Origin of the sequence: Sorangium sp. So ce296 (assembly GCF_051529605.1) — a bacterium.
In the GTDB taxonomy this organism is placed as follows: Bacteria; Myxococcota_A; Polyangia; order Polyangiales; family Polyangiaceae; genus Sorangium; species Sorangium cellulosum_D.
Genome location: NZ_CP150325.1, coordinates 2,648,388 through 3,109,760 on the forward strand (window position 1 = coordinate 2,648,388; position 461,373 = coordinate 3,109,760).

The 461,373-nt window shown below is 71.5% G+C and carries 357 protein-coding genes, 1 tRNA gene and 1 pseudogene; 190 read left to right on the top strand and 169 right to left on the bottom strand.

The genetic code is table 11. The features are described from left to right. Window positions 1-268 precede the first annotated feature (268 nt). On the top strand, window positions 269-1,849 hold the full coding sequence (locus WME98_RS10020) for an ATP-binding protein (RefSeq protein ID WP_437951101.1): 1,581 nt from the start codon (window positions 269-271) through the stop codon (window positions 1,847-1,849). Between the two features lie 21 nt (window positions 1,850-1,870). Here the strand turns inward: WME98_RS10020 and WME98_RS10025 are convergent, their stop codons facing one another. Beyond that, a complete protein-coding gene (locus WME98_RS10025) occupies window positions 1,871-2,653 on the bottom strand; it encodes a Uma2 family endonuclease (protein ID WP_437951102.1) in 783 nt (260 codons plus the stop codon). A 107-nt stretch (window positions 2,654-2,760) separates the two neighbouring features. Between WME98_RS10025 and WME98_RS10030 the strand changes: the two genes are divergently transcribed. The 3 genes from WME98_RS10030 (at window position 2,761) to WME98_RS10040 (ending at window position 6,581) form a co-directional block, all read left to right on the top strand. Next, a complete protein-coding gene (locus WME98_RS10030; protein ID WP_437951103.1) occupies window positions 2,761-5,058 on the top strand; it encodes an ArnT family glycosyltransferase in 2,298 nt (765 codons plus the stop codon). Between the two features lie 57 nt (window positions 5,059-5,115). Beyond that, window positions 5,116-5,748, top strand: a complete 633-nt coding sequence (locus WME98_RS10035; protein WP_437951104.1) for a TonB family protein — start codon at window positions 5,116-5,118, stop codon at window positions 5,746-5,748. A 527-nt stretch (window positions 5,749-6,275) separates the two neighbouring features. Further along, entirely contained in the window at window positions 6,276-6,581 is a 306-nt protein-coding gene (locus WME98_RS10040; protein WP_061622822.1) for a hypothetical protein, read from the top strand. A 7-nt stretch (window positions 6,582-6,588) separates the two neighbouring features. On the opposite strand, the gene WME98_RS10045 is transcribed toward WME98_RS10040, so the two are convergent. Continuing rightward, window positions 6,589-7,383: a class I SAM-dependent methyltransferase gene (locus tag WME98_RS10045; protein WP_437951105.1), complete on the bottom strand. Its 795-nt coding sequence runs from the start codon at window positions 7,381-7,383 to the stop codon at window positions 6,589-6,591. 167 nt (window positions 7,384-7,550) lie between these two features. Here WME98_RS10045 and WME98_RS10050 point away from each other — a divergent pair, with 167 nt between their 5' ends. Continuing rightward, a complete protein-coding gene (locus WME98_RS10050; protein ID WP_437333171.1) occupies window positions 7,551-8,033 on the top strand; it encodes an ABA4-like family protein in 483 nt (160 codons plus the stop codon). A 60-nt stretch (window positions 8,034-8,093) separates the two neighbouring features. On the opposite strand, the gene WME98_RS10055 is transcribed toward WME98_RS10050, so the two are convergent. After that, window positions 8,094-9,140, bottom strand: a complete 1,047-nt coding sequence (locus WME98_RS10055; protein WP_437951106.1) for a glycosyltransferase family 4 protein — start codon at window positions 9,138-9,140, stop codon at window positions 8,094-8,096. Between the two features lie 349 nt (window positions 9,141-9,489). Here WME98_RS10055 and WME98_RS10060 point away from each other — a divergent pair, with 349 nt between their 5' ends. Then, a complete protein-coding gene (locus WME98_RS10060; protein ID WP_437951107.1) occupies window positions 9,490-11,253 on the top strand; it encodes a hypothetical protein in 1,764 nt (587 codons plus the stop codon). 57 nt (window positions 11,254-11,310) lie between these two features. Here WME98_RS10060 and WME98_RS10065 read toward each other — a convergent pair whose 3' ends face one another. Then, window positions 11,311-13,161: a glycosyltransferase family 39 protein gene (locus WME98_RS10065; protein ID WP_437951109.1), complete on the bottom strand. Its 1,851-nt coding sequence runs from the start codon at window positions 13,159-13,161 to the stop codon at window positions 11,311-11,313. Between the two features lie 283 nt (window positions 13,162-13,444). Here WME98_RS10065 and WME98_RS10070 point away from each other — a divergent pair, with 283 nt between their 5' ends. After that, entirely contained in the window at window positions 13,445-14,791 is a 1,347-nt protein-coding gene (locus tag WME98_RS10070; RefSeq protein ID WP_437951111.1) for a dihydrolipoamide acetyltransferase family protein, read from the top strand. After that, window positions 14,788-16,059, top strand: coding sequence for a serine hydroxymethyltransferase (gene glyA / locus WME98_RS10075; RefSeq protein WP_437951112.1), 1,272 nt, complete (start codon window positions 14,788-14,790; stop codon window positions 16,057-16,059). Before WME98_RS10070 ends, glyA begins: the two co-directional genes overlap by 4 nt. A 147-nt stretch (window positions 16,060-16,206) precedes the next feature. Here the strand turns inward: glyA and WME98_RS10080 are convergent, their stop codons facing one another. Further along, complete coding sequence (locus tag WME98_RS10080; RefSeq protein ID WP_437951113.1) at window positions 16,207-17,040, bottom strand: hypothetical protein; 834 nt, start codon at window positions 17,038-17,040, stop codon at window positions 16,207-16,209. Window positions 17,041-17,311: 271 nt separating this feature from the next. Between WME98_RS10080 and WME98_RS10085 the strand changes: the two genes are divergently transcribed. After that, a complete protein-coding gene (locus WME98_RS10085; protein ID WP_061626740.1) occupies window positions 17,312-17,590 on the top strand; it encodes a hypothetical protein in 279 nt (92 codons plus the stop codon). A gap of 211 nt (window positions 17,591-17,801) precedes the next feature. Further along, the gene (locus WME98_RS10090; protein ID WP_020739697.1) at window positions 17,802-18,404 is read left to right on the top strand and encodes a hypothetical protein; all 603 of its coding nucleotides are present in this window, start codon (window positions 17,802-17,804) and stop codon (window positions 18,402-18,404) included. A gap of 205 nt (window positions 18,405-18,609) precedes the next feature. On the opposite strand, the gene WME98_RS10095 is transcribed toward WME98_RS10090, so the two are convergent. Both WME98_RS10095 and WME98_RS10100 read right to left on the bottom strand, forming a co-directional pair. Beyond that, window positions 18,610-18,948, bottom strand: a complete 339-nt coding sequence (locus WME98_RS10095) for an HU family DNA-binding protein (protein WP_020739698.1) — start codon at window positions 18,946-18,948, stop codon at window positions 18,610-18,612. Between the two features lie 351 nt (window positions 18,949-19,299). Next, window positions 19,300-31,437 carry a tetratricopeptide repeat protein gene (locus tag WME98_RS10100; RefSeq protein ID WP_437951114.1) on the bottom strand — a complete coding sequence of 4,046 codons (12,138 nt, stop codon included), beginning with the start codon at window positions 31,435-31,437 and terminating at the stop codon, window positions 19,300-19,302. Between the two features lie 616 nt (window positions 31,438-32,053). Here WME98_RS10100 and WME98_RS10105 point away from each other — a divergent pair. From WME98_RS10105 to WME98_RS10125, 5 genes are all read left to right on the top strand, one after another. After that, window positions 32,054-32,737 (top strand): hypothetical protein, encoded by a 684-nt coding sequence (locus WME98_RS10105; RefSeq protein ID WP_061624576.1) that lies wholly within the window; start codon window positions 32,054-32,056, stop codon window positions 32,735-32,737. 543 nt (window positions 32,738-33,280) lie between these two features. Further along, complete coding sequence (locus tag WME98_RS10110) at window positions 33,281-33,820, top strand: hypothetical protein (protein ID WP_061624577.1); 540 nt, start codon at window positions 33,281-33,283, stop codon at window positions 33,818-33,820. A gap of 45 nt (window positions 33,821-33,865) precedes the next feature. After that, a complete protein-coding gene (locus tag WME98_RS10115) occupies window positions 33,866-34,276 on the top strand; it encodes a hypothetical protein (RefSeq protein WP_437951115.1) in 411 nt (136 codons plus the stop codon). A 35-nt stretch (window positions 34,277-34,311) separates the two neighbouring features. Beyond that, window positions 34,312-34,827, top strand: coding sequence for an NAD-dependent epimerase/dehydratase family protein (locus tag WME98_RS10120; RefSeq protein WP_437951117.1), 516 nt, complete (start codon window positions 34,312-34,314; stop codon window positions 34,825-34,827). Window positions 34,828-35,148: 321 nt separating this feature from the next. Then, on the top strand, window positions 35,149-35,856 hold the full coding sequence (locus tag WME98_RS10125; protein WP_437953968.1) for an aspartate/glutamate racemase family protein: 708 nt from the start codon (window positions 35,149-35,151) through the stop codon (window positions 35,854-35,856). Between the two features lie 31 nt (window positions 35,857-35,887). Here the strand turns inward: WME98_RS10125 and WME98_RS10130 are convergent, their stop codons facing one another. Next, window positions 35,888-36,856: an N-acetyltransferase family protein gene (locus WME98_RS10130; protein WP_437951118.1), complete on the bottom strand. Its 969-nt coding sequence runs from the start codon at window positions 36,854-36,856 to the stop codon at window positions 35,888-35,890. A 128-nt stretch (window positions 36,857-36,984) separates the two neighbouring features. On the opposite strand from WME98_RS10130, the gene WME98_RS10135 reads away from it, so the two are divergent. From WME98_RS10135 to WME98_RS10145, 3 genes are all read left to right on the top strand, one after another. Then, window positions 36,985-38,325 (top strand): LLM class flavin-dependent oxidoreductase, encoded by a 1,341-nt coding sequence (locus WME98_RS10135; protein WP_437953969.1) that lies wholly within the window; start codon window positions 36,985-36,987, stop codon window positions 38,323-38,325. Window positions 38,326-38,388: 63 nt separating this feature from the next. Next, window positions 38,389-39,153 (top strand): dienelactone hydrolase family protein, encoded by a 765-nt coding sequence (locus tag WME98_RS10140; protein ID WP_437951119.1) that lies wholly within the window; start codon window positions 38,389-38,391, stop codon window positions 39,151-39,153. A 112-nt stretch (window positions 39,154-39,265) separates the two neighbouring features. Continuing rightward, window positions 39,266-40,240: an aldo/keto reductase gene (locus WME98_RS10145; RefSeq protein WP_437951121.1), complete on the top strand. Its 975-nt coding sequence runs from the start codon at window positions 39,266-39,268 to the stop codon at window positions 40,238-40,240. Between the two features lie 82 nt (window positions 40,241-40,322). Here the strand turns inward: WME98_RS10145 and WME98_RS10150 are convergent, their stop codons facing one another. Then, window positions 40,323-40,532 carry an SDR family oxidoreductase gene (locus WME98_RS10150; RefSeq protein WP_437951122.1) on the bottom strand — a complete coding sequence of 70 codons (210 nt, stop codon included), beginning with the start codon at window positions 40,530-40,532 and terminating at the stop codon, window positions 40,323-40,325. A gap of 84 nt (window positions 40,533-40,616) precedes the next feature. Here WME98_RS10150 and WME98_RS10155 point away from each other — a divergent pair, with 84 nt between their 5' ends. Then, window positions 40,617-40,838: a DNA-binding protein gene (locus tag WME98_RS10155; protein ID WP_437951124.1), complete on the top strand. Its 222-nt coding sequence runs from the start codon at window positions 40,617-40,619 to the stop codon at window positions 40,836-40,838. A gap of 87 nt (window positions 40,839-40,925) precedes the next feature. Here WME98_RS10155 and WME98_RS10160 read toward each other — a convergent pair whose 3' ends face one another. Together WME98_RS10160 and WME98_RS10165 are read right to left on the bottom strand one after the other, a co-directional pair. Further along, entirely contained in the window at window positions 40,926-41,510 is a 585-nt protein-coding gene (locus WME98_RS10160; protein ID WP_437951125.1) for a hypothetical protein, read from the bottom strand. A gap of 206 nt (window positions 41,511-41,716) precedes the next feature. Continuing rightward, on the bottom strand, window positions 41,717-42,475 hold the full coding sequence (locus WME98_RS10165) for a hypothetical protein (protein WP_437951126.1): 759 nt from the start codon (window positions 42,473-42,475) through the stop codon (window positions 41,717-41,719). A 309-nt stretch (window positions 42,476-42,784) separates the two neighbouring features. Between WME98_RS10165 and WME98_RS10170 the strand changes: the two genes are divergently transcribed. Both WME98_RS10170 and WME98_RS10175 read left to right on the top strand, forming a co-directional pair. Next, window positions 42,785-43,372, top strand: a complete 588-nt coding sequence (locus WME98_RS10170) for an ArsR/SmtB family transcription factor (RefSeq protein WP_437951127.1) — start codon at window positions 42,785-42,787, stop codon at window positions 43,370-43,372. A gap of 12 nt (window positions 43,373-43,384) precedes the next feature. Further along, window positions 43,385-44,206, top strand: a complete 822-nt coding sequence (locus WME98_RS10175; protein WP_437951128.1) for an SRPBCC family protein — start codon at window positions 43,385-43,387, stop codon at window positions 44,204-44,206. Window positions 44,207-44,314: 108 nt separating this feature from the next. On the opposite strand, the gene WME98_RS10180 is transcribed toward WME98_RS10175, so the two are convergent. After that, window positions 44,315-44,764 (bottom strand): DUF1287 domain-containing protein, encoded by a 450-nt coding sequence (locus WME98_RS10180; protein WP_437951130.1) that lies wholly within the window; start codon window positions 44,762-44,764, stop codon window positions 44,315-44,317. Between the two features lie 741 nt (window positions 44,765-45,505). Here WME98_RS10180 and WME98_RS10185 point away from each other — a divergent pair. The 4 genes from WME98_RS10185 to WME98_RS10200 all read left to right on the top strand — a co-directional run bounded on the left by WME98_RS10185 (window position 45,506) and on the right by WME98_RS10200 (window position 50,033). Further along, window positions 45,506-47,455: a putative Ig domain-containing protein gene (locus WME98_RS10185; protein ID WP_437951131.1), complete on the top strand. Its 1,950-nt coding sequence runs from the start codon at window positions 45,506-45,508 to the stop codon at window positions 47,453-47,455. A 151-nt stretch (window positions 47,456-47,606) separates the two neighbouring features. Then, window positions 47,607-48,341 carry an iron-containing redox enzyme family protein gene (locus WME98_RS10190; RefSeq protein WP_437951132.1) on the top strand — a complete coding sequence of 245 codons (735 nt, stop codon included), beginning with the start codon at window positions 47,607-47,609 and terminating at the stop codon, window positions 48,339-48,341. Between the two features lie 82 nt (window positions 48,342-48,423). Further along, window positions 48,424-49,188, top strand: coding sequence for a zinc-dependent peptidase (locus tag WME98_RS10195; protein ID WP_437951133.1), 765 nt, complete (start codon window positions 48,424-48,426; stop codon window positions 49,186-49,188). 188 nt (window positions 49,189-49,376) lie between these two features. Beyond that, entirely contained in the window at window positions 49,377-50,033 is a 657-nt protein-coding gene (locus WME98_RS10200) for a hypothetical protein (protein ID WP_437951135.1), read from the top strand. 28 nt (window positions 50,034-50,061) lie between these two features. On the opposite strand, the gene WME98_RS10205 is transcribed toward WME98_RS10200, so the two are convergent. Beyond that, window positions 50,062-50,865 (bottom strand): SDR family NAD(P)-dependent oxidoreductase, encoded by an 804-nt coding sequence (locus tag WME98_RS10205; RefSeq protein WP_437951137.1) that lies wholly within the window; start codon window positions 50,863-50,865, stop codon window positions 50,062-50,064. A 65-nt stretch (window positions 50,866-50,930) separates the two neighbouring features. Here WME98_RS10205 and WME98_RS10210 point away from each other — a divergent pair, with 65 nt between their 5' ends. Beyond that, window positions 50,931-51,818 (top strand): LysR family transcriptional regulator, encoded by an 888-nt coding sequence (locus WME98_RS10210; protein ID WP_437951138.1) that lies wholly within the window; start codon window positions 50,931-50,933, stop codon window positions 51,816-51,818. A 61-nt stretch (window positions 51,819-51,879) separates the two neighbouring features. On the opposite strand, the gene WME98_RS10215 is transcribed toward WME98_RS10210, so the two are convergent. From WME98_RS10215 to WME98_RS10240, 6 genes are all read right to left on the bottom strand, one after another. Continuing rightward, on the bottom strand, window positions 51,880-52,056 hold the full coding sequence (locus WME98_RS10215) for a hypothetical protein (protein WP_437951140.1): 177 nt from the start codon (window positions 52,054-52,056) through the stop codon (window positions 51,880-51,882). Window positions 52,057-52,105: 49 nt separating this feature from the next. Beyond that, on the bottom strand, window positions 52,106-52,744 hold the full coding sequence (locus WME98_RS10220) for a hypothetical protein (RefSeq protein ID WP_437951141.1): 639 nt from the start codon (window positions 52,742-52,744) through the stop codon (window positions 52,106-52,108). A 239-nt stretch (window positions 52,745-52,983) separates the two neighbouring features. Continuing rightward, window positions 52,984-53,991: a cupin-like domain-containing protein gene (locus tag WME98_RS10225; protein ID WP_437951142.1), complete on the bottom strand. Its 1,008-nt coding sequence runs from the start codon at window positions 53,989-53,991 to the stop codon at window positions 52,984-52,986. 49 nt (window positions 53,992-54,040) lie between these two features. Further along, on the bottom strand, window positions 54,041-54,574 hold the full coding sequence (locus tag WME98_RS10230) for a hypothetical protein (RefSeq protein WP_437951144.1): 534 nt from the start codon (window positions 54,572-54,574) through the stop codon (window positions 54,041-54,043). A 180-nt stretch (window positions 54,575-54,754) separates the two neighbouring features. Next, the gene (locus WME98_RS10235; protein ID WP_437333203.1) at window positions 54,755-56,008 is read right to left on the bottom strand and encodes a hypothetical protein; all 1,254 of its coding nucleotides are present in this window, start codon (window positions 56,006-56,008) and stop codon (window positions 54,755-54,757) included. Window positions 56,009-56,202: 194 nt separating this feature from the next. Further along, the gene (locus tag WME98_RS10240; protein WP_437951145.1) at window positions 56,203-56,676 is read right to left on the bottom strand and encodes a hypothetical protein; all 474 of its coding nucleotides are present in this window, start codon (window positions 56,674-56,676) and stop codon (window positions 56,203-56,205) included. Here WME98_RS10240 and WME98_RS10245 point away from each other — a divergent pair. From WME98_RS10245 to WME98_RS10260, 4 genes are all read left to right on the top strand, one after another. Beyond that, entirely contained in the window at window positions 56,669-57,214 is a 546-nt protein-coding gene (locus WME98_RS10245) for a hypothetical protein (protein WP_437951146.1), read from the top strand. The two genes, WME98_RS10240 and WME98_RS10245, sit on opposite strands and share 8 nt — an antisense overlap. 265 nt (window positions 57,215-57,479) lie before the next feature. After that, complete coding sequence (locus WME98_RS10250) at window positions 57,480-58,115, top strand: TVP38/TMEM64 family protein (RefSeq protein ID WP_437951148.1); 636 nt, start codon at window positions 57,480-57,482, stop codon at window positions 58,113-58,115. 233 nt (window positions 58,116-58,348) lie between these two features. Then, a complete protein-coding gene (locus tag WME98_RS10255; RefSeq protein ID WP_437951149.1) occupies window positions 58,349-60,643 on the top strand; it encodes a substrate-binding domain-containing protein in 2,295 nt (764 codons plus the stop codon). Between the two features lie 205 nt (window positions 60,644-60,848). Beyond that, entirely contained in the window at window positions 60,849-62,561 is a 1,713-nt protein-coding gene (locus WME98_RS10260) for a hypothetical protein (protein ID WP_437951151.1), read from the top strand. 67 nt (window positions 62,562-62,628) lie between these two features. Here the strand turns inward: WME98_RS10260 and WME98_RS10265 are convergent, their stop codons facing one another. Next, window positions 62,629-63,012 carry an SgcJ/EcaC family oxidoreductase gene (locus WME98_RS10265; protein ID WP_437951153.1) on the bottom strand — a complete coding sequence of 128 codons (384 nt, stop codon included), beginning with the start codon at window positions 63,010-63,012 and terminating at the stop codon, window positions 62,629-62,631. 162 nt (window positions 63,013-63,174) lie between these two features. Here WME98_RS10265 and WME98_RS10270 point away from each other — a divergent pair, with 162 nt between their 5' ends. Beyond that, window positions 63,175-63,642 (top strand): hypothetical protein, encoded by a 468-nt coding sequence (locus WME98_RS10270; protein ID WP_437951154.1) that lies wholly within the window; start codon window positions 63,175-63,177, stop codon window positions 63,640-63,642. A gap of 135 nt (window positions 63,643-63,777) precedes the next feature. On the opposite strand, the gene WME98_RS10275 is transcribed toward WME98_RS10270, so the two are convergent. Beyond that, window positions 63,778-65,061, bottom strand: a complete 1,284-nt coding sequence (locus WME98_RS10275; RefSeq protein ID WP_437951155.1) for a serine hydrolase domain-containing protein — start codon at window positions 65,059-65,061, stop codon at window positions 63,778-63,780. Between the two features lie 335 nt (window positions 65,062-65,396). Here WME98_RS10275 and WME98_RS10280 point away from each other — a divergent pair, with 335 nt between their 5' ends. Continuing rightward, entirely contained in the window at window positions 65,397-67,034 is a 1,638-nt protein-coding gene (locus WME98_RS10280) for a sigma 54-interacting transcriptional regulator (protein WP_437951156.1), read from the top strand. A 4-nt stretch (window positions 67,035-67,038) separates the two neighbouring features. Here WME98_RS10280 and WME98_RS10285 read toward each other — a convergent pair whose 3' ends face one another. The 3 genes from WME98_RS10285 to WME98_RS10295 form a co-directional block, all read right to left on the bottom strand. Further along, entirely contained in the window at window positions 67,039-69,873 is a 2,835-nt protein-coding gene (locus WME98_RS10285) for a serine/threonine-protein kinase (RefSeq protein ID WP_437951157.1), read from the bottom strand. 145 nt (window positions 69,874-70,018) lie between these two features. Beyond that, window positions 70,019-71,053, bottom strand: coding sequence for a DUF6268 family outer membrane beta-barrel protein (locus tag WME98_RS10290; RefSeq protein ID WP_437951158.1), 1,035 nt, complete (start codon window positions 71,051-71,053; stop codon window positions 70,019-70,021). After that, window positions 71,050-72,444: an alpha/beta hydrolase family protein gene (locus WME98_RS10295; protein ID WP_437951160.1), complete on the bottom strand. Its 1,395-nt coding sequence runs from the start codon at window positions 72,442-72,444 to the stop codon at window positions 71,050-71,052. The genes WME98_RS10290 and WME98_RS10295 overlap by 4 nt, the downstream gene beginning before the upstream one ends. 58 nt (window positions 72,445-72,502) lie before the next feature. Here WME98_RS10295 and WME98_RS10300 point away from each other — a divergent pair, with 58 nt between their 5' ends. After that, on the top strand, window positions 72,503-73,150 hold the full coding sequence (locus WME98_RS10300; RefSeq protein WP_437951162.1) for a TetR/AcrR family transcriptional regulator: 648 nt from the start codon (window positions 72,503-72,505) through the stop codon (window positions 73,148-73,150). 76 nt (window positions 73,151-73,226) lie between these two features. Here WME98_RS10300 and WME98_RS10305 read toward each other — a convergent pair whose 3' ends face one another. The 5 genes from WME98_RS10305 to WME98_RS10325 all read right to left on the bottom strand — a co-directional run bounded on the left by WME98_RS10305 (window position 73,227) and on the right by WME98_RS10325 (window position 78,472). Beyond that, entirely contained in the window at window positions 73,227-73,961 is a 735-nt protein-coding gene (locus tag WME98_RS10305) for a ferritin-like domain-containing protein (protein ID WP_437951163.1), read from the bottom strand. Then, window positions 73,958-74,635 carry a hypothetical protein gene (locus WME98_RS10310; RefSeq protein WP_437951164.1) on the bottom strand — a complete coding sequence of 226 codons (678 nt, stop codon included), beginning with the start codon at window positions 74,633-74,635 and terminating at the stop codon, window positions 73,958-73,960. Before WME98_RS10310 ends, WME98_RS10305 begins: the two co-directional genes overlap by 4 nt. 465 nt (window positions 74,636-75,100) lie before the next feature. Next, window positions 75,101-75,751 carry a TetR/AcrR family transcriptional regulator gene (locus WME98_RS10315; protein WP_437951166.1) on the bottom strand — a complete coding sequence of 217 codons (651 nt, stop codon included), beginning with the start codon at window positions 75,749-75,751 and terminating at the stop codon, window positions 75,101-75,103. 505 nt (window positions 75,752-76,256) lie between these two features. Then, complete coding sequence (locus WME98_RS10320; protein WP_437951168.1) at window positions 76,257-77,177, bottom strand: transposase; 921 nt, start codon at window positions 77,175-77,177, stop codon at window positions 76,257-76,259. 350 nt (window positions 77,178-77,527) lie between these two features. Further along, complete coding sequence (locus WME98_RS10325; RefSeq protein ID WP_437951170.1) at window positions 77,528-78,472, bottom strand: AraC family transcriptional regulator; 945 nt, start codon at window positions 78,470-78,472, stop codon at window positions 77,528-77,530. A 92-nt stretch (window positions 78,473-78,564) separates the two neighbouring features. Here WME98_RS10325 and WME98_RS10330 point away from each other — a divergent pair, with 92 nt between their 5' ends. Further along, window positions 78,565-79,446: an NAD-dependent epimerase/dehydratase family protein gene (locus WME98_RS10330; protein WP_437951172.1), complete on the top strand. Its 882-nt coding sequence runs from the start codon at window positions 78,565-78,567 to the stop codon at window positions 79,444-79,446. 72 nt (window positions 79,447-79,518) lie between these two features. On the opposite strand, the gene WME98_RS10335 is transcribed toward WME98_RS10330, so the two are convergent. From WME98_RS10335 to WME98_RS10365, 7 genes are all read right to left on the bottom strand, one after another. Next, complete coding sequence (locus tag WME98_RS10335; RefSeq protein ID WP_020739749.1) at window positions 79,519-79,905, bottom strand: VOC family protein; 387 nt, start codon at window positions 79,903-79,905, stop codon at window positions 79,519-79,521. Between the two features lie 54 nt (window positions 79,906-79,959). After that, complete coding sequence (locus WME98_RS10340) at window positions 79,960-80,343, bottom strand: helix-turn-helix transcriptional regulator (RefSeq protein WP_437951174.1); 384 nt, start codon at window positions 80,341-80,343, stop codon at window positions 79,960-79,962. Between the two features lie 318 nt (window positions 80,344-80,661). Beyond that, complete coding sequence (locus WME98_RS10345) at window positions 80,662-81,537, bottom strand: putative glycoside hydrolase (RefSeq protein ID WP_061628475.1); 876 nt, start codon at window positions 81,535-81,537, stop codon at window positions 80,662-80,664. Window positions 81,538-81,803: 266 nt separating this feature from the next. Continuing rightward, window positions 81,804-82,970 (bottom strand): ABC transporter permease, encoded by a 1,167-nt coding sequence (locus WME98_RS10350; RefSeq protein WP_020739752.1) that lies wholly within the window; start codon window positions 82,968-82,970, stop codon window positions 81,804-81,806. A gap of 52 nt (window positions 82,971-83,022) precedes the next feature. After that, entirely contained in the window at window positions 83,023-84,189 is a 1,167-nt protein-coding gene (locus WME98_RS10355; protein ID WP_437951177.1) for an ABC transporter permease, read from the bottom strand. Continuing rightward, window positions 84,186-84,884: an ABC transporter ATP-binding protein gene (locus WME98_RS10360; protein ID WP_061628477.1), complete on the bottom strand. Its 699-nt coding sequence runs from the start codon at window positions 84,882-84,884 to the stop codon at window positions 84,186-84,188. The genes WME98_RS10355 and WME98_RS10360 overlap by 4 nt, the downstream gene beginning before the upstream one ends. Then, on the bottom strand, window positions 84,881-86,110 hold the full coding sequence (locus WME98_RS10365; protein WP_061628478.1) for an efflux RND transporter periplasmic adaptor subunit: 1,230 nt from the start codon (window positions 86,108-86,110) through the stop codon (window positions 84,881-84,883). Before WME98_RS10365 ends, WME98_RS10360 begins: the two co-directional genes overlap by 4 nt. A 326-nt stretch (window positions 86,111-86,436) precedes the next feature. On the opposite strand from WME98_RS10365, the gene WME98_RS10370 reads away from it, so the two are divergent. Both WME98_RS10370 and WME98_RS10375 read left to right on the top strand, forming a co-directional pair. Then, window positions 86,437-86,634 (top strand): hypothetical protein, encoded by a 198-nt coding sequence (locus tag WME98_RS10370; protein ID WP_437951179.1) that lies wholly within the window; start codon window positions 86,437-86,439, stop codon window positions 86,632-86,634. A gap of 13 nt (window positions 86,635-86,647) precedes the next feature. Next, a complete protein-coding gene (locus WME98_RS10375) occupies window positions 86,648-87,721 on the top strand; it encodes an NAD-dependent epimerase/dehydratase family protein (RefSeq protein ID WP_437951181.1) in 1,074 nt (357 codons plus the stop codon). A gap of 1 nt (window position 87,722) precedes the next feature. On the opposite strand, the gene WME98_RS10380 is transcribed toward WME98_RS10375, so the two are convergent. From WME98_RS10380 to WME98_RS10390, 3 genes are all read right to left on the bottom strand, one after another. After that, window positions 87,723-88,769 (bottom strand): Kelch repeat-containing protein, encoded by a 1,047-nt coding sequence (locus tag WME98_RS10380; RefSeq protein WP_437951183.1) that lies wholly within the window; start codon window positions 88,767-88,769, stop codon window positions 87,723-87,725. Between the two features lie 51 nt (window positions 88,770-88,820). Next, window positions 88,821-89,480, bottom strand: coding sequence for a hypothetical protein (locus WME98_RS10385; protein WP_437951185.1), 660 nt, complete (start codon window positions 89,478-89,480; stop codon window positions 88,821-88,823). Between the two features lie 92 nt (window positions 89,481-89,572). Next, entirely contained in the window at window positions 89,573-90,823 is a 1,251-nt protein-coding gene (locus WME98_RS10390) for a cytochrome P450 (RefSeq protein ID WP_437951187.1), read from the bottom strand. A 177-nt stretch (window positions 90,824-91,000) separates the two neighbouring features. Between WME98_RS10390 and WME98_RS10395 the strand changes: the two genes are divergently transcribed. Beyond that, entirely contained in the window at window positions 91,001-91,735 is a 735-nt protein-coding gene (locus WME98_RS10395; protein WP_437951189.1) for a TVP38/TMEM64 family protein, read from the top strand. A 318-nt stretch (window positions 91,736-92,053) separates the two neighbouring features. Here the strand turns inward: WME98_RS10395 and WME98_RS10400 are convergent, their stop codons facing one another. Continuing rightward, the gene (locus WME98_RS10400) at window positions 92,054-92,341 is read right to left on the bottom strand and encodes a hypothetical protein (RefSeq protein WP_437951191.1); all 288 of its coding nucleotides are present in this window, start codon (window positions 92,339-92,341) and stop codon (window positions 92,054-92,056) included. 32 nt (window positions 92,342-92,373) lie between these two features. Next, a complete protein-coding gene (locus WME98_RS10405; protein ID WP_437951193.1) occupies window positions 92,374-92,718 on the bottom strand; it encodes a DUF4288 domain-containing protein in 345 nt (114 codons plus the stop codon). 745 nt (window positions 92,719-93,463) lie between these two features. Here WME98_RS10405 and WME98_RS10410 point away from each other — a divergent pair. Then, the gene (locus WME98_RS10410) at window positions 93,464-95,347 is read left to right on the top strand and encodes a hypothetical protein (RefSeq protein WP_437951195.1); all 1,884 of its coding nucleotides are present in this window, start codon (window positions 93,464-93,466) and stop codon (window positions 95,345-95,347) included. A gap of 80 nt (window positions 95,348-95,427) precedes the next feature. Here the strand turns inward: WME98_RS10410 and WME98_RS10415 are convergent, their stop codons facing one another. From WME98_RS10415 to WME98_RS10440, 6 genes are all read right to left on the bottom strand, one after another. Then, window positions 95,428-96,867, bottom strand: a complete 1,440-nt coding sequence (locus tag WME98_RS10415; RefSeq protein WP_437951196.1) for a serine hydrolase domain-containing protein — start codon at window positions 96,865-96,867, stop codon at window positions 95,428-95,430. A gap of 105 nt (window positions 96,868-96,972) precedes the next feature. Beyond that, complete coding sequence (locus tag WME98_RS10420) at window positions 96,973-98,457, bottom strand: hypothetical protein (RefSeq protein ID WP_437951198.1); 1,485 nt, start codon at window positions 98,455-98,457, stop codon at window positions 96,973-96,975. Window positions 98,458-98,465: 8 nt separating this feature from the next. After that, complete coding sequence (locus tag WME98_RS10425) at window positions 98,466-99,104, bottom strand: hypothetical protein (protein WP_437951200.1); 639 nt, start codon at window positions 99,102-99,104, stop codon at window positions 98,466-98,468. Beyond that, a complete protein-coding gene (locus WME98_RS10430; RefSeq protein WP_437951202.1) occupies window positions 99,094-100,554 on the bottom strand; it encodes a hypothetical protein in 1,461 nt (486 codons plus the stop codon). The genes WME98_RS10425 and WME98_RS10430 overlap by 11 nt, the downstream gene beginning before the upstream one ends. A 182-nt stretch (window positions 100,555-100,736) precedes the next feature. Next, window positions 100,737-101,768: an AraC family transcriptional regulator ligand-binding domain-containing protein gene (locus tag WME98_RS10435; RefSeq protein WP_437951203.1), complete on the bottom strand. Its 1,032-nt coding sequence runs from the start codon at window positions 101,766-101,768 to the stop codon at window positions 100,737-100,739. Between the two features lie 255 nt (window positions 101,769-102,023). Continuing rightward, entirely contained in the window at window positions 102,024-102,401 is a 378-nt protein-coding gene (locus WME98_RS10440) for a hypothetical protein (RefSeq protein ID WP_437951204.1), read from the bottom strand. Between the two features lie 421 nt (window positions 102,402-102,822). Here WME98_RS10440 and WME98_RS10445 point away from each other — a divergent pair, with 421 nt between their 5' ends. The 3 genes from WME98_RS10445 (at window position 102,823) to WME98_RS10455 (ending at window position 110,562) form a co-directional block, all read left to right on the top strand. Continuing rightward, window positions 102,823-108,873, top strand: coding sequence for an AAA family ATPase (locus WME98_RS10445; protein WP_437951205.1), 6,051 nt, complete (start codon window positions 102,823-102,825; stop codon window positions 108,871-108,873). A gap of 281 nt (window positions 108,874-109,154) precedes the next feature. After that, window positions 109,155-109,982 carry a hypothetical protein gene (locus tag WME98_RS10450; protein WP_437951206.1) on the top strand — a complete coding sequence of 276 codons (828 nt, stop codon included), beginning with the start codon at window positions 109,155-109,157 and terminating at the stop codon, window positions 109,980-109,982. A 16-nt stretch (window positions 109,983-109,998) separates the two neighbouring features. Next, window positions 109,999-110,562 carry a hypothetical protein gene (locus WME98_RS10455; RefSeq protein ID WP_437951207.1) on the top strand — a complete coding sequence of 188 codons (564 nt, stop codon included), beginning with the start codon at window positions 109,999-110,001 and terminating at the stop codon, window positions 110,560-110,562. A 29-nt stretch (window positions 110,563-110,591) separates the two neighbouring features. Here WME98_RS10455 and WME98_RS10460 read toward each other — a convergent pair whose 3' ends face one another. Continuing rightward, the gene (locus WME98_RS10460) at window positions 110,592-111,587 is read right to left on the bottom strand and encodes a matrixin family metalloprotease (protein ID WP_437951208.1); all 996 of its coding nucleotides are present in this window, start codon (window positions 111,585-111,587) and stop codon (window positions 110,592-110,594) included. Between the two features lie 121 nt (window positions 111,588-111,708). On the opposite strand from WME98_RS10460, the gene WME98_RS10465 reads away from it, so the two are divergent. Together WME98_RS10465 and WME98_RS10470 are read left to right on the top strand one after the other, a co-directional pair. Then, window positions 111,709-112,362: a Mut7-C RNAse domain-containing protein gene (locus WME98_RS10465; RefSeq protein WP_437951209.1), complete on the top strand. Its 654-nt coding sequence runs from the start codon at window positions 111,709-111,711 to the stop codon at window positions 112,360-112,362. A 196-nt stretch (window positions 112,363-112,558) separates the two neighbouring features. Further along, the gene (locus tag WME98_RS10470; RefSeq protein ID WP_437333245.1) at window positions 112,559-112,984 is read left to right on the top strand and encodes a hypothetical protein; all 426 of its coding nucleotides are present in this window, start codon (window positions 112,559-112,561) and stop codon (window positions 112,982-112,984) included. Window positions 112,985-113,056: 72 nt separating this feature from the next. On the opposite strand, the gene WME98_RS10475 is transcribed toward WME98_RS10470, so the two are convergent. Next, window positions 113,057-113,335, bottom strand: coding sequence for a hypothetical protein (locus WME98_RS10475; protein WP_437951210.1), 279 nt, complete (start codon window positions 113,333-113,335; stop codon window positions 113,057-113,059). A gap of 12 nt (window positions 113,336-113,347) precedes the next feature. Beyond that, entirely contained in the window at window positions 113,348-114,931 is a 1,584-nt protein-coding gene (locus WME98_RS10480; protein ID WP_437951211.1) for a MopE-related protein, read from the bottom strand. 443 nt (window positions 114,932-115,374) lie between these two features. On the opposite strand from WME98_RS10480, the gene WME98_RS10485 reads away from it, so the two are divergent. The 4 genes from WME98_RS10485 (at window position 115,375) to WME98_RS10500 (ending at window position 118,281) form a co-directional block, all read left to right on the top strand. Further along, window positions 115,375-116,454: an STAS domain-containing protein gene (locus WME98_RS10485; protein ID WP_437951212.1), complete on the top strand. Its 1,080-nt coding sequence runs from the start codon at window positions 115,375-115,377 to the stop codon at window positions 116,452-116,454. Window positions 116,455-116,610: 156 nt separating this feature from the next. Next, window positions 116,611-117,105: a cupin domain-containing protein gene (locus WME98_RS10490; protein WP_437951213.1), complete on the top strand. Its 495-nt coding sequence runs from the start codon at window positions 116,611-116,613 to the stop codon at window positions 117,103-117,105. A gap of 191 nt (window positions 117,106-117,296) precedes the next feature. After that, complete coding sequence (locus tag WME98_RS10495) at window positions 117,297-117,887, top strand: hypothetical protein (protein ID WP_437951214.1); 591 nt, start codon at window positions 117,297-117,299, stop codon at window positions 117,885-117,887. A gap of 43 nt (window positions 117,888-117,930) precedes the next feature. Beyond that, on the top strand, window positions 117,931-118,281 hold the full coding sequence (locus WME98_RS10500; RefSeq protein WP_437333251.1) for a 4Fe-4S binding protein: 351 nt from the start codon (window positions 117,931-117,933) through the stop codon (window positions 118,279-118,281). Between the two features lie 22 nt (window positions 118,282-118,303). Here the strand turns inward: WME98_RS10500 and WME98_RS10505 are convergent, their stop codons facing one another. From WME98_RS10505 to WME98_RS10515, 3 genes are all read right to left on the bottom strand, one after another. After that, the gene (locus tag WME98_RS10505; RefSeq protein ID WP_061628974.1) at window positions 118,304-119,245 is read right to left on the bottom strand and encodes a hypothetical protein; all 942 of its coding nucleotides are present in this window, start codon (window positions 119,243-119,245) and stop codon (window positions 118,304-118,306) included. Window positions 119,246-119,566: 321 nt separating this feature from the next. After that, window positions 119,567-120,298, bottom strand: coding sequence for a hypothetical protein (locus WME98_RS10510; protein ID WP_437951215.1), 732 nt, complete (start codon window positions 120,296-120,298; stop codon window positions 119,567-119,569). 198 nt (window positions 120,299-120,496) lie between these two features. Then, on the bottom strand, window positions 120,497-121,975 hold the full coding sequence (locus WME98_RS10515) for a hypothetical protein (RefSeq protein ID WP_437951216.1): 1,479 nt from the start codon (window positions 121,973-121,975) through the stop codon (window positions 120,497-120,499). 371 nt (window positions 121,976-122,346) lie between these two features. Here WME98_RS10515 and WME98_RS10520 point away from each other — a divergent pair, with 371 nt between their 5' ends. The 4 genes from WME98_RS10520 (at window position 122,347) to WME98_RS10535 (ending at window position 128,111) form a co-directional block, all read left to right on the top strand. Next, window positions 122,347-123,855 (top strand): protein kinase domain-containing protein, encoded by a 1,509-nt coding sequence (locus tag WME98_RS10520; protein WP_437951217.1) that lies wholly within the window; start codon window positions 122,347-122,349, stop codon window positions 123,853-123,855. A 101-nt stretch (window positions 123,856-123,956) separates the two neighbouring features. After that, window positions 123,957-125,546, top strand: a complete 1,590-nt coding sequence (locus WME98_RS10525) for an IS1182 family transposase (RefSeq protein WP_437949443.1) — start codon at window positions 123,957-123,959, stop codon at window positions 125,544-125,546. Between the two features lie 192 nt (window positions 125,547-125,738). Beyond that, window positions 125,739-126,887, top strand: coding sequence for a lipase family protein (locus tag WME98_RS10530; RefSeq protein WP_437951218.1), 1,149 nt, complete (start codon window positions 125,739-125,741; stop codon window positions 126,885-126,887). 69 nt (window positions 126,888-126,956) lie between these two features. Beyond that, a complete protein-coding gene (locus tag WME98_RS10535) occupies window positions 126,957-128,111 on the top strand; it encodes a lipase family protein (RefSeq protein WP_437951219.1) in 1,155 nt (384 codons plus the stop codon). Between the two features lie 105 nt (window positions 128,112-128,216). Here the strand turns inward: WME98_RS10535 and WME98_RS10540 are convergent, their stop codons facing one another. Genes WME98_RS10540 through WME98_RS10550 form a run of 3 tightly spaced genes read right to left on the bottom strand, consistent with a single transcriptional unit; the run spans window position 128,217 to window position 130,839 of the window. Beyond that, window positions 128,217-129,023 (bottom strand): ABC transporter permease, encoded by an 807-nt coding sequence (locus WME98_RS10540; protein ID WP_437951220.1) that lies wholly within the window; start codon window positions 129,021-129,023, stop codon window positions 128,217-128,219. Between the two features lie 20 nt (window positions 129,024-129,043). Beyond that, window positions 129,044-129,853 carry an ABC transporter permease gene (locus WME98_RS10545; RefSeq protein WP_437951221.1) on the bottom strand — a complete coding sequence of 270 codons (810 nt, stop codon included), beginning with the start codon at window positions 129,851-129,853 and terminating at the stop codon, window positions 129,044-129,046. Continuing rightward, the gene (locus WME98_RS10550) at window positions 129,850-130,839 is read right to left on the bottom strand and encodes an ABC transporter ATP-binding protein (RefSeq protein ID WP_437951222.1); all 990 of its coding nucleotides are present in this window, start codon (window positions 130,837-130,839) and stop codon (window positions 129,850-129,852) included. The genes WME98_RS10545 and WME98_RS10550 overlap by 4 nt, the downstream gene beginning before the upstream one ends. A 136-nt stretch (window positions 130,840-130,975) precedes the next feature. On the opposite strand from WME98_RS10550, the gene WME98_RS10555 reads away from it, so the two are divergent. Together WME98_RS10555 and WME98_RS10560 are read left to right on the top strand one after the other, a co-directional pair. Beyond that, window positions 130,976-131,962, top strand: coding sequence for a phosphotransferase family protein (locus tag WME98_RS10555; RefSeq protein WP_437951223.1), 987 nt, complete (start codon window positions 130,976-130,978; stop codon window positions 131,960-131,962). A gap of 454 nt (window positions 131,963-132,416) precedes the next feature. Next, complete coding sequence (locus WME98_RS10560) at window positions 132,417-134,072, top strand: hypothetical protein (protein WP_437951224.1); 1,656 nt, start codon at window positions 132,417-132,419, stop codon at window positions 134,070-134,072. A 75-nt stretch (window positions 134,073-134,147) separates the two neighbouring features. Here WME98_RS10560 and WME98_RS10565 read toward each other — a convergent pair whose 3' ends face one another. The 3 genes from WME98_RS10565 to WME98_RS10575 form a co-directional block, all read right to left on the bottom strand. Continuing rightward, complete coding sequence (locus WME98_RS10565; RefSeq protein ID WP_437951225.1) at window positions 134,148-137,114, bottom strand: glycosyltransferase; 2,967 nt, start codon at window positions 137,112-137,114, stop codon at window positions 134,148-134,150. 20 nt (window positions 137,115-137,134) lie between these two features. Continuing rightward, window positions 137,135-138,568: a formylglycine-generating enzyme family protein gene (locus WME98_RS10570; protein ID WP_437951226.1), complete on the bottom strand. Its 1,434-nt coding sequence runs from the start codon at window positions 138,566-138,568 to the stop codon at window positions 137,135-137,137. Window positions 138,569-138,960: 392 nt separating this feature from the next. After that, complete coding sequence (locus WME98_RS10575; protein ID WP_437951227.1) at window positions 138,961-139,083, bottom strand: hypothetical protein; 123 nt, start codon at window positions 139,081-139,083, stop codon at window positions 138,961-138,963. Between the two features lie 170 nt (window positions 139,084-139,253). Here WME98_RS10575 and WME98_RS10580 point away from each other — a divergent pair, with 170 nt between their 5' ends. The 6 genes from WME98_RS10580 (at window position 139,254) to WME98_RS10605 (ending at window position 151,184) form a co-directional block, all read left to right on the top strand. Beyond that, window positions 139,254-146,135 carry an SDR family NAD(P)-dependent oxidoreductase gene (locus tag WME98_RS10580; protein ID WP_437951228.1) on the top strand — a complete coding sequence of 2,294 codons (6,882 nt, stop codon included), beginning with the start codon at window positions 139,254-139,256 and terminating at the stop codon, window positions 146,133-146,135. A gap of 34 nt (window positions 146,136-146,169) precedes the next feature. After that, the gene (locus tag WME98_RS10585; protein WP_061629593.1) at window positions 146,170-146,997 is read left to right on the top strand and encodes a methyltransferase domain-containing protein; all 828 of its coding nucleotides are present in this window, start codon (window positions 146,170-146,172) and stop codon (window positions 146,995-146,997) included. Continuing rightward, on the top strand, window positions 146,990-147,904 hold the full coding sequence (locus WME98_RS10590; protein ID WP_437951229.1) for a class I SAM-dependent methyltransferase: 915 nt from the start codon (window positions 146,990-146,992) through the stop codon (window positions 147,902-147,904). Before WME98_RS10585 ends, WME98_RS10590 begins: the two co-directional genes overlap by 8 nt. 76 nt (window positions 147,905-147,980) lie before the next feature. After that, the gene (locus tag WME98_RS10595; protein ID WP_437951230.1) at window positions 147,981-149,243 is read left to right on the top strand and encodes a hypothetical protein; all 1,263 of its coding nucleotides are present in this window, start codon (window positions 147,981-147,983) and stop codon (window positions 149,241-149,243) included. A 191-nt stretch (window positions 149,244-149,434) separates the two neighbouring features. Then, entirely contained in the window at window positions 149,435-149,770 is a 336-nt protein-coding gene (locus WME98_RS10600; protein WP_437951231.1) for a hypothetical protein, read from the top strand. Window positions 149,771-149,921: 151 nt separating this feature from the next. Then, window positions 149,922-151,184, top strand: a complete 1,263-nt coding sequence (locus WME98_RS10605) for a hypothetical protein (protein WP_437951232.1) — start codon at window positions 149,922-149,924, stop codon at window positions 151,182-151,184. A 91-nt stretch (window positions 151,185-151,275) separates the two neighbouring features. Here the strand turns inward: WME98_RS10605 and WME98_RS10610 are convergent, their stop codons facing one another. After that, window positions 151,276-152,100, bottom strand: coding sequence for a tetratricopeptide repeat protein (locus WME98_RS10610; protein WP_437951233.1), 825 nt, complete (start codon window positions 152,098-152,100; stop codon window positions 151,276-151,278). A 388-nt stretch (window positions 152,101-152,488) separates the two neighbouring features. Here WME98_RS10610 and WME98_RS10615 point away from each other — a divergent pair, with 388 nt between their 5' ends. The 3 genes from WME98_RS10615 (at window position 152,489) to WME98_RS10625 (ending at window position 157,401) form a co-directional block, all read left to right on the top strand. After that, window positions 152,489-153,811, top strand: coding sequence for an STAS domain-containing protein (locus WME98_RS10615; RefSeq protein ID WP_437951234.1), 1,323 nt, complete (start codon window positions 152,489-152,491; stop codon window positions 153,809-153,811). Between the two features lie 275 nt (window positions 153,812-154,086). Next, the gene (locus WME98_RS10620) at window positions 154,087-155,583 is read left to right on the top strand and encodes a lamin tail domain-containing protein (RefSeq protein ID WP_437951235.1); all 1,497 of its coding nucleotides are present in this window, start codon (window positions 154,087-154,089) and stop codon (window positions 155,581-155,583) included. A gap of 246 nt (window positions 155,584-155,829) precedes the next feature. Then, window positions 155,830-157,401 carry a glycoside hydrolase family 30 protein gene (locus WME98_RS10625; RefSeq protein ID WP_437951236.1) on the top strand — a complete coding sequence of 524 codons (1,572 nt, stop codon included), beginning with the start codon at window positions 155,830-155,832 and terminating at the stop codon, window positions 157,399-157,401. Window positions 157,402-157,438: 37 nt separating this feature from the next. On the opposite strand, the gene WME98_RS10630 is transcribed toward WME98_RS10625, so the two are convergent. Then, window positions 157,439-158,110, bottom strand: a complete 672-nt coding sequence (locus WME98_RS10630) for a TlpA family protein disulfide reductase (protein WP_437951237.1) — start codon at window positions 158,108-158,110, stop codon at window positions 157,439-157,441. Window positions 158,111-158,593: 483 nt separating this feature from the next. On the opposite strand from WME98_RS10630, the gene WME98_RS10635 reads away from it, so the two are divergent. Then, window positions 158,594-158,851, top strand: a complete 258-nt coding sequence (locus WME98_RS10635) for a hypothetical protein (RefSeq protein WP_437951238.1) — start codon at window positions 158,594-158,596, stop codon at window positions 158,849-158,851. A 495-nt stretch (window positions 158,852-159,346) separates the two neighbouring features. Here WME98_RS10635 and WME98_RS10640 read toward each other — a convergent pair. Both WME98_RS10640 and WME98_RS10645 read right to left on the bottom strand, forming a co-directional pair. After that, window positions 159,347-160,602, bottom strand: a pseudogene (locus WME98_RS10640) (phosphoglycerate kinase). Window positions 160,603-161,287: 685 nt separating this feature from the next. Beyond that, window positions 161,288-161,896, bottom strand: coding sequence for a hypothetical protein (locus tag WME98_RS10645; RefSeq protein ID WP_020738136.1), 609 nt, complete (start codon window positions 161,894-161,896; stop codon window positions 161,288-161,290). 201 nt (window positions 161,897-162,097) lie between these two features. Between WME98_RS10645 and WME98_RS10650 the strand changes: the two genes are divergently transcribed. Further along, window positions 162,098-163,453 carry a hypothetical protein gene (locus WME98_RS10650; RefSeq protein WP_148314025.1) on the top strand — a complete coding sequence of 452 codons (1,356 nt, stop codon included), beginning with the start codon at window positions 162,098-162,100 and terminating at the stop codon, window positions 163,451-163,453. Window positions 163,454-163,524: 71 nt separating this feature from the next. Here the strand turns inward: WME98_RS10650 and WME98_RS10655 are convergent, their stop codons facing one another. Further along, complete coding sequence (locus WME98_RS10655; protein ID WP_437951239.1) at window positions 163,525-164,724, bottom strand: serine/threonine protein kinase; 1,200 nt, start codon at window positions 164,722-164,724, stop codon at window positions 163,525-163,527. Between the two features lie 606 nt (window positions 164,725-165,330). Further along, window positions 165,331-166,140 carry a hypothetical protein gene (locus WME98_RS10660; RefSeq protein ID WP_437951240.1) on the bottom strand — a complete coding sequence of 270 codons (810 nt, stop codon included), beginning with the start codon at window positions 166,138-166,140 and terminating at the stop codon, window positions 165,331-165,333. A gap of 919 nt (window positions 166,141-167,059) precedes the next feature. Here WME98_RS10660 and WME98_RS10665 point away from each other — a divergent pair. The 5 genes from WME98_RS10665 to WME98_RS10685 all read left to right on the top strand — a co-directional run bounded on the left by WME98_RS10665 (window position 167,060) and on the right by WME98_RS10685 (window position 173,109). Continuing rightward, complete coding sequence (locus tag WME98_RS10665) at window positions 167,060-167,467, top strand: hypothetical protein (RefSeq protein ID WP_437951241.1); 408 nt, start codon at window positions 167,060-167,062, stop codon at window positions 167,465-167,467. Between the two features lie 119 nt (window positions 167,468-167,586). Continuing rightward, on the top strand, window positions 167,587-168,942 hold the full coding sequence (locus WME98_RS10670) for a DDE-type integrase/transposase/recombinase (RefSeq protein ID WP_437951242.1): 1,356 nt from the start codon (window positions 167,587-167,589) through the stop codon (window positions 168,940-168,942). Next, window positions 168,939-169,754, top strand: coding sequence for an ExeA family protein (locus WME98_RS10675; protein WP_437945293.1), 816 nt, complete (start codon window positions 168,939-168,941; stop codon window positions 169,752-169,754). Before WME98_RS10670 ends, WME98_RS10675 begins: the two co-directional genes overlap by 4 nt. Before the next feature lie 1,550 nt (window positions 169,755-171,304). After that, a complete protein-coding gene (locus WME98_RS10680; RefSeq protein WP_434041334.1) occupies window positions 171,305-172,006 on the top strand; it encodes a hypothetical protein in 702 nt (233 codons plus the stop codon). Then, window positions 172,003-173,109 (top strand): hypothetical protein, encoded by a 1,107-nt coding sequence (locus tag WME98_RS10685; protein WP_437951243.1) that lies wholly within the window; start codon window positions 172,003-172,005, stop codon window positions 173,107-173,109. The genes WME98_RS10680 and WME98_RS10685 overlap by 4 nt, the downstream gene beginning before the upstream one ends. Window positions 173,110-173,153: 44 nt before the next feature. Here the strand turns inward: WME98_RS10685 and WME98_RS10690 are convergent, their stop codons facing one another. The 3 genes from WME98_RS10690 to WME98_RS10700 all read right to left on the bottom strand — a co-directional run bounded on the left by WME98_RS10690 (window position 173,154) and on the right by WME98_RS10700 (window position 177,534). Next, window positions 173,154-174,683, bottom strand: coding sequence for a hypothetical protein (locus WME98_RS10690; RefSeq protein WP_437951244.1), 1,530 nt, complete (start codon window positions 174,681-174,683; stop codon window positions 173,154-173,156). Window positions 174,684-174,721: 38 nt separating this feature from the next. Then, on the bottom strand, window positions 174,722-176,164 hold the full coding sequence (locus tag WME98_RS10695; protein ID WP_437951245.1) for a hypothetical protein: 1,443 nt from the start codon (window positions 176,162-176,164) through the stop codon (window positions 174,722-174,724). A 221-nt stretch (window positions 176,165-176,385) separates the two neighbouring features. After that, on the bottom strand, window positions 176,386-177,534 hold the full coding sequence (locus WME98_RS10700) for a hypothetical protein (protein ID WP_437951246.1): 1,149 nt from the start codon (window positions 177,532-177,534) through the stop codon (window positions 176,386-176,388). A gap of 264 nt (window positions 177,535-177,798) precedes the next feature. Between WME98_RS10700 and WME98_RS10705 the strand changes: the two genes are divergently transcribed. From WME98_RS10705 to WME98_RS10740, 8 genes are all read left to right on the top strand, one after another. Next, window positions 177,799-178,923 (top strand): sigma-70 family RNA polymerase sigma factor, encoded by a 1,125-nt coding sequence (locus tag WME98_RS10705; RefSeq protein WP_437951247.1) that lies wholly within the window; start codon window positions 177,799-177,801, stop codon window positions 178,921-178,923. A gap of 120 nt (window positions 178,924-179,043) precedes the next feature. Continuing rightward, window positions 179,044-179,928, top strand: coding sequence for a helix-turn-helix transcriptional regulator (locus tag WME98_RS10710; RefSeq protein ID WP_437951248.1), 885 nt, complete (start codon window positions 179,044-179,046; stop codon window positions 179,926-179,928). 56 nt (window positions 179,929-179,984) lie between these two features. Then, the gene (locus tag WME98_RS10715; protein ID WP_437951249.1) at window positions 179,985-180,545 is read left to right on the top strand and encodes a sigma-70 family RNA polymerase sigma factor; all 561 of its coding nucleotides are present in this window, start codon (window positions 179,985-179,987) and stop codon (window positions 180,543-180,545) included. Then, window positions 180,542-180,742: a hypothetical protein gene (locus tag WME98_RS10720; RefSeq protein ID WP_437635562.1), complete on the top strand. Its 201-nt coding sequence runs from the start codon at window positions 180,542-180,544 to the stop codon at window positions 180,740-180,742. The genes WME98_RS10715 and WME98_RS10720 overlap by 4 nt, the downstream gene beginning before the upstream one ends. Window positions 180,743-182,197: 1,455 nt before the next feature. Beyond that, on the top strand, window positions 182,198-182,605 hold the full coding sequence (locus tag WME98_RS10725; protein ID WP_437951250.1) for a hypothetical protein: 408 nt from the start codon (window positions 182,198-182,200) through the stop codon (window positions 182,603-182,605). A gap of 1,757 nt (window positions 182,606-184,362) precedes the next feature. Then, the gene (locus WME98_RS10730; protein ID WP_437951251.1) at window positions 184,363-185,274 is read left to right on the top strand and encodes a hypothetical protein; all 912 of its coding nucleotides are present in this window, start codon (window positions 184,363-184,365) and stop codon (window positions 185,272-185,274) included. Window positions 185,275-185,571: 297 nt separating this feature from the next. Then, window positions 185,572-186,408 (top strand): DUF6602 domain-containing protein, encoded by an 837-nt coding sequence (locus WME98_RS10735; protein ID WP_437951252.1) that lies wholly within the window; start codon window positions 185,572-185,574, stop codon window positions 186,406-186,408. A 207-nt stretch (window positions 186,409-186,615) separates the two neighbouring features. Next, complete coding sequence (locus WME98_RS10740; RefSeq protein WP_437951253.1) at window positions 186,616-187,794, top strand: putative sensor domain DACNV-containing protein; 1,179 nt, start codon at window positions 186,616-186,618, stop codon at window positions 187,792-187,794. Between the two features lie 642 nt (window positions 187,795-188,436). Here the strand turns inward: WME98_RS10740 and WME98_RS10745 are convergent. Continuing rightward, a complete protein-coding gene (locus tag WME98_RS10745) occupies window positions 188,437-190,131 on the bottom strand; it encodes a recombinase family protein (protein WP_437951254.1) in 1,695 nt (564 codons plus the stop codon). Window positions 190,132-190,255: 124 nt separating this feature from the next. Between WME98_RS10745 and WME98_RS10750 the strand changes: the two genes are divergently transcribed. Then, window positions 190,256-190,726 carry a hypothetical protein gene (locus tag WME98_RS10750; RefSeq protein ID WP_437951255.1) on the top strand — a complete coding sequence of 157 codons (471 nt, stop codon included), beginning with the start codon at window positions 190,256-190,258 and terminating at the stop codon, window positions 190,724-190,726. Here WME98_RS10750 and WME98_RS10755 read toward each other — a convergent pair. From WME98_RS10755 to WME98_RS10765, 3 genes are all read right to left on the bottom strand, one after another. Further along, entirely contained in the window at window positions 190,683-191,513 is an 831-nt protein-coding gene (locus WME98_RS10755) for an EI24 domain-containing protein (RefSeq protein ID WP_437951256.1), read from the bottom strand. The genes WME98_RS10750 and WME98_RS10755 overlap by 44 nt on opposite strands. A 320-nt stretch (window positions 191,514-191,833) precedes the next feature. Then, window positions 191,834-192,790: a CDP-diacylglycerol--serine O-phosphatidyltransferase gene (gene pssA, locus WME98_RS10760; protein WP_437951257.1), complete on the bottom strand. Its 957-nt coding sequence runs from the start codon at window positions 192,788-192,790 to the stop codon at window positions 191,834-191,836. Between the two features lie 177 nt (window positions 192,791-192,967). After that, the gene (locus WME98_RS10765) at window positions 192,968-193,324 is read right to left on the bottom strand and encodes an antibiotic biosynthesis monooxygenase family protein (protein WP_061629153.1); all 357 of its coding nucleotides are present in this window, start codon (window positions 193,322-193,324) and stop codon (window positions 192,968-192,970) included. A 245-nt stretch (window positions 193,325-193,569) separates the two neighbouring features. Here WME98_RS10765 and WME98_RS10770 point away from each other — a divergent pair, with 245 nt between their 5' ends. From WME98_RS10770 to WME98_RS10815, 10 genes are all read left to right on the top strand, one after another. Further along, window positions 193,570-194,136, top strand: a complete 567-nt coding sequence (locus tag WME98_RS10770) for a DUF1003 domain-containing protein (RefSeq protein WP_437951258.1) — start codon at window positions 193,570-193,572, stop codon at window positions 194,134-194,136. 437 nt (window positions 194,137-194,573) lie between these two features. Beyond that, window positions 194,574-195,692 (top strand): NAD-dependent epimerase/dehydratase family protein, encoded by a 1,119-nt coding sequence (locus WME98_RS10775; protein ID WP_437951259.1) that lies wholly within the window; start codon window positions 194,574-194,576, stop codon window positions 195,690-195,692. Next, window positions 195,689-196,807 (top strand): SDR family NAD(P)-dependent oxidoreductase, encoded by a 1,119-nt coding sequence (locus tag WME98_RS10780; RefSeq protein WP_437951260.1) that lies wholly within the window; start codon window positions 195,689-195,691, stop codon window positions 196,805-196,807. The genes WME98_RS10775 and WME98_RS10780 overlap by 4 nt, the downstream gene beginning before the upstream one ends. Next, complete coding sequence (locus WME98_RS10785) at window positions 196,804-198,105, top strand: TIGR04295 family B12-binding domain-containing radical SAM protein (protein WP_437951261.1); 1,302 nt, start codon at window positions 196,804-196,806, stop codon at window positions 198,103-198,105. Before WME98_RS10780 ends, WME98_RS10785 begins: the two co-directional genes overlap by 4 nt. Beyond that, window positions 198,098-199,267 carry a glycosyltransferase family 4 protein gene (locus WME98_RS10790; RefSeq protein ID WP_437951262.1) on the top strand — a complete coding sequence of 390 codons (1,170 nt, stop codon included), beginning with the start codon at window positions 198,098-198,100 and terminating at the stop codon, window positions 199,265-199,267. Before WME98_RS10785 ends, WME98_RS10790 begins: the two co-directional genes overlap by 8 nt. 3 nt (window positions 199,268-199,270) lie before the next feature. Continuing rightward, a complete protein-coding gene (locus tag WME98_RS10795) occupies window positions 199,271-200,407 on the top strand; it encodes a CgeB family protein (protein ID WP_437951263.1) in 1,137 nt (378 codons plus the stop codon). Further along, complete coding sequence (locus tag WME98_RS10800) at window positions 200,404-201,549, top strand: CgeB family protein (protein WP_437951264.1); 1,146 nt, start codon at window positions 200,404-200,406, stop codon at window positions 201,547-201,549. The genes WME98_RS10795 and WME98_RS10800 overlap by 4 nt, the downstream gene beginning before the upstream one ends. Next, entirely contained in the window at window positions 201,546-202,655 is a 1,110-nt protein-coding gene (locus tag WME98_RS10805) for a CgeB family protein (protein ID WP_437951265.1), read from the top strand. Before WME98_RS10800 ends, WME98_RS10805 begins: the two co-directional genes overlap by 4 nt. 138 nt (window positions 202,656-202,793) lie before the next feature. Next, window positions 202,794-203,804: a UDP-glucuronic acid decarboxylase family protein gene (locus WME98_RS10810; protein ID WP_437951266.1), complete on the top strand. Its 1,011-nt coding sequence runs from the start codon at window positions 202,794-202,796 to the stop codon at window positions 203,802-203,804. A gap of 74 nt (window positions 203,805-203,878) precedes the next feature. Beyond that, a complete protein-coding gene (locus WME98_RS10815) occupies window positions 203,879-205,192 on the top strand; it encodes an inositol-3-phosphate synthase (protein ID WP_437951267.1) in 1,314 nt (437 codons plus the stop codon). A 28-nt stretch (window positions 205,193-205,220) separates the two neighbouring features. Here the strand turns inward: WME98_RS10815 and WME98_RS10820 are convergent, their stop codons facing one another. Next, entirely contained in the window at window positions 205,221-205,832 is a 612-nt protein-coding gene (locus WME98_RS10820; RefSeq protein ID WP_437951268.1) for a GNAT family N-acetyltransferase, read from the bottom strand. 145 nt (window positions 205,833-205,977) lie between these two features. Further along, window positions 205,978-206,622, bottom strand: coding sequence for a YdeI/OmpD-associated family protein (locus WME98_RS10825; RefSeq protein WP_437953970.1), 645 nt, complete (start codon window positions 206,620-206,622; stop codon window positions 205,978-205,980). Between the two features lie 317 nt (window positions 206,623-206,939). On the opposite strand from WME98_RS10825, the gene WME98_RS10830 reads away from it, so the two are divergent. Then, window positions 206,940-207,944, top strand: a complete 1,005-nt coding sequence (locus WME98_RS10830) for a formylglycine-generating enzyme family protein (protein ID WP_437951269.1) — start codon at window positions 206,940-206,942, stop codon at window positions 207,942-207,944. A gap of 465 nt (window positions 207,945-208,409) precedes the next feature. Further along, window positions 208,410-208,943, top strand: a complete 534-nt coding sequence (locus tag WME98_RS10835; RefSeq protein ID WP_437951270.1) for a hypothetical protein — start codon at window positions 208,410-208,412, stop codon at window positions 208,941-208,943. 65 nt (window positions 208,944-209,008) lie between these two features. On the opposite strand, the gene WME98_RS10840 is transcribed toward WME98_RS10835, so the two are convergent. Together WME98_RS10840 and WME98_RS10845 are read right to left on the bottom strand one after the other, a co-directional pair. Beyond that, window positions 209,009-209,695 (bottom strand): SIMPL domain-containing protein, encoded by a 687-nt coding sequence (locus WME98_RS10840; protein WP_437951271.1) that lies wholly within the window; start codon window positions 209,693-209,695, stop codon window positions 209,009-209,011. A 160-nt stretch (window positions 209,696-209,855) separates the two neighbouring features. Further along, window positions 209,856-211,223, bottom strand: coding sequence for a hypothetical protein (locus WME98_RS10845; RefSeq protein WP_437951272.1), 1,368 nt, complete (start codon window positions 211,221-211,223; stop codon window positions 209,856-209,858). 213 nt (window positions 211,224-211,436) lie between these two features. Between WME98_RS10845 and WME98_RS10850 the strand changes: the two genes are divergently transcribed. From WME98_RS10850 to WME98_RS10865, 4 genes are all read left to right on the top strand, one after another. After that, on the top strand, window positions 211,437-216,812 hold the full coding sequence (locus WME98_RS10850; protein ID WP_437951273.1) for a trifunctional serine/threonine-protein kinase/ATP-binding protein/sensor histidine kinase: 5,376 nt from the start codon (window positions 211,437-211,439) through the stop codon (window positions 216,810-216,812). 261 nt (window positions 216,813-217,073) lie between these two features. Beyond that, the gene (locus tag WME98_RS10855; protein ID WP_437951274.1) at window positions 217,074-217,562 is read left to right on the top strand and encodes a response regulator; all 489 of its coding nucleotides are present in this window, start codon (window positions 217,074-217,076) and stop codon (window positions 217,560-217,562) included. 186 nt (window positions 217,563-217,748) lie between these two features. Continuing rightward, a complete protein-coding gene (locus tag WME98_RS10860; RefSeq protein WP_061629170.1) occupies window positions 217,749-217,976 on the top strand; it encodes an addiction module protein in 228 nt (75 codons plus the stop codon). Beyond that, the gene (locus WME98_RS10865; protein WP_437951275.1) at window positions 217,973-218,287 is read left to right on the top strand and encodes a type II toxin-antitoxin system RelE/ParE family toxin; all 315 of its coding nucleotides are present in this window, start codon (window positions 217,973-217,975) and stop codon (window positions 218,285-218,287) included. The genes WME98_RS10860 and WME98_RS10865 overlap by 4 nt, the downstream gene beginning before the upstream one ends. 38 nt (window positions 218,288-218,325) lie before the next feature. On the opposite strand, the gene WME98_RS10870 is transcribed toward WME98_RS10865, so the two are convergent. The 3 genes from WME98_RS10870 to WME98_RS10880 all read right to left on the bottom strand — a co-directional run bounded on the left by WME98_RS10870 (window position 218,326) and on the right by WME98_RS10880 (window position 219,893). Further along, window positions 218,326-218,901 carry a TetR/AcrR family transcriptional regulator gene (locus tag WME98_RS10870; protein ID WP_061629172.1) on the bottom strand — a complete coding sequence of 192 codons (576 nt, stop codon included), beginning with the start codon at window positions 218,899-218,901 and terminating at the stop codon, window positions 218,326-218,328. Between the two features lie 10 nt (window positions 218,902-218,911). Beyond that, on the bottom strand, window positions 218,912-219,529 hold the full coding sequence (locus tag WME98_RS10875; RefSeq protein WP_437951276.1) for a sugar O-acetyltransferase: 618 nt from the start codon (window positions 219,527-219,529) through the stop codon (window positions 218,912-218,914). Window positions 219,530-219,611: 82 nt separating this feature from the next. Then, window positions 219,612-219,893 carry a cupin domain-containing protein gene (locus tag WME98_RS10880; protein ID WP_437951277.1) on the bottom strand — a complete coding sequence of 94 codons (282 nt, stop codon included), beginning with the start codon at window positions 219,891-219,893 and terminating at the stop codon, window positions 219,612-219,614. 380 nt (window positions 219,894-220,273) lie between these two features. Here WME98_RS10880 and WME98_RS10885 point away from each other — a divergent pair, with 380 nt between their 5' ends. Beyond that, window positions 220,274-221,188 carry a LysR substrate-binding domain-containing protein gene (locus tag WME98_RS10885; RefSeq protein ID WP_437951278.1) on the top strand — a complete coding sequence of 305 codons (915 nt, stop codon included), beginning with the start codon at window positions 220,274-220,276 and terminating at the stop codon, window positions 221,186-221,188. 274 nt (window positions 221,189-221,462) lie between these two features. Continuing rightward, entirely contained in the window at window positions 221,463-222,263 is an 801-nt protein-coding gene (locus WME98_RS10890; RefSeq protein WP_437951279.1) for a hypothetical protein, read from the top strand. Window positions 222,264-222,339: 76 nt separating this feature from the next. On the opposite strand, the gene WME98_RS10895 is transcribed toward WME98_RS10890, so the two are convergent. From WME98_RS10895 to WME98_RS10940, 10 genes are all read right to left on the bottom strand, one after another. Continuing rightward, on the bottom strand, window positions 222,340-222,975 hold the full coding sequence (locus tag WME98_RS10895) for an HD domain-containing protein (RefSeq protein WP_437951280.1): 636 nt from the start codon (window positions 222,973-222,975) through the stop codon (window positions 222,340-222,342). Window positions 222,976-223,178: 203 nt separating this feature from the next. Next, a complete protein-coding gene (locus WME98_RS10900; protein ID WP_437951281.1) occupies window positions 223,179-224,234 on the bottom strand; it encodes a glycosyltransferase family 4 protein in 1,056 nt (351 codons plus the stop codon). After that, the gene (locus tag WME98_RS10905; protein ID WP_437951282.1) at window positions 224,225-225,091 is read right to left on the bottom strand and encodes a PIG-L deacetylase family protein; all 867 of its coding nucleotides are present in this window, start codon (window positions 225,089-225,091) and stop codon (window positions 224,225-224,227) included. The genes WME98_RS10900 and WME98_RS10905 overlap by 10 nt, the downstream gene beginning before the upstream one ends. A gap of 306 nt (window positions 225,092-225,397) precedes the next feature. Beyond that, window positions 225,398-226,285 (bottom strand): glycosyl hydrolase, encoded by an 888-nt coding sequence (locus WME98_RS10910; protein ID WP_437333314.1) that lies wholly within the window; start codon window positions 226,283-226,285, stop codon window positions 225,398-225,400. Beyond that, the gene (locus tag WME98_RS10915) at window positions 226,282-227,118 is read right to left on the bottom strand and encodes a TIGR04290 family methyltransferase (RefSeq protein ID WP_437951283.1); all 837 of its coding nucleotides are present in this window, start codon (window positions 227,116-227,118) and stop codon (window positions 226,282-226,284) included. The genes WME98_RS10910 and WME98_RS10915 overlap by 4 nt, the downstream gene beginning before the upstream one ends. A gap of 11 nt (window positions 227,119-227,129) precedes the next feature. Next, the gene (locus WME98_RS10920; protein ID WP_437951284.1) at window positions 227,130-227,858 is read right to left on the bottom strand and encodes a sugar phosphate nucleotidyltransferase; all 729 of its coding nucleotides are present in this window, start codon (window positions 227,856-227,858) and stop codon (window positions 227,130-227,132) included. A 16-nt stretch (window positions 227,859-227,874) separates the two neighbouring features. Continuing rightward, window positions 227,875-228,945: a CgeB family protein gene (locus WME98_RS10925; protein ID WP_437951285.1), complete on the bottom strand. Its 1,071-nt coding sequence runs from the start codon at window positions 228,943-228,945 to the stop codon at window positions 227,875-227,877. Window positions 228,946-228,964: 19 nt separating this feature from the next. Next, window positions 228,965-229,924, bottom strand: coding sequence for a DUF4202 family protein (locus tag WME98_RS10930; protein ID WP_437951286.1), 960 nt, complete (start codon window positions 229,922-229,924; stop codon window positions 228,965-228,967). Window positions 229,925-230,120: 196 nt separating this feature from the next. Continuing rightward, window positions 230,121-231,860: a hypothetical protein gene (locus tag WME98_RS10935; protein WP_437951287.1), complete on the bottom strand. Its 1,740-nt coding sequence runs from the start codon at window positions 231,858-231,860 to the stop codon at window positions 230,121-230,123. 269 nt (window positions 231,861-232,129) lie between these two features. Further along, window positions 232,130-232,273: a hypothetical protein gene (locus WME98_RS10940; RefSeq protein ID WP_437951288.1), complete on the bottom strand. Its 144-nt coding sequence runs from the start codon at window positions 232,271-232,273 to the stop codon at window positions 232,130-232,132. Between the two features lie 144 nt (window positions 232,274-232,417). Between WME98_RS10940 and WME98_RS10945 the strand changes: the two genes are divergently transcribed. After that, the gene (locus tag WME98_RS10945; RefSeq protein ID WP_437333321.1) at window positions 232,418-233,275 is read left to right on the top strand and encodes a CvfB family protein; all 858 of its coding nucleotides are present in this window, start codon (window positions 232,418-232,420) and stop codon (window positions 233,273-233,275) included. 75 nt (window positions 233,276-233,350) lie between these two features. Here WME98_RS10945 and WME98_RS10950 read toward each other — a convergent pair whose 3' ends face one another. Together WME98_RS10950 and WME98_RS10955 are read right to left on the bottom strand one after the other, a co-directional pair. Continuing rightward, on the bottom strand, window positions 233,351-233,818 hold the full coding sequence (locus WME98_RS10950) for a Dps family protein (protein ID WP_129578973.1): 468 nt from the start codon (window positions 233,816-233,818) through the stop codon (window positions 233,351-233,353). A gap of 158 nt (window positions 233,819-233,976) precedes the next feature. Then, window positions 233,977-234,573: a YqgE/AlgH family protein gene (locus WME98_RS10955; protein WP_061629188.1), complete on the bottom strand. Its 597-nt coding sequence runs from the start codon at window positions 234,571-234,573 to the stop codon at window positions 233,977-233,979. Between the two features lie 163 nt (window positions 234,574-234,736). Between WME98_RS10955 and WME98_RS10960 the strand changes: the two genes are divergently transcribed. The 3 genes from WME98_RS10960 to WME98_RS10970 are packed head-to-tail and all read left to right on the top strand — an operon-like array spanning window position 234,737 to window position 237,890. Continuing rightward, a complete protein-coding gene (locus tag WME98_RS10960) occupies window positions 234,737-235,147 on the top strand; it encodes a 6-pyruvoyl trahydropterin synthase family protein (protein ID WP_061629189.1) in 411 nt (136 codons plus the stop codon). Window positions 235,148-235,201: 54 nt separating this feature from the next. Continuing rightward, window positions 235,202-236,683: a DEAD/DEAH box helicase gene (locus tag WME98_RS10965; RefSeq protein ID WP_437951289.1), complete on the top strand. Its 1,482-nt coding sequence runs from the start codon at window positions 235,202-235,204 to the stop codon at window positions 236,681-236,683. After that, complete coding sequence (locus WME98_RS10970) at window positions 236,670-237,890, top strand: DUF790 family protein (protein ID WP_437951290.1); 1,221 nt, start codon at window positions 236,670-236,672, stop codon at window positions 237,888-237,890. Before WME98_RS10965 ends, WME98_RS10970 begins: the two co-directional genes overlap by 14 nt. Window positions 237,891-238,048: 158 nt before the next feature. Here the strand turns inward: WME98_RS10970 and WME98_RS10975 are convergent, their stop codons facing one another. Further along, a complete protein-coding gene (locus tag WME98_RS10975) occupies window positions 238,049-239,098 on the bottom strand; it encodes a PEGA domain-containing protein (RefSeq protein WP_437951291.1) in 1,050 nt (349 codons plus the stop codon). Window positions 239,099-239,539: 441 nt separating this feature from the next. Here WME98_RS10975 and WME98_RS10980 point away from each other — a divergent pair, with 441 nt between their 5' ends. Then, a complete protein-coding gene (locus tag WME98_RS10980; RefSeq protein WP_437951292.1) occupies window positions 239,540-240,517 on the top strand; it encodes a phosphotransferase family protein in 978 nt (325 codons plus the stop codon). 254 nt (window positions 240,518-240,771) lie between these two features. Here the strand turns inward: WME98_RS10980 and WME98_RS10985 are convergent, their stop codons facing one another. The 8 genes from WME98_RS10985 to WME98_RS11020 all read right to left on the bottom strand — a co-directional run bounded on the left by WME98_RS10985 (window position 240,772) and on the right by WME98_RS11020 (window position 253,464). Continuing rightward, entirely contained in the window at window positions 240,772-241,044 is a 273-nt protein-coding gene (locus WME98_RS10985) for a hypothetical protein (RefSeq protein ID WP_437951293.1), read from the bottom strand. A 13-nt stretch (window positions 241,045-241,057) separates the two neighbouring features. Continuing rightward, window positions 241,058-241,543, bottom strand: coding sequence for a hypothetical protein (locus WME98_RS10990; protein WP_437951294.1), 486 nt, complete (start codon window positions 241,541-241,543; stop codon window positions 241,058-241,060). Between the two features lie 63 nt (window positions 241,544-241,606). After that, window positions 241,607-242,098 (bottom strand): hypothetical protein, encoded by a 492-nt coding sequence (locus WME98_RS10995; protein ID WP_437951295.1) that lies wholly within the window; start codon window positions 242,096-242,098, stop codon window positions 241,607-241,609. Window positions 242,099-242,100: 2 nt separating this feature from the next. Next, window positions 242,101-243,873 (bottom strand): polymorphic toxin-type HINT domain-containing protein, encoded by a 1,773-nt coding sequence (locus WME98_RS11000; RefSeq protein WP_437951296.1) that lies wholly within the window; start codon window positions 243,871-243,873, stop codon window positions 242,101-242,103. 13 nt (window positions 243,874-243,886) lie between these two features. Continuing rightward, window positions 243,887-244,099: a hypothetical protein gene (locus WME98_RS11005; RefSeq protein WP_437951297.1), complete on the bottom strand. Its 213-nt coding sequence runs from the start codon at window positions 244,097-244,099 to the stop codon at window positions 243,887-243,889. A 106-nt stretch (window positions 244,100-244,205) separates the two neighbouring features. Then, window positions 244,206-244,430 (bottom strand): hypothetical protein, encoded by a 225-nt coding sequence (locus WME98_RS11010; protein ID WP_437951298.1) that lies wholly within the window; start codon window positions 244,428-244,430, stop codon window positions 244,206-244,208. After that, complete coding sequence (locus WME98_RS11015; protein WP_437951299.1) at window positions 244,427-251,815, bottom strand: RHS repeat-associated core domain-containing protein; 7,389 nt, start codon at window positions 251,813-251,815, stop codon at window positions 244,427-244,429. The genes WME98_RS11010 and WME98_RS11015 overlap by 4 nt, the downstream gene beginning before the upstream one ends. Window positions 251,816-252,393: 578 nt before the next feature. Then, window positions 252,394-253,464, bottom strand: a complete 1,071-nt coding sequence (locus WME98_RS11020) for a PHP domain-containing protein (RefSeq protein WP_437951300.1) — start codon at window positions 253,462-253,464, stop codon at window positions 252,394-252,396. A gap of 176 nt (window positions 253,465-253,640) precedes the next feature. On the opposite strand from WME98_RS11020, the gene WME98_RS11025 reads away from it, so the two are divergent. After that, window positions 253,641-254,750 carry a glycosyl transferase gene (locus WME98_RS11025; protein ID WP_437951301.1) on the top strand — a complete coding sequence of 370 codons (1,110 nt, stop codon included), beginning with the start codon at window positions 253,641-253,643 and terminating at the stop codon, window positions 254,748-254,750. A gap of 72 nt (window positions 254,751-254,822) precedes the next feature. Here the strand turns inward: WME98_RS11025 and corA are convergent, their stop codons facing one another. Further along, complete coding sequence (gene corA / locus WME98_RS11030) at window positions 254,823-256,025, bottom strand: magnesium/cobalt transporter CorA (RefSeq protein WP_437951302.1); 1,203 nt, start codon at window positions 256,023-256,025, stop codon at window positions 254,823-254,825. Between the two features lie 245 nt (window positions 256,026-256,270). Here corA and WME98_RS11035 point away from each other — a divergent pair, with 245 nt between their 5' ends. From WME98_RS11035 to WME98_RS11055, 5 genes are all read left to right on the top strand, one after another. Beyond that, complete coding sequence (locus WME98_RS11035) at window positions 256,271-257,734, top strand: hypothetical protein (protein ID WP_437951303.1); 1,464 nt, start codon at window positions 256,271-256,273, stop codon at window positions 257,732-257,734. A gap of 308 nt (window positions 257,735-258,042) precedes the next feature. Then, entirely contained in the window at window positions 258,043-259,449 is a 1,407-nt protein-coding gene (locus WME98_RS11040) for a sensor histidine kinase (RefSeq protein WP_437951304.1), read from the top strand. 922 nt (window positions 259,450-260,371) lie between these two features. After that, a complete protein-coding gene (locus WME98_RS11045; RefSeq protein WP_437953971.1) occupies window positions 260,372-261,865 on the top strand; it encodes a glycosyl hydrolase family 28-related protein in 1,494 nt (497 codons plus the stop codon). Between the two features lie 657 nt (window positions 261,866-262,522). Beyond that, window positions 262,523-264,394, top strand: coding sequence for a glycosyl hydrolase family 28-related protein (locus WME98_RS11050; protein WP_437951305.1), 1,872 nt, complete (start codon window positions 262,523-262,525; stop codon window positions 264,392-264,394). A 687-nt stretch (window positions 264,395-265,081) separates the two neighbouring features. Continuing rightward, complete coding sequence (locus WME98_RS11055) at window positions 265,082-270,307, top strand: AAA family ATPase (RefSeq protein WP_437951306.1); 5,226 nt, start codon at window positions 265,082-265,084, stop codon at window positions 270,305-270,307. A 187-nt stretch (window positions 270,308-270,494) separates the two neighbouring features. On the opposite strand, the gene WME98_RS11060 is transcribed toward WME98_RS11055, so the two are convergent. Together WME98_RS11060 and WME98_RS11065 are read right to left on the bottom strand one after the other, a co-directional pair. Further along, window positions 270,495-274,376 carry a protein kinase domain-containing protein gene (locus WME98_RS11060; protein WP_437951307.1) on the bottom strand — a complete coding sequence of 1,294 codons (3,882 nt, stop codon included), beginning with the start codon at window positions 274,374-274,376 and terminating at the stop codon, window positions 270,495-270,497. Window positions 274,377-274,783: 407 nt separating this feature from the next. Next, entirely contained in the window at window positions 274,784-275,125 is a 342-nt protein-coding gene (locus tag WME98_RS11065) for a DUF2934 domain-containing protein (protein ID WP_437951308.1), read from the bottom strand. Window positions 275,126-275,579: 454 nt separating this feature from the next. On the opposite strand from WME98_RS11065, the gene WME98_RS11070 reads away from it, so the two are divergent. The 4 genes from WME98_RS11070 (at window position 275,580) to WME98_RS11085 (ending at window position 280,018) form a co-directional block, all read left to right on the top strand. Continuing rightward, the gene (locus WME98_RS11070) at window positions 275,580-276,620 is read left to right on the top strand and encodes a sigma 54-interacting transcriptional regulator (RefSeq protein ID WP_437951309.1); all 1,041 of its coding nucleotides are present in this window, start codon (window positions 275,580-275,582) and stop codon (window positions 276,618-276,620) included. 169 nt (window positions 276,621-276,789) lie between these two features. Continuing rightward, a complete protein-coding gene (locus WME98_RS11075; protein WP_437951310.1) occupies window positions 276,790-277,971 on the top strand; it encodes a cytochrome P450 in 1,182 nt (393 codons plus the stop codon). Window positions 277,972-277,996: 25 nt separating this feature from the next. After that, the gene (locus tag WME98_RS11080) at window positions 277,997-278,263 is read left to right on the top strand and encodes a DUF1971 domain-containing protein (RefSeq protein WP_437951311.1); all 267 of its coding nucleotides are present in this window, start codon (window positions 277,997-277,999) and stop codon (window positions 278,261-278,263) included. Between the two features lie 672 nt (window positions 278,264-278,935). Then, window positions 278,936-280,018 (top strand): glycoside hydrolase family 11 protein, encoded by a 1,083-nt coding sequence (locus WME98_RS11085; RefSeq protein ID WP_437951312.1) that lies wholly within the window; start codon window positions 278,936-278,938, stop codon window positions 280,016-280,018. A 528-nt stretch (window positions 280,019-280,546) separates the two neighbouring features. On the opposite strand, the gene WME98_RS11090 is transcribed toward WME98_RS11085, so the two are convergent. Both WME98_RS11090 and WME98_RS11095 read right to left on the bottom strand, forming a co-directional pair. After that, window positions 280,547-281,428: a glycoside hydrolase family 11 protein gene (locus WME98_RS11090; protein WP_437951313.1), complete on the bottom strand. Its 882-nt coding sequence runs from the start codon at window positions 281,426-281,428 to the stop codon at window positions 280,547-280,549. Window positions 281,429-282,115: 687 nt separating this feature from the next. Further along, the gene (locus tag WME98_RS11095) at window positions 282,116-282,823 is read right to left on the bottom strand and encodes a glutathione S-transferase N-terminal domain-containing protein (protein ID WP_437333343.1); all 708 of its coding nucleotides are present in this window, start codon (window positions 282,821-282,823) and stop codon (window positions 282,116-282,118) included. Window positions 282,824-283,176: 353 nt separating this feature from the next. Here WME98_RS11095 and WME98_RS11100 point away from each other — a divergent pair, with 353 nt between their 5' ends. Continuing rightward, window positions 283,177-285,555 (top strand): alpha-amylase family glycosyl hydrolase, encoded by a 2,379-nt coding sequence (locus WME98_RS11100; protein ID WP_437951314.1) that lies wholly within the window; start codon window positions 283,177-283,179, stop codon window positions 285,553-285,555. A 67-nt stretch (window positions 285,556-285,622) separates the two neighbouring features. Here the strand turns inward: WME98_RS11100 and WME98_RS11105 are convergent, their stop codons facing one another. Beyond that, complete coding sequence (locus WME98_RS11105) at window positions 285,623-286,645, bottom strand: NADP-dependent oxidoreductase (RefSeq protein WP_437951315.1); 1,023 nt, start codon at window positions 286,643-286,645, stop codon at window positions 285,623-285,625. A 278-nt stretch (window positions 286,646-286,923) separates the two neighbouring features. Here WME98_RS11105 and WME98_RS11110 point away from each other — a divergent pair, with 278 nt between their 5' ends. Beyond that, the gene (locus WME98_RS11110; RefSeq protein WP_437333346.1) at window positions 286,924-287,409 is read left to right on the top strand and encodes a hypothetical protein; all 486 of its coding nucleotides are present in this window, start codon (window positions 286,924-286,926) and stop codon (window positions 287,407-287,409) included. A gap of 111 nt (window positions 287,410-287,520) precedes the next feature. After that, a complete protein-coding gene (locus WME98_RS11115) occupies window positions 287,521-291,657 on the top strand; it encodes a kelch repeat-containing protein (RefSeq protein ID WP_437951316.1) in 4,137 nt (1,378 codons plus the stop codon). A 319-nt stretch (window positions 291,658-291,976) separates the two neighbouring features. On the opposite strand, the gene WME98_RS11120 is transcribed toward WME98_RS11115, so the two are convergent. After that, complete coding sequence (locus tag WME98_RS11120) at window positions 291,977-293,014, bottom strand: D-alanine--D-alanine ligase (protein WP_061623048.1); 1,038 nt, start codon at window positions 293,012-293,014, stop codon at window positions 291,977-291,979. A gap of 890 nt (window positions 293,015-293,904) precedes the next feature. Between WME98_RS11120 and WME98_RS11125 the strand changes: the two genes are divergently transcribed. Continuing rightward, the gene (locus WME98_RS11125; RefSeq protein ID WP_437951317.1) at window positions 293,905-295,494 is read left to right on the top strand and encodes an ATP-dependent DNA ligase; all 1,590 of its coding nucleotides are present in this window, start codon (window positions 293,905-293,907) and stop codon (window positions 295,492-295,494) included. Between the two features lie 15 nt (window positions 295,495-295,509). On the opposite strand, the gene WME98_RS11130 is transcribed toward WME98_RS11125, so the two are convergent. From WME98_RS11130 to WME98_RS11140, 3 genes are all read right to left on the bottom strand, one after another. Next, on the bottom strand, window positions 295,510-296,745 hold the full coding sequence (locus tag WME98_RS11130) for a hypothetical protein (RefSeq protein WP_437951318.1): 1,236 nt from the start codon (window positions 296,743-296,745) through the stop codon (window positions 295,510-295,512). A gap of 527 nt (window positions 296,746-297,272) precedes the next feature. After that, window positions 297,273-300,140 carry an ATP-binding protein gene (locus tag WME98_RS11135; protein ID WP_437951319.1) on the bottom strand — a complete coding sequence of 956 codons (2,868 nt, stop codon included), beginning with the start codon at window positions 300,138-300,140 and terminating at the stop codon, window positions 297,273-297,275. A 96-nt stretch (window positions 300,141-300,236) separates the two neighbouring features. Beyond that, complete coding sequence (locus WME98_RS11140) at window positions 300,237-300,830, bottom strand: hypothetical protein (protein WP_437951320.1); 594 nt, start codon at window positions 300,828-300,830, stop codon at window positions 300,237-300,239. Window positions 300,831-301,073: 243 nt separating this feature from the next. Between WME98_RS11140 and WME98_RS11145 the strand changes: the two genes are divergently transcribed. The 4 genes from WME98_RS11145 to WME98_RS11160 all read left to right on the top strand — a co-directional run bounded on the left by WME98_RS11145 (window position 301,074) and on the right by WME98_RS11160 (window position 305,077). Next, window positions 301,074-301,748: a hypothetical protein gene (locus WME98_RS11145; RefSeq protein ID WP_437951321.1), complete on the top strand. Its 675-nt coding sequence runs from the start codon at window positions 301,074-301,076 to the stop codon at window positions 301,746-301,748. A 26-nt stretch (window positions 301,749-301,774) separates the two neighbouring features. After that, a complete protein-coding gene (locus WME98_RS11150) occupies window positions 301,775-302,866 on the top strand; it encodes a hypothetical protein (protein WP_437951322.1) in 1,092 nt (363 codons plus the stop codon). Between the two features lie 25 nt (window positions 302,867-302,891). Further along, window positions 302,892-303,413, top strand: coding sequence for a hypothetical protein (locus WME98_RS11155; RefSeq protein ID WP_437951323.1), 522 nt, complete (start codon window positions 302,892-302,894; stop codon window positions 303,411-303,413). A 65-nt stretch (window positions 303,414-303,478) separates the two neighbouring features. Beyond that, window positions 303,479-305,077 (top strand): hypothetical protein, encoded by a 1,599-nt coding sequence (locus WME98_RS11160; RefSeq protein WP_437951324.1) that lies wholly within the window; start codon window positions 303,479-303,481, stop codon window positions 305,075-305,077. 23 nt (window positions 305,078-305,100) lie between these two features. On the opposite strand, the gene WME98_RS11165 is transcribed toward WME98_RS11160, so the two are convergent. The 3 genes from WME98_RS11165 to WME98_RS11175 form a co-directional block, all read right to left on the bottom strand. Then, window positions 305,101-305,427 (bottom strand): hypothetical protein, encoded by a 327-nt coding sequence (locus WME98_RS11165; RefSeq protein ID WP_437951325.1) that lies wholly within the window; start codon window positions 305,425-305,427, stop codon window positions 305,101-305,103. A 113-nt stretch (window positions 305,428-305,540) separates the two neighbouring features. Next, on the bottom strand, window positions 305,541-306,962 hold the full coding sequence (locus WME98_RS11170; protein ID WP_437951326.1) for a protein kinase domain-containing protein: 1,422 nt from the start codon (window positions 306,960-306,962) through the stop codon (window positions 305,541-305,543). Then, the gene (locus WME98_RS11175; protein ID WP_437951327.1) at window positions 306,956-307,801 is read right to left on the bottom strand and encodes a hypothetical protein; all 846 of its coding nucleotides are present in this window, start codon (window positions 307,799-307,801) and stop codon (window positions 306,956-306,958) included. Before WME98_RS11175 ends, WME98_RS11170 begins: the two co-directional genes overlap by 7 nt. Window positions 307,802-308,895: 1,094 nt before the next feature. On the opposite strand from WME98_RS11175, the gene WME98_RS11180 reads away from it, so the two are divergent. Beyond that, on the top strand, window positions 308,896-309,204 hold the full coding sequence (locus WME98_RS11180; protein WP_437951328.1) for a DUF6968 family protein: 309 nt from the start codon (window positions 308,896-308,898) through the stop codon (window positions 309,202-309,204). 293 nt (window positions 309,205-309,497) lie between these two features. On the opposite strand, the gene WME98_RS11185 is transcribed toward WME98_RS11180, so the two are convergent. Then, window positions 309,498-309,899 (bottom strand): response regulator, encoded by a 402-nt coding sequence (locus tag WME98_RS11185; RefSeq protein WP_061629559.1) that lies wholly within the window; start codon window positions 309,897-309,899, stop codon window positions 309,498-309,500. A 347-nt stretch (window positions 309,900-310,246) separates the two neighbouring features. Between WME98_RS11185 and WME98_RS11190 the strand changes: the two genes are divergently transcribed. After that, window positions 310,247-311,071 carry a hypothetical protein gene (locus WME98_RS11190; protein WP_437951329.1) on the top strand — a complete coding sequence of 275 codons (825 nt, stop codon included), beginning with the start codon at window positions 310,247-310,249 and terminating at the stop codon, window positions 311,069-311,071. A gap of 530 nt (window positions 311,072-311,601) precedes the next feature. On the opposite strand, the gene WME98_RS11195 is transcribed toward WME98_RS11190, so the two are convergent. From WME98_RS11195 to WME98_RS11215, 5 genes are all read right to left on the bottom strand, one after another. Then, a complete protein-coding gene (locus WME98_RS11195; RefSeq protein WP_061629562.1) occupies window positions 311,602-312,000 on the bottom strand; it encodes a RidA family protein in 399 nt (132 codons plus the stop codon). 378 nt (window positions 312,001-312,378) lie between these two features. Next, window positions 312,379-312,807, bottom strand: coding sequence for an arsenate reductase ArsC (locus WME98_RS11200; RefSeq protein WP_437951330.1), 429 nt, complete (start codon window positions 312,805-312,807; stop codon window positions 312,379-312,381). After that, the gene (locus WME98_RS11205) at window positions 312,804-313,523 is read right to left on the bottom strand and encodes an aquaporin (protein WP_061629564.1); all 720 of its coding nucleotides are present in this window, start codon (window positions 313,521-313,523) and stop codon (window positions 312,804-312,806) included. Before WME98_RS11205 ends, WME98_RS11200 begins: the two co-directional genes overlap by 4 nt. Beyond that, window positions 313,507-313,980, bottom strand: a complete 474-nt coding sequence (locus WME98_RS11210) for an ArsI/CadI family heavy metal resistance metalloenzyme (protein WP_437951331.1) — start codon at window positions 313,978-313,980, stop codon at window positions 313,507-313,509. The genes WME98_RS11205 and WME98_RS11210 overlap by 17 nt, the downstream gene beginning before the upstream one ends. Before the next feature lie 56 nt (window positions 313,981-314,036). Beyond that, window positions 314,037-314,342 carry an ArsR/SmtB family transcription factor gene (locus tag WME98_RS11215; protein WP_437951332.1) on the bottom strand — a complete coding sequence of 102 codons (306 nt, stop codon included), beginning with the start codon at window positions 314,340-314,342 and terminating at the stop codon, window positions 314,037-314,039. Window positions 314,343-314,577: 235 nt separating this feature from the next. On the opposite strand from WME98_RS11215, the gene WME98_RS11220 reads away from it, so the two are divergent. Then, window positions 314,578-316,281, top strand: a complete 1,704-nt coding sequence (locus WME98_RS11220; RefSeq protein ID WP_437951333.1) for a CotH kinase family protein — start codon at window positions 314,578-314,580, stop codon at window positions 316,279-316,281. 40 nt (window positions 316,282-316,321) lie between these two features. On the opposite strand, the gene WME98_RS11225 is transcribed toward WME98_RS11220, so the two are convergent. Both WME98_RS11225 and WME98_RS11230 read right to left on the bottom strand, forming a co-directional pair. Further along, window positions 316,322-316,603 (bottom strand): cupin domain-containing protein, encoded by a 282-nt coding sequence (locus WME98_RS11225; RefSeq protein ID WP_437951334.1) that lies wholly within the window; start codon window positions 316,601-316,603, stop codon window positions 316,322-316,324. Between the two features lie 67 nt (window positions 316,604-316,670). Then, complete coding sequence (locus WME98_RS11230) at window positions 316,671-317,573, bottom strand: nucleotidyltransferase domain-containing protein (protein WP_437951335.1); 903 nt, start codon at window positions 317,571-317,573, stop codon at window positions 316,671-316,673. Window positions 317,574-317,732: 159 nt separating this feature from the next. Between WME98_RS11230 and aroA the strand changes: the two genes are divergently transcribed. From aroA to WME98_RS11305, 15 genes are all read left to right on the top strand, one after another. Then, window positions 317,733-319,100: a 3-phosphoshikimate 1-carboxyvinyltransferase gene (gene aroA, locus WME98_RS11235; RefSeq protein WP_437951336.1), complete on the top strand. Its 1,368-nt coding sequence runs from the start codon at window positions 317,733-317,735 to the stop codon at window positions 319,098-319,100. 40 nt (window positions 319,101-319,140) lie between these two features. After that, window positions 319,141-319,977, top strand: a complete 837-nt coding sequence (gene cmk / locus WME98_RS11240; RefSeq protein ID WP_437333361.1) for a (d)CMP kinase — start codon at window positions 319,141-319,143, stop codon at window positions 319,975-319,977. Further along, on the top strand, window positions 319,961-320,926 hold the full coding sequence (locus WME98_RS11245) for a hypothetical protein (protein ID WP_437951337.1): 966 nt from the start codon (window positions 319,961-319,963) through the stop codon (window positions 320,924-320,926). Before cmk ends, WME98_RS11245 begins: the two co-directional genes overlap by 17 nt. A gap of 4 nt (window positions 320,927-320,930) precedes the next feature. Beyond that, the gene (locus WME98_RS11250; protein WP_437951338.1) at window positions 320,931-322,049 is read left to right on the top strand and encodes a hypothetical protein; all 1,119 of its coding nucleotides are present in this window, start codon (window positions 320,931-320,933) and stop codon (window positions 322,047-322,049) included. Between the two features lie 241 nt (window positions 322,050-322,290). Continuing rightward, on the top strand, window positions 322,291-324,024 hold the full coding sequence (locus WME98_RS11255) for a 30S ribosomal protein S1 (RefSeq protein WP_044986661.1): 1,734 nt from the start codon (window positions 322,291-322,293) through the stop codon (window positions 324,022-324,024). 194 nt (window positions 324,025-324,218) lie between these two features. Then, window positions 324,219-324,788 carry a hypothetical protein gene (locus WME98_RS11260; protein WP_437951339.1) on the top strand — a complete coding sequence of 190 codons (570 nt, stop codon included), beginning with the start codon at window positions 324,219-324,221 and terminating at the stop codon, window positions 324,786-324,788. A 218-nt stretch (window positions 324,789-325,006) separates the two neighbouring features. Next, window positions 325,007-325,555, top strand: a complete 549-nt coding sequence (locus WME98_RS11265; protein WP_061622619.1) for an HIT family protein — start codon at window positions 325,007-325,009, stop codon at window positions 325,553-325,555. Then, complete coding sequence (locus WME98_RS11270) at window positions 325,552-327,042, top strand: AI-2E family transporter (protein ID WP_437951340.1); 1,491 nt, start codon at window positions 325,552-325,554, stop codon at window positions 327,040-327,042. The genes WME98_RS11265 and WME98_RS11270 overlap by 4 nt, the downstream gene beginning before the upstream one ends. A 134-nt stretch (window positions 327,043-327,176) precedes the next feature. Then, complete coding sequence (locus WME98_RS11275; protein WP_020739972.1) at window positions 327,177-328,124, top strand: hypothetical protein; 948 nt, start codon at window positions 327,177-327,179, stop codon at window positions 328,122-328,124. A gap of 95 nt (window positions 328,125-328,219) precedes the next feature. Then, complete coding sequence (locus tag WME98_RS11280; protein ID WP_437951341.1) at window positions 328,220-329,161, top strand: hypothetical protein; 942 nt, start codon at window positions 328,220-328,222, stop codon at window positions 329,159-329,161. 111 nt (window positions 329,162-329,272) lie between these two features. Further along, a complete protein-coding gene (locus tag WME98_RS11285; protein WP_437951342.1) occupies window positions 329,273-329,698 on the top strand; it encodes an HIT family protein in 426 nt (141 codons plus the stop codon). A 659-nt stretch (window positions 329,699-330,357) separates the two neighbouring features. Then, the gene (locus WME98_RS11290; protein WP_437951343.1) at window positions 330,358-331,026 is read left to right on the top strand and encodes a carbonic anhydrase; all 669 of its coding nucleotides are present in this window, start codon (window positions 330,358-330,360) and stop codon (window positions 331,024-331,026) included. A gap of 94 nt (window positions 331,027-331,120) precedes the next feature. Further along, window positions 331,121-332,689, top strand: a complete 1,569-nt coding sequence (locus WME98_RS11295; protein WP_437951344.1) for a SulP family inorganic anion transporter — start codon at window positions 331,121-331,123, stop codon at window positions 332,687-332,689. Between the two features lie 408 nt (window positions 332,690-333,097). After that, window positions 333,098-334,696, top strand: coding sequence for an FAD-binding oxidoreductase (locus WME98_RS11300; protein WP_437951345.1), 1,599 nt, complete (start codon window positions 333,098-333,100; stop codon window positions 334,694-334,696). Between the two features lie 196 nt (window positions 334,697-334,892). Further along, on the top strand, window positions 334,893-335,414 hold the full coding sequence (locus WME98_RS11305) for a PDZ domain-containing protein (protein ID WP_437951346.1): 522 nt from the start codon (window positions 334,893-334,895) through the stop codon (window positions 335,412-335,414). A gap of 177 nt (window positions 335,415-335,591) precedes the next feature. Here WME98_RS11305 and WME98_RS11310 read toward each other — a convergent pair whose 3' ends face one another. From WME98_RS11310 to WME98_RS11330, 5 genes are all read right to left on the bottom strand, one after another. Next, window positions 335,592-336,581 (bottom strand): alpha/beta hydrolase, encoded by a 990-nt coding sequence (locus WME98_RS11310; RefSeq protein ID WP_437951347.1) that lies wholly within the window; start codon window positions 336,579-336,581, stop codon window positions 335,592-335,594. Between the two features lie 81 nt (window positions 336,582-336,662). Beyond that, the gene (locus WME98_RS11315) at window positions 336,663-337,733 is read right to left on the bottom strand and encodes a Kelch repeat-containing protein (RefSeq protein WP_437333375.1); all 1,071 of its coding nucleotides are present in this window, start codon (window positions 337,731-337,733) and stop codon (window positions 336,663-336,665) included. A gap of 500 nt (window positions 337,734-338,233) precedes the next feature. Beyond that, a complete protein-coding gene (locus WME98_RS11320) occupies window positions 338,234-339,190 on the bottom strand; it encodes a hypothetical protein (RefSeq protein WP_437951348.1) in 957 nt (318 codons plus the stop codon). Beyond that, window positions 339,187-340,077 carry a hypothetical protein gene (locus WME98_RS11325; protein WP_437951349.1) on the bottom strand — a complete coding sequence of 297 codons (891 nt, stop codon included), beginning with the start codon at window positions 340,075-340,077 and terminating at the stop codon, window positions 339,187-339,189. The genes WME98_RS11320 and WME98_RS11325 overlap by 4 nt, the downstream gene beginning before the upstream one ends. 7 nt (window positions 340,078-340,084) lie before the next feature. Beyond that, window positions 340,085-341,866: a protein kinase domain-containing protein gene (locus tag WME98_RS11330; RefSeq protein WP_437951350.1), complete on the bottom strand. Its 1,782-nt coding sequence runs from the start codon at window positions 341,864-341,866 to the stop codon at window positions 340,085-340,087. A gap of 690 nt (window positions 341,867-342,556) precedes the next feature. Here WME98_RS11330 and WME98_RS11335 point away from each other — a divergent pair. Then, window positions 342,557-343,909 (top strand): sigma 54-interacting transcriptional regulator, encoded by a 1,353-nt coding sequence (locus WME98_RS11335; RefSeq protein ID WP_437951351.1) that lies wholly within the window; start codon window positions 342,557-342,559, stop codon window positions 343,907-343,909. 60 nt (window positions 343,910-343,969) lie between these two features. Here WME98_RS11335 and WME98_RS11340 read toward each other — a convergent pair whose 3' ends face one another. From WME98_RS11340 to WME98_RS11350, 3 genes are all read right to left on the bottom strand, one after another. Next, the gene (locus WME98_RS11340; protein ID WP_437951352.1) at window positions 343,970-346,471 is read right to left on the bottom strand and encodes a beta-glucosidase; all 2,502 of its coding nucleotides are present in this window, start codon (window positions 346,469-346,471) and stop codon (window positions 343,970-343,972) included. Between the two features lie 280 nt (window positions 346,472-346,751). Further along, window positions 346,752-347,540, bottom strand: coding sequence for a PhzF family phenazine biosynthesis protein (locus WME98_RS11345; protein ID WP_437951353.1), 789 nt, complete (start codon window positions 347,538-347,540; stop codon window positions 346,752-346,754). Between the two features lie 141 nt (window positions 347,541-347,681). Continuing rightward, window positions 347,682-348,428, bottom strand: a complete 747-nt coding sequence (locus tag WME98_RS11350; RefSeq protein ID WP_437951354.1) for a hypothetical protein — start codon at window positions 348,426-348,428, stop codon at window positions 347,682-347,684. Window positions 348,429-348,729: 301 nt separating this feature from the next. Here WME98_RS11350 and WME98_RS11355 point away from each other — a divergent pair, with 301 nt between their 5' ends. The 4 genes from WME98_RS11355 to WME98_RS11370 all read left to right on the top strand — a co-directional run bounded on the left by WME98_RS11355 (window position 348,730) and on the right by WME98_RS11370 (window position 352,159). Continuing rightward, complete coding sequence (locus WME98_RS11355) at window positions 348,730-349,428, top strand: OB-fold nucleic acid binding domain-containing protein (protein ID WP_437951355.1); 699 nt, start codon at window positions 348,730-348,732, stop codon at window positions 349,426-349,428. Between the two features lie 122 nt (window positions 349,429-349,550). Further along, window positions 349,551-350,600: an RNA polymerase subunit sigma-70 gene (locus WME98_RS11360; protein WP_437951356.1), complete on the top strand. Its 1,050-nt coding sequence runs from the start codon at window positions 349,551-349,553 to the stop codon at window positions 350,598-350,600. A 51-nt stretch (window positions 350,601-350,651) separates the two neighbouring features. Continuing rightward, entirely contained in the window at window positions 350,652-351,407 is a 756-nt protein-coding gene (locus WME98_RS11365; protein ID WP_437951357.1) for an alpha/beta fold hydrolase, read from the top strand. Between the two features lie 143 nt (window positions 351,408-351,550). Beyond that, complete coding sequence (locus tag WME98_RS11370) at window positions 351,551-352,159, top strand: hypothetical protein (protein ID WP_437951358.1); 609 nt, start codon at window positions 351,551-351,553, stop codon at window positions 352,157-352,159. 18 nt (window positions 352,160-352,177) lie between these two features. Here WME98_RS11370 and WME98_RS11375 read toward each other — a convergent pair whose 3' ends face one another. Beyond that, the gene (locus tag WME98_RS11375; protein ID WP_437951359.1) at window positions 352,178-352,894 is read right to left on the bottom strand and encodes an RNA ligase family protein; all 717 of its coding nucleotides are present in this window, start codon (window positions 352,892-352,894) and stop codon (window positions 352,178-352,180) included. 62 nt (window positions 352,895-352,956) lie between these two features. On the opposite strand from WME98_RS11375, the gene WME98_RS11380 reads away from it, so the two are divergent. Continuing rightward, window positions 352,957-354,096 carry an AAA family ATPase gene (locus tag WME98_RS11380; RefSeq protein ID WP_437951360.1) on the top strand — a complete coding sequence of 380 codons (1,140 nt, stop codon included), beginning with the start codon at window positions 352,957-352,959 and terminating at the stop codon, window positions 354,094-354,096. Between the two features lie 164 nt (window positions 354,097-354,260). Next, window positions 354,261-355,022: a Uma2 family endonuclease gene (locus tag WME98_RS11385; RefSeq protein WP_437951361.1), complete on the top strand. Its 762-nt coding sequence runs from the start codon at window positions 354,261-354,263 to the stop codon at window positions 355,020-355,022. Between the two features lie 65 nt (window positions 355,023-355,087). Here WME98_RS11385 and WME98_RS11390 read toward each other — a convergent pair whose 3' ends face one another. Genes WME98_RS11390 through WME98_RS11405 form a run of 4 tightly spaced genes read right to left on the bottom strand, consistent with a single transcriptional unit; the run spans window position 355,088 to window position 360,590 of the window. Continuing rightward, window positions 355,088-355,660, bottom strand: a complete 573-nt coding sequence (locus WME98_RS11390) for an AAA family ATPase (RefSeq protein WP_437951362.1) — start codon at window positions 355,658-355,660, stop codon at window positions 355,088-355,090. Between the two features lie 42 nt (window positions 355,661-355,702). Further along, window positions 355,703-358,786 carry an ATP-binding protein gene (locus tag WME98_RS11395; protein ID WP_437951363.1) on the bottom strand — a complete coding sequence of 1,028 codons (3,084 nt, stop codon included), beginning with the start codon at window positions 358,784-358,786 and terminating at the stop codon, window positions 355,703-355,705. A gap of 2 nt (window positions 358,787-358,788) precedes the next feature. Then, window positions 358,789-359,544, bottom strand: coding sequence for an enoyl-CoA hydratase/isomerase family protein (locus WME98_RS11400; RefSeq protein WP_437951364.1), 756 nt, complete (start codon window positions 359,542-359,544; stop codon window positions 358,789-358,791). Then, entirely contained in the window at window positions 359,541-360,590 is a 1,050-nt protein-coding gene (locus WME98_RS11405) for a RimK family alpha-L-glutamate ligase (RefSeq protein WP_061622176.1), read from the bottom strand. Before WME98_RS11405 ends, WME98_RS11400 begins: the two co-directional genes overlap by 4 nt. 303 nt (window positions 360,591-360,893) lie before the next feature. On the opposite strand from WME98_RS11405, the gene WME98_RS11410 reads away from it, so the two are divergent. Both WME98_RS11410 and WME98_RS11415 read left to right on the top strand, forming a co-directional pair. Next, the gene (locus WME98_RS11410; protein ID WP_061622179.1) at window positions 360,894-362,063 is read left to right on the top strand and encodes an acyl-CoA dehydrogenase family protein; all 1,170 of its coding nucleotides are present in this window, start codon (window positions 360,894-360,896) and stop codon (window positions 362,061-362,063) included. A 189-nt stretch (window positions 362,064-362,252) separates the two neighbouring features. Beyond that, window positions 362,253-362,325 (top strand) — tRNA-Ala (locus WME98_RS11415). Between the two features lie 155 nt (window positions 362,326-362,480). Here WME98_RS11415 and WME98_RS11420 read toward each other — a convergent pair. Genes WME98_RS11420 through WME98_RS11430 form a run of 3 tightly spaced genes read right to left on the bottom strand, consistent with a single transcriptional unit; the run spans window position 362,481 to window position 366,657 of the window. Further along, the gene (locus tag WME98_RS11420; RefSeq protein WP_437951365.1) at window positions 362,481-363,797 is read right to left on the bottom strand and encodes a hypothetical protein; all 1,317 of its coding nucleotides are present in this window, start codon (window positions 363,795-363,797) and stop codon (window positions 362,481-362,483) included. After that, a complete protein-coding gene (locus WME98_RS11425; protein ID WP_437951366.1) occupies window positions 363,794-365,920 on the bottom strand; it encodes a TonB-dependent receptor plug domain-containing protein in 2,127 nt (708 codons plus the stop codon). Before WME98_RS11425 ends, WME98_RS11420 begins: the two co-directional genes overlap by 4 nt. Continuing rightward, window positions 365,917-366,657: a hypothetical protein gene (locus tag WME98_RS11430; protein WP_437951367.1), complete on the bottom strand. Its 741-nt coding sequence runs from the start codon at window positions 366,655-366,657 to the stop codon at window positions 365,917-365,919. Before WME98_RS11430 ends, WME98_RS11425 begins: the two co-directional genes overlap by 4 nt. A gap of 197 nt (window positions 366,658-366,854) precedes the next feature. Here WME98_RS11430 and cobT point away from each other — a divergent pair, with 197 nt between their 5' ends. Genes cobT through WME98_RS11450 form a run of 4 tightly spaced genes read left to right on the top strand, consistent with a single transcriptional unit; the run spans window position 366,855 to window position 370,483 of the window. After that, window positions 366,855-367,937 (top strand): nicotinate-nucleotide--dimethylbenzimidazole phosphoribosyltransferase, encoded by a 1,083-nt coding sequence (cobT, locus tag WME98_RS11435; protein ID WP_437951368.1) that lies wholly within the window; start codon window positions 366,855-366,857, stop codon window positions 367,935-367,937. Beyond that, entirely contained in the window at window positions 367,934-368,701 is a 768-nt protein-coding gene (locus tag WME98_RS11440; RefSeq protein ID WP_437951369.1) for an adenosylcobinamide-GDP ribazoletransferase, read from the top strand. The genes cobT and WME98_RS11440 overlap by 4 nt, the downstream gene beginning before the upstream one ends. A gap of 17 nt (window positions 368,702-368,718) precedes the next feature. Then, window positions 368,719-369,327, top strand: coding sequence for a histidine phosphatase family protein (locus WME98_RS11445; protein ID WP_437951370.1), 609 nt, complete (start codon window positions 368,719-368,721; stop codon window positions 369,325-369,327). Between the two features lie 22 nt (window positions 369,328-369,349). Then, on the top strand, window positions 369,350-370,483 hold the full coding sequence (locus tag WME98_RS11450) for an arginase family protein (protein ID WP_437951371.1): 1,134 nt from the start codon (window positions 369,350-369,352) through the stop codon (window positions 370,481-370,483). Window positions 370,484-370,525: 42 nt separating this feature from the next. Here the strand turns inward: WME98_RS11450 and WME98_RS11455 are convergent, their stop codons facing one another. The 6 genes from WME98_RS11455 to WME98_RS11480 form a co-directional block, all read right to left on the bottom strand. Further along, a complete protein-coding gene (locus WME98_RS11455; protein ID WP_437951372.1) occupies window positions 370,526-371,398 on the bottom strand; it encodes a sulfurtransferase in 873 nt (290 codons plus the stop codon). Window positions 371,399-371,527: 129 nt separating this feature from the next. Beyond that, window positions 371,528-371,980 carry a nuclear transport factor 2 family protein gene (locus WME98_RS11460; protein ID WP_437951373.1) on the bottom strand — a complete coding sequence of 151 codons (453 nt, stop codon included), beginning with the start codon at window positions 371,978-371,980 and terminating at the stop codon, window positions 371,528-371,530. Then, a complete protein-coding gene (locus WME98_RS11465) occupies window positions 371,958-372,842 on the bottom strand; it encodes a hypothetical protein (RefSeq protein ID WP_437951374.1) in 885 nt (294 codons plus the stop codon). The genes WME98_RS11460 and WME98_RS11465 overlap by 23 nt, the downstream gene beginning before the upstream one ends. A gap of 176 nt (window positions 372,843-373,018) precedes the next feature. Further along, complete coding sequence (locus WME98_RS11470) at window positions 373,019-373,627, bottom strand: hypothetical protein (RefSeq protein WP_437951375.1); 609 nt, start codon at window positions 373,625-373,627, stop codon at window positions 373,019-373,021. Between the two features lie 13 nt (window positions 373,628-373,640). After that, window positions 373,641-382,823 (bottom strand): SpvB/TcaC N-terminal domain-containing protein, encoded by a 9,183-nt coding sequence (locus WME98_RS11475; RefSeq protein ID WP_437951376.1) that lies wholly within the window; start codon window positions 382,821-382,823, stop codon window positions 373,641-373,643. 328 nt (window positions 382,824-383,151) lie between these two features. Continuing rightward, complete coding sequence (locus WME98_RS11480) at window positions 383,152-383,982, bottom strand: hypothetical protein (RefSeq protein WP_437951377.1); 831 nt, start codon at window positions 383,980-383,982, stop codon at window positions 383,152-383,154. A 900-nt stretch (window positions 383,983-384,882) separates the two neighbouring features. On the opposite strand from WME98_RS11480, the gene WME98_RS11485 reads away from it, so the two are divergent. Then, window positions 384,883-386,487 (top strand): helicase HerA domain-containing protein, encoded by a 1,605-nt coding sequence (locus tag WME98_RS11485; protein WP_437951378.1) that lies wholly within the window; start codon window positions 384,883-384,885, stop codon window positions 386,485-386,487. Window positions 386,488-386,559: 72 nt separating this feature from the next. Here the strand turns inward: WME98_RS11485 and WME98_RS11490 are convergent, their stop codons facing one another. The 6 genes from WME98_RS11490 to WME98_RS11515 form a co-directional block, all read right to left on the bottom strand. Continuing rightward, window positions 386,560-387,168 carry a hypothetical protein gene (locus WME98_RS11490; RefSeq protein ID WP_437951379.1) on the bottom strand — a complete coding sequence of 203 codons (609 nt, stop codon included), beginning with the start codon at window positions 387,166-387,168 and terminating at the stop codon, window positions 386,560-386,562. 470 nt (window positions 387,169-387,638) lie between these two features. Further along, on the bottom strand, window positions 387,639-389,363 hold the full coding sequence (locus WME98_RS11495) for a protein kinase domain-containing protein (RefSeq protein ID WP_437951380.1): 1,725 nt from the start codon (window positions 389,361-389,363) through the stop codon (window positions 387,639-387,641). 193 nt (window positions 389,364-389,556) lie between these two features. Beyond that, a complete protein-coding gene (locus tag WME98_RS11500; RefSeq protein ID WP_061621668.1) occupies window positions 389,557-391,212 on the bottom strand; it encodes a DUF2254 family protein in 1,656 nt (551 codons plus the stop codon). Window positions 391,213-391,276: 64 nt separating this feature from the next. Continuing rightward, window positions 391,277-392,389, bottom strand: a complete 1,113-nt coding sequence (locus WME98_RS11505) for a hypothetical protein (RefSeq protein ID WP_437951381.1) — start codon at window positions 392,387-392,389, stop codon at window positions 391,277-391,279. 241 nt (window positions 392,390-392,630) lie between these two features. Next, window positions 392,631-392,975: a hypothetical protein gene (locus tag WME98_RS11510; protein WP_437568496.1), complete on the bottom strand. Its 345-nt coding sequence runs from the start codon at window positions 392,973-392,975 to the stop codon at window positions 392,631-392,633. Beyond that, on the bottom strand, window positions 392,963-393,343 hold the full coding sequence (locus WME98_RS11515; protein WP_437333408.1) for a hypothetical protein: 381 nt from the start codon (window positions 393,341-393,343) through the stop codon (window positions 392,963-392,965). Before WME98_RS11515 ends, WME98_RS11510 begins: the two co-directional genes overlap by 13 nt. A gap of 407 nt (window positions 393,344-393,750) precedes the next feature. Here WME98_RS11515 and WME98_RS11520 point away from each other — a divergent pair, with 407 nt between their 5' ends. From WME98_RS11520 to WME98_RS11530, 3 genes are all read left to right on the top strand, one after another. Next, complete coding sequence (locus tag WME98_RS11520) at window positions 393,751-394,449, top strand: tetratricopeptide repeat protein (RefSeq protein ID WP_437333409.1); 699 nt, start codon at window positions 393,751-393,753, stop codon at window positions 394,447-394,449. Window positions 394,450-394,513: 64 nt separating this feature from the next. Then, on the top strand, window positions 394,514-395,947 hold the full coding sequence (locus WME98_RS11525) for a protein-disulfide reductase DsbD family protein (RefSeq protein WP_437951382.1): 1,434 nt from the start codon (window positions 394,514-394,516) through the stop codon (window positions 395,945-395,947). Window positions 395,948-395,963: 16 nt separating this feature from the next. Further along, a complete protein-coding gene (locus WME98_RS11530) occupies window positions 395,964-396,896 on the top strand; it encodes a hypothetical protein (protein WP_437951383.1) in 933 nt (310 codons plus the stop codon). A gap of 9 nt (window positions 396,897-396,905) precedes the next feature. Here WME98_RS11530 and WME98_RS11535 read toward each other — a convergent pair whose 3' ends face one another. The 3 genes from WME98_RS11535 to ribF form a co-directional block, all read right to left on the bottom strand. Continuing rightward, window positions 396,906-397,886: a hypothetical protein gene (locus tag WME98_RS11535; protein ID WP_437951384.1), complete on the bottom strand. Its 981-nt coding sequence runs from the start codon at window positions 397,884-397,886 to the stop codon at window positions 396,906-396,908. 168 nt (window positions 397,887-398,054) lie between these two features. Further along, a complete protein-coding gene (locus tag WME98_RS11540; RefSeq protein WP_437951385.1) occupies window positions 398,055-400,607 on the bottom strand; it encodes a tetratricopeptide repeat protein in 2,553 nt (850 codons plus the stop codon). 31 nt (window positions 400,608-400,638) lie between these two features. Further along, entirely contained in the window at window positions 400,639-401,640 is a 1,002-nt protein-coding gene (gene ribF, locus WME98_RS11545; protein ID WP_437951386.1) for a riboflavin biosynthesis protein RibF, read from the bottom strand. 158 nt (window positions 401,641-401,798) lie between these two features. On the opposite strand from ribF, the gene WME98_RS11550 reads away from it, so the two are divergent. The 6 genes from WME98_RS11550 (at window position 401,799) to rplI (ending at window position 405,912) form a co-directional block, all read left to right on the top strand. Further along, the gene (locus WME98_RS11550; RefSeq protein WP_437333413.1) at window positions 401,799-402,761 is read left to right on the top strand and encodes a ribose-phosphate pyrophosphokinase; all 963 of its coding nucleotides are present in this window, start codon (window positions 401,799-401,801) and stop codon (window positions 402,759-402,761) included. 213 nt (window positions 402,762-402,974) lie between these two features. Further along, entirely contained in the window at window positions 402,975-403,664 is a 690-nt protein-coding gene (locus WME98_RS11555; RefSeq protein ID WP_437951387.1) for a 50S ribosomal protein L25/general stress protein Ctc, read from the top strand. Between the two features lie 138 nt (window positions 403,665-403,802). After that, window positions 403,803-404,474: an aminoacyl-tRNA hydrolase gene (pth, locus tag WME98_RS11560; RefSeq protein WP_437951388.1), complete on the top strand. Its 672-nt coding sequence runs from the start codon at window positions 403,803-403,805 to the stop codon at window positions 404,472-404,474. Window positions 404,475-404,586: 112 nt separating this feature from the next. Then, a complete protein-coding gene (gene rpsF / locus WME98_RS11565; RefSeq protein ID WP_437951389.1) occupies window positions 404,587-405,126 on the top strand; it encodes a 30S ribosomal protein S6 in 540 nt (179 codons plus the stop codon). Window positions 405,127-405,128: 2 nt separating this feature from the next. Further along, the gene (gene rpsR / locus WME98_RS11570; RefSeq protein ID WP_012239546.1) at window positions 405,129-405,449 is read left to right on the top strand and encodes a 30S ribosomal protein S18; all 321 of its coding nucleotides are present in this window, start codon (window positions 405,129-405,131) and stop codon (window positions 405,447-405,449) included. A 10-nt stretch (window positions 405,450-405,459) separates the two neighbouring features. Then, window positions 405,460-405,912, top strand: coding sequence for a 50S ribosomal protein L9 (gene rplI, locus WME98_RS11575; protein WP_061629313.1), 453 nt, complete (start codon window positions 405,460-405,462; stop codon window positions 405,910-405,912). Window positions 405,913-406,058: 146 nt separating this feature from the next. Here rplI and WME98_RS11580 read toward each other — a convergent pair whose 3' ends face one another. Beyond that, entirely contained in the window at window positions 406,059-406,988 is a 930-nt protein-coding gene (locus WME98_RS11580; protein WP_437951390.1) for a PfkB family carbohydrate kinase, read from the bottom strand. Window positions 406,989-407,445: 457 nt separating this feature from the next. Between WME98_RS11580 and dnaB the strand changes: the two genes are divergently transcribed. The 3 genes from dnaB (at window position 407,446) to WME98_RS11595 (ending at window position 412,534) form a co-directional block, all read left to right on the top strand. Then, window positions 407,446-408,948 carry a replicative DNA helicase gene (gene dnaB / locus WME98_RS11585; RefSeq protein ID WP_437315074.1) on the top strand — a complete coding sequence of 501 codons (1,503 nt, stop codon included), beginning with the start codon at window positions 407,446-407,448 and terminating at the stop codon, window positions 408,946-408,948. A 182-nt stretch (window positions 408,949-409,130) separates the two neighbouring features. After that, the gene (locus tag WME98_RS11590; protein ID WP_061623130.1) at window positions 409,131-409,559 is read left to right on the top strand and encodes a hypothetical protein; all 429 of its coding nucleotides are present in this window, start codon (window positions 409,131-409,133) and stop codon (window positions 409,557-409,559) included. Window positions 409,560-409,597: 38 nt separating this feature from the next. Continuing rightward, a complete protein-coding gene (locus tag WME98_RS11595) occupies window positions 409,598-412,534 on the top strand; it encodes a CehA/McbA family metallohydrolase (protein WP_437951391.1) in 2,937 nt (978 codons plus the stop codon). A 79-nt stretch (window positions 412,535-412,613) separates the two neighbouring features. On the opposite strand, the gene WME98_RS11600 is transcribed toward WME98_RS11595, so the two are convergent. The 3 genes from WME98_RS11600 to WME98_RS11610 all read right to left on the bottom strand — a co-directional run bounded on the left by WME98_RS11600 (window position 412,614) and on the right by WME98_RS11610 (window position 415,536). Then, window positions 412,614-413,225 (bottom strand): hypothetical protein, encoded by a 612-nt coding sequence (locus WME98_RS11600; RefSeq protein ID WP_437951392.1) that lies wholly within the window; start codon window positions 413,223-413,225, stop codon window positions 412,614-412,616. Window positions 413,226-413,544: 319 nt separating this feature from the next. Then, window positions 413,545-414,291, bottom strand: coding sequence for a hypothetical protein (locus tag WME98_RS11605; protein ID WP_437951393.1), 747 nt, complete (start codon window positions 414,289-414,291; stop codon window positions 413,545-413,547). A 402-nt stretch (window positions 414,292-414,693) separates the two neighbouring features. Then, window positions 414,694-415,536: a hypothetical protein gene (locus WME98_RS11610; RefSeq protein ID WP_437951394.1), complete on the bottom strand. Its 843-nt coding sequence runs from the start codon at window positions 415,534-415,536 to the stop codon at window positions 414,694-414,696. 693 nt (window positions 415,537-416,229) lie between these two features. On the opposite strand from WME98_RS11610, the gene WME98_RS11615 reads away from it, so the two are divergent. From WME98_RS11615 to WME98_RS11635, 5 genes are all read left to right on the top strand, one after another. After that, window positions 416,230-417,180 (top strand): hypothetical protein, encoded by a 951-nt coding sequence (locus WME98_RS11615; protein ID WP_437951395.1) that lies wholly within the window; start codon window positions 416,230-416,232, stop codon window positions 417,178-417,180. Continuing rightward, a complete protein-coding gene (locus WME98_RS11620) occupies window positions 417,174-418,454 on the top strand; it encodes a protein kinase (RefSeq protein ID WP_437951396.1) in 1,281 nt (426 codons plus the stop codon). Before WME98_RS11615 ends, WME98_RS11620 begins: the two co-directional genes overlap by 7 nt. A gap of 659 nt (window positions 418,455-419,113) precedes the next feature. Beyond that, window positions 419,114-419,368, top strand: coding sequence for a hypothetical protein (locus WME98_RS11625; protein WP_437951397.1), 255 nt, complete (start codon window positions 419,114-419,116; stop codon window positions 419,366-419,368). Window positions 419,369-419,392: 24 nt separating this feature from the next. Beyond that, on the top strand, window positions 419,393-420,268 hold the full coding sequence (locus WME98_RS11630; protein WP_437951398.1) for a hypothetical protein: 876 nt from the start codon (window positions 419,393-419,395) through the stop codon (window positions 420,266-420,268). 398 nt (window positions 420,269-420,666) lie between these two features. After that, a complete protein-coding gene (locus WME98_RS11635; protein WP_437951399.1) occupies window positions 420,667-421,005 on the top strand; it encodes a hypothetical protein in 339 nt (112 codons plus the stop codon). Window positions 421,006-421,026: 21 nt separating this feature from the next. On the opposite strand, the gene WME98_RS11640 is transcribed toward WME98_RS11635, so the two are convergent. Continuing rightward, entirely contained in the window at window positions 421,027-422,616 is a 1,590-nt protein-coding gene (locus WME98_RS11640) for an IS1182 family transposase (RefSeq protein ID WP_437949443.1), read from the bottom strand. A gap of 239 nt (window positions 422,617-422,855) precedes the next feature. Between WME98_RS11640 and WME98_RS11645 the strand changes: the two genes are divergently transcribed. Beyond that, window positions 422,856-423,326 (top strand): hypothetical protein, encoded by a 471-nt coding sequence (locus WME98_RS11645; protein ID WP_437951400.1) that lies wholly within the window; start codon window positions 422,856-422,858, stop codon window positions 423,324-423,326. A 300-nt stretch (window positions 423,327-423,626) separates the two neighbouring features. Here WME98_RS11645 and tnpC read toward each other — a convergent pair whose 3' ends face one another. Both tnpC and WME98_RS11655 read right to left on the bottom strand, forming a co-directional pair. Then, a complete protein-coding gene (tnpC, locus tag WME98_RS11650; RefSeq protein ID WP_437951401.1) occupies window positions 423,627-425,246 on the bottom strand; it encodes an IS66 family transposase in 1,620 nt (539 codons plus the stop codon). A 118-nt stretch (window positions 425,247-425,364) separates the two neighbouring features. Further along, window positions 425,365-425,547: a hypothetical protein gene (locus WME98_RS11655; RefSeq protein ID WP_437951402.1), complete on the bottom strand. Its 183-nt coding sequence runs from the start codon at window positions 425,545-425,547 to the stop codon at window positions 425,365-425,367. 44 nt (window positions 425,548-425,591) lie between these two features. Between WME98_RS11655 and WME98_RS11660 the strand changes: the two genes are divergently transcribed. The 3 genes from WME98_RS11660 to WME98_RS11670 all read left to right on the top strand — a co-directional run bounded on the left by WME98_RS11660 (window position 425,592) and on the right by WME98_RS11670 (window position 428,891). Then, window positions 425,592-425,942, top strand: coding sequence for a DUF5372 family protein (locus WME98_RS11660; protein WP_437951403.1), 351 nt, complete (start codon window positions 425,592-425,594; stop codon window positions 425,940-425,942). Between the two features lie 75 nt (window positions 425,943-426,017). Next, window positions 426,018-426,530, top strand: a complete 513-nt coding sequence (locus WME98_RS11665) for a helix-turn-helix domain-containing protein (RefSeq protein WP_437951404.1) — start codon at window positions 426,018-426,020, stop codon at window positions 426,528-426,530. Between the two features lie 243 nt (window positions 426,531-426,773). After that, window positions 426,774-428,891: a recombinase family protein gene (locus tag WME98_RS11670; protein WP_437951405.1), complete on the top strand. Its 2,118-nt coding sequence runs from the start codon at window positions 426,774-426,776 to the stop codon at window positions 428,889-428,891. Here WME98_RS11670 and tnpB read toward each other — a convergent pair. From tnpB to WME98_RS11685, 3 genes are all read right to left on the bottom strand, one after another. Then, complete coding sequence (tnpB, locus tag WME98_RS11675; protein WP_437951406.1) at window positions 428,780-429,106, bottom strand: IS66 family insertion sequence element accessory protein TnpB; 327 nt, start codon at window positions 429,104-429,106, stop codon at window positions 428,780-428,782. The genes WME98_RS11670 and tnpB overlap by 112 nt on opposite strands. After that, on the bottom strand, window positions 429,103-429,444 hold the full coding sequence (gene tnpA / locus WME98_RS11680; protein ID WP_437951407.1) for an IS66 family insertion sequence element accessory protein TnpA: 342 nt from the start codon (window positions 429,442-429,444) through the stop codon (window positions 429,103-429,105). Before tnpA ends, tnpB begins: the two co-directional genes overlap by 4 nt. A 380-nt stretch (window positions 429,445-429,824) precedes the next feature. Then, complete coding sequence (locus WME98_RS11685; RefSeq protein WP_129579095.1) at window positions 429,825-430,016, bottom strand: DUF6968 family protein; 192 nt, start codon at window positions 430,014-430,016, stop codon at window positions 429,825-429,827. A gap of 1,669 nt (window positions 430,017-431,685) precedes the next feature. Here WME98_RS11685 and WME98_RS11690 point away from each other — a divergent pair. From WME98_RS11690 to WME98_RS11710, 5 genes are all read left to right on the top strand, one after another. Then, window positions 431,686-431,850, top strand: a complete 165-nt coding sequence (locus WME98_RS11690) for a hypothetical protein (RefSeq protein WP_237244517.1) — start codon at window positions 431,686-431,688, stop codon at window positions 431,848-431,850. A gap of 140 nt (window positions 431,851-431,990) precedes the next feature. Next, entirely contained in the window at window positions 431,991-432,269 is a 279-nt protein-coding gene (locus WME98_RS11695; protein ID WP_437951408.1) for a hypothetical protein, read from the top strand. Window positions 432,270-432,565: 296 nt separating this feature from the next. Beyond that, window positions 432,566-433,555: an L-threonylcarbamoyladenylate synthase gene (locus WME98_RS11700; RefSeq protein WP_437951409.1), complete on the top strand. Its 990-nt coding sequence runs from the start codon at window positions 432,566-432,568 to the stop codon at window positions 433,553-433,555. 397 nt (window positions 433,556-433,952) lie between these two features. Further along, window positions 433,953-435,167, top strand: coding sequence for a YcbK family protein (locus tag WME98_RS11705; RefSeq protein WP_437951410.1), 1,215 nt, complete (start codon window positions 433,953-433,955; stop codon window positions 435,165-435,167). 257 nt (window positions 435,168-435,424) lie between these two features. Then, window positions 435,425-437,482 (top strand): PrkA family serine protein kinase, encoded by a 2,058-nt coding sequence (locus WME98_RS11710; RefSeq protein ID WP_061626070.1) that lies wholly within the window; start codon window positions 435,425-435,427, stop codon window positions 437,480-437,482. Window positions 437,483-437,542: 60 nt separating this feature from the next. Here the strand turns inward: WME98_RS11710 and WME98_RS11715 are convergent, their stop codons facing one another. Together WME98_RS11715 and WME98_RS11720 are read right to left on the bottom strand one after the other, a co-directional pair. Beyond that, a complete protein-coding gene (locus WME98_RS11715) occupies window positions 437,543-437,806 on the bottom strand; it encodes a hypothetical protein (RefSeq protein WP_020740040.1) in 264 nt (87 codons plus the stop codon). A 33-nt stretch (window positions 437,807-437,839) separates the two neighbouring features. Next, entirely contained in the window at window positions 437,840-438,595 is a 756-nt protein-coding gene (locus WME98_RS11720; RefSeq protein WP_061626069.1) for a PP2C family protein-serine/threonine phosphatase, read from the bottom strand. 132 nt (window positions 438,596-438,727) lie between these two features. On the opposite strand from WME98_RS11720, the gene WME98_RS11725 reads away from it, so the two are divergent. Beyond that, window positions 438,728-439,909, top strand: a complete 1,182-nt coding sequence (locus WME98_RS11725) for an FIST C-terminal domain-containing protein (protein ID WP_437951411.1) — start codon at window positions 438,728-438,730, stop codon at window positions 439,907-439,909. A 56-nt stretch (window positions 439,910-439,965) separates the two neighbouring features. Here the strand turns inward: WME98_RS11725 and WME98_RS11730 are convergent, their stop codons facing one another. Continuing rightward, window positions 439,966-442,380 (bottom strand): protein kinase domain-containing protein, encoded by a 2,415-nt coding sequence (locus WME98_RS11730; RefSeq protein ID WP_437951412.1) that lies wholly within the window; start codon window positions 442,378-442,380, stop codon window positions 439,966-439,968. A 109-nt stretch (window positions 442,381-442,489) separates the two neighbouring features. On the opposite strand from WME98_RS11730, the gene WME98_RS11735 reads away from it, so the two are divergent. The 4 genes from WME98_RS11735 (at window position 442,490) to WME98_RS11750 (ending at window position 447,111) form a co-directional block, all read left to right on the top strand. Beyond that, on the top strand, window positions 442,490-443,521 hold the full coding sequence (locus WME98_RS11735; protein ID WP_061626066.1) for an ABC transporter ATP-binding protein: 1,032 nt from the start codon (window positions 442,490-442,492) through the stop codon (window positions 443,519-443,521). Beyond that, window positions 443,518-444,324, top strand: a complete 807-nt coding sequence (locus WME98_RS11740) for an ABC transporter permease (protein WP_437951413.1) — start codon at window positions 443,518-443,520, stop codon at window positions 444,322-444,324. The genes WME98_RS11735 and WME98_RS11740 overlap by 4 nt, the downstream gene beginning before the upstream one ends. A 5-nt stretch (window positions 444,325-444,329) precedes the next feature. Next, complete coding sequence (locus WME98_RS11745) at window positions 444,330-445,115, top strand: ABC transporter permease (RefSeq protein ID WP_437322100.1); 786 nt, start codon at window positions 444,330-444,332, stop codon at window positions 445,113-445,115. A gap of 91 nt (window positions 445,116-445,206) precedes the next feature. Then, window positions 445,207-447,111 carry a PAS domain-containing protein gene (locus tag WME98_RS11750; RefSeq protein WP_437951414.1) on the top strand — a complete coding sequence of 635 codons (1,905 nt, stop codon included), beginning with the start codon at window positions 445,207-445,209 and terminating at the stop codon, window positions 447,109-447,111. Between the two features lie 60 nt (window positions 447,112-447,171). On the opposite strand, the gene WME98_RS11755 is transcribed toward WME98_RS11750, so the two are convergent. Then, a complete protein-coding gene (locus tag WME98_RS11755; protein WP_437951415.1) occupies window positions 447,172-448,752 on the bottom strand; it encodes an AAA family ATPase in 1,581 nt (526 codons plus the stop codon). 134 nt (window positions 448,753-448,886) lie between these two features. After that, window positions 448,887-449,786 (bottom strand): LysR family transcriptional regulator, encoded by a 900-nt coding sequence (locus tag WME98_RS11760; RefSeq protein WP_437951416.1) that lies wholly within the window; start codon window positions 449,784-449,786, stop codon window positions 448,887-448,889. Window positions 449,787-449,932: 146 nt separating this feature from the next. On the opposite strand from WME98_RS11760, the gene WME98_RS11765 reads away from it, so the two are divergent. The 5 genes from WME98_RS11765 (at window position 449,933) to WME98_RS11785 (ending at window position 455,605) form a co-directional block, all read left to right on the top strand. Beyond that, window positions 449,933-450,556, top strand: coding sequence for a glutathione S-transferase family protein (locus WME98_RS11765; protein WP_437951417.1), 624 nt, complete (start codon window positions 449,933-449,935; stop codon window positions 450,554-450,556). Then, a complete protein-coding gene (locus WME98_RS11770) occupies window positions 450,553-451,557 on the top strand; it encodes a pyridoxamine 5'-phosphate oxidase family protein (protein WP_437951418.1) in 1,005 nt (334 codons plus the stop codon). The genes WME98_RS11765 and WME98_RS11770 overlap by 4 nt, the downstream gene beginning before the upstream one ends. 130 nt (window positions 451,558-451,687) lie before the next feature. After that, a complete protein-coding gene (locus WME98_RS11775; protein WP_061626062.1) occupies window positions 451,688-453,211 on the top strand; it encodes a sensor histidine kinase in 1,524 nt (507 codons plus the stop codon). A gap of 51 nt (window positions 453,212-453,262) precedes the next feature. Further along, a complete protein-coding gene (locus tag WME98_RS11780) occupies window positions 453,263-454,645 on the top strand; it encodes a sigma-54-dependent transcriptional regulator (protein WP_437951419.1) in 1,383 nt (460 codons plus the stop codon). Between the two features lie 489 nt (window positions 454,646-455,134). Further along, window positions 455,135-455,605 (top strand): response regulator, encoded by a 471-nt coding sequence (locus WME98_RS11785; RefSeq protein ID WP_061626061.1) that lies wholly within the window; start codon window positions 455,135-455,137, stop codon window positions 455,603-455,605. A 61-nt stretch (window positions 455,606-455,666) separates the two neighbouring features. On the opposite strand, the gene WME98_RS11790 is transcribed toward WME98_RS11785, so the two are convergent. Next, on the bottom strand, window positions 455,667-456,704 hold the full coding sequence (locus WME98_RS11790; protein WP_437951420.1) for a Rieske 2Fe-2S domain-containing protein: 1,038 nt from the start codon (window positions 456,702-456,704) through the stop codon (window positions 455,667-455,669). Between the two features lie 50 nt (window positions 456,705-456,754). Here WME98_RS11790 and WME98_RS11795 point away from each other — a divergent pair, with 50 nt between their 5' ends. After that, window positions 456,755-457,828, top strand: coding sequence for an AraC family transcriptional regulator ligand-binding domain-containing protein (locus WME98_RS11795; protein ID WP_437951421.1), 1,074 nt, complete (start codon window positions 456,755-456,757; stop codon window positions 457,826-457,828). 28 nt (window positions 457,829-457,856) lie between these two features. On the opposite strand, the gene WME98_RS11800 is transcribed toward WME98_RS11795, so the two are convergent. After that, entirely contained in the window at window positions 457,857-459,050 is a 1,194-nt protein-coding gene (locus WME98_RS11800) for a hypothetical protein (RefSeq protein WP_061626058.1), read from the bottom strand. A gap of 393 nt (window positions 459,051-459,443) precedes the next feature. Between WME98_RS11800 and WME98_RS11805 the strand changes: the two genes are divergently transcribed. Next, window positions 459,444-460,001, top strand: coding sequence for a CAP domain-containing protein (locus tag WME98_RS11805; protein ID WP_437951422.1), 558 nt, complete (start codon window positions 459,444-459,446; stop codon window positions 459,999-460,001). An 88-nt stretch (window positions 460,002-460,089) separates the two neighbouring features. Continuing rightward, window positions 460,090-461,232 carry an acyl-CoA dehydrogenase family protein gene (locus WME98_RS11810; protein ID WP_437951423.1) on the top strand — a complete coding sequence of 381 codons (1,143 nt, stop codon included), beginning with the start codon at window positions 460,090-460,092 and terminating at the stop codon, window positions 461,230-461,232. Window positions 461,233-461,373 lie beyond the last annotated feature (141 nt).

Sequence of the window (461,373 nt, forward strand, 5' to 3'; positions counted from 1 at the left end):
TCGGTCGATCCAGACCCGACGCGAGGGCCTCGAAAGCTCGCACCGAGAGGTCGCGATGTGCCGGCGACCCCTCGCGAGGGGGGGGTACGTCGATCCGAAACCGAAGGAGAGGCCCTCGAAGGCCGGAGGGCTCGATCCGGAACCGACGTGCGGTCAGGTCTTCCCGAGATGCCGCTGCGCGAGCGCAGCGCACGCCGCCCGGCGACGACGGCGGCGGGGCGGCGCGCGGCCCTTGCCGCCGCCCGGCTCCGGGACGCAAGCTGCGCACGTGGCACGCCGCTTCAACACGGCCGGCCCTTGCCGTCCCGACTGGCACTACATGATCCCGGCCGAGCGGCGCCTGCCGGAGGCGCCCGGTCTCGTGGAGCAGCGCGCCTACTTCGTGGTTCACGCGCCGCGACAGACAGGGAAGACCACGGCGCTCCGCGCGCTCGCCGAGCAGCTCACCGCGTCGGGCCGCTGGGCGGCGCTGCACTTCTCCTGCGAGGCGGGCGAGGCGGCAGGCGACGACTACGGCGCCGCCGAGCGCATCCTGCTCAGCTCGATCCGGACGCGCGCCGAGCTCACCCTGCCGCCGGCGCTGCGCCCGCCGGATTTCCCCGCCGCCCCGGAAGGCAACCGCGTCGAGGTCGCGCTGCGCGCCTGGGCCCGCGCCTGCCCGCGCCCGCTGGCGCTGTTCTTCGACGAGATCGACGCCCTGCGCGGCCAGAGCCTCCTCAGCGTGCTGCGCCAGCTGCGCGCCGGCTTCGCCGATCGCCCCGGAGATTTTCCCGCCGCGGTGGCGCTCTGCGGCCTGCGCGACGTGCGCGAGTACAAGGCGGCGAGCGGCGGCGATCCGATCCGCCTGGGCACATCCAGCCCGTTCAACGTCAAGCTCGAGTCCCTCAAGCTCGGCGATTTCGACCCCGGCGAGGTGCGCGAGCTCTACGCCCAGCACACGGCCGACACCGGCCAGGTCTTCGCCGAGGAGGCGCTCGAGCGGGCCATCGCGCTCACGGCCGGGCAGCCCTGGCTGGTCAACGCGCTCGCCCGCGAGATCGTGGAGAAGCTCGCGGTGCCCGCGAGCGAGCCGATCGCCCGAGCGCACGTCGAGGAGGCGAAGGAGCGCCTCATCCTGGAGCGCGCCACCCACCTCGACTCGCTCGTCGCCCGCCTGCACGAGCCGCGCGTCCGGCGCGTGCTCGAGCCGATCCTCTCGGGCACGCTCGCGATCGTCGGCGACGCCTACCAGGACGACCTCCAGTACGTCCGCGATCTCGGGCTCGTCGCGCCGACCAACCCCGCGCGCATCGCGAACCCCATCTACCGCGAGGTCATCGCCCGCGTGCTCGCCGGCGACGTGGAGCCGGCCATCCTGGCCGAGCCGAGGAGCTTCGTGCTCCCCGACGGCCGGCTCGACGTCGCGCGCCTGCTCCGCGAGTTCGCCGCCTTCTGGAGGGAGCACGGCGAGGCGCTGGCCGGCAACCTCGGCTACCACGAGGTCGCGCCGCAGCTCGTGCTGATGGCCTTCCTTCAGCGGGTAGTGAACGGCGGCGGGCTGATCGAGCGGGAGTACGGCCTCGGCCGGGGGAGGATCGACCTCCTGGTCCGGTGGCCGTACCGCGGCGAGGACGGGTCGCGCGCCGTGCAGCGCGCTGCCCTGGAGCTCAAGGTCTGGCGCGAGGGAGAGAAGGATCCCACGCCGAAGGGGCTCGAGCAGCTCGACGGCTACCTCGCCCAGCTCGGCCTGGACGAGGGCGTGCTCGTGCTGTTCGATCGCCGCGCCGCGGCCGGCGACGTCGAGGCGCGCACGCGGCTCGACGAGGCCCGGACGCCCGCGGGCCGGCGGGTCACGCTGCTCCGGGCCTGAACGGTCGCGCGCCGGCGAGGCTCAGGGCGCCCCCGGCCCCTTGTCCTTCGCGCTCGCGACGCTCGCGAGCTGCGCCTCGAGCGCCGCGACCCGCTCCAGCGCCGCCTCCTTCGCGGCCCGCTCCGCCTCCTTCGCGGCCCGCTCCGCCTCCCGCGCGGCCTGCTCCGCCTCCGCGGCGGTCGGGAAGAGCGCTTCGCCCTCGGATCCCGTGGCCAGCCGGACGCGCGCCGCGTCGCCCGCGCCGATCACGCGCAGCCAGCAGCCGAGCACGCGCGCGTAGATCCGATCGACGTTCGTCGTCTCCACCCGGACGAACCCCCGCGTCTTCAGCCGCCGGTAGCGCTGCCAGCGCACCCGATCCCGGCTCCTCTCCCAGTCGGGATCGAAGATCACGAGCTCCCTCACCCCGAGCTCCCGGTAGCGCTCGGGCGCGTCCACGTAGTCCTTGTACGGCTCGTCGGAGGAGACGACCTCGAGCGCGAAGCTCGGGGCGATCCCGGTCTCCCACACCTTCCAGCTGCGCACGCGCCGGCCTGGCGGCACGCCGGGGAGCACGTACACGTCCGGCGCCACGACCTTGGAAGGATCGAACTGCTGATAGTAGATGAACTGGTCCGCCCCCACGAACCGCGGCCGGCCGAGCTCCTGGTACCAGCGCTCGATCAGCGGGCGGAGGAGCTCCACGATCCATGTCTGAAGGGAGTCCTCCCCCATCTTCTTCTCCACAGGATAGAACGTCGGATCGCGCCCCCTGCCGTCGCGGTGCGCCCGCCCGTGAACCTGCCTGTGCGCCTCGGTCGACATGCCCTACCTTACCCGAGCCGCGCGCGCGCATCGACCCGCGCCGCCGCGGGCGGCAGGCGCGTCTCTCCTCTCCGGAAGCGCCCCATCGACGCTAGGCTGCGCGCACGTTGCTCTTCCCGCGCCCCGCCCCCCGCCCGACCGATCTGCGCGGCCTCCCCGCCGCCTCCCGCCTCGAGACCCGCGCGGCGCTCGCCGTCACCGCCGTCGCCACCGCGTGGTTCGCGCTCGCCGCCGCGTGGGAGATGTTCGGGCCCATCCTCGCCGGCCATTACGCGTCGTCCGCCGGCGTCGGGATCATCGCGGAGAACATGCTCCGCTGGAAGATCCTCGGGCCCGTGTGGGAGTACACCGCGAGCCGGCCGGCGCCGGAGATGTACTACTGCCACCACCCCTGGGGGATCTTCTGGACGACCGCCGCGTTCATGGAGGTCCTCGGGCGGCACGACGTCGTCTGCCGCCTGCCCGCCGTCCTGCTGAGCGCCGCGACGCCGCCCCTGCTCTACGCCATCGGCCGCAGCGTCTACCGCCCCGCCGCAGGGGCGGCCGCGGCGGCGGCGTTCGTCGTCCTGCCGATCACGCTCGCGTTCGCGAGCCTCAACGCGCTCGAGGTCCCGGTCATGGCCTGGACGCTGCTCGGGCTCTTCGGGTACGTCCGGCTCACGCAGACAGCCCGGCGCCGCTACCTCGCGGTGAGCGCGCTCGGGCTCACGCTCGGCATGCACGCCGACTGGCCCGCGTTCGTGCTCACGGGCGGGCTGCTCGCGTTCGGCGCGCTCCGCGCCTACCTGCTCCCGAAGCGCGTCTTCGGGCCGATCCACGAGCGGCGCTACGCGCAGTGGTGGGTGCTCACCGCCTTCCTCGCGGCGCTGACCGCCGCGCTCTACCTCGCCCTCTTCCACCAGGCCGGCAAGCTCGGCGATCTCCTGGCGAGCTACGGGTTCCGCTCCTCGGGCAACGCCGAGCCGCTCGCCAAGGTGCTCGCGGGCCGGCGGTACTGGATCGAGCTCTCGTTCACGCCGATCGCCATCGCCGCGGGGAAGCTCGCCGCGCTCGTCTGCGCCGCGCGGCTCGTCCTGCTCCGGCGCGAGCACGACGCGCTGCCGCTGCTCTACCTCGCGACGGCGACGGTGCAGTACGTCGTCTTCCGCCAGGGCGCCGACATCCACATCTTCTGGCCGCACTACTTCGGGGCCTACTTCGCCCTCGCCGCCGCCGCCCTCGTCGCGACCTTCGCGGCGCTGCTCGAGCGCGCCGCGGCCGCGCGACGCGCGCCCGGCGCCGCGCGCGATTCCGCCGGGCCGGCGCCCGCGTGGCCCGCGCTCGCGGCGCTCGCGCTGTGGCTCGCGCCGCTCGCCGCCGTGCTGCGCGACGGGCTCCCCGCGCTGCGCTACGCGCGCGAGACGGGCGGGCGCTTCAACGAGCGGGGGCACCTCATCGACTCCGACGGGGAGAAGACGGCGTTCCTGCGCTGGCTCGCGCCGAGGTTGCCGCGGACGCCGACCGACGCGGTCGTCGAGATGCACGAGGGCATGAAGGCCACCTGGGCCCAGGTCTGGGCGCTCGGCGGGCGCGTCGTCAAGCCGACCCGGCCCGCGCCGAGGGAGGCGCCGCCCCGCGGCGCCTACCTCGCGGACACGCGGTTCATGCTCGACCGGGACCAGGCGAGCCTCGCGCAGCGCTTCGACATCACGGCGGTGGGCCCGTTCTGGGCGCTCGGCGCGGGCGTCGGGGCGGAGGCGCGGGCGCAGGGCGCGCGTGGCATCGAGGCGTTCTCGTTCCGCGAGCGCGAGCCGGGGCTCCTCGCCTGGTACTTCGTCTCGGGCACCGAGCCCGAGCGCGAGATCGTGCCGGATCCGTTCCTCACGTGGGAGCTCCGCGCGCACTTCGGACAGCCGGCCGAGCCGCCGGCCGGCCCGCCGGAGACGCTGGAGCAGAAGCGGATCGCCCACAACGCCGCGCTGGCCGCGGGCGACGCCGCGCGCGCGGCGGCGCTCTTCTCGGAGATCACCGCCGCGCTCGCGCCGCTCGGCGCGCGGTTCGACGACGGCACCGAGCTGCTCGGGACCACGTTCCACGAGGGCGCGCGCTCGCTCCTCACGATCTTCGTGCGCGCGGGCGGGCCCGCGGCGAGCGACGTGGCGCTCTCGGTGCGGTCGCGGGTGGTCGAGCGCGCCCCGCTGTCCACGACGATGGCGGACCCGGTCTACCGCGAGGTCGGCCTCCCGACGGCGATCTCGCCGCAGCGCTGGAGGGCGGGCTTCGTCTACGCCGATCCGGTGCCGATCCGGAAGCGGCCGGGGACGGAGGTGTTCTGGGCGTCGCTGAAGGCCCGCGATCGGGGCCGAGCGCCGAGGCTCCTGGGCGGCGGCGGCGCGTCCGAGGTCGAGGTGCTGCGGCTGCGCTGAGCGGCGGCGCCTCCATCCTCGTGGACACGGCCCCGCATCCGGGTTTTACCTTCGGGCATGAGCTCTCGCCGAACAGGTCTGGTTCTGGTCCTCGCGCTCGCGTCGGCCTGCGCGCCGCCGCCCGCCCAGGCGCCGGCGCAGCCCGCGCCGCCGGAGCCGGCGGGCGCGACCTCCACGGCGCCCGCGGACACGACGCCCGCCGCCCCGGCGGGCGCGACAGCCCCGGCGCCGGCGGGCACGACGCCCGCCGCCGGCGAGTCGCCCCCGGCGACCTCGCAGGTCCCCGGGGCGGCGACGCCGGTCGAGGCCGCGCCGAAGCCGGCCGCGCCGAGGGGCGACGGGAACGTGAAGCCGGGCGCGGCCGTCGCGACGGGGACGCTCGGGGGCAGCCTCTCGGAGGTGCAGATCCGCGACGTCGTGGAGAAGCACGCGGAGCTCTTCGACGAGTGCTACAAGATCGGCGTCAAGAGCTCGCCGAAGTTCGTCGGGAAGGTGACCGTCAAGGCGACCATCGGCCCGAGCGGCAAGGTCAACAAGGCAGACGTCGTGAGGTCGACCGCGAAGAACCCGCAGGTCGACCGCTGCGTGGCCGACACGTTCGAGAAGATGCAGTTCCCCCCGCCGCAAGGCGGGGTGACGACCGTCATCACCTTTCCCATCGAGTTCAGCGGCATGGAGCTGGTGCCCTGAGAGGCCCTGCCCGGGAGCGCGGCCGGCCTGGGCGCGGCCCGGCAGTGCTCGAAATTGAACATGAAGGCGGGAAGGCGGGAAGAAAAGATCAATGATCTTCCTGCCTTCCCGCCTTCATGGGAACTCTCTCCGGGCAATTTGAGCGCTACCCGCGGCCGGCCCCGGCGAACGACCGAGCCGCCAGAGGCGCGCGACCGCGTGGCGATCTGCGACACGTGAGGCGGATCGTCCGCGTGGGCTACACCGGGCGCGGGCTCGGGAGACGCGCGCGCCCGGGCTCGGCCGAGCAGGGCGAGAGGGCCGGCGAGGGCACGGAAGCTGCTTTGCGCTGGAACGCTGAAGCGCTGGAACGTTGAAGGCGACACGCCGTCCGCCCGATCCGCCCCGCAAGCGCGATCGGCGGACGGCCAGGCAGACCACGCCCACGGATGGGTGTACCGGCCGCCAGGCGGTGCGACGCCCCGCGGCCGGTCGCGTTCGAGATCCAGTATCGCCGGCGACGGCACGGGTGAGGAAGCATGGAGCGGATGGAAGTGCAGCGGGATGTCCGGAGCGCGATCGCGATAGCGTATGAGCTCTCGCGCCACGAGCACGTGCAGAACCGGGAGCACGTGTCGCAGGCGCTCGGCGAGCTCAAGGACGAGCTCGCGCGCATCGAGGCGAAGCTCGGGGGCGAGCGCATCCACGAGGTGACCGCGGACGGGCTGCCGCCCGTGCTCGAGCAGATCGAGGGGCTCGTCGAGGACGCGGGGCCGGTCGTCGGCGATCAGATCAAGGCGCTGCTCCAGAGCGTGCAGCGCATCGCCGGGGAGCTCGCCCCGGGCCGCTCGTAGGCGAGCGTCAGGCCGCCGGCCGCCGCGCCGCCAGGGTGAAGCCGAGCGTCTCGGTAGGATCGGGCAGCGCGCGGTCGAGCACGCGCGCGCCCGCGGCCACCGCGATCATGGCCGGCGCGACCAGCGGCAGCGTCCACACGCGCGCGCCGCGGCCTTCGCAGGCCTCGTGGCCGAGCTTGCCCATCGCCTGCGCGACGCCGCCGATCTGCGCCACCTGGAGCGCCAGGTAGCTGTTCACCTTGTGGCCGAGCAGGCTCCAGAGGCCTCCGTGCGGGCAGATCTCCTCGATGATCAGGCCGGCGCGGCCGCACAGCGCGCGGAGGCCGTGAGGGGTGAAACGGAAGTAATCGTGCGGCTCCTCGTGCAGGCGGAACGAGAACGGCGCGCTCAGGAGGAGCAGGCCGCCGGGGCGGAGCACGCGCGCCATCTCGGCGACGAGCGCCTCCGGGCGGGGGGTGTGCTCGAGGACCTGCACGCTCAGCACGGTGTCGAAGCTCGCGTCCGGGAAGGGCAGCCGCTCGCCGTCATAGAGCATGTCGGCCTTGCCCCGCGCGCGCGCGGCCGTGGCGCCGAAGGTCGCCTCGTGCTCCACGCCGAGGTACTCGAGGACGTGGGGGAGGAAGAGGTGCTCATAGGGCTTGTCGCCGCAGCCCACGTCGAGCAGCCGCCCGCGCGCCCGCGGGGCGAGGCGCGCGAGCGAGGTCACGACGTGGGTGAGCTGGAGATCGACCCAGTCCGACGCGGCCCGCGCCGCGCGCCCGAGCGGCGGGCGCCGGAGCAGGGCGTGCAAGAGCTCGTTCATGGCCGCCTCTTATCACCGCCGCGCCTCGCGAAAGAGGCCCGCGCGACGGCCGCGGCGCGACGCGCCTCGATCCGGCGCCGCCCCGCGGCGGCGGACGATCGCTCGAGCCGCGCCTCCGCGCGCCTCCTGGCCTCTCCAGGAGCGTTCACCTACCCTGCCCCGAGCTCATGGATCTGGAGACGATCTTCTCGATCTGCAACGCGGCGGTCCTCCCCGGCTGGCTGCTGCTCGCCTTCGCGCCTCGGTGGAGATGGACCCAGCGCGTCGCCGCTGGCACGGCGGCGGCGCTCGCGCTCGTGTACCTGATCCTGATCGTGCCGACGTTCGGCAAGGGCGAGGGCAGCTTCGGCAGCCTGCACGGGGTCGGGCAGCTCTTCGCGCGCCGAGAGGTGCTGCTGGTCGGGTGGATCCACTATCTCGTGTTCGACCTGTTCACGGGCTCCTGGGAGGTGCGCGACGCGGCGCGGCTCGGCATACCGCACTGGACGGTCGTGCCCTGCCTGGCGCTGACGCTGCTCTTCGGCCCGGTCGGGTTCCTCGGCTACCTGGCGCTCCGCGCGGCGCTGCGGCGCCGGCTGGACATCGACGACGCTGCCCCGGCAGGGATGCCCGCGTCCCCCCGCGGCGCGCCGTCGCCGCCGCCCTCGTGAGGTCCGGCCCGGGGCGCGGACCGCGCGCTCGGGCGCGCGAGCGGGGCAGCCCCGCAGCGCTCAGGCTGCGCGGGAGCCGTGGGCGCGCCGCGGGCCGCTCACGGCGCGGTAGAGCGCCTCGTACTTCCCCACCATCACGGCGCTGCTGAAGCGCTCGCGCGCGCGGCGCGCGCAGGCGGCGCGGTCGAAGCGCGCGAGCCCCGCCGCGATCGCGGCGAGGCGCGCGCCGTCGCCCGGCGCGGCCAGGAAGCCCGTGATCCCCTCGTCGACGATCTCGGTGAAGGAGCCGCGGCGAAAGCCGAGCACCGGGGTGCCGCAGAGCATCGCCTCGACGGCGATCAGCCCGAACGGCTCCTCCCACTGGAGCGGGCAGAGGAGGGCGCGCGCCCCGCGCAGGAGCGCGACCTTGCGATCGAGATCCATCTCTCCGAGGTCCGACGCGCCGCTCTCCCGGAGGCGCGGGACGACCTCGCGAAGGTAGTAGAGTCGATCCTTGGAGTGCGCGCGGCCGGCGAGCCTGAGCTGCATGCCCGCAGCCCTCGCGATGTCGAGGGCGAGGTGGGTCCCCTTCTCCTCGGCGTAACGGCCGAGGTGCGCGAGGTAGCCCTCGTCGGAGAGGCTCGTCGGGTAGCGCGCCGGCGTGACGCCGTGATGGATCACGCACGAGCGCGGGAGCGCGATCTCGAGGGAGCGCTGCCGCTCGCTGATGGCCACGTACGCGATCTCCGGGTGCTGGGCGTAGATGCGCGAGCTCTCGTCGCACGACGCGTGGTGCAGGGTGTGCACGGCCGGGACACGGAGGAAGCGGGTGAACGGGACGGCGATGGGGCTGTTCAGGTGCACCAGGTCGAACCTGTCCTCCCGCGCGATCTCCGACGCGGCCCACGCGACGTGGTTGACCTCGTCCTCCGGCGCAGGGGGCCAGCGCGGGCTCGCGTAGAGCGACAGGCGGCGGCAGGCGACCGACGAATCGCCCGTCGCGAAGAGCGTCACCTCGTGTCCGCGCGCCGACAGCCCCTCGGCGAGCTCGTAACAGAACAGCTCGGTCCCTCCGTACCCGGAGGGCGGCACCCGGATGAACGGGGTGGAGATGATCGCGATTCGCATGCTCGTTGCTCCTCGATCGCCGCGTCCCTGCGTCGCCGCGCCGCAACCGGGGCGTCATGCTCGACCCCCGCCCGAGGCGGAGCGCATGCCGGCGGTTCGATGCATCAACGAGCATGCCAGCAGGCGGATCCCGCCACCCCGGCGAGGGAGCGCGCGGGAGCAGGCGCTGCCGCGAGCCGGCGGGGCCGCCGCCGGCCAGCGCGGGTTCGGCCCTGCGCCGTGCGGCGCGGCGCGCTTTCAACAGGCGTCCCATGCGTCTAGGATGCTCGCCCGCTCGTCCTTGCCGCGGGGCAGCGCAGACGGCGTCGACGGCCTGCGCGCCCCGCCCAACCTGCAACCAGGTGTGTCCATGACTTCGAGATCGAATCGATACGGATCCGCGCTCGCGCTGAGCATTTCGCTGCTGGCCACCTCGGGCTGCGAGCTGGCCACGATGCCCGACCGCAGCCAGATCGGCGACGGTGGGAGCGGCGGGCAAGGGGGCGCAGGAGGGCTGGGGGGAGCCGGCGGCTCTGGCGGCAATGACGACGGCGGGGGCGGCATCGGCGGCTCCGGCGGCAATGACGGCGGCGGGGGCGGCATCGGCGGCTCCGGCGGCAATGACGGCGGCGGGGGTGGCGACGGTGGCTCCGGCGGTGGCGACGGTGGCTCCGGCGGTGGCGACGGTGGCTCCGGCGGTGGCGACGGCGGCTCCGGCGGTGGCGACGGCGGCTCCGGGAATGGCAACGGTGGATCCGGCGGAGTCGGTGGCATCGGAGGTGACGGCGGCGAAGGTGGAGTCGGCGGCGGAGACGGCGGCGAAGGTGGAGTCGGCGGCGGAGACGGCGGGTCCGGCGGCAGCGGCGGCGGCGGCACCTGCACCGGCGACGCGGACTGCGCCGAGCCCGCGAGCGAGTGCGCCATCGCGAGGTGCGTCGACGGTGGGTGCGTCACCGAGCCCGTCGCCGCGGGGACGCCGGCGGAGATGCAGATGGCCGGCGACTGCAGCGAGCGCGTCTGTGACGAAGGCGGCGCGGTCGTGGAGGTCGACGACGACGACGACGTGCCCAACGACCGCAGCGAGTGCACGATCGACGCCTGCCGCGACGGCTCCCCGGTCAACGAGCCGAAGGAGGTCGGCACCGAGTGCGCCCTCGGCGACGGCGGGAAGTGCAACGCCGCCGGGGCCTGCGTGGAGTGCCTGGTCCACACGGACTGCCCGTCCCAGGTCTGCCTCGATTTCGTGTGCCAGGCGGCCTCGTGCGCGGACGGCCGCCTCAACGGCGACGAGGGCGGCGTCGACTGCGGCGGCTCCTCGTGCCCGCCGTGCGGGGCGCCGGCCCAGGTGACCTCGGTCGATTACCCGATCATCGCCGTCGGGGGCGCGCTCGTGCTCACCGGCACGGGGTTCACCGGTGCGACGGAGGTGACCGTGAGCTACCTGCCGCAACCCTTCAGGGTCGACTCCGACACGCGGATCACCATCCCCGCGCTCTCGGACGCGACGCCGATCGGCCCGGGGGAAATCGTGGTGAGCCGCCCGGGCGCGCGGCAGACCACGTTCCGGGTGACGGTGCTCCGGCTCCAGATCAACGAGCTCGACGCCGACACGCCGGACGTCGACGCGCTCGAGTTCGTCGAGATCAGCACGGGCTGGCGGCTCACGAGCCTCGCCGGCTACACGCTCGTGTTCTTCAACGGGTCCGACGACGACACCTCCTACCGGGCGATCGAGCTCAACGCCGCGACCGACCGGTTGGGGCTGCTGCTCGTCGGCAACGGCAGCGTCATGCCGGCGCCCGCCCTCGTCTTCCCGAACGACACCCTGCAGAACGGCGCGGACGCGGTCGCCTTGTACCAGGGGCTGCCCGCGGACTTCCCCTCGGGCACGCCGGCCACCAGCGCGCGCCTGCTCGACGCCGTGGTCTACGACACGAACGATGCCGACGACGAGGGACTCCTGGACGCGCTGATCTCCAGCGATCCGGAGGCCCCGGAGCGCGTTCAGGTCAACGAAGGTGCGACGGCCGCGCCGGCGACGCGGTCGATCCAGCGCTGCGCCGACGGCGCCCGCGACGGCAGCCGCTTCGTGACGGCCGCGCCCACCCCGGGCCGCGACAACGCCTGCCCCTGATCCCGGCGCGCGCGCGGCCCTCCGGGCCGCGCCGCCGCCCCCGCGCCGACCCGCCCCTCAGCGCTCCAGGTAGATCTCGAAATCCTCGATGAGCACGGCGAGCTCGTAGCGATCGTCGATGAGCCCCGCGAGCGCCGGGAACCCGTCCAGCGTGTCGCGCGAGTCGAGCGCGTCGCCGGTCACCGACGGGAAGACGTCGTGGCGCTCGACCACGATCGCCGCCGGCGGGCTCGCGGCGAGGTCGCGCATGAGCGCGTCGCGTGCCTCCTGCCGGGCCCACGCCGCGCGCTGCGGGACGTTGTAGAGGTAACGCGTCGCCGGCGGGCGATCGGCGAGGTCGTAGATCACCGGCTCGAAGCCCCACACGAGCACCGGCCGCCCCGGCGCGACGCGCTCGCGCAGCCACGCGGCGACCGCGCGGTTCGCCGCGGCGTTCACGTCGGCCACCGAGGCGAGGCGGTCGAGGCGGCCCTGGTCCCGCGCGCCCGCGGCGAGCAGCGCGAGCCGCTCGGCGCAGCGATCGAGGTAGGCGTCGGCCACGTCCTTGGTCGCGGAGCGGGCGAAAGCGGCCGCGACGAGCGCCGCGACGAGCACGGCGGCCGCCCGCGCGCCGCGCTGGACGCAGCGCTGCCACGCCTTCCAGAGGCCGAGCGCGGCGAGCATCGCGGTGAGCGGCCAGGTCGCGCCGTAATGGTACGGGAAGAACTTCGCCTGCATCACCACGCCGACGAGGTGCATGGCGATCACGCCAGCGAACAGCGCCACGCCCGCGCGATCGTGGCGCTCGGGGTGCAGCGCGAGCAAGCAGACCAGGCCGAGCGCGATCGGGCCGGAGTACCGGACGAGCCACTCGCTGACGCCGTGCCACGCCATCTCGAGCACGCCCACGCCGCGCCACCCGAGCGCGGTGTAATGCGGCGTGAAGACGAAGAGGACCTCCCACAGATCGCCGAGCGCCCCCTTCGCGGCGAACCACGCGACGCAGGCGAGCACGGGGAGCACGCCGCCCAGCGCGATGAGCAGGGCGGGCCGGAGCGCGGCCCACACGAGCGCGGGCGCGGAAGAGCGCGCGGGCGCGCCCGGAAGAGAGCGCGCGGGCGCGTCCGGCGGCGCGCCCGGAAGAGAGGGCGCGGGCTCGCCCTCGATCGCGGGCCGGACGGCCGCGGCGCTCGCGGCGCTGCGCCGCGCGAGCGCCGCGCCGCGCCGCGCGAGCTCGGCGAGGGCGGGCGCGGCCAGCGCGACGGCGAGCACGACGCCGCCGCCGGCGAGGGGCGGCTTGAGGAGGCCGGCGGCGCCGAAGAGCGCGCCCGAAGCGACCAGCGCGGCCGCGCGCGGAGCGGGGCGCGGCGCGCCGGCGGCGCGGCCCTGCCCCACGCCGCGCGCGGCCACGAGCAGGGCGGCGACGGTGAGCATGCCGCCGAACGACTCGGGCTGCGCCGTGTGCCAGAAATCGAGCTGGGCGTGCACGAGCACGGCGAGCGCGGCGGCGACGATCCCGATCCGGCGATCGCCGAAGGCGCGGCCGGCGAGCGACGTCATCGCGAGGCACATGCCGGCGAGGCCGGCGACCTCGAGGGCGCGGATGCCCCACTGCGCCGGGCCGAAGAGCGCGCGCGCGAGCGCGTAGATCAAGAAGATGCCGGGCGGCTTGAAGTCGAACGCGTCGCGGTACGGCATGCCGCCGTCGAGCACCGCCCGCGCGACCATGGCGTAGATGCCCTGATCGCGGCCGTAGCCGTAGGTCAAGATCTGCAGCAGCAGGAACGCGATCGCGCCGAGCGAGACCGCGCAGATCGCCCGCGCCCCCGCGACGCGCGCCGGCCCGGCGTCGGGGCGCTCGCGTGCGATCTCGGTCGAGGCGGCCCGGGGACGAGGGACCGCGGTCACATCCGGCGCGGCGTCACGCACCGGGCCCTTTTACCGGCTCGGGCGCGCCAGCGTCTACGTGCGTCGACGTGCGTTCTACGTACGGTTCCACGTACGATTCCAGCCCTCCTGCGCCGGGCGTGTCGGCGGGCGCGGTTCGTCGTCGCCGAGCCGACCCAGGCAGCGGCGGGCGAATTGCGAAAAGGATACGCAGCGAACGAACACTGTGTCGTTGCCCTCGAAGGGCGGGCGGCGTATACGACCGTGCCGCCTTGCCCCGAGAAACGGGCGCTCACGGCGGCGCGCGTTGGAGGAGCGAGAAGCGATGGTCGATGTTCGCATGCCGCAGCTCGGCGAGAGCGTGCTCGAGGGGACCGTCTCGAGGTGGCTCGTGCGCGAGGGCGATTTCGTCAAGCGCGAGCAGCCGCTGCTCGAGGTTGCGACCGACAAGGCAGACACGGAGATCCCGGCGCCGACCGCCGGTCGCGTCACGCGGATCGCGGCGGCCGAGGGATCCGTGGTCGCCAAGGAGGGTCTGCTCTGCCAGATCGACGAGGCGGCGGAGGCGCAGGGCGCAGCGGAGCAGCGCCCGCAGGCCGCGGCCGCGGCCAGCTCCCCGGCGCCCGCGCCGGCGCCGGCGCCCGCGCCGGGCAGCAACGGGCATGACGAGAGCGCCCGCCCGCTGTCGAGCCCGTCGACGAAGAAGCTGGCGCTCGAGGCGGGCGTCGATCTGCGCGGCGTGCAGGGGACCGGCGAGCACGGTCGGATCACGCGCGACGACGTGATGCGCGCGGCGCATGGCGCGGCGGCCGAGCCGGCGCCGGCGCTGCAGGCGAGCGCGGCGCCCTCGCCGGGGATCGCCGCGAGCCAGGCGGCCGAGCTGTCGCAGCTCATCCAGTCGAGCGGCGGGTTCGTGCCGCCGGTGCCCGGCGTCGGGTACGGCGCGTACAAGGTGCCGCCCTACACGCCCAAGCCGGGCGACAAGGTGGTGCCCTTCAGCCGCCGCCGCCGCATCACGGCCGACCACATGGTCTATTCCAAGGTGACCTCGCCGCACGTGGTGACGGTCGCCGAGGTCGACCTGCACGAGACGTCGAAGCTGCGCGACGCGCACAAGGACGAGTTCAAGAAGGCTGGGGTGTCGCTGACGTTCCTGTCCTTCATCTGCGCCGCGGCCGTCCGCGCGCTGCGCGAGCACCCGGAGTTCAACGCGCGCGTGCTCGAGAACTCGTACGTGGTGCTGCGCGACGTCAACCTCGGCGTGGCGGTGGACACGCCCGGCGGCCTCATCGTCCCGAGCATCAAGCACGCGGACGAGCTGTCGCTGCGCGGCATCGCGCGGAGCATCGACGAGCTGGCCGGGCGGGCGAAGTCGGGCAAGATCACCGCCGACGACCTGGCGAACACGACCTTCACGGTCTCCAACCCCGGCCTCAAGGGCAACCTGTTCGGCGGCGCGATCATCTCACAGCCGAACGTCGGCATCCTGAGGATGGGGGAGATCAAGAAGCGCGTCGTGGTGGTCACGAAGGACAAGGAGGACTCGATCGCGATCCATCCGGTCATGTTCCTCGCGCTGTCCTACGACCACCGCATCATCGACGGGGTACTGGCGAACTCGTTCCTCTGGCGGGTCACCGACATCCTTTCACGCGGGGAGTTCGAGGTATGAGCGTGAAGAACGACGTGCAGGGCCTGCGGCCGCTGAGCGAGGTCGATCCGGAGATCGCCGAGCTGATCCGCCTGGAGGAGCGCCGCGAGGCGGACACGCTCCGGCTGATCGCCAGCGAGAACTACGTGTCTCGGGCGGTGCTCGAGGCGACCGGCTCGGTGCTGACGAACAAGTACTCCGAGGGTTACCCGCACAAGCGGTATTACGAGGGCCAGCAGCAGATCGACGTGGTCGAAGAGCTCGCGCGCACGCGGGTGGCCAAGCTGTTCGGGGCCGACCACGTGAACGTGCAGCCCTACTCCGGGAGCCCGGCCAACCTCGCCGTCTACCTCGCGTTCGCGCAGGCGAACGACACGATCATGGGCCTCGGCCTGCCCGCGGGCGGGCACCTGACCCACGGCTGGACGGTCAGCATCACGGGGAAGTACTTCAAGAGCGTCCCGTACGGGGTGCGCGAGAGCGATCACCGCATCGACCTCGACCAGGTGCGCGACCTGGCGCGCGCCCACCGGCCGAAGCTCATCTGGTGCGGGACGACGGCGTACCCGCGCACGATCGACTTCGCCGCGTTCCGGTCGATCGCCGACGAGGTCGGGGCGATCCTGGCGGCGGACATCGCGCACATCGCGGGGCTCGTGGCCGGCGGGGCGCACCCGTCGCCGGTGGGCATCGCCGACGTGGTGACGTCGACGACGCACAAGACGTTCCGGGGCCCGCGCGGCGCGATGATCCTCTGCAAGAAGGAGCACGCGAGCGCGATCGACAAGGCGGTGTTCCCGGGCCTCCAGGGCGGGCCGCACAACCACACGACCGCGGCCATCGCGGTCGCGGCGAAGGAGGCCTCGGAGGACGGGTTCCGGGACTACGCGAAGCAGATCGTGCAGAACGCGCAGGCGCTCGGGCGCGCGCTGGAGTCGCGCGGCTTCCGGCTCATCACGGGCGGGACCGACAACCACCTCCTGCTCATCGACATGACCCCGAAGGGGATCGGCGGGAAGCCCTACGCGCAGGCGCTCGATCGCGCGGGCATCGTGGCCAACTACAACTCGATCCCGTTCGACCCGCGCAAGCCGTTCGATCCGTCGGGGCTCCGCATCGGCACGCCGGCGGTGACATCGCGCGGCATGGGCGTCGCCGAGATGGAGCGCCTGGCGGCGTGGATGGATGACGTAGCGCAGAACGTCAACGACGAGGCGCGCATCGCGCGCATCGCCGCCGAGGTCGCGGAGCTCTGCCGCGGCTTCCCGGCGCCCGGGATCCGCGTCTAACACCCAGCGCCGACCGACGGAGCGAGCCCCCGAGGACGCCCGGAGAGAGATCTCCCGGCGTCCTCGGCGCTTTCGCGCGTCGCTTCACGGCGAGCCCCCGAGGACGCCCGGAGAGAGATCTCCCGGCGTCCTCGGCGCTTTCGCGCGTCACTTCACGTAGAGCTGCGCGGCGGCCACGCCCGAGCCGGCGGTGGCCTTGACGATGTACTTGGCGTTGATGCCCACGGGCAGCGACCAGCGGTAGCAATTGCCCCGGCCGCCGAGCGCGGCGTTGGCGCCGGTCAGGTTGTCCTGCGCCAGCACCGACGAGCCCATCGGGATGGGGGTCAGCGCGACGAGGCTGATGTCGAGCTCGGTGATCCCCGCGCCGACGCCGAGGATCGTGTAGCACTTGCCGGGCATCAGCTGGATCTGCTGCTCGAGGGTCTGCCCGGCGCTGAACTGGCCCGCGATCGGCCCGCCCTCCTTCGTCATGCCCGGCGCCTCGGTGGCCGCGAGGTTGTTCAGCGGGATGGTCGCGGCAGAGGCGAAGTTCGGGTCGACCGGCGACGCGCTGCCGGAGCTGCTCCCGCTGCCGCTCGGCGCGGGCTGCTGGCCGCCGGTCTGCTGGCCGCCGGTCTGGCCAGGGAACGGGAACGGCCACGGGAAGCCGCCGGGCTGCGTCGAGGCCGTCGGGGCGGGCTGCGTCGGCGCCGGCTGCGTGGGGGCGGGCTGCGTCGGCGCCGGCTGCTGGTACCCGGGCTGCGGCTGCTGATACCCGGGCTGCTGGTAGCCGGGCTGCTGATACCCGGGTTGCTGATACCCCGGCTGCTGATAGCCGGGCTGCTGGTACCCAGGCTGCTGGTAGCCGGGCTGCTGGTAGTAGCCGGGCGGGGGCTGGTTCGCGTAGCTCGGCGGTGGGGAGGCCTCTCGCTGTTGACAACCAGCAGCGAGGGCGGCGGTGAGGACCATGGCTGGCAGGACGCCCAACGTACGGAGCAAAAGAACCTCCTCGAATTCCGGCAGAACGCCGCGTTCAATCTCACTGACGGGCTCGCGACGCAACCGATCGCTCGCGGGAGCGCCGCGGAGCGGGCCCCGAGGCCCGATCCACCGGGCTTCAGGGCCGTTCGCCGGATGTGGCTTTGGACGGGTCACGCCCCGGCTTTCATCGCGCCCGTCCGGCGGATTCATGCTGTTTCTGCCATGATTTCCAGCGTCATCGCCGCCGGGCTCGGCTGGCCGAGGAGAAAAAAGTGAGGTAGCCTACGTCATGACCGACCAAGGCTCCCGCGCGAAGCTCGATCGTCCCGGAGAGTTTTCGCGGTGGTTCCTGGAACGAGAGATGCTGGCGAGCGCCGGCATGGGGATCGCGGCCGACAGGGCGCGGCTGCACCTCGGGCGCGCGGTTACCTTCCTGGAGCAGGGGATGCTGCGCGAGTCGCTGGTGGAGGCGAACTCGGCCGCGTACCTCGACCACGCGATCCGGCCCGAGGCGCTCCTCGTCGCGCGCATGTGCATCCTGCGCGAGCTCGTGGGCGGGTCCGGCTGAGCGGCGCGAGCGGCGCGCGAGCGGGGCCGCCGCCGCGGGCGCGCCTGCGCTGGCCCGCCCGGGCGAAGGCGCCTCGCTCGTAGCCCCCGGCCTCCTTCGGGTGTATGAGCGCCCGCGAGCGCAGCTGTCCGAACGAGGAGCCGCGGCGTGCGGCAGGGCGTGCGCGAGGAGGCCGCAGATGACGGTGACGGGTAGGTCGTTGGGTTCAGCAGTGCTCTTGGCTCTCGCGGCGGCAGCGCTGGGCTGCGGCGGCGGCAGCAAGGAGTCGGAGTTCGCGGACGAGCCCCCGGACGCGGGGGCGCTGCCGCCCCCGCAGCCGACGGTGTCCGCCCCGCCCCCGGACGCCGGCCTGCCCCCGGTCGCAGTGCCCACGGCGGCGCCCTGCGATGGAGTCCAGTCGCTGGCGATGACCACCATGTTCCAGGGCCGCGCCTCCGGCGAGGCGCCGAAGATGCAGCCGGAGGGGGCGCCGGTGTGCAACGTGGTCCCCGAGGGGCAGACGGCCTCGGGGCAGACCTTCATGCTCCAACCGGGCTATTGCTACACGTTCCTGGCGCAGGCGCTCCCCACCGTCACCGAGGTCGATCTGCAGCTGGAGCTCGACCTCAACGCCGGAGGCCAGCCGGGGCTCGCCGCGCTCAACCTGAAACCGGTGCTCGCGGTCGACTCGGACACCGGCCCGACTGCCGCCATCGGCGCCAAGCAGAGCTGCTACCAATGGCCGTTCCCCCTGCCGGCGACGGTGAAGCTGGTCGTCAAAGCGCGCACCGGCTCGGGTCCGGTGGCGGCGCAGGCCTACAGCCGCAAGAAATGACGCACGCCGCGGCGTGACGGCGCGGGCGGCGCTGGGCCGCCTCGCGCCCCCGGCCCCGGGAGCCGGCGTCCGGCCGGCGCGCGGCCGACGGCGCGCGGGAGGCCCCGCCCCACGCCACGGGCCCGAAAGGGCCGGCGCGGGGCCATGGAGCAAGAACGGCCACGTCGCCGTGGCCGCCCTGCGCTCCCCTGGGAGATCCTGTTGCCTAGAGGAGCGCGTCCTTGATGGCCTTGATCGGCCGAGCGCGGACCGACTTGCTCGCCGGCTTCGCGGCGAAGGTCATCGGCTGCTTGGTAAACGGGTTGATCCCCTGGCGCGCCTTCGTCGCAGGGCGCTTGACCACCCGGAACTTCGCAAAGCCGGGGAGCGTGAACACGCCCGACTTCTTCAGCTCGCGATGACCGATCGTGATGAGGGACTCGAGAACGTTCTTCACCTGCTTGCGGCTCAGCTCATCACCGGCAGCTTCGGTGATGGCCTGGATCAGGCCGCTCTTGCTCAACGTCTTCTTCGCGCCGCCCCCGGCCGTCTTCTTAGTTGCCATGGCACTCTCCTCGGACATGAGCTCGCGCGCGACACCTCGCCGCGCACAGCCTTAGTGAACCTTACACACGACTCAGGACAAAAAAAGACAAAAATGCGGGGAGAAATCGCGATTTCTGAGAGCGGGCATCGCGCGGACCCCTGAAAGGCCGCGCCGGAGCGGCGCGCCAGCGGGGGAACGCGCCGCCGGGAGGGCCCGCGGCGCGGCGCCGCCGCGGGCCGGAGAGGCACCCCAAAGCCGCAAAATACCGCTGGAATCGGGCGCGCCGGCGCCCCCGCGCGCCGCCTCGGGCGGCCGCGAGGGCGGCCGCCGCGACCGGGGCATACCTGACGAGACGCGCGGGAGGGGGGTTTAGCCGGCGCGCAGCTCGTCGAGGAGCGCCCGGGCCGCCTCGAGCGACCCGTCCTCGGAGACGGACTTGTCGAGCATCAGGCGCGCTTTGCGGCGATCGCCGGCGGCGAGCGCCATCGCGCCGAGGTGGTAATAGGCGAGCGCGCGCGCGGCGAGCGTGGTGCCGCCCTCGCCGGGCTCGGGGGCAATCTTCATCAGGGTGACCGCGCGGTAAGCGCGCGCGGCGATGTCCTGCTCCCCCAGCCCGAGCGCGCTCTCGCCGAGCGCCATGGCGAGCTCGCCGTTCTGAGGGTCGTTCTCGAGCGCCCTCGAGAGCGCCGTGAGCGATTCGCGCGGATTCCCCTCGGCGTCCTCGATCCGCGCGAGGCGGTGGTAGACGGCGCCGAGGAGCCGCGAGCGGCGCCCCTTGCTGGCGACGATGAGCTCCGAGGTGACCGCGCGCGCCTCCTTGGGGCTGCCCGCGGCCGTCAGCGCGTCCACGAGCAGGAGGGCGACCTCCTGATCCTCCGGGCGGAGGGAGCGCGCCTCCCGGAGCACCGGGGCCGCCTGCGCCGCGTCGCCGACCTCGAGGAGCAGGCGGCCGGCCTTGACGAGGAGCGCGAAGCGGCCAGCCACGTCGGACGCGGCCGCGGCCTCCTCCAGCGTGATGGCGGCGAGCTCGCGACTCGCGCCGATCTCGGCGTAGAGCGCGCGCAGGCGCTCGCGGATCTCGGCGTTGCCGGGCGCGGCGCGGCGCGCGCGCTCGAGCCCGCCGCGGGCGTCGCTCAGGTGGCCGGCGCGCGCGCAGGCGCCGGCCAGGCGGAGCGCGGTCGCGACGAGGGCGTCGCCCTCCTCGAGCGCGATGAGCCTCCGGTAGACCGCGCTCGCGGCGTCCCACCGCTCGGCCGATTCTTCGAGGCCGGCGAGCGCCTTGAGCGCCGCGCGATCCTTGGAGTCGGCGTGGAGCAGGTCGCCGAGGTGGGCGCGCGCGCGCTCGAGATCGCCCGAGCGCGCGAGGATCTCGGCGAGGCGCAGCCGGAGCGCGCGGGGCGAGGCGGCCGCCGCCGCGTCGGGCGCGGGCTCGGACGGCGCGGGCTCGGCCTCGGCGGGCCGCGCCGCCGCGCGCGCGAGCGCCCGCTCGAGCTCGGCGACGAGCTCGCGCGCGTACTCGGCGCCGCCGAGCGCGTAGGCGCGCTCGAGATCGGCGAGCGCGCGGTCGCCCTGCCCGAGCGCCCCGTGGACCTCGGCCCGCGCGCGGTAGAGCCACGGGTCGTCCGGGCTCGCCTCGAGCGTCGCCGTGAGCGCGCGGGCCGCGCGGGCGTGGTCGGAGGACGCGCCGCACGCGTCGATGAGCGCGAGCAGGACGTCGCGGTCGCCGGGGGCGACGCCGAGGGCGCGCTCGAGGAGCTCGGCCGCGGCCGCGGCGTCGCCCGCGCGGTCGCGGAGGATCTCGGCGGCGCGGCAGAGCGACGCGACGCGCGCCTCGTCGGCGCCGGCGACGCGCGCCGTGAGGACGTGCAGCTCGGCGAGCGCGTGCCAGGCCTCGCGGGCCGCGTAGCGCGACGCGAGCTCCTCGCGGAGCCGGTCGCTCGCGGGGCAGACCGCGTAGCCGGCCTTGAGGGCGGCCTCGGCGGCGGCGTCGTCGCCGCGCGCGCCGTGCAGCTCCGAGAGCTCCAGCGCGATCTGCGCCGCCTCGTCGCCCTGCTCGATGCGCAGGAGCTTCTCGAGCGCGTCGACGAGATCGTCCGCGCTGTCGCGCTTGCGGCTGAGGCGCACGAGGGCGCGCAGGACGTCGCGGTTCGTGGCGTCCCAGTCGACGGCCCCGAGGTAGACGTCGCGCGCGCCGCGATCGTCGCCGCGCTGCTCGAGGAGGGCGCCGAGGCGCATCGAGATCGACGCGATCGAGGCCACGTCCGCGCGGTCCTTCGCGGCGTCGAGCTGCAGCGCGAAGAGCTCGCCGAGCTCCTCGGTGCGGCCGGCCTCCTCGAGCATGGTGGCGAGGAGGATGGCGGCCTCCACCTGGGTCGGGTCCTCGTCGAGGATGTCGCGGAGCAGGAGCGCCGCCTGCGCCGGCGACTCCTGCGCGAGGAGGCGCGCGCGCTCCAGGCGCAGCGCGCAGCGCTCGGAGAGGTCGTCGACGAGGGGGACGGTCTCCTCGAGCAGCGTCGAGAGGCGCGCGGCGTCGCCGCTCCGGCGGTACACGCCGGCGAGGGGCATCCAGATCTCGCGCTCGGCGGGCTCGCGGGCGCGGAGCTCCTCGTAGAGGCGCGCGGCGCGGGCGAGGTCGTCGAGCGGGCCGGCGGCGAGCTCCGCGGCGTGCAGGAGCAGCGCGCGCTCGTCCTCGGGCGCCGAGGCGCGCGCGGCGCGCTCGCAGAGCCACGCGGCGGCCGCGAGATCGCCGGCCTCCTCGCGGAGCTCGGCCAGGGCGACGAGCGCCCAGGCGGTGCCGGGCGGGTCGGACGAGGGCGCCGCGCCGGCGCCGACGATGCGCAGCAGGATCGACTCGGCCAGCTCGCGGTCGCCGAGCGCGCGGGCGGTGCGGACCGCCTCTTCGAGGACGCCCGGGCCCTCGATCTCGGCGAGCAAAAGCAGCGCGTCCACCAGGGCGCGCGGGCGCCCGCTCTGCCGGGCGAGGCGCTCGAAGAGGCGGATCGCGCGCGGGTTCCTCGGATCCACGCGGAGCGCGTCGCGCAGGATCGCCTCGGCGCGGTCCGGATCGGCGGAGAGCTCGAGCGCCTCCTCGAGGAGGGAGATCGCCGGATCGACCTCGGCCGGGTCCGAGGCGAGCAGCGCGGCCAGGCGGTACCGCGGCTCGGCACGATCCGGGCGGCCCGCAGGGGCCGCGTGCGCGCCCTCGGCGCGCGCGTCGTCGGCGCGCGCGATGCGCTTGCGGAGGACGTCGGCCTGCGCCAGGCGGTCGCCGAGGCGGTCGTAGATGGCCTCCAGGGAGCGCCACAGCTGCTCGAGGTCGGCGCCCGCCTCGCGCCCGGCCGAGGGCCCGCCGGCCGCGATCTTCGCCTCGGCGCGGCGGTAGACGGCCGCGGCGCGCTCGAGGCCGTCCGGCGCGAGCTCGAGGGCGCGGGCGAAGCGGAGCAGGAGCGCGACCTCGTACGGCTCGGAGGCCGCCCGCGCGCAGAGCCGCTCGACGAGCTCGAGGTACCGGTGCGTCTGGCCGAGCCGGCGCGCGAGATCGAGGGCGGCGTCGTGGGCGGGGCCGGCGCCCGGCGCGAGATCCAGGGCGCGCAGGCGGGCCGCGAGCGCGGGCTCCGGGCGATCGAGCGGGCCCTCGTAGAGCGACGCGAGCTCGCCGAGGGCGGCGGCGGCGTCCTCGGCGGGCTCGAGGGCCGGGCCGGCGAGCCGCGCCTCGAGCGCGCGGGCGAGCAGGTCGTGGCGCCCGCGGGCGCGCAGCGCGGCGAGGAGCTTCTCGTGCTCGGCGTCGCTCTCGCGCGCCGCCTCGAAGGCGGACTCGACGTACTCGACCTCGCGATCGGGTGCGCCCTGCCGCCGCGCGATCTCGCCGAGCGCGAGGAGGACCTCCGCCCGGCTGAACGAGGTCGACGTCGGCAGGGCCACGCTGGAGCGCGTCGGCGGCATCGTGCTGCGCCGCGCGCCGGCGAACCCCTCGCCGCCCTCGTCGCGGGGCCGGCGCGCGACGAGCAGCAGCGCGCGGTAGGCGCGGTGCGCGCGCTCGAGCTGGCCGTCCTCGAGGGCGAGGCCGGCGAGGCCGTGGAGCGCGTCGGGGTGCGCGGGATCGACGCGCAGCGCGAGGTCGAACTCGGCCATCGCGCGGGCGCGGTCGCCCGCGGCGAGCGCGACGCGGGCGAGCTCGTAGTGGACGAACGCGCGCTCCTTCGGGCGGCGGCTGCCGAAGTCGGCGACGATCGCGCGCAGGGCCGCGGTCGCGTCGTCGGTCCTGCCCGCGGCGGAGAGGGCGCGGCTCCGCGCGAGGCGCAGCGAGAGGTCGTCGGGGACGAGGACGATGGCCTCGTCGAACAGCGGGATCGCGGCGGCGGGCGCGCTCGCGCGCGCGAGGTAGAGATCCGCGGCCTCGCGGAGGAGCGAGAGCCGGGCCTGCGCCTCGTCGGCGCGCGCGGCGTCGCCGGCGATGAGCTCGGCCAGCGCGCCCCACGCGCCCGACGCGCGGTAGAGGTACGCGAGCCGCTCGCGGAGCGGCGCGGGCTGGGCGGCGCGCGGCACCGCGCGCTCGAGGGAGGCGCGGGCGCGGTCGGGCTCGCCGGCGGCGAGGTACGCGTCCGCGAGGCGCAGCGCGGCCTGGTGCAGCTCCTCGGGCGGCGCGCTCGCGCAGAGCCGCTCGAGCGCCTCGGCGGCCGCCGCGTGCTCGCCGCGGCGCGCGAGCAGCCGGGCGAGGGCGTCGAGCGCCTCGACCGAGCCGATCTCCGCGGCGCGGCCGTAGCTCGCGATCGCGCGCTCGGGCTCGTTGAGCTCGTGCTCGGCGAGGGACGCCGCCTGGAGCCAGAGCTCGGCCGCCGCCGGCCCGACCCCCTCCGCCTCGCGCGCGGACGCCTGCTCCTCGCGGAGCAGCATGAGCTCGCGGTGCAGCCCGCCCGCCTCGAGCAGCGCGGCGAGCTTGTCGATCGACGCGGCGTGCCCCGGGCGCTCGGCGAGGTTCTTGCGGAGCAGCGCGATCGCGTCGGCGGCGCGCGGGGTCTCCGCGAGGAGCTCCGCGGCGTCGTACCGGAGCGCGACGCGGCGCTCGGCGTCGCCCGAGACCTCGATCTGCCGCTCGCGCAGGCGCACGAGCTCCTCGTGCCGGGAGGCCCTCCGGAGGAGCGCCGCGAGGCTCTCGCCGACCGGCTCGTCCGCCGGATCGTCGCCGAAGAGCCCGCTGTAGAGGGCGATCGCCTCCTCGGGCTCCGCCGCCTCGGCCGCGATCCGCAGGAGCCGGCGCTGCTCGCTCGACGCGAGCGGGAGCGCGGCGCCGCGCCGGCACAGCGCGACGATCTGCGGCCTTTCGCCGGCGTCCGCGAGCATGGCGACGAGCGCGTCGATCGCCCAGAGCGCGGCGCGCGACGGGGGCCACGCGCCGGGGACCGGCGGCTGCCCCTCCTCGTCGCCGAGGCGCCGCACGGCGATCTCGAGGAGCTCCGCGGCGATGTCGCGGGCCCGGGCGGCGTCGCCCGCGCCGCGCGCGGTCTCGACGGCCTCGCGGTAGAGGGCGAGGTCGTGCCCGGTCGCCGCCGCGAGCCGGAGCAGCGTCGGGACGAGCGAGGGGCCGCGCCGGTGCCGCAGGAGCTCCGCGAGATCGAGCAGGATGGCGCTGTTCGTGGGGTCGTGGAGGAGCGCCCGCTCGAACGCGCGCTCGGCCGCGTCGGCGTCGGCGCGCGCGTCGCGGTGCCAGCGGCCGACGCGGAAGGTGAGGTCGCGGAGCGTGGCGGGCGGCACGTCGCCGCGGCGCTCGAGCTCGGGGAGCGCGTCGGCGATCGTGTGCCAGCGGCCCGCGAGATCGGCGAGCCGCAGGAGGCCCTCGGGCTGCCCTTCGCCGGGGGACAGGAGGAACGCGCGGAAGGCGAGCTCGAAGGCGCCCTCCCGGTCGCCCCCGCGCTCCTCGAGCAGCGCCGCGGAGGCCTTCAGGATGGCGACCCGCTCGGCGTCCGTCTCGGCCGCGGCGAGCCGCGGCTCGAGCAGCGCGACCTCGGCGCGCCAGTCGTCCGCGGCGGCGCAGATCTCGAGCAGCGCGCCCACCGCCGCGACAAGCGCGCCGCGGTGCTCGGCCGACGCCGGATCGATGCGGCGGAGCAGCTCTTCGAGCCCCGCGCGCGCCGTGGCCGACCCGCGCGCGGCCCCCTCGCCGCCCTCGCCGCCCTCGCCGCCCTCGGCCCGCTCGGCCTCGTGCGCACGGCGGTAGCCCTCGACGGCGCGCTCCCACGCGAGCGTGCGATCGCGGTGCGTGTCGCCGAGGCGCCGGAAGAGCTCCGCGCTGCGCGCCGCGCCGGCCCCGCCGGGGAGCGCGCGGGCCGCCGACGCCTCGACCTCGAGCAGCGCGACGAGGTCGGCCCAGCGCTCGGCGCGCGTGTAGAGCGCAACGAGCGCGTCCCCGCTCTCGGGATCGGGCGCGAGCTCCTCGCGGATGCGGCGCCAGGTGGCGATCGCCTGCTCGGCGTCGCCGAGCTCGCGCTCGAAGAGCCGCGCGACCCGCCCGAGATCGCGCCGGCCGCCCGCGCCGCCGCGCACGGCCGCGCGGCGCTCCAGCACGGCCGTGAGCTCCCGGTAGCGCCCGCCCTCCTCGAGGATGGCGGCGAGCCCGTCGAGCGCCTCGAGGTCCTGCCGGTCGTCGGTGAGGCGCGCCGAGTACGCGGCGATCGCCCGCGCCTCGTCGCGGAGCCGCGACGCGGCGAGCCGCGCGAGCTCGCCGAGGGCCTCGCGCCGCGCCGCCGGGTCGGCCTCGAGCGCGGCGAGCGTGTCGAGCACGTCGCACCGCTCGGCGACGCGGTCGCCCTCGGCGAAGAGCCGGTCGAGCGCGCGGGCGGCGTCGCGCGCCGCCGCGGCGTCGCCGTGGCGCTCGGCCAGCGAGAAGAGCCGGCGGAAGAGCGCGATCGCGCCGTCCGCGTCGCCCAGCCGGTCGCGGCGGAGGAGCGCGGCGTCGCGGACGAGCGCGAGCGCCTGCTGCGGGCCTTCGGCGCGCGGCTCGGCGGCGGCGAGGACCTCGGCGAGCCGGTCGTGCCGGCCGAGCCGCTCGGCGAGCTCCGCGAGCTCGGCGCGATCGCCGGGGTCCGACGGCCTGAGCTCGATGAGCTCGGCGAGCCGCGCGAACGCGCCCGGCTCGTCGCCGAGGGCGTCGCGGCGGAGCCGCACGATCTCGCGCAGGAGCGCCGGGCGGTCGTCCACGTCGGCGCCCTCGAGCTGGACCTCCAGCGCGCGCACGAGGTCCTCCGGCCGCCCCTCCTCGCGGTAATGCCGCGCGAGCAGGACCGCCGACCGCTGCCGCGCCGCGCGCGCGGCGAGCGCGCCCGCCTCGCCGGCGGGCGCCTGCTCGGGCGGGATCGCCGCGACGATGCGCTCGAGCAGCGCGAAGGCGGCGCGGGGCGCGCCGGGCGCGCGGGACGAGAGCCACGCGTCGAGGAGCTGCTCGATCGCGGGGAGCGCCGACGCGGCGTCGCCGACCCCCTCGATCCAGAGGAGCGCGATGCGCTCGCGGAGCCGCTCCGCGGCCTCGCCGGAGAGCCTCGGCAGCTCGGCCGTCAGGAGATCGATGAGCGGCCGGTGCCTGCCGTGCCGCTCGTAGAGCCGCTCGAGCGCGGCGCGGGTGCGCGCGTCGTCCTGGAGCGGCAGGAGCTGCTCGAGGTAGCGCATCGTGCGCTCGCCGTCGCCCGCGAGGTCGCGCGCCACGGCCGCGGCGTCCTCCAGGAGGAAGATGCGCTCGTCGGGCGCCGAGGTGCGCTCGAGCATCGCGTCGTAGAGCGCGAAGAGGTCCTCCCAGCGCTCGGCCGCGTTGTAGGCGAGCTTCAGCCGCTCGAAGCCCCACAGCGAGCCCGGCACGAGCTCCACGAGCCGGCGGAGCAGCTCGAGGGCGGCCTCCGGCGCGTCGAACCACTCCTCGTGGTGCTCGACGGCCCGCCGGCCGATCTCCTCGACGACGTCGGGCGGGAGCGCCGCGCCCGCGTCGCCGAGCGCCGCGGCGTGCGCGGCCGCGACGCGCTCGGGCTGCTTCGCCCGGCGGCCGAGCTCCTCGAGCCGATCCCAGAGGTCGAGCTCGCCGGGCAGCTCGGAGACCGCGCGCAGGGCGACCTCGAGGCCCCGCGCCGCGTCGCCCTCGTGGAGATCGAGCAGGCGCTCGAACCAGCCGCGACGGACGGCGGCGCGCTGCGCGGACGCGAGGCTGCCCCCGTCGAGCGCGCCGCGCGGCGCGCCCGGCGCGGCGCTCGCCTCGGACGGTGGGCGCGGCGCGGGCGCGCTCGCGAGCAGCGTCTCGAGCAGCGCGACGCGCGCCTCAAGGTCGTCGAGCGCGTCGCACGCCCGCTCGAGCAAGAGCGCGGCGCGCGCCTGCGTCTCGGGGCGCCCCAGCGCGCGCTCGGCGATCTCGAGCACCGCGGGCTCGATGGTCCCGGCCTCGATCGCGGGCGCGACCGCGTCGAGCGCCTCCGCCGGCCGATCCAGCCGATCGAGCAGGAGCGTCGCGAGCTCGACGTCGAGCGCCACGCGCGCGCTGCCCTCGCTGCGATCGCGGCGCATCGCGAGCACCTCCGCCGCGCCCTCGTCGTCGCCGAGCTCGGCGAGGAGGCGCCCCCGCGCCGCGAGCGCGTCGTCGTTCTCGGGATCCGCCTCGAGCAGCCGGGCGTAGAGCGCCGCGGCCGCCGCGCGCTCGCCGATCTCCTCCTCCCACGCGGCCCACGCGGCGAGCGCCCTCCGGCGCTCGTCCTCGCGCGCGCGCTCCACGAGGAGCGTGAAGAGCCAGCGCCGGTCCACGCGGCGCGCGAGCGTGTCCGGGCTCTGCGCGAGGAAGGCGCGGAACGCCTCCAGCGCGGCGGGGTCGAGCGCGCCCTGCGCGGCGTCGCCGCCCTCGGGCGGCGAGAGCAGCCGCCGGTAGACGGACGCGGCCTCGTCCTGCCGGTCGGGATCGGCGGCGAGCACCCGCGCGAGCGCGGCGTCGATCGCGCGGCGCCGCGCCGCGGCCGGCTTGCCGGCGGGCGCGCTCCGCTCCCCCTCGGTCCCCTCCCCCTCGCCGCTCATGCGATCGCGGAGATCGAGCGCGGCGTCGACGAAGCGCGCCGTCGCGCGCGCCCGGATCGCCGCGTCCTCGAGGGCCGCGAGCGCGGCGAGCGCCTCGTCGTCGCCCTCCGCGGTGTCGAGCAGGACCTCGCAGACGGCGGCGAGCCGATCCCAGGCCCCCTGCCCGCGGTAGAGCGCGGCGAGGCGGCCGGCGGCGTCGCGGTGCTTCGGCGCGACGGAGAGCACGCGCTCGTAGAGCTTCTGCGCCCGCTCCGGATCCGCGAGCGGCCCCTCGGCGAGCGCGGCGGCGCGCAGCCAGGCCGCCACCGCGGCGTCGAGATCGCCCGGGGCGGCGTCCGCGCCGGACGCGCCGCCGATCCCGAACGCCGCGAGCTCGCCGAGGCGCTCCAGCCAGAGCGCCTCGTCCTGCGGATCGCCCGAGGCGGCGACCCGCCGCTCGAGCACCTCGCGGAGCAGCGCCGCGTCGCCGGCGGACAGCGCGAGCGCCTCCATCGCGGAGAGCGCCGCGTCGGAGAGCGCCGCGCCGCCCGACAGGATCGCGCGGTAGTGCGCGACCGCGCTCGGCACCTTCCCGCCCTTCGCCGCCGCCTCGGCCATGCGCAGCTCGCGCCCGACGCGCTCGTCGGGCGGGGCGCTCGGGAGCCGCTCGGCCAGCGCGTCGTAGAGCGCGTCCCACGCGCCGCCCGCCGCGTACGTCTCCAGGAGCGCCTCGTACGCCGCGTCGTCGCCCGGGTCGTCCTCGATCGCCGCGCGGTACGTCTCGGCCGCCCCGGCGAGGTCGCCGACGTCGCGGCGCTGGATCGTGCCGATCGCGTGCAGGAGCTCGCGCCGCCGCGCGGGCGTGCACGGCTGCGCGAGCGCCTCGCGGTAGAGGGCGAGCCGCTCCTCGGGGCTGCCCTGCTCGCGCAGGAGCGCGTCCACGCGGGCGATGAGCTCGCGCGACGACGGCTCGAAGGCGAGCGCCCGCCGGTAGAGGGCGAGCGCCTGCGTCACGTCGCCGCTCGCGAGCAGCGCCTCGCCCGCCCGCCGCGCGAGGTGCGACAGCGGCGCGCTGTCGACCGCGCGATCCCCGAGCGCGCCGGCGAGCGTCGGCGCGCGCCGCGCGGACTCGCTGCCGTGCTCGGTCAGCCGCTCGACCTCGGCGACCCACCGGGCGATGCGCTCGGGCGCGGACGCGGTCGCGATCGAGAGCCCGCGCGCCGCCAGGTCGAGCGCCTTCTTCGGATCCCGGAGCTCGCGCTCCGCGACCGCGGCCGCCTCCTCGAGCGCCGCGAGCCGGCCCGACACGTCGGCCGGCGCCGGCGCGGCCGCGCCCGGGGCCCACGCGACGGGCGCGATCTCCGCCCGGGTCTCGAGCACGCGCACGAGGAGCTGCGCCGCGCCCTCCCCGCGCGCGATCGGCTCCAGCACCGCGCAGGCCGCGAGCCGCTGATCGTCGGTCAGGACGAGGTGGGCGCTCTGCCGCGACGGGGTGGGCTCCGCGCCGCCGGCGCCGCTCGCCGGGGGCGGGCCGAGCATCTTCTCGACCGCGAGCCGGCTCGGCCGATCCGTCGGATCGAGCGCGAGCGCCTCGCGGTACGCGGCGATCGCGCCGGCCGGATCGTCGAGCCGGGCCATGCGGATCGCGCCGATGCGGGCGAGGACCGAGGCGCGCTCCTGCCCGGCCGCGAGCTCGGCCTCGGCCTCGAGGAGCGCCTCGAGCTCGGCCCAGCGCCGCTCCTGCTCGAGGAGCGGGATGAGCCGCGCGTGCGCCTCGCGCGACGGCCCGAACGCCGCGAGGTAGCGGCGCCAGGCGGCGATGGCGGCCGGCAGGTCGGCGAGCCGGGTGCGCAGCTCGGCCGCCCGGAAGGCGAGGTCCCGCGCCGCGCGGCGGTTCGGCTCGGCCTCGGCGCGCCGCTCGAGGACCCACGCGAGCCCCTCGTGCGCGGCCGTGGCCTCGTACAGCCGCTCGAGCGCGGCGAGGGCGCGCGCCTCGCGCGAGGAGCCCGCCTCCGCGAGCTTGCGGTACGCCGCGATCGCGCCCGCCGGGTCGTTGAGCTCCTCCTCGTAGAGGCGCGCGAGCCGCTCCGCCGCGGCCTCGCGCGCCTCGGCCTCGGTCTCGGCCTCGGCGAGCCGCTCGAGCGCGCCGGCGAGCCCGCGCGCGTCGCGCTCGCGCTCGCAGAGCTTCGCGAGCCCGCGGGCCGCGCGCCGCACGGCCGCGGCGTCGGGCTCGCCGTCGAGCGCCTGCTGGAACGCCGCGCGCGCCTTCCGGACGTCCCCGAGGCCCTCGTACAGCTCGCCGAGGTCGGCGGCGATGTGCGCCCGGAGCGGCTTGTCCTTGGCGCCGGACGCGGCGCGCACGAGCACGCGCGCCGCGTCGGCGCGGCGGTCGAGCACCGACGCGAGCTGGAGGAAGCGGTCGCGCACGGCCTCGTCCGAGGGGTCGACCGCGAGGATCTGCTCCGACAGCGCGAACGCCGCCGCGAGGTCGCCTAGCCTCTGGAACTGCAGCTCGACGAGCCGCTTCTGCACCTCGACGCGGCGCGGCCCGCGGAGGTTCTCGATCTGGAGGGCCATCATCCGCGCCGCTTCCTGCGGCCTCCCGCGGCGCGCGTGGGCGGCCTCGAGCGCCGCGGCGGCGCGCACGACGGCCGTCTTGCGCCCGAGCAGGGCCTCCGCGGCGCGGTAGGCGGCCTCGTGGCTCGGGTTCAGCGCGAGCACCTCCTCGACGTGCGGCAAAGCCCGCTCGATCTCCTTGAGCGGGCCGCTGTAGAGGTCGATGAGCCGCGCGCGGATCTCGAGCGCGTCGGCCGGGGGCGGCTCCGTGGTGAGCGCCGGCTCGAGCATCCTCGCGATCTCCTGGAGCCGCCCGGCGCGCGCGTAGCGCTCCTCGAGCGCCCAGCGCGCCGAGGCGTCGCCGGGGTCGATCCGGAGGATCTGCTGGAGCAGCTTGACCGCGCGCTCCTCCTCTTTCCCGCTGACCTCGACGAGCGCGAAGGCGCGGCGGAGCAGCGCGAGCTGCTCGGCGCGCTCCGCGCGGTAGCCCGCGGCGAGGGCGTAGAGGTCCGCGAGCTTCGGCGGCTCGTTCGCCTCGACGAGGATGCGCTCGAGGCGCAGGAAGGCCTCCTGATGCGAGGGCAGGACGGAGAGCGCGCGCTCGAGGTAGGGGCGAGCGCCGCCGGGGTCGCCGAAGAAATCGGCGAGGAACTCGGCGGCGTGGACGAGGACCTCGGCCTGGGCGGCCTGCGGGAGCATCCCGAAGCGCCGCTCGCTGGCGAAGCGCTCATACGCGAACGCGAGCTCGGAGAACCGGTCGTGGCGCGCAGCGGACTCGTGGAGCTTCGCCCACAGCTCGGGGTGCGGGCTCCCCTTCGCCGCGGCGGCCACGAGCACGTCGAGCGCGGCCGCTTCGTTGTCGATCCCCTGCTCGAGCGCGGCTTCGAGGTTGTCGATGCGGAGAGAGACGCGCGCGCCCTTCGTGTCCTGCTGCATGTTGGATCCGGACCTCGGCTGGCGATGGGGCAGCAGGCCGGCGTGCCCGCTGCCCTCGAACCTGCGCCCGCAGTGCGCTGCGGAGCGTCGCCCAAGGTAACAGGAGCGTTTCCCAAATGGGCTCGGCGATCGGGGGCCCGGCGCGGCCGGGGCGGGCTCGGCCGCCGGGGCGGCGCTGCGCGGCGCGCGGCGACGGCGGAGGAGAATGGCCCGGGCAGAGGCGCTGAGATGCGGTGAGGCGGGAGACGTCGCCCGCGCCCGACGCCGGCGGGCGCCGCGGGCCAGGCGCCTGCGCGCCAGCCCCTCGTCGGCGCGGCCTGAAGCGCGCCGCCAGCGGGCGCGCTCGGGGTGGTGCGCTGTCCGCTCACCGGCGCTCGGGTAGGCGCATCGCCTCCGTCTTGCCACGTCGGGCGCCGGCGCGGCCCGGGCGAACGGCGATCCCGCCCGCCGCCCAGCGTTGCTGGTTGCGTCGGTGTCGCCCGCCCGACTCCCTCCTTCGACAGCCTCTCACCCTCGTGGCCGGGCAATCGCTGTCTCCGATCCCGGACAGCCGCCGATCGCCGGGCGGCGAGTTGTGATAGTGCTCGTCCTTCCCGGGGGGGAGAAAGACAGCGCAATGTCGGAGTCGAAGCTCGCCGCGCCGCAGATGGTCATCGATAGCCGGATGCTCTACTCGAGCTGGATACCCGCCGATCCGGACGCCGCGGCGGCGCTCTTGCCGAGCGGCCTCACGCCGGCCGAGAACAGGGCCATCTACATGAATCAGTACGTGGTCGACAAGCCGGAGCAGACGTCCGGCTTCGGAGCGTATTCGCTCACCTACCTCGGGCTCGACCTCGCGGGTCACACCACGCCGGACGGCGCGAGCCCGGCCCGCTTCTTCACGCATTACTTCAACTCGTCCGACGCGGTGCGCCGGTATGTGAGCGAGCGCGGCGTGCCGGCGTCGCCCGGGTCGACCACGCTGGAGCTGCACGGCAAGGAGCTCGTGGCGACGACCTCGGTGGACGGCGTGCCCATCATCCGGACGCGGGCGCACGTCGGCAACAAGATCGGCGTGGTCGCGCGCGGCCACCTCACCTACGTGACGAAGATCGGAGATCGCCTCTTCGCCGGCAACTACCCCTACATCGCGGACATGGCCGACCCGTACGAGCTCCTGTCGGTCGAGTTCCTCGCGAAGGATCACCCGGTGTATGCGCTCCGGCCCGGGAGCCCGATCCAGGTGGTGAAGAGCGCCTCGTGGTACTCGCCCCGCGACTCGTTCGTGTATCCGGGCGGCGAGCGCGAGCTCGTCTGACGGCCGGCGCCCCGGGCCTCTCCCGGGGCCCGGAGCGCGCCCCCCGGCGTCTCCCTCTCCCTGTCCACGGGTCTCCACGGGCCTGCCGTCTGCGTGGAACCAGGGACGAACTCGGGCGACGCGCCGCTCGGCCGCGTCCGGTACAGCGATCCAGAAGAAAAGCGCCAAGGACGCCAGGAGAGCCCAGAAGTTCTCTTCTTGGCGTCCTTGGCGCCTCGGCGGTTCATCTTCTTCTCCTCCGGGCCCCAGGGCGCCGTCCGCGGTGATCGGAGGCTCTCCAGCGGGCGAGGAGCCCTGTGCCCATCCTGCCCGCCCGGCCAGCGCGGCGCGGAGGACAGCGCTGGAGGGTGGAGCTCATGGGATATCGTCAGAGCGGCCGAGCAGGAAGGCGGGAAGCTCGGAAGACGAATGAATCCCTTGGCCGCCCCGCCCCGCCGCGCCGGGCGCGCGCGGTCCGATCGTGCACAACGAGGCCGCCGGTACGTGGGTTGCTCCCGAGCCCCACCGCGGCCGAGGCGGCCGCTCGTACAAGGGAGAGAACGAATGAACCGACTGATTCGATTCGGAGCACTCTCGGCCTTCCTGTCGCTCGTCCTCTGGGGCGGCAAGGACGTGGTGGCCGCTCCGATACCCGCCGATGTGAGCAGCAAGCACCTCAAGGACCTCACGACCGCCGACGTCGAGTCCACGTGCCAGTCGCTCGCGCCGAGCCTCGAGCTCTCCAAGCAGGATACCTGCGAGTTCGTCGGCATGCTGTGGTCCACGGTCGGGCAGGCGTGCGAGGCGGTGATGCAGAAATGCATGTCCGAGACCCAGCAGCCGCGGGCGGACGAGGCCGCGGCCCCCCCGGCGCCCCCGGCGAGCTGCCTGCCGCCGGCCGACGCCCGCGCGGGCTGCACCGCGACCGTGGCCGAGTACCAGGCGTGTCTGCTCGCGCACGTCGCGAAGGTCCGGGCGCTCACGTGCGCTTCCCCGGTGAGCGCACTGGAGACGACCATCCCGGAGTGCGATCTCATCGTGCAGAAGTGCCCGGATATCGACGGCTCCGACGAGGGAGACGGCCAGGGCGCCGCTCAGCCCTGACGCCATCGCGCGGAACGCCTCGCGGGCCGCCGCGCGGCCCCTGATGTGCCGACGGACCAGACGCCGCAGACCTTGAGATCCGGCGGCGTCGACGCCGTCGTCGCCTGGCAGCCCGACAGCGGACAGGCGCTGCGCGAGCTGCCGGGCTCGACCGCGATCTTCACCAGCGCGGACGTGCCGGGCATCATCTACGACGTCCCCGCCGTGAGCCCGAAGTGCCTCGCCGAGCGCCGCGCCGACTGGGGCAGGGTCGTGCGGGTATGGGGCCGCATCGCCCGGTTCATCAAGGACGAAAGGAACCTCGATCGGGCTCGGGGACGCGCCGAAGATCGTGGCCCGACCCAGGTTCGACGCGCGCGCGGCTTCGGGGCGCCCACCAATCCAGGGTGGCCTTCAGCCGTCGAGATGGACCGGCCCGGGCAGGGCGCGGTACCTCGGTCGAGTATACTGCCATGATGCGCTCTCCTGCTCTCGAGCGCTGGGAGGCTCTCATGGAGATGGAAGGCAAGGTCGCCCTCGTCACAGGCGCGAACGGGTTCGTTGGACACTACGTCGTGAAGCGCCTGTTCGAGGAGGGCCTGCGGGTCCGCGCCCTGGTGCGGCGGCCCGACGCGCGCGCGGAGCTCGAGAGCATGGGCGCCGAGACGGTGCTCGGCGAGATGACGGAGCAGCGCGCCCGGGAGGAGGCGGTGCGCGGTGCGCAGGTCGTGGTGCATTGCGCCGCGTCGCTCTCGTCGGATCTGCACGAGGCCCGGCGGGTGAACGTGGAGGCCACCGCGGCGCTCGCCGAGGCCGCGCGGGTCGCTGGCTGCGAGCGCTTCGTGCACATCTCCACGATCGCCGCGTATCAGCTCAGGAACCGGGGGGGGCGTGCTCGACGAGGCCGCGCCGCTGAACGCCGAGGGCGACGCCTATGGGGCGAGCAAGGCCGAAGGGGAGCGAGCGCTGTCCGAGGTGGCGGCTCGCGGCGCCCGCTGCCCCGGCGGAGCAGGTGCCTGCGTTCATGAGCTTCCGGGGGAGCTTCTCGACCGAGAAGGCCCAGCGCGTGCTGGGCCTCGTCCCGCGAGATAGCTTTGCGTCAAGCATGGCAGAGATCACCGGAGCGCTTTCGCAGCGATAGGCGCGCGCCCCGGCCTGCACGCGCCGGGCGTGCGCGCGCTCCTCGGCGCGGCGGCGAGCCCGTGAGGGGGCCGCGCGCGGACGTGCCGCCGGCGCGCTCACGCGCCGGCGCAAACGAGCCAGGCTTCTCTCAGGAGGATCCGTCCTGTCGCTCGACGGGCGCGCTGATGCCCGAGCTCATCTTCTGGTACGCTCCGGGCACGCTCGTCATGACCCAGCACATCGGTATCGTCGGCTGCTCCTCCGAGGGCGCGGCGCTCTGCTATCGGACCCTCTGCGCGGAAGGCGCAGCGCTCCTCGGCCCGCACGCTCACCCCGAGGTCTCGATGCACACGCCCTCGCTCGCCGAGTACATGAAGCACATCGACCGCGGCGACTGGGAGGGCGTGGGGGCGCTGATGCTCGCCTCGGCGAACAAGCTCGCGAGCATCGGCGCCGACTTCCTGATCTGCCCGGACAACACCATCCACCAGGCGCTGCGTTACGTCGAGCCGCGGTCGCCGCTGCCCTGGCTGCACATCGCCGAGGTCGTCGCGGAACAGGCCGCCCTGCGCGGGCTCCGGCGCGTCGGTTTGACCGGGACTCGCTGGCTCGTCGAGAGCGAGATCTATCCGGAGAAGCTCGCGGCGCTCGGGCTCGAGTGGGTGCGCCCGAGCGCCGCCGAGCGCGAGGAGATGAGCCGCATCATCATGGAGGAGCTGGTGTACGGCGTCTTCAGGCCCGAGGCGATCGCTTGCTTTCAGCGGATCATCGGGCGGCTGAGCGCGGAGGGCTGCGACGCCGTCGTGCTCGGCTGCACCGAGATCCCGCTCATCATGAGCGACGCGAACTCTCCGCTGCCGACGCTCGACTCCACACGACTGCTCGCGCGGGCAGCGCTGCGCCGGGCGGCGGACGGCGCGGCCGCGCCGGCGTGAGTCGGCTCGCTCGGTCGCGAACAGCGGCGCGTCAGCCCGACAGGTCGAGCTCGAAGAGCGGGAGCAGCCGGCCAGGGATGCTGGCCGAGCGCCGCTCGCCCACGCGCCGCGCGCCGCAGGCCTCGTAGAACCGCGCCGCATTCGGGTCGCTCTGGATCACGAGGACGCGATACCCGCGCCGCCGCGCTTCCTCACGCGCGTGCGACAGGAGCGCGCGACCGAGGCTGCGTCCGATCTCCGCCGGCTCGACGAAGAGGTGGCCCAGCTCCACCGCGGTGGAGCTCAGGGCCTCGAGCGTGTAGAACCCGAGCGGCTCGTCTCCGCGCGCGAGGACGAAGGTCGGATGCTGCGCGACGTACACCGGCGAGATCGAGAGCTCCGCGCGGCACGCCTCGAGGAACTCGGGCGAGTAGCCCCAGTGCGCCTTGGAGCGGAGGGCGAGCGCGCCGAGGAGCTCGGCGTCCTCGGGGCGAGCGGCTCGGATGATGGGGCTGTCATGGTCGTCCATGCACGGCAAGATGGCAGAATCTAACGCAAAGGCGGGTGCGCCGGCGGGACGACGAGAGCTTCCTCCTCGGCGGCTCTTCCTGCGCGCCGCCCAGCAGGCGAACCGTGGAGGAGACAGCGATGCGACGCTGGCGCACGTGAGGCGAGGCCTCGGCTCGTTCACGCCGAGTGCCTCCACGCCCTCGGCGAGCACGCCGCTGCCGCCTCCGCCCTCGACGAGGCCCACCGCCGCCTGCTCGCGCAGGCCGCGCTCATCGACGATCCCGAGCTGCGGCGGAGCTTCCTGGAAGGCGTGCCCGAGCACGCGCGAACCCTCGCCCTCGCCCGCGACGGCCTGGGTCAGGCCGTTAGAGCTCCTTTTCGCGGGCGACGGAGCACGCGAAGCAGACCCGCCCAGCGACGCGACCCCGCCCTCGAAGCGGATCGGCGCGGCGACCTGCCACGCGCGGCCCGGGGACCCCCCGGCGAGCGCCTGGGGCTCCAGGAAGCTCACCCGCCGTCCCCGCCGGCGCCGTGGCATCCGTTATATTTTCCGCTTTCGCCTCGGCATCCGTTATAGTAGACATCGCACATGGCAACGGGACGCTTGGAGTGGCCGCGCTCGCGGCGTGGAGGCCGAAGATGGCCGCACGCACGCTGAGGCTCGGCGCGTTCATGCGCCCTGTCAGCATTCATACGGGCGCCTGGCGCTATCCGGGGGCCTACCCGGACGCGAACTTCAGTTTTTCTCACCTCAAGCGCTTCGCGCAGCGCCTGGAGCAGGCTCGTTTCGACGCGTTCTTCATGGCCGACCACCTGGCCGTGCTGAACATGCCGCTCAACGCGCTGATGCGCAGTCACACGGTCACGTCGTTCGAGCCATTCACGCTGCTCTCTGCGCTCGCCGGCGCCACCGAGCGCATCGGCCTGGTGGCGACCGCGTCGACCACGTTCGATCAGCCGTTTCACGTCGCCCGGCGCTTCGCGTCCCTCGATCACCTCAGCGGCGGGCGCGCCGGCTGGAACATCGTCACCACCGCGAATCCGGACGCAGCGCTGAATTTCGGCCTCACCGAGCACGTGGAGCACGATGAGCGCTACCGGCGCGCGCGCGAGTTCTATGACGTGGTCACGGGACTCTGGGACAGCTTCGCCGACGACGCATTCGTGCGCGACGTCGAGGCCGGGATCTATTTCGACCCGGAGCGCCTCCACGTCCTGAACCACAAGGGCAAGTACTACTGCGCGCGCGGGCCGCTGAACATCGCGCGTCCTGTCCAGGGGTGGCCGGTGATCGTGCAGGCGGGCGCCTCGGAAGCAGGCCGGCAGCTCGCGGCGGAGACCGCAGAGGTCGTGTTCGCGGCGCAATCCACGCTGGAGAGCGCGCGGCGCTTCTACGCCGACGTCAAGGGCAGGCGGGAGCGCCTGGGGCGGGATCCCGACACGCTCAAGATCTTGCCCGGCGCGCTGGTCGTCGTGGGAGAGACCGTGCAGGAAGCGCAGGAGAAGCGCGCGCGGCTCGATGGCCTTGTGCACTTCGACAGCAGCATCGCGTCGCTCTCGGTCATGCTCGGCTGCGACGCCTCGCGCTTCGATCCGGACGCGCCGCTCCCGGAGATCCCCCCCACGAACGCCGGGCAGTCCGGGCGCGAGCGCGTCATCGAGCTCGCGCAGCGGGAAGGGCTCACGGTACGCCAGCTCGCGCAGCGCCTCGGCGGCTTCGGGGGGCTCGCGTTCGTCGGCACGCCCAGGACCATCGCGGACCAGATGGAAGAGTGGCTGGTCCAGAACGGCTGCGACGGCTTCAACATCATGTTCCCTTACTTGCCGGGCGGGCTCGACGACTTCGTCGATCGCGTCGTCCCCGAGCTCCAGCGACGGGGCTTGTTCCGGCGCGCGTACGAAGGGAGCACGCTGCGCGAGAACCTGGGGCTCGCGCGGCCCGCGAATCGTTTCTTTCCAGAGCGCGCCGCGCCGCGCTGAGCGCGATCGGCGCGCCCGTTCGCGTCCACGACCACCCGCCCGGACGCCGGGCACGAGGAACAGATGTCACGAACCACGGTCACGTTGAAGACTCGGGACGGGCAAACCGAAGCCTCCATCTTCCGGCCCGACGCCGGCGAAGGCCCCTGGCCCGCGGTGCTTGTGTACCAGGACGGCCGCGGCATACGCCCCGCGCTCTTCGAGCTGGGGGAGCGCATCGCGCAGGGCGGTTATCTCGTCCTGCTGCCCGATCTGTTCTATCGCGGCGGCCCTTACCAGGCGCCGGACGCCGAGACCTTCAGCCGAGATCCCGAGTTTCGCAAGCACTGGCAGCAGAAATACATGGCCACGGCCACCAAGGCGAACGTGCGCTCGGACACCGAGGCGTTCCTCGCCTTCCTGGCCGACCGCCCCGACGTCAGCTCGCTGTCGATCGGCACCACGGGCTATTGCATGGGCGGCGGGCTGTCGCTGTCGGCCGCCGGCCATTTCCCTGACCGCGTGATCGCGGCGGCGTCGTACCACGGCGGCAACCTGGCGACCGACGATCCGGACAGCCCGCACCTCCTGGCGCCGCGCATCCGAGCGCGCGTCTACGTCGCGGGCGCCGTCGAGGACGCCTCGTTCCCGGACCAGCAAAAGCAGCGCCTGATCGACGCCTTCCAGCAGGCGGGCGTGCTGCACACGGTCGAGACGTACGAAGGCGCGAAGCACGGCTGGGTCCCCTCCGATTCGGCGGTGTACAACCAGGCCGCGTCCGAGCGCCACTACCAGACGTTGCTCGCGCTGTTCGACGCGACGCTCAAGTCGGCGCCTCCGAAGAGCTGAGCCGGACGGCGCCAGCGCTCATCTCCACGCCACAAGGTGGGCGGGCTCGCGGAGCTCGCCCCGCTCTCACGGCTTGCAAGCTGCGGCGCGCGCGCGCCCGCGGAGGAAGACAATGACCGATTTGCCCACTCGTCTGCTCGGACGCACCGGCGTCCGCGTCACCACGCTCGGCTTCGGCGCCATGGAGCTGCGGGGCGCCCCGCGCGGCCCGGAGCTCTCGGATCAGGAGGCCGAGCGTATCCTGAATGACGTGCTCGACGCCGGGATCAACTTCATCGACACGTCCATCGATTACGGCCGCAGCGAGGAGCGCATCGGGCGCTTCATCTCGCATCGCCGGGGCGAGTACTTCCTCGCCTCGAAGTGCGGCTGCGTCGTCGGCGGCGCCCAGGGCGAGCACGTGCACACGGCGCAGAACATCCGGCACGGCGTGGAGAACAGCCTGCGCCTGCTGAAGACGGACCACCTCGACCTTGTGCAGTTCCACCGGAGCCTCACCCGGCGAGAGTTCGAGCAGGACGGCGCGCTCGAGGAGGCGCTGAAGCTCAAGGGCGAGGGCAAGGTCCGCTTCCTCGGCGTCTCGGGCACGCTGCCCAACCTGGTGGAGCAGATCGAGATGGGCGTCTTCGACGCCTTCCAGATCCCGTACTCCGCGCTGCAGCGCGAGCACGAGGAGGTGATCGGCAAGGCGGCCCAGGCCGGCGCCGGCACCATCATCCGCGGCGGCGTGGCGCGCGGCGCGCCGACCGACTGGCAGCGCACGAACTACATGCTGCCCGGCACGACCATGCAGGACCGCTGGGAGCGGGCCAGGCTCGACGAGCTGCTCGACGGCCTGAGCCGGATCGAGTTCACCCTGCGCTTCACGCTCTCGCATCCGGGGCTGAGCACCACGATCGTCGGGACCCGGGATCCGAAGCACCTGCGCGACAACCTGCAGTTCGCGAGGAAGGGCCCCTTGCCGGCGGACGTGCTCGCCGAGGCGAAGCGGCGCCTGAGCGAGGCGGGCTCGGTGCCCGAGCCGGTGCCCGCGGCGGACGCGCGCTCGCGCGGCGCGGCGCAGGCGTCCGCGGGAGGCGCGCTCTGAGGAGCCGCGCTGGGCGGCGGCCGGCTCGAGGCAGCGGCTGCCGCCTGGCGAGCGGGGCTCGCGGAGGGCGCGGCGGCGCGGGCTAAATCGCGCCGGAGGTCCCGCCGTCCACGTTGATGCTGGTGCCGGTCACGTAGCTTGCGGCCTTGGAGGCGAGGAAGGCGATCACGTTGGCCACCTCCTCGGCCTCGCCGACGCGCCCGAGCGGCACGTTCTTCCCGAGCGCCGCGTAGTGCTCCTCGGGGCCTCCACCCCGTGCCGCGGTGTTGTCCAGCGGGCCTCGCCCTGGCATGCTGAGCGTGGTTGTGGGATTGGCGCTCCGGGAAGTTGGCTGCGCTGGCCGCCGGGCGGCCAATCACCCCATCAGGATGGACCCATGCCGAGCAAACCGAAGGAACAACCAGGATCCTCGCTCCCGAAGGGCATCGGGAAGCCGGCGACGCGCGCGCTCGCTCTCATGGGCGTCTCTCGCCTGGACCAGGTCACTCGATTCTCGGAGGCCCAGCTCCTTTCGCTTCATGGCGTGGGGCCGAAGGCCATCGGAGTGCTCAAAGCCGCCCTGGAGGCCCAGGGAAAGTCTCTCGCCAAGGGCGAATAGCCCCCGTCGTCCAGGCGCGGCATGACGCGGGGGCTTTGCTCCGGGGAGGCGGGCGACCTCGACCGGGGTCGGGGCGCCGGGAGCAGCTCAGTCGTCGCCGCGGACGCGGTGGAGCACGTACATCCCCGTCAGCTTTCCGAGCTCCTTCGCCGCTGCCCGCGCGCGCCCTCCGCTCGATGGATTGAACAAGCTCGCGGGCGCCGCAGTCTCGAGCAGGACCTCGTCGAGCACCGTCCCGGCCGGATCGGTGAGCTGCACCGTCGCCTTGATGACGGTGGGCCTGTTGAAGACGCCCGTGAAGATGCCGGGCTCATAGGATGTGACGTTCGCGCGGATGAAGAACGGCGCGTCGCCGGCGCTCACCGCCCTGACGACGACGGCGTCCTCCGACGCGGTCTCGGCCATGAGGGCTTCGGTGAACTGCTCGTTGATCGCCGATTTGTCCTCCTGCCAGCTCTGCCGTTGCTCGGCGTCCTTGTCGGCCATCCAGTCGGCTTCGGAGATGTCGCCGACCGTGGTGCCGAGGAACGCCATCGGGACGACCGCGAAGCGCCCCTTGCCGTAGAACGGGTTCGGCACGGCTTGACGGGTGGTCTTCCAGGGGTGCCCGCAAGCGACGAGCAGGGGGGCGAGGCAGAGCATCAGGATCAAGAGCGCATGTCGACGGTGCACGGAGCGGTCTCCTTCTCGGGCGGTGGCGGCGCGCGGGCGCACTCGAGCGGTGGCGGCGCGCGGGCGCACGATGCCGCGATCCTAGCGGCAGGCGCCGCGGGCGGAGCAAGAAAGCGAGGGGGGTCGGCGACCGTGGGCGCGGGCGCCGGCCCGGGTCGGGGCGCGGGGGTCGGGGCGCGGGGCGGGACCGCGGGCCCGGGGACGGCTCACACCTGGACGCAGACGCCGCTGGAGCAGACGCAGCACTCTCCGCATCCGCCGCTGTTCACGCAGTCGACGCAGCGGCCCGCGCCGTCGCACTGATCCTGCTGCGCGTTGCACAGGGTGCCTGCCGGCGCGGGTCCCTCTGCGCAGAGGCCGTTATCACAGGTGTATCGGTAGCATTCCGTCGAGGCGCCGCACTCGGCGTCCTGCGCGCACTGGAGCGGCACGCACTGGCCAGCGTCGTCGCATCGTCCGCCTGGGCATGGTCCGGGCAGGGGCAAGTGCACAGGAGTCGTCCCGTCGCAGGAATCCGACGTGCACGAGTTGCCGTCGTCCGCGGGCTCGTCGGCGGCGACGACGACCTGGGCGCCGCGACCGTTGCAGACGGTGCGCTGGCAGTCGCCCGTCGTCGGCGCGATCTCGGTGCCTTCCGGCAGCGGCGCCGTGCCGCACCTGCCGCCGACGCACGCTGGGATCTGGCATGGTTCGGCGGGGGCGGGGCAATCCGATGGCTCCGCGCAGCTGCCGCCGCTGGCCCCGGTGGTCGAGGCGGCGTCGCTGCTCGCGCCGCCTCCGCCTGCGGCGCCGGTCCCGCCTGAGGCGCCGGTCCCGCCGGCGCCGCCCTGGCCCCTGTCGACGAAGGTGCGTTGCTCGACGGCGCATCCTGCGAGCGCGACGACCAGGAGGAGCCGCAGGAGAGCCGGCGGCACGGCGCCGGCGCGGTGAGACGGACCCGATGCACGGGCAGGAGACGACGCCATGGGCCGCATCATAAAAGCAGAGCCGCCCGACGGCGACGGGCGACCCGACCCGGGTTCGGTGGCGGCCTGGGCCACCCGCCGGGGCCGTGCTTGCCCCAAACCCGGGTCGGCGTGCCCCCCCAACCCGGGTCGCCGGCGGCACCTCAACCCGGGTCGGGTCCGTGCCACCCCAACCCGGGTCGCCGGCGGCACCTCGGCACCTCAACCTGGGTCGGGTCCGTGCCACCCCAACCCGGGTCGCCGGCGGCACCTCAACCCGGGTCGGACGGAAGCCTTGACAACAAAATTTGTCAAACTACCATGGGCCACGTGCTGGACGTTGAGGTCATCGAAGACCCTGCCGCGGCGGTCGTCGCGCTCGACCCGGTCCGGAGCCGATTGCTCTCGGAGCTCGCGCAGCCGGCCTCCGCCGCGAGCCTCGCGGAGCGGGTGGGCCTGGCGCGTCAGAAGGTCAACTACCACCTGCGCGCGCTCGAAGCGCACCAGCTGGTGCGGGCGGCCGGCGAGCGGAAATGGGGCGGGCTGACGGAGCGCCTGTTCGTGGCGACCGCGAGCGCCTATGTCGTATCTCCGAGCGCGCTCGGCCCCGCCGCCGCCGATCCACAGCGGACGAGGGATCGCCTGTCCGCGAGCTACCTCATCGCGCTCGCGGCGCGCGTCGTCCGCGAGGTCGGCAGGCTGTGGCGCCTCGCGTTCAACGCCCAGAAGCGGCTGGCGACGCTCTCGATCGACACGGAGATCCGGTTCGCGTCGGCCGCAGAGCGCGCCGCCTTCACCGCCGATCTCAGCAAGGCCGTCACGGACCTCGTGGCGCGCTATCACGACGCGGCCACCCCCGGCGGGCGCGAGCACCGGTTGCTCGTGATGGCTTATCCAAAGCCGAGCGATGACCCCTAGAAAGGAGCCTTCATGCCGATAAAAAGCGACGCAAAACGACGCTGGGTCGAGCTCGAGCTCATCGTGCCCGGAACGCCGGAGCAGGTGTGGCGCGCCATCGCGACCGGCCCCGGCATCAGCGCCTGGTTCGCGCCCACCACCGCCGACGAGCGCGTCGGCGGCAAGATCGAGTTCACCTTCGGCGAAGGCGCCGCCTCGTCGGGAACGATCACGGCGTGGGAGCCCCCGTCGCGCCTCGAGTACGAGGAGCACGGCTGGAGCGAGGGCGCTCCGCCCCTCGCGACGGAGTTCGTCGTCTCCGGCCGCTCGGGCGGCGAGTGCCTCGTGCGGCTCGTGCACAGCCTGTTCACGTCCAAGGACGCCTGGGACGACGAGATCGAGGGGTTCGAGAGCGGCTGGCCCGGCTTCTTCCGGGTCCTCCGCCTGTACTTGCGTCACTTTGCCGACCAGCGCGCCGCCGCCGCGCGCGCGATGAGCGCCTACCCTGGCGCGCACGCCGAGGCCTGGAAGCAGCTCGCGACCGCGCTCGGCGTCTCCGGCCCCAACCTGGGCGAGCGACGGTCAGCGCCGGCAGGGGCCCCGCCGCTCGTCGGCACCGTCGAGCACGTCGAGCAGAGCGATCAGACCTGCGAGGTCCTGCTGCGCCTCGAGCAGCCGGCGCAGGGCGTCGCGCTGCTCGGGAGCTACCCCTGGGAAGACAAGGCGCGCGTTGCTGTCAGCCTGTTCTTCTACGGCGATCGAGCGGCCGAGACCGCCGCCGAGCTCGAGCCGCGATGGCGCGCCTGGCTGGAGGCCCGCTTCCCGGCCAACGCCGCGCAGAAGGCGAACGCATAAGCCGCCCTCCGAGAGCCGCGGCGACCCGACCCGGGTTGCGGCTGCCCGACCCAGGTTGCGGCTGCCCGGCGGCTACCCGACCCAGGTCGGGGCGGCGCTCCGGGGCCGTCACCGCTCCGGACCGCCTCGCGCTTCCTCGGCCCCCTCCCCCATCGCCGCCCCGCGGATCCTGAAGTGGCCGAGCACGGTCCACGCGTCGAGGTCGTCGTCCTCGCTCGGCGTCGGCCCGAAATTGTGGAGGACGAGCGGGATGCCGCGCGGGCCCTTGCGATCGCTGACGATACCGACGTGATCCGGCGTGCACGAAGGACACGGCTTGAAGGCCCAGACGACGACATCTCCAGGCTCCCATGTGCTCACCGCGGCCGCGTCGAAGGTCCTCGGGAGCGACATGGCATGGGCCCGCAGGTAGGTGAGCATCGGCCCGACGCGGCGGTGATCGATGTTGCGATCGGGACGCTCGATCGTCCTGTAGACGGACGGGCGCGCGAGGATGTCCTCGTGAATCACCTTCTGGAGATCGATGCCCGCCGCGCGGACAGCGCGGATGGTCGCCATCCCCGCGGCGCGAGGCCGCGCTGGCCCATAATATTAACGCTAACAATAACATAGACCTCGCTGCCCGAGCGGCGGCCGGGACCGCAGTGCTCTAGCGCAGGACCAGCGCGATCTCGACCACGACGCGCGACGAAGAGCGCTGGTCCCTCTCTCGATCCACCCCCGGCCGGAGATGGAGGCCGCGGAGCTCGATTTCGCGGCCATCATGCCGGACGGTAGTGAGGGAGGCGTGGATGACGCCGCCTCCGGGATGTCGTTGAGCTCGACGATGCAGATGTCCCGCGTCGCCTCGCGCCCGCTCATCGGGACGCCGCGCTCCGGAAGAGCCCCGCCAACCTTGTCCCCTCTCTCGGGCTGGCCAGTACCCGCCGACTCGTCGATTTGAATTGACGCCGCTAATGTTAACGCTAACATTCGACCCAACGATATCCTTTTTGCTTCGCCAAACAGGTTGCGTCACCCGCCGGAGCCGCCGAGGAATTCCAACGTGTTCAGCGTTCTAGAGCGGTTTTCGCCCGTCTCTGGTACATGCGTTACAGAGCGGCGTTCACCCGCACAGGAGACGGGTCCAGCTCGGCGTTTTCGGCGCGGAAGCGGACTCCGGTGCGCTGAGCACCGAAAACGTCGAGATGGGCCCGTCTCCGAAGCGGGTGAACGTCGCTCTAGCTGCTCAGCGCACGAGGCGCTGAGTCCCGTGCGCCGAGCACGACGCCGGCATGCGTCCGACACTCAGGAGAGCTCATGAGACGACCTCGCACCTCTTTTCTTCTTGGTGTGCCCACGCTCGCGGCGACCCTGGTCCTGAGCGGGGCCGCGCACGCGCAGTCGACCATCGACATCTCGATGGCGGAGGCGTCCGCGGCGCCGCGGCTGCAAGGCCCATTCGTGTACGGCGCCGCGCCCTCGTCGCCGTTCTTGTTCGCCATCCCCGCCACCGGCCGGGCGCCGCTCGAGTTCTCTGCCTCGGGGTTGCCCGCCGGGCTCACGCTCGCGCCGTCCACGGGGATCATCTCGGGGACGACGCCGGCCGCCGGTTCCTACCCGGTCACGGTCACCGTCACGAGCTCCGCCGGCACCGCGAGCGCTACGTACACGCTGCAGTCCGGCGGCACGCTCGCCCTCACGCCTCCGATGGGCTGGAACAGCTATGACTCGTTCGGCGCGAGCGTCACCGAGCAGGACATGATCGACCAGGCCCAGGCGGTGAGGACGCATCTCCAGCCGTACGGCTGGAACACCGTGGTCATCGACTATCGCTGGTACGAGCCCGGACAGCCGATCGACGCGAACGGCCGCTATCTGCCGGCCGCGAGCAAATATCCATCGGCGACGGGCAGCAACGGCTTCAAGAGCCTCGCGGACCGCATCCACGCGATGGGCTTGAGCTTCGGCATCCACATCATGCGCGGCGTGCCGCGCAAATCGTACGACGCGAATCTCCCCATCGCGGGGTCGAGCTTCTCCACGCGCGACGCGGGCAACCCGAACGATCCCTGCCCCTGGGATGATCACATGTGGGGCGTGCGCGGCGACACGCCGGCGGGGCAGGCCTGGTACGACGCGCTCTTCCAGCAGTACGCGTCCTGGGGCGTCGATTTCGTGAAGATCGACGACATGCTCAACAACACGACGCGCAGGTATCACCAGGCCGAGGCCGACGCGATCCACAGGGCCGTGGAAAAGACGGGACGCTCGATCGTGCTGAGCTTCTCGCCGGGTCCCAACGATCCCTCGTGGCTGATCGCCTCGTCCGGCCACCTGAACAGCAACGCCAACATGTGGCGCGTCGTGAACGATTTCTGGGATTTCAACGCGCTCACCGATCTTCCCGGCGTGCTCCGCGCAGCGAGCACCTGGCAGGGCGTCGGCGATCTCACCCCGGGCCACTGGCCCGACCTCGACATGCTGCCGCTCGGCTACCTCGGCCCACGCAACGAATGGCACGCGTCCGGTCAGACGACGTTCACCAAGAACGAGCAGGTCACGATCATGTCGCTGTGGACCATGCTGCCGTCGCCGCTCATGTTCGGCGGCAACCCCGCGCGGCTCGGCTCGGACGCGTGGACGCTCGCGCTGCTCACCAACGAGGAGGTGCTCGCCGTGAGCCAGGACGCGCTCGGCGCGCGCGGCCACCGCACGGCGGTGAACGGCGGCGAGATCTGGGTCCGTGACCTGAGCGGCGACCGCAAGGCCGTGGCGTTCTTCAATCACGGAGACCAGGACATGACGATGTCGGTGCAGCTCTCGGAGCTTGGCGTCACGGGAACGCCGGTGATCCGCGATCTGTGGCGCCGCGCCGACGTGAGCGGCGTAAGCGACGCGCTGTCCGCCAGCGTCCCCGCCGGCGCGGCGCTCATGTACACGCTGTCGCCGCCGGGCGGGATGGGCGAGGCCTCGAGCGCGGCCTCCACGAGCAGCTCGAGCGGAGGCGGGAGCACGAGCGAAGGTGGAGGCGGCCTTGGAGGAGGTGGAGGCGCGGGAACGGCGGGCGGGGGCGCCGGCGGAAAGGGCGACGGGGGAGAGGCCGGCGCGGCGAGCGACACCGGCGGCGAGCCGAGCGGCTGCGGCTGCGCGGTGCCCGGCCCCCCTCGCACGCCCGCGGCGCTCCTCCTGCTCCTCGCAACGACGGCGCTAGGCGCGTCTCGTCGAAGAGCAGCCAGACGCAGCGACGCGAACGCCGCCCGCCGCTGACGTGACGTCCCGCGAGGGCCTCCACGGGGTGTTCGAGGAGACGGCGCGCGAGAAGATCCTCGAGCAGTTGCGCGCCAGTCGCCCGCAGGGCGTGGGCGCCCGCCTCGCCCGTGCTGTACAACCAAGGCTCCCCTTGCCGAGGAGCTGCCGCATGACGAATCGCCTCCAGGAGCGCCTGCTCGCGATCATGGACCGCAAGAACCACTGGGCCTGGGCGCACCTCACCGGCCCTGGCCTCACGCGCGACCAGCTCGTCGTCCACTTCCGGCACGAGTACCGGGTCTACGTGCGCGACTTCCCGGTGCTGCTCGCGCGCGTGCTCGGCCAGTCGCCGCCGGCCGCGGTGCGCAGCGCGCTGGCGGAGAACCTCTTCGAGGAGCAGACCGGCAAGCTCTCCCTGGGCGCGCCGCACCCGGAGCTCTTCCTGGAGATGATCGACGGCCTGGGCATCCCGCGCGCGGCCATCGAGGACGAGTCCATCCCGCTCGAGCCCGAGGCCCGCGCCTACCGGGCGCTGCTCGACCGCGTGAGCGCGGCGCCGCCGTGGGTCGTGGGCGCGGCGGTGCTCACGATCTTCGTGGAGGGCAGCGTGCACGAGCGCGCCGAGCTCCTCGGCCAGCGCGAGGCGCCGCCGATCGACGAGGCGCTGCGCGCGCACCCGATGGTGCGTCACTACGGGTGTCCGCCCGAGCGCATGCGCCTCGTGCGGGCGCACCGGGCGGTCGAGGGCGGGCACCGGCGGGACGCGTGGGAGATGGTGCTGGGACACGTGCCCGACGAGGGCCCCGCGGCGGACGCGATCGCGTCGGCGGTGGCCGCCGCGCACGCGGCGTGGCTCTCGTACCGGGACGGCGTCGCGCGCGCGATGGGGCTCCGGCAGGCGTGAGCGGGCCTCTCGCGCGCGCCTTCCGGCGGGGCCCCGCGCGCGCCTTCCGGCGGGGCCCCGCGCGCGGGTAAGATCGGCGTCGATGCTCGGCTTTCTCAGGAAGCGCCGGCGCGCCGCCGTCCGCCGCGCGCCCTTCCCGCCCGCGTGGCGCGCGATCCTCGACCGGAACGTGCCCAGCTTCGGCCGCCTTGCGGCCGAGGACCAGGACGAGCTCCTCGGGCACATCCAGGTCTTCCTCGACGAGAAGCCGTTCGAGGGGTGCGGCGGCCTGGAGATCACCGACGAGATCCGGGTCACGGTGGCGGCGCAGGCGTGCCTGCTCCTCCTGCACCGCGAGACCGACTACTACCCCGAGCTCGAGGTCATCCTCGTCTACCCGAGCGCCTACGTGGCCCCCGGCCGGGAGGTGCGCGACGGGGGCGTCGTCGTCGAGGGCGGCCGGGCGCGGCTCGGGGAGTCGTGGTCGCGCGGCGCGGTCGTGCTCGCGTGGGACGGCGTCCTCGCGGGCGCGGCGGACGTGAGCGACGGCCACAACCTCGTGCTCCACGAGTTCGCGCACCAGCTCGACCAGGAGGAGGGCCCCGCCGACGGCGCGCCCGAGCTGCCCGAGCGCTCGATGTACGCCGCGTGGGCGCGCATCCTCGGCCGCGAGTACGAGCGCCTCGTCCGCGACGAGGCGAGCCTCAAGCGCACGGTCATCGATCCTTACGGCGCCACGAATCCGGCCGAGTTCTTCGCCGTCGTCACCGAGGCCTTCTTCGAGAAGCCGCGGAAGCTCAGGGCGAAGCACCCGGAGCTCTACGATCAGCTGAAGGCGTTCTATCGCCAGGACCCGGCCGGCCGGTAGCGGCGCCGCGGGCCGCCGCCCTCGCCGCCCCGCGCGCGCCGATCGCCCGTGCGCGGCCGGTCATGGTATCTCCTGCTCCCTCGATGTCCCGAAAGCGCAAAGCCAGGTCCCGCAAGGGCGGCGCGTCCTCCGCGCCCCGCCCGGCGTCCTCCGCGTCGCCTGCCCCCGCGGCGCCGCCCGCGCGGCGCGTGCGCTCCTTCCGCCTCCGCCTCGACATCACCGCCCTCGAGCTCGCCTCCGGCCACGACGGCCTCCTCCGCGGCGCGCCCGAGCCCGTCCTCCTCGTCGCCGCCTACCTGCTCTTCCCCCCCGACCCGGGCGCCCCGCCGCCCGCGCCGGGCGCACCGGCCGGCCTCACGCCCCCTCGCCCCCTCGGCCGCACCCTCGTGCGTTTCAGCGCGCCCCAGGGCCGCTTCCCCGCGGTGCTCACCCTCCGCGGTCCCCTCTCGTTCAAGGCCCGCGCTCGCGCCCGCGACGACGACCGCATCCTCCTCCTCGTCCTCGCCGTCGAGGAGGACACCGGCAAGGAGGTCGAGCGGCTCTATGCCCACCTCGCGGACGCGAAGCACCTCCGCCTCTGGGACCTCGACGCGCCCGTCCCCGCCCCGTCGACCCTGGCCGAGCTCATCGCCGCCCCGTACCTGCAAGGGCACGCGGCGCCCGCGCGCGTCGGCGTGCTCGACGACGGCGGCGATCTCCGCGACACCTGCCGCGGCGACGACTTCGTCGGCGCCAGCGCGGCCCTCGTCTCGACCGCGCGCCACGAGGACGCGCTCCGCTTCCACGTCGTCTCCGCGGACGGCCGCAACGACTGGACCGCCGTGACCGCCGTCAGCGTCGACTGAGGCCCTGGGCGCCGGGCGCGCGTCGAGGTCACGCCGCGCGGCCCGCGGCGCCGGGGAGCTCCTCCCCCCGCGGCTTCATCAGGCGCGTCATGATCTTCACGACGAGCTCGCGGCTGAAGAAGCGGAGGAGAAACACGCTCAGGCTGTTCGCGGCGCCGTGGACGACCGAGGCGCGACCGGCCACGAAGGCCGAGAGGCCGAGGCGCACCACGTCCTCGGGCCGCGCCCGCCTTTCGGCCCCCGGGATGTCGCCCGAGCGCTGGAAGAACGGCGTATCCGTCGCGCCGGGGCACAGGGCGAGGACGCGCACGCCGCGCGGGCGGTACTCGGCCCAGAGCGCCTCGCTGAAGGAGAGGACGAACGCCTTCGTCGCCGCGTAGATCGCGAAGTACGGGGAAGGCACGAAGGCCGCCGTCGACGCCACCTGGATCACGCCCCCCCGGCGCCGCTCGATCATGGGCATGAACAGGTGCGTGAGCTCGACGAGCGCGCCGACGTTGAGATCGATCTGCTCGCGGTGCGTCGCCAGGGGCAGGCCGCCGAAGGCGCCGTAGACGCCGAAGGCCGCGTTGTTGACGAGGACATCGACGTCGAGCCCCCTCTCCGCGACGGCATCGAAGACGCGCCGCGCGGCCCCCGGAGAGGCGAGATCCACGGCGACGACATGCGCTCTGCCGAGCTCGGAGGCCAGCGCGGCGAGCTTCGCTTCGCTGCGCGCGACGAGGACCAGGGTGGCCCCGCGCCGCGACAGCTCGCGGGCGAACGCCTCGCCGATGCCCATCGAGGCGCCCGTGACGAGCACCGTCTTTCCCTTGAAATCGAAAGCGTTCATACCGGGAAGATGGCCGCCGGCGCGCTTGTCGACAATGGGCATCGGTGGTAATCCGATTTCCACGGATGCAAAACGCAGGTGCTCCGCTCTGGGACGATCTCCGCGTTCTCCTCGCGCTGCACCGTCACCGCAGCTTCCTCGCCGCGGGCCGGGCGCTCGGGGTCTCGACCTCCACCGCGGCGCGGCGCATCGACGCGCTGGAAGCGGCGCTCGGGCGGCCGCTGGTGCACCGGAGCAACGGGGGGACGTCGGTCGAGCCGGACGCGCTCGATCTCGTGGCGCTCGCCGAGCGGATCGAGAGCGGGCTCCACGCGATCCGGCGCGACGAAGGGGACGAGGCGTTCTCCGGGACGGTGCGCCTGTCGTTGGCCGACGAGGTCGTGCGGCCCGTCACGCAGCGCCTCTGCGAGCTCCGGCGGCTGTATCCGGCGCTGGAGCTCGAGATCCTCTCGGAGACGCGGCTCGTCGACCTCGCGCGGCGCGAGGCGGACGTCGCGATTCGCGGGAACAAGTCGTCGTCGCCCGCGGTCGTCCATCGCCTGGCCGGGCGGGCCTCGTTCGGGCTCTACGCCGCGCCGAGCTACGTCGAGCGGCGGCTGCGGGGCGCGCGGCTGCGGACGGCGGAGCTCGCGCGCCACGATTTCGTCGGCTACGAGGGGACGCTGGCGCAGACCGCGAAGAGCTCGTGGCTCATGGCCCACGGCGCGAAGCGCTTCGTCGTGAGGTCGAACTCGCACCACGCGCTCCTCGAAGCGGCGCTCCACGGCCAGGGGATCGCGCTCATGTCCGACCCCTCGGTCCGCTCGATCGCGGGGCTCGTGCGGCTCGAGGTCGACGCGGAGCTGCCGTCGTCGTCCATTTTCCTCGCGTACCATCGAGAGCTCCGGAAGGTGCCGCGCGTGCGCCTCGTGGTCGACACGCTCGACGCCGCGGTGCGCGAGGCGCTTCGCTAACGAGCGACCCGCCGTGCCGCTTCGTCGTCATCGGCGAGCAGAAGCCGGATGAGGTCTGCGTCTACACCGACTCGAACAAGATCCTCGTGCGCTCGGTCGACGAGGTGTACGACAAATCGCAGGTCAGAGACTCCTGGGACGGCGAGGCGACGGGCGCCGATCCGGGGCCGTCCTCGTCGTCCCCCGCTTCATGACCCTCGCCGTCGGCGACGTGCCAGGCCCGGACGAGCTCATTCACGGAGCGCTCTTTTCCCGGCGGCGCCCGCCGCTCCTGGCGCTCTCCTCGATCAGCCTGGTTGCGGGTGGGTCCGCCCAGGGTCGTCGCCGGAGGGAACCGCGGGTCTGGCGTCGAGCGGCCGAGATCTCCGGCGCTCCAGGAAGCGCCGCCAGTCCTCCTGGTCCCGGAGGATCTCCGGCCTCACGAGCAGCACGACGAGCCGCTCGCCGCGCGCGGGGAAGTCGGTGCGGAAGGGGACGAACTGACTGTTGCGAACGATGACGCTGCCGCTGAACGTGTGCGGGGGGTGCGTCGGTCGACCATCGAGCTCCAGGACGACACGCAGGTGGACGGCGTCGGGCTCCACCAGCCGAGGCCGCACTTCGAAGCGGAAGTCGTGCTCGGCGAGGCTGAGCTCGAGCTCCGGCGCCGGCGCGGGCTGCGCGGGGGGGACGCGCTCACCCCGCGTGAGCTCGATATCGGTGGTCACGTCGTCGGTGGCGAGCGCGTGCGCTCCCGACAGCACGCGGACGTCCCTGTCCGCGACAATCTCCTCGAAGCTCCTCCCGGCGAGGCGGGGCACGCTGTCCGGGTGCATGTCGATCAGCATCGCGTCGATGAACACCCGGGGAGGCGAATCGGCCGGCTGCGGCGAGCGCGCCAGCGCTGGCTCTCGCGAGCCACAGGCCGTGGTCAGCACAGAAAACATCGCTGCAAAGAGAGGGTTTCGCATCGGTCGGCCTGAAGAGCACCTCCCATGCCAGCCAAGCACGCGCGTGAAGCGCGCGGATGAATGCGTCCATGTTGCGCACCGGATGACGAGCTGTCGGGCCGAGCGCGCCCGCCGCGACGCTTTGTCATCCCGATCTCGCCGGAGGCTGATTCCGTAACGGCGCGCCATCGGCGACCGGGCTTCAGCCCCTGGAGCGCGGCGCTCCTCCTCGAGGGCTACGCCACGCTGCTCGGCCGGTACCAGTCGAAGTTGTTGTGGAACGGAAAGCTGTTGATCCCGAGGCTGATGCTGACGTCCAGCGCGCGGACGTGGTGCCACCAGCCGACGGGGATGAAGAGCGCCTCGCCCGGCTCGAGCATGACGTCCTTCACGAGCGCCGGGCTCATCGCGTCCTGCTCCGGATCCCGGTCGGCGTACATCGCGCGCGCCCCCTCGAACAGCGACGTCTCGAACGGCGCCATCATGCGGTATCGCTTCCTGCCGTACACCTGCCCGAAGAGGATGTTGGACGTGTCGTAATGCAGCGGCGTGACGGTCCCCGCAGGGCCGAGCCACAGCGCCGAGCTGCCGAGGAGCCGATGCGCGGCGCAGTACCCGTCCGGGAGGACCACGTCGCCCAGCAGCGAGCCGAGCCTCGTCCGCTCGAGGACGCGGTTGTTGGCGACCATGTAGAAGTCGTTCGTCTCCGTGCGGGCGGCCTCGATGCGCGCGACGAAGTCGCGCAGCGGCGTGCTCTGCGTGTGCTTCGCCGCGTGCATGTCGTAATCGGGATCGCTCATGCGTCCCGTCGTGACGTCGACCACGACGTCGCCGAAGGCCTCGGCCAGATACGCCGGCGTCCACCGGCCGAAAGCGGGCCAGCGGGTCACCACGTCGGTCAGGATGACCGGGATGTTCCCGGCGACATAGACGTCGCGAAACTCCGCGGCAGACACGCCGGAGCGCCGCGGAATCCCCGTCGGATCGAGGGCGTTCGACGCCATCCTCTGCTTGAGCCGGACCAGCATCTCCTGCTGCCGCGCCGCCCGGGCGAACGGCCGGGCAGCGAGGAAGATGGGCGAACGGACGATCGCCGAGAGCAGCTCGCTGGCCTGCGCGGCGCTCACGCCCGCCGCCTGGAGCTGCTCCGACACCGCGCCTTCCGACACGCCGCGGAGCAGGTTCTCCGTGGCCCAGCGCCACCACTCCGGCGCAACTTCCAGCTCGCGATCACGTTCGCCCATCGTCGACCTCATCAGGTGAAGGGATGCACCGGCACGACCCTCGAACGGCTCACTCGCACGGCTGGGGCGGCGGCATCGGCGGGATGATCTCGCCCTCCTCGCCGTCCGGCGGCGGCGGCGGCATCGGCGGGATGATCTCGCCATCATCCTCGATGGGGGGATGCATCGGCGGGATGATCTCTCCCCCGTCGCCGCACGGCGGAGGCATCGGCGGGATGATCTCTCCCCCGTCGCCGCACGGCGGAGGCATCGGCGGCGGCATCGGCGGGATGATCCCGCCCTCCTCGCCGTCCGGCGGCGGCGGCGGCATCGGTGGGATGATCTCGCCCTCGTCGTCCCGGGGGGGAGGCATCGGCGGGATCGCCGCCCCAGCGCCACACTCCTCCTCCGGCTGAGGCTCGGTGGTGGGCTGGTCCTCCTGACTCCCCTCCTCGACGACCGGCGCACCACAGGCCACCACGAAGACGGCCGCCGCCGCGGCGGCAGCGCGGGATACCCCACGAACCAGGGCCGCCGTTCGGGGCGGGGGCGTGGGCCGCGGCGTCAACAAGGATGCATCGTCCACAAGAAAGAACCGTGACATGAACACCTCCACGCCTGCGTCGTGCACGGCATGTGCCATCCCGTACAGCGCCTGATCTCCCTGAAGTTCGCGCTGTCGATGGCCCTGGCCCGGAGCCTCCGTCGCGCCTGGCCCAGAGTGGCTCAAAGCCGTGGCCCAGCGCTCCGCGGCGCGAGCTGGGCGCGGCGCGCGCGAGCGCGGTCAAGCTCGGCGCAGCGCGCGCGCGAGCGCGGCGTCGTCGACCTCCTCCTCGGCGGCGTGCTCCAGCGCCGCGCGGAGCGCGTCGTCGGCCGTGGCCTCGGCGGCGACGCGGATGCGGTCCCGCGCCTCGGGGTAGCCGGCGATGCGCAGGAGCAGGGCCGCGCCGAGCCGGCGATCCGGCGGAGAGTCGGCGTCGTCGAGGGTGTGGAGCACGTCCTCGGGGCTCAGCGCCGTGGCCCTGTAGTCGCCGGCGGAGACGAGCTTGCGGAGGTCGTCGAGCCACGCCGCGAGGTCGCGGCCGCGCCGCTCCAGCGCCTCCGCGCCGCGCGGCGCCGCGCTGCCGACCGCGGACGCGTGCGCCTCGCGGATGCGCTGCGCGAGCGCCTCGGTCAGGTCTTCCCCGGCCTCGAGCTCGACCGCGGGCTCGCCGCGCCGGCGCGCGAGCACGAGCCGATCGCCGCGCGCCTGCACCGCGGTGAGCTCGGTGTAGGGGAGCCAGACGCTCGAGAACGGCCGCTCGACGCGCACGCCGTCGCTGCCCACCACGACCTCGGTGCGGCGAACGGCGCGGCGGAAGAGCCAGGTGGACCCCAGGCTGAGGGCCAGCCACGCCACGGCCAGCGCGGCGCTGCCGAAGATCGGCCTGGAGATCGCGCCGAGCGCGCCGCCCCAGAGCACCATGAAGCCCGGCAGGCCGACGCAGCCGGCCACGAGCTCGCGGTTGACGCCGCCCAGCGAGACCGCGACGCGCCGCTCCGCCGGGCCGATCCGGAGCGCCGCGAGCAGGCGCTCGCCGTCGCGCTCCCGCGCGACCTGCACCTCGAGCACCCGGCCGCCGCGCAGGTGGAGCTCGACCCGGACGCGCGGCTCGGTCAAGAGCAGGCCCGACACGATCGTGGCGCGCGGGATCGAGCGCTCCGTCGCGCCGCGGGCGAGGCGCAGCCCGGCCGCCCCGGCGGACACGCGCACGGGGCGCCTCGGGCCGAAGGCGGTGGTGCTGAGCAAGGCGCTCGCCAGGGCGAGGACGAAGGCGAGGAGCACGCCGAGCAGGACCAGGGCCAGCGTGCCGAACGCGGTCCGCTTGAGGCTCCCGTCGTCCAGCACCTCGGCGAAGACGACGGCCATCGTGCTGCCGACGAGGGGCACCACGATCGGGAGCAGCGCGACGCCCCCGAGGACGCGGCCCACGGCCTCGTAACGCCACGCGACGCGCGGGCTCGTGAGCTCGAAGGGGGGCCGGGAAGCAGACGGCATGTCGCGACCGCCGGCTCAGCTCGACCGGGGAGGATCGCCGCCGCGCGGCGCGCGCGAGATCGCATACGCCGGCCGGCCGTGCCCGGCGAAGGCCGCTTGTGCGCGCGCGGTCGCGCGCATCGCCGCCTCGCCCGCACGCCCGCAACCGCGCTGGCGCGGCCCACTCCTCCGGTTGTGCCTGACACGCGCGGGGTTCACTGGTAGAGTCGCAAGCATCGCTTGGGCCATTCTGCGCCCTTTGTTGAGGAGATCTCCAGTATGTCCTTCTCGGCTCGTTCCTTTGCCTTCTTTGCTGCGCTTGCGCTTGCGTCCGCGGCGGCCGCGTGCGGCGGTACCTCGAGCTCCGGAAACGACGGTGGCGGCGGCGCCGGCGGCGCCGGCGGCGGCCCCGCTGGCCCGGGGAGCACCTCCTCCGGCGTCACCAGCAGCGGCATCACCAGCGGGAGCGCCACCACCGGAAGCGCCACCACCGGAAGCACCACCACCGGGAGCGTCACCAGCACCAGCGGCGCCACGACGGGAACCGGGGGCAGCGACGTCACGAGCAGCACGTCGACCGGCAGCACGGGTTCCGGTGGGTGCAGCATTTTCTGCTCCGACTTCGAGGGGGGCTCGCTGCCTTCCGAGCTCCAGTTCTTCCCCGAATACCAGCGCAGCAATATGGGCAACTACGTCAAGCTGGACAGCACGGGTCACAGCGGGACGGGTTCGGTGAAGGTGTCGGGCACAGACTTCAGCCAGATGCTCGGCGTCGCCGTCCCGAGCAAGTTCTGGGGCAGGGTCTACCTCAAGAGCGATACCGACATCCAGATGGGCCACAACACCTATGTCGCGGCGGTGTCCGGCACCGGCGATCCCAACGACGGCGAGGCTATCCGCATCGGCGAGCACCAGTGCCAGCTCGAGCTGAACCGCAAGAGCGACGACGCCGAGAAGCTCTCGAACGGCGGGATGTACACGTGCTCCGGCGGCGTGAAGCTCGTCGCGAACACCTGGTACTGCCTCGAGTTCTATTACGACGGCCCGGGCAGGGAGGTGCGCGTGTTCGTGGACAGCAAGGAGGTGGACGCGATGCACGTCACGGACTGGGGTCCGTACGACTACAAGCTCTTCAAGTTCGGCTTCGAGAAGTACCACGGCAACGCCAAGACGATGTGGTACGACGATCTCGCGCTCGGGGCGGAGCGCGCCGGCTGCGGCACGTGATGAGGGGAGCGCCGCGCGGATGACGCTGCGCGGGGCGGCGCTCGTCTCGCTCACGGACGACGAGATCGACAAGGGAAGGTCACCCTGTCGATCTCCAGAATTTGACAAGATCGACCCCTAGTGTCAATTCTGTCGAGTGCGGCAGTCCCATTCACCGGCCGATCGCGCGCTCGAGCCAGGCGGCGCCAGCGCCGCGGGCCTTGCCTCGACCTCGCCTATACCGCCCGACGGCGCCCGCGCCCTCCGCGGGGTGAGGCTCGGCGCCGTGGCGGCGGTGGCCGCTCTCCTCGTCGTCGCGCAGCGCGCGGGCGTGTTCGAGACCTTCGGCGAGCCCGCGCGGATCAAGCAGGCGCTCGTGGAGCTCGGGCCGTGGGGGTACGTCGCGTTCGTGGCGGCGTACGCCGCGCTTCAGCCGTTCGGCGTGCCGGGTACGGTGTTCATCGTGGCGGCGCCGCTCATCTGGCCATGGCCGACGGCGTTCGCGCTCTCCATGGCAGGGACCATGGCGGCGAGCGTCGTTGGCTTCTCGTTCGCGCGCTTCGTCGCGCGCGACTGGGTAGCGAGGCGGGTGCCGGCGCGCTTCCGCGCCTATGACGAGGCGCTGGAGAAGCGGGCCTGGCTCACGGTGTTCGTGCTCCGCCTCGTCTTCTGGATGCCGCCCATGCTCCACGTGTTCTTCGGCGTCTCCAGGGTTCCGTTTTGGACCCATTTCTGGGGCTCGCTGGCCGGGTACGTCCTGCCCCTCCTGGCGACCGCCTATTTCGGTCCGAAGGTCTTCGACTTCCTGCGCGGCGCGCCCCCCGCGGTGTGGGTCGGCATGGGCGCGATGACGGTCGCCATCGCGCTCGTGCTCTTCCTGGCGCAGCGTTCGAAGCGGGGAGCGGGGCGGAGCGCGCCGTAAGCCAGAGATCGACCAGCGCCACGCGCGCGCGGCTCGTTTCGAGGCCGTCGACAGGACCGATACGCTATCGAAATGGCGTCGTTCTTCTCCGTGCTGCTCGGTCGCTTGACGGCCCTGAGGGCCACACGCGCGGCGCTCTCGACGTCGATGCCCAGCAGAAGCCCGCGTCCAGATCATGGTATGGATGCACGAGGCAGCGCAGCCGCGGGGCGGTGAGCAGGGAGAGCGGGGCGATGGTTCAAGCTAGCCGGAGCAGTGACGTCGAGTCGCCGGAGCCGCCGGGCAGCCAACCTGGCGGCTCGGGCCAGGGAGACTGCGCGGCCGGACGACGAGCCATGGGAGACGAGGCCGGCCGCTCGATGCGCGATCCGGGCCGCCCCGCAGCGCCACCCCTCCGCGGAGCGGGCGTGCATGGAACGCGCCGTGCATATACCATCGGCGTTATCTCCCCCTATCTCGACGGCTCGTTTTGGAACCCGGTCCTCCAGGGCATCCACGAGGCAGCGCGGCAGCGCGGTTGTCGGACGCTGGTATTGCGCGGCACGCCCGCCACGCTCCAGGCCCCGTCGCTCGCCAGAGAGCAGGTGGATGGGTGGATCGTCGTCATCGGGGTGAGCGGCATCGAGCAGCTCGCTGCTGAGCGGGTCCCGCTCGTCGTCGTAGGCACCCATGTCCACCAGGGCAACTGCCCGTCGGTGATCCCGGACAACCGCAGCGGGATCCGGAGCGCGGTGCGCCATCTGATCGAGCACGGGCACCGGCGCATCGCGTTCGTTGGCTGCTTCCACGAATCCGATGTGGTCGTTCGCTTCGAAGGCTACAGAGAGACGCTCGCGGAGGCGGGGATACCGTTCGATCCCGAGCTGGTCATCCGGAGCGACGACAACTGGTATACCGGAGGCGAGAACGCCGCTCCGCAGCTCCTCGCGAAGCGGCATGCGTGCACGGCGGCGGTCTTCGGGACGGACAAGAACGCGCTCGGGATGATGCCGTTGTTGAAGGTGGCAGGCGTCCGTATCCCGGAGGACATGGCGATCGTCGGCTTCGACGACGTGCCGGACGCGCAAGCGATGGACCCGCCGCTGACCACGGTGCGCCAGCGGTTCGAGATGATGGGGAGCGCCGCGTGCAATCTCGTCGTGTCGATGCTCGACGGCCAGACCGCCCCGCCCGATCTCGTGCTCACGCCGACCACCTTGATCCAGCGGCTCTCGTGCGGATGCGACGTGATCCAGAGCCTCCTCGACGAGGACGCGTCGTCCGGGGAGGACGAGGGCGGCGACCTGGACCGGCGGATGGTCGAGCTGCTCCTCGCGCCCCAGCGCCTCGCGCCCGATACGTCGCCCGCCGCCGTATGGCCAGGGGTCGCCCTGGTGCTCGCGGGGTACTCCGCGGCGATCGAGGGCACCGCGCCCCCTCCGACGAAGGAGCTGGAGCGCGCTTACCAGCAGGCGATCGGCATCACCCCGGATATCGGCACCTTGATGGCGATCGTCCGCCTGCTCCGCCTGTCCTACGAGCGGCGCCGCCAGCGGCTGGGTGGAGACGCGGGGTCCGCGCAGCGGGTCGCGGCGTTCCTGGACAGCGTGCACCTCTCGATCGCCCGGGCTCGGCTCACGGTGGAGACGGACGCCGTCGCGCAGCTCGGGATGCTCGTGAGGTCCAACTATGAGGTGGGCCTGTCGCTGCTCAGCGGCTCCCAGCAGGAATCCCTCTCGCTCTCCTGGCTCGCGAAGACGCCCGCGCTCTGGGGCTGCCTTGCGCTCCGGGAGGACGCGACGACGCTCGTCGTCGCCGGCGCCTACAGCCGCGACGGCAGCGCGACGCCCCCGATCGGCAGCCGCTATCGGCTGGAGGCGTTTCCGCCTGCGGAGCTGCTGCCCCCCTCGGCCGCGAGCGGCGAGCTCATGATGCTCCTCCTGCCGATCCGCACCGTCCAGCACGACTGGGGGATCCTGGCGCTCATGGGGCCGACACTCCGCGAGCTGACCGGCGACGAGGGCACGGTCGGGATCTGGGCGTCGCAGCTCGCCGCGGCCCTCGAGCGCAACGAGCTCGTCCAGTCGCTCTCGGCGAAGAACGACGAGCTGCAGACCGCCTACGCGACCGAGCGCACGCTCTCGGACGCGGTCCGCGAGCTCGGTTGCCCGCTGATCCCGCTCCTGCCCGGCGTGCTGCTCGTGCCGCTGGTCGGCGCGATCGACCGGGACCGCGCCCTGCAGGTGCTCACGGCCGTGACCGAGGGCGTGGGCCGGCATGAGGCGCGGTTCGTGCTGCTCGACATCACCGGCGTGCCGGCCGTGGACGCGCAGGTCGCCCACGCGCTCGGCCAGACGAGCCGCGCGGTCGCCCTGCTCGGCGCGCGCGTCATCCTGGTCGGCATGCGACCCGAGATCGCCAGGAGCCTCGTGGACGTGGAGCTCGGCGATCTATCGACGTACTCGTCCTTGGCGGGCGTCCTGCACGAGCTGACGACAGGCGTCCTCCGCCCTGTCGGCGCGCGGCGCGGCGCGGCGCGCATCGCCTGACGGCCGGGGCCAGGGGAGCCACGCTCAGGCATCGTCTCACGTTGTCTCTCTCCTCGGACGAGGGCCCTCGGTCGATCGTCGGCTGAATGCCGTGTTCGCCTCGAGCATCGGAGGTGGCATGGCCAGAGACTTCACGTCGATCGGTTCGACATCCAGGCTTCACCAGCGTGTCTCCGCCGCTTTGCTTCTCGCAGCCCTCGTTCCCATGAGCGCGTGCGAGCCGGTCGAGCGCGGCGGCTCCGCACAAGGCGGCGGCGGCAGCGGCTCCGCGGGCGACGGCGGCAGCGGCTCCGCACAAGGCGGCAGCGGCTCCGCGGGCGACGGCGGCAGCGGCTCCGCACAAGGCGGCAGCGGCTCCGCGGGCGACGGCGGCGGCGGCTCCGCACAAGGCGGCGGCGGCTCCGCGGGCGACGGCGGCGGCGGCTCCGCACAAGGCGGCGGCGGCTCCGCGGGCGACGGCGGCGGCGGCTCCGCGGGCGACGGCGGCGGCGGCTCCGCACAAGGCGGCGGCGGCTCCGCGGGCGACGGCGGCGGCGGCTCCGCACAAGGCGGCGGCTCGCCAGAGGCCTGCGTGCCGGGCTCGACCATCGCGTGCTACTCCGGCACCGCGGGGACAAGCGGTGTCGGGCGCTGCACAGCGGGGGTGCAGACCTGTCATTCCGATGGCTTCGGCTACGGGCCCTGCACGGGTGAGGTGACCCCTTCGGCGGAGGTCTGCGCCACACCGGAGGACGAGAGCTGCGACGGCGACCCCCATTGCCCGCGGCCGCCGGCCTGGGCGCGCGGGTTCGGCGGCACCGGCGCCGATCTCGGGCTGTCCATCGCCAGCGACGCCATGGCAAACTATTACGTCACCGGCTACTTCGAAGGAACGGTCGACTTCGGCGCCGGCCCTCTGACCAGCGCGGGTGGACAGGACGTCTTCCTTCTCAAGCTCGACCCCTCGGGCGCGCTGCTCTGGAGCAAGCGCTTCGGCTCCCCCTTCAACGAGATCGGATGGGCCGTGGCCGTCGACGGGAACGGTGACGTCCGGCTCGCCGGCAGCTACCACGGCGACCTGTCGGGCGAGACCGCGGGCCTCGATTTCGGCGGGGGCGCCATCCCGGACGTGAGCTCGATGTTCGTGGCCAAGCTCGACGCCGACGGCAACCACATCTGGAGCGATGGTTTCGACCTCTACCTCAACGCCGGTGAGCTCTACGTGCGCCAGATGGCCGTCGATGCGCTCGGCAACGCGTACATCGCCTTCGAGGAGCCGGGCCTCACCAGCATCATGAAGGTGGACGCCGCAGGCCACGCCCTCTGGCTGCGCCCCCTGGGAGGGTACGCGAGCTATGCAGCGGACCTCGCGCTCGACAGCGCCGGCAACGTAGCGGCGGCATATCGAGTAACCTTCGATGGCCGCCTCGTGTACGCGCTCGTCTCCAAGCTCTCTCCGGCGGGCGATGTGTTATGGCAGGGGCTGGGAATCGAGGAAGCGGGCCATGTCTCGGTGGCGGTCAACCCGGCGGACGAGATCCTCGTGACGACCTCGGTCACTGGGCTCGGGACAACGCTCACGAAGCTGGATGAGAACGGCGGGCATGTCTTCACCCGTCCGATCTCCGCGAACGACGAGCTCGCCATCGACCCTACCGGCAACATCTTCGTCTCAGCAGGCGGTGTCATCATGCTCGCCCCCGACGGCACGGAGCGCTGGAGGGTCGGCGTCGAGGCCGGCACATCGAATATCGCCGTCTCTCCGAACGGCGCGGTCGCCGTCACCGGCGGCGTGTTTGGAGCCGTGGACTTCGGGACCGGCCCGATCTCTTATGCGGGAGGCCGGGATGGATATGTCGCCGTGTTCAATCCGCCCGCGAGCGGCGGTGAAGGTGGAAGCAGCAGCGACGCCGCCGGCGGCGGCGAAGAGCTGCCATGACGCGCCACGGCGGTCCTGTGGCGACCAGGCGAGCCGTCGCGGCGCGCCCCGGCGGCCTCGCGCCGCATCAGGCGATGATCTTGCGGAAGAGCTCCACGTCGTAGAACTCCCGGACCAGGCGGAGCTGGCGCCGCTCGTTGAACACGAAGTTGCCGATCCCCTCGATGCCGACGTGATCGCCCTTCCTGGTCCGCAGGTCCAGCGACCAGCGCACCGCGCTCTCATCCCCGCAGGCCATGATCTCGCGGACTTGCACGTTCGCGCGCTCGATCTTCGGCTTGGCCGCGCGGAGAAAGCCGATGATGGCCTCCCGCCCGCGGAGCGGCGGGGCGCCCACCGGATCTTCGAGGACCCCGTCGGGCGTGAAGAGGGCCGCGAAGGCCTCTTCGGTGTCGTTGAAGGCGGTGTGGAAATAACGCTCCAGGAACTGACGAACCTCGGCCTCGGTCATGGGCTCAGGATACCGAGCCGCGGCGCGCGCGCATAGGCCGGCCCGGCGCCGGGCGCGACAACGTCCCCGTCGCTCCTCATCGAGCGGCGGGGCCAGGTCAGCATCGGCGGCCTCCTCCGGACTGCGCCGCTCCGCGAGGGCGCCGAGCCCGGCCCGGGCCCCGTGGTGCGCCTCGCGCGCGGGGAGCTCGACGCGGGCGCCATCGAGGTCGAGGAGGGCGACTTCGACTTCGCCGGCGGCCGCCTGAGCACCGGCAGCTTCGTGGGCGATCTCGTCAACGCGCAGGCCGGCGAGCTCTCCGTGGGAGAGGCGTACCCGTCGACGGGCGTGGCCGGCGATTACCGCCAGGGCCCGAGCGCCGCGCTGCGCATCGCCGTCACGGGCCCGGGCGCCGCGCCGCTCCTGGAGGTGGATGGGGACGTGAGCCTCGGCGGTGTCCTGGAGGTGGTCCCGGCCGACGACGCCGCGTCGTTCCAGGCCGGCGACACGATCGCCCTGCTCGGCTGGAGCGGCGAGCTCACAGGCACCTTCGCGGAGGTGAGCATCGCCCTGCCGCTCGCGCCCGGGCTCGCGTGGGACACCTCCGCGCTGTACACGACCGGGGAGATCACCGCCGTGGCCGCGCCCTGAGCCGGCGGCGCAGCCCGCGCCGCCCCACCGGCGACAGCGGCCCAAGCCGGGCGCAATCGCGAGCAGCGCCGCGCCGCGCGTGGGCCGCCGCCCCGCCGTCCCCGTTCACGCCCTCACCGGGAGAGCCCGCGCCCCTCACTCGTCGACGACCGCCTGGATGATGCCGTCGAAGAACTCCCCGGTCCCGACCGCGTCGAGCATCCGGCTCCACCCGATCTCGTCGAACGGGTTCGGCAAACCGTGGTTGGTGAGCAGGATCCCGAACAGCTCGCGGCTGCGGTCGATCCACATGAAGGTCCCCGCGCCGCCCGCCTTTCCGTAAGAGCCCCTCGAGAGGCGCATCCCACCGCTGGAGAAGCGGCGCGTCGCGAGCTCCCAGCCATAGCCCTTGGGCGTCGACAGCAGGTTGGACAGCGGGGACACATCGGTCTCCGCCGCCGAGACCTCGGGCGTCTGGTTGCTCACCATCGCCGCGGCGGCGTTGCGGCTCAAGACGCGGACGCCGCCGTACCTGCCGCCGTTCAGGATCATCTGGCAGAAGACCGCCATGTCGATCGCCGTCGAGAAGACGCCGTCGCAGCCGACGATGCCGCCGAGCGCATAATCCTGCTCGTCCTGCACCTCGCCGCGGACCACCCGGCCCCGGATCTCGGAGTAGCCCGTGGCCGCGGTCCGCGGGATCAGCGCCGCCGGCGGGTTGAACGTCGTGTCGCGCATGCCGAGCGGGCCCCAGATGCGCTCCTTCGCGAAAGTGTCGAGATCCACGCCCGCGGCGACCTCGATCACCCGCCCGAGGAGCCGGTAGGTGAGATCGCTGTAGAGCACCTGCGTGCCGGGCAGGTACTCGAGCGGCGACTCGGCCATCCGCCGCCAGACGCGCTCGTCGTCCGGATCCTCCAGGAACGGGGCGTCCATCGGCAGGCCGGCCGCGTACCGGAGCATGTCCCGCACGGTGATGCGGCGCTTGCCGTTGGCCGCGAACTCCGGCACGAAGTCGGCGACCCGATCGTGCAGCCGCAGGACGCCGTCCTGCACGAGGATCAGCGCCGACGTGGCCGTCGCCAGGACCTTGGTGATCGAGAGCAGGTCGAACAGCGTGTCGAGCGTGACCGGCTCGTGCGCGCCGCGAACCCGGGTGCCGAACGCCCGGTGCCCCACGATCCTCCCCTGCCGCGCGATCAGGGCGACCGCGCCCGGGAAGAGGCCGTCGTTCACGCGGCGCTGGATTCTCGCGAAGGCGTCCTCGATGCGCTCCGAGCTCAGGCCCACGCTCTCGGGCCGCCCGGGGACGAGCCTGTCGTAGACCGGCGCATGCATCGGCGCGTGCGCCTCGGCCACCCGGGCCGACAGGACCGATGGCGCGAACGCAGCCACCGCCGCCGTGCGGCCCAGCCCCTGGAGAAGACGCCTGCGATTCAAAGATCCATGCTCAGTGCACATGATCGCTCCTGATCCGTGGGGTGGCGAACCGCGATCCGTGGGGGCCAAGCCGCGCCGTTGCAGAGGCCGCTCGGAGGCGCTCCGCGCGCTGTGGGATCGAGGTCGTCATCGCCGCTCTCAGCGGTCGTGGAGCGTGGAGCAGGACGCGTGCCGGGCGGCGAACCCAGCAATTTGCGGCGATGCCGTCCGTTCGCTCCGGCGACCGGCGCGCGGGTCGTGCATCCGCCTGCACGATCCGTACGATCTGCACGGGTTTGCATCATTCGTGCAGATCTTCGTGCGGATCGATGCGCGGCCCCGCGTAGGATGTGCTCGTGGACGAAGGCTTTCCCGGCGGCGATGCGCGGGGCTCCTGCACGACCCTCCGGCTCGCGATCGTGGCGGGCAGCACGATCGCCTTCGCCCCCCTGCCGCCCCGCGGCTGCGTCGTCCTCGGCCGCGACGAGGGGTGCGACGTGCGCATCGAGGACCGCTCGGTCTCGCGCCGGCACGCCGTCCTCCACGTCGGCCCCCCGCTCCGGATCGAGGATCTCGGGAGCGCCAACGGCACCTTCGTCGGCGAGCAGCAGCTCCCGGGGGTGACGGCGCGGACCCACCGGCTGCGGCGCCTGTCGCGGGACAGCGCCGAGATCGGCATCGGCGAGCGCTTCAACCTCGGCGCGACGACCATCGTCGTCGGCCGCGCGCCCGCGGAGGCCGCCGCGGCGCCCGACTGCTGCGCGCCCGCGGACGTCGTGGTGCGGGCCCCGGCCATGCTGGCGCTCTACGAGCAGGCCGCCCGCGCCGCGCGGAGCCTCATCAGCGTGCTCATCCTCGGCGAGACCGGGGTGGGCAAGGAGGTGCTCGCCCGGACCCTCCACGCGCGCTCGCCGCGGGTCAGCGGCCCCTACGTCGAGCTGAACTGCGCCGCGCTGCCGCCGTCGCTCCTCGAGGGCGAGCTCTTCGGCCACGAGAAGAGCGCCTTCACGGGCGCGAGCCAGGCGCGCCCGGGCCTCCTGGAGTCGGCCCACGGCGGGACGCTCTTCCTGGACGAGATCGGCGAGCTGCCGCTCGCCTTCCAGGCGAAGCTGCTCCGCGTCCTCGAGGACCGGAAGGTGCTCCGCATCGGAGGCCGCACGCCCCGGCGGATCGATCTGCGCTTCGTGGCGGCGACCAACCGCGATCTGGAGGCGGAGGTCGCGCGCGGCGCCTTCCGGCAGGACCTCTACTTCCGGCTGAACGGCATCTCTCTGGTCGTCCCGCCGCTGCGCGAGCGGGTCGCCGAGATCGGCCCGCTCGCCGACAGGTTCCTCGAGGAGGCGTGCCGGCAGCTGGAGCAGCGCAGCGCGCCCCGCCTCTCGCCGGAGGCGCTCGCCGTCCTCGAGGCGTACGCCTGGCCGGGGAACGTGCGCGAGCTGCGCAACGTCATCGAGCGCGCGGCGGTCCTGTGCGCGGGGGATTCGGTCCAGCCCGCCGATCTGCCGCCGCACCTGACGAGCGGGGGCGCGGGCCCGCTCAGCGGCTCCGCGCCGCCGCTGAGCGGGCCCGCGCCCCTGAGCAACGCCGCGCCGCCGTCGAGGGGCTCCACGCCGCCGCCGGCGCCCCCGGCGCCGCCGGCCGGCCCCGCGCCGCCGTCGAGGGGCTCCACGCCGCCGCCGAGGGGCTCCACGCCGCCGCCGGCTCCCCCGGCGCCGCCGGCCGGGGAGGCCGCCAGGGCGCGCGGGGGGCCGCCGGGCGAAGGCGCCGAGGGCGCCGGGCCCGCGGAGCCGCCCACGCCGACGCCGCACTCCGAGGAGATGGAGCGGCTGCGGCTCGAGATGAGGGCCGTCGATCGCCAGCGCGTCCTGGAGGCGCTCGAGCAGTCCGCCGGCAACCAGACGCGCGCCGCGAAGCTCCTCGGCATCTCGCTGCGCACGCTGATCAACCGCATCGACGCGTACGGCATCCCGCGGCCGCGCAAGCGGTCGCCCTGAGCGCTCACGAGCTGGACGAGAGGGCGGCGCCGCCCTTGCGGAGCGTGCTGGTCGCCCCCTCGCGGATCCCGCGGAGCGCCGCCTCGACGTCCCGCTCCGCGCCCAGGGCGAGCCCCCGCTCCGCCAGCGCGCTCGCCGCGGCCGAGTCGCTCCCGGCGAGCGCCTGCTCGGCGGCGTGCAGGTAGAACTCCACGGCCAGCCGCGGCTCGCCGCCCCGCTCGAAGTGCTCGGCGAGCACCTTGGCGTCGTGCTCCCCCGCCTGGAGGAGCCACTCGGCCGCGAGCCTGTGGCCGAGCGCGCGATCGTGGTCCGGGAGCATCGCGTAACAGCCGTCGCGGATGAGCGCGTGCCGGAACGCGTACTCCTCCTGGTCCGAGAAGCGGCTCTGCTCGCGCCGCTCGAGGAGCTCGCGCTGGAGCATCCAGGGGAGCCAGTCCACCGCGAGGGTCGAGCCGCCGGCGTCGCCCAGGAGGGCGAGCGCCCCCTGCTTCCAGAACGTCTCGCCGAAGACGCTCGCCGCCCGGAGCAGCCGCCTCGCCTCCGGGGGGATCGCCTCGAGCCGCGCCTCCACCATGCCCAGGATCGTCTCCGGCAGCCGGTCCGCGCGCCCCTCCGCGACCGCCCGGATGAGCTCCTCGAGGTAGAAGGCGTTGCCGCTCGCGCGCTCGACGAGGCGCGCGACCTCCGCGGGCGGGAGGCCGTCGCCGAGCATCTGCCGCACGAGCTCCTCGGCGGCGCGGCGCGGGAGCGCGCCGAGCGTCATCTCGTGGACCTCGCTGCCCTCCCAGAGGATGGGGAAGACCTTGCGCACCTCGACGCGCGCCAGGTAGAGCACCGCGAACGGCCGGTCGCGGAGCTCCCGGAGCCCCCGCGCGATGAGCTTGAGCGACGCCGCGTCGCCCCACTGGATGTCCTCGAGCACGAGCAGGTACGGCCCCGCCGCGCACGCCGCCTCCATGAAGTCGAGGTAGGCGAGCGGGATCTGGTCGGCCAAGAGGGCCGGGCTCTGCCGCGCCTCCTGGAACCGCGGGTCGGCCTCGCTCGGGAACGGCGTGCCCACGATCTCGCCGAGGAAGGCGGCGATCCGCGTCCTGTCGCCCGGGCCGAGCGCCGGGGCGCGCGCGACCAGCGAGAGGAGCCGCTCGCGCTGCGCCGGCGCGGGCTCGCCGCCGGTGATCCCGGCCGCGCCCCGGAGCGCGGAGCCGAGCAGCGAGAACGGCGACCCGGCGCTCAGCGAGTCGCCGCGGCCGACCGCGACGGTGATCTCGGGGTGCCGCTCCCGCAGGACCTCGATGAGCTCGTAGCGCAGGCGGGACTTGCCGATCCCCGGCGGCCCGGTGATCAGGATGGCGCGGGGCTCGGGCCCGCTGAAGCTGTCCTCTAGGAGCTCGCGCAGGTTCCGGAGCTCCCGGTCGCGGCCGACGTAGGGGCTCGGCTTGCCGAGGAGCGTCCGCGCCGACCGGCCGACCTCCCGCTCCTGCAGCAGGAAGAACGTGCCGGACCGCGCCGCCTCGATCTCGAAGCGCGCGTCGAGCAGCGACCGGGTGACGTCGTCGATCCGCACCGGATCGGGCTTCCGTTCCGGACGCGCCCGGGCCTCGAGCTCGGCGAGGGCGAGGAGCGCGGCCGCGCGGTCCATGACGGGCCCGACCGGGAGGCTGCCGGTGTGCTCGGCGCGGCCGGTCGCGAGCACGACCGAGGCGTCGGGCAAGATCTGTCCGAGCTTCATGGCGCACCGCGCCGCGCGCGCGGCCTGCTCGACCGCGTCGCCCACGCCGGCGATCGAGAGCACGATCGTCCCGTCGGCGAGCGCGTCCACGCGCGCGCCGAACGGCTGCGCGCTCGTGTGGAGCTTGCGCGTGAGGTCTCCCGGCATGGCGGCGACGAGGGTGTTGGCCGAGCCGTCGCACGAGGCCGGGTGCAGCTCCTTCGCGGCCACCATCGAGAGCAGCCGGAGCTCGCCCGTGGTGATCGCCTCGTACAGCACGGGCGGCGCGGCCAGGCCGCTGCTCGGATCGCGCTCGAGGGCGTCGAGCGCCTCGAGCACGGCCGAGCCGTCGCGCGGCCGCTGCTCGGGGTCCTTGGCGAGCATGCGGGCGACGAAGTCGTCGAGCTCCTGCGGCAGCTCGGGGCGGAGGTGCCGCACGCGCGGCGGGTCTTCCATGAGGAGCTTGGCGAGGAGGGCCATCACGTGCTGGCCCTGGAACGCCGGCCTGCCCGTGAGGCACTCGAAGACCACGGCGCCGAGCGAGAAGATGTCGGCCCGCGCGTCGAGGCGGTCGCGGTCGCCGGTGGCCTGCTCGGGGGCCATGTAGCCCGGCGTTCCCATCACCGAGCCGGTGCGCGTCAGCGCGCCGAGGGTGCGCTTCGTCCTGGCGATGCCGAAGTCGAGCACCTTGAGGCCGGCGACCTCGCCGCCGACGAGCAGGAGGTTGCCCGGCTTGATGTCGCGGTGGACGATGCCCCGCGCGTGCGCCGCCCCGAGCGCCTCGGCGGTCGCGCGGAGCACCGCGAGGCTCTCCTCGAGGTCGAGCTTCTGCCGGGCGAGGCGCTGCGCGAGGCTCTCGCCTTCGAGCCACTCCATGGCGAGGTACGGCACCTCGTCGGGGGTGACGCCGTGGGCCACGTGGCGGACGATCCTCGGGTGATCGAGCTCGGCGAGGATCCGGGCCTCGTGCTCGAAGCGGTGGGCGGCGCTCCGGTCGGGCTGGCCGAGGAGCTTCAGCGCGACCGGCGCCCCGGTGGCCCGGTCGAGGGCGCGGTAGATCGTCCCCATCCCGCCGGAGGCCGCGACGCGCTCGATCTCGAAGCGGCTGTCGATGACCTCTCCCGGGCGCATGAGGCGGAGGATGCACCGGGGTCGAGCCGCCATCAACGGTCCGGCGCCGGGGGCGCCTGGTGTGCGCCTCGCCCCCACGCCGCGGCGTCGCGAGGGGAGAGTGCCCCTCTGGACGCGTGGTGGAGCCATCGCGGCCGGCCGCGCCTCAGCTCCTCGGGATACGCCACGTCGCGCCGGCGCGGAAGAAGAGCACGTTCGGGATGCTCTGCCCTTCGCCGGGGATGCCGTCGTCATCGGCGTTCATCGGCTCGAAGCGACGGTACAGGCTGTGGCCCGCCTGGGCGGTCAGCCACACCGTCCCGAAGGCGCGCACGCCGAGCGTCACGCCCGCGGTCGCGACCGAATAGGCGATGTGATCGACGCAACGCTCGGGCCGCGCCACCCGCTCGTCCGGCTCGGTCGCCGGGTCGTCGGCCGGCTGGGCGGCGCAGGGCCACGCGTCCGCGACGCGCGCGTCGCGCACCGCGTAGGCGTTCCCCGCCAGGTCCGCGCGCAGGCCGAGCTCGACGCGATCCGAGAACAGGAGCTTCGCCGTCGCGAAGCCAGGGAGGAAGGCCTCGAGGCGGAGGTACGGCGTCGGTGTCCAGTCGACGTAGGCGGCCGGCAGCGGGAGGAACGTGCCAAAGCTGAACGACGCGAGCGCGCCGCCCCCGAGCACGAGCTGCTCCGAGAGCGTGTTGGTCACGAGCCCGAGCGCGCTGATGCGGGCGAGCCCGCCGTCGAAGCCCTCGAAGTCGCCCGCGAGCCCGGGCGCGACGCGCAGCGAGAGCGACCAGTCGCGGGGGAGGAGCTGGACGAACAGCACGGAGACATCGACGGAGTGAAAGGCCCGGAGCTGATCGAAGCCGGGCATGGCGTCGGCGTAGGAGACCGCTTCGACGTGGTACATCGCCCCCGGGATCAGGAACGTCTTCTCCCCGAGGGGGAGGGGCACGTTGACGCTCGCCTCGTACGACGTGACCTGCGCCCGCGTCGGGCGTGGGTCCTCGAGCGCGGCGCCCGGCATGTACTGCGCGCTCAGGTCCGCGAGGTCGGGGAGCTGGGCCCACGCGGCGCCGGGCGCGAGGACCCACAGGAGCGCCGCGAGGGCGAGGAGCCGCGCGGCCCGCGCGATCCAGCGGGGGGCGCCTCCTCGAAGCTGCGCCGCGGAGCGCGCGGCGGCGCGATCGGCGGGCCTCATCGCGTCACCCGCTCGTCGAGCCAGTCGAAGAGCCGCGCCTGGGCCAGGAGCTGGTTGCCGCCCTGGCAATGCACCTGCGACGCCGTGCTCGCGTCGAACACCATCATGTGCTTCGGGCACGTGAGCGCGCCGTAGAGGCGCTCCGACTCGCCCGGAGATGCGTCCTCGGCGCTGCCCTCCATGATCAGCGTCTCGCAGCGAATGTTGGCGACGCCGTCGCTGTTGTCGTACTTGCCGAGCTCGTCGATCGCCTGGTGCGGCGTCGAGACACCGTGCTTCCAGGTCACGTCGTTGAAATACCAGCGCGCGTCAGGCAGCGCGAGCGACGCGGCGTCGATGGCGCGGTCGAAGGCCGCGGGCCCGCGCCTGTGCAGCGCGAGCAGGCCGGGAATCGAGGCGAAGTGGCGCATCATCGCGTCGCGCCAGCTGACGACGCCCGGATTGGCGACGAGGGCGCGCAGGCGGCGCTCGCGCGAGGCCGCTCGAGGCGCGAGGTAGCCGCCGAACGAGAGGCCCATCAGCACGAGGTTCCCCGCGTCGAGCCGCTCGTCGCGCTCGGCGAAGTCGAGCACGCGGCCCACGGGGACCTCCCAGTCGGGCCGGAACGGGTGCCCGTGGAGGCGCAGCGAGGCGCCCTGGCCCGGGCCGTGGAACGAGAGGACGTGATAGCCCCGCTGGAGCGCGCCGTCGATGACCCACATCGTATCCTCGGGCCATGCGTGGAGGCCCTGCTGCAGCACGATGGCGGGCGCGCGCGCGGCGCCGGGCGCGTAATGGACGCGCCCGTAGAGCACCCCGCCCTCGTAGGGGATGTCGACTTGCCGCGAGTCGTAGCCCCGCATGCGGAGCGCCCGCCCGTGCAGGTCGAGCCCCGCGACCGTCGCCTCGACGAGGCGAGGATCGGCGCGATCCGCGTAGCGCATCAGCCCCGCCCGGTAGTACGCGCCCGCGCGGAGGAAATGCGACGCCGCGCTCCGCGTATGGCCGCGGGCCTCCGCCTCCTCGCCGTAGGCTCGCACGCGCTTCGCGGTGGCAAGCCACTGCTCGAACCACGAGCGCTCGTCGCCCGGGCGGATGCGCGTCGCCGTGTCGAGCACCTCGCCGACGTCGGTCAGGCCCATCGACGAGAGGCCGAGCCAGAACACGACCTGCGCGTCCATCACCGGCTGGCCGATGAACTTGTAGCGGTGCCAGACGCCCGCCGCCTGGCCCTGCCCGAGCGCGTCGTCGCCGTGGAACCGGGCGGACTCGACCTCCTTGTCGAGCCCACGGCGGCCCGACGCGTAGCCGAGCGCGGCCGCGCTGCCCGCGACCGCCGTGTGGGTGAGGAACCTCCGCCGGTCGATCATCCATGCATCTCCAGCGCTGGACAAAACAAACGATTCAAACATATGTTTGAATCATTGACATCCGCGCGGAGCGTTGTCAAGGTGCGTTTCAAACAAGCGTATGAGCGACCGAGACCCCCCTGCCCACGCGGACGATCCACGCCAGCGGCTCGTGGTCGCCGCGATCGACCAGATCGAGAAGCACGGCGTCGGGCAGGCGACGGTGCGGAGGATCGCGGCGGCGGCGGAGGTGAACATCGCCGCGGTGAACTACTACTTCCGGTCGAAGGAGGCGCTGCTCGCGACGGCGCTCGAGGTGTCGATTCGCAACATGCTCGAGCACACCGAGGAGTTCCTCGCCCGGATGCCCGACGATCCGATGGAGGCGCTCAGCGGGCTGCTCGGCTACCTCCTCGAGGGCTGCCTGCGCTTCCCGAACCTGAGCCGGGCCCACCTGCACGACGCGTTTCACGCCGACGACTACAGCGGTCCTTTCCCGACGCTCTTCGCGCCGGTGGTCGTGCGCCTGCGCGATGTCGTCCGGGCGGCGGTGCCTGGGCTGGAGGAGCGGGCGGCGGCGCGCCGCGTGGTGGCCGCGCTCTCGGCGGTCCTGTTCCCGGGGTTCTTCGCGGGGCTCTACGAGGGGCTGAGCGCGCTCGGCTCGCCGGCCGACCGCGTCACCTACGCGCGCGAGCTGGCGCGGCAGACCCTGGCGCCCGCGGAGACCGTGGCGCCCGCGGCCCGCGGCAAGCGGCCGAAGCGCGGGTGATCGGCGAGGGTCACCCGAGGGGACGGGTTCCGGCGACGGGGGAGGGTGTCCCGGCGGCGCGCGAGCGCGCGGCGGGTCAGCACGCGAAGTAGCGACGGAGGCCGGGGCGGATGACCTCCTCGATGGTCTCGTCGAGCAGCACGCGCGCATTCAGGCCGCTGCACAGCCCGAGCTGCTCGCCTTGCGGCGGAGCGTCGTGGGGCGGCAAGTGCGCGTGCTCGTGCTGCACGAGGTGCCGGAACGCGACGGGGAAGTAGCGCTCGACCGCGGTCCGCTCCGCCGCGGAGAGCTCCGGCGCGACCTGCTCGAGCAGGCGCCAGCCGAAGCGGGCGTGCCCGACCTCGTCGGCATAGATGCGCGTCAGCAGCTCGAGCAGCGGCCCGGGCGGCATCTCCAGCCGCTCGGCGCCGATCAGGGCCACGGCCACGGTCTCGCTCATGCAGCAGACGTGGATCACGTTGCGGAGCACGGCGGCGCGGGGGGGCGCGTCGCGGTGCAGGGGAAACTCCGGGCGCTCCGGGACGCTCGCGGTCGCGGCCCCGCCGAGGGCCTCCACCACGGCGCCGCAGAGGATCCCGTGCCGGCGCTCCTCGGCGGCGAAGCCCCGGCACGCGTCGGCGAGCTCCTTCGGGAAGCCCGCCTCGGCGAGCTGGCGCGCGAGCGCCTCGAACACCGCCGACGACGCGTGCTCGTTCACCATCCGCCCGTGCCAGGTGCGGATCGCCGAGGGGAACAGCGCCGCCGGATACCCGCTCACGTCCAAGGCTCGGGCGCGCGCCTCGTCGCGGAGATCGAGCTGCGAGGCGTTCATGCGACCTCCGGCGCGGCGTCGGCGTCGAGCGCCGGCGGGACCGGGGGGCCCCACGGCGTGCAGAACGTCTGGGAATAGAGCTCCTGCTCGGGCGCGACCACGTTGCCGAAACAGCAGACGCTGCGGACCGGCTCGGCCTCCCGGTACGAGATGGCGCCGGCGCCCACGCCGACGATCAACGCCGTGCAGCAGTTCACGAAGGAGGCGTCCTCCGCGAGGGCGGCCACCTCCTGCTCGGAGAGGCCTGCCCCGCGCTCGGGCGCGCGCTCTGCCGTGTAGCCGAGGCAGCAATCGAGCTCGGCGCGAGGGCGGGCCTCCGCGTCGTCGAGGCTCGCCGGCTCGGCGCACGCGAGCTCGGGCGGCTCCGGTTGGGCGGCCTCGGAGCAGTCCGGATCGCCTTCCGCGGGCGTGCAGCCGGGCGCGGGCTCCTCCGCCGTCGGCGCTGCCCCGCCGTCGCCGGCGTCCTCTCCGGCCGGAGCCGCGTCGTCGGGCGCGTCCGGCGATCCCGGCGCGTCCGGCGCTTCCGTCGCGAGGTGCTCGTCGGGATCCAGATCCGATGACGGCCCGCCGGTGGTGATATGCCCGCCGCAGCCGACCGAGGCGCCATAGGCCAGCGCCCCCAGCGCGACCCTCGCCGCCGCACGCAATGCTGCCCGTCTCGTCTCCTCACGCATACAGTTCGCCTCCACGAAAGGTGGTACGCGCTGCGGAGTGCCTCCGCTGCGGTACAAGCCGCTCGCGCGGCCCGCGTGAATCAGCGTACGCGCGCAGGAAAGCGGAGGGAATCTGCATTTTCTACACAGCATTGAATCAAAAATCCGAACAATGGCGCCGCGGTCCCTGCCGTCGCGGCGCTCACGAGGGCGCGGGCATCGCCGCGCGGCTGCCGGCGTGAATGCGACGGCCGCTGATGCTCGGAGGGGTGTTCTCGCGCGCTTCGAGCCTTATCGCGGCGCCGGGATGGCGGCGTGGAGCTCCTCCGGGGGCGCCGTCGAGGACGGACACGTTGCCGTCGTCCGGCCGGTGAGCACCTTTGGCGCGAGCAGGCGGCGCTGGCCTGCTCTGCGGTGCTCCGCGAGGCGCACGATACGCGTGCGTCGACCCCTCGGATTCCTGGTCTGTCGTGCCAGCGCCGTGGATCACGTCGTGGGGGTGAACGGGGCCCGCCACAGCCCGACGAGCGCGTCCACCAGCCCGACCGCGGCGGCGTCCCACGTTGCTCGCGTCGTGGCGGTGCCCGCTTGCAGCGCCCGCTCACGCTCGGCGCACATGTGCACGATGAGCTGCCGGCTCATGTCGCCGCGCTCGGCGCGCACCTCCTCCGGGAGGACCGGCATGAGCCGGATCAGGCCTTCGATGGTCTCCTGCATCGACGTCGAGGCGACCGTCTCGTCGATCACGATGCGGCGGAAGGCAGGGTCGGTCGTCGCCTGGGCGATGAAGCGCGCATACCAGCTCGGGCTGCCCAGCGAGGCGAGGTGCTCGGTGAGCGGCCGCACCAGGCACCCGATCCAGTCGCGCAGGTCGGACGAGCCCTTGATCGAGGCCAGCATCTCCGCGCGCCGTCGCTCGATGGCCGAGGCATGGCGGCGGACGATGGCGAGCACGAGGTCGGCCTTGGTGCCGAAGTGATAGCCGACCGCAAAGTTGTTCGCCTGCCCCGCGGCCTCGCTCACCTGACGGTTCGAGACCGCCGCTACCCCCTGCTCGGCGAAGAGCCGCTCCGCGGTGGCGACGATGAGCTCGCGGGTCTCGTTCCCGTGCGCTTGCCTGACCCTCGAGCTGGACATGATCGCCAGCATACCAGAGGCGCGACCCGACCCGGGTTGACCCGCGTCCGTCGCGACCCGCGACCCGCGACCCGACCCGTGACGCGCGACCCGACCCGGGTTGACCCGCGTCCGTCGCGCGACCCGACCCGGGTTGACCCCGCGACCCGGGTTGACCAGCCCGGCGCGACCAGCCCGGGATCGACCCGACCCGGGTTGGCCACCGAATCGACCCAGGTCGGCAATCATGTGCCCCCGACGCGACTCCACCCGCGACGCAGCGCGACCCGGGTTGAGACGTGCAACGTGCAACGTGCCCCGACCCGGGTTGACCCGCGAACCTCGACCCGGGTTGACGGTCACGGCGGTGGTCTAACGCAGGTTGCGGCGACCTGTGGCCGATCGCCCGAACCGGGTTGGCAGTCGCGCCGCGACACGGAGGCCACTCGCGTCGCCCGCCACACGACCATGCTGGGCGGCCCAATCCAGGTTGTGGCCGCTCCCTGCGCGCGCAATTGCGCCGCGTCTATGCCGAGAGCACGAGGTCCTGCACCATGACGCCGTGAAACACGCGCATCCACCACGTCCCCGCCGGGAATACGACGCTGCGCACCCCGGCGCGCCAGCGTTCGAGCGCCGCGCGGTACGAAGCGCGAAACGCCCGCACCGCAGCACCAGCGATGCGCCAAGCATCCCCCTGCTCGCTGCCGACCGCGAACGTAGGATTGCATCCGCGCAGCGCCTCAAAGCTCGCAGCACGCGCGTAGGGGGAGACCTCACGTACTCGCTCGGCGCCCAGGAAACGACGCCCCTGCCGCAGCAGCTCCGCATGAGCCTGCGCTTCCTGGCGCTCGAGCTCGGCGGCGACCTCTTGACGGAAGGCCTCCGCGCCGTCCTGTTCAATGACCGGCGGCAGCGAGAGCGAGAGCGTAATTTCCTCAGGCCACTGAGGGTTTTCCGGGTCAAGATACGCAGAGGGGCGCGCGGCGCGCAGCACGCCGTGACCGAGCGCGTCCATATCCACCTTGGCGCCCGGCCACTCACGCGCATGTCGGACGAGGCCTGCAGCCACGGGATTTGCGAGTACATACGCGATCTTCTCCACTACGGCCGCGCGCGTCAGCAGCCGTACCACGCTCGGGGCCTCATGGTCCCACACCGGTCCTTCCCATGTGCGGAGCACCTTCGTGCCGAGCGCGACGATGCGATGGAAGAACTGTAGGAAGCGCGGCAAAACGCCCGCCACGTCGGTCACGATCAAGTGCAGATGCGTTGACATCGCGCAGAGCGCGTGGACCCGGAGGCCATAGCGCCGCGCGGAAACCGCCAGGGCGTAAATCAGGAGCTGAGTGATCGCGGCGTCGGGGCGGAAGAGCAGATGTCGACGCAGGACGCGACGGGTGATCATGTACGTGGCGCCGGGAATGATCTCGCGGGGCTGGCTCATGGCTGAGCGTGCACTGGCAAACACCATACCAACAGTTCCCGCGGGTGATTTCAAGGAGTTACATCAGCTCCGTGGGTGGCGGCGCCATGGCGCCCTCCGTGTCCGCCATCCTGATTGATCCTGGCTGCAGCTATCTCTGCCGCTGTTATCTTGCTTTGCTTTGTTGCTACCTCGACCTTGACCTTGTTGATACCTCTGTTGCTCTGTTGCTACCTCAACCTGGGTCGTGCTGCCCTCTGCTCCGTTGCTCTGTCTGGCTGGCTACCTCAACCCGGGACGGGTCCAACCTGGGTCAAGTCGTCTTCAACCCGGCCGGGTCCAACCTGGGTCGGGTCGTCTCGCGGGCTACCTCAACCCGGGACGGGTCCAACCTGGGTCGGGTCGTCTCGATAGGCTCCCGGGGAAATTCCGACCTCTCGACGGAATGCGACGCTGAAGGCGGCCTGGTCCCGGTAGCCCACGGACGACGCCACCTCGGCGAGGGCACGCTCGGGATGCTCCCGCAGCTTCTCCTTCGCCAATGCCATACGCCAGCGCATCAGGTGCCGGAGCGGGCTCTCCCCCACCTGCTCGCGAAATGCATGAGCGAAACCCGAGCGGCTCATGCCCGCCTGCCGCGCGAGCGACGCCACGGTCCACGTGCGCTCCGGCGCCAGGTAGAGCGCGTCTAGAGCGCGGGCGACGCGCTCGTCCGCGAGCGCGGCTCGAAAGGAGCCAGCAGGCGCGGGGCGCTCGAGCTCCGCGCGAATCGCCTGCAGCAGGAGCAGCTCCGCGAAGCGCGCGGCCATCACCGGTGCGCCAGGTCGCCGGACGTGCACCTCGTCGCGGATGCCGTCCAGGAGCCGGCCGAGACCGGGGACGGGCTCTCCGGAGCCGCCGTGAAGGAGCACCACCGAGGGCAGCGCGCGCAGCAGCAGCGACCTCCCGGCGCCGACGAGGCTCATGGCGGCGCAGAGCACCACCGTCCTCGCGCCGTCGCCGCCAAGCCGGCGCCGCACCGTCTGCGCACCCGGCGCAGGAGGCGCGAGCCAGCGCCCCTCGTCGTCGACCGGTGCCCCGGGTCGGTGCCGGAGGCAGTGGGGAACGCCGTGCGGCAAGAGCAGCAGGTCGCCCCGACCCACGTGAATCTCTCGCCCGTCGAGCTCCAGCCACATCTCGCCTTCGAGCAGGTGGTGGAGCAAGACGAGCTCTCGCCGGCCGACGCGGGCCCCCCAGGGGGCTCCGAGCTCGACACGGCCGAAGTGGCTGGCCTCGATGCGCACGTGGCGGAGCAGCGCGGTGAGGACATCCGGCATTGGACGATCGCAAAAGGAACCTGGACTCTACCACATGGATGACCCGCGGGGCGTCCGCCAGGCTTCGACCACCAACCCACAAGGAGCCAGACATGGACATCTTCATCACGGGCGCGAGCGGATTCATCGGTTCGGCGGTCGCCCGCGCCCTGGTCACGCGCGGACATCGCGTTCGCGGGCTCGCGCGCAGCGACGCGTCGGAGGCGACGGTTCGGGCCTGCGGAGCGGATCCGGTGCGGGGCGATCTCTACCAGCTGGACGTGCTCGCGCGCGAGGCGGCGGCCGGCGACGGCGTGGTGCACACCGCGGCCACGGCGGGGGAGGATCGCGCCGCCACGGACGCGGCGGCGGTCACCGCGATGCTCGCGGCCATGAACGGCGGCGCCTTCGTCACGACCACCGGGGCGCCGATGGCCCGATCCTCGCGGGTGCCCGTGTCGGAGGACGATACGGTCAACCCCGGTGGGCCGCTCGAGTGGCTGGTGGCGGCCGAGTCGCGCGTGCTCGGCGCGGCGGGGCTCCGCGGTCTGGTCGTGCGGCCTCCGATGGTCTACGGCGATGGCGCAGGCCCGGTGGCGGGCCTGGTGAGCGCCGCGCGCGCAGCGGGGGTGGCGCGCTATATCGATGACGGCACGAACCGCTGGTCCACCGTTCATGTGCGGGATCTGGCGGTGGCCTACGCCATGCTGCTGGAGTCGGACGCGGCGGGCGTGTTCCACGCCGCCGACGCGTCGCCCGAGCCGATGGCGACCCTCTTCTCGGCGATCGGCGATGTCGCCAGGGTGCCCGTGCGCTCGTGGAGCCTCGCCGAGGCCCGGGCCGCGCACGGGCTCATGGCAGGCTTCCTGGCCATGGACGCCGCCCTCGATCCGGCCAAGCTGCGCCGCCTCGGCTGGACGCCGCGCGTGGGAGAGGCGCTCGGAGGGATCTGTGGCGCGCTGCGCAACCCCGCGCAGGGGTACGGAGCCTCGTGAACCGCGCTCCAGGGCAGCAGCGGCGGACCCCGAGCTCTGCTGCTGGAGCGCCCGCAGAGCGGCGCTCGCTGGCTAGAGCGGCTGATAGAGCTGGATCAGGTTCCCGCAAGTGTCCGAGAACACCGCGATCATGACTGGGCCCATCGGGGTGGGCTCCTGCGTGAACGCGACCTGGCGCTCCTTGAGGCGCGCGAACTCGGCTCGCAGGTCGGTCACCTCGAACGCGGTGAGCGGGATGCCCTGCGCGAACATCGCCTGTTGGAACGTCTTCGCCGCCGGGTTGGCGTTCGGCTCCAGCACGAGCTCGACGTCGTCGGGGCCCTCCGGCGAGACCACGGTGATCCATCGATACTCCCCGACGGGGAGGTCGTTCTTCTTCTTGAACCCGAGCACCTCGGTGTAGAACTTCAGCGCTCGGTCCTGGTCCTCGACCATGATGCTGTTGAGCTTGATCTTCATCGTTTGCCTCGCTGAGCTGGCGGTTCTGGGCCGACTTTGCCAGGGTCGCCCGGCTCAGGCTTCTCGAAAACTGCGAAACGCCTCCGGCGGCAGGCGGCCCATCAGGCTGAGGCACCCCGGGACGAGCTCCCACGGGAGCTTCCCCGGCACCTGGACCATCGCGCGCAGCCGCCGCTGGTACGCCGAAGGCGGCATGCCGATGCGCTGCGCGAACAGAGCGCTGAAGCTGCCGAGGCTGGAGAATCCTACCTCCATGCACACGTCGGTCACGGAGTGCCGCCCGGCGGCCAGGAGCTGCTTGGCCAGGTCGAGGCGCTGCCGGATGCGATACTGGTGCGGGGTCACGCCGAACACGGCCTCGAACTGCCGGATGAAGTGATAAGGAGAGATCGCCGCCTCGCGGGCCACGTCCTCGATCGACAGCTTCGTGTCGTGCACCTCGGAAAGCAGGTCGCGTGCCCGACAGAGATTCCTCAGTGCGTCCTGTCCCAGCAGCATCGCCAGCGTCCACGATAGGCTGCGGCGGCAACGGGCACAAGCGGTGCAACCCGACCCGCGGGCTGGCGCAGCGAGACCTGCCCTGCGGGTCGCTGCCTCCGGGTCGCTGCCTCAACCCGGGTCGGGTGGGGCCAGGTGGGGCCAGCTCAACCCGACCGCCTCAACCCAGGTCCGGACACCTCAACCCCGGGCACCTCAACCCGGGTCGGGTCGCTGGTCGGCTCAACCCGGGTCGGGCTGCCGCTCAACCCGGTCGGGCTACCCCCCTGGCAGGAACGCGCTCTCCTCGTACGCGCTGCGGGCATTCCACGCCGCGTAGCCGGCGCAGCCGGCGTCCTCGATCGCCCGGATCTGCTCCCGAACATGCCACGGCGTATATTTGTACCGCCGCATCGGGCGCGAGCTGTCCAGGTCGAACGCCTGCACCCAGCTGCGCAGCAGCGCGATCCGCCCCGGCAGATCGGCCACCCTCTGCCAGCCGGCCGACAGCGACGCGTGGACGGTCTCGTACGGGTGATGGGCAGGGTTCGCGAGCCCGAAGCTGCCGGGCCCCCAGTGCGACGGGTACGGCATCGGCATCACGTAATCGAAGAGCTCCACCGCATCCTCCAGCCGCTGGCCCACGCCGTCCTGCGGCCCGAGGAGCGTGATCCCGAACAGATCCGCCGAAATCGGCCGCGACGCCGCGTCGCCGACCTCCGCGCGAAGGAACTCGAAGAAAGCGCGGATCGTCGGCGCCCTCTCCTCGACCGGCGTCCGCGACCGCGGCTCGCGCGCCGCGCCATAGCGCACGTAATCGTAATTCACCTCGTCGAAACCGACCTCGAACGCACGGAGCGAGATCTCCGCGATCTCTCGCCATCGCTCCTCCGAGCCTGGATCGTACCAGCCCCGCGGACCTCCCTTGAACGCGACCAGCCGGGCGATGAGGTAGATCCCGGCGTCGCGAAGAGCTCCCAGCCTGACCCTGGTGGCCTCGTCGCGATCCAGGAGAAGCGCTCCTCCATCCGACCGGACATCGATGACCAGGGAGTTCAGCTCCGTCCGCTGAACCAGGGAGGAGAGCCGATTCATCCGGTCCGCGCTCCTCCCTGCCGCGAAGTTCACGTAAATCGCCTTGGTGACCGTGGGCATGCCGTTCCCCCCGGCCAACGTAGAGCACGCCGCCGGCCACCCGCGCACGAGCCCCCTCGGCCAAGACACCGTTCCCGGCCGACACACCTCGCCCTCGCCGCCCCTTCGGCCCTCTCCCGCTCTCCCCCTCCCCGCCTCGCAACGCCGCCGCGCGCCCTTCGCTCAGGTCGCCAGGAAAGGGTGCTCCTGCATGTACGCCAGGCTCGTCTCGCGGCCTGGAATCCCGGCCACCCCCGAGCCCTCCCGCCGCCCGCGTCGCGCCCGAGCTACCCCCGCATCGCCTGGATCGGGCTGACCCGCGCCGCGCGCAGCGCCGGGAAGAAGCCGCCGAGCACGCCCATGATCACGGCGAGCAGCACCGACGCGATCAGGATCCCCGGCGTCGGCTCGAACGTGAACACGATCTCCGAGAAGCTCGCGAAATTGATCGTCGAGAACCGCACGAACCTCATCCCGAGCGCGGCGAGCACGCCGAGCGCCCCGCCGACCAGCGCGAGGAGGACCGACTCGATCAGGAACGACGTGAGGATGCTCAGCCGGGAGAAGCCGAGCGCCCGCAGCGTGCCTATCTCGCGCTGCCGGTTGGCGATCGACGCGTGCATCGTGATCATCGCGCCGATCATCGCGCCGATCGAGAAGAACACCGCGATGAGCACGCCCATCCCCTTGATGAACATGCTCGTCCCCTCGGACTGCTTCTCGTAATACTCGCTCTCGCGCATCACCTCGAGCCCGAGGTTCCGGTTCTGCTCGATCGACGCCTCGAACGCGTCGAACTTGCTCTCCGAGGCGAGCCGCGCGCGCACCGACGACACGCTCCCCTCCCGGCCGAACGCCGCGCGCGCCGTGTGCAGATCGGCCCAGACCTCGGACTCCGACGAGGAGCCGCCGTCCGAGAACACCCCGACCACCTTCACCGGCCGGTTCTTGCGGAGATCGAAGGACTCGCCGATCGACAGGCCCTTGAAGCGGCGGTAGATCGCCTGCCCCACGATCACCTCGTCCGTGCCCGGCTGCGCCGGCCGGCCCTCGACGATCTTCACCTGCGAGCGAAACGCGAGCACGTCGTCCGGCACGCCGCGCACCTGGACGTTCGAGACGCCGTCCGTGCCGAGCTTGTCGAGGAGGATCACCGCCACGACCTCCGCCGCGCCGTCCGGCTTGCCGTCCTGCCGCTTCGCCACCTCGGCGCTCGCCAGGATCAAGCCGATCTGCTGCTCCTCGACGCTGCTCGCCATCTCGACGTCCGATCCCTTCCGGATCACGATCGCGACGTCGCTCCGCGCCGTGCGCCCGAGCGTGCGCTCCACGCTGTTCGCGAGCATGAGCACCGAGGCGAACACGAACACCACGAGGCCGAGCCCCGCCGCCGTCGCGACGGTCGTCGTCTTGCGCACCACCAGATTCCGAACGTTGTAAGCGACGGGGATCATCAGCGCTCTCTCCCGCTTTCAGGTGTCCTGGACAGGCTCCGACGTCGCTCGCTCACGCCACGCGCCGGAGCGCGTCGGTGACCGAGAGCTTCGAGGCTTGGTGCGCCGGCAGGAGCGACGCGACCAGCGACAGCCCCATCGAGAGCAGCACCGCCATCACCATCGTCAAAGGATCGATCCGGAAATAAGGGAACATGCCGCCCATGTTCTCCTCCAGCCACCGCCCCATCCCGAGCTCGATGATCGGATAGGCGATCGCGAGCCCCACGAGCCCCGCCAGCAGCCCGGTGGTCGCCGCCTCCCCGATGATGAAGATCCGCACGTGCTTCGGCTCGAACCCGAGCGCGCGCAGCACGCCGTACTCCCGCGACCGCTCCCGGACGCCCATCGCGATCGTGTTGCCGAGGATCATCATCATGATGAGGAGGATGATGACGGACACCACGTTCAGCGCCGTCAGCACGGCCGACATCATCGCCATGAACGACATGTTCATCGCCCGCTCGCTCATCGTCGCCGTCTGGATGTCCTTCTCATCGAAGATCTTGTCGATCGCCGCGCTGATCTCCGCGCTCCGCGACGGATCGTCGATCCGCGCGGCCATCCAGCCGATCTGGTCGCGATCCCGCTCGGGGATCGACTCGTTCAGGTAATCGTAATGGAAGATGAACTGCGAGCGGTCGATCGACTTGCGCGACGCCGTGTAGATCCCCGAGACGTTGAACTGCCACGGCCCGGGGTAGATCGACCCCTCCAGCGTCACCGTGTCGCCCACCTTCACGCCGAGCCGCGTCGCGAGGACGTCGCCCACGATGGCGCCCTTGCGATCGGCCTGCCACCGCTCCATGTCCGCCGGCGAGACCACCATCTCGTCGTAGACCTTGAAGAACGTCGCCGACTCGACCGCCATCGAGCCGAAGAAATTGGTCGCGTCGCGCGGGTCCTTGCCGCCGAACCAGCTCATGAACGTCCCGTCCGTCACGCCGGGGACCTCGCGGAGCGTGGCCATGTAACGCTTCGGCAACGGGAGGATGAACGAGATCTTGTGCCGCGTCGCGATCCGGTCCTTCGCGGCGTAGTCGGCGGCGACGTTCCACGCCGTCAGCACCGTCCGGAGGAGCACGAACGCGAGCACCGCCACCGCCGCGCCGATCACGGTCAGCAGCGTCCTGAACTTGTTCCGGAGGACGTTCCTGGCGGCGACGGAGACGAGGTTCATGACAGGTTCCCCTTGTCGAGCCGGCGCGTCACCGTGGCGCGCTCGGCCGCTTGCGGATCGTGCGTGACCATCAGGATGGTCTTCTTGAACTCCTTGTTGAGCTTCTCCAGCAGCGTCAGGATCTCGTCGGCGCTCTTCCGATCGAGATCGCCGGTCGGCTCGTCCGCCACGATGATCGTCGGGTCGTTCACGATCGCCCGCGCGATCGCCACCCGCTGCTCCTGGCCGCCGGAGAGCTGCCGCGGATAATGGCCCATCCGCTCCTCCAGCCCGACCACGCGCAGCGCCGTCTGCGCGCGCTTCCGCCGCTCGGACGCCGACAGATCCGTGAGCAGGAGCGGCAGCTCGACGTTCTCGGCCGCGGTGAGGACCGGCATCAGGTTGTAGGCCTGGAAGATGAACCCCATCGTCCTCGACCGGAAGCGCGCCAGCTCGCCGTCGCTCATCCGCGTGAGCTCCTGCCCCGCCACGCGCGCCGTGCCGCGCGTCGGGCGATCGAGCCCGGCGATGAGGTTCAGGAGCGTCGACTTGCCCGAGCCCGAGGGGCCCATCAGCGCCTCGTACGACCCCTCCGGGATATCGAGCGTGATGTCGTCGAGCACCACGATCGGCTCCTTGTCGCGGAAATAGGTCTTGCCGACCCCTTGCAGCTCGACAATGGGCTTCGGCTTCCCGTCGCGATACCCCTCGGTCATTCGCTCCCCTTTCCCTTCTCCTTGATCTTCTGGCCGTCCGCGAGGTCGGCGGGCGGCTTGACCACGAGGCGCGCCCCCGGGGCCGGGCCGTCGAGCAGCTCCAGCCCCCCCGGCGCCGGCCCTCCCACCCGGATCGGCACCATCTTCGTCTGGCCCTGGTCGACCACGAACACCACCTTGGCGCCGGCCCGCTCGACCACCGCGGCCTCCGGCACGACCCGCTTCGGCGGCTCCTTCATCGCCTCTTCGGACAGCGCCTCCGCGAGGAAGCTCACCCGCGCGCTCATCTCCGGCAGCGCCTCCTTCGCCTCCCCGACGAACTTCACCTTGACCGGGATGGTCGCCTTGGCGCGGTTCACCCGCTTGCCGATCTCCAGCGTCGTGCACCGGTGGCGCTTCGACGGATACGCGTCGAGGACGACCTCGCAAGGCTTGCCGGGCTCGATGAGGTAAAGGCGCGTCTCCGGGACGTCGGTCTCGACGACGAGCGACGTGAAGTCGGCGATCTCGACGAGGCGCGGCAGCTCGAGGCCGACGACCTCCCCGACCTCCGGCGGCTTCGTCATGATCGTGCCGCTGATCGGCGCGACGATCTTCCGCTCGGCCAGCGTGACCCGGAGGCTCTCGACGTCGGCCGCCGCGGCTTTGACCTCGGCGTCGGCCGCCGCGGCCGACTGCGCGAGGGCGTTCATGCGCGCGGTCAGGTCCTCCATCGAGGCGCGGCCGGTCACCTGGCGCTCGACCAGCGCCCGCTCCCGAGCGACCTGCTGCTCCACCTCGGCGATGCTCGCCCGGGAGGCGGCGGCGCGCGCCCGCGCCGCGGCGACCTTGGCCTGGGCCGCGGCGACGAGGCTCTTCTGGTCGGCGTCCTCGAGCTCCACGAGCGGATCGCCCGCCTTCACCACGTCGCCTTCCTTCACGAACACCCGGGCGATGCGGCCCGGGATCCGGACCCCGACCCGGGAGACGACCTGCGGGACCACATACCCGGTCGACGTCACCGAGATCGAGGCCTGCGCGGGCGAGACCAGCGCGACCTCGGTGGTGGCGACCTCGGTCTTGAAGATCGCGCTCTGCGCCCTCGGCGCGACGAACACGGCGGCGCCGGCGACCGCCGCGAGCGCGAGCACGGCGACGAGCGCGGTGCGGAGCGGACTCCGCCGATCGGGATCGACGTCCCGCCGGATCCGGAGCGATGCGAGATCCGAGCTGAGCTGGTCGGACACGGCGCCTCCTTATCACGCTTCGGGCGTGGCGTTTATATTCTAACGTTAATTCCTGACACGCGGCGCCGGCCGCGCCCGACAGGCGCCCGCGACGCCGCGCCGCGACCGGCTCGCCGCTTTCCTCGCGGACCGGCGCACTGTGCCGTGGCAATCTGCACGTCCCGACTACAATGCGGCCTCGAGGAGCGGCGCCGCCGCGGCCGTCCGGAGCGGCGCCGGATGCCTCCGGCGCCGTCAAGACGCCGCCGGACGCCGTGCGCGCCGGTGCACCGCAACGCTGGTTAGTATGGCTACCTAACTATCGACCGTGGTACCCTGAAGGGCTCATGTCGAGGGAAAAGCACGGCTGTTGCCTCTGCGAGGGCGCTCACCGCCGGGCGGGCAAGCGCGTCGCCGCGTACGGCGCCCCGGCCAAGGGCAATACGCTCCCCAACCACCTCGGCATCGTCCCGGAGACGCTCGAGTCCATCGTCGACGGGGGCAAGTTCATCGTCCCGGTTCCAACTCCGACCGTCATCGGGTAAGGGAGCGAGCGACATGGATCGGCTCATCGAGGACGAGCTGCGGAGCCTCTCGGGCATGCTCGGCGACATCGCGCTCCGGTTCGAGGGGAAGACGGTGCTCATCACCGGCGCGGCCGGGTTCATCGGGGGCTACATCGTCGGCGTCCTCCAGGAGCTCAACCGCAGCCGGTTCCGCCGGCCCGCGCAGATCGTCGCGCTCGACAACCTCATCACCGGGACGAAGGAGAGCGGCTTCTTCGACCTCGGCGACCCGAACCTCGTCTTCGAGACGCACGACGTGACGAAGCCGTACCTGCGCGACATCAGGCCCGACTTCATCCTTCACGGCGCCGGCATCGCGTCTCCGGTGTACTACGCCCGGTACCCGCTCGAGACCATCACCGTGGCGGTCGACGGCATCCGCAACGTCCTCGATCTCGCGCGCCGCACGCGCCCCGAGGCGGTGCTGTATTTCAGCTCGAGCGAGATCTACGGAGATCCGGATCCCGCGTTCATCCCCACGCCGGAGGACTACCCCGGGCGCGTCTCGCCCACGGGGCTCCGCGCCTGCTACGACGAGTCGAAGCGCCTCGGCGAGACCCTCGCGATGGTCTATCACCGCCAGTTCGGCGTCCCGGTCACGGTCGTTCGCCCCTTCAACGTCTACGGCCCGGGGATGCGGCGCGACGACTCCCGCGTGCTGCCGAGCTTCCTGAACGCCGCGCTCGACCGGCGGCCCATCGAGATCCACCGCGGCGGGGCGCAGACGCGCACGTTCTGCTACGCGACCGACGCGGTGAACGGCTTCCTGCGGGTGCTGCTGCTCGGCCGCCCCGGCGAGGTCTACAACATCGGCTCCGACGCCGAGGAGATCACCATGCGCGATCTGGCGAAGAAGGTCGAGCAGGCCGCCGGCGAGCCGCTCGACATCGCGCTCGCGGGCTATCCGGAGGGGTATCCGGTGGGCGACCCGAACCGCCGCTGCCCGGACATCACCAAGGCGTCGAGGGAGCTCGGGTACGCGCCGACGATCTCACTCGAGCAGGGCCTCCCCCGGATGCTCGCCTGGTACCGGCTCCTCCGGAGCGTCGACCGGCCGAGCGGCTGAGTCACTGCGCCACGTCGACGGACTCGACGGACGCCGTGAGCTCGTTGTCCGCCGCGGAGCGCCCGCCGACGACGATCACCTCGCCGTCGCCCGGGCAGATCAGGGGGCTGAAGTAGCGGGTGAACGCGAGCTCTCCCGCGGGCTCCCAGCCGTCGCCGGCGTCGTTGAGCCGGAAGAGGCCGTCGGCGTAGTTGACGTAGAGGTCGTCTTCATCGTTGCACGCGGTCGCGCCGAATCCCTTGATCGGGATCTCCGAGGGGAGCTCGGGGCCTTCCGCCCACGTCTCGGTCTTCGTGTCGAACGAATAGACCGCGCCCGAGAACGACTGGTCCTCGCCGACGCCGCCCATGGCGTAGATCACGTCGCCGCGCCTCGCGACGCCCAGCGAGCGGAGCTTGAACGGCGGCTCCGGCATGGGGACCCACGTTGCGCCCGGCGTGGCCAGGTCGAGCATGAACCCTCCGGTCAGGAACTCTCCCGGCCCCTTGAGCTCCCAGCCCGCCACGACATAGAGGCGATCGCCCACGACGACGGCCCCGTGCCCCGAGCGCCCCTCGGGCATGTCCGGCAGCGCCTCCCACGCCCCGGCCTCCGGATCGTAGCGCTCCACGGTCGCCACCGAGGTGAGCGCTTCCGGCTCGCCGGCGGCGTTGTCGGCGCGGAGCCCGCCGACCCGGATCACGCGGCCGTCGACCACCGTGAGCGCCGTGCTCTCCAGGTGCTCGAAGGTCCCGAGGTCTTCCCACGCGCCGCCGGGCAAGAGCGAGAGGCGCCGGAACGCGCTCGACTGGTTCTCGGCCGCGAAGTCGCCGTCGCCGAGCTTTCCCCCGTAGGTATACAGCGTCTTGTCGACGAGGACGGCGCCGAACGAGCTGACCGCCTCGACGAGATCGGGGTAGTTGCGCGCCGTCTTCACCTCCGGCGCCCCGGGCTCCTCCTTCCCATCGACCGGCTGCACCCCCTCGTCGCCGCAGCCCAGGGCCATCAGCGCGCTCGCCGTGGCGAGCGCCAGGTACGTGAAACGGTGCGATCGATTCCGGTGCGACATCGTGACGGATCTCCTTCGGTCGAGAACGATTCGATGGATGACGGCATCCCCTCACTCGATCGCGGCTCCGTGCGCGATCCAGCGGCGGATGGTGTCTCTCTCGCCGGCGGAGAGCGGCTTGAGCGTCGGCGGCATGGCGAGGCCGCAGGTCTCGCGGCACGTGAGGATCTCGCACGCTAGCGTGCCGTCGATCTTGTGCATGAGGAAGCTGTGCTCCGGATCTCCCGGCGCCACGCGCTTCATCCCGACCGCGCCGCCGGCGTCGGCGTTCACGTTCTGTTCCCGGAGGGCGGCGAGCTCCGCGTCGCCGACCTGGTCGGGCGGCGTGTCCGCGGTCGGACCCAGGTAGGGCTGCAGGGACGAGCCGTTCTTGCGCGCGTGGCACGCGGCCCCGGTCGCGCACGAGCGCTGCAGCAGCGGCAGCACCTCCGCCCTGAAATCCACGGGCGCCCCCGGCTCGAACGCTTCGTAGTCGTAGCAGGACCCGCCGCCCTGCCCTCCTCTCCCCGCGCTCCCGCCCTGCCCTCCTCCCCCCGCGCTCCCGCCTTCTCCGTCACCGCCGGCCGGGGCGCCGGGAGCGCCGCGCTCGCCGCAGGCGCAGGCGAGCGCGACGGCGAGCGCGAGGAGACGGCCGAGCCGGGCGCCGCGCGACGGATGGCCGGCCGCGGCGCGCGGATCGTGCGCGAGGGCGTGCGAGCTGGCGAGCTGCATACGGAGGGTCGCCGGGGGTGGATCCGGCGATCGGTGCATACCAGAGCTCGAGGTGGACCGCGTCACCGCCGTCGAGACGGAAAACGGCTCTCTCAGGGCGTTGCGTCCCAGCGCGCGGCCAGGTGATCGAAGCCCCGGAACCCGATCGCCGCGGCCCGCACCGGCGGCTGATCCGGATCGAGGCGCAGGTTCGGCAGCCGCGCGAGCAGCTGCTCGAGCGCGACGCGGCCCTCGAGCCGCGCGAGCGGCGCGCCCAGGCAGAAGTGGGCGCCCCGGCCGAAGCTGAAGTGTCGATCGGCGTTCGCCCGGCAGGGGTTGAAGGCCGTCGGCCCGCTGAAGAGACCCTCGTCGTGGTTGGCCGAGCAGACCGCGAGCTGGACGATCGCGCCCGCCGGCAGCTTCACCCCGCCGAGCTCGACCTCCACCGTCGTGTGCCGCCCGATCCAGAGGAGCGGCCCGTCGAGCCGCAGCGTCTCCTCGATGACATCGCCGATCCGCGCCGGATCCTCGCGCACGGCGGCGAGGTGCGCTGGGCGCTCCAGCAACAGCACCAGCGCGTTGCCGATGAGGTGGAGCGTCGTCTCGTGCCCGGCCATGATCAGCTGCATGGGCAGGGCGATCAGCTCCTCCTCGCTGAGCTGCGCGCCGTCGTCGAGCTGCGCCCGGATCACCGCCGAGAGCAGGTCGTCGCCCAGGCTCCGCCGGCGCTCCGCGATCACCTCGGCGAAGTAACGCTGGAACGCGAGCAGCCCCTTCGCCGCCTCGACCATCCGCTCCAGCGGCTCCGCGTTCCAGACCAGCCGGATCCAGTCGTCGGACCAGCGCTTGAGCCGGGCGATGTCGGCGCGCGGCATGGCGAGCATGTCGCCGATCACGAACGCGGTGAACGGGAACGCGAACCGCTGGATCAGATCCGCCCGACCCTCGGCGGCGAAGCCGCCGATCAGCTCATCGGCGATGGCGCGGAGCTGCGGCTCCATCGCGGCGACCCGCTGAGGCGTGAATCCCTTGCTGACGAGGGCCCGCAGCCGCGTATGGTCGGGCGGATCGGTCGTGAGCATCGTCGGCAGCCGGGCGTTCGGGTCCCCGAGCAGGGCGACCACTTCCGGCGCCAGCGGGGTCCTGGGCTTCATCACGTTCTCCGAGGAGAAGCGCTCCGTGTCGCGCAGCGCCGTCAGGACGTCCTCGGGGCGCGTGACGAACCAGCTGTTCGCCGACGCATTGAAGAAGACGGGGGCGCCGCGTCGGGCCTCCGCATAGAACGGGTACGGATCGGCCGTGTGGCTGGGGTGGTAGAGGTCATGGGCGCCGACGGCGGCGCGCAGGTCGTCAGGGACGTTCATGCTAAGTTTCTCCTGCTCTAGCGAGATCGCGCGAACGAAGCGCGATCGCCCGGCGCCGGGGAGCCCCGGCCCGCGGGCGTCCATGGAGCTTATGCCGCTCGGGTCCGGAGGCATATACTCGGCCGCCGGCCGGCCCGCCCTCGCGGCGCGCCGACCCCTCCCCGGACTCGAGCCCGCATGCCCCCCTCCCCTGCATCGACCCCGCCTCCGGGGAGCCCCCACCTCCCCGGCGCTCCGGCGCGCTCGCGGCGCTCCTGGCTGGGGTGGGCCGGCTTCTCCTGCGTGCTCCTCCTGGCCATCCTCGTGCCCTTCTTCCTCTTCGCGGACCGCATCGAGGCGGCGGCGCGAGCGCTCCTCGCGTCGCCGCCCTCCGGCGTCGCAGCGGGGCTGGTGCTCGGGGGGCTCTTGGCGAGCGATGTGGTCTTGCCGGTGCCGTCCAGCTTCGTGAGCACGGCCGCGGGCGGCCTGCTCGGGTTCTGGCGCGGAACGGCCGTGTCGTGGGCGGGCATGATGGCGGGCGCGGGGCTCGGTTACCTGCTCGGCGCGCGGGCGGGGGCGCCGGCCTTGCAGCGGATGGTGGGGGCGTCGGAGCTCGCGCGGCTCACGCGCGCCGCCGAGCGGCACGGCCCCTGGTTCCTGCTCCTGTTCCGCGGCGTGCCGGTGCTCTCGGAGGCGTCGGTCGTCTTCGCGGGCGCGGGCCGCATGCCGCTCCGCGCGTTCTTCACGGTGACGGCCCTGGCCAACCTGGGCATCTCGGCCACCTACGCGGCCGTGGGGGCGTCCGCCGCGCGGCTCACGTCGGCGCTGCTGCTCTTCGCGGGGATCGTGCTGCTCCCGGGGATCGCGCTCCTGGTCGTCCGCGTGCCGGAGTGGCGGCGGAGGGCGGCGCAGAGGCGCGGCGCGTCCGGGTAGTTGCAGCAGAGCGCCGCGCCCGTTTGCGCCGGCATCAGGCCCTGCCCGCGTGCAACAGGATGAAGGCTGCGGCGCGAAGCACAATCGACAGGACGCAGAAAGGGGTGCCCAGGAGCGTGGCGGGGCGGCGCAGGAGCCGCACGATGGTAGGGCAGCGCACCGAATGTGGCGCAATCAGGGGCGGCGGCGCCGCTCAGGCGGGTCTGCGAGGCTGTGCAGGCAGGCGGCAGGGCTATTGGGCCAACGCGCTGCGGGTTACAGCACGGTGACTGTTCGCCAACCAGCTGGCTCGCGAACAGTCTCCGCGGTCGGTTCAAGCTATTTCTTGAAACGGTTGTCGTTCAGCAGCTTCCAAGCCTTCTTGTAGTCATATGTCTTCCCTTTTCGGATATCCTCAAGCCTCGTGCTCAACAAATGCGAGGGAAACACACGAAGGATCGATCCTTTGCAACATCGACCAATGAACGACATAGCCGTGTCTTGAGGATTTCTCCGCGCGTTGCAGCTTTGAGCCAGCGCGAGCGCCGGACCAGCGAAGGGCGCAACCGGCGTCAGTATCCCAAACAAGCTTGAGATCACGATGCCGACAATGACGACCGCGCGCATCTTCCTTCCTCCCCCCAGACGCCAACTATTGGTCAGTCAAGAGTACCGCCGAGCAACGGCTCAAACGCATAATACGCATCGTAGTTCGTGAAGTGCCGTGCGTATAGCTCCGCGCCGTCGTCCATCGTATCCGACAGAACACGGCTCACGTCCACGATTCGCTTCAGCTTCCAGCGAACATCCTGCCCTGCGACGTTGTCGTAGCACGTTTCTTTGTCTTTGCTGAGCTGCTCAGCGCGTGCGAGGGCCTGCTCATCGCTGTCGGCGCGTATGAGCACAAAACACTCTTCAAACATGGGTTTGAAGGATGGATCGGACGACCATGACTCGTAGAGGATGATGGCGACGTAGAGTTCGCCGTTTGCGTTGGATTCCATGATCAACCTCGTTTCCATGAGCAGCTTCGTTCCTGTCCGTGCTTCGTCCGAAGGGTGTAGCGTCTCGACGGACCGGTTCTACTTGTGGCTGCCTCGTCAGAAAGATGCACGGCCCTCCGCTTTGGGGTCGGTACGATTCGATGCTGGCGAGCTCGGGCTCCCCTCCGCGGGGCGAGACGGCGGCCGTCGGGGGGCGCCGTGGCGAGTTAGGGGGCCACGCCGACGCGGCCAGCCCTGGCCCTGGTGCCCGGCGGCGCTCGCGCTGTTCTTCGTCGGCGCAGCCGCGCGGCTCACGTCGGTGCTGCTGCTCTTCGCGGGGATCGTGCTGCTCCCGGGGATCGCGCTCCTGGTCGTCCGCTTGCCGGAGTGGCGGCGGAGGGCGGCGCAGAGGCGCGGCGCGTCCGGGTAGCGTGACGCACGGCTTCGACGGCTCGCGGTGCACCCCGGCCGACCCGGACCCGATCCACGTGGCCCACGTGGCCAAGATCGCGCAGCCGCGTGAGAATTTGGCGAAACCGACCCGGACGCAACGCGTAGCACCATCGAACGACGCGCCACGGGCCATCGCAGGCCGAGGCAGACGCCATGCGGCCGCCCGCGGTCGCTCCGGTCTCCGTGGCGCGTTGGAGGACCGATCGCTGCCACGCGGCTTGCCCCGCGGCTCAGCGAGGGGCTGTCCGGCTCGCCGTCTCCAGAGACGGCGGAGGCGAGCGGCGGTCCGCAATCCCACGAAGGAGATCATTTCATGCGACGTATGAGCTTCATGATAACGACCTCTTGCGCCCTCGTGCTCGGCGCCTGCGCGCAGGCGCCCGACGCGGACGAGCAGCTTTTCGATCAGGTGGGGCAGGCCCTCACGACCCCGGCGTCGGTGCTCGGGTTCGAGAGCCCCGCCGACTGGACGGTGACCGGCGCCACGAAGAGCGCGAGCGCCGACACCTCGCAGGGCGCCTCCGCGCTCGCGCTGCGGAGCTTCAACTTCGCGGAGCTCCGGTCCGCGCCGCTCTCGACCGTGTCGGGCGTGACATCGACCCTCGCCTTCGACCTGAAGCCGCCGGTCTCGCCCGCCTTCGGCACCGCGCAGCTCTATGTCGATATTCCGTCCCGCGGCGTCCATAGCGTCTACCTGGGCCAGGTGAGCCTCGCCGGGCTCGCCGCGGGCACGTACGCGCCGCTCTCGTTCAGCGTACCGGCGAGCATCGTCACCGCACTGCAACAGACCTACAGCGATCTGACGTTCAAGATCGCCTTGAACGTCCCGCACACGACCGTCGACTACCTGATCGACAACCTGCGCTTCGTGGGCGGCACGTCTGGCGTTCCCTCGAAGGTGGAGCTGCGCCTCTCGGACGCCGACGATCGGATCGCCGTCTCGGTCGGCGGCATCCAGCGGAGGATGTTCCACTTCGGCGAGTCGGACCTTGGCCAGCGCATCGACGTGAGCGACTGGTTCGGGAGCGGCGCCAACGATCTCCGCGTTCAGCTGCTCAACACCGGAGGCCCGGCGAGCGCCGGGGTCGAGCTCTGGGTGGACGACGCGCTCGTCGTGAGCGAGTCGTGCCCGGCGACGCTGTGCAACGGGTCGGACGTGTGGCGGGGGATCGTGTGGGATCGGACGTTCTCCGTGAACACCCCGAACCGGCCCGCGTTCCAGCCCGTCACCGTGACGGCTCAAGGCGCGACGCCCGGCAACGTGTATGTGAACGACGTCTTCACCGGTCGGACCACGCCCACCACCCTCTCGCTCCCACCGGGCGATTACACGATCGGCGTCGGGATCGGCAGCGAGCTGCCGCCGGCCGACTACACCGGCTCGTTCTACGAGCAGAACGTGACCGTCGGCTCCGCGCCCGTGAACGTCAACGCCACGGCGAGCGCGCCGCTCGGGATCCAGGAGGTGACGCGCATCGCGATCCTGCCCATCCGGAACAGCGTCAACTACGTCTCCTCGCTGGGCAGGCCGGACGCGTCGAACACGGGCGTGCTCTTCGAGGAGGACGTCGATGACCTCGTGGCGCAGGCCGAGGCGACCAACGAGCAATGGTTCCGGCCGCTGTCCTACGGGCTCGCGACCTGGGAGTTCGAGGTCCTGCCCACCATCGAGGACGTGCCGATCTACGAGAGGACACACGACGGGTGGGACACAACGCGCTTCCTGGCGGAGGCCGGGACCGCGCACCTGGCCAGCCAGTACGACATGATCGTGTATTTCTTCTCGCAGCACCGGGCCGACGGCTCCTCGGTCGATGACGTGTGCAACATCGTGTGGGCGTTCGACGGCACGAACGTCGGGTTCTCGACCAGCTACACCTCAGGGAAGCCGGACCTCCTGAACGCCGAGTTCCTTCACGAGGTGATGCACAACTACGAGGATTACAACGAGAACGCGCTGCGCTTCTACAACGGCATCGACGGCCTGCACGGCGGCCATCAGCACGGCTATTACGACAACTCCAACGGCGAGGTGAATTTCGTGCACTTCTATCGCCACCTCCTGCGCGGTCAGGTCGCCGAGCTCGGCGGCATGCGGATCGACATCGAGTGGCCGGCCATCGGGGCGGTATCGCCGAGCTCGGACCTCTACCTCGGCTTCTTCCCCGTCCTGCGCCACGGCTTCCGCGTGCCGTGACGCTGGCGGCGGCTCCGCGCCCCGACGCGGCGCGGAGCCGCCGGATGCGATCCCCTTCTGCGGCCATAGCCGGCTTTGTCCTAGGCGACGTCGGGCCGTGTCATCAGCGGCGAGCGCAGGTGCAGCTCCAGGTCGGCGGTGGTCAGGGGCAGCGTGACCCAGGTGGCCGTCGCGATCCCCGCGTCGGCGTCGACCGTCACCCGGACCCGGTGCGGGCTGGTGATGACGTGGAGCTCGGCGACGAACGTCCTGCCCTGCCAGGCGCCAGACGCGACGACGGGCCGGCCGAGCGGCGAGCTCTCCCGCCAGGCACCGTGGCCCACCTCGAGCTCGAGGAGCGACCCGAGTCGCAGGAGCCACCCGGCGTCGGTCGGATCGACGACCACCGTGATTCCGTCGGACAGGGCCGAGCCCCCGGCGGAGGCGTCGAGCCTCGCCGTGACGGAGCGCTGCGGGCCGGTTGAACCCCTCACCTGCGCAAGGGACAGCCCTCCCAGCCGGTCGGCGAGGAGCTCGTCGTCGCGCGAGCCGTCCGGATGTCCGACGCCGGGGAGCAGGCACTCCCATACGGCGTCGAGCACGTCCTGCGCGTGCTGGACGGCCTGTTGGGCGCCGGTCACGGCGACCACGAGGTCGTGCGACGGGACGACCACGCAGTGCTGGCCGAAGGCGCCCTTACCGTGATAGCCGTGGCGCGACATCCAGAACTGATAGCCGTAGCCGCAGAGGAAGTCGGGGCCGTCGTCTCCCTCCGCCTGGTGCAGGCCGTCGATGTGCCGGCTGGTCGCGAGCTCCACCCACGCGCGCGGGACGAGCTGCTGCCCGTTCCAGAGACCGCCGCGCAGGAGCAGCTCGCCGAAGGCGGCGACGGCTTCGGTCCGCAGGTGCAGACCGTGGAACCCGAAGGCGGCGCCGCTCGCGACGCGGTCCCACTCGGCGTCCTCGATTCCCATCGGCTTGAAGAGGCGCTCGTCGAGCAGCTCCGGGAGCCCGACGCCGGTGACCCGCTCCACCATCCGGGCCAGGATGAAGGTTGTGGCGTTGTCGTAGGTGTGCCGCGTTCCCTCGGGCGCGTCGAACGGCACGCGCAAGAAGCCCTTCACGAGGTCGTGGGGTTCCAGCCCCCAGGCCTCGGCGAGGCTGTCCGTGTCGTGCCCGGCCGTCATGGACAGCAGGTGGTGAACGGTGATGCGGCGCCCCTGCTCGGAGACATCGGAGGGGACGTGGTCGGGCAGGACGTCCACCACCCGGTCGCCCAGGGCGAGCAGCCCGTCGGCGATCGCGAGCCCCACGGCGATCGACGTGAACGACTTGGTCAGCGAGTAGAGAAGGTGCGGGCGCTCGGCCGAGTACGGCGCCCACCACCCTTCGGCGACGACGTGCCCACAGCGCACGACCATGATGGAGTGGCACTCGACGGAACGGTCCTCGAGGCGGTCCAGCATCGCGGCGATCGAACGGGACGACACTCTCGCGGCGGCCGGGGTCGAGCGCGGCAGCAGCGTACGCTGAGACGACATCCCGACACCCTAGCCGCAGGTGGGCGCCATGATGGAGGATTTGTTGCACGCCTCCACCACCGGGCCTGGAGCGTTCGGCGTCACGCGCCGCTGCATGACGCGAGCTCAACCTCGCAACGCGGTCACCGCAGGCAGCCCGCTGCCAGAGGTGTCGACGCGCATCACGTCGAGGATCCCGCTGAAGATCTCCGCCTCGCTGGTCTGCCGCCCCTTGTCCGGCGCGCCCGTCGTCGGATCGAACCCATAGGTCAGGCCCGTCTCCGGATCGACGCCGCCGAGGACGCGATTCCCCTTGAGCATCGGCGACACCAGCAGAACGCCGTTGTTCAGATCGTGCGAGCTACCGAAATCATCCTGACCTCCGACCCGGGCCCTCGTGCGCCCGAACTCGGTGGCGACGTAGATCAGCGTGCGGTCCCACAGGGATGCGCCGCTGTCGTCGGCCGGCGTCTGCCTGAGCAGCCCGATGAGCGCGTCGGTCACCTTCAGGATCCGGCTCCACATCACGGCCTGCATCGAACGATGGTAATTGTGAGCGTAATCGAAGGCGACCGGCGCGTTGACGAGGGTGTTGGAGCTCTTATCGATGAGGACGCGGGTGGTCGGCCAGATGGTCGCCGTCACGCAGACCTGGTTCTTGAACAACAGATAGGCCAAGGCCGCCTGCGCCTCCAGAGGATCGGCGTCGAGCAGCGGGAAGGCCTCTCGCAGCTTCGCTGCTTCAGGGGATGATTCGACGTTGTGGTCCGAGAGCGGGTAGTCCTTCGAATCCTGCAAGAGGCACAGCTTCTCGAGCAGACCGCGAGCTTCGATGTTCGTCCGCGCTTTTGCGCGCTGCTCGGCCCACAGCCGGAGCGGCTCGGCCTGGCCAAACGCCTGGAGGAACGGGCTCTCTGGCTCGATCTGCTCGTCGCGCAGCCGCCGGGCCTCGTCGAGCAGCGCCGGCGACGGAGCCGCCTTGATGCCCTTGCGCGCGTCGAGCCCGAGGGACCAGGTCGAGGGCTGGGCGATCAGCTCCGAGAAGCAGCGCGACGGCAGCGTCTCATCGTGGCCCCGATCCGCGAAGCCTCCAGAGGTCATGTTGATGTTCGGGATGGAGAATTCATCGCCGTACTCCTTCGCCACGCACTCCTGCAGGGTGCGCCCGCGCCACGCCTCGTTGCCCGTGATCGAGCGGCGCTGACCGACGAAATGATTGACGCTCGATCCCGTCAGCGTGGCCACGAGCATCTGCTCGCGGTGGGCCTGTACGAACGACGACTGCTTCGCCCGCAGCGGGAAGGGGAACGGACCCGCCGTCGGGCGCTCGATGTCGACCGCGCGCAGCGGCGAGCCGTCGAAGCCCTTCACCTCGTCGTCCGGGAACGCGTTGATCGTCTCCCAGCGCGCCGACTCGCTGTGGCGCACGGCGAGCATGCTGTCGACGATGGAGGCGCCGCCATGAGCGCCGATGACGAGCAGATAGCGCGGCGGTATGCCCGCCGCGCGACCGCGGGATGAGACGAGGCTGGAGACGCCGACCGCCCCGCCTGCCGCCACCCCCCACTGGAGAAGCTGTCGCCGCTTGATCTTGGATTGAGCTGATTTCATGGCGTTCCTCAGTAGAAAAGAAACTCGGTGCTCGTCACGACGGCGAGGCAGGACAGCGTCGCCCAGCCCGTCTCCGCCTCGGCGACGTCGGGCCCCTCCGCCAGGGCCCGCGCATAAAGCGACTCGAAGCCGTCGCGCTCACGCGCCGCCGGCGGCCGCCCGAGCGCGGAGGCGTAGAGCGCGTCGAGGCTCGCCGCGCGGCCCTGAGCGGTCGCCACGTCGCGCCAAATCAGAGGATTCGCCTCGCCGCCGGCCACATCCCGCTCAGCGCGTCGACGGCAGGCTTGAAGGGCCATGCGCTCGACGATGAGCGTCGTGCTCAGCCCGGTCGTGGGGGACGGTTCGAAGATCTGGTTCCGATATGGGTCGAGGCCGCCGAGCGCCACCGTGTGCACGCTCTCCGAGCAGGACATCGTGCCGAATTCGTTGCACACCTCCTCCGGGTCGAGCTGGAGCACCTGCGCCAGGTCGTTGCGCAGGCGCGTCCCGCCCTTGAAGTGCGCGCGGGCGTGCCGTGAAGCGTGTTGCGTCGCGGGGGCCGGCTCGCGCGCGGGGTCGTCGCCGGCGCACGACGCGGCAGAGACGGCGAAGACGAGCGAGAGCGACCGCGCCGCGGCGAGGAAGAGCGTCGAGAGATTACGGTGCACCGAAGGCCTCCGTGCGAACGAGGTCGCGCAACATGGGTTCGATCGCGAAGGCATGCTCGGTCCGGAATGCCTGGACCAGCGCGTCGAACGTGGCGAGCTCCGCGCCGGACGGCTCGGCGTGGAAGAACACCTGCCAGTAGTCAGCGACGCGGGAGCTCGCGAACTCCTGGCTGCTCGTCGCGACTTCGGCCCACTCAGTCAGCGAGCTCACGGGTTTCCCGAGCAGCATCCCTGCCTCTGGCATCGCGCTGACGCCCGGGAGCAGGGCTTCATAGGAGTCCTCGAGTCGGGTCGGGAGGTAACGGCCTTTTTCGTCCAAATCGGTGACGGTCACGCCGTCGTAGCGGCTGAACGGATAGCTGAGCGGATCGAGGGTCGAGTGGCAGCCGGCGCAGGTCGGGGCGGCGACACCCTTGTAGTCGTAGTCGGCGGGCTCGCCGGGCACGGGCTTCAGGCCTTCGCCCAGCGCAATATCGAGGCCGAGGTAGGCTCGGTAGGCCTGGGCGGCGGCGGTGCGCGGCAGCGCCGTGAACATGTTGTTGAACAGCAGAAACCAACGTGTGGTCAGCATGCCGGCGCGGCGCTCGGTCGGCATTTTCTGCCTGCCCGGGAGCTCGTCGACCGGCTTGTACACCGATCGCCCGTCGACGATCAAACGCTGGACATAGTAGCGGGCCTTCAGCAGATCACGGCTATCGTGGCCGTCGATCTGCGTATAGACGAAGAGGGCATAATCGGGGAAGTAGTCGAAGTCCTCTTCGCCGGTGTAGCGGCCGTCGGTGTTCTCTTCTGGCTCATCGACGAAGATGGTGGGCCGGATCTTGGCGTGAGCGATGTTCCACACCACGCCGTCGCGCCCTCGCCAGAACTCGCCTTGCATGCAGGTGGTCAGCGCGTCCGCGACGGCGTCCGGCTGCTGCTCGAGCGGGGTGTCGGCCATGGCCGCGAGCTCCGCAGGCGTCGGCGATCGACCGCACGCCTCGAGCGTGACCTTGCGCAGCGCATACCGGCCGTCATAGCGGCACACATCATAGGTCGTGGAGACCTCCGCGGGTCCGCAGGCCGTCTCGCTCGCCGGCGCGCTGGCTGCGTCTCCCGGGAGCGTCCCCGCCGTGATCTCGTCGCTGTTGGACGCGCCGTCCTTGTCCGAGTCGCGGTTCTCCACGGCGGCGAGCGCCTCGGGCAACGCGGCCGCGAACGTCTCGTCCGACGTCGACGGCTTCGAGAAGGCCGACCGCACATCGTCGCCATAAGCGTTCCAGGCGACAGGCGATTCGGTGCGGGTGTGGCACAAGGAACAATCGACGCGGCTGGCCGCGCAGAGCCGGGCGTCAGAATAGCTTTCGCAGAACAGTTGAATCGCTGGAGGCCGGGCGGACGCGTCACCGATGCTGAGCAGCGCGGTGAGCACGACCGCCGTGGCGACCAGGCTCGGATGGCTAGGCCTCATGCGCTGAAGGTTGGCTCGCTGGGAACACCGTGCCAGGACGCCAGACGTCAAAATGCGGACCGAACGCGCCAGTCGGTCCGGGCGCCGCCGACTCGCGCTCGCCTCGAGGCGCTAAGACCCAGCGCTCGGCGCGGAGCGCAGCCTGCGCGCCCCAGGCGCGCGGGCGGCGACGGGAGCGGCGCTCACGAGCCGGCGTCCTCGCGATCGTGCCGCAGGAGCTCCGAGGGCGTCCGGCCGGTTCGCCGCTTCAACGCGCGGCGGAGAGAGCGCACGTCCGAGAAGCCGACGCGCTCGGCGACGTCCTTGAGGCGGCCGTCGGGGCGCTGGAGGAGCGCGATGGCCCACTCGCAGCGGACCTGATCGAGGAGGGCGGTGAACTGGACGCCAGCCTCGGCGAGGCGCCGCTGCAACGTGCGGCTCGTCATCTTGAAGCTGCGCGCCACGTGGCCGATCGACGGCTTGGCGCCCTGCTCGAGCGCATCGCGCAGGCATCGCCGGACCGCGCCAGCGAGATCGACGCCTCCCGTCGCCTCGAGCAGCGCATCCACCTGGCTGCGCATGTACGCCGCCAGGGCTGGATCTGCGTTGCAGTGCGGGAGATCGAGCGCGTACGCCGGGAGGACGAGCTCGGTCGTCGGCGCTCGGAAGCGCAGGTCGGTCGTCCCGAAGAGCGCTGCGTGCTCGGTGACGCCGACGGGCGCCGCGTGGCGGAAGCTCACCCAGCGGGCCTTGATCTGCGCGCCCGTGAAGCGGCGCAGCGTCAGGAGGGCGGCGGTGATGATCGTCTCGGCGAAATGGCGCGGCCACGCCGGCTCCGGCGGCTCGGGGCCGACGCGGATGTGGAGCAGGCCGTTCTCGTCCACGCAAAACCTGGTCGTCGACGGCTTCGGGTTGAAGCGGTGAAGATAGTCGGTGCAGATCTCGAGCGCCTCGCGGACGTTCGTGAGGCTCATCCCGAGGACGCCGAGGATGCCGATGCTCGGGTTCGCCTCGAGCGCGAGGTGGAGGCCGAGGTTGTCGTCGTCGCTGGCGGCGCAGATCTCCTCGACGAGCGCGAAGGCGCCGTCCTGCGGGGCGCGGGCCGTGATGCTGTCGACCGCGGCGCGACTGACGCCGTGGCGCGCGCACAGGTCGAGGAGCGCGCCCTCGGACCAGCCGGTGCGCAAGGCGTACCGCACGAAGGGGGAGAGTCGGATCGCGTTGATGGACCCCACGGGGTGCAGCGGGGCGCCGCGCTTGGCTGCCCGTGCATGGACGTCAATGGACGTCGCGCGGGCCCTCGGAGCCAAATCGCTCGACCCGTGCGGTCTCTCCATGGGCTTTCGGACGGCGTGTCGCAAACTGTTCGAGGAATGGCGCATCCGGGCCCTCGAGGGTGCCACGGGGCTGTCCAGGAAGCAAGGCGCCGCACATTCCTGTCAATCGATCTCGAGCCACGCAGGTCGAGGCCCTCTGTGCCAACGTAGCCATCAATCCGCTGTTACATCCGGGAACGCGCCCCGCGAGCGCAGCGGCCAGTACGAAGTGGGGCTCCACGGATCAAGCGGCAGGGACATGAATACGCGTCGCAAAGGCGACGCGAAACGGTACGCGAAGTACTGCTGCTTCAGCCTTCTGAACTCGGCCTCGGCTCGTGAGCTCGGATAGAACGTGCACGTTCGAGTCGACGGATCTGCCTCGGAATCAGTGAGTACGACCTCAGCCCATGGAAACAGGACGAGCAGGTCATCCTTGAGCGCGAGCGCATCGGCCAAGGAGTCGAACGCGGGCCGGTAGGCTGGTTGGCCGCGCAGGTGCTTGTGCCCCGCCTGGTTGAGAACGATCCCGGTATCCCGCTCGACGAGCATGAGTTGGTACCGCCGCGGCCGAGGGAGATCCACGCAAGTCCTCTAGCACGTCGAGTGAGCGCGTGCACGGGGCTCGACGGAGCAGACGAGCTTCGATATCGACGCTGCGCGAGACGGGCGGCGATGGCATGGCGTTCGGCGTGCAAGGCCGACCATGACGACCGTGCGCATCTATCCCGGAGCTCGCCAGCACGCTCTGGGCGAGGCCGCGAGGCGCACGGCCGGATCATCGCCCGGGCTGCCGGCGCGCTCGTTAGCTCGCCCGCACCCAGCTCAGCGCCCCGACCGTTGACACCGACCGTTGACAGTCGACGGCTGCCCGCCTGCGGCACCGCTGCGCGATGTGCAACCGTGCCCGGAAACTCTATGGATTTGGCGTCCGTCACGCTGAAGCAGCCCGAGGATCCTCAAAGGCTCTCCCATGACCAGAAATTCAGATTATGTCCGGCTCAAGATTCTCCATGAAGGGGCAGATACCCTCGTCTTCCGAGCGCGTCGCAAAGAAGACGACCGGCCGGTAGTGCTCAAGGTCCTGCGACGCGACCACACCGATCCCCGCGCGCACGGACGGCTGTACCACGAATACGAGATCGCCCGCGCGCTCGACGCTCCCTCCGTCCTCAAGCCTTACGCGATCGATGCGTTCCACGGCCAGGCGGCGCTGGTCCTGGAGGACTTCGGGGGCCGCTCGCTCGATCAGCCCCTCGACGAGCCGATGCCGCTCGAGCGCTTCTTCCCCCTCGCCCTCCGCATTACCTCAGCGCTCGCCGAGCTGCATCGGCATCACATCATCCACAAGGACATCAAGCCAGAAAACCTGCTCTACAACCCCGATACCGGCGAGCTCAAAATCACCGATTTCGGGATCGCCTCCCGAGCACCCCGCGAGTCCGAAAACCTCACCCATGCCGGCCTCATCGAGGGGACGCTAGCATATATGGCCCCGGAGCAGACGGGCCGAATGAACCGCTGGATCGACGAGCGGACCGACCTGTACTCCCTCGGGGTCACGTTCTACCAGATGCTCACGGGCCGCCTGCCCTTCGAGGCGCGCGATCCCCTGGAATGGGTGCATTGCCATATCGCCCGAACGCCGCTCCCGCCCCACGCGATCGTACCCTCCGTTCCTCCGCAGCTGTCCGCCGTCGTGCTCAAGCTGCTGGAAAAAGCCGCCGACGAGCGTTACCAGAGCGCGCTCGGCCTGCGGTACGACCTGGACGCGTGCTTCGCCCGGTGGCGGGCGAGCGGGGTCATCCATACGTTTGCGCTCGGGGTGCGCGATCGTTCTGACCGCTTCCAGGTCCCGCAGAGGCTCTATGGACGCGAGCGCGAGGTCGAGGCGCTGTACGCCGCTTTCGAGCGGGTGGTAGCGCAGGGCCGGCCGGAGCTCGTGCTCGTGTCGGGTTACTCCGGCATCGGCAAATCGTCGCTCGTGGCCGAGTTGCACAGCCCGGTCGTGCGGGAGCGGGGGTTTTTCCTCTCCGGCAAGTGCGATCAATACAACAGGAATGTACCGTACCTTCCTTTTGTCCAGGCATTCAGGCATCTCTTGCAGGAGATCCTGTCCGCGAGCGAGGAGCAGGTCGAGCGCTTCCGGCAGCGTCTGCGGGAGGCCCTTGGCCCGAATGGCCGGCTGCTCGCCGACGTGCTCCCCGAGATCGAGCAGCTCGTGGGTCCGCAAGCGCCCATGCCCGAGCTTCCTGCGAGCGAGGCCCAGAGCCGGTTACTCGCGACGGTCCAGCGCTTCGTCGCGGCGACTGCCCAGAGAGAGCACCCCGTCGTGCTCTTCCTCGACGATTTGCAGTGGGCCGACGCGGCCAGCTTGGCGCTCGTCGAGCAGCTCGTGACTTACACCGAGACCGCGCACCTGCTCCTGCTCGGCGCCTACCGCGACAACGAGGTCGGCCTCGCGCACCCGTTGCAGCGCATGCTGGCCGAGGCGAAGAAGCGCGGCGCCGCCGTCGCCGACATCGTCCTCGCTCCGCTCTCGGCCGCTGATGTTGCGGCGCTCGTGGCCGAGGCGGTCCACGAGAGCGCGGAGCAGGTCGCGCCCCTCGCGCGGCTGATCTACGAGAAGACGGGTGGCAACCCGTTCTTCGTGCTCCAGTTCTTGATCGCGCTGCATCGAGAGGGGCTCATCGCCCTCGATGCGGAGGCTGGCTCGTGGCGGTGGGACATCGCCGCGATCCGCGACAAGGGCTTCACCGATAACGTCGTCGAGCTGATGGCGGGGAAGCTGAAGCGGCTCTCGGTCCCGGCGCTGGACGCGCTGAAGCTCGCCGCCTGCCTGGGCAGTCGCCTGGACCTCGACACCCTCGCGGTGGTCGCGCAGCGCCCGGCGGCAGAGCTGCGCGAGGCGCTCGAAGAGGCCGTACAGGAGGGGTTGATCGTTCGCCAGGGCGGGACCTATAGGTTCCTCCACGACCGGGTGCAGCAAGCCGCCTACGCGTTGATCCCGGCGGGACAGCGCGCCGAGATGCACCTCAGGATCGGCTGGCTGCTGCTCCAGCGCCAGCGCGCGGAAGAGCGTGAGGAGATGCTCTTCGACGTCGTCGGTCACCTGAACCGCGGCGCGGCGCTCATCCGCTCCCAGGCGGAGCGGGACGAGCTCGCCGCGCTGAACCTCCGCGCCGGCAGGAAGGCCAAGGCTGCGGCGGCGTTCCACGGCGCGGCTGCCCTCTTCGACGCGGGCATGGCATTGCTCGGGCCGGACCGCTGGGAGACGGAGTACGAGCTGACCTACGGCCTGACCTTCGAGCGGGCGCACGCTGCGTACGTCACCGGCAGCTTCGAAGTCGCTGGGCCGCTCTTGGACGAGCTGATGTGTCGGGCGCGGACCGAGCTCGAGAGGGCCGCGGTCGTCGAGCTCGCGGTCGGCTTCCATGTGACCAGCAGACGGAGCGCCCGCGCGCTGGAGCTCGGGCTCGGGTGCCTCCGCGCCTTCGGCATCGATCTACCACTCCATCCCACCGACGCCGAAGTCGAAGAAGAGACCGAGCACGTGTGGCAGATGCTGGGGGACCGGGCGATCGAGGATCTCCTCCATCTACCCCCCATGACGCACCCGGAGATCAAGGTCGCGATGGGCGTCCTGCGAGGAGTGGCCCTCGCCGCGTACTTTGTAGACCCGAACCTGATGTACCTCGTCGCCGTGCGCAGGATCGAGCTCAGCCTGCGCTACGGCAACGCCGAGAGCTCCGCCCACGCGTACAGCAGCTTCGCCGTGGAGATCGGCCGGAGGTCCTGGAAATACAAGGAGGCTTACCGCTTCGGCGAGCTCGCCTGCCGCCTCGCAGACGGGAGCAGCCTCGTCACGAAGTCCTTCGTATTTACCATATTCGGAAACCATCTCATCTTCTGGCGACGGCACTACCGGGAGGCTCCTTTCTATGCGCACATCGGCTTCGATGCCGCGATCGAATCCGGCGATCTGCATCTGGCATGCAGCAACTGCCAGTTTGCCCCCTTATTCCCGCTCTCCTGTGGTGAGCCGCTGGAGGACGTCCTTCATGAGGTCGAAGATCGACTCAACTTCGTGCGCAGAGCCCGTCACGCGTTCTCACACGACATCCTCCTCGGCACCCATTGCATGATCCAGACGCTGCGAGGGAGACCAGTCCACGTTTCGATATTGGACGGATCGGCGCTGAATCAGGAGGGCTTCGAGAAGCGCCTGGACTCCAAAGACCTGGAGGGGGCTCACTGCTTCTACTACATCATGAAAGCACAGGCGCTATTCGTGCTCGGGTGCCCCGAGGAGGCGGTCGCGGCGACGACCATCGCGAGCGCCGAGCAAGCGTGGCGGTTCGGGATGGGCCCGTTGATCGTCGAATACGTCTTCTATCGCACGCTCGCGCTCGCCGCCGTCTGCGATGAGTCCCCGTCGACGCCGCTGGAGCTCCCCGACGGCCTCCTCGCGGGCGAGAGGCAGCTCGGCGTGTGGGCGGACAACTGCCCCGAGAACTTCCTCCACAAGCACGCCCTGGTGCGCGCGGAGATCGCCCGGCTGGTGGGGCAGGATTCCGAGGCGAGCCGGCTCTACGAGCAAGCCATTTTGTCGGCGCGGGAGCACGGCTTCGTCCAGCACGAGGCCATCGCCTGCGAGCTCGCTGCGCGATATTGCCGCGCGCGCGGCCTTCCCATCTCCGCCGACGCCTACCTGCAGATGGCCCGCGCCGGCTACCTTCGCTGGGGCGCCCATGCCAAGGTGGAGCAGCTCGACCAGCGCTACCCCCACCTCGTGGAGCGCAAGCCGATCGCCCCCACCGTCACCTTCGCGCTGCGGGCCGAGCAGCTCGATCTCTTGTCGGTGGTCAAGGCCTCTCAGAGCATCTCCGGGGAGCTGAAGTTGCCGCGGCTGCTCGAGACGTTGCTGCGCATCGTGGTCGAGCACGCAGGCGCCGACGATGGGTACGTGCTCCTCGTCCGGGACGAGCGTCTGTCGACCGCGGCCGCGATCCAAGGGAGCGGGGGGACGGTGCGATTGCTCCATCTGTGCGAGGAGTCGACGGCGGCGCTCCCGCGATCGGTCCTCAACTATGTTCGCCGGAGCCGCGAGCGCGTGCTGCTCGACGACGCCACCGCCCCGCACCCGTTCCAGGAGGACGAGTACTTCACGCGCAGGCGGCCGAGGTCCTTGCTATGCCTCCCCATCGCGCGCCAGACCCGGCTGCTCGGCATCCTCTACCTCGAGAACAACCTGGTCACCGGGGTGTTCTCCCCCGCGCGGCTCAACGTGCTCGAGCTGCTCGCCTCGCAGACGGCGATCTCGCTGGAGAATGCCATGCTCTACTCCGATCTCGAGGAGGAGAACACCGAACGACGGCGGGCGGAGCAGGAGCTCAAGGCCAGTCAAGAGACCCTCCAAGGCATCGTCGACAACTCGGCGGCGGCCATCTACCTCAAGGACCGCGAGGGCCGCTTCCTGCTCGCCAATCGGCACGTGCGCGACCTGCTGCGCCTGCCCAGCGAGCAGCTCCTCGGAAAGACCGACGCGGACATCCTTCCCGCTCCGATCGCGGAGACCATTCGTGACCACGACCGGAAGGTGCTCGAGGCGGGTACCCCGATGGAATGGGAGGAGGAGCTGCCGCTCGCCGATGGGCAGCATACCTTCCTGTCGGTCAAGTTCCCGCTCGGCGGAGGCGCCGCGCCACGCGCGCTCTGCGGTATCGCCACCGACATCACCGAGCGCAAGCAGGGCGAGCGGGCCCAGCGCTTTCTGGCCGAGGCGAGCCGCAAGCTGATGGCGCTGGGCTACGACGCCACGCTCGAGAGCGTGGCCGCTCTCGCGGTGCCCGAGCTCTGCGACCAGTGCGTCGTCAGCGTCCTCCCCGAGGACAACGCGGCCTTCGGCGCCGCCGCGTCAGGGGTGCGCCTCGAAGAGATCGAAGCGGTGGAGGCGCTGCGTGAGACGCTGATCTACTCCGCGGCGGCGATGCCGATCGAGCCCGTGATCGGCGACGCCCGCGCCATGCCGCTCATGCAGCATCTCGGCGCCCACGCCTACCTTCGCGTTCCGCTCCGCGCGCGAGATCGGTGCCTTGGGATCATGTTCCTGCTCGCGACCGCGCCGCAGCGTCGTTACGGTCCCGCCGACCTGGCGCTGGCTGAGGAGCTGGGGCGCCGCGCGGCGCTCGCGCTCGACAACGCCCGGCTGTACGCAATCGCCCAGGAGGCGATCGGGCGGCGCGACGAATTCCTCATGATCGCCTCTCATGAGCTCAAGACCCCGCTGACGTCCCTGCAAATGCAGGTTCAGCGGGTGGAGCGGCACTTGCGCCACGACCCGTCCGCGAGCTTCAATCCGTCACGGCTCAAGACCATGCTCCAGGTCCTCAATCGGCAGAGCGCGCGGCTCGGGCATCTGGTGGACGAGCTGCTCGATGTCTCGAGGCTGAACGCCGGGCGAATGACGCTCGCGCGTGAGCCAGTCGAGCTCTCCTGCCTGGCCCGCGAGATCGTCGAGCGGGCGGGCCCGCAGCTCGCGGCGGCCGGCTGCCGGGCAGAGCTCGAGATCGACGAGCCGGTGGTGGGATACTGGGATAAGTCCCGCTTGGAGCAGGTCCTGCTCAACCTCCTGTCGAACGCCATGAAGTACGGCACGCATCGGCCCATCCACGTGGGCGTGCGCAGGGAGGCGGACTCGGCGCTCATCATCGTCCGAGATCAGGGAATCGGGATAGCAGAGGAGGATCAGGCCAGGATCTTCAATCGCTTCGAGCGCGCGGTGTCGGTGCGGAACTTCGGCGGCCTCGGCCTCGGGCTCTATCTGGTACGCTGGATCGTGGCCTCGCATGGCGGAACCGTCCAGGTGGAGAGCAAGCCGAACGCCGGAGCAACGTTCGTCGTGAAGCTCCCCTTGCGTCCCCCGGCGGTGGACGCCCGGGACGACCCCTCCCGCGCCGGGGCTGACGACGCCAGCTTCGAACCTGTCCCCGTAGGAGACCACTGGGTCCTCGGGAGGCTATGATCATCATGCGGATGTCGTGGCGAGATAGCTCGACAGCGGCGTGGGACGCGGCAGCCGAGGGACGGAAGTGGACCTCGGGCAGCTCCACATCGGCGAGGCGGGCCGCGACGCCGCCCAGCGGCAGCGTGGACGCGCCGAGGGCGTCGAGAGGGAGATCGAGTTTCGTGGCCGCGGAGCTCGCTTCAGCAAGCAGCCCGCCTCGACATGCAGCCCGGCACCCCCGCCCGGCGCAGCGAACAGCCCACCTCGACGCCCTCGGGCCGCGCGTTTACTCTCACGCAATGGGGTTCGTCGCCAGCCTCTTCATCGTCTACGGCGTCGCCGGGGTGGCGCTGGGCGCCGCGGTCGCGATCGCGATCGCGCGCTGGCTGCACCACCAGCGCCGCTCGCAGGTCGCCGCGTACGCGCGGAGCCCTTCGGCCCCGCCCGAGGCGATGCGCGAGGGGTTCGCCCTGCTCCGCGGCGAGGTCGCCGCCGAGGACGCCGCGCCGGACGACGCGGTGATCGCGGTCGAGATCGCGCCGGGCGCGTGGCACACCCGGGCGCGCGCGTTCTCGCTCCGGCTCCCCTCGGGCGCCGCGCTGCGCGTCGAGCCGGTGCGCGGCCGGCTGAACCTCGACACGACCTTCGTCCCCGCGAACCGCGACGGCGTGCCCGTCTACGTGTCCGAGGTCCGCCCGGGCGACACCATCTACATCGCCGGCTCGGTGCGCCGCGAGATCGACCCGAGCGCCGCCGGCAAGGGGTACCGCGACGCCGCGAAGGCCTGGGTGCTCCGGGCGCCCACGTACGGCAATCTCTCCGTCTCCTCGGACACGGTCATCGCCCACCACGCGCGGCGCGCGCGCTTCCACCGCGCCTGGGCGCTCGCGCTCGGCGCGGCGCTCGCGGCGCTGCACGTCGGCCTCTTCCGGGCGTTCCACGCGAGCGTCCTCCGCGACCTCGGCCTCGCCGGCGGCATCGGCGTCGACCCCGCCGGCGGCATCGGCGTCGGCCCGGCGGCGCTCGCGCTGTTCTTCGTCGGCGCCGCCGCGCTCGCCTACCGCACCCTGGCCGAGCTGACCTCTCCCTGGACCGAGCTCCGCGTGGAGCGCCCCAGGGCAGCGTAGAGCCATGGAGACGACCATGATCACGGAGGGGGGCGACGAGGAGATGAGGGCCGAGAACGCGCGCCTGCGCGCCCGCATCGAAGAGCTGGAGCGCCGGCTCGGCGCCGCGGCGCCGTCGCCCGACGCGCAGCCCTCCGCGAGCGGGCCCCGCGTGCCGTTCGAGGCGCTCTTCGATCTGCTGCCGATGCCGATCTTCGTCTACCGCGCCGACGGGCTGCTGGCCACGATCAACGAGGCCTGCCGTACGTGGTTCAACGTCTCGCGGGAGCACGTGGTCGACAAGTTCAACCTCCTCCAGGACCCCGAGGCCGTGACGCAGGGGTTCACCGGTCCATTCCTGCGCGCGGTCGCCGGCGAGTTGGCCACGCTCCCGGCCACCCCGTACGAGATCCCCGGGGACGGCGCGGCGGGGAAGCGCCGCCGCTGCTGGCTCGAGGTGACGTACCTGCCGCTCCGGGGCGTGGCCCAGGCGCTCGTCGGCGCCGCGACGGATCTCGGGGGCATCGTCACGAAGGGGACGCTGGAGCGGGGCGTCGCCTACGCGCTCTCCCGCCGCAGCCCCGGCGGCGCGTCGGGCTAGCGCCGCGCGCCCGTGCGCCCGTGCGCCCGTCAGCCGACGGACGGCGCGCCGCGCTCGCCGGCGGCGGGGCGCCCCCGCCGGGGCCGCTCGCGCCGGCCGCGCGCGCCGGCGCGGAGCCAGGCGGCGGCGCCGAGCGCGGCGGCGGCGAGCGGGACGCTCCACCCCGAGCCGCCGGCGCCGGGCGGCGCCACGCCGCAGGCGACCAGCTGGTCGTCCGCGCACTCCGACGAGAACCCGTGAGGTGGGATGGGGTTGCACTCCTCCGTGGAGAGATCCCGAGGGGGGTAGATCTGGCAGATGCCCGCGATGTCGTCCGCGTGCAGCGTCCGGAAGTTCATCGGATCCGACCTGTCGTACCGGTCGTGCATGGTCGCCTCCGGGCCGGCCAGGGTGTGATCGAGGCCCAGGAAATGGCCGGCCTCGTGCGTGACGACGGCGAGGAGATCCTCCCTCGGCGCCGCGGAGTCGTCCCCGACGGTGAAGTCGTAGAGATCGGTGTTGATCTCCATGTCGGCGCCCCAGAGATCACCGGTGTTCTTGTCGAACTGCACCGTCGTGAGCGCGAGCATCTCGGACCTGTGCCCGGCGGTCGCGAGCCAGTCCATATCGCGGAAGACGACCACGTTGGCGTTGCCCGGCACGAGCCCGTCGACGATCCTCGTCTTGCCGTCGCGCGCGTTCAGCTCCACCGCGCCGCAGCTCACGGGCCCGAGGTTCTGCACGCGGATGCCGGGGGGCCTTCCCCCGTCGCAGGGCGCTTCCTGCCATGTCCTGAACGCGGCATCGAGCACGTCGGAGATCTCCTGGTAGGAGATCTCGCCCGACGCGTCCTCCTGGACGTTGAATCCGATGCAGTTGCTCGTCCAGCGGAGCGGCCTGCAATAGCCGACCGGCAGGTCGTCCTGCAGGCAGAGCTCCGAGACCTTGCAGGTGTTCGAGCGGCAGTAGGCCGAGGCCTGCTGCGCGGTCGCCAGCGCGGCGAGCGCGGCAGCCGCGCCGAGGCACCTCGCACTCTTCGTCGACATCGACTCCTCCACGATCGCTTGACCGTACCGCGACGGTACCAGCGCGCGAGGGGAGCGTGGGGATTTCGCGGCCGGCGCCCTTGCCGGCCGCGGGCCCGGCGCCATCCTGAGCACATGGGGCGTGCTCGTGGGTGAGGCGGGCGGCGGGGCGGGCGCGGCCCCGGAGGGCGCGGAGCCGGCGCCGGGCGAGGCGCATGCGGCCCCGGGCGGGGCGGCGGCGCCGCGCTTCCTGTGCGACGCGATGCTCGGCGGCCTGTCGCGCTGGCTGCGCGGCGCGGGGTACGACGCGACGTTCGAGCACGGAATCGACGACGGCGATCTCGTGCGGCTCGCGCAGCAGACCGGCCGGGTGCTGTTGAGCTCCGACGCGGGGGTGTTCGAGCGGCGCCCGCTGCGCACCGCGGCCGTGCGCGGGCTCTACGTGCCCCGCGGGCTGCGGCCGATGGAACAGGCGGGCTTCGTGCTGCGCGAGCTCGGGCTGCCCGTGCGGGATCCGCGGTGCATGGCGTGCGGCGGCGCGCTCGCGGCCGCGCCGAAGGACACGGTGCGCGGCGCGGTGCCCGGGGTGGTGGTGGATCGCTACGACGAGTTCTGGCGCTGCGAGCGCTGCGGCAAGGTCCTGTGGAAGGGCAGCCACTGGGAGGGCATCGCGGCCGGCGTCGCGAGGGCCGCAGCCGGCGCGGGCGCCGACGCAGGCGCGGGCGCCGACGCAGGCGCGGGCGCGGGCGCCGAGGCCCCTGCGGCGCCGCCGGAAGGCCGCAAGCCCACGCCGTGACCGGAGCCTGCCGGCTGCGGCAGCGTCGACGTCCCGAGCACCGCGATCAGCCCTCGGTGGCGGGTCTCTGCGCCGCCCGCGCGGGTATTGGCAAGCGCTGCTCATGTGCTGTAATTTTGAAACGCGGGCGGGGATGGGTGAGTGCGCGCCCGCGAGGTGCCGTGGTTCGGATCACAGGCAGCAAGGAGAAGTTCGCATGAGAGAGGTTCGCTCGATACGGTTCGTGCTGGCCGCTGCGCTGCTCGCGAGCGCCGCGCTCGCGGGCTGCGGCGGCTCGCTGCGCTATGTGTCCCCGGGGACGTCGATGGCTCCGGACGCGAACGCGCTCATCGTGGCCGACGTCGATCGCGGCACGTCGACGACGCAGCTCAACCTGAAGGTCGAGCGCCTCCCACCGCCCGATCGGTTCGGGGGCACGTCGTTCGTGGCCTGGGCGAGGCCGGAGGGCGACGACTGGCGCCGCGTCGGCGAGCTGAGCTACGACGCCGTGATGCAGCGGGGCGAGCTCTTCGGCGCGAGCATCTCCAGGACGAGCTTCGATCTGGTCATCAGCGCCGAGGGGGACGAGTACACGATGGCGCCCTCGCCGGTCGTCGTCATCAGCCAGGACATCTCGGATTAGCGACGCCTGCGCCGGTTCCGGCGCCGGCGGCCTCGCTCCCCGCCAGCGGCCCGGCGGCCCGACCGGCGCACGCTACAGGCCCGTGGTGTCGACGACCACGCCGGTCGCCTGGAAGCGCTCCGTCGCGGGCTCGCCGTCGAGCGTGACCGTGATGTCCATGTCGATGACGCACGGGATGCCGGTGTTCGGCTCGGGCTCCCACGACAGGGTGCCAGCGGCGCCGGTCACGGGATAACGCCCCTCCTCACCTGGGGTGCGGGGCTCCGTGCAATCGCGCATATCGCCGGTGAGCGCCACGTCCAGCAAGGCCCAGAGCTCCGGGAGCTCGACCCCGGAAGCGCGCTGAGCCAAGGAGCGCGCGGTTCACAGGCAGGCGAGCCCGGCCTTCGCAGAGGCGTTGCGGCGCCGCCGGCGGACCACGCCGGCCAGCGCCAGCGCAATCGCCGCGAGCGGCGCCCCGCGCGAGCCCCGCGCGCCGGCCACGAGGCAGCCGCAGCCGCCGTCCGCGCCGGCGCCATCCGCGCCGGCCCCGCCAGCGCCCCCGGCGCCGCCAGCGCCGCCGCTGCCGCCCGTACCGCCGCTGCCGGCCGGATCCGTGACCCCGCCGCCCGCGCCGGAGTCCAGGCTCGCGCCCGTCGAGCCGGTGGGCCCGCTGGTCGCGGTCGCGCTCGCGGCGTCCACGCAGGCGCCGCCGGCGCAGGTCTGCCCGCTCGGGCACACCGCTCCGGCGCACGCGTCCACGCACGCCCCGGCGTCGCAGCGCTGGCCGGGCGGACACGCGACGCCGACGCAGGCCGACTCCCTGCAAAGCCCGCTCTCCTCCTCGCACGCGCGCCCGCTCGGGCACGGCGTGCACGGACAGCTCGGCTTGCACACGCCGCCGTCGCAAACCGTGCCTTCCTCGCAGGTCACGTTGCTGCACGGGTCGACACAGACGCCGACCCGGCACACCGTCGGGAAGGGGCACTGCACTCCATCGCACGCCGCGCGGCACTGCCCGCCGGCGCACACCTGCCCCGCGTCGCAGACGACGTCGGCGCAGGCCGGATCGACACAGAACCCCGCGGCGTTGCACTCCTTCTCCGGCGGGCACACGAACTCGCCCCTGCCGCACGCCTGCACGCACACGCCCCGGTCGCAGACGTGATCCGCGGGGCAGAGATCGCCCTCGTCGGCGGTGCCGTTGCAGTCGTTGTCGAGCCCGTCGCAGGTCTCCTGCGACGCGGGCACGAGCCCCTGGCAGGTGAGCCCGTCCGCCGCGCACTGGGTCACCCCCGGCGCGCACACGCCGGGCAGCCCGGTGTCGCACGGCTCGCCGCCGCCGGTGCAGGTGAGTCCGCTGAAGAAGTAGACGTAGTCGTTGTAGTCGCCGTCGTTGTTGAAGTCGTCGGGGTCTGGGCCGACGCTGCCGTCCTCGAAGGCGACGTAGAACGCGTTGGGCGTGACCACCGAGGTGTAGATGACGGCCGTGACCCAGGGGCCGGGCGGGATGCAGCCCGTGCACACCTGATTCCACTGCTGCTCGGAGTAGTGCGTCTGCGCGCCGATGAGCGCAAAGCCGATCTGGCCGCCCGCATAGTCGGGATCGCTCCGGATGTCCGCGGCGGTGACGATGGTGCCGACGGGGGCGCCGACGGGGACGATCGGGTGGATGTCGTCGAGCGCCGGCGGCGCCGTGGCGGCGGGGTCGACGTTGTACCAGCCGACGCCGAGGCGCGCCCCGGTCTGGGTGAGCACGAGCTCCGCCGTGAAGCCGCAGAGCGGCGAGAAGGTGGACGGCGCGGTGTTCCCATCAGCCTGGTAGTCGATCGCCTCGCCCCGACGTTCGAACAGCGTATAGAGCTGGACCTCGCCGTTCCTCGAGTCGAGCGGCATGATGGTGCCGTTCGGCTGCGTGATCAGCGCGCTGGCGGAGAGCGGCGAGAGGCCGATAGAGAGAGTCGCCAAGAGAATCGAAGCGGACCTCATGGTGCGGTGATACAGAGGCGCGCACCTCAGCGTCAACGGAAACATTCCACGACAACAGACAACGACGTGTCGGGGGGCCGCGCACAACGCCGGTCCGTCGGCGCTCACCGCGTGAGGCGCGATTCGACCCAGGTCGGGGTACCCGCGCGCCGACCCGGGTTGCGGTCCCGCGACCCGACCCGGGTTGCGGTCCCGCGGCCCGACCCAGGTTGCGGTCCCGGTCCCGCGCGCCTCGCGACGGCACCGCCCGCGCCGGGGCACGACGCCTGCGCGCGCTCGGAACGGTCCCCGGCGCCGACGCGATGCGCGATTGCGCTCGGGCTTGCCGCTCCGGCGCGCGTGAGGCAAGGAGCACCTGCGGGGTGGGGTCGCAGCGCACGCGGCGCCTCGGCTCCGCGCCCAATCACGCTGACCGCGAGCCTATGACAACCCCCCGAATCACGATCGCCGGCTTCGACATCGAATGGAACCTGAAAGACGGCATCAACTTGTGGGCTGGAATGCCCACCCTGAGCATGTGGATCCCGAGCTCGGTGGCCGGCCTGATGTCGGGCATGGTGGCGATGGTGGGGGTCGAGCGCTTCAATCTGTGTCTCCAGCTCGGCGGACGGCAGAGCGTCGATGGCGACTGGGCCATCATCAACACGCAACCGACGTTCGAGGAGGGCTTCGGTCGGCTCAGCGAGATCTGCAGCCCGGCCGGCTGGGGGCGATGGGAGCTCGTCGCGGTCGACCGCGAGCGCCGTGAGGCCCGGTATCGCACCTTCAACAACTGGGAGTCCATCTACCAGCGCGCGCTCGGGGTCGTCTGGGGGAGCTCGATGACGGCCGGCAAGCTGGCCGGCATCACCGAGCGCCTGTTCGGGGTCCCTTGCTGGGCCGAGCAGACCGCGTTCGTGACGCAGGGCGCGGAGTACGACGAGTTCGTCGTCCGTCCGACCGACGAGACCGTCGAGGCCCGCCTGGCCGCGCTCCTCGAGACCGATCGGGCCACGAGCTCGGACCTCGCGGTCGCGCTGGCCACGCTCAAGAAGGAGGTCGCCGAGCGGGAGCGGACCGAGCTCGCGCTGCGCGAGAAGCTGCAGCTCATCGATCAGCAGGAGACGGCGCTCTCCACCATGGTCGCGCCGATCATCCAGGTGTGGGACGGCGTGCTCACCGTGCCCGTCATGGGGGGTCTCGACAGCCAGCGCGCGTCCGCGCTGATGGAGCGGCTGCTCGGCGCGATCGTCGACAGCCAGACACGCCACGTCATCCTGGACCTGACCGCGGTCGACGCCGTGGACACGGGCACCGCCGATCACCTGATCCGCATCGTGCGCGCGGTGGAGCTCCTCGGCGCCCGCGTGGTGGTGACCGGCATCCGCGCCGCGGTGGCGCAGACCGTCGTCTCGCTCGGCCTGGACCTCGAACGGATCGTCACGCTGCGCAACCTGCAGGAGGGCCTCAAGACGTGCATGGCCGCAGGAAATGGCGCCGCGCCCGGCCCGAGCGCCCCGTGAACCGCCGCTCGTCCCGGGGGACGGGCGCTCCCTTGCGCGACCCGTCCATCTCCTGAACGAGCCACTTCGACCGCCTCCACGCCGCAGCCTGCTGGAGCGCTCCGCGCGCCTTCTTTCCAGGTGAACGCTCCCTCCCGGGGTGCTTCACTGGACGGCATGTCGATCATCCAGCGTGGCTTCGATCGGTCGGTCGTCGTCCGGGGCGCCGACGCCGAGGTCGTCGGCGCCCCCACCGCGCGGGTCCAGCTCCTCGCGGACAGCAGCGCGACGGGCGGAGCCCTCTCCACCGTGCGTGTGACGCTCGCGAAGGACGCTGACGGCGCGCGGCCGCACCGCCACGACGGCTCGGCCGAGATGTTCTACGTGCTCGACGGCGCCGTGCAGGTCCTCTCGGGGAGCGACATCGTGACGGCCGACAAGGGCGACCTCCTCGTGGTCCCGCCCCGGGTCGCCCACGCGTTCGCTGCCGCCCGCGGCAAGAGCGCCGAGCTCTTGATCGTCATCACCCCAGGCGTCGAGCGCTTCGAGTACTTCCGCAAGCTCACGCGCATCGCCCGCGGCGAGGAGCCGCCCGAGACCTTGCGCGACGTGCAGGAGCTCTACGATACCTATTTCCTGAGCAGCCCCGAATGGGACACGGCGCGCCGATGACCGGGCCGCCCGTCCAATCGATATGTCCCTGGGCGACTCGGGCCTCTGGTCATCGGCAAGCTCGGCGGCGACGGCGGCCAGCCGGCCGCGGCGCATTGACCGGCGTGGGAGGAGCTGGTAGCCCCCTTGGCAGGGCCGCGCGCCCGCGCCGCGCGCCGCCGCGGCGCCGACGCGCCCTCGGAGGTCCACGCATGTTCCGCAAGACGCTCGCCGCTGCTCTCCCGCTCGCGCTCGCGCTCTCCGCCGTCCCCCGCGACGGCGCCGCCTCCAACTACCCGCCGAGCTACGATTATTGCGGGCCCACCGCGACGGTGCACACCGGCCCCTTCGAGCTCATCCAGGATCCGGTGCGGACCGACGCCGCCAGGCTGACGGTGGCCTACCGCGGCTACCTGCGCGCCTATTATCCCGATCACGAGATCAACCTCTATGTCCGGCTGAACGGCAGCGACGCCTTCCTCCCGGCGAGCGCGGGCGCGCACGGCGACGCCTACGTCCTCGTCAGCAACGCGCCCCGCGACTGCGCGTGGTGCTCGCCGCCGCCCGACGACGCGGGCCAGCGCCTCTGCGGCGGCGCGCCGCTCCCGCCCACGTCGAGCGGCACCTGGGTCTGCAACGAGCCGACCGCCGTCGAGGAGGACCTCTTCTTCTGGGCCTATGATACATACGGCCGCATGAACGCCTGGGACATCGAGGTGGCCGCCGAGTCCCACGGCCTCTGGGACAGCAACCTCGGAGCGAACTACGCCGCGCGCTTCGAGGCCCGATCGAGCTGCTTCTGAGCGCCGCGCGGCGAGGCGAGTCGAGTCCAATCGAGGCACGAACATGGCAGGATCGTTGAACAAGGAGAAGGCGCGGCGCGCGGCCTCGCACCCGGACCGGCCGGGCGAGCAATGCCGGGCCGAGCCCGGCGCCTTCCGGCCCGTGGTGAACCGGAACCGGTGCGAGGCGAAGGGCGATTGCGTCGAGGTGTGCCCCTACCAGGTCTTCGAGATCGCGCGCATCGAGCGCGCCGATTTCGAGGCGCTCTCGCCCCTCGGCAAGCTCAAGTCGCTCGTCCACGGCCGGAAGACCGCGCTCACGCCGAACGCGGCGCAATGCCAGGCGTGCGGCCTTTGCGTCGTCGCCTGCCCGGAGAAGGCGATCCAGCTCGTCCCGGCGGCCGGGGCGGGGTGAGCGCGCCGCGCCCCGGCCGGCGTCAGGCGACGCTGCGCGCGGGCCCGGACGCGGGCGCGGCGCCGTACCCGTAGGCGGCGCGGTAGCGCTCGTACCGGTCGAGGAGCTCGCTCGTGGTCTTGGGCATCGGCACGCGGGCGCGCGTGATGTACGAGATCACGTTCTTGCCGCGGACGATCAGCTCGGCGCCGCGGGCCGCTTGCTCCCGCTCGGCGGGCGAGGCGTCCGCGCCGAGCGCCGGCTGGAAGGCGGCGAGCCTCTCCGCCGACACGACGAACGACGTCCAGACCTCGAAGATCTCGGCGTCGGTGCGCAGCGTCTCGCACTTGACCTTGGCCGCGTGCGCGAGCTCGCGGGCCAGGCGGTCGAGCCCGGCGAACATCGGCAGCGGCCCGAAGGTGTCGATCATCGCGTCGCGGATGCCGTCGATGGCCTTCATGCTCTGCGCGATCTTCACGTACCGGCTGTTGTAGAACGCCTCGACCGGGAAGGAGAACGCCTTGAACGGCTCGCCCCACAGCTCGTCGAGCCCCTCCTCCCCGCTGCGGTGGAGCACCATCTTTCCGAGCGTCAGCGCCTCGAGGAGGTGCTCTCCGCACTCGCGCATGAGGGCGTTGTCGGGCTCGATGGTGACGCCGAGCTCCTGGATCTCCACCAGCTTGGTGAAGATGTCCGCCGCGCGGTTGAAGATCGCGCCGGCGAGCATGGCGCCTTTGACGCGCTTGCGCTGCGGATCGGCCTCGGACTCGAAGGCGCGCCGCGCCTCGTCCAGCCGCCTTCCCGGCACGTTGATGCCGTGCTCGACATGGTTGAACAGCCGCCGCGTCAGCGCCTCGATGAGGCGCTTCTTCGCGAGCAGCGTATCGGCCGGCGCCTCGTACGCCTTGATCCAGTAGCCGTAATAGTAGACCCGCAGCTGGCCGTCGATGATCTGCTTCTTCCCGAGCGGTATCGCGCTGTCCATGGCCCGCCTCCGGTCGGCTGCCAGGCGTCGCCCCTGCGCCGGAGGCGCGGGGATGCGTGCCCGTGCGAGATGCGCGTAGCATGGGCGCGAGGCCGCCCGCAAGGCGCGAGCGACGCGATCCAGCAGAGTCGTCCGACGGAAACCGGGAGTTCACCGACAGGAAAGACAGAGGCTCGCGAGGTGATCGCCGCCGCCGAGCGCCGCCCTCTTGGCGGCTCGGCGGCTCGGCGGCCCGGCGCGACGGCCCGGCGCGCGGGGCGCACGACAGCGCGGCTCACCGGGGCCGGCCGGCGGCGCGCGCCCGCGCGCGAGGCCCGGGCGTCACTGCGCGCACCCCTCGAGCTCGGCCATCATGCGCCAGAACGCCATGGCCTTGATCTCGCAGCTGTCCTGCGTCGTGTGGGTGTGCTCGTACTCCGCGTTGCCGGACGCCTCCACGTCGAAACGCGGGTGCTGCATCGGGATCTCGACGCCGTCCACCATCGCGGTGTGCCGCTCGCCGCCGAAGTGGACGTCGAGGTCCTCGAAGTCATAAAGGATCTTCCCGCGCTCCCGGCAGAAGTCGCGGATCTGCTGGTTGCGCTTCGCGCGGTTCACGCCGTTGTACTCCGCGTCGCCGGGCCCGGTCATGTAAACGAAGGTCACCTCCGGGAACTCCTGCCCGAGCGCGTCGAGCACGTCGAGGTAGCGCTGCACGTCCTGCTCGGTCTGCTCGGCGATCTCCGAGGACCAAGCCCACATCGAATACCGGATCTCCGGGTGATCGCCCAGGATGGCGCGCACCTCGTCGACGCCCGCCTCGCTCGCCCAGTACTGCTCGCCCACGACGAGGTTGTTGTCGATCATCCCGTCCCACATCCGGAAGACGCCGGTCTCCGCCGGGACGCCGCAATACTCCGCCTCGAAGCCGTGGACGGGAGAACCCGCCTCGATGCTCTCGGCGCCCACGATGATCTGCGAGCCGTGCGAGCGATGGGCGTAATGGAAGACGAAGTCGCCGGACTTGAGCGCGTCGATACAGCTCGCGCCGGGCTCGGGCGCCGCGATCTCCACCGCTGCGATGGCGCACCGGCGAGCGCCCGCCGTGATGCGCTGCGCCAGCGCGGCCTCTGCGCGACAGCCGCCTGGGCCCGCGCGGCCGCTTCGGGCGGCGGGCCCGCGCAGGGATCGCGATAAGGCGCACTCCGCGCAGGGAGCGGGCGGCCGTCGAGGCGCGGCCTCCGCCGCGCGGCGTGCCGCCATGAGGGAGGTTCAGGGAGGGGAGATGCGGAGGACGAAGCCGCTCGTGCTCGGCGACTCGACGGTCCCCGATCCGATGTCGATGTAACCGTAGAAGAGGCCCGCCACCCAGAGCGTGCCGTCGGGGGTGAGCGCCATGCCCTGGGCGGAGCCGGCGCTCGACGCGTAGCGCTGGAGCGCCGTGACCTCGGAGGACGCGTGTGCGTGCAGCGCGAACGGCGTATAGTTGAAGATGACGAGACCGTCGTAACGACCCGCCGCGTAGACGCCGCCCGCCCTGTCGGGCGCGAGGCCATACATCGTGCCGCTCGGCTCCGGCGTGATCACCCACTCGGCGGTCCCGCTCTCGGTGAGCTTCGCGACGAACGGCGTCCCCTCGATGTCCGCGTCCACCGTCGTCCCGAGCACATCGCTCTCGCCGCTCACCGTGCCAGCGAGGAACGTGCCCTGGCCGACGGCGATCTCGTTGCCCATGTCGAACTCCGGCCCGCCGAAGCGCCGCGCGAAGCGGGCCTCCCCCGCGCTCGAGAAGCGGGCGATGAAGCCCATCATCGTCGACTCGTCGGGCAAGGTAAGCGCCGTTCCGCCGATGGTCAGCGGCCCGTCGGCGTAGCCCGTGATCGACACGTCGCCGTCCTCGTGGACGGCGATGCCGGCCACGGCGCTGTCGGTGCTGCCGGGGTTGTTGAACACCTTGGCCCAGGCGACATCGCCGCTCGGCGCGAGCTTCAAGAGGAAGGGGGACTCGCCATCCGCCTCCAGGAGGCCGTCGCCGAAATCGATATCGTCGTCGACATAGCCGCCCACGTAGACATGGCCCGTCGCGTCGGTCGCGATGGCGAGGCAGCGATCCGTGGCCGCCGACGCGAAGCGCCTCGCCCAGAGCACGTCGCCCGCGGGGCCGAGCTTGGCCACCATCGCGTCCGAATCGGCCGTCGGGGCGGACAGCGTCTCGCTCCCGATCGTGACGTCGCCATTGAGCTCGCCCGCGAAGACCGCGTTGCCCTCTCGGTCGACGGTGACGGCGGTCACCGCGGATTGCCGCGCCGTTACGATGGGCGCCGACCAGAGGAGATCGCCCTCGCGATCGAGGCGGACGAGAAACGCGCCCAGATCGGTGATCGTCCGATCGCCCAGCCTGATCTCGCCAAAGGATGCGCCGCTCACGTAGGCGCCCCCGTCGGCCGCCCCGGCGACGGCGATGTTCCGCACCATGTTGCCTTGCACTTCCGTCGGATGGAGGAAGAGCGCGTCCGGAGCGGCGAGACCGACGCTCGCCGCTCCGCCGGCCGCGTCGCCCCCGGTCCCGGCGCCACCGGTACCGCCGCCACCGCCGGCATCGCCGCTGCCGGTGCTGCCGCCGCCCCCCGTGCCGCCGCCGCTGCCCGCGGTCGCGGCGGTGGCTCCGCCTCCTCCCGGGCCGGACGGATCGCCGCCGCCACCGCACGCGGCGCACAGGAGACCCAGAGTGAGCCAGACGATGATTTTCATCCGCACAGCGTAGGCGACCGCCCCCCGCGCTCGCGGGACAATCGCGCTCCGGCGCTCGACAGAGCACGTTTGCTGCGCCAGATATTGCTGAATTTTGACAGCAAGGATGGACCGTTAGGGACTGACGCGCGCCTGATCTCGATCCAGGCCTGTCGCGGGGGTGCGAGCCGGCGAGACGGCCGCCTCGGGCGGCCCGGGCGGGAGCTCGGGCGATCGCCAGCCGCCCACGGCGATGGGAAGCGCGGAGTCGCCCGGAACGTGGCGCGCGCAAGCACGATCGTTCCGCCATCTCCCGGCCCATCATGGCCGGCACCTTTCCTATCCTGTAGGCTCATCTCACCTCCCTCGGCAGCCAGGAGGACGCCATCGCCATGCATTACGCCCCAGATTCCGTCGTTGGTGGGAAGTACCGTCTTGAGCGACCGCTCTCGGCCGGCGGGATGGGCTCTGTGTGGGCGGCGCGTCACATCAACTTGGGATCTCCCGTCGCGGTCAAGTTCATGGCACCGACGTTTGCGACGTCGTCCACGTTCCTGGCCCGCTTCGAGCGCGAGGCCAGGATCGCCGCGAGCCTGAAGAGCCCACACGTGGTCTATGTCCAGGACTACGGCGTCGACGACGACACTCCGTACCTCGTGATGGAGCTGCTCCAGGGCGAGGACCTGGGCACGCGGCTCGAGCGCGTCGGCCGGCTCTCCCTCGCGGACGCCACGCTCATCCTCATGCAGGCCGGCAAGGCGATCCGCCGCGCGCACGAGGCCGGCCTCGTCCACCGCGATCTCAAGCCGGCCAACCTGTTCCTCGCGCGCGCGGAGGAGGAGCAGGAAGAGATCGTGAAGGTCCTCGACTTCGGCATCGTCAAGGAGACCGGCGTTCATCTCACGGAGGAGGTGACGCGCACCGGCGAGCTGCTCGGCTCCCCTCACTACATGAGCCCGGAGCAAGTCCGGGGCGAAAAGGACGTGGACCAGCGCAGCGATCTCTGGTCGCTCGGGGTCATCCTCTTCTGCGCCGTCACGGGCGAGCTGCCGTTCCAGGGGGATCAGCTCGGCGCCGTGATCGCCAACATCCTCGTCGCGCCCGTGCCGAGCGCCTCCACGCTCGCGCCCGACCTGCCGCCGGCGATGGATGCCTTCTTCGCGCGGGCGCTGGCCCGCGAGCGGGCGCAGCGCTTCCAGTCGATCGGAGAGATGATCGGCGAGCTCCGCCGGCTCGCGGGCATGGCGTCGCCGTCGATCCCGGATCTGCAACCGCCATGCTCCGGCATGCCGACCTCGTCCCAGCCGAGGAGGAGCGGGACGATACCGCTGCGGCCGGTGGAGCTCCGCGTGCCGCCGTCGGCGCCCCGGGCGGCAACGCCCGGGACCCTGACCGGGGCGGGGGCGACGGCGCAAGACGCAAGGCCGCAGACGCCCGCGCGCGCGATGCTGGCGCTCGGCGTCGCGACGACGCTCCTCGGCGTCGGCATCACGGTCGCCGTGGGAGCGGGCAGCGCGCGCGGCAGGGGCGAGGCGGGGGCGGAGGTCTCCTCGGCGACCGCGCCGGCGCCGGAGCGGAGCGCCGCCTGGACGCCGGCGAAACCGCCGACGTCGCCCGAGCCGCCGCCGAGGGTGTCCCCCGGAGCGCCGTCCTTGCCCGACACGCTGACGACCCCTGGCAAGCCACCCTCCGCCCCGGCGACGCCGGCGACGGGCGTTGCCGGAAGCACGACGGCGCCGCCTGAGACGCCGCCGTCGGCCGCGAGAGCACAACGGCCGTCATCGACGGCCAGGCCCAGAGCTCCGCAGATGACTGTCCCCAATCCCGCCCAGAAGCCTCCCGTGCCACAGCCGACAGCACCGGAGCCGGATCGCGCCCCGATCCCGGAAGTGCCCTTCTAGAGGACCGATCAGGTTGATTTTGTGATAATTCTGCGCTCTTCGATGGAAGGCTCGACCGTCTCGCCCGGGCCATGATCTCGTCCGCGTCCGGAGGTTCACGGATGGAACGATGGTCGCCGCCGGTGGAGCTGTCGCGGCAGGAGCAGGCGCTGATGAAACGGCTGACACGCGTGAGAGCACTGTTCGGCTTTCTCAGGCTGCACCGGCACGAGCTGTTCGATGAGACCTTCCAGGAGCAGCTGGAGGGCATGTACCGGACGACGGGGGCAGGTGAGCCGCCGCATCCGCCGGCGCTGATGTGCATGGTTACGCTGCTCCAAGGCTACGTCGGCGCATCGGATGCCGAGGCGGTGGAGCTGGCCGTAGTTGACCTGCGCTGGCAGATGGTGCTCGGCTGCCTGGGTGCGGCCACGCCGCCGTTCTCGCAGGGCGCGCTACAGGCGTTCCGAGAGCGGATGGTCGCGCACGAGATGGACCGGGTGCTGCTGGAGCGGACCGTGGCGCTCGTTCGGTCCGGCGCGATGACGGAGGGCGAGAGGCGCGCGGTATCCAAAGCGCTGCGGGTAGCCATCGATAGCCGCCCTTTAGCGGGGGCCGGTCGGGTTGAAGACACGATCAACCTGCTCGGCCATGCTGCACGCAGCATCGTCCGCGTCGTGTCAAAGATCACGGAGCGTCCGCGTGAGGAGATCTGCCGCAAGGCGGGCATCCCGCTGCTTCTGGCTCCCAGCATCAAGGCCGGGCTCGATCTCGACTGGAGCGACCCGAAACAGAAGGCAGCGGCGATTCAGATCCTGGAGCGGCAGGTCTCGTCACTGCAGCAATGGGTCGACCGCCATCTGGACGACGTCGTCGAGCAGCCGCTGCGCATGTATCTGGATGCGCTCACACAGGTGGGAGACCAGGACCTGGAAACCGCCGAGGACGGGACCGTTCGCATCCGGCAAGGGGTTGCGCCCGACCGCCGTGTCTCGATCGAGGACGCCGAGATGCGCCACGGCCGCAAGAGTCGCTCGAAGCGGTTCGACGGCTACAAGGAACACATCGCACGCGATCTTGACCTTCCCGTCATTGTCGCCTGCGCGGTCACGCCTGCAAATCGGCCCGAAGAAGAGGGTGCCGCACCGATCGCCGAGGACGTCCAGCGTCAGCGGCTGCGCCTCGTCGAGCTCCACATTGATCGCGCCTACGTAAACAGTCCCGTCGTTGACGACGTGATCCGCGCGGGTGGCCAGGTGTTCTCGAAGCCTTGGGGCCAGCGGGCTCGAAGCCCCGATTTGTTCAGCAAGCGCGATTTCAAGATCGACCCGCGCGCCAAGACAATCACGTGTCCAGCGGGACAGGTCGAGGTGTTCGAGCCGGGCGACACGGTCGAGTTCGATCCCGAGGAGTGCGGCGCGTGCCCCCTTCGAGCCAAGTGCACGCAAGCTGCCTCGGGGCGAGGGCGGACCGTGTCCATCGCCGAGGACGAAGCTCTGCAGGGCAAGTTCCGGAAGTTGCAGCAGACCGGGCCAGGACGCGCCGTGCTCCGGCAGCGGACAGCTGTGGAGCATGCGCTTGCCCACATCGCGGCACGCAAAGGACACAGCGCGCGCTACATCGGCGCCAGGAGAAACCTGTTCGACCTCCGGCGCGCCGCAGCGATCCAGAATCTCGAGGCGGCTCAGCGGCTGATCCAGGAGGCTGCGTAACTAATTGGAATTAGATGATTTTCAACCCGTTCGGCGTTCTAGACGTTGGAAGGTCTCCATGCCCTACGCTGCACCTGGGCGGTGCCGCCGAGCCGATGCCTGGCGCCGTGATGCCAGCGAGCTACAAGAACGAGAGGTCGCTTGTGACCTGAGATACGGTGACGGAGCGTCATGGAATTAGAAGCCGTTCGGGTGAGAAAGAGCTACCAGCATGGCGCCGGTACAGAGGAGGATGAACCCGCCGCGGAGCCTCCGGTGGAGGGCGGCATCACATCGGTCGACTACATGCTCCAGGCAAAACCAGGAGAGCATGACAGCCTGCTCGCCTCCGTCTTTGGCATAGCGTCAATATGGGCTTCTTCCGACGCGGACACGGTCGCAAAGGTGATGCATCGCCGTATCGGTATTACCTGGAACGAGACGGTACGACTCACGTCGAGCAACCCGGCGCTCCTCACGGACACGACCGCCTATCTCGTCCAGAGCGAGGACCGGAGGCTGTGCATCCTATGTTTCCCCAGCGCGGATATCCGGAACGCGATCCAGTGGTTCACAAATGCCAGCTCCAGACCGGAACCCTTCTTTTCCTCAGGGCATGTCCATGGCGGCTTCTTCCGCGGCGCCAGGATCCTCGCTACCACCCTCGGGGTCTTGCTCGAGAGCGCCCGCAAGGGTGGGTCCATCTGCGAGGCGGTCGCGCGGGAGAGAGCCATCTGGAGTCGCTGCGGCGAGGAATACCCGTGGAACAGGGAGGATGGCGCGCGCGGCGTCGAGGGGAGCTCGGGCACCTCGCACGGAGCGCTCCGGCCGCCCAGGCAGGACGGCCCGGATGTGCTGGAGGCGCTCTATATCACCGGGCACAGCATGGGCGGCGCGCTCGCCGTCATCACGGCGGCGCTCCTGCTCGAGGAGCCTCAGTTCGCCTGCCTCCGCGACAAGCTGCGCGGCGTGTACACGTACGGGCAACCGATGGTCGGCCACCAGGACTTCAAGGAGAGGTTCGAACGAGACCTCGGGAAATTACTCTTCAGGCATGTCTATCGCAGTGATTCCGTACCGCGCCTGCCGGCGCGGACCTCGGGCGCCTTCGTGCACTTCGGCTCGCTGTACACCTCGAAGGAAGGTGAAGGATGGGTGCCGAGTCGAGCGACGATGGGGCAGGCGTACACGAACCTCGGCGCCGCGCTCACGGGGATCACGTCGTGGGTCCTGCAGGAAATGCTGGTCGACCTCCCGATCATCCATCGCATTCCGCTCCGCATCTCGTTTGCCGACCACCTGCCGATCAATTATCTGCGCGCCTCCGAGGTGACGGTCACCGGCGAGGCATTCACCCCGTAGACCGGCTGCATCCCGAGGTGTGACCTGTGACCCGAGCGAGGTCGACACATGAATTTGAATGCGATCCGCGTGACCAAGAGATCCCGGGATGATGCGGGAGCAAAGAAGGATGGGCCTGCGGCGACGAGCTTCCCCGCGGGGGCCGAGCTCGATCATGTCGACAAGGTTGACGACATGATCCAGGCGGAGACGGGGAGCTACGATCGATACCTCGCGTTTGCCCTCAGCGCGGCGTCGTCGTGGTCGTACTCCGATGCGGACACCATGGCGAAGGTGATGCATCTCCGCGCCGGCATCCCCTGGAACGAGACCGTGGCGCTCACGGAGAGCAACCCTGCGCTCCTCACCGAGACGACGGCGTATCTCGTCCAGAGCGAGGACCGGAGGCTGTGCATCCTCTGCTTCCGGGGCACGGGGCCCCTGAACATCATCAACTGGTTGTCAAACGGCAGCTCCCGCGTGGCCCCCTTCCTCTCCGCAGGGCATGTCCACGGCGGCTTCCTCCGCAGCGCCATGGCGATGGCTACCACCCTGGGGATCTTGCTCGACAGCGCCCGCAAAGGCGGGTCCATCTGCGAGGCGGCAGCGCGGGAAAAAGCCATGTGGGCCGACTGCGCCCGGGAGCACCCGCGGCGCAGCGAGGAGGATCGACGCCGCGCCGGGGCCACACCGGACACGCCGCGCTGGGTGGCCCGGCCGCCCAGGAGGGACGGCCCGGATGTGCTGGAGGCGCTTTACCTCACCGGTCACAGCCTCGGCGGCGCGCTCGCCGTCATCACGGCAGCGCTCATCCTCGAGGCTCCTTGGCTCGCCCGCTTCCGAAGCAAGCTGCGCGGCGTGTACACCTATGGGCAGCCGTTGATCGGTCTCCAGGATTTCAAGGACAGGTTCGAGCGAGAGCTCGGACCAATGCTGTTCAGGCATGTCTATCGTAATGATGTGGTACCGAGCCTGCCGGCGCGAACCATGGGTCGTTTCGTGCACTTCGGCGCGCTGTACACCTCGGAAGGCGGAGAATGGATGCCAGGCCGAGCTGCGACGAGGCAGGGCCTCACGCTGCTGGGAACCGCCGGCCGCGCTGTCCTGGCGGGGGCCCAGCAAGAGATGCTGGTCGACCTCCCCATCCTCGATCGCATTCCGCTGCGCTTCTCCATCGCCGATCATGCGCCGCTCAACTACCTCCGTGCATCCCAGATGGTCGACGCCGGCACGGAGTTCGTGTGAGCCGAGACGGCCGCGCAGGCACAGATGAGCGACTTGCCGGAGCGTCCAGTGGGAGACCGGAACGAGCTCCCTCCACGAGGGCCGGGCGTCTTGGCACCCCTCCCGCTACGATCCGGTGGACTGATACCGCCGCTCGCCGAAGCGCCAGATGCGCAGCGACACGAGCAGGAACACCACGCCGACGAGCGGTGACGCCCAGCGCGCGGCCTCGGGCAGCGCCGGGACCGTGGGGCGCTCGAGCAGCGCGCCCGCGGGGATGTAGCTCACGAAGGCCAGCGGCACGACGAACGTGAAGAAGCGCCGGAACCAGTCGCGGTACAGGGTCAATGGGTACTGCGCCGCCTCCGTGCCGCCGTAGGTCAACGTGTTCATGATCTCGAGCGACTCGACCGTCCAGAAGCACAGCGTCGCCTGGAGCACGAGGAGCCCGTAAAACACGCAGGCGCCGCCGGCGATCGCGCCGGCGAGCAGCCCGACCTTGGCCGCCGTCCACCCGACGTCGAGCGCGGCGCCGGCCCACAGGAGCATCACGAGGCCGACGGCGAGCCGACCGGCGCGCAGGAACTGGAACTCGCTCGTCGCGACCTGGAACGCCGTGGAGCGCGGGCGCAGGAGCATCCGGTCGAAATCGCCGGACCGCACCACCGTCGAGAAGGTGTCGAACCCTCGGCCGAACGTCTCGGCGAGCGCGAAGGAGACGTTGACCAGCCCGAACAGGAGCGCCACGTCCGCGAAGCGCCAGCCCCGGACCGCGCCGAACCGGTCGAACAGCGCCCACACGCCGAGCAGCTCGATGCCCACCATGATGAACTGGCCTATCGACCACATCGCGAACGAGGCGCGATACTGCATCTGCGCCCGCAGCGACGCGGCGGCGAGCCGGAGGTAAAGCGTCGTCGCGTCCCGCCACATCTCGCCTGCTCCTCGCCCCCTCAGCCGCCCTGCACCACGAGCCGCCGCAGGCCGCGCGCCACCATCGCGCGCCCGAGCGCCACGAACGCGGCGGTCCACAGCGCCTGGTGCAGCAGGACGCCCGGGAGCGCCCCGGCCGGCAGGTGGCCGAGGTAGAGCCGGAACGGGGCGTCGACCATGCCGCGGAACGGCAGCGCGTCGAGCCAGGGCTGCATCCACGACGGGAACAGCGGCAGCGGCACGACCATGCCCGAGGCGATGAGGACGAGCGAGGGCACGATCCGCGCGATGCCGTCGCCGGACGTGGTCCACAGCATCGTCGACGTCACCGCCGTCGCGAACGCGGCGACGAGCGCCGCCGCGAAGACCATGGCCGCCGCCCACGCGCCCGCGGCCGCGAGCGACGGCGGCAGCGACATGCCGAGCAGCGGCACCGCGACCGCGAACATCGGGATCGCGCGCAAGACCGTCGGCGCGACGCGCGCGGCGAGCGTGCGGGCGAGCCAGAGGGTATGGAGATCGAGCGGGCGCGAAAGCTCGTAGCCCACCGCGCCGGTGCGGATCAGCTCGCGCACCTCGGGGTCGGGGTTCGTCGAGAATGGCATCAGCTGGAAGAACGCCTGCCCGAGCCAGGTGTACGTGATGGCCTGCCCGAGGGCCATCGGCGGACGCGCGCCGGGCGCGTTCGCGTAGAACGCCTCGAGCACCATCACCTTGATGAGCCCCCAGAACAGCTGCGTGGCGAACCCGGCCGCGGCCGCGGCGCGGTACTGCAAGAGCGCGCGGAAGCGCGCGCGAAAGACGGCCCAGTAGGCGAGGAGCGCGCTCACGGCCGGCCGCCTGCCTCGCCGTAGAGCCGCGCCACGATCTCGTCGATGGGCGGGTTCTGCACCAGGAGGTCGCGCACGGGGTAGCGGGCCGTGACGCGCCCGACGAGCTCCGCGGTCGAGATCGCCGCGGGATCGAAGCGCAGCGTCACGCGGTCGCCCTCGCGGCGGATCACCTCGGCGTGGGGCTCGGCGATCTCGGCGGCGGGGTCGGTCAGGTCGACGATGAGCCAGCGCTCGGCGGTGACCTGCGCGCGGAGCGCCTCGAGCGAGCCGTCCGAGAGCACCCGGCCGCCGGCGATGAGGACGACGCGCGAGCACAGGGCCTCGATGTCGTCCATGTCGTGCGTCGTCAGGATCACGGTGACGCCGCGCTCGCGGTTCAGCCGCTGGACGAAGCCCCGCACCGCGAGCTTCGAGACGGCGTCGAGGCCGATCGTGGGCTCGTCGAGGAAGAGCAGCTCGGGCGCGTGGAGCAGGGCGGCCGCGAGATCGCAGCGCATGCGCTGGCCGAGGCTGAGCTGCCGCACCGGCGTGTCGAGCAGCGGCGCGAGATCGAGCATCGCGACGAGCTCGTCGCGCGCGCGGGCGTGGTCGGCCGCGCCGACGCGGTAGATGTCCCGGAGGAGCTCGAACGAGTCGATCACCGGCAGATCCCAGAGGAGCTGGGTGCGCTGGCCGAACACGACGCCGAGCCGCCGCACGTGCGCGACGCGCTCGCGCCACGGGACGCGTCCGTCCACCTCGCATCGCCCCGAGTCCGGCACGAGGATGCCGGCGAGGATCTTCACCGTGGTGGACTTGCCGGCGCCGTTCGGCCCGATGTACCCGACGAGCTCGCCCCGCTCGATCGCGAACGAGACGCCCGCGAGCGCGTCGACGGCGCGGTAGCGCGGGCGCACGAGCCCGGCGAGCGCGCCCCACGCGCCGGGGCGGCGCTCGGCCACCCGGTAGGCCTTGCGCAGGTCCTCGACGACGATCAGCGGCATGGCGGCGGCGAGGCTCCCACGGGCGGCGCGGGAGCATACAGGACGTCGCTCGGATGGCCAGCGCTGCGGCGTCGTCAGGTCTGCCTTCCTCTCCCCCGCAGGCCCAGCGCGGGTTACCCTGGCCGCCGCTCCGCCTATGACCGCCGATCCGATCGACCAGACCCTGTTCCCGCCGTTCGACGACGCCGCCGGCTTCGACCGGATCCGCGCCGATCTCGGCGCCTTTCTCCCGGCGATCCGCGCGGTGTGCGAGCGCCACGGCCTTGCGGCGAGCGGCCTCGCCGCGTTCGAGCGCGGGACCAACGTCGTTGTTTCGAACGACGCGGGCCAGATCATCAAGCTGTTCCCGCCGTTCCTGAGGCACCAGTTCGAGGCCGAGCGCCTCGCGCTCGGGCGCGTCCACGGGAACGTCCCCGTGGCCACGCCGGAGATCCTCCGGGAAGGGGAGCTCGACGGGTGGCCGTATCTCGTGATGTCGCGCCTCCCGGGGCGCCCCCTGGAAGAGGTCTGGCCCGCGCTCGGCGGGGCGGAGCGCGCCGAGGCGCTCGCCCGCATCGGCGAGATCATGACGGCCGCCCACGCGCTGCCCACCGGCGGGCTGGAGAGCCTCGATCTCGGCTGGGACGCGTTCGTGGAGCGCCAGATCGCCGGATGCGAGGGCCGCCACCGGCGAATGCGCTTGCCCGAGCGCCTGGTCGCTCAGATCCCGGCGTACCTGGCCTCGGCCCGGCCTCTCCTGCCGACGTCCGTGATTCCCGTCCTCCTGACGGGAGAATACACGCCCGAGAACCTCCTCGTGACCCGGACGGGCGGGGCGTGGCGCGTCACCGGCATGATCGACTTCGCGGACGCGTGCCTCGGGCCGGCCGAATACGACCTCCTGGGCCCGTGCCTCTTCCTCGCCGCCGGCAGCGCGGAGCTCCAGCGCGCCTTTCTGGTCGCCTGCGGAACCGGGATCGCCGATGCCGACCTGACCCCGGCGCTGAGCCGCAAGCTGATGGCGCTCGCGCTCCTGCACCGGTACAGCAACCTCGGCTACCAGATCAGGATCGAAGGCTGGGAGTCCCAGGCCTCCTCGCTCTCCGAGCTGGAACAGCTGATCTGGCCGTTCCCGGTCCGCTGATCTCGGCGCGAGAGCTCGCGACGATCGGTCGCGCGCCGGATCGCGCGAGGAGCACCCGTGCCGGCGATGCGTCGGAAAGGTGCTATTGGTGTGTCCGTCGGACGGGCGCGTGGCGCGATGGCAATCCTTGCCATGCCCGTGTCTTTCATGGACGGCAATCTTTGCCATGACGGCAAGGCTTGCCACGCGCGAGCTGGACCCGCGGGCGAGCTCGATGAGGCGGCAGCCGCTCCTGCGGCGGCGCTCGGCGCGTCGCGCCGCCCGATCCCGTCGGAGGGGCCATGACGCCGCGGGGCGGCATACCGGTTGCGATAGCGCGCTCCCAGCCGGGCCGTCGCGGCCGGGGCATTCCCCGACGAGGCACGCCGAGCAGGTACGGCGCGAGGCGGAGCAGGCGCAGGAGCGCGAGCCGCTTCGGAGCGACCCGGGTCCGCCTTACTCCACAGGAGCGATCATGCATCTTCGTTATGTCTCCAAGTTCCCTCTCATCGCAGCGGTCATGGGCGCCGCGGCGTCGGTCTCGCTAGGCGCCTGCGGCGGCGCCGATCCGGTGGACGACGACGTCGTCGCCGCCGGCGAGGCCCAGGAGCTCACGGCGGAGGGCGCGGAGGCGCTGACGTGCCCCGCGTCCGTGCCGCTCATCGACTTCCGAAAGTCCCTCATCGTCACGAAGGAGACCGACCCGGGCATCCTTACCGAGTTCCCGCTCGGCTTCGTCCTCCAGCGGCTCCTCACCAGCGTCGGCTCCAGCCAGGATCCCGAGGTGTTCTACAAGCGCTGGTGGGACACGCAGAACGCTGCCTCCAATGCCGCCTTCCACGACGCCGACGCCATCCACTGCGACGACGAGACCGACAGCAACGGCAATCCAACGCTCAACGGGTACCCGTACACGTGCCCCAGGAACGAGGGCGTGCTCGCCCGCACCGACGATGCGAACCCCACCCTGAACAGCCCGTTCAATCCCGACGGGCCGAATTTCATGGAGCCGGTCGCGCTCGTGAACCGGTTCGACCTCACACCGAAGGAGGGCGGCTCGCATTGCGGCGAGTACCGGATCATCTACGCCAAGAAGTCGTCCAGCATCACTGACCGCAACTTCATCATCTTCGAGGCCCAGCTCCCGAACCCGCACCCCGAGTGCGGCGTCGCCGCCTGCCTCCCGGTCGCCGAGTTCTGGGCGAACCTCTCGGACCCGAACATGACCGCGGCCCAGCGCCAGGCCGCGCTCGAGGGGTTCTATTTCTACGGCCGGCCCGAGCTGCCCGACTTCGCGCCGGTCATCCAGGCGGCCCATTTCATGGCCGGGACCGGCCAGATCCGGACGAACCAGTTCATGGCGTCGAGCGGAGGATTCCAGCCCTGGGTGCTCCGCGAGTTCAAGCTCGAGCTGGACAACGACAGCTCGCCCAGGCTCTTCGTCAAGCCGGTCACTGTGAAGGAGAACCCGTTCCCCGGCCTGTTCAACGCCAGCTTCGCGAGCGACCCCCGCGGGGCCGCGTTCCAGAGCAGCTTCCCCGACGCCCTCGACGGGCTCGTGCCGCTCGGCAGCGACGAGAACAAAATCTCGCTCCGCACGCTGCCCAACCAGGAGCTCTTCAACTCGGGCGAGAGCATCATGGACCCCGGTGATTTCGACCCCAACAACAACAACTATCGGGCGCGCATGCAGGGGAACACCGCGTTTGCCGCGGACATCACCACGGCGCTCGGGCCGATCCTCGTGAGCCGCGGCCTCCCGCCTGGCATGGTCACGGCGGACAACGCCGCCGATCGCGCCACCACCCAGTCGTGCGCCGGCTGCCACGAGCTGAGCAGCCGCGACGACGAGAACGTCGGCGGCGTGCACGTGTGGCCGGCGCATTTCCCGACCACCGCGCCGGGCACGTTCGTCCATGTCAACGAGGCGGGCGAGATCTCGGCGCCGCTCCAGTGGACGTTCCTCCCCCACCGCGCGCAGGTCCTCACGTCCTTCATCGAGGACAAATCGTGCTCGGCGGCGTGCTCCTCGGAGGCGGCCAGCGCCGCTTCGATCGCGGCCAGCGCCGATGAGGTTCTCCTGGACGGCGCGGAGCAGGTCCCCACGCTCGGCGGCTCGACGACCCACTGAGGGCGCGCCGGGCAGCTTGAATCCCCCAGCCAGACGTCTGGCCACGCACCGCCAGACGTCCGGCCGCGGCCGCTCTCACGCGCCTCCCACCCCCCTCCCCTCGCCTCCCCGCCCCTCCCGCCCGGCCAGGCACACGCGCGCGTAGTCGGCGACCATCCGCTCCAGCGAGAACCGCTCCCGCGCGCGCTTCCACCCCGCCGCCCCCATGCGCGCCCGCCGCGCCGGATCCTCGGCCAGCTCCACGAGCGCCCCCGCGAGCGCCCCGGCGTCGCCCGGCGGCACCAGCCGGCCCGTCACGCCGTCGACGACCTGCTCGGCCATGCCGCCGACCGCCGTCGCCACCACCGGCAGCCCCTCGGCCATCGCCTCCAGCGACGCGTTCGGGCACCCCGCGGGCTCGGCGATCAGCGCGAACATATCGAGATCGCTCAGGAAAGCGCGCGTGTCGGCGAGCTCGCCGACCCACTCGACCGACAGCCCCGCCGCCATCCGCCGCAGCGCTTCGGCGTGCGCCTCGGCGCCGCGCTCGACGCCGCCCGCGATGCGCAGCACGTGCGGCGGCAGCCGCGGCGCCGCGATCCGCAGCGCGGCGAGGAGCTCGTCGAGCTTCTTGTGCGGGTGCACGCGCGCCGCCGTCCCGATCGCGAGCCGCGCGCGCCCGTCGCGAGCCGCGCGCTCGCCGCCGGGGGCGCGCCGCAGCGCAGGCGGGCGCGGGCCGAGCGCGACGCCGTTCGGCACCACGTGCGCCGGCGCCCCGAGCACCTCGGCGGCCAGCGCCGCCTCGGCCCCGTACTTGACGATCACCCCGGCGAGGCGGGCGCCGTAGTCGCGCGGCGCGCGGTACGGCAGCCCGCGGCGCGGCGACGCGAAATAGCGGCGCAGCGAGGCGAAGTACATCTCGCCCGGGCTCACGTCGAAGAGCGGCACGTCGAGCAGCCCGTCGGCGAGGAGCACCTTGTGCTCCGCGATCACGTTCCACATCAGCACGGCCTCGGGCGGGTCCTCCTCGATCGCGCGGAGCAGGCGCTCCACCGCCTCGGCCGGCTCGATGTCGGCCGGCGGCGGCACCGCCATCACCGGGATGCCCGCGGCGACGAGCGCCCGCCGGCCCGGCGTCGGGTACTCCGGCTGCTCCTCGATCACGGCCGCCCGGCCGCGCACGCCCGCCGCGGCGAGGCCGAGCAGCAGCCGCCGCGCGCTCGACTGGGCGCCGCCGGTCGAGAAGTTGTTCGTCACGAGCAGCAGCCCGTCCCCCCGGCGCGGGCCGCGGTTCCGGGCGATCGCCCGCGGGTAGAGCCGCGCGTACCCCTCGGCCATGCGCGCGACGCTGAAGTGCCGCGCCACGACCTCCCGGCCGCCCGCCGCCGCGCCGCCCGCCGCCGCCGCGCCGCCCGCCGCCGCCGTGCCGCCCGCCGCCGCCGCGATCGCCTCGGCGAACCGATCCGGCGCGGCGTCGAGCGGCAGGTGGACGAGCGCCGGCGTCTCGGCCGCGATCTCCGCCGTGCCGCCGGCGCCGGTCGCGACGACCGGGAGGCCCGCGGCGAGCGCCTCGAGGTGCGCGAGGCTCAGCCCCTCGTGGGCGCTCGGCGACACGAGCACGTCCGCCGCCGCGAGCAGGCCGGCCACGTCGGCGACCGCGCCGGCGAAGCGCACCTCGGCGCGCAGGCCGAGCCGGTCGACCTCGCGCCGGATCTCCGCCTCCGCGGCGAGCGCCGGCTCGCTGCCGGGCGAGGCGCTCCCGGCGATCACGAGCCGCGCCGGCCGCGGATCGCCGGCCGCGGCGAGCGCGGACCGCGTCGCCGCGAGGATCGCGGGCAGGAGGTGCAGCCGCTTCTGCGGCCGCGGGTTCGCCACGGCGAGCAGGACGAGATCGCCCGGCGCGATCTCGAGGCGCCGCCGCCACGCCGCGGCCGCCGCCGATCGGGCGCCGCCGGGCTCCGCCGGCCCCACGTCGATCCCGTTCCACACCGTGCGCCGCGGGACCGGCAGCCCGCGCGCGGCGAGCTCCGCCTCGACCGCGCGCGCGCACGCCACGAGCAGCGCCGCGCCGTCCGGGCCGAGGCGATCGAGCCCCGCCGGCCAGCCCGCGGCCACGTTGTGCACCGTCACGAGCGGCCGGTACCCGCGCGCGGAGAGCCGACCGAGGTCCTCGGCGTCGAACAGGTGCGCGTGCGCGAGATCCGCGCCCCACGCGGCGAGCCCGCGGGCGAGCGCGTCGAAGCGGGCCTCGCGGTCGCCGGGCGCCCCGGACAGGTCGAGCGTCCCCGGCGGCGCGCCGAACGGCGGGCGGGTCGGCCGGTACACTGCGCAGACGCGCGAGCGCACGCCGCGGCGCGGCAGCGCGGTCGCGAGGTCGATCGCGATCCGCTCGGCGCCGCCCTGCTGAAGGCTGGTCACGACCTGCGCGACCCGCAGCGCCGCGTCGTCGCACACGTCGAGCGGCGCGTGCCGCACCACGCGCGCCCGCCGCGCCCCGAGCTCGCCCTGGAGCGCGGCGTCGAGCGGATCGCCCGCGCGGAGGCGCGCCGCGACGCCCGCGGCGAGCGGCGCGTCGAGGTACACGCTCGCGGCGCGGGGCAACCCCGGCGCGCGGCGCCCCGGCGCGCGGCGCGCGGCCCGGCTCAGCTCGCCGCCCGTCGCCCGCAGCAGCTCGGCCCACGCCGCGGCGTCGGACGCCGGCGACGCGGCCGCGGAGGGCGCCGCGCGGGAGGGCGCCGAGCGCGCGGGCGGCGTCGAGGCCGCGGCCGGCGCCGCGGCGAGGTCGAGCGGCGCGAGCACGGCGCCGAGCGCGCAGACCGGCAGCCCGGTGTCGCTCGGCGGCGGGAACGGGTCCGGATCGAGCGCCGCGGACGGCGCGGGCCAGGCGCCCCCGCGCACGAGCCACACCGGCCCCGCGCCGATCGCGTCCGCCGCGGCCGCGAGCGGCGCGGGCGTGAGGTCGAGCGGCGCGAGCCCGGCGAGCCGGAGCGCGCGCAGCGTGCGGCCGGCGCGGGCGCGGTGCTCGGGCGCTTCGGCGAAGACGGCGCAGATCGGCGGGCGCATGCGGGCGCGAGCGGCGCGGCTCAGTAGGCCGAGGGGTAGCCGCGGAAGGGCGCGACGACGGCGACGTCCGGCGCGCTGGAGATGCGCTCCCGCGAGCGATGGCCGCCCCCGGCGGCGCGCGGCGCGGCGGAGGGCGCCGCGGCCCACGCGGCCGCGCCGAGCTGCTCCGCCTCCACCGCCGACGGGACGCCGCCCGTGTAGACGAACTGCCCGCGCGGGCTCGCCTCGATCGGGACCGACGTGCGCCGCATCGCGCCCTTCACGAGGCAGCGGTAGTGGAGCACCGACCCGTGCAGGTGCGGGGGCGCGTGCAGCCAGAAGCCGTCGCCCTGCGGCCGGAACGTCACGCCGGGCGGCGCCCCGGGCATGGGCTTGCGGCGGGTCGCGCGGTGCACGAGCACGCCGACGAGGCCGATGACGGCGCTCGCCAGGACGAGGCCGCCGCCGACGAACGCCACCGTCGCCGCGGCCGACCCCGAGCTCGAGCGCGGCGCGCGCGCCGACCCCGCCGGCGCGGCCGGCGAAGGCGCGGCGGCCGCGGGGGCGCTCGCCTCCAGCGCGGCGACCACGCGGAAGCCGTTGTCCGCGTTGCGGCTGCCGGGGTCGTTGCGGTACCGCGCCGCGGCGCGCAGGTGCTTCGCGTCCTTGAGCCACGAGCCGCCGCGCAGCACGCGCCGCGGCTTGTCGCCGCCCGGCGCCGAGGTCTGCTCGGGGTCGACCGCGGGGCCGGGCGCGTAGGGACCGTACAAGTCGCGACACCACTCGTAGACATTGCCGCTCATGTCGTGCAGGCCAAAGGCGTTCGGCTGCTTCTGCCCGACGGGCCGGGTGCCGGTCCCGGCGTTGCCCTTGAACCACCCGATGGCGGCGGCGGCCGCGTCGTCGTTCCCCGCGTAGAACCGCGTCTGGGTCCCCGCGCGGTGGGCGTACTCCCACTGCGCCTCGGTCGGCAGATCGAAGGCGCGGCCGGTCCTCTGCGTGAGCCACCGGGCGAACTCGCCCGCGTCCTTGAACGTCACCAGCGTCACCGGGTGCTGGTCGGTCTGCGGGAAGCCGGGAGCCCTCCAGGTGAACTCCTTGCGCTGCGACAGGCCCTTGCCGTCGAAGCCGAACCCGCCGGAGGCGCCGACCTCGGCCTCGGTGCGGTAGCCGGTCTGCTCGACGAAGCGCTTGAACTGCCCGACCGTGACCGGGACTTTGCCCAGGTAGAAGCCGCGGCTCAGGGTCACCTCCCGGGGCGCCTCGTCGTCGCCGCGGCCCGCCTCCGCCGGCGGCGAGCCCTGGCGGAAGCGGCCCTCCTTCACCAGCACGAGGTCGAGCTGCGCCTCCCCGAGGTCGATCGCGAGGGCGGGCGCCGGGTCCGCCGCCTGCGCCGCGGCCGGGGCGAGGAGCGCGACTCCGGTCGCGAGGGCGAGGGCTAGAGAGATGCGGTGCCGGTCACGGCGGGGTCTCACCAGCCCAGGCTAGCAGAGCAGACCGATGCGCTGCGCGGTGTTCGACGAGCGCTCGGCCGAACACGCGCGCCGGCGCCGCGCGAGCTCGGCCCCCGCGCAGGCGGCTCGTCCTCACCGCGGCCCACGTCCGCAACGAGGCGTCATCGCGGCCGTCGCGCTGGCAGGCGGAGCACCCGAGTTGCCGCCCCCGCAGCGCGAGACGACTCGTGCCATGTTAAGAATGATAAAGCGAACCCGTTAAGAACTGTCAAGATCGATACAGAATCAGTTGCACCGCAGCTGACAACGTGGTTAACGACACGGACGGAGGGCGACGTTTATCTCATACGCGCGGCGCCATCTTCGCGCCTCGACAGGTCCGACGGCGCCGGCTCGGCCGCGTCATCTCCTGTTCACGCGGCCCCTGAGCTCTTGAGGCTCGTCGCGCCCGACGCGCGCCGGCGCACCACCTGCATCTCGGCCAGCCAGCGACGCAGGTCGCCGCGATCGAGGGAGGAGATCCCCCGGTACGGCATCCGTGTTCGCGAAGCCTCATGAGACGAGCGCACGAGCGCTCCTCCGTGCATCCGCAGCCTTCGAGCGTACCTCGCGCCGTGGTCAGCGGCCGACGAGACAAGGATCAGAAATGCCCAGCAACACCGCTTCATCCACGTCCTCACGCGGCTCCGATGGCATTGACGCTCGCGTGGAGCCGATCGCGATCGTCGGCATCGGTTGCCGATTCCCCGGCGGGGCGCACGACGCCGACAGCTTCTGGAAACTGCTGAGCGACGGCGTGGATGCCATCGGCGAAGTGCCGCCCGATCGATGGAGCATCGAGCGCTTCTACGACCAGAGCCCAGGTAAGCCCGGCAAGACGGTGTCTCGCTGGGGCGGGTTCGTACAGCAGCGCATCGAGCTCTTCGACGCCCTCTTCTTCGGGATGTCTCCGCGCGAAGCCGCGTCGCTCGACCCGATGCAGCGCTGGCTCATGGAGGTCAGCTGGGAAGCGCTCGAGGACGCAGGGATCGTCCCCGAGCAGCTGGCCGGGAGCGATACGGCCGTGTTCATCGGCGGCTTCACGGAAGATATCAAGATCTTCCAGCTGGACGCGAACAATCGCGATCTCATCGGCCCGCACGCCGCGACCGGCAGCGCGATGACGATGCTGGCGAATCGCCTCTCCTACATGTACGATCTCCGCGGGCCGAGCGTGGCGCTGGACACCGCCTGCTCCTCGTCCCTGGTCGCGGTGCACCTGGCGTGCCGGAGCATCTGGAACGACGAGAGCGCTTTGGCGCTCGCCGGCGGCGTCAACGCGATGTTCCGGCCGGAATACACGATCGCCGAGTCGAAGGCGGGGATGCTCTCGCCCGACGGGCGCAGCAAGGCGTTCGACGCGCGCGCGAACGGCTATGTGCGCGGCGAGGGCGCCGGGATCGTGGTGCTCAAGCCGCTGCGCCGGGCGCTCGCCGACGGAGATCCGGTCTACGCCGTCATTCGCGGCAGCGGCGTCAACCAGGATGGCCGCACGAACGGCATCACGGTCCCGAGCGGCCACGCTCAGCAGGCGCTGATCCGGGAGGTGTGTGAACGGGCGCGCGTATCGCCGGCTCAGATCCAGTACGTGGAGGCGCACGGCACGGGCACGCCGGTGGGCGACCCGATCGAGGCGAATGCGCTCGGCGCCGTGCTGGGGAGCGGCCGGACGCCGGACGACCCGTGCTGGATCGGCTCGGTCAAGACGAACATCGGTCACCTCGAGGCCGCCGCGGGCGTCGCGGGGCTCATCAAGGCCGCGCTGGCGCTGAAGCACGGCGCCATTCCGCCGCACCTCCACCTCCAGCAGTCCAACCCCGGGATCGACTTCGACGCGCTTGGCCTGAAGGTCGCTCGCGCGCTCGAGCCCTGGCCCCGCACGGCTGGCCCGCGGCTGGCCAGCGTCAACTCCTTCGGCTTCGGCGGGACCAACGCCCACGTGGTGCTCGAGGAGGCGCCGGCCGAGCTGGCCACGCCGCTCCCGGCGGAGGAGGCCCGGAGCGAGCTCCTCCCCCTGTCCGCGCGGAGCGAGCAGGCGCTCCTGGACACCGCGCGCGCGTACCGCGCGCTGATCGCCCGGCACGAGGACGAGCCCGGTTTCTTGCGCGATCTCTGCCGCTCCGCCGGCGCGCGCCGCACCCACCACGAGCACCGGCTGGCGCTGCGGGCCGAGTCCTGCGAGGCGCTCGCCGAGCAGCTGACCGCGATCGCGGCAGGCGAGGCGGCGCCCGGCGCGGCCATCGGGCGTCGGCCGCACACCCCGGCGCGCCTCGTGTTCGTGTTCGGGGGCATGGGGCCTCAGTGGTGGGCCATGGGCCGCGAGCTCCTGGCCCGAGAGCCGGTGTTCTACGAGACCGTCAGGGAATGCGACGCGCTCCTGCGCCGGCACGCCGGATGGTCGCTGCTCGAGCAGATGCTGGCGGACGAGGGGCGCTCGCGCATGTCCGAGACCCAGATCGCCCAGCCGGCGAGCTTCGCCCTCCAGGCCGGCCTGGCCGCGCTGTGGCGGTCCTGGGGCATCGCGCCGGACGCCATCGTGGGGCACAGCGCCGGCGAGGTGGCGGCGGCCTACTGCGCCGGCGTGTTCGACCTCGAGGAGGCGATCCAGATCATCTATCATCGCAGCCGCCTCCAGCACCGGACCACCGGACAGGGCAAGCTGGTCGCGGTGGGGATCCCGCTGGCCGAGGCCCGGGCCGCCCTGGCCGGCCGCGAAGCGCGCATCTCCATCGCCGCCGTGAACGGCCCCAGCGCGGTGACCCTCGTCGGCGACCACGACGCGCTCTCGGAGCTCGTCCGGCCATTCGAGGAGCGGAAGGTGTTCGTCCGCTTCTTGCAGGTGGATGTGCCGTACCACAGCCACTACATGGATCCTCTGCGCGATGAGGTGATCGAGGCGCTACAGCACATCCGACCGCGTCAGGCAGCGCTACCGCTCTTCTCGACGGTGACCGGCGCCCGGTCGCAAGGGAGCGAGTGGGACGCCGAGTACTGGTGGCGCAACGTGCGCGATACCGTGCTGTTCGCGCCCGCCGCCGAGGCGCTCCTCCAGGAGGGCTACGACACGTTCCTGGAGCTCGGCGCGCACCCGGTGCTGGGCTCCTCGATCCAGGAGTGCGCCGCGCTGCACGGTCGGAAGGCCAGCGTGCTGACCTCGTTGCGCCGCAAGGCGGGCGAGCGCGCTACCCTGCTCGAGGCGCTGGGCGCGCTCTACGTCGCGGGGTTCCCCGTCGACTGGCGCGGCGTGCACCCGGGCGATCCGCGCGGCGCGCGCGTCGTGCGGCTGCCGCGCTACCCGTGGCAGCACGAGCCGCACTGGGTCGAGTCGGACGCCTCGCGGCGCGACCGGCTGGGGGCGCCGGGCCACCCGTTGCTCGGCGATCGGCTGCCCAGCTTCCAGCCGACCTGGGAGAGCGTCGTCGACGTCGATCGCCTGCCCTACCTCAAGGACCACGTGGTGCAAGGCGCCGTGGTGTACCCGGGCGCTGGGTACATCGAGATGATGCTGGCCGCGGCCAGATCGCTGTTCGGAGCGGGGGACCGCGGGATCGAGCTCACAGGCATCGAGTTTCACAAAGCGCTGTTCGTGCACCCGGACACCCAGCCGCGCCTCCAGGTGGTCTGCGACGGTGCGCAGGGGACGGCGAGCGTCGGGAGCCGCGCCAGCGCCGACCCGCAGCAGTGGGCGCGGCACGCGAGCGCGACCTTCCGCCTCCTGCCAGAGGACCGCCGCGCACGGAGGCTCCCGCTGGCCGAGTGGCGCGCCGAGCACCCGCGCGAGACGTCGACGCAGGACTGCTATCGCTACCTGAGGAGCCTCGGGCTCCACTACGGCCCCGAGTTCCGCGGGATCGCTCAGCTCTGGCGCGGCGCGGCTTCGGCCGTGGCGCGCGTCGCCCTTGACGGGGAGGCGCGCGCCGCGCAGGGCGGGTATGCGCTGCACCCGGCGCTGCTGGACGCCTGCTTCCAGGTGCTGCTGGCGACGACCATGCCGGCGGACGACGCCGGCGATCGCAGCCGAGGGGTCTACCTGCCCACCCACATCGCGTCGCTGCAGCTCCGCGGCCGGGTGCCCGAGCAGCTCTGGGTGCGCTCCCAGGTCGTGGAGTTCGACGAGCGCGTCCTGCGCGGCGATCTGATCGCCTGCGACGACGCCGGCAACGTGGTGCTGGAGCTGCGGGGCGCCGTCGCCCGCTCGCTGGAGCACGCGCGGTCCGACGATGCCGTCGATACGAGCAGCCTGTTCTACAAGATAGAATGGCAGCCTCAGCCCGACGCGGCCCCGGAGGCGCCGCGCGGGCGTGGCAGCTGGCTGGTGCTGGCCGATCGGCAAGGGTTCGGGCAGGCGCTCGCGGCGCAGCTGGAAGCCCGGGGCGATCGGTGCGTCCTGGTGTTCGCCGGAGCGCGCTACGAGGCGGACGAGGCGCAGCGCCGCTTCGCGGTGAACCCGGCGTCCCTCGACGACATGCAGCAGCTGGTCGCCGCGGTGTTCGCGCGCGCGCGGCAGCCGTGGCGCGGCATCCTCCACCTCTTCAGCCTGGACACGATCCCCGCCGAGGGCCTCACGCTCGGGGATCTCGACCGCGCGCAGGCGCTCGGCCCGATCGCCTTGTTGCACCTCGTCCAGGCCCTCGATCGCAGCGGCCACAGCGAGCTGCCGCGCATCTGGGCGGCGACGCGCGGCGTCCAGCCGGTCACGCCCGACCTCCCCCCGACCGCGGTCGCCGAGTCCGCGCTCTGGGGCATGATGCGCATGGTCGGCTATCAAGAGCACTCCGATCGCTACGGCGGCCTGATCGACCTCGACCCGAGCAGCCCGCTCGACGAGGTCGCGCTGCTCGCCGACGACCTGATCGCGGGCAGGGTGACGGACCAGGTGGCTTACCGGCGCGGGCGGCGTCATGTGCCTCGGCTCGTCGCGCGCCCCGACCTCGCGCAGGCCGCGCCGGCGCTCTCGTTCCGGGCCGACGCCAGCTACCTCATCACGGGCGGGCTCGGCGGGCTGGGGCTCCTGGTCGCGCGCTGGATGGTGCAGCACGGCGCGCGCCGGCTGGTCCTGCTCGGTCGCAGCGCGCTCCCGCCGCGCGCGGCGTGGCTCGCGGCCGCCGCCGATACGCCGCTCGGGCAGCGCGTCGCTGCCGTCCGCGAGCTCGAGGCGCTGGGCGCGAGCGTGCACGTGGCCGCCCTCGACATCGCCGACGAGGCGCAGCTCACCGCGTTCCTCGGTCAGCACCGGGACGAGGGGTATCCCCCGATCCGAGGCGTGATCCACGCCGCCGGCGTGAGCAGACCGCACCTGATGGCCGCGATGACCATGGAGGAGTACCTCGAGACCGCGCGACCGAAGGTGCAGGGCGCCTGGCTGCTGCACCGGCATCTCGAGCGGGAGCCGCTGGATTTCTTCGTGCTCTTCTCGTCGATCGCCGCGCTCGCCTTCACCGCGGGGCAGGCAGACTACGGCGCGGCCAACGCCTTCCTCGACGGCCTCGCGCAGTACCGGCGCGGCCGCGGCCTCCCGGCCAGCAGCATCAACTGGGGAGCGTGGGCCGAAGCTGGCATGGCCACGACGCTCGGTGACTACTTCAACAACCGCGGGATGCCCCCCTTCTCGCCGCGCCGCGGCCTGGAGGCGCTCGGGCACGTCCTGCAGCAGGACATCGACCAGGCGACGGTCCTGTGGGTCTCCGATCCCCAGACGTTCGCGCGGAACAACTTCTCTTCCGGCAGCGCCGTGCCGTTCATCGCGCGCCTGCTCGACGGCGCCGCGACCGGCGGCGAGGCCGCGCGCGCCGCCAGCGCGCCGCCGAAGCACCCGCTCCAGGCCATCCTCGAGCCCGCGGAGCCCGCCGAGCAGGAAGAGCGCCTCGTCGACTACCTCCAGGGCCTCGTCGCGCGCGTGCTGCGGCTCTCGGCCTCACGGATCGACCGGCGCTCGCTGCTCAACGACCTCGGGCTCGACTCCCTGCTCGCGCTCGAGCTGAAGAACCGGATCGGGACCGACCTCCGGGCCACCGTCCCCGTCGTCGATCTGTTGAAGGGCGTGACCGTCGGAGAGCTCGCCCGCCAGATCCGCGCGATGATCGCCGACGGCGCGGCCGCCGGCGGCGCCGCACCGGTCGACGCCGCGCGCGCGCTCGTCACCGGCGAGGTCCCGCTGGGGCCGAACCAGCACTGGCTCCTGTCGCGCGAGCTCCCGAACCCTCATCACTGGAACCTCGCGACGCTCTGGGAGCTGATCCGGCCGCTCGAGCCAGAGCGCCTCTCGCAGGCGCTCCGGGCCGTGCTCCTGCACCACGACGCGCTCCGTACGCGGTTCGCGCGCGACGAGCGCGGGTGGCGGCAGCGGATCGCGCCTCCGGAGGACACGGTGCCGCTCACCCACGTCGACCTCTCGGCGCTGCCCCCCGCGGAGCAGGCCAGCGCGATGGACGCGGCGGTGGTCGAGCTCCAGACGAAGCTCGACCTCTTCGCCGGGCCGCTCGTGCAGGTCGTTTACTTCGGCCTGGGCGGCGATCAGCGCGATAGGCTGCTCATCATCCTTCATCACCTGGTGAGCGACGTCGTGTCTCTCCAGATCGTGCTCGCCGATATCGAGATGGCGTACCACCAGCTGAAGCAGGGTCAGCCCGTGCTCTTGCCCCCCAAGACCACGTCGTACAAGCAATGGGCAGAGCGGCTCGTCGACCACGCTCGATCGCCGGAGAGAAAGCGCGACCTGGAGTACTGGCGCTCCCTCCCCTGGGGCGCGGTGACGCCTCTTCCGATCGATCACCCGAGCGGGAGAGAGGCCAATACGATCGCGTCCACGCGGATCTTGTCGTCGTCGCTCTCCGCCGAAGAGACCAGCGCGCTGCTGCAGGATCTCCCGAGGACCCACCGCGCCCAGATCATGGTCGCGCTGCTCTCGGCGCTCGGGCAGGCGTTCGCGCGCTCGGCCGGCCTCGACTCCCTGCTGCTCGACGTGATCGTGCACGGCCGGGAGGCCCCGTCCGACGACATGGACCTGGCCCGCACGGTGGGCCTCTTCGCGCACGGCATCCCCCTCCTGCTCCAGCTGCGGGGCCCGCGGACCCCGCTCGAGGCGCTCCAGAGCGTCAAGGGTCAGTTCGATCGGCTCCTCCGCCACGGGAGCACCTACGCAGCCCTGCGCTGGCTCAGCCAGGATGAGGAGATCGTGGCAGCGCTCAAGTCCTTGCCGAGGCGCGAGATGATCTTCAACTACGTGGGACAGTTCGAGCTGCCCGTATCGGATACGGCGCTGGTCAAGGCGGTGCCTCAGATACCTCCGGCCATGGAGGATCCGGAGAACATGCGGGACTTCCTCCTGCAATGTCAGGTGGGGATCTTCAGCGGCCGCCTGACCGCGCTCTGGAACTACAGCGAGAACGTGCACCGCCGCGGGACGATCGAGCGGCTCAACGGCTCCTTCCTGGAGGCGCTGCGCTCGCTGATCCGAGGCGAGGCTGCCCCCGACGTCCTCGCCGCGCCGGGCAAGAGGGCGCCCGTCTGGGCCTCGGACGGCATGATCGCGCAGGGCGGCGGCGAGTGAGCGGGCGGCCTGTCGAGCGCAGGCCGCCGCCGACGTGGAGCGGAGCTACCTGAACCGGGGCGTGGACGCCATGTACGATTACGATAGAGAGTTCTACGACATCATGAACAGGGAGGCGATGCGCTCCGCCGAGCCTATCCTTCGCCTCCTCCTGACGTGGTTCAACGTGACCAGCGTCGTGGATTTCGGGTGCGGCCACGGCGCGTGGTTGAAGGTCTGGAAACAGCTCGGCGTCCCCGAGGTGCTCGGCCTCGACGGAGCGCACGTGGAGAGCGGCGCGTTGCTCGTCGATCCCTCCGAGTTCCGCGCCGCGGATCTGACCCAGCCCGTGCAGCTCGGGCGGCGGTTCGATCTCGTCCAGAGCCTGGAGGTCGGCGAGCATCTGCCGCGAGAGGCCGCCAGAGACTTCGTGGGCTCGCTGACGCGCCACGGGAGCGTCGTCCTGTTCTCCGCCGCGCCGCCGGGGCAGGGCGGAGAATTCCACATCAACGAGCGCCCGTACGGGTACTGGCGCGAGCTCTTCGACGAGCGCGGGTACCTGCTCCTCGACGCGATCCGCCCGTCGGTGAAGGGCGACCCGGAGGTGTCGTATTGGTACCGGTTCAATACGTTCATCTACGTCCGCCGAGACGCGCTGCCCGCGGTGCCCGGCGCGCTCCTGGACCTCGCGCTCCCCGTGGGCAAGCCGATCCCGGACGTCGCGCCGCTCTCGATGAAGCTGTGGCGCCTGATGCTCAGGCCCATGCCGCCGCCGTGGATCACCTATGTCGCCAGGAACATCATCAAGCCTCGCGTGGTCCAGCAGCACCGACGCGAGGCGGCCGCGAGGGCGGCCGAGAGAGGAGAGCAAGCGCATGGATAGCGTCGATCGTGGAGAGCTCCAGGGCTCTGTCGAGACTTCCGTATTCGACCGTGGCGCCATGGATCTGTATGTCGGGATCTTGCAGGACGTGGCGGACGGCAAGGACGTCACCGCGGCCGTCGAGCGCCTCGCGGCGACGCTCGAAGCCAGGCTCGACGGCCTCGCGCGCCGCGCCGAGCGGGACGGCGCCGCCGCGCTCCCGGCGCTCTCGCTCGCGAAGCGCGTCGTGTTCGAGGTCGTCCACCACCTCGCCAAGGGGAGCGACCTGGGCGGCCGGGCGCGCGACGCCGTCGGCGCCCTGCTCGGCCGCTCGAGCCTGTTCGACCTGCTCCCTCATGCCCGCTACCGGATCACACAGGACTGGTTCACTCACAACGTCACGTCCTGGGAGCCCGTGCTCGCTCCGCTGCGCGGCAAGCCCGACGTGCGATGCCTGGAGATCGGCTCCTTCGAGGGGCTGAGCGCCTGCTGGTTGCTCGAGAACGTCCTCACGCACGAGACCAGCCGGCTCGTCTGCGTCGATCCCTTCGACGGACCGGGCCAGCTGCAGGCAGAGCGGCACTTCGATCACAACATGCGGCAGACGGGCGCCGGCCACAAGGTGACGAAGCTGAAAGGGTACTCGCGGCAGGCGCTCCCCTTGCTCTCGGGCTCGACGTTCGATATCGCCTACGTCGACGGCTCGCATCACCCGGTGGACGCCCTCCAGGACGCGCTCTCGGTCTGGCCGCTCCTCCGGCGCGGCGGCCTCGCGATCTTCGACGATTACGCCATCGGCGGCTCCTACCCGAAGGAGATCGCGGCCGCCGTCGACCCGAAGCCGGGCATCGACGCCTTCCTCGGGTTCGTCAAGGGAGGGCACGAGATCGTCCTGCAGGGGTACCAGCTGATCGTCCGCAAGACGTGACGCTCGCGCCTCGCTCGATCGCCTCATCGTCAGCGACCGCCTCGCAATCGGGATCAACCCACAGCAGGACCACCCTATGCGCACAACCATCAAGCTCGTCGCTCTCCTCGGCACGTGCACGCTCGTCGGCTGCTCGTCCTCGCCCCCCTCCTCGGACGTGCCCGAGGACGATCTGCTGGCGCCTCCGCCCGCCGGCGCTGGCGTGCAATTTCGAATGGTCGCCATGCTCGACCCTGGGGTCGAGATCCAGCGCTGCAAGCTCTTCGTCGTGCCTCCGGAGGGGCTCAACATCCAGCGGGACGAGGTGCGGTTCTCGAGCGGGAGCCACCATGTCCTGCTGTACGAGACCCCCTACGCCGAGCTCCCGACCAAGACGCGCCACGGCGTGCCCATCGACGCGACCCAGGTCCACGACTGCAAGGATGGACCTCAGGGCGAGTGGGAGATCAACGGCGTGTTCGCCGGCTCCCAGTCCCGCGACGGCGTCTCCTTCCTGGGCGAGCTCCCGCCCGGCGTCGCGGTCAAGGTCCCGCCGGGCAAGGTGCTCCTCATGAACACCCACTACATCAACGCCTCGGCCGAGCCCATCGAGACGGACGCGCGCATCAACATCTACACGATCCCGGATGACGCGGTGGAGATCGAGGCGGGCATGCTCTTCCACTACAACCCCTTCATCGACGTGCCGGCGCGCGGGGAGTCTTCCGCGCGGATGCGGTGCACCGCCGATCAGGATATCTCGGTGGTGAGGATCCAGTCGCACACGCACAGCCGCGGCGTCGGCTACGTCGCCCACAAGGTCGATCTCGACGGCAAGATGACGGAGCTCTACGCCCACGACCAGTGGGAGAACGTGCCGACCCGGGAGTTCTCCCCTTTCCTCGAGGTCAAGAAGGGAGAGGCCCTCGACTACCGCTGCGACTTCGCGAACGTCGAGGAGCGCGAGATCGCCCAGGGCCTGACCACGAAGGACGAGATGTGCATGCTCATCGGACCGTACTTCCCGCGCTCCCCCATGTACGAGAACTGCCACACCAAGGAGGGATTGCTCGCCGCGACCTGGTTCGGCTCCGGGGCAGCGGCGTGCGCGGAGACGCTCTCGTGCCTCGACGAGGCGAAGGCCGTGGACGGGGGCAACGGGCCCAGGTCCTACGGTTGCATCGTGAACAGCTGCGAGGCCGCCGGGCCCGCGATCTCGAACGTCATTCGCTGCCAGTGGAGCGCGGGGTACGGCGCCTGCGCCGAGGCGTGCAGCCAGCCCGGCGAAGCGTGCGAGTCGTGCATGGCCTCGGCGTGCAAAGCGGACCTCGACGCCTGCCAGATCGCGACGTGCGGCTGACCCCGGCGCGCCACGTCACGATGCAACAAACATTCCGCCGCTGCCGACTGCTTCGATGTTCGAGATCCCAGAATGACACAATGCGTTAGTCCTCCGCTTCACGGACGCGATTCATCGCCTGTCCATGGCGGGGCAGCTCTCGCCCGACGAAAGGGGGGAAGCTCGAGGCGGCGCTCGACGTAGGGATCGAGGTGGAGAGCGAGACCGTCGAGGAGCGCCGGAGGAGGCCCCTGGACAACGACATTCTGACACTGCGGATCCAGGCCGAGGAGCAGGGCGAGGCGGCCTACCCCCGCGCCTCGTCGCTCGATCTGCGGCGAGGCGCCGACGCGGGAGTTGCCTTCGGGGGCGGCGATCACTATTGCATCGGGGCGACGCTGGCTCGCCTCGAGGGGCGGATCGCCATCGAGACGCTCGTCAGCCGCTTCCCCGAGACGGAGCTCGCGGGGCCGGCGGTGTTCGCCCCGCACCCCTCGACCCGGAAGATGACCTCGCTCCCCGTCCGCCTCCGCCCCGCCCGTGCATGAGGGCGAACGCGGACACTCCGGCGCCGGCCAGCCGGCGTCGACCGATTTCCCTGGGCGAGCGCGACGCCACCGCGCGACCCCGGGAACGATGCGCGCGCTCGGTCACCTGCGCGCGCAAGATGTGAGACCACCACACAGCAGGTATCGACGCATGCGCACAACCACCTCGCTCATCGCTCTCCTCGGCGCCGTCGCGCTCTTCGGCTGTTCGTCCTCGGAACCCGGCCCCGGGCCGGGGACCCCGGAGGACCAGGGGCTGGAGCCGCCGGCCGAAGGCGCCGGCGTGCAGTATCGAATGGTCTCCACGATCGAGCCGGGGCAGGAGGTCGAGCGCTGCCAGCTCTTCGTCGCGCCGCCGGAGGGGCTCAACGTCAACCGGGAGGTGGTGCGGTTTTCGAGCGGGAGCCACCACGTCCTCCTCTACGCAACGCCGTACACCGAGATCCCGACCGAGACGCAGCGCGGCGTCACCCTCGATGCTACCCAGGTCCACGACTGCAGCGACGGCCCCCAGGCCGACTGGGAGGTCACCGGCGTGGTCGCGGGCTCCCAGTCCCCCGACGGCAACTCCTTCCTCGGCGAGCTCCCGGAGGGCGTGGCGCTCAAGGTCGCTCCGGGCACGGTGCTCCTGATGAACACCCATTACCTGAACGCGTCGGGCGCGCCCCTCGAGACCGACGCGCGCATCAACCTCCATACGATCCCGGACGAGGAGGTGAAGGTCGAGGCGGGCATGCTCTTCCACTACAACCCGTTCATCAGCGTGCCGCCGCACGGGGAGTCCTCGGCGCGGATGCGCTGCACCGCCGATGAGGACATTTCGGTCGTGAGGATCCAGTCGCACATGCACCGCCGCGGCGTCGGCTACGTCGCCAACAAGGTCGACCTCGACGGCAAGATGACGGAGCTGTACGCCCACGACAAATGGGAGGGGGTCCCGTCGCAGGAGTTCTCGCCGTTCCTCGAGGTCAAGGCGGGAGAGGCCCTGGACTACCGCTGCGATTTCAAGAACACCGAGGATCGCGACATCGCGCAGGGCCTGACCACGAAGGACGAGATGTGCATGCTGATCGGGCCGTACTTCCCGCGGTCGAAGCCCTACGAGAACTGCCGGAACAGCGAGGGCTTCGACGCCTCGACGTGGTTCGGCTCCGGGAAGACCACGTGCGCCGAGGCGTTCTCGTGCATCAACAGCGTCACCCCCGGCGACGATGCCGCGTTCTATGGCTGCATTGTGAACACCTGCGAGAAGGTCGGGCCTCAGCTCTCGGAGACGCTCAATTGCCAGACCAGCGGGGCCTTCGGCGCGTGCGACGAGGATTGCCGCGGCGGAGACAGGGAGGTGTGCAACACGTGCATCCTCGCGGCGTGCGCCCCCGAGATGGAGGCCTGCGAGGTCGCCACGTGCGACTGACCTGAACGGGCGCGGCGCCGCGGGGCGGCTCTCGGCCGCCGCGCGGCGCTGCCCTGCGGCGCGGCGCCGCCCTGCGCGGCGGCGCTGCCCATCAGAACGTTCCCTGGATCTCGACCCGCCCGAGGCCCACCCCGGCGCGCCAGACCACGCCGCGCTTCGCTTGCGGCGCCGCGCCCGCGGCGTCGGGCGCCGCGTCGCCGCCGGGCCGGACCACGAGCAGCACGACCCCGGTCGCGGCCGCGGCGGCGCCCACGATGAAGCTCACGGTGGACACATGGCCCAGCGTGGTCGCGGCGTCGGCGTCGCCCTTCAGCTCGGGCGGGCAGCGCTTGCCGTCGCAGCGCGACTCGATGTCGGACACCTTCGAGAGCGACACGAGGCCGGTCGCGGCGCCGACGCCGATGCCCACCGCCCCGAGCCCGAACGCGAGCCCCGCGGGCAGCAGCGAGCCGCGTTCCCCCTCCGCACCCCCCGGGGCGGGCGCGCGCGGCGCCGGCGCCGGAGCCGCGGGCGCGTCCAGCGCCGCGCGCACGGCCGCGAGCTCGGTCTCCGCGTCCCTCCGCGCGTCGAGGAACGCCGCCGGCGGGTCCTCCGGGAGCGGCTCGGCGAGGACCTGCTCGTACAGGCCGCGCGCATCCTCCAGCCGGCCGAGCTTGCGCTGGCACCGCGCCATGTAGAGCACGAGCGTCGGCGCGTGATAGAGCCCGTCCGCCTCCTTGAAGACCTCGAACGCCTCCTGCCAGCGGTCCGCGCCGTAGAGCTTGAGCCCCTCGTGCGCCTTGGTCCGGGCGAGCTGCTGCGCCTCGGCCGAGGCGCCCTCCGGCGGCTTCGCCGCGAGCGCCGGCGACGCGGCCAGCAACGTCACCGCGAACGCGCACCGGCGAAGACAGGTCGAGAGCATCGTCGTTCGTTTCATCGGAATTCGTCGGAAAGAGAAGCGGACGCCCCGAAGGTCGCCCGCGGCACGGCCCTGCGCCCGCACGGAAACCTCGCGGGGGCGGCGGACACAGTAAGGGGAACCGCGCGCCATCGTCCAGCGATGACATGGACGGCCGGCCCGCGTTCCTCTCGGATCCCCGGCGCGCCGGTGGACCGGCCCGTCGAGGTCACCGCGGCGTCGCGGCGCCGTGACGCCGCGGCGGCGCCGGCGCTCCGACCGCGCGGCGGCTCGGCGCATCGCCGCCGAGATCGCCTCGCCGCGGAAACCGGTTGGATACATTGGGCGTGTTACCCCTTGCATCATGACCGGTCTCATCAAACGGTCGGAGGAGACCTCGACGAGAGCGCGATGGAGGCTCGACACCGTGTTGACCGATGAGCGCTCGCTCGTGGAGCTGCTCCGGGTGGTCACCGTCGACGTGCACGAGGCGGCGAGCGTCGAGGAGGCGCTGCATCGCACGATCGCGCACATCTGCGATCACCTGAGCTGGCCGGTCGGGCACGCGTACGTGCCGGCGGCGGACGATCCCTCGCTGCTCCTGCCGACGGCGCTCTGGTACCTCAACGACGAGGTGAAGTTCGCGACCTTCAAGGCGGTGACGGAGGCGACGCAGTTCACCCCGGGGGTCGGGCTGCCCGGGCGGGTGCTCGCCAGCAAGCAGCCGGTCTGGGTGCGCAACGTGACGGAGGACGCCAACTTCCCGCGCGCCCGGCTCGCGAAGAACCTCGGCGTCAAGGCGGGGTTCGCGTTCCCCGTGGTGGTCGGGGCCGAGGTGGTGGCCGTGCTCGAGTTCTTCTCCGACGCCGAGTACGCGGACGACGGGAAGTTCGCCGCGACCATCGGCCGGATCGCGCGGCAGCTCGGCCGCCTGTTCGAGCGCAAGCACGCGCAGGAGATGCTGAGCCGGGAGCGGGACTTCATGGCCGGCGTCATGGATCTCGTCGACGGCCTCATCGTGGCGCTCGACGCGCGCGGGCGCATCGTGCGCATGAACAGCGCCGCCGAGCGGGCGCTGGGCAGCGGGCGCGGGCACCTGGAGCCGAGCTATCTCTGGGAGCTCACGCCCGATCCGGGGGCGTCGGCGCAGCTCAAGGCGCTCTTCGAGGAGCTCGGCGCCGGCGCGCCGCGGAAGCAGGTGGAGGTCCCGTGGACGGCGAGGGACGGCGCCCGCCGGGTGACGGCCTGGTCGGGCGCGGTCCTGCGCGGCAAGGACGAGGGGTTCCGGTTCGTCATCATGACCGGCATCGACCTGACGGAGCGCAAGCGCGCCGAGCAGGAGCGCGCGCGGCTGCAGGAAGAGGTGATTCAGGCCCAGGAGGCGGCGCTGGCGAAGCTCTCCATGCCGCTCATCCCCATCGGCGACGACGTGGTGGTCTTGCCGCTCATCGGCCCGCTCGAGGCCGGGCGCGTGCGTCGCGTGGCCGAGGCGCTGTCGCGCGGCATCGCGGAGCGCCGCACGCGCACCGCGATCCTCGATCTGACCGGCGTGGACGCGCTCGATCCGGCGGCGATCGAGGCGCTGCTCGAGGTGGTGCGGGTCGTGGGCCTGCTCGGCGCGCGGGCGGTGCTCACCGGGATCCGCCCCGAGGTCGCCCACCGCCTCGCGGAGAGCGGCGTGGACCTCGGCCGGCTCGCCGTGAAGAGCTCGCTGCAGAGCGGGATCGCGTTCGCCATGAGGGGCCGCTGAGCCCCGGGGTCGGGCGCGGCGGATCGCTGGATCGAGCGTAGACGAGTGTAAACGAGCGTGGCCGTCCCGAACGACCCGTCGGCCCCCGGGAGGCGCGGCCCGAGCCCGATGTCGCTCGTTCTCAACCGGAACCGCATCATCTCAGCATCGGACCGGGCGAGCATGACGCCCGCTTTGCCCCTGTTTCGTGCTGTAATGCGATGATCCCGAGAAAGGTCCGGTGCGACGATATGCGATCGACGTCTTCCATGCTGGCGCGGTTCGTAGGGGTTCGGGTGCCATTGCTCGTGTGGGCGCTGGCCGCGGCCGCGTGCGCGGCCGAGCCGCCGCTCGACGTGGAGCTAGGCCCGGAGGCGGCCCTCCTGGGCGAGCACGGCGACGCGCTCTCGACGCGCGTCCGGCTCATGGCCGCGAACCTCACGAGCGGCACGAACCAGAGCTACGATCCGGGGCACGGCCAGCGCATCATGCAGGGGGTCGAGCCCGATATCGTCCTGCTGCAAGAATTCAACTACGGCAACAACTCCACGTCCGCCATTCGCGGCTTCGTGGACGCCACGTTCGGCACCGGGTTCAGTTATTACCGCGAGAGCGGGGCGCAGATCCCGAACGGGATCGTGAGCCGGTGGCCGATCATCGCGTCTGGCGAGTGGGACGACGCGTCGGTCGGCAACCGGGATTTCGCCTGGGCGCGGATCGACATCCCCGGCCCCGCCGACCTCTGGGCGGTCAGCGTCCATCTCCTGACGTCGGGCTCGGGGGTGCGCAACACGGAGGCGCAGCAGCTCGTCTCGTTCATCCAGGCGCACGTCGACCCTGACGATTACCTGGTGATCGGCGGCGACTTCAACACCGGGGGCCGGGACGAGGCGTGCGTCACGACCCTCTCGAGCGTCGTCGTCAAGCCCGGGAGCTATCCCGCCGACAAGAACGGGAACGACAAGACCAACGCCAGCCGGTCCAAGCCCTACGACTGGGTGCTCGTCGACAGCGATCTGGAGCCGCTCGAGACCGCCGTCGTCCTCGGCGGGAGCAGCTTCGCGAACGGCCTCGTGGTGGACACGCGCGTCTATTCTCCGCTCTCGGAGATCAGCCCCGCGGGCTCGTCGGACAGCGGCGCCCCGAACATGCAGCACATGGGGGTCGTGCGCGATTTCATGATCGCCGACGGCAGCAGCAGCAGCGTCAGCAGCAGCAGCGTCAGCAGCAGCAGCGCCAGCGGCAGCGGCGGCAGCGGCGGCGGAAGCGGCGGCGCCGGCGGCAGCGGCGGCAGCGGCGGCAGCGGCGGCGCCGGCGGCGGCACGGCCAACGTGATCATCAATGAGGTCCTCGCGAACGAGCCGGGCAGCGATCCTGACGGCGAGTTCGTCGAGATCATCAATGTCGGCACGGCGACCGCCTCGATCGGCGGGTGGAAGCTCGCCGACAGCACGGGGACGCGGCACACCTTCCCCGCCGGAGCCTCGCTCGCGCCCTTCACCGCCGTCGTGGTGTACGGCCACGTCTCGGCGGTGCCCGCCGGCGTGATCGGAGCCGTCGGCGCCTCCACGGGAGCCCTGGGCCTCAACAACAGCAGCGATACGGTCACGCTGCGAAACGCCGCGGGCGCGGCCGTGAGCAGCGTCTCGTACACGTCCGCGCTCTCGGATCAGGACGGTGTCTCGATGAACCGCAGCATCGATCTCAACGGGAGCACATCGTTCGTCCTCCACAGCGCCCTCGGCCAGAGGAGCTCTTCGCCGGGCACGCGCGCGGACGGCACGTCGTTCTAGCCCAGGACACGGAGCGGGTTGAGACGTCGACGCGTTCGCCGCCGGCGGCCCCCGAGCCCCGCGCGAATGACGCCCGCGGAAACCGCGGCGCTGCGCGGATCACCGCGGGGCCTGTCGGGCATATAGTCTGACGACGATCGGCCGTGTGCTTCGGGCACCGCCGCGGGTTTGCACCCAGGAGCGAGGATTCTAGTGATGAACAGGGCACGAGGTTCGACCACCGCCGTTTTGCTCGCATTTTTCTTCATGGCTTGCGGTCCTTCGACCAGCGCGACGGAGCCCGAGGGCCCGGGCGGCTCGGGATCGGGGGCGGGCGGCCCGGGGTCGGTGGCGAGCAGCTCGACGAGCACAGGCGGCTCGACGGGTTCGGGCGGAACTGACGCGAGCGGCTCGACCGGGTCGGGCGGCGCCGGCGGCGAGCCGACCGGAGACGGCGGCGCTGGCGGCTCGTCCACCGGCGGCGGACCTCCCGTCGTCGAGCCCACGTTGATCACGTCCGGTCCTAACGATTACTGGAAGACAGGAACGCCGACGGAGGTGACGAGCGGCAACGCCGACGTGACCGTCGACGACGCGACGACGCACCAGCGATGGGACGGGTTCGGCGGCACCTTCAACGAGGCGGGCTGGAACGTGCTCTCGATGCTGGGCGAGGCGGAGAGGGCGCGGGCCATCGAGCTCCTCTTCGACAAGCACGAGGGCGCGGCGTTCGTCTACGGGCGCATCCCCATCGGGGCCAGCGACTACGCGATGGACCGCTACACCCTCGCCGAGACGCCGAACGACACCGCGATGGCGAGCTTCTCCATCGACCGGGACAAGGAGCGGCTCATTCCGTACATCAAGGCGGCGCTCGCCGTGAGGCCCGGCCTCCACCTCTGGGCCAGCCCCTGGACGCCCCCCACCTGGATGAAGAGCAACGGCGCCTTCGATGGCGGCCGCATGAAGGACGACGCGAGCACCTTGCAGGCGTATGCCCTGTACCTCGCGAAGTTCGTGGAGGCGTACGCCGGAGAGGGCATCACCATCGAGGCGGTTCACCCCCAGAACGAGCCGAACTACGAGACGAGGTACCCGAGCTGCATCTGGACGGGGCCGCTCATGGCCAAGTTCATCGGCACGTATCTGGGGCCCACGTTCGCCGACCGGGGGCTCACGGCGCAGATCTACCTCGGCACGATGTCCAACAACGAAAGCGGGAAAGACGGGGCGATCATCAGCGCTGTGACCGGCGACGCCACCGCGATGGGGTACGTCAAGGGCTTCGGGCTGCAGTGGAACATGATGAGCAGCGCATCCGGCTTGAGATCGCGCAATCTGCCGATCGTGCAGACGGAGCACAAGTGCGGCAACTACCCCTGGAACCCCGCGGGCTCGCCGCCGTTCGACGCGCAGAAGGCGCCGAACGATCACGCGTACGCGGAGGAGAGCTGGGGGCTCATCCGCGACTGGATCAAGGCAGGGGTGACCTCGTACAGCGCCTGGAACATGGTGCTGGACACGGCGGGGAAGAACCTGGATTCGGAGCGGCCGTGGCCCCAGAACGCGCTGCTCACCGTGGACACGGCGGCGAAGACGCTGAACGTGACCCCCGTCTACCACGTCTTTCGCCACGTCTCCGAGTACGTCGATCCCGGGGCGATGCGCGTCGCCACGACCGGCGGCGATGCGCTGGCGTTCAAGAACCCCGACGGGAGCATCGTGACGATCCTGTACAACTCCGGCAATGCGGCGAAGATGACCGTCCTCGATGTGGCCGGGAAGAAGCTCCAGTTCAGCATCCCTGCCCACGGGTGGGCCACCGTCAACTGGACGTGAGGCCCGCGCGGGGGTCGAGGCGAGGCTGGGCGTGGTGTCACCGCGCCGGCTCGTCGAGCAGCGCGCGAACGCGCCCCTCGACGGTCGCGAACTCGGGGGTACCGGGCGCGAGCTGGCCCCCGAGGTGCACGTGCCGCACCAGCCCGGCGCGATCGAGGAGGAAGCTGACGCTCGTGTACTGGCGCTTCGGATGGCCATCGATCCACCAGCGCTTGAGCGTGCGCCAGTCCGGGTCGATCGCGACCGGGAAGCTGTACCCGAAGTGCGACAGATAGCCTTTGACGGCCGCCGGATCGAGTGGCTCGTCGTCCTTGTGGTGATACATCCCGACGACGACCAGCCCTCGTGACCGATAGCGCTCGTCCAGCGCCTTGAGCGCCGGGGCGGTGGCGCTGCACAACGGGCAGTTCGGCGACATGAACCAGCGGACGAGGACGACCTTGCCGCGCAGGTCCGCCGGCGTGAGCGGCGGCGAGTTGTACCAGGGCCCGACGTCCCAGGCCGGCGGAGGCGCCCCGACGACGCCCGACACATCGTGGTCGAAGCCCGGGTCGCCGCCCGACGTGGGCGGGGCGCTCTCCGGAGACGGCGCAGGCGCGGCGGGCTCCGCGGGCGCGGGCCCCAGGGGCGCGGACGCGGGCACGGGCTCCGGCGAGGCGCACGCGAGGGCGAGCGCGGCGAGCGGCAGCGAAAGCAAGCGAGCGAGCATGGCGAACTCCCCGCGCGCGACGGTGGCAGGCCGGCGCGGGCGCGTCAATCCGGGCCGGACGGCGCCCCGCCGCCTTCTCCCACCGTGAAGTGCGCTGCGAACGCCGCTGCCGGAGCCGGGTCCTCCCCGTTTCAGGTGATGGCGCTCCTGGCCAAGCTCCTCCTGGAAGAGCCGCCGCGGCTCATCGAGGGAGCGAACGGAGGGAAATGCGTTCTTCATCGAGGAGCTGATCCGGGCGGCGGTGGACGGACGCAGCGATATGCTGCCGGAGACGGTGCTGGGGATGGTGGAGGCAAGGCTGTCGGCGCTCCCGCTGGAAGCCCGGCGCCTCCTGCGCGCGGCGAGCGTCTTTGGGGAGCGCTTCTGCAAGGGGGAAACTATTCAGAGACGCAGAAAAAATCCTGAATGGTTTCGAAATCTTGTATGCTGTGCCCGGCAGCTGCGGCGGCACGCGCGGGGAGGCCGGGGGAGCTGTGCGGGGCCATGGGCGCGCGCCCCTGCCGGTGCTGGCAGTCGCGGGCCATCAAGGGCGCGGCTTCGGATCGCTGCGCCTGGGGCAAGCGCTCGGGGCTCTGGTCGTTCACCACCCAGCAGCTCGACAAGGAGGAATTCGGCGCGGCCGCCGTCGAGCGCATGGCGCCGGAGCCGATCGCCGCGGCCCATCGCCGCGGCGCGGGCGTCGAGCCGGGCAGCCGCTCCACGTCGATTTGCCCATGTCAGAAATCTCGCCAGGATTCCTGAGGCGGTGATACCGGAGCCAAGGTGCTCCTGCCGACGTCTCGGATGTGCGATCCCTGTCGGACGCGCTGCCCGGTGCCTTCTGCTGTGGAGTCGTCCCCGGGACCGTCTCGGAGAGGTCGTCGTGGCGGAGGCGGAACCCTTCCGGCCTGTTCAATCGGGTAGGTGACCTCTGGAAAGAACCCGATCGGCCTGCTCAAAGAGGTAGCCGACCCGTTCTGGCAACCTCTCGGGCCTGCTCGCGCGGGTCGGCTACCCTTTCGCCAGCCCCGGAGGGTTCCCCGACGGGTCGCCGACCTGCCGGGCAACCCCGGAGGGTTCCCCAACGGGTCGCCGACCTGCCGGGCAACCCCGGAGGGTTCCCCAACGGGTCGCCGACCTGCCGGGCAACCCCGGAGGGTTCCCTGACGGGTCGCCGACCTGCTGGGCAACCCCGGAGGGTTCCCCGGCGGCTCGCCGACCCTCTTCATGCTTCCAGGCGCGCCTGCCGGCGGCAGCTCAGCCCGCCGCGCGCTTCTGCAGGATCTCGAACGCCGGCAGGGTCTTGCCCTCCAGCACCTCGAGGAAGGCGCCGCCGCCGGTCGAGATGTAGCCGACCTGCTTCTCGATGCCGTACTTCGCGATCGCCGCCAGCGTGTCGCCGCCGCCGGCGATCGAGAAGGCGCTGGAGTCCGCGATCGCGCGGGCGACAGTCTCGGTGCCCCTGGCGAAGGCGTCGAACTCGAAGACGCCGACCGGGCCGTTCCAGACGATGGTGCCGGCCGCCCGGAGCTTCTCGGCGAGGAGCTGCGCCGTCTTCGGGCCGATGTCGAGGATCATCTCGTCGGCGGCCACGTCGGCGGCCGCCTTGACGGTCGCCGGCGCGTCGGCCTTGAACTCCTTCGCGACCACCACGTCGACAGGGATCGGCACGTCGGCGCCGCGCGCCTTCATGGCCTCGATGACGGCCTTCGCCTCGCCGACCAGGTCGGGCTCGGCCAGCGACTTGCCGATGGGCAGCCCGGCGGCCAGGAGGAACGTGTTCGCGATGCCGCCGCCGACGATCAGCTGGTCGACGTTCTTCGCCAGCGATTGCAGGATGGTCAGCTTGGTCGACACCTTGGAGCCGGCGACGATCGCCACGAGCGGGCGCTTCGGGGCGCTCAGCGCCTTCGTGATGGCGTCGATCTCGGCGGCGAGCAGCGGGCCCGCGCAGGCGACCTTGGCGAACTGCGCGATGCCGTAGGTCGGGCGCAACATCGTCAGGTACGCGGGCAACGGACAGATCGTCGTCCGGTCGCTCACCTCGCCGAGGCCTCGGCGCGGTGCGCGGTGCCGAAGGCGTCGTGCACGAACACGTCGCACAGCGCGGCCAGCTTGCTGGCGAGCTCCTCCTTGTTCTTCTTCTCGCCCTTGTTCAGCCGGCAGTTCTCGAGCAGCACGACCTGGCCCGGCTCGACCGTCACGCCGTCCACCCAGTTCGCCACGACGGGCACCTCGCGGCCGAGCAGCTCGCCGATGCGCTTGGCCACCGGCGCGAGCGAGTCCTCCGGCTTGAACTCTCCCTCGGTCGGCCGCCCCAGGTGCGAGGTCACCATCACCGCGGCGCCGGCGTCCAGCGCCAGCTTGATGCAGGGGATCGAGGCCCGGATGCGGGTGTCCTCGGTGATGTTGCCGGCGTCGTCCTGGGGGACGTTCAGGTCCGCCCGGATGAAGACGCGTTGTCCCTTGACCTTGCCCTATGCGATGAGATCGGAAAAGCGCAGTACGTTCATGGTCGTCGTTCCCTGGTGTCTCGGAGATGTTGCTTGCCCGGCGCCGCGATGGCGGGCCGTGGCGTCGCGGCGGCCCTAGCGGCGTTGCTCGTCGACAGGGGCCTCGTGTGAAGAGCTGAAGGGCGTCGCCGCCGACCGCGCGCCCGAGGATCCCTCGCATCGATGGCAAAGCGATAGCAGCGCCCGCGCGGAGCCGATGGCCATCTCGCCGTGGCGGCTCCCCGCGCAGTCGGGACGGCCATCACACTCCTCGGATCCGCCCGCGCACGGCATCGATGGCGGTCACGCCGTCGATGCGATGACCCATCCGGCAGCGTGCGCCCTTGTTGACGCTCCCGTTAGATGATGGGTGGGGGCCGCTTTTCGTTCACGCAGGATGATGGCTCGCTCACGCGCGCGATGGCCATCGCCCGCCCATCCGGTGCCCGGAGCCCCCGCCGGAGGCTCCGTCCGTCCATCGCCCGCGCGACGTGGCCGCCGGGGCGCGCAGGGCGCGTCAAGGGCGGCGCAGCCGCCGAGCCCTGCGAGGGAACCCTTGACGCGTCCGAGCACCCCGGCACGCTCAGGACGCGATGGGCCGACCATCACGCCCGTGACCGGGGCCCGCTCACCGTCGCGATGGTCATCAGTCAGCCCGAGCGAGAAAGCATCAACAGCTTCATTCTCAACAGCCCTCCCGGAAGGGCTATCGACTGACGTTCAGGGTCATCGATGAGAGTTGGTCCTGCACCACGGGTAGCCCGGCGAACGGGCCCATGCCGGCGCAGACGCTGACACGGCCCGCGACGTTGTCTGCATGATACGCTGTGAGTCTAAGGGACGGCCTCTGCAAGGCTGCGACGGTATACGTCACGGCGTTGTTGGTGGTGAGATAGAGCTGCGTGGGCGAGGAGAAGCTAACGCCGCGATACTTCGCAACGAGATCCGTGTCGGAGCCGCAGTTCCCGTACTCGCTCGTCGCGGAGTACGGATGGATGCCCGTCGGCCACACGGACCAGCTAACTGGCAGGCCGACGCCGCTCCACGAGGTTTGCTCCTGGAGCTGCGGATACTCCTCGCCACGCTGGACCGCCTCTACCAGACGCCGCGAGGCCGCTTCGTTCGCCCCCTCCCACATCTCGTAGGCACGCAAGATCGAGGGCGCATCGCCAGCCTCGACCAGATCCAACACCGACTGGATCTCCGCCTCAGTCCTATTGCTCGCCTCGACGTCATCGCCATCGGACCCCACGCACGCCGCGAGCATCGCCGAGACCGCCAGCGCCAAGACATTTCTCACCATCGACATATTCATAACATTCACCTTCCGGCACACAACATGCCGCCTCTCGGAAGTTACCGTCGCAAGCGCGACGCCCACGGCCGACCGCGAAAGGCCAAGACCATGAACCAAGACACGTCCTCGCGCAGCTTGCAGCACATACAATTGCAAGCCGCATGGCCGACCACCCTTGCACGGTAGCCGCAGTGCGCTACGCCTGTGTTCGAGGGCAGTATGCGCAAGGGGATGGGTCCTGTCCAAGGTCGAGACACGCAGCCACAACATGCCGAAATCATTGTGGAAGTCGGCGGGTCAGCATCGGCGCCGTGGCTCCGCCTCGGGGCCGAGCGGTTCCACCTGGGAGCGGACCTCTCCGACCGGTTTGGGTTCGATGGCTGCGTTCTCGAGGAGGACCTCCTCCGCATCATCGTCCTGCTGGCCATGCGCCGCGAAACTCAGGCGGAAGGCTGGATCAGCGCGGACGAGATAGGAGTTCTGCTCAAGGATGGTGCGAGCGGAGCAGCAATCAGCAAGCAGTTCGAGCGCATACTGAGGAACACTCCGTGTGCACATGGCGGCCACGAGCTCGGATCCGGGTTTCGACTCATCGAGTACTGGACGCGTGAGACCGGTGGGACCGGTCCCCGCGGAGGCCGTAGCCGGGGGCCGTACCGTCTAGGAGTCCGCAGGGAGCAAGTTCGTCTCGACGAGGATATCGCTTCAGCGGCTCTCACGTGGCGGCCGCTCTCCCGCCTGGAGCCCCTGGAGGGCGACATCGATGCCATTCTCGAGAAAGTACGCGTCGCAGCGTCTGCGGGACGGTTCCGGGAGTCGAGCTCGTGGCTGGATGCGCTTCTGCTATCGATATACAGAGGGAACAACGAGCTGGTCGCACAGTCTCCGCGCAAAGAGAGGAGCATGCTGCTGGCACGCATCTGGGACGCGACGTCAATCATCGACATGGAGATGGGCAGACCAGCCGATGGGCTCCGAGCCGCGCGCCGCGCTCGCGCTCTCTACGCCATCAGCCATCATCCCGAGGGGATCGCACACACATGGCAAGTCGAGGCTCATTTGCTCGGCCAGAGCGATGACCCCGAGAACGCACACCGAGCCCTCGCGGCAGCGCGGATGTCTCTCGTACACCTCGACTCAGCATCGCGCAGCAACCGAAGAGGCATAAAACGCGCCCAGTACGTAGGCACCCTGGGCCAGAGACTGACCGTCGTGGGTGCCACTCAAAAGGCGGAGAAGAGCCTTGAGCACGCATATCGAACATCAACGGAACACGGGTTCATCCAGCCCGCGGCAACCTGGGCGTTACGGCTCGCGGAGAACGCATTGAAGGCCAAAAATCTCCGAGGAGCCGAGAATCTCCTGATGATGAGTCACGAACGTCAGCAACAAATGTCCGTCCCCCAGAGAGCGGCATTCGCGCGAATATTCGCAGCATTTCACGGGGCTTCAGGGCATCGGGAGGCGGCCCAGCACTGGCTTGCAGAGGCGCTGGAGATAGGCGAGAGGCATCAGATGCTAAACCAGATACGCCTTGTAACACAACTTGAGCGATCGCTCAGGCGCGTGCGGTAGACACGCGAGACGTCGTCGATTCAACGTGGACCACTCGCACACCGCGAACCTCGCCAAGGCGCGCCGCGGCATCAAGACCCGCCGCCGACACGCTTAATGAATATCGGACCAGTCGTGCGGTGCGACAGCCACCCTTCCCCACTGAGCCCGATCCAGAACCTCTTCTCTTCACCGACTGACCATTTTCCGTCATACGGCTCGACGCGCAAGTCAATCGTCTGCGTATTGTCGCCGACAACGACCTCAGCTGCGCCTTTTGCGATATTGAACGGTCTCTTCGAGCAACTCGGACCATCCCCGACGAACAGCGTGAGCGTACCAGCCTCGGGCCATGGACCATCGTCGAAACGGGATATATAGAATCTAATCGTTGAGGGGAGGGGCATGTAGGCGGATGCCTTCAGTGTCGCACCGCCGTCTACAGCGCAGCCCGAAGCGTATCGTCCGTCGGCGACTTCGTATTCCTGGGATGCGCTCTGCCACGGGTTGAGCAGGACCATCGCAGCGAAGGCAGAAGCGAACAAGCACGCCGCGACCAGACTGATAGTACGGAGTCTGACTCGGCTGGACGTTTGCGCGTGTGGGCGAAGCGAGGCCGCGACGACCGAACAGCTAGAAGACACCGGAGACATACACGTCGACGCGATCTCTCGCATTTTTTTGTGACGCAAGGTCGTCTTATCTGGACACGCGTCGAGCAGTTCCACGATCAATTGACCGAGCGCTGCAACATCTGATCTTGGATCGACGACATCGTCCTCTCTGTAAGGAGACGCCCCCTCTGGCATGCGCACCAGTTCCGCCGATCCGAAATCCACGATCTTCACGGCACCATCTTGCGCAACAATGATATTGTCACTCGATATGCGGCGATGTACCACCCCAGACGAATGCATCGCAGACAACCCCGCCGCTATGTGGTATGCGCACTTCGCCACGTCATCGGTCGACATCTGGCCGCTTCTCATCACGTCTCGAAGGGGGCGACCATCGACGTGCTCCATGACGACGAACCTGGAGTCACCATAGGCAGCCACGTCGTAGATTTCCACAACATTAGGATGGCGACACAGGTGAGCCATCATCGCTTCGCGCTCGAGATCGGCAGAATGGCCGTCGCCGGACCCTTCGCACCTCCATTTCAAAACGACGTATCTGTGCTGCAAGACCGAATGCCGAGCCAGATAGACCGCCGAGCGAGCACCATCCCCGATGCGCTCTATAACCATGAATTGGTTCACTATGCAGCCTGCAAGCTGGTGAATGTTCATACCTATATCTCGCTCAGCCCGGGGTGCCCGGGCAATGTCACACATGGACGTTACAAAAGAATCGATCTTCCATCAACAGAGCCGACAGTGCTGTCCGGCGTGACGAGCGCCGCGCTCTGTCAGAGACCGGCCTCATGGACCACGAACCGGCCGGCAGAACGGATCACGACTGGAGCGGTCAAGAATCCCCGCCAGAAAAATCGTCGATAACGAGCGGCCGCCGGAAACAGTAGCGATTTTAGCAGCTTCCGCCTGTTTCGCCGCCGAGGGCGGCCTGGTGTAGCCCAACGTATCGCCCTCCGCCGCCGCGTCGCCCGCGGTTAAGGGCTCACGGCATCACCGATCGGGGTCGGCGCCTGGCCCGGCGGCGCAACGCCGAGGGATTCTCCTTCGCTCGCCGCCCCGTTGTCAGGCCCGTCGATGCGCTGCCGCCTGTTTCGGGATCGTGCCTGCGTCCCCGCACTCTGCAGGCCCAAAGTTCGGCTGCGGGCGGGTGCGCGAAGCACGCCCGACCGTCAGTCCGCAAGCCCTTATTGGGTTGCCCTGCGCTACGCAATTCGCACATCTTTGCCGCACTCACGAACGGCGCGTGCCAACCGAGACATGTTACGGCGCGGTAACCAATATCATATCCCAGGAGGGGGTGGGATTGCCGAAGGCGAGTTTTAGTTCCCTCGGCGTGCAAATGGAACTGTTGATCTGGTAGAACACGCCGAAGAAGCGGGTGTATAGCCGCGATTGTCCGTAGGAATTGATGTCCGTCTTGATCTCGTCGATCGCGCGCTTTAGGTCGTCCTTATTTCTAAGGTACTTCCACTCGATGGCGAGCTCGAGAGTTGGAAAAGCGCCATCAGGGATGTAGTATTTGGGGGATGTAGCGATCGCGGTTTTACGGAGGTAGCCGACGAACGTGGCCTCCATGTGCTTATGGATGATGGTGTGAAGGTCCGTCTCGGAGTTAGGCGTTTTGTTGCTTGCCTTCACTATTTTTGGCGTGCACTCAAGGGCTTCTTTTACGATATCCTGCTTTGCACGCAGGGTGACCGCTTGAGTCGCTTCGGGGACGAGTGACTCGAAAGTGGCACTGAGCATTTCGAAGCGAGGGCATGAGACATAATCCATGTCGCCAGCGTCGAGAGCGAGGCTCATCTTCCCGCTAGCATCATCCCACCGCGCCGTGAAACGTTCAGCAGCTCTGGGAGCACCGAGCATCTCCAGAAGGATCAGCAGAGATTCAGATGCCGTCTGTAGTTGCCAATCCAGTTGCTGCTGGAGAAGTCGGGTCTCTTCTTCGTTGTCGGCGCCCAAGTGAGTGGCCTGCATCAGCGGTTGCCATGTCTCGTTAATGACCTCTCGGGCGCGACTAATGCAGGCGCCGATCGAAGTGGTTAGGGCGTCAGTGGGTGCTTGGGCCATGGGTTGGTTCTCGATTCTAAAGCTCGGGCTCTTGTGTTCCGCGTGGGGTTGGGTCTGCCCAACTATCAGTCGATTGGTCAACCGAAGCCGCCGGACCAGGTCTGTCTAGCTCGTCGCTTGTTGTGACCTCCCCCACGAAAAGTCTCACGGATCGGCTCTGCGCCGCAAGGTCGAAACACTGTCCAACGGTCCAGCGCTTAGGGTAGCCCAGGTGTTTCCCTGAGTGGCTCTTCACGTAGTCGGGCGCAGGAACGACGCTGGCAACGAGCAGCTCGAAGGCGAGCGTGGCGCCGTCGCGTATGTGGCCGAGCACAGAAGCGGTGTTATTACCGCCCGGTCTCGTTGCTGCTCAAGCCCCTCGCATCGCGCAGGCTACGTGATGGTGAGGAGCTCTACGCAGCGAAGATGGCCATCATGGATGGCGCTCGCTCCGCGTACGCAACGAGGGAGGACGACGCCCACGGAGCCGCGTCACCTGCCTTCCGGATAGCTGCCCAGAATTCTCATCGAAAAAGCTAGCGGCACGTGGTTGTGCGCATTCCGGCCACCGCTCGAAAATTCCCACCCATCGTTGCTCCCACGCCCGCCTCACGACGGGGTAGGTCCACCGGCGGAGCGGAGCAGCGGCGCGGTGCCGGCCACAAAATAGGCGACGAGGAGACCTGATCTTGCCCGACAGCCTCCTCGTCGTGCTCCGGTTCTTGTGCCCAGGAATCGAAGCGGTCGCAGTGTTATCCAGAGCGCCATCGACATCAAGCGCTGGCAGCAGCAACCCCCCTCGGTCGTCGAAGCGCGCCCTGCTCGCTGCCCCGCCTGCGGCGCCGCGAGTTGTCCGCTCGGAGGCGCGGTCCGGCTCCAAGGTCACGGCAGGCGCGAGCGGCAGATCTGGGGCCCTGCCAGCCCCGACCAACCCCCCGAGGTGATCTCGGTCACCGCCCGTCGCTACCGCTGCCTCAGCTGCGGCGCCGTGCTCCTCGTCGTTCCTCGCGGTGTGCTCGGTCGGCGCACGTACAGCGCCGCCGCGATAGGCTTCGCCCTCGCGCTCTGGGGCCTCGCGCTCGCGACGGCAGCCGAGGTCCGGCGGCGCGTGGGCCCGGCGAGGATCCTCGGCGACAGCGCCGTCACCGGCTGGGCCACGCTGCGCCGGTGGGCGCGCGATGTCGCGCAGCGACGTCTCTTTGCGGAAGCCCCCGGCCCAGGCCCACCCGCATCCCTTCGTCAGAGCGCGGCCAGCGCCGCGGCAGCGCTCGCGGCGAGCGCTGCCCCAACGACCCGGGCGCTGCCGATCGAGCACCGCGCCTTCCTCGGCGCCGCGCACGCGGCGTGAGGGCCTCTGCCCTTTCAGAGTCCCAATCGTACAGCCCACCTGAGAGGATCCCTGCCGAAAACGCCGCCGATCCCGGACAAGGACCGCGCGCCAGCAAGGCGCAGAAAGGACCTGTTCGAATGGCTCTCGGCCCCGCCGACCACGCCGAGACCGTGGCGATCTATCGCGCCACGGTCATCGGCCCTCTGATGCACCGCGTGCTCACCCACGGCCAGCTCGCCGCCGAGCTGCGCACGCTCAGCGAGCAGCGGTTTCGCCCGCCGGGCGCGCACAGCACGCGCACCTACTCGGTGCCCACGCTCCAGCGCTGGCTGTACGCCTATCGCGCAGCTGGCCTCGACGGCCTGCGTCCGCAGCCACGCAGCGATCGAGGCTTCGCGCAGCGGCTGCCTGAAGAGCTGCGTGCGTTGCTGCTCGATATCCGGCGCGAGCATCCCTACGCCTCGGTGCCGCTCATCCTCAAGACGCTCGTCGATGACGGACGCCTCGAAGCGGGCAAGGTCTCCGAGCCCACCGTACGGCGCCTGTACGCGGCGCACGGACTTCGCCGCCGCGCTGCGCGCGCCGAGGGCGAGCCGAAGACGCGGCTGCGCTGGCAAGCCGAGCGCCCTGGCGCGCTCTGGCACGGTGACGTCTGTCACGTGACCGGCTGCACCGTCGGCGGCAAAGCGATGCCGATCCGCATCCACGGGCTGCTCGACGACGCCTCTCGCTACGTCGTCGCGCTCGAGGCGCACACCACCGAGAAAGAGGTCGACATGCTCGGCATGACCGTCGACGCCCTGCGCCGTCACGGCAAGCCCGACGCGCTCTATCTCGACAACGGCTCGACCTACCGCGGCGACATCCTCAAGACCGCGTGCGCGCGGCTCGGCATCACGCTCCTGCACGCAAAGCCCTACGACCCCGAGGCGCGCGGCAAGATGGAGCGCTTCTGGCGCACGCTGCGCGAAGGGTGCCTCAACTACCTCGGTGCCGTGGCCTCGCTCGCCGACATCAACACGACGCTCCGCGCCTTCCTCGACAGGCGCTACCACCCGGCGCCACACGCGGGCCTGCTCGGCAAGACCCCGGCGCAGCTCTACGCAGCCCGCCCCGCCGGAGACAGCGCCGTCGATGAGAAGGCGCTACGCAGCGCGCTCACCGAGCGTACCCGGCGCCGCGTCTCGGGCGACAACATCGTCTCAGTCGACGGCATCGCCTGGCAGCTCGACCAGGGCTACCTCGCTGGCCAGATCGTCTCTGTCGCCCGGTGCTTCATCGCGCCGGACGAGCCGCCGTGGGTCGAGCACGAGGGCAAGCGCCTCATGCTGCATCCGGTCGACCCGCAGCGCAACGCGCGGCGCAAGCGGCCTCCGTGCGGCGGCCCAGCGGCGGATAAGCCGACGCGCCCGGTGGACTTCAACCCCGCGCGGACGCTCGGCCGCCGGGCGGGCGGAGGCGAGGACACCGGCGAGGCCGGAGGTGCAGCGTGAGCGAATCATACGTCCGCTTCTTCACCCTCTCGGCTGCGCCCTTCTCCAAGGAGATCCAGGACGGCGAGCTGTGGCTGCCGCCCTCCAAGGAGCAGCTCGTCGAGGAGGTGTGCGAGGCCGTGCACGAGCACGCCCAGGTGCTGCTGGTCGGCGAGCCCGGCGCCGGCAAGACGTGTGTGCTGCGGGCCGTGCGTCATCGGTTGCCGCAGGCAGGCTTCCGGTTGACCTACTGCCACAATGCCACACTGGGCCGTCGCGACTTCTATCGTCAGCTCTGCCATGCGCTCGGCCTCAACCCCGCTGCAACCGCGGCGGCCGTCTTCTACGCCGTCAGCGCGCATGTCGAGACACTCGGCCGCGAGCGTATTCACCCGGTCTTTCTGCTGGACGAAGCGCATCTGCTCCACCAGGACACGCTTGATCATCTCCACATCCTGCTCAACTACGAATGGGACAGTCGTGCGCTGCTGTCGCTGATCCTGGTAGGGCTCCCTGACCTCCAAGATCGGCTCGAGCTGCGCAAGAATCGCTCGCTGTACTCGCGGATCGAGCGGCGTCTGTCGATTGGTCCAATGGTCCCCGACGATACCGGCCAGTACGTGCGGCTACGGATGAGCCGCGCCGGCGCCGACCGCGAGGTCTTCACCGCCGACGCCCTCCTCCTGCTGCACGAGGCGGCCGGATCGAGCCTGCGCGAGATCGACCGCATGGCCACCGCCGCGCTGCGCGAGGCAGCGCGGCGCAAGAAGAAGCTCGTCGAGCGCGAGGTGATGTCCCACATCGTCGGCGACCTGGGGACGGACGGCAGCTGACGCTGGCCGTGATGACGGGTCCTCGGCGCCGGCACAGGAGCTCCTCGCCGGCGCCGGCGCCGGTGGTCAACCGATGATGGCCATCACGAGGCCGCCAGCGGCGCACGCCTGAGGGATGGCCATCGCCCTCCTTGACTTCGACCGCGCACGGTCGCGATGGCCGTCAAGGAGCCTGCTCGACGAGCTATCAGCCAGCCTGAGCGTCAACAGGTGTCGGCGACGAGGAGCGCGGGCGCGAGCTCGGCGCGGCCCCTCTCCGCCGCTTCGGTCGTAGAGGTCGAAGCGCATGCCTGGAAGGACGGTGGCGCCGCAAAAGTCAAGCGGAATAGTCGCGGTCCTGCGGGTATCCGGGCGAGGGCCGTTCGTCAGCCAGTTGGTTGGCGAACACTCCCGCCGCGTAGCCGCCTGCGCACCTGCGCAACACCACCGCGGCGAAGCCCTCGAGCAGTGGCGGCGGCCGCGGGATGGTCAGGGCTGCGGGGCCTGCGGAGCCCTATCGGACGATCCGTAGCCGGTCTCGTGGGCGCCCGCCGATGGCGCCGCGACGTGCGGCGCTCGCGGCCGGCGCGGACGCGAGCGCGACGTCACGCGGCTCCAGGCGCGCGAGCGCTAGCGCGTCGTTGCTGATCGCGCAGGCCGCCGCCAGGCGCCGCGCTCGCGCCGTACGGCGCCCCGCGCGCGGCCGTCACAGCCACCCGTGCACGGCGCCGCGCTGGGTCGGGCTTGCAGCCGAACGGCGCCGCGCTGGGTCGGGCTTGCAGCCGACATCGTGCAGCCCAGGTCGTGTGGCCGGTAGCGCGCTCTCGCGGCGGCGTGGACAGGCAGCTGGCGCCAGCAGGCCGACACGCGCCGCAGCCGCGCAGGTCGCTGCGCGCTGGCGCACGCTCCGGACGGTACGAGCCCTGGCCCGTGTAGTGTTCTCGTCGAGATTCCGTTTGACGCCGATCCCGTGATCAGAAGAATGGGCCGCGTCGCCACGTTGCTCGCGTGTTTCGGACGACCGGGAGGGAGACGATGAGGACGACAGACCGGCAGATCTCATCGTCGGCAGTGTTCGCTCTCCTGCTAAGTGTCGTTCCGACGCAGGCAGACGCAGCCGAGCTGAGTGCCGGAATTGGCTTCGGGGGGATCCAGGCTGGCACCGTGACGCACCTGGCGGTGAGTCCGCACGCGGGAATATCGTGGCGCATCAACGGCAACATCCTATTCAATGTTCGCGATCTGCTCAGCGTCGTGCCTCCAATCCAGATAGGTGGGACCGGTGTCTACAATAGCGCCATCGCCGCTCTCGGATATGGCTGGAAGAATGGCGATTTCAGCGCTGGCCCATCCGTCGCGATCTACTTCATGCCGGCTTGCGGAAGCTCATTGTGTGGACACGTCGCCGGGATGGCAGTAGGCGCGCATGCGCAAACCAACGCGTACGTTGCAGGGCCGCTCGGCGTGTCGGTGAGCGCCAATGTGGATTGGGTCGGCGGGAGCAGTCTTGTGCTCCCAGGTTACGTGTCCGTGCTTGTCGTCGTCGGTCCTGTGCTTCGATGGAGTTTAAGATGAGCGCAAGAATATTTCTGCTGATGATTGCGGGTCTTGCCATCTGCATCCTAGCGGCATGCAACTGGACGGTAGGAGACTGCTATCCCCGCGAGGAGTGGGTGAAGGGTGAAGGCGCAGGTGGACCAGTCGGGCCGCCCGTTCCTGTCTACACCTCCGTCGCGTCGGGCGACTTCGGGGCGGAGCCGCCGGAAGGCGGCGAGCGCAAGATCCAGTGCAACAAGACGGAGGACGAAGAAGAAGAGGAGGAGGAAGAGGCGCGCCCGACACCGAGCCCGGAGAAGCCGGCAGATCCCTGCCAGCAGAGCGGCGCTCCGCAGATGGGGTGCACAGGTACTAAGCCGATTGACCCGCGGGCTTTCAAATTTGTTACGATCGTTGCCTACGATGGAACAGTGGCGGGCGGTTGGCAGGAGGCAAAGGCATATCTGGCTTTTGGCCACAATCGAGAGGGCGACGACGCGTGCATGGTTCACATCGGGATGCCATTGCAAAGCGAGATTTGGGGGAAGATCTCGGCGAAGAGAGCAGCCAGCATCAGCGCTGATGTGGCGAACTGGTCAGCGAATGAAGTATACAAAAAGGATGGAGGCGAGGATCTTCCTCCTGGTATATTCTGCAGGACGTTCAAATCTAGGATGATAGAGCAATTCGAGAGCGATTATTACAAACCCCTCGGCGCCAGGGTCCAGAATCCATGAGACACAGTCTCGATGAACTGCTAGGCATTGTGTACCGATACTACCCCCGTGGGGTTGGAATCACCGATGATGTCGACGAAGAGCTCATCCGCCAGACCGAAGAGCACGCCCGGCTCGTGGCCGCACGGATTCAGGCATCAAAGGACGAGCGATGGCATTCCATGCTGCGTCGCATAGGAGATCGCTTCCCTTGTATGCTCAGAAACCACTCGCTGCATCTCACTGCCGGTGGCTGCGATGGCTGCTATTCCTTCACGATTGACCTTCGAAGATCCACCGGTGAGCCGCTGTGGTTTCAAATAAGCTTCCTGGCTCCTTACTACATTATCCACAGATCGTGCACGTTCGAAATCGTGAAGGAGCCAAGGGACTCTTTCACGGTCTCTTTTCGGGGTATGCTATTCATCGTGTCTCGAAGCCCGCTCGATCCGTGGCTCGTCTCGAACCCGGACCATGACAGCCCAAGGACCGTCACCGTAACCCGGCGATACGTCGCCTTCGATCTGTCGCCCGACGAGCAGCCGTGCGCGGACTGGATCGCCCATGAGATTGAAGCAACCTTCGGTTGCGAGCGCATGCCGCCGGAGGTCGGAACCGTGCTCGTGCCGGATGTGGTACCAGGCGTGCGCCTTCCCGGTGAGGCCAGACTCTACGACTGCTTGTTTTCGGACCAGCACACATGGGTAAAGCCGTCGCCGTCCGAAGAGCCGGCTCCCCGCGCAAAGGTCGATGAGAGCAGCCTCACGGAACGGTTCGTTGCGGTGCTTACTGTGCTCCGGGCGCATCACCAGATTGGATGGACTCTCAGGTGGCCTGCGATGGTTCGAAGATTGCCGGAGTCAGAGCGACAGTCGGCAGCGGTTTTCTTGTCAGCGTCGACGGATGGCCTTCTGCACAAGGACAAGATGCTGGAGGAGCTTGCGCGCATGCGCCCGCACGACGAATCGCCGGAGACTCTCCGCGCCATGGCTGCCAAGCGTGAGCTCGAAGCGCTGGTCGCTTCGTGGGACGGTGAAGGCGAGCCGCCGGCCTCCATGGTCGCTTGGGCCTCCAGCTTCCTGGATAGCTGGCTCGTGGACTCGGATTCCGAAGCTACCTCGTAGTCGTCGTGGAGCTCTGCGCCGTCCTCGTCGGGACGTGAGTTCGGCTATTCGGGAAAGCGAAGCGTCTCGTGGGCCTCGCCGCTCTCTCCCACCGTCGTGCTGCCATCGTGGTTCCAGCTGGTGCCACCCTTGCCCGGCTGTCCGGTCTCGATGGTGACGCCCTCGAGCGTGAGCTGGTCCTCGTCGAGGTAGGCGATGCCGATCGAGTCGCCGCCGCGCCCTGGGCCGCCGTAGCCGCCGGGCCCACCGTCGCCTCCACGGCCGCCGAGACAGGAGTAAAACCCATCCCCCAGCGCTCCACCCCGTACGCCTCGGCCGCCTCGGCCGCCTCGCTGGGGTTCCCCGCCGTCGCCGCCCCTGCCGCCAAAGTCCGCCGTGATCTTGGTGTCGCGCACGGTCACCCGCGCGTTAAGCGCGAGGACGGCGATGGACGGCTGTCCGTTCGTTCCGCCGCGGCCTCCTCGGCCTCCGCAACCGCCGGCCCCTCCCGAGCCTCCTCCTGGGCCTCCCTTGGAGGCCACGTCGCACAGGGCGAGCCCGCCCCGACGACCGCCGCCCCCGCCGCCGCCCTGGCCCGGCGTGCCCCAGGTCCCTGCGCCCCCCGTGTCGCCCTCCCATCCTGTCTCGGTGAGGCGTCCGATACCCTTGCCGGGCGCGCCCTGCGTCCCCGGAGCCCCCGGGCCTCCCTTGGATCCGACGTAGCAACTGGCGTTGTCCTGCTCTGCGGTACCACCGCGTCCCGAGGGCGAAGCGTCGGCGGGCTCGCCGTCGCCTCCATCCTCGGCGCTGTCGGGCAGCCCATCTCCTCCCTTGCCGCCAACGCTCGTGAGCCCGCTCTCGCACTCGTTCACGACCGCAGGCCCGCCGGCAACGACGGTCGCCGAGCACGCGTCCCCACCGAAATTGCCATCCGGTCCGTCCGGTTGGCTGTACTGCCACGGCTCCCCGGCTGTGCCCCCATTTCCTCCGCGGGTGGAGATCTCGCTCCGCAGGATCTCCACCACCGTGTTGGACTGAATGAGCACGCCGACCTCGCCCGCCGAGCGGACGTAGAGATCGGCGAGCGTCGACACCCCGTCCGCGGCCCCCCTGTCCTCGGGGCCCGCGGGCTCGACGATCACCATGGGGCCGAAGACCGTCTTGTGAGAAAACGAGGACTGTGGGATTCGGGGGTCGCGATTCCATCGCCGGCAGTCGAAGCCTCCGAGGAGATCCACGCCGGAGGGCATCCTGATCTGAGTCACCTCGAATCCGTCGTTGCAGATGAACACGCGCCCTCGTCCAGCGCGCGCGAGCTCGACGGCGCGCTCGACGGTGAACACCGGCTTCGCCTTCGTGCCGGGGTTCCTGTCGTCGCCCCCACCCAAGGCTCCGGCGACGAACACGCCGCAACCGTCGTCGATGATATCGGCAGCGACGTGCTCGACGCAGACCGACTCCGGCGGCGGCTCGTCCACGCACGAGGTGCCTTCACAAGGCGTCACGCCAGCGTCGTTCACGCCGGGCGCAGTTCCGCAGCCGATCGCCCACGGAGACAGCAGAAGGACCAAGGTCGCTGCGGTGCTCTTGTTCATGTGCATCTCCTGACGTGCGCCGACCGCCACAGGGCGGTTCACTGAGGCGGCTCCGGGTCTGGCGCATCGAACCGGTACCAGAACACGTTAGTCCCGTCATGCCCCTGGCCGGAGCGGCTTTCCGGGGTTGCATTGCCGCCGAGCCCCCCGGTGCCGGGTTGTCCGGGCAAGACCGTCGCATGCGGCAAGATGGTCACGGAGGCGCCCACGGAGCCGATGCCGAGTGAGTGGCCACCGAGACCGCCGCCTGCATCGCCCCCGCGACCGCCATGGCCGCCAGAGCCGCCGTCGCATCCTCGCGACGTGTCGGTCACAAAAAGGCGTCCACCTCGGCCGCCGCCGACGCCAAAGCCTCCCCACTGGCCCGTTCCGCCGACCCCGCCATTGCCGCCCTTGGCCCCGAGGACCGTGCTGTCGTCATCGACCGTGAGGTCGCTCCCTTGCAAGGCCACGATCGCGATGCTCGCGCCGCCGTAGCCGCCCCCCTTGCCCCCCTTGCCCCCGCAGCCGCCGCTGCCGCCCGATCCGCCGGCCGCACCGCTCTGGGGTCGACCTGCCGGACACGCGTTCATGTCGTCGCGCCCCTTGCCGCCGCCGCCCCCGCCGCCGCCCTGACCGGCGCCGCCCTTCTCCCCGTCCTTCCCGCGGACGCCGACCCATCCGTCGAGGCCCAGACGACCAGGGCCAACCGCTCCGGCAGCGCGCTCCGCAGGGGCGCCGTCTGCTCCCCTCTCCCCATCCTTGCACGGCATGCTGGACGCGCCACCGCCAGCCAAGCCGCGATTGTCCGGCGTCCCGACCGGTTCCGGCGTTCCTGAAGTCCCGTCGCCGCCCGTCTCGCGGCCTCCATCGCCCCCCTGGCCACCCGTCGACTCGATGCCGTCGTCGCACACGGTCACGACTGGAAGGGCGCCCAGCGCCACGTCCGCGGTGCAGGCATCCACGCCGTTGTTCCCTACCACGCCGGCGCTCGCGCGGAAGCTCGGCGCGTCCTCGCCAGGCTCCCCATCCTTTCCGTCGCCTGCGAAGATCTCGCTCGCCCGCACGATTGCCCTGGCCCCAGGGCTCAGGAGCATCGCGATCGACGACTTGCCATCGCGCGCGGAGGCGTCGGCCGCCACGGCGCGCACGCCGAAGATCACCGATGTCGTGTCGTCCCTCGCGATGCGCCCATCGTCCCCCCCGAGGACCCGCACCGGGATCCCGACGGGAGGCGCGATGACGGTCAACGCGTGCTGCTCGTCGAGCGGCCCTCCGTAGGACCAGTCTCCGCCGGCACACAGACGACCGCCCCAGAGGTCGACACCCTGGGGGAGCGAGATGGCCTCCTCGAACAACCCGCCGCACGCGTACACGCGCCGGGTCGGCCGCTCGCCGTGGCCGCGCCCGTGCGCGGCGAGCCCGATCGCGTGTTGCAACGTCCTCACCGGCGCGCGCTTCGTTCCGGCGCTGTTGTCGTCGCCCTGCTCGCTGACGAACACCCCGCACTTGTCGAGCGCTGGCGCTGTGCCGGGCTCTCCCGCGCAGAGGTCGGGCGGAGGCTCCGGATCGGGAGCACACGCCAGCTTTGCCGAGCAATCATCGGGATACGCCGCGCAAGCTGTCAGCGTGCTAGCTCCCCCCACGCAGACAGCGAGAGCGGCGACCGACGTCACGGCGCTTCGGCCCGCCAGTGAACCCGTTCTCCCGGCCCCCCGCGCGTTCACCATACCCCCTCGATTCGCGCGCCGATCTCGCTCCCATTCGCCACGGGCGAGACCTCGACCCGATCCTGAGCCGGCTTGAATCGCAGGAAGGAGAAGTCCGTGAAGAACGACGCGGCGGTCACGGCACCGACGACACCGCCGGTGATCACCGCGGCCAGACCGGCGCGGCCGTGCATGTTGCGCGCGTCCAGCAGGCGCGCCAGCTCGCCACACGGCGAGCTCCGAGGCGCTTGCCAGCACATCGACGCGCTCGATGACGGCTCGCTTTGGAGCCGAGCTCGCCGGGCGCTCAGATCGTCGTCGAGCTTGCCCGCCCGGACCATGAGGATGGTGCCCACCGCCACGCCAGCCGTCGTGACGGCGATCCCCGTGATGCGCAGCGTCCCCGGCCAGGAGGCCCACGGGCTGGTAGCCTGCGCGCGCGCAGCGGGCAACGTGCGCAAGGGGGGCGGCGTCGCTGGCGCTGTATCCTTGGCGCTGCTGGCCTCGTTGGCGCTGCTCGCCACCGCAAGGGGGAGCAGCTCCAGCGTCATCTCGTGCTCCGCGCCCACCACGCTGCGGAAGCTCTGAAACGCCTCCGTGCGGCCCGGTGCGTGAGCCCGCACCATGACGTGTTGGCCCGGCTCGAAGAACAGCGTGTAGGTCCGCGCGGTCCTCCCGACGCGCTCGCCGCCGATGAGCACCTCGGCGTCGGGCGGATCGACCGAGAGCACGAGCGTGGCGACGCGCTTCACTGCCTCGCGGTGGCCTGCCTCGAATCGCCGCTCGAGCGCGTCCGGCAGCGCTTCGCGCTGTTCGAGGCTCTTGGCAAGGTGCTCGGCCGCATCGCGGTACTTGTGCAACGCGACCTCGCAGAGGCCGAGCTCGCCGGCGATCTCCGCCCGCTCTCGCTCGGTACTGGTCGTCGGGACTGCGGCCTCGAAAGCGGCCTTGTAGGCAGCGTATGCCTCCGTCCACCGCCCGGCATTGCGCGCTCTCTGACCACGGCGAACATGGTCTTTCACCGACGAGTTTTCGCGCGCGCGCGGTCTCGCCTGTGGGGCGGAGATCGGCGGCGCAGGCAGACTACGGGAAGCCTGTTGCGCCCTTGAGGGGCCATCATTGGCGCTGGCCGAGGTCGGGAAACCTGTTGCGACCCCGAGCATGAGAGAAATCGAGAGCGAATGCGCAATGCAACGCATCCGGTGACGGTACTTCCGCCGGCCGTTCGGCGTCAACCGGCGGGGGCCGCGACTCGTCGGCCGTTTGGGCGAGAATCGGTGGCCGTATGACGGAATGAGCTCGGCCGTCCTGATAAGACCGCTCGTGTGTATACAAAGGTGGCATATTGGCGCACGTTGGCCGACCAAAAATCGCTCGTTGGTTCTTTTCTCTGAAGCATCGGGGGCGGCTCAAGTGTGCTGCTAACCGTGGACAAGCCCGCGACCGTCGCCCCCGGCTTCGAGCTCTTCCGACGCCTCGCCCGGCGCCACGGTGTGCCGGCGCGAAACGTCGAGGATGTCGCCCAGGAGGCGCTGCTGCGGGGCCTGCAGGCCGACAAGCGCATCGAGCCGGGGGGAGACCCAGGCCCGTACCACGTCACGATCGCCATCAACCAAGCGCGCAATCACGTCCGTGACGCACACCGCCGCGGCGAGGTGCTGACATCGTTCGATGGGTGCGAGATCCAAGATGAGTGCCCCACGCCGGAAGAGCTGCTCCGGAGACGGCAGCGGGAAGAGATCGCGCGGCAGCTTCTGGACCGACTCGATCCCAAGTACCGAGATGTCTTCATCAAGCACGACCTCCAAGGGGTTCCGCTCGCCGAGATCGCGGCCGAGCAGGGACTTCCGCTGGACACGGTGAGAACGCGACACTGGCGGGCGCGCAAGGCGCTCAGGGTCCAGCGGGAGCGGTGGCAGGAGCGACAGCGCTCTCAGGGATGGGACGACAGCGCCTGCGTGCCGCTTGCACTGGGCTTCCGCCGTCGCGCGTCGTGGGTGGCCTCGCTGCGCCGTCTGGGCCTGAGGATCCTGGTCCAGGCCGGGCTCGTTGTGCTGACCGGCGCGCTCGTCTCCTCCGCGACATCGTTGCCCGACCCGGAATCGTGGCTCGGGGCGGCTGCGGTCCCTGCCACCCCGCACGCTGCGCAGGAGGCTGGCGCGTTCCCTGCGCGAGACGGCGCGCCCAGCGCCGCGACGCCCACCGGCGGAGAACGCGAGCACAGCGCGGCGCCACCGGCCGCGCCGATCGCGCGCGAGATCTCGTCGCCGAAGCCGAAGGAGCAAGGGGGCGCGCACGGGCAGGCGGTGGCGAGCAGCAGGCCCGCTCCCTCGTCGACGACCGAGCGCCGGCCCGCGTCTTCGGCGAGCGCCGTTCGACCGACCCGCAGCGAGCGCGAGATGAGCCTGATCACCCAGGCCCGGAGGGCCGTCGAGGCCCGCAATGCGACGGCGAATGTCGAGGCTCTCCGGCTGCTGAACGCCCACGCGCGGGAGTTCCCCCGTGGGCGGCTGGTCGCCGAGCGCGAAGCGCTCCTCCGGCAGCTTCGCTGAATCCTCGGCTGTCCTTCGGCAGCTAGCAGGCGGGGACCCTGGTGACGTCTTCGGACGGCACAAGGCGGAGATCCGCCTTGCGTCCCGACACGAACGATCACGTCCAGGAGACGAAACGCGATGAATACGATGGAGGATCTACTTGGTGCGATGTGGCTCATCTCGCCGCTCGGGCTCGCGATGATAGCCTGCGTCGCGATCGGCTACGCGGTCACCGCGCGCGAAGCGCTGGGACGGGAGCGGGGGCTTCGCGAGGCGCGCGAGCTCGCTCACGATGACGAGGAGGCCGCCCTCACCGATGCGATGGAGCAGGCAGCGGGGGAGCGAGACCGATACCGGCGCCTTCTGGACTGTCACGTCGATGCGGTGCTCGTCGCGCTGACAGACGTCCGCGCGCGCCCCGTCCCCTCGCCAGGAAGGGTCCTCGAGTCGTGCTGCGCGACGATGCCTTCGTGGAGGAGGAAGCTGGCCGAGAGCACGGGGTTGGAGCCGACGGAGGTGGAGCGGCTCCTGAGGAGCGACCTGCCGATGACGCCCGGCCTTGCCCGGCAGCTCGAGGCCTTCACCGGCACGCCTGCTCGGTACTGGGAGCGCCTGTGGCGGCTACACGACGACCGTCGAGCGGACGCAGAGGAGACCGTGATGATGCAGGTCGGCGAGCCCGTCACCAAGCGCGAGAGCGCGGCACCTCGCGCGGAGTCGGCGCCGCTGACTCCGCCGACAATACCTCCTCGCGCGCTCGATGTTCCTCCGCCTGTTGTGCCGTCTCCCGAGCTTGCGGCCAGGAGCCCGCGGGCGAAGCTACCGCCGCCTCCACTGCCGCGGCTTCGGTCGCCGCTCCCTGTCCGCGCCGCCGTGGGGGACGAGCTCGCCCGGCGCGCGGGGACGCTGACGAGCTTCCCGCTACAGCGTGACGAAGGGGGGGCGAGCTCTGCCGACGGGTCCGAGGAGGCCGAGCGCTCTCCTCTGAACAAGACATTTCCGGGAGTAGGGAGCCATGGGTGAGCGTGGCCGTGCGTCGCGTTCACCATAGGGGGCGATCGCCCAAGGGGGGTAAGGCCATGGATCGTCCGAACGAAGGCAAGCGCGCTGAGGCGTACGCGCGCTTGTTTTGCCCGATGTTGGTTCGCTCAGTGCTGCGGTGGTTGGAGAGGCTGGGGGTCCCACGGTGCCACCGTGGCGACGTCGCGGGCCAAGTCTGGGTCAATGTCTGCGAGAGCTGGCACAGGTTCGATCCGAAGCTCGGCAGGCCGGAGCGCTGGTTGAACACCATCACCGTACACGTTGCCGCGCACTACCACGAACGTGCGCAGCACCGCAGGGAGGAGCTGGTCGATCTGATCGAGGTGCTTGATCCGGCGCCGGATGCTGCTGCTGTGATGGAGTCCGACAACGTCAGGGCCAGCACCATCGATGCAGTGAATGAGCTCGTTCCGGAGCTGCGATTTGTTCTCGTGGCACACGACCTGAACGGAGTTCCGATGGCCCAGGTAGCCCAAGACGCAGGGGTGCCTCTCTCCACGATATACAAGCGACGCACAAGGGCCATCGGCGCGCTACGAGACATCATCAGGTGTCGGGAAGCCGGGGAGTCCTTCACGCGGAGAGCGTGGCTGCAATGAGCGCCAAGGGGCTGGTTGTTCACTTTCGGCGTGACTTGGATGACCATGAGGCGGAGCGAATGATCGACGCTCTTATGATGATCAAAGGCGTCGTCAAGGTGTCACCCGTCGAGGCCGGTTACGAGGACGACCTGAACCGGCAGCGGGTCAGGCGAGATCTGCTCGACAAGATGCGCGCGCTTCTGGGCGAAGAATAGGCGTCGAACTCGGCGTTGGCGGACCGGGGTTCGAGGCCGTCAGCGTCGGCCGGTCACCGCGCCCGCCGACCCGTGCGGCACCCTCTGGTTCCACGTCTTCCACGTCGCGGCGCCTGCGACGTCGGCCGGCGCCCCCATGGTCTCGTGCTCGATGGACGTGCGCAGGGCCCCAATGTCGCGCCCGCGTTCAACGTCGCCGTGCGCCGCCTGGATCGGCATACCTGGACGTCCGCGCCCCATCGCCGGGTCTGGCCGGTCTGACGTGAAGGCCACCGCTGTCGCTCGGTCTCCCACGCATGGCGGGCGCGGATAGCGTGAGCGGCATCACAGCGGCGCACGACGACCGCCCCGGGGCGGGCCCGCTGCTGTGGCGACGTCCGCCGGCTGCGCGTCTGGAACGGGACGATGTCGCCGTACGTGACCGTTCAGCGCGCGGGCGGCTCGTCGGAGCGCGTTGTGGGACAGGTCGCGGTCACGGCGCGCCGACGGCCGAACACCGGGGCGCTGCGCACGATGTCGCCTGTGCAGCAGCGTCGCCTGCCGGCGCGGTCCGACGACCGCCCTTCTGGAGCCGCTGACGGCGCAAGGGTAGCTGCTCCTGCCATGTCGAACCTCCCTTGTTGTGGTGTTTCGGGTTCGGGGCCGAGCCTGAACGAGTGCCCGCCAGGAGGCCCTAAATGGTAATTCTGACGATCCGGTAAGTCGCCGCGAGTTACCGGGATCTGCTCTGCCGGGGAAGCCGCTCTGGTGACGCGCAGTTAGCCCGTTTCGAGGGAGCGCCAGGGAGCCCGATTTTGGGGGGGCGCGAAGGGGTCGATTTGGTAATTCTGCGCGGGGTCGGCTGAGGGGCTCTGGCGAGCCGGCCACCTCCGTTTTGTCGCATACATATGCGACAGGGCGGCGCACGGCGGGCACGACCGCGGCGCATCCCAAGCGGCGCGGCGCGAGCTGGTCCCGGCGGACGCCGGGGCGGCCTGGGCCTGGAGCCGAGCACGTGGCGGGGCGCGAGCTCAGCGCGTGGGGCCGGAGAGCTCGTCCAGGCAGAGGGCTGGCGCAACGCGGAGCTCGTCCAGGCGGACGCCGGCGCGGCCGGCCGCGGCGCCGGGCGAGCTGGCCCCGCGCGACGGCCGGACCGTGGGATCGCCGGCGGGGTCACCCCGCACACCGCGGTCACGTGATCAAGTCCCAGCGGATGCCAGTCAGGTCACGGTGTCACGTGAGACCCGGCGTCCTGTTGGTCGCACGCTACATCACACTTTAATGCCGTCGCCCTCGCATGGTGCCGACTCTTGTACTCTGCTTTAACGCTCTTTAAGGTTGAGCGAAAAATGAAGGCTTCGCTGTGGCAGGTCTGTGGCTCCGTGCTTTTGTAGGCGCATGAGCTCGCGGCGCTGGTACGAGCTTGCGTGCGGAGTTGTCCGCGCGCCGAGCCACGTCCTCGAAGAGTGTTTTCAGATGAACAAGCAGACCCGGTGCCACCTACGCGCGATTGCACGGCTGCACCCCGAGATCGGCAACCTGTGCGATCAGCTTGAGGCGCCCTGGAACGCCGTGCGAAGGATCGCGCACGCACCGGGTGCCGCGGCGCAGTGGGACCGCGCGGAGCAGGTGCTCGGTGAGCTTGTCGAGAAGCGCCGAACGACGGCGCCGCGCCGGTCGAGGCTGGAGGCTGCGCGCCTGGAGGCGCTGAAGCGAATGGGACCGCCGATGGAGGGGGGCGGAAAACTTGCAAGCAGCCTGCGAGCCGCGTGGGAGGCGGCGGAGCGCGGTACGCCCGCGGTCCCAGGCCCACGACCGGGCGATCGGCATGCTCGCCTGCGGTGCAGCGCTGCCCGGCGGGAAGCGCGCCAGTCGAGCACATGAAGCGGCGTCGCGTTGGCCTTTTGCTGCGTAGCTCTCCCGTTGTTGCCGATCAGCCGGGAGCGCCGGAATATGACGAGGCACAGCGATCATTCCGGAGCGCGTGGGGCGCCGCTCCATCGAGCACAGCAGCGTGCCACCGTGCTCGCGTCGGGCAAGGTCGCCCCCTCGCGGTACTCGCCGTGCTCGCCGCGACGCGGCTGCGCGCGGCTCCGTGCCGCTCGGCGGCTCTCTTGCCCTCGCTGCGCTCGGCGGCGGTGACGCTCCGCGGGCGATGGGCGGAGGGATGCCTCCGACGGGGGCTCCATGCTCGGGATGCAGCAGGACTTCGTCAGAATTCCGCGTTTCTACGTGATCGTTCACACCCGTGCGTGCCTATCTCGCCCCGCTCGCCGATCCTATTCCCCCTCGTCGGCTACCGCCGCGGGTACGCGCACCTTCTTGCCGGCCGCCGGGCGTGCAGCTCGCGGGCCTGGGCGTGCAGGTCAAGGAGTGCTGTCGCGGCGCCGGTACGGCGCAGCGCTCGGCCCGATGGACGACGCCGACGGCGCAACGCTCGCCGACGTCCGTCTCGATCCTGTGCGACGGCGTCGCCGCTCGCCCGGGGTGGACGATGGTGGGGCCGTGCTCACGCTCGAGGATCTCGATACCGGCGAGGCGTGGAGCGGCGCCCCGACCGGCGGGCCGCGCCGTCTGTTCCCTGGCGCCATGAACGACGCCAGCGTGATGGCGTCGTTCATGGCGTCCGTCGCGACGCTGCGGCCGCTCCGCGGTTCGACCAGGCCGCGGCGCCGAGGTCCGCGCTCGAGGACCATCCCGGCGACATCGTCGACCTCGACCAGGTGGACGGCGACGGCCTCGAGTTCGCGCGGCTTTTCTCCCTCCCGGAGATGATCCCGCTGGCCGAGGGGCGCCCCCGCGGCGCGCCCGTGCCGCTCCGCCCTCAGCGGCAATGTAGCCGAGCTCGACCGGGTGGAGGGCCATAGCTCCAAGCTCGCCGACGTGCGCCTCGACCGCCTCGGCCGCGCTGCCGCGGAGGGAAGCCGCCGAGCTCGCCACGAGCTCCTCGTCGGGCCGCGCGACCCGAGCTTGGCCAGGTTGCGTATTCCCACGGACGTGACGGCTAGTTCCGGAGCGACGCGACGGCCCGGTCCGGTGTGACGTGGACCGGAACGCAGCAACGAGCGCGGTCAGGTCTTCGTCTCGGTCACCTCGGGAGCCACCGCCTTCCTCTTCCGCATCGACCCGCCGCGGAGCGTCACCAGGTGCGCGTTGTCGACGACGGTCGCCGACGCAGGCCGCCGCCGCGATGTCCGCTCGGCTGCGCTTGCACTCGAACTTGAGCCGCAAAATCTCTCAAACCTTACGCATCTATAGCCGCTCCAACATCGCGCCCATGTACGCGATGAGGCTGCGACCGCGAGCGCCGCCTGCGGGCCGTCACCTCCCTCGGAACGGCTCGTCAAGTGCGTCGGAACGGACCGTCGGGTGTGTCGGAACCCCCCGTCGGGTGGCCCGCGCTCGGAACCGGCCATCACGTCGGCCCGGAACACGCACTATGGCGCTGGACAGCATCTGGGCCTTGCAGCGCAGAGCCGATCTATGAGATTTTTCGCGAAGGAGTTTACAAAAGGCGACGATGTAGACAGACCTGGTCCGGCGGTTTCGGTTGGGTAATCGACTGATAGTTGGGCAAGCACGTTGACGGTCGACACGCGCGAATATCACCGTAACAGTTGTGCATCTGAAGAGGAGTGGCTGTGAAACCTAAAGAGTTAGGCGTACTGAACCCGGCCGGCGCAGGATCGATCGACTCGATGAGAGTGCTCACTGACGCCGAGGTCAAAGCCATCGCCGAGGCGAACGAAGGACTGGTGCAATTCCAGTTTATGGAACAGCTTTTTTCCATTGTCGCACTGAGCCGCGATGCGTTCAGCGACTTCACCAATTCATCTTTCGATCAATATATACAAGACACCAGTGCATCGATACTCGGAATGATGCCGCGGAGCACCAGGGCGCGCAAGCTCACGTTGCTCGCTAATATGTACCTCCTAAACTTTCTCACGGCGATGCGTACTTATTTGGACCACGTGGAGACCAGGATTAAGCGCTGGTACGGCGACAAGTCGCCGGAGGTGGCCCAGTTCAAGAGGGCTGTATCAAAGCAGTACGACACGACCGACTCCTATGCGTTCGTGTGGAAGCTCAGGAATTATTCGCAGCACTGCGGAATGCCAATCGGCGGAATTGTACTGAGTGCATCGATCGTTCCTGGTGAACAGGTATTCGGTACGCTAGTCGACGGCTCGGGTTTGAGGGCGCTGCGTGTGTACTGCAATCGAGACGATCTGCTGCGTGAGTTCGATTCGTGGGGAGCTAAGGTGAAATCATATCTCGCTGCTCAAGACCAGGAGATTGAGGTCACTGTTCACGTTAATAACGCATTCGCCAGTCTCTGCATCATTCACGAAGAGGTTGCCGCACAGACGAGAAAGATCGCAAGGGAGCACGCTAAGACGCTGAATAGATTTGTTGCGGAAGTTCGCGCCACTTGGCCCGACTGTGATCCTGTTCTCATGCAGCAGAGCGAGACCAACCCAAAGTGCTATACTATCCACGGATTCATGCTGGACGAGATCTCGCTTTTGCTGTCGGGGGCGACGACATGATGCTGTCGCTCGAGCGTCCGCGTGACTCTTCCGCTCGGGCGACACTTCCCGATGGAATGTGTAGCGCAGCCCAACTCGGGTTTGGTGACCGACGAGCGGGGGCGCGCAGCGCACCCGCTCGCGGTACTCGCGGTACAAACCTAGTGTTCGACGGGCCGATGCGCCCCACGACAGTCAAGGTGAGGTTGAAATGCGAAGCACCGGTGAGTGCATTCCTCCCGATTCTATGGCCGGGGTGGACTGGACACCAGCATGCTTCACCTTCCGAATATAACCGAGACTCGAGAGGCGTCCGTAATGGCTTCACACTTCAGGGACATCAATCGTGCCTTGTCGCGCCTGTTGACGGAGCAAGCACGCGCCATCGGCGTGTTTGATCACCCTACCGCCAAGGGCGACGGAAGAGCGGACCTCCTTAGGCGCTTCCTTGCTGAGCGCGTAGGGACAACCTTTGGCGTCTCGAAAGCCGAGGTAGTGGACAGCAACGGGGGTACCTCTGGTGAGTTGGACGTTGTGATCTTCGAACAGAGCGTCGCATCCTGTCTGAACGTACACGGAGGACGCCGCATCGTTCGAGCCGAGGCCGTCGCAGTGACCATCGAAGTCAAATCGAATTTTCAAGCCTCGGGCTGGGCAGTGGAGCATGGCAGAGTCCGCCATGGGATTGGCAGCCTGCGGAGGTATTATCGACCAGCGCCCCTGCTCGATGTGCTTCGAGCCCCGATGCCCCCTGATAGCTGGGTGGAATCAGAAGCCACCTTCCGCAGCGGCCTGAGTACCCTTGAAGATCACCTTGGCATTCCCGCAGTGGTTTCCGCTTACTTCGGTTTCGACGGGCCGAGCGAAGAAGCGATCAGGTGTTTCGTTGAGACGCCTTTGCTGGATGCAGTGTGCGTACTAGGAAAGTATACCGTAGCCAAGAAGCGGCCTGGATTCACGAAGGGCGCGAACGGAACGGAAGACGCTCTCGGGCACGTCTGGGGTCGCGGCGATGATGCATTGGGTGCATTCCTGCAGGTCATTGAGGTAGCATTGGCTAATGTCCTCGCCGCGCGAGCTTTTGTGCACCCACGGCTGCGGTACTATCTACCACCGGGGGCGGACCCTACGAGCGAGTCGGATGCGGGCACATGATCGCGGGGAACATGCCAGTTGTGGCCGAGGCACGTGTGTCCTCTACTGGCGCGACAGACGCCACCGAACTCTGTGTTGACCCGGCGGGGGGTACCCCCATCGGCGGGTCAACACAGAGTTCGGCGGACGGGTTCCTTAGCAAGGACCCAGCCTCCGAGCGGCACAGCGAACGACGTCCAAACAGCATTGAGCGGAGCCCGATGAGCCATGAACTCCGACGCTGAAATTGTCGAGCAGGCGTGCGCGCGCATACCTGCCGGAGCTTCGAATTTGACCGGCTGGGCTCGAGATGTTCTTGACGCCCTCGTCCCGATCGTCATGCAGGCCAGCTTAACGAGGGAGGAGTCTAACTACATCCAGTTCAGCTTGGCGATCGTACAATTCCCTGCCGAGTACGCATGGGACGGGTATCTCTTCGATGGTTCCGTTGAATGCACGCCTTCATCGCTTCTAAAGCTCGCCGGACTCACGACCGCTGGCGAGACCTATCTCATTGCCAGAAAATTCAAAAATAGAATGTTTGTTGTTGGAGTCGGGCGACCGCAGTCCTTTTTTGGCGTTAGAATGGATCATGATATTGCCTCGAGAATGACGGCACACGAATATGCATTCGTTGCTGCGACCGTGCTTGGTCCCGGCACTGTGCTGCTCGAGGGGTTTTCTACAGAGTTGGCCTTTCTTTTTGAAGGCCAATTGCAGCCTGTTGCCGACGTTATCCAAGGCGACAGTGTTCGGTTTATCAATAATTATCTTAAGTCGAAAAATGTGTTGTTGAAGTACGAGGGCTTTCCGCCGGCGCCGATCGAAGCGCTGCGACCGATCGCCGGCCTTCGCGTCATCGAAAGAATAATCAGGGGGGCCTGGTTTGCGGGTCGTGGCGGGCTACTTGCATTCTCGGTCATCAGGGGGCGTTGGCCGCGGTCTGCTGCTCCCGCCGCATATTGGCTCACCAAAACTGTGTCACTGCTCGATCTGTCTCTAGACGTGATCGTTGCGCAGAACGAGCGAATCACGAGTCAGACTGCTGGATCTATTCTTGATTTGCTGAATACTGAGAGAGTGTTCGATCAGAACGTATCTAACGCAGTGCGCGCATCCACGTTGGATGGAGCGGTGTTGTTCGACAATGGTATGCGGCTCTGCGCGTTTGGCGCGAAGCTGAGGCCGCCGCCGCTAAAAGATTTGATGATTCGGCACGCGAGCGGTGGGCCACCGTTGAATCTCAAGACCAAAGGTACGCGGCACCTTTCGGCGGCGAGTTGGGTTGCTGCGGGTCGGTCTAGGATGGCCATTGTGATTTCACAAGATCGATTGGTACGCATTTTTGAGCGCGATGCGGACGGCAGGCTTGTGTACGTGAGTGTGCGTCCGAGGCTGTTTGATTAGCGTTTCTATTGGAGAAGAGCGTGGGTGCGAGTGATCGGGCGACATTGCGTCGCAACGCTCGGGGCGTAGTGGTAGGAAATCCGTGAGATACGGGCGATCCAGAGGCCGTTTCCGTGTAATCGATGACCGCTGTTCATGATCCGTATAGGCGTCCGATTCATGGCAGGATACGTCGAGCCAGAGGGACACCTGGCGTATGCGAGCCGCCGAACAAGGCGCTGGTACCGCAGGTCAAGGGCGGTGCAGCCGGCTGGCGCGGCGAGCGCCCTCGACCTGCGCGAGCACTCCCGGATGATGACTGAGCGATGGGTCGAGTTCATCGATTTTTCTTCACCGGGTTTCCGCGGAAATACGAGCCCACCAACACATCGGCGAGTTCGGGGCCGTCGAGGTCTTCAAGCGCGGCGCCCGGCGGTCGAGTCCTCGGAGGGCCGGCTCATCGCCGGCGCTGGTGCTGAGGCTCTGAAGCGCAAGCTGCGGCACCGAAAGGAACGGTGGAGCGAAGAGGTCGAGCAGCAGCGCCAGGCCATCGCGCAACAGGGGCGAGCTTGCGAGCGCCGAGAGGAACCAGCCGAGCAGGGGAGCAGGGGACGCGCCGCGTCGATGCTCACGCGCCCCCTCCAAGGGGTTGACGCGCAGCGGTCAACCCCGCGAACGTTGGACCGGGGTGGAGGCACGTTCCGGCGGGCCGAGGTAGTCACGCGCAGACATTGACGGCGAGGGCAGCGCAGCGACGATCGGGGACGGCGAGGCGACCGGCGATGGTGCGGGCAGCGCAGCGACGGCCGGCGCAGGGCGGAGCGCTGGCAACTCTTGCGCTCCATGCGCCGCTGATATCTGCGATGGATCGCGCCACGTGATCCTGATCTGCTTGTCCTTCGTCGCCTCGACTTTCGAGCAGAACGCGCGGATCAGCGCTCGCTGGATGTCCACATGCAGGATGCTCCACTCGTCGACTATCTGCTGGACGTAGGCATGCGCGTGCTTTCTAGTCTCGACCGTGTCGTTTCCCACCGTTTCTTTGAACTCGGCTTCCTTCGCCTCGATTGCTGCAAGCGAGTCATCCAGGCGATTCAGTTCTACCTTCACGTCCTCGACCGTGAAGAGCCCCTTCGCAACGAATTCCACGACGCGCTGTCGCGCGATCTTGATCTCCCGCCGCTGGGCGGCGAAATCGGGCTTCTCAATCTGGCGCGGCGGCCTGGTAAGCGAGGTGAGTAGCGAGCGAGCAAACGCCAGGAATTGCTCTCCCACAGCGGCGTCCGCGTCCGGCTGACGGAGGTATGCGGAGGACTTGCACCGCACGCCCTTCTCCTTCTGCTCAACATGGCCGCGGCAGACGTAGTAGCCTACCTTGTGTCGGCCGCTGCGTGATGGCGGAATCGCGGCGACGCTGCCGCCGCATTCCGCGCAGCGGCAGATGCTTCGCAGCAAGTGGTTCGCCGTCGCAGACTCGGCCTGTGGCTTTCTCCCGCGGCGCCGGTCTCTCAGTGCAAGCTGGACGTTGTTGAAGGTCTCATCATCGACGATCGCCTCGTGGGCGGGGACCCATTCCGCCGGAAGCTGCACGGCGCCGCGTGTGGCCTTCGGCCGCACGGCGGTCTTTGCAATACGGCCCGTGTAGACGCGGTTTCGCAGAGCGACCACCACCCAGGCGCGTCCGAAGGCTTTGATGTTGCCGTACTCCTGGCGAAGCCGCTTCGCGATCTCAAACACGCTACAACCTTCCAGCGAGAGCGCAAACATGCGGCGCACCACCGCGGCGTGCTCCGGAACGACGCGGAGCGGCAGCGGCGTCTTCGTTCCTTTGGGCTTCGGCTGGCGTTCGTAGCCGAACGGCGGCTGCCCCTCGACGAAGTACCCCTGGACGCGCAGGTGCTTGCGCCCCCCTTCGGTCCGCTCCTTGATCCGGCGGCGCTCCTGTTCCGCGCCGACCGCCCAGTTGGCCAGCGTGTCCTCTGCCATCGGCGAGCGCGAATCGAAGCCCTTGTCAATGGCGACGAACACGGCGCCCTTGCGCATGATCTGCCGGACGTTCTTCACGATGAAGACCACGTCGCGGCCGAAGCGATCGATGTCCGTCACGATGACCATGTCGCCGCGGCGGACGTCGGCCAGGAGCGCGGCGACCTTCTTCCTGTTCGCTTCGTTCTCCTCGCCGCCGCTCTCGACTTCCGGAAACAGGATCGGCTCCGGCAGCGAGTGGAGCCGGCAGTAGTTGCCGATCTTCTCGGTCTGGGCGTCCAGGGAGACGCCCGCGATTTCCTGCTCCCTCGTTGACACGCGCGGGTAGCCGAGGGTCCGACGGATCGCGGTGTTGGGGGTTGCGTCTTTCATTTGTTGCGCCTGTCCAAAAGGTTGATCCTACTCCGGCCGGCCAAGCTGAGCAAAACGCCGGTTTCAGCCGGAATTTCTGCCTCTCCTGCGTCTACCAAAAGCTCCGCAGCTCTGGAAGAGCGGCGTGCTGGCCCTCTTGGGCGAGGAGGCGGCGCGTTCGGACGAGCTGCTCGCGGACCTCGCCCAGCGCGAGATCGTGGCGCGGCGGGGCGAGCATCGCTTCGCAGGGGAGGAGGAATACGCGTTTCAGCACGCGCTGGTCCGGCAGGCAGCCTACGCGATGCTCGTGGATCGCGACCGTCAGGTCGGCCACGGGCTCGCCGGGGCCTGGCTCGAACGCGCGGGTGAGCCGGATCCTGTCGTGCTCGCCGAGCACTTCGAGCGAGGTGCGGTCCGAGGGAAGGCGGCTCTCTGGCACGCGAGGGCGGCGGAGCGCGCGCTGCGGAGTCTGAATCTGGCGCCGGCGCTCTCCTCTGCGCGGCGCGGGCTCTCGATGGCGCCGGAGGGGGAGCTCTCGCCGGAGCTGTGGGTGCCCCGATCGTCGCCCGAGCTCAGCGCGGCGCTCGCTTCGTGCCCTCCCACCGTTCCAGCGTGACGACGAGTCGAGCCGCCCCGAGGATGCCGGCCGGGAGCACGATGAGCAGCGAGCAAGGCAGGAACGAGAGCAGCGCGAGGCCAAATCCGAAGCCCATCACCGCGGCGAGGTTCCGGCGCACGAACTCGATCCGCGCCGCTACGGGCACGCCGCGGATCGACAGCGGGCAGTCGCAGAGGTCCCAGGCCCCCGCGAGCGCCGTCACCGCGAGCTGAAGCGGGACGACGACGACGCTCGCCGGCGCGAAGAGGAAACCCACGACGCCGAGGACGATGAGGATCGGGAGCGTGAAGGCGAGCGCCACGAGCGACGACTGCAGCGCGCGCCACATGTCCGCGAAGAAGCCGACCCCCGGCCACGCGGGCGCCCCGAGGTCGGCCTCGGCCCTGCGCACCATCCGCTCCAGCGCGGGCCCCGAGAGCGGCTTCGCGAGCCCGAACGAGATGGCGAGCGCGGCCACGAGCACCACCGCGAGCGACAGGAGCCGCAGCACGGCCATGAGCACGGTCCAGAGCCCCCCCGTCCCCGGCTCCTTCACGATCAGCTCGACGAGCGACGGCGCGACCCTCACGCCGACGATGGAGAGCACGATCGTGAGCACGAGCGCGATGCCCGTGGGGACGAGCGCGAGCGGCCAGAGGTCCGGCGTGCGAAAGAGATACCCGTAGCCGCCCAGCATGGCCTTGAGGCCCGCGCCGAAGCCGGGGCGTTCGAGCGGCACGAGCCCCGCGGGCGGGCTCTGCGCGAGCGCGGCGGGAGAGCCGAGGGGAGCATCGGGGGTGATCATTCGACGACGAACGTCCCAGCGGTTGGGCATCCGGTCAACGCCTTCCGCGCGCGAGCCTCGACTTGGACGCTCCTTGTGCCTCGCGGCGGTAGTGCTCGAATTTGCCCGGAGAGAGTTCACATGAAGGCGGGAAGGCAGGAAGATCATTGATCTTTTCTTCCCGCCTCCCCGCCTTCATGTTCAATTCTGAGCACTGCCCTCGCGCCCACCCTCGCTTTCGCGCATCCGCGGGGTTTCAGGGGTCCGCGGCGCCTCCGGCGACCCGTATGAAAGCGCGCGGAGCCTTCGGAACCAGGCCGCTCCGCGCCGCCCGGCGACCCTCAGCGCCCGCGTCGAGACGAAAGCCGCTCCTCCCCGCCCAGGGGACACGCCTCGAGGGCGGCGGCGGGCTCGCCCGGCGCGCCCCCGCGCCGCGCCGGAGGGCGCCAGAGCGACTCGACCACCCCGAGCAGGACGTAGGCGCCGATCAGCCAGACAAGGACGTACCCCGGCGCCCATCGGGCCGAGATGAGCGCGCTCGAGCCGATGACGAGCGCGATCGACAGCGCGGTGCGGGCGTCGAGGCGGACGTCCTTGAACGAGCGGAACCGCAGGGTCGACACCATCAGGAGCGAGAGGAGCAGCGTCGTCGCGAGGACCGCCGGCGCGGCGCCGGCCCCGGCGAGCTGCCCGTCCGCGGCGCCGTGGGTCATGACGATCGCGACCAGGATCCCGGCCGCTCCGGTGACGGGGAGGCCGACGACGTACCGCGGCGGCGCCGACGAACAGGCCGCCTCGGCGAGGGAGAGGACGTTGAAGCGAGCGAGCCGGATCGCGCCGCACGCCGCGAACACGAACCCGCCGAGCACGCCGGCGAGGCCGAGGCGGTGGAGCGCCCACTGGTGCACGAGCACGGCCGGGGCCACGCCGAACGAGACGAGATCGGCCAGCGCGTCGAGCTCCCGCCCGAACGCGCTGTCGGTCCTGGTCGCCCGCGCGACGCGGCCGTCGAGCGCGTCGAGGAGCATCGCGAGGAGGATGAGGCTCGCGGCGCGCCGGAAATCGTCGTCCGACCGCGCGGCGGCCGAGCGCCGTACCGCGTCGAGGCCGCAGAAGATGGATGACAGCGTGATCAGGTTGGGGAGGAGAAACAGCGCCTTCCCCGGGGCCCGCGGCGGCCGCCGCCGCGCCGCCTCGACGCGCGGCCGCTCGGGCCCCGCGCCCCGGCCTGGCCGTGGGCCCGGGGGGCGCCAGCGCGCGACGCCGGCGTCCCGTCTTCCTGGAGTGAGTGCTGACATGATGGGCGAGGCTTTCCAGGCCCCGCCTGGCCGCGCGGCCCCTGGCCCGCGGCCCGACGGGCCCGCTCGCCCGGCCTCGTAGTACACGAGGCCACGCGCCTTCAAGCCGGGAGCGCGCGCCTCGCACGCACGGCGCCCCCGCGCGCGGAAGGCGCCCCCGGCCCGCGCCGAGGATCGCTAGCCCTGCAGATCGGTGCTGAGGAACACCTCGTGGATATCGAGCTTGCTCGGGCCCGCGAACATCTCCTTCGGCGCGCGGTTCCGGTGCGCCTCCGCGAAGGCGGGGCTCCTCGTCCAGGCGATGAAGTCGTCCATCGACCGCCACCAGGTCTTGACCTCGTAGAACCCCTGCGCGTCCGGGTCCGGGCTCCACGCGCCCGTCGCGTGGTCCAGCTTCATCGGCTTGGGCCGGTGCACCTCGTTCCGGATGAAGCCGGGCGCGCGGTCGACCAGGTGCACCCGGTTCTTGAAGCGGTCCTCGAACTCGGCCTCGTGGCCCTCGGCGACGGGAATGCGGTTGGTGACGACGATCATGGCTCCTCCTTGCTGGTGCCCCGGGACCCGCCCCGGCGCGGGCGACGGCGAGCTTAGCAGCGCGCCCGCCCGGCCGGGACCGCGCCGCGCACGTTGCCCCCGTTCGCTGCAGATAATCTTAGAATTTCTCAGAGCTCATCGTAATGCGGTCGATAACACGCGACCGGTCACGTCCGGGCGGCAGCTCCGACGAAAACGGATTGACAAGTCCGCCTTTCGGAGCCCTCATCCCGGGAGGTCCGTTCATGAACGATTCCGAGACGGCTCGCGGCGCCCGATCAGCAGCGGGGCTCGATCGCTCCGAGATGGAGGGCGTGGTGCGCCGGAACATCCAGGCGCTCCTGCAGGTCCGGAAGGAGAGCGAGCGCAACAAGGGCTTCCAGGAGGCCCTCGCCGACGCGATCACCAAGTTCACGGGGAGCATGACGTTCGTCTTCCTCCACGCCACCGTCTTCGGGGGCTGGATCGTGGTGAACACGGGCGTCATCCCCGGCCTCAGGCCGTTCGACCCGTTTCCGTTCGTGATGCTCGCGATGATCGCGTCGGTCGAGGCGATCTTCCTCTCGACCTTCGTGCTCATCAGCCAGAACCGCATGCAGGCGCTCGCCGACAAACGCGCCGATCTCGACCTCCAGATCAACCTCCTGGCAGAGCACGAGGTCACCCGGCTCATCGAGCTCGTCGACGGCATCTCCAGGCACCTCAAGGTGACCCGGACCAGCGACCCGCACCTCGAGGAGCTCAAGAAAGATGTCCACCCCGAGGTGGTGCTGGAGGAGATCGAGCGCGCGCAGCGGGATATAACGGAGTAGTCAATACGGACTCTCCCTAGAGGAGCACCGGCTTCGCCTGATCCCACGGTGAGGTGGCGTATCGCATGCTCCGTCGTCCGCAGACGGCGCGCCCACGCGCCGGAGCGCCATGGACCGAGCCCGAGGATCGTCCGTGAAATCACGGAGGGTTCTGTCGGGATTCGAGTACTCGCCAGCGCGACTCGAAGATCGCACTGCGGGTGATATTGTCAAATCTCTCACGAACCGCTCTTGCAGGGTCGTGAGTTACATGTTACTCGGATGGCGTCCCGGGCGTCGATTGTACGATGTCCGCGCTGAACAGAATCGGACACGGCGGCGCACTGAGCTGTGCCGAGCGCGGCCTCGCGCGCGAGAGGCGCCCTCTTCTATAGCCTAGCCTCATCCGCTCAGGCTCGTGGCGTTTTGCCACGCATTGACCATCGACCCAGAGGAATATGGCCAGTCACGTCCTCATCACCGGTGGAGCGGGCTTCATCGGCTCGCACGTCGCCGACGAGCTCCTGCGCCAAGGGCATCGCGTCCGGGCGCTCGACAGCCTCATCCCGCAGGTGCACGGGCCCGAGCGCCGGCGCCCGGCTTACCTCAACCCGGAAGTCGAGCTCATCGTGGGTGACGTTCGGGACCGGGACGCGGTGAAGTCAGCATTACGCGGAGTGGACGTCGTTTACCACTTCGCGGCCATGGTCGGGGTCGGACAGAGCATGTACAAGATCGAGGAGTACACCTCGGTCAACAACCTCGGCACCGCCGTGCTCCTGGAAGAGCTCGCCGAGAGGCCGGTGTCGAGGCTGATCGTCGCCTCCAGCATGAGCGTGTACGGCGAGGGGCTCTACCGGACCGCCTCGGGCGTCGTGGTCCCCGGCGCGAACCGCCCGCTCGATCAGCTGAAGCGCGGCGACTGGGAGGTCCGGAGCGAGGCGGGCGAGGCGCTCGCGCCGATCCCGACCCCCGAGTCCAAGACGCCGGCGCTCGAGTCGGTCTACGCGCTCTCCAAGTACGACCAGGAGCGGCTCTGCCTGACGATCGGGCGCGCGTACAACATCCCCACCGTCGCCCTCCGCTTCTTCAACGTGTACGGCCGCCGTCAGGCCCTCTCCAACCCGTACACCGGCGTCCTCGCCATCTTCGCCTCCCGGCTCCTCAACGATCGTCCGCCCCTCATCTTCGAGGACGGCCTGCAGCGGCGCGACTTCGTGAGCGTCGCCGACATCTCCCGCGCCTGCGTCCGGGTCCTCAGCGCCGACTCCGCGGTGGGCCAGGTGCTCAACATCGGCAGCGGGCGGTCGTACACCGTGCGCGAGGTCGCCGATCACGTCCGCAAGGTGATGGGGAAGGACCGGATCGAGCCCGAGATCACCGGGAAATCGCGGCTGGGCGACATCCGGCACTGCTTCGCGGACATCGGCGCGGCGCAGCGCAAGATCGGGTATGAGCCCCAGGTCACCCTCGAGGAGGGGCTCCGCGATCTCGCCGGCTGGCTCGAGGGCCAGGTGGCCAAGGACGCTGTCGCCCAGGCCCGCGCCGAGCTGGAGTCCCGGGGGCTGACGGTATGAGCGCCGCGGATCTCGATCCCCGCGGCGCAGCCGGGGAGCCGGGGCGACCGGCGCTGATCACCGGCGGCGCCGGCTTCATCGGGTCCAATGTGGCCCACCGCCTGCTCCAGGCGGGAGAGTCGGTGATCCTCTTCGACAACCTCTCGCGGCCCTCCGTGGCGCGCAACGTGGACTGGCTGAAGCGCGTCCACGGCGACCGCGTCACGCTGGTCACCGGCGACGTGCGGGACGCCGGCGCGGTCGCCGAGGTGGTCCGGCGCGCCTCCAGCGTCTTTCATTTCGCCGCCCAGGTCGCGGTGACCACCAGCCTGGTCCGGCCGGAGGAGGACTTCGAGATCAACGCCCGGGGGACGCTCAACGTCCTCGAGGCGATCCGCGCCCAGAGCGCCCCGCCGCCGCTCCTCTTCACGTCCACCAACAAGGTGTACGGCGGCCTCCCCGACGTCCCGCTCCAGTGCAGGGATCGGCAGTACGCGCCCGAGGATCCGAAGCTCCGCGCCGCCGGCATCTCGGAGGCCCGGCCGCTCGACTTCCACAGCCCCTACGGGTGCTCGAAGGGCGCGGCGGATCAGTACGTGATCGATTATGCCCGCACCTTCGGGCTCCCCGCGGCGGTGTTCCGGATGAGCTGTATCTACGGGCCTCGCCAGTTCGGGACCGAGGACCAGGGGTGGGTGGCTCATTTCCTCCTCCAGGCGCTCCGGCGCGAGCCGATCACCCTCTACGGCGACGGGATGCAGGTCCGGGACGTGCTGTTCATCGACGATCTCGTCGACGCCTTCCTCCTCGCCCGCGAGAACATCCGGCAGATCTCCGCGACGGCGTTCAACATCGGCGGCGGCCCGGAGAACACCCTCAGCCTGCTCGAGCTGCTCGACCTCATCGAGGAGCTCGACGGCAAGCGCCCCGCGACCGGCTTCGAGGCGTGGCGCCCCGGCGATCAGCGCTACTACGTCTCCGATTGCCGCCGGTTCAACGCGGCGACGGGGTGGTGGCCGCGCGTCCGGTTCCGCGACGGCGTGCGCAAGCTGCACGGCTGGCTGCGCGAGATGACCGGCGCCGGCAAGGCCGCCGGCCAGGCGGCCGAGGAGCTCTGCATGGAGGGCGCCGAGTGAGGTTCGCGCTCGTCAACCCGCCCTGGAGCTTCGAGGGGAGCATCTATTTCGGCTGCCGCGAGCCCCACCTGCCGCTCGAGTACGGCTACGCCAGGGCGCTGCTCGAGGCCGCGGGGCACGAGGCGGCGATCGTCGACGCGCAGGCCCGGGACCTCTCCCAGGAGGCGCTCCGCGACGAGGTGGCCGCGCTCCGCCCCGACGCCGTCGTGGTGACCACCGCGCCGAGCTACCTCTTCTGGCGCTGCGCCCCGCCCGAGCTCCGGGTCCCGCAGCAGACGCTCCACGCCCTGCGCGACCTGCCGGGCCTAAGGTTCGCGGTCGGCCCCCACGCCTCCACCACCCCCCGCGCCACCCTGCGCAAGCTCGGGGTCGACGCGGTGGTGATGGGCGAGTGCGAGGAGGTCCTTGTCCAGCTCGCGGATCTGCCGCGCGCGCGCTGGGGCGAGATCGCCTCGATCGCCCATGTGGAAGGCGAGGAGGCGCGCGTCCAGGGCGGGCCGCACGCGTCCGACATGGCCCGGCTCCCGGCCCTCCGCTGGGACGAGGCGACGGTCGCGCGCCACGCCCACCACCACCACCGCTTCGACGCCGCGCCGGTCGGGCCGGGCGCCGAGATCGAGGCGTCCCGCGGGTGCCCGTACCACTGCACCTTCTGCGCGAAGGACAACTTCCGCGATCGCTACCGCAAGCGGCCGCTCGCCGTGCTCCTCGACGAGCTCGACGGGCTCGTCGCGCAGGGCGTCCGCTACGTCTACTTCATCGACGAGATCTTCCTCCCGGACCGCCCGCTGCTCGAAGCGCTCGTGGATCGGCCGGTGTCGTTCGGCATCCAGATGCGCATCGACAACTGGAACCGCGAGATGCTCGACCTGCTCGGGAAGGCGGGGTGCGTCTCGATCGAGGCCGGGGTGGAGAGCATCACGAAGGAGGGCAGGAGCCTCCTGGCCAAGCATTGCAAGCTCTCGACCGAGCAGCTGAGCGACCTGCTGATCCACGCCAAGAAGAGCGTCCCCTTCGTCCAGGCGAACCTGATCCAGTCGCAGACCGACGATCCCGCGGACGTCGCCGCCTTCCGGGAGCGGCTCCGGCAGCACGGCGTGTGGGCGAACGAGCCGGTGCCGATGTTCCCCTACCCCGGCTCGCCCGATTACACGATGCGCTGGGGCCTGCCGGACGATCAGGCGTGGGAGCGCTCGGTCGCGCACTACCTCGGCCAGTTCGATCACTTCAGCGACATCCAGGAGAGCCGCCCGCTCCCGCTCTCCGAGCTCGAGGTCGCGGCGCCCGGCCATGGTTGACGCCCTGCCCTCCCCCGGCTCCGTCCTGATGACCGCCGACACGGTGGGCGGCGTCTTCTCCTACGCGATCGAGCTCGCGCGCGCGCTCGCGGAGCGCGGGGTCCGGACGTCGCTCGCCACCATGGGCGGGCCGCTCTCGGCGCCCCAGCGCGAGGCCGCGGGCCGCGTGCCCGGGCTCGCCCTCTTCGAGAGCTCCTTCCGGCTCGAGTGGATGGACGACCCCTGGGACGACGTCGCGCGCGCCGGGGACTGGCTCCTCGAGCTCGAGGAGCGCGTCCGCCCGGACGTGGTCCACCTGAACGGCTACGCGCACGGCGCCCTCGGCTTCCGCGCCCCGAAGCTCGTGGTGGCCCACTCGTGCGTGCTCTCCTGGTGGACCGCCGTCCTCGGCGGGGAGGCGCCGCCGCGGTACGATCGCTACCGGCGCGAGGTGGCCCGCGGGCTCGCCGCCGCGTCCGCGGTGGTGGCGCCGACCCAGGCGATGCTCGACGCCCTCGTGCGCCACCACGGCGCGCGCGCGCCCTTCCGGGGCGCCCGGGCGGCGGTGATCCCCAACGCGGCCGACCCGGACCGGTTCGCCCCGGGCCCGAAGGACGAGGTCATCGTCGCGGTCGGGCGGCTCTGGGACCAGGCCAAGAACATCGCGGCCCTCGGCGAGGTGGCCCCTCGCCTGCCCTGGCCGATCCAGGTGGCCGGGAGCGACGTCCACCCCGGCGGGGGCAGCCGGCCCCTCCCGTCGCTCGAGCACCTCGGCGTGCTCTCGCCGGCCGGCGTCGCCGCCGCGCTCGCCCGCGCCTCGATCTGCGCGCACCCCGCCCGCTACGAGCCGTTCGGCCTGTCGGTCCTGGAGGCCGCGCTCTCCGGCTGCGCCCTCGTCCTCGGCGACATCCCCAGCCTGCGCGAGGTCTGGGGGGACGCGGCCCTCTACGTCGACCCCGGCGACACCGAGGCGCTCCGGCGCGCGCTCCAGGCGCTCATCGACGATCCCGTAAGGCGGCAGGAGATGGCGTCGCGCGCCCGCGCCCGCGCCGCCGCGTTCTCGCCGCGGCGGATGGCCCGGGGCTACCTGCGCCTCTACGGCGAGCTCCTCGGGGGCAGCTCGCGAGCGAGGCGCTCGCCGGCGCGCGAGGCGCCGCGCGCCGCCGCCGTGGGAGGCGAGTGAGCCATGCGCATCGTCCTGTTCTGCCACTCGCTCCTGTCCGACTGGAACCACGGCAACGCGCACTTCCTCCGGGGCGTGGTCACCGAGCTCGCCGAGCGCGGGCACGAGGTCCGCGTCTTCGAGCCGCGCGACGCGTGGAGCCTCCAGAACCTCGTCGCCGACCACGGCGAGGCCCCGCTGCGCGAGGTGCGCGAGGTCTACCCGCACGTCGACCCGATCCGCTACGACCTCGCCTCGCTCGACCTGGGCGAGGCGCTCGAGGGCGCCGCGCTGGTCATCGTCCACGAGTGGAGCGAGCCGGAGCTGGTCGCCCGCGTCGGCGCCCACCGGGCCGGCGCGTCGTACCGGCTGCTCTTCCACGACACGCACCACCGGTCGGTCACCGATCCCGGGGCCATGGCCCGCTACGACCTCACCCACTACGACGGCGTCCTCGCCTTCGGCCGGGTGATCCGCGACCTCTACCTCGAGCGCCGCTGGGCCCGCCGGGCGTTCGTCTGGCACGAGGCCGCCGACGCGCGGGTCTTCCGCCCGCGCCGCGAGATCCAGCCCGAGCGCGATCTCGTGTGGGTCGGCAACTGGGGCGACGAGGAGCGCACCCGCGAGCTCGACGAGTTCCTCATCGGCCCGGCGCGCGATCTCGGCCTCTCCGCCCGCGTGCACGGGGTGCGCTACCCCGAGCACGCGCGCGCCGCGCTCGAGGCGGCCGGGGTCGAGTACCGCGGCTGGCTCCCCAACCACCGCGCGCCCGACGCGTTCGCGCGGGCGCGCGTGACCGTCCACGTGCCGAGGCGGCCCTACGTCGCGTCGCTCCCGGGCATCCCGACCATCCGGCCGTTCGAGGCCATGGCGTGCGCCATCCCGCTCGTCTGCTCGCCGTGGAGCGACGCGGAGGAGCTGTTCTCGCCCGGGCTCGACTACCTCGTCGCCCGGGACGGCGAGGAGATGAAGAAGCACTTGCGCGCGCTCCTCGCCGAGCCCGCCATGGCCGCCGAGCTGGCGGAGCGGGGGCGCAAGACGGTCCTCGCCCGCCACACCTGCGCCCACCGCGTCAACGAGCTCCTCTGCATCTCGGCCGACCTCGGCATCGAGGTCGACCGCCCGGCGCCCGCCGCCACTACCCAGCGAGCCACCGCATGAACCGACGCCCGACCTCGAGCCGACCGCTCAACATCGCCTTCTTCGGATCGAGCCTCGTCTCCGCCTACTGGAACGGAGCGGCCACCTACTACCGCGGCATCATCCGCGCCCTCGCCGCGCGGGGGCACCGCGTCACCTTCTACGAGCCGGACGCGTACGACCGGCAGAAGCACCGCGACATCGACGATCCGCCGTGGGCCCGCGTGGTCGTCTACTCCGGCACCGACGCCGACGAGCCGAGGCGCCTCGTCCAGCAGGCGCGGAGCGCCGACGTCGTCGTCAAGGCGAGCGGCGTCGGCGTCTTCGACGAGCTGCTCGAGGCCGAGGTCGCCGCCCTCGATCGGCCGGGGCTCACCACCATCTTCTGGGACGTCGACGCCCCGGCCACGCTCGAGCGGGTCCGCACGAGCCCGTCGGACCCGTTCCGCGCGCAGATCCCGCGCTACAACCTGGTCTTCACGTACGGCGGCGGCGACCCCGTGGTGCGCGGCTACGAGGCGCTCGGCGCCCGGCGCTGCGTGCCGATCTACAACGCGCTCGACCCCGAGACCCACTTCGAGGTCGCGCCAGATCCGCGGTTCGACTGCGATTTCGCGCTCCTCGCCAACCGCCTCCCGGACCGGGAGCGGCGCGTGGAGGAGTTCTTCCTGCGGCCCGCGGCCGCGCTCCCCGAGCTCCGGTTCCTGCTCGGCGGCAACGGCTGGCAGGACAAGGCGATGCCCCCGAACGTCCGGTACGTCGGGCACGTCTACACCGCGGATCACAACGCCTTCAACGCGAGCGCCCGCGCGGTGCTGAACGTGGCCCGCGACAGCATGGCGTCGGTCGGCTTCTCCCCGGCGACCCGGGTGTTCGAGGCCGCGGGCGCGGCCGCGTGCCTCATCACCGACGCGTGGGAGGGGATCGAGCTCTTCCTCGAGCCCGAGCGCGAGGTGCTCGTCGCGAGCAGCGGCGACGAGGTCGCGGCGATCCTCCGGGCGCTCACGCCCGAGCGGGCCCGCGCCATCGGCGAGGCGGCGAAGCAGCGCGTGCTCGCCGAGCACACGTACGCGGAGCGGGCGAAGCAGGTCGAGGCGCTGCTCGGCCGCCCCGACGGCGCCGCCGACGCCGCCGACGCAACCCTCACCGCGATCGCGCCGTGAAGACCCTCTCCTTCGTCTTCCTGGGCCTATCGATCACCTCGTCGTGGGGCAACGGCCACGCGACCACGTACCGCGGGCTCCTCAAGCGGCTCGCCCAGCGCGGGCACCGCGTGCTGTTCCTCGAGCGGGATCTCTGGTTCTACGCGGAGAACCGCGATCTGCCGGCCCCTCCGTACGGCCGGACGGAGCTCTACCAGGGGCTCGACGACCTCCGCGCGCGCTTCGGGGACGCGGTGCGCGACGCGGACATGGTGGTCGTCGGGTCCTACGTGCCCGACGGGGTCGAGGTCGGCGCCTGGGTGACGGAGACGGCGCGCGGGAAGACCGCGTTTTACGACATCGACACGCCGGTGACGCTCAAGAAGCTCGAGCGGGGCGACACCGAGTACCTGTCTCCGGCGCTGATCCCGCGCTACGACCTCTACCTCTCGTTCACCGGCGGCCCCACGCTCGACCTGCTCGAGCGCCGCTACGGGGCGAAGCGGGCGCGCCCGCTCTACTGCTCGGTGGATCCGGACGCATATTTCCCGGAGCGCCTCTCGCCCCGGTGGGATCTCGGCTACCTCGGCACCTACAGCCCCGATCGCCAGCCCACCCTGGATCGCCTCCTCGTCGAGCCGGCGCGCCGCTGGGCAGAGGGGCGCTTCGCGGTCGCGGGGCCGCAGTACCCGGCGGACATCAACTGGCCGGCGAACGTCGACCGGACGGATCACATCCCGCCGGGCGAGCACCGCGCCTTTTACGGCGCGCAGCGCTTCACGCTCAACGTCACCCGGCGGGACATGATCGAGGCGGGGTACTCGCCGAGCGTGCGCCTGTTCGAGGCGGCGGCCTGCGGCGTGCCGGTGATCAGCGACGACTGGCCCGGGCTCGACGAGCTCTTCGAGCCGGGCAAGGAGATCCTCGTGGCCCGCTCCTCGGAGGAGGCGCTCCGCCTGCTCCGCGAGTTCCCCGAGCGGGAGCGGGTCGCGATCGGACAGCGGGCGCGCGAGCGCGTGCTCGCCCGGCACACCGCGGCGCACCGCGCCGAGGCGCTGGAGAGATACGCCCGGGAGCTGCTCCACGAGCGGGACGAGCGGGAGCTCCCAGGGGACCGGGGGTCGTGAACGTGTGGTGTCGGCTCGAAACAGCGTGCTGCAAATGAAGGATGACGAAGCGACCGTGGCGGGGAGGAATCCCATCGCGCCCACCCGTGCCGGGGCGGTCGTTCGGTCGTCGTCGCCTGGAGAGGAGGTCAGAGAGACATGAGCGCTGCGCTGCGCATCCTGGTGACCGGAGGCGCCGGCTTCGTCGGCTCCCACCTGTGTGATCGGCTGATCCGCGACGGCCACGAGGTCATCGCGCTCGACGACTTCTCGACCGGCGCCCGGGGCAACGTCGCCCACCTCCTCCACCATCGCCGCTTCCGGCTGGTGGAGCACGACGTCACCCAGCCGTACGATCTCCAGGTCGACCGCATCTACAACCTCGCCTCGCCGGCGAGCCCGCCGCATTACCAGCGCGATCCGGTGCGGACCACGCTGATCAACGTGGTCGGCGCGTTCCACGCGCTGAAGCTCGCCGAGGGCTGCGGGGCGCGGGTGTTCCAGGCGTCGACGAGCGAGGTCTACGGCGATCCCGAGGTCCACCCGCAGCCGGAGAGCTACCGGGGCTCGGTGAACCCGATCGGGATCCGCTCCTGTTACGACGAGGGGAAGCGCTGCGCCGAGTCGCTGGTGATGGACTTCCACCGTCGCCGCGGCGTCGAGGTCCGGATGGCGCGGATCTTCAACACCTACGGTCCGCGGATGGCGCTCGACGACGGGCGCGTGGTGTCGAACTTCATCGTCCAGGCGCTCCAGGGCGAGGATCTGACGGTCTACGGCGCCGGCTCGCAGACGCGGAGCTTCTGCTACGTGGACGATCTCGTCGAGGGGATCGTGCGGCTGATGGAGCACCCCACCGAGACGGGCCCGGTGAACCTGGGCAATCCGGAGGAGTTCACGGTGCTGGAGCTCGCCGAGGAGGTGATTCGCCTGACCGGGAGCCGGAGCCGCATCGCGTTCCGCCCGCTGCCGCAGGACGATCCGCGGCAGCGGCAGCCGGTCATCGATCACGCGAAGCGGGTGCTCGGGTTCGAGCCGAAGGTGCCGCTGCGGGCGGGGCTGCGCCGGACGATCGAGGGTTTCCGGAGCGTGCTCGGGCTGGGCCGGCACGCGCCTGCGCTGGCGGCGTCGGAGACCGACGCGGCGCTGCCTCAGGCCGCCAACGGCTGAGCGGCGCCGCGCGCGCCGGGCGTTCGTCGAGACGAGCCGTGAGCGGCCGAGCTGGTCGCGTGAGGAGAGATCTGATGAAGCAGCCGCAGAAGCTGGTGAAGCCCGAGGGGAAGCTGGCCGTGCTCCTCCCGGGGCTCGGGGCGGTGTCGACGACGACGATCGCGGGCGTGATGCTCGCGCGGCGGGGCGTCGCCGCGCCGGTGGGGGCCTTGACGCAGCTCGGGACGATCCGGCTGGGGAAGCGGACGGAGAACCGCTCTCCGAGGATCAAGGACTTCGTCCCGCTGGCGTCGCTCGAGGATCTCGAGTTCGGCGGCTGGGACATCTTCCCCGACAACGCGCACGAGGCGGCGGTGGAGGCGAAGGTGCTCGAGGCGGCGCACCTCGATGCCGTCCGCGAGGAGCTCGCGGCCGTCACGCCGATGAAGGCGGTGTTCTACCCGGACTACGTGCGCCGGCTGCACGGCCCGCACGTGAAGACCGGCCGCAGCAAGGCCGACATGGTGGAGCAGGTGCGGGACGACATCCGCGGCTTCGTGCGCGCGCGCGGGGCGAGCCGCGCGGTGGCGGTGTGGTGCGGCTCGACGGAGATCTTCATCGCGCCGTCGGAGGTGCACCGGTCGGCGGCCGCGTTCGAGGCGGGGCTCCTCTCGAACCACCCGGCCATCTCGAACTCGCAGATCTACGCCTGGGCGTGCATCAAGGAGGGTGTCCCGTTCGCCAACGGGGCGCCGAACCTGACCGTGGATTTCCCCGCCGCGTGGGAGCTCGCGCGCAGCCACGGCGTGCCGATCGCGGGCAAGGACTTCAAGACGGGGCAGACCCTGATGAAGACCGTGATCGCGCCGGCGCTCAAGGCGCGGATGCTCGGCGTCTCGGGGTGGTTCTCGACGAACATCCTCGGCAACCGCGACGGCGTGGTGCTGGACGATCCGGACTCGTTCAAGACGAAGGAAGCCTCGAAGCTGAGCGTGCTCGAGCAGATCCTCCAGCCGGAGCTCTACAGGGAGCTGTATTCGAAGCTCTACCACAAGGTGCGGATCGAGCATTATCCGCCGCGCGGGGACGCGAAGGAGGGGTGGGACAACATCGATCTGTTCGGGTGGCTCGGCTACCCGATGCAGATGAAGGTGAACTTCCTCTGCCGGGACTCGATCCTGGCGGCGCCGATCGTGCTCGACCTGGCGCTGCTCCTGGACCTCGCGGCGAGGGCGGGGTTCAGCGGGACGCAGGAGTGGCTGAGCTTCTACTTCAAGAGCCCGATGACGGCGCCGGAGCTCTACCCGGAGCACGACCTGTTCATCCAGTCGATGAAGCTCAAGAACACGCTGCGCTGGATGATGGGGGAAGAGCTCATCACGCACCTCGGGAACGAGTATTACGACTGAGGCGGCGGCCCAGCGATGCCGAGAGGTCTCAGCGCTCCGGTATCGGCTCGCGAGACCTCGAGAGCTGATGGTTGAGGTGGCTGCGCACCGTGGGCCACTCCGGGGCGATGATGCTGTATACGCACGTGTCGCGCAGCGTGCCGTCGGACGCGCGACGATGGTTGCGCAAGACGCCGTCGAGCTTCGCGCCCAGGCGCTCGATGGCACGCCGGCTCTGGTGGTTGAAGAAATGCGTTCGGAACTCCACCGCGATGCACTCCAGCGTCTCGAACGCGTGTTGCAACAGCAGCAGCTTGCATTCGGTGTTGAGCGGGGTGCGCTGCACGCTCTTGCGGTACCACGTCGAGCCGATCTCCACGCGCCGATTGGCCGCGTCGATGTCCATGTACGTGGTCATGCCCACCGCGCGTCCGCTGCGCGCGTCGATCACGACGAAGGGCAGCATCGAACCCGAGCGCTGGAGGGACAACCGACGCTCGATCTCGTCGCGCATGCCTTCGGGGCGCGGGATGTAGGTGTACCAGAGATCCCACAGCTCACCGTCGCGCACCGCGTCGACGAGATCGTCATGGTAAGCGTGGGTCAGCGGCTCGAGCGCGGCATGGCGCCCGCGCAAGGTGACGGGTTCCGGCCAGGGCATGCAAATTCCTTATTGGGTGGGGAAACTACATTTCACGCAATGGGGTTGCTTGTCAATCGGTTCCGGCTGAGGCTCGGCCGCGCGCGCTTGCGGCGTGGCCCAACGCGGGCCCGACCGGCCGCCTTCGGCAGCTTCGAGGTCCGCCTCAACGGGGCTTCTTGGGGGGCCGGGCCGCCTTCGGCTCTTTGCGCCGTTCCGGCACGATGGTCTCCCCGCGCGCCAGCATCGCCACCAGGTCGGCGATCTTCTTTGCGCGGCCGGCGGGCGTCTTCATGTTGCTCATGCGGAACGCCAGCGCGAACAGGTTCTGACGCCCCAGCCCCTGGAGCGCCTCGCGCGCCCGCGGGTTCGCCTCGATCGCGGCGCGAAGGTCGTCCGGCAGGGTGGCCGCGGTCGCGCTGCGCATCGGCGCGTACGCCGCATCCCAGCGGCCGTCGGCCTTGGCCGCGTCCACCTGCCGCTGCCCGTGGGGCGTCATGCGCCCCGCGGCGGTCAAGCGGGCGATGTGGTCGCGGTTGATCTGACTCCAGACGCTCCTCGACTTGCGCGGCGTGTACCGCTGCAAGAACGAGCTTTCATCCAGGGATTTGCGGATGCCGTCGATCCATCCCCAGCAGAGCGCCACGTCGAGCGCTTGCGGCTGGGTCACCGTCGGCACGCCGGAGCCCTTCTTGTAGATCCTCAGCCACAGCTCCGTCTCCTGCGCGTGGTTCGCGGCCATCCACGCCTCGAGCTCGGCTTCGGTGGGGAAGCTCTTGATCTTCTTCTTATCGGGAGTGATCGATGCCATGCAGTCTGCCTCGCAGCGTGTCCATCTTACGGCGAACTTGCGGAGGCCGATAGCGCCGCGCCCTGCTCGCAGGGAGCCGAGGCGCTGGAGCCCGCCTTTAGCCTCGGGGCCGCGCTGCGTCAACGCAGCCCGGTGGCGAGCTCCGCGGGTCATCCGGCGGGCGACCCCAGCGCCGCGCGTCCGCTGCGCGTCGTCGTTGAGCGGAACGGGCCCGAACCGTCGTTCGTTGCGGGCGTGGGCGATCCCGCCGAGGAGCACGCTGACCGTCCGATCGTTCTGTTGATTCCTCACTCTCGCCTCGGTAACACATGAGGAGCATGAGAGAACGATTTGCGCGATGGCTGTGGGCGGCGTTGTGCCTGCCGGGCGTCGGCTGCACGACGGTCGTCGGGCTGGACAAGCCCTATCATCCGATAGAGGACCAGGGCGGTGGCGGCGGTGGCGGCGGTGGCGTGGAAACTGGTAGCCGCTGCGCCGGGCTGCCTGCGACGTGCGGGCCCAAGGAAGACGAGAGCTGCTGCGCGAGCGAGCTGGTCGTGGGGGGTACGTTCAACCGGAGCAACGACCCGGCCTTCCCGGCCACGGTGAGCGACTTCCAGCTGGACCGGTTCGAGGTCACGCTGGGGCGGTTCCGGGCGTTCGTGGACGCGTATCCCGGGAGCCGGCCGGCGCCGGGCGCCGGAGAGCACCCGCTCGTCGCGGGGAGCGGGTGGGATGCGGAGTGGGAAGATCGGCTGCCGCCGGACCGCGCGGAGCTCCTGAAAGGGCTGTTCTGCGATTCGGAGGAGACGGCGTGGGCGTGGACGGATGAGCCCGGCGCAAACGAGCGCCTGCCGATGAACTGCGTGAGCTGGTACATGGCGTTTGCGTTCTGCGCGTGGGACGGCGGCCGACTGCCGACCGAGGCGGAGCTGGGGTACGCGGCGGCCGGCGGCGCCGAGCAGCGTGCGTATCCGTGGTCCACCTCGCCGGACGATGAAACGCTCGATCGGGACCACGCGGTGTATGCATGCATTGGCAGCGACGTGGCGGGGTGCGTGATCGAGGACCTCCCGCCGGTCGGGTCGAAGTCACCGCAGGGAGACGGGCTGTTCAAGCAGGCGGATCTGGCGGGGGGCATGTGGGAGTGGACGCTGGATTATCACGGAGATTACCCGCCCGAGTGCGTGGACTGCGCCGTCACGACGGGCGGCACGGAGCGGGTGATGCGCGGCGGCGGCTGGCGCAGCGCCGCGGAGGCGCTGCACCTCTCCACCCGCGACCAGCGCGTCCCGACGACCCGCACGGTCGGCATCGGGGTCCGGTGCGCGCGGGAGCCGTGAGCGACGCCCGCCTCGCCTCGGCCGTGGTGGAGCCTACGTGGCGCGGTGAACGGGGTTGCGGCGGGCCGCATTCAAGCGGCAAGCGTTCGAGCGTCGGCCCGAAGGAGGCCGCCGCCTCGGGGAGGTAAACAGATGCTCACGGTTCGTCGAATGGGCTGGATCGCGCTGCTCTGGCTGATGAGCTCTGCCTGTGACAACGGCGAGGGCGGCGGCGGCCACGGCGCCGCAGGCGGTGCCGCCAGCGGGAGCGGGGGATCCGCCGGCGCCGAGAGCGGAGCCGGCGAGGGCGGTACCACAACGGGATCCGGCGGAGGTCTCGGCGCGGGCGGAGACGGCGGAAGCGCAGGCGCGGGCGACGGCGGAAGCGCGGGCGACGGCGGAAGCGCGGGCGACGGCGGAAGCGCGGGCGCCGGGGGCGGAGGAGGTGATGGCGGGGGAGGCGCCGTGTGCGAGCCTGGGGCTCAAGTGCCGTGTTACTCGGCGGCGTCGAGCACCGCCGATGTCGGGGCTTGCCGGCGGGGCGTCGCGACCTGCAGCGACGACGGCTCGGAGCTCGGCGCCTGCATCGGTGAGGTCACTCCAGCGCCTGAGACCTGCATCGATCCGGCGGACGAAGACTGCGATGGTCTGGCCAACGAGGAGGGCCCCGGCTGCATCTGTGTCCCCGGCGCGGCTGCGTCGTGCTACACGGGCACGCCCGGAACCGCGGGCGTCGGGATCTGCAAGGGAGGCACGGCGATCTGCAACGCCCAGGGGACCGGCTACGGGCCCTGCGTCGGTGAAGTGCGCCCGACCGAGGATGACTGCCACACGGTGGCGGATGAGAACTGCGATGGCGTGAACGCCTCCTGCGGCGGCGGGGAGCACCGCTGGAGCAAGAGCTTCGGCACCGATCTCCCTCAGCGCGCGACCGGCATCGCCATCGACGCCGATCTCGGCGGCGGTGCCCTCTCACCCGCGGGCACGGAGGACGCCTTTCTGGCGAAGTCGTCGCCTTGATCCCAGGCCTTCGACGGAGGCGGCGCGGCGCGCCCTGACGCGACGCGCGCGCCCCGTCGGCGGCTCTACCGCTTCGCGAAGCGGAAGCGGGCCCGCACCGTGGCAGTCACCTCGATCTCTCCGGGCTCGATCGGGAACGTCGTCGAACGCGAGCCGATGCGACCGGCCGCCATCTGCCAGGCGCGCCCGCCGTCCTCATCGCCCGCGCTCGACACGGATCGCCACCCGACGAGCTTGATCTTGGCCGCCGCAGCGATCGCGCCGGCGTTGCGCTCGGCGTCCTCGATCGAGGCCTTGAGCGCCGCTCGGTAGGCCTCCTGCGGCGCGCTCAGGAAAAAGCGGATCCCGCTGGTCTGGTTGGCGCCCGCGGACAGCGCCGCTTCGAGGATCCTCGAGCTCTCGACGCGGAGCACGTCGAGCGGCGCCCGCTCGAGGATCACCGAGACCGTGCTCGTCGCTTCGTATCCGATGATCCGCGGAGGAGCGACGCGCTCCCGCTCCGTTTCGCCCTCCGGGATCGGGCTCAGCGAGACACCCACGTTTCTGACCTGGAGCGACGGAATCTGGAGCCCCTCCAGCGCGCTCACGATCGACCGCGTCCTGGCCGCGGCCTCCTCGCGCGCGGCCTCCAGGCTCTCGCCGCGGACCTCCACGGACACGTTGGTGCGCAGCGAGTCGGGCGGGAGCGACACGGTGCCGGACCCCTCGACCTCCACGACCTGCAGATCCGTAGACTTTACCATGCTGTTCATCCCGCCCCCTCCGTGAGGAGAACCTAAGGCCGGGAGGCGCGCTCAGGGAGGCTCGACGCGTCGCCGTGGCACCATGGCAGGCGGGACAAAGGGAGACGCGTGGAATCCGGGACGAGGGAGCGGCGCGCGGGTGCGCGCTCTCCTGCGTCGGCCGACGACGTCACATCCACATCCGCGCCACGACGCCGTAGGTGCCAGGCCCCGGGGACATGCCCACGTCGCCGCCGCCGAGGAGGACCTGGTCGTCGGCGACGACCTCCACGGTGTGCAGCTGCCCGAACTCGCCGAGATCGACCGGGAGCACGCCGCCCTCGCCGAACGCCGGGTCGAGCGCGCCGTCGCACGTGTACCGCGCGAGCAGCGGCGTTGTCGTGCCGCCCTCGCCGCGCTCGCCGCCGTTGCCCGCGACGAGGACGGCGCCGCCCGGGAGCAGGGCCATGTCCTCGGCGACGTCGTCGCCGCCGGTCGTCGGCCACGCGGCCACGCCCCTGTCGCCGAACGCGAGGTCGGGCGCGCCGTTCGGGTGGAAGCGGCGGACCTGGAAGTCGCGCGCCCCCTCGGCCCCGGCGTCGCCGGCCACCACGATGCCGCCGTCCGGCGACAGCGCGAGCGCGACCGCGCGCTCGTCGACCCCGGGATCGCCGGCGACGATCGCGCCCCCGCGGCCGAAGGAGCGATCGAGCGCGCCGTCTCGGCGCAGGCGGATCACGATCATGTCGCGCTGGCCGCCCCGCTCGACCGAGCCGGCCACGACGACGCGGCCGCGGTCGTCGAGCGCGACCGCCTCGGCCACCGACGCGGCGCCCAGCGAGACGGTCCTGTAGCCGCGCGGGCTCGCGAACGAGGTGTCGAGGGCGCCGTCCGCGGTGGCGCGCACGATCAGCAGGCGCCCGTCGCGCTGACCCACGGCCACGATGCCGTCGTCCGGAGCGACGAGGCCGCCCCGGATCTCCTCGTCCCCGCCGAGGTCGAGCAGGCTCTTGCCGCCGTCGCCGAAGCCGGGGTCGAGCGAGCCGTCCTCCGCGTAGCGCGCCAGCGCCACGTCCGCCGAGGCGTCCCGGAACCGGTCGCGCCAGCCGATGGCGACGACCTCGCCGCCCTGCTGGTGGCCGGTGGCGGCCAGATAGGCCAGGTCGCCGGTCGAGTTGGCCCAGCCCGTGGTCACCATGCCGCCGCCGAAGCTTGAATCCGTCGCGCCGGCGCCGGTCAGCCGGACGACGCGGAACCTGATCCCGCCGAGCCCGCCCTGGCCCCAGCCGGCCGCGGTGATCCGATCGCCGGCGACGTCGACATCGAAGAAGCCGCCGTCGTCGTCGGCGCCGAAGCGCACCCGAGCGATCCCGGTGCCCGCCTCCCCGAACGAGGGATCGAGCTGCCCCGCGAGCGGGCCAGGCTCGTCGCCCGCGCAGCCGCAGCGTTCGCCGCCGCGCGCGGGCGCCGCCGTGTCGGGCGGGGCGCTCCCGGCGGGCTCCTCGGCGAGGAGGTAACTCGGGACGAGCAACGTGAGCAATGCATGGAGGATCCTCATGAGAGGATCTGTTGGACGCGCGGAGGGGGGCCGTCAAACGGGCGCCGATGCCGACACCGCGGCGTCACCGCGGGCGCCCGGAGATCTCACCGCCTCGGACACATCCCGCGCGGCCCTTTGTGATACTTCTGTCGGAAGTGGAGCGCGACCCCACCGCCGTCGGGTCGTCGTGGGTCGTGGCTGCTGGCCGGCATCCGATCCAGGGGGAATCACATGGTCGAGCTCATCCGTCACGAGGTCCTCGACGCGCTGCACCACGGGCCTCGCCACAGCGTCTACCTCGGCCGGACGAAGAGCACAGGAGCGCTGTGCCTCCTCAAGGTGGCTCGACGCGACGTCCACGGCCCCCGTGAGATCGCGATGCTCCAGCGCGAGCACGAGATCACCAGCAAGCTCGACCTGGAGGGGATCCTCAAGGCCCGCGACCTGGAGGTCCGGAGCGACCAGGTCGCGCTCGTCCTGGAGCACTTCGAGGGCCGCTCCCTGCGGGCGATCCTCGACGAGCGCGGGCGCGACATCGGCCCCGCGCCGGCGATCCAGCTGGCGCTGCAGCTGGCCGACACGCTCGGCGCCATCCACGACCGGAGCATCATCCACAACGACCTCCAGCCGAGCAACATCCTCGTGGATCCCGCGCTCGGCGCGTGCAAGCTCACGGCCTTCTCGAGCGCTTCCCTGCTGCCGGCGGAGCGAGCGGCGGTGTGCGATCCGTGGTCGTCCGGCGGCGGCACGCTGTATTACATGTCTCCCGAGCAGACCGGCCGCATGAACCGATCGGTCGATTTCCGCTCGGACTACTACGCTCTAGGGGTCACGCTCTACGAGCTCACGACCGGGCGCCTCCCCTTCGAGGCGACGGATCCGATGGAGCTCGTGCACGCCCACATCGCGAGGACGCCGGTCCCTCCGCATCAGGCGCGGTCGTCCGTGCCAGAGGCCTTCTCCGCGGTCATCATGAAGCTCCTGTCGAAGACCGCCGAGGCGCGCTACCAGAGCGCGTTCGGCCTGCGGGCAGATTTGCTCGCGTGTCTCGAGGTGATGGAGGGCAAAAGGCCGGCTCTGCGCTTCGTGGTCGGCCAGAAGGACAGGCCGAACCGGCTCCAGGTGTCGCAGGAGCTCTATGGCCGGCAGGCGGAGGTCGCGACGCTGATGAGCGCGTTCCGGGACGTGAGCGGCCGCGGGTCCGGAGCCGGCGGCTCGTCGGAGCTCCTCCTCGTGGCCGGCTACCCGGGCGTCGGCAAATCGTCGGTCGTGAGCGAGATCCACAAGCCCATCGCCGAGGAGGGGGGCTACTTCGCCGCCGGCAAGTTCGATCAGCTCTCGCGCAACATCCCCTATGCGTCCTTCATCGCCGCGATCCGGGAGCTCGTGCGGCAGCTCCTCACGGAGAGCAAGGAAGAGCTCGGCGCCTGGAGGGCCAGGCTCCTCGCCGCGATCTCGCCGAACGGTCAGGTGATCGCCGACGTGATCCCCGAGATCGCGCTCCTCCTCGGCGAGCAGCCGCCCGTCCCGGCGCTCGGACCGATGGAGACGCGCAACCGGTTCCATTTCACGTTCCGGAGCTTCATCGGGGCGGTCACCTCGCGGGGACGCCCGCTCGTCCTGTTCCTCGACGACCTCCAGTGGGCCGACACCGGCTCGCTGGACCTGATCGACGTCCTCATGGAGGACGCCGACATTCGACGCCTCCTGCTGATCGGCGCGTACCGGGACAGCGAGGTGGACGACGCCCATCCGCTCATGATGATGCTGAGCGCGCTGAAGAAGAGCCAGGCGCGCGTGCGCACCATGGCGCTCATGCCGCTCGAGCGGGAGCACGTCGAGCAGCTCGTGTCCGACACGCTGGGCTCGTCGCGCGACGCGTGCCGCCCGCTGTCGGACATCCTCTTCTCGAGGACCGAGGGAAACCCGCTGTTCGTCATCCAGCACCTGACGAGCATCCACCGCGAAGGTCACCTGAGCTTCGATCCGGAGCGGGGCGCCTGGCGGTGGAGCGCGCCGGACATCGCGCGGATGAGCGCCGCGGAGAACGTCGTCGACCTGATGATCCTCCGCGTCCGCGGCCTGGCCGGGGCGACGCAGCGGGTCGTGATGCTGGCCGCGTGCATCGGCAGCCGGTTCGATCTGAAGCTGCTCGCGCGCATTCACCAGAAGGACGTGCGGGCCACCGACGAGGACCTCTGGCCGGCGCTGGAGGCGGGGCTCGTCTTGCCTGTCGACAGCGACTACAAGATCGCGCGCTTCCTCGCCGAGGACGGCGGGAGCTCCGCGGCGTTCAGGTTCCTGCACGACCGCGTGCAGCAGGCGGCGTACAGGCTGCTCCCGGAGGAGGAGCGAATCAGGGTCCACCTGGAGCTCGGGCGACGGATGCTGCGGGAGACCCCGCCCGAGTCGCTCGAGGCACGGATCCACGAGATCGTGACGCACCTCAACCTGGGCGCAGAGCTGATCGAGGACAGGCAGCAGCGCTACGAGGCCGCGGCGCTCAACCTGAGGGCCGGACAGAAGGCGAGGCGCGGGGCCGCCTACGGGCCTGGGGTGCAGTGCCTCCGCGCCGCGGCGGCGTTCCTGCCGGACGACTGCTGGGAGGCGGATCACGCGCTGTCGCTCGCGATCCACACGGAGCTGGTCGAGCTCGAGTACCTGACGATCAATTTCGAGAACGCCGAGACAGCTGCGAAGGTGGTCGAGGATCGAGCCTCGGATGTCCTCGAAAAGATCCGAATCTACGAGACTCGCGTTCAGTTTTACATATCACAAAATCGAATGCAGGATGCCATCGACATGGCGTTCGGCGTCCTCGCCATGCTCGGTGTCCAGCTGTCGAGCTCACCGCCGGCGCACGCCGACGTGGCTCGGCTGGCCCAGCTCCCGCCGATGACGGACGAGCGCATGCGGTCGGCGCTGCGGCTCATGACGACGGTCAATCCAGCGACGTATCTGGCGAGGCCAGACCTGCTGCCGGCCAGCACCTTCACGATGGTGGACATCTGCATGCGGTACGGCAACTCGCCGCTCGCCCCGCTCGTCTATGCGATCTACGGCGTCATCCACTGCGCCACGAACAACATCGACGAGGCTTTCGCCCTGGGGAGCCTGGCGCTCGAGCTCACGAAGACGTTCGGCGCCGTCGAGATCGAATCCAAGGTCTTCGGCACGGTGAACGTCCTCATCCATCACTGGAAGCGACACCTCCGAGAGACGCTCGATCCGCTGCGCCATGCCGTCCAGGTAGGCCTGGACACAGGAGACATCGAATATTCGGCGTACAGCTCGACCATCCTCTCGTTGCACTCGCTCTTCGTGGGAGAAGAGCTGACGACCACCGAGCTGCGGATGAAGCAATCGGTGGATCTATCGCTGAAATTGAACAACCAGTACTCGCTCTATCACTCCAGGATCTGGATGCAGCTCGTCCGCTGCCTGCGAGCGACATCCGAGGAGAAGCAGAGGCTCGTCGGCGACAGCTTCGACGAGACGACGATGATCCCGTGCCTGGGACAGAGCAGGAGCTCCTTGTTCGCGCTGCACCTCGCGAAGGGCATGCTGCTCTATACGTTCGGCCATCCAGAGCAGGCTCACCGTTCCCTCCGCGCCGGGGAGGAGTACCGGGATGGGGTCGCAGGCATGGTCACCGTCCTCGAGCACAATTTCTATGAGTCGCTCTCCATCCTCGCCGCCCTCGACCGTCTGGCGGAGGACGACCGCGGCGCCGCCCTCGCCCAGGTCGACGCGAACCAACGAAAGCTCGAGACCTGGGCGCGCTTCGCCCCCGAGAACAACCGCCACAAGCACGATCTCGTGAGCGCCGAGCTCTCGCGCGTCAGGCGCGAGGTGGTCCCGGCGATGGAGCTCTACGACCGCGCGATCGACGGGGCGCGGCGGCACGGCTTCGTGCACGAGGAGGCGCTCGCGTACGAGCTCGCGTCCGGCTTCTACCGCGGGCTCGGGCGGCAGGAGATCGCACGGCACTACATGACGAACGCCTTCCGCGCTTACGCGACCTGGGGCGCTGACGCGAAGGCGCAGGCGCTCGTCGCGAGCCATCCCTGGCTCGTCGAGGAGCGCGCCGCCCCGGCAGGGCGGCCCGGCGCGGGCGCGAGCCACCCGCTCTACCCGCAGCTCCTCGACGTGGCCGCGATCATCCGATCCGCGCAGGCGGTCGCGAGCGAGATCGTGCTGCCGAAGGTCATCGATCGCCTGCTGCGGATCGCGGCCGCGAACGCCGGGGCCCAGCGGGGCGCGCTCCTCCTGCTCCGCGATCACCGGCTGTTCCTCGAGGCGACCCTCGACATCGAGCCCGAGGTCGTCGAGGTCGAGCTCCGGCAGCCGGCCGAGGCGCGCTGCGATCTCCCGCAGACCGTCCTCAACTACGTTGCGCGCACCGGCGAGGCGGCGGTCCTCCGCGACGCACCCCGCGACGCGCGCTTCGGCCGCGACCCCGCGATCGCCCGCCTGCAGCCGAGATCCATCCTCTGTCTGCCGCTCCTCTATCGCGGCAGCGTCACCGGCCTGCTCTACCTGGAGCACCGCTCCACCCCCGACGTCTTCCAGCCAGCGCGCGTCGAGGTGCTCGGCTGGCTCTCCGCGCAGGCCGCCATCGCCGTGGAGAACGCGGACCTCCTCCGCGCCGTCGAGTCGGCGAACGCCGAGATCCGGAGCGTCAACGAGCGGCTCGAGCAGACGGTCGCGGAGCGCACCCGAGAGCTCCGCGACGCGCAGGCGCGCCTCATCGCGCTGGAGAAAGAGGCGACCGAGGTGCAGATGGCGGGCGGGTTCGCCCACGAGATGCGGAACATCCTCACGGGCGCCAAGACGTTCCTCGCGCGGGTCCGCGGCGCGGGCGCGGGCGATCCGCAGAGGAGCGTCTGCGTCGAAAACAGCGAGCTCTTGAGAGAGCTCTATCTCTCGACGAAGCGCCACATCCCCGCCGATACTTACGCGGCCACCGCCACCGTCTTCCGTCGGATCAACGCGAACGAGGAGCTGCTCGACACGGCGCTGCGCGACATCGAGGAGTCGCTCGACCGCGGGCTCGCGAGCACCCGCATGATCCTCGACTACGCGAAGGTCGGACGAGAGCGCCCCGGAAACCAGGCGGTCCGCGTCCGCCCCATCGTCGAGTCCGTCCTCAAGGAGGCAAGCGACGACCTCGCGCGGCACGCGATCGCGGTCGACGTCCTGGTCGACGCGGGGGCCGAGCTCCGGGGCGACGAGATCCATTTCCACTCCATCCTGAGAAACCTCGTGCTGAACGCGCGCGACGCGCTCTGTGAGGCCGGCGATCAGCGCGAGAAGCGCATCGTCATCTCGCTCGTGGAGGAGCCGCGCCGCTGGGTGCTGGAGATCAGCGACACCGGCGTGGGCATCCCTCCCGAGCTTCACGCCAGGATCTTCGATCCCTTCTTCTCGACGAAGCCGGAGAGCGGGACCGGCCTCGGGCTCGGCGTCGTGAAGAAGCTCGCGGCGCTGTACGAGGGCGCCGTGGAGATCAGCAGCCAGCCGGATCACGGGACGACCTTCCGCATCGCCCTCCCGAAGACGCGCGGTGAAGCCGAGTCCCCTCCCCCGGCGAGCGCCGGCGCGTGAGACGCGATCCCTGGAGAGCGCTCCGCGCAGCGAGCGCGCGGAACGATCGCGACGCGATCGCAATCGCGCCGCATATCGCCCTCGACCGCACCTGCGACCACACGCCTTGGGGTTGCGGTCAGGACACCGAAGCAGCTGAGTGCGGCCGCGCGTGGCCGTCGAGCTCGGGCCGGCGGCTTGCAAAGCGAGAACGCGCGGTGATATGGGAAATCAAGTCGCGAACGAGCGCGGGGGCGCGCCCGTGGAGCCGGGGGGCCGGGGATGTCGTTCAAGGACTTCGATGCATTGCTGGACAGGGAGGGGGCGCTCCCCGGCCCGACGACCGCAGCTCGGCCCAAGGTGCTGGTGGTCGACGACGATCCCACGATCAGGAAATCGCTCCAGGGCGTCCTCGACGCCTGGTACGACGTCACCGTGTGCGCCTCGGCCAAGGAGGGCCGGGACGCCGTCGAAGACGACACCTGCGCCGTCGTCCTGGACGTGAAGATGGGGAGACACGACGGCTTCTGGGCCTGCGACGAGATCCGGAGGAGGTATCCCGACGTCCCGGTGATCTTTTATTCGGCCTATCAGGACGCGAAGGATCCTTATGATATCATCAATCATCACAGGCCCTTCGGCTACATCACGAAGAGCGGCGACATCGCGCGGTTGCTCGGCGCGATACGGACGGCGGTCGACTTTTACGGGAAGGTCCTCGAGGGCAAGCGGCTCATCGAGCTGCACCGGAAGGTGCGCACCGGCGGCTGAGGGGCGGCGCTCGCCGGGGCCAGGCGCAGCGGCCGACCTGGAGGCCGGGCCGGCGGCGCGGTTCGCGGTCCGGCCCGCTTGCGCGGCCGCGCCGGCGCACGACCCGCTTGCGTCCACCTCGTTCCCGGCGGCTCGGCTCTCCTACCGCTCCCTCCGGCGGCCGCCCGCGTGCTATCCTCCAGAGCGATGAGCACAGCCCGTAAGCTCCTCCAGGAAGCGCTTGAGCTCGATGAACGGGAGCGAGCGACGCTCGCGCTCGAGCTCATGGATTCGCTCTCGCAGCCCGACGCTCGCGATGAGGCGGCCTGGATCGAGGAGATCGAACGTAGGGCACGTCGAGCTCTGTCTGGGCAATCGCCGGGCGCTGACATCGACGACGCGGTAGATCGCATCGAGCGCGATCTGGGCTTGTGAGGACGGCGCGGCTCGCGCCCGAAGCCGAGGCCGAGCTTCGGGAGGCGGCGACCTGGTACAAGAAGGGCTCGCCGGATGTCGCCCGGCGGTTCCTCGCGGAGGTGCGCTCTCTCGCTCGCGAGATCGCGCGAATCCCGCTTCGTTTTCCGGTCCTCATGGAGCCGGAGCTGGATCCGCCGGTTCGTCGCGCGCTCGTGCCGGGGTTCCCGTACGCCCTCATCTTCCTGGTCACCGCGGACGTCGTTCACGTGCTCGCGGTCGCTCATCAGCACCGCGCGCCGGGGTACTGGATCCATCGAGTGCGTCGCTGAGCTCCGGCGAACATGCCTCGAATGCGGCATGCGTGTCCTCACCGGGCGAAGCGGCGGATCGCGTGCCGGATCTGCTCGGCGGTCATCGGATCCGTGGACAGCGCGCTGTGCAGCACCAGGCCTTCGATCAGCGCGTCGAGCTCCCGCGCGGTCACCGGGTCGAAGTGGAGCTCCAGCGCGCGTCGGCTCCGCAGCATCCAGGCCTGGGTGACGGCGCGCAGCGCGGGCCGCCGGGCGGCGGCGACGTAGAGCTCGACGCTGAGCACGAGGTCGCGCGGCGAGCCGAGCAGGTCCGCCGTGAGGTGCTCGACCAGGAGCTCGACCGCGGCCTCGCGGCCGCAGGCGGCGCGCATCCGCGCCTCGAAGCGGGACGCCGCGGCCTCCGCGTGCCGGGTGAACGCCGCGGCGAGGAGCTCGTCGATCGACGCGAAATGGTACGTGGTCGAGCCGAGCGGCACGTCGGCGGCCCGCGCGATGGAGCGATGCGAGGCGCCTGCGACCCCGTGCTCGGCGATGACGTCGAGCGCCGTCGCCACCAGCCGGTCCCTGCGCCCCGGGTCGTGGCGGCGCGCCCTCCGCGCCGGCGCCGCGCGCCTCGCGCTGGCTCTGCCCATCGCGCCCCCGTCACCCTCGCGCGTCGCCCGGCGCGGGCCCGACCGCGGCGCCGGCGCCGTCGAGCGTGCGGATCACGCGCGCGGGGTTGCCCACCGCGACGACGTTGGCCGGCAGATCGCGCGTCACGACGGCGCCGGCGCCCACCACGGTGTTGTCCCCGATCGTCACCCCGGGCAGCACGATCGCGCCGCCGCCGAGCCACACGTTGTTCCCGATCGTGATCGGCTTGGCGGCCTCCCACTTCTCGCGCCGCGGCTCGGGGTCCAGCGGGTGGGTCGGCGTGAGCAGCTGCACGTTGGGCCCGATCTGCACGTCGTCGCCGATGGTGATCGGCGCGACATCGAGCGCCACCAGCCCGAAGTTCGCGAAGCAGCGCGCCCCGATGGTGATCTGCGCGCCGTAATCCACATAGAACGGCGGGCGGATCTCCGTGCCCTCGCCGATCGAGCCGAGCAGCTGCTCCAGCAGCCGGCGGCGCAGCGGGCGCTGGCGCGCCGAGGTCGCGTTGTAGGCCGCCATCAGATCCAGCGCCGCGGCGCTCAGCTCCGCGAGCTCGGGATCGCCCATGTAGAGGTCGCCCGCGAGCATCCGCTCGCGCATGGATCGCGTGTCGTCGGGGGTCGTCATATGGACGAGTGTACGCATCATTGGAACGGGTGTCCACATCGCCGGCCGGAAGAGCTACTACGGCCAGAGAGCGCAGGCGTGTCTACTGGAGCCTGTGGAGCAACTCCGTGTCCTGGTCGCCCAGCAGGTAGGTGGCGATGAAGGTCGCGGGGGCCGAGCTGGACTCGTTGTCGAAGCGCTCGATGGGCGTGCTCGCGGGCTCGAAGATCGTCTGCCCTGCCGTGTAGTACCTGGCCGGTTGGCCTTTCACCTGAAACAGAATACGCCCTTCGGTCACATAGCAGACGACCGGACCGGGGTGCGTGTGCGGCCCGGCCTTGAACCCAGGGGGCAACGTCAGCCGCTGCACCTCGACGCGGGTCACGGCCTTCCCGCCCGCGACCGCGTGAGTCCCGAGCGAGGCTCGCTCCAGGACCGAGTCCCGCGCGCATCCCGCGCCGGCACAGAGCAAGGCTGTCGCTATCGCGAGCGCAGCCCGGGAGAGGCGGCGCCCGCTCCCAGGGAGCGCTCTCCCCGGACGCCGCGTGCGACGATGGCTGTCGGCGAGATCGAGAGAGAGGTCCCCTGCGCGCAGCGGCGGCTCGACATTCCGCGGTGAGACGTGAGCGAAACGCATGGAGTGTGGGTCCTTGTGCCCTGCCAGGCGGCTCCGGCTCGCCTTGACGCCACCAGCATGACGGAGCATCATCGTGCTGAAAATCAGGAACTTTGGTACGGATAGTTCATAAAAACGGGACGGTTGGCATGCAACGCGTCACCTTCGATCTCGACGTGCTGCGCAGCTTCGTCGCGGGGGTGGAGCTGGGCAGCTTCGCCAGGGCGGCGAGCCGGGTGGGCCGGTCGACCTCGGCGGTGAGCGCTCAGCTCAAGAAGCTGGAGGAGCAGGCGGGCACGCCGCTCTTTCGTAAGGCCGGGCGCGGTCTCGCGCTGACGGAGGCGGGCGAGACGATGCTGGCGTACGCCCGCCGCCTGCTCGAGCTGAACGACGAGGCGGCGGTCGCGGTCCGCGGCGTCGATCTCGAGGGCTGGGTCCGGCTCGGCCTGCAACAGGACTTCGGTGACGTGCTGCTCTCCGGGGTGCTGGGGCGGTTTTCGCGCGCCCACCCGAGGGTGCGGATCGAGGTGCGGGTCGCGCGCAATGCGGAGCTGCTCGAGCGGGTCACGTCGGGCCGGCTCGATCTCGCGCTCGTGTGGGGCGACGGGATGGGGGCGCCGCATGGCGAGCGTCTGGCCGAGCTGCCGATGCGCTGGATCGGGTCGGCCGCGGGGGGCCCTGCGCGGACCGGGGCGGAGGGCGAGTCGCTGCCGCTCCTGGCCATCGAGGCGCCGTGCCGGTTCCGGGATGCCGCCGCGGCGGCGCTCGATCGCGCTGGCATCCCGTGGCGGCTCGCCTTCACCAGCCCGGACCTGGGCGGGCTCTGGGCCGCGGCGGCGGCGGGGCTTGGGTTCACGGTGCGCACGCCGATCGGCCTGCCCGCCGGCGTGCGCGCGCTCGGCCCCGGGGAGGCCGGGCTGCCGGCGCTACCCGCGCTCCCCCTGGCTCTGCACCAGGCAACGGCGGAACCGGAGCTCCCGACCGCCCGCCTCGCGGCCCTCGTGGTGCAGGCGCTGCAACGTCCCGTCGAGATCGCTCGTGGAGCCCAGCCGATCGCCTCGTGAACGACCCGGGCCGCCACCTCATCCCCGAGGGCGCCGGGCGCCTTATTCCTGCGCGCCGCCAACCCTGCACGCTCATGCGGAGCAATCCCGCCGACACCCAGGGCGCTGCTTTCTGGAGAGTGTTCGAGCAGAGGGGGGACATGCGGTCGCCCACCCGGCGCCTAACCGTAATGCAGAAGGAGCAAAAGATGCGGTCTCGAGGATCGCCTGCCTGGGACCGCGCCGCCGCCGCGTGGCACGGTCGACAAGAACAACCAACGAGAAGGATGGAAGCATGCGCAATCCAGGCGATGTGATCGGCACCTACGGCAAGAGCCGTTCGCTTCTTTTTACCGGATGGTTTCTGGCAGCGCTGTTCGCCGGCGCGGGCGCCCTGGTGCTGTCCCTGGTACCAGGGCCGGGCAGCACGGTGCGGTTCGATGGGGATGTGTCGGTGCTGTATCGCGCTGGCTACGGGGCGATCGCTCTGGGCGTCGTGATCGCGCTGGGCACGTGGTGGGTCGTGGCCTCGCAGCCCGTGTTCGTGCTGCACCAGAACGCGATCCAGGCTCGGGAGCGCAAAGGCACCCGGACCGACTTCTACGCGGACATCGAGGATCTCTACACGTTCTACTTCGGCGGTATCGGCTACCGGGCGACACCACAGGCGCCGTGGGTCTTCATTGGAGCGCGCACCTCGCGCTACGCCGAGCTGAGCCGGACATTGCGGATGCGCCATGTAGAGCAGCGCGGGGAGCGGCTCTACCACGAGCTTCAGGCCGGCGGGTCGGTCCGCTTCCGGGCTCTGCCCGACAGCGTGGCGTTGTCCAAAACCCTGTTCGCCTCCCGCAACATGGACCACCCGATGAAGATGATCGAGCTCACGCGCGGCCACCTCACGATCGAGGGGAAGACCATCGCGATCGAACGCATCGCCGACGTCGCATCGAACCTCTGGGTAGAGCGGTCGCAGATCCTGGATGTGGATGGCGGGGTGTTCCACACCATGCACTCGAACGCCGTGATGTCGTTCGATGTGCTGGTGGCGCTGATCGCCCGCTTGCAGCAGGACGCCGCCTCTGCAGCCCGCGTCTGAGAGCGCGTATGGGCAACGCGCGCGCCGGAGGGGCCGGCGCGAGCGCGATCGCTCGAGGAGGACGCGCTGGGCCCGGTCACTCCTTGAACGGCGCCGCCAGGATGACGTCGTAGAAATTGGGGGCATGGAAGCCCGGGATCAGGCGCTCGGCGATGTCGGCAGTGAAGTTGTAGAAGGCGGTCTCGGGCTTGCTGGCGAGCATGTCGGCGATCGCCTGCGGAAACGCGCGCTTGAAATCGAGGCGCGGGTACGCCTGGAGCACCGCGTCCACCTCGTCCGCAGAGAGCTCCTTCACGTCCTTGCCAGTGATATCCATGACAGTTCCGACGTGGAGCAGCGCCACCTCGGGCCGCTTGTAGGACGGGACGCCCCTCACGGTGTGCAGCGCAATCGCGTCCCACACGACGCCGATCGCCTCCTCGGGCACGCCGCGCTGCTTCAGGAACTCGCTCGCCGCGTTCGCGCCTTCGACCTCGTACCGCTCCGGGCCCCGGAATTTCTCGGCAAGGCCGAGGTCATGGAGCGCCGCCCCGAGGTAGAACAGCTCGAGATCGAGCTGGAGCCCGCGCCGCTTCGCGAGCAGCGCGCCGAAGATGTACGTGCGCATGACGTGGTTGAAGAGGAAGGGCGCCGACATCTCCCGCGCGAGCTCGGTCGCCTCCGCGGCCAGGTGGCTGTCAGGGATGCAAATGCCAGCGATCTCGTTCTTCACGGTCCTCCCTCCTTCGTGCGGCGCCGAGCCCGGTCTCGCCGAACAACCTGCGGGCGACCAGGCGTGACCACCATCGGAAGGAGCCGCCAGCTTCGGTCGACGACACACCCGATGTGCCGTTCACCAGGTCCGCCCGTGCCTTGCCGGGAAGAACGGAAATACAGAGGTGAGGAAACCCAGGGCGCCTCCCCGGCGCCTCCCGCTCACCCCTCGCGCAGGATCCGGCGGTACATCTCCAGGTACGCCGCCGCCGTCCTCGCCGCCGAGAAGCGCTCCTCGGCCGCGCGGCGGCACTCCGCCGGGTCGAGCCGGTCCGCCATCGCGATCGCCTCGGCCATCTCCGCGGCGTCGTCCACCAGGTACCCCGTCCGGCCGTGCTCCACGATCTCCGGCAGCGCGCCGGCGCCGCGGAGCGCGATCACCGGCGTGCCCGAGGCGAGCGCCTCCATGGCGACGAGCGAGCTGGTCTCCTGGACCAGGCTGGGCACCAGCAGACACCGGGCCGCCGCGAGCAACCGGCGCTTCCGGACCAGGCCGACCGGGCCCAGGAAGCGCCGCGCCGGCCCGGCGCCGCCCAGCATCGGCACAAGGACCTCCCGCAGATACCGCGTGTGCTCCTCGTAGCCGAACGCCCGTCCGGCGATGAGCAGCGGCGACCCGGCCCGGACCGCGGCCTCGACGGCGACGTGGTACCCCTTCTCCGGGCAGATCCGGCCCAGCGCGAGCGCGAAGCCGCGCCGGTACCGCCGCGGCCGGTAATGCTCCAGCCGGACGCCGTTCGGGACCTCGGGCAGGAGCCGCGCGCCCGGCGGGCAGGCGCGCCGCTGCGTCGCGGAGACGCAATGGAGGAACGTCCTCGGGCGCTCGAGCCGGAACACCGCCGGCGAATAGAAGCTCGGCGGGAGGTGGAGCGTCGCCAGCGCGGGCACGCCGGGCTCGGGCAGGTAGCGATCGAAATCGACGCCGTGCAGGTGGACGAGATCGACCGGATACCGCTCCAGCGCCCGCGCGATGGCGCTCCGGTGGTGGCGCCACGCCCGCTCCTTGGCGGCCTCGTCGAGGACCGCGCCCGGCGGCGGCGCCGGCGTGGCGACCAGCGTCCCCGCGCACGCGGAGCCCTCCGGCGCGACGACGATCGACCGGTGGCCGCCGCGCGAGAGCGCCTCGTCGAGCATCGAGAGCACCTGCTCGGCCCCGCCCACGGCGTCCGGACCCACGGGCGCGAGCGGATAGCCGACGTGCAGGACCGTCAGAGGCATCGCTCTCGATCGAGGCCGAGCAGCGTCAGCGTCTTGATGGCGAGCTTCCGCCAGCGCGCGCCGTCGATGGGGAAGCCGAGGCGCTCGTAGTGGAGCGCCCCCTCGTGCGGGGGCATCCGGAAGTCGTAGGCCGGCGCCGGCCGGAAGCGCTCGACCTCGGCGCCGAACGGGGCGAGCGTCTCTTTCTGGCTGGAGAAACAGGCCAGCATGGCGCGCTTCTTTGACGCCTCCTCGCCCGAGAGCCGGAGGGCGATCTCGGGGACGCTCGGCTGCGCGATGAACTCGCCGGTGACGAGGTGACCCCGCGCGGCGTGGTACGAGGCCGCCTCGAAGATCAGCGGCGAGGTGACGCCGTTCCAGAGGGCGAGCACCGCGGCCGAATGGACGGCGAGCGCCGCCGCGTCGTGATCGGGGTGGCCGCCCTCGTAGGGGTGGGTGATCACCACCTCGGGCCGCGTCCTGGCGTACAGCTCGAGGAGCTTCCGGGCGAGGCTCGGGGCCTCCTCGATGGCCTCCTGGTCCACCGCGCCGAGGCACCTGAGCCTCGACGCCGGCACGTTGCCCAGGGCGAGCGCGCGGGTCACCTCGCCGCGCCGGAGGGCGATGTAGCGCTCGCGCCCGATGTCGGCGAGCTCCGCCGGCATGAACCGGCTGTCGCGGGGCGCCCCGTCGGTCACGTGCACCACCTCGATCGGCTGGAGCCGGCCGATGCGCGCGCCGAGCCCGAGGGTCTCGTCGTCCGGATGGGCGACCACGACGAGGCAGCGCGGCGGCCGGCCCGACGAGAGCCACGAGAACGGCGGCCACGCGAGGTCCGGCGGGGTGCGGCCCTGGCGGCGGAGCGAGGCGAGGTTCACGGCAGCGCCTCCCGCCGTTCCGCGCGCCCGCCGCGCCCGCCTGAGCCTCCGCGGGCGCCGCCGCGCGCCTCGGGCCTCTCTCGCTTCGCGCTGCTCGTGACGTGCGACATGAGCCACCTGCCGTGCGCGACGTCCGGTCGTCCCGGCGCCGGAGGCGCGCGCGATCTCCACCCTATCAAACGGCTACGCGGCGCGCCAGATGGCGCGTCATTCACGGACAGCTGAACAGGTGCTCCTCGACGGCGCGTTCAGGACAGGCCGCATCCGCGCAGAGAGACGTCGCCCCGACAGCCGGACAGCCGCCGCCTACCCCACATAACGCCGCGTCATGCGGGCGCAGAACTCCGCGAACTCCTCGAGCCGCTGCGGGGGGCTCGTGTGGTGCGGCCGGACCCCGGCGTGCTCCGGGGTGAAGCAGTAGGTCAGCGTCACATCGAACGCCTCGATCGCCCGCATCTGCCGGTCGAACCAGGCCTCCGCGCCAGGGCGGAAGCTGTCGGCCCAGCTCAGGCCGGTGCGGAGATGGCGCACCCCGAGCTTCTTCAACCACGCCACCGCGTCGTCCAGCCGGTGGTCCTCGAAGTGGAACCACTGGCACACGCCGAAATCCGGCGTGCATTCCGGGAAGAGCCGCAGCGCGCGCTTGGGCGTCCCGTCCTCGCGGAGCAGGCCCATGTAGAAATGGCGGTAGTACGACGAGCCCTCGGCCTCGCGGTGCCGCGTCGTCGCCGGCCACGCGCGCGGCAGATCGTAGAGGCTGTACCAGTGGACCCGATCGACCTTGCCGCGGAGCAGCTCGGCGCTCCGCTTGAGGCCGAACTCCTGCACCTCCTCGGCGCCGAACGTGGAGACGCCGATCTCGGTGATCCAGAGCGGCTTGTCGGTCACCGCGCGGATCTCGTCGAGCTTGCTCGGCCACTCGTGGATCTGCCAGTGGTTCCAGTCGAGCGGGAAGCCGTGCACCGCGACGACATCGACGTGATCGAGCACGCCCTGCCGGCCCATGTTGGCGATGAACGCAGGATCGATCGGCGAGATGCCGCCCAGCACGCGCGGCAGCTCGGGGCGCTCGCTCCGGATCGCGTCCGCGGCGAGCTTCACCAGCGCGCCGTACGTCGTCCACTCGGGATCGATCTCGAAATCCCAGTGCGACTTGTTGTTGGGCTCGTTCCAGAGCATCACCGCTTCGATCATGCCTGTTCTCCATTCGCGCCGGCTCGCCTGGCCGGGTAGACCGCGCCGGGCACGCCGTCCGCCCGCTCGCGGCGGCGGCAGATGTAGACCTCGGGCTCGGGGTGGTTCACGATCTCGAAGCCGGCGCTCCGCAGCATCGCCTCCGCGCACGCCCGGTTGGGCACCCACCAGTTGGTCGGGTCCTGCGAATAGCTGTGCTCCACGAAGTGGAGCCGAGGATAGCCCGCCTCGTCGAAGATCCGCTTCTCCGAGAACGGATAGTCCCCCTCCAGCGGCGTCACCTCGGCGCTCCCGCGCTGCATGCTCTGGAAGACCAGCGTGTGCCCGACCACGTGCTCGTGCAGCAGATCCAGCGCGAGCAGCGGGTGGCGGAGGTGGTACAGGACGCCCATGAAGAGCACGAGGTCGAAGCGCTCGCCGAGGCTGCCGACGTCGTACACGGAGAGGTTCCGGAACTCGATGTCCGCGCCGGAGACCTCCGCGGCGAAGCGCGCCTGCGCCAGGTAATCGTCGTCGCTGTCGATCCCGAGCACCCGCGCCGCCCCGCGCCGCTTCATCTCGAGCGCGTAGAAGCCCGCGTTGCAGCCGATGTCGAGGACCGTCTTGCCCGTGAGATCCTCCGGGATCGCGTGGGCGAAGCCCTTCCACTTGAATGTGGGGTAATCGCCGAGGAAATGATCCGGCGCCGTCTTCACCCCGCCGAGATCGATGTTGTGGAACCACTGCCCGAGCCCGCGCACGCGCTCCTGGATCTGCTCCCGGGTCAGCTTCCTCGTGTCATCCACGTTCTGCACATTCGGCACGCTCCTCACGCTCTCCACGCTCCGATCCATCGCTCCTCCGTTCACACGGCCGCGCCGCTGAGGAGCTGGATGGCCTCGCGGTAGCCATGCAGCGTCCCCACGTCGACGTACGCCTCGCCAGCCCGCACCGCCCGCGCGCTGCCGCCGCGCGCGAGGTACTCGTTCACCAGCGTCCCGATGTACGGGTCCGTCTGCCCGCGCTCGCACCAGAGATCGTGGAGCTCGCGCATCACCGCCCCCGTGAGCTTGAAGGCGCCCCAGACCCACTGCGAGCGCGCGTCCCGCTGCTTGACCTGGATCTCGAGCACCCTGCCCTTCTCGTCGGTGACGACCGCGTCGAAGAGCTCCGGGTGATCGACCGGAAAGAGCAGGAACGAGAGGCCCCCGCCGTCGAGCGCGCGGAGCCCGTGCTCCGGGAACCACACCGTGTCGGGCAGCCCCACGAGGACCTCCTCCTCCGGCTGGATCCACGGGAGCGACCGGAAGATGGCGTCGCAGAGCCCCGCGGCCACCGGCTGCACCACATAACAGATGTGCGCCGGGCCGACGCTCGCGCCGTAATACTCGACGATATCCGACTTGCCAGGCGAGATCACCATGCAGATCCGGGTCGCGCCGGCGAGGATCATCCGGTCGATGAGGTACTCGCTGACCGCGCGCGGCCGCTCCACGTCGCCGTCCCGGCGCGTCCCCACCGGGAGCAGCTCCTTCGAGAACGCGAGCGGCTGGATCCTGCTCCCCAGGCCCGCCGCCGGAATCACTCCCCACATCGCCCTTTGCCTCCTTTCATCGCGCCGAGACCGACTCGAGGATCGCCACGAGCTCCGCCGCGCGCCGCGCCGCGGTGTGCTCCGCGAGCACCCGCTCGCGCGCCGCGCGGGCGACGGCCGCGACCTCGGCCGCCGACAGCGAGAGCGCCGCGACGGCCTCGTCCGCGGTCCTCGCCACGAGGATCTCCTCCCCCGGCGCGAAGAACCGGTCGAGCCCCTCCCAGCTGTCGCTCAGGATCGGCGTCCCGCACGCGGCCGCCTCGAAGAGCCGCCCGGAAGGACAGTACCCCATCGCCGCCATCGCCCCGCGGGTGATGTTGAGCGTCATCGGCGAGGAGCAGTAGAACGCCGGGTGATCCGGCGGCGCCACGTGGCGCATGTAATAGAGGTTCTCCGCCCACGGGAAATCCTCGGGATAGAGCGAGCCGCCGATGACGAACCGCCTGTGCGGCAGCCGCTTCGCCGGCTCGAGGAACAGGGCGGACAGCGCCTCCTGCCGGTCGGCGGCGTACGTGCCGAGGTACGAGAGGTCCCCCCGGAACTCCTCCCGCGGCGCGACCGGGCGGTGCACCTCGGGGTCGGCGCTGCCGTAGAGCGGGAACACCCGCCGGGCGCCGAGCTTCGCCTGGAGCGCGTCGAGCGCCGCGCCGCCCGTGTAGCTGAGCGCGCAATCGAAATCGACGAGGCCCCGCGGGCCGATGTAGCCGACCGGCTGGCCGGCGTTCAGCCGATCCAGCGTCACCGGCGTGTCGAGGTCGTAGAAGACCTTGAGGCCGCGCGACTCGAGGACCACCTCGGTCGCGGGGCCGGCGTCCGGGCAATACGAGGTCACCATCGCCGCGTCGGCCTCCCGGACGGCGCGCCGGGCCTCGGGGAGGAGGTCGTCGAACGAGCTGTAGAGCCGGAGCTCGTTGCCGTGCGCCAGCGAGCACAGATCCCGGTGCGAGGCGTAATAGGGCACGTCGCGCTCGAAGAAGGTGACGCGGTGCCCGGCCCGCCCGAGGGCGTTGATCACCCCGCGCCACAGCGTGGCGTGGCCGTTGCCCCAGGACGAGCTGATCGTCAGACCGAAGATGACGAGCCTCATCGCGAACCGGACCTCCCCTCTAGGCCTGTGTCTCCGCCGGGGCCGGCGCCGATGTGCGCCTCGGCTCGCCGAGGATCATCGCCTCCACCTCGGGGCGGCAGCGGACGCGCGGCACGAGCGCCCTCGCCTCCGGCCGGAGGCGGCGGAGCGTGTACGCCACCTTGGCGCGGGTGTGCTCGGGCCCGTAGTAATCGAGGAACCCGGCGCTGTTCAGCGAGAAGAACGAGAGCGCGTCGGCGTCGTTGAGCAGCGCGAGCTCGGCGTCGTCCCCCGGCCGCTCGTGCGACGCCACCAGCGCGCCGACCCGATCGAGGACCTCGGGCGGGAGCCCGACCCCGGCGAGCGCGGCGCCCGCGAGGGCCGCCCCGCGCCGCGCGTGCTCGTCCTTGAAGGCCTGGTAGTCCGCGGCGCGGTGCTCGATCCGGACGTTCGCCTCGGAGACGAGCCGCTCCACGTCGTGGAACAGCGCCGCCGCCTGCGCGGCGACGGACGCGCGCGGGTCGAGCCGGAGCATCCATTGCCAGACGTCGATCGCATGATCGTAGTCGGCCCTGACAAGCGGCCTGTCGAGATCGTAAAGCTCCCGGTGCCGCCCGAGGACCCGGGCGAAGACCGCGGTCGCGGAGGCGACATTCCTCCTCCGGAGGAAGCGCTGGCAGCGGGTGAGGACCTCGTAGGCGGTGCGCGCCGCGCCCTCGCGCTCGAGCCCCTGGAGCCGGAGGTCGAAGAGGCCGCGGGCGTCGAGCGCGTGCAGGTGCGTGTCGAGCGCCCACAGATCGAGCTGCGAGGCGCGCCACGCGCGGGCGTCGACGGCGGCGTGGGGCGCGTTCCCGGGCGGACAGGGCGCGTCGATCTCCACGCCGGGAAACTCCCGGGAGAGCGCCGCCTTGTCGGCGGGGGAGAGCAGCGGTGTCCCGCGGGCCGACGGTTCATCGCTGCTCGAAGAGGAGCCGGCAATGAGGATCAGGCGCTTGAGCATGAGCTTGCGTTCTTCGGTCAGCGACGGGCGTCGAGCTCGATCCAGCTTCCGCGCGAGGGCTGCCGCGGACGAATCATGGATACGGCGCCGTGAACCTATCTCCGCATCGGCCTGTGCACCATCGCGGAAATTCCGTACAGCCGTGTCAGGAAAGAAGTGAGCGCGTGACGTGTACTCCGGATCCAGCCCAGCGGCGCTACCCGAGCGCGCACCGCGAGGCCGCGGGGGCGAGGCGCTCGAGCAGGGCAGAGCGATAGCGATGCCGCGCCGCGGCCAGGCGCCGCGCCTCGCCCTGGTCCGGGAGCGACGCGGCGGCCATCGCGGCATATCCCAGGCGCAGGAGCGCGTAGGCCAGCAGATACGCGGGCAAACGCCGCTCGGGGTCGTCGCCCGAGCGGCGCCGGTAGCGATCGAGGAAGGCGCGGCGGGCGTCGGGCGCCATCCGCCACTCGACGATGGCCCCGGCGAGATCCCAGGCGATGTCCGTGGGGCCGGGGAGGAAGTGATCATCGCCGTGCCCGGCCGCATCCACCTTGAAGAGCTCGCCTGGCGCCGACCCGAGCCACTCGTGAGGATCCATCTTACCATCCACGAGCACGGGACGGGCGATCTCCAGGTGGAGCTCCGCCGGGAGCTCATTTCCCATGTCCGCTGAGAAATTGGTACGCGCCATCGTAATGAGCTCGTCGGTCGTGGGGGTCGGGACGGGAAAGGCCGAGGCGCGGAAGGCGCAGTAATCGGCGAGGCGCTCCAGCACGGCGGCGGAGAGGTGACCGGGCTCGAGCGGCCGGCCCGGGAGCCATGGATACGAGAGGAAGCCCTCGCCCTCGTCGCGCGGCGCCGGACCGAAGCCGGCTTGAGCGACGCCGCGGGCGCGCTCCAGGCACTCGGCCCCGTAGCGGCCCATGCCCTCAAACTTGAGAATTCGGCTGCCGTCGCGGGAAAGGTATTTGAGGCGCTCCATGGACGTCCAGGAGGGCGGCCAGCGCGATTCGTCCTCATACAAGCGGCGACGCCAGGTCCCGCCGCCGATGAACTCGCCAGCATCGGCCGGGACGTGTTTCCCGCCCACGACGCGCTCGGCGCGGAACGATCGCCAGCGACGGGCGCCGTCGGGCGCGACGAGGGCGTCGGGGTCCGCGGCGCTGGAGCCGAGGAAAACGATGTTGCCGCGCGGGACGCCGGCGCCGACCAGGGCGTCGCCGGTGGAGAGGAACGACGATCCGCTGAAGCCCGGCCCCTCGTCGGCGACCCAGAACTGCGCCCCCTCGGCGATGCCGTCCTCGACCCAGGCGAGCTCCCGCGCGCCGAGCTCGACGCGGCGATCGTAGGGGTGCCCGGACGGGCGCACGGTGATGCGGCCGGCCCGGAGCCCCCGCCGGCGCAGGGCCGCGGCCGTCACCGCGCTCAGGGTGGTGCCGATGCTGCGGATCCCGACGACCCGGACCGGCGCCGGCGGGAACGCGAGCCGCTCGGCGAGCCGGGCGAAATCGAGCGGGTGGAGCGCGTAAAAGGAGAAGCCTTCGGGCGGCGAGGTCGGGACCGTCGCGGGGACGTCGATCGCCGCGAGCGCCGCGAGGGCCTCGGGCGTGGTCAGGCGGCTGGCCGTCGGTGGACAGGCGTCTGGCTGTCCGTGGTTCGACGTCGGATCGTCCGGGATCGCGAACGCGCCCGCGCCGTCGCCGCCGACGAGCATGGCGGCGAGCTCGTCCGTGAGCCGCGCCAGCAGGGGGGCGCTGACCGCGCCGGTATCGGCGAGGATCGATTCGAGCTCGCCGGCGCGGATCAAGGCGCGGAGCACGATGCCGCGATCGCGATCGGCGCCGGCGGCGAGCGCCCGGAGGTCGTCCGCGAGCTCGGCGACGAGCCGCGGCCCGGGGACGTCGCGGCGGCCGCTGCGGAACACGTACATGCGGTATCCGGAGCTGTCTGTCATGGAGGGGGTTCCGCGGGGATCGGCTCGCAGGGGCCGGGCTGGCTCGCAGGAGCGCGGCCGATCGGCAAGGAGCGGCGCGCGCAGCCCGGCCCGCGCACCGGCATGATGCTCGGTCTCCCGGGCTGCCAGCCCTGCGTGGGGCGGGCGAGGGCCGATGCCAAGCGGGGCGCGCCGCAGCGCGGGGCCCTCCGGGCGCCGCGAGCAGCGCGGCCGCTCCGGGCCCTGTCGCGGTGCCGCCCATTGCTCTCTCGCCCAATCGATTGCCTCGCTCAGCGCGGGGCCCCGGCCTCGAGCGCGAACTCGATGTGCGCGTGCTCGTCGTGGCGCCACCAGACCTGGCGCCGGAGGATCGCCCCGGAGAGCGGGCCCAGCGCGCGGCCCGCGGTTGCGAGCCGGTGGAGGACCCTGGGCATCAGCGGCTGTCGTATCAATCTCCCTGCCGCCGGTCGAGGCGCCGCGCTGGCGCGGGATCGAGCTCGGGAGCGCCGGAGATCGGGAGTCCGAGCCGCTCGCCTCCCTGGCGACGCGCCGCCCGGCCTGTGCAAGACTGCGCGCCGATGCCGTACGACGATCTCCTCGGGCGCGTGGTCACCCTGCCGATACGGCGGTTCGGCCCGCCCGGCGCGTTCCTCTCGCCCGACCCGGGCGACCTGCGCCCGAACGCGCCGGTGCTCCTCCTGCCAGGCGGCGAGGTGCCCGAGGGGGCGCAGGAGGGAGACGAGCTCGAGGTCTTCGTCCACCTCGACTCGGAGGATCGCCCGATCGCGACCGCGCGCCGCCCGAAGGTCGCGCTCGGCGAGGTCGCGTTCCTCGAGGTAACCGACGTGGCGCGCTTCGGCGCGTTCGTCGACTGGGGCCTGCCGAAGGAGCTGCTCGTCCCGCACGCGGAGCAGACGCGCGAGCTGCGGGTCGGGCAGCGGCACCCGGTGGGCCTCATCGTGGACAGGACCGGCCGCCTCGCGGGGACGATGCGCGTCAGCGAGATGCTGCGCGACAAGGGGGAGTTCGATCTGGACGAGTGGGTCGACGGCGAGGCGTGGCGCAACGAGCCGGGGCTCGGGCTGTTCGTCATCCTCGAGCGCAGCTTCGTCGGCCTGGTCCCCGCGGACGAGCCGCACGCGCTCGCGCGCGGCGAGGCGGCGCGGTTCCGCGTGACGAGCGTGCTGTCCGACGGCAAGGTCGAGCTCTCGCTGCGCGGCCACGCCCACGAGGAGCTCGAGAGCGACGCCCAGACGATCCTCGCGCGGCTCGCCCGCCCGGGCGCGCCGCGGGTCGGCGACCGCTCGAGCCCGGACGAGATCCGGGCGATCTTCGGCCTGAGCAAGAAGGCGTTCAAGCGCGCCGTGGGCCGCCTCCTGAAGCAGCGCGCGGTGGCCGTCGACGGCGAGGGGTTCCTCGTCCCCCAGCGGCGCTGAGCCGGACGCACGGCCCGGGGCGGCCCCGGGAGCCCGGCCCCGCCCCGACGGCGGCCGAGCCCGGGCGGCCGGGGGCTACTCCAGCAGGCTGCGCAGCATCCACGCGGTCTTTTCGTGGACCTGCAGCCGCTGGGTGAGCAGATCGCAGGTGGGCTGATCGTTGGCCTGCTCGGCCACCGGGAAGAGCTCGCGCGCGGTGCGCGCCACGGTCTCGTGGCCCTCGACGAGGCGCCTGATCATGTCGGTCGCCTTGGGGACGCCGTCCTCCTCCTTGATGGAGGAGAGCGCCGCGAACTGCTTGTAGGTCCCCGGCGCGGGCAGGCCCAGCGCCCGGATGCGCTCGGCGACGAGGTCCACCGCGAGCGCCAGCTCGTTGTACTGCTGCTCGAACATGAGGTGCAGCGTCTGGAACATGGGACCCGTGACGTTCCAGTGGAAGTTGTGCGTCTTCAGGTAGAGCGTGTACGTGTCGGCCAGGACACGGCCGAGCCCAGCGCCGATCTGCTCGCGGGTCTTGGCGTCGATTCCGATGTTGATCTCCATGATGGCTCCTCTCGTGGCGTGTGCTCTCTGCATCGATGGGCCGGCCGCTGCGGAGGTGAAGGCCCGCGCGGCGCCCTCCCCGGGGGCGGGACGCGACCGGGAAGGTTCGTGCGCGCCGGGGCCGAGTCAATCAGGAGGAGCCTTCCGGCCGCCCGCGTTCACGCCTCTCCGATGCTGCGCATCGACAGCACCTCGATCGGGCGCAGCCCGAGCAGCGCATACGCCTGCTCCCAGCGCTGCTCCGCGGCCACGTCGAACAGGATCCGCTCGTCGAGCGGCACCGGCAGCCACGCGCCCGCGGCGATCTCCCGCTCGAGCTGCCCGGGCCCCCACCCGCTGTAGCCGAGGAGCACCGTCCTCCTCCGCGGGTCCGCCGAGGCCGCGCCGCGCACCGCGTCGGCCGCGAGCGTGTCGAACGCGCTCCGGGACGACGTGACCCGCACCCGGGAGCCCACCGGGATCACGCCCGTCTCCTCGGCCCCGAGCGCCGGATCGAGGCACAGGATCCACCCCGAGCTCGGCTGGACCGGCCCGCCGAGGTAGACCGGCGCCGGGTCCTTCAGCTCGTTGCCGTAGCCGGCGAACGACAGGAGCTCGCCGAGCGTCATCGGCGCCGGCCGGTTCACCACGAACCCCAGCGCCCCGCTGTCGCTGTGGACCGCCAGCAGCACGACCGTCTTGTCGAAGTTCGGATCGCCCAGGGGCGGCGACGCGATGAGGAACCCAGGGGCCAGCACGCTCGCTTCGCTGTTCATCGGCGATCCTCCCTCGCAACGGTCGACCGGTCACTGCGTCCCGCACGAACCCGCCTGCCGACGCGGCGGCCGGAGCGGGCACCCGTCCGCACCTTACTCCCGCGCGCCGCGGCAGGCGATTGGGATCTCCCTCCGACGCCGGAACGACGGGTATAGTGCGACCATGTACACGGTCGGCGTCCGCGATCACATCATGGTGGCCCACAGCCTCAAAGGGGAGCAGTTCGGCCCTGCGCAGCGCCTGCACGGCGCGACCTACACCGTCAGCGTGGAGGTGGACCGGGAGGAGCTGTCGCCGCTCGGCCAGGTGGTCGAGACGAGCGTGCTGCGGGACAACCTGCGCAGCGTGCTCGCCGAGATCGACTACCGCAACCTCGACGAGCACCCGGCGTTCGACGGCAAGCGCTCGACCCCGGAGCTCATCGCGCGCTACATCCACCGCGAGCTCGGCCGCAGGCTCCCGCTGAACGCCGGCACCACCCTCACGATCACGCTGCACGAGTCCCCGCTCGTGTGGGTCCGCTACCGCGCGCCGATCCGCGGCGCCTCCATCATGCCGACCGAGCTGGCCTGATCGCCGCTCTCCGGGCTTGGCACGCGGCCCCGCCCGCGGCAAAAGAGGGCGCCGATGACCGAGCCGGTCCGCACAGCGCCGATCGTCCTGAGCTTCCAGGGCGGCACCCTCCGCATCGAGGGGGTCGCGCCGCGCCCCGCGCTGGCGCCGGCCGGCGAGATCGACGGCAGCGCCCTCCCGGCGGAGGCGCCGGGCGGCGACGGGGCGCCGGGCTCGGCCGCGGAGGCCGCGCCGCTCGACCCCGCGTGCCTGCCCGCGTCCTGCCGCTGGGACGCGCGCGAGCGCGTCTATCGGGTGCCGGCCATCGACTACGCCGAGCTCGTCCTCCGGCTCCGCGCCCGCGGGGTCGCCTTCACCGACGCCGCCCGCAAGTACGAGGCGCTGCCGCTCGAGCCGCTCGCCAAGCACGACCCCTTCCCGTACCAGCGCGAGGCGCTCGAGGCGTGGGCCGGGCGGCGCAGCCGGGGCGTCGTCGTGCTCCCGACGGGCGCGGGCAAGACGTTCGTCGCGACGCTCGCGATCGCCGCGCGCCAGCGCAGCACCCTCGTGGTCGTCCCGACGCTCGATCTCCTGAACCAGTGGTACGACGGCCTCTCCGCCGCGTTCGGCGTCCCGATCGGCCTGCTCGGCGGCGGTTACCACGACGTCCTCGACCTGACGGTGACCACCTACGACTCGGCGCACGCCCACATGGACCGGCTCGGCGCCCGCTTCGGCCTCGTGATCTTCGACGAGTGCCACCACCTGCCGAGCCCGTCGTACGCGCTCGCCGCGAAGATGTGCCTCGCGCCCTTCCGGCTCGGCCTCACCGCGACGCCGGAGCGCGCGGACGGCCGGGGCTACGACGACCTCATCGGTCCCATCGTCTTCCGCCGGGAGATCACCGAGCTCTCCGGGCAGTACCTCGCGGCCTACGACGTCGTCCGGCTCGACGTCCCGCTCTCGGAGGACGAGCGCGCCGCGTACGAGGCGGCGCGCGCCGTGTACATCGGCTTCCTGCGGGCGAACGGCATCCGCATGCCCGAGGGGTGGGGGCAGTTCATCCTGCTGAGCTCGCAGTCCGACGCCGGCCGCCGCGCCTTCGAGGCGTACCGCCGCCAGCGGAGCCTCGCCCTCTGCGCGCCCGGCAAGATCGACGTGCTCGCGCGGCTGCTCCACGCCCACCGCGCCGATCGCACGCTGGTCTTCACCGAGGACAACGCCACGGTCTACCAGATCTCGCGGCAGTTCCTGCTGCCGGCGATCACGCACCAGACGAAGGTGAAGGAGCGCAGCGCCATCCTCGAGGCGTTCAACCGCGGCGCGCTGTCGGCGGTGGTCACGTCGAAGGTGCTGAACGAGGGGGTCAACGTGCCCGAGGCGAACGTCGCGATCGTCCTGTCGGGCAGCGGCTCGGTGCGGGAGCACGTCCAGCGGCTCGGCCGCATCCTGCGGCGGAGCGAGAACAAGACGGCGATCCTCTACGAGCTCGTGGCCCTCGGCACGAGCGAGCAGCGGGTGAGCGACAAGCGCCGGGAGCACGTTGCTTACCAGTGATCTCGTCCGCGTCCGCCGCCGCGGCGGGCTGCTCGTCCCGCAGTACCTCCGCGGGGCCGCCGCCGAGCGGCTGCTCCCGGTCGCGCGCGCGTACATCGAGATCCTGTCCCAGCGCGTCGGCGAGCGCCGCGACGACGTCGAGGCCGCGCTCGACGCCGTCGAGGTGCCCGCGCGGGATCGCGTCGCCGCGCTCGGCCTGCGGAAGGTGCTCGAGGACGGCTGCGAGTACGAGGTGCAGGAGGGCGTCGACCCCGAGGCGCTCCGGCGGGAGCTGTTCCTGGCCGCGGCGGCGGCGCACCGCGCCCTCGACGTCCGCGCCCGCTTCGATCGCGCCGCGGTGCTCGACGAGGTGGCCGCCCGGCTCGGCACGACGCCCGCCGCGATCGAGGCGGGCCTCTACGCCGACCTGCGCGGCGCCGAGATCCTCCGGCGCGCGGCCGCGGACGCGCCGGAGATCCTGCTCGACCGGTACAACCTGTCGCTGGCACAGTCGATCCTGCTGAAGGCGACGCAGGTGACGATCCGCGTCGAGGGCGAGAGCGCCCCGCGGTACCGGCGGATCTTCCGCGCGGCGCGGTTTCACGGGCTGATCCACGTGGTCCAGGGCGATCCGGTCTCCGGCTACACGATCGTGCTCGACGGCCCGTTCAGCCTGTTCGATGCGGTGCAGCGTTACGGCCTGCGGCTCGCGATGTTCCTGCCGTCGGTGCTCTCGTGCGCCTCGTTCCGGCTGCGCGCCGAGCTGCGCTGGGGGCGCGACAAGGAGCCGCTGGCCGTCGAGATGGGCCCGTCGGACGGGCTCGTGTTCCACGGGCGCGAGCTCGCGGACACGACGCCGGAGCTGGACGCGTTCTGCGAGGGGTTCAAAAAGCTCGGATCGCCCTGGACCGTGTCGCCGAACGAGCGGCTGTTCGCGCTGCCCGGAGAGGTGGTGTGCGTCCCGGACCTCGTGTTCCTGAACGCGGAGACCGGCGAGGAGGTGTACCTGGAGGCGTTCGGCTTCTGGAGCCGAGACGCGGTGTGGCGGCGCGTCGAGCTGATCCGGAAGGGGTTTCCCGCGAGGATCCTGCTCGCGGTCGGCAAGCAGCTCCGCGTGAGCGAGGAGGTGCTGGGGGAGGACGAGGCGGGGGAGATCTACGTCTACCGGGCGACGATGTCGCCGCGGGCGGTGCTGGCGCGGCTGGACGGCAAGCGCGGCGGGGCGTGAGGGCTGAGGGGGCCGGGGGGAGCGCCGAGGGGCAACCTCCGAGGGTTCGACGTGGAACGTCGCCTGCCAACCGCGCAATCACCGATACAGAGCTCCGTACCCTGCAATGCTCCTCCGGCGCGCAGCGGGCCAGCGTCGCTTGAAGAGGACGTCCTTTGTCACCACGTGCCCTGAAGGAAGACCCCCGCCCGCTCTGCCGTCATCACCGGCACGACACGGACGCCCTGGCGGGCCGGCTCGCGCGCCAGGTACGACAGATCCGTGAGGAACGCGGCCGCCGTCACGGCCGCGAAGACACCGCCCGCCACCAGCGTCCCCACCCCGAGCTCGCGGAACAGGTCCCGCGCCTCGGCCGTGTCGCGGAGCTCGGAGCAGGCCAGCGGCGCGTCCGCCCCCCCGCACGCGGACGGGTCCCCTCCCCCGCCGCGGAGCGCGGCCTCCTGCGCGGCGAGGTCGTCGCGGAGGACGCCAGACCGCAGGAGGAAGACCGTGCCGGCCGCCACCGTCGCCGTCGTGAGCGCCACCCCGCCGATGCGCAGCTCCGTCAGCGGGAAGGTCGACCCCGCCGGAGCCCCAGCCGGAGCCGCCGAAAGCGGCGCACCAGGGGCCGCCTCCGGCGCGCGCGCGACGCGCTCCGGAAGGCGCCGCAGCTTGAGGGCGATCGGGTGCGTCAGGCCAGCCTCGGCGAAGAACGAGCTCACCGCCTCCTCGTGCCCCTCGAGCCGCGCCCGCGCGGTGTGCTGCCCCGGCTCCACGAACACCTCGTGGACCGGCTCCGGCGGGTAGAGCGCCTGCTCGTCGATCAGGACCTCGGCGCCCGGCGGATTGGTCGTCACGTAGACCGTCGCCACGCGCTTCGCGGCGCGCTGCAGGCCATCGTCGACCTGGCCGCGGAGCCACCCGCTGATCACGCCCCGGTGCTGGAGGCACTGCGCCAGGTGGCTCGCCGCGTCCCGATGCCGCCCCAGCGAGAGCTCGACGAGCCCGAGCTCACCGGCGATCGTCGCCCGCTCCGCGTCGGTCGTCCACGCCCCCTGCGCGGCCTCCAGCGCCCGCTCGTAGGTCGCCGCGGCCGCCACCTGCCGCCCGGCCGCCTGCGCCTGCCTGGCGCGGCGCAGCAGCCCCGCCGTCATCGACGCCGCGCGCACGTCCGGATCGGCGTAGGGCTCGTCCGCGCTCGCCGCATTCCCGACACCGGCGACGGACATCCCGAGAGCACATGGTAGCAGCCAGGAGATCAAGCGACGCACGCACTCTGAGATACTTGCTGCGGCGATCCCAAGTCAATTGGCAGCGCCGTCGCTCCACGGTCCCGTAGGCCTGCGCCCACGCCCGCGTTCCCTCCGGCGGCGTGATCCGCGCCCGCACAGGGCGCTTGCCGCCGCGGAAGCGGTAGGTCGCGCGGCCGGTCGGGAGCCGCTGCCGCTCGGCACGCGCCCGCCGCCGCCGGCCCCATCGACAAGGCTGGGTCCGGGAGCCCCTCCCGGCGACGGGCGCGCACGCGCAGCACCCATGGGGTGCCGCAAAGAGCCGGTCCCCCTGCTCCGTGCCCTGGTACACTCCCGGCCGCGCCCCGACAGCGGCCCAAGTCCAGCACGACGGACGCTGTTGCGCCGATCACACCGGCCGTCGACGACCCAGGGAAAGCCGTGGAGAGCAAGACCAAGAACACGAAGACACGCCCGCAGATCGCGGCCATGGCCGCCAGGGCCTTTGGGGGCGCGGCGCTCGCGAGCGGCGAGGATGCCGTGCGCGAGCTGAAGGAAGGCTGGTTCAACGCGGCTTACGACGTCCGGCTCGCCGACGGCCGGGAGGTCATCCTCAAGATCGCGCCTCCGAGAGACGCGGAAGTCCTGTCGTACGAGAAGAACCTCATGGCCACCGAGGTCGCCGCCATGCGCCTGGTCCGGCAGAACCCGGCCATTCCGGTGCCCGAGGTCTACGTCTACGACGACGCCCGCGCTCTGTGCGACTCGGACTATTTCTTCATGGAGAAGGTCGCCGGGGACAACCTCGAGCACGTGAGGCCGAGCCTGCCCCCCGAAGCGCAGGCGTCCATCGATCGGCACATCGGCGAGATCATCCGGGAGATCAACGGCTTCACCGGCACCTATTTCGGTTATGACGGGAACCCGGACCTGCGCGCGAGCACATGGAGAGAGGCGTTCCTCGAGATCATGGAATCGGTGCTCGACGACGGCGCGAAGAAGAACGTGGCGTACGACTACGGCTACGACGAGATCCGCGCCGCCGTCCTCAAGCACGCCTCCGCGCTGGAGGAGATCACCACGCCGCGCCTGGTCCACTGGGACGCCTGGGACCTCAACCTGTTCGTCAAGGACGGCAGGGTCACCGGCATCATCGACTTCGAGAGGGCGCTGTGGGCCGATCCCTTGATGGAGTCCCAGTTCCGGTCGCTCTTCAGCGATGGCATCACCCACAGCATGCGCGGCTACGGCAAGACCTCCTTCACCCGCGAGGAGGAACAAAGGTGTTGCTTGTATTCGCTGCACCTCGCCCTGATCATGAACACGGAATGCTACTACCGGAATTATGACACCGACTCGATCTACAACATCTCCAGGCAGCTGATGGGCGCGAGCATGGACTGGCTGAAAGCCCACTGAACGCTCGTGGGCGTGATATGCGCTCGTGGTGTCGGGTGGGACGGCTTGTCGCGAAGATCGTCTGTGCGCGTGGTATCCACGTGGGGGCAAGCCCGGGCGCCTGCCGGCCCGGGAACACGCCGAGGTGCACGGGCGGTAAACGCCGTCGTCAACACGCTCACGCACCCTAGCGCGAAGCTGAGTCGCCGAAGGACGACTGAGAGTCACGTGCCGGGCGCACTCACTAGATCGATCGCCAGGACTGCTGCAGCCACTCAGCGAGGTGAGACCCCCAGTGTCGACAAGAAGTCCGGGACCGCTTGTAGTAATCGGACTCCGTCTTGCGCGAGGACGGTACACGTGCACGTGAGCGTGGCGCCGCCGACATCGAAGGTCAGCTCGTACTCGTGCGCTTGCACCCAGATGATCGAACGAAGCACGGCGCTCACCTCCGTCAGCACTTCGGTCGTGCCGAGCCCGCCGGCGTGCAGGTACACGGTGCTCCGCGACGCCTCACCGCCTTCCTCGCGCACCACCACCTGAGCCACCGCTCCCTGAGTTTCAACGGGACAAGCCGCGGCTTGTCCCGATTCTCGCCATCCTCTCCGCTAAAGCGGAGAGGAGCTGTACCGCCGCCACTTCGCTAATCACCAGCTCGGCCTGGCCTTCAGAGTCCGGAGGTGAGTGATATTGAATCCAGGTCGCTCCTGTCTCCCACGCACAGATGAAGGGAGGAGGATCCCCTCCCACCACCGAGAAACCTCCCTTCGCACCAACACAGACCGGAAGAGCAGGGTCTTCAGAGCGAAGAATCTTGTTCTGAAGAACCAACACGTGGAGCAGAGACATCAGTTGAACAGCCACCTCTCGCTTGATCGTCAGCTCGTGGAGGCTGTCCCTAACGTTGGCCGCCAGCACACCCGGGGTGTCGGCGAACGAGAGCCGGATCTGTCCACCTCCGTGGTCATCGCCGGTTGCCCCAATCCCTCCGATGAGCTTGATGGGACTAGTGTCGTGCAGGAGATAAGAGCTACCCCAGCGTTCCATGCTATTTGCACCTCACGACAGCAGTCCCGACGGAACACACAAGGTCCGATTTGCGAACTTGCATCACACATCTACCGCCGCAGCGATGCGACCCAATTCGCGAGCCAACTCACTTGCCAATTCTTGCGCCGTATCCTCTCGAAAGCGAAGATTCACCTGACCATCAATGCATGATTGCTCGATGCCGTCCGCCCCCGCTCCCCAGAAGCATCGGACCAGACCCGGCTGCCCCCGTCGTGCAACCGTTGTTTCGACAGTAAAGTGTCGAGCCGTTTCGCTCAAAGCGGGATACTGGCCGGCTGGCCGCATCCACAGATTTGCCGCAAAGAGGATGCTGAGCGCTCCGAGGATCGTCTCCATCAGTTCGCGACGGATCGTGAGACACATTCGGCTATCCTGCTCGTCGACCCTGAGATATTCTTCCTCGTCAAAAAAGCTTATCTGGATCCAACCAATACCATCCTCGTCAATACAGCATGCCAGCGAACCTACAAGGCGTTGCGGTCCGACTGCCGGAAATGTGATCACGCCGCTCGTCTTCACTGCCTTCTTCATGGCTACCTGCACCTCATCACGGCATCCTCGACAGGACCGCTCAGGCCTCCGTCCCGCAGAAGACGTTGAAATATATTGAAGCCCTTATCGCCAGCATCGACAGGGTTTACGTTCGGCAGATTCGCCATCCGCGCCACCGCCAGAGTGCGGTTGTTTAACGTCGCCCACCGGCCGTCCGCCATCCTCGTTGCGTTCAGTGTGAGGCCGTCGGGCAATCTCCCAAGTGCCCGCGCCTCGGCTGCAACTTGGATGAGACTTCGACCAGCGTGGGGCCCCTCCGCGAAGGTCGCACCGTAGGTCGGCTGTGTATAGAGCACATCCCACGGGTCTACGTTGTGGACCAGCAGGGGAGTCATTCCGGCGACAACGAAGTACGTATGGTGCTTCTTCACGCTCAAGTTGAACGTAGGCGTTTCCCGCGACTCGACGCTGATGCTCCGGATAGCAGTCAGCTTGCCTGCCGAGTCCAGAAGCAAATCCGACGCATCGAGGTCTTCGGCTGCAACCCACCCTCTCTGAGTCCAGAACGGATGGCGCCCCGTTGAGAGCACCTCTCCGCCATCTTCGCTGCCAACGTGAATGTGGAATAGCCGGTGCGTCGAAGTGCGATGCAGCTCTTCGACTTCCTGTGCCTCGGGAGGGGCTTCGTCGGTCGGGTCATCGCTGAGCACAAGATCGCCCACGGCAACATCCTCGATGGCCTTCGTCGATCCGTCTGCCATCACAACCTCAGTTCCCGGGGCAAAGCAGATGCTGCATCCAGGACACTTCAACGCCGCTCCCTCTCCAGCGCTGCCGGTGAACAGCTGGCGGAGGCGAAGGCCGGGATTCGCGCCTGACGCGTTGAATCTGGGCGCGAGGGGGCCCGAGGCGAGGCCGCCCACGAGCGAGCCACCGAGGAAGTAGTCGTCGACGGTGCCTTCGCCGCTCGCGAGGCGACTCGCGGAGCCCGCGATCTCTTCGGCGCCGCCGTTCCAGAGGCTGTAGATGGCGGCGCCGGCGAGCGAAAGCGTGATACCGAGCGTGACGGCACCGGCGCACAGCGGGGCGCCGGGGCCGCAGGCGAGCGAAGCAAACGCACCCGTCGCGTAGCTGGCGCCGATGCCGACCCCCAACCCGACCCCGAGCCCCGCGGCACCGGCGAGAGCCGCCTCCGTGCCGGTCGCCGGGGCCGCCTTCGTCGGCGCGCTCTGAGGTGCCGATTGCGGCGGCGGTGCGCAGCCGCCGATCTCCACGGTCACTTTATACGGCTTTCCGCTGCTGTCGAGGCCGGCGCCCCACACCTCCGAGCACACTCGAGACCCCGCCGACTGCGCCTGCAAGCCCAGCGGGTCGATGAAGTTCGTGGGGCTGTTGAAGACGTAGCTGTAGGCGTTCAGGCCCTGGCTGTAGAACGGCGCCTGGATGACCGGGTCGGGCGTCAAGAAGCGACCGACGCTGGCGTCGTAGAGCCGGCCGCGCATGTCGACGACGCCGAGCTCGAGGTCGTGTTGATGCCCCGTGAAGCTCGTGAGGACGCCGCTGCCGCCCCCCACCGGCTCCTCACCTTTGCCGAAGGCGTCCGTCGCCTGGCGGTGGATCACCTCGCCGCCCTCGTCCGTCAGCACTTCCGTCGTGCCGAGCGCGTCGGCGTGCAGGTACACGGTGCTCCGCGACACCTCGCCGCCTTCCTCGCGCACCACCACCTGAGCCACCTCTCGGTGCGGCCCCCAGATGCGGTGCCGGTGCTCGGTCGCGCCGGCGTTGCTGGTTACCCGCTGAAAGAGGCTCGCCATGCCACCGGTGCCGTCATGGTTCGTCGATTTCTTTTCGCGCCACGAAGACGAACTCGTCCTCACCGAGCCAGTATTTCGCTTCGTCAAATTTCTCTGTCGAGAACACCCTGCGATTACCTTGCGCTGGTTCCAGAATCTCAAGGCCGCGATCCGTTGGCCTTAGAATCAGGATGTAGGGAACATCCAGCCCGTCATTCGCCCACACTTCGTACCAAGTTGTGCTCATGGTGCTGCCGGTCCCGTTCTGGGCAAGGTGCACGGGCGGTGAACGCCGCGGTCCACACGCTCACGCACCCGAGCACGAAGCTGAGTCGCCGGAGGCCGACTGAGAGTCACGTGCCGGGCACATTCACCAGATCGAACGCCAGGACTGCTGCAGCCACTGAGCGAGGTGAGATCCCCAGTGTCGACAAGAAGTCCGGGACGGCTTGTACGAATCGGACTCCGTCTTGCGCGAGGACGGTACACGTGCACATGCGCTTGGTGCCGCCGACATCGAAGGTCAGCTCGTACTCGTGCGCTTGCACCCAGATGATCGAACGAAGCACGGCGCTCATCTCCAGACACCTCCCGCCACCCATTGCTCGATCCAGCTCGCTCCGACCGTGTAGTTGACGCCGGGCAATGGATCCCTAACGACGAAACCGGCAGGGCCGGGTTCGATGACAACCATGTGGCCGGCACGAGCTCCCGGCGCCCAGAGCACCCCACCCATTGGGCCTCTTCCCGCAACTGTTAGTGCGTCAGCGCCACTACCGAAGTAACCCGCCCTCCAGCCAGGGCCCAAGCTCCCAGCAACATCTGCAGCGCTCGCCCACTCACCGATTTCGCTCAGTACCTGCGCCTGCGTCCGCGCTCCGCCGGACAGCATCTCGGCGCACGCAGAGCCACACGAACCCGGATGCGATTGCGCGACGGCACCACCTCGCCGCACTACGCTCGGCACCCAGGGACCGGAGCCGCCACCTACACCCTCTGCTGCGCTGCCGGTGAACAGCTGGCGGAGGCGAAGGCCGGGATTCGCGCCTGACGCGTTGAATCTAGGCGCGAGGGGGCCCGAGGCGAGGCCGCCCACGAGCGAGCCACCGAGGAAGTAGTCGTCGACGGTGCCTTCGCCGCTCGCGAGGCGACTCGCGGAGCCCGCGATCTCTTCGGCGCCGCCGTTCCAGAGGCTGTAGATGGCGGCGCCGGCGAGCGAAAGCGTGATACCGAGCGTGACGGCACCGGCGCACAGCGGGGCGCCGGGGCCGCAGGCGAGCGAAGCAAACGCACCCGTCGCGTAGCTGGCGCCGATGCCGACCCCCAACCCGACCCCGAGCCCCGCGGCACCGGCGAGAGCCGCCTCCGTGCCGGTCGCCGGGGCCGCCTTCGTCGGCGCGCTCTGAGGTGCCGATTGCGGCGGCGGTGCGCAGCCGCCGATCTCCACGGTCACTTTATACGGCTTTCCGCTGCTGTCGAGGCCGGCGCCCCACACCTCCGAGCACACTCGAGACCCCGCCGACTGCGCCTGCAAGCCCAGCGGGTCGATGAAGTTCGTGGGGCTGTTGAAGACGTAGCTGTAGGCGTTCAGGCCCTGGCTGTAGAACGGCGCCTGGATGATCGGGTCGGGCGTCAAGAAGCGACCGACGCTGGCGTCGTAGAGCCGGCCGCGCATGTCGACGACGCCGAGCTCGAGGTCGTGTTGATGCCCCGTGAAGCTCGTGAGGACGCCGCTGCCGCCCCCCACCGGCTCCTCACCTTTGCCGAAGGCGTCCGTCGCCTGGCGGTGAATCACCCCGCCTCCCTCGTCCGTCAGCACTTCCGTCGTGCCGAGCGCGTCGGCGTGCAGGTACACGGTGCTCCGCGACACCTCACCGCCTTCCTCGCGCACCACCACCTGAGCCACCTCTCGGTGCGGCCCCCAGATGCGGTGCCGGTGCTCGGTCGCGCCGGCGTTGCTGGTTACCCGCTGGAAGAGGCTCGCCAGCTGGAGCCGCACGTGCGTCGGACTGAGCTCCCGGACGCGCGCGCCCGTGACGTCGTAGTCGAACTCCACGAGCGTCTGGCCGCCTCCTTGACCGACGCGCGCCGAGCTGGGCAGGCCGAACGCATTGTAGGTCAGCTCCTGCACCCCTCCGAACACGTCGGGGCCCGCGCGGTGCTCCTGCCGGCCATTCGCGTCGTAGTCGTATTGGTTGTCGCCCGCGCCGGTCACCGCGTGCGGCCGCGGGCCGGCGTAGCTGTACTCGCCGATCCCGGTCTTCGCGGTGATGTTCCCCAGCTCGTCGTAGTCGATCTCCGAGCGGGTGGCACCCGGAGCAAAGTCGCTGGGGACGTCGGAGCTCGGGATCGCGAGCGAGACGCGCGTCAGCCGATCGAGGGCGTCGTACGAGTAGTACTCGTCGCGCGACGAATGCAGCTCGTCGAGCCGGACCTTCAGGCTGCCGTTCGTGTTGTAGCGGTGCTCCAGGCGCTGCAGCGGCTCGCCGCCGCGCGCGCTCTCGATGCTGAGCACGAGCCCGAGGCCGTCGGTGTAGCGCGTCGTCGTGACGACGCCGTTCCCGAAGCGCTCGCTGCCGATCCGATAGCCCTGATTCGCCTCCTGCAGCTCCCAGAACGGCTCGTCGGTGTCGTCGTCGAAGACGCTGACCACGTTGCCGTAGTCGTCGTAATCATGACCGACGACGAGCTCGCCGCCCGCGGCGGCTGGATAGTGGGTCTTGGAGCTCCGCCCAAACTCGTCGTACTCGACCCGAGACGAGAGGGACTCGCCTGCTGCCGTCTGAGTGACGGTGCTCAAGAGACCGCGGTTCCTGATCTGCGACAGGGGCTCATAACCGAACTCGACGGAAGCCTCGCCCACGCGCTCCGTGCGCGTCACGCGGCGCGCCGCGTTGACGCCCGTGTCGTAGATCCAGCGATTGAGGGTGCCGTCGCCGTCGACCACCACGGTGCGCCTGCCGAGCGCGTCGTAGCTCGAGGTCTGCGTGTCGCCGCTCGCGTCCGTGTGCGTGCGCAGCTCGCCGAACGCGAAGTAGGTGAAGCGATGCTCGCCGCTGTCCGGGTCCTGACGCATGGCCGTTCGCCCATAGCGATCTGGCTGAACGATCGTGGTATTCCCCTTGCCGTCGCGCGTCCCGATAGGGTCGCCGAAGGGTCCGTAGAAGAACTGCGTCAGGGTTCCTGCGGCATCGAGCGTCGCGGCGGGCGCTCCGCGAACGCCCATGACCTCCCAGCTCTCGCGCTGAGCCGGATCCGTGAGTCGCACCACCTCTGCCGCCTCGCGCCGCGCCCGCGCGTCGAGCGCGACGCTGGGCAAATCCGAGAACGGCAGGTACTCGAAGCGATATTTCCCACCGTTTCCGCGCTCCTCGTAGGTCAGACGGCCCAGGTCGTCGTACTCGTAGAGCAGGCTGCCTTGAGACGTATCGCCGCTGACGTGCGGGCGATCGCGCTGGCGCAGCCGACCGAAGGCGTCGTACGCCATGCGCTCGATCACGTCGGTGCCGCGGAGCCCCTTGGTGATGCGCCGAACAGGGCGCGAAAAGCCGTCGAGGAAGGTCTCGATGTGCGCGCCGCCGGTCGTGTGGCGCACCACACCGATGCGCTCGCGACCGAGGGAGCCGAGGTTCGCGTAGGTGGTCGTGGTGGTGGCGCTGGGTGACTCCGCCGTGACCTCTCGCCCGAACCCATCGTAGCCCCAGCGAGTGACGACGCTGTTCGGATCGGCGGCGAGCAGCAGCTTGCCGGTCGCGGGATCGTGGAGCACACGGCTCTCGAAGCCCTTGGCGTCGAAATGGCTGACGGGGTACTGGCCGCGGGCGTCGTAGACCACGCGACGGGTGCGTTGTTGCCCCTGCGCGTCCGCCTCGCGCACCTCTTGCACGTGGCCTGTGCGCGCATGCCGCGCCACCACGGTCGTTACGAGCCGGTAGTAAGCGTCGTCCGGCTCGCGCGTCGTTTCCCTGAGCCGGCCCGCGTCGTCGTAGTCGAACGTGGAGATCCGGGTGATGCCGGACTCCGCCGTCGCGCTGGTTGCCTCTACGCGACGGACCAGCGAAATCAGCCACGACGCGCGCTGAGCGGCGGTGGGGTTGAAGGTTCGGACGATGGTGCGCGTCTCCGCCGAGTCTTCCCCAGCGCCCACGGTCCACTGATGACGCGTCGGGTTGCCGTAGCTGTCCGTCTGGAAGGATTCGTTGAGCTCGGAGAGCACGGTCCTCCCCTCAAGCGGCACGGGCCTGGACTCGGAGACCGTCGTACGCGATGTCGCCAAGTGAGCGAACGGCAGCCCGGCGTCCGAGAGCTTCAGCTGCCAATCCGCGGACAGCCGAGCGACCTGTCGCTCGCGAAGCCGAGGGAACGTCTGAATGTGCGACGTTTCCAGCCCGGAGAAGGGATAAACGCGGCCCACGGCCGAGCCGGGCACTTCCTCGAAGTACGTGCTGTTGTCGTAGCTCCAGGCGTCGACCTGGACCCTCGCGTCGTCATCGTAAGTCACGCGCTTCCGGAGCTCGAAGCCCAGCCAGCCGCGTCCATGTAAGCCCCGCCGCGCCCCGGCGTACTCGAACGTGTGCCTCAGGTTGACGCGCGTGTCGCCGCCCGGCGCGTCCGGCGGCAGATCGCGGATGGTCTCTGAGTAGTTGCTGACGACTGGGCCCACCCGGCGCACGCACTGCACCGTTTGCCGTGTCGCCGCCGAGCAGCCCGTCGGATTGTACGTCCGGAAGCCGACCTGCTCCGACGACCATGGGCTGTACTGAATCTGCACGCCCTTGCCGAGGCCGTCGCGGGCCGTGAGCATCAGATTGGCTCGCGACGAGAGGTTGTGCGCCACCTGCAAGCCGTACGGCGCTCGCGCGTCCATCATGACGAGATCCAAGCCACCGTCTCCGTCGACATCCGCCTGGATAGGCGCCGACTCGTCGAAAAGCGTGAACTCGCTGATTGGCCCGGTCGCGGGCTGCACTTCGAACGCGGCCGATGTCCCCGAGGCCCGCAGCACGTACCAGGCGAGGTTGGTGCCGTTGCTCGACGGCCCCGTCGGAACCAGCAGATCGTACCGTCCGTCGCCATCGTGGTCGACGGGGACCGAGCGGTAAAAGGCGAAGCGAGAGATGTAGGGCGCGTCGCTCGGCAGCATCGTGCCTTCGCGGCGGAACCCGTCGCCGGTGTTGACGAACAGCGTCATGCGCTGTTCCGTGGGAAGGTCGCCGCGATAATTCAAGAGGTCGACCAGCCCGTCGCCGTTGAAGTCGAGGCTCTTCAGCTGCCAGGCGTTCGCGTACAGCGACAGCACCATGTGACCGTCTGAAAGGTACTCCTCGAAGCGATAGTCTTCCTCCGCGATCAAGCCCTGCGGCGTGCCGTCGTTATCGATGGGGATCTCCGGCACCTCTAGGCCGATGCCGCTCCAGGCGTGCCCGTCGGGGTCGATGAAGAGCGCGCGGTAGTCGACCTCCCAGTCGACGGGCAGCCCGAGCCACCAGTCGCGATACGGATCGCGCGAGCGCTGGACGATGTTGACCACCCCGTCGCCATCGACGTCGATGAACAACGGCGTGTATTCGCAGCCTGGACCGTGGCCAGCGAGCTCGCGCGGAGCATTGAAGCCCTGGCCCGGGCCGAGGCTCTCGTAGAGATCGTAGCGAAAGAGCGGGTCAGCAACCGTGCCGCCATCCTCGTACGCACAGTGAATGAGGTCGACGTGGCCATCCCCTGTCAGATCGGCGGTGTAGACGCGTTCTCCGAAGTAACCGTCCTTGGGCAAGGGCAGCGGCTCGGCGTCGAACCCGTTGCCGTTGGAGATCTGCACCCGGAAGCCGAAAGACGCCCGCGGGCACTCGTCGACGAGGTCGTCTCGACCGTCCCCATTGTAGTCGAACACGTTCGCCGAGGAGATGCAGTTCATGGGCACGCCCCCTATGTCGACCCCGTCCGCCGACAGCTGCGTATTGAACGGCGCCTCGAAGCGCGGTCCCACAAAGTCCGCTATGGCGCCGGCCGAGCGAGCCACGAAGTAGGAGAACGAAGGATTGCCGTCGGGATGCTCGCCGCCGATATCTGGATAAAGCAGGTCGTCGAATCCATCCCCGTCGAAGTCGAGCACCAGCGTCCGGCCCCGCGCGCCGCTCGTGACACCATTACCGAACCACTCCGGGGGTGACACCTCGTTCGCGGGCCGGGCGACGTTGAAACCCTCACTGCGGTCGTAGTTGAACGAGGTCGCCGGCATGCACGACCCGAGCGCGCATTGCTGCAGCGAATCCAGCCTGCTGATCGTGACGTCGGGCTCGTAGCTCAGCTCGTACGAGCGCTGCTCGCTGTTGCCCACGTAGGTGGCGATACGGGTCAGCCGCGCCGTCAAGGTGCGGAGCGCGCCGCGCTGCCAGGCTTGACGCGCATCCGGGCGATCCTCATAGCTGAAGCGAACGCTGCGATCTCCGGCCACGTCCGGGTTCACGTGCTCGCCGAAGTCGATCCGCTCCGGGATCAGAGGTGCATCCGAGCACGCGCCGTCGGCACAGCCTCTCTGATACCGCACCGTCATGGCGTTGCCGCTGTGGTCCATCACGCGCCGTAGCATCCAGGCGCGGATGACGCCATCGTGCGAATCCGTGGCGCCGCTGCCGCCGTATTCGAGCTTCTTTCCGTCTCGCTGCTCCACCAAGAATCCGCTGGGCACCTGGAGGCTGCCGACGGGCGTGATGCGACGGAAGCTCTCGAGCTCGGTGCGATAGCCTCCCTCGTGAGCGATCAGCGGCTGGCCGTCGATGCAGAGCCGGTCGTCCGGAGTGTCCGAAATGCCGGCAGGAAAGCCATCTGTTCCGGAGCTCTTCGGGCAGCGCGCGATCGCCGACAAGCCGGCGAGGGACCACCCCATTCCGGCGAGGCCCACCGACTGCACGCTGGCGTAGCTCAGGGAGATGGTCGGCGCGACGCCGCCTGGGCCCAGCGGCACCTCGATAGGAACCGTGTACGCCGCCATGCCGGTCGGTGTGACGTCGAAGCGCCACGGCACCGCGCCCACGGGGGCCGGTGCGGTCGTCGTCAAGGGGTCCGGCAAGGCGAGGCGCACGCCGGCCGGTGGCTGCGCAATCGTGGCGCATCCGTGCGACGGAATGCAGACTTGCGTGCCGGGCCGCGCGCGCACCGTCGCCCCCGCCTGCACGTCGATGTCCTTCGCATAGAACCAGCCGGTGTGATCTTTTGCGGCCAAGACGAGCTTCGCGCGCGGCGCGATGAGCGTCCCCTGAAACGCCGAATTGATGCCGACATCGAGCGTCCCGGCGTACACGAGGTTCCACACCGGCGGGGTACCCGGCAGAACCGGCGGCGGTCCCGAAGAGCTCCACGCGTTACCCTTCAGATGCAGCTCATCGCGCACCGACAGCTTCGCGCCGTCGGCGACGTAGACGACGCCCTCGTCCTGGATGTCGAGGGTGCGGAACGTGTAGTCGCCGCTGCTCAAGTTCAGGGTAGCGGCGCGCTTGACGGTGACCGTCGAGTAGTGACCCGGCTCGAGGGTATCGCTGGCGTTCGGCTCGATCGAGACGGGAGCCGCGACCGAGGCGGGGAAGTCCACGCTGAAAGAGAAGCTCGTCGTCGGGGTGAGGGTGGCGTGAGGCGCCTCGATGCCGCGAATCGTGGCGCCGCCGTCCTTGGTGATGCTGGTCGCCGAGATGGCGTCGCCGGCCATCGCTCGACTCCTCAGCCAGACGGGCCCGACGCTGATGATCGAGCCGACGGACGCCTCTACGCCTACGAAGCACGTCGAGCTGCCCGAGCAGCTCACCAGGCCCGGCTGCGAGGCATTGTCGAGCACTTGAGCTCGATCGCCGACGGTGACGGATCCGGAGGCGTTGAGCACGCCATCCAGCCTATTCACGCCGGCGGGAAAGGTCAAACTCAGACTGACCACCGCCTGCTGCTGCGAGGCCGACACCGTTTCCTTGGTGTCCATCGCGCAGCTACTGACCGCCAGCGCTGAGGCGACGACGCACATCAGCCCAGCGCTCCACCACGACCGACCGCTTTTGAGCCCAGCCACGCAGCCCTCCCGTCCAGCGCGATCATCGCCTCGCTGGAGGCCACACAGCTACCAGCGTCGCCGATAGGCCACAATACGAACAGCTGCAATCGCGCGTCCAAGCAGCAATTCGTCCATACTGGGGTCGCTGCCGCGCCACCTCGCGCGCCGTTCACCCGCGCCCGAGCCACCGCGGGACGCAATCGAACTGTCCCGCGACGCGCGTCGTGATCGTGCGCAGGGCGAGCCCGCAGGCCGCCGAGTGAACGCGGCCCCTTCGAGCCATGGGCAGGTCGTTGACACGGCGTCACGTTTCCAGGAGGGGGCGGGTCGTCGATGGGCCTTGTATATCCCCTCCGAACCGAAAGCTCCTCCGGTCGTCGTGGGGCCCGAAGGGCCCGAGGGGGGTCCGGGGGAAGACCGGCAACCTGTGAGCTTGGGGAGAACGCGACAGCCGAGCAGAGCAAGCGCCAGTCCTATGACACGATCCTATTGAACAGCCCTCGCCGCCCCTATTCCACCGTCGCGTACGCCGCCGTCCACGCCCGCTTCCCGTCCGGCCGCGTGATCCGCGCCCGCACGTAGCGCTCCCCGCCGCGGAGCCGGTACGTCGCCCGCCCCGCCAGCGGCTGCTGCCGCTCCAGCACGCGCCCGCCCCGCCCGACGAACTCGACGACCGCGCCCGCGGCCACCGGCCACACCGAGAACGCGTCGCCGCCGATCGAGATCCTCCGCAGCCGCGCGCCCGACGACGCGTAGAGCCGCCCCGCGGCGAGCGCGCGGCAGATCGACGCGCGCGACACCTCGCGCGAGAACACCTCGACGAACCCCCGGCCGGGCCCCGCAGCCGGGGCGCTCGACCCGGGCACGAGCTGGTGCAGGTCGTCCACCGCCACGCCGGCGATGCCCCCGCCCACGAAGCCGCGCGCCGTCAGCACCGTGTCCCACAGCGCCTCGTGCGACGGCCGCGCCGCGTCACCCTCGGTGTGCACGTAAGGATGCCCGCTGTGGATCTCCAGGAGCTCCGCCGCAGGCGCCCCCAGGAGGTCGCCGGCCGTCAGCGCCCAGTCGAAATTCGGATGGTTGATGAGCGCCACGCCCCCCTGCGCCCGCACCCGCCCGATCGCCCAGCTCAGCGCCTCGCCCTTGGTCGGAAAATCGCCGCCGCCGATCGTCGCCCGCGTGCAGAGCGCGTTCACGTGCACCGGCCGCCCTTCCGCCGACATCGTGATCTCCTCGCCGGGGAGGACGACGAAATTCGGCTGTGCCTCCAAATCCTGGAACATCGCAGGATCGGTGCGCTGGTTGTGATCCGTCAGGGCCACGAACGCATACCCGTTGTCGCGGTACCAGCGGACGACCTCGCGCGGCGGGCTGTCCCCGTCGCTCAGCGACGTGTGCGTGTGGAGATTTCCACGCTGGAACACGTCCACGTCGAGCGTCTGCTCGAACCGCAAGGGCCCCGGCGGCCCGCCCGGGGGATCGGGGGCGTCGGAGGAGGACCAGGCGCGCTCCCTCCAGGAGGCGAACGCGAGGACGGCCGCCGCGCCGATGACCACAAGAGCATTCCAGCGTCTGCGCATCCCCATAGCGACGATATGGAGAGTATACAGGACGCCTCGGCCGCGACCACTTCGGCGCAGCGCAATCGCACCTCCGCGCGCCCCTCACCGGCGCTCCGGCGCGCCCGTCCCCCGTCCGTTCATTCCGGCTCAAATCGTCGCGCCAGGGGGGCACGCCCGGCGGCATACTGCCTCCCGTGCCGCGCCCCCTGCTCGCCCTCGTCATGATCGTCAAGGACGAGGCGCCCTCCATCCGCGAGACCCTCGCCTCCGTCAGGCCCCACATCGACCGCTTCACCCTCCTCGACACCGGCTCCACCGACGGCACCCAGGCCCTCGCGGCCGCCGCCCTCGAGGGGGTCCCGGGCGACCTCGTCGAGGAGCCGTTCGTCGACTTCGGCGCGACGCGCAATCGCGCGCTCGACCTCGCGGGCGACGCCGCGGTGTTCACCCTCATGCTGAGCGGCGACGAGCGCCTCGTCGGCGGCGGGGCGCTCCGCCGCTTCTGCGAGGAGCGCCGCGACGCCTCGGGCCCGGGCCACGGCGCCTACTACGTCCGCGTGCGTTACGGCGATGCCGTCTACGACTCCGCCCGGCTCGCCCGCGCCTCGGCCGGGTGGCGCTACGTCGGCGCCACCCACGAGGTGCTCACCCGGCAAGGCGAGCCGCCCCCCTCGATCCGGGTCCCCGACGCCCATATCGTCCACGACCTCTCCCGCCGCGACCCCGCGGCCCAGACCCGGCGGTGGGAGCGCGATCTGGAGCTGCTCTCGGCCGCGCTCGCCCGCGCCCCCCGCGACGGGCGCACCGTCTTCTACCTCGCGCAGACCCTGGAGTGCCTCGGCCGGCACGCGGAGGCGTTCGAGACCTACGAGCGCCGCGCCGCGCTCGGCGGCTGGCAGGAGGAGGTCTACGAGTCGCTGTTCCGCATGGCGCGCACCGCCGCCGCGCTCGGGCGCCCCTGGGCCGAGGTGCAGCAGCGCTACCTCGACGCCCACGCCCACAGCCCGCACCGCGCCGAGCCGCTCTTCGCCGTCGCCTGGCGCTGGTACGAGCAGCAATGCTGGCCGCTCGCCTACCTCTTCGCCTCGCGCGGCGCCGCCATCCCCTTCCCCGCCCAGGCGACGCTCTTCGTCGACGCCGAGATCTACGAGCACAGGCTGCTCGACCTCGTCGCCACGAGCGCGTTCTACCTCGGCGAGCTCGCCGCCGGCGAGGCCGCGCTGCGCACGGCGCTCGCCCGCCGCCCCGGCGACCCGCGCCTGCTCCGGAACCTCGCCTTCTACACGACCGCGGCGAAGCGCTGACGCCCCGCGCCGCCGGGCGGCCCGCGTCCACGCGGCGCCGCCGCGACCCCGCCCTCGCCGCGCCGCCGCCGCTCAGCGGCCGTCGCCGTCCTTCCCGATCCAGCCCTTGCGGCGGTAGTACGAGAGCAGCCCGACGACGCTCGCCAGCATCAGGCACCAGACGAGCGGATAGCCGTAATACCAGTCGAGCTCGGGCATGTTGTACGGCGAGCTCTCGTGGTGGAAGTTCATCCCGTAGATGCCCGCGATCGCGGTGACCGGCAGGAAGATGGTCGAGATGATCGTGAGCACCTTCATGATCTCGTTCATCCGGTTCGATATCCCGGAGAGGTGGAGATCCATGAGGCCCGAGCTCAGCTCGCGGTAGGTCTCGACCATGTCCATCAGCTGCACCGAGTGGTCGTACGTGTCGCGCAGGTAGAGCCTCGTGTCCTTCGTGACGATCGGGTTGTCCTCGCGGAGCAGCGCGTTCACGAGGTCGCGCTGCGGCCAGATGGCGCGCCGCAGCGTGAGCAGATCCCGCTTCAGGTCGTGGATCGGCTTCGACATCGAGCGCTTCGCGCCGATGACCTCGATCTCCAGGTCCTCGATGTGCTCGCCGAGCCGCTCGAGCACCGGGAAGAAGCCGTCGACCACCGCGTCGAGCAGCGCGTAGGCCAGGTAGTCGGCGCCCCGCATCCGCGTCGTGCCCCGGCCGGTGCGGATGCGCTCCCGCACGGCCTCCATCACGTCCCAGTCGGCCTCTTCCTGGACCGTCAGGACGAACGTCTTGCCGACCAGGATCGCGAGCTGCTCGGTGCGCAGCGTGCAGCGCTCGTCGAGCTGCGCCATCCGGGAGATGATGAGGACGTGCTCGCCGCCGTAGACGTCCGCCTTCGGCCGCTGGGGCACGTTGACCATGTCCTCCAGCGCGAGCGGGTGGATCTTGAAGATCTCGCCCAGCCGCTCGAAGGTGGCCTTGTGCCCGAGCCCTCGGACATCGACCCACGTGATGGAGGGGCGGTCGTCGGTGAGGTACGGGATGCACTCGTCGAGGGTCTGGATCTCCTGCTCGGAGACCACCTCGGCGTCGTAGTCGATGACGAAGATCTTCGGCCGCCGCGTGTCCTCGATGACGAGCGTCCCGGGCGGCGACGCCGGCGGCGGCTCGTGCACGAGCCGATCGCGCCTTGGCCGCTGCGTCCGGTCGAGGTCGGCCCGCTCCTGGGCCCAGGAGGTGCGCAGCGGCGGGTCGCTGCTGCGCTGCGAGTCGGGGGGTAGCGTGGTGCTCGTCACGGGGGCGGGATGGTAGACCAAGATCCCGCGGCATCGAGCGCGCTCTGGCGCTCGCGGCGAGCACGGGTGGCGCCGCGGGTGGCGCTCGCTCCGCAGCGCCGCGTGGCGTATGCTGGGAGGGTCGCGGAGGGGAACGGGCGCTCGCAAGGCCACGTCTTCCTCCTTGTCCTGCTGGCAGGGGGAGCACCGCGAGGCGCGCCGGCCTGCGCCTCGCGCCGCCACGCGCCCTGCCCTCCCGGATGCCCATGGGAACGACCCTCGACATCGCGATCGGCCTCGTCAGCGTCTTCTTCCTGCTCAGCGTCCTCAGCTCGGCCATCTACGAGGCGCTCGCCGGCGTCTTCCGGCTGCGCGCCCTCAACCTCGCGCAGAGCATCGAGATCATGCTGGCCGATCGCGCGCTCGACCCGCACGTGCTCCGGTCGCTCGCCGCCCGCGAGGCCGCCGCGCACGGGGCCGCCCCGAGCGAGCCGATCGCGACGCGCGTGCTCCGCCGCGCCGCCGACCTCGTGCGCGTCCGGCTGATGCCGGGGCCGCACCCGAGCCCGCTCGCCGACGCGCTCCGGCAGCACCCGCTGATCAAGGACCTCAAGTACGGGTGGGTGGGGCCGTCCTACATCCCCGCGCACGCGTTCGTGGCGGCGCTCATCGACACCTTGCGGCACATCGACTGGCCCAGGAGCGACGCGCCGTCGCCCCCGCAAGCCGCCGCGGCGGCGCCGTCGCTCGCCCAGGCGGGCGCCGCGCCGTCGCCCCTCCTGGCGAGGGCGGCCCTCTCCATCGCCGCGCCCCCCGCGCCTGCGCCGGCGGGCGACGCCGCTTCCGCGCCGGCGGGCGACGCCGCTTCCGCGCCGGCGCCGGCGGGCGACGCCGCGCCCGCATCGCCGGAGAGCGCCGCCGCGCCGTCCCCGCCCGCCATCGCCGACGCCGCCGCGCCCCCGCCGGCCGGCGCCGCGGCGGCGCCGCCGGGCGGCGGGGCCGCGCTGCCGAGCAGCGACGAGGCGCCGCTCGACGAGCTGAAGGGCATCATCGAGCGCATGCCGCGGGAGAGCGATCTCCGGCGCGCCCTCGCCACGATCGTCGACAGCACGGTCCGGGACATGCGCGAGGCCAACATCCGGCTGGAGCGCTGGTTCAACGACGCCATGGACCGGGCCGCCGGGCGGTACAAGCGCCGCGCGCAGCTCATCATCAGCGCGACGGCGCTCGTCCTGTGCGTCGGGTTCAACGCCGACAGCATCAAGCTCGCGGGCGCCCTCTCGCGCGACGCCGTGGTCCGCGCCCACCTCATCGCCGCGGCGCAGGAGATGGCGAAGTCGGCGCCCCGCGCCGCGCCGCACGAGGGCGGCCTGGACCAGGACGAGGACCTCATGGCCGCGCTCGCCCAGGGCGGGAGCGCGCACGGCAAGCTCACCGGGCTCGATCTCAAGATCGCCTGGGGCGTGCAGGCCCCCGAGCGGACGAGCGCGCCGAGGCTCTGGAGCGCGCTCTCGGCGATCCTCGGCCAGGCCATCGTCGCCTGGATCCGCGGGGTGCTCGACCGGCTCCTGAGCCCCGGCATCCTCATCACCGCGGCCGCCGCGTCGCTCGGCGCGCCGTTCTGGTTCGACCTGCTCAACAAGCTCGTGAACCTCAGGACCGTCGGCAAGAGCCCCGAGCCGTACGAGCCCCCGAAGGGCGCCGGACCGGACACCAGCGTGAACCGCTGAGCGGCGGCCGCGGCCCGGCCTCCTCGTGGAGCGCGCAAAAGAAAGGAAGCGAGTCTTCCCGGGCCGGCGCAGAAGTCATGTGCGCTCAGCCCCGAACGCCACAATGGCGGCGCGAGGGGATGCACCAACGAGCTCCGGTCGATCTGTCAGCACCTGACACGAGCCCGGCGGACATCTGCCGCTGCGGCGACGGCGATCCGCCGCGGCTCCGGCGTTCTTCCGGCGTTGCGCTCGCGCACGCGGCGCAACAGTATCCCGGCATGGAGGTGCGATGGCCGCAGGCCCCGGCGAAATCGAAATCTTCTCTGATGATCGAGCGGCTGCCGTCCATCCTGCTGTCGCTATTTGCGGCGTTCTTCGCCGCTATCGCGAGTTTCGTGATCTCGGCCGCCTACGCCGAGCACCGAGCCGCCGAGATCGACGCTGCGGCGATGAGCTTGGCGGAGAACGCCACGCCGAGCATCATGCACCTGGCGGCCGCGCGCGCCGAGCTGAGGCACACCCAGGCGCTCCTGAGCGCCCTCGTCAACAGCGCCGTGCTGGGCCGGCCGCTCGACCGCCGCGAGCTCGATCAGGCGCGCGACAACCTCTCCCGGAGCCTCGACGCCTACCTCGTCATCCCCGTCTATCCGGGAGAGCTCAAGCAGTGGCAGACCGTCGCGCAGGAGCTCGGCAAGCTCGGGCAGGACACCGATCGGGTCCTCTCGCTGGTGGCGAACGACCAGCCGCGCGAGGCCAACAAGCTCATGGACGACACGCTGCGAGCGGACTTCGACGCGACGAGCGAGGCCGTGATGGCGAGCATCGAGCTCAACGCACAACACGCACGTCGCATGGCGGTCGAGATCGCGGCCAACCGCGTTCGCTCGCGCCGGGTCGCGCTGGCGCTCAACACGGCGAGCGTGGCGTTCGCGCTGCTGGCCTGCGCGGCGGCCGCCGTGCAGGTGCGGCGCAATGTGAGGCTGCTCTGGCGGCAGAGCGTGCTCCTGGAGCGCCGAGCGGATGAGCTCGAGCAGTTCGCTGGCCGGGTCGCGCACGACGTGCTCGGCCCCCTCGGCGCGGTCGCGCTCGCGCTGGACCTCGCCCTGCGGCGGTGCGGCGAGGGAGAGCCTGCACGAACGTCGATCGAGCGGGGCCGGCGGGCCATCCTGCGGGTCAAGCGCATCACCGACGGGCTCCTGGGGTTCGCTCGCGCGGGCGCGAGGCCGGAGCCGGGCGCGCGCGCCGAGGTGCGCCCCGTGATCGACGACCTCATGGTCGAGCTCGTCCCTGTCGCGGTGGAGCTCGGCGCGGAGCTCCGCGTCGAGCCCTTCGCCCCGTGCGCGGTGGCCGCGAGCCCGGGCGTGCTGACCAGCATCCTCGCCAACCTGATCCGCAACGCGCTCAAGTACCTCGGCGACGCGGCGACCTGTCGCGTCGTCGTCCGGGTGCTCGACGCCAGGGATGCCGTGCGGATCGAGGTGGAGGACACGGGGCCCGGCATCGCGCCAGCCGTCGAGCAGCTGGTGTTCGAGCCTCACGTCCGAGCGCAAAGCGCTCGAGTGCCGGGTCTGGGTCTGGGCCTCGCGACCGTCAAGCGCCTGACCGAGGCGCACGGCGGCCGCGTGGGGCTCCGCACGGTCGTGGGCGAGGGGAGCGTCTTCTGGTTCGAGCTGCCCAAGGCGAGCGCCGAGGCGGCGCGCGCGTCCGACGTCGACTCCAGCGCCAGCGCGTGACCTCCGGGAGGCTGCGGCCCGGCTGCTCCGCAGACGGCGCGAGGACGCGCCAGCGCTGCTGCGGGAAGTCGCCCACGGTTCCGCAGAAAGACCGGGCTCGCCCAGCGTGACATGTCACGTGACATGAGACGTCGGCAGCGTGGCATGTCACGTGACATGAGACATCGGCGGCGCGCTCCTGCAGCGCGCTCGCCGCGCGCGGGAGCGCGCTGCCGCGCTGGAACCGTGCTCTTGGGCTGGGTTCGCGGCGGCCCTCGCCTCGCGGGCTTGACGCTGATGCGTCGGGCACCGCCGCGATGCCAGGCCGCGTCGGATGGCATCATCGTTGCCTGACGAGCCCTCCGGGCGATGCCAGAGGACAGAAAGAAGCCGACCTTGGATGGTCTGCGCGCCGCGAAGCGCGCGCCACGGTCTGGGGTGCCGCCTGCTCATGCGAGGGCATCCGCCCATGCACCGCGGCATGGTCGCGGCGAACGATCGCCGTGCACCGGCTCGTCGGTGCTCTCTGCCGTGATGTTGACGATAACCGTACGACCCTCATCAAGGAACCAAAGAACCTATGCGCTTGACGCAGCGGCTTGCAACGATCTGCGCCGGAGCCTTGCTCGCGCTCGCCTCCGCCCCAGCCGGGGCGGACCCGCCTCCGGCCGCCTGGGGCTACGACCCTCCCACGGAGGAAAGCACCACGAGCCTGGCGATGTGCAGCCACCACGACGCCGAAGAAGGGCCGTTCGAAGGAGATTCTTTCACTGGAGTTGGATGCACTGGTGTTCCTTCGATATCGCCGACGTGCGAGGGACCTTTCTGCCCCACGGTCACGTGCTCTCCCTGCACGGAGCCCAACGGGGCGCCCTCCACATGCGAACAGAAGTGTTGCACTTCGCCTGCCACCTCGAACCAGAAGTGCCCGGGGACCTTGGAGGTGCATGAGAGGCACAACGGCTGTGGTTATGATGAGGATGATGATGGTGAAGATGAGGAGGACTGCTGTGAGCCGGGGTCCGTCGACTATTCGAATGGTGTAGTGAATGTCCTGCCCTACCTGGAGAGGCCGGCGGAATGGCCGTTCTCTGCCGACCCCGACGTCGACGATAGCTGCACCGTCGACGACAGCCCGGGCATCGCGAAGGCCATCGAATGCGCAGCGTCGCTCTCGACCATGAGGCGCACCGTCTATTTCCCTGCCGGGAGATACGTGGTGCGCACTCCGATCAGACCTCATTACGACGATCTGACCCTCACGGGACCGGAGCTGTCCGCGGACGCCGTCTCTGGCGATCCCGACACCGCGACCCTGGTGGCGGTCCCCTGCAATCCGGAGCAATTTCCCGGGGTAATCCAGGTCGACACGGCCCTCAGGGCGGACGACACCATCCCCGAAGTCCTCAACGAGGTCTGGATTCGCAATTTCCAGGTCGCGCTCACGGACGGTCCACGGTTGAGGGCCAACAGCGGCATTCACGTCAACAAATGCTCGAACTGCCTGGTGGAGAACGTCATCATGCGGTACGAGCCCCTCGTGGAAGAGCTGCCTTCCTGCAAGCCGTCCAACCTGGATGGCATCACGTTCGCCGTGGGATCCGGGGGGGCGATCCGCAATGTCATCGTGGACGGCGTACCGAAGGGCGGCATCTACCTGGCGTCGGACGCCGCCGTGCATGGCACGCCGTCGATCGAAGTGGAGAACTGCGAGCTCAAGAACATCAACGGTCCGGTCGGAGCCACCGCGCTCAAGATCATCGCCGCCAACGTGACCGTGAGGAACTGCGAGATCCACCACAACCAGCTTCATCCTGTCAATGGATCAGGGGCCAATGGTGGGCACGGAATACAAATCTTCACTCAGGCGCCGCTCAACGCCCCAGTCGCGGTGCCCGCAGACATCCGGATCGAGAACACCTATTTTCACCACAACGCCGGCTCCGGCGTCGTGCTGGCGAGCGCCACGCCGGGCTACGTTCCGACGGGGATCCGGTTCTATAGGGTCAAGTCCGCTTACAACCAGTACTATGGCGTGAACATCCAGGCGGGCACGGACGTCGAGATGAAGGACGTCTGGGCCTGGGGCAACGGATCTTACGGCATGTACCTGACCGCGAAGGGGACGCTGCCCGCCAGCACGTTCCGGATCGGCGACGTACTCCTGGAGGACCCGCTCGTCTTCGACAACCATCTCAAGTTCGGGTCGGGTGACAACAACGCGGGTATCAGGATCGAGGCCAGCGACGTCACCGTCCTCGGCGGCGAGGTCGCGGTTTGTACCGATGAGGGCGAGGTGCAGGGCAAGTCCGTCCAACAGATGTGCTGGCTGGCGGGCCCGGAGAATACGCTCTTCTACCCGGTGGGCAACGTCGTGTCGGGCGTGATCGCGACCACCACGTCCGAGCCAGAGATAGGGGATTGTCCTTATGATTGAGTCGAGCAGTCCACGGGTTCTACGCGTCATCAAGCCCCGGCGGGAGGTCTGACGCCCCGGGCTCCTGCGGCGAGCGCTCGACGCGGGCGGGCAGCCCCCACGTCCTAGCACACGTCGTGTCACCCCGGACGCTCTCCTGGAAACGTCCGAGCTGCGGGAAGTCGCCCACGGTTCAGCAGAAAGATCGGGCTCGCCCAGCGTGACATGTCACGTGACATGAGACGTCGGCAGCGTGACATGTCACGTGACAGGAGACATCGGCAGCGCGGTCCTGCCACGCGCTCGCCGCGCCGCGCGCGGGGGCGCGCTGCCGCGCTGGAACCGTGCTCTTGGGCTGGGTTCGCGGCGGCCCTCGCCTCGCGGGCTTGACGCTGATGCGCCGGGCACCGCCGCGATGCCAGGCCGCGTCGGATGGCATCATCGTTGCCTGACGAGCCCTCCGGGCGATGCCAGAGGACAGAAAGAAGCCGACCTTGGATGGTCTGCGCGCCGCGAAGCGCGCGCCACGACCTGGGGTGCCGCCTGCTCATGCGAGGGCATCCGCCCATGCACCGCGGCATGGTCGCGGCGCACGGTCGCCGTGCACCGGCTCGTCGGTGCTCTCTGCCGTGATGTTGACGATAACCGTACGACCCTCATCAAGGAACCAAAGAACCTATGCGCTTGACGCAGCGGCTTGCAACGATCTGCGCCGGAGCCTTGCTCGCGCTCGCCTCCGCCCCAGCCGGGGCGGACCCGCCTCCGGCCGCCTGGGGCTACGACCCTCCCACGGAGGAAAGCACCACGAGCGAGGCGATGTGCAGCCACCACAACGACGAGGAAGAGCCGTTCGAAGGAGATTCTTTCACTGGAGTTAAATGCGAAGGTGCTCCTGACATATCGCCGACGTGCGAGGGGCCTCTCTGCCCCACGGTCACGTGCTCTTCCTGCGAGGTGCTCAACGGGGCGCCCTCCACATGCGAACAGAAGTGTTGCACTTCGCCTGCCACCACGAATCAGAAGTGCCCGGGGACCTTTGAGGTGCATGAGAGGCACAACGGCTGTGGTGGTAAAAATGAGGTGGGCTGCTGTGAGCCGGGGTCCGTCGACTACTTGAATGGCGTAGTGGATGTCCTGCCCTACCTTCAGAGGCCGGCGGAATGGCCGTTCTCTGCCGACCCCGACGTCGACGATAGCTGCACCGTCGACGACAGCCCGGGCATCGCGAAGGCCATCGAATGCGCAGCGTCGCTCTCCACCCTGAGGCGCACCGTCTATTTCCCTGCCGGGCGATACGTGGTGCGCACTCCGATCAGACCTCATTACGACCGTCTGACCCTCACGGGACCGGAGGTGTCCGCGGACGCCGCCTCTGGCGATCCCGACACCGCGACCCTGGTGGCGGTCCCCTGCAATCCGGAGCAATTTCCCGGGGTAATCCAGATCGATGCGGCCCTCAGGGGGGACAATACCACCCCCGAGGTCATCAACGAGGTCTGGATTCGCAATTTCCAGGTCGCGCTCACGGACGGCCCACGGTCCAATGCCAACAGCGGCATTCGCGTCAACAGATGCTCGAGCTGCCTGGTGGAGAACGTCATCATGCGATACGAGCCCCTCGTGGAAGAGCTGCCTTCCTGCAAGCCGTCCAACCTGGATGGCATCACGTTCTCCTTGGGGTCCGGGGGCACGATCCGCAATGTCATCGTGGACGGCGTACCGAAGGGCGGCATCTACCTGTCGTCGAACCCCGCCGTGCATGGCACGCCATCGATCGAAGTGGAGAACTGCGAGCTCAAGAACATCAACGGTCCGGTCGGAGCCACCGCGCTCAAGATCATCTCCGCCAACGCGACCGTCAGGAACTGCGAGATCCACCACAACCAGCTTCATCCTGCCAGGGGATCAGCGGTCAATGGTGGGCACGGAATACAAATCTTCACTCAGGCGCCGCCCAACGCCCCAGTCTCGGTACCCGCAGACATCCGGATCGAGAACACCTACTTTCACCACAACGTCGGCTCCGGCGTCGTGCTGGCGAGCGCCACGCCGGGCTACGTCCCGACGGGGATCCGGTTCTATAGGGTCAAGTCCGCTTACAACAAGAACCATGGCGTGAACATCCAGGCGGGCACGGACGTAGAGATGAAGGACGTCTGGTCCTGGGGCAACGGATCTTACGGCATGTACGTGACCGCGAAGGGGACGCTGCCCGCCAGCACGTTCCGGATCGGCGACGTACTCCTGGAGGACCCGCTCGTCTTCGACAACCATCTCCTCGGCGGGTCGTGTCCCACCAACGCGGGTATCAGGATCGAGGCCAGCGACGTCACCGTCCTCGGCGGCGAGGTCGCGGTCTGTAACGAGAACGAGGAGGAGGAGGAGGAGGAGGAGGAGGAGGAGTGCGAGGTGGAGAGCAAGTCCGTCCAACAGATGTGCTGGAGGGCGGGCCCGGAGAATACGATCTTCTACCCGGTAAACAACGTCGTGTCGGGCGTGATCGCGACCAACACGTCCGAGCCAGAGATAGGGGATTGTCCTTATGACTGAGTCGAGCAGTCCACGGGTTCTGCGCGTCATCAAGCCCCGGCGGGACGTCTGACACCCCGGGCTCCTGCGGCGAGCGCTCGACGCGGGCGGGCAGCCCCAACGCCCTAGCACACGTCGTGTCACCCCGGACGCTCTCCTGGAGACGTCCGAGCACACGCAGCGTCACTCGGCCCCCACCCGCCCGCCCCCGCTCGCCCCCGCCCCTCACCGCTCCGCGCGATCCGGAACAGGTTCGTCGCCCCGAGCGCGCGCGCGAGCTCGACGCGCACCTTCGCCCGGACCTCGAGCAAGCCCGCGGGCGCGCTCTCGCGCGACGCGTGGTCCGCGCCGCCAGAGCAGCGAAGCATCGAACGGCTCGGTGCTCGGACGAGCGAGGGACGCCGCCACCGCGTCAGGCACGCAAGGAGAAGGCGCGGCCAGCCGCGGAGCAGGGCGGCACGGCCTTGGAAGCGACGAGGACGCCCAGTCAGGCTGCCAAGCTCGAACCGGTCTTCGAGGGCAGCCGACCGAGCCCGTCTCCGCGTCGACGAGCTGAAGCAGGCGCCGCTGATGATTCGACGCCGCCCGGATCCGACCGGAACGGTGCAGCGAGCAGGTATCCCGCGGCTCCCCAGGTCTCATGGCCGAGCCTGCGTGCTCCGGACCTTGCTCGTCCGCGGGATCACGCATAAACCCGTACAAGAGCCGATGATGCCGCCCTCCAGGTTCACCATTTACGGTACGATCGACCGGGGCCAGCGCAACGTGCTCTACCGTGCCGTTCGGAATGAGGACGAGCGGCCGGTCATCCTCAAGGTGCTGGCCTCGAAGCACCCTCATCCGCGGGACATAGCGAGGCTTCAACACGAACGCGAAATCTGCTGTGAGCTGACTCCTCGCGCCGCCGTCAGGTGCCTCGAGATCACGACGTTCGAGGGCGCGCCCGCGCTCGTCGTCGAGGACTTCGGCGGCGTCTCGCTCGCAAGCCTCCTGGGAGCGCCGATGCGCCTCGGGCAATTTCTCCCTATCGCCGCCGGGATCGCGGCGGCCCTCGCCGACATCCACCAGCTGCGCATCGTCCACAAAGACGTCAAGCCGGGCAACATCCTCGTCAACCTCGCCACGAACGAAGTAAAGCTTACCGAGTTCGGGATCGCGACACGCTTCCCGCGCGAGCAGCAGGCCGCACACGACCCCGAGCTGATCGAGGGATCGCTGCCCTACATGTCACCGGAGCAGACAGGGCGCATGAACCGGGCCGTCGATCACCGGACCGATCTCTACTCGCTGGGCGTCACGTTCTACGAGATGCTCACAGGCGCGCGGCCGTTCCATGCGGAGGATCCCCTGGAGTGGATACACTGCCATATCGCTCGGTCGCCCGTTCCTCCGGCGCAGCGCGTCCCAGGGGTGCCGCACGTCGTCTCGGACATCGTGATGAAGCTGCTCTCCAAGGTGGCGGAGGACCGCTACCAGAGCGCCCGAGCGCTCGCCGCAGACCTCGTCCGCTGCCACGCGGCGCTGGGCGCAAAGGCGGGTGTGAATGGGGCGTGCATCGAGAACGGTGTAGGGGCATGGGTCGAGCCGTTCCCGCTGGGCGAGCGCGACGTCTCGGATTGGTTCCAGATCCCGCAGAGGCTTTACGGGCGCGACGCGGACGTCGCCGAGCTCCTCCGGGCGTTCGAGCGGGTCGCCGCGAGCGCGACCCCCGAGCTGATGCTGGTGTCCGGGTACGCCGGCACCGGCAAGTCGACCCTCGTGAACGAGCTGAACAAGCCCATCGCGCGGGCGCGGGGGTTCTTCATCTCGGGGAAGGCGGACCAGTACAAGCAGAACACTCCTTACTCCACGATCGTCCAGGCATTCCGGGAGCTCGTGCTCGAGATCCTCGCACAGAGCGAGGCGCAGATCGGCCGCTGGCGCGAGCGGCTGAAGAGCGCGCTCGGCGCGAACGCCCAGATCATCATCGACGTCATCCCGTACATCGCGCTCATCCTCGGCCCGCAGCCTCCTGTCCCGGAGATCCCGCTCACCGAAGCCCAGAACCGCTTCAACATGGTGTTCCGCAGGTTCATCGACGTATTCGCTCAAAGGGAGCACCCCTTGGCGCTCTTCCTGGACGACTTGCAATGGGCTGATCCAGCCAGCCTCAAGCTGCTTCACGACGTCGTCACGAACCCTGACACGAAATATCTCTTGACCATCGGCGCATACCGTGACAACGAGGTCACCCCGTCGCACCCCTTGATGTCGACGCTCGAAGAGATGAGAAGAGCCGGTGTCATCATCCATGACATCGTCCTCTCGCCGCTGTCCCCGCGCGATCTCGCGTCGCTCGTCGCCGACACGCTCCGCTGTCGCAGCGAGGCGGCGGAGCCGCTCTCCGAGCTGGTCTACGTCAAGACCGCGGGCAATCCGTTCTTCGCGAAGCAGTTCTTGAGCACGCTTCACAAGGACGCTTTGATCGAGTTCGATCCAGAGCCCGCGGCGTGGCGGTGGGACGTGCAGCAGATCCGCGCCCGGAACTTCACCGACAACGTCGTTGATCTGATGGTGGAGAAGTTGAGGAGCTTGCCCGCCGCCACCCAGGACGCCCTCAAGATCGCCGCCTGCATGGGCGCCGCCGCGGACGTCCGCACCCTGGCGGCGATCCACAAGCTGTCGGAGCAAGAGATCCTCCCCGTGCTCTGGGATGCGGTCCAGGAGGGGCTGCTCGTGCTCCAGGGCGACGCTTGCCGGTTCGTCCACGATCGCGTGCAGCAGGCCGCTTATCAGCTCATCCCGGACGCGCTGCGGAGGGAGGTGCACCTCACGATCGGCAGGCTCCTCCTGTCCCATGCGCCGAGGGAGGCGCTGGAGGAGCAGGTCTTCGATATCGTCGGTCATCTCAACATCGGGGCCTCGCTGATCTCGTCGCAGGACGAGAGGTACTCGCTCGCGGAGCTCAACCTCGTCGCCGGCAAGAGGGCGAGAGCGACCACGGCCTACGCCTCCGCCGCGAGCCACCTCGAGGCCGGGATCGCGTTGCTCGCGCACGACAGCTGGGATACCCGGTATGAGCTCACGTACGGCCTGCACCTCCTGCGCGCGGAGTGCGAGCACCTGAACGGAAGCTTCGAGGAAGCGGCGCGGCTGCTCTCGCTCGTCCTGCGCCGCGCCAAGACGCCCATCGACGTGATGAGCGCCTCCTCCGTCAAAGTGTACAACCACACCATACAGGAAGAGAACGAAGAGGCCTTGCAGGTCGGCATCGACTGCCTTCGCCTGTTCGGCATCGACCTGTCGCTCCATCCGACGCGCGAAGAGGTCCATAGGAAGTGCGAGAAGATATGGCGCGACATCGGCGATCGCCGGATCAAGGACCTGATCGACCTGCCGCTCATGACGAACGCCAACGCCAAGGCGGTCGTAAACTTCCTCGCGACGCTCCACGCGCCGGCGCTGTTCTTCGACAGCAACCTGCTCTGCCTGCTGCTTTGCCACCAGGTCGAGCTCAGCATCCAGTACGGGAACACGGATGGATCGACCATCGGCTATGTGTTCTTCGGCGTCGTGCCGGGCCCGATGTTCGGCAAATACCGCGAAGGCTACGAGTTCGGGGAGCTTGGTTATGCGCTGGTGGAGGAGCGCGGACTAACGCGCTACAGGGCGAAGGTCTACGTCGAATTCGCGATCCTCATCCGTCCTTGGACGCATCACCTCAGGTCGATCCTCGACATTCTTCGCCGCGCGTTCGACGCCGCGGTCGAGGTCGGCGATCTGACCTACGCGTGCTACGCCCAGCTCTCCACGATCACGCTCCTCATCGTCAGGGGAGATCCCCTGGACAGCGTCTACCGGGAATCGGAGAGGGCCCTCGATTTCGCGAGGAGAGCGAGGTTCGCGGCGGTCGAGCACATCATCATCGGCCAGCAGCGGCTCATCCAGAACCTCCGGGGCCTCACGAGGAGCTTCTCCTCGTACAGCGACGCGCAGTTCGATCAAGACGAATTCGAGGACTACCTGACGAGGAACAAGGCGCGGGTCCCGCTCGCCGCATTGCACTATTTCGTCTGGAAGACGCAGGCTCGTTTCATGTCCGGAGATTACAAGCAAGCCCTCCACAGCGCCGGCCAGGCGAAGGACCTTTTGTGGGTCTCCCCGGTCTCCCTGGAGAGCGCCGAACATTGCTTCTACGACGCGTTGACGCTGGCGGCCTGCTGCGAGGAGGACGCGCCGGACGAGAGGTCGGAGCACCTGGAGAAGCTGGCCGCTCAGGAGGAACGGCTTCGTGAATGGGAGAGCAGCTGTCCGGAGAACTTCCTCTACAAGCACGCGCTCCTCGCCGCCGAGATAGCCCGGATCACTGGAGAGGATCACGAGGCGATGCGGCTGTACGAGCGGGCGATCCGCGCGGCGAAGGAGAATGCGTTCGTCTCCGGTGAGGGGCTCTGCCTCGAGCTCGCCTCGCGGTTCTACCGGGAGCGGGGGTTCGAGGCCTTCGCGGATACGTACCTCCGAGAGGCCCGCCACTGCTACCTCCGGTGGGGTGCCAACGGGAAGGTCAGGCAGCTCGAGCAGCAGCACCCGGAGCTCGCGCCGAGCGCGCCGAGCGCGGCGAACGCGACCTTCGCCGCGCGGGCGGAGCACCTCGACCTCGTGTCGGTGGTCAAGGCGTCGCAGACGATATCGGGCGAGATCGTCCTGGAGCGGCTCATCCGCCGGATGATCCAGGTGGTGATGGAGCAGGGCGGCGCGCAGAGGGGCTGCCTGCTCCTCGCGCGCGACGGGATCCTGCAGATCGAGGCCGAAGCTCGGCTCGACGAGGGCGGGCTCGCGACGACGATGCTGGGCTCTATCCCCGCGAGCTCGAGCTCGCTCGTCCCGACATCGATCGTCGCCTATGTCTGGCGCGCCCGGCAGCCGGTCATCCTGGCCGACGCCACGAGGGAAATCGAGGTCGGGAAGTTCTCGTCCGACGAGTACCTCGCCCGCGCTCGGCCGAGATCGGTGCTGTGCGTCCCGATCGTGCGGCAGACCGAGCCGATCGGAATCTTGTACCTCGAGAACAACCTCGTCGCGGGCGCCTTCACGGCGGATCGCCTCGCGATCCTGGAGGTGCTGGCCGCGCAGGCCGCTATTTCTCTCGAGAACGCGCTCCTGGTCCTCAGGGAGCACGAGGCCCGCGTGGCGGCCGAAGACGCGCTCCGTCTGCGCGAAGAGTTTCTCGCCGTGGCCTCTCACGAGCTGCGGACCCCGCTCACGCCGCTGCGGCTCCAGCTCCAGCGCGTCCATCGGACCCTCACGAAGCAGAACCTCCACGCGCTCGCCGAGCAGATCGAGAGGCCCTTGCGGCAGGTCGACCGCCTCACAGCGCTCGTCGTGAATCTGATCGACGTCGCGCAGCTCAGCAACAGCCAGCTCGTTCTCCGCCTCCAGCCGGTGGATCTCGCAGCGCTGGTCCGCAGGGTGGTGGCCGACTACCGTGACGCGCTGCACCAGTCTGGCTGCGCGCTCGAGCTGAACGCCGGCGCGCCGGTGATCGGGCGCTGGGACGCGGAGCGCATCGAGCAGGTCGTGGTCGCGCTGCTGTCCAACGCGATGAAGTACGGTGCCGGGAGGCCTATCGTGGTCGCCGTCGTCGCGGAGGGCGCCTTGGCGAAGCTGTCCGTGAGGGATCTCGGCATCGGCGTGGCGGCGGAGGACAGGGATCGGATCTTCGGGCGGTTCGAGCGCGCCGTCTCGGTCCAGCACTACGGTGGGCTCGGGCTCGGGCTCTACATCGCGAGGCAGATCGTCCTCGCGCACCACGGCACGATCCGCCTCGAGAGCGAGCTGCGCGAAGGCACGACGTTCATCGTCGAGCTGCCGCTCGCGTCGCCCGGCGGGCCGGGTGAGCTGGATCGACCTCTGGCCGCGCAGCCTCAAGGCGGGGAGATCCGCGAAGATCCGTAACTTCACTCCATCGCCGTTGATACCCTACGCCGCGCCGAGCTCGCCGCCCGCCCGATCGGCGAGCGCCGCGAGCGGCCGCCCCGCCCCCGAGGTCCAGCCTGTGAACGCGCGAGCACACGCCGTGTCGCTCCGGATGCTCTCCTGTAAACGTCCGAACACACGTCGTGTCACTCCGCCCCGCCGCCCCTCACCGCTCCGCGCGGTCGAGCCACGCGCGCGCGTCCTTCTCCAGCAGCGGATCCCCGAGCCGCACCGACAGCTCCAGCAGGTCCTCGAACTCGCGCCGCGCCAGCGCGTCGTTGCGCGCGTTCTTCAGCAGCATCGCCGCCGCCCAGCGGCCCTGCAGCACGTCGTGCCAGTAGCCCTGCTCCTCCGCCTGCGCGATGAGCTCCTTCAGCCGCTCGCGCGCGTCCCCCACCCCCTCCACCCCGTCGAGGTACGCGATGTACATCCGGTTCGAGGCCGCCACCCGGTCGTACCCGGCCTCGTCCGCCCGCTCCAGCGACTCCGCGAACAACGCCCGCGCCCGCTCGTGGTCGCCCAGCCGCACGCAGGCGTACGCGAGGTTGTGCAGGTTCACGACCCCATCGAAGCGGAGCCCGAGCGCCCGATCCAGCTCGAGCGCGCGCTCGCACGCCCGCACCGCGGCCCGGAAATCCCCCGCGTAGAGCTCGATCATCGCGAGCAGCTTCGCCCGCACGGCCTCGGCCACCCGGTCCCCCGGCTCCGACGCCGCCTCCGAGCGCGACAGCGCCTCCATCGCGCCCGCCCGGTCGCCCGACGTCGCCCGCGCCAGCGCGACCGACAAGAGGCCCCGCAGATCCTCGATCGGCCCGAGCGCGCCGAGGTCGAGCGCGGCGCGCCGCGCGCGCGCGAACTGCCCCTGCAGGCACGAGACCTCCACGTCCACCGTCAGCGCCTCGCGCAGGAGCTCGCGGCGCCCGACCGCCATCTCGACAACGTCGTCGAGCAGGTCGTGCGACATCCGGAACAGGTTCGTCGCCCCGAGCGCGCGCGCGAGCTCGATGCGCACCTTCGACCGGACCTCGAGCGAGGCGCCCGCGTCCACCCGCGACAGGATGCGGTCCGCGACCGCCGACAGCGACGGCGCCCGGCGCCCGTGGCCCACCGCCTTCGAGAGGATCTCCACCCACCCGCCGAGCTCGCCCGGGTCGCGCCGCGCCACGTCCGCCAGCTCGAACGCCCGCGTCATCGCGGCGATCGCCCTGTCGAACTGGCCCAGGCGCGCGCGGACCCCCGCCGCCCGCGCCAGGTGCCCCGCCGCGCCGTCGGCGTTGCCGAGCGCGAGCGCCTCCTCCGCCGCCCGGCCGAGGTGCCGGTCGACCATCGCGAGCCCGTTCGGATCGTCGCCGCCCACGCGCTCCAGCCACTCGGCCGCGAGCCAGTGCCCGAGCGCCCGATCCGCGTCCGTCAGCATCTCGTAGGCCGCGTCGCGCACCAGCGCGTGGCGGAACGCGAGCTCCACCTCCCCGCGCAGCGTCGACTCCGGCCGCGGCTCGAGCAGCTCGCGCTTCTCCAGCGTGAGCAGCCACGACTCGAGCTGCGGCACCTGCCCGCCCCCGCCGAGCAGCGCCTCCAGCCCCCCCCGCCAGAACACCTCGCCCATCACCGCCCCGGCGCGCAGCACCCGCCGCGCCTCGGGCTCGAGCGCCGCGATCCGCGACTGCATCATCGCCAGCACCGTCTCCGGCACCCCCCCCGCCGGCCGCTCCACCGTCGCGCGCACGAGCTCCTCGAGGAAGAACGCGTTGCCCGCCGACCGGTCGACGAGCGCCGCGAGCTCCGCCGCCGGGAGCTCGTCGCCGAGTACCTCGCGCACGATCCGCTCGCACGCGCGGCGCGACAGCTCCCCGAGCCGCATCTCCGTCGCCTCGCGGTCCTCCCAGAGATCCGGGAACGCCTCGCGCACCCCGGGGCGCGCCAGCGCCATCACGAGGAGCGGCAGGTGCCGCAGGTGCCGGAGGGCCGCGTCGAGCGCGTCCACCGAGCTCCGGTCGCTCCACTGCACGTCGTCGAGCACGATCAGCACCGGCTGCGCGTCGCACTCGGCCCGCAGGAAGTCGAGGAACGCCCGCCGCATCTGCTCCTCGAGCACCGCGCGGTCCTGCCGGGCCGCGCGCAGCGAAGGGCTCTCCGGGAACGGCGCGTCGCAGAGCTCGCCGAGCAGCTCCGTGATCCGCTCCCGCGCGGCGGCGGGGGCGCTGCGCGCGACCCGCGCCGCGAGCTTCTCCCGGCGCGCCTCGAGCGGCTCGCCGTCGACGAGGCCCGCCTCCCGCCGCACGAGCTCCGCGACGAGCCCGAGCGGCGCCCCGCCGCGCATCGGATCGCCGTGCGCGCGCCACACCGCGATCGGCTCGCTGCGCGCCTCGACCCGCCGGATCAGCTCGCCGCCGAGCCGCGACTTGCCGACGCCGGCGCCGGCCGTGACCAGCACGACGCGCGCGACCCCCTCGGTGGCGCACTCGTCGAGCAGGTCCTCGAGCGCCCGGAGCTCCCGCTCGCGCCCCACGCAGGTCGTCGCCTTCCCGAGCACCCGGCGCCCGCCGTCCTGCGGCTCGCGCGCGCCGAGCAGCGTGGGGCCCTGGCTGCCCGCGGCGATCTCGAAGCGATCGCCGAGGAGCGCGGCCGTCATCCGGTCGATGAGCACCGGCCGGCCCGAGGACGGGTCGTCCGAGGCGTGGCGGACGCGCGCGTCGAGCAGCGCGCCGGCGCGGTCGATGACCTGCCCCACCGCCTGCGTCCCGGCGATGACGTCCCAGCCGGTCGCCAGCGCCACCCACGCCCCGGGCAGCAGCGCGTGGATCGAGAGCGCGCAGCGGGCGGCGTTCGCGGCGAGGTCGGTCGGCGAGCCCGCGCCGGCGACGACCGCCGCGACCGAGCCGTCGGCGAGCACCTCCAGGACCGCGCCGTGCGACTGCGCGGCCTGCCGGACCTCGTGGAACGGCGTGCTCGGCGGCGGCGCGGGCCGCGGCCGCGCCGGCGGCGCCGGCGCGAGCAGGTCCGCGGGCAGCGCCTCCCTGCTGCCGGACACCACCGTGGCGTGGTGGCCCGACAGCACCGTGTCGTTGGCCCGCGGGGGCGGGCTCCCCGCGGCGTGCGGGCGGCCCGACGGCGGCCCGCGCTTGCCGGCGCTCATCTCGGCCGCGAGGACGACGCTGACGAGCCGCCGCTCGCTCTTCGTCAGCGCCGGCGTCGGCAGGCCGGTGCCGCTCGACATGCTGCCCTCGACGACGCTCAGCATCCGGAGCTCGGCGGCGACCTCGCCCGCGTCCCCGGGGCGCTCCGCGGGGTTCTTGGCGAGCAGCCGGGTCACGAGCAGATCGAGCGGCTGCGGGATGTTCGGGCAGAACGTGCTCGGGCGCGGCGCGGCCTCGAAGAGCACCTTGGCGAGGACCGACAGCGGGTGCTGGGCGACGAACGGCGAGCGCCCGGTGAGGCACTCGAACAGGAGGCACCCGATCGAGTAGAGGTCGGCGCGCGCGTCGACGTCGAGATCGCCGCGGACCCGCTCCGGCGCCATGTAGGCGGGCGTGCCGATCGCCGAGCCGGTGAGGGTGAGCTCGTAGGTCGCGTCCGCCTGGCGCGCGATGCCGAAGTCGATGAGCTTCGCGCTCCCGATGTCGCCGCGGGGCAGGAACACGTTCGTCGGCTTGAGGTCGCGGTGCACGATGCCGCGCTCGTGGACGGCGGCGAGCGCCTCGGCGACGCGGCCGACGAGCATCAGGCTGGCCTCGATCCCGAGCGGCCCGCGCGACAGCCGCGCGCCGAGGTCCTCGCCCTCGAGCCACTCCATGGCGAGGTAGTAGAGCCCGTCCGCCGTGACGCCGTGGTCGATGTACCGGGCGACGGCGGGGTGCTCGAGCTCCGCGAGCAGGCGCGCTTCCCGCTGGAAGCGCACGACGTGCTCCCGGCCCTGGTTGAAGATCACCTTGAGGGCCACCGCCTGGCCGCTCTGCCGGTCGACCGCCCGCCACACCGCGCCCATCCCGCCGGAGCCCGCGAGGCGTTCCAGCTGGAAGCGGTTGGCGAGGACGTGACCTGAATGCATGGCGAAAGTATCGGGGTGCGGACCTTCGCGGTCCAGGCGACCGGCGCGCGTGTGGACCGCGATCCGTGGGCCCATCGCCCACGTCCATCGCGAGGATACCCATCCCGCGGCGCCGCTACGAGCCTCGACGGCCCCGGAGCGGCCGCCGGCCGCCGGCCGACGGGCGCGCCGCCCCGGCGCCGCAGCGCCGCTCGTCGCGTGGGAGCGGCTCCTTCACGGGAGCCGTCCGTCGTGGTGCGGGCGTGGTGGGCAGATGCCGGGGCGCGGCGGCGTCGCGCGGCGCTCCCCTCCTCTCCCCTCCCCCCCTGCCTCCCCCCTCCGCGGACACCCTCGCTGGATCTGGCCAGCGTGCCTGTCGAGCCGCGCGCGGCGGCGCCGCGGGCCGCCTGCGCCGCCGCCGCGGGCTCTCAGCTGGCGAGGCGCTCGAACCGCGCGTCGACCTCTCGCTCGGCGTTCAGCCAGTCCTCAACCGGGTTGTTCCGGAAGCCGGCCCTCTCGGCATATCCATAGGCCACCTTGGCGATCAGCCGGTGCCGCTCCTCGCGCGACAGGCGCGGGGGCGGGGGCGCGGCCTTCGGGGCCTCGGCGCGCGCGCGCTCGGGCGCGAGCTGCACGGCCGGAGAGGGCATCTCGACGGCGGCGGGGGCGGAGACCGCGCTCGCCGGCTGCGTCGCGGCGGCCGGGGCAGCGAGCGTGCTCGGGACCTTCGTGGTCTTCGTGCGGGCCGGGGTCTTGCGCTTCGAGCTCATCTCGTCGTCTCTCCTTTCGGGTACACGGGTCGACTAACCCAGGTCCGCGCGTACGCACAAATTTTGAGCACGTAGTTTTTTGTCGCCGGTAGCCCCCCCTTGGGATCTCCCTTCCCACACGACCTTGATTCGCGGTAGAGTGGTTGTCGCTGTCCGGGTGACACCGTCCGGCATCTTCTATCAGTAGCCGTCCTTCGTTGATCATTGTGGCCGGTCGCCCGCGAGGGTCCGTCGGTGGCCGGCCGTCCGCCATCATCCGTCGTCGTTCCCGGTGGCTCATCCCTGGCCACCGCCTGCGCTGAGGACAGCGCGGTCACGTAGACAACGGCAGACGCGCCGCCCGCCGTCTGCCCGCGGATTGCCACGAGTCGCTCACGAATCGAGGAGATGCGATGTCGAAGCAAGCGCAGCCCCTTCCCGGCGCACGGAACACCTCTGCTCCTCCGGTGGCGGGATGACGCGCGTCCTGTGGATCGAGGACGAGAGCGAGGTGCGCGTCGTCGGCGCCTCGGAGCGCTGGGCGCGCGCGATGGAGCGGCTGCGCGAGCTCTCGGAGCACGAGCGCGCGCCGCTGCTCATCGCCGGCGAGCCGGGCACGGGCAAGGAGCTCTGCGCGCGGCTGCTCCACGCGGCGAGCCCGCGCGCGGGCGGGCCGTTCGTGGCGGTGAGCGCGGCGCGCCTGCCGGCCGAGCGCCTGCGGGAGGAGCTCTTCGGCGTGGACGCGGCCGCGGACGGGCGGCACGCCGCGCGCCCCGGGCTGCTCGAGCTCGCCGAGGGGGGCACGCTGTTCCTCGACGAGATCGGCGCGCTCCCGCTCGAGCTCCAGCTGCCGCTCGTCGGCGTGCTCGACGGCGAGCCGTTCCGCCGGATCGGCGGCGGGGAGGCGCTGGTCGCGGACGTGCGCGTCATCGCCGCCACGGCCCGCGATCTCGGCGCCCGCGTGCTGGAGGGCTCGTTCCACGAGGGTCTCCACGAGCGCGTCGGCGCGCTCGGGCTCTCGCTCCCGCCGCTGCGCGAGCGCGACGGCGACGTGCGCCGGCTGGCCGAGCATTTCCTGGAGCGCCAGAGCGCCGCGGCGGGGCTCTCGAAGGGCGGGATCACCCCGCGCGCCCTCGCGCAGCTCGAGGCGTACCCCTGGCCGGGGAACGTCCGCGAGTTGCGGAGCGTGGTCGAGCGCGCGTCCCTCCTCACCCGCGGCGCGCCGCTCGATCTGGAGCACCTGCCGACCGAGATCGCCACGGCGCCGCCGCGGCCGGCCGCCACGACCCCGCGGTCGGGCCCACCGGGCGCGCTGCGGCCGTCGCCCCCGGCGCGGGGGAGCGCGTCGCTCGGGGAGGCCGTGCGCCGGCACATCCTCGCGGTCTACGCCGCGCAGGGCGGCAACGTGACCCGCACGGCGAGCGCGCTCGGGATCACGCGGGTCTCGCTCCGCCGTCACCTGCGCCAGTACCTCGCCGCGGGCGCGCGCGACAAGGAGCCGCTCAGCAGCCGTTAGCGCCGCGCCGCGCGATTCGCCTCCTCCTGGAAAATTGGCGCTGGCTCAGCAGCCTCTCGATACAGGGAACGGCAGCCTGCTTCGTCCCGGACGCCCGCGCATTGACGTCGTCCGCGCGCTCGCGGACCATGTCGCGCTTCGTCGAACTGCCCGACACGAGGGAGGCTGCATGAGTCATCGCCTGAATCTGCTCTCTCCGGAGCTGCGCGCGAATCCGTATCCTTTTTATGCGGAGCTGCGCCGCTCCGCGCCGGTGTGCCAGGTCGAGCCCGGGGGTCTGTGGGCGCTCAGCCGCTACGACGATGTCGCCTTCGCCCTCAAGAACACCGAGCTGTTCTCGGCGCAGGGCGGCCGGGTGGCGGTGCTCCCGCCCTGGCTCGATCGCAATCCGATGGCCGACTCGCTGCTGCTCATGGATCCGCCGGAGCACACGAAGACCCGGGCCCTCGTGAGCCGCGCCTTCAGCACGCGCGTGATCCCGCGGATCGAGCCCGTGTTGCGCGCGGTGACCCGGGAGTTCGTCGAGCGGCTGACCCCCGGGCGCGAGCTCGACTTCCACGCCGAGCTCGCGATGCCCATCCCGGCGGCGGCCATCGCCGATCTCCTCGGCCTCGACCCGGCGCTGCGCGCCCATTTCCAGCGCTGGACCGCGGACTTCGTCGCCACCGCCGCGGCCACGCCGGAGATGAGGCCGGGCATCCGCGCCACCATCGTCGAGCTCGAGCGGTACCTCCTGGAGGTCATCGCGGCGCGGCGCGCCGCCCCGCGGGACGATCTCGTGAGCGACCTCCTCGCGGCCCGGCTCGACGGCGTCGCGCTCACCGAGCCCGAGCTCGTGAGCTTCCTCTTCTTGCTGCTGGCCGCCGGGTTCGAGTCGACGACGCACCTGCTCAACGCGGCGCTGGTGCTCCTCATGGATCACCCCGAGGTGTACGCGCGGATCCGCGCGGACCGGGCGCTGATCCCGGCCTTCCTCGAGGAGGCGCTGCGGTTCGAGCCGCCGGCCCAGATCGCTTTGCGGCAGGCGAAGGCCGATGTGGAGATCCGGGGCGTCACGGTGCCGGCGGGCGCGTTCGTGGCGGCGCTCATCGGCTCGGCCAACCGCGACGAGCGGGTCTTCCCGGATCCGGATCGGTTCGATATCGACCGCGAGCGGCAGGTGGGGCTGTCGTTCGGCCACGGCGCCCACTTCTGCATCGGCGCGGCGCTCGCGCGCGCCGAGGCGAAGGTCGGGCTCGAGGTGCTGGCGTCCCTCCCGGGGCGGTTCGAGCGGACAGGCAGGGCGCCGGAGTGGAACCTCTCTCTGCTGCTGCGAGGGCTGAAGGCGTGCTGGGTCCGGTACGTGCTTTGAACCGCGCCCGGCGGTGCCCGACGGGGTGGTAGCCCACAAGCGAACGGCAGAGTTCGACGACGGCTCGAGCCGAACGGCCCGCAAAAATAACCATGCGACCAAACCCGGTGTGTGGGGTGTAAACCACATTGTCTCCAGGCGGCTCCGTTATCGCATCCACGGGCTCGGCGCTCGAGAGATGCTGCTCGATCCGGAGCGCCCTGGGCTCGTGGGATCCGAGGAGATGCATCAGGCCGCCCCCGACGGTCCGGCGCGCTTCTTCTTCGCGGAGTTTCGCCGCAAAGCCGCATAAAGCCGGACAAAACCGGATAACCTGTTTCAGGATCGAACCCACGCACGCAACGTGACTGTAGCTCGCACGGCGGTGCAGGACGGCGCTGTAGAGTGCGCTCGGGGACGAGCGATCGGGACAAAGAAAAGACTCTTGACTTTCCCCCCCCGTATGTATGAATATCCTAATCCTCCTTGGCGGTCCGGGCCGTTCTGGGCCGGGCGGCGCAGTCGGTTGCTGGATCGCTGAGGGCCGACCCCGAGTGATGCTACTTGCCGGGGTTGCTTGCTTTTTGCGGCTGTTCGCCCGAGTTGTCCCTGCTTTCTCGGAGTGATGCCCCGCCCTATCGCACGGGGTGCTCGGATGTGAGCAGCTATCACGACAGACATCGTGATTGCCAGGCATGTGGTCGGCGCAGGCCCGCGGGAGCATTCGTGATCACCGGATCACGAGCACGCGGGCTGGAAAATGTCAACGCTAACCGATGAATCGGTGTGCTCGCGGGCGTCCAGGTGGTTCACAAGTCCATCTCGTTCAGAAGACCGCGGCTCGATCGGTTCGATCATGGAGAGATCTTAAATGCGCATCGCTACCTTACTTGGCTACTTATCCGCTACGGTCGCCTGCGGCCTGCTGGCGTGCAGCGTTGAGCAGATCGCGGACGACGAGGACGCCGCGCTCCTGGAATCCGCGGTGGACAGCTCGGACCGCTCGGTGTCGGCGACCCTCGCCATCCAGTCGGACTGGGGGAACGGCTACTGCGCGAGCGTGAAGGTGACGAACAACACCCGCACCAACCCGGGGATCACCGGCTGGAGCGTGGTGATCGGGCTCAACGGCTCGACCAGGAACAACCTGTGGAACGCGAACGCCACGGAATCGGGCGGGCAGCTCACCGCCACGAACGTGGGCCATAACGGAGCGTTGTCCAAGGGCAGCTCGACGGAGTTCGGCTTCTGCGCGAACGGCACCGGGCGGCCTTCGATCGTCTCGGTCGCCGGCAACGGCGGCTCGGTCAGCGGCGGCACGACCTCGTCCTCCTCGTCGAGCAGCAGCGTGAGCTCGTCCTCGAGCTCCTCGTCGACCACCGGCGTGGGCGGCGGCGGCGGCGCGGGCGGCTCCGGCGGCGCGGGCGGCAGCGGCGGCGCGGGCGGCGGCGGCGGCGCGGGCGGCGGCGGCAGCACGTGCACGGCTGCCAACAGCCAGTACTGCTCCAATCAAACCGGCACCCATTGCGGCTACACCTTCGAATATTGGAAGGACAACGGGACCGGATGCCTGACCAACACGGCGGACGGCTTCAACGTCACCTGGAGCAACATCAACAATCTGCTCGGCCGTAAGGGCATCAGGCCCGGTACGAAGAACACGGTCGTCAACTACACCGCCGACTACCGGCCGAACGGCAACTCGTACATGGGCGTCTATGGGTGGACGAAGGGCCCGCTCATCGAGTACTACATCGTCGACAGCTGGGGCAGCTGGCGTCCGCCGGGCGGCGAGGGGTTCATGGGTACCGTCACCAGCGACGGGGGCACCTATGACATCTACCGGACCCAGCGCGTCAATCAGCCGTCCATCGAGGGCAACACGACGTTCTATCAGTACTGGAGCGTCCGCAAGGAGAAGCGCTCGAGCGGGACCATCACCGTCGCCAACCACTTCGACGCATGGGCGAGCAAGGGGATGAACCTGGGGAGCCTGTACGAGGTCTCGATGCTCGTCGAAGGATATCAGAGCAGCGGCTCTGCGAACGTGCAGTTCTCCATGCGATGAGCGCCGGGCCTTGAGCTCGGGCTCCCCCTCCCTCGCCGGTCTGGGCGCTCGCGATCACGAGCGCCTCCCGACCCCAATCATCCACATCGGCTGAGCTCCCCAACACCGGAGCGCGATCACGGCGCCCGTCCCGTCGACCGGAGGTCTTCGGGGCGGGCGCGCCGTCGTCGGGCTGCGGGGCGAGAGCTGCCGGCTCCTCGAAGAGGAAATCGAACCACAGAGGGCACAGAGGAGAGAGAAAGACATGAGCTCTTTCTCCTCTTCTCTGTGCCCTCTGCGCCTCTTTGGTCTTCTTTATTTCTCAGTCCTCATGGGTTGACGACGGGAGCCTCTGGGAGAGGCACCGCCGGCGCGTTCGATGCTGGCGGAGGCGACGCTCCGCCCATCGTGGCGCCAGAAGGCGTAGACGCTCTTGGGGATGAACGGCAGCGGGCCGAGGCCGCTCTCCGGGAAGATGACAGGAGAGACGTGCGGGGAGCTCGGCGGCCAGGATCCGCGCCGCGCGCGGCGGCGCTCAAGGCCCAGCGCTCATTCCATGGAGAACTTTACGTTGGCCTGACCGCTGCTTTGATACCCTTCCACGGTCATCGAGACCTCGTACAAGCTCCCCAGGTTCATGCCCAGGCGCTGCCACGCGTTGAAGTGGTTGGCAACGGTGATGGTTCCGCTCGAGCGCTTCTCCTTGCGGACGCTCCAGAACTGATAGAAGGTCTGGTTCCCCTCGATGGAAGGCTGGTTGACCCGCTGGGTCCGATAGATGTCATAGGTGCCGCCATCGCTGTCGACGGTACCCATGTGTCCCTCTCCGCCCGGCGGACGCCAGTTGCCCCAACTATCGACGATGTAGTACTCGATGAGCGGGCCCTTCGTCCATCCGTAGACACACAGGTACGAATTCCCGTTCGGGCGGTAGTCGGCTTCGTAGGTGACGATCTGGTCCTTCGACCCGGGCCTGATGCCTTTACGGCCCAACAAGTTGTTGATGTTGTTCCAGTTGACGCTGAAGCCCTCGGACGTGTTGGTCAGGCATCCAGTCCCCGAGTCCTTCCAGTACTCGTAGGTGTATCCGCAGTGCATGTTCGTGCCATTGTTGCAGACCTCCCGGTCGGGCTCCGTGCACGCCGCAGGCATGCCGCCGGTCGCGCTCGAGCTCGTGGTCGCGCTCGTGGTCGCGCTCGTGGTCGTGGTCGTGGTCGTGGTCGTGGTCGTGGTCGCGCCCGCGCCCCCGGTCCCGTCCGAGCCCCCGGTCCCGTCCGAGCCCCCGGTCCCGCTCGCCGACGTTGTCGTCACGCCGCTGCTGGTCGTGACGCCGGTGGACACGCTGCTCGACGCGTCCGAGCCCCCGACCCCGCTCGTCGTCGCTGTCGTCGCGCTGCCGCTGGTGCCGCTGGTAACGCCGCCCGTGGTCACGCTCCCCGGCCCAGCCGAGCTGCCGCCCGACCCAGGATCCCCAGAGGGATCGTCCGACCCCGCGCAACCCACGGCAACGAACCCTAAAACCAAAGCGAAAGTTTGTAGTGAAGCTAGACGCACAGATCCTCCTTGGCTTGATGACGCTAATTCCCGGCAACCGACTTTTTGATCACAGCCGGCACCATCGTTCCGCGCCGCAACGATCCAGAGGGGCGTTCCAGCCGCCCATTCCAGGGCCAGCCCTAAGGCTCGACCCGGCTAAGCCACGAAGTAAGGCCGCAAAACCGTTTAAGGTAGGTTTACTAACAGTGGTCGAGACGAGCCGCCCGCATCCCACCGGATGGTATAAGGGGGTAGAAAAAGCAAAACGATCCGAGCGTGTCAAGGCGAATTGCCCTGCTCTCTTCAGCCGACAGGAGGCTCGCTTTCACGATCCGCCTCCCTCGCTCCCTCGCGAGCGCTGGTGCGCGCTCTCGCTCGCGGTGATCCTCCTGCTCGGCGAGGCCCCCGCCCGGGCGCGCCCGGGCTCTGGCGCCGCCGGCTGCTCGCGCCGCGGCGCCGCGGACTGAGGAGGGGCCGGCGGCGCACGGGGATCCCGCGGAGCTGACCGCGGTCTCGATGGATAGATACCATCGATCGCGCCCACGCACGTACCCGGCCCTGGCGCCTCCCGAAGGCCGGCGGTCAGCCGTTGCGCGACGGAACGCCCAGCCCGCGCACCACCGCCGGCCGCGCGGCGAAGGCGTCGAGCACGCGCTTCACCTCCTTGAAGTCGTCGAACCCCACCACCTCCCCCGCCCCGTAGAAGCCCACGAGGTTGCGCACCCACGGGAAGATCGCGATGTCGGCAATGGTGTAGTCATCGCCCAGCATCCACGCGCGCCCGCGCAGGTGGCCGTCGAGGACGCCCAGCAGCCGCTTCGACTCCGACGCGTAGCGGTCGCGCGGCCGCTTGTCCTCGTAGTCCTTGCCGGCGAATTTGTGGAAGAAGCCGAGCTGGCCGAACATGGGCCCGATGCCGCCCATCTGGAACATCACCCACTGGATCGTCTCGTAGCGGCGCGCCGCGTCCTGCGGCAGCAGCTTCCCGCTCTTCTCCGCCAGATACAGCAGGATCGCGCCGGACTCGAACAGCGCGAGCGGCTTGCCGCCCGGGCCCTGCGGGTCGAGGATCGCCGGGATCTTGTTGTTCGGGTTGAGCGAGAGGAACTCTGGCGAGAGCTGGTCGTTGGTGTCGAAGGAGACAAGGTGGGCCTCGTAGGGCAGGCCCATCTCCTCCAGCGCGATCGACACCTTCACGCCGTTGGGCGTGGCCAGCGAGTAGAGCTGGATGCGGTCGGGATGCCGCGCAGGCCACTTGCGTGTGATGGGGTAGGAAGACAAATCGGTCATACGGGATCTCTTGTTGTTGGAACCGGCGGAGCGAGGCACTCCGGCCGGCTCGAGGCCGGGACGCGAGGCACTTCCGCGCCCGAGAGAGAGGAAATCGAAACGTTTGGGGGCCGTCAAGCCCCCGCTGAGGGCCGCGCGCCGGCTCGACTCGCCGGGGTGGCGAGGCGAACGCCCGAGTACGGGGCGGAGCGCCGGCGGAACCGGCGCCGCACCGGTTGGCGACGCGACAGCATGGGCGGAGCGTCGCCTTTCTCCGCGCCGTTTGGGGCGATTCTCCGCGACGCCTGCGCTGACACGCCTCCCGTGATCGGATACTCCTCGAGGCCATGTCGCGCCGCCGCAATCCCTTCGTGATGTCCGCTGTCTACGCCGCCATGCTCCTCGCCGTCCCGCTCGCGTGCGGGGACGATCATGAGCTCGACGCCGGTCAGGGAAAGGGCACCGGCGGCGGCGGGGCCGGCGGCAGCGCCGGGAGCGACGGCGGCGGCGGCGGGCTCGGCGGCAGCGGCGGGCTCGGCGGCAGCGGCGGGCTCGGCGGCAGCGGCGGGGCCGGCGGCAGCGGCGGCGCCACCTGGCAGGGCGATGTGCTCTGTCCGACGTCGTTCGCGTTCAACGCGCCCCCGGGCGCCACGGACGTCCGCGTCCCCGGCGAGTGGAACGGCTTCGATCTCGGCACCGCCCCGGAGCTCGGCGAGGGCGGCGCGCAGGGGCAGCTCGTGGCCACGGTCGATCTGCCGCCCGGGCTGCACGCCTACAAGATCACGTATCGGTACGGCGGCGAGCTCGCGTGGGTGCTCGACCCGGCCGAGGGGCGCCGCAAGTACGTGGGCGGGATCGAGAACTCCGCCGTCAAGGTCCCTGACTGCCGCCTTCCGGCGTTCTCGGTCGCACAGAGCCAGGTGGCCCGCCCCGCCGCCGGAGAGGGCGCCTTCGAGGCGCGGCTCGCGTACCGGGACGGCATCGAGGGCGCGGGCCCGGACGCGGCCGCGTTCGAGGCGACGCTGCAGGATCAGGACGGCGACGCGCGCCCGCTCACCGCGCAGGAGATCTCGGTGGACGAGCGCGGCGACGTGCGGATCGACGTGCGGGGCCTCGACGACGGCAAGTACCGGATCACCCTGCGCGGGGCGACCCGGAGCGGCCGTGTCGGCGAGCCGCTCCGGCTGGTCTTCTGGGTCGAGGCCGAGCCGTTTTCGTGGGAAGACGCGCTCATCTACATGGTCGTCACCGATCGTTACCGCGACGGCGATCCGGCCCTGAACGCGCCCGCCACGCCGGGCGCCGATCCGCGGGGCGACTGGGCCGGCGGAGATCTCGAGGGGCTGCGGCGATCGATCGAGGACGGCACGCTCGACGCGCTGGGCGTGCGGGCCATCTGGCTCACGCCGTTCCAGGAGAACCCGGCCGGCGCGTACCCGGCGAGCGATGGAGTCCACCAGGTGACCGGATATCACGGGTACTGGCCCATCAAGGCGCGCGAGGTGGATCCGCGGCTCGGCGGGGCCGAGGCGCTGCGCGCGGTGGTGGCCGAGGCGCACCGCCACGGGATCCGCGTGCTCCAGGACTTCGTGGTGAACCACGTCCACGAAGCCCACGAGTACGTCGCGTCGCACCCGGATTGGTTCCGGACGGGGTGCGTCTGCGGCACGGACGGCTGCGACTGGACGTCTCACGCCCTCGACTGCATGTTCGCGGGGTATCTGCCCGACGTGAACCACACCGTGCCGGAGGCCAACGCCGCGTTCGTCTCGGATGCGGTCTACTGGCTCGACGAGTTCGATCTCGACGGGCTCCGGGTGGACGCCGTGAAGCACGTCGAGGAGATCGCGACGCGCAACCTCGCCGCGGAGGTCCGGGAGGCGTTCGAGCCGGCCGGCACGCGTTACTTCCTGATGGGCGAGACGGCGATGGGCTGGAACGACTGCGCCCCGCCGTGCAACGACGAGAACTACGGGACCATCGCGAAGTACATCGGTCCTCTGGGGCTGGACGGCCAGTTCGACTTCGTCCTTTATCACGGGGTCTCGTACCGCACGTTCGCCTGGGGCGACAGGGGCATGCTGCACGCCGCGTACTGGGTCGAGGACGGGCAGAAGCGGTGGCCGGAGGGCGCGATCATGACGCCGTACATCGGCAGCCACGACACCGCCCGGTTCGCGACGCTGGCCGACTACCGGGGCCAGGACGTCGCGCACGGCCGGGATGTCCCGACCCGCCAGTGGTCGGACACCGCGGAGGCCCCGGCGTCGTCCGACGTGTATGCCCGCGTGCGGCTCGCGATGGCGTGGCTGCTGGGCCTCCCCGGCGCGCCGCTGCTCTATTACGGCGACGAGTACGGCGAGTGGGGCGGCGTCGACCCGAACAACCGCAGCCTGTGGCGTGCGGAGGACGAGCTCACGCCGGACGAGCGGGAGACGCTCGATTTCGTGCGCCAGCTCGGCGCCGCGCGCCAGGGCGTCCCCGCGCTCCGCCGCGGCGCCTACGTGAACCTCACCGCCACGGAGGACACGCTGGTCTTCGGCCGCCGGCTCGCCGGGGGGAGGTCCGCGGTCGTGGCGCTGACGCGCGCGGCGACCGCGCAGCGCATCTCGGTGGAGGTGACGGGCGCGCTCGGCCTGCCGGCCGGCGCCGAGCTCACGGACGCGCTCGGTGGCGGCGCCGAGACCGTCTCCGCGACCGGCATGCTCTCGATGACGATCCCGCCGGGCGGCGCGGTGATCCTGGCGCCGTGATCCCCGGGGCTTCCGTCTCCTTCCGCAGGTCAGGGCGCCCGCGGCGAGCCAGGGCGCCCGGCGCCGCTCACGACGCGACGCGCACCAGCAGCTTGCCGAAGTTCTCGCCCTTGAGCAGCCCGATGAACGCCTCGGGGGCCTTCTCCAGACCGTCGACGATGTCCTCGCGGTACTTGATGCGACCTTCGCGGATCCAGCGGCTCGTCTCCTGGAGGAATTCGGGGCGCTGCTCGGCGAAGTCGCCGACGATGAAGCCGCGGAGCGAGAGGCGCTTCGCGAGCACCTGCTTCATCAGGCCCGGAAGGCGATCCGGCCCGGGGGGCGGCGCGGTGTCGTTGTAGTGCGCGATGAGGCCGCACACCGGCACGCGGGCGAAGGGGTTCAGGAGCGGCAGCACCGCCTCGAACACGGCGCCGCCGACGTTCTCGAAATACACGTCGATCCCGCCCGGGCAGGCCTCCTTCAGGCGCGCTGCCAGATCGGGGCCGCGGTGGTCGACGCAGGCGTCGAAGCCGAGCTCGCGCACCACGTAGTCGCACTTGCGCTGCCCGCCGGCGACGCCGATCGCGCGGCAGCCCTTGATCTTCGCGATCTGCCCCACGACCGAGCCCACCGCTCCGGAGGCCGCCGCGACCACCACCGTCTCGCCCGGCTTCGGCTGGCCCAGGTTGAGCAGCCCGGTGTAGGCCGTCATCCCCGGCATGCCGAGCACCCCGAGCGCGGTCGAGATCGGGCCGAGCGCTGGATCCACCTTGCGCAGGCCGCTCCCGTCGGTGATCGCGTACGCCTGCCAGCCGGTCCGCCCCTCGACGAGGTCGCCCGGCGCCAGGCCGTCGACGCTCGACCGCAGCACCTCGCTCACGGCGCCCCCGACCATCACGTCGCCGACCTCGACCGGCGGCGCGTACGACGGGCCGGCGCTCATGCGGCCGCGCATGTACGGATCCAGCGACAGATAGAGCGTGCGCAGCAGCGCGCGGCCCTCGCCGGGCTCGGCGAGCTCTTCTTCGATCAGCTTGAAATCGGACGACTTGGGCTCGCCGACCGGCCGGGCGGCGAGGACGATCTTGCGGTTGCGCTGGGAGGTCATGGTCCGTCGATCCTGCTCGAAACCGGCGCGATTGCCAGAGCGCATCGGCGAGTCGCAGGGATCCGGCGAGCTCGGCGAGGCGCGGGGCTCCGAGGCGCGGCGCTCGCGGCGCTCGCCGCCGGCGGGCGGCGAGCGCCGGGCGGCGGGCGGCGGGCGGCGGGCGGCGGGCGGCGGGCGGCGGGCGGCGGGCGGCGGGCGGTAAATGATCGCGGGAACACGCCGCGCCGGCGCTGTCCGATTGAGCCCCGCGGCCGTCGCGGGTATGCCGAAGCCGCACGATGCAGTCACTCAACGCGATCCAGTTGCCCGAGGAGCTCCGCGAGCCGCCCCCGCGCCCCTGGGCGGCGCTGCGGCACGCCCGGCACCAGCTGGCTGGCGTGGGCTACGCGCTGCTCGTCTGGGCGGGGCTCCTCGGGGTCGGCTCGCTCTACCGGCACATCGATCTCGTCGCGATGCTGCTCGCCTTCTCCTTCGCGGTCATGCCGTTCGTGCTCCTGTATCAGGTGCTGGGCAGCTACACCGCCTGCCGCCTGGCGCTGCGCGGCGCGCCGTCGGCCGCGCAGATCTACGAGGGCGTCGTCGTGACGAGGTTCGGGACGGTGAACGTATGGCACGTCGTCGTCGCCGGCCAGCACGTGCGGATTCGCGCGGACGCGCCGCTCCTCAAGAGCATGGTGGTGCTCGTGACGCCGGAGACGAGTGGCGGGAAGCGCAGAGTCGGCGTCTATCATCCCAAGATCGGCATCTGCACATCGCTCGTGTGAGCCGCGCGGGCCGCGCGGTTCGGGGGTGAGCGGCCCGCGCCGCGCGGCTCGGGCGGTGGCGCGCTCGCGGTGCCGTTGTGGCTGGCGGGCCGGCGTGAGACATTCGCTGGCATGCGAGCTGAGTGGGCTTTTCGCGTGCTGGCCGTGGTCATCCTGGCGCTGGCCGCGGCGGGGTGGATGAGCGCGCTCGGGTGCGCGGCGGGGCGCGACCGCGCCGCCGCAGCGGCAGCGCAGGTGCAGCAACGGTTCCCGGCGCAGGCCGCCGAGGTGCTGGGCAGCAGCGCGCTCGACGCGCCGTCGGCGAGGGACGGAGGCTTCGCGCTGGCCGCGGCTGGCCGAGCCGGGCGCGGAGCACGGCTCCAAGCCGAGCTGCCGCGCGACGGCGGCGGCTGGGTGCGGCTCTCGGGCCCGGGCGGCTTCGATGTGCGGGTGCGGGAGACCGGCGCCTCCGGCCCGGGGGCGATCGTGGACGGCGCGGTGATCTACGGCCGCGCCGGCGGCGCGTCGTTCTGGCGGGCGGCCGAGGGCGGCATCGAGGAATGGCTCACCGTGGAGCCGGGCGCCGCGCCGGCAGGCGCGCCCGCGGCCGTCTGGGAGGTCGACGGCGCGGCGCTGCGGCAGCGCGGCGAGGCCGTCGAGGTGGTGGACGCGGCGGGGACACCGCGGCTGCGCGTCACCGCGCCGCGCGCGTTCGCGGAAGGCGGGCGACCGGTCGCGGTGCGCCTTGAGGCGCGCGGGGCGGAGATCGCGCTGCTGGCCGAGGCGTCGGGGGAGCTGCTGCTGGTGGATCCGCTGTGGCGCATTGTCGGGGCGATGGCCGAGCGGCGGGACGGGGGGCATACGGCCACGCGGCTCGGCGGCGACGACGGGCGGGTGCTGGTCGTGGGCGGCAGGGGCGGCGACGGCTATCTCGCGAGCGCGGAGCTGTACGACCCGGCGGACGACGGCTGGGCGCCGGCGCAGCCGATGAGCGGCCCGCGCCACAATCACGCTGCCCTGCTTCTGGACAGCGGGCGAATCCTGGTCGTGGGCGGCTCCGGCGACTCGGGCGCACTGGAGAGCGCGGAGCTGTACGACCCGGCGGAGGACCGCTGGGTACCGGCGCGGCCGATGAGCGCCGCGCGCGAGGGCCCCACGGCGACGCGGCTCGACAGCGGGTTGATCCTCGTCGTGGGCGGCTGGAGCGACGGCACCCATCTCGCGAGCGCGGAGCTGTACGACCCACGGGAGGACACCTGGACCGCGGCGGCCCCCATGAGCACCGGACGCTACGGGCACACGGCGACGCTGCTCGGCAACGGGCAGGTCCTGGTCACGGGCGGCTTCGATGGCCTGGACGCGCTGGAGAGCGCGGAGCTGTACGACCCGGCGGCGAACAGCTGGACGCCGGTGCAGCCGATGAGCTCAGCGCGCCAAGGGCACGCGGCGACGCTGCTCGATGACGGGCGGGTCCTGGTCACGGGCGGCGCCGAAATCTACTGGGGAGAGGAAGAGGAAGAGGAGGAGGAAGAGGAGGAAGAGGGCGGGTTCGCGAGCGCGGAGATCTACGATCCGGTGAGCGGCAGCTGGGCGGTGACGGCGCCGATGAACGTCGAGCGCTCTCAGCACACGGCGACGTTGCTGGGGGACGGGCGGGTCCTCGTCGCGGGCGGGTCCGCGGTCGTGGGCGAGTCCGAGTGGTCCGGGTACCTGGCGGACGCGGAGATCTACGATCCGACGGCGGGGTCGTGGTCGGATGCGCCGGCGATGGCCGTGGGCCGCAGCGGTCATACCGCGACGCAGCTCACGAACGGCGGAGTGCTCGTGACGGGCGGCAATCGGGCCTCCGAGGCGAACGCCGAGGTCTACGACCTGTCCGGCGCGAGCCCGTGGTCGGAAGCAGCACCGATGATGGACGCGCGCTACTGGCATACGTCAACGCTGCTGGCCGATGGGCGGGTCCTGGCCGCCGGCGGCTACGGGACCGACTACATCCCAATCGCGAGCGCGGAGATCTTCGACCCCACGACGCGCACCTGGACGGCGGAAGCACCGATGCTCGTGGCGCGCTACGAGCACACGGCAACGCTCCTCGACGGTGGACAGGTCCTGGTCGCGGCCGGCTACGGGGCCGACTATGTCTCAATCGCGAGCGCGGAGATCTTCGACCCCATCGCGCGCACCTGGACGGCGGCAGCACCGATGATCACCGCGCGCTACGGGCACACGGCGACGCCGCTGAACGACGGGGGGATCCTGGTTGCGGGCGGCTTCGGGACCCGCTACACGCACCTCGCGACCGCGGAGATCTTCGACCCCATCACGCGCAACTGGATGGCGGTAGAGCCGATGATCGCCGCGCGCTCCGGGCACACGGCGACGCTGCTGAACGACGGGCGGGTCCTGGTCGCCGGCGGCGAAGGAAGCGACTACGACAACCTCGCGAGCGCGGAGATCTTCGACCCCATGACGCGCAGCTGGACCGCGGCAGAACCGATGATCACCGCGCGCTACCAGTCCACGGCGACGCTGCTCGACAACGGGCAAGTCCTGGTCGCGGGCGGCTACGGGCCCGACTATGTCGCCCTCTCGAGCGCGGAGGTGTACGACCCGGCGGCCAATCGCTGGATGGCGCGGGCTCCCATGAGCACCACGCGCCACCAGCACACGGCAACGCGGCTCCTGGACGGGCGGGTCCTGGTCGCGGGCAAGGCCGCCTCCGCGGGCCTTAGCGGCGCGAGCGCTGAGGTCTACGACCGGGCCACGGACAGCTGGTCTCCGGCAGGGACGATGCACTCCGAGCGTTCTGACCACGCAGCGACGCTGCTGCCCCATGGCAAGGTCCTGGTCACCGGCGGCCAGGGCCCCGGCGGCATCCTCGCCAGCGCCGAGGTCTACTCCCCCGTCCTCCCCGGCGATCCCTGCGACTCCGACGCGGACTGCGCCGGCGACTCCTGCGTCGACGGCGTCTGCTGCGACGCTCCTTGCGCGGGCGCCTGCATGGCCTGCTCCGCCGCGAAGAAGGGCGCCGGCCCCGACGGCGTGTGCGGGCCCGTCCAGGCCGGCGCCGATCCGGACGACGACTGCGTCGCGGAGCCGGCCGCCACCTGCGGCGCCAACGGCTTCTGCGACGGCCGCGGCTCCTGCCAGCTCCAGGCGCAGGGCACCCCCTGCGGCGCGGCCGCGTGCAACGGCGCCTCCGAGGTCGTCGAGGCCCGCCTCTGCGACGGGCTCGGGGTCTGCGCCGAGGCCGACACCCGGTCCTGCGGCGATTACCGCTGCGTCGCGGGCGCCTGCCTCGCGGGCTGCACCTTCGACACCCAGTGCGCCGCAGCCGCCTATTGCGCGGAGGCCGGCGGCGACTGCCTGCCGAAGAAGCCTGTCGGCGCCGCGTGCGCGCTCCCGAAGGAGTGCCTCAGCGGGCTGTGCCTGGCCGGCGTCTGCACGCGCGACAGCGACGATGACGGGGTCGCCGACCACGAGGACAACTGCCCTGAGGTCCCGAACACCTCCCAGGCCAACACCGATGGTGGCCTGTCCGCGGGAGACCCACTCGGCGACGCCTGCGACGACGACGACGACGCCGACGGCCATCCCGACGCGGCGGACAACTGCCCGCTTATCGCGAACCCCAACCAGGCCGACGCCAACCGCGACGGGATCGGCGACGCCTGCGATTGCGCGAGCCCGCGCAAGGCCGACGGCAGCCCGTGCGACGACGGCAACGCCTGCACGCAGACCGATACCTGCCAGAACGGCGCCTGCGTGGGCAGCAATCCGTTCCTCTGCCCGCAACCCGACGCCGCCGTCTGCCGGGTCGCCGTCTGCGAGCGGGCCACCGGCAACTGCGGACAGCGCTACAAGCTCGACCGCGCGCCCTGTCCGGGCGGCGAGTGCATCGCCGGGGGCTGCTTGCTCGCGGAGGGCTCCGGCGACGGCGGCGCGGGGGGCGACGGCGGCTCCGGCGGCGACGGCGGCGCCGCCGCGTCGACCGGCGCCGGCGGCTCCAGCAGCGGCGACGGCGGCTCTGGCGGCGACGGCGGCCCCAGCGGCGACGGCGGCGCGCCGCCCAAGCCCGCCCCGGAGGGGAGCGGCCCGCCGCACCTGCACGGAAACGGCTGCGCCACGGCGCCCGACGGCGGCCCTGGCCCCCTCGGCTCGGCCGCGCCCTGGCTGCTCGCTGCGGCCCTGGCCGCCACGCGGTGGCGGCGCCCTGGCCGGAGCCCGGCGACACGGCGCGCGCGCGCCACCCGCGGCGCTCAAGCCTGAGAAGGCGCCGCGGGCAGCGACCCGCGACGGTGCCCGCCGCGGGCCGCCTGAGCGTCGGTTGTCCCCGCGGAGGCATCCACCAGCGCTATCAGGCGCTCGCGCGCGAACCGAGGGTCGCGAGCGCCACCCCCGTCGACAACAACGCTTCCGTGATCGGGAATCGACGCCTCACGCGCGATGCGGCCCCTGCGAACGGACCCGCGATTCAGAATTCGCGCTGATCTGCCCCTGAGGGCAATGGCATGAGGTCGGTGCCAGGCGCTGCCGGGCGCCCCGTGCCGGGCGCCCGCCTTCAGCCCCCGTGCGGGGGCGCTCGCCCTCAGATCGCCGACTTCACGAGCCGCAGCCGCTTCTCGGCCTGTCCCCGCTCGCTCAGCCGGAGCTCCGAGGCCGCGGGCGCGCGGCGCCGCACCGGCTGGTGCAGCCGAGCGCTCGCCAGGATCGCCTCGCACAGATCGCCGAACTCGTAGCCTGCGGCGGCCGCGATCTTCGGCAGGAGGCTCGTCGTGGTCATGCCCGGCAGGGTGTTCACCTCGAGCACGTACTCGTTCTCTCCGCCGGTCACGAGCAGGTCCACGCGCACCGCGCCGGTGCACCCGAGCGCCTGGGCCGCCCGCTCCGCCAGGTTCAGGACCCCGCGGTACCGGGTCGGCGGGAGGCGCGCCGGCATGTGATACTCCGTCATCCCCGGCGTGTACTTGGCCTCGTAGTCGTAAAGCCCCTTCTTCGGCACGATCTCGATCGCGCCAAGGACCTTCCCGTCCAGGATCCCCACGTTGACCTCGGTCCCCGCCACGAACCGCTCCACGATGGCGGCGTCGTCGAACTCGAACGCCAGGGCGAGCGCCGACCGGAGCTCCTCGAGCGACCCGGCCTTGGTCACCCCGAGGCTCGACCCCTCGCCGCGCGGCTTGACGATGACCGGGAACCCGAACGAGCCGTGGATCGCCTCGAGCTCGTCGAGCTCCTGGTGCGCACCCACAGTGTAGTAGGGAGGCGTCGGCACGTTGTGCAGCCGGAACATCTCCTTGGCCTTGAGCTTGTCCATCGCGAGGGCGCTCGCGAGCACGCTCGACCCGGTGTACGGGATCTGGGCGAGCTCCAGGACGCCTTGCACGCACCCGTCCTCCCCGAGCCGCCCGTGCAGGGCCAGGAAGGCCGCGTCGAGCCGCGCGCGCTGCAGCGTGGCGCAGAGCTCCGTGCCGAACCGGTCCCCGAGCGTGATCCGGACGACATCGTACCCGCGCGCCTCGAGCGCCTCGGCGACGGCCGCGCCCGAGCGCAGGGACACCTCGCGCTCGCCCGACGAGCCGCCCATCACGACGCCGACCCGCCTCCGGACTTGCCGCTCCACCATCGAAGAACCTCCGTCACCTTGTCGTGAGGACACCAACGCCACGCCAGCGCCTCCCGTTCCAGTCAAACTGCCGGAGAGGTGCCGCGCAAAAACCAGGCCAGCTGCCTTCAAAGCCCCAGAAAATCGGCGGCCTTGCAGCGGAGGGCGGTATTCCTGAGCTGTGGTTGAGGAAAACTGCGCCCGCCCGCCGTGTTCACCTGCCCACGGCGCGCTGACGCCCAACCCGGTATCAAGGCCGGCGGCGGAGGTCAACTAAACGGAGCGATCTCGCCGTCGGAGGGCGGACGCGGCCGGGCCCTCTCGCGGGGCCCTCGCGCGGCGTGCTCGGGAGTCGCGGGGCGGCTCCGCGCGGCCCTCCGCGCCGGGGCGGCGCGGGCGCGTCGCGCGCTTCGCGCCCGGCGACTCGCCACGAGCGGCACACCGGATCTTGGTAAGGTGGGCAGCACCTTCGCCGGCTCACGGTGCGGGCACCGGAGCGACGGAGACACTCCCCTCCCCCGCTTACGTGTCTGCGTGCTGAATCGTTGGCACGGCCGCGCCGTCGGCTCGGGCGCGCGGCGGCGCGGGCGCCACCGTCAGCTCGGGTGTCTTTCGTCGTTCGAGCCACCCAAGATAGCCTGATAATTCGTCACCATTCTCCGTAAGTGGCTGCAAAGGAGAACGACCGCGAATCCGGCATGCAAGAGCGCTTTTCTGCCCCGCGGCCTTACACCGTTTGGTAGGCTCCCTCTCAGCCCATGCGGAGAGCTCTTGGCGCCCGTGGGTCAGGTCTGATCCTGCGGAGTTCCTCGGCTCGGTTCCTCGGTTCCGTGGCAAGGGACACACCGCGGCGGCCTCATCATAGGACCCCTCGAGCGTGCGCCCTCGAGATGCCAGGGTAGGATACCTGCGTGCTCGTTTCCGATCTCGTCGCCACTTCCGATCGTGTCGCCACCACCTCCAGCCGTCTCGAAAAGATCGGTGCGCTCGCCGATCTCTTGCGCCGCCTCTCGCCCGAGGAGGTGCGGATCGGCGTCGACTGGCTGGCCGGGCGGCTGCGTCAGGGCCGGATCGGGCTCGGGCCCGCGATGGTCACCGATGCCCGCCGCGCCGGCCCGTCCGCCGTCGAGCCCGCGCTCACCCTGGGGGAGGCCGACGCGGTGTTCACGGAGATCGCGCGCACCTCGGGCTCGGGGTCGGCGGCGCAGCGCCGCGCGGCGCTCGGCGGGCTCTTCGCGCGCGCCACCGAGCTCGAGCGCGACTTCTTCGCGCGGCTCCTCGTCGGCGAGCTCCGCCAGGGCGCGCTCGAGGCGGTCATGATCGAGGCGGTGGCGCGCGCCGCGGGGCTGCCGCCGGCCTCGCTGCGGCGCGCGGTCATGCTGGCCGGCGACGCGGCCGAGGTCGCCAAGGCCGCGCTGCTCGAGGGGGCGCCCGGCCTCCAGCGCTTCTCGCTGCAGCTGCTCCGCCCGGTGCAGCCGATGCTGGCGCAGGCGGCCGACGACGTCGCCTCGGCGCTCGGCGAGCTCCGCGCGGCGGCGCTGGAGTGGAAGCTCGACGGCGCCCGCGTGCAGGTGCACAAGGCCGGCGACGAGGTGCGCGTCTTCAGCCGCAGCCTGAACTCCGTCACCAAGGCGGTCCCGGAGGTCGTCGAGGCGGTGCGGGCGCTCCCGGTCCGCTCGATCGTGCTCGACGGCGAGGCGATCGCCTTCCGCGCGGACGGGGCGCCCCACCCGTTCCAGGTCACGATGCGCCGCTTCGGCCGCACGCTCGACGTGGCCGCGCTGCGCGCCGAGCTGCCGCTCCGCGCCCTGTTCTTCGACGTGCTGCACCTCGACGGCGAGGACCTGCTCGATCGGTCCGGCAGCGAGCGGGCCGCCGCGCTCCGGCAGGCGCTCGACCGGTCGCTGCGCGTGCCGCGCATCGAGCTGCCGACGGAGGCCGAGGCCGAGGTGTTCTTCGCCGACGCGCTCGCCCGCGGCCACGAGGGGGTGATGGCGAAGTCGCTCGCCGCGCCCTACGAGGCCGGCCGGCGCGGCAGCTCGTGGCTCAAGGTGAAGCGGGCGCACACCCTCGACCTCGTCGTGCTCGCGGTCGAGTGGGGCAGCGGCAGGCGCCGGGGGCTGCTCAGCAACCTGCACCTCGGCGCGCGCGATCCCGGCGCCGGCGGGTTCGTGATGCTCGGCAAGACGTTCAAGGGCATGACCGACGAGATGCTCGCGTGGCAGACGCAGCGGCTGCTCGAGCTCGAGATCACGCGCGACGCGTACACGGTGTATGTGCGGCCGGAGCTCGTCGTCGAGATTGCGTTCGACGGGGTGCAGGCGAGCCCGCAGTACCCGGGGGGGGTCGCGCTGCGGTTCGCGCGGGTGAAGCGGTACCGGCCGGACAAGGCGGCGGGGGAGGCCAGCACGATCGACGAGGTGAGGGCCATCCATGCGGGGGCGCTGGCGCATGAGGCGGCGGAGAGGAGGGAGGCGGGAGGAGGAGGAGAGGAAGCTTGATGACCGCACTCCGCCTCAGAGCGGAAGGTGCGCGAGGAGGATGTCGCCCCAGCCTTCGCTCTTCAGGGCGCCGAAGCCGGTCTGCGCTTCTTCGTAGAAGCTCGTCACGATCGCGAGGTTCCCTTTCGCGTCGATCGCGGAGGCGCCCATACCGAAGAACCCGTTTTGCGTGTCGCTGATCATCGTGCCGACCTCGACGATCCGCCGCTGCGCGACGAACGCGCCAGTGCTTGGCTCGTAGGTGGCAATGTAGCTTCCCCGCTCGTCCACCCTGCCGCCGCCGAGGTCGAAGGGCGCCCTGAGCGAGGCGATGAGCGCGACCCGGCCGTCGGGGGTGAACGAGAGGCTGGTCGAGACGACGCCGGCGGCCGGGAGCGGCTTCGCCCATCGGACGGCGCCGTCCTCGCCGGCGAGCTTCGCGAGGAACGCGCCGCCCGTGTCGCCGATCGGCCCCTCCCCGAGATCGGCGCCCACCGCGAACTGGCCGGCGATCAGCACGTCGCCGCGCTCGTCCAGGAGCAGGGTCTGCGCCTTGTCGCCGAGGCCCATGCCGTGATCCTCGGGCGCGCCGAAGTGCCTCGACCAGAGGTGGGCGCCGTCCTCGCCCGAGTACTTCGCCACCCAGGCTTGATCGCCCCTCAGCCCGGTGATGGCGCCCCCGCCGAGGTCGGCGCCGCCGGAGAAGTTCCCGGCGACGACGATGTCGCCGTGCAGGTCCACGGCCACCCCGCCGATCGGAGCGAACGACGAGGCGTATCCGGACAGATGTCCCACGTCCGTCGCGAAGCGGACAGCCCCGTCGGCGGCGAACCTCGCGAGGGTGAGGCTGCTCCCGGACTGGGCGGCGACAACGATGTCATCGCCGGGACCGACGGCCACACGGCCTCCGAAATCGAAGCCGGCGCCGCCCAGGCGGTGCATCCAGCGCGGGGCGCCGCCCCGGTCGAGCGCGAGGACGAAGATGTCGTCTCGCTCCGGCTCATCCAGCGCGAGGTCGCCGGCCTCGAGCGGTCCGCCCGAGGCGTGGCCGACGACGGCGATGCCGTCGTTTGCGTCGACCGCGATCCCCGTGGCCGTCACCAGGCTGCCGCCGAAGCGGTGTGCCCAGCGCAGGGCGCCGTCGTCCGCGTACTTGGCGATGAAGAGGTCCTCGAAGCCGGCGAGCGGCGTGGCGCCCTCGCCGAAGTCGGCCGCTCCGCGCGAGCTCCCGGCCAGAACGATGTTTGCGCCGCCGTCGATCGCGAGGGACATCGCATCTTCCATATCGGGTCCGGAGATCTGCCGGTGCCATGCCCCCTCGGCCGGAAGCGCGCCGCCGGCCCCCGCCCCCCCGCTCCCCACGGCGTCGCCGCCCGCGCTCCCGCCGGATCCTCCCGATCCCGCCCCCGGCGCGCTGCTCGACGCGACGGCGGGTTCGGTCTCACGGCTCGGGCTGCAGCCCGCGAGCAGCATGGCAGGGGCAACGACAATCAGGGCAGAAGGGATGATGCGCATGGCGTGACCTCCGCTCAACAGACTACGTTCGGAGCGCAGGCGCGCCCCTTAATCCTCTCTTAAAGCGATTCGCGCGCTCCCCCGCTCCCGGCCCATTGCCCACCGATATCCGCAGGCCCCCGGAGAGGGTGATCGTGGGGCGGGGCGGGGTGGGGGATGGGCCGATGTTTGAGGCAGAGACATGGCGCCTCCGGCGCCATGTCTCTGCCGAGTTCGGCGGGGCCCCCACCCCGCCCCGCCCCACGATCACCCTCTCCGGGGGCCGTCCAGCCGGCAACTACCCCCTACCGCCGCTTCCCCCCGCCCCCACCCCTGCCCTCACCCTCGCCCGTCCCGCCGCGCGAATCGCCCCCGACCCTCGCGCCCGGCTCCACCGCGACGTAGTGGACGGGCAGCGCCGGATCCAGCGAGTACCCCTCCGCGTCTCGCCGGAGCCACGGCTTCATCCCGAGCTTCCGCAGCTGGTTCATCGCCACGTAGATCCGGTTCGCCGCCGCCTCCGGCAAGATCCGCTCGCCGGGCCACCCCGCCTCCTTCAGCGCCGCGAGCGAGAGCCCCCGACCCGGCGCACACCGCTGCTGCTCGGCCAGCGCGAGGAGCAGGCGCCGCGCCGCGTGGCGCTCGCGCAGATCGTGCCAGCCGCCGCCCGGCGGGCGGACGAAGCGCGCCCCCTCGGTCAGGAGGAGCTCGCGCTCGGCCCCCGCCCGCGCCTCGGCCACGTCGCCCAGCGCGGCCAGGCTGCGCTCCAGGATCCGCAGCAGCAGCCGCACGTCGTCCGAGCGGCTCGCGCTCGACGGCGACCCCTCGCGGGCGCGCGCGATCCTGCGCCGCGCCGCGCCCACGTGCGCCGCGGCCTCGTCCCCCTGCCCCGCGCGGCGCGCCGCCTGGGCGCGCGCGAGGTCGACGAAGCCCGACGCCACCCGCGCGAGCTCCACGTCGGGCTCGTCGCCGAGCTGCGCGAGCAGCCGCTCGGCCGGATCGAGCGCGCGCCGCGCCTCGTCCACCTCGCCCACCGACGCGAGCGCCGCCCCGAGGCGGCAGAGCGCGATCGCCTCGGAGCGGCGATCCCCCACCTCGCGGAGCAGCGCCACGGCGCGGCCGTGGCAGGCGCGCGCGTCGGCGAGGCGGCCCTCCTCGTGGTGGAGCGCGCCGAGGTTGCCGAGCGTGATCGCGAGCAGCCGCAGATCGCCCACCTCCCCGAGGATCGCGGCCGCGCGCTCGTAGCGCCGCCGCGCCAGCGCGGGCGCGCCGCGCTCCTGCTCGAGCAGGCCGGCGTTCGTCGAGAAGATCCCCTCCTGCCGGCCGTCGCCGATCTCCGCCGCGATCGCGATCGCCCGCTCGTAGTAGGCGGCCGCCTGGGCCTCGCGGCGCTCGTCGTGGTGGAGCGCGCCGAGGTTGCCGAGCGCGCGCCCCTCGGCGCGGCGGTCGCCGAGGGCGCGGTGGAGCGCGAGCGCCTGCTCGTAGTGGTCTCGCGCGCGCTCCATGTCGCGCCGGCCGTGGTGGAGCACGCCGAGGTCCGCGAGGATCCCGGAGAGGAGCGCCGCTTCGCCGAGCGCCGCCGCCTGCGCGCGGGCGCGCTCGAGGTCCTCGAGCGCCGCCTCCGCCTGCCCCCGCAGCCGCCGCGCGCGCCCCCGCGCCGCGAGCGCGCGGGCCACGACGCGCGGCTCGGCCGCGAGCGCCTCGGCCGCGGCGAGCGCGCGGTCGAGCAGCTCGAGCTGCGCGCCGAACGGGCCGCGGGTGCTGAGCACGGGCTCGATGGCGGAGAGCGCCCGCAGCGCGCGCTCGGCCGCGGCGCGGGGCGCTGCGGCGACCGCCTCCTCGGCCGCGGCGCGAGGCGCTGCGGCGACCGCTCCCTCGGCCGCGGCGCTGGACCCGGCGCGCGGCGCCTCCGCCGCGGCGACCGCGCCCGCGGCGACGGCGCCGGCGCGCGGCGTCGCCGCCGCGGCGAGCGCGCCCTCGGCGACGGCGAGCAGCTCCTCCAGGTCGCCGGCGATGCGGTTGAGCGCGTCGAGCGCGCCGCGCCGCTCGAAATCCGCGGCGGCGGCCTCGCCGGCGGCCAGGTAGAAGGCCGCGTGCCGCTCGGCCGCCGCCTCGCGCTCCCCGCGCTCGGCGAGCTTCTCGGCGGCGAGCTCCCGCACCCCCTCGTAGAGCGCGAAGCGCGTCGCCCCGTCGCTCCCCGGGGGCGCCGCGCGGAGCAGCGACTTGTCGCGCAGCGCCTCGATCCGGTCGATCGCGGCGGCGTCCGGCTCCGCGAGGACGGCCGCGGCCGCCGCGAGCGAGAACGGCCCGCGGAACACCGAGCAGCAGGCGAGCGCCCGTCGCTCGCGGTCGTCGAGGAGGTCCCACGACCACTCGATCGCGCTGCGCATCGTCGCCTGCCGCGCCTCCCTGCCGCGCGCCGCGCCCGCGAGCAGGTCGAGCCGGCTCCCGAGGCGCGCGAGCAGGCCGCGCACGCCGAGCACGCCCTCGCGCGCCGCCGCGAGCTCGATCGCGAGCGGGATGCCCTCGAGCCGCCGCACCAGGGCGGCGACGTCGGCGAGCCGCTCGTCGCTGGCCGGCGCGCCGCCGCGGTGGGCCGCGGCGCGGTCGAGGAAGAGGGCCACGGCGGCGCTGCGCTCGGCCGAGCCCTCGGCGGGGAGCTCGAGCGGGCCGAGCTCGCAGCCGATCTCCCCGGGCAAGCGGGTGCGCTCGCGCGACGTCGCGAGGAAGCGGACCTCGGGCGCCGCGCGTACCCACGCGTCGAGGGCGGGCGCTGCCTGCTCGAGCACGTGCTCCAGGTTGTCGAGCACGACGAGCGCCGGCCCCACCGTCGCGAGGGCGCGGCCGATCCGCTCGACGAGCGTCGCTTCCCGGCGCCCTGCCGCGACCTGCGCGCCGATCGCGCGCGCGACCGCGCCGCAGACGGCGCGCAAGTCGCGGCAGGCGGTGAGCTCGCAGAGCCACACGGCCTCGGCCGGCCGGGCCTCGTCCCAGCGGCTGGCGAGCTCCAGGGCGAGCCGCGTCTTGCCCATGCCGGCCGGCCCCCAGACGGTCACGAGCCGCTCGCCGCGGCGGAAGAGCTCGGCGATCGCGGCGAGCTCGCGGTCGCGGCCGAGGAAGCGCGACGCGGGCACGGCGAGGTGCCGTCTGCGCGGCCGGGCTGCGTCCGCCATCTGCGGACTTTCGATCAGGCGGGAGCGGAACTCAACGCCGGAGCGGGAGGGCGGCGGGGTGCGCGGCGGGGGCGCGGCGGGGCGCGCGGAGGAGGCTCAGGGTCGCCCGAGCGGCGTCACGAGCAGGTTCTTCCGTGCGCCGTCGAGCTCGACCTGCACCTGGATCCCGCGCCGATCGAGCGCGGAGAGCGGGCGGAGCGGCGTCACCTGGGCGAAGCGGTCGCCGACGGCGCACCAGGTGCCCTGGAGCGCGGGCGACTCGGCGCCTTCGGGGGTGAAGACGACGGCGCCGGTGCGGCAGCCGCCGTCGTCTGCCGCGTAGAGGCCCTCGATGCTGCCCCGCGCCGCGGGGCGCGCGTGGAAGGCGAGCTCCGCGCCGTCGGGCGTGCGCAGCTGGCCGGACTCGCCGCCGGGATCGGCGGTCGCCGTCCAGCCGGCGCTCTCGATCGAGAACGCGCCGCTCGGGTCCTCGGGTCCCTCGAACCAGCGGGTCATGGTCGCGTAGGTGCTCGCGCCGCCGCAGACGTAGAGCGTGACCGCGCCCTCGCCGCGCACGACGGCGATCACGGCGTCGGTGCCGTCGACCGCGCCGACCGAGATCTCGGGCGGCGCGGGCTCGGAGTAGGCGGCGCAGGCGGCGCAGAGCAGGGCGCAGAGCATGCCTGTCGCCAGCACGCGGGCGGTCTTCATGCAGAGACGGATCCTCCCAGAGCGATGAACAGAACCCATGAGATCCGATGTTAATCGAAACCGGGGGCGGCGGGTGCGGGGCTCCGGGGTGGACACCGCCGGTTCCGTGCGCTCGAAGCCACGGCGGAGCGGCGGGAGCGTTCGCGCCGTGGCCCTTCGGGCGTTGACCGGCCAGGGCGGGCTCTGGTAAGGGCGGCCACCATCTTCGAGTAGATGGCTCGGTCGATTGGGGAGGGGAAACCGATGAACCATCGGTGCGGCGTCTTGCTCGTCATGCTTGCCTGCGGCTGCTCCATCGTGGATCCCAGCGATCGCGATGAGCTGAGAAACCGTATCGCGTCGCTGCCGCCAGATAGGATCGACTTCCTGACCAAGCTGAGCATGGACTCCGCGGCGACCAAGTGGCTTCAGACCAGGGATAAGAATGATCAAGTCGGCAAACTCCAATGCCGCTACCAGGCTGGCGGTCAGTGGACCAACTGGGCCGACCAGGAGCCGCCGTGTACGGTCGCCGACATCCTCGATATTCTTCTTGGAACACCTAAGAACATCACCTACGTGATGGCGAAGGATCTATGGCAATCCGTGGAGACTCAAGCCAGGAAGACCGACCTCTTGAACAGTCTGCCGATCCCGGGCGGAGCCACCGTGGAATGCCGCTTTGTGTGGGATTTCCGCTACGATCCCGACAAGCTGCCGGCCGAGATGACAGATCCTAGCGCGGTCGACATCGACGATATCATGCAAGCCTTGATCGAGCTACCCGCACCGCCTCCTGGATGGGCGTTTCCCGAGCTCGTCCCGCTCCTCTGCCCGCTCGGCGCTGGGCCGGGCTGGGGATGCCCTCCCAACCCCACCGATCCAACAGGCGGAGAGCCCACCAACCCGACGGGCGGTCAGCCGGGAGATCGGCCATGAGATGGTGGGCGAGGTTCCCCCCTGGAATGCTCAAGGTGCGTGAAGCAGGCTGCGGGCACGGTCTCTTTACGACAAAGGATCCGGCGACATGGAAATCGCACCTCCAGGATCTGGGCCAGCTATGCGCCGAAGCATGGGAAGGCGACCTGCCCGAGGAAGATCGTGCATGGGCGGAATCGCATCGCCCCAAATTCAGCCGATGGATCGATGATTCTGGGCACCTTGCTATTGGCCATAGATCGAACGCAGGCGCTGTCCGGGGCCCTGCTTTCAACGCGAGCCCCGCTCCACCCTGGCCCATGCTGCTGGAAGCCGTCAAAAGCGCATGTTTTACCAGGATCGAGATCTCCAAACAGATGCGCCCCGGCGCGAGCGAGCGTGCGGCGGAGGATCCGACGTCGCGTCTCCACAAGAGCTATCTCTGGCGGACGCTGACATCCGACGACACGGCCGAGCAGCACCGGGTCGAGGCGCTCCGCGCGTTCCAGAGGGGTTTTCGCATAGGACGCCGTGGAAAACCGAGGACGCTGACGAGGCCTATCCCTCCGATGCTAAAGCCGCCCCGTTACTGGGGAGGAGCCGGGTTTCCTGAGTACCCCGGGCCGAGCGCAGCGCGCGAGCGTGCGATACGGGCCTTGCCGTTTCCGACCACTCGAGAGGAGTTGTCGGAGCGCGAGCAGGAACTGCACGCGCTATATGCGATCGCTTGGCGGGAGGACGTGCCCGAGGAGGACCGCATCTGGGCAGCGGCGTATCGTGAAGCTTGCATGATGTCGGTCAACAGCCACCGGCGAGATGCCCTCGCGCAGAGCGCGTATGAAGGTTATCTCCAGAGCAGCGATGGACGCTTTGGCGGGGAGCTCGCTCGACCGTGGGGGAGCATGAGCCACGACACCTCGGATCCATGGCGCTCTTTCGTGGATCGTGTCGAGGACGCCCCCGAGGGCGAGAGCGAGCCGGAGACGGCCGCGGCGGCAGTATGGGAATACTGGGACACGCTCTACCGAGAGGCGCCGTCGTGGGACAGCGACCCGGACCAGGCGCACTGGCTCGCTGCGCTCCGCGCTGCTCGAAGAAAGGCGCAGGCCGACGATGGTCCGCCGGAGATGGGCACGTAGCACGCTGACGGGGCAGTGCTTCGGGATGCTCGCGCTGTCGCTCGCGTCCACGGGCGCCCGAGCGGAAGGGCTCGCGCCGCCGCGATGGGAGATCGGCGTCAAAGCCGCCTACGTCGTGCTGGGGGCCAGTGCTGCGCACGCGACGGGCGGCATCATGCCGTCGATCACCGGCTTGCGTCGATGGCCCATCCGCGAAGCCGTGGACATCGGCATCGGCGCCGACGTGGGGCTCTTCGGTCTGGGCGGCGACGCACGCTGGCTCGGCGTCCTTGGAGGACCGGCGGCGGCAATCCGGGCCATGCCGTTCCGCGCGCCCTTGTCGCTCGAGCTCACGACGCGGCTCGACTTCGGGCGCATCCCTGTGTGCAATGCGTGGGGGTTGTGCCTGCGGTATCTTGGGCTCTTCCCGGCTGTGGAGGCCGGTGCAGCCTACCTGTCGACGCAGCACGTTGCGATCGTGGCGACCTGCGGCGTCCGTTTCATCAATACGCTCGCGTGGTCCGGTGTCAGCGTGGAGCCGGCAGCGGCGGGTCGGATCTTCTGGTAGACGTGAGCTCCTGACGGGCGGAGGGCCCACCGACCCGGACGGCCAACCCGGAGGGACGATTGGTGATGCCTTCGATCGCGAATCCGAAGCCCCTCGTACGCCGCAGCATCTGCGAGGCGTCCCTCGGGCAGCGGCTGTTTTCGACCAGGGACCCCGAGGCCTGGACGGCACACTTCGAGGCTCTGGGCACGCTCTGCGCCGATGCATGGCTCGATGACCTGCCGGAGGCCGACCGCGCCTGGGCAGCAGCGCACCGCGAGACATTCAGGAGATGGATCGACGTTCCGGGGCCGAACGGCGCCGACCCGAGGGCCAGCGCAAGCGCTCTCCAGAGCAATCCGGTGCCCGTCCCCGGGGAGCTCACCGTCCCATGGCCGATGCTGCTCGGCGCCGTCGAGAGCGCGTTCTTCGCGTCGGTCCGGATCTTCGAGGTGCCACCTGCCGGCGAGCGCGAGCGCGAGCGCGCCGCGGTCGATGCGGCAGCGCGTCTCCATCGTTCCTATCTCTGGCGAACCCTGTCGTCCGACGCTGCGGCCGCGCCGCACCGTCCCGAGGCGCTCCGCGCCTTCCAGAGGGGGTTTGAGCTCGGGCGCGGCACGCCGAGCTCCAGCAGAATGCCGGTCCCTCCGATGCTGGAGCCACCGTGGTACTGGGGGGCAGGTCTGCCGGAGTACCCTGGACCGATGGCCGCGCGCGAGCGCGCCCTCCGGACCATGCCGATCTCCGCCGGTAGGGCCGAGTGGCTGTCCCGCAACCGGGAGCTGCGCGCCCTGTACGCGAGCGCCTGGCGAGGCGACGTGCCGGAGGAGGACCGCGAATGGGCCCAGGTGGTTCGCGATTGCTGCACGACGCATGTCAATCGCCACCGGCGGGACGCCATCGCGCGGACCGCCTATGAAAGCTATCTCCAGAGCAGCGGTGGGCTCTTCGACGGGGAGCCCGGCCGACCGTGGCCGAAGCTGACCCACGCCACCTCGGAACCCTGGCGAGCGTTCGCGGACCGCGTCGAGGACGCGCCCGAAGGCGAGAGCGAGCTCGCGACAGCCGAGGCGGCCGCGCGCGAGTTCTGGGAAACGCTCTATGCGAAGTTCCCGCCGTGGGCCAGCGACCCGGACCAGGCGCACTGGCTCGCCGCGCTCCGCGCAGCGCGCGCCAAGGCGCTGGCAGGCGGGGCGCCGCCGGAAAACGCGTGCTGCCCGCAGGAGAGCCCGTTAGTCGGCCCCGCTGCAGTCCGAGACGTGAAAGACCGCCGTCTCGAGACGCGCCTTGGCGCCGTCGAAGAGCCGGACGAGATCGCACGGCCCCGCCGCCACGTCGGCCTCGTACAGGTCGCCTTGCTGCTCCTCGACGATGATCTCGCACGCACCCTGGTACAGCTCGCCGTCGATCCTCGCGGACACATGGGGCAGACCGGCCTGGTCCACCAGGTCGAAGAACGAGAAGGCAACTCCCTCCTTCTGCACCGTCACGCTCAGCTCCGTCTGATTGCGCACGATGCACCCTCCTGCGACCTCGCCGCTCGCATCCACAACCCTCGTTCCGTTGCCGCCAGTGTCGAGCACCAGCTCTTCGCCATCCCGCGTGATGATCACCTTGCCCGAGATCTCGGGATGGGAGACGCATGCGCTGGCCGAGGAGCCCAAGGCAACCCAGAGCACGGCTGAGAGCGCACCAGCGAGCCGCTCGCTCATGTCGTGCATCCGCCGTAGCCCTGAGGGAGCACCGTCGGCGGGTTACCCGCAGGCGTGCAGCACATCACATGCTCTTCGCCATCTTCCTCCACGTAGATCGCGTGGTCCGCATATCCATCCCAGCAAATCTCCTCCACTTCGGTCGGGATGACGCAAAGGGTATACCCGTCCGGGATGTTCTCTCGGACGACGCCGGCGCAAGCACGCGCAAATGTCGGCGAATCCGGGGCGGTTAGAGAACCTTTTCTCCAACCTTCCCAGAGGATCTCGGTCGCTTCCGCGCAACCTGGCGCCTCATTCTGCGTGCCGTTCCAGAGCCACACGGCCGGGTCTCCCTCGTGGGGGCCTGAGCCGGGGCAGTCGAGATCTGAGGCACAGCCTAGCCCAGCACTCACGCCGATGAACAGAAGCACGCATCGCATCGACAGAAGCCCTCCTAGTACAACGCAGGACCGCAGCTGACGTCGCCGGCCTCGCAATACGGCCGGCGCAGCTCGGCTTTCGCCGCCACGCCCGCTCGTCGCGAGAGCGCACCGCGCGGGCGGCCGTCCGCTTCCTCCGGAGGCGTCGGCTCCACAACCGGCGGCGGAGGCGAGCGCCGCCCCTCCGGCAGCGCCGAGACCTGCTGCGCCAGGGCTGCCGAGAGCTTCTCCGCGCGGAGCACGATCCGGGCCGGACGCACCAAGAGCACGCCCGCGCACAGCACAGCCATTGCGGCGACCGAAACGGCAATGCGGCCGGCGAGCCGCCGGGGCGGCGTGACGGCAGCCTTGCTCGGGGCCATCATCGGCGCTCGACCGGGTTGTCGGACGAGGGATGGCGGCGGCGGCAGGACCAGCTCCTGCGGTTCGGGAGCCGTCCACAATGGCACGTCAAGAGAGGGGATCTCCAGCAGCTGAGGCTCATCGTCGTTCAGCAGCGAAGCCGCCGGCTCGACCTCGGATGAACGGGCGTCCTGCTCTTCCGTCACTGGCGCCGGCGAGCGCGGCCCCTCCAGATGGGAGCTGCGCAAGGTCGACGGCACGCCGCCGGCGACCGAGGCCTGCTCCTCGCCGCCGCTCGGTTCCAGGTCCAGCGTGGGCCATGCCTCCACGAGGCCCTCGAGCACGGTGATGAAGTGGTCCACGTTCCTGTATCTGCGACGCGGATCCTCTTCCAAGGCCATCTCGATGGCGGCAGCGACAGCGCGCGGTGTACCGACCGGGATCACAGGCCTGTCCCGCAGCGCCCCGAGCGTGCCGGGCTGACCGGCGTCGAGCGAGCGACGGCAGGCGAGCTCGTAGAGCAAGGTCCCGAGTCCGTAGACGTCGGCCCGTGGCCCCACCCGGTCGCCGCGCAGCAGCTCCGGAGGCGCCACCAGCGGCTCCCGCGCGGCCTCGTGCGGCTCGATCCGGAACAGCCGCACGAGGCCGAACTGGTTGATGCTGTAGTCCCGCTTCGATGTGATGAACACCCGGTCCGGCCCGAGCGCCCCATGGCACCAGCCTAGCGCGTGGCACCGCTGGATCGCGCGGGCGACATCGATCACCATCTGCAGCACCGTGGCGCCGAGATCGGCCCCACGCGTCGCGTCCTTGATGCTGATCCCGTGGCTTCGCCGGCACGCGACCCAGGCGGAGAGGCCGCCCGCGTCGCCGTAGAGCACGGGCTCGACCTGCGGGACCGCTCGCGCGATCTCCTGCAGGCGCTGAAGCTCGGAAGCGAAGGCCGTCCGATCCATCGATTGGCCCTCGCGCAGGTGCAACCAGACGGTCGCGCCCTCGTCGCCTACCTGTTGGGCGAGGAACGTGCGCACCAGGCCATCGTGAACCTCGCTGAGGATCCGGTGACCCTCCCAGATGATACCGGGCTCTACCACGAGAAACGCACCTCCGCGCCAGCGCTGTGCGCGCGGATCTGGGCGCCGCTCGGGAGGATGGCAACCACGAGTGTCGCGGCCCCCAGGGCGGTACCTGCGACGAGGGCTGCCGTGCTGATGTGCTGCTGTACCTCGACGGCGTGCAACTCTTCCAGCAACTTCGGGTTTCCGGTCGAACGGGGCTTGCACATCTCGGCCTGGAGGGCGCTGTCCTCGAGCGATGCCACGACGTGCAGCACGATCCCGGACACCAGGAACGCCCCAGATGCCGCTGAACCCGCATAGAGAAGCCACGGCGCCGGAGGAGCCGCCGGTTGAGTCGGCGCGCCCGCCGGCCTCGCCGGCGGCAGCGCGGCCGGGCGGAGGCTCGCCGGCTCCGGACTCAGGAGCACGGCCCGCGCCTCTCCCGCGGTGACACGCACGGCAGAGCGCGCCTTCCGGCCGTCCGGCAGCGCCGCGGTCACCTCGTGCTGCCCGGGCTCGACGTAGATCCGGCCGCTCTCGTCCACGATCCGGCCGTCCACCAGCACGGGCGCCGCCCCGGCGGGCGCGAATACGCGGAGCTCCGCCACCTGCCGGCGCGCCGCGGCCAGGTCCGCGTGCCGCGTGTCGTGGAGCCGCCGCTCCATGGGCGTGGCCGGCGGGCGCATCCCCTGCACACAGCGCGTGAGCTCCCCCGCCGCGTCCACCCAGCGCCCGAGGCGGCGGTCGAGCTGCCCAAGCTGGCAGATCGCCACCGTGGATTTCTCGAGCTCATAGATCTGCGCCCACAGGTCGCGAGCGTGCGCGATATCGAGCCGCTCGAAGGCCGCCTCCGCCTCCCTGACCAAGACGGCCACGCGCGGCGACCGAGGTGGTGGTCGTGGCGGCGAGGCGGCGGAGGCCAGCGGAAGCGCGAGGAGGAACATCGTGACGGCCGCCGCCTTCGACCCACCGATGACCAGCGCAGAACGCAGCAAGCTTCACCTCGGCCCGACGCGAGGACTGGATGCCGCGCTGGCCCAGTCCGGCGCGCCATCCCTCTTCCCGCCCAGCCTCGGCCGGAGCGGCGTCCCTTCCTCGCGCAGAGGTGAGTTACCACGGGTCTCCTGGCGCTGTGAATCCCTCGATGATCCAATTTGCTGGCCAGGAACGCATTGTGTTTCTCGAGCAAAAATTCTCACCGCCGACGGCTGGTGCGCTCGCCATGGATGTCCCTCGGCCGTCGCGGCCTCTCCGAGCGGCCCGGCGTCCGCCTCGACCGGCGTCGCCGCGCTGTCTTCTCCGGCGCCATATACGCGACATAGACGGCAGCACCGAGCCAGCCTCCTCGGCGCCGGGCCGCGCCGCGCTTCGCGAAGCGGACGTCCGCGAAGGTGGGCAATGGGCAAGGAACCGGAGTGGCCTGAAAGCGATAATTCGGAAGAGATGGGGCGCGGCTCTGGGCAACACACTTGAACCCGGCACACCGGTCGCAACAGGCGCGGCATGCGAACATTCAACACCATCACCGCCGCTCTCGTTTGCTGTTCCATCCCTTCGTGTATGGTTGACCCGACACCTGGATCGGAAGCCCTGTTGGACGAGGAGACTCTGGAGGCTGGCGAGCCGCTCGCAGCACGAGGTCGGTGCGAAGATGCGGTGGACGAGGGCGCCGACATCTGGAGGCTCATGTGCGGATCAGCGATGGAATATATCTGACGCGCCCCGAAACAAGTCTCTGTCTTTCGGAGAGCAGCCAAGGGCGATCCGCGGGCAAAGCGAAGTGCCGTTCCAGTTGCCCCACCGCATGTCTCGCGCTTTCGACACGATGGGAGCTTTACTGTGAAGAGCGCTCGCCCCTGCTCCTGAAGAGCATCTGCGAACGGGCACGCCAAAATGGGCAGAGGAAGTGCCTGAACTCCTGTTGAGCTAGGGCGCTTGACATCGCAGACGAAGGCGCTAGCTGGTGGGCATGCCGGACGTGATCGCGGAGCGTAAGATCGAGCTGATACTTCCGAGCGGGACACAAGAAAGCATCCGAGTTCGAGTGTGGGCCCCCGAGTACAGGCCATCCGCGCGGTGCTGGGAAGCCGACGTGGAAGTCGCCGGAGCAGGGGACACCGACAAATCACACGGAGCCGGCATCGACGCTTTCCAGGCGCTGTACAGCGCGCTCCACTTGATTCCGGCGATGCTCGTCAAATATGAGGACGATGGCCGGCTCTCGTGGCTCGGTGAGGCGTGGACCGGGTTCCCGGCGATCGACCTGACGAATGCGTAAGCAGGGTCGGCCGCGCCGTTAGGTCGGGCGCCATGGAGCGCGAGGCCGGCGCGGCGCCGAGCGCGCCGCCATCCGCCGCGTCGAGCTCCCGCCGCTCGGCCCCTGCATCCAGGCTCACCCGGGCGCACCGCCCCCTTCACCCCCACGAGCGCCTCGGGCACGGGCTCGGCGTGGTCCCCGCCGGGCAGCCGCAGCGGTCGCGGCGCGCGTCGTCCAGCTCGGCGCCGCCGTCGGCCACCTGGCCGAGCTCGCCAGCACGGCCGCGCTGGCGGACCGTGCTGGCGGCGTGCTCGTCATACGCGCGCTCGGCCGAGCGCTGCCTGCACCAGGAGCAGCAACGCGTCGAGCTGCACCGGCTTGCTGACGATCCGGAAGGCTCCCGCCTTCGAGCAGCGCACGACGGACTCATCGGATGCATAGCCCGTGACCACGATGATCGGCAGGTACGGGTCGAGGCGCTTCAAGGCGGCCACCGTCTCGTCTCCCCCCATCCCCGGCATCCGCAGGTCGGTGATCGCAAGGTCGAAGGGCTCCCGCTGTGCCTTCTGCACCGCTGCTTCGCCGCTCTCCGCGGTAGCGACCTCGTACCCCTCCGAGGAGAGGAAGACATCCAGCGTGTCTCGAATGTCTTCCTCGTCATCGATCACCAGGACCCGATGGCCGCTGCCCTGGAGCTCGCTAAGGTCGGCGTTCACGTCTCCTCCTCGCTTTGGTCCGTCGCCCGAGAGCCGGGCAGCCCCATGCAGGCTGTGGCCTCCTCGCCGGGTTCCCCTGGACCGGAAGCCTACCGCAACTCTCCAAGTCAGCGACGGTCCCGATCGCGTCGGCGTGCGCCTCGATGCCACGTCCGCCCTCCGTTGCATGCGGCCAGCCGGGCGGGGCGTCCAGGTACGCGGCGCCAGCGAGCCCGGGGCCGCCGTGCGGGTCGACCCCCCTCCGGTCACAGAGCACGACCGCGACGCCCACCCGAGCGCCCGGCAGGTTGCATCCCGTCAACCCAGGATCGACACTCGGGGCGCCCCTGACCAAAGGAGGGTATCTCATGGGTTATCGCAATCTCAGCCCCCAGGCGATGGTCAACATCTCGGGCCCGTGGCTCGATCCGGAGCAGGACCGGAAGGTCTTCACATCGCTGCCGCTGCTCGCCCCGCTCCTGCCCGCGGTCGATGAGGCGCACGGCCGGATCCTCACCACGCAGCGGCTCGGCACCAGCCTCCAGCAGCAGGCCAAGGCGCTCATGGAGAAAGCCCTCGCGCTCGACGCAACCCACGATCGCAAGCTGCGCGGGGCGTACAACTACCTCGGCGCGCTCGCCGAGATGACCGACGATCCCGAGTTCGCCGCGGCGCTCCTCGACCTGCGCGATCGGCTCGCGCCGGCGGGGCTCAAGGCCGTCGCGCGGAGCTACGGCGACCAGGCCGGCGACGCCAAGCTGCTCCCGTCGCGGCTCAACGAGGCGTCGGAGAAGCTGCTCAAGAAGCTGAAGACGCCCGAGGGGCCGCTCTCGCAGGTGGTGGACGCCTGGGTCGCCGCCGCGCTCGAGATCGAGAAGGTGGAGGCGCAGCGCGAGCAGCTCGCGCTGAATACCCCGGCGAACATCGACGGCGCGACGCCGCGCGAGGTGCTGAACGCCCGCAACGCCTGGATCCGCGTGGTCCGGGCCATCGAGACGAACCTCGCCCTCGAGAAGGCGGCGACCGGAGAGATCACCGAACGCCTCCTCGGCCGGCTCCGCCGCGAGTCCGCTCGGGCCGACCGCCGCGGCCGCAAGGGCGGCGCCGAGGGCGCCGTCGACCCCGCGCCGGCCGGCGACGACGTGCCGCCCGCCGGCGGCGGCGACGACGACGATCCCTTCGACGGCGCCTGAGCCGAGCGCCCCTGACCCCGCGCCGCGATGAATCCCCGCGGGAGACGACACGACGCAAGCCAGTAAGCCGGATTGCTCGATCAGCCGCCCTCCACCGCATGAAAGCAATCAATCTTACATCATCTGCCGCGTGCCGGCGGGTGCGCGCAGTCCACTCGTCCGACATGGGTGCCGGGCGGCAATTTTGGTGAGATATCTTACTCCAAGGCGCCGCCCACCAGCGACATCGAGTAAGATGCCTTACGCCAAAACGCCTCCGGGCGGCGATCGCGTGGAAGAAAGCTTACGTCGATCTGCCCCCGGGCGGCGATCGCCGACAGTGGACTTGCGCCGAGCGCCGCCGGTCGGCGATCTCGCGTAAGCTCTCTTACGCCGATGCGCTTCCGAGCGGCGCTGGCCGGCGTTCAGGTGGTGCCGAGGCGCCGCCCGGCGCGGCCTGCCGCGCTCCCGCGGCGAGGAACCACGAGAGCGCCAGCCACGCGGGGCCCCGGCCCTCGGAGCCCAAGGCTGGTGTCTGGTGATGCCATCGATCAGGTGGACCGAGGAATGCGCGCGATGACCTTGATCTCGAAATCGAAGCCCGCCAGCCAGTTCACGCCCACCGCGGTCCAGTTCGGGTAGGGCGGCTCCCCGATCGCCTTCAGTCGAACGGCGTTCACCGCGTCCCACTGCTTGGCCGGGTCGGTGTGGAACGAGGTCACGTCGACGACGTCGTCGAACGTGCAGCCGGCGGCCTTCAGCACTGCCGCGAGGTTGTCGAAGGCGAGCTGGACCTGCTTTTCGAAGACCGGCTCGGGCGACCCGTCCTCGCGGCTGCCGACTTGGCCCGAGACGAACAGAAGGTCGCCCGAGCGGATCGCCGCCGAATAGCGGTTGATCTCGTAGAGCGCTTGCCGACCGGCAGGGAAGATCGCATCGCGTTTGGCCATGATTTGCTCCTGTTCAAGCAAGGCAGGCCCGACCTCCCGACGCGGCGTCGTTCCGCCGACAAAGGCGAGAGACGTTCGCACCGCTTCAGGGTTTCAGGTCCTCCGCGCTTCATTGTGCGGGACGGTCGATGATATAAGCCCCGCGTGCCGGTATATAATCCCTACGCACCGCATGTCAACTCGCATACTCGGAGTATGTCTTTTGTAGGAGATGGCAGTGGTCGCGAGATGAGGTGCGCCAGGTGACGAATCCATGATGACGACTCGCTCCGGGCTGCTCGACGTCGTCGACCGCTACCGCTTCTTCCCGCGGAGCGTGCATAAAACGCCGCCCGGCGGCGATCGCCGGCAGTCCGCTTGCGCCTCCCGGCGCGCGGCTCATCCCCGGCCTCCCTCCGCCGGGCGCGCCGCGGCCCACCCCTCGCGCGACACGAGCTCGGCCACGCGCGCGCGGACCTCGTCGCGGATCTCCCGCACGCGCTCCACCGGCTTGCCCTTGGGATCCTCGAGGGGCCAGTCCTCACGCCGGAGCCCTGGGACCACGGGGCACGCCTCCCCGCATCCCATGGTGACGAGCAGCGCCGCCTGGCGCGCCAGCGCGTCGGTGAGCCGCTGGGGCTTCACGGCCGAGAGGTCGATCCCCTCCTCCGCCATCGCCGCGAGCACCTCGGGATGGACGCGCGGGCCAGGCTCGGTGCCGGCCGAGACGGCGCGCGCCTTTTCCGGGTCGGACAGGGCGTTGAACCACGCCGCGGCCATCTGGGAGCGGCCCGCGTTGTGAACGCAGGCAAAGAGCACGATATTCATTGAGCATCCTCCGGAAGCGCGCGATCGACCACGCGTTCGGCGACCTCGGGCAGGGCGGGAACGAGCCAGCGGAATGCCAGCGTCGCCGCCGCCGCCCCTGCGAGCTGTGCGACGATGAACCCCGGCGCGTCGGCCGGGCGGATGCCGGCGAACGTGTCGCTCGCGGCCCTGGCGAGCGTCACGGCCGGGTTGGCGAACGACGTGGACGAGGTGAACCAATAGGCGGCCGTGATGTACGCGCCCACGGCGAAAGGAACCGACTCGGCCCGCCTCCGGACACTGCCCCAGATGACGGCGAGCAGCCCGAACGTCGCGACGAACTCGCTCGCCAGCTGGGCGAGCCCCGAGCGCTCGTGCTGCGACGCCGAGAAGAGGGCCTCTCCGAACATGACATGCGCCACGGCGACGCCCGCGAAGGCGCCGGCGACCTGCGCCAGGACATACGCGGGCACCTCGCGCCAGGAGAGCCCGCCCTGGCTCGCGTCGGCGAGCGTGACGGCCGGGTTGAAGTGCGCGCCGGAGATGGCCCCGAAGGTCAGGATAAGCGCGACCAGCGCGGCCCCGGTCGCGATGGTGTTCGCGAGCAGGGCGATCGCCACGTTCCCGCCGGCGAGGCGCTCGGCCATGATCCCGGACCCGACCACGGTCGCGAGCAGCAGGGCCGTCCCGAGCGCCTCGGCGACGGCCCTGCGGAGGAGATCAGCGCGCGGCGGCATCGCCCTGCTTGGAGGGGACGCAGCACGACGGCGCGCAGCACGCGGCCTCGCTCTTCGCGGGCATCGCGGGCTGGCTCCCCATCACGGCCGCTTCGCCCTTCACCACGAACACCTCCCAGGAGTTGCCGTCGGGGTCCTCGACCCAGACCTTGTCCTGCACCGCATAGCAACAGGCCGTGTCCTCCTCCGTGAACGTCCTGAGCTCCGCGGCCTCGAAGCGCCGCTTGGCCTCGAGCACGTCCTCCGTGCTCGCCACCTGGACGCCGAAGTGGCTCGCGTTGACGCCGGTGCGCGGCGCCTCCTGCATGGTGAGGTTCAACGAAGGCAACTCGAGGTCGAACTTCGCATACCCGGGGCGGCGCTTTGTGGCGCGCACGCCAAACGCCTTTTCGTAGAACGCGACCGAGGCGTCGATGTTGGAGACGTTGAGCGAGAGATGAGGCTTGAGGACATTCATCGCACACCTTCCTTCCACTTGCTTCCAAAATTTTCGAAATAGACGGGCAAAAAAAATCAGCAGCACGACTTGCCGCGCTTGCAGCAGTCCTCCCACAGGTACTCCGTCAGCGCGCGGAGCGCCTCGTAGTCGGCGCTGTAGTAGTGAAACGTCCCTTCGCCGCGCGTCCTCAGGACGCCGGAATCGACGAGCCGCTTGAGGTGGTGGCTCAGCGTCGAGGCCGCCAGCCCGACATGCGCCTGGATGTCGCCCGCGGGGGCGCCATCCATCCCGGCCTGCACCACGAAGCGCAGCACCGCGAGCCGCACCGGGTGACCGAGCGCGGCGAGCTGTTCGGCGTGACGGTCGAGCTTCGACGGCACACCCTACTTCTAACATTGTCGAAGTAGCGGCGCAAGGTCCTCGTCGACGGCATGCGAGCCGGCGCCGCGTCCTCCCGGGTCGCCCATGGTCCGCGGAGCGTGGGGAACAACCACCGAGGCACAGGAGGAGCACAGAGGAACCGAGAGGCCAAGAGCGCCGCTCGAGAAATGGGTGGCGCGGCGGCCCTGTGTGTCCGTACAATGACGATTTCTTGAACTGTCAATGAGGCTGGCAGTGGAAAATAGCACCATTGTTCGACGGGCACGCTTCCGCGGGCTCCACCGTTCCTTCTCGCTCGCCCTCGTCACGCTGAGCGTCGCCTGCGGCCAGGCGCCGGCCGAACCCGGCGACGGCACCCCGCAGACGATCCCGTCCCTGACGGGGGATGTCGCGTTCTCCACGCCGAGCCAGACGTTCAGGGATCAGATCCAGGTGGAGATGTCCACCTCGGTCGCAGGGGCCGAGATCCGCTACACGCTCGACGGGCAGCTGCCGACCTCGGCCTCCACGTTGTACACGGGCGAGCCCGTGACCCTCACCGCCACGACGCAGGTCCGCGCGCAGGCGTTCGTGGGGGGCGACGCGCGCGGCGCGGTGAGCACGGGCATCTACATCGCGCGCACCATCGACGCGACCTCCGACCTGCCCATCATGATCATCGACGGCTACGGCCAGGGCAAGCCGACCGACAAGGAGGTCTACTTCGACGCGGCGGTGATGATCTGGGAGCCGGTCAACGGCGTCGCCTCGATCGCCTCGCTGCCCACGATGGCGATGCGCGGCGGCTATCACGTGCGCGGCCAGTCCTCGATGAACTTCCCCCAGACACCCTACAAGGTCGAGCTGTGGGGCAACGACGACAAGGACCTCGACTACCCGATGCTCGGCATGCCCGCCGATTCGGACTGGGCGCTGATCCCCCCGTATTACGACCGCACGCTGATCCGCAACCCGTTCACCTACAGCCTCGGCCGCGACATGGGCCTGGAGGCGCCGCGCAACGAGTTCGCCGAGGTCTACCTGAACTACGACGCGCGCGTCATCGGCGAAGCGGATTACCAGGGCATCTACTGGATCTCGGAGACCATCAAGAACAACGAGGCCCGCACCGATCTCAAGCAGCTCGAGGAGGAGGACCTCGACGCGCCCAAGATCAGCGGCGGCTACATCTTCAAGTTCGATCAGGCGGCCGCCGAGGAGCCGAAGCTCACCTGCACCGGCTCGGATCCGCTCCCGTCGTTCGGAGGCTTCGGCGGCGGGCCGCGCCCCGGCCAGGGCGGCACGTGCTGGATCGATCTCGAGGTCGTGGATCCCGATCCCCTGAACGACGCGCAGAAGACCTGGCTGACACAATATATCCAGGAGTTCCACGACAGCCTCCATCAGACGCCGATCGGCGATTACGCGGCGTACATCGACGTGCCGTCGTTCATCGATTACCTGATCATCAGCGAGCTGACGCTCAACGTGGACGCTTACGTGCGGAGCGCCTTCTACCACAAGGATCGCGATCAGAAGATCAAGGCCGGCCCGCTCTGGGACTACAACTTCGCGCTCGGCGGCGTGGGCGCCCAGAGCGCGGCGCCGGAGTCGAACAACGACACCGGCTTCCGCTTCAGCGGCGCGAGGAACGTCAACAACTGGTATCAGAAGCTCACCGCGGATCCGGCCTTCATGGCGCAGGTGCGGGCGCGCTACACGGCGCTGCGCCAGACGCTCCTGTCGGAGGCCGCGCTCGAGCAGCGCATGGACGAGCTGAGCGCGCCGCTCGCGCAGGCCGCGGCCCGCGACCTCGCCAAGTGGCCGGTGTCGGACATCATCGAGTCGAGCGAGGGCTTCCTCGGCGGCCCCACCGCGCCGACGTGGGAGGGGCAGCTGCAGGTCATGCGCGACTTCCTGAGGGCCCGGCTCGCCTGGCTCGACGCCAACTTGCCGTGACCCGGCGCGAGCCGCCGCCGGCCGCCCGCCGCGGCCCGGGTCAGCCGAAGCGGTAGTGCTTGCGCACCGGGGAGCGGACCTCCCACGTGCAGCTCAGGCCGGCGGGGAACGTCACCAGATCCCCCGCCTGGATCCGCACCGGCGCGCCCCCGCCCTGCGCGGGCGTCACGATCACGTCGCCCTCGAGCAGGTAGCAGGTCTCCGGCTCGTCGTAGTGCCACGGGAAGGTCGACACCTCCTTCGTCCAGATGGGCCAGCCGCGGACCCCGAGCTTCGCCAGCTGCTCCTCCGACGGACCGTGCTCCAGCGTGATCGACTCCATGGCTCCTCGTCCTCGCTCGATGTGTCCCCGGGCCCCGCGCCCGCGACGCCCTCCGTCGCGGCCGATGCTAGCAGCCCGGCGCGTCCCGCCGGCACAGGTCGCGCGCCTCGCGCGCTATCGCCTCCATGCGCTCGAGGCTCCCGAGCAGCGCCTCGGCGCCGTGGCCGGGCGCGGAGAGCAGCGCCTCCACCCGGTCGGCGAAGCCCTCGGGGCACCGCGGGAGCGCCCGCGTCCGCTGCAGCGCGCCCTTCTCGTTCGAGACGTAGCGCTCGTTCAGCGCGAACAGCGCCTGCACCAGGCAGGCGGCGGCGCGGAACAGGCAGCCGCTCACGTACACCACGTCGCCGCGCCCCGCGGCCTTCTTCGCGGTGTCGATCGCGAAGCCGGCCTCCCACAGGAACCGATCGAGGAGCGCCCGCCGCAGGGCCGGCGGATACGGCGTCACGAGCGCCTTGAGCGGGGCGAGCACGCCCGCCGGATCGAAGAGCGGCCGGCAGTCGTGGACTTCGGCCAGATAGATGGAGCTGAAAAAGCCGTGCGGGTGCCCGGGCTGGTAGTCGCACGTCACCTGCCCCGCGCGGCATTCCTCGATCACGCGCCGCACGCGGGCGAGATCGCGGTAGAGCCAGTCGACGCGGTGCCCCTCGATCTCGAGCCACGCGCCCCCGTTGATCCACGGGCCCCACGCGCCGATCGGCGTCACCGCGTCCCCGGGGTCCGCCGCGACGAGCTCCCGCGCGAGCGGCGCCACGGCGCCCTCGGCGCCGCCCGCGCAGAGCTCCCGCGCGAGCGCGCGCAGCGCCGGGAGGTCGGGCGGGCGCTCCGGCTCGTAGTAGATGCCGAGATCGAGATCCGAGTCCGGGTGGCCGGCGCCGCGGGCGCGCGAGCCGCCCAGCACGACCGCCGTAACGCCCGGGACCGCGCCGAGCCGCGCCGCAACGCGCGCCGCCACGTCCAGTGCCTCGCTCACGTCCACACCGCCTCCTGCCGCTCCCCGCGGCGCGCCGAGCGTACCATCAGGATGCGCCCGGGCGCCCGGACACCGGACGGGCCGCCGCCGCGCCGCGCCCCCGCCGCCCCCCGCCCCGCCCGCTGTGCCTGCGCCCGCCGTTCTGCTAAACGGCATCGCGTGCCCGACCTGATCGTCCACCCGGCGGAGCGGCCGCTCATCGGGAGCGTGCCGGTCCCCGCGGACAAGAGCATCGCCCACAGGGCGCTCCTGCTGGCGGGGCTCGCCACCGGGCAGAGCCGCGTCCGCTGCGGGTCGCTCGGCGGCGACGTCCGCTCGACCGTCGACGCGCTGCGCGCCCTGGGCGTCCGCGTCGAGGAGCCGTCGCCCGGCGACCTCGTCGTCCACGGCGCCGGGCTCTCCGGCTTCCGCGCCCCCGACGGGCCCATCGACTGCGGCAACTCCGGGACGACCATGCGGCTCCTCTCGGGCATCCTCGTCGCCCAGCGCTTCGCCGCGCGCCTCGTCGGCGACGCGTCGCTCTCGCGCCGCCCCATGGAGCGCGTCGCGAAGCCGCTCCGCCTCCGCGGCGGGCGCATCGAGGGGCAGCTCGACCCGCGCACGATCGGCGAGATCACCGCGCCGCTCGACGTCGGGCCGCTCCCCGAGCCGCACGTGCTCTCGTCCATCGAATACGACCTCCCCGTCCCGTGCGACCAGGTGAAGAGCGCCCTGCTCTTCTCCGGCCTCTTCGCCGACGGCCCCACCTTCGTGCGCGAGCCGATCGTCTCGCGCGATCACACCGAGCGCATGCTCACCGCGCTCGGCGTCCCGGTCGACTCGGTCGGCGCGATGGTCTGCCTCGACGCGGCCCGCTTCTCCGGCAACCTCCCGGCGTTCGACCTCGACGTGCCCGGCGACGTCTCCGCCGCCGCGTTCCTCCTCGCCGCCGCGGAGCTCGTGCCAGAGAGCCGCGTCACCGCGCGACGCGTCGGCCTCAACCCGACGCGCACCGGCCTGCTCGAGGTGCTGCGCGACATGGACAGCAGCGTCGCCGTCGAGATCAAGGGGGAGGCCCTCGGCGAGCCGACCGGCGATCTCCACATCGCCTCCGGCGCCGGCCTGCGCGGCGGGCGCGCGGGCGGCGAGCTCGCGGCGCGCGCCCTCGACGAGCTGCCCATCCTGCTCGGCCTCGCCGCGCGGGCGCGCGGCGTCACCGAGGTGTTCGACGCGCGGGAGCTGCGCGTGCAGGAGACCGACCGGATCGCGGCGATGGCGGCCGTGCTCGGCGCCTTCGGCCTGCGCTGCGAGGAGCGCACCGACGGGCTCCTCGTCGAGGGCAGGCCCGACCGGCCCCTCGAGGCGGCCGACGTCGACAGCCGCGGCGACCACCGCATCGCGATGACGGCCGCCGTGCTCGGGCTCGCCGCGCGCGGGCCCACGCGCGTGCGCGACGCGGGCTGCATCGCGACGAGCTTCCCCCTCTTCGTCGGGACGCTCCGCGCCCTGGGCGCGCGCATCGAGGTCGAGGGCGCCCGCGCTTCGTGAGCGGGCGAGCGGGCGAGCGAGCGAACGAGGAGGAGCGCAGGTGACCGAACGGCAGAGACAGGACGACGCACGCCACCTCCCGGGCCAGGGCGAGCTCCGGCGGCTGCGCGTCGCCATCGACGGGCCGGCCGGCGCCGGCAAGGGCACGGTCGCGCGGGGGCTCGCCGAGCGGCTCGGCTACCTCCTCGTCGACACCGGCGCGATCTACCGCGCCGTCGCGCTCGCGGTCCACCGCGTGGGCCTCGCGTGGGACGAGACCGGCGCGATCGGCGCCCTCGCCGAGGATCTCGCGAGCGGCGGGCGCATCACGCTGGAGCGCGGCGCGGCGCCCGACTCCACGGACGCCGGCGCCGCGTACGCCTCCGCCGCCGCGCGCGCCGCCCCGGAGGGCGGGCCGCCGCACTCGAGCGTGGGCGGCAGCGGCATGCGGGTGCTGCTCGACGGCGAGGACGTCTCCAGCGCGATCCGCGCCCCGGAGATCAGCCTCGGCGCGAGCCGGGTCTCGGCCATCCCCGCGGTGCGCAAGGCGCTGCTCGCGATGCAGCGGCAGGCCGGCGCCGGCGGCGGGGTCGTGCTCGAGGGGCGCGACATCGGCACCGTGGTGTTCCCCGACGCCGAGGTGAAGTTCTTCCTCACCGCGCCGGCCGAGATCCGCGCGAAGCGGCGGTACGACGAGCTCGTCGCGCGCGGCATGTCCGTCAGCTTCGAGGCGACGCTCGCCGACGTGCTCCGCCGCGACAAGGCCGACAGCGAGCGCGCCGTCGCGCCGCTCCGCAAGGCCGACGACGCGATCCTGGTCGACTCCGGGCACCGGAGCCCGCAGGAGATCATCGACGAGATGGCGTCCCTCGTGGAGATCCGTGCGCGCGGCGCGTGACGCCCGCGCCGCCGCCGCCGCTACCCTGATCGCGCTCGCGCTCCCGGCCTGCGGGGGCGAGGCGCCGCGGCCCGAGGCGCAGCGCGCGAGGATCCCGGACGGCCCGCGGATCGTCCGGCGCATCGAGCCGGCCGATCTCCTCCCGGCCGATCTCGATCTCGTGGTGCGCGTCGACGTCGCCCGCATGCGCGCCGGCCTCGGCCAGGCGGCCGCGGACGAGCTCGCGCGGCGCGCGCTCGACGAGGCGCCCGACGAGGCGCTCGAGAGCGCCCTCCGGCGCGCCGACGTCGTCTGGCTCGGCCTGCGGCTCGCCGATCTCGAGGCGGGCGACCGCGTCGTCGTCCTGGAGGGCCGGATGGCCGGGCTCGCGCCCGATCCCGACCGCTGGGCGCCGTCGCCGGTCGCGCGGGATGTGCACGGCGTGCAGGGCGGCGTCGCCGTCTTCGATCGCCGCGGCGACGGCGTCGCCGCGCGCGCCGACACGGCGCGGATCGTCGCGCTCGGCGATCGCGCCGTCGCGCTCGTGTCCGCGGCCGAGGTGAGCAGCGTCGCGCGCGTCCTCCGCGACGGCCCGGACGAGCGCCGCGGCGACCCGGCCGCCGAGGGGCTCGTGAGCCTCGACCTGCGCGCGCGCCGGCTCCCCGCCTCGCTCGCGCGCCGCTTCCCGTCGGCCTCCGCGCTCGTTGCCGGCGTCGAGCGCGTCCGCGCCGTGGCGTCCCTCGCCGACGACGGGGTGCGCCTCGACGCGGAGATCGTCGGCGTCGACCCGGCCGGCGCCGGGCGCGCCCGGCGGTTCCTCGAGGTGCTGCGCGACAACGTCGAGGATGTGCGTTACGCAGAGCTGATGAAGGCGCTCTCGATCGAGCAGGTGGAGCGCACCGTGCGGCTCCGCTGGCTCATCCCGGCGCCCCTCGTGCTCGCCCTGCTGTCCCGGGGCTCCGCCGGCTGAACCGATGCCCGACACCCTGATCGAAGAACCGATCCGACCGACCGTGATCGACGAGGCCGCGGCGCCCGCGCCGGCCCCCGGGGCCGACCCCGCCGAGGCGCCCCCTGCGAAGCCCGACGGCGGCGCCGCCCCGCCGCGCCCCGGCCGGCCGCGGGGGGCCGCGTGCCTCGCCGCGGCGCTCGCCGGCGTCGCGCTGCTCGCCGGCGTCGCGCTCGGCGTCTACTTCCTCTTCTTTCGCTACGAGCCGACGGCCCGGCGCCACATCCCGGGCGACGCGAACATCGTCGTCCGCCTCGAGGCCGCGGAGCTCGCGCTCTTCGGGCCCGTGCGCCAGCACTTCCTGCCGCTCGTCGAGGAGGCGCCCGCGCGCGCGTCGCGGCGGGCGCGCGTCGAGGCGGCCACCGGCGTCGACGTCCTCTCGGACGTGCGCGAGATCGTGATCGCCTCGACCGACGCCGCGAGCTGGGTCGCGCTCGCGGGCGGGCGCATCCCGAAGGGCCGGTTCGTCGCCGGCATGGAGAAGGTCGCCCGCGAGGAGGGCTGGTCCGATGTCCGCCGCGAGGGCGAGCTCCTGCTCGTCGGCGGCCCGCGCCCGCGCGCCGTGATCGGCCAGGCCGACGACGGCACGCTCGTCGTCGGCACGGACGTCGAGATCGTGAGCGCCGCGCTGCCCGCGTCGGACGAGTGGCAGCGCCTCGATCTGCCCGAGCAGGGCGCCGTCGCCTTCGCGCTCACGGGCGCCGCGTGGTCCGGCGCCGCCGGCGTGGCGTCGCCGCTGCTCCCGCGCGCCGGCGCGCTGTTCCGGCGCATCGCTCACGCCTCGGGCACGCTCACGCTCGGCGCGGAGCCCGCGCTCGCGATGCGCCTCGCGCCCGTCTCGGGCGACGCCGCCGCGGCGCTCGCCGCGGACGCCCAGGCGTTCCTCGGCAGCCTCAAGCTCGCGCTCGCGCTGCTCCCCGACGTCGCCGGCGCCGGGGCCGCGATCGACGGCGCCCAGGCCGAAGCGCAGGGCGATCGCGTCGAGATCCGGACGAAATGGCCCGTCGAGGGCCTCGATCGCGCCTGCTCCGCGCTCGCGCAGCGGGCGCGCGAGGCCGCCGGCGCCCCGCGCGCGGCGCCCTGACGATGCGCCGCTTTGAGCCGGCGGGCTCGTCGTTTCTCAGGGAAACGACAAAAACCCACCGTGGCTCGGTCGTTGCATTGACAGAGGCCCCTCCTCAGACTACAGGCTCGCCTCTCCCGAGGGGCCGGGTGCATCGGTACGCGTGTGCCTGCCCCTCCGCCGCTCGTGCGTGGCACCAAGGGTCCATGCCTACGCCCGCGCGGCGAATCCCAGGGAAGGAAAGGAAACAAGAACGAACAACATGACTAGTAACATCCATATGGAGGCAGGCTCGTCCGGGGCGAGCATGGAGAGCTTTGCCGCGCTCTTCGAACAGAGCGTGGAAGGGGGCGATTTCGCGCGTGAAGGAGAGATCATCTCCGGCACCGTGGTCGCAGTGAACCGCGACTCCGTCGTGGTCGACATCGGCGGCAAGAGCGAGGGCGTCATCGCGCTGCGCGAGTTCGCGGACGCCGCGGGCCAGGCCGCCGTCAAGGCGGGCGACAAGGTCGACGTCTACATCGAGAGCCGCGAGAACGACGACGGCCTCGTCACCTTGTCGAAGGAGAAGGCCGACAAGATGAAGGTCTGGGATGAGATCTCGAACGCCTGCGAGGCGGACGAGCTCATCGAGGGCACGATCAGCCAGCGCGTGAAGGGCGGCCTCTCGGTCACCATCCGCGGCGGCGTGAAGGCCTTCCTCCCGGGCTCGCAGGTCGACCTCCGCCCGATCCGCAACTTGGACAAGCTGATCGGCCAGACCTACAAGTTCAAGGTCATCAAGTTCAACAAGAAGCGCGGCAACATCGTGCTCTCGCGGCGCGTGCTCCTCGAGCGCGAGCGCGACGAGATGAAGGCCAAGACGCTCGAGACGTTGACGGAAGGGATGACCGTCAAGGGGACCATCAAGAACATCACCGAGTACGGCGCGTTCGTCGACCTCGGCGGCATCGATGGCCTCCTGCACATCACGGACATGTCGTGGGGCCGCGTGAACCACCCGAGCGAGGTGTTCCAGGTCGGCGACGAGGTCCTCGTGAAGGTCCTCAAGTACAACGCCGACACCGAGCGCGTCTCCCTGGGCCTCAAGCAGACCCAGGAGGACCCCTGGAACCACGCCGAGGAGGCCTACCCCGCGGGCAAGAAGGTCCGCGGCAAGGTCATGTCGATCACCGACTACGGCGCGTTCGTCGAGCTGGAGCCGGGCGTCGAGGGCCTCATCCACGTGAGCGAGATGAGCTGGACCAAGAAGGTCAAGCACCCGTCGAAGCTCCTCGAGGTGGGCCAGGAGCTCGAGTGCCAGGTGCTCGAGGTGGACGCGCGCGCGAAGCGCATCAGCCTCGGCCTCAAGCAGCTGGAGCCGGATCCGTGGATGCTCTTCACGGACAAGTACCACCCCGGCGACAAGATCGCGGGCAAGGTCCGGTCGCTCACCGACTACGGCGTCTTCGTCGGGATCGAGGAGGGCGTCGACGGCATGGTCCACAAGAGCGACCTCTCGTGGTCGGTGCGCGTCAACAACCCGAGCGACCTGTACCACAAGGGCGACGACGTCGAGGCGATCATCCTCTCGATCAACCACGACGAGAAGAAGGTCTCCCTCGGCATCAAGCAGCTCTGGGACGACCCGTGGCCGACCATGCTGCAGGAGTACCCGCCCGGCCGCGTCATCGAGGACGCCCAGGTGGTGAGCATCGTCGACTACGGCGTGTTCGTGCGGCTGCGCGAGGGCGTCGAGGGCCTCATCTCGCAGAGCGACGTGCAGGAGCCCGAGGACGGCAAGCTCAAGGTGGGCGACAAGGTCAAGGCCGAGATCTCCTCGCTCGACACGGTCGACCGCCGGCTCTTCCTGACGATGAAGAACATCGGCATGGAGCGCCCCGCCCCGGTCCAGCGCCAGCAGCAGAAGCGCAAGGACGACGACGACAAGCCGGTGGCCGGGACGATCGGCGATCTCATCAAGGAGAAGTTCGGCGGCAAGCTCGACCTGAAGTGACGCTGCCCGGCGCGCGGCCCGCCTGATCCGGCCGCGCGCCAGGCGCGCACTCCGCCGCACCGAAGGTACGGCGGGCTGCGGGCGCCCCGGTGCCGCTCGGCTCGCCGTGTGGACCCGATGTCGACGAGAGGCGAGGCCCTCCCCAGGGCCTCGCCTCTTGCTTTTTGCGGGGCGCCGCGGACGATCCCGCCGCGATGAGAGGCCCCCTCGCGCGCTCCGCCCTCGCCGCGCCGGTCCTTGCCGCCCTGGCGCTCGGCGCGCCCCCCGCCCGCGCCGACGGCCCGCTCGCCGCAGGCCCCGCGGCCCCCTTTGCCGGCCCGCGCCCCTTGCCTGGCCCCGCGGGCCCCCTCGCCGGCCCCGCAGGCGGCGTCTTTGCCGGCCCCGCGGCCGGCGACCCCCTCGCCCGCCTCCCGGGCGGCCTGCCCCGGGTGACGTTCCCGGAGCGGCCGCTCGCGCGCGCCTACGCGCCGCTGCGCGACCCCGACCCGTGGTTCAGCGATGACAAGGCGCGCCATTTCTGTGCGTCCATCGCCCTCGCCAGCGGCGGGTACGCGCTCGGCGCGCTCGCGACCGACGACCTCCATGGACGGATCGCGGTGGGGGCCGCGGTCGCGCTCGGCGCCGGCCTGGCGAAGGAGGCGTTCGACGCCGCCGGGTACGGCACCCCCTCGCTCCGCGATCTCGTCTGGGACGCGCTCGGCACGTCCGCCGGGCTTGCCCTCTCGGTCTGGTTCGATCTCGCCGCCACGCCGATTGCCTTCTGAGGTCCGCGCCGCGGCCCGCGGCCGAGCGCGGGTCTCCTGAGGTCCGCGCCGCGGCCCGCGGCCGAGCGCGGGCGTCCCCGGGCGGGCAATCCCCGTGGGAGCCGCGCGAGCACGGCGCGAGGCGCGGGCGGCGGTGATGACGACGGGGGCGACGCGGCGGGCGCGAAGCACGGGCGGTGGTCCCGCGCGCGTGGCCGCCGTGCTAGCGTCTCCGCGACATGGGCAACCCCCTGTGGGCGCCCTGGCGCATCGAGTACATCCTTGCGCCGAAGGGCCAGTCCGACTGCATCTTCTGCGGCATCCCCCGCGCAACCCAGCAAGAACAGCGCGACCGGCTGGTCGTGACCGCGACCCGCCGCGCGTTCGTCATGCTGAACCGCTACCCGTTCGCCTCGGGCCACCTCCTCGTGGTCCCGCACGCGCACGTCGCCTCGCTCGACGCGCTCGAGCCGGCCGACCACGAGGCGCTCTTCCGCCTCGTGCGCGAGTCGGCGACCCGCCTGCGCGCCGCGCTCAAGTGCGAGGGCATGAACGTCGGGATCAACCTCGGCACCGCCGCGGGCGCCGGGATCGCCGAGCACCTGCACGTGCACATCGTGCCGCGCTGGCCCGGCGACACCAACTTCATGCCCGTGCTCGCCGACACGCGCGTCGTGCCGCAGGCGCTCGAGGCGACGCGCGACCACCTGCTCGGCTTCTTCGCCGATCTGCCCGCGTCGCTCGTCGACGACGGCGTCCCGGGCCCGGCCGCGCGCGAGGCGCCGTGAGCGAGGGGCCCTCGCGGCGCACCGTGTTCCTGACGGTGAGCGCCGTCCTGACGGCGGCGCTGCTCATCGTCTCGCACGCGGTGCTGCTCCCGTTCGTGCTCGCGCTCGTCGTGGCCTACGTGCTCACGCCGGCGGTCCTCCGGCTCGAGCGCGCGCGCGTCCCGCGGTGGGCCGCGATCCTCGTCGTCTACGCGCTCGTGATCTCCGGCGTCGCGGGCTTCTTCGCCCTCAGCGTCCCGCGGCTCGTCGCCGAGGGGAAGGCGCTCACCGCCGAGGCGCCGCGGCTCGCCGCGCGGCTCCGCGAGGAGTACCTGCCCGCGCTCGACGCGCGGCTCCGCCGCTGGTCCGGCCGCGAGCCGCTGGCGTCGCCCGAGGCGCCGCCCGCGCCGCACGAGGTCGCGCCGGGCCCGACGCCCGATGACCTCGACGCGCCGCCCGGCGATCTCGCCGCGCCCGCGGAGGATGGCTTCGAGCGCCCGCCTGTCCGCATCGTCCCCGGGCCGGACGGCTCCTTCGACGTGCGCATCGCCGAGGACGTCGAGATCCGCGAGACCGGCGACGGCGTCTGGCAGATCGCGCCGGCGCGCCCGAAGCACCCGCTCTCGAGCGCGAACATGCTCCAGGAGGGCTACGAGAAGGCGGCCGCCTACCTCAAGGAGAACTCGCTCACGGTCTTGCGCATCGGCCAGGCCATCGCGACCGCGATCTCGCGCGGCATCTTCAACCTCTTCATGACGTTGATGCTCGCGGGGTACATCATCCTGACGCACGAGAAGATCCTGCGCTTCTTCCGCGAGCTCTGGCATCCGAGCTCGCGCGACTCGTTCGATCGCTTCCTGCGCCGGCTCGACCGGGGGCTGTCCGGCGTCGTGCGCGGGCAGCTCCTCATCTGCCTCGTGAACGGCGTCCTCTCGGCGATCGGCTTCTGGCTCTTCGACCTCAAGTACTGGCCGATCCTCTCGGTCCTCGCGGCGGTGATGTCGCTGATCCCGATCTTCGGCTCGATCTTGAGCTCGATCCCGGCGGTCCTCATCGGCCTCACGCAGTCGTTCGGCACGGCGGTCGGCGTGCTCGCGTGGATCGTCGGCATCCACCAGCTCGAGGCGAACTTCCTGAACCCGAAGATCATCGGCGACTCGGCGAAGATCCATCCGGTGCTCGTCGTGCTCGCGCTGCTCATCGGCGAGCACTTCTTCCAGATCACCGGCGCGCTCTTCGCGGTCCCGTGCCTGTCGATCGCGCAGACGGTCTTCCTTCACTTCCGCGAGTCCACGCTCGGCCTCGCCGACCCGACGGCCTCGATCCCGCCGACGCGCGGCGCCGCGCTGGTCGCCCCGTCGATCGAGCCTCTCCCGCCGCTGCGCGGCTTCGAGACGGTCCGCCCTGCGGTCACCCCGCTCCCCGCCTCCGCCCCCGAGGGCGACCCCCCCGCGCGCCCCGGCGACCCCCCCGCGCGCCCCGGCGACCCCGACACCGCCGCGAGCTAGCCTCGCCCACCGTCCTCCCCCCTCCCCGGGGGCCGGGCAGCTCGTCCGCCCGCCTCCGCTGGCCGCTCCCCCGCAGGCCGGCTATGAGACCCCGCGCCCCGCAAGCGGCAACTCCGTCAGATCCACGACCTTCGATGAAGACCCCCGGCAAACCCACCCCGAAGAAGCAGAGCCCCAAGCAGCAGCGCGAGCAGGCCATCGCCGCGCTCCGCAGCGGAAAGCCGCCGGCCGACCCCCTCGCCCAGCTGAACCCGCGCTCGCTCGCCCTCCGCGTCGGCATCCCGGCGCTCATCATCTGGGCCATCGCCCTGGCGATCCCCGGGGTCTGGCCGAAGGTGGCCGCCGGCGTCCTGACGGTCGTGGTCGCGGGCGTCATCCTGTGGGCGCTGCGCTTCGCGACAAAGACGCGCGCCGTCGCGCAGATCGTGCAGACCGCCGACTCCGCCGAGGCGCGCAAGGACGCGATCGCCAAGCTCGACACGGAGTTCAAGAAGGACGACGCGGCCGCGACGTTCGCGAAGGCGCAGCTCCAGATGCAGGAGGACCCGCGCGCCGCGCTCCGGACGCTCGAGACCATCAACCTCGACAAGGTGATGGCGCCCATGGCCGACGAGGCGCGCGCGCAGCGCGGCATGATCCACCTCATCCTGAGCGAGACGGACGAGGCGCGGGCGCTCGTCGACAAGATCGACATGACCCGCCACAAGGAGCCGAGGATCCGCGCCATGATGGCCGCCATCGTCGGCGAGGCGTGGGCCCGCACCGGGCAGGCCACGAAGGCCGTCGAGCTGCTCGAGACGTTCGATCCGAACGACGACGCGTTCGCCGAGCTCAAGCCGCAGCTGCTCCGCTCGCGGGCGTTCGCCTACGCCTGGGCGAACAACACGAAGCAGATGAAGAGCACGCTCCGGAGCCTGAGCGCGCTCAACCCGCAGTACCTGAGCGGCTTCATCACGAAGAAGAAGAGCCCCATGGGCGTCCCGCCGCGCGGCGTGCACCCGATGCTCGAGAAGGAGGCGTTCGAGATGCTGATGCGCTCCGGCGCCGTCCCGCGCAAGATGCAGCAGGTGAGGCGCGGCTGAGCGCGCCCGACCGCGCCCCCGTCGAGGGAGCGCGCCACACGCAGCGCGCGCCCCCTTGACGCAGGGCGCGCCGAGCCGCTGAGATGCGCGGCCTGATGAGAGGGACCGCGCTGATCTACAGCTCCCACAGCCGCTGCAACGTCATCCACAACGACTACATCGCGCAGCGCGCCCTCCGCGGGCGGGACAACAAGCGCGTCCTGTTCCTGCCGATGTCGGAGGCGCCCCGCGACGGCAACGAGCTCGAGCGGCAGGAGTTCGCGTACGGCAACTTCCGCTGGTTCTTCCAGTTCTACGAGCGGTTCGGCCTCGAGCACGTGCCGTTCTACTGGACCAGCAACCTGCGGCGCGAGGACGTCGACGTGCTGTGGGATCTGCTCTGGTCGTCCGAGGTGGTGATCCTCGGCGGCGGTTACAGCACGACCGGGCTCTGGCGCTACAAGCAGCTCGGCGCCCTGTTCGAGGGGGAGCCCGGCAAGTTCGGGCGCATCCTGCACGAGCGCCGGCAGCGGGGCCTGCTCACGGTCGGGTTCTCCGCCGGCGCCGACCAGCTGTGCCAGCACCTCTTCCGCCGCGTGTGGGACAGCCCGGGCGACAGCGACGGGTTCGGCCTCGCGCGCGACACGCTCGTGACGCTCCACCACGAGCCGAGCCGCAACGGCGACCTCTGGCACGCGGCGAGGCGCATGCCGCACTGCTTCGTGTTCGGGCTCCCGAACGACTCCGGGCTCAACGTCGACTGGGGTGTGCTCCCGTCCGGCAACCTCTGGCAGGTCTACGAGCTCATCGTCGACACGACCTGGGACGATCCGGCCGACGCCCTCCACGTGAAGACGCGGCAGGGCGCGCTCATCGATCACTTCGACAACACGGGCCGCCACTGGGCGTTCCACGGCGGCGACCACATCGTGCGGATCACGTCGCAGGACGGCCGCTACGACCGGGCCTGGATGACGGCCGGCGGGAGGCTCCTCGACTACTGGACGCGCGAGCCCGCCGGTCACGGGTCGATCGACGCGATCCTCGCGAGCCACTGATCGCGACGGCCGCGCGCCGCGCCACGGCCCTTGCACAGCCCGCCGCCGCGCCTGGCCGCGGGCCGGCGTTGACGCCCGGCAGGCGGCGCGGCATCGCTCCGGGAGGCCGCCATGCCCGCTCGACCTTGCGCCTTCTGCAGTATCGCCCGGGGCGAAACGCCGGCCTACGTCGTCCTCGACGAGCCGGAGGCGATCGCGTTCCTGGACCACCGTCCGCTCTTCCCCGGCCACTGCCTGCTCATCCCGCGCGCCCATCACGAGGTGCTCACCGACCTTCCGTCAGAGCTCGTCGGACCGCTCTTCGCGACCGCGCAGCGCCTCGCGCGCGCCGTGGAGGCGGCGTGCTCAGCCGACGGCTCCTTCGTCGCCATCAACAACCGCGTCAGTCAGAGCGTCCCCCACTTGCACGTCCATGTGGTCCCGCGCCGTCGGAAAGACGGTCTCAAGGGCTTCTTCTGGCCTCGTCACAAATATGCGGGTGAGCACGAGATGGTCGCCCTGCGCGACGCCATCGTGACGGCGTTGGCTAGCGGTTGAATTCCGTCGCTATAACGGTTATCTGGACGGGGCGCCGACCTGGCTCAGGAGCGAGGCGTCCGTCCCCGACTGCGACACTTTGCCGCACATGGTATGGCGCCGTGGCGTCTTGCGACGAAGCGGGCCCGCTGCCAGGTTAGGGAATAGACGGCGTTCGCCCCTGGTTCCAACGCCCGACGCTCTATCCATCCCTGAACGATGCTGGTTCTCCGGTCATTCCTCCCTCGGATCGCGCTGCTCTTCGCGCTGATCCTCGCGCCGCTTACGCTGGTACGGGGGAATATCAGCATCATCGAAGCGAGCAACTCCGATGTTTCGGGGTCGTTTCGGACCGGATCCACCGAGATCGACCAGGTTGATCTCGCTGGACTGCAGCCGTCGGTCCGTGCCGGGGCCCACCGGCTTCGCGCGATGCGCTCGGTACCCGGCGACGACGCGAGGCGCCCTCGCGTCGCCCTCGTGGCCGATCTCCGGCCCGCCCGCCTCGCCTCCCCCGTCCCCCACCCTCCCGTCCGTCGCCCTCCACCACGTTTCCTGAATTGATCGGCTAGCTCCGTGGCCGAGGCCGCTCGCGGCCTGTCGCGGAGGAGCTGGAAACCGGAGGTGTTCACGACGACTGCCGCGCTGGATCGGCGCGGTCAACGAGAGGGTTTGTTCAAATGCAGAAGCTCGCTGACGGGTTGCACAAGTTTCAGACGGATATCTGCGGCTCGTATCAGGATCTCTTCCAGCACCTGGCGAGGGGTCAGCGCCCCGAGGCGCTGTTCATCACGTGCTCGGACAGCCGGATCAACCCGAACCTGATCACGCAGACCCAGCCGGGCGACATCTTCATCGTGCGCAACGTCGGCAACATCGTGCCGCCGTACGGCGCGAGCAACGGCAGCGAGGCCGCGGCGATCGAGTTCGCGGTCGCGCACCTCGGGATCAAGCACATCATCGTCTGCGGCCACACGCACTGCGGCGCGATGCGCGGGCTGCTCGATCTCAACGGCCTGGACGAGCTGCCGGCGGTCAAGTCGTGGCTCCAGCACGCGGAGCTGACGCGCCGCCTGGTGCAGGAGAACTACCCGCACATCGAGGGGGAGAACCGCCTGACGATCACGGTCGAGGAGAACGTCCTCGCCCAGATCGAGAACCTCCGCACCCACCCGACGATCCGCGCGCGGCTCGCGCGCGGCGAGCTCTCGCTCTACGCCTGGGTCTTCAAGATCGAGACCGGTCAGGTCTTCCAGTTCGAGCATTCGAGCGGCCAGTTCGGGCTCATCTGCGAGGCGGCGCCCCCGTCCGCGCTGCCGGAGACCACGGTCTACCGGCGCGCGGGCTGAGCGCCTCACTGGCACTGACCCAAGACTTACTGGAAGAGAGGGCCTTTCGATGCAGCTTCAAAATGCCATCCAAGCCAGCGCCGGGTCGGAGCACATGGGTGCTCGCGCCCCTGGAGCAGAAGACGCGGCCGCGCCCCGGGGGGAGGCGCACGGGGACAGCACGCCGCCGCTGGATTCGCGCCTCACCGGGAACCTCAAGTACGACATCCCCGCGGGCGTCGTCGTCTTTCTCGTTGCCCTGCCGCTCTGCCTGGGCATCGCGCTCGCGTCCGGGGCCCCCCTCCTGTCCGGCATCGTCGCCGGCATCGTGGGCGGCCTCGTCATCCCGCTGATCAGCCGCGCTCAGCTCAGCGTGAGCGGCCCGGCGGCGGGGCTCGCGGCCATCGTGCTCGCGGGCATCACCAGCCTGCAGAGCTTCCAGGCGTTCGCGCTGGCGGTGGTCATCGGCGGCGCGCTGCAACTCGGGCTCGGCGTGCTCAGGGCCGGCGCGATCAGCCACTTCTTCCCCTCCTCGGTCATCAAGGGGATGCTCGCGGCGATCGGCGTCCTGCTCATCCTGAAGCAGCTCCCCCACGCCGTCGGCTTCGACAAGGACAACTTCGCCTCCGAGTCGTTCAAGGCCGAGGGCGGCAACACCTTCACGATGCTGGCGCAGGCGCCGCAGGCGATCGAGTGGGGCGCGTTCCTCATCAGCGCCGTCTGCCTGGCCATCCTCGTCGGGTGGGAGAAGTCGCGCCTCGCGAAGATCTCCTGGCTGCCCGCGCCGCTCGTCGCCGTGCTCGTCGCCACGCTCGGCAACGAGCTGTTCAAGGTGGCGGTCCCGTCGCTCGCCCTGGAGCAGAAGCACCTCGTGACCCTGCCCACCGGCGACCTGACCAGCGCGCTCCAGCTGCCGGACTGGTCCGCGATCGCGCGGCCCGAGGTCTGGGTGCTGGGCGTGACCCTGGCGATCGTGGCCAGCCTCGAGACGCTGCTCAACCTGGAGGCGGTGGACCGGATCGACCCGTGGCACCGCAAGTCGCCGCCGAACCGGGAGCTCGTCGCGCAGGGCGTCGCCAACATGCTCTCCGGGTTCGCCGGGGGTCTCCCGGTCACGTCGGTCATCGTCCGGAGCAGCGCCAACACCAACGCCGGCGCGCGCACGCGGGTCTCCGCCTTGACGCACGGCGCGCTGCTCCTGCTCGCGGTGGTCTTCGCCGCGGGGCTGCTCTCGCACATCCCGCTCGCGTGCCTCGCGACGATCCTGCTCGTCACCGGCTACAAGCTGGCCAAGCCCGCGATCTTCGCGGAGATGCGCAAGCTCGGGTGGAACCATTTCATCCCGTTCGTCGTGACGATCGTGGCCATCGTGCTGACCGATCTCCTGAAGGGCATCGCGATCGGCCTCGCGGTCGGCGTCGTCTTCGTGCTGAGGACGCAGATGTCCCGGGTCTTCGACGTGATCCACGAGGGGGCGCGGGTGACGATCCGGTTCAACAAGGCGGCCTACTTCTTCACGCAGGGCAAGCTCGTGGCGCTGTTCGAGCGGCTGCCGAGCGACACCCACGTGGTGGTCGACGCCCAGGGGGCGTCCTACGTCGACCACGACGTCGCGGAGCTGATCCGCCGGTTCCAGCAGACGGCGGCCCGGCGGAACATCCAGGTCGAGATCCGCGGGTTGTAGAGCGGTTCTGAGCGGGGACGGAGACACGGTCCTCGGTCTCGTCCCCGTCCACCGTTCTCCGCTCCCGCCTGCGCCCTCCGTCTTCCGTCTCCCCCTCTTCCGTCTTCCGTCTCCCGTCTCCCGTCTTCGTGCGCGTCTGCGTGCGCGTGCGCGTGCGCGATTCCCCGGAATCAGCGCGCACGCGCACGCGCACGAAGGACGCGCACGGGAGACGAGAGACGAGAGACGGGAGACGGGAGACGAGAGACGGGAGACGAGAGACGCCCCCCCGGGGGACCACTCAGCGCAGCGGGAGGCGTGAATTTGCCCGCGTGACCCGTTACGAGCGACGCTGCGCGCGATGCGCCCAGCCCTCGATACGGTCGACGCGATGGACAAGGCCCCCCTCCCTCCCTCCTCGGGTTGATCGTGGTCGCTCGATTCGACAGCGGGTCGCCCCGGCGAGCCGCGCGAGGGGCCACGGACGCTGGCCTCGCCTATGTCGGGGGCGCGCCGCCGCCGCCGCGGCTCGATGAGATCCCTCGAAAGCCGCTCTGCCTGCTCCAGGGCTACAGCGGGCTGCAGCAGTCGTGCGGAGACCTGTACACGCCAGCCTCGATCGAGGAGCTCCGGGTGCTGCTCCGCATGGCGAAGCGGACGGGGCGCAGGATCACGTTCCGCGCCGGGGGGCAGTCGTTCGACGGGCAGGCGCTGAACGACGACATCGTGATCTCGATGACGCGCTTCACCTCCATCGAGATCGACGAGGAGGGGGCGCGGATGACCGTGGGCGCCGGCGCCACGTGGGGAGCGATCGTGCGTGAGCTCGCCGCCCGCGGGCTCGCGCCGTACACGGTGGTCTCGACGAGCCACGCGACCGCGGGAGGCACGGTCTCCGGAGACTGCCTCTCTCGCTTCTCGAGCACCGGCGGCAAGGAAGGGCACTATGTCGAGCGGCTGACGCTCCTCACCCTCGACGGGGAGCTGCTCTCCCTCGGCCGCGACGAGGGGACGAGCGCGCTGTTCCACGCGGTGATCGGCGGCCTCGGCTACCTCGGCGCGGTGATCGACGTCACGTACCGCGTCGCACGCGTCGCCCCGGCGGGCACCCCGATCCGCGTCGTCACCGAGGCGACGCGCTGCGGATCGCTCGAGGAGCTCGCCGCGGCGCTCCTCCCGCGCGCCGAGCAGCTCCTGCCCGAGGAGGGAGGGAGCGCGGCCGAGGACGGGTGGGTCCCCGAGGCGCTCTTCTCCATCGCCTTCCACACCCTCGAAGGCAGCAGGAGCATGGTCATGCGGTCGCGGTACGTCGCGGGGACGTCCCACGCGCTCCGCCCGCTGCTGAACCATCGCCGCAACTACCCGCTCCGCGTCCCGATCGAGTGGCTGATGCGCGCGTCCGTCGTGAGCCGGGCCGTCTGGACGATCATCGACCGCTTCGTCTTCGACGTCTCGCGCCCGAACGTCGACGAGCTCATGGGCTATCTGTTCTTCATGGATGGCAACGTCCTCGCGAACCGCATCGGGCAGGCCCTCGGCGCGCCGATGATCACGGCGCAGCAGACCTTCATGATCCCCTACGACCCGGGCGCCCGGGAGGACAGCCTGCGCCGGCTCGCCGGTTTCCTGAACAGGATCGACGAGATCGCGACCCGAGACGGAATCCCGCCGCTGCTGCTCGACGTGCTCCACATCCAGGGCGACCGGTTCCTCCTCTCGGCGAACCACGGGACGGACGGGTTCGCGGTCACGGTCGCGTTCGTGGGCAGCGATGACGAGAGCGTGCGCCGCATCCGCCTGCGGCTCACCGAGCTCAGCGCGCACAGCCTCGAGATCGGCGGCCGGGTCTACCTGGTCAAGAACGTCCACGCGACAGCGGAGCACCTCCAAGCGATGTACGCGCACGCGCTGCCGGAGTTCGTCCGGCTCAAGCAGCTCGTCGATCCCGACGGGCTCCTGCGCAACGAGTTCCTCGAGCGGGTGTTCCCCGCGCACTTCGTTCCTGCGCCACGGCTCGCCCGGGCGTGATCGCGGCGCGCCGCAGGCGAACCTCCTCCCTGATTTCCGGCATCGGCCCGGACCGCGGCGGAGAATCGCTGGTGGGGATCTTGCATCTTGGGAGGCAAGAGGTCGGGGGCGCCGAGGGGCCATGCATGCAAGTCAGCAGCGGGATCTACCCCTCCGTGCGCGCGGCGCGTGCGGGTGGGCTCGGCGGCTCTCCGGCATGCTCACCCCGCTGGTCCCGCTCGCGGTAGCCGCGTGCCGCGGCGACTGTCCGCGCGTCGAAGCCTCGCAGCCCGCAGACACCGCGCAGCCCCGCGTCGACGCCTCGCGCGCTGACGCCGCGCAGCCGCGCGCGGGCGTGCCGGCGAGCCAGGCGGAGACCGCGAGACGGGAGAAGCCGTCGAACCCCGCGCCGACGGCGACCGTCGTCCCGGCGCCGTGGTACCTCACGATCCAGCCGACCGCAGGCGACGGCGTGAGGATCGCGAGCATGGATATCCGCAGCTTCACGTCCCCCCTGCTGGAGCCGGGCGACGTCATCCTCGCCGTCGACGGGCGGCCGGTCCACTCGATCGCAGGGCTGGAGAGCCACCTGCGCGCCTGCGCGCCCGGGGACATGGTGGTGCTCACCGTGCTGCGCAACGAGACGACGATCGACTACGCGATGCTCCAGATGCCGGCCGACGACGCTCCGGCGCCCGCGCCGGCCAGCGCCGCGGAGCAGGGCCGGCCCGGCGGCTGACCGCGCCCCCGCCTGTAGTGGTCAAATTTGAACATGAAGGCGGGAAGGCGGGAAGAAAACCTTAATGATCTTCCCGCCTTCATGTGGACTCTCTCTGGGCAAAGTTGATCACTACCCCGCCGTCTCCGCCGCGGGCGCGCTCGAGCGGCCCCGGCCGGACGGCGGCCTGCGCGTCCGTCAGCGCGCTCGAGCGCCGCGCCCCCTGCCGGGCGCCGTGGCGCCGCCTCGCTTGCCGCTCAGGAAGGCGAACGCCTGGTCGACCTGATCGTCGGTCATCGCGTGCCCCGCGCGCGGCTTGCCGAGCGACCTCGAAGGCCACTTCAGCCGGCGGAGCATCTTCGCGAGCGCGACCTGGTCCCGGTGCGCCGGGTCCTTGCCGCCCCAGCCGACGAAGATCGGCGCGCGCGCCTTGGTCTGCGCGCCCGCCCGCTCCAGGTAGCGCGCGCCCGAGCCGCCCGCGAACGCCGCGTAGCCGTCGACCGGCAGCCGCCCGCGCATCGCCAGCGACGTCGCGTAGTACGCGCCGTTCGAGAAGCCGAACACGAGCACCCGGTCGAAGCGCGCGCCCGCGCGCCGCTCGAGCTCCGCGCGCGCCGCGTCCCACTCGGCGAGCAGCGCGTCCTCGTGGGTCGCCTGCGCCGCGGTGGCGGTGGGCCAGCACCACCAGTCTTCCATCGTCTTCGGCCCGATCCCCCTGCGGCCGCGCGGCATCATCACGGCGACGCCGTGCCGTGCGCCGGCCCGCGCGGCGCCCCGCTGTTGCGCCCACTGCCACCCTGAATCGGGCTGAACGACGCCGTGCAGGTAGATCACGAGCACGCGGGGACCCGGCGCTGCTTTGGCCGGCAGGAAGGCGCACACCTCGCCGGGCAGCGCGGCGAGCTCCGGCGCGCACCACCGCGCCGCCGCCGCGGCCTGCGGCGGCGCAGGCGCGTCCCCGGGGGGCGCGTCCGCCGAGGGCGCGTCCGCCGAGGGCGCGTCCGTCGAGGGCGCGTCCGCCGAGGGCGCGTCCGCCGAGGGCGCGTCCGTCGAGGGCGCGTCCGCCGAGGGCGCGTCCGCCGAGGGCGCGTCCGCCGAGGGATGGCCGGCGCTGTCGCCGCTGGCCGAAGCGGGCGCGCCCGCGGCCAGGAGCGCGGCCAGGGACAGCACCATCGCGAGCGAGCGCATGAGGGCGCAGTACCATGTCCGCGCCGCGGCCGGGTAGCGCGGCGCGCCCGCCGCCGGCGGCGTGGCGGTCGCCTGCCCCGCTCAGGGATCGAACGAATAGACGTCGCGGTTCCAGAGCTGACCGGGGCCCACGCCGCCGTCGCAGGCGAAATCCCACCCCGAGAACAGGTACATGGTGCCGTTCACCTCCGCGGCGACATGCCGCTTGAGCCTGACCAGCGGATCGCCGCCCGGCGACAGCTTGGTCCACTTCCGCTGGATCGCGCTGTACCGCCAGAGCTCCTCGATGGGGTTCTGCTCGAACGGCGCGCCGCACCCCGACGAGCCGCCCGACACGTCGCCTCCTTGCAGGTACAGGTCCCAGCCGATGACGGCCGCGGCGCCGTAGTTGCGCGGCGGCGTGATGTCGCGCCGCGCGCGCGGCGTCACCTCGGTCCACCGGCGGGTGCGCAGATCGAACTCCCAGGTATCGTCCAGCATCTCGAAGCCAGCCGCGCCCATCGTCTCGCCGCCGTACAGCGTCAGCTTGCCCCGGATCGGCGCCGTCCCCGCCATCGCCTCGTGCCGGCCGCGCGGCGAGCCGGGAGCGCCGGCGGGCACGAGCTCCTTCCACCGGTTCGACCCCAGATCGTACGCCCAGAGATCGTTCATGAACTCGAAGGCGCTGGTCACTCCGCCGAAGACATACAGCTTCCCGCCGGCGAACCAGACGTTCGGGCGGGAACGGCCGACCGGCCCGGCGTTCTCGGGGTGGATCTCGATCCAGGCGTCCGCGTCGGCGTCGTAAGCCCAGAGGTCGTCGTGGGCCACGAAATCGGAGAAGTCGGGGCTGTACGTCGCCCCGCCGAACACCAGCATGACGCCATTGCACTCGTCGGCCGCCGCGCCGGCGAACACGCGCGGAGGCGGCAGGTCCCCCGCCGGATCGAGCAGCTCCCAGGAATCGAGCGCGGTGTCGAATCGATAGAGATCGTTGTAGAAGGTGTTCTCGAAGGTCGAGAAGTCGTCTTTCATGCCGCCGAACAGGTAAACGGCGTCGCCGATCGCGGCGACCGCGGGGGTCGAGCGCTCCGTCGGCGCCGGACCGGACGTGACCCGCTTGGTCCACGTGCCCGAAGCCCAGGCTTCGGCTGCGAACAGAACGACCGTCATCGCCGCCAGCGCGACGACGAGGTGCCGCGACGGCTTGCGCGCACGAGCTACGTCAGGCGCCAGGCCGCCCGGGCGCCCCCCACGGACGGAACGGGACACGCCCCGTGCCAGGAAATTCTTCATACCCCCTACCCTCCAGCGGCGAGTCCGCTCGATGGCGCACCGCTCGAAACATTCGCTCGGCGACCGCTGATTCGATCTCGCCGAGGATAGGCTACGCAGAACGATCCCACAAAACAAGAATCGAGCACCGCCCGTCGAATGCGCCGCAGAGGAGCCGGGCAATGGCTTGCGCGCCTCACGCACGATTACGCGCGATTACGCGCGATTACGCACGATTCCGACGCTCGGGCATTGCGCGCGGCAACGACCTACGGACAGGCGCGCCGGGGACGCGTCTTCTGGCGTGAGGAGAAGAGAAGAAACACAGAGGCGCAGAGGGCACAGAGGAGGAAGGAAGAGAGCCGCGCGAGCGGCCCCGCGGCGCGGGGCGATGCGGATCAGAGCCGCATTTCGACGCCCGCGCCCGACGCGCTCAGCCACGGGGTCACGGAGCCCGCCTTGGGGGGGCTCGGCGCTGACTCGTTGAGCAGCAAGTAGAGCCCGACGCCGACGGTCGCGATGCCGACGCCGCCGAGCACGTCGCCGACGATCCCCTTGGCCCGCGCCGAGCTCGCGTCCGAGCCCGTGCCCGATCGCGCGTCGCCCGCCTGCTTCAAGCCGGCGAGGCCGAGGACGGCGCCGCCGGCGAAGATCGCGCCGCCCACGCCCATCACGACGACCGGGAGCGTCCGGCTCGGCCCCTCGGAAGCTTCGGCCAGGGGAGGCAGACCGCCCCCGGCCGCCGAGGCCCGCGAGGCCGCGGCCGGCGCGAGCGCGAGCGGGACCTCGACCGAGGCGCCGGCGGCGACGCTGAACCGGGCCACCGCGGCGCGGTACCCCGGAGCGGTCGCCACGACCTCGTGGTCGCCCGGGTCAAGCTCGAGCACCTGACCCGGCGCCGCGCGCACCGGCTTGCCGTCCAGGGCCAGGGCCAGCCCGTCGGCCCTGCCCGGCTCGACCGCGAGGGTCGCCCGGCCGACGCGCTTTTCGAGCTTCGCCACGGCCTCGCGCGCCGGACCGACGTAGGGCTCGGTCGTCGGCGTCGCCGGCTCGGCCAGGAAGGCGCGAAAGCTGGCGAGCGCGTCGACGAGGCGCCCCGTCTCCTTCTGCGCGACGCCGAGGCTGTACCGCGTGAGGGGCGTCGCCTTGATCTCCAGCGACCGGGCGTACAGCGCCCGCGCCTCCTCCCAGCGCCCCTCGCGGGCGAACTTCGCCCCCTGGACGAACAGCACGCGCGCCGCTGCCACGTCCCCCTTGCCCTGCGCCGCCGCGGGGAGCGGGGCCGCGGCGAGGAGCAGCGCCGCGGCGACGGAGACGAGCGTCCGCCTGGATCGAGCAGGAGAATGCGTCCTCATTGACACTCCCCCTCCCGGCAGTGCTTGCCGTGGGGACATCGGTTGTCGCAAGCGCCGCAGTGATTGCGGTTGTTCCAAAGGTTGGTCTCGCAATGGTGCGCCGGGTCCACGTCGCAATCGGCGAAATGGGCGTTGCAGTGCGCTTCGCCGCCCGAGCTGCTGCTCTCGCCGCCTCCCTCGCCGCTCCCGCTGCTCGCACCGCCAGCGCCGCCGCCGCTCCCGATGCTCGCGCTCTCGCCGCCGCCGCTTGCGCTGCTTTCGCCCGGGCCGCCGCCGCCCGGGCCCGGGCCGCCGCTGCTTTCGCCCGGGCCGCCGCCGCTCGGGCTCGGGCCGCCGCTGCTCGCGCCCGCGCCGCTCCCGCTGCTCGCGCTCTCGCCGCCGCCGCTGCTTGCGCCGCCCCCGCTCGCCGCGCTGGTCGTCGCGCCCCCGCTCGCCGCGCTGGTCGTCGCGCCCTCGCCGCCCCCGCTCGCCGCGCTGGTCGTCGCGCCCGCGCCGCCCCCGCTGGCCGCGCTGCTCGCGCCCTCGCCGCCCCCGCTCGCCGCGCTGGTCGTCGCGCCCGCGCCGCCCCCGCTGGCCGCGCTGCTCGCGCCCTCGCCGCCCCCGCTCGCGCCCTCACCGCCGCCGGCGCTGCCCGTCGCGCCCTCCGGGCCGCCGGTGCTCCCGCTCGTGCCGCTGCTCCTGCTGAGATCGCCGCCGCCGCCCCCGTCGCCGACCTGATCCTCTCGCCCCACGGCGTCCTCGGCCGCTTCGTCCTTGTCGGACAGCTCGGCGCCGATCAGCGCGGAGCAGCCGCCCGATCCAAGCGGCGCCAACGCGAGCGCGGCCAGGAGGAGCAGCAGGTCGCCCGAGGCGCGAACGGCGCGGAACTTCACCCCACGATTGCGCATGACCACCTCAGAAATCGGGCGCCGCCGGCAGCGGCATGGACGTGGACGCAGGCGCCGGACGCAGCGGCTCGTCCCGCTGCGCGCGCGGCTCGGGCCGCTGCCGCCGCGCCTCGTCCCGCTGCGGGCGCGGCTCGTCCCGCTGCGGGCGCGCCTCGGCGCGCTGGGCGGGCGGCTCGGCCGGCGCCGAGGACGGCTCGATCTCGTCCCACGGGTCGGCCAGCTCGCCCCAAGGATCGGCCGGATCGTCCCACGGATCGGCCGACTCGGCCGACTCGGCCGGCTTCGCGGGCGGCTTGCCTGCCGGCGCGCCCCGCGCGGCCGTCTCGAGGGCGCTCGCGCGCGGCCCCCCGCCCTCGGCAGGCACGACGTCGGCCGGGGGCGCTGCCGGGGTCGCCCCCGGCAGCGCCAAGGCGGCGCCCGGCTCGAGGACCGGCGCTGCGGCCGCGACCGCCGGTTGCGCGGCGCCCGCGCTCGCGCTCCCGCCCCGCAGGTTCAGGCCCATCACGACGACCACCGGCGCGACGAAGGCGACGAGCACCCCGACCAGCAGCGCCTTCTGGAGCCGCAGCGGGGGCGCGAGCCCGATCGGAGCGGCGGGCAAGCCCTCGGACATCTTGATGGTGCCGCCCCGGCGCCCGGCAGGCGTGGCCGCCGCGGCCGGCGACGCGACCAGCGTCTTCCCTGCGCCGCGCGGGCGCGGCGCCGCCGCCTTCGCCCCCGACACGGCGCCGGCGACGCCGGTCGTCGCGAACGCGGGCCGCTCCGCGGTGAGCGGCGACTCCGGCCCCCGCGCGAGCCACTGGTGCGCGAGCGACGTGCCCGCCACGTCCGCCGTGACCCCGCGCTCGACGGCCCAGGACGCCAGCGCGCGGCCGAGCGACCGCATGGTGGGCCACCGCTCGGCCGGCGACTTGGCCAGGCCCCGGCGGAGGATCGACCAGAGCTCCTCGTCGCCGGCGCCGAGCTGCGTCGTCGGCGCCGGCTCCTTGCTGAAGATGGCCGAGATCACCGCGCCGAGGCTCTCCCCGGTGAACGGCCGCTGCCCGGTGATGAGCTCGTACAGCACCACGCTGAACGCCCAGACGTCCGTCTGCTCCCCGACCTCCAGCTGGCCGTCGGCCTGCTCCGGCGACATGTACTCGGGGCTGCCGACGATCATCCCTCGTTGCGTGATCGCGGGGCTCACCGCGTTGGCCAGCTTGGCAATGCCGAAGTCGACGACCTTCGGGACATGGCCGCCCGCGCCGTCCGGCACGACGAGGATATTGGCAGGCTTGATGTCGCGATGAACGATGCTCTGCGCGTGCGCGGCCGCGAGGGCGCACGCCACCGGCAAGAGCATCTGAACCGCCTGCTCCGCCGGCATCCGGCCGTTCGCCTCCAGCCAGTTCGAGAGCGACGTGCCCTCGAGGAGCTCCATCACCAGGAACGGCTCGCCCGAGTCGGTCTCGCCGAAATCGAACACGCGCACGATCGCCGGGTGCCCGAGCCTCGCCGTCGCGCGCGCCTCCCGGAGCAGGCGCTCTGCGGCGTGCGCGTCGAACTGGTCCTCGTGGAGCACCTTGATCGCCACGTCGACGTCGAGCCACAAGCTGCGCGCCCGCCACACGGTGCCCATGCCGCCGGCGCCCAGCGGGCCCACGATCTGGTACTTGCCGGCGAGGACCTCGCCCACGGCGCGCTCCCGCTTCGGCAGCCCCCGGACGCAGGACGAGACACCCCCCGTGCTCGCATCGCCTCTTCGGGCGAACGCTCTGCTCTGGCCGGGGACGTGGTGCTCGCCGTTCATGGGTCGACACCCACGAAAGCAAGCGGCGAACCATCCCCCGCTCCCCGGCCTCGGCCGTCGCTGCAGCGACGAAATCCCCGGCCAATGCCCCCTCGCCCGCGCCCCCCGCGGCGAGCTCGGCCCAGAGCCGCGACCTTTCGCGGCAAATAAAGCAAGAATCCTTATTTTTCACGGGGAATCGGGCACGCGCATCGGTCACGCTGGGGCAATTTGCACCGGAGCATTGCAAGAGGGAGCGAGGCCCCTCCCCGGTCCTCCGCCAGGCTTCGATCCCGGGCTCATCGACGCGATCCCCGCGAGGGCGCGCTGCCCGCGACTCCTCATCACCGGCGACCGGGCAGGTCCCCCGCCGGCGCGCGTCGAAGCGCCGGCGGGAGGAGCAGCCTCCGCGCGACCTCGCCAGGAAGATTCCTTTGCTGGTGGACGCCCGGCCCTCGGGTCGCGCCTCGGTAGGAAGAGCGCTGCGCTGTCGGGCGACGTGCCCTGTGGGCGCTCTCCGGTAGGAAGGGCTCCACGCTGTCGGACAACGTGTCCCGAGGACGATCCTCCTCAGGAGGTTCCTCATCGCTGCGGGTCCGCGCTACACTCGACGGCGACGTGGAGTCCACCACTGCACCCAGGACAACCCTGGACGACTCGCTCGGAACGGCCTCGGAACGCCTGCGTTCCAGGAGGCCGACGCCTGGGCTGGTGCTCGTCTTCTCCGTGGACTGCCCTCGCTGCGACGTCCTCCCGCTCAAGGACGGCGAGCTCGAGCTCGGGCGCGGCGAGGTCGGGGGCGTCCCGCTCGACGACCTGCGGATGTCGCGCCGGCACGCGCGCGTGCGCTGGCACCAGGGCCAGTGGGAGGTCGAAGACCTCGATAGCCGGAACGGAACGTCGCTCGACGGCGTCCCGCTGACCGGCGCGCGCGCGGGCGACGAGCTGCGCATCGTGCGCACCGGCTCGTCGGTGTTCGTGATCCAGGCCGACGTGGAGCCGTTCCGGGCGGGGATCTCCACGGCCGGGGGCACGATCCTCGGGCCGACCCTCGCCCGAGCGTGGGACGCGGTCGATCGCGCGGCGCGCTTCGGGACCGCGCTGCACATCACCGGCGAGAGCGGGACCGGCAAGGAGCACGCGGCGCGGGCCTTCCACGCCCTCGGCCCGCGCCGCGGGGGGCCGTTCGTCGCCGTGAACTGCGCCGCCATCCCCGACGGCCTCGCCGAGCGGCTGCTCTTCGGCGCGCGGAAGGGGGCGTACTCGGGCGCCGCGGCCGACTCCGAGGGGTACGTGCAAGCCGCCCACGGCGGGGTCCTCTTCCTCGACGAGGTCGCCGAGCTCGATCTCGGGGTGCAAGCGAAGCTCCTCCGCGCGCTCGAGGCGAAGGAGGTGATCCCGCTCGGCGCGTCGCGGGCCGTGCAGGTGGACTTCGCGCTCGTGTCGGCGACCCACAAGGACCTGCGCGCGCAGGTGGCCGCAGGGAAGCTCCGCGAGGATCTCTTCTTCCGCATCGCGCAGCCGGCGGTCCGCATCCCGCGGCTGCAAGAGCGGCCCGAGGAGGTCCCGTGGCTCGTGGACGCGGCGCTGCGGAGCGCGGGCGCCGGCGTCGAGCGCGGCGACGTGGGCGCCCCGCCCGTGGCCCACGCCTCGCTCATCGAGGCGTGCCTCGTGCGGGCGTGGCCCGGAAACGTGCGGGAGCTGATGGCGGAGATCCGCGCGGCGGCGCAGGAGGCGCAGATCGAGAAGAGCCCGGTGGTCCAGGCGCGGCACCTGTCGCCCTCGGCCGGGCAGGCCTTCTCCCCGGCGCAGACGGGCACCTCGGAGCACCCCTCGGACAGGGGCCGGCGGTCGTCGCTGCCCCCGGTCGGCGAGCGGCCGGCGCGGCGGGCGGCGTCGCTGCCCGCCGACGAGGTCATCGAGGAGGTGCTGCGCCGCGAGGGCGGGAACGTGGCGCGCACGGCCCGCGCGCTGGGCGTGCACCGGACCCAGCTCCGCCGCTGGCTCGACCGGCGCTCGGCGACCGACGAGGTCGCCAGCGACGACGACGACGCGGAGGGGTGATCCGCCGACGTTCCGCCCCGGGGCGCCGGGGGTGCCCCCCCGGCGCCGGGCGGCGCGCGCTCAGGCGTCCACGTTCACCGCGGTCTGCCGCGTCAGGGCGGTGGCCGAGTGCCCCGCGTGCAGCGTGAACACGCCGGGCTCGACCTGCCAGCGGCCCGCCGCCCAGTGCGCGAAGGCCCGCGGCTCGACGACGACGGCGACCTCGACCGTCTGATCGGGCTCGGCCTCGACGGAGGCGAAGCCGGCCAGCCAGAGCACGGGGCGCTCGACCTCGGAGCCCGGCCGCGACAGGTAGAGCTGGACCACGTGGCGACCGCGCCGGGGCCCGACGTTGCGCACCTGCACCCGCGCCTCGACCGCCTCGCCCGCGGCGACGCTCGGCGGCGCGTCGATCCCGAGGATCTCCCAGCGCGTGTAGCCCAGGCCGTGCCCGAACGGGTAGGCCGGGGCGACGCCGGCGCGGGCCCAGGCCCGGTACCCGACGTTCAGCCCCTCGGCGTAGATCAGCTTGCCGTTCTCGGGCTTCGTCGACAGCACGGGCACGTCCTCCTGGCGCGACGGCCACGTCGTGGGCAGGCGGCCGCCGGGCTCCACGGCGCCGAGCAGCACGTCGGCGGCGGCGCTCCCGAACTCCTGGCCCGGGAACCACGTGAGGAGCACCGCGGCCACCTCGTCGCGCCAGGGCATGGTCACCGGCCCGCCCGAGTTCACCAGCACGATCGTCCGCGGGTTCGCCGCCGCGACGGCGCTGACCAGCGCGTCCTGGCGGCCGGGGAGCGCGAGCGCGCTCCGGTCGAAGCCCTCGCTCTCGATCGCCTCGGTGGTGCCGACGACCACGATCGCCACGTCGGACGAGCGCGCGAGCTCCACGGCGCGCGCGAGCTCCTCCTCGTCGGACGGCGCGGGGACCTCGACGCCGAGGGAGAACGCCACCGCGACCGCGCCCGGCTGGACCGCGTGGGTGAGGGCGAGGTCGAGCTCCTGGCCGGCGGCAAAGGACAGCTCGGCCGCCCGGTGCGGCGGGGCGAGCAGGGCCGCGGCGAGGTCGTCCTTGTCCGGCGCGATCGCCTCGTCGAGGAGGACCTCCCCGCCGCCGGTGAGGCGGTACGCGCCCACCCCGGCCACGCCGATCCGGTAGCGGCCGGCCTCGGCGGCGCGGAACCGCGCCGTCACCTCGATGGTCGCGGCCCGCTTGGCGCGCTCATCGCCGATGAACGTGAGGCGCCCCACGCCGCGATGCTCCTCGTGCAGGACGTCGCCGTTCGCGTCGAGGAGCCGCACGCGCACGCCGTTCTCGCCGGTCGCGGGGTCGACCACCTGGTCTCCGGCCACGGGCACGAGGCCTTCGTGGATGCGGGCGCCGACGGCGTGGAGCACCTCGGCGCGCTGGCCGAGCGCGGCGCGCAGCCCGTCGAGCGGCGAGACCGCGTAGTGCGGGTGCACGCTGGCGCTGCCGCCGCCCTGGATCCGCCCCTCGGCGGCGTTCGGGCCGATCACGGCGACGCGCCGGAGGCTGGCCGCGTCGAGGGGGAGCGCGTCGCCCTGGTTGCGCGCGAGCACCATGCCGGCCGCGGCGGTCTCGCGGGCGAGGCGGGCGGCGTCGGCGGCGGGGAGCTGGGCCGGCGCGGGGGCGGCCGGCGCGACGCCCTCGAGGGCGCCGACGCGGGCGGCGAGCCGGAGCAGGCGGCGGACCTTGTCGTCGACGGCCTGCTCGGGCACGGCGCCGCTCCGGACGGCGGCGACGAGCGCCTGGCCCCACGGCCCTTCCGGCCCTGGCATGGCGAGGTCCATGGCCGCGCGGCCCGCGGCCTCGGTGGAGCGGGTCGCGAACCAGTCCGAGACCACGACGCCGTCGAAGCCCCACTCGTCCTTGAGCGGCGAATCGAGCAGGGCGTTCTCGGTCATGGTCGCCCCGTTGACCGCGTTGTACGAGGCCATCACGAGCCACGCGCGCGCGCCGGCGATCATCCGCTCGAACGGCGCGAGGTAGAGCTCGCGCAGCGTGCGCTGATCGACGCGGACGTCGACGGTGAACCGCTCGGTCTCGGAGTCGTTGGCGACGTAGTGTTTGGGGGTGGCGCCGACGCCGTGGGCCTGCAGCCCGCGGACGTAGGCCGCGCCGATCCGGCCGGTGAGCAGCGGATCCTCGGAGAAGCACTCGAAGTGCCTACCGCCGAGCGGGCTGCGGTGCAGGTTGACGGTCGGCCCCAGAACGACGTCGACGCCCTTGCGCCGCGCCTCGGAGGCCAGGAGGGCGCCGAGGCGCTCGATCAGGGCCTCGTCCCAGGTGGCGGCGAGGGCGGTGGCGGAGGGGAGGCTCACCGAGGGGTCGCGCTCGTCCCAGTGCTCGCCGCGCACGCCGACCGGGCCGTCCGAGACGACCATGCGGCGCAGGCCGATGGCGGGCTCGGGGTAGGTGCTCCAGAAGTCGGCGCCCGTCAGCAGGCGGACCTTCTGCTCGAGCGACAGCGCGGCGAGGGCGTCCGCCACCCGCCGCTCGACGGCCTCGGGAGAATGATCGGTCTTCTGGGGATGAGCGGACTGCGAGTCGGCGACGGCCATGGACCCTCCTGGGAGCGCAGAGACGAAGCGCGGAGACGCCGCCCCGCGGCGGCGCGCCAGAACGGTACTTAGAACATCAAGGAAACACCAGGCGCACGGGAGAGCCTCGATCGCGCGTGTTGGCGGGCACGCACGGGCAGGCGCAGAGCCCGCCGCGGGGCGCGCGGGAGGGGGCTGGGAGGGCGGATGCCGCCGTGGTGCGAGCGGCGCGCCTGGTTCCATCCGTCAGGATGGCCGGCCAAGGGGTCCGGTGAGGGAATTCAACTGCGCGTGATGGGTTTCAGATCGTCACCTTGCCTTCGAGATAAAAGGCACACGCGCCCTCCAGCTCGACGCGGCCATCGACCAGCCGACAGACGAGCTCTCCACCGCGCCTGGAAGCCTGGAACGCGAAAAACGCCGTCTTGTTCAGCCGCGCCGCCCAATACGGCGTCAGCGCACAATGCGCGCCGCCTGTGACGGGATCTTCCGGGATCCCCTTGGCCGGCGCGAAGTAGCGGCTGACGAAATCGTACGACGCGTCTCCCGGCGCGGTCACCACGACCCCTGCGCGGTCCATGCGCGCAATCGCGGCGATGTCCGGAGACAGCGCGCGCACGGCCTGCGCATCCTCCAATACCGCGATGTAATTGAAGGTATCGGTGAGCACCTCGACCGGAGCAGCGCCGAGCGCTTCGGCCAGGTTGGGCGGCGGCGTCGTCGGAACAGACGGTCGAGACGGGAAATTCATGACATAACCGGTCTGCGTCCGCCGCACCGTCAAAGGTCCGCTGGCCGATTCGAAGATCACCTCGGTACGGCCGGGCTCCAAGCGCTCCATGACGACCGCCGCGCTCGCCAGGGTCGCATGGCCGCAAAGCGGCACCTCCGTCGTCGGCGTGAACCAGCGCAAGCGATAACGCTCCCCGTCAGGGACCAGGAACGCCGTCTCGGCCAGGTTGTTTTCGGCCGCGATGTCCCGCAACAGCGAATCGTCCAGAAAGCGGTCCAGCAGCATCACCGCAGCCGGGTTTCCCGCGAACAGACGGCTCGTGAACGCGTCCACCTGGTAGATCGGTATACTACGCATAGATGTGGCGTTATAAATTCAAATCAAAACGAATGCCATGACGATATGGCCACCGAGCGCACTACCCACATTGCCTGGGCGCGCGTCTCCAGCCATGTCCTGGCGGTTTCATCGACGTGCGGAAGGATGTCTGACCCGCGACTAGGGGCACGCGCAGACGCCGCCGTGGTGGGAGCAGCAACCCCGCTTCACGTAGGTGCAGGTCGGCGACAGCGTGCCGTCGCAGCAGCAGACGCGGCCCTCGGACGCCGGCCGCGGTCGCGCCGCCGCAGCCGGCCCGCCACCCGGTCGCGCGGGGGCGGGCGCGCCTTCGGCCTCGCGCTGCTCCTCGGCCGCCCTCGCGGCCTCGCGCTCGGCGATCCGCCGCCGGCCCTTCACGAGCGACGCGCGCACCTGGGCCGCGCGCTCGTCGCGCGGGGCGGCGCCGGCGAGGTAGCGGAGGAGGGCGTCGCAGGCCGCGGCGTCGCCCTGCTGGGCGCACGCGAGCTCGCTCGCGGCGAGATCGAGCTCGGCCGCGTGGGCCGCCTCCTCCTGCCGGCGCGCCTCCTCGGCGGCCTCGATCTCGGCGCTGCGGCGCTCGGCCTCGGCGGCCTCGACGGCCTGCCGCTGCGCCTCGATCCGCGCCTGGCGCGCCTCGCGCTCCTGCCGGTAGCGGGCGACGAGGGCGCTCGCGGCCCGCAGGTCGGCCTCGGCGCCCTCGCAGAACGACGCGCACTGGTCGACGCGGGCCTGCGCCTCGAGCTCCAGCACGAGGCAGTCGGGCTCGCTCCGGCAGCCGCGCGCCAGGCGGGCCGGGAACCCGTCGTCGTTGCGCGATCCGCCCCCTGGATGGCATCCGGCGGCGAGGACGGCGAGAGAAGAAAGCCAGAAGACGGCAAGGCGGCTCACTGGGGTGATTCTCGTGCCGCGCGCGAGGGACGTCGAGGCCTCGAGAGGCGGGACGCGAGAAACCCGCAGGAGCACGCGCTCGCGTACGCCGGACGAGGACGGGAGAGGCAGCCACGGCTGCCGAGCTTGCCAACCACGCCGTCGCCCTCGGGGACGACATGGTGGCTCGGGCGTCCACGATGGGATCGGTGGGCTGCTCGGGCCGACGGTGCAGATGCATAGGTAAGCTATTGAACGTGTAGGTACGTCATCGATGGGGGATGTCTTGTCCCCTGAGCGCAGCAACAGTAGGAAGCTGGGAATGCGTCGACACCTAACGAGCCGCGCTCTCGCCTCGATCGCCGTCACAAGCCTCCTCGCGGCGACGGCCTGCAGCTCCGGCGGAGACGAGCCCCCCGCTCCGGACCAGGAGGTCGTGGTCACCGTCGCCCAAGCCCGCGCCCTGACCGAGGGCTCGACGGCGACGGTCGAGGGTTTCGCCACGGTCGCGCCCGGCACCTTCAGCTCGGCGACCAGCGAGCAGGGCTTCGCCCTCCAGGACGCCACCGGGGGGATCTACGTGAGCCTGCCGGACGCGCTCGATTTCGGCCTCGATGCCCGGGTGCGCGTCACGGGGCAGCTCGGGCAGACGGCCCAGCAGACGGTGCTCAACGCCGCGGCGGCCTCGGTCACGGTGCTCGATGGGACCGAATCCATCGAGCCGACGGACGTGATGACCGGCGACGTCGGAGAGCCCGTCGAGGGGCTGCTGGTCCGCGTGCGCGGCAGCGTGACCACGGCCGTGGAGGACGAGCAGCCCTACGGCTTCCAGGTGTACATCGACGACGGCTCGGGCGAGGTCCAGGTCTACGTGCATGTCGTGGACGGCGAGCCCGTCATCGACACGACGTCGCTCGAGGTCGGCCTGGCCATCGAGGTGACCGGCCTCGCCGCGCAGTACGAGGAGACCTACGAGGTCGCGCCGCGCCGGGCAGGAGATCTCGTGCTCGTGGAGCAATGAGCGGGCGCGACGGCGTGTCGAGCGCGATATCCGCCCCTCAGGGCAGCTCGGATCTCGCCGAAGATCTCGTGGTTGCCGAGAAAGGGCGTTCGTCGTCGAGCGCGTCGACGGACGTGACGAGAATGCCGGAGGACCCTGGCAACGACGAGGAGGCGGCCGTCCTGGCCGCGGCGCGCGCCGGAGACCACGCGGCGTTCGCCGCGCTGAGCGAGCGCTACCGCCGTCGGCTCCGCGCGCACTGCTATCGCATGCTCGGCTCCTTCGACGAGGCGGAGGACATGGTGCAGGAGGTCCTGCTCCGCGCCTGGCGCGGCCGCGAGGGGTTCGAGGGGCGATCGCTGTTCCGCACCTGGCTCTACCGCATCGCCACCAACGCCTGCCTGAACGCGCTGGAGCGCGCCCCTCAGCGGGTCGTGCCGCAGGACGTGGCGCCGCCGGTCACCGCCGCCACGCCGCCGTCCGAGGCGCGCTCCGCGCCGCCGTGGGCGCCGGAGGTCCCGTGGCTCCAGCCGTTCCCGGACGACCTGCTCGACGCCGGGCCGCCGCCGGACGCCGCGGTGGAGGCGCGCGAGACCCTCGCGCTGGCGTTCCTGGCCGCGCTGCAGCACCTGCCGCCGCGCCAGCGCGCCGCGCTCGTCCTGTCCGACGTGGTGGGCTGGTCGGCGGCCGAGATCGCGGCGCTGCTCGAGCTGACCGTCCCGTCGGTGACCAGCGCGCTCCAGCGGGCGCGCGCGACGTTGCGCGAGCGCCTCCCCGCCGGGGCGCCGGACGCGTCCGCCGGCGCGCCGGCCACGGAGCTCGAGCGCGCCGCGCTCAAGGTGTTCATGGACGCGTGGGAGCACGGGGACACCGCCGAGCTGACCCGGCTCCTGCGCGAGGACGCGCGCTGGGCGATGCCGCCCGCGCCGCTCTGGTTCGACGGCCGCGCGGCGATCGCCAACCTGCTCGCGCTCTTCCCGCCCCGCTGGAGGGGGCGCGCGTTCAGGATGGTGCCGGTCGGCGCCAACCGGCAGCCGGCGGCGGCGGCCTACCTGCGCCCCCAGGGCGAGGCGGAGTTCCGGCTGTCGGGCGTCCACGTGCTGCGCGTCTCTGACGGCCAGATCGCGGAGATCATGACGTTTTCGGCCGAGCTGTGCGCCGGGTTCCGGCTGCCGGCGAGCCTCGCCGATTAGTTTTTCGTCGCCTCGGGTCTACGCGGCAGGACCACGAAAAGGAGACCCGAGATGAAGAAGACGACCTCCAGGGACGGCACCACCATCGCGTTCGACCAGACCGGGCACGGGGCGCCGGTGATCCTGGTGATGGGCGCGTTCAACGACCGGACGACGGGCGCGCCGCTCTCGGCGTACCTGGCGCGGCGGTTCACCGTGCTCGCCTACGATCGCCGCGGGCGCGGCGACAGCGGCGACGCGGCGACGTACGCGATCGACCGCGAGATCGAGGACCTGGACGCGGTCATCCAGGCCGCGGGCGGCGCCGCGGCGGTCTTCGGCTACTCCTCCGGCGCGCAGCTCGCGCTCGCCGCCGCGGCGCGCGGCCTGGCCATCACGCGGCTTGCGCTCTACGAGGCGCCGCCCGCCCAGCCCGCCGAGCACGCGCAGGCGCTGGCGTCGCTGGTCGCGGCCGGGCGCCGCGGCGACGCCGTGGAGTACTTCCAGCGGCGCATGGTCGGGATCCCCGACGAGGTCGTGGCCCAGCTCAGGCACGCCCCGTTCCGCCCCGCGCTGGAGGCGATGGCGCACACCCTGGTCTACGACGCGACGATCGTCGCCGATGGGCGCATCACCGCCGCGCTCGCGGAGGTCCGCCAGCCGACGCTGGCGATCGCCGGCGACGCGGGCGCGCCGATCATGCGCCAGGTCGCCGAGACGCTGGCCGCGCGGCTGCCCGGCGGACGGGCGGAGACGATCGCGGGCGCCACGCACCATATCGAGCCCGCCTTGCTCGGGCCGGTGCTGGAGCGGTTCCTCGACGGCTGAGCGTCAGCGGGGTATTGAGCGACCCCTCGGCCATGAGTAGTGGTCAAATTTGAACATGAAGGCGGGAAGGCGGGAAGAAAACCTTAATGATCTTCCCGCCTACATGTGGACTCTCTCTGGGCAAAGTTGATCACTACCCGGCCATGAGCCTCTCGACCGTGCTCCGGGTCCTCGGCCGCAACGACGGCGAGGTCCACAGCGTGTTCCGCACGGGATCGCGCGTGTACGGCACCGCGACCGCGGCGTCCGACGAGGATTTCGTCGCCGTCCTCGCGCGGCGCGACGCGAAGCAGGACCTCGCGTTCGCGCCCGGCGTCAACGTGGTCGTCCACGGCCTCGACAGCTTCCGCGACGCCATCGCCGAGCACAGCGTCTTCGCGCTGGAGTGCCTGTTCCTCCCGCCCGAGCACCGGCTCAAGGAGGCGAGGCCGCCCTTCCCGTTCAAGCTCGACCGGAAGAAGCTCGCCGCGTCGGCCGCGAGCCGCTCCGCGTCCGACTTCAAGAAGGCCGGCGCCCGCTTCGACGACGAGCCGGAGGCCTCGAAGAAGAAGCTCTTCCACGCGCTCCGGGTGCCGCTCTTCGCCGTGCAGATCGCCGAGACCGGCGCCATCCACGACTACGGCGCCGCGAACCCGTACTGGCGCGAGATCCTCGCGGACGAGCGCCTCGACTGGGAGCCGTACCGCGCGACCTACGGCCCGCTCCGCGAGGGGCTCTGCGCGCGGCTCGCGGCGCTGGCCTCACGGCGGTAGCCGCGCCGGCGGCCTAGCCTAGGGCGGCGGTCCTCCCGCCGGCCCTGCCGCGAGCCGCTGCGGCCGGAGCTCCTGGTGCATCCAGTGCTCGTCCGTCTGCACGTGCCCGCGCCGCACCCACTTGGCGAGGCACCGCTGGAACGCCGCGTCCGGGAACTCGCCCGCGACCCGCACCACCACCCCCTCGCGCGGGCCCCCGAACGCCGAAGGCTCACGCGCCAGCGCGCTGGTCAGCGCCTCGAGCTCGCGCTCGGCCTCGACGCGGCCCCGGAACAGGACAGGCACGGTGGGGAGCCCCAGATCGTTCGCCTGGGCCACGACCATGTCCCACTCCCAGAAGAGCCCCTGCGCGTCGTCGCGCACGCCGAAGACCAGCGAATAGCCCGGCAGCGCCTCGTACTCGATGGAGTGGACCGCATAGCAATACTCGCAGAAGACCGACGTGCCCTCCGAGAGCTGGTGAGCGATGCGCGCGTGGGTGGCCTTCGCGAGGTCGAAGCTCGGGTGGGACGGAGGGCCCGAGTGCGAGCGCGAGAAGACGCTCTTTCGCGTGTACGTGAGGTTGCTCCCGTCGCACTTCTCGGTGATGACGATCTCCACGCCGAGCAGCCCCGACACGTCGGCCATCCTCTTGTCGTCGGACGTGCCGCCCGGCGACCACGGAAGGTGGAACGAGCGCGGGTATTTGGCGGACATGACGGCGCCAGGGTAGCACCGGGCGTCAGGCGCGGACATGCTACGGTCCTCGCGCGCTGCGCGCCCGCGTCCAGCGCGCGCTCGCCAGGGGGTGCTCCACCATGTCCGCCGCGTCCTCGCTCCTCGATCTCCTCACGCCCGATCCGGCGCGTGTCCCCTGGGACGAGCTCCAGGCCTTCGACTGGGTCCGCGCGCTCGAGGGCTGCCCGCAGGACCCGATCCACCACGCCGAGGGCAACGTCTGGATTCACACCCGCATGGTGCTGGAGACGCTCCTCGGGCTGCCCGAGTGGCGGGCGCTGCCGCCGGAGGAGCAGCGCGTCGTGTACCTGGCGTGCCTGCTCCACGACGTGGCGAAGCCGGCGACCACGCGCGAGGAGGACGGGCGGATCACGGCCAAGGGCCACTCGCGCGCGGGGGAGCTGCTCGCGCGCCGCCTGCTCTGGGAGCTCGGCGCGCCGTTCGCGCTGCGCGAGCACGTGTGCGCGCTCGTGCGCTACCACCAGATCCCGTTCTACCTCATCGAGCGGGGCGACGCGCAGCGCGTGGCCGCCGAGATCAGCCTCCACGCGCGCTGCGATCTGCTCGCGCTCGTGGCCGAGGCCGACATCCGGGGGCGCGTCTGCGCGGACATGGGCCGCGTGGTCGACAATATCGAGCTCTTCCGCGAGCTCTGCCGCGAGGAGGGGTGTTACCGGGGGCCGCGGGCCTTCGCCTCGGATCACACGCGATTCGTGTATTTCCGCTCCGACCCCGCCGGCGGGCGCCACCCGGACGTGGAGGTCTATGACGACACGCGCGCCGAGGTCGTGGTGATGAGCGGGCTGCCGGGCGCCGGGAAGGACACCTATGTCCGGAGCCACTTCGCCGACTGGCCGGTCGTCTCGCTGGACGCGCTGCGGAGCGAGCTGGAGATCGACCCGACCGATACCCAGGGACAGGTGGTCCAGGCGGCGCGCGAGCGGGCGAAGGAGCACCTGCGGCGGGGGGAGCGGTTCGTGTGGAACGCGACGAACCTGTCGCGGCAGCGGCGCGGGCCCGTGCTGCAGATGGCGGCGGACTACGGGGCGAGGATCCGCGTGATCTACGTGGAGGTGCCTCGGGCGGTGCTGTTCGCGCAGAACCGGGCGCGGGAGGTGGCGGTGCCGGAGGCGGCGATCCGGCGGATGATCGAGCGGTGGGAGATCCCGGGGAAGACGGAGGCGCACGAGGTCGTGCTGGCGGTGCGCGGAGAGGGGTAGGCGCGCGGCGAACACCCTCTCCGGGGGCCTACGGTTAACGCCGTCGGATGGCCCGCGCCGGGTCGGTGTTCCTCCGTCCAGCCGGCGCCCGCCGGAGCGCTCCGCCCGGACCGGCCGGCTGCGCTCGCAGGCGCGGTGCGGTAAGCTGCGGACCGGAGCGACGTATGCCCTTCCAGAGCGAGAACTCTCCCGTCCCGATTCCCCCGCCCGGCGAGGACGAGCTCCCGTACGACGATGGAGAGCCGATGGAGTCCGAGCGCCACCGCGCACAGATGGACATGCTCATCGAGGTGCTGAAGCTCTTCTGGCACGACCGCGACGACGTGTACGTCGCCGGCAACATGGCCATCTACTTCAGCGAGCTGCAGGCGAAGAAGAACGACTTCCGAGGCCCCGACGTGTTCGTCGTGCTCGACACAAACCGGCGCGAGCGCAAGTCATGGGTCGTCTGGCAGGAGGACGGGAGGACGCCCGACGTGGTGATCGAGCTGCTCTCCGAGAGCACCGAAGCCGTCGATCGCGGCGAAAAGATGCGCGTTTACGCGAAGCTCCTGCACGTGCCGGAATATTACCTGTTCGATCCATTCTCGGGCGCGCTCGAAGCCTACGCGCTCGATCCGGCCACGCGGTCCTACGCGCCAGTGCCCCCCGAGGCGAACGGCGACGTCGTGAGCGCCTGCCTCGGCCTGCGGCTCGGGGTGCGCCGTGGCACCTATCTCGGCCTTGAGGCCGGCTGGCTGCGCTGGCTCGATGCGCAGGGGCGCGTGCTGCCGACCGCCGAAGAGCAGGCCCGCGCCGCCGAAGAGCAGGCCCGCGCCGCCGAAGAGCAGGCCCGCGCCGCCGCCGACGAGGCGAAGCGGCTCGCCGCTCGGCTCGCGGAGTATGAAAAGCGCTTCGGACCGCTGCCGGGCAGCGGCTCGGACTGAGGCGACGTCCCCCGCTCGGCCCCCCACGCGCCCCCGCGCCCTCCCGGTCCACCCCGTCCGCAGCCCTACGAGCCGCCCTCACCGCCCACGCGCGCATCCCCCAGGCGCCCCAGGATCTCGTCCACCGTCGCCTCGACCGTGAGATCCGATGTGTCCAGCCACAGGCCCAGCCGCGGCGTCTCCTCGCGCAATACGCGGTCGAAATCGAGGACCGACGAGGCGTCCTGATATCCGCGCTTCGCTCGACCCGCCTCCCGCGCCGCGACCACGGCGGGACGCGGGCAGAGGACCACCACGTGCAGAGGACGATGCGCGTAACACCGCACCACCTCGGCGAGCCCAGCGCCCAGGATGATGTCCTGGTGGACGACGGTGAACCCGGCCTCGAGATACAGGTCGGCCGCCGCCGCGGCGACGCGGTACCGGAGCCGCAGCTGCAGCTCGGCCTCCTCGGAGAGCTCGAAGCCCATCTCGGCGCGGCCACCGACGATCATGCGGCGAAACACGTCGCCCCGCAGATGCACGCTCCTCGGCAGCCGCTCGGCCAGCCGCTGAGCGACCGTCGACTTCCCAGAGGCCATGAGCCCCGTGATCAGGACGATGGACGGAGACTCCGGCAGGCTCCCACGCGCGGTCATGACGGACGATCCTCCTCGGCCCCCCCCGGGCGCTCCCCTCCGCTACCTCCGCCCGAACCCCGGCGCCAGCATCGCCGCCCACCGCGCCGGGCTCCTGATCCGCTCCCGCGCCATCACCGCGTCCGCCACGAGGATCCGCTGCAGCCCCTTCTCGCCGCCGAACAGCTCGCCCGCCTGGCGCCGCGCCGCCGCGGCGTAGAGCGGCATGTCCGCCGCGTCGAACCCGGCCGCCGCCGCCCCCAGCTGCGCGATCGCCTCGTCCCGCTCGCCGCGCAGCTCCGCCGCGCCCGCCCGGAGGAGCGGCACGAACGGGTCGGACCACGCCGTCCTCTCCCGGGCGAGCGCGGCCGCGTCCCGCAGCGCCGCCTGGATCAACGGCTCGGGCTCGACCGCGCCCTCGGCCGCAGCCAGCGCCGTGCTCGCGCGCTCCACGTGCGCCATCACCCGGCTGTTCTGCATCATCAGCAGCATCGAGCCCTCGATCTTCGGCCACGCCTCCGCGAGCCGCCTCAGCGCCGCGCCGGCGCGGCCGGCGTAGCGGTCGACGTAGGTCTCGCCGAGCAGCCCCACGAAGTGCTCGAGGTGGAACCCCGACGTCGTCCACCGCGACAGCGCCCCCGCGACCGCGCTGCGCGCGGCCGCCACGTCGTCCGACGCGAGCGCGACCCACGCCGCCTGCGCGCCGAAGATCGCCGCCGCATAGCGATCGCCCCGCTGCTCGGCCCCCCGGAGCACCGCCGGCATCGTCCGCGCCAGCGCGTCGATCTGCCCGCGGTAGTACCGCATCCACGACGTCATCAGCTGCGTCGTCGCGAGCTCCCAGGCGACGCCGGCGCACCGGTCGCGCAACACCTCGTCCGCCCGCTCGTACCAGTCGGACGCCGCCCTCCAGCGGCCCGCCGTGAACGCCTCGAGCATGCCCGACACCATCATCGACAGGCCGAGGAGGTGCGGGCTGTCGAGCCGCTCCGCGAGCGCGCGCACCGCGGCGACCAGCTCCTCCGCGCGCGCCCGGCCCGGCGACCCGATCATGCACGCGGACGAGGCCTCGAACGCGAGCGCGCGCCCGATGCGGTACGGCTCGCCGGCGCGCAGCGCGAGCAGCAAGGCGCGCGCCGAGAACTCGGCGGAGCGGACCATGTCGACCGCCGACAGGCCCACCGTCACCGTCCAGCAGGCGTCGATGCGCGCCAGATCCTCCGGGCGCACCTCCGCCTCGGGCCGCTCGCGGAACCGCAGGCCCCGGAGGCGCAGCTCCGCCCGGTGCAGGAGCAGCGCGACGAGCGCGCGCCGCGGCGTCTCCGGGAACGACAGGCCGACCGCCGCCAGCACGGCGCGCACGTGCTCCAGCCCCTCGTCGATGTGCCCGCTCCGCAGGTACTGCTCCGCGGCGCGGCGGCGGAGATCGAGCGACCGCGCGCTGTCGTCCCCCTCCGCCGCCGCCGCGTAGCGCCTCGCCGCCTCCGCGCCCTTGCCCGCGTCGACGAGGGCGTCGGCGCACCGCACCTCGAGCGCGCGCCGCTCCGCCTCCGGGAGATCCGCGCCGCGCGGGAGCAGGCCGAGCGCGAGCTCGTAGAGCCGCGCCGCGCGCTCGAACGCGAGCGCCTCGGCCGCCTGCTCGGCCGCGACCGCCGCGAGCTGCCCCGCGCGCGCCCCGTCGCCCGCGCCGAGCCAGTGCCGCGACAGCGTCTCGGCGTCCGCCGTCCCGAGCGCCTCGAGCGCCCGCGCGAGCCGCCGGTGCCGCGCCGCGAGCTGCTCCGGACCGAGCCGACCGACCACGGACGCGCGCACGAGATCGTGCGACGCCTCGACGAGCTCGCCCTCGCCGGCGGGCCGCGCGACGATCAGATCCTCGGCGCAGAGGAGCGCCATCGCCGGCGCGCGCTCCTCGCCGTCGAGCTTCGCCGCGCGCGCGGCGACCGCCGCGTCGAGCGGCTCCCCGGCGACGGCGATCACCTCGAGCAGCCGGAGCGCCTGCTCCGGCAAGCGGTGGAGCCGCGCCGCGAGCGCCCGCTCCCACGCGGCGTCGCCCCGCGCGCCCATGTCGCCCGCCGGCTCCTGCGCGTCGCGGACGAGCTCGCCGAGCAGCCGCGGGTTGCCCCCGGAGGCGCGGGCGATGGCGTCCGCCCGCGCGCGGGTGCCCTCGTCCCGCGCGAACAGGAGCGCGAGCGCGAGCTCCTCCGCCTCGAGCGGCAGGAGCGGCCCGACCTCGATCTGTCGCAGCTCGCCGTCCCGGCGCGGCGGCGGGGCCCACTCGAGGCCGAGGGAGGCGGGCTCGGTCGCCGCGGGGGCCGGGCGCGCGCCCCCCATCCCGTCGAGCAGCGCGCGGAGCGGCGCGCTCGCGTCGACGTCCTCGGTCCGGTAGCTGCCGAGGAACATCATCGCGGGCGCGTCGGGCGGGCGCGTGAGCTCGAGCAGGAGCGCCACGCTGTCGGCGTCGATGAACTGGAGGTCCTCGATCGCCACGACGAGCGGGCTGCGCTCGGCGATGCGCCAGAGCAGCTGCCGGAGCGCCGCGAAGCAGCGCCGCCGCAGCTCCTGCGCGTCGGGCGACTCGCTCACGCGCGGCGCCGACGCGACGGCGGGCACGCGCGAGAGCGCCGGGAACACCCGGACGAGCGCGCGGACGTCGCGCGGCAGGAGCCGCTCCGCTTCCTCGGCGGAGACGCGCCGCAGGAAGCGGCACAGCGATTCCATGACGCCCCCGAACGCCTTGTAGGACTCGGTCGCCCCGCTCGCGCAGCGCCCCCGCAGGACGACCGGCCCCTTGTCGCGGCGGAGCCCCATCAGGAAGTGGTGGATCAGCGCGCTCTTGCCCATGCCCGCGCCGCCGCGGACGAGCACGCAGATGGGCCGCTCCAGGACGAGCGCCTCGGCGGCGCGGCTCAGGGCGCGCAGGTGCGGGCGGCGGCCGATGAAGTGCGCGATCGTCGGCGGCGCGAGCGTGGACAGCGCGCTCTCCGGCGCTGCGTCGGCGCCCGGCGCTGCCTCGGCGCCCGGCGCTGCCTCGGCGCCCGGCGCTGCCTCGGCGCCCGGCGCTGCCTCGGCGCCCGGCGCTGCCTCGGCGCCCGGCGCTGGCGCGGCGCCGCCCGGGTCCTCCGCTCCGCGCCCCCCGCCCTGCACCACGGTCACTTCTTGCTCAGGAACGCATCCATCGCCCGGCGGTGCTCGGGGCCGTTCCACTGCTCGGCGAACGCCCGTCGCTCGACCTCCACCGCGGAGGCGCGCAGCGCCTCCCGCACCTTGCACAGCGCCCGCTTCATCGCCGCCACCGACGTGCGCGGGCTGTCGGCGATGCGGTTCACCTGCGCGATCGCGCGGCTCCGCGCCGCGCCGGTCGGGACGACCTCGCTCACGAGGCCGATCCGGAGCGCCTCGGCGGCGCCGATCCGCTCCGCCGTCAGGAGCAGCCGCGACGCCTGCAGCGGCCCCACCCGCTCGCAGAGCCGCGTCAGCCCGCCCCACGCCGGCGACAGGCCCATCTTGACGTGGCGGAACGAGAGCGCGGCGTGCTCCTCGACGATGACGAAATCGCAGAGCAGGAGCAGCTCGCAGCCGCCGCCCAGCACGTCGCCCTGCACCGCGGCGACGATGGGCACCTCGCTCTCCTCGAACGCCGAGAGGCCCTCGAACATCGCGAGGACCTCGCCGCTCTCCGCGCCGCTCTCGGCGAGCGCGTGGAGCTCGCGGATGTCGCCGCCCGCCACGAAGACGCCGCCGCTCGCCGCGGTGATCACGACGCCGCGCACGCGCGGGTCCGAGGAGGCGAGGCGGATCGCCTCGCCGAGGCGCCGCGCGAAGGCGCTGTCGATGGCGTTCCGGCACTCGGGGCGATCGATGGTCAGGACGACCGCGTCGCCGGCCGCCTCGACCCCGAGGGTCACGAGGCGGCCCTCCGCGCGCCCCTCCCGTTCGTCAGCACCGCGGGCTTCCTGCGGCTCGCGCCCGCCCCGTTCTCCACCGCGCGGCTGAGCCGCCGCGTCGGCGGCATGCGCTCGTCGTGGATCACCTCGGCGATCCGCGCCTCGAGCGTGCGGCGGCTGAGGCCGCGCTGCTCCGCCGCGTACCGCTCGGCGTAGCTGATGATCGCGCCCGCCACGTCGACGCCGCTCGCGCGCTCGATCCCCTCCAGCCCGGGCGAGCTGTTGATCTCGAGGATCTTGGGCCCGGAGCGCGCCTCGAGCATGTCGACGCCGGCGACCTCGAGGCCCATCGCCTTCGCGGCGCGGATGGCGACGCTCCGGTAGACGCGCGGCAGCTTGACCCGGTCGCCCTTGCCGCCGCGGTGGAGGTTCGAGCGGAACTCGCCGGGCTTCGCGACCCGCCGCATCGACGCGACCACGCGGCCGCCGACGACGATGACGCGGATGTCGCGCCCCTTCGACTCGCGCACGTACTCCTGGAGCACGATGTCCTGGCCCATGGCCCAGAACGTCTCGAGCAGCGCGTGCACGGCGTGCGGCGTCTCGGCGAGCATGGTGCCGATGCCCTGGGTCCCCTGCTGCAGCTTCACGATCGCGGGGCAGCCGCCGACGAGCGAGAGCGCCGCCTCGACGCCGGCCGGGCTGCGGGCGCAGACGGTGATCGGCACGTTGAGCTTGCGGCGCGTGAGCAGCTGGAGCGCGCGCAGCTTGTCCCGGCTCCGCGCGATCGAGACGGCGCCGTTCAGGACCGGGACGCCCATGAGATCGAACTGGCGGACGACGGCGAGGCCGTAGTTCGTGATGCTGGCGCCGATGCGCGGGATCACGATGTCGAAGCGGGGCACCGCCGAACCACCGACGAGCAACGACGGCCGACCGCGCGACACCACGATCTGGAAATCGAGCGGATCGATGACGCTGACGTCGTGACCACGCGCGCGCCCCGCGAGCACGATGCGGCTCGTCGAGTAGAGGGACGCGTTGCGCGACAGGACGAGGAATCGCATGTGGCCCGGAGGCTAGCAGAGCCCGCAGACTGCGTGGATGGGTGCGCGAGCCGATTCATGTTTCGCGCCTCCTCGACGAGCGGCCCGCGCGGCGTCTCCAACCGCCCACGCCGCCCGCGCCGCGTCGCGCGCCGCGCCATCGGCCCCCGTTTTCCATGCGGCCCAGCGCCGCGACGCGCGAGGGCCGCTCGATCTCGACGCGGCGGACCAGGCGCGGGCGGAAGCGCGCGGCGGCGCGGCGCTTGCGCTGGAAAATGTTTCGTGTACGAATCTTTTCGGTCCGCCGGCGAGGAGGGGTTCACGATGTGGCAGCCGTTCACGGAGGAACATCAGCAGTTCAGGAAAACGGTGCGGGCCTTCGCAGAGAAGGAGCTCGCTCCACACGTGGAGGAGTGGGAGGCGGCGGAGTGCTTCCCCAACTGGGTGTTCAAGCGCGCCGGCGAGCTCGGGATCCTGGGCGCGCACTTCCCGGAGGAGCACGGCGGCGCCGGGCTCGACTATTGGTTCTCGGCGGCGAAGGCCGAGGAGCTCGTGCACTGCGCGATGGCGGGCGTCTCGATGGGGCTGCTCGTCCAGAGCGACATGGCGACGCCGGTGATCAGCGACATCGGCACGAAGGAGCAGATCGAGGAGTTCCTCCGGCCGGCGCTCGCGGGCGACAAGATCGCGGCGCTCGGCGTCTCCGAGCCCGGGGCGGGCAGCGACGTGGCCGGAATCCGGACCACGGCGCGCAAGGACGGCGACGACTACGTGCTGAACGGGCAGAAGACGTTCATCACGAACGGGACGCGCGCCGACTTCGTGACGCTGCTCGCGAAGACGTCGCCGGACAAGGGGGCCCACGGCTGCTCGTTCTTCCTCGTGCCGACGGCGCTCGGCGGCTTCAACGTCGCGAAGAAGCTGAAGAAGATCGGCAACAAGTCGTCGGACACGGCGGAGCTCTTCCTGGAGGACGTGCGGGTGCCGCGGCGCTACCTGCTCGGCGAGCCGGACCAGGGCTTCGCGTACCTGATGCAGAACTTCCAGACCGAGCGGCTGGTTGCCGCGGTGGGCGCGATCGCGAGCTCGTTCGTGACGCTCGACAGGTCGGTCGAGTACGGGCGCGAGCGGACGGCGTTCGGCAAGCCGATCATCAAGCGCGAGTCGTGGCAGCACAGGTTCGTGGACCTGTACACGCGCTGCGAGGCGGCGCGCGCGTTCGTCTACAAGTGCGTCGACCACTACAACGACGAGCGGTACGTGCGGAAGGTGCCGATCAGCTTCGACACGGTGAAGCTCATCTCGATGGCGAAGATCCTGGCCGGCGACGTGGCGAACGACGTCGTGGACACCTGCCTGCAGTTCCACGGCGGCTGGGGCTACATCGAGGATTTCCCGATCGCGCGCGCCTGGCGCGACCAGCGGCTCCTCCGCATCGGCGGCGGGACGACCGAGACGATGAAGTACTACCTGGCGAAGCTGATGAACTTCTGAGGGCCGCCCGCCCGAGCGGCCATCCCCCCACCAGCGGGCCGCGCGCGGCCCCGCCGGGGAGCGCGCGCAGCCCCGCCGGGGGCGCGGGAGCCGCGAAACGGGCCGTAAGGCGGACGGAAACGACGCGCCGACGAAAAAAAGTAGAGACAAGCGGAGCGAGAGGCTGTAGATATGCCGCTCCCAACGAACGGGGCTGTAGCTCAGCTGGGAGAGCGCATGACTGGCAGTCATGAGGTCAGGGGTTCGATCCCCCTCAGCTCCACCGATAGGACCTAAGGACCCCCGCGGGGGTCCATCACGCCGCGCCTGCCTGCCGGCGTGCTTTTTCAGAACCTCCTCTGACCGCGTGTCTCGCGCGGCGAGCGGCCTGAAGCCGCCCCGCGGCTCGGACCGCGCAGCAGGCCGGCGCGGGCGCGCTCAGAACGCGCCGAGGTAACGCGGCGGCAAGCCGACCCGCGGGTCGACGTGGAAGGCGCCCGCGTGCTCGAGCGCGCGGCCGTCGGCGCCGACGTCGAAGCGGTGGACGACGCCCCCTTCGGTCTCGGCGTCCGCGGCGAGGCACCGCCCGCACGCCTCGGCGCAGCGCACTTCGCCGAGGGAGAACGGGAGCTCCTTCGAGCGCAGCAGGACCTCGGGCTCGCCGCGCTCGGGCGCGGAGCCGGCGAGCTCGACCGCCGTGAGCGTGTCGTCGACCGGCCCCCCCTCGCTGAGCGCGTCGCGGCCGAGCGTCGAGAACACGAGGCGGTCCTCGGAGGCGAACGCGACGGAGAAGCCGGGCGTCCCCGCGCCGAGCTCGGCGGCCGTCCAGCGCGCCTCCTCGACGAGGCCCCCGTCGCGGCGCGCGAGGACGACGAGGCCGGCCTCGCCGGCGTTCGAGGTGGCGTCGCCGCCGAACGTCCCGGGGCACACGACCGCGAGCCTCGAGCCGCCGGCGGACGCGGCCAGCCCCCCGCACCCGTGGAGCCCCTCGAGCACCGTGACCGCCCGGATCGCGTCGCTGCGCGCGTCGATCTCGACCAGGCGCGACTCGGCCGACGCGACGAAGTCGAGCGAGGTCGCCGTGAGCAGCACGTAGAGGCTGTCGCCGACCAGCACCGCGCGGCCCGGCCGGGGGTAGAACGCCGGGTCCTCCCCGGCCAGCGCGGGCGCGAGATCGATCCGGCCGACGATCGCGCGGGCGCCGGGGTCGACGACGAGCACGTCGCTCCCGCCGTCGATCGGCGCGGCGTCCGGGTCGAGGTTCGGCTCGTGGCGCGTGACGTACGCCTTGCCCGGCGAGACCTCGACGTAGTCCTGCGGGTTCGCGCGGAACGCCGTGGCGAGGGCGAGCTGCCCCGCGGGCTCGCCGCTCCGGACGTCGATCCACGTGAGCACGGACGCGGAGCGGTCGAGCAGCGCCAGCCGCTCCCCGCGGACCGGCGTCGTCGGGACCACGACGTCCCCCGAGAGCGGCGAGGCGAGGCCGGGCGAGCTCGATCCCGACGAGACGATCGACGCGGAGAGCACCGCGCCGTCCCAGCTCACCAGGCTGACGTTCGTCGACTGGTAGTCGCTGCTGACCACGACCGCGCCGCGCCCGCACGGGCCCGCGACGACGTCCGTGCCGCCGGTGCTCGGCGGCGGCTCCGGCGCGTTGCACCCGATGAGCGCGCGCACCGCCCCCGCGGCGAGGATCGTCCGAGAGAGGGCCCCGAGGGCCGCCCCCCGCCCCAGGTCGATGCGAGACGCCGTCACCACCACACCTCCGTCGCTGCGTGAAAGCTCCGCCCGGGGAGCTCGAGGTTGAACAGATCGAACGTCCTCGCGGCGAAGACGTTCGCGATCGAGAAGCGCGCCGAGACCCGCCGGAGCGCGAGGATCGCGAGCTCCACGTCGACCGTCGCCTGCTCCGGGAGCGGCCGGAGACCCGCGGGGTCGGCGGCGCGCGAGGCGCGGTAGAAGAGCCGCGCCGAGAGCGAGGCGCGGTCGACGCCGAGCCGCGCGGGCTCGGCGTACACCTCCAGGGACGGCGCCGCCACGAGGCGCGCCTGGTACGGGATGAGGTCGTTCGCGAGCGCGCGGCCCGGCGAGGTGTCCCGCGGATCGAGCGCGGTGAGCGCGAGGCCGGCGCGGAGGTGGTCGAGCGCCGAGGCCGACGCGGTGAGCTCCAGGCCGAGGACGCGCGCGCTCGCGACGTTGTAGGGCCGCAGCACGCCGATGAAGGCGGGGCGGTGCGCGACGAGCCCCGAGGCGAAGCGCGAGAAGCCGAGGATCTCGAGGGAGACCTCGGCGCGCGCGGCCGGCGCCGCCGCGGCGAGGCGCACGCCGAGCTCGGCCGAGAGGCCGCGCTCGGGGGCGAGCTCCGGGTTGCCGACGACGATCGGGGAGCTTCCGTAGAGCTCGCCGAGCGCGGGGACGCGCACGTAGCGGCCGAGGTTTCCGAAGAGCGAGACGCCGCCGCCCGCGAGGCGGAGCCGGGCGCCGAGGCGGCCGCTCGGCTCGAGCGAGGCGAGAAGACCGCCGGCGCCGCCGTGGCTCGTCCGGTGGAGCTCCACGGCGCCGAGGGCGTAGCCCTCGAGCGCGGGGATGGGCGCGTAGCGAAGGCTCACCGACGCGCGGGAGGTGGCGCGCGAGGCGCGGAGCGGCGCTCCGCCCATGCGATCGAGGGCGAGGAGCTCGCGCTCGTGGGCCGCCGAGGCCGAGACGGCGAGGTCGTCGGCCAGGCGGTAGCGGACGGCGGCCTGCCCGGCGCCGCGCGCGCCGCGGCTCTCGACGAGCGGCGACAGCAGGCCGAGCTCGCCCCGCGGATCGCGGACGACCTGGCTCGAGAGGATCGCCGAGCTCGTGAGCTCGAGGCGGCACCGATCGAGGCCGCCCTCCGCCGGGCCGGCGCACGGGGCGGCCGCGGCGATCGCGCCGAGCCAGCGCTGCACGTGGGCGCGCGCGGCCCGCGCCGGCGTCTCCGAGAGGCCGGTCGCGCCCTGGTCGCGCGCGAAGCCGTTGCCGATCGCCGTGACGCTGCCGCCGCCGGGCAGGCGGTAGCGGCCGATGCTCCAGAGGTCGTAGGCGTCGGCGTCGGCGTTCGGCCTGGGCAGCGCGCGCCCCGTCCGGCGGTCCGTGACGAGGTAGTCGTTGTCGGCGGCGCGCCGGCCGATCGCGATCGTGGCGCCCGCGCGGTCGTCGCCGAGGCCCGCCGACGCCCACGCGGCGCGCTCGCCGAAGCTGCCGGCGCCGAGCCCCACGGAGGCGCGGGGCGCGCGCGGCAGCGACGGCTCGAAGAAGATGGCACCGCCGATCCCGAGGCGATCGGCGTGCTCGGGCGCGTTGCCCCGGTAGACCTCGACGCGCTGGATCATCCAGAGCGGGACCATCGAGAGGTCGGCGGTGCCGGTCACGTCGTCGTTGAGCCGGACGCCCGCGAGGTACACCGGCGTCTCGGCGCTGCTCGCGCCGCGGATGGACGCGGTCGCGAGGTCCGACGCGGCGCCCGTGCGGGAGACCTGCAGGCCGGGGACGCGGCTCAGCACCGCGGACGCCGCGGCGCCCGGCGCGCGGAGCTCGTCGCCGCGGATCACGTGGGACGCCGCGGTGGGATCCCGCGCGGCCACGGTCGACGCGCGCTGCCCCTCGACGCGCACCTCGAGCGCCCGGCGGCGCGGCCGGGCCGGCGCGCGCGAGGAACGAGGAGCCGGCGCGGCGACGCGGTCGCCTCGTTCCTCGCGCGCGCCGCCGCCTTCGCGCGCGCCGCCGCCTTCGCGCGCGCCGCCGCCCGCCTCGCCCTCCCGGCCGCCCGCGCCCGCCTCCTGGCCCCGCGCGCGCGGCGCGAGGCCGGCGGCGGCCACGAGCGCCGCGCAGGCGAGCGCCCAGGGGCGCCTCACGGGCACAGCGCGTGGACGATGCCCACGGCGTCGAGGTCGAAGACGTCGGGCGTGCCGGCGCGATCGGTGATCCGCACGAACCGCGCGAGCGGGACCCCGATCTCGGCCAGATCGAACGGGTCGCCGCCCGCCGACGGCGGGTCGAGCGGATCGATGTCGTTCTCGTCGGGGTTGGCGTGCACCGGGTGCCATCCGGCGCAGCCGTCGTACGGATAGCGGTCCGCGGCGCAGGGGAACGCCGACCAGGCGGCGCCGTCCTCGCTCACCTCGACCGTCGCGAGCTCGGCGAACACGCTCGCGGCGTCGTCGCCGCGCCCGAAGGCGTTCTCGAACACCAGGAAATCGGCCCCGGGCCCGTCGACGATCGCGTTGCCCTCGAACGTCACGACGATCGACCCGCCGTCGCCGAGCGAGAGCACGTCCAGCGAGCCGCCGCAGCAGCCGGCGCCCTTCGGCGGGCCGAGGACGACGTCCGGGTACCGGTCCTGGCCGAACCCCTGCCCCGGCCCGAAGCAGGCCGACACCACGCGCGTCGCGAACCGCGCGCCCGGGCCGCCGCACGCCGCCTCGCCCGCTCCGGGAGCGCCGCCGTGGCCGCCGGAGAGGCACGATCCGCCCGCGCCCGCCGCGGCGGCGGGCTCGCCGGCGCCGTCGTCCGGGGGCGCGCCGGCGCCGCCGCACCCGGACAGGACGGCCGCGGAGGAGCAGAGGCAGACGACGAGGGCACGCAGCGACATCCTGGACCTGTTCGAACGAGCGCGCGCCGCGGCATCTCCACGTCGCCGCCAGCCGGCCTGCCCCGGTCCCGCGAGGATCTGCGTCTCTCCATCTCCGCGCAACGGGACCTCTTCGGCCGCACGGGCGGCTATCACGGGCCTCTGGGACGGTCAACGCGCTTCCCCGGCCTCCCGCGGGAGAGTAGAAAACCCGGAGCATGGCTCTCTCGCCTTCCTGGGTGTTCCCGGAGCTCGACGCGAGCGCGGCGGGCGCGGCGCGCGCGCGGCAGGACACGCTGACCAAGCCGCGCGGCAGCCTCGGGGCGCTCGAGGATCTCGCCGTGGCGCTCGCGGGCATCCAGGGCGGGCCGCCCGCGAGCCGGCCCGCGGCCGCGGTGCTGTTCGCCGCCGATCACCCCGTCGCCCGGCACGGCGTGTCGGCCTACCCGGCCGAGGTCACGGCGGCGATGGTCGCGAACTTCGTGCGCGGCGGCGCCGCCTCCAGCGTGCTCTGCCGCCACCTCGGGGTCGAGCTGCGGGTCGTGGACGTCGGCGTCGCCCACCCGTACGAGCGCGCCGGCGGCGGCGCGCAGCTGCGGCGCGATCCGGTCGCCGACGATCCCATCGGCGATCTGCGGGTCGAGGACGCGCTCTCGGAGGACGTCTACGAGCGCGCGCTCCGCGCCGGCGCCGCCGAGATCGACGCGCTCGGGGGCGACACGCGCGTCGTCCTGCTCGGCGAGATGGGCATCGGCAACACCACGGCGGCGTCGGCGATGGCGGCGCTGCTCCTCGGGCTCGCCCCGGAGGACGTCGTCGGCGCGGGGACCGGCGTCACGGGCGACGCGCTGTCGCGCAAGGTCGAGGTCGTGCGCGACGCGACCCGGCGCGTCCAGGGCGCCTCGAGCGCGTTTCGCGCCGATCCGCGCCGCGTCGTGCGGGCGGTCGGCGGCAAGGAGATCGCCGCGCTCGTGGGCGCCATGGCGCGGGCGATCGAGCGGCGGATGGCGGTGCTCGTCGACGGCTTCATCGTCTCGACCGCCGCGCTCGCGCTCGTCCGGATGGACGCCCGGGCGCGGGCGGGCATGCTCTTCGCGCACCGCTCGGCCGAGCGCGGTCACGCCCACGTCCTCGCGGCGCTCGAGGCCCGCCCCTTGCTGGATCTCGGCATGCGGCTGGGCGAGGCGAGCGCCGCCCTGGCCGCGCTGCCCCTGCTTGACGCCGCGTGCGCCCTGCACGCCGGCATGGCGACGTTCGCGAGCGCGAGCGTGCCCGACCGCGCGCCGCCCGGGACTCCATGACGCTGCCGCCGGTGCTGCGCGGCGCCCGGGCGGCGACGACCTTCCTCACGCGCGTCCCGGTCGGCGGCTTCCCCTACGCCGAGGCGGACTGGCGCTGGGCCTCGGCCTGGTTCCCGTTCGTGGGCGCCGGCCTCGGCGCCGTCCAGGCCGCGGCGTGGCTGCTCGTCGACCGGGGCGGCGCGCTCGTCGCGGCCAGCGTCGTCGTGGCGCTCGGCCTGCTCCTCACCGGGGCCTTCCACGAGGACGGCCTCGCGGACACGGCCGACGCGCTCGGCGGCGCCTTCGATCGCGCGCGTCTGTTCGAGATCCTCAAGGACAGCCGCATCGGCTCGTTCGGCGCCGCGGCGCTGATCGTGGTCCTCGTGCTGCGCATCGCCCTGCTCGCGCGGCTCGACGCCGCGGCGCCGGTCGCCCTGGTGCTGACGCAGTGCCTCTCGCGCGTCCCGCCGATCTGGCTCATGGTCGCGCTGCCGTACGTGACCCAGGGCGGCTCGCGCAGCCGGCCGGTCGCGCAGGCGGCGCTCCCGCAGGCGCTCCTCGGCTCGGTGTGGCCGGCGCTCTCGCTCGCCGCGGCGCACGCCGCCGGGGCCGTCTCGGCGGCCGAGGCGGCGGCCATGCTCGGCGCATCGGCGGCCGCCGCGGCGATCTGCGGCGTCCGCTTCCGCGCCCGCGCGGGCGGCATCACCGGCGACTTCCTGGGCGCGACGCAGCAGATCGCCGACTGCGCCGCGTTGCTCGCCCTCGCGCTCGCGCGGGGCGGCTGAGCCGCGGGCGCGCCGGCATGGATCCCCTCGCCCCTTCGCTCATCGCGTTCCGCCACGCCCCCGTCGCGCTCTCCGGCGTCTGCTACGGCCGCCTCGACGTGGCCGCGGAGCTCGCGCCCGGGGACGCCGCGGCCGCGATCGAGCGCGGGCTCCGCGACCTCGATCTCCGCCCCGGCGTGGTCTGGTCGTCGCCGCTCTCCCGCTGCGCGCTCCCCGCGGCCGAGCTCGCGGCGCGCCTCGGGGTGCCGCACGCGATCGACGCGCGCCTCGTCGAGATCGCCTACGGCGCCTGGGAGGGGCGCGCCTGGTCGGAGATCGAGCGCGGCGATCCGGAGGCGTACGCCGCGTGGCTCGACGGCTGGGAGCGCGTCGGGCCGCCCGGGGGCGAGTCGGCGATCGAGGTCGAGGCCCGGGTGCGGTCGTTCTGGCGGGCGCTCTCTCCGGCGTGCGGGCCAGCGTCCGGGGCGTCCCCGCACCTCCTGGTCGCGCACGCGGGCGTGCTGCGGGCGCTGCGCGTCGTCGCCTGCGGCGTCACCTGGCCCGAAGCGATGAGCGCGCCCGCGCCTCACCTCGCGCCCGAGCGCTTCCCGCTCCCCGCGCCTGCCCTTTCGCTGGCGGACCCCTGAGGGGCGCGTACCCTCGTCGGGCATGACCCCGCACGAAGAGCTCGCGCTCCTGCTGCGCCCGGCGGCCGGAGGCCTCTACCTCGTCTCGACCGGGCGTGCACAGCAGCTCGAGGTCCAGCGACGGCTCTACGGCGCCTCGACCCAGGACGAGGTCCTCGCCCGGTTCCGCGCGTCGTTCGACCGCATCGCCGGCGCGCGCGCCGTCCTGCTCGGCGTCCCCTCCGACGTCGGCGCCGGGTTCCTCCGCGGCTCCAACATGGGCCCGCAGGCGATCCGGACCGCGCTCCTCGACGCTCACCCGGATTTCCCCGAGCGGGCGCGCGACATCGGCCTCGTCGACATCGGCGACGTGTTCGTCGTGCCGCAGCTCCTGCACGACGACATGCTCTCGGAGGCCCAGAAGGCCGCGTCGCGCCGCGCCCTCTACCCGGGCGTGCCCGAGCCCGTGGCCGCGCGCCTGCCGGTCTCGCCGCTCTCCATCGCCGAGCGCGCGCTCGATCTCGTCTTCTCGATCAACCCCGACGTCGCGCCCATCGTGCTCGGCGGCGATCACTCCACGGCCTTGCCGGTCGCGCGCGCGATCGCGACCGCGCGCGCGCGAGGCGCGCGGCGGCGGCCGTGGGGCATCGTGCAGCCCGACGCGCACACCGATCTCCTCGAGGAGCGGCTCGGGGTCGCGTACTGCTTCGCCACCTGGTCGTACCACGCGAACGAGCTGGTCGGGCGGGGCGGCCGGCTGACCCAGGTGGGGGTCCGCGCCTCGCAGAAGCCGCGCGAGCACTGGGAGAGCCGCTACGGTGTGCGGCAGTTCTGGGCGGCCGAGTGCCGCGCGGATCCCGAGGCGGCGCTCGACGCCATCGTCGCGCACGTGAAGAGCACCGGCGTCGAGGGCGTGTATTTCTCGAACGACATCGACGGCACGGACGCCGCGTATGCCGACGCCACCGGAACCCCGGAGCCGGACGGCCTCTCGCCGGATTTCGTGGTCGCGCTGATCCGCCGTCTCGGGCGCGAGGTCGGCCTGATCGGCGGCGACGTCATGGAGGTGGCGCCGGCGCTCCAGCCGACGCCGGAGAGCGCGGCCCGCACGCTCGCGCTCGCGGTGCGCTACCTGCGCGAGACGATCGAGGCCGTCGTCGGCCGCGCGCTCGCCTGATCTGGCGCGCTCACCTGATATAGCGCGCTCGCCTGGCGCCGCTCAGGGCTCGGACCCCTTTGCCGCGGGCAGGGCGGCGTCCCGGGCCCAGTCGCTCCACGACCCCTCGTAGAGGATCGCGTCCGCGCGGCCGAGCGTCGCCAGCGCGAGCAGGTCGTGGCAGGCGGTCACGCCCGAGCCGCAGTAGCAAACGACGGTGCTCGCCTCGAGCGCGCCGAGATCGCGGTAGCGCCGCTCGAGCTCGGCGCGCTCGCGGAACGGCCCGGCCGGCGCGCGGAGGTTCTCCGCGAACGGGGCCGAGCGCGCCCCGGGGATGTGGCCCGGGCGCGCGTCGACGGGCTCGGTCTGCCCTTCGTAGCGCTCGCGGGCGCGCGCATCGAGGATCACCGCCGACGGCTCGCGGCGCAGCCGGTCGACGGCCGCCTTGTCGGCGACCGGGGCGCCGCCGCCGGCGAGCTGCATCGGCGGCGCCGGCGCGATCGCGGGCGCGTCGGTCGAGAGCGGGTGCCCCGCCGAGGTCCACGCCTGGAGGCCGCCGTCGAGCACGCGCCCGCCCGGGAGGCCGAAGTAGCGCAGCAGCCACCAGAGCCTGGCCGCGATGGCGCCGCCCGCGTCGTCGTAGCCGACGACGAGCGAATCCGGCGCGACGCCGATGCGGGCGAGCACGCGCGCGAACGCCGCTGCGTCGGGCAGCGGGTGGCGCCCGGGGCCGGCCTGCGCCGGACCGGAGAGGTCGGCGTCGACGTCGAGGTGGACGGCGCCCGGAATGTGCCCGCGGGCATACTCGTCGGCGCCGCGCCGGCCGCTGAGGTACCAGCGGCAGTCGACGACGCGGACGCGGGGATCGCCGGCGTGCGCTGCGAGCCAGGGGACATCGACGAGGGGGCCGGGAGGCACGGGGAGGGGGTCGCGCATGCGCGGCAGGGTAGCGCTGCGCGGTCGCCGGCGGGGCTCGCGATCGAGGGCCCCGGGGCGCATCGCCAGGTCGCGCTCGCCCGCGAGCCGGCCACCTCCCGGCGCCGGCGATGCGCGGAGCCGCCGGCGTTACTGGCTCGCTTCCGCGAACATGTTCGTATTGCCGGTCTGGTATGAGAATTCGAAGGTTACCTGCTTGATCTTCCAGCCGCCTTCTTCCCGGATCAGCCCATAGCGGTAGTGCCCCGCGACCATCCAGTCCTCGCCGCCCGGCGCGCGCGCGAACCGGTGGTAAGCGCGCACGTGGCACTCGGCGGAGGCCTCTTTCCCGCTCACCTCGACGTCGATGGGGCCGAGGAAGTGCTGCGAGGCATCGATGGCGCCGTGGAACTTCTTCCAGGACGCCAGCAGGTCGTCGGCCGTCTGCGTGAGCGCCTCGCCGCCGAGGAGCGATGAGAAATCGTTCACTACGACATCCGCATAGAAGCCGCGGAGCTCGACCCAGCGCCGCCGGTCGAGGTTGTGCGCGACGCGGGTGATGACGCTCCGGATCGCTCGCTCATCCTTCAGATCTTCGGACATGGACGGGTCCTTTCTTTGGCAGGCCACGCTCCCCTCGTGCAGCTCGTATGGACCGCCCGGCCAGCTCGGGTCGGCGGTCGTGGGGACGTGGCGGCGCGCTCATGGGAATACATCCGTCGTACCTCTGGCGGCGCGCCGGGATCAAGGTCGTTCTGTGACGGGGGAAAGAGCCCCCGCGAGCTGGCAGCGAGTCATCGACAGAGGGCGGGCTTCCGCTCCGCGGTGAAGGTCTCGAGGTTGCCCACCTCATCGTACCGGTTATGAACGTGGTGTGACCGCCGCCCGCGCTCGCCCCGACCCCGACGCTCTGCGCGCCCGTGTCCTCCAGCCGCACCGCCTCCACGCCCGCCGCGTCCGAGAAGAAACCCAGCACCTCTCCGAGCGCGTTATTCAGCTCGCCAGCATCGAAGCTGCCTTTGCTGAATCCATCCCGCTGCCACGGCACCGGCGCCGTGAACCGGTAGCCGAGGTTCAGCGCCACCGTCATCTGCTCGCGCTCGGGGTTCTGCGCCACCAGATCGACCAGCTCATCGCCGTTGATGTCGCGCAGCTCCACGTGCGCCGCCGACAATCTGTAGCTCGTCCCGGCGCTGAAGCTCGTGCGCAGGTATCCTTGCGAGCGCCCCCGGCTGTCGGTCTTGTTGAGCGTCTGCTCCTCCTCGTCGCCCACGCTGAACGTGAGCATGTGCCCCGCGAGCAACAACACGCCCGAATTCGCGCTCACGCTCTCGTTGTCCATGCAGCTGAGGAACGTGTTCTCGCTCTCCCGCGCGATCGAGACCGTCAGCTGACGCTCTTCGCCCCCTTTCACCAGGTCGCCGGTGATGCTCGCGAGCCCGTCCGACGACGCGACCCACGGCACCCAAGGCCGCCCTCCGAGGCGATGGTCATGCACATCTTTGAATCGATGAATGGACCGTTCACCAGGCCACCTTCCCGAGCAGATCATCGCTGACCTCGTAGGTGATCTACAGGATCACGAGAGCAGATTGAACGCCGTGCTCACCGCCCGCTCCGGGTCGATCTGCGGCGCCGCGCTCACCCGGCACTGCCGTCTTGTCGTACCGACATGACCAGCATTGGCTCGTCGCATTGCAGCGTCAGATGAAGCATAAATGCGGCCACCATCCGACTCGACTCGCAGACCAGAGCATCCGTTTCATGATTCACGTCACCGTAGACCAGTGCACAGCTCTCGACATCACGATCGAGAACGATACCGCTTAGCAATCGCGGCAGCGGCGTACCAAGGACGCTCTGGAGCGAACGAGGCCAATCTCTCTCGGAGATACCTTCGAGACACTCGACGCGAGACAAGTCCGCGCGAATTCGCTCCAGCAGCGGCTCCGGAATCAGATCAAACACTGAGTCTCCGAGCATGTCGCCCAGGGGAGACGGCTTAACCCGAACGCAGATAGCACTGTAATCCGTCAGGGGGAATCGCCCCCATACACGCGCAAAATCCATCATACCATCAGGCGACGTCCAACCGGGAAACGTGAGAAACTCACAGTAAAGCCTCTCGGAAACAGCCGCCGCGGCCATGGCCCACGCTTTCGAGCGCAGGAACGCGCGCTTCTCGCTGTAAGAGTCGCTTCGAATCCTATACTTCAGCACGCAACTGAGCTGACCAACCTCTTGATTCATGGCGTTCTCCGAGCTACGGATTCAGGGGACCCTCGGGGCCTCTCTTCGGTGAGCCGCCCGTCGGGTTGGGCAAGTATGGATGCGCCGTGGGTGGAGGCATATGGTCCGGACGCGGGGTTCCGTTCGGGAAAGTCGGCTGGGTGAAGCTCATGTCTCTAGTTGGATGCGTGCCCCCGTTGCCGAACTCCTTGGCGCCGTAGAGTCTGCCGTTCGCGTCCCATCGCAGGACCGTGTGAGGCCGCCCTCCCGCAGCCGGATCCGGACCACTCACGTGCGGGGGTCGCTGGCTCTCCTTCACCAGGGTTCCGTCCGCGTATCGCGCCGCATAGCCATCGGGTTTTGCTGCCTTCGGCGCCTTGGGTGCGCTGGCCTTGACACCGAGCTTTGGCCCGCCTCCTTTGCCCCCCGGCGCCATCATCGATGCGACAGGCTCGACCTTCTCGATGGCCCCGCGGAGCGACCCGCTCGGATCAACGGTGTCAGCTGCGTCCTTGATCGTCGCTATCGCTTGCTGCTGCATGTACGCCTGAGCGAACCCGGCAGGGTTGCTCATTGCGCCGTACGCTGTGAGGGAGGTCTGGGCCATCTCGTAACCGAGTTCGATGCCCGACTTGCTGTTGTGGATGGGCTCATTGTGCCCGGGCGCGTTGGCGTACTGTGGCGTAAAGAGCACGCCGACGGCGACAGCGGCGACAGCAATCCAGGCGAACCGGCCATCCTTGTCGATGCACACGACAGGGTTGTTGCCCGTGTAGGTGTACGACCAGAGATTCGATGGACTGTAAACGCCGCCGTTCGGCGCCCCCCGCATGTACTGGTCGAGGATAGGATCCGGGCTGAGCCACACCCCGAGCCGCGGCTCATAGCTCCGCGCCCCGTAATGGTACAGCCCCGTCGAGAGGTCGAGCTCCTTGCCGTTGAACAGGTACGGCTGCCGGTTCTGGAACCGCGAGTCCGTCTGGTCGGTCCACAGCTCGCCGCTCGGCAGGTACTCGACGTGCTGGCTCAGCTGCTGGTCCTGGTCGGTGACGTACTGCGTGCTGCCGAGGTGGTCGGGGTGGTAGTACAAGACCGGCGGCTCCTGGAACCAATCGGCGTCGATCTTGCTCGCGATCCGCGTCTCACCCGCGAAGATGTGCTTCGTCGCCGTCACCCCGTTGCGCACCACGAGGTGCTGGTCGACGTACGCCGTCTCCTCCTCGCCGGCCACCCGGTGCAGGTGCACCCGCCGCTCCCCGGCGCCGTCGTACAGCGCCCGCGACAGCTCCTGCCCGTTCTCGCGTACCGAGACCAGCCGGTTGTCCTCGTCCCAGCTCAAGGCCCGCTGCGGGCTGCCGCGGTACTTCCACTCCTTGTGGTTGCCGTTCGCGTCGTGGAACAGCTCCCGCAGCCGCGGCTGCGACTCCGCCGGCACGAACTCGTCCACCTGATTCGCCGCGTGCGGCCTCGGCCCCGTGTAGCGGTACTCGTTCCGGTACGTCCTCTCCCGGATGGGCTGTTCGAACCGCCATTGCCCCGGGCCATTCGGCACGTAGCGCGCGACCTCCTGCCCCTTCTTCTTCACGTTTCCGAGGACGTCGTACGCGATGTCGAGCGTGTACCGCTGCTGCTCGTGCCCCCTCTCCTGGTAGGTCCCCGACGCCGCGGTCAGCTGGTTCAGGTCGTCGTACGCGAACCGCTGCTGCGTCGTCGCGACCATCACCGCCCCGCCCAGCGACTCGTCGAACGGCACCGCGTTGTCGAGCGCGAGCACGTTGCCCACGAGATCGTAGTCGTAGCGCAGCCGCTGGAACGCCCTCGGCGGCCGCCCCATCTGCTGCATCTGCGGCGTCCGGTGATCCGCGTCCACCTCCGACAGCCGCCGCGTCGATTCGTTGTAACGGTACTTCGTCTCGACCCCGTTGCCCGCCACGACCCGCACCCGCTGCCCGAACTCGTCGTACCCGATGTGCCTCAGGTACTCGGTCGTCATCGGCTCATCCGGGTGCTGCGGATTGACCTTCTGGTTCTCCCCGATGGCCGACACCAGGAGGCCGCCGCGGTCGTACCCGTAGCGCACGATCTCCTCGCCGGAGCCGGGGAAGTGGATCTCCTGCATCCGCCCCAGAGAATCGAACACGTAGCTCAGCGTCGCCTGGTACGGCCCCCGGTGCGGCTCCCGCAGCCGCGGGAACTCCGCCACGAGCTCGGCCACGTTCCCGAAGCGATCGTAGCGATAGCTCCGCGTCCCCGCCGCGCTCGTCTCCTGCGTCAGCCGCCCCGCGCGGTTGCCCTTCGCGTCGCCGGCCTCATCGGCGGCGCCGTACGTGTACACCACGTCCTGCGTCACCGGATAGTCGATCTTCGACAGCCGGTTGTAGGTGTACTCGTACCGGATCAGCTGACCGCGCAACCCGAGCTCCGCCGTCTGCTTCGCCCGCAGGTTGCCGGCCAGGTCATACCGCCACTCCGTGCGCCCGGCGTCGGGGCTCACGAGCTCCACCATGCGCCCGACCGAATCGTACGTCGCCGTGGTCGCGTTGTTGCGCGCGTCCGTCACCCGCAAAAGCTCGCCCAGCGGGTTGTGCTCGTACCGCGTCACGATCTGCTGCTGAACGCCGTCGATCGTGTTCCACTCCTCGACCGCCGCGATCCGCCCGCCCACGTCCCGGTAGCTGCTCCGCGACTTGCCGTTCGCGTCGATCACCGTCTCCTGGAACAGCAGCCGCCCGTCGAACTGCACCACGTCGTATTCGATCAGCGTCCGCGCGTGGCCGTCCGTCGCCTCGGCCTTCGGGTCGGGCGCCTCGACCCGCCGCGTCCGCGACAGCACGTCGTAGTGAAAGTGCGAAGGCCTCAGGAGCCCCACGGCGACGAACGTCGTGTCCGGCTCCGTGCTGAACACCGGCTGCCCCTGCTCTTTCACCCGGCCCAGCGCGTCGAACGCCACCGCGCCGCTCACCGTCATCCCGACCTCGGTACCCGTGCCCGTGTCGCGCTCCAGGTCCTTCTTGGTCTGGATCACCCGCCCGAGCCCGTCGGCGAACGTCACCGTCACAATCGGATCGCCCGGGTGCTCCGCATCCTTGTGGCTCGTCCTTGCCCATGCAGGCGGCGCCGTCGACTGATTGGGCTGGAGCGCATACTCGAAGCCGACCGCTGGCTCGCCTTCTCCGTCGAGGTACTCCTCGCTCCAGATCTTGCTCGGCGTGCATCCGACCGGAAGCGTCTGTGGCTCGGTAAGGTCGTTCGGGCCCCAGACCCCGATCAGCCGGCCGAAGTCATCGTACCGATGCGCGATCGTGTGCCCGTTGACATCGGTCTCCTGCGCGACGGTACCGAACGCGTAGTTGGGCACGCTGATCGAGCGGTAGCCGAAGCTGTCGGTCACGCACGTGCGGTAGCTCTGCGTCAGCGCATCGTAGCCATAGGTCAGCTTGTAGCTGGCCGGATCGGTGAACGTCGCCAGGTTGCCGAGCTCATCGTAGGCAAAGCTCCACGTCGCCTGGTCGCCCGCGTACGGCGAGCCGTCCGGTCGCTTGCCCCCGCGGATCACGTTCGTGAGCGTCGCGAGCGCACCCGTCCCCGGCCCGTACGTCGCCGTGCGCTCGCGCAGCACGCGCCCCTCCGCGTCCGTCGTCTGCACCAGCCTCGCCTTCACGAAGTAGGGCGCGTCGTCCTGCTCGTACTTGATGTGGTGGTGCACGTCGTCGGCCGAGGTCCCCTCCTCGCCGTAGGAGAACACGTCCGTGAGGTTGCCGTCCTCGTCATAGGACCGCGTCTCCCGCGTGCTCTTGTGGGTCGCCGCCGGGTCGTCCGTGATCCCCTCGTAGAACGCGCTCCTCCGCGCCGTCTCCCTCGGGAAGAACCACCCGTTCGCCGCGATCTGCGCAAGATCGGGCGCCTGGTGCTCGATCTCCTCCACCGTGTAGAGCATCCCGTCGCCGTCGCGCAGCGTCGAGCGCGCCGCGAGCCCGCGCCGGTAGATGTCCTCGTTCCGGTAATCGACCTCCTCGACCGACATCGCGGAGACCCCATCCTCATCCTGGCCCAGCGTCGTCGTCGTGACACGCCGGTACCCGAGGTCCAGCCGCTCATCGCGGTGGTACACCCCGTCCCCGTACGTGCCGATCTGCGTCCAGTACGTGTGCACCCCGTGCGCGCCGCTCACGCCCTCCACGCCGTCGCGCGCGACCACGTCGCTCAGCACCCACTGGCTCGACGGCATGTCGACCACCGCCGTCCTGTCGTCGATCGCCGTGCTCGCGTCATCCGCGGGCAGCCCGCTGTCGTCCACCGGCGCATTCCCCGCGACCTCCCTCGGCACCACCAGGTTGCCCTCGCGCCGGTAGTCGAGCTCCACGCTCCCGCCCAGCGGCCGGTGCACGCGCCACAGCAGGTTCGCCTTGCCGATGGCATTTTTCCGGGCCCGCACAGCGCTGTCGCCGTCCCGCTTCAGCACGTGGTCGGCCAGCCCGTCGCCGTCGATGTCCTCGAACCCGAGCTGCGACCCCCCGCTGCCCTCGGAGTAGTACACCGACCCGCCGATGCAGACGAAGTAACAGACCTGGAGCGACACGCTGCCGTCGAGGCTCTCCGAGCGCCGGAAGCCCACCGCATCGCCGCCGCCCATGAACGTGTACTCCTGCGGGTCGATGTTCACGCCCCAGGCGCCGGCCGGCCATTGCTCCTCCGCGGCGAACCGGTCGCCGAGGTTCAGCTGCACCCGGAACGACGTCTCCCCCGGATCCTTCATCACCTTGTCCGGCAGCCCGTCGCCGTTCATGTCGACGAAGTCCACGATCGTGCGCGCCGTCGTGCGCGTGTAGCCGATCCCGGCGCCCACGCTGGCGCTCACCCCGCCGCTGGAGCCGCCCGCGCTCGCCCCGAACCCGACGCTCTGCGCGCCCGTGTCCTCCAGCCGCACCGCCTCCACGCCCGCGGCGTCCGAGAAGAAGCCCAGCACCTCGCCGAGCGCGCCGTTCAGCTCGCCCGCGTCGAAGCTGCCTTTGGTGAACCCGTCCCGCTGCCACGGCACCGGCGCCGTGAACCGGTAGCCGAGGTTCAGCGCCACCGTCATCTCCTCGCTCTCGGGGTTCTGCGTCACCTGGTCGACAAGCCCGTCGCCGTTGATGTCGAGCAGCTCCACGTGCGCGGCCGACAATCCGTAGCTCGTCCCGGCGCTGAAGCTCGTGCGCAGGTATCCTTGCGAGCGCCCCCGGCTGTCGGTCTTGTTGAGCGTCTGCTCCTCCTCGTCTCCCGCGCTGAACGTGAGCGACGCAAGGTCGCCGCTCAGCCGCACCGTCCGGTGCTCCACCCGCCGCAGCGCCTCCGGCAGCGAGAACGACGCGCTCGCGCCGAACCCCCGGCCCGTATTGAGCACCGCGCCCTCGCGCGTCACGCGGTCCGGGTAGCGGTCGCCGTTCAGATCGATCAGCTCCAGGTCCGTCGTCGTGCTGCCGAAGCTGTAGCCGCCGCCCACCGGGCCTGCGCCCGCCGTGAGCTCCGCGTTCCACGTCTCCGCGTAGCGCACGCTGCCCCGGTGGCGCTGCCCCGAGAGCCGCCCCACCACCGACGGCAAGACCCGATCGCCGCCCACGAACGCCTCCGACGCCGCCGCGCCCCAGATCCGCGTGCCGTCCTCCAGCGAGAGCGGCACCGCGAGCGTGAAGCCGCGCTCGGGGTCGCGCGTCGGAAACAGGATGTCCGCCTCGGAGAACGCGCGGTCTCCGTTCATGAAGCCGACGGACCAGCCGTGGAACCCACCCGCCGTCGGGTCCTGCGGAGCGCCGTCGACGAGCGCCTCGGACGCCGGATCCGGCACGAGGACGGTGAACCACACCGGCGCCCCATCGATGCTCGCGCCGATGATCGCTCCGTTGCTGTCGGCCGGGTTCGTCTGGAAGAGCGTGACGTAGATCGGCTCGCCGGCCTGGACCTGGAGATCGACCGACATGGTCACCGCGCTTCCGGCGCTGCTCGCAGGCACGTACAGCTGCTTGTGGAGCAGCCGGTGCACGCCTTGCACCAGCAGCGTCAGCGACGTATTCCCCGGCACGACCACCGTCCCTTCGAGCCGCACCGTGCCCGTCTCGGTCGCGATCCACGGCGAGCGGCGCGCCCCCGGCCTCCACCGCTGCACGGGCATCGCGACATACGGCTGCTGCTGGATCAGCGCCACCGGAAGCGGCGCATCCTCGGCCGTGTCGCTGTCCAGCTTGCAGCCGGCGCGGCCGTTCGGCTGGATTACGCACTGCACCGGCCCGCAGCGCCGCTCGCCCGTCTGCCGATCGGCCCGGCAGTAGGTCCGGTAGTCGACCATCGGCGTCCACGAGACGCGCGCCGGGTCGTCCGGCACGTCCGATTTCACCCGGAACCAGAGCCGATCGCCCTCCTTCACCCGCACCAGGCCGTTCTCGTCGCCGTGAATGCGTCCCGCGAGCGCCAGCACCCCTGCGTCCGCGCTCACCACCTCCTCATCCATCACGCTGTGGAACGTGCCCTCGCTCTCCCGCGCGATCGACACCCGCAGCTGATCGCTCGTCGACCCTTTCACAAGATCGCCGGTGATGCTCACGAGGCCGTCCGACGACGCGACCCACGGCACCTCGGGCCGCCCCCCGAGGCGATGGTCCTGCGCGTACTCGAATCGATGGATGGGCCGGCCGTCCGGTCCCACCTGCCCGAGCAGCTCCTCGCTGACCTCGTAGGTGATCGTCGGGCTCCACGACAGAAGGTCGGACGCCGTGTTCACCACCCGCTCCGGGTCGATCTCGGGCGCCGCGCTCACCCGGAAGTAGAGACGATCGCCCGCGAGCACGTGGACCGAGAGCGGCGCGCCCCCGCAATCGCCCGCGCCGATCGCGCACGGCCCGAGCTCGTCCGGACCGAACGCATGGCCGAACAGCGGCGGCAGCTCCCCGTTGCGCACCAGCTCCACGCGCAGCCCATCGCCGCCCGCCTCCTGCTTTTGCAGCACGCCCCCGATGCGCACGTCCCCCTCGAACGGCGCGATCCACCGCAGCATCGGGTCGGCCGGAAAGAAGTCGGCGCGCGACGCCAGCGCGAAGTCCGGGCGGCCCGACGGCGCGCTGCCGGCGACGGCCCCCCAGTCCTTCGCGCCCAGGAACCCGCCGCGCCGATCGTTGAGCGCGACCTGGAGCTGGCCGAGGCCCCCGACCGACACGAGATCGGGGAACCCGTCGCCGTTGAGATCCGAGACGACCCGCTCGTCTTCCGCCCGGCTGCGCGTGTACGCCGCCGACGCGCTGAGCGCATCGCCCACGTTGATGCCCGCGTGAACGCTCCACCCCGAGGTGTCCGTCAGCCCGAGATCCCCCGGGGAGAGCCCGCCGAGGTGGAACGGATCGAAGTGATTGTGGTCGGGAAGGCGCAGCAGGTTGCGCAGCGCGTCCCCGCCGTCGCCGGCGAAGTCGGGCAATCCGTCGCCGTTCAGGTCGAGCAGGCTGGCGCGCGTCGTCTGGTCGCCGCTGTACCCGCCGCCGCCCACGCTGACGATCCCGAGCAGCCCCACCGACACGCTGCCGCCGAAGGTCGAGTCCTCCGTGCGCGACAGGCCTTTCTGAGACCACGCCTGTCCCCACGTCTCGGCCTCGGCCGCGAACGCCCCGGGCTGCCCGGACGCGGTGCGCGGCGCGGTGAAGTACTCGAACGTGTGACGATAGAGCTCCTCGCTCGTGAGCGTCCCCTCGCCGTCGCGGCTCCCCTTGCCGAGGACGGCGATCGCCTGGAGCAAGCTCTTGCCAAAATCCCCTTCGGCGTACTCGAGCGCGTAGCTGCGGATGATCGTCTCGCCGAACCGCACGTCCACGCGCCGGAGCCGCTCGCTGGTCTGCTCCAGGAAGCCCGGCCTGCCGTTCAGCGTCACGTCCTTCCGGCCGCCCTCCGAGATGAAGTCGACGGCATACGCCGCCTCGACGCCCTGCGACGTGTTGGCCGTGTACTCGATGCGCTCGGGATGCACCTCGATGAGCGGCGCCGGGCCCGAGGGCTCCACCCGATGCGCGTAATGGAAGAACATCTGGTTGCCGAACGGGTCGCGGACCTCCTCCAGGTACCAGCGGAACACGTTGCCCGGCCGGTCCGGGTCCGGGTCGGCGAGCCGCGCGTCTTCGCTGCGGCCGTACACATACGTCATCCCGTCCTTGTCCGTGACCTCCCAGTGATAGCTGTCCGGTCCGGTCCCGTGGCGCAGGATCCGCGCAAAGCGCCCCTCCACCCGCTGCCGGTAGACCTGCGGCTCGACCGACACGTCGCCAGTCCGCACGAGCTCGCTCCCGTCGAGCGCATAGCGCTCCTCGCCCGTCGCGTACGTCGGCACGCCGAAGCGCGTGTCGATCTCCACCCGCGACAGCCGCAGATCCCAGCCCACGCCGAGCCACCCGTTGCGGTGCTCGCTGTCGTAGCGAATGGCGAGCGACGGCTGGATTCCGTTGCGCCCCGGCGGGACCACGATCGGATGGCTCAGCTGCGCCGCGCCGCTCGAGCTCGACTCCGGCGGCGCGATCAGCGCCACGCCGGCGAGCGGGCTGCCGAGCGCGAGCCCCTTGATGCTGCTCGGATCGAACGAGCGCGCCCCCGGCGCATCGGGCATCGCCAGGGTCGCGTTGATGAAATCGGTGAAATGATCGGTCAGGCTCGCCAGCTTCCCCTTCGCGGCCTCGCCGGCTCGCTCGACGCGCTGCCAGGTGCCGAGCGCCTCGTCGAAATAGAAGCCCGTCACGTGCTGCGCCGTCATCCCCGGAGGAATGGCGTGCTCGTCAACCGGCAGCGTCAGCCGCACCGGCTTCTTGAACCTGAGCCCGTGCGGCCCGAAGCGATACGCCCTCCCCCCGGGCGTGACGTTGACCATCGCACGCCCCATCGGCCGCACCTCGCCCTGGGAAAGCGGCCGGATCGTGATCCGCACCGGCTCGTCCACCGCGCCCTGCGGGATCTCCAGGACAGCCCCCTCGAACGCCACCACCCGGGCCTGGTCGGGGAGCACCATTTCTCCATGAGGCGCCCCCACGTCCTCGACCAGCGGCGCGTCGAGACGAGGCCCCAAGAGCAGCCCCCCTGCGCCGTCGCTCGGCAGCCGCAATGGAATCGCCGAGAGCGCCACCCCGCCGCCCGGAGGCGACAGCGAAAGAAGCCGCGGCTCCGGCGGCCCGGCCAGCGCGAGCCCCTCGTGCCCCCGCCCGAGCAAGAGCACCACAGCACAAAATACCACGAGACGATACGACCAGCCCGTGTGTCGCATTCGAGATCCCCCGACGCAAGTTCCGTTGGTTGGCGCACAGGAATTCACGGCAGAACGCGCCGTGTCAATCCGTTTTTCGCGAAAGCAATGAATGGGCGCCGCTGTCGTCTCCGATCCCGAGCCACATCTTTCTGCGGGCCGCGCACGAACATCATCGCAGCAGCATTCGAACGGGCGAAATGCAATTGACAAAGACGCTTCCGCTGCAGAAGAGCCGACGCCGTCGAGAACGGTGACCGGCGCGCCCCGCGACCGCGGCTCGGCGCGCCGGTCGGTCCAGCCGTCACGCGATCGGCGGCTGCTCAGTCTCGCCCGGCGGCTGCGCCGGGGCCACGGCCGGGGCCGGCGCAGCGGGCTCGTCCTCGCCTGTCTCCGGGTTCACATCGGCGATCGCGCGCCGCGAGCGCAGGTACTGCCCGATCGCCTCGTTTTGCTGGAGGATCGGCGCCAGTAGCGCGAGCCGGGCCGCGGTCCCCTCGCGGGTGCGCTCGTGGTGCTTGCCCAGGATGATGGCGACCGCCTCCAGCAGGAGGCCCTGACCTTCGGCGCGCGCGGCGCGCACCCGGCCCCAGTCGATGAGCGACGGCGGCGGCGCCTCGAGCGCGTCGCGGTACTGGACCGCGAGATCCGCGAGGCGGGTGACCAGGCGGCCGAGGCCGAACTCCCTCACCGCCGGGGCGAGCTCGCCCTTGAGCAGGGCGACGATATCATCGACGGCCGCGAGCTCATCGACGTACGGAAGCGAGGTGATCGCCTGTACGCTCACAGGGAAGATCGGTCTCAAGAACGCCGCGACCTCCTTGTGGATGGGGTCGTCGGGCGCGGCGCCCTGCGTCTGCGCGACGACGTGATCGCGGATGGCGCCGAGCGTGCGGTCGACGAGCACATCGATGCGCTGGGCCGCGGGGTTCGCCCCCGTGGCCGCGGGCTCTCCGGCCCAGCGGCGCTCCAGCGCGCGCGTGGCGAGATCGTGCTCGAGCGCGGCGTCGCAGTGCTTCACGAGCTCCGTGAAGCGCTGTTCCTTGGCCAGGGCGCGGACCTGCCGGAGGGCGAAGAGCCGACGGCCGGTGGTGAAGACATACAGGTTGAAGATCGATTCGAGCGTAGCATCCATGGAATCCTCCCTTCGGGGGAAGTGCGGAACATACACGGATGAAATGAGGTTCGGCGAGCGCAAGCACGGTGTCGACGCCGTCGCCCCATTGCGGCAGCGTCGCTCACATCCGCGCTGGCGGTCCATGATGTGTCAATGAGACTCGCCCCTGTTTCCAGTCCTCCCGGAGTATGATGCCGTGGCTCCAACGAACTGTTATCGTGGCCCCTGGCCAGAAGCATTCCAGGGCTCCGCCCGTACATGCCTGGTCTGGTCCCCGAGGGGTCGACTCCCCGGACCTGGCCCTGCGCTCGCTCGCCCAGGGGTCGACCCCCGTTGGACCTGGCCTCATGCCCGGTCGGGCGGGGGTTCAACCCCCCTTGGATCTGGCCTCATGCCCGGTCGGGCGGGGGTTCAACCCCCCTCGGATCCGCCATCGCGCCTGGTCGCGGGGGGTTCGCCCCCCGTTTCGTCTGGCATCGCGCCTGGTCGCGGGGGGTTCGATCCCCCTCGCACCTGGCCCTGCACCCGATCGCCCGGGGGGGTTCGCCCCCGTCTCGCCTGGCATCGCGCCCGAGCGCCGGGGGGTTCGACCCCCCTCGAACCAGGCCCTACACCCGGTCGCCTGGGGGTCGGCCCCCATCCAGGCTGGCCTTGCGCCCGAGCGCCGGGGGTTCGATCTCCTGCCGGCGCCGCAGCGGGTGTGGACCCGCCGCTGTGGTCACGCGGTCGAGGCAGCGCCGACGACGGAGCGCCAGCCCCGCGCGACATACCTCGATCGCGCGGTAGCCCCTTCGAGGCCACCGCCCGCGCGCCCGCCGCTTCCGTGCGATGCCGCCCGTCCGGCTCGCCCGCCCCGCCGCGCTCGCCTACAGTCCACCGGCGAGCGCGACAAGCCCCGAGCCCCACGGAGGCGACCCCTTGAGCCCCATCCTCTCCCTCTGCGACGGCTACCGACTCGATCTCTCCGACTACGCGCGCACCGGCCTGCGCGTCGGCATCTGGGCCTCGTCCGGGCGCGGCAAGAGCTTCGGCGTCGGGGTCTTCTGCGAGGAGCTGCTCGCGGCCGGCATCCCGGTCGTCGCGATCGATCCCGAGGGGGAGCTCCACACGCTGCGCGAGCGGTTCCGCGCGCTCGTCCTCGGCGGCGCCCACGCGGACCTGCCGCTCTCGTCGCGCGAGCGCGCGGCGGAGCTCGCGCTCGCGCGGGTGCTCGACGAAGGGCTCGGCCTCGTCGTCGACCTGTCCGATCAGCCGACGAGCCGCGCCCAGCAGGAGGCCGCGCTCCCGTTCCTCGAGCGGCTCTGGGCGCTCCTGTCCGAGCGCCGCGCGCCGGCGGCCGTCGTGGTCGAGGAGGTGCACCTCTTCGCCCCGCAATCGGGCGCGTCGCTCACCTCGGAGATCCTGCACCGCCTCGCCAAGCAGGGCCGCAAGCGCGGCGTCCTCCTCGTCGTCGCGAGCCAGCGCACGCAGGCCGTCTCGAAGGAGCTCATGAGCCAGCTCAACTTCCCGGCGATCGGCGGCTTCGAGATCGAGCGCGACTACGACGCGGTGAAGGCGCTCGTCGACGGCCACCCGTTCGAGGAGTTCCGCGCGCTCCCGTCCGGCGAGTTCTACCTGCCCGCCGCCGGGCGCTTCGAGCGCTGGCGCGCCCGCCACACCGCCCACGGCGGCGACGCGCCGAGCTGGACCGGCGAGGCCGGCGGCGCGCCGCGCATCGCCGACGCCGCGCTGAGCACGCTCATCGACGAGCTGCGCGAGGCGCTCGCGGGCGAGAGCGCGCGCCCGCCGGCGCCGGATCCGAGCGTCGCGCTGCGGGCCGAGATCCGCCGCCTCCAGCAGCAGCTCGAGCAGGCCGACCAGGCGCGCAGGGCGGCCGAGGCCGAGGCCGAGCGCCTGCGCACGGCGCTGCAGGTCGCCGGCGTCGTCAAGGTGGTGATCCAGAACGAGATCGTGGCGCGCGCCGGCCAGAGCGACGGCGCGCGCCCGCAGGCGGCGCCCGCTCCCGGCGCGCCGCCAGCCCCGGCTCCCGGCGCGCTGGCCGCGTACGCCCCCGGCACGCCGCCGACGGCAGCTCCCGGCGCGCTGGCCGCGCACGCCCCCGGCGCGCCGCGGAGCCACCTCCCAGCGTCGCCCGCGGCCCCGCTCGCGCCGGCGCCGGGCGGCGCGGCCGTGAAGGTCGCCGCGAGGCCCTCCTCGCCGTCGCTCCGGGATCTCGCGATGCCGCCCGCGGCGTTGCTGAAGGCGCGCGGCGTCCAGCGGATGGTGAGCGCCGCGAGGAGCCACGCGCGGCGGCGCTCGCCCCGCTCGGCGGCGCACGTCGCCCTGGCCGCGAAGCTGCTCGCCGGCGGCGCGGCGCTGACCGCGGAGGAGCTCGCCGCGCGCGGCGGCTCGCGCAGCCAGGTCGAGATCCGGCGCGCCGCGCGCGCGCTCGCCGCGCTCGCCCACGCGGGCTTCGCCTCGGTCCAGGGCGGCCGTCACGCGCTGAACGAGGCGGCCGTGCTGCGCGCGCTCCAGATCGGCTGATGGCGAACGGCGGCGACTCAGCCCTCGGGGCCCCCCGCCGCGCCCGCAGTGCGCGAGGCGCCCCTGCCGGAATCACGGGATCGTGATGTCGACATAGTATCCCGCGCTCCCGCTCGGGACCGTCACGGCGCCGGAGCCGGCGGCGAACGTCCCGCTCGGCGTGAGGTTGGCCGGGTTCTGTCCTAGGGGGAGCGCCTGATACCAGGTCAGCCGGGTGATCTCTCCGCCGCCCGTGGCGATCCGCAGCTGCACGTTACCGCTCTTGTAACGGAATCCGCCGCTCACCGGGTCGCTCGAGAACGACGTCCAGGAGGAGCTCACCGGCAGCTGAAACTGCTGCGAGCCGCTCTGCGCCGGCGGCGTGCCGCTGCCGTCCGTGTGGCTGAAGGTCACGCTCTTCTGGCCGAGGTACTGCAGGTTCGCCGTGCTCACATAAAAGTATTCCGTGCCCGCCTGGTAGGAGCCCACGCCGCTCCCTCCGATCGCGAGGGCTCGAAAGAATGGCTGGCCGTTCGAGAAGGTCGCTGTGTACAGCCGCCAAGGAGTCAACATGCCAGGGTCCAGCTGAGCTTCGCTGACCGAGTCGAGCTCCTCGTTCTCTGGTTGCTCCATCCCCTCGGCGACGACGCAACCCGACGCCGTCAGCATAACGAAGACCGCCGTCCCCAACCGCATCAACATTCTCTGCGCCTGCATATGAACCGCACCTTCCTATGTATCTTCATGCTCCGGATCCACGGCTCGGCCATGGCATTGCCGCTTTCCTGCATCTCCATCGCCCTGCGGCTCACGCCCGCGGGGCGCCAAGGTCTCCGACGGCGCGGCTCGACGAGGCTCCGCCATCCCGCCGCGAATCCAACAATGGTCTCCTTCGTGCGAGCCTCGCCATTCGCGCAAAAGCAAACCGTCATGCGAGCGTGGCATGACGTGCCGCGCGGCCGATGATACTGCGGTTTTCGCGTGGTGTTCGCTCCAAAAATGTCGAAATCGTGCAATTTCTAAAAACCTGCGGGAGGGGTCGAAAAGCTCCTGCGTGGGCTGCGCACCAGGCGATTGACCGTGCGTGATGCACCGCCCGGTGAAGTCGAAGGGGGCCGACGGATCGCGCCGGTTCGCCACCGCCACTTCGTTTCTGAGCGACGCGGCGCTAGCTAGCAGCTGGAAGCGAACAGCAGGCGGATCGTCGCGATCGCCCCCAGCACGAACAGCCCCGCGAAGAAGATCGTCCGCTTGCGCCGCAGCTGCTCGGCGGTGAGCCCGCCGCTCTCGGGCGCCTCGTCCAGCGCGGTCTCCCCGCTGCCGCGCGCCGCAGACACCCCGGCCAGGCTGCTCGCCCCCGCCGGCGCGCTCGCCGCGCTCGCCTTGCCCGCCGCGCTCGCCTTGCCCGCCGCGCTCGCCTTGCCCGCCGCGCTCGCCGTGCTCGCCTTGTCCGCCGCGCTCGCCTTGCCCGACGCGCTCGCCCCCGCCGCCGCGCTCGCCTTGCCCGACGCGCTCGCCCCCGCCGCCGCGCTCGCCTTGCCCGACGCGCTCGCCCCGCCGGTCTTCTGCGCCGCCGCCGCGCCGCCCGAAGCCTCCGCCGCGGCACGGCTCCGCTGGAGCTCGCCCTCCGGCGTCGTCGACGCCGCGAGCGCGCGCGGGCGCGGCGGCGTGTCCTCCGGGCCGTCGAAATCGAGGTACTGCACCGAGAGCGAGCCCACGGCAGCGCCGACCGGGCGCGGGGCGCCGCTCCTGCGGAGCGACGGCGCGCTCCGCCGCGCGTCGGGCGCCGACGGGCGGCCCGACGGTCGATCCCCGGACGCGGCGCCCGGCACGCCCGACTGCGCCCTCCCCAGGAGATCCGGCGAGCTCTGCCCCGGCCCGCTCGCCGGCGGGAGCGACGGCGACGCGCAGCCCGCGCCGCTCAGCGAGCCCGCCCTCGCGATGTACGCCTCGACGTGCTCCTTCAGCTCGCTCCTGGCCTCGTCCTCGGCGCCGTGCCCCATCCCGCAGAGGACCTGCTCGAGCGCCTCGGCCAGCTTGCCCGCGCTGGCGATGCGCTTGTCGATACGGAACTCGGTCGCCGCGTCGAGCGCGTCCGCGAGCGGCGCGCACAGGTCGGGCAAGAGCTCGCGCGCGCGCGGGATCGGCGTCGACGCCACGCGCATGATCAGCTGCGCCTGCGTGTCGGCCTTGCGCACCCGGCTGCCGAGCAGCGCCTCGAGCAGCGTGAGCCCCAGCGAGAACACGTCCGCGCGCCCGTCGAACGGCTCGCCGCGCGCGAGCTCCGGGGGCATGTACGGGAGCTTGCCCTTGAACACGGCGCCGTCGGCCTGCTCGCCCGCGAGGCCCGGGATCCGCGCGACCCCGAAGTCGGTCAGGCAGACGCGGCCGTCCCGCGCGATCAGGATGTTGGACGGCGAGACGTCGCGATGGACGACCGCGTAGCGCCGCCCGTCGGCCTCGCGCAGGCTGTGCACCGCCTCGAGCGCCCGCGCCATCTCCCGGCCGAGGTACGCCACCGCGCGCGGCGAGAGCGCGCCCACCTTCCTGAGCACGCGATCGACGGCGGGCCCGTCGATGTAGTCGAGCGCGAGGTACACGGAGCCCTCGCAGTCGCCGAGCTCGATCAGCCGCACCACGTTCGGGTGATCGAGCCGCGCGATCACCTCCGCCTCGGCGAAGAACGACTCCCTCGCCGCGTCGCCGAGCTCGGGCCGCGGGGCCAGCCGCTTCAGCGCGACGCGGCGCCGGGAGCTCGGCGGCTGCTCCTGCTCGGCGAGCCACACCTCGCCCATGGCGCCCTTGCCCAGCATCCGGACGAGCCGGTACTTGCCGGCGAACAGCTCCGGCGGAGGATCGGACTCGGCGTGCTTGCGACGCGGGCGTGAGGCGGGCATCTCGGTGTGCGGCGCGGGACCTCGGCGTTCGTCGAGGCTAGCCCTCCTGCGCTGGGTCGACGGGGTGCAGGGAGCGCATGCCCGATCCTATCGCCGCCCGCGCGCCTCAGGGAATCGCCGCGTCGATGCCCGGCGCGGATCCAGCCTGCGTGTACTGCGTCCCGGCTCACCCTCGAGCGCGCCGGCCGACACGTCACTCCAGCGTCTGCTCCTCGCGGATCGGCTCCCGCATGGTCGTCGCCGGGAACCACTCGAAGAAGCGGTGGATGAGCTGCCGCCGCTCGGGCTCGATGTACTCGAACACCGCGCCCCGGTCGTTGATCTCCCAGAACTCGTTGCTCGTCACGGCCAGGAGCTCCGCGCGGATCGAGCGCAGCCGGTCGGGCCGCTCGTCGCGCATGTCGCGGTAGATCCGCCGCGCGAGCGCCTCCTCGCCCTTCTGCAGGTAGTACGTGGCGAGCTTGACCTGCGCCTTGCGGACGCCGCGGAGCGACGGCTCCTGCTGGTCGAGCTCGGCTTCCTTGTCCACCTCGAGGAAGAGCTGGAGCAGCTCGTCCCGGGCAGGTGCGTGGAGGTCGTACGCGCGCTCGTTGACCACGCAGAGGTCGAACGCGACGGTCTCGGTGAGGAACGCGAGCCCCATCGCGTGCGCCGTCTGCGCGTAGTACTTGAAATACCGAGCGATATCGAGGACCTGATCCCCCCAGCCCGCCTTGAGCAGCTCCTCGGCGAGGTAGCGGTACTGGTTCAGGTTGTTGTAGGCCGCGGCGATGTCCTTCGCGTTGAGCGAGCGGCGCATGTAGGTGTTGAAGAACTTCACGACGACCGCGACAGCCGCGCGGTCGCCCGCGGCGATGGCGGTCTGCCCGATGTAGCGCGTGTCGATCGCGATGCGCGTGATGAGGTCGGGCATCGCCGTGAGCGCCTCGCGGTAGACCATGAGGAACTGGCGGAGCGCCTTGTACTCGAGCCAGGTCCGCGTGGCCGAGAGCTTGCCGAGCGCCTCGGCGTTCATGCTCACGAAGTCGGCGTCGTTGGCGAGGCGGTCGCGGATCTGGAACCAGCGCGGATCGAGCGTCGCCTTGTGCGGCAAGTACGCGACGACGAGCTCCGACAGCGAGTCGACGGTCTTCGACGCGATGCCCTTGTCCTTCTGGTCGATCGCGTTGAGCGCCACGTCGGCGAGCTGCTCCAGCGACGAGAGCGCCGTCACCCGCCGCTCGTCGACCTCGCCGTCGCTCTCCTGATCCGCCGGGCGCAGCGCCTGCTCGATGCCGCTCCGCTTGATCCGCCCGACCACGTTGTCGGGCTCGACGAAGTCGAACACGTACAGGAAGTAGGGCGCCATCATGAGCAGGCTCGCGGTGAGCAGCCCCATGGTGACGAGGACGCCGTACGTCGGGACGAAGGCGTGCTCGGTCGAGCCCTCGCCGACGCGGATCGAGAAGTTCACCCACAGCGAGAACACCGCGCTGACGACGAAGAAGCCCATCACGACCATGTTCGTCCGGTCGCGGAAGAACATCTCGGTGATCCGCGGCGTGTACCGGTTCGCGGCGAGCTGCACGATGATGGAGGCCACCGTGATGACGATGCCGAGGATGGCGGCGATGACCTCGCCGATGCCGCCCATGATGTGCTCGGCGTCGCTCGGCGACATGTGCAACAGCACCTCGCGGATCGGGAGGCGCTCGTTCCCGTGCCGCGCGATGTCGAGCAGGTAGACGACCGACAGGGTCGCCATGCTGACGCCGAGGAGATACGACATCGGCCGCAGCCAGATGCGGGCCAAGGCCGCGCCGCGGCGCCGCGTCCCCTCGTCCTCCCCTGCGGTCCGATCCGAGCTCATCAGGTGACCGCCGCTCGCTCCACGCGCCTGCCCCCGGCGTTCGCCATGAAAGGCGGCAGCGCGATTATTTCTTCTCCGGCGGGCTGTCGAGATCTTCGGCGAGGTAGCTGAGGATCACCTCGTCCAGCGACTTCTCGCTGATGAGATCGTCCCCGAAGATCGACGCGCCCTCCGACGGCCGGTTGGTGGCGAAGATGCTGGCCGGGCGCGAGGCCGCGTAGCGGCCGGAGCCGGGGCTGCCCGAGAAGTGCTCGACCGCGACGGGGGCCGCGGGCGGCGGCGAGGGGTGCTCCGGGTGGACGTTGCTGTAGACGCCGGCGCCGGAGGCCGCGGACTCCGACCGCCGCCCGATCACCGACGCGGGCGGCGGGGGGAGGTCCTGGATCTGCTGGAAGAACGGCGTCTGCGCCTCGGCCGCGGCGCGCTCGAGCGCGTCGAGATCGAGATCGATCGACGGCTCGGACTTCTTGATCTCCGGCGGCCGCACGGCCCTGCCGGTGAGCGGGCTGGCCGCGCGCCCTCCGCCGCCGAGCCCCTGGATCCCGACCGGGTCGAGCTCGAGCCGCGGGCGCGCGCTGGCCGACGCGGGCGCCGGCTCGGGCGCCGCGGCGCGCGCCGGCGGCGCAGCGGCGGGCGCGGGCGCCGGCCTCGCGGGCGGCGCGGCGGGCCTCGGCGGCGGCGTCGGCGCGGGGGCCGGCTTCGGGCGCGGCGCCGCCTCGGGCGCGAGGGGCGGCACGACGGGGGACGCGACCGCCGGCGTGAGGGGCCGGGACGGCGGGGGCGGCTTCGGCGCGCTCGGGACCTCGGGCGACGACGGCGCCGGCGGCCGCGCGGCCTTGCTCGGATCGACGGCGGCGGGCGCCGCGGCCGCGGGGGCCGAGACGGGCGGCGCGGCGCTGTCGTCGAAGAGGTAGTCGAAGTGGCCGTCGCGCAGGGCGATGAACATCGCCTTGTGCTGCTCCTTCATCATGCCGCGTACCGTCTCGGCGAGCGAGGCCTGGCCGACGTGCTCCGCGTACGACGTCTTCGTGGTCTTGAGAATGCGCCCGCCGTCGGCGAAGAGGTGCGTGATGATGTGCGGGTGGCGAATCCCCGAGTCCTCGGTCTGTATGTGGAACAACCGCCCCTTGTGCCGGACGTTGTTGTTGAAGCCGAGCAGGGGCGACGGGGCTTTCACGACAGGCAATCCGAGGTTGGGGAGGTGAGGAGATCGCACCAGCGGGGGGCGCTCGCCACGGCCGAGACTATCACAGCACGGCGCGCCAGGAACGATCCGCAACGTGCCCCCGTTCCTTCACGTGGGGGCGCATGTCGGAGCCGGTCGCCCGCTGGGCGGGTCCCCTCGGGGCTCCGCCCCGCTCCGCACGCCGGCGTCCGCTCCGCGGCCGACGGGGCTGGCGCCGAGCGCGCCGGTCGGATCAGGGCAGACAACGCTCCAGGTCGTCCGCATTGCCCGCTTGCAGGGCGCACGCCACCTCCGCCTGGGTGAGGTCGGCCTCGCAGCGGACGAAGCCGCGCTCGCCGGCGGCCGCCCGCGCCATCGCCTGCCGTTCGGCCACCTCGGACACGGCGGGCTCAGGCGTGGCCGCGCGCAGCGCGAGCTCGACATAGCGGTCGAGGAGCGCGGCGCACGCCTCGGGGGTCGGGCGCGGCGAGAGGCGGCGGAGCGCGGCGCGCCCGGCGACGACCCCGACCACGAGCAGCACGATCGCCAGCGTCGCCAGCACGTCCGCGCGCGTCGCCGGCCGCGTCACTCCAGGCACGTATCGACCTGCTCCGGGGTGGCCGCCTGCCGGACGCACGCCATGGCGGCGTCCGTGATCCGCCGCCCGACGCACCGGTCGATGAGCTCCTTGCCGCGGGCGTCCCGCACCGCCGCCGTGCGCTCCTCGACGACCTTCGGGTCGACGACGTTCTGGGCCCGGAGCTCGATCTCCGCGCTCCGCTTGAAGATGGCCTCGCACTCGTCGCGGCTCGCCGGGTGCCCGCACCCGGCCGCGAGCGACGCGCCGCCGACGAGGGCCAGACACGACGCGAGCCAAAGGAGCCGGTCCCGACGCGGACAGCCGGTGACCGTGGAGACGGAACGCCGCCTCCGCAGAAGGGAAGTTGAGCCAGGGCGGCGACGCATGGCCGCGACGATGGCGCCACGCCCGGTGGGGCGCAACCCGGGTCCAGCTCCCGGCCGGAACCCGGCCAGAAACCGACGCCCGCCGGCCCGGCGCCGGCCCTGGGCGCGCCGGAACGCTCTCCGGCCCGAGTCAAGATGGAAACCTCGCGTATTGCTGGAACGCGTGTGCAGGTCTGTTACGATTGCTTTCTGTGCGCAAGGCGAGCGAGCACGGTGACAGCGTGGACGGCGCTCGATCCGTCCGTACGGGCTCTGGGGGGCGCCGCACGAAATCGACGGCGAAAGCCGTTGCGGGCAGCGTCGTTGCGGGTGGCGGGGAGGACGCCGGGCGGGACGCTCCACGAGAGAAGCGGCCCAGCAATGCGCCGCGGCGGCGCGCGCCGGCGAAGACGCTGACGCCCGAGGAGATGCTGCGGCGGGCGCTGGGCGCGGAGACGCCGCGCTCCCGGGCGCTCTGGGCGCGGCGGGGGCTGTCGCTCCGGGGGCCGCTCGACCGGACGACGCAGGCGATGCTGCTGCGCCAGCTCTACCTCGCCTATTTCGAGACGCGCCGCTTCGAGCGGGCGGCCGAGGTGGCGGAGCAGGTCCTCTCGCTCGGCGTGCTGCGCGACGTCGCCCACCAGGACGCGGCGCGCGCGAAGCAGGCGCTCGGGGACATCGACGGGGCGGTGGGGCACCTCCGGCTGGCGGCGCGCACGGGGCCGGCGAGCCGGCGGGCGTTCCACTGGTGGACGCTGGGCAGCGTCTACCACCTGGCGCGGCGGTACGACGAGGCGATCGGCGCGCTCACGCGCGCGGCGCGCTGGGGCACGCGGGACAAGCCGCTCTACCAGGGGCACCTCGCCGTGGTGCAGTGCGAGAGCGGCAAGACGGTGGAGGGGCTCGGCGCGCTGATCGACCGGCTCTCGGAGGTGCCGGCGGGCCAGGGGTACGGGCGCTTCGTGCTCGGGCAGATGGCTTACTTCGACCGTCGCTGGGACGAGGCCAAGAAATACCTGGAAGCCTTCGTACAGCGGAGCACCTCGGGGCGGGCCGCGGTCGCGATCGCGCTCGGGGGGGAGATCGAGGCCGCGCGCCAGACGCTGGCGTCCCTCCCGAAGCGCTGATGCCGGCCTGAACGGACGGCCGCGCGCCGCACGGGGGCGATCGCTTTGCTATAGAACCTCCGTGATGACCGCTTCGACTCGTTTCAAGGGAAGCGCCGGCGCCGCCCCGGCGGTTGGTCGACGGGGCGCGGACGGCGCGGCCGGGGCGCCCGGGCGCGCGCTCGCGGCGCTCGCGGCGCTCGCGGCGCTCTCGGTGCTCGCGTCCCCGGCGCTCGCCCTGGCCGCGGATCAGCCGGATCTGTTCACCCGCGGCCTCCAGGCGGGCCCGGCCTTCGCGGGGCTCGCCGCGCTCGCGGGCGGCCTGCTCACGTGCCTCACGCCCTGCGTGTACCCGATGATCGCGATCACGGTGAGCATCTTCGGGGCGCGGGAGGCGAAGTCCCGGCGCGAGGCGATGCTGCTCTCGACGAGCTTCGTGCTCGGGATCGTCGTGCTCTTCACGACGATGCTCGTGGTCGCGGCGCTCACGGGCAGCCTGTTCGGCAGCGTGCTCTCGAACCGGTGGGTCATCGTCGGCATCGCGGGGGTGTTCATCGCGATGTCGCTCTCCATGTTCGGCGCGTTCGACATGGCGCTGCCCGACTCGCTGATGCAGCGGCTCTCGCAGGTCGGCGGCATCGGCTACGGCGGCGCGTTCCTGCTCGGGCTGGTGAGCGGCCTCGTCGCGGCGCCGTGCACCGGGCCCGTCCTCACCGGCATCATCCTCTGGATCGGGAAGACCCAGAGCATCGGCCTCGGGGCGCTCGTCGGCGCCACCTTCGCGATCGGGCTCGGCCTGCCGTTCTGGCTCGTCGGCGCGTTCGCGGTCGCGCTGCCGAAGGGGGGCAAGTGGATGCTCGGCGTGAAGTCGTTCTTCGGGATCGTGATGCTGGTCGTCGCGCTGTATTTCCTGAAGACGACGTTCCCGGCGCTGTCGTCGCTCGCGCAGCCCACGCCGCAGTTCATGGCGATCATGGCCGGGCTGGTCGTGGTCGGCCTCCTGCTCGGCGCGGTGCACCTGTCCTGGGACGACGGCGGCGCCGGGGTGAAGGCCCGCAAGGGGCTCGGGATCGCGCTCACGGTGGCCTCGGGTTTCCTGCTCGTCGCGAGCCTGGACCTGCCGAGGCTCGCCTCGCCCGTGCCGTCGGCGGTGGCCGGCGAGGCCGCGCCGCGGCAGCTCACGTGGTTGCACCAGGAGCCGGTGGCCGTCTCGAAGGCGAAGGCGGAGAAGCGCCCGCTGCTCGTCGACTTCACCGCCGAGTGGTGCGGCGCCTGCAAGCAGCTCGACAAGGACACCTTCTCGGATCCGCGCGTCATGGCCAAGGCGGCGCACTTCGTCGCGGTGAAGGTCGACGCGACGGACGACGAGGATCCGCAGGTCGACGCGGTGAAGGGCAAGTACAAGGTCGTCGGCCTGCCCACGGTGGTGATCTACGACTCGACCGGGGCCGAGCGGAAGCGCTTCAACGACTTCGTCGGCCCGGACGTGTTCCTGGCGGCGCTCGAGGGCATCGAGTAGCGGCGCGCCACCGCCCATGCGCCCTTCCCTGCTCGCCGCCCTCGCGCTCTGCTCCCTGATCCTCGCCGGCTGCGGCGGCGCTCCGCGACCGACCACCGGGACCGTGGTGATCGGCCTGACGAGCGAGCTGCGCGCCGGCGTCGAGCTCGATCGGCTGCGCATGGTCCTGCGCGCCGGCGGCGAGGTGCTCCGCGACGACGTGATGACGCACAAGAGCGGGCAGCTGTTCTTCCCGCGGGAGCTCTTCTTCCGCGATCTCGAGGACGGGACGCCGGTGGAGATCTCCCTGGAGGCGTTCGGGGCGGAGGACGCGGAGCGGCCGCTGCTCGTGCGCGCCGCGTCGACGCGGGTGATCGGCGGCCGCACGCTGCTGCTCCGCGTGCGCCTCGAGCAGGAGTGCGCCGTCGCGCCGGGGGATCCCACGTGCCCGGCGCCGCAGACCTGCGTGGCCGGCGGCTGCAGCGCCCCCGACGTGGATCCCCGGCGGCTCGAGCCGTACAGCGACTCGTGGAGCGCGGACGCCGTGCCGGACGCCTGCAAGCCGGCCGGCGGGGGCGAGCCGGTCGTGGTCGTCGGCGAGGGGCAGGCCGACTACTTCGCGCTCGAGGATCTCGACGAGGTCCAGGTGGAGGCCGGACCGCAGGGCGGCTACCACATCTTCGTCGCCATCCGGCTCAAGAACCTCCGGCAGTCCGGCTCGATCACGGTGGTGAACGGCGCCGTGCCCGAGCTCGACTACGCCATCGAGCCGCTCCGGGTCATCTTCACCCTGGACCAGGACGAGGGCGGCTACTGCAAGCTCGCCGGGCTTCGGTTCCGGCTCGACGGGGAGCGGACGATCGACGAGCTGCTCGGGAAGGTCGTCGACGTCGAGGTGACCGTCACGGACGCCGACGGGGACACCGGGACCGGCAGGCGCAAGGTGACGCTCTCGCAGACCATCCTGTAGCGCGCGGCCTCACTCGCGCGCGGCGCGCCAGCGCGTCATCGAGCCGCCGGTGAGCAGGTCGAGGGACGCCTCGGCCTCGAGCGCCGCGAGCGCGGCGGCGCGGCGCTCCTCGGGGCTCCGGCCCGGATCGGCCGAGAGCGCGACGGCGCGCTGCCAGGCGAAGAGCAGCTCGAGCACGCGCGCCGTGAGCTTCGCCTGCAGCTCGGCGCGCTCGCGGCGGAGGCGCTCCAGGGCGATCTCCTCGTCGGCGAAGAGCAGGCGATCGAGCCGCCAGGTCGCGCGCGCCTCGAGCCAGAGGCTCGTGCCGCCGGAGGCCGTCCTCCGCGCCGGATCGTACTCGGTGGGGGCCAGGTTCTCCGCCTCGTCGACGAGGCGCGAGACGCGGAGCCGGAGCTCCGGGAGCAGCGACGACGTCCGGGCGCGCGACGCGATGGCGTCGATGCGCGCCTCGGGGTCGAGCAGGCGCGACTGCCGCAGCGCCGCCTCGACGATCGCGCGGGCCATCGCCGGCGTGACCCGGACCGGCAGCGGGAGCGGCGGCTCGACCTCGGCCGGCGGCGGCGCGGGAGGCGGCGCGGGGGGCGCCTCCGCGGGATCGGGCGCCGGCGCCGCGCGGGGCGGGCTCGGAGGCGCAGGCTTCAGCCGCGGCGCCTCGGGTTCGGCGATGGCGGAGGGAGGGGGCACGCCAGGGCGATCGGAGAGCCGCTCCAGGGGGATGCTCGCGAGCAGCATGCCGCTGAGGGAGCGCTCGCCGCCTTCGAGCCGCGCGAGCCCGAGCTGGAGCGAGACCCAGAGCGGCTGCGCGCGCCCCGGGGACGGAGCCCAGAGCTCGTGGGGCGCGGCGTCGAGGCGGTCCACGCGCGGGTCGAGCGCGGTCGGCTCATCGTCGAAGGGGAGCTCGGCGCGCGCCTCGGGCGCGGACAGGGCGCAGGCGAGCGCGCCGAGGAGGGAGAGAACGGGGGTGGCGAGGGATCGGTGGTTCGGTTGCACGCGAGCTGGGTCGACCGCCGCGCGCCGCCAGTTGCGTGAGCGGGTCGTCCGGCTCGCTCAGCAGCAGTGGTCAAATTTGAACATGAAGGCGGGAAGGCGGGAAGAAACTCTTAATGATCTTCCCGCCTTCATGGGGACTCTCTCTGGGCAAAGTGGACCACTGCTCGCTCAGCGGCTCCCCGAGGGCGGGCGCGCCGCGGTGGCGAAGCTCCGCCACAGCTCGGTTCCGCCGCCAGGGGACCGAGGCCGCTCGGCGCCGCCGCGCAGCTCGCTCGCGCCGCCGCGCAGCTCGCTCGCGCCGCCGCGCAGCTCGCTCGCGCCGCCGCGCAGCTCGCTCGCGCCGCCGCGCAGCTCGCTCGCGCCGCCGCGCAGCTCGCTCGCGCCGCCGAGGGATCGAGGCCGCTCGGCGTCGGCGCGCCGGAAGGCCTCGCTGGCGTGGGGCTGGCCGACGGACCCCGGCCAGGCGCTGCCGCCGCCTCCCCGGAGCAGGTCGCTCGATCCGCCGCGGGTCGCCGCGACCGCCTGCGCGAGCGCCTCCGCGGTCGGCGCCGTTCCCGAGGGGAAGCGCGGCGGCCCCTCGCGGGGCGGCTCGCGGGTCGCCGCGACCGCCCGCGCGAGCGCCTCCGCGGTCGGCGTCGCGCCCGAAGGGAAGCGCGGCGGCCCCTCGCTCGGCGAGGCGAGCGCTGGTTCCAAGGCGATCGCCGCGCTGGGGTCGGGCACGACAGCGTCGGCCGCGGGGGTGCCGAGCGGGGTTGGTTCGATGGCTCCGGGAGCGGCGTCGCTGCTCGCGCCCGGCGCGGCAGCTTCGGTGGTCGCGTCGCTGCTCGCGGCAGGCGCGGCAGCTTCCGCAGCGATGTCGCGGGCCGCGGCCGGCGCGGCGGCTGCCGCAGCGACATCGCGGGCCGCGGGGGGTGCGGCAGCCGTGGCCACACCGCTGCCGGCGACGGGCGCTGCCTCGGCCGCCCCGGGTTGCGCGGCGCCGCTCGCGGCCGGCGCGCTCGGGGCCGACGGAGGAGCGATCACGGAGCCCGCCCCCGCAGCGTACGCCGCGGCGACGCTCTCCCCAGCCTGACCGCTCGCCCCCGAGGCGGGCAGCGACGCTGCTGCCGCGTCGAGCGCGCCGGACGCCGCGGACGGCGCATCGCCGCCGGCGCGTTCGAGGTGTGGCTGCGCGTCGCGCGTCGGTCCGGCGGGGCGGTCCGCCGGGATCTCGTCCAGCAGCGCCGCCTGCGCGGCAGCGCCGGGCTCCGGCGCGGGCGGCCTCGGCGCGAGCGGCACCGCGCGCGGCGCAGCGACCTCCAGGCCCACCGCGAAGGGCTCGAACATGTCGCCGTCGAGCCAGCCCGTGCACATCCGGAGGTGCGAGCCGGCCGGGATGTCGCGCACGAACATGTCGCCGAAGAGCGCGTCGATCGCGAGATCCCGCTGCTCGACCACCGGCCTCTCCCAGCTCGGAAGCACCGCGACCACGCGGATCACGAGCTGCCCTCCCGGGCGGCGCGCGCGCGCTCGCGCGAGCGTCCGGGGGCGCACTTCCCAGTAGACGTAGAGCGTCTCCGGATCGACCGCGAGGCCGACGACCTCGTCGAGGTCGTACCGCGCCGGGAGCTCCGCACGCTCGTCCTGCAAGGCCGCGGCGAGGCCCGGCGCCGCACCCGCGACGACGCGCTCCGCGATGACCGCCGGCGCTGGAGCGTCCGCGGGAGAGGGATCTCGCGGCGGCTGCGCCGGCTCGAGGTCGGGAGCCTCGGGAACGGGCTCGGGCTGACGATCCTGCTCGCCCGCGATGGGGGCCTCGGGATGCTCGCTCGATCCGGAGTCCTTCGCTGCCTCGGCCCCGGTGTCCTTCGCGGTCTCTGCGCCGGCGTCCTTCGCTGCCTCTGCGCCGGTGTCCTTCGCGGTCTCTGCGCCGGCGTCCTTCGCTGCCTCTGCGCCGGCGTCCTTCGCTGCCTCTGCGCCGGCGTCCTTCGCTGCCTCTGCGCCGGTGTCCTTCGCTGCCTCTGCGCCGGCGTCCTTCGCTGCCTCTGCGCCGGTGTCCTTCGCCTCCGCGGCTTCGGCCCCGGTTTCCTCCGAGTCGGCGGCCTCGACGCCGGCCTCCTCCGCCTCCGCGCCTTCGGCCCCGGCCTCCTCCGCCTCCGCGCCTTCGGCCCCGGCCTCCTCCGCCTCCGCTCCTTCGGCCCCGGCCTCCTCCGCGTCCTCCGCCTCGGCGTCCTCCGCCTCCGCGTCCCCTGCCCCCTCCCCTCGCGCCTCCGCACCCTCGCCCTGCGCGCGCTGCGCCTGCTCGATCAGCCGCTCCCGGAGCCGCCGCGCGTCCTCGTGCTGCGGATCGCGCTCGAGGATCTCGTCGAGCACGGCGATCGCCCGGTCCGTGTGCCCTTGCGACGCGTAGATCTCGGCGAGCGTCGTCGTGGCCCGCGGCGGCGGCGGGGGCGGCGGCCACTGCTCGGGCGGGGCCTCGCCGCGCAGCGCGCGCGCGGTCTCCGGCATGTGCAGGCCGCGCTCGACAACGCGCGACAGCAGATCGCGCGCCCGCCCGAGGAAGCCGCGCAGCCGGGCCCGCTCCGGCTCCCCCTGCGCGGTGCGCGCCAGGATCTCGTCGACGAGCTCGGCCTTCGTGAGCACGCGCGGCCGCGGCACCCCGAGGCCCTCGGCGCGCGCTATCAGCTCCTCCCGCGTCAGCCCGTCGAGCTCCCGGCGCTCCATCGCCGTGGACGCTACCACATCCGCCGCGCGCCCACCGGCGCGCGGCCGCTCACCGAAAGGCGCCCTCCGCCGCCGGATCCGCGGCGAGCGGCGCGAGCCGCGCGCGCGCGGCCTCGGCGTCGCGCGCGATCTGCGCCTTGAGCTCCGGCAGGCCCGAGAACCGCCGCTCCTCGCGCAGCCGGGCGACGAGGTGCACCCGCAGCGCCGCGCCGTAGAGATCCTCGTCGATGTCGAACAGGTGCACCTCGAGGTTCGGCCGCGCCTGCTTCGACGGCTCGACCGTCGGCCGCACGCCGAGGTTCGCCACGCCGCGGGCGAGCGCGGTCGCGCGGCCCGACGGCGTCACCCGATCGACGAGCGTCGCGTACACGCCGAACGGCGGGAGCGCCTCCTCGATCTCGTCGAGGTTGCAGGTGGGGAAGCCGATGGTCCGGCCCCGCTTGGCCCCCTGCGCGACCACGCCCGACAGCATGTGCGGCCGCGACAGCATCTGCTCGGCCGCCTCGAGATCCCCGCGCGCGATCGCCGCGCGGACGCGGGTGCTCGACCACGCCCCCTCGGCGTCGCCCACGAGCGGGTGCGATCGCGTCTCGAAGCCGAGATCCTCGCCGAGGCGCCCGAGCGTCGTGAAGTCCCCGGCGCGCCCGTGGCCGAACCGGAAGTTCGCGCCGACCAGGACGACGCGCGCGGCGAGCCGATCGAGCAGCACGCGCCGCACGAACTCCTCCGGCGTCTGCGCCGCGAACGCGCGATCGAACGTCACCACGTCCACCCGGATCGCCGGCTGCACGCGCCGGATGAGCTCGATCTTGCGCGGCAGCGCCGTCAGCGTCGGCGGCGGGGTCCGGCCAAGGACGCTCGCCGGGTGCGGCGCGAACGTGAGCGCCACCGGCGAGAGCCCCCGCCGCTCCGCGTCGAGCGCCGCGTCGGCGAGCAGCGCCTGGTGCCCCCGGTGGACGCCGTCGAAGTTGCCGATGATGACGAGGCTGCCCCGCGGCCCGACCGCGGCGCGCCCGCCCTGCCCGCCAGCGGCGGCAGCAAAATACTCCACAGACGCTACCTAACCCGAAGCACCGCCCAACGAAAAGCCGGTGGGCAAGCCAGCGCCAGGGGAGCCGCCCCGGCACGATACGCATGTACAGCCAAGCGTCCGATGTACAGAGCCGCTTGACGGCCCCATGTCCGGCTGATAGAGCCGCGCTCCCCTAAATGGGCTGGAGGCGCGCCGTGTTCAAGAGAGTAAGTATCTTCTCCGGCAACGCCAATTTCGCACTTACCCAGGAAATCTGTCAGGTCCTGGAGCAACCCATGGGGAAGTCGCGGGTGTCGCGCTTTTCCGACGGGGAGACGTTCTGCGTCATCCAGGAGAACGTCCGCGGCGTCGACACCTACGTTGTGCAGCCTACCTGCTCGCCGGTGAACGACAGCGTGATGGAGCTCCTGATCATGGTCGACGCGCTCCGCCGCGCCTCGGCCGGCTCGATCACGGCGGTCATCCCCTACTACGGCTATGCCCGGCAGGACCGGAAGGTCGCGCCGAGGACGCCGATCACCTCGAAGCTGGTGGCCGACCTCATCGTCGCCGCCGGGGTGAACCGGATCGTCGCGCTCGACCTGCACGCCGGGCAGATCCAGGGCTTCTTCAACATCCCGTTCGACCACCTGTACGCGATGCCGGCGCTGCTCGATCACCACCTCCGCGAGCACTACGGCAAGGACGTGGTCATCGTCTCGCCGGACGCCGGCGGCGTCGAGCGGGCCCGCGCCTACTCGAAGCGCCTCCAGGGCACGCTGGCGATCATCGACAAGCGCCGCGAGCGGGCGAACGAGAGCGAGGTCATGAACATCATCGGCGAGGTGGCCGGCAAGCACTGCCTCATCCTCGACGACCTCATCGACACCGCCGGCACCCTGGTGAACGCGGCCAACGCCCTGATGAAGCAGGGCGCCAAGAGCGTCGCCGCCTGCGCCACGCACCCGGTCCTGTCCGGTCCGGCCGTCGAGCGCATCAAGGACTCCCCCCTCACCGAGGTCGTGGTGACGAACTCGATCCCGCTCTCGGACGAGGCGAGGGCGTCCGGTAAATTCAAGGTCGTCTCGGTGGCGCGGCTGCTCGCCGAGGCGATCCGCCGCATCCATCACTCGGACTCGGTGAGCTCGCTCTTCGTCTGACCGGCGGCGCGCATCCGGCGGAACCGGCGGAACCTTGCGCAACCTCGCGAAAGGAACCCCGGTGGCGCAGGCCGCCCGCGCTCCCGCCACAAAAACGCCGCTGCCCGGCGACGAAGGCTCGACTTTCCGTTTCGCGTTCTGCTATAGCGCCGCACCCTACGCCGGAGTGGACCGCGCACCGCGGGCCTCCGGATCACTTCTGGAGCCGTCGTCATGGAGATCATCAAGCTCAACGCCACGAGGCGCGAGGAGAGCGGCAAGAGCGCGTCGAGCCGCCTGCGCCGCGCCGGACAGATTCCCGCCATCGCCTACGGGCGCGAGCTCGCGCCGCTGTCGGTCGCCGTCTCGCCGAAGGCGCTCCTTCAGGTGCTCGGCTCCGACCACGGCAAGAACTCCGTGGTCGAGCTCGCCATCGAAAACGGCGAGACGCTCACCGTCATGGTGCGCGACTACGACTACCACCCGATCTCGCGGGAGCTCGTCCACGCCGACTTCATCCAGGTGAAGCTCGACCAGCCCGTCGACGTGCACATCCCCTTCCGCACCGTGGGCAAGCCGAAGGGCGTGGTCACCGGCGGCATCCTCCAGCAGATCTTCCGCACGATCCCGGTGCGCTGCCTGCCCGAGAAGATCCCGTCGTTCATCGAGATCGACGTGACCGAGCTCGACATGGGCGAGTCGTTCAAGGCGAGCGGGCTGAAGCTGCCCGAGGGCGTGAAGGCCCTGCTCGCCGACGACCAGACGATCGCCGTCGTCAACGCGCCCGAGAAGGCGGGCGCCGAGGACGAGGCGAAGCCGGCTGCCGGCGCGCCGGCCGCTGCGGCCGCTGCGCCTGCCGGCGGCGCGGCTGCCCCCGCCAAGGGCGGCGCCGCCCCCGCGGGCGACAAGAAGGACAAGAAGTAGCCCCGGCCTGGGCGCGGGCCGCCCCTCGCCTCGGTCCCCCGAGGCGCGCGCGGCCCGCCCCGCCCTGCGCCGCGCCCCCGCGCGCCGCAGCCCGCCTCTGTCCCAAGGATTCCAGGGATCCAGCAGAACCCGCTCGCCATGCTGCTCGTGGTCGGCCTGGGAAATCCGGGCAAGGAATACGCCGCTCACCGGCACAACGTCGGCTTCATGGCCATCGACGCGCTGGCCGACGAGGTCCGGGCCGATCCGTTCCGCGAGAAGTTCTCGGGCGTGCACGCGAAGGCGGAGATCGCCGGGCAGCCGGCGATCCTGCTCAAGCCGATGACCTACATGAACGAGTCGGGCCGCAGCGTTCAGCCGGCGATGGCCTTCTTCAAGGTCGCGCCGTCCTCGCTGATCGTGCTGCACGACGAGCTCGACCTGCCGTTCGGCACGGTTCGCCTGAAGGTCGGCGGCGGGCACGCGGGGCACAACGGGCTGCGCTCGATCATCGCGCACTGCGGGACGGGCAACTTCGGGCGCGTCCGCCTCGGGATCGGGCGGCCGCCGCCGGGCTACCGGGGCGAGGTCGCGGGCTACGTGCTGTCGGGGTTCGACGCGGTAGAGCGCGCGGGCTTGCCCGACTGCTTGAAGCAAGCTGTCCAAAGTGTGCTAGAAGTCGCCGCCCGCGGCTTCGACGCCGCGATGAACGTTCGAAACACCCGGCCCAAGCCGGGCAAGAGGCAGAAGGGCGAAGGGGACGGGTCGACAGACCCGACCCCTGCCGCGAAGGGAGAGAGGGGTCCCCTCCCCCCGACGCAGAAGCCCTGATCCTCGACGGAGCCAGGTTGTCGAGCCCGCGCTCGCGACGCTCGGCAAGCTGCTCCTTTCCTCGCTCCGGGGCGTCGCCCCGGGGCCACAGGCCGAGAGGGAAGACCGAAGAATGAGCCGACAGGTAACGGCGCCCGGGCGCGCCAAAGAGTACGAGACCATCTACATCCTGCGACCCGACATCGACGCCGACGGCGCCGAGCGGATCGGGACGCGCCTCGCCGAGGTCGTGACCCGCGAGGCCGGTCGTCTGACCAAGGTCGAGACGTGGGGGCGCCGCCGCCTCGCGTACGACATCGCCAAGCACCGCCGCGGTGTGTACGTCTACCTGAAGTACCTCGGGGGCGGGAAGGTCGTCTCCGAGGTCGAGCGCAACCTGCGCCTCGCCGACGGCGTGCTGAAGTACCAGACGGTGCTCGTGCGCAACGACGTCGAGGTCCAGGGCCTCACGGTCGCCGACGAGGACGTGAAGTTCGAGCGCCTCGAGCTCGCGCCGATCGAGGACGACCGCGACGACTCGCGCGAGCGGCAGCTCGGCCTGATCGAGCCGGAGCGCCGCGTCGACCGCAGCTCCGAGGCGGCCCCGGCGGGCGACATCGACGAGGCTGAAGAGGGCGAGGCGGAAGGCGCCGCCGACGAGGAGGAGAGCTGACGATGAACGGCCGCAACAACGACATGGGCCGCAACGGCGGCGCTGACTACGACGATCGCGACTTCGGGCGCACGCCCGACCTGAACGCGGACGCCCCCGGGCGCCGCCGCACGGGCCGGAAGCGCGTCTGCCGCTACTGCGCGGACAAGGCGCTGGTCATCGACTACAAGGACCCGCAGGCGCTCAAGTACTTCATCTCGGAGCGCGGCAAGGTCGTCCCGCGCCGCATCAGCGGCAACTGCGCGCGCCACCAGCGCAAGGTGACGCTCTCGATCAAGCGCGCGCGCAACATCGCGCTCTTGCCGTTCACCGTGACGGCGTAGGAGGTCGATCATGGCAACCCACATCCATGTGGTCCTCACGGAGGACCTCCACAACGTCGGCAAGAGCGGCGAGCTCGTGAAGGTTCGCCCCGGCTTCGCGCGCAACTACCTCATCCCGCGCGGCCTCGCGGTGGGCGCCACCGCCGAGAACGTGTCCCGCATCGAGCACGAGAAGCGGGTCGCCGAGTCGCGCGCCGCGAAGACGCGCTCCGAGGCGGAGCAGCTCGCGGCCAAGCTGAACCAGGTGAAGCTGACCATCAGCCGCCCGGTCGGCGAGGGCGACAAGCTGTACGGCTCGGTGACGGCGCGCGACATCGAAGAGGCGCTCGCCGCGCAGGGCTTCAGCGTCGACCGTCGCCGCATCGAGAGCGACACGATCAAGACGCTCGGCGCCCACACCGTGACGCTCCGCCTCGCCCCGTCCATCACGGCGTCGGTCGAGGTCACGGTCGCCGCCAAGTAGGCGTCCCGGAAGCGCGGCTCGTCCGCGCTTCCACCTCATCCGCCACGCGCGGCTTGTCCGCGCTTCCACCTCGTCCGCCACGCGCGGCTCGCCCGCGCTTCCACCTCGTCCGCCACGCGCGGCTCGCCCGCGCGCTCGCGTCCCCCTCACCCGCGCTTCCGCCTCACCCACGCCCGCGCGACGTCGTGCCCCCGCGCCACGGCGCGCAGCATGAGCGCCGGATCGGCCCACCGCTCGCGGGCCTCCCAGGCGAGGCTCGCCAGCATCCCGGCGCAGAACGCGTCGCCCGCGCCCGTCGGATCGAGCGGCCGCACCGGGCGCGGCGCGACCGCGCGCTCGCCCTCGGGGCCGAGCACGAGCGTCGCCCGCGCGCCGTCCGTGACGACCAGCGTCGCCTCGGGCCGCAGCCGCTCGCGGAGCGCGCGCGCCGTCGTCCCCAGCACCTCGAGGTCGCCGGTGCTGCACTTCACGAGATCCGCCTGCGCGAACAGCCGGAAGCAGCCGCGCATGCCGTCGCCTGTTCCGGCGCCCGCCCCCGCAGGCGCCGCCGCGCCGGCGCCGGCCCCCGCGGATGTGGCCCCGCGCCCGGCGCGCGGCCACATCCGCGGGCGCGCGTTGACGTCGATCGAGACCGCGCACCCCTCGCGGCGAGCAGCCGCGGCCGCCCGCGCGATCGCGCCGATCGCCCCGCGCACCGGCGCGATCCCGGTGAAGTGCACGACCCGGGTCTGCCATCGCGCGGGCAGCGCCGCGGCAAGCTCGCGCGCCTCGAGCTCGCCCTGCCGGTAGCCGGCGAAGCGCGCCTCGCCCCGCGCGATCGCCACGAGCATGAGGCCGGTCCGCGCCGCGCCCAGCGCGAGCCGCCCCACATCGACGCCGGCCGCAGCGACCTCGTCCCTGAGCCCGCGCCCCAGGGCGTCGTCGCCCAGCGCAGCGCACACCCCCGACGGGACGCCCAGCCGGGCGAGCGCCATCGCGGTGTTCACCGCCCCGCCCCCCGGGACGCGGCGCAGCAATTTTGCCTGCTCGAGCGGAATGCCCTCCGGCGCGTAGAGGTCCCACAGCGCTTCACCCACGCAGATCACCTCGGTGGGTTCAATCCTTGTTTGACGCGTTTTGTGATCCACAATGGCGGCTCCCCGCGACGGCGCATGCCCGGGAGCGAAGCGTCATCGCAGCTGAGTCAAGCGGGAAAGGAAATGGCGATGAGACCGGCGTTGCTCAATTTCCATACCTCGTCGCCGGCGGCGCCGCCGCGCCGCGCCGCGCCCCCGCGTCGCGGCGAGCCCCCGCGTCGCGGCGAGACCAAGCGCCCCTCGAACGTGGAACCTGCATTGAGATGCCCACCGCACGAACGCTCACTGCAATGCAAACACAAAACCTTCTCAGCGCGGCCCATGTTCTGATAGACGGAACTCGACCCTGCACCCGACGCCCCGAAGGACCGCTGCGCCTTCGGGGCGTCGCCCATTTCGGCACCTGTGGAAAAGCTCGGGGCGGGATGGGGGCAATCGGTGGGGAGGAGATGCACGGATGATGAGAATGATGGAGCGCCGCGGCCAGCGGCCCCAGAGGATCGAGCCTCCCATCGTCGCCGGACGGGTACCGCCGCACGACCTCGACGCCGAGGCGGCGGTGCTGTCGGCCATCCTGCTGCACCGCGACGCGCTCGATCGGGTGCTCGAGATCCTGAAGGCGGATCATTTCTACAGCGAGGCGAACAGCCGCATCTACGAGGCCGCGCAGGAGCTCGCGTCCGGCGGCACGCCGATCGACATCGTCTCGGTCGCCTCCTGGCTGCGCGACCGGGAGCGCCTCGCCCAGGTGGGCGGCGCGGCGTACCTCGCCCAGCTCGCGGACGCGACGCCGGCGGTCGCGCACGTCGGCGCGCACGCGCGGGTCGTCTACGAGAAGTGGCGCGTGCGCCAGCTCATCGCCACGTGCCAGCGCGTCGCGGCCGAGGGGTACGGCGACGTCGGCGTGGTGCAGGAGTTCATCGACGGCGCGGAGCAGGCGGTCTACCAGCTCGCGCGCACGCCCCAGGGGACGTCGACGCAGCCGATCGCCCAGGTGCTCAAGGCCGCGTTCGAGCAGATCACCGCGGCCGCGGAGCGCGGCGACCGCATCACGGGCATCTCGACGGGCTTCGAGAAGCTCGACGCCAAGACGGCCGGCCTGCACGACGGCGACCTCTCGATCGTCGCCGCGCGCCCCGGCATGGGCAAGACGTCGTTCGTCCTCAACCTCGCCGTGAACGTGGCGTCGCCGCGCACGGTGAGCTCCCCCGGCCCCGACCAGGCGGGGCACGGCATCGAGCGGCACGAGCCCGGCTTCGGCGCCGCCGTCTTCTCGCTCGAGATGCCGCGCGAGCAGCTCGCCACACGTATGGTCTGCAGCGAGGGCCGCGTCGACGTCGGCAAGCTCCGCCAGGGCTTCCTGCAGCCCGACGACTGGCGCCGCCTGACCGAGGCCGCGTCCTTCCTGTCGACCCTGCCCATCTGGATCGACGACACGCCGGCGATCAGCCTGCTCGAGCTGCGCGCCAAGGTGCGGCGCATCCAGGCCGAGTACGACCGGCCGCCCAGCGACGGCAACTCGGGGCGGCGCGTCGGACTCGTCGTCATCGACTACCTGCAGCTCATGAAGGGGCGCGACGGCGTGAGCAGCCGCGAGCAGGAGATCAGCGAGATCTCCCGCGGGCTCAAGCAGCTCGCGAAGGAGCTCAAGGTGGCGGTCATCGCGCTCTCGCAGCTGAACCGCGCGGTCGAGACCCGGACCACCAAGGACAAGCGCCCTCAGCTGTCGGACCTCCGCGAGTCGGGCGCCATCGAGCAGGACGCCGACAACATCATCTTCATCTACCGCGACGAGTACTACAACCCGGAGACCACCAACCACAAAGGCATCGCGGAGCTCATCGTCGCCAAGCAGCGCAACGGGCCGACGGGCAAGGTGCTCACGCGGTTCACCTCGTCGTGCACCCGGTTCGACAACCTCGCGCCCGGCGATTACCCGGACATGGTGGACGACGAGTAGCCCGCCGAGAGCGGCGGGCACCCGCTTCGGATACGGGCCCATCTCGACGTTTTCGGTGCTCAGCGCCCTTCCGTGCGCTTCCGCGCCGAAAACGCCGAGCTGGACCCGTCTCCTGTGCGGGTGACCGCCGCTCTGGAACGCATGTGCCAGCGACGGGCGAAAACCGCGCTAGCGTGCGCGGCATGTCCGTCTGGTACGTCCCCGCCCTCCTCGCCGCGGTCTGCATGGCCGGGCACTACCTGATGCTGCGCGCGGCGGCGGGCCGCGTCGGCGACGCCCTCGGCGCGCTGTGCATCGAGGGCACCGCGGCCGCCGGGATCCTCGTCTTCCTCGTCCTCCGCCCGGGCGCGGAGGCGCCTCCGACGGCGCCGGGGGTGCTCTGGGCGTGCGCGTCCGGCCTGTTCATCAGCGGGGTGACCACGCTCGTCTTCACCGCGCTCCGGATGGGCGGCCCGGTGTCCGCGACCGGGCCGATGGTGTTCGCCGGCGGCGTGGCGCTCGCCGCGCTGTTCGCGCCGCTGCTCTTCGGCGAGGCGTTCACCGCCCGCCGCGCGCTCGGCGTCTGCCTCGGGATCGCCTCCCTCGTCGTCCTCGCCACCGAGCGCTCCTGACCCAAGCGCCGCCGCGACCGCGCATCGGAACAGCACCGATGATCCGTTCGATCGAGATGCCCCCTCGCTCCCCTGCCGGCCCCCCGCGCGCGCGACGCGCCGCGCCCCGCGCGTCCAGCGCGTCCAGCGCGTCCAGCGCGCCGCGGCGCGCCGGGCTCGCCGCGCTCGCGCTCGCCGCGGCCGGCTGCGCGCCGCCGGTGCAGGGGGGCAGCGTCGCCGTGTCCTCCGGCGCGGCCGAGCGGCTCGGCATGCTCTGCCGGTGGGGGCACGGCGGCGGCGAGCAGGGCGCGCTCTGCCCGGGCGACGCGGTCGCCGCGCGGCCGGCGCGCGTCCGGCGGATCGCGGCGCCCGCGGACGCGCTCTCGGGGCCGCTCGCGGCGGGGCGGCCGGGCGACTACGTGCTCGAGAACGACGAGATCGCGGTGGTGATCGAGCAGCTCGGCCCGGGGACGGGCCTGGCCGAGGGCGGGGGCCACCTCATCGACGCGGCGGATGCGCGGGAGCGGAGCGACGAGCTCGGGCAGATCGTCCCCCGGCTCGGCGCGCCGCCGCGGCAGGTGATCTACCGCGACCTCGCCACGGGCGCCGGCGAGGGCGGCGCGGCGTGGATCGAGGCGCGCGGCGAGGTGCGCGGGCGCGCGCTCGAGGGCGGCGCGCTCTCCGTCACCACCCGCTACACGCTCGCGCCGAGCGGCCGTGCGGTCGTGATCGCGACGTCGCTCCAGAACGACGGCGACCGCCCGGTCGAGGCGCTCGATCTCGGCGACGTCGTCCACTGGGGCGCCGCGGAGCACGCCGCGCCGGGCGCGGCGCCTGGGCTGCGCGGCGAGCACGAGGCGCCGTACCTGGCCGGCGTCGGCTCCCGCGTCGCGTACGCGCTCGTCCCGGCGGGCGGCGGGATGATCCGCGCGCGGAGCGGCGCGGGCTTCAGCGACGCGACGTTCGCGCGGCAGGCGGCGCTGCCGCCGGGCGGGCGCGCCGCGTACGAGCGGATCCTCGCGATCGCGCCGCGCGGCGACGCGCTCGCCGTCGCGACGGAGCTCTTCTTCCTCGGCGGGGGCGCGCCCGGCGGCGTCGCGCTCGAGCTCGTAGACGCCCGCGGCGCGCCGCTCCGGCCCATGGCCGGCCGGGCCACGCTGACGCCGGTCGCCGAGGAGGGCGCCGCGCCGGCCGCCGGCGCGGCGGCCGCGCTGGCCGACGGCGCGCTCGACCTGTGGTTGCGGACCGGCGAGCGCGAGCCGCTCGCCGCCGAGGCGCCGCCCGGCCTCTACCTGGTCGGCTTCGAGGGGAGCGGCCGCCGGGCGCTGGGGACCGCGCGGGTCCAGGTCCGCGCCGGCGAGATCGCCCCCGCGCGGCTCGCGCTCTCCGGCGTCGGCCAGCTCGACCTCCGGGTGGAGGAGCGCGGCGCCCCGGGGCCCGCCGCTGCCCCGGGGCCCGCCGCTGCCACGGGGCCCGCCACTGCCACGGGGCCCGCCGCTGTACAGGCGCCCGCCGCGGCCCCGGACCTCCTCGGCCCGCTCATCCCGGTGAAGGTCGGCTTCTTCGACGCCGCGACCGGCAAGGCCGTATCGCCGCCGCGGCTCGCGCTCGGGGGCGAGCTCCATCTTCCCCTGCCGCCCGGGCGCATCCGGGTCGTCGCCTCGCGCGGGCCCGAGTACGCGCTCGCCGAGGCGACGGTCGACATCGCCGACGGCGCGCGGTCGCCGCTCGCGCTGACGCTCCAGCGGGTGGTCGACACGTCGGGCTACATCGCGTGCGACCTGCGGCAGCACACCGCGCGGAGCGCCGACGCGGGCATCGCCTCGGCGGTGCGGCTCGCCTGGAGCGCGGCGGAGGGCGTGGAGTGCGCGGTGGCGACCGAGCACAACCTCGCCGCCGATCTCCAGCCGGACGTGGCCGCCCTGCAGCTCGACGCGCAGCTGCGCATGCTGCCGGGCATCGAGCTCACGAGCGGCCGGGGCGGCGCCGGGCTCGGGAGCCTCAGCGTGTTCCCGCTCGGCGGAGCGGCGGCCGCGCCCCGCGAGGGCGCGCTGCGGTGGGGCGACGAGACCGCGGGCGAGCTCCTCCGCGAGGTGCGCGCGCTGCCCGGCGAGCGCGTCGTCCAGCTGAGCCGGCGCCACGGCGGCGGCTCGCCGCTGCACGGCTCTGGAGCGCCGCAGGAAGCGCCGGAGGAGGGAGCGCGCCAGCTCGCGCAGCTCGTCGGGGACGGTGGTGGCGCGGATGCGCTCGAGGTGTGGACCGGGCGCGAGGTGGCCGCGCGGGACCGGGCGCTGGAGGAGCTCTGGGCGCTGCTCCGCGCGTCCCGCCCGATCACGCCGACGGCGACGAGCGACACGCACGGGCTGCACGGCGCGGAGGCGGGGACGCCGCGCACGTACGTCGCGGTGGCCGGCGACGATCCGGGGCGGCTCGACGTGGGGGACCTCGTCGCGGGCCTGCGGCGGCGGCGCGACGTCGTGATCACGAACGGGCCGTTCGTGACGATGCGCCTCGGCGAGGCGCGCCAGGGGGGCGTCGCCTCGGTGCGGCGCGGGGCGCGCGGGGGGCCGCGGACGCTCTCGATCCGGATCGAGCGCGCGCCCTGGGTCGACGCGCGGGAGCTGCATGTGCTGGTGGGCGGCGTCGCGAGCGGCGAGGCGATCCCGCTGGAGGGCGCGCGCACCACGGCTGCGGGCGCGCTTCTCGACGAGGTCGAGATCCCGGTGGTGCTTGGAACGGGCGGCGGGCGAGGGGCGGCGCGGCAGGGCGCCCGCGTCGGAGGGGCGGGCGGCGACGGGCGGAGCGGGAAGGGCGGGCGCGGTGTGATCGCCGTCGCCGAGGACACGTTCGTGGTGGCGATCGTGCGGGGGCAGCGGCCGCTCGAGCCGGTGCTCACCGGGGATCCGGGCGGGATCCTGCCGTTCGCGATGACAGCGCCGCTCTGGATCGACGCCGACGGCGATGGCCGGTCCCTCGGTCGCGCGGCGGCGCCGTGAGCGAGCTTCACCGGTCCTCCGGCTGGCGAGCTGCTCTGGCGCTCAGCGCCGGACGAGCCGCTGCGCAGGGCGCCGAGCCCTATGCGTTGAGCCTGGGCGGCGGGGCGGCGGGGGACGTCAGGCCATCGGACGTGCTGTAGAGCAGCTCGAGGAGAGGCTTTTCTGACGCGGGCGCCGTGACCTTCCACACGACTTCCTGCCCATCGGACGAGATGTCGAATCGGAGGAACGAGCAGCAGGCTTGCTCTTTGGCGGCCAGCGCCCGCGCCTCCTCCTCGACGCCTGGATCTGCCCGCAAGGTCCAGACGAAGCCGCCGTCGAAGCGCTCGCGCCGGACGAGAGAGCGCGCGAGGAGGGCGCGGAACTCGTCGAGGCGCTCCGGCATCTGTTCGCCAGAAAGGGTGCAGCTGATGGTGGGATCGTTCCGATCCGGCGTACGCGCATCCGGAGCACGGCAGCCGCATGCGCCGTCGATCGAGCACGCCCCCGTCTCGGCGCAGGGTGCCTGGCGTTTCTCCGAGCGGCGGAGGTGGGCGACGACCGTCAACACCGCGCCAACGCCCACCAGGCCGAAGGCGATCGGTTCACCGAAGGCGACGAGGGCGCCGAGCCCACCGGCGCCGATGGTGATGACCAGCAAAGGAATCGCGCAACAGGCGGCGCAAGCGGCCACGCCGAGGCCCAGGGACATGGCTGGCAGTGGCCAGCGCCTCGGGGAAAGGGGAACGATGGACGTATCGAGCTCCTTTCCCCTCTAGGCCGCTCGGCGGGCATTCGTGACAGCCGGCGTGCGATTACTTGCAATTCGTCGGAATTGCTGTGGTTTCTGCGGTTATTAGGGCTCGGTGCCACGGCAGAGCACGCGGCGTTGCGCGCCTCGGCGGTCGGCGACGCCTTGACGATGTTCGCGGGCGATCCTGGGGTTTGTCGATGCGCAAAGCTCATGGCCGCGCGCCCATGTCCGACCGCGCTCGCCGCTCCACGCCGCTCGGTAACATGGTCTAACGCTGCTACGGCCCGGCGCCTGGAAGGCCCCCCGCGTCGCCGGCGAGCTCGAGGCACTGGGCCACGAGGGACAGCCGCTCGCCGAGCCGCCCATTGGAAAAGCGGAAGAACAGCCGCTCGACGTGGGTGAGGGTCGGCTCGCTCCAGAAGAAGCCGGACAGGGCCGCCTCGGCCGTCGCGGCGCGTCCGTGGGCCGCCCCGGTCGCCGGGGCGCCCTGCCGGCAGACCACCGACTCCGCGAGCTCGACGTACACCTCGGCGGCCGCCGCGTCGTCGAGCGCCCGCAGCGCGAGCTCCTCGAGCAGCGGCCGGAGGTCCACGCCGAGCAGCGCGCACGACGCGGCGAGGTCGATCGCCTGAACGCTCGCTCCGCCACCGAGCCGGAGCCGGAAGAGCGCGGCGAAGGCGGCGCGCACCACCTCGCGCTCGGACTCCGGCCACGCGGCGAAGCCGGCCGACAGGATCTTGCCCGCGACGATCTCGAAGCAGAGGGCGCCGACCTGCTCGATCGCCATGAGCTCGAGGACGCGGGGGAGAAACCAGCGGAAATCGCGCGGCTCGCCCCACGTGGTCATGGCCTTGAACGCAAAGCGCCCGATGGCCTCCGCGGGCGCGGACTCGCGCGCGACCTGATGCAGCGCGCGCGCCTCGCCGGGCGAGACGCAGCACGGACAGCCCTCGACGGGGCCCAGCGGGCGGTCGCCACGCGTCATGGCGTAGAGCGCGGCGATCGACGCTTTCCACGCCTGCACGTCACCATCCACGCGCCGAAGCGTAGCCCAGGAGCGGCCAGGGGCGGCCCTCGCTCGGGTCGCGGTGGGAAATCAATCGTGCCCATCCGCCCCCATCACGCGATCGCGGATCACGGCACCACACAACGGCGGTCGAGTCGATCGCCAGGGACGGCCCGAGGCTGACGGTCGTTGTCTTCGTGGGGGTTGCGGCGCCCGACCGGGGTTGCGCCCGCCCGACCGAGGTTGCGGCGCCCGACCGGGGTTGCGCCCGCCCGACCGAGGTTGCGGCGCCCGACCGGGGTTGCGCCCGCCCGACCGAGGTTGCGGCGCCCGACCGGGGTTGCGCCCGCCCGACCGAGGTTGCGGCGCCCGACCGGGGTTGCGGCGGCGGCTGATCTCACCGGCGCCCGCAGCGGCGGCTCAGCTCACGAGCTCGCCGTCCCCGGCGCCCGCCTCCTCTTCAGCTTCACCCACCGCCGTCTCCCCCGGCTCCTCCTGGCTCGCCCCCTCGCCCGCGGACGTCCCGCCATACCGCTTGCCGGCCCGCTCCGAGGCCTTCAGCACGGGCCCGCGGATCGTCTCGATCGCCTCGATCGGCGCGTCGGAGAGCTCCAGGTTGGCGAGCACCGCGGACACGGCCCGGAACCACTGGCTGCGCGCGGCGGCGATCGTCGCCTTGGTCACCGGCGCCGTCTTTTCCTTCGCGGCGAGCTCGTCCCGCCGGTGCTCGATCGCCTCGAGCTCCTTGCCCGCCTTGATCCACCGCTGCGTCGTGTGGAGCAGCGTCGTCTTCCCGGGCGCCGGGATCCCCTTCAGGAACTCGCCGATCGACGGCTCCTCGTCGAGGAGCCGGGCGATGCGCGCGGTGTTGCCCGCCTCGGCGGTCGGCGACGCCTTGAGGATGTTGAGCCCGCCCGGAAACAGCTTCGCCTGCACCTGATCGCAGGCCGCGGCGCGCTCTCTGTCTGGAGGGTCCGCGCCGAGGCAATGCTCGCGGTGCGCGTCGATGCCCCAGCACACGGCCCTGGCGAGGTGATCATGGCGCACGTCGACCCGCCCGAGCTCGTCGTTCAAGACGCTCATCTGGGCCGACGGCCCTGCCTTGCTCGGGCGCACCGCGATCACGGCCTCATAGGCATCGGCCACCTTCGGGTGCAGGCCGGCGATCTCGGGGATCGAGAGGAACAGCCGCTTCCGTTGCGCGTTCTCGACCCACGGGGACACGAGCGCCACCATCTCTTCGATCATCAGGTGCTTCAACATCGCAGTCGACCTCCTTGACCGGGGTACAGCGTGTCCAGGCAGGAGACGGCGAGGCGGACGAGCCCGTCAAGCGACCCGCCGGTTTCCGACGGCTCGAGACCAATCCGGCCGGCCCAAAAGGAGATGCCACGAAGGTCTCGACCAATCCCGGCGCTCGTTACGAGGCCGAGGCGAGGTCGCCAACCATCGCGGGGGGATCTTTTCAGGTCTGAATGAAGGTCCCAACCAAAGAAATTGAATTTTTTCATACAAACGAAGCGGTCCCGACCAGTCCACCGGCTCCCGACGAGCCTCCCGGTTGGTCGAGACCCCGCCGCGGGCATCCGAGCGACGGCTGTGAACCGCTCGGGGCGGGAACCTCCCTGCGCGCGGTGCGCTCTGCGCCCGGCGCGATCGCGCTTGCCTTCGAGTCCTTTGCACAGCAACGCCCCCTCGCGCGAGCACGACAGCGACGGGTGACGGCTCCTGCCGCGGAGCTTTTCGCGTTCGAAGGCGAGAAATCTCCGCGCGCCATCGCAATGCACAGCGCGGCCCCTTGTGCGAAACGCGTGGCGCTTCTGCACGCTCGACCGCGTCGTCGCGGTGGTAGAAAGGCGACGCCGCGCCGGATAGGCCAGCGCGGCGTCGTGGTCCCCCTCGTCTGCGCCGAGGTGAACCGTGCGTGCCCCTCTTCTACGGGACCCTCTTCGGCGAGTGGCGGCTCTGGCCGTCGCTCTCGCCTCCACGTTCCCCGTCCAGACCGCGGCCGCGGACCCCTCTGCGCTGGATCGTGAGGTCCAGGAGCTCATCGACGAGGCGGAGAGGGCCGCCAAGCGGCTCGATCTCGCTCGGGCCCGCGAGCTCTGGGCGCGGGTCAACGCGCTCAAGCCCATGACCATGGCCGTCTGCCAGCTCGGCGTGTTCGATCTCGGCCTCGACCGCCTCGAGGAGGCCGCGGCCGAGCTCGAGACGTGCGTCGAGCAGATGCCCGCGCCGACCAACGACATCGAGCGCCGCCGCTACGAGGTGAGACATGCCGCCCTGGCGGCCGTTCGTCAGCGGGTGGCCGAGCTGCACATCAGCCCCCCGCCGGGCACGGCGCGGCTGCTCGTGGACGGCCGCGAGGTGAGCGCGGGCGGCCCCGTCTTCGTCACGCCTGGCCAGCACGAGGTCACGGCGATGGGCAAGCAGGGGCAGGTGGCCCATGCGCTCGTGAAGGTGGCGGCGCGCGAGTCGCGCCGCGTCTCGCTCGCCTTCGAGACCCCGAAGGCGGCCGCCTCGAGAGCCCCTGTACCGGCTCCGATCGCGCCGGCGCGCTCCAGGCCGAACCCCTGGATCATCGGCTCTGGCGCGGCCGCCTCGGCGGCCCTGCTCGGCGCCGGCGTCGGGCTTCACGTCGCCGGCGACGCCGCGGAGAGCGAAGCGGCCGCCAAGGTGGCTCGCATGACCGACGGCTCGATGCGCCCGAGCAGCGCGCAGTTCCGCCGCTTTCACGACGACGCTCACGCGGCCGACCGTCGAGCGAGCCTGTTCCGCGGCTTCGGCTCGGCTGCGCTCGTCGCCGGCGCAGCGCTCGGCGCCGCGACGGTCGTCTACGTCGTCTGGCCGCGGAAGGCCGAGATCCGCCCGCGAGGCGCCGGCGCGGAGGTCAGGCTCGTATGGTAGCCGCCGGCGAGCTCTGGGAAGGCCAGGTGATCGACGTCGGGCGCTGCCTTGCGCGCGCTCATGAGCTCTCGTTCCTCCATGGCGCCCTCAGTCCAGACCGGGTCTTCGTCGTGGGCGATGGCCGAAACGCGATCACACACTTCGGCTTTGTCCGTCTCTTTCAGCTCGGCGCGGAACAAGCGCGTCACGACCCGTACGGGTACGCACCGCCGGAGCTCCTCTCCGGGGGTCGGCTGGGACCCCGCGCGGACGTCTACGGCTTCGGCACGCTCATGCACGAGCTCTTGTGCAAGCGCGCCCTCTCGCCGTGGACCACGCCCCCGAGCTTTCCCAGCGGTCTCCCTCCGCTGCTTCAGGCCGTGATCCAGACGGCCCTCGAGGAGAACCCCAAGCGGCGGCAGCCGAGCATCGGCAAGGTGCTCTCCGTCCTGACGCCCTTCGCGCGCGCGTGGGAAGAGCTCGGCGGACCGCCGGAGCTTCCCCACACGGCCATCTTCGCGGAGCCGTCCGGCGCTCGGTGCGAGCCGGCCGAGGGAGCGCCGATCTCCGTGGAGGAGGACGAGGCGAAGCCGTTCGCCTCGGGTGAAGCGGGGGGACGAGCCAGCGAATTCCCCACGCCGCGCCCTTCCGAAGCGCCCGATACGGTCAAGAGCGTGATGCCGCCGCGGGGCGACGTCACCAGCGCGCCGCCGCTCGCCGCGCCACGACCTCCCGACACGCCCGACACGCTCAAGAGCGCCGTACCGCCGCGGGACGCGCGGGACCACGCCACCAACGCGCCTCCAGTCGCACCGCCGTTGCCCTCAGCGCCCGACCTACCGGACCTCGCTCCGATCTTGCTCGATCCGAGCCCGCCCGTAGCGCCGGCGCCCTCGACCCCTCCGTGTTCTCCGGTGCTGCCGGTAGCGCCGACGCCCTCGGCCCCTCCGCGTTCAAGCGGCACCCCTGAGCGACGCTCCCCCGCGCGCCAGCTCGGTGCCGTGCTCGCGCTCGCCTTCTTGCTCGGGAGCTCGGGAGCGCTCCTCCTCCGGTGGGAGCAGCCCCCCCGCAGCGTCGCAGCGCCGCACCTGGCGCGGCTCGTTCAGGGCGCAGCCCTCCGAGCCACCACCCCGCCTCCCCCGCGGCCGTCCGATGCACCGCGAGCGCCGCCGCCCGTCGCGCCTCGCTCCGTCACGAACCGAAAGGACGCGGTCACGCGGCAGGCCATGAACACGCCGTCGAAGGACGGCGATGTCTGTGACGGGTTCCTCGTTTGCGGGAAGCACCAATACTGAGCGAGGGGGAGGGGTTCACGATGCGATCAACATCTTACTTTGCCCTCGGTGCGGCTGCGCTGCTCGGTTGCGGTGAAGGCCTCGAAATTCCCGTACCCCGAACCGAGGATCACTCGGTACTGCTTTGGTCTGGTTCGGACCCGAACCCTCCACCATGTCCCCTGGGCCGGCTGGACTACTGGGACGGATGGGCCGATGTGTCTGCGAGCCATCAGGAAGAGTGCGGGACGTGCAGTTGTGGACCTGCCCGATGCCTGTTGCCGTCCGAGTTTGTGGCCCACGAGGCGGCGCTATGCGCAGACGAAGGGATCTCGGTCAAGTTCGACACCGCAAAGTACCAACGAGGGGAGTGCATCAAAGCCCGTCCACTCGTCCCGGATGAGGAGCTTGCTTCGATCACCCTCGCTCCGCCAACGGTGGCCCCCCGATGCGAGCCCTCGGAGCAGCTCACCCCGCCGCCCCTTACCGGGGTATTTGCGCGAGCTTGCCCGTGGGTTCCAGGATACTTTGCCTCATTCAACGGATTGACGTGCATCGCACCCGATCCTGACGGATCATGCCCGCCGGGCCTCTCCGGTCGCTTCGAGTTCCGGGAGCGGCTCAGCGATGCTCGCACATGCACTCCATGCGCCTGCGGGGATGCCGCTGGTGGGAGATGCGTGGCGGACGTGCTGCTCTTCCGCGACACAGGCTGCTCCGATCTGATGACGTTGATCAACGGCGTCGAGGCCCACGCGCTGTGCATCGACACACAACCGAACTCGACGCTGGCAGCGGCGCGCGTGATCCTCGCGCACGAAGAGCCGGGCGCTTGTTCGCCAACAGTGGCCACATCCCGCGTCGAAGGTGGGATCGAGAGCGGCGAAACACGCGTGTTCTGCTGCACCGAGCAGAGGGTCATCAACGATGATTGACCGCAGCAAAGGATGAGGCGCACGATGCGAACGGATACATTCTACACATTGGCCACGTTGGCACTCATCGGTTGCTCGTCGCCGGTCACCGACGATGACCTACCGGATCCGGATCCGAGCAAGCTCATTCTGATCTTCGGCGGCCGGCAGGAACAGGCACAGAGATGCGATCCGGATGGCAAGCTCCTGTGGGAAGGATGGACAGGGTGGGGTTTGGAGCTTGAGCCGGACACATGCGAGCCTTGTGAATGTACCCCGGCAGCCTGTATGCTGCCGTCGGAGGTGTCCGCTGACACCTTGGGTTGCCCCGGTGGCGACCCCATCGTCACGCTCATCGGTGGCGACTCCTGGGACGGTGCGTGCAAGGCGGGCGCCTTCTCGGTAACGAGCAGCGACTACGCTTCCGTGACGTTCGATCCGCCGACGCTCGCCGACTGTCAACCTGTCTCGCCAGTACCAGCACCGTCGCGAAAGAACATGAGCTTCGTCCGTGCTTGTCTTCCAGGTTCAAGCGCGATCATTCCCACGGATTTTCGTCAATGCTATCTCCCTCAAGAAAATGGCGAATGCTGGCGAGGGAAGGATGTACGGTTCGAGTTCCCGGTCTACACGGACACTCGCACGTGTACCCCGTGCTCGTGCGGCGCGCCACGCGGCGGCAGGTGCACCGCACAAACCACGCTGTATAGCGATGAAGACTGCTCGCGCGAGGCTGGATCCATCGCTATTTCCAATGCGGATCGTCCGATTTGCACGGAGGCGATCGATGGAGAGATCGCGACGATGCGGTCCGCCTGGACGCAGAACGAGCCTGGCACCTGCACCCCTTCGACGGATTCCGAGATCGTGAGCGGCAAGCTGGAGCGTGGAGAAACGCACGTTCTCTGCTGCGACCGCTAGAAACGCGTCCTTCTTGGGGCCCGCCGAGGCGCGGCCCGCCGTGGCGGGCGACGTGCCCGAGCTCGGCCAGGTGGACGGCGGCCGCGCCGAGCTTCGCCAACGTGTCTATGCGACGTCCGCGCCGGCGCCACCTGCCACCTGGAAGGGCGGCTGCGCCGCGTTCGCGCGGGCGATCCTCATTACCGGATTACCGGCGACGTGCCCGAGCTCGGTCGGGTGGACAGCAACCGCGCCGATCTTGCCGGCATGCGCCTGCCAGACGCGCTATGCTCGCAGCACCATGAAACGCTCACCCGACTGGATCTCCCTATGCACCGACGCCGTCGACCTGGCAGCGCAAGACGCAGCAGACCTTGAGACCCGCCTAACTGAAACATCCTGACGACATCGAAGCGCGCGTGAAGTTGATGGGCTTCTATTTCACGAACCTTAACGATGACGCACAAAACCGACGAGCAGACCACATTCACTGGCTGATCGCACATCATCCAGAGATCCACCTCGGCGCCTTCGCGCGCATGTACCCGGAACAACACCTGGATGCGTACAACGAAGGAAAGAAGATCTGGCTGAGCACGGTATCCGATAGGCCCAACGATCCCACCATACTCAGAAATGCCGGGGGATTTCTTTCGGCCGGAGACCCAGACATCGCCGAAGAGCTGTACGGACGAGGAGCCACGATCGAACCGGACAACCCAAGCTGGCGAGAGCTCCTAGAACGCCGAACGGGTTGAAAATCATCTAATTCCAATTAGTTACGCAGCCTCCTGGATCAGCCGCTGAGCCGCCTCGAGATTCTGGATCGCTGCGGCGCGCCGGAGGTCGAACAGGTTTCTCCTGGCGCCGATGTAGCGCGCGCTGTGTCCTTTGCGTGCCGCGATGTGGGCAAGCGCATGCTCCACAGCTGTCCGCTGCCGGAGCACGGCGCGTCCTGGCCCGGTCTGCTGCAACTTCCGGAACTTGCCCTGCAGAGCTTCGTCCTCGGCGATGGACACGGTCCGCCCTCGCCCCGAGGCAGCTTGCGTGCACTTGGCTCGAAGGGGGCACGCGCCGCACTCCTCGGGATCGAACTCGACCGTGTCGCCCGGCTCGAACACCTCGACCTGTCCCGCTGGACACGTGATTGTCTTGGCGCGCGGGTCGATCTTGAAATCGCGCTTGCTGAACAAATCGGGGCTTCGAGCCCGCTGGCCCCAAGGCTTCGAGAACACCTGGCCACCCGCGCGGATCACGTCGTCAACGACGGGACTGTTTACGTAGGCGCGATCAATGTGGAGCTCGACGAGGCGCAGCCGCTGACGCTGGACGTCCTCGGCGATCGGTGCGGCACCCTCTTCTTCGGGCCGATTTGCAGGCGTGACCGCGCAGGCGACGATGACGGGAAGGTCAAGATCGCGTGCGATGTGTTCCTTGTAGCCGTCGAACCGCTTCGAGCGACTCTTGCGGCCGTGGCGCATCTCGGCGTCCTCGATCGAGACACGGCGGTCGGGCGCAACCCCTTGCCGGATGCGAACGGTCCCGTCCTCGGCGGTTTCCAGGTCCTGGTCTCCCACCTGTGTGAGCGCATCCAGATACATGCGCAGCGGCTGCTCGACGACGTCGTCCAGATGGCGGTCGACCCATTGCTGCAGTGACGAGACCTGCCGCTCCAGGATCTGAATCGCCGCTGCCTTCTGTTTCGGGTCGCTCCAGTCGAGATCGAGCCCGGCCTTGATGCTGGGAGCCAGAAGCAGCGGGATGCCCGCCTTGCGGCAGATCTCCTCACGCGGACGCTCCGTGATCTTTGACACGACGCGGACGATGCTGCGTGCAGCATGGCCGAGCAGGTTGATCGTGTCTTCAACCCGACCGGCCCCCGCTAAAGGGCGGCTATCGATGGCTACCCGCAGCGCTTTGGATACCGCGCGCCTCTCGCCCTCCGTCATCGCGCCGGACCGAACGAGCGCCACGGTCCGCTCCAGCAGCACCCGGTCCATCTCGTGCGCGACCATCCGCTCTCGGAACGCCTGTAGCGCGCCCTGCGAGAACGGCGGCGTGGCCGCACCCAGGCAGCCGAGCACCATCTGCCAGCGCAGGTCAACTACGGCCAGCTCCACCGCCTCGGCATCCGATGCGCCGACGTAGCCTTGGAGCAGCGTAACCATGCACATCAGCGCCGGCGGATGCGGCGGCTCACCTGCCCCCGTCGTCCGGTACATGCCCTCCAGCTGCTCCTGGAAGGTCTCATCGAACAGCTCGTGCCGGTGCAGCCTGAGAAAGCCGAACAGTGCTCTCACGCGTGTCAGCCGTTTCATCAGCGCCTGCTCCTGCCGCGACAGCTCCACCGGCGGCGACCATCGTTCCATCCGTGAACCTCCGGACGCGGACGAGATCATGGCCCGGGCGAGACGGTCGAGCCTTCCATCGAAGAGCGCAGAATTATCACAAAATCAACCTGATCGGTCCTCTAGGCGGTCTGCACTTCAGGTCCAGCATCGGATCCACATCGCGCGAAGAACGTATACGGCTAGCTCGACAGGCGCTCGCGGAATACGAAGCGGCGCTCAGCCTTGAGCGCTGTACGCTCGGAGCGTTCGGAATCCTCATGGACATCGCGCAGGCGGCGGTCGTGTCCGAGGACTACCAGCGAGCGACCGAAGCCGCAGAGCGACTGCTTTCCGACGCCGAGGATCACGTCGACACATTTCAGTACGGCAATGCCATACATTGCGCACACATCGTCCTGGGAAAGGTCGCGCTTGCACGCAACGAGCCTGCCAGCGCGGCAGAACACCTGCGGGCCGCGAGCGACGTCCGCGGCTCGCCGCAGCTTGACAGCTTTGGACCTGATTTCGAGCTCGCATCCCAGTTGCTCTCCATCGGACAGCGAGACGCTGTCATCGACTACATCGACGGTTGCAAGAAGTTCTGGAAGAGGAGCGCATCCCTGCTGGAGACGTGGGCGCTCGCCATCGGCCGCGGCGAAACGCCAGATTTCTCAAAGCGCTGGACGAGTGAATCAAACTGTATCCGTTCGGTAGAGCCCATCCTGACGCCGAGCAGGCCCGGGACATAGGCTTGCCTTGCGATGCGAGAGCGACGGCAGGGCGCCGGCACCAGCGGCGAGACCGGACTGAGCAGACCGGAGGCGAAGGCCGAAGAGCGCGCGGCGCGCGACGTCGGCGCGCGGAGGCGGCGCGCCGGCAGCTCGATCGCCTCGGCGGTCGAGCCTGAGCAGCAGAAGAAGGGCCGCTCGCGGCGCGCCAAAACGGACGGCGGAGCTCCGTCGCCACCGCGGCAACGCCGGCGAGCAGTGCCCGCGGCAAGCGCGGCGCCGCCGGAGGTCACCCGTAGCGCAGAGCGGGCGCCGCAGCGCTCAGGCGGCCAGCGTGGCCGGCGCCCAGGTCCACGGGCTGGCAGCGAGCCGCTGCCGAGCGTCGGTGTTCTCGAGGGTCTGCTTCCAGGACTTGGGAGCGAGCTCGATGACCCGATCGCGCGGCCAGCCCGGCAGCAGGATCAGCACGTCGCGCAGGTAGGCCCAGGGGTCGAGCTGGTGCATGGCGCAGGAGGCGATCAACGACACGATGGTGGCGTTCCACTCCGCACCATCGTCACTGCCCACGAAAATCCAGTTTTTACGACCGAGCGCCTCCCTGCGGAGCTCGAGCTCGCTGCGGTTGTTATCCAGGCGAAGCCGCCCGTCCTCGAGGAAACGGGTGAGCGCAGTCCACTGGTTGCGCGCATACCCGATGGCTCCGGCGATGGGGCTCCTGGGCAGCACGAGCAGCTCCTCCTTGTCGAGCCAGGCGCGGAAGGCATCGAGCACGGGCTGGGCGCTGCTGCGGCGCTGCTCGGTGCGACGGCTGGGAGCCAGGTCCTTGGTGGCCTTGTCGATGGCGAAGAGCTGGTGAATGAAGCCGAGCGCCGTCATCGCGCGCTCCCGGTCCGACGACATCGCCTCGAAGAAGCGCCGCCGACAATGCGCCCAGCAGCCCACCTCCGTGACCTGCTCGGTCCGGTACAGCTCCTCGTAGACGCTCGATGCGTCCGCCTGGACGTAGCCCTTGTACCCGCGGAGAAACTCCTTGGGGCCGTCCTGGTTGTGACGCGGCGTGAATCGAAACAGCACGTGATCCCGGTCGGCGACGAGCACCCAGAAGTGACCGCGCCGGCACTTGTCCTTCGCCTGCACGAGCACCCCAGTAGCGTCGATGGCGATGCAATGCGCGGAGAGCGCATCCTTGGCCATGGCGCCGACCAGATGGCCCAGCACCTCGGCGCACGAGCTGACCCAGCCGCAGAGCGTCGAGCGCGCCAGGTGCACCCCTTGGCGCTCGTAGATCTTTTCCTGCCGATGCAGCGGCAGGTGGTCGCCGTACTTGCTCACCAGCACGTGGGCCAGCAGCCCGGGCCCAGCCAGCGACCGGGGGACGGGACTGTCGGCCACGTCGGCGATGACCACGCCCGCTTCCGGCTCGCCCTGTTTGGCAAACTTGGGTCGTACGATCTGCAGCCGTACGAAGCTCGCGGGCCTCCACTCCAGCGTCTCGGACACCTCTTCGCCGATGCGGACCATGTCGGTGGCGCGCTCGTCGCGCACTTCGGGCGGGAGCAGCTCGATGCGCTCGACCGGCAGGTGCTCGGGCAGCTTCTGCCGTCCGTGCGGAGTAGTCCTGCGCCCCTTGCCGCCGCCGCCAGGTGCGTCTGCTGGCGCAGCGCCGCCGCCTTCAGGCGAGCTTGGCGTGTCCGCGTCGGCTGGCGCCGCTGCGCCCGTCGGCGCCCCTGCGCCCGCGAGCATCTGCACGATGGCATCGAAGGCCAGCTGCATCTGCCCGGGGTCGACGTGCTCGGCCTTCTGGCCGAAGATGTGCCGGCGAAGCCGCTCCAGCTCGATGCTGGCGAGCTCGTAGAGCTTGCGGTACTCGTCGCGCTCGTGCGCGGCGCGCGCCAGCTTGTCCTTCAGGTCATGAATCTGCTCTTCGAGCGGCTTGCCCACGAGGCGCTAAGTACTCGTGACTTCTTGCTTTTTGAAGGGGGTTGTCGCAGGAAAAGAAGTAGCTCTCGCCGGAATGCAGCGCGTGCGCTGCCCGGCAGTGCGCGAAGCTCAGGTAAGCTCAGGGGGCTGGAGCCGGTGCTGCCTCGGCGAGACGGACCTCGCGCCGCAGCTTCGTCGGCGCAAGCGCGATGCCCTCGAGGATCTTCCCGAGCTCGGCCGCGTCGATGACGACGCTCGTGGCTCCCGGCGTGACCGCACGCGGGGCTCGGAAGGTCCCGCGCTCTAGACGCTTGTACCTCACCACGAACTGCACGCCCTTCGTCCACGGGCGCGCGCCTTGTGCGCGTGACGCACCCGTTCCACCCGCTCAGCGGACGGCAGCTCGTCTGCGTGGGCGAGCGGTACAACCGGTACGGGACGCGGCTCCTGCTGCGCGTCGACGAGGAGCACGTCTACTCGGTGCCGCGGCAGTGGACCGACGTCGTCGCGCCCGATCCAGAGCTCGTCATCGGCGAGGGGCGCGCGCTGCTCCGGGTAGCCGATCTCCTGGAGCTCGCCGGCCTGGTGTCGCACCTCGTCGAGCAGGAGCACCGGGCTCAAGCGCGTAAAGGGAATAACACCGCACATGTAAAGCGAAATCTGCCGTCCACAAAGCGTAGACGACCCGAACATGCGAAAAAGCGCGACGAGATCTGACCAATACGCGTTGCGCACGTTTGACATCGGTCACTGGTGCGGCCTAGTTACCGTGACTCACATGTCGGAGGGCTCATGCTGAAACGAGGCAACCGGACAGAGCCGAAGACCGCAGCGCTCCGCGAGGACGGCACGTTGAACCCGTCCCCCGACAAGGTCAGCGATCCGAAGTTCCATGCGGGCGGTTTCTTCGATTCTCGCGACCTGATGCAGGTGAGGTACGAGATGTTGCGTCGCGTGTCGATCGACAACCTGTCAGTAACACAGGCCGCCGCCGAGTACGGGGTCTCTCGCCCGACGTACTACCAGGCCAGAGCGAGCTTCGATGATGCGGGTCTCGGCGGACTCGTGCCAAAGAAAAGGGGCCCCCGTGGGCCGCACAAGCTCCAGGGTGACATTTTAGCCTTCGTCGAGAAACGGATCGTCCCGGGGAAACCGCTCCGGGCGCGCGAGCTGGCGAGGCTGGTCTGGCAGGTGTTTTCGATCGAGATCCACCCCAGGACGATCGAGCGGGCGTTCGGCGGAAAAAAAACGACAAAGCGGGCACCCGAGCCGGTGCCGAGGAAGCCGCTGCGAGGGCAAAAGTGACCGAGCAGTACGAGACATTGCGAGCAGCCGCTCTTGGCGAACGGCTTCCCCTCGAGGCGAGGAGCGGTCTTGCGCTCTTGCTTCGGCGAGGCATGTGGGCGTGGGCGCGGGCAGCGGCCGCTCAGAGCACGACATCCCGCCCGACGCAATCGTCGCCTCCGAGGTTGCCCCCCGGTGACGACCAACGAGCCGTTGTTCACCTCTTCGCAGCGATGGCGACGAGATCCACTTCCCCGAGGAACCATGGATGAATCGCGCAAAGTTCAGTCGCACCATCTCGAGCGTGACGCTTACCTGTACGTCCGACAGTCGTCGATGAAGCAGGTGGTCGAGAACATCGAGAGCACGAAACGCCAGTATGCGCTTCGAGCGCGCGCGACCGCGCTCGGCTGGCCCGACGATCGCATCGTCGTGATCGACTCCGACCAGGGAGAGTCAGGTGCATCCGCGGCTTGGCGCGAAGGGTTTCGGCGGCTGGTGACGGATGTCGGGCTCGGGCGCGCCGGGATCGTGATGGGGCTCGAGGTCTCGAGGCTCGCGAGGAACAACGCCGACTGGCATCGGCTGCTCGAGATCTGCGCCCTCGCGAACACCCTGATCCTCGACGAGGATGGCGTGTACGACCCGACGAGCTTCAACGATCGTCTCCTTCTCGGCCTCAAGGGAACGATGAGCGAGGCGGAGTTGCACGTCCTGAAGGCGAGATTGCGCGGCGGGGTCCTGAACAAGGTCCGGCGCGGTGAGTATCGATGCCTTCTCCCCACTGGCTTCGTCTACGATGAGAGCGGGGCCGTCGTCCTCGACCCGGATGCGCAGGTGCGCGAAACGATCACGCACCTCTTCGAGACCTTCGCCCGCGTCGGCTCGGCACACCAGACGGTCAAGGCGTTTCGAGACGAGGGCCTCCGCTTCCCGTCTCGCCTCCGCGCCCCAGCCGCGGGCGTGATCTTCCGTCCGCTCACGGCGTCGGTCGCGATGCGGACGCTGCGCAACCCGCGGTACGCCGGTGCCTACGCGTACGGACAGCGCGTGTACAGTCGGACGGTCGATGGCAAGAAGACGCAGCGGAGGCGCGCGAGTGATGACTGGCTTGCCTGCATCCCCGACGCTCATCCTGGTTACATCACCTGGGACCGATACGAGGAGAACCTTCGGCTTCTCGCGTCGAACGGTCGGGGGTACGACGCCGCGCGTGCATCGCCACCGCGCGAGGGCGGCGCGCTCCTTCAAGGGCGCGCCGTCTTTGGGCGATGCGGACAGCATCTTCGCGTACGCTACAGGGAGGCGCGAGGGAAGCTCGAGTCCTGGTACGTCTGTGACCGCGCCACCGATTCCCGTGCCGAACCGAACTGCCAGTCCCTCGCAGGGCCTCCCATCGACGAAGCGGTCGGGCTCTTGGTGGCCGAGAAGATGACGCCTGCCGCCGTCGAGCTGGCGATCGAGATTCGGAAAGAGGTCGAGGCACGGTACGAGGAAGCGGATCAGCTTCGTTGTCGCGCGATCGAGCGGGCGCAGATCGGCGCCGACCTCGCACAGCGCCGCTTCATGATGGTTGACCCCGTCAACCGTCTCGTTGCAGATACACTCGAATCCGATTGGAATGAGAAACTTCGCGAACTGGAGAAGGCGCGGGACGAACGCGAGCGCGCTCGGCACGAGGATGGGATCGCGATCGATGAGGCGCTTCGCGATCGACTTGTCGCGATGACGACCGACTTCAAGCGGCTGTGGTCCGACCCGTCGACGCCGAACCGGGAGCGGAAGCGAATGCTAGCCTACGTGGTGGAGGACGCAACGCTCGTGAAGCAACCTGCCGACGGGACCACGAAGATCCATATTCGCTTCCGAGGCGGTCAAACGACGACGCTCACGACCGTGAACCCGAAAGCTTCCTGGGAGAAAGTGAAGACGCCGGCGGAGCTTGTCGAGCTCGTCGACCGGCTGCTCGACCGCCACATCTACGACGAGATCGCCGACATCCTCAACGCGCGTGGGCTCCATCCCGGCGGGGCCGCCTGGCCCGGCCGAGGCGGAGCCCGATTCACGCCGAAGCGCGTGCAGTACCTCGTGCATACCTATGACCTGCGACCGCGCTTCGACCGGCTGCGCGCCCGCGGGCTGCTCACCAAGAAGGAACTCGCCGCTCGCCTTGGAATCCACGAGGCCACCCTGACCAGCTGGGTGAAGCACGGCATCATCAAGGCGCATGCGTACAACGGCCACGCGTGGCTCTACGAGAAGCCGGCGACTCACCCTACGAAGCACTGCAGCCGCTGGGATCGCGTCAGCGACCGGGCGGCGGCAGCCCATGCGTCACGGAGCCGGAACCAACGTCCTCGTCTGAAGCCGAAAGAGGTGTAGTGTGAAGACAGGTGGTTGTAAAGCAGGCAGTACCCGCTGCGGTCCCACCACAGGGCCTTGCAACGGTCGGCTGCCCGGTTGAAGAAGAGGAACAGCGCGCCGGAGAGCGGATCCTGCCGCAGCACCTCACGCACGACGGCGGCGAGGCCATCAAACGACCGCCGTAGGTCCAGCGGCTCGGTGGCGACGTAGATCGAGACGCGACCCGGGATCATCGCGAGCCTCCGAGCGCACGAACGACGCGCGAGAGCGTGTCCTCATCGAACGTCGGCGGCACGCGCACGACCGCGCCATCTGGCAGGACGATCTCCAGCGCCGCGCCCAGCGAGGGCGCCGTTGCGCCCGATGGGGCGACCACCACAGGGAGCAACGCGGGCAGCGTCGCCTTGTCCGAGCGCTGCCGGTACTCGCTCCGCTTCATGCCCAGTCGGCGGCTCCAGGAGTACAGCGTGCCGGCGCTGACTCCCTCCTGCTCTGCGAACACGCGGGCGGAGTGCCCGCTCTTGTGCCAGCGCGCCACCCGGTCGCGCCAGATGCGTCTGCTCTCGTCCATCCACACCTCCGGCGCTGGTTTCTACGCAGCGCAGAGGCTCCAGAACAGCATGCGGGTCACCGAACGCGTACATCAAACTCGCCGTCGCAAAGTAGCTAGACGACGGAGACCGGGGAACCACAGGATCGACGCTGACGCGGTCGCCCCGGTCCTGGAGCGTCTCGCCGCCGGGGCGCTGAGCTCGCACGCCCAGCAGCAGGTGCTCGGCCAGGCTGACGCCGCGCGGCGGGCGCGCTCGTGGTGATCGTCGGCGCCGGCACGGCCGCGGCGGTCCTGGGGCTCTCGGCGCGCGCTGGATCTGATCACCACGTCGGCACCTCCCGCCTGGGCGCTTTGGAAGGGACGCCTGGTCTACTTTCCCTGTGACTTTCAGCGCTCCTTCAGGGGATCGCAGAAGACGTCCCGAAGCCGAGGTCGTCCTCCCCGAGCCATTGCAACTTGGCGCCGGCTGGGGCGAGCATGGTCAGGAGGAGCGGCACCATCCGGCATCCCTCAAGGAGCGCCTGGAGCTCGTCGACACCGTGGAAATGGCGAGAGAACCGCTCATCGAATCCGTCGATCTCAACCAGCACACGGAAGTTCCCGCCTGGCACTGGATCGCACTCTGGAAGCCCCGTGCCCTGGCGTCGGGGCACACGGAGGCCACACGGCGTGACGAATCCGGCAGGCTGCCTGCAACCAGGGCCGGAGCCGCCGGTCGCTCCGCTGCGGACGTAGCGGGCCAGCGGGTAGTCGCTCCGCTGCGGACGTAGCGGGCCAGCGGGTAGACGAGATGCCGCCGAGCTCGCTGCTTAACGCCTCAACCTACCGAAGCGGCCGGTCGCGCCCCGGCTCCCATGCGCAAAGACCGCATGACGTAACGTGGTCCAGATCACTTGTTGACGCCGCCTCTCTGCTGGGAGATCGGTGCGCTCATCCGGAAGGGGAGGAAGATATGGGGTACAGCTTGAAGCTGAAGGCGAGCGCGCTCGTGCTATGTGGCGGGCTCGCAATGGTGCTCGCGTCGGCATGCGACTTGACCTACAACTGCGACACGGTAGAGCCGGGGAGTGCGGGTGCTGGATACCCGACAGAATCCGTAGGGGCGGGAGACTACCCGAACAACGACGAAGAAGACGAGCCGGAAGACGACGATGTGGGCAGCGCACAGCTTGCGATGGCGGGGGGGTGCTCGCCCGTTCACCCATGTACCGAGATGTACGAGAAGTGCGAGGATAAACGGGGGCGCTGTACGCGTGAGATCGATTCCGGCAGGACTCTTTGCGATTATTGTCGTGACGATTGTCAGAACAAGCGACCCTATAAATACAGCGAGTGCTATCAGTGTGGGTTTTATTGATCATGACAAAGGCAGCCCTCCTCCGCGCGGCGACGCATGTAGCCTTCGATGCGGCTACAACAGAGAGTCTTCTGAACATCGGCGCCATCAACGTGGTGCGAGCCTCCGACTGCCTTATTGTCGGACCAAGCCGCCTGGATGCCCTCGAACATGCCCGGACACGTGAGACATGGCGTTCTTTGTTCGAGGAGAGCTCGTTCAGAGACGAGTCGGGCGAACCGTGGGATCGGCTCTATTCGCCGGATATCCGCTGGGGGCTGCCAGTTGTCTTGTGGGTATCGGTGAGCCTCCGCGAACGAGTGAACCTATGGAGGGCCTGTCGCTGGTTGCGGCACCTCGGGATCGCGAGCGGCGAGGTCTTGGTCGCCGAGTTCGAGTTTGTGTTTGGCACGATAAATAGGTCTTGCGAGCCACCGATCATGCCGCGGTTCAACTGCTCCGCGTCCGTGGCGCACCATCCTAATGAGGTTCTCCTGGATCGCCTCGACACGGCGTGCCCCTGGCCAGTGGAACGCTACGAACACGCTGTTCGCCTCTGGGAGTGTTACGTAGATGATAACCCATTGCTGTTCGTCGAAAGCTGCATCCGTGGCGTTGATGGATTTCCGGAGCTCGCTCCCTTGTGGGGGCTTCTATCATGCTTCTTTCCACGACAGGCCGCTGGAGGTACGCTACGTTTGAGCCGACTCGATGAGCTCATTTTGACCATCCTGTCGACAGAAGAGAACCTGACTGCCGTCTCTGTGTTTTGTCACAAATCGCAGTTTGGACTGGATTTGCGAGAGCTCCTCTCCTGCACAGGCGACTTGTTCCTGCGAGCGCGTCTAGACCAATGGGCAAAGCACGGCTCCGCCGCCGTGGAGCGCGCACCTGGCCCGAGGCCGCCCAACGCTGGCTCCCCTATGCGCTCGAAGGTGTACCGCCTCACGGAACGTGGGATGCAGCTCCGGGACAAGGGGCTCGATCGGCTCACGGATGCGCCAAGCCTGCCCATCGCTGGGACCGAGGCGTACTCGCCTTCGGCCCCCTGGGTGCTGCTCGAAGATGGACGGCTCTCTCGGCTGTGAGAGCTGGCTGCTGGCAGCGCGATCGGACGGGCAGTGCCGCAGATCGGCTCGCCGACGTCCTCGTTGACGCCCGCGCCACGTCCAAAAAAAATTGTACCCGCCCTCACGTCGCATTCCGCGTATCGGCCAGGTCTTCCGCCATGTCCATGCGCACCCTCAGCAAGATCGGCCTGCTGTTTATCGGTGCGCTCGCCCTTGATTCGGCACCGGCACAGGCACTCGAGTTCAGCGGCGGCGTGAGCGTGGGCGGGATCCAGGTCGGGACCGAGCCCCGGCTTGCGGTGAGTCCCTTCGCCGGGTGGCTCTGGCGCAGCGAGGGGGACTTCCGGCTCGAAGCCCACAACATGCTCAGCATCATTCCAGGGGCAGGTGTAGGGGTCTACGACAGAACGGCGGCCACAGCCGATCATCCTGCATGAGGGTCGATCCGTGCAGGCGGTACACGGGCTCAGAGATCACTCGGCGCGGTGCTCGCAACCGATGAGTCGGCGAGTCTTCGTCGCCCACGAGTGCCGGCGCCGCGACGATTTCTCTTGACGATGACGACAGCACCATGCATGCGCCGTGCTCCGCGACGTCCGCGGCTGCAGCGCCGGCGGGCCGCGCGGAGCTCGCGCCCCTGCGCCTCGTCGCCCGCGCGGCTCGCGAGCTCGGCCAGGTGCCCCGTCGGTTTTCGTTTGCCTCCCGCCCGCCCGGGCAACATGGAGCGCGGCGCATGCGAACCGAGCGGCTCGCCGCTGACGCGGCATCCATCGCACGGGCGGCCGAGATCCTCCGCCGCGGAGGGCTCGTCGCCTTCCCCACGGAGACCGTGTACGGGCTCGGCGCGCGCGCCGACGACGCGGCCGCGGCGCGCGGCATCTTCGAGGCGAAGGGGAGGCCGCCCGGCAACCCGCTGATCGTCCACGTGCCGGATGTCGCTTCCGCCCGCGCGCTCGCGGAACGCTGGCCCGACGACGCGGAGCGCCTCGCGCAGGCGATGTGGCCGGGGCCCCTCACCCTCATCGTCGCGCGCCGGCCCGACCGCGTCGCCGACGAGGTGGCCGCCGGCGGGCCGACCGTCGCGATCCGCGTGCCCGTGCACCCGGTCGCGCGCGCCCTGCTCGACGCGGTCGGGCTGCCGATCGCCGCGCCGAGCGCCAACCGCTCCACCGCGATCTCGCCGACCACCGCCGATCACGTCGAGAAGAGCCTCGGCGGGCGCATCGACGCCATCGTCGACGGGGGGCCGACGGCGGTCGGCATCGAGTCGACCATCGTCGACGTCACGACCTCGCCGGCGCGGCTGCTCCGGCCGGGGTGCGTGGCCGCGGAGGCGATCGCCGCCCTCGTGCCGCTCCAGACGACCGCCGGGCTGATCACCGCCACGACCGAGCGCGCGCCGGCGCCGGGGACCCACGCGCGCCACTACGCGCCGCGCGCGCAGGTGGCGCTGGTCCCCGCGGAGGCGGTCCGAGACGAGGTCGAGCGCGCCGCGCGGGGCGGGGCGCGCGCCGGGGCCATCGAGCGCGGAAGGCGCACGGCGGAAGGGCCGCACGCGGAGGTACTCCCCGGGGATCCGGCCGGTTACGCGGCGGGGCTCTACGCGGCGCTGCACCGGCTCGAGGACGCGGGATGCGATGTGATCGTGATCGCCGCCGTGCCTGAGGATCCGGCGTGGGACGCGGTGCGGGACCGGCTGACGCGCGCCTCCGCGGCGGCCTGAGCTGACCGAGGTTGAGGCGGCCGACCGAGGTTGCGGTGCCTGCGGCGCCCGACCGGGGTTGCGGCGCCCGACCGAGGTTGCGGTACCCGACCGGGGTTGCGGCGCCCGCCCCCCCGGCGGCCGACCGAGGTTGCGGTGCCCGACCGGGGTTGCGGTGCCCGGTGCCCAACCGGGGTTGCGGCCCCCGACCGAGGTTGCGGCGCCCGACCGGGGTTGCGGCGCCCCCCGGGGTTGCGGCGCCCCCCGCCCCGCCCGACCGGGGTTGCGCCCCCCTCCCCCCCGGCGGCCGCCCGCAGGTAGGTTTTCACCCCCCGCCATGCCGGTTTGTGGCAAATCAGCTCCGCCCGCCCGCCGGGTGAGCTACCTTCCCCCGCGCGCCTCGCCCTCCCTCGATCCCATGCCGGCAACGTCCCGCGCCGCCGCCCACCGCCTCGCCGCCGCCTGCGGCCTCGCCGCCCTGCTCGTCGCCGCCCCGCCGGACGCCGGCGCCAGCCTGCTCGACGAGCCGCCGAAGCGCGCGACCTTCAACCTGAACGAGACCGCCGCGCCGGAGCTGCCGCTCCTCCGCGCCTTCCGCAACGCCGCCGTCGAGCGCCCAGGTCCGCTCCGGCTCTACATGAGCAGCGCCTACGGGAAATGGCAGCACCAGCCGTGGTGGCAGCTCGCCTGGGGCAGCGCGCGCCCCGACGCCGACGCCGACCTCGGCGAGCACAGCCTCGCCGCCGCCGCCCCCGGCACCCCGGCGTTCGCCAGCGCAACCTCCCCCTTCCCCTCCCCGCTCGATCTGCCCGGGTCCCTCCACCTCGATCCGGCCGCGCCCGCGTGGCTCCGCCCGCTCGACCCGATCCTCGGCACGCCCCTCCTCGCGACCACGGGGCCGAGCCTCTCGTCGAACGGCTTCGACCTGCTCTGGGACCCGCCGAAGAAGCAGCCGCCCGACTGGCGCTGCCGCAGAGGCCCGGTCCAGTTCACCCGGTACGGCGCCCAGCACGACGCCTTCGAGCTGGTGCGCTGCGACGGCTCCGTCGCGCCCGGCGCGCTCGATCGCCTGTCGATCATGGCGCGACCCCCCGAGGCGCCAGACCCGGGCGAGCTGCTGCCCGACGAGCCCAACGCAGGCACCTGGCTGCAGGCCCTCGAGTGGGTGCCCCAGGTCCGCCTCGTCCACCCGCGCCTGCTCTGGCTCCTCCAGCAGATCGCCGACGCCTTCCCGCGCCGCGCGATCCACATCTTCAGCGGCTACCGGCCGCGCCCGGCCGGCGAAGCGCCCGCCAAAGGCAAGGCCTCCGGCACCCACCACAGCCAGCACGCCGAAGGGCGCGCCATGGACATCCTCGTCATGGGCGTCCCGAACGCGTCGCTGTTCCAGTTCTGCCGCACGCTCGACGACGTGGGCTGCGGCTTCTACCCGAACAGCAAGTTCGTCCACGTCGACGTGCGCCGCCCAGGCACCGGCCGCCTCTTCTGGATCGACGCCTCCAGGCCCGGCGAGCCGTCGGAGTACGTCGATTCCTGGCCCGGTGTCGTGGAGAGCGGAGGGCTCTCCTGGGGAGCGCAGGACGCGCGCTCCGCCGCGCCGGCCGCGCGCTCCCCAGCGCCGTCCGCCCGCTGACGTCGCCTCCCCGCGGGCGCCCTCGCACCTCCTCCGGCTGCGTCGGCGCGATCGGGGCGCGCCGCAGCTTATTCCCGTTCCGGATGGAGAAAGCTCCAGGGCGCAGCCGCCTTGCGTCCCCGCGATCGGTGTTAAGCTTGGCTTCCCCCCGGGCGCGCGGCGCACGACGGAGGGCGGAGCTCGGCACGCCGGGCTCCGCTCCCGCACCTCCGGCGGCCAAGGCCGCCCCGCGGTCGCCCTGGAGAAAAAGGTGCGAAATGGGCGAGTTGCGGACAGGGATGGTTGACAAGATCGCGGCGATGCAGGACTTCGCGCTCTACCGCGATCTCGCGTGGGAGGGCACGTTCGAAGAGTACCTCCAGATCGTGCGCCAGAACCCGCAGGTGACGCGCAACGCGTTCCAGCGGGCGTACGACATGATCATCCGCTACGGCATCGAAGAGTACACGGACAACAAGAAGAAGCTCATCCGGTACAACTTCTTCAAGGATGAGATGCACGGCGGCGCCGACGCCGTGTACGGGCTCGACATCCCGCTGATGAGGCTCGTCCACGTGCTCCGGGCCGCCTCCGAGGGGTACGGCCCGGAGAAGCGCGTCATCCTGCTGCACGGGCCGGTCGGCTCGTCGAAGTCGACGATCGCGCGGCTCCTCAAGAAGGGGATCGAGCACTACTCGACCACCCCCGACGGCGCGCTCTACACGTTCGACTGGGTGAACCTCGACGACGTCGGCATGGCCGGAACGGAGAGCTCCCGCTTCAAGTGCCCGATGCACGAGGAGCCGCTGCGCCTCGTGCCGCCGTCCTGGCGCGACCGCGCGTTCCGCGAGCTCGGCCTGTCGAGCCCGCAGTTCCAGGTCCGCACCGAGGGCGACCTCGACCCGGCGTGCCGCTTCATCTTCAACCGCCTGATGGACAAGTACGGCGGCGACTGGTCGAAGGTCATGCAGCACGTGCGCGTGCGCCGCCTCGTGCTCAGCGAGAAGGACCGCGTCGGCATCGGCACCTTCCAGCCGAAGGACGAGAAGAACCAGGACTCGACCGAGCTCACCGGCGACATCAACTACCGCAAGATCGCCGAGTACGGCTCGGACTCGGACCCGCGCGCCTTCAACTTCGACGGCGAGTTCAACATCGCGAACCGCGGCATCGTCGAGTTCATCGAGGTGCTGAAGCTCGACGTCGCCTTCCTCTACGACCTGCTCGGCGCGTCGCAGGAGCACAAGATCAAGCCGAAGAAGTTCGCCCAGACCGACGTCGACGAGGTCATCATCGGCCACACGAACGAGGCCGAGTACAAGAAGCTCCTGAACAACGAGTTCATGGAGGCGCTCCGCGACCGCACCATCAAGATCGATATCCCCTACATCACCAAGGTGTCGGAGGAGATCCGGATCTACGAGAAGGACTTCAACAAGGAGAAGATCCGCGGCAAGCACATCGCCCCTCACACGCTCGAGGTCGCCGCGATGTGGGCCGCGCTCACCCGGCTCGAGGACCCGAAGAAGCACAACCTGTCGCTCGTCCAGAAGATGAAGCTCTACGACGGCAAGGTCCTGCCCGGCTACACGCAGGACACCGTGAAGGAGCTCCGCAAGGAGGCGTCGCGCGAGGGCATGGAAGGGATCAGCCCCCGCTACGTGCAGGACAAGATCTCGAACGCGCTCGTGAACGACCTCGGCGAGGGGACGATCAACCCCTTCATGGTCATGAGCGAGCTCGAGAAGGGCCTGCGCCACCACTCGCTCATCACGAACGACGAGCAGCGCAAGCGCTACACCGAGTGCATCGGGATGGTGAAGCGCGAGTACGAGGAGATCGTCAAGAACGAGGTGCAGCGGGCGATCAGCGCCGACGAGGACGCGATCCAGAAGCTCGCCGCGAACTACATCGACTCGATCAAGGCCTACACCCTGAAGGAGAAGGTGAAGGACCGCTTCACCCGCGAGGACGTCGAGCCGGACGAGCGGCTGATGCGCTCGATCGAGGAGAAGATCGACATCCCCGAGAACCGGAAGGACGACTTCCGCCGCGAGATCATGAACTACATCGGCGCGCTCGCGGTCGACGGCAAGAAGTTCGAGTGGCACACGAACGACCGGCTCCGCCGCGCCCTCGAGCTCAAGCTGTTCGAGGACCAGAAGGACGCGATCAAGCTCCAGACCCTGGTGTCGAGCGTCATCGACAAGGAGACGCAGGAGAAGATCGACATCATCAAGACCCGGATGATCAAGTACTTCGGGTACAACGAGGTCTCGGCGCGCGACGTGCTCGACTACGTGGCCAGCATCTACGCGCGCGGCGACACGAAGTAGCCGCCCCGGGCGCGGCGCCTCGCGCGCCGCGCCCCCTCGCGCGCCGCGCCCCCTCGCGCCTCACCCCTCGCGCCTGAGCTTCGCGATCTCGCGCTCCAGCGACGCCACCGTCCGCTTGAGGTCGCGGACCTCCTCGACGGTCGCCAGGCCCATCGCCTTCGCGAACGTCTCCTTCTGCTCCGCCGTGAACGAGGAGACCCGACCGGGCACGCTCATCGCCGTCATGAACAGCCGCATGAACCGCTCGTCCTGCATCAGCTTCGCCACGTTCGGGTTCGCGGCGAGCTTCATCCCCTCGGAGACCAGTTTGTCCTTGAGCGCCATGCGCGCAGCCTAGCCGACTTTCGACCGGGCGCGTCAGCCCACCTCGACCAGGACCGCGGTGATGTTGTCCCGCCCCCCGCGCCGGTTCGCGAGCTCGATGAAGAGGTCGACCGCCGTGTCGCCGCCCTTCGAGGCGATGCTCGCGATCTCCTCCTCGGCGTGGAGATAGCCGTGCAGCCCGTCGGAGCAGAGCAGGTATCGATCGCCCGCCTCCACGGCCACGATCGAGGTGTCGACCTCGACATAGTCCCTGTTGCCCACCGCGCGCGTGATCACGTTGCGGTGCGGCGAGCTCCTCGCCTCGTCCGGGGAGATGAGCCCGTTCTTGATCTGCCACGCGATCAGCGTGTGGTCCTCGGTCATCTGCACCGCGGTCCCGTTGCGGACCTGGTAGATGCGGCTGTCGCCCACCTGGCCGGTCACGAGCGCGCCGCCCACGATGAGCGCGGCGCTGATCGTCGTGCCCATGCCGCTCTTGTCGCGGTCGAGCTCGGCGATGGCGAAGACCATGTACGTCGCCGCCTGGATCGCGCCCTCGAGGATCCGCAGCACGGCGCGCGCCTTGGGCTGCGTGAGCGGCGCGTCGGGATCGCCGATGGCGGGCAGCCCCCGCTTGACCATGCCGTAGATCGTCTCGACCGCCTCGGCGCTCGCGACCTCGCCCGCCGCGTGCCCGCCCATCCCGTCCGCGACGATGTACAAGCGGAGCTCGTCGTCCCGGAAGAACGCGTCCTCATTGGCGCGCCGGTGGCGCCCGACGTCGGTGCGGCCAAATGATTGGATCCTCATCGAGCTTGCCCGGTCCTTCGATCGCCGCCCGTGGGGAGAGCCCCGAGGCGCCGGCGCGACTATCGCACGATAAACTTCTTCAGCGGGGCCTGTCGAGTGGGCTACGGCTCGGTTAGGATGGACCCGCCAGCCATGGCACGAAGCTTCTCCGCCACCTGTGGGCCGGATGGCCTTCTCCACCACCTGGCCGACCTGCGCAGCGCCGTCCCGTCGGCCTCGGGCGGGGTCGTCTTCGTCTCCGGGCAGCTCGCCCAGCGCGCCTCGGGCGTCGCCGAGCTCGTCCGTAACACGTGGCGCGGCATCCCCGCCTGCGTCGTGCCCGCCGCGGGCGTGCTCAGCGAGCGCGGCGAGATCGAGGGGGACACCGGCGCGAGCGGGGTGCTCTGGTCCGGCGGGCAGGCCACGCCGTTCGCGCTGCCCGATCGCGCCGAGGAGCCGGTCCGCCTCCTGCGCGAGACCCTCGCCCGCATCGTCGGGCGCCGCTCCGCGACCGCGATCCTCTTCGTACGGCCCGGGGCGTTCGCCCCCGACACGCTCGAGGCGCTCGCCTCCACCGCGCCCAGCACGTGCCTGTTCGGCGCCGGCACCGCGTCCGGCGCCGCCATCGGCGTCACCGCCCAGGGCGAGCTGCTCGAGGGCCCGACGGTCGGCCTCGCCATCACCGGGCTCGCCCCGCCCCTCGTCAACGCCTCGCCGGCCGTCCGGCTGCTCTCCGGCTTCCACCCCATCGAGGACGTGAGCGGCGGCGTCGTGCTCCGCGCCGGCGGGCGGCCAGCGCTCGACCTGCTGTCCGCCGCGACCGCCGCGCTCGGCGAGCAGCCCAGCCCCCAGCACCTCGTCCTCGCCGCGCTCGCCGACCCGGCCGATCCGCGCGGCGACGCGGCCGATCCGCGGGGCGATGTCGGCGCCCAGGCGGCGCCCCGCGACGCGCGGTACGTGCTGCGGCCGGTCCGCGGCGTCGATCCGTCGCGGCGCGGGCTCCTGCTCGGCGACGACGCGAGGCCCGGGGTGCGCCTCGCCTTCGCGGTGCGCGACGCCGCCGCCGCCCGCGCCGGGCTCGAGGGGATCGCCCGGCAGGTGTCCCAGAGCGCGCTCGGGTCGGCCCCGCGCTTCGCGCTGTACATAAGCTGCGCCGGGCGCGGCCAGGGCCTGTACGGGGCGCCCGACGTCGAGGCGCGCATCCTGCGCCAGCGCTTCGCGGATCTCCCGATCGCCGGCATGCACTCGAGCTTCGAGATCGCCCCCTGGGCGCCGGGCCAGGCCAGGCTCGCCCTCTACACCGGCGTGCTCGCGCTCTTCCGCGCGCCGAGCTGAGCGCCGCGCGCGCCGCCCCGCGCGCGGCGCCGGGCCCCGCGCGGACACTCGGCGCGTCAGCGCTCGCGGTACACCGCGACCACGGCGGAGGCCCGCCGCTCCACCTCGGCCTGGATCGCCGCGTAGCGCGGGTTCGCGCGCAGCGAGGCGAAGACGGGGCAGCGCTCCATCCAGACCAGGTCGAACAGGCCGTCGGCCAGCGAGAGCTCGAGCGCGTGCAGCGCGAGCTCCGATTTGCCCAGGAAGGCCGCGAGCTCCGCCTGGAGCTGCCGCAGGAACGACGTGCGCCGCAGCGCCGTGACGGGCGCGCTCGGGCCCGGCGCCAGCGTGGGCCGGTCGTCCGACAGCCGATCCGAAAGGACGTCCTCGATCAGCGGCACGAACGGGTCGGGGGCGTACGGGAAGGCGTCGCGCACGCGCCGCTGCGAGAGCGCCGCGAGCACCTCCGGGTCGCGCTCCCACATCGCCTTGCGCATCCGGTAGACCGAGTTTCCCGATCCGCTGCCCGAGTGCGGCAGCGCCCTGAGCACGTCCTCGCCGTCCGACCACCGGTCCTGGAGCGCGTACGCGCGCGCCAGCGCGTACGCCGCGAGCACCACCTCGGGATCGCGCGCCAGCGCGGACCGCGCCCGCCGCGCGCCCTCCTCGAACGCGCCGCACTCGAGCAGGATGGTGCCGATGAGGCCCTCCGCCTCGGCGTTCCCGGAGCGCGTCGCGAGCGCGGCCTTGAGCTCCCGCATCGCCCCGATCACGTCGAGGCGCTGGAACCGCACCGACGCCATCGCGAGCCGCGCGTCCGGCAGCCCAGGCGCGGCGGCGGCGGCGCGCGCCGCCGCCTGTATGGCCAGATCGCCCCCCTGATCCGTGAAGAACCAGAAGCGCGAGCGCGCGAGCGCGTAGGCCGACAGGATCATCGGATCCTCGGGCGCGCGCGCGAGCGCCTGCTCGAAGAGCTCGATCGCGCGCGCCTGGTGCTCCGGCCAGTACCTCCGGTACTCGTGGCGCCCGCGCAGGAACAGGTCGAGCGCGACCGGATCGCTCGGCGCCGTGCGGCTCGGCGCGGCCGCGTCGAGGGTCAGCGCCGCGGCGACCGCCTCGGCCACCTCGTCGTTGATCCGCAGCACCTCGGCCTCGGGGCGGTCGAAGCGCTTCGCCCACAGCTGGAACCCGTCGGCGACGCAGACGAGCCGCGCGCTGATCCGCACCGTCCCGTCGCGCCGCCGCACCGAGCCGCCGACGACCACCTGCACCCCGAGCTCGCGCCCGAGCTCGCGCAGATCGATCTCGCCGTCCGGGCGCCGCGGCAGCGACCCGCGCGACCTCACCCGCAGGCCCCGGGTCATCGAGAGCGTGTCGATGAGATCGTCGGTCAGCTCCTCGGCCAGATACGCGTCGGACGGCGCGCCCTGGTTCGCGAACGGGAGGACCGCCACGCTCTTGCCGCCCGGATCGTTCGACGAGGAGATCGGCCCCGAGATGACCCCGGAGACCCCGGAGATCGCCGTCCGCTCGTGCGGCGGCGTGAACGCCGGCGGGACGATCGTGGCCGGGCGCGTGAGCGACGCGAGCTCCTGCGCGGCGCTCTCGACGGACGCGTACCTCTCGTCGCGCGAGCGGGCCATGCAGCGGAGCACCACGCGCGCGAGCGCGTCGGGCAGGTCGGCGCGCCGGCGCCGCGGGTCCGGAGGGTCGGAGACGAGCCGCGCCGCGGCGACGGCGAGCGGCGCGTCGCCCTGCCACGCGCGCTCGCCCGTGAGCATCTCGTAGAGCATGGCGCCGAGCGCGTAGACGTCGGCGCGCGCGTCGATGTCCGTGGCGCCCTGCACCTGCTCGGGCGCCATGTACGCCGGGGTCCCCATGACCGCGCCGAGCGTCTTGCCCGCCTCGCCGTCGGGCACGATCGCGCGCGCGATCCCGAAGTCGGTCAGGACGACGCGCCCGTCGCGCCCGAGCAGCACGTTGTCCGGCTTGAGGTCGCGGTGGATGACGCCGGCCCGGTGCGCGGCCACGAGCCCCGCGCACACGGCCTCGACGATGTCCATGACGCGGGCCACGGCGAGCCGCCGCTCGCGCGCGAGGAGCGCGGCGAGCGCCTCGCCGTCGATGAACTCCATCGTCAGGAACCGGTCGCCCTCGTGCTCGCCGATGTCGAAGACGCGCGCCACGTTCGGGTGCGTCACCTTGCGCGAGAGCCGCACCTCGCGCCGGAACCGATCGATCACCTCGGGCGAGCCGCTGAGCTCGCGCCGCAGCACCTTGACGGCGACGACCTCCTCGAGCTCCAGGTCGCGCGCGCGGTACACGCTCCCCATGCCGCCGATGCCGACCAGCCCGAGGAGCTCGTACCGGCCGGCGAGGACCTGGCGCGGGCCGGTCTCCGCGGCGGCGTTCGCGGGCTCGGCCCCCGCCCGGGCGCCGCTCGCCGGGAGCGGTGTGTCGTGGATCGTGTCGTCCTTGAAGCTCTGCGGCATAGGGGAATCCGGGCAGTCGCCCCCGCGCCCTGAGGTTAGCCCGGATCCGCGGGGCGAGCATTCGGTCGCCGCGGGAGCTCCGGCGCGGAGGTGCTAGTGTCCGCCGAGCATGGCAGAGGCGTCGAGCGCCATCGCGGTGGAATCGCTCTCCAAATCGTACCAGGTCCACGAGCGCGCCCCCGGCTTCGGGGCCATGGTGCGCTCGGTCTTCCGGCGTCGCACCCGGCTCGTCCACGCGGTCGAGGACCTCTCGTTCTCGATCGCGCCCGGCGAGCGCGTCGGCTTCCTGGGCCCGAACGGCGCCGGCAAGACGACGACGCTGAAGGTCCTGTCCGGCCTGCTCCACCCGTCGGGCGGCCGGGTCCGGGTGGCGGGCTTCGTCCCACAGCACCGCGAGGTCGGCTTCCTCAAGCGGATCACCCTCGTCATGGGCCAGAAGCAGCAGCTCCTCTGGGACCTCCCCCCCGCCGAGACCTTCGCCCTGAACCGCGCCATCTACGGGATCAGTGAGGCGGATTTCAAGCAGACGCTCGGTGAGCTGGAAGACCTGCTCGGGATCGCCGCCATCGCCTCGAAGCCGACGCGGCAGCTCTCGCTCGGCGAGCGCATGAAGTGCGAGCTCGCGGCCGCCCTGCTGCACCGGCCGGAGATCTTGTTCCTCGACGAGCCGACGATCGGGCTCGACGTGGCGATGCAGCTCAGCGTGCGGGAGTTCATCCGCCGCTACAACGAGCAGCGCGGGGCCACGGTGGTGCTCACGTCCCACTATATGGACGACGTGGCGGCGCTCTGTCCCCGGGTCATCGTCATCGACAAGGGTCGGCTGCGCTACGACGGCGACCTCGCGGCGCTCGCGCGCAGCGTGCGGCCGCACAAGCGGATCGCGCTGCGCTTCGGCGGCCCGGTCGACCGGGCGCTCCTCGAGCGGGTCGGCGCCGTGCTCTCGTTCGATCCGGGCCGCGCGGTGCTGCAGGTGCCGCAGGAGGAGCTGCGCCAGGCCATGTCGTGGCTGCTCGGCCAGACCGACATCGCGGATCTCACGGTCGAGGATCCTCCCCTGGAGGAGGTGATGCGGGAGCTCTTCGCGGGCGAGGGGCGGGCCGGCGAGCCGGCGGGCGCCGCGGGCGAGGCCGCGTCGTGAGCGCGCTCTCCAGGGCGGGCCGGGCGTTCCCGACGCTGCTCCGCGTCGGGGTCGCGGCCGCGATGGCGTACCGGGCCGAGATGCTGATCTGGATGCTCACGACGACGATGCCGCTCGTGAGCCTCGCGCTCTGGTCGGCGGTGGCGGCGAGCGCGCCGGTCGGCCGCTTCGGGGCGAGCGACTTCACCGCGTATTTCCTGGCCATCCTCATCGTCCGGCAGATGACCGGCTCGTGGCTCGTGTGGGAGCTGAACATGGAGATCAAGAGCGGCGCCCTCTCGCAGCGCCTGCTCAGGCCGATCCACCCGCTCATCTCCTTCGCCGCCGACAACCTCGCCGCGCTCCCGCTGCGGGCGGCGCTCTGCCTGCCCATCGCGATCGTCGCCCTCGCCGTCACCTCGGGCGAGCGGTTCCAGCCGACGCCCCTCGAGCTCGGGATCTGGGCGGCGTCGCTCGTCGGCGCCTGGATGATCAACTTCTTCACGATGGCGCTGATCGGCTCGCTCGCGTTCGTGATCGAGAGCTCGACCGCGGTGTTCGACGTCTACCTCGCGGCCTTCATGGTCTTCGCCGGCTACCTCGTCCCGCTCGAGCTGTTCCCCGGGTGGCTCGGCGACGTCGCGCGGGCCCTGCCGTTCCGGTACAGCCTCGCGTTCCCGGTCGAGCTCATCACCGGCCTGCTCGCGCCGGGCCGCGCGCTCACCGAGCTCGCGGTGCAGTGGGCGTTCGCGCTCTTCACGGCCGCGGCGGCGCTCGTCGCGTGGCGCGCGGGCGTCCGGCGGTTCTCGGCGTTCGGCGGGTGAGCGGCGTGCGTTACCTCCGGCTCCTCGCGACGCAGCTGCGCGTCTCGCTCGCGCTCGGCATGCAGTACCGGTGGGATTTCCTGCTCGGCGCGGTGATGACCGTCATCTGGACGCTGGTCGGGCTCGTCCCGCTCCACATCGCGCTCGCCGCCCGCCCGCCGGTCCAGGGCTGGACGTACGAGCGCGCGCTCGTCGTGGTCGGGTGGTTCACGCTCCTCAAGGGCATCCTGGAGGGGGCCGTGAACCCGTCGCTCATCAGCGTGGTCGACCAGATCCGCAAGGGCACGCTCGACTTCACGCTGCTCAAGCCGGCGGACGCGCAGTTCCTCGTCTCCACGGCCCGGTTCGAGGTCCGCAAGGTCGTGGACGCCGCGGCCGCGGCGGCGATCTTCGTCTATGCGTTCACGAAGATGGGCCGCGCCCCCGCGCCCTTCGACCTGGCGCTCTCGCTGTGCCTGCTCGTGACGGCGACGCTGGTGCTCTACTCCATCTGCATCCTGGTCATCTCCGCCGCGTTCTGGGTCGTGCGCCTCGACAACCTGGCTTACCTCTTCAACTCCCTCTTCGATTTCGCGCGCTGGCCGGTCACGATCTTCAACGGGTTCTGGCGCATCGCGTTCACCGTTGTCATCCCGCTCGCGCTGATGACCACCTATCCGGCGGAGGCGATGCTCGGCACCATCGCCCCGCGCACGGCCGCCGCCGCGGCGCTCGGGGCGCTCGCCTTCGGCGCCGTCGGCCGCGCGGTGTGGAAACGGGCGATAGGGCGGTATACCTCCGCGTCGAGCTGAGCGCCGTGAGGCCTTCCGGCGCACGGCGCCGCGCACTAGGCTTGTCGACTGACCTCCTGGCGCGAGGAGGGGGCGGCAGCGGGAAGGAGCCATGGTGGAGCACGGAGGGCTGACGCTCGAGGAGTTTGGCCGGAACCTCCTCGATCTCACGATGACGGACGACGTGATTCGCCGGCGAGCGATATCGCTCCTGCCGCTCGCGCGCCGCGAGGAGCGGGAGCTCAAGATCCTCGGGAAGCCGTCGCGCCTCACGGTCGACTTCCAGATCGGCGACGCGACGGTGACGCGCGGCGTGAGCGTCGCGGTCGACGTCTCGATCCCGCAGGTCCTGACGGTCCGGGTCGATACGGCCGGGGAGGCCGACGCGGCGGAGCACCGGCTCGACGCGACGATCGTGCTGCGCATCACGCCGAGGCCGCGCGCGCCGCTCGGGATCTACCTCGACGTGGCGGAGCCGGCGGCGGGGTCGGTGCTGTTCGCCGAGTCGCAGATCGGCGCGAAGGACTACCTGCGCGCCCGGATCGAAGAGGAGGTGCGGAAGGAGCTCCTCCGCCTGGTGCGCGCCCGGATCGCGGAGACCGAGGCCGAGCGCACCCTCGATCTGGAGGAGCCGCTCGCCCGGGCGCTCGGGGCCGCGTTCGCCGACCCGGGCGGCCGCGAGGCGCCGCCGCCGAGCCGGCTGCGCGGCGCCGGCGCCGCGCCCCCGCAGGCGTCCCAGCACGGCGCTCGTGCCGGCGAGCTGGACGCGCAGCTCCGGACCTTCGGGAACGCCATGCCCCTCCAGGTGTGGACCGCGCGCCCGGACGGCAAGCTGAACTTCGTGAACCGGGCCGTCCTCGACTACTTCGATCGCACGGAAGACCAGATGCTCGGCGAGGGCTGGCTCTCCATGCTGCACCCGGACGACGTCCAGAAGACGATCGCGGTGTGGACCCGGAGCCTGGAGACGGGGCAGCCGTACGAGACGGAGTTTCGCCTGCGGCGCGCGAGCGACCAGAGCTACCGCGAGCACGTGGTGAGGGCGCTGCCGCAGCGCGACGCGGCGGGGAGCATCGCGCTGTGGATCGGCGGCACGATCGACGTGGCCGACGTGCGCCGGGCCGAGGCCGCCCTGCGGCAGAGCGAGGCGCGCTACCGGCTGTTCGCGGAGGGGTCGAACGAGGGCATCTGGTTCTGGAACATCCGCGAGGACACGACGGAGTGGAGCGATCGCATGCTGGAGATGATGGGCGTCAGCCGCGAGGCGTGGGGCGGGACGTTCATGAGCTTCTTCGAGCGCGTGCACCCCGACGATCGGAGCCGCATGCAGGCCGCGCTCAAGGCGCACCTCGAGGAGCGGCGGCCGTTCGCGATCGAGTACCGGCTGCGGCGCGAGGACGGGGAGTATCGCGACGTGTTCACCCGCGGCATGGCGGAGTGGGACGAGCGGGGCGTGCCGTTCCAGATGGCGGGCGGCGCGACCGACGTCACGGAGCAGAAGCGCCACCAGGCCATGCTGAAGGAGCGGCTCGAGATCATCGAGCGGCAGCAGGAGGCGATCCGCGCGCTGTCGACGCCGATCATCGAGGTCTGGAAGGGGGTCCTGACGATGCCGGTGCTCGGCGTGCTGGACGAGCAGCGCTCGCAGCAGATGATGGAGGTGCTGCTCGAGGCCGTGGCGCGGACCCGCTGCCGTCACGCGATCATCGATCTCACCGGGGTGAGCGCGCTGGACGCGGCCACGGCCGATCACGTGCTGAGGCTCATCGACGCCGTCGCGATGCTCGGCGCGCAGGGGATCGTCGTCGGCATCCGGCCCGAGGTGGCGCAGACGGTGGTGTCGCTCGGGCTCGATCTGTCGAACATCAAGACGCTCTCGAACCTGCGGGAGGCGCTCCTCTTCGCGATGCAGTCGAGCGGGGTGTCGGTCCGGAGGCGCCGGAGGCGGCGGGAGCTGCGCGAGGACGAGGACGAGGCGCCGCGCGCGCGGGAGCCGCTGCCCGAGCGCGACGGGTGACAAGCTCGGTCCATCGGACGCCGGCGCGCCGCGTCGCGCTCCTCGTCGCGACGCTCTTGGCTATGCCCGCAGCAGCGTCACCTTCCTCCCCGAAGGCGTCTCCGCCTCCTCGAATCGGGTGCGCGTCTCGATATCGCCGGCCTCCGGCCGCCGGTCGAAGATCACCAGCACCCCGGCATCGAGCCCCGTCTTGTCGAGATAGCCGTCGAGCTGCGCGAGTGCCTTGTTCAGCGGATCTCTCGTCTTGCCTCGCCAGACCTTCAGCTCCAGCGCCTCGCGCTGCCACGCGCGCGCGCCGCTCGCGTCGCGGTAGGGCCAGCGCACCAGCAGGTCGATCCGGCCGCGGCCGATGCCGTACTCGCGATCGATGACCCCGCCGCCGTTCACCACGCGCTGCAGGAACGCCATCAGCACGAGCTGCGGCGCCGCCTCGTGGTAGGGCAGGCCGGCGGCCAAGACGTCGCCGTGCTCGCGCCAGAAGTCGGCGAACTCGCGCAGGACGCGGCCGAAGTCGAGGCGGCCGTCGGGGAGGACGAAGCTCCGCGGCTCCGCCACGATCTCGGCCTCCACCGAGCCGGCGAGCACGCGCGCGATCACCTCGTGATAGATGGGGTTGGCGATCCGGAGCGGGTTGTCCCGCGCGAGCAGGCCGAGATCGCGGCAGTAGCTCAGGTCGTCGTCGTAGGCTCCGTCCTTGCCCGTCAGGGTGCCCGCGAGGACGGGCTCGATGAAGCGCTTCACCCGCGGCTCGGCGAGCTTCGCCACCAGGGAATCCAGGTGCGTGGCGCGCGCCAGGATCAGCCGTTCCTTGGCCTCCTCGACGTGCGCCGCCGTAACGGCCTGCGCGGGCGGCACGGCCATCTTCTCGACGATCTCGCGCGCCAGCGCGTTCACCAGCCACGGCTGCCCCCGCGTCGCCTCGAAGGCGCGCGAGATCGCCTCCTCGGCAAAGACCTGCCCCGTGTCCGCCGTGTGCTGTCCGTAGAGCTCCCGCACCTCATCGAGGCTGAAGTCGTCGAGGCGGAGCGACTCGAGCTTGATGTTGAACGGGCTCGCCGTCCCCAGCCGCGACGGATCGCCGCCGCTCGCGGCTTTATAGTCGCGCACGTCACGCAGACCGCAGAGGATCACGGAGGCGGGGAATTCTCGAGGACGACCGGGGAAGCCAGCCCGGAGCTGCCGGAGCACGGTCACGAGGCTGCTGTCGCGGAGCGCGTCGATCTCGTCGAGCATCAGCGCGAGCGGCAGCGGGCAGGCCTGTGCCCAGGCCTTCAGCGCCGCCCGCAGACGATCGCCGGGCGGCGCATCGGGAAAGGGCGGCGGCCGCTGCTCCGGAGCGAGCCTCGACTCGGCCTCGCTGCGCATGTTGGACAGCACGATCCGCTCGGCCGCTTCGTAGTCGTCGCCGGCCGCCTGGCCGGCCTCGCACGAGAGCAGGACCGCCGCGTGCTTGCCCGAGGCCGTGAGGCTGTGCGCGAGCGCCCGCAGCGCGGTGGTCTTGCCCGTCTGCCGCGGGGCGTGCACCACGAAATAACCGAGCTGCTCCACGAGCCCGGGCGCCTCCGGCAGGCGGCGGGCCGGCGGGATCATGTAGTGCATCCCCTCGATGCAGGGCCCGGCCGTGTTGAACCGGCGCTTCATGCTGCGACCTTGGCCCGATCGCGGCGGACCGCGCAAGCCGGTAAGCTCGGGCTCCGCCGCGGCGAGCGGGAGCTCCGGGCTCGACCCGAGAGCGGCGCACGCCGCGCCAGCGCGGCGCCGCCGGGCGTCGCGGATCAGCGTAGCCACGGCTCGGCCCTGAGCCGCTCGACCAGGAAATCGACGAAGGCACGCACCCTCGCCGCCGCGAGGCGGCCCTCGGGGTGCACGACGTGGATCGGGACCGGCGGGGGCTCGAACGCCGGGAGCACGATGGCGAGGCGCCCGTCGCGCAGCTCCGGGCCGATCTGATACGAGAGCACGCGCGCGAGCCCCCGCCCGGCAGCGGCCGCCGCGATGGCCACGTCGGCCGTGTTGACGAGGAGCCGAGACGGCGGGAGGACCTTCTCGACCCGCGCGCCCGACCCGAACGACCACTCCTCGGGCGAGCCCGTCTGCGAGAACGAGATGGTGTCGAGCCGCGCCAGGTCGGCCGGCGTCGCAGGCGCGCCGCGCGCGGCGAGGTAGCCCGGCGACGCGCAGACCACCCGCCGCACCGAGCCGACGCGGATCGCGGTCAGCGACGAATCCCGCAGATGGGCGATCCGGACGGCGACGTCGATCCCCTCGTCGAGCATGTCCACGACCCGGTCGAGGAGCAGCGTCCGCGCCGACACGCGCGGATGGCGCGCCAGGAAATCGAACACGATCGGCGCGACGAACATCCGCCCGAACAGGACCGGCGCCGTCACGCCGAGCGGCCCCCGCAGCGCGGCGTGAGACCCCGCCGCCGACGCCTCCGCCTCCTCGATCTCCGCGAGGATCCGCTTGCAGTCCGCGAGGAACCGGGCGCCCGCCTCGGTGAGGCGGACGATGCGCGTGGTGCGGTGCAGGAGCCGCGTGCCGATCCGCTCCTCCAGCGCGGAGATGGCCCGCGTCACCGCCGGCGGCGACATGGACAGCCGCCGCGCCGCGGGCGCGAAGCCCTCCTCCTCGGCGACCGCGACGAACACGCGCATGGTGTCCAGCCGATCCATCCGATTATTCCAGTTCCTGGAATGGTGCCTTGTCAAGGATGGGTATTACCCATGGCCGCTGGAATGGGCATCTTCGGCTGGCGAGGCGGGGAAGCCCACGCGGGCCGGACCGCCTCTCGACGCCATCCCTCCCCAAGGACACCTCGATGACGACCCCTGCCACACCCATCCGTCTTTATCGTCACCCGCTCTCGGGACACGCGCACCGCGTGGAGCTGTTCCTGTCGCTGCTGCGGCTTCCGTTCGAGCTCGTCGACGTGGATCTGAAGAGCGGCGCCCACAAGGCGCCCGAGTTCCTGCGCAAGAACCCCTTCGGTCAGGTGCCGGTGATCGAGGACGGCGACGTGACCCTGGCCGACAGCAACGCGATCCTCGTGTACCTGGCCTCGCGCTACGACCCGGCGGGGCGATGGCTCCCGCGCGATCCGGTGGCGGCGGCGCGCGTGCAGCAATGGCTCTCCGTGGCCGCGGGGCAGCTCGTGGCGGGGCCCGCGGCGGCGCGCCTCGCGCGCGTGTTCGGCGCCAAGGTGGATGTCGATCGGGCCAAGGCGATCGCCGCCCAGCTCCTCACGGTGGTGGATCAGCACCTCTCGGCGCGGCGCTTCCTCGCGGGCGACGCGCCGACCCTCGCGGACATCGCGATGTACACGTACACGGCGCACGCGCCGGAAGGCGGCGTGTCGCTGGAGCCGTACGGCCACGTGCGCGCGTGGCTCGCCCGCGTGGAGGAGCTGCCCGGCTTCGCGCCGATGACAAGGACGGCCCTGTGAACGCCCTGCTCGGATGGCCCGGCAAGGGGTCGCCCTATCACCCGGGCGAGATGGCCGTGCAGGAGCGGGCCGGCGCGCGCGAGCGGGCCGAGAAGGCCGGACGCAGGATCATCCGGGATTTCATGCCCGACCAGCACCGCGAGCTGTTCGCGAAGCTGCCGTTTCTGCTCGTCGGGAGCCTCGACGCGCGGGGCCGGCCCTGGGCCTCGCTCCTCGTGGGGCGGCCGGGGTTCATCGCCTCGCCCGATGCGCGGACGCTCGCCGTGACCGCGCGCCCTCTGCCCGGCGATCCGCTCGCCGCGCACCTCGCCTCGGGCGCGCCGGTGGGCCTGCTCGGCATCCAGCTCGAGACCCGCCGTCGCAACCGGATGAACGGCACGATCGTCGAGGCCGGCGACGGCGGCTTCGTCGTCGAGGTCGGGCAGAGCTTCGGCAACTGCCCGCAGTACATCCAGGCGCGAGAGCCGGTGTTCGTGAGAGAGCCCGGCGCGGCCGCCGCGCCTCCGGCGGCGCAGGCGGAGGGGCCGATCCTGTCCGCCGGCGCCGCGGCGCTGATCCGCCGCGCGGACACGTTCTTCATCGCGACCGCCGCGCCGGCCGCGCGCGGGGGCAGCGCGATCGAGGGGGCCGACGTGTCCCACCGGGGCGGCAAGCCCGGCTTCGTGCGCGTGACGGAGGAGGACGGCCGCACCGCGCTGACCGCGCCGGATTTCGCCGGGAACTCCGCGTTCAACACGTTCGGCAACCTGGCGCTGAACCCGCGCGCCGGGCTGCTCTTCGTGGACTTCGCGTCCGGCGGGGTGCTGTCGCTGACCGGAGAGGCCGAGGTGCTCTGGGACGGGGCCGAGCTCGCCGCCTTCGCCGGCGCCCAGCGGCTCCTGCGGTTCCGCGTGGCCGAGGGCGTGTGGACGGACGACGCGGTGCCGCTGCGCTGGTCGGCGCCGGTGGCGGCGCCGCAGCTCGCGGCGACCGGCTCGTGGGAGGACGTGGAGCGCGCGTGACGGCGCCGCGGGGGCCTGCCCAGGGGAGTTTTGCCCCACCGGGGAGATCCGGGGCGGCCTCGGAACGACCGGCGCAGCGACGCTCCCGCTTGAGAATGCGCACGCGTCCTGCATCCTCCTCCGGGATCCCATGCGGCTCGCCAGCAAGCTCACCCTGGCCCTCGTCCTCGTCATGTGCGCGGCGCTGAGCCTCTACGGCTACCTCTCGGTCCGGCGCGAGCGGGCGCTGTTCGAGGCGGACATGCGGCGCGACGAGCACCTCATCGGCATCGCGCTGCGCGCGGCGGTCACCGAGAGGTGGCGCCGCGACGGGCTCGACGAGGCGCTCCGCGTGCTCGACGAGGCGAGCGAGCGCCAGGACGGCGTGCGCTTCCGCTGGGTCTGGCTCGACGCGCCCCCCGGCGATCGCTTCGCGCCCGCGCTGCCCGCCGACGAGATCGCCGATCTCGCCGGGGGCACCGAGGTGTTCCGGATGCAGCGCGAGGGCGACAAGACCGGGCGCTTTTACACCTACGCGCCGGTCGCCGTGGACCCGACGCGCGTCGGCGCGATCGAGATCTCGGAGTCGCTCGAGGAGGGAGAGTCGTACGTCCAGGCGAGCGTGATCAACACGGTGACCACCATCGTCGCCCTCGCGGCGCTGAGCGGCCTGCTGGCGATGACCTTCGGGCAGCTCCTCGTCGGGCGCCCGACGCAGCGGCTCGTCGACAAGACGCGGCGCATCGGGGAAGGCGACCTCGGCGGCCCGCTGATCCTGCCGCAGCGCGACGAGCTCGGGCAGATCGCGCGCGAGATCAACGCGATGTGCGAGCACCTCGCCGAGGCGCGCGAGCGCGCCGCCCGGGAGACGACCGCGCGCATCGCCGCGCTGGAGCAGCTCCGGCACGCGGATCGGCTCACCACCGTGGGCAAGCTGGCGTCGGGCATCGCGCACGAGCTCGGCACGCCGCTCAACGTGGTGGGCGGCCGCGCCAAGATGATCGCCCGCGGCCTCTCGCCGGAGGAGGCGGCGGACAGCGCGCGCATCATCGCCGAGCAGGCGGATCGGATGACGAAGATCATCCGGCAGCTGCTCGATTTCGCGCGCCGCCGGGTCGCGCAGAAGGCGCCGGCCGATCTCGCGCAGATCGCGCGCCAGACGCTGGCGCTGCTGGAGCCCCTCGCCCGCAAGCGGGGGGTGACGCTCCGCCTCGACGAGGCGGACCTCGCCCCGCCGGGGGCGCAGGCCCAGGTGGACACCGGGCAGATGCAGCAGGTGCTCACGAACCTCGTGATGAACGGCATGCAGTCGATGAGGCGCGGCGGCGAGCTCACGGTCCGCGTCGAGCGCGCGCGCGCCCGCCCGCCGGCCGATCACGGCGGCGCCGAGGGCGAGCACGTGGCCATACGGGTGATCGACCAGGGCGACGGGATCGCGCCCGAGAACATCTCCCGCGTGTTCGAGCCGTTCTTCACCACGAAGGACGTCGGCGAGGGCACCGGCCTCGGGCTGAGCGTCTCCTACGGCATCGTGCGCGAGCACGGGGGCTGGCTCGACGTGGAGAGCGAGCTCGGCAAGGGCTCGACGTTCACGGTGTACCTCGCCCCGAGCGGCCCGGGGGGCGCGGCGCCGGCGGCCGGGGGCGAGGGCGGGCTGGCCGGAACGGCGGCCTAGCGACGGCTGGTGGCGGGCCCGGCGCTGTATTACGCAATCGATCGAGGAGAGATGGGACGGCGAGCGCTGATCATCGACGACGACGAGGCGATGTGCGCGTGGCTCGCGGCGGATCTCCGCGCGCGGGGCGTCGAGACGACGACGCAGACCTCACCTGCGGAGGCGCTCGCGCTGCTCGAGGAGGACGAGCGCTTCGACGTCCTCCTGACCGACCTGAACATGCGCGGCATGGATGGGATCGCGGTCTGCCGCCGGGCGGCCGAGATCCGGCCGGATCTGCCGGTGGTGGTGATCACCGCCTTCGGCAGCATCGAGACGGCGGTGCAGGCGATCCGCGCGGGCGCGTACGACTACGTGACCAAGCCGGTCGACATCGAGGCGCTGGCGCTGGCGCTGGAGCGGGCGATCGCGCACCACGCGCTCAAGGCCGAGGTGCGGCGGCTGCGCCGCGCGGTGGCCGGGCCCGGCGCGTTCCCGGACCTCATCGGCCGGAGCGCCGCGATGCGGGCGGTGCAGGATCTGATCGAGCGCATCGCCGACGCGGAGGCGACGGTGCTCATCACGGGCGAGAGCGGGACGGGCAAGGAGGTCGTCGCGCGGGCGCTGCACGAGCGGAGCCGCCGCAAGGGGGGGCCGTTCGTGGCGATCAACTGCGCGGCGGTGCCGGAGTCGCTGATCGAGAGCGAGCTCTTCGGGCATGCGCGGGGGGCGTTCACCGACGCGCGCGCGGCGCGCTCCGGGCTGTTCGTGGAGGCGAACGGCGGGACGCTGCTGCTCGACGAGATCGGGGAGCTGCCGCTCGCGGTTCAGCCGAAGCTGCTCCGCGCCCTGCAGGAGCGGCGGGTGCGGCCGGTGGGCGGGAACGCGGAGGTGCCGTTCGATGCGCGCATCGTGGCCGCGACGAACCGCGACCTGGACGAGGCGGTCGAGGAGCGCCGGTTCCGGGAGGATCTGTATTACCGGATCAACGTGCTCCACGTGGAGCTGCCGCCGGTGCGGGCGCGGGGCAGCGACGTGCTGCTGCTCGCGCAGCGCTTCCTGGAGGACTTCGCCGCGCGCTCGGGCAAGGAGGTGGTGGGCCTGTCGCCCACGGCCGCCGAGCGGCTGCTTGCGTATTCGTGGCCGGGCAATGTGCGGGAGATCCAGAACTGCATCGAGCGGGCGGTGGCGCTCACGCGGTACCAGGAGATCACGGTGGACGATCTGCCGGCGAAGGTGCGGGAGCACCGGCCGTCGCATGTGCTCGTGGCGGGGGATGATCCGTCGGAGCTGGTGCCGCTCGAGGAGGTGGAGCGCCGGTACATCCTGCGGGTGCTGGAGGCGGCGGGCGGGAACAAGACGCTGGCGGCCCGGATCCTGGGGCTCGACCGGAAGACGCTGCACCGCAAGCTCGAGCGGTGGGAGCCGGCCGCCGGGGCGGCGAAGGGCGGCTGAGGCGCGGAGGAACACCCCGGCGACCTCAACCTGGGTCGGGGCGCTTCAACCTGGGTTGGGTCGCTTCGACCTGGGTAACCAGCTCAACCTGGTAGCCACCTCAACCTGGGTCGGTTCCTGGGCCTTCACCTCAACCCGGGTCGGTCCCCCTCGCCCAACCTGGGTCCGGCCGCCCCAACCTGGGCCGGGCGCCCCAACCTGGGTCGGGCACGCCAACCTGGGCCGGGCGCCCCAACCTGGGTCGGGCGCCCCAACCTGGGCCGGGCGCCCCAACCTGGGTCGGGCGCCCCAACCTGGGTCGGTTCCTGGCCTTCACCTCAACCCGGGTCGGTCTGCCCTGCCCAACCTGGGTCGGTCCGCCCCAACCTGGGTCGGTTCCTGGCTCTCACCTCAACCCGGGTCGGTTCCTGCCCAACCCGGGTCGGCTCCCGGTTCCCGCCGCCGCCCACGGCACGCTGCCTGCACTCGGGATCCGTCGAAGGAGAACCCATGAACCCCGAGCAGCTCCGCGAACGTGCCTGGTCCCCGAGTGTGCCCCCTGAACCCCTGCCGAGCGTCCACCCCGTCGCGACGCCCGTCCGCGTTCTCCTCGCCGAGGACGACCGGGAGCTGCGGCTGCTGCTCGCCACCGCCCTCCGTCGCGACGGCTACGAGGTCCTGGAGGCGCGCGACGCCAACCACCTCCTCGAGCTGATGGGCGACGCGCTGGTCTCCGGCGGCGGCGCCCCAGCCGACGTCGTCGTCAGCGACATCCGGATGCCAGGCAGGAGCGGCCTTGAGCTGCTCGCCGGCCTGCGCCGCGACGACTGGGCCACCCCCGTGGTCCTCATCACCGCGTTCGGAGACCCGGAGACCCACGCCGAGGCCTACCGTCTCGGCGCCGACGCCGTGCTCGACAAACCGCTCGACGTCGACGACCTGCGCGTCGTCGTCCAGACGCTCGCCTCGATGCGTGGCTGACGCGCCCGCCGCCCCGCGCGCCCGCCGCCCCGCGCGCCCGCCGCCTCCGCGCCGCCGCGCCTCACCCCGCCTCGACCGGCAGCCGGCGCGGCTCCCCCTGCGGCTCCCCCTCCCGCTGCGCCTTCAACCGCGCCCGCCGCATCTTGTGCCACGCGAGGATCCCCGCGTCCGCGCGCACGAAGCGGCACGCCTCCAGGTCCGCGTCGCGCGGCTCCGACGACGCCAGCATCCGCTCGTCTTCCGGCTGGATCAGCCAGAACTCCATCAGCAGCCCGAGCCGCGCGAGCAGCCGCCCGATCGCCGGGACCGGCATGTAGTACCGCCCCACGATCGCCGTCCGCCCCGCGTCGATCGGCGCGCACCCCACCACCCCCACCACCAGCTTCCCGAACGAGAGCCGCAACGCCCCCGGGAAGCGCACCTCCATCTCGAACTTCCACCCCCGGCGGCCGTCCCACGGCGCCCCGTCATCGTCACGGAGCACCCCCATCGCGTGGATGACGTCGCCCTCCACCCGGACGTCATACGGGTCCAGCAGCGCGCCCATGCCCGGCACCCACGGCCGATGCGCGAACGGCGCGTGGTGGAGGTCGAGCATCCCCTCCATCGCCCGCGCGAACGGCACGTCCCAGTCCGTCGACGCCGTGTGCGCGTGCCGCTCGTCCGCCGGCAGCCCCTCGAACCAGGGCACCGGCGGCAGCTCGTCCGGCCGCTCGCCCCAGAAGAGCCACACGAAGCCCCGGTGCTCGCGCACCTCGTAGCGCGTCAGCGCGAGCACCTCGGCCACGCCGCGCCCGGTCGCCCCCCGCCCCTCGCACGGGATCGCCACGCAGCGCCCGTCCGAGGCGAACCGGAAGCCGTGGTACGGGCACTCGATCGCCCCGTCCACGACCCGCCCCAGGCCGAGGTCCGCGCCCCGGTGCGGACAGCGCGCCCGCGCCGCGACCAGCGCGCCCCGCTCGTCGCGGAACAGCACGATGCGCGTCCCGAACCGCTCGACCGTGACCGGCCGCTTGCCCACGCGCGCCCCGTCCGCGATGATGTACCAGGCGCCCTCGACGAACCCGCCGCGCCCTTCCTCGATGCCGTGCCTTCGCATGATGCTCCTCCGATTGCCCGGAAGCCTGAGGCTCCCTCGGCGGGGGAGCAGTGACAGCGCGCGCCACAAGGGCTGACCTGCGGCGCCAGCCCGCCCGGGCCCCGGCGCGCGCGCCGACGATCTGGGCCCGCACCGCCGCGCAGCTCGCCGACCACGCCGCGCAGCGCGGGGCGGACCGCGCCGCGCTGCTCGAGGCCGCGGGGATCCCGGCCGCGGCGCTCGCCGATCCCGACGCCCGCGTCCCGCTCACGGCCTTCTACGCGCTCGTCGAGGCGGCCGCGACGGCCGCCGCCGATCCGCACCTCGGCCTCGATTTCGCCGGGCGATTCCAGCCGGAGCACTTCGACGCCCTCGGCTTCCTTGCCATGAGCAGCCCCACCCTCGGCGAGGCGTTCCACCGGATGCTCCGCTACCAGCAGGTCTGGAACGAGGGCGAGCGCTACACCCTGGAGATCCGCGGCGGCGCTGCGCACATCACCTTCGCGCCGTTCGGGCCCGATCGGCCAGCCCACGGCCAGGTGGCGGAGATGTTCGCGTTCGACGTGCTCGTGAACGCCGGCCGCATGTGCGGCGACCCGATCCAGGCGATCGCGGTGCGCTTTCGCCATGCGCCCGCGGGCGATCCAGCCGAGAAGGCGCGGCGGCTCGGCTCGCCGGTGCGCTTCGGGGCGCCGCAGACCGAGCTGGTCCTGCCCGTCGAGGCGCTGGCCCGGCCGCTGCCCCACGCCAACGAGGCGCTCGCCGCCTTCCTCGAGCGCCACGTGCAGGTCATCGCGGCGAGCCTGCCGGGCGCGGCGCCGCCCGCGCTGTCCGACCGCGTGCGAGCGCTCCTCGGCGAGCGGCTGCGCGAGGGGGCCGACCTGGGCGCGCTCGCGGCGCGCCTGCGGATGAGCCCGCGCACGCTCCAGCGCCGCCTCGGCGACGAGGGCACGTCGATCCACGCCCTGCTCGACGAGGTCCGCCGCGGCCGCGCGGCGGCGCTCCTGGAGGCGGACATGGCGATCGGCGAGGTGGCCTACCTGCTCGGCTACTCGGAGCCGAGCGCCTTCCACCGGGCGTTCCGGCGCTGGACCGGCGCGACGCCGGAGGCGTTCCGCGCCCGGCGGCGGCGCGGGCCACGGTGAGCGGCCCGCGCCGCCGCCGGGCCCGCGCTCACTCGCCGCCCGCGGGGGCGATCCTGAGCTCGCCCATCACCCTGGTGCTGGCCGTGAGGCTCGCGTCGATGTTCTCGACCGCCTGCGTGATCGCGTTGCTCGCCGGGATGATGCACGCCCCCGCCTTCACGCTGCCGGTGACCGCGCCCTCGAGGTTGCCCGCGGCCGCGACCACGCCCTCGGCGCTGTCGAGGAGCAGCTTGCCCCGCGCCTGGGCGGCGACCAGGAGCCGCGGCAGGTTCGCTCGGAGCGTCGCGACCACCGCCTCGGCGCCCGCCCCGCCCGTGACGGTGACCGCAGGCTCCTTGCAGCTCGCCCTCGCGCTCGCGCTCGCCTCGCAGGAGCCGCTGCACTCCGCGGTCCCCGTGCACTCGGCCTTCGGCGGCTTGAGGTTGGTCTTGCACTTCGGCGCCTCGAACGTGAGGCTGCACTCGCCCGAGCAGTCCGCGTTGCACTCCACCTGCGCGTCGGCCGCGATCTCGCACGATCCGCGGCACTCGCCCGTGCAGGTGCCGTCGCACGCCCCGCGGCAGTCGCCACCCGCGGTCGTCGCGGAGCACTCGCCGTCGCACGTGCCCTCGCAGGTGCCGTGGCACGTACCCTCGCAGGTGACGGCCAGGTTGGCCGAGCCCTCGCAGCTGCCCGTGCACGTCCCCTCGCACCGGCCCGAGAGCTGGCCAGGATCGCAGCGCGCGATGATCTCCGCCGGCGTCAGCTGGCACTCGACGTTGGCGCTGCACCTCGCCTCGCAGTTCGCCTGTACGCTCGCGTCGACCGTGCAGCTCGGCGGCTGGAAAGAGAACGACAGATCGGCCGCCGCCTCCCCGATCGCGTCGATGGCGAGCTCGCACCACTGCGTCGCCCGCTCGCTCGGCTTCGTCGCCGTGATCGTCGACGCGTCCTCGCCGAGATCCAGCGCGATCGCCTGACAGGCGCTGGTCACGTCGGCCACGATGGAGCCCGCGGCCCCGGTGAAGTCGGACACGGACTGCATGAACGCACCGTAATTGAGCTCGGCTTCGCCCTCGAGCCCCCACTGCACCGTGGCGAGATCGGCGCCCGGCGTGAAGTCGCGACAGCAGAGGTCATTCTGCAGCTCAGCGGCCTTGTCACACCCCATCAGCGGAACGACGGAGAGCCCCGCCAGCGCCAGAGGGAATGTCGCGATTCGCCACGTCAGACGGATGTTCATCAGGAAACTCCTTGGTTCTTTGTCGGGAGCGCGTCCGGTGCCGGATCGCCGCGGCTGCGGCGAAACCCCATGAGGGCGGCCGCTCACCGTGATGCTCGGGCGACAGCCGCCGCCGAAGCAGGGCGACAATAACTCATAAACCGACCCGGCTGACAAGGACCATCCTGCGGAATTGTTCCCGCTCTCGGCGTCACCCTAGGGCGAGGCCCGTCAGCAGGCGCCAGCAAGGCATGACGAGATCTGTTGATGTGCGACTCGGCGCGGGCAGGACGCCTGGATGCGGCCGTCCAGGGGTGCACTCCGGCGCGCCATGACACGGCACGTCGTGGTTCGCCCATAGCCATCCTCGAATAGCCGTTGCAGAGCTCGGCCGAGCCGTAGGACAATCGCCCCGTGACCACGCTCGGCCCACGGCTCCCCCGACTCTCGCGGCTCTCTCTCGTCCTCGCCCTGACGGCCGCGTGCAGCGGCTCGTCCGACGACGAGGCCACGGCGGGCCAGGCCGCCGGCGAGCCGCCCGAGATGGCCGGGATCACGGCGGCCCACAACAGGGCGCGCGCCGCGGTCGAACCGCCCTCCGACGATCCGATCCCGGTGCTCACGTGGTCGCCCGAGATCGCCGCGGTGGCCCAGGCCTACGCCGACGGGTGCGTGTTCGGCCATAGCAAGAGCAGCTACGGAGAGAACCTCTACGCCACGAGCGGCGCCGCGGCCTCGCCGGAGGACGTCGTCGCGGCGTGGGTCGACGAGGCCGCCAATTACGACCTCGCGAGCAATTCGTGCAGCTCCACCTGCGGCCATTACACGCAGGTGGTCTGGGCCGACTCCCTGCGGCTCGGCTGCGGGGTCGCCGATTGCTCGGGCGACTCGCCGTTCGGCGGCGGGTCGTGGCAGCTCTGGGTGTGCAACTACGACCCTCCCGGCAACTTCGTCGGCGAGCGCCCCTACTGAGGTCCGCGCAGGCGGCGCAGGCGGTGGTGGACGGCGCGCCGCCCGCGCGTGCTCCCCGCCCCTCGCCCGCTCTGGTATCGCACGAGCGATGGACTTCGGATGGACCCCTGCGCAGCGCGCCGTCCACGACCGCATGCGCGCTCTCGGCGCCGAGGCCGACGCCGCGGCCCCGGACGACCGCATGCGCGTCCTCGCCCGGGGCGGCGCCCTCGGCCTGCCGATCGCCCGCGATCTCGGCGGCGAGGGCCTCGACCTCGTCACGACGGCGCTCGCCTACGAGGGCCTCGGCGCGACGCTGCGCGACGGCGGCGTCCTGCTCGCCGCGGGGGCGCACCTCTTCGGCGTGGCGCTCCTGCTCGCCCGGGTGGGCACGCCCGCGCAGCAGCGCGCGTGGCTGCCGCGGATGGCGACCGGCGAGCGCATGGCCACGGTCGCGGCGACCGAGGCCGGCGCCGGCTCGGACGTCGCGTCGGTCGAGGCCACGGCCGACCGCGCCGCCGCGGGCTACCGGCTCACCGGCGAGAAGCGGTACGTGACCTGGGCCGACCGGGCCGACGTGTACTTCGCGATCGCGCGCGACGGCGGCGACGGCGGCGCGCCGGCGCGCGGCCTCACGGCGCTGCTCGTCCCCCGCGACGCCGCCGCGGAGGGCCGCGGCGCGGCGCGCATCCGCCCGGGCGCCCCGCTCGCGACCGCGGGCCTCCGCGGCGCGCGGCTCGCGCCCGTCTCGTTCGCCGGCTGCGAGGTCGGCCCCGACGCGCTCCTCGGCCGCGCCGGCGCCGGCCTCGCCGTCTTCCAGATCGCGATGACCTACGAGCGCGCGCTGATCCTCGCCTTCCGCCTCGGCGCCATGGAGCGCGCCCTCGGCGAGGCGGTCCGCTTCGCCCGGGAGCGCGCGATCGGCGGCCAGTCGATCGCGCGCCACCAGGCCGTCGCGCACCGCCTCGCGCGGATGAAGCTGCGGCTGGAGACCTCGAGGCTGCTCGTCTACCGCGCCGCCTGGGAGCTCGACCAGGGCCACCGCGGCCAGGCCGAGGCCGCGCTCGCCAAGTGGCACGCGGCGGACTCGGCCTTGCAATCCGCGCTGGACGATCTCCAGCTCCGCGGCGGCGCCGGCTACCTCGAGGAGAGCGGCCTCCCCTCCGCCGTGGACGACGCGCTGGGCGGCAGCATCCACTCGGGGACGTCCGACGTGCTCGCCACGATCGTCGCGCGCTGGCTCGGCGTCTAGCGCCGCCCGCCCCGCTTCCCGGCGCCTTCGCGCGCCCGGCACTAGCCAACCCCCGCGGACGCCTTTACCAAAGGAGGGCTGCGCGGGCCGGCCGAGGGTGCCGGCGCCGCGCCCCGTCCGTCGGCCCCCTCACGCCCAACC

What these genes read in the sequence shown, in the direction of transcription:
- WME98_RS10120 (WP_437951117.1), top strand. Translation starts at nt 34,312, where the DNA reads ATGGAGATGGAAGGCAAGGTCGCCCTCGTCACAGGCGCGAACGGGTTC.
- WME98_RS10410 (WP_437951195.1), top strand. Translation starts at nt 93,464, where the DNA reads ATGCGACGTATGAGCTTCATGATAACGACCTCTTGCGCCCTCGTGCTC.
- WME98_RS10490 (WP_437951213.1), top strand. Translation starts at nt 116,611, where the DNA reads ATGTCGATCATCCAGCGTGGCTTCGATCGGTCGGTCGTCGTCCGGGGC.
- WME98_RS10315 (WP_437951166.1), bottom strand. Translation starts at nt 75,751, where the DNA reads ATGTCCAGCTCGAGGGTCAGGCAAGCGCACGGGAACGAGACCCGCGAG.
- WME98_RS10175 (WP_437951128.1), top strand. Translation starts at nt 43,385, where the DNA reads ATGCCGATAAAAAGCGACGCAAAACGACGCTGGGTCGAGCTCGAGCTC.
- WME98_RS10370 (WP_437951179.1), top strand. Translation starts at nt 86,437, where the DNA reads ATGTCGAGGGAAAAGCACGGCTGTTGCCTCTGCGAGGGCGCTCACCGC.
- WME98_RS10660 (WP_437951240.1), bottom strand. Translation starts at nt 166,140, where the DNA reads ATGGCCCAAGCACCCACTGACGCCCTAACCACTTCGATCGGCGCCTGC.
- WME98_RS10105 (WP_061624576.1), top strand. Translation starts at nt 32,054, where the DNA reads ATGTCGGAGTCGAAGCTCGCCGCGCCGCAGATGGTCATCGATAGCCGG.
- WME98_RS10445 (WP_437951205.1), top strand. Translation starts at nt 102,823, where the DNA reads ATGACCAGAAATTCAGATTATGTCCGGCTCAAGATTCTCCATGAAGGG.
- WME98_RS11730 (WP_437951412.1), bottom strand. Translation starts at nt 442,380, where the DNA reads ATGCCGCAGAGCTTCAAGGACGACACGATCCACGACACACCGCTCCCG.
- WME98_RS10735 (WP_437951252.1), top strand. Translation starts at nt 185,572, where the DNA reads ATGGCTTCACACTTCAGGGACATCAATCGTGCCTTGTCGCGCCTGTTG.
- WME98_RS10395 (WP_437951189.1), top strand. Translation starts at nt 91,001, where the DNA reads ATGCCCCCCTCCCCTGCATCGACCCCGCCTCCGGGGAGCCCCCACCTC.
- WME98_RS10525 (WP_437949443.1), top strand. Translation starts at nt 123,957, where the DNA reads ATGGAACGATGGTCGCCGCCGGTGGAGCTGTCGCGGCAGGAGCAGGCG.
- WME98_RS11065 (WP_437951308.1), bottom strand. Translation starts at nt 275,125, where the DNA reads ATGAGCTCGAAGCGCAAGACCCCGGCCCGCACGAAGACCACGAAGGTC.
- WME98_RS11765 (WP_437951417.1), top strand. Translation starts at nt 449,933, where the DNA reads ATGACGACCCCTGCCACACCCATCCGTCTTTATCGTCACCCGCTCTCG.
- WME98_RS11610 (WP_437951394.1), bottom strand. Translation starts at nt 415,536, where the DNA reads ATGTTGAAGCACCTGATGATCGAAGAGATGGTGGCGCTCGTGTCCCCG.
- WME98_RS10460 (WP_437951208.1), bottom strand. Translation starts at nt 111,587, where the DNA reads ATGTCGACGAAGAGTGCGAGGTGCCTCGGCGCGGCTGCCGCGCTCGCC.
- WME98_RS11430 (WP_437951367.1), bottom strand. Translation starts at nt 366,657, where the DNA reads ATGTCGCTGCGTGCCCTCGTCGTCTGCCTCTGCTCCTCCGCGGCCGTC.
- WME98_RS11640 (WP_437949443.1), bottom strand. Translation starts at nt 422,616, where the DNA reads ATGGAACGATGGTCGCCGCCGGTGGAGCTGTCGCGGCAGGAGCAGGCG.
- WME98_RS10330 (WP_437951172.1), top strand. Translation starts at nt 78,565, where the DNA reads ATGGACATCTTCATCACGGGCGCGAGCGGATTCATCGGTTCGGCGGTC.
- WME98_RS10180 (WP_437951130.1), bottom strand. Translation starts at nt 44,764, where the DNA reads ATGGCGACCATCCGCGCTGTCCGCGCGGCGGGCATCGATCTCCAGAAG.
- rpsR (WP_012239546.1), top strand. Translation starts at nt 405,129, where the DNA reads ATGAACGGCCGCAACAACGACATGGGCCGCAACGGCGGCGCTGACTAC.
- WME98_RS11020 (WP_437951300.1), bottom strand. Translation starts at nt 253,464, where the DNA reads ATGCGCAGACGCTGGAATGCTCTTGTGGTCATCGGCGCGGCGGCCGTC.
- WME98_RS10625 (WP_437951236.1), top strand. Translation starts at nt 155,830, where the DNA reads ATGGCTTGCGGTCCTTCGACCAGCGCGACGGAGCCCGAGGGCCCGGGC.
- WME98_RS11055 (WP_437951306.1), top strand. Translation starts at nt 265,082, where the DNA reads ATGATGCCGCCCTCCAGGTTCACCATTTACGGTACGATCGACCGGGGC.
- WME98_RS10655 (WP_437951239.1), bottom strand. Translation starts at nt 164,724, where the DNA reads ATGAACATTCACCAGCTTGCAGGCTGCATAGTGAACCAATTCATGGTT.
- WME98_RS11210 (WP_437951331.1), bottom strand. Translation starts at nt 313,980, where the DNA reads ATGAATGTCCTCAAGCCTCATCTCTCGCTCAACGTCTCCAACATCGAC.
- WME98_RS10350 (WP_020739752.1), bottom strand. Translation starts at nt 82,970, where the DNA reads ATGATCCCCGTCGCTTACAACGTTCGGAATCTGGTGGTGCGCAAGACG.
- WME98_RS11290 (WP_437951343.1), top strand. Translation starts at nt 330,358, where the DNA reads ATGCAGAAGCTCGCTGACGGGTTGCACAAGTTTCAGACGGATATCTGC.
- WME98_RS10325 (WP_437951170.1), bottom strand. Translation starts at nt 78,472, where the DNA reads ATGCCGGATGTCCTCACCGCGCTGCTCCGCCACGTGCGCATCGAGGCC.
- WME98_RS11325 (WP_437951349.1), bottom strand. Translation starts at nt 340,077, where the DNA reads ATGCGCAATCGTGGGGTGAAGTTCCGCGCCGTTCGCGCCTCGGGCGAC.
- WME98_RS10360 (WP_061628477.1), bottom strand. Translation starts at nt 84,884, where the DNA reads ATGACCGAGGGGTATCGCGACGGGAAGCCGAAGCCCATTGTCGAGCTG.
- pth (WP_437951388.1), top strand. Translation starts at nt 403,803, where the DNA reads ATGCTGCTCGTGGTCGGCCTGGGAAATCCGGGCAAGGAATACGCCGCT.
- WME98_RS10135 (WP_437953969.1), top strand. Translation starts at nt 36,985, where the DNA reads ATGGCCGCACGCACGCTGAGGCTCGGCGCGTTCATGCGCCCTGTCAGC.
- WME98_RS10210 (WP_437951138.1), top strand. Translation starts at nt 50,931, where the DNA reads ATGCAAAACGCAGGTGCTCCGCTCTGGGACGATCTCCGCGTTCTCCTC.
- WME98_RS11445 (WP_437951370.1), top strand. Translation starts at nt 368,719, where the DNA reads ATGGATCCCCTCGCCCCTTCGCTCATCGCGTTCCGCCACGCCCCCGTC.
- WME98_RS11010 (WP_437951298.1), bottom strand. Translation starts at nt 244,430, where the DNA reads ATGAGCGCCGTGCTTCGTTCGATCATCTGGGTGCAAGCGCACGAGTAC.
- WME98_RS10415 (WP_437951196.1), bottom strand. Translation starts at nt 96,867, where the DNA reads ATGTCGTCTCAGCGTACGCTGCTGCCGCGCTCGACCCCGGCCGCCGCG.
- WME98_RS11050 (WP_437951305.1), top strand. Translation starts at nt 262,523, where the DNA reads ATGCGCTTGACGCAGCGGCTTGCAACGATCTGCGCCGGAGCCTTGCTC.
- cobT (WP_437951368.1), top strand. Translation starts at nt 366,855, where the DNA reads ATGGCTCTCTCGCCTTCCTGGGTGTTCCCGGAGCTCGACGCGAGCGCG.
- WME98_RS11005 (WP_437951297.1), bottom strand. Translation starts at nt 244,099, where the DNA reads ATGAGCACAACTTGGTACGAAGTGTGGGCGAATGACGGGCTGGATGTT.
- WME98_RS10375 (WP_437951181.1), top strand. Translation starts at nt 86,648, where the DNA reads ATGGATCGGCTCATCGAGGACGAGCTGCGGAGCCTCTCGGGCATGCTC.
- dnaB (WP_437315074.1), top strand. Translation starts at nt 407,446, where the DNA reads ATGATGAGAATGATGGAGCGCCGCGGCCAGCGGCCCCAGAGGATCGAG.
- WME98_RS11380 (WP_437951360.1), top strand. Translation starts at nt 352,957, where the DNA reads ATGTCCGCCGCGTCCTCGCTCCTCGATCTCCTCACGCCCGATCCGGCG.
- WME98_RS10515 (WP_437951216.1), bottom strand. Translation starts at nt 121,975, where the DNA reads ATGAAAATCATCGTCTGGCTCACTCTGGGTCTCCTGTGCGCCGCGTGC.
- WME98_RS11695 (WP_437951408.1), top strand. Translation starts at nt 431,991, where the DNA reads ATGTCCATGCGCACCCTCAGCAAGATCGGCCTGCTGTTTATCGGTGCG.
- WME98_RS11525 (WP_437951382.1), top strand. Translation starts at nt 394,514, where the DNA reads ATGACCGCTTCGACTCGTTTCAAGGGAAGCGCCGGCGCCGCCCCGGCG.
- WME98_RS10590 (WP_437951229.1), top strand. Translation starts at nt 146,990, where the DNA reads ATGGATAGCGTCGATCGTGGAGAGCTCCAGGGCTCTGTCGAGACTTCC.
- WME98_RS10055 (WP_437951106.1), bottom strand. Translation starts at nt 9,140, where the DNA reads ATGCGAATCGCGATCATCTCCACCCCGTTCATCCGGGTGCCGCCCTCC.
- WME98_RS10345 (WP_061628475.1), bottom strand. Translation starts at nt 81,537, where the DNA reads ATGCCCACGGTCACCAAGGCGATTTACGTGAACTTCGCGGCAGGGAGG.
- WME98_RS11255 (WP_044986661.1), top strand. Translation starts at nt 322,291, where the DNA reads ATGACTAGTAACATCCATATGGAGGCAGGCTCGTCCGGGGCGAGCATG.
- WME98_RS11355 (WP_437951355.1), top strand. Translation starts at nt 348,730, where the DNA reads ATGCGTCGACACCTAACGAGCCGCGCTCTCGCCTCGATCGCCGTCACA.
- WME98_RS11365 (WP_437951357.1), top strand. Translation starts at nt 350,652, where the DNA reads ATGAAGAAGACGACCTCCAGGGACGGCACCACCATCGCGTTCGACCAG.
- WME98_RS11405 (WP_061622176.1), bottom strand. Translation starts at nt 360,590, where the DNA reads ATGCGATTCCTCGTCCTGTCGCGCAACGCGTCCCTCTACTCGACGAGC.
- WME98_RS10975 (WP_437951291.1), bottom strand. Translation starts at nt 239,098, where the DNA reads ATGTCCGTCGCCGGTGTCGGGAATGCGGCGAGCGCGGACGAGCCCTAC.
- WME98_RS10540 (WP_437951220.1), bottom strand. Translation starts at nt 129,023, where the DNA reads ATGTGGCGGGACGCGACGACGCTTTACCTCCGGCTCGCCGCCGCGTCG.
- WME98_RS10945 (WP_437333321.1), top strand. Translation starts at nt 232,418, where the DNA reads ATGCCGTACGACGATCTCCTCGGGCGCGTGGTCACCCTGCCGATACGG.
- WME98_RS10940 (WP_437951288.1), bottom strand. Translation starts at nt 232,273, where the DNA reads ATGCCCAGGGTCCTCCACCGGCTCGCAACCGCGGGCCGCGCGCTGGGC.
- WME98_RS10310 (WP_437951164.1), bottom strand. Translation starts at nt 74,635, where the DNA reads ATGCGTGAGGAGACGAGACGGGCAGCATTGCGTGCGGCGGCGAGGGTC.
- WME98_RS10385 (WP_437951185.1), bottom strand. Translation starts at nt 89,480, where the DNA reads ATGCAGCTCGCCAGCTCGCACGCCCTCGCGCACGATCCGCGCGCCGCG.
- WME98_RS10190 (WP_437951132.1), top strand. Translation starts at nt 47,607, where the DNA reads ATGACGAATCGCCTCCAGGAGCGCCTGCTCGCGATCATGGACCGCAAG.
- WME98_RS10265 (WP_437951153.1), bottom strand. Translation starts at nt 63,012, where the DNA reads ATGACCGAGGCCGAGGTTCGTCAGTTCCTGGAGCGTTATTTCCACACC.
- WME98_RS11075 (WP_437951310.1), top strand. Translation starts at nt 276,790, where the DNA reads ATGAGTCATCGCCTGAATCTGCTCTCTCCGGAGCTGCGCGCGAATCCG.
- WME98_RS11690 (WP_237244517.1), top strand. Translation starts at nt 431,686, where the DNA reads ATGCGCTCGAAGGTGTACCGCCTCACGGAACGTGGGATGCAGCTCCGG.
- WME98_RS10725 (WP_437951250.1), top strand. Translation starts at nt 182,198, where the DNA reads ATGAACAAGCAGACCCGGTGCCACCTACGCGCGATTGCACGGCTGCAC.
- WME98_RS11670 (WP_437951405.1), top strand. Translation starts at nt 426,774, where the DNA reads ATGGATGAATCGCGCAAAGTTCAGTCGCACCATCTCGAGCGTGACGCT.
- WME98_RS10915 (WP_437951283.1), bottom strand. Translation starts at nt 227,118, where the DNA reads ATGGATCGGAGCGTGGAGAGCGTGAGGAGCGTGCCGAATGTGCAGAAC.
- WME98_RS10495 (WP_437951214.1), top strand. Translation starts at nt 117,297, where the DNA reads ATGTTCCGCAAGACGCTCGCCGCTGCTCTCCCGCTCGCGCTCGCGCTC.
- WME98_RS11140 (WP_437951320.1), bottom strand. Translation starts at nt 300,830, where the DNA reads ATGAAGACCGCCCGCGTGCTGGCGACAGGCATGCTCTGCGCCCTGCTC.
- WME98_RS10320 (WP_437951168.1), bottom strand. Translation starts at nt 77,177, where the DNA reads ATGAGCCAGCCCCGCGAGATCATTCCCGGCGCCACGTACATGATCACC.
- WME98_RS11630 (WP_437951398.1), top strand. Translation starts at nt 419,393, where the DNA reads ATGCGAACGGATACATTCTACACATTGGCCACGTTGGCACTCATCGGT.
- WME98_RS10930 (WP_437951286.1), bottom strand. Translation starts at nt 229,924, where the DNA reads ATGCTCAAGCGCCTGATCCTCATTGCCGGCTCCTCTTCGAGCAGCGAT.
- WME98_RS11515 (WP_437333408.1), bottom strand. Translation starts at nt 393,343, where the DNA reads ATGCGTCGCCGCCCTGGCTCAACTTCCCTTCTGCGGAGGCGGCGTTCC.
- glyA (WP_437951112.1), top strand. Translation starts at nt 14,788, where the DNA reads ATGAGCGTGAAGAACGACGTGCAGGGCCTGCGGCCGCTGAGCGAGGTC.
- WME98_RS10235 (WP_437333203.1), bottom strand. Translation starts at nt 56,008, where the DNA reads ATGCCGTCTGCTTCCCGGCCCCCCTTCGAGCTCACGAGCCCGCGCGTC.
- WME98_RS11715 (WP_020740040.1), bottom strand. Translation starts at nt 437,806, where the DNA reads ATGGCGCTCAAGGACAAACTGGTCTCCGAGGGGATGAAGCTCGCCGCG.
- WME98_RS10810 (WP_437951266.1), top strand. Translation starts at nt 202,794, where the DNA reads ATGAGCGCTGCGCTGCGCATCCTGGTGACCGGAGGCGCCGGCTTCGTC.
- WME98_RS10715 (WP_437951249.1), top strand. Translation starts at nt 179,985, where the DNA reads ATGGATCGTCCGAACGAAGGCAAGCGCGCTGAGGCGTACGCGCGCTTG.
- WME98_RS11105 (WP_437951315.1), bottom strand. Translation starts at nt 286,645, where the DNA reads ATGACCTCCCAGCGCAACCGCAAGATCGTCCTCGCCGCCCGGCCGGTC.
- WME98_RS11095 (WP_437333343.1), bottom strand. Translation starts at nt 282,823, where the DNA reads ATGACCGATTTGTCTTCCTACCCCATCACACGCAAGTGGCCTGCGCGG.
- tnpB (WP_437951406.1), bottom strand. Translation starts at nt 429,106, where the DNA reads ATGATCCCGGGTCGCGTCTCGATCTACGTCGCCACCGAGCCGCTGGAC.
- WME98_RS11705 (WP_437951410.1), top strand. Translation starts at nt 433,953, where the DNA reads ATGCCGGCAACGTCCCGCGCCGCCGCCCACCGCCTCGCCGCCGCCTGC.
- WME98_RS10300 (WP_437951162.1), top strand. Translation starts at nt 72,503, where the DNA reads ATGAGCGACCGAGACCCCCCTGCCCACGCGGACGATCCACGCCAGCGG.
- WME98_RS11760 (WP_437951416.1), bottom strand. Translation starts at nt 449,786, where the DNA reads ATGGATCGGCTGGACACCATGCGCGTGTTCGTCGCGGTCGCCGAGGAG.
- WME98_RS10670 (WP_437951242.1), top strand. Translation starts at nt 167,587, where the DNA reads ATGGCTCTCGGCCCCGCCGACCACGCCGAGACCGTGGCGATCTATCGC.
- WME98_RS10520 (WP_437951217.1), top strand. Translation starts at nt 122,347, where the DNA reads ATGCATTACGCCCCAGATTCCGTCGTTGGTGGGAAGTACCGTCTTGAG.
- WME98_RS10405 (WP_437951193.1), bottom strand. Translation starts at nt 92,718, where the DNA reads ATGGAATCCAACGCAAACGGCGAACTCTACGTCGCCATCATCCTCTAC.
- WME98_RS10575 (WP_437951227.1), bottom strand. Translation starts at nt 139,083, where the DNA reads ATGCCGTACCGGGGGATCTCCTCCCTCGATCGCGGCGACCTGCGTCGC.
- WME98_RS10845 (WP_437951272.1), bottom strand. Translation starts at nt 211,223, where the DNA reads ATGAGGATCCTCCATGCATTGCTCACGTTGCTCGTCCCGAGTTACCTC.
- WME98_RS10155 (WP_437951124.1), top strand. Translation starts at nt 40,617, where the DNA reads ATGCCGAGCAAACCGAAGGAACAACCAGGATCCTCGCTCCCGAAGGGC.
- WME98_RS10775 (WP_437951259.1), top strand. Translation starts at nt 194,574, where the DNA reads ATGGCCAGTCACGTCCTCATCACCGGTGGAGCGGGCTTCATCGGCTCG.
- WME98_RS11710 (WP_061626070.1), top strand. Translation starts at nt 435,425, where the DNA reads ATGGGCGAGTTGCGGACAGGGATGGTTGACAAGATCGCGGCGATGCAG.
- WME98_RS10125 (WP_437953968.1), top strand. Translation starts at nt 35,149, where the DNA reads ATGACCCAGCACATCGGTATCGTCGGCTGCTCCTCCGAGGGCGCGGCG.
- WME98_RS10795 (WP_437951263.1), top strand. Translation starts at nt 199,271, where the DNA reads ATGCGCATCGTCCTGTTCTGCCACTCGCTCCTGTCCGACTGGAACCAC.
- WME98_RS10860 (WP_061629170.1), top strand. Translation starts at nt 217,749, where the DNA reads ATGAGCACAGCCCGTAAGCTCCTCCAGGAAGCGCTTGAGCTCGATGAA.
- WME98_RS10650 (WP_148314025.1), top strand. Translation starts at nt 162,098, where the DNA reads ATGCGCAAGGGGATGGGTCCTGTCCAAGGTCGAGACACGCAGCCACAA.
- WME98_RS10555 (WP_437951223.1), top strand. Translation starts at nt 130,976, where the DNA reads ATGACCGCCGATCCGATCGACCAGACCCTGTTCCCGCCGTTCGACGAC.
- WME98_RS10610 (WP_437951233.1), bottom strand. Translation starts at nt 152,100, where the DNA reads ATGAAACGAACGACGATGCTCTCGACCTGTCTTCGCCGGTGCGCGTTC.
- WME98_RS10925 (WP_437951285.1), bottom strand. Translation starts at nt 228,945, where the DNA reads ATGAGGCTCGTCATCTTCGGTCTGACGATCAGCTCGTCCTGGGGCAAC.
- WME98_RS10335 (WP_020739749.1), bottom strand. Translation starts at nt 79,905, where the DNA reads ATGAAGATCAAGCTCAACAGCATCATGGTCGAGGACCAGGACCGAGCG.
- WME98_RS11780 (WP_437951419.1), top strand. Translation starts at nt 453,263, where the DNA reads ATGGGACGGCGAGCGCTGATCATCGACGACGACGAGGCGATGTGCGCG.
- WME98_RS10815 (WP_437951267.1), top strand. Translation starts at nt 203,879, where the DNA reads ATGAAGCAGCCGCAGAAGCTGGTGAAGCCCGAGGGGAAGCTGGCCGTG.
- WME98_RS11320 (WP_437951348.1), bottom strand. Translation starts at nt 339,190, where the DNA reads ATGAGGACGCATTCTCCTGCTCGATCCAGGCGGACGCTCGTCTCCGTC.
- WME98_RS11250 (WP_437951338.1), top strand. Translation starts at nt 320,931, where the DNA reads ATGCCCGACACCCTGATCGAAGAACCGATCCGACCGACCGTGATCGAC.
- WME98_RS10755 (WP_437951256.1), bottom strand. Translation starts at nt 191,513, where the DNA reads ATGATCACCCCCGATGCTCCCCTCGGCTCTCCCGCCGCGCTCGCGCAG.
- WME98_RS10995 (WP_437951295.1), bottom strand. Translation starts at nt 242,098, where the DNA reads ATGAAGAAGGCAGTGAAGACGAGCGGCGTGATCACATTTCCGGCAGTC.
- WME98_RS10505 (WP_061628974.1), bottom strand. Translation starts at nt 119,245, where the DNA reads ATGGACAGCGCGATACCGCTCGGGAAGAAGCAGATCATCGACGGCCAG.
- WME98_RS11145 (WP_437951321.1), top strand. Translation starts at nt 301,074, where the DNA reads ATGAACCATCGGTGCGGCGTCTTGCTCGTCATGCTTGCCTGCGGCTGC.
- WME98_RS11460 (WP_437951373.1), bottom strand. Translation starts at nt 371,980, where the DNA reads ATGTCCGAAGATCTGAAGGATGAGCGAGCGATCCGGAGCGTCATCACC.
- WME98_RS11340 (WP_437951352.1), bottom strand. Translation starts at nt 346,471, where the DNA reads ATGGCCGTCGCCGACTCGCAGTCCGCTCATCCCCAGAAGACCGATCAT.
- WME98_RS10850 (WP_437951273.1), top strand. Translation starts at nt 211,437, where the DNA reads ATGGTCGAGCTCATCCGTCACGAGGTCCTCGACGCGCTGCACCACGGG.
- WME98_RS11440 (WP_437951369.1), top strand. Translation starts at nt 367,934, where the DNA reads ATGACGCTGCCGCCGGTGCTGCGCGGCGCCCGGGCGGCGACGACCTTC.
- WME98_RS11375 (WP_437951359.1), bottom strand. Translation starts at nt 352,894, where the DNA reads ATGTCCGCGCCTGACGCCCGGTGCTACCCTGGCGCCGTCATGTCCGCC.
- WME98_RS10290 (WP_437951158.1), bottom strand. Translation starts at nt 71,053, where the DNA reads ATGAGGCCCGCCGATCGCGCCGCCGCGCGCTCCGCGGCGCAGCTTCGA.
- WME98_RS11015 (WP_437951299.1), bottom strand. Translation starts at nt 251,815, where the DNA reads ATGGACACCAAGGAAACGGTGTCGGCCTCGCAGCAGCAGGCGGTGGTC.
- WME98_RS10260 (WP_437951151.1), top strand. Translation starts at nt 60,849, where the DNA reads ATGAGCGCGTGCGAGCCGGTCGAGCGCGGCGGCTCCGCACAAGGCGGC.
- WME98_RS10430 (WP_437951202.1), bottom strand. Translation starts at nt 100,554, where the DNA reads ATGAGGCCTAGCCATCCGAGCCTGGTCGCCACGGCGGTCGTGCTCACC.
- WME98_RS10050 (WP_437333171.1), top strand. Translation starts at nt 7,551, where the DNA reads ATGGATCTGGAGACGATCTTCTCGATCTGCAACGCGGCGGTCCTCCCC.
- WME98_RS10035 (WP_437951104.1), top strand. Translation starts at nt 5,116, where the DNA reads ATGAGCTCTCGCCGAACAGGTCTGGTTCTGGTCCTCGCGCTCGCGTCG.
- WME98_RS10630 (WP_437951237.1), bottom strand. Translation starts at nt 158,110, where the DNA reads ATGCTCGCTCGCTTGCTTTCGCTGCCGCTCGCCGCGCTCGCCCTCGCG.
- WME98_RS10890 (WP_437951279.1), top strand. Translation starts at nt 221,463, where the DNA reads ATGCGCAATCCAGGCGATGTGATCGGCACCTACGGCAAGAGCCGTTCG.
- WME98_RS11555 (WP_437951387.1), top strand. Translation starts at nt 402,975, where the DNA reads ATGGAGATCATCAAGCTCAACGCCACGAGGCGCGAGGAGAGCGGCAAG.
- WME98_RS11550 (WP_437333413.1), top strand. Translation starts at nt 401,799, where the DNA reads ATGGGCTGGAGGCGCGCCGTGTTCAAGAGAGTAAGTATCTTCTCCGGC.
- WME98_RS11180 (WP_437951328.1), top strand. Translation starts at nt 308,896, where the DNA reads ATGCCGGACGTGATCGCGGAGCGTAAGATCGAGCTGATACTTCCGAGC.
- WME98_RS10085 (WP_061626740.1), top strand. Translation starts at nt 17,312, where the DNA reads ATGACCGACCAAGGCTCCCGCGCGAAGCTCGATCGTCCCGGAGAGTTT.
- WME98_RS10820 (WP_437951268.1), bottom strand. Translation starts at nt 205,832, where the DNA reads ATGCCCTGGCCGGAACCCGTCACCTTGCGCGGGCGCCATGCCGCGCTC.
- WME98_RS10140 (WP_437951119.1), top strand. Translation starts at nt 38,389, where the DNA reads ATGTCACGAACCACGGTCACGTTGAAGACTCGGGACGGGCAAACCGAA.
- WME98_RS10910 (WP_437333314.1), bottom strand. Translation starts at nt 226,285, where the DNA reads ATGATCGAAGCGGTGATGCTCTGGAACGAGCCCAACAACAAGTCGCAC.
- WME98_RS10450 (WP_437951206.1), top strand. Translation starts at nt 109,155, where the DNA reads ATGGGGTTCGTCGCCAGCCTCTTCATCGTCTACGGCGTCGCCGGGGTG.
- WME98_RS11130 (WP_437951318.1), bottom strand. Translation starts at nt 296,745, where the DNA reads ATGTCCCTCGCGATCGACGGCGGCGCAAACATCGTTCTGGCCGGGAGC.
- WME98_RS11450 (WP_437951371.1), top strand. Translation starts at nt 369,350, where the DNA reads ATGACCCCGCACGAAGAGCTCGCGCTCCTGCTGCGCCCGGCGGCCGGA.
- WME98_RS10685 (WP_437951243.1), top strand. Translation starts at nt 172,003, where the DNA reads ATGAGACACAGTCTCGATGAACTGCTAGGCATTGTGTACCGATACTAC.
- WME98_RS11785 (WP_061626061.1), top strand. Translation starts at nt 455,135, where the DNA reads ATGAACCCCGAGCAGCTCCGCGAACGTGCCTGGTCCCCGAGTGTGCCC.
- WME98_RS10485 (WP_437951212.1), top strand. Translation starts at nt 115,375, where the DNA reads ATGACAACCCCCCGAATCACGATCGCCGGCTTCGACATCGAATGGAAC.
- WME98_RS11495 (WP_437951380.1), bottom strand. Translation starts at nt 389,363, where the DNA reads ATGCCCGCCTCACGCCCGCGTCGCAAGCACGCCGAGTCCGATCCTCCG.
- WME98_RS11135 (WP_437951319.1), bottom strand. Translation starts at nt 300,140, where the DNA reads ATGGCGGACGCAGCCCGGCCGCGCAGACGGCACCTCGCCGTGCCCGCG.
- WME98_RS11775 (WP_061626062.1), top strand. Translation starts at nt 451,688, where the DNA reads ATGCGGCTCGCCAGCAAGCTCACCCTGGCCCTCGTCCTCGTCATGTGC.
- WME98_RS10990 (WP_437951294.1), bottom strand. Translation starts at nt 241,543, where the DNA reads ATGGAACGCTGGGGTAGCTCTTATCTCCTGCACGACACTAGTCCCATC.
- WME98_RS10745 (WP_437951254.1), bottom strand. Translation starts at nt 190,131, where the DNA reads ATGAAAGACGCAACCCCCAACACCGCGATCCGTCGGACCCTCGGCTAC.
- WME98_RS10220 (WP_437951141.1), bottom strand. Translation starts at nt 52,744, where the DNA reads ATGTTTTCTGTGCTGACCACGGCCTGTGGCTCGCGAGAGCCAGCGCTG.
- WME98_RS10780 (WP_437951260.1), top strand. Translation starts at nt 195,689, where the DNA reads ATGAGCGCCGCGGATCTCGATCCCCGCGGCGCAGCCGGGGAGCCGGGG.
- WME98_RS11720 (WP_061626069.1), bottom strand. Translation starts at nt 438,595, where the DNA reads ATGAGGATCCAATCATTTGGCCGCACCGACGTCGGGCGCCACCGGCGC.
- WME98_RS11260 (WP_437951339.1), top strand. Translation starts at nt 324,219, where the DNA reads ATGAGAGGCCCCCTCGCGCGCTCCGCCCTCGCCGCGCCGGTCCTTGCC.
- WME98_RS10285 (WP_437951157.1), bottom strand. Translation starts at nt 69,873, where the DNA reads ATGCGCCCGGGAGAGGTCATCGACAGCCGCTTCGAGATCGAGCGCGTC.
- WME98_RS10100 (WP_437951114.1), bottom strand. Translation starts at nt 31,437, where the DNA reads ATGCAGCAGGACACGAAGGGCGCGCGCGTCTCTCTCCGCATCGACAAC.
- WME98_RS10885 (WP_437951278.1), top strand. Translation starts at nt 220,274, where the DNA reads ATGCAACGCGTCACCTTCGATCTCGACGTGCTGCGCAGCTTCGTCGCG.
- WME98_RS10550 (WP_437951222.1), bottom strand. Translation starts at nt 130,839, where the DNA reads ATGCCGCTGATCGTCGTCGAGGACCTGCGCAAGGCCTACCGGGTGGCC.
- WME98_RS11225 (WP_437951334.1), bottom strand. Translation starts at nt 316,603, where the DNA reads ATGGAGTCGATCACGCTGGAGCACGGTCCGTCGGAGGAGCAGCTGGCG.
- WME98_RS10560 (WP_437951224.1), top strand. Translation starts at nt 132,417, where the DNA reads ATGCATCTTCGTTATGTCTCCAAGTTCCCTCTCATCGCAGCGGTCATG.
- WME98_RS11490 (WP_437951379.1), bottom strand. Translation starts at nt 387,168, where the DNA reads ATGTTGATGCGGTTGGGGACGGCGGTCTTCGTTATGCTGACGGCGTCG.
- WME98_RS11205 (WP_061629564.1), bottom strand. Translation starts at nt 313,523, where the DNA reads ATGCCGCCGCGCGCTGATCTCCTCCGCAGGGCCGTCGCCGAGGCGCTC.
- WME98_RS10500 (WP_437333251.1), top strand. Translation starts at nt 117,931, where the DNA reads ATGGCAGGATCGTTGAACAAGGAGAAGGCGCGGCGCGCGGCCTCGCAC.
- WME98_RS11150 (WP_437951322.1), top strand. Translation starts at nt 301,775, where the DNA reads ATGCTCAAGGTGCGTGAAGCAGGCTGCGGGCACGGTCTCTTTACGACA.
- WME98_RS10965 (WP_437951289.1), top strand. Translation starts at nt 235,202, where the DNA reads ATGACCGAGCCGGTCCGCACAGCGCCGATCGTCCTGAGCTTCCAGGGC.
- WME98_RS11595 (WP_437951391.1), top strand. Translation starts at nt 409,598, where the DNA reads ATGATCCGTTCGATCGAGATGCCCCCTCGCTCCCCTGCCGGCCCCCCG.
- WME98_RS10855 (WP_437951274.1), top strand. Translation starts at nt 217,074, where the DNA reads ATGTCGTTCAAGGACTTCGATGCATTGCTGGACAGGGAGGGGGCGCTC.
- WME98_RS10145 (WP_437951121.1), top strand. Translation starts at nt 39,266, where the DNA reads ATGACCGATTTGCCCACTCGTCTGCTCGGACGCACCGGCGTCCGCGTC.
- WME98_RS10150 (WP_437951122.1), bottom strand. Translation starts at nt 40,532, where the DNA reads ATGCCAGGGCGAGGCCCGCTGGACAACACCGCGGCACGGGGTGGAGGC.
- WME98_RS11280 (WP_437951341.1), top strand. Translation starts at nt 328,220, where the DNA reads ATGAGAGGGACCGCGCTGATCTACAGCTCCCACAGCCGCTGCAACGTC.
- WME98_RS10185 (WP_437951131.1), top strand. Translation starts at nt 45,506, where the DNA reads ATGAGACGACCTCGCACCTCTTTTCTTCTTGGTGTGCCCACGCTCGCG.
- WME98_RS10840 (WP_437951271.1), bottom strand. Translation starts at nt 209,695, where the DNA reads ATGAACAGCATGGTAAAGTCTACGGATCTGCAGGTCGTGGAGGTCGAG.
- WME98_RS10060 (WP_437951107.1), top strand. Translation starts at nt 9,490, where the DNA reads ATGACTTCGAGATCGAATCGATACGGATCCGCGCTCGCGCTGAGCATT.
- pssA (WP_437951257.1), bottom strand. Translation starts at nt 192,790, where the DNA reads ATGTCAGCACTCACTCCAGGAAGACGGGACGCCGGCGTCGCGCGCTGG.
- WME98_RS10900 (WP_437951281.1), bottom strand. Translation starts at nt 224,234, where the DNA reads ATGCCTCTGACGGTCCTGCACGTCGGCTATCCGCTCGCGCCCGTGGGT.
- WME98_RS10245 (WP_437951146.1), top strand. Translation starts at nt 56,669, where the DNA reads ATGGGCAACTACGTCAAGCTGGACAGCACGGGTCACAGCGGGACGGGT.
- WME98_RS10950 (WP_129578973.1), bottom strand. Translation starts at nt 233,818, where the DNA reads ATGGAGATCAACATCGGAATCGACGCCAAGACCCGCGAGCAGATCGGC.
- WME98_RS11040 (WP_437951304.1), top strand. Translation starts at nt 258,043, where the DNA reads ATGATCGAGCGGCTGCCGTCCATCCTGCTGTCGCTATTTGCGGCGTTC.
- WME98_RS11275 (WP_020739972.1), top strand. Translation starts at nt 327,177, where the DNA reads ATGAAGACCCCCGGCAAACCCACCCCGAAGAAGCAGAGCCCCAAGCAG.
- WME98_RS10255 (WP_437951149.1), top strand. Translation starts at nt 58,349, where the DNA reads ATGGTTCAAGCTAGCCGGAGCAGTGACGTCGAGTCGCCGGAGCCGCCG.
- WME98_RS11115 (WP_437951316.1), top strand. Translation starts at nt 287,521, where the DNA reads ATGCGAGCTGAGTGGGCTTTTCGCGTGCTGGCCGTGGTCATCCTGGCG.
- WME98_RS10605 (WP_437951232.1), top strand. Translation starts at nt 149,922, where the DNA reads ATGCGCACAACCACCTCGCTCATCGCTCTCCTCGGCGCCGTCGCGCTC.
- WME98_RS11100 (WP_437951314.1), top strand. Translation starts at nt 283,177, where the DNA reads ATGTCCGCTGTCTACGCCGCCATGCTCCTCGCCGTCCCGCTCGCGTGC.
- WME98_RS11470 (WP_437951375.1), bottom strand. Translation starts at nt 373,627, where the DNA reads ATGAATCAAGAGGTTGGTCAGCTCAGTTGCGTGCTGAAGTATAGGATT.
- WME98_RS11345 (WP_437951353.1), bottom strand. Translation starts at nt 347,540, where the DNA reads ATGCGTAGTATACCGATCTACCAGGTGGACGCGTTCACGAGCCGTCTG.
- WME98_RS10440 (WP_437951204.1), bottom strand. Translation starts at nt 102,401, where the DNA reads ATGCTCGTCGAGCGGGATACCGGGATCGTTCTCAACCAGGCGGGGCAC.
- WME98_RS10420 (WP_437951198.1), bottom strand. Translation starts at nt 98,457, where the DNA reads ATGAAATCAGCTCAATCCAAGATCAAGCGGCGACAGCTTCTCCAGTGG.
- WME98_RS10645 (WP_020738136.1), bottom strand. Translation starts at nt 161,896, where the DNA reads ATGAATATGTCGATGGTGAGAAATGTCTTGGCGCTGGCGGTCTCGGCG.
- WME98_RS11620 (WP_437951396.1), top strand. Translation starts at nt 417,174, where the DNA reads ATGGTAGCCGCCGGCGAGCTCTGGGAAGGCCAGGTGATCGACGTCGGG.
- WME98_RS11285 (WP_437951342.1), top strand. Translation starts at nt 329,273, where the DNA reads ATGCCCGCTCGACCTTGCGCCTTCTGCAGTATCGCCCGGGGCGAAACG.
- WME98_RS11530 (WP_437951383.1), top strand. Translation starts at nt 395,964, where the DNA reads ATGCGCCCTTCCCTGCTCGCCGCCCTCGCGCTCTGCTCCCTGATCCTC.
- WME98_RS11735 (WP_061626066.1), top strand. Translation starts at nt 442,490, where the DNA reads ATGGCAGAGGCGTCGAGCGCCATCGCGGTGGAATCGCTCTCCAAATCG.
- WME98_RS10040 (WP_061622822.1), top strand. Translation starts at nt 6,276, where the DNA reads ATGGAAGTGCAGCGGGATGTCCGGAGCGCGATCGCGATAGCGTATGAG.
- WME98_RS10165 (WP_437951126.1), bottom strand. Translation starts at nt 42,475, where the DNA reads ATGGCGTCGTCTCCTGCCCGTGCATCGGGTCCGTCTCACCGCGCCGGC.
- WME98_RS11330 (WP_437951350.1), bottom strand. Translation starts at nt 341,866, where the DNA reads ATGAACGGCGAGCACCACGTCCCCGGCCAGAGCAGAGCGTTCGCCCGA.
- WME98_RS11310 (WP_437951347.1), bottom strand. Translation starts at nt 336,581, where the DNA reads ATGCGCTCGCTCGCGATGGTGCTGTCCCTGGCCGCGCTCCTGGCCGCG.
- WME98_RS11390 (WP_437951362.1), bottom strand. Translation starts at nt 355,660, where the DNA reads ATGACCGCGCGTGGGAGCCTGCCGGAGTCTCCGTCCATCGTCCTGATC.
- WME98_RS11645 (WP_437951400.1), top strand. Translation starts at nt 422,856, where the DNA reads ATGGACATCGCGCAGGCGGCGGTCGTGTCCGAGGACTACCAGCGAGCG.
- WME98_RS10690 (WP_437951244.1), bottom strand. Translation starts at nt 174,683, where the DNA reads ATGAACAAGAGCACCGCAGCGACCTTGGTCCTTCTGCTGTCTCCGTGG.
- WME98_RS10565 (WP_437951225.1), bottom strand. Translation starts at nt 137,114, where the DNA reads ATGCGCCCGCCGATCTGCGCCGTCTTCGCCGAAGCGCCCGAGCACCGC.
- WME98_RS11800 (WP_061626058.1), bottom strand. Translation starts at nt 459,050, where the DNA reads ATGAACATCCGTCTGACGTGGCGAATCGCGACATTCCCTCTGGCGCTG.
- WME98_RS10770 (WP_437951258.1), top strand. Translation starts at nt 193,570, where the DNA reads ATGAACGATTCCGAGACGGCTCGCGGCGCCCGATCAGCAGCGGGGCTC.
- WME98_RS10870 (WP_061629172.1), bottom strand. Translation starts at nt 218,901, where the DNA reads ATGGGCAGAGCCAGCGCGAGGCGCGCGGCGCCGGCGCGGAGGGCGCGC.
- WME98_RS10720 (WP_437635562.1), top strand. Translation starts at nt 180,542, where the DNA reads ATGAGCGCCAAGGGGCTGGTTGTTCACTTTCGGCGTGACTTGGATGAC.
- WME98_RS10595 (WP_437951230.1), top strand. Translation starts at nt 147,981, where the DNA reads ATGCGCACAACCATCAAGCTCGTCGCTCTCCTCGGCACGTGCACGCTC.
- WME98_RS11295 (WP_437951344.1), top strand. Translation starts at nt 331,121, where the DNA reads ATGGGTGCTCGCGCCCCTGGAGCAGAAGACGCGGCCGCGCCCCGGGGG.
- WME98_RS10960 (WP_061629189.1), top strand. Translation starts at nt 234,737, where the DNA reads ATGTACACGGTCGGCGTCCGCGATCACATCATGGTGGCCCACAGCCTC.
- WME98_RS10225 (WP_437951142.1), bottom strand. Translation starts at nt 53,991, where the DNA reads ATGGGCGAACGTGATCGCGAGCTGGAAGTTGCGCCGGAGTGGTGGCGC.
- WME98_RS10875 (WP_437951276.1), bottom strand. Translation starts at nt 219,529, where the DNA reads ATGACGACCCCCGACGACACGCGATCCATGCGCGAGCGGATGCTCGCG.
- WME98_RS11520 (WP_437333409.1), top strand. Translation starts at nt 393,751, where the DNA reads ATGCTGCGGCGGGCGCTGGGCGCGGAGACGCCGCGCTCCCGGGCGCTC.
- WME98_RS10070 (WP_437951111.1), top strand. Translation starts at nt 13,445, where the DNA reads ATGGTCGATGTTCGCATGCCGCAGCTCGGCGAGAGCGTGCTCGAGGGG.
- WME98_RS11665 (WP_437951404.1), top strand. Translation starts at nt 426,018, where the DNA reads ATGCTGAAACGAGGCAACCGGACAGAGCCGAAGACCGCAGCGCTCCGC.
- WME98_RS10680 (WP_434041334.1), top strand. Translation starts at nt 171,305, where the DNA reads ATGAGCGCAAGAATATTTCTGCTGATGATTGCGGGTCTTGCCATCTGC.
- WME98_RS10455 (WP_437951207.1), top strand. Translation starts at nt 109,999, where the DNA reads ATGATCACGGAGGGGGGCGACGAGGAGATGAGGGCCGAGAACGCGCGC.
- WME98_RS11000 (WP_437951296.1), bottom strand. Translation starts at nt 243,873, where the DNA reads ATGGCGAGCCTCTTTCAGCGGGTAACCAGCAACGCCGGCGCGACCGAG.
- WME98_RS10230 (WP_437951144.1), bottom strand. Translation starts at nt 54,574, where the DNA reads ATGTCACGGTTCTTTCTTGTGGACGATGCATCCTTGTTGACGCCGCGG.
- WME98_RS10380 (WP_437951183.1), bottom strand. Translation starts at nt 88,769, where the DNA reads ATGTCGCACCGGAATCGATCGCACCGTTTCACGTACCTGGCGCTCGCC.
- WME98_RS11410 (WP_061622179.1), top strand. Translation starts at nt 360,894, where the DNA reads ATGTGGCAGCCGTTCACGGAGGAACATCAGCAGTTCAGGAAAACGGTG.
- WME98_RS10920 (WP_437951284.1), bottom strand. Translation starts at nt 227,858, where the DNA reads ATGTGGGGAGTGATTCCGGCGGCGGGCCTGGGGAGCAGGATCCAGCCG.
- WME98_RS11035 (WP_437951303.1), top strand. Translation starts at nt 256,271, where the DNA reads ATGGGAACGACCCTCGACATCGCGATCGGCCTCGTCAGCGTCTTCTTC.
- WME98_RS10045 (WP_437951105.1), bottom strand. Translation starts at nt 7,383, where the DNA reads ATGAACGAGCTCTTGCACGCCCTGCTCCGGCGCCCGCCGCTCGGGCGC.
- WME98_RS10830 (WP_437951269.1), top strand. Translation starts at nt 206,940, where the DNA reads ATGAGAGAACGATTTGCGCGATGGCTGTGGGCGGCGTTGTGCCTGCCG.
- WME98_RS10825 (WP_437953970.1), bottom strand. Translation starts at nt 206,622, where the DNA reads ATGGCATCGATCACTCCCGATAAGAAGAAGATCAAGAGCTTCCCCACC.
- WME98_RS11590 (WP_061623130.1), top strand. Translation starts at nt 409,131, where the DNA reads ATGTCCGTCTGGTACGTCCCCGCCCTCCTCGCCGCGGTCTGCATGGCC.
- WME98_RS10635 (WP_437951238.1), top strand. Translation starts at nt 158,594, where the DNA reads ATGGGCGCGCGCCCCTGCCGGTGCTGGCAGTCGCGGGCCATCAAGGGC.
- WME98_RS10955 (WP_061629188.1), bottom strand. Translation starts at nt 234,573, where the DNA reads ATGAACAGCGAAGCGAGCGTGCTGGCCCCTGGGTTCCTCATCGCGTCG.
- rpsF (WP_437951389.1), top strand. Translation starts at nt 404,587, where the DNA reads ATGAGCCGACAGGTAACGGCGCCCGGGCGCGCCAAAGAGTACGAGACC.
- WME98_RS11315 (WP_437333375.1), bottom strand. Translation starts at nt 337,733, where the DNA reads ATGACGGTCGTTCTGTTCGCAGCCGAAGCCTGGGCTTCGGGCACGTGG.
- WME98_RS11455 (WP_437951372.1), bottom strand. Translation starts at nt 371,398, where the DNA reads ATGCGCGACCCCCTCCCCGTGCCTCCCGGCCCCCTCGTCGATGTCCCC.
- WME98_RS11305 (WP_437951346.1), top strand. Translation starts at nt 334,893, where the DNA reads ATGCTCACCCCGCTGGTCCCGCTCGCGGTAGCCGCGTGCCGCGGCGAC.
- tnpA (WP_437951407.1), bottom strand. Translation starts at nt 429,444, where the DNA reads ATGGACGAGAGCAGACGCATCTGGCGCGACCGGGTGGCGCGCTGGCAC.
- WME98_RS11370 (WP_437951358.1), top strand. Translation starts at nt 351,551, where the DNA reads ATGAGCCTCTCGACCGTGCTCCGGGTCCTCGGCCGCAACGACGGCGAG.
- WME98_RS11160 (WP_437951324.1), top strand. Translation starts at nt 303,479, where the DNA reads ATGCCTTCGATCGCGAATCCGAAGCCCCTCGTACGCCGCAGCATCTGC.
- WME98_RS10400 (WP_437951191.1), bottom strand. Translation starts at nt 92,341, where the DNA reads ATGCGCGCGGTCGTCATTGTCGGCATCGTGATCTCAAGCTTGTTTGGG.
- WME98_RS10470 (WP_437333245.1), top strand. Translation starts at nt 112,559, where the DNA reads ATGAGAGAGGTTCGCTCGATACGGTTCGTGCTGGCCGCTGCGCTGCTC.
- WME98_RS10935 (WP_437951287.1), bottom strand. Translation starts at nt 231,860, where the DNA reads ATGACAGACAGCTCCGGATACCGCATGTACGTGTTCCGCAGCGGCCGC.
- WME98_RS11725 (WP_437951411.1), top strand. Translation starts at nt 438,728, where the DNA reads ATGGCACGAAGCTTCTCCGCCACCTGTGGGCCGGATGGCCTTCTCCAC.
- WME98_RS10710 (WP_437951248.1), top strand. Translation starts at nt 179,044, where the DNA reads ATGAATACGATGGAGGATCTACTTGGTGCGATGTGGCTCATCTCGCCG.
- WME98_RS11120 (WP_061623048.1), bottom strand. Translation starts at nt 293,014, where the DNA reads ATGGTGGAGCGGCAAGTCCGGAGGCGGGTCGGCGTCGTGATGGGCGGC.
- WME98_RS10765 (WP_061629153.1), bottom strand. Translation starts at nt 193,324, where the DNA reads ATGATCGTCGTCACCAACCGCATTCCCGTCGCCGAGGGCCACGAGGCC.
- WME98_RS11200 (WP_437951330.1), bottom strand. Translation starts at nt 312,807, where the DNA reads ATGAATATCGTGCTCTTTGCCTGCGTTCACAACGCGGGCCGCTCCCAG.
- WME98_RS11755 (WP_437951415.1), bottom strand. Translation starts at nt 448,752, where the DNA reads ATGAAGCGCCGGTTCAACACGGCCGGGCCCTGCATCGAGGGGATGCAC.
- WME98_RS10700 (WP_437951246.1), bottom strand. Translation starts at nt 177,534, where the DNA reads ATGCTCGGGGTCGCAACAGGTTTCCCGACCTCGGCCAGCGCCAATGAT.
- WME98_RS11155 (WP_437951323.1), top strand. Translation starts at nt 302,892, where the DNA reads ATGCTCGCGCTGTCGCTCGCGTCCACGGGCGCCCGAGCGGAAGGGCTC.
- WME98_RS11070 (WP_437951309.1), top strand. Translation starts at nt 275,580, where the DNA reads ATGACGCGCGTCCTGTGGATCGAGGACGAGAGCGAGGTGCGCGTCGTC.
- WME98_RS11265 (WP_061622619.1), top strand. Translation starts at nt 325,007, where the DNA reads ATGGGCAACCCCCTGTGGGCGCCCTGGCGCATCGAGTACATCCTTGCG.
- WME98_RS11790 (WP_437951420.1), bottom strand. Translation starts at nt 456,704, where the DNA reads ATGCGAAGGCACGGCATCGAGGAAGGGCGCGGCGGGTTCGTCGAGGGC.
- WME98_RS11190 (WP_437951329.1), top strand. Translation starts at nt 310,247, where the DNA reads ATGGGTTATCGCAATCTCAGCCCCCAGGCGATGGTCAACATCTCGGGC.
- WME98_RS11385 (WP_437951361.1), top strand. Translation starts at nt 354,261, where the DNA reads ATGCCCTTCCAGAGCGAGAACTCTCCCGTCCCGATTCCCCCGCCCGGC.
- WME98_RS10025 (WP_437951102.1), bottom strand. Translation starts at nt 2,653, where the DNA reads ATGTCGACCGAGGCGCACAGGCAGGTTCACGGGCGGGCGCACCGCGAC.
- WME98_RS10390 (WP_437951187.1), bottom strand. Translation starts at nt 90,823, where the DNA reads ATGAACGTCCCTGACGACCTGCGCGCCGCCGTCGGCGCCCATGACCTC.
- WME98_RS10195 (WP_437951133.1), top strand. Translation starts at nt 48,424, where the DNA reads ATGCTCGGCTTTCTCAGGAAGCGCCGGCGCGCCGCCGTCCGCCGCGCG.
- WME98_RS10305 (WP_437951163.1), bottom strand. Translation starts at nt 73,961, where the DNA reads ATGAACGCCTCGCAGCTCGATCTCCGCGACGAGGCGCGCGCCCGAGCC.
- rplI (WP_061629313.1), top strand. Translation starts at nt 405,460, where the DNA reads ATGGCAACCCACATCCATGTGGTCCTCACGGAGGACCTCCACAACGTC.
- WME98_RS10740 (WP_437951253.1), top strand. Translation starts at nt 186,616, where the DNA reads ATGAACTCCGACGCTGAAATTGTCGAGCAGGCGTGCGCGCGCATACCT.
- WME98_RS11110 (WP_437333346.1), top strand. Translation starts at nt 286,924, where the DNA reads ATGCAGTCACTCAACGCGATCCAGTTGCCCGAGGAGCTCCGCGAGCCG.
- WME98_RS10355 (WP_437951177.1), bottom strand. Translation starts at nt 84,189, where the DNA reads ATGAACCTCGTCTCCGTCGCCGCCAGGAACGTCCTCCGGAACAAGTTC.
- WME98_RS11060 (WP_437951307.1), bottom strand. Translation starts at nt 274,376, where the DNA reads ATGCATTCAGGTCACGTCCTCGCCAACCGCTTCCAGCTGGAACGCCTC.
- WME98_RS11360 (WP_437951356.1), top strand. Translation starts at nt 349,551, where the DNA reads ATGCCGGAGGACCCTGGCAACGACGAGGAGGCGGCCGTCCTGGCCGCG.
- WME98_RS10095 (WP_020739698.1), bottom strand. Translation starts at nt 18,948, where the DNA reads ATGGCAACTAAGAAGACGGCCGGGGGCGGCGCGAAGAAGACGTTGAGC.
- WME98_RS10110 (WP_061624577.1), top strand. Translation starts at nt 33,281, where the DNA reads ATGAACCGACTGATTCGATTCGGAGCACTCTCGGCCTTCCTGTCGCTC.
- WME98_RS10205 (WP_437951137.1), bottom strand. Translation starts at nt 50,865, where the DNA reads ATGAACGCTTTCGATTTCAAGGGAAAGACGGTGCTCGTCACGGGCGCC.
- WME98_RS11195 (WP_061629562.1), bottom strand. Translation starts at nt 312,000, where the DNA reads ATGGCCAAACGCGATGCGATCTTCCCTGCCGGTCGGCAAGCGCTCTAC.
- WME98_RS10790 (WP_437951262.1), top strand. Translation starts at nt 198,098, where the DNA reads ATGGTTGACGCCCTGCCCTCCCCCGGCTCCGTCCTGATGACCGCCGAC.
- WME98_RS11600 (WP_437951392.1), bottom strand. Translation starts at nt 413,225, where the DNA reads ATGTCCCTGGGCCTCGGCGTGGCCGCTTGCGCCGCCTGTTGCGCGATT.
- WME98_RS11700 (WP_437951409.1), top strand. Translation starts at nt 432,566, where the DNA reads ATGCGAACCGAGCGGCTCGCCGCTGACGCGGCATCCATCGCACGGGCG.
- WME98_RS10295 (WP_437951160.1), bottom strand. Translation starts at nt 72,444, where the DNA reads ATGTTTGAATCGTTTGTTTTGTCCAGCGCTGGAGATGCATGGATGATC.
- WME98_RS10800 (WP_437951264.1), top strand. Translation starts at nt 200,404, where the DNA reads ATGAACCGACGCCCGACCTCGAGCCGACCGCTCAACATCGCCTTCTTC.
- WME98_RS11810 (WP_437951423.1), top strand. Translation starts at nt 460,090, where the DNA reads ATGGACTTCGGATGGACCCCTGCGCAGCGCGCCGTCCACGACCGCATG.
- WME98_RS11750 (WP_437951414.1), top strand. Translation starts at nt 445,207, where the DNA reads ATGGTGGAGCACGGAGGGCTGACGCTCGAGGAGTTTGGCCGGAACCTC.
- WME98_RS11500 (WP_061621668.1), bottom strand. Translation starts at nt 391,212, where the DNA reads ATGAGCTCGGATCGGACCGCAGGGGAGGACGAGGGGACGCGGCGCCGC.
- WME98_RS11480 (WP_437951377.1), bottom strand. Translation starts at nt 383,982, where the DNA reads ATGGATGCTACGCTCGAATCGATCTTCAACCTGTATGTCTTCACCACC.